Source organism: Streptomyces sp. NBC_01451 (genome assembly GCF_036227485.1).
Taxonomy (GTDB): domain Bacteria; phylum Actinomycetota; class Actinomycetes; order Streptomycetales; family Streptomycetaceae; genus Streptomyces.
Genome location: NZ_CP109479.1, coordinates 5,382,118 through 5,843,490, shown reverse-complemented (window position 1 = coordinate 5,843,490; position 461,373 = coordinate 5,382,118). Strand labels below are relative to the sequence as shown.

Here is a 461,373-nt window from a genome sequence, read left to right as displayed (position 1 = left end):
TGCATCTCGCGGTTGACGCGGGCGTCGCTCTGGTAGGAGAGGTCGACGTGCGTGAAGGTGTGGATGCCGATCTCGTTGCCCTCTTCGACCATCGTCTTCACGATGCTCGGGTAGCGCGACACCATCGAGCCGACCACGAAGAACGTGCCGGGGACGTCGTACTCCTCCAGGATCTTCAGGACCTGGGGCGTCCAGGTGGGGTTCGGACCGTCGTCGAAGGTGAGGGCGATGGTCTTCTCCGGCACGGACTGGATCACGGCCTGTCCGTTGCGGAAGCTGAGGATCGGCCCGCCGTTGATGACCTTGTCGGGGACATCGCTGGAGCTGGCCCCGGTGCGTACGCGCTGGTCGCCGCCGACCTCCGCGCGCAGATAGCCGTCGAGCAGCATCACGCTGGTCAGCGCGAGCAGGAGCAGCATGGCGAGGATGACTCGCGGTTTCTGCAGCGCTGCGGCCTTGCCGGCGGCCCGCTGCACCTTCGAGGGGGCGCGCCTGCGGCCGCGCGAGGTGGTCGTCGTAGTCATGGGTGGCTGCGTTCCGGTCAGTTGGCGCCCGCGGAGGCGGACGCGGTGGCGGTCGCGGTCGGTGCCGAAGCGGGCGGCTCGCCCGTGGCGATGCCCGTCGGCAGGGAGCCGGAGGGCCTGGTGGGCCGGGTGGCGGCGCCGGTGGGAGCGCCGGACGGGGCCGCTCCGAAGCCGCCCTGCGGCTGCTGGTTGCTGCCCGGACCCTGATTGCCGCCGGGGCCGCCGCCCCCGAAGGGCAGCAGCGAGGACGGGGTGAGCGACGTGCCCCAGCCCATGAAGGCCATGCCGAGCACGAAGGCATACCCAAGACAGACGACACCGAGGAAGGTGCCGAACCGGCGGAGCAGTTTCGCCCGGCGGCCGGAGTTGTCGACGAACACGGGACCGTCCGCGGATCCGTTGGACCCATTGGACCCGTTGGACGTCTTGCCGGTCTTACGGCGACGGCCGCGGCCGTCGGCACGGTTTTCGATGTCAGGCTCGGAATGCATTCCCCGGACATTAGGAGGGCTTTATGTGACCGAAACTCTGGTTCTCATGTGAGACGCCCATGAGAAATTCCTTAACCTGTGCATCTTCTGAGAGATTCCCCGGAAGCCTGCGCAACCCGCCTCCGATGGAAAGGGGCCGATTGTCCCGCTTGCTTGCCCCATTCGCACTCTTCATGTCGCGCTGTCCATGGTTCCGCTGTGTGCTCACTGTCCTCATGAAGGACAGCCTCGTGTGAGACCTTTCCACTCCGGTTCCACTTCAGGAACACACTTTGTTTCCATCCTGAGACAGATATCACTCAGACATCATCAGGCATTACTGATACATCACTGAGACAGAAATCACGAGAGCGGGTGCATGCGCGATGAGGCGTTTCCTTAGGTCGGCCGCCGGATTCACATGTCTGGTGGCACTGACCTGCGCCGGGTGCTCGGCCGGCTCGGACAGCGACACGGGCAGCGGCTCCGACGCCTCCGACGCCGCGTCCGAGACCCCTTCCGCACAGGCCGAGCCGAGCGCGTCGCCTTCGGCGAGCGCCGCCTCGACGACCGAGTTCGCCCCGTACGTCAGCGCCACCGACGCGAACGACAACGACAGCGCGGGCTCACCGACGGCGTACAACCTGGCGTTCGTGATCTCGGACGGTACGACCTGTACGCCGAAGTGGAACGGTACGAGGGCCATCGGCGACTCGGCCGTCAAGTCCCGCATCGCGAAGCTCACGGCGACCGGCGGCTCGGTGCGCGTGTCCTTCGGCGGCGCCTCCGGCAAGGAGCTGGCCGAAGTCTGCGACAGCGCGTCCGCGCTGGCCAAGGCCTACGGCGCCGCGCTGGACGCGGCCGGTTCGACCGAGGCCGACTTCGACGTCGAGGGCGACACGCTCACCGACTCGGACTCCGTCGAGCTGCGTTCGAAGGCGATCGCCCTGCTGCAGAAGGAGCGCACCGACCTGAGCGTCTCCTTCACCCTGCCCGTCATGCCGACCGGCCTCGACGACGACAGCGTGGCCCTGCTCGACTCGGCCAACAACAACTCCGTGCTGGTGTCCACCGTCAACATCATGACGATGAACTACGGCAGCGAGTACAAGGACGACATGGGCCAGTACGCGCTCACCTCAGCCGCGGCGACGCACGATCAGCTCGCCGACATCTTCGGGCTGTCGGAGGAGGGGGCGTGGCAGGGGATGGCCCTGACGTCGATGATCGGTGTGAATGACGTCGACAACGAGACGTTTTCCCTGGCGGACGCGGCCGAGGTGCGCGCATTCGCGGAGGAGAAAGGGATTGCCTGGGTGTCGATGTGGTCGACATTCCGGGATCAGGAGTGTGAGGACGGGGTTGCGGCGTCCGATGACGCGGCGACCAATTGCAGTGGGGTTTCTCAGGATGCGGGGGCTTTTGGGGTGGCGTTTTCGGGGTGAGATATGGGGACTACCGGTGGTTTTGTCAGGCGCGGGTGGGTGATGGCCGGTCGCGCCCACGCGGCGGAGCCGCACAATGTCACAGTCCCGCGCCCCTTAAAAGCGACACCTCACCTCACCGGCGTCTGTGGACCAGGCGTCCTGCGCAGACCGTCGCCAGGCACGCCCCTCCCTCGTCGAATACCGCCAGGTCCGCCCGCTCGCCCTCCGCGATCGCCGGAATCCGTGTCCGCGTCAGTACGACGACGTCGTTACGGGCCGCCGCCGATCGGAGGCCGGGTGAGGTGGCGTGCTCCTCCAGCACCGCCACCGCGCCCGTCTTCAGCACGGCGTGCACGCGTTCGCGCGGGGTCGGGGCGTCCGGGAGCGGACCCTCGTGGACGAGTCCGGGCCCCAGGACACCGGGCCAGCGCCGGATCCGGGCACCCGGGAACCGCTCCACGACCTCGGTGAGCGGGCCCACGGCGGCGACCCGGTTGCCGTCGACCGCGACGGCACCGTCCTTCAGGGGTTCCGCGTCCCAGCCGACCCGGACCTCGTCGGCGGCGTGAATCGTCAGCACAGGAAAGCCAGTTGGTCGGTCGGTTGGTCTGTCGGTCAGTTGCTGGCGAGGAGCTTCAGCTCGGGGTGGGCCGTGCCGCCCTCGATCGCGGTGGACGAGATGTGGGACATGACGCGCTCGTCGACCGGGTCGTTCGCCGGGTCGTCGTGGACGACGATGTGCTCGTACGTCGTGGTCCGCTGGGCGGGGACACGGCCCGCCCGACGGATCAGGTCGATGATCTCCATACGGTTGGAGCGGTGCTTGGCGCCCGCGGCGGAGACGACGTTCTCCTCCAGCATGATCGAGCCGAGGTCGTCCGCGCCGTAGTGCAGGGACAGCTGGCCGGCCTCCTTGCCCGTGGTGAGCCACGAGCCCTGGATGTGGGCGATGTTGTCCATGAAGAGACGCGCGATGGCGATCATGCGCAGGTACTCGAAGATCGTCGCCTGCGTACGGCCCTTGAGGTGGTTGTTCTCGGGCTGGTAGGTGTACGGGATGAAGGCGCGGAAGCCGCCCGTCCGGTCCTGTACGTCACGGATCATCCGCAGGTGCTCGATGCGCTCGGCGTTGGTCTCGCCGGTGCCCATGAGCATGGTGGACGTCGATTCGACGCCCAGCCCGTGCGCGGTCTCCATGATCTCCAGCCAGCGTTCGCCGGACTCCTTGAGGGGCGCGATGGCCTTGCGGGGGCGCTCGGGGAGGAGTTCCGCGCCGGCTCCGGCGAAGGAGTCGAGACCGGCCTCGTGGATACGGGTGATCGCCTCCTCGACCGACACCTTCGAGATCCGGGCCATGTGCTCGACCTCGCTCGCCCCCAGGCTGTGGATGACGAGCTGCGGGAACTCGGCCTTGATCGCGGCGAAGTGCTTCTCGTAGTACTCGACGCCGTAGTCCGGGTGGTGGCCGCCCTGGAACATGATCTGCGTACCGCCGAGTTCGACGGTCTCCGCGCAGCGGCGCAGGATGTCGTCGAGGTCGCGGGTCCAGCCCTTGGCCGTGTCCTTGGGGGCGGCGTAGAAGGCGCAGAACTTGCACGCCGTGACGCACACGTTCGTGTAGTTGATGTTGCGCTCGATGATGTACGTCGCGATGTGCTCCGTGCCCGCGTAACGGCGTCGGCGTACGGCGTCGGCGGCCGAGCCGAGCGCGTGCAGCGGGGCGTCCCGGTAGAGGTGGAGCGCCTCTTCGGGGGTGATCCGCCCACCTGCCGCCGCGCGTTCGAGGACGGCTGTGACATCAAACGACATATGGTCGGCGTTCTCGGTCACCGGGCGTCCCTTCGGAAGGCGTGGGGCGGACCGTTCCAGCCTACGTCAGCGTCCCGACGCGCCTCACGCCAGCGTCCCGCCACGCCTCGCGTCAGGCCGCGTACGCCCCGATCAGCAGCCCGACGAACGCGCCCGCGATCAGGAACGGCCCGAACGGGATGGACGTACGGCGACCGGCGCGCCGCGCGACGACGAGCGCGAGCCCGTACAGCCCGCCGAACAGGAATCCGGCGAAGGTGCCGAGCACGACACTCCCCCAGCCGTACCAGCCCAGGACCGCCCCGAGCCCGAGGGCGAGTTTCACATCGCCGAAGCCCATGCCGTCGGGGCTGATGAGGAAGAGCACGAAGTACGTGCCCCCGAGCACCAGGGCGCCCAGCAGGGCGGTGAGCCAGTCGCCGGCGTGCTCGGGCAGCAGCGCGGCCACACCCAGCAGAACGAGGGCGGCGGCGGCCAGCGGCAGGGTCAGCGGGTCGGGCAGCCGTTGCACCCGGAAGTCCACGACCGCGAGCAGCACGCCGACGGGCGCGAGCAGCAGCCACGCCCCGAGCTCGGGGCGGGTACCGGTCGCGGCGGCGAGCGCGGCACAGACGAGCGCGGTGGCGAGGGCGACGAGGGGGGTGCTGGGCCCGTACGACGCGCTTCCGCCGGACGACCGGCTTCCGTCGTACGAGGTGCCGGCCGCGTTCGCTGTCACGACGTGCCCGGCGTCCGGCTGCCCCTTGGCGCCCGTACCGGCGCAGGTCGCGCACCGGGCCGGGCCCAGCCAGCCGCCCGGACGGCCGGCCAGGGGGTGGCCCCGGGGACAGCTGTCCCGCCAGGGCTCCTCGGGCGGGACGGAGAACCGGTAGGCGGCGCGGGGTACGAGCGTCCCGGCCGCCGCGCCCCACAACGCGGCGACCACCACGAGCAGTTGGTCGATGCTCATCCCGCAGCGCTCATCCCACGGCCGTTGTGCCGTCGCGCCACGTCGGCAGCAGTTCGTCGAGGAGTGCCTCGGTGCGGGGCGGCAGGCCGCGTGCGCCGCTGCGGCGGATCAGGTCGGCGGCGACCTGGTGGAGCTTGTCCGTGTCGCCGGTGGAGTGCGTGGCGCGCAGGAGTTCGTGCCACAGCCGCTCGTCGCCGGGAGCGGAGTTGAGTGCGGCGGTGAGCGCCTCGATGGCCCGCTCGGCGCGGTCCTTCACCAGGTGGAACTCGGCCAGCGCGAGCCCGATGTCCGCGACCAGCAGCGGGAGTTGGGCGTCGATGATCTCGTGCGTGAGCCAGCCGTAGCGGCCCTCGGGACGGTCGGCCAGCAGCGGCCCGCGCACCAGCACGAGCGCGTCGGTGAGGAGCCGGCCCCGTACGACCCGGCTGTCGACGCCCTTGCCCTGCGTGGCCTCGTGGTAGAGCGAGCGCAGCACATCGAGGTCGGACACGACCGACTTGGCGAGCGTGAGCCGCCCGTTGGCGTCGGTGGCGAGACGGGGGGTCCCGTCGGGGTCGGTGCCGAGCCAGACGCGCAGCCGGTCGAGGAGCGCCTCGCGTACGTCGTCGGTGACACCGCGCGGCCAGAGCGCGGAGGCCAGTACCCGCGGGTGCACACCTTCGCGGTGCAGCAACAGCAGTGCGAGCGCCTCGTGCTGGAGCGGGCTGCGCTCCCCCTCCGGGGTGTCGAGGCCGATGATCTCGTACGGGCCCACGAGCCGCGCGTACACCGCCGGCCGCCCCTGCTCGCTGATGTCGACGAGGAAGGGCGGGGTGGTCGTCGGCCCGTCCGGAGTGTTGTCGGGGTCGGCGCCGACGAACAGCTCGACGATCGCCCGCTGTTGGGCAACGGGCAGTACCTGGGCGTCGAGTTCGAGCCCGAGGAGGGGCGCGAGGAGTTTGCCCTCGCTGGTGATCTCCATCTCCCAGGCGGCGCCGGGCAGATCACCGCTCTCGGTGCCGACGAGGTATCCGATGCCCAACCGGCTTGCGTCGGCGGCGAGTTCGGCGAGTTTCACGGCGTCGTCGGCGGAGGGTTCGGCGGCGAGGAGGACGAGGTGCGGGGCCCAACGGGTGTGCTGGGCGGGCCCGGTGCGTCCGGTGAGTACGGAGTCGTGGCCGGCCGCGCCCAGCGCACCGCGCCGCTGCCGGGTCTCGGCCTCCATCGTCTCGACGAGGGCCTCGATGTCGTCGAGGTGGCGCAGCCGGTTGGGGGCGAGCGGGGTGAGGTCCTGGCCGAATCCGACGAGGGTGATGGTCATGCGGTCCGACCACCCGTTGGTGGCCAACTCGGCGGCCACGGAGGCGAATACGGCGGCCCGGTCGGACTCGCTCCCGCTCAGCGAGACGATGCCCGGCACCGACTCCAGGTTGAGCAGCAGGCGCGACTCGTCCATGGTCCCGAGGCTGACGAGGCCCGGGTAGGGAGCGGCGGTGTCGACATCCTCGTACCGCTCGGCGTCGGTCCGGGACAGCAGCCAGAAGGTCTGGTCCTGACCGAGCTGCCACGGGGCCGGGGGCTTCCCGGCGGGCTGGGCGAGCTGGAGGTGCAGGTCGCCGTTGCTGAGCCAGGCGGCGTAGACGGTGGGGAGCGGGCGGGACTCCCCGGCGAGGGAGGCGGCGAGGCCGCGCAGCGAACGGTCGAGCAGGCGTACGCCCTCGGGGTCGGCGCCGATGAGGAGCGCGTCCTGGGCGGCGGCGGCGGCGCCGGTCGGCGTGGGCGGCTCCATACCGCGCCGCCCGCCGACCGCACCGAGCGCCGACTGCCACAGGGCCTGCCGGCGCCGACGGCCGAGGGCGCCGAGGAGACCGGCGGCGAGGAGGGGGGCGCCGACGAGGGCTTCGGGGAGGCCGAAGGAGAAGCCGGAGTCGGACGATTCGGCCGAGGTGCTGGTTTCCGCGGCGGCGTGCCGCTCGTGGTCCACGGCGGGAGTCGCGGCGGGACTCTGCTGCCTGGGAAGGCTGATGCGGGTGGTGTTGGTGTCGAGGGAGGCGGTGCCGCCCTGTCGGCCACCGCCGCCTTGCTGCGCGTGGTCGCCGGTCTGCGCGTACTGGTTGATCTGCTGCGCGACCTGCGGGGAGACGGTGGAACCGGCGTCGGGAGCGCTGACGCTCGCTCCTGTGCCCGTGCCTGTGCCTGTGCCCGTGCCTGCGCTGGGCATCTCGACGAGGTCGCCGCCGCGGGCGTCACCGGGCATCTGCATGATCCAGCCGGGCCGGATCAGACTGGCCTCGGAGAGCCGCGAACCGTCCGGCTGCACACGGTCCTTGTTCAGCTGGTAGATCTCGCCGTACCGGCGCCCGTCGCCGAGGTGGCGTTCCGCTATCTCCCAGAGGGAGTCGTGGTGCCGGCCCTCGGGGGGCTGGATCCGGTAGTACTTGGTGTCCTCGGCCTTGACCGACGGTCCCCCGACCTCCGCGTGGCTGGCGGCATCCGCGGCCTGCTGACCGAGCGCGGCGGCGGTACTGGCCGCCTGCTCCTGCTGCTGCGCGAACATCCCGCTCAGCGAACCGCCCGGCGTGGCCTGGGCGGAGGCGACGGTGCCCTGCTGGTTGCCCTCCATGCCGTGCCCGAGCTGCGAGAGCCCCGGCGTGAGGGAGGCCGCCGTGGCACCCACGAGCAGCAGCGCGGCGACGAGTTGCCGCGCGAGCAGCTGGCTCGGCCCGGCCCCGGGCACCCGCCCCGGCATCCCGACCCCGGACAGCGCGGCCTTCACCTCGACGAGCACACACGCGGTGAACTGGGCCCAGGCGATCCACACGACGACCCCGAGGACACCGAGGAACGTGTCGACCGTGATCTCTTCCTGAAGCCAGTCCAGGGACGGCATCCCGTCCGGGAACGGCCAGCCGACGTACACCGCGAGGGCGTAGGGCACCGCGACGAGCAGCACGGCGAGGGCGACGAACGCGAGGAACGCCTTGACGAAGTCCCCGAAACTGCGCCGCCGCCTCGGCAGCGGCTGCGGCGTGCGGTTCCGGGGCCCCGACGGGTCTCCCGACGAGCTTCCCGTCCGGCTTGAAGTGCTGCGTCGCGGCATGGCGGGTGTCCTGGGTTCGTGTCGTGTGGGGTGGGAGGGAGATATGGGGGTGTGCTGAGCCTATCGGGAACCTATTTCGGGCGTGGAGGTCGGTGGCGCCCAGTCCGAATCGGGGCGGACACCCAGGGCTGCCGCCGCCCCGTACACAGCCGTCCGACGACCGGATCAGGTTCGGTCGGTCTGGTCATCAACAAACAGGTCCTTCGGGTCGTTCACTTCGTAGGCGCGGTCACGCCAGACTCGGAGTTGGCGCAGATCCGTGCTGGCGCGCACCTTCTGGCGGACGAATTCCGGTACCTCGATCCCTCGCCAGTAGAAGAGGCGCAGGATCACTCTCTGCGTGAGGCTCGCCTGGAATCCCTCCTCGAAGCCCTCGCTGAATGCCAGCTCAGCGACCTCCAGCCACGCTCGGCGCGCCGATTCGTGCCAGATGTGCGGAGGCAGCTTCCACGGCGTCCGGTCGCCCGCAGGGCTCCCGGCTGACTCGTCAGGGTCGATCGTCCTCAGATCACTCCCGATCCGCTTCGTCCGGATGCCTTTGGAGGATCCGATGCAGCACGTCGGACGACGAGCCGACCATCAGCTCTCCTGCCTGTCCGACGTGATCAACGCGCTACGCCGCGGCGAGATCACCCCATACGTATTTGCCCTTGATGCCGCTTCTGCTCAGTGGCTGCCAGCCCCAGAGGTCGGCGCAGGAGCTGACCAGGGCGATGCCGCGCCCCTCCTCCAGGTGCGCGAGTTGTGTCAATGCTTCTGCGGAGGGCGGTGGTTGGGGTGGTTCGGGGTCGGCGTCCCATGCTCCGACGCGTAGTACGCCGGCCCGCATCCGTAGGCGTAGGGCGACGGGGCCCTTGGTGTGGCGTACGGCGTTGGAGATCAGCTCGGTGGCGAGGAGTTCGGCGATGTCGGTGAGGCGGATCAGGCCGTGCATCGTGAGGATGAGCCGGACGGTGCGGCGGCAGACGGTCACCGCGCGGAGATCGTGCGGGATGTGGAGGACGTATTCCCAGGGTTCAGGCTCGTTCGCGATGGGGGCGTTTCCTTCAGTTTCGGGCATGCGGTAACTCCGTTGGCGGGGAGGGGAGTTGGCTGGCCGCTGGAGTGCGGGCGGTGGCTGTGCCGCAGCCGTCATGGCAGGACGGTGCGGTGCGCTTCCGGGGTCCCGGTGATTCCGCAGCGTGTGCGTCGCATCACTGAAGGTACGGCATGAATTTATTCCGTCGCAACCTGTTGGCGTAACCTGACACCCGAACGTGGCGTGATGTCACGAGCGTTGAGAACGGGAGAGCGTGTGCCGCCGAGGAGCCATCCCACCGCGCGACAAGTGCGCCTGGGGACAGAACTGCGCAAGCTGCGCGAGGCCGCGGGGCTGAAAGCCCGCGAGGTGGCGGCGTTCCTCAACTCGACCTCGACCCAGATGAGTCAGGTCGAGGCGGGCATCGCAGGCGTCAGCAAGGACCGCGTCCGCCGCCTGGCCGCCCACTACGGTTGCACGAACGAGGCGTTGATCGAATCGTTGGCGACAATGGCCGTCGACCGCACACAAGGCTGGTGGGACGAGTACCGGGCGGTCCTGCCCCCGGTGAATCTGGACCTGGCCGAGGCAGAGCACCACGCGACGCGCCTGCGGGAAGTCCTCATCACCTACGTACCCGGACTCCTCCAGACCCCGGACTACGCCCGAGCCCTCTTCGGGTACATGCGCCCGGAGCTGCCCGAGAGCGAGCTGACGCCCCGAGTGGAATTCCGCATGGGGCGCCACACTGTCATCGAGGGCGACAGCCCCACCCCGTACGAGGCGATCATCCACGAGTTCGCCCTGCGCACCCGGGTGGCCGACCGTCAGGTCTCCCGGGCTCAACTCCGGCAGATCCTGGACCAGATCGAGCAGGGACATGTGACCGTGCGCGTCATCCCCACCGACCAGGACGGCTTCGGCGGCGCCGGCGCCTCGATGATGTACATGGACGGTCCGGTGCCCCAACTCGACACCGGGCTACGCGAAGGTGCCACTGACACGGTGTTCATCGACGCGGAACCTCAGCTGAGGACGCTTCGAACACTTTTCCGTAAGGTGGAGGAGGCGACGCTGGACCCCACAGCGTCCAGGGATTTCATCCACCGCCTGTCGAAGGAACTGTGAGGCGCACCCGATGACCCAGGCCCTGAACTGGCGGAAGTCCACCTTCTCCGGCGGCGCCGAGGGCAACGCCTGCGTGGAGATAGCCGACCTGCGCATCCGAGTCGCCGTACGCGATTCCAAGGAACCCGCCCGCGGCACCCTCACCTTTCCGGCCGGCGCCTTCAGCGCGTTCGTCGAGACGCTGAAGACCCACATCTCGCACCCGGCCGCCTGACTCCCGTTCGCTGCTCAGGAGCGGCGTCTGCGCAGCGCCCGCCGGGCGTCCTGGGCCACTTCGACGGACCGTAACCACCAGCCCACCGGTTTGGCTCGCACTGTCACAACCACTGCCCGCCACTTGAACCACGGCGGCAGATCCCGGAACGGCACGAATGCCATGGTGTCCAGGATCGCGTCCTCGGCAAAGCCGCCCGGCCCCTCCGAGCGCAACGCGGCGTACAAGCGATACGGGCGGCCTACATCCCGCCGAGCATCTCGTCCTCGTCGAACCCGAGCTCGTCCTCGATGCCCAGTTCCTCTGCCGCATGCCACCTCAGGGGGGCGGGCCATGCGCTCGGCTCACTCGTGGCGATGCCCTTCAGGAACCGGTTCGCTTCAGGGGTGCCGATCTCCGCGAGCGACTGGATTCCCTTGACGCACAGCGCATACAGGGGCCCGTCGGAGTCCTTCCGTCCCTGTACGAGGGAGCTGATCGCCTCCACCGCCTCGGGGGCCCGCAGCTCGCCGAGCATGTCGACCAGATCCTCCACGTTCACGCCCGGCGTGCCTGAGATGAGCGCCGACACCAGGATCGGGGCCAGCCCGTCCGGGTGCAGGTGGACCGCCACTCCCGCGAGCCGTTCGAGCCTCCGCCAGTCTCCGTCGGCGGAAAGTTTCCGTAGCCAGTCGAGAATGCGGGTGCGCGACTCGGGCACCGCCTCCGCCACTTCAACGGCTCTCTCCCGGCCCACGTACCCACGGCCGACGATGATGCTGTCCGCACGCTGCGTCAGCACGTCGTCGGCCGTCGCGTCATCTGACATTCGTCACGTCGTCGGCCGTCGCGTCATCTGACATTCGTCTTGTCCCCTTGTTCCCATGCTCTGCTCCGACACCGTTCTTCCGACGCTCGTCGGGTTACAGCAGCTCGCGCGTCATTCTCAGAATTCTCGAATTGAACACGTCGGCCGGTCCTTCACGCAGGCCGAAGTTCAACCCGCCACGCTCCGGCTTCACATGCACGAACTCGGTGCTCTCTCCGCTCTCGTCCAGGTGAAGGCCGAACGATTCGCGGATGGCGGCGATGTTGTCGCCCGAGCCGCGACCAGCTGCGATGAGCGCGTCCCTGGTACCGGGCTCCATCTCGTAGCGCACGAGATGCGTGTACTTCTGCGCGTTCCTTCCGCCTCTGCGGGCGAATCGCTCGTCGTTCGATGCGAAGCGGCTACTCGGCGAACCGGAACGTCGAAGTGACCGCGTCGAAGATGTCGAAGAACGACTCCGCGAGGTCCAGCACCTGGCTGCTGCCCGCCACCAGCGCCACCTTGCCCTCCTGGCCCGGCACCGGGATGAACGTCTGCATCAGCACAGCGCGGATGGTGCGGCCGAGTTCGTCGCCCGGTACGGCGATGTCCTCGACGCCGTACGTACGCGCCGCCGGGCCGACACCGGGGATGTCGACGGTCGTCACCTTGCGCCAGCTGTCGCCCTCCCTCTTCGCCTCCTTGACCGCCAACTGGCCCGCGATGACCGCCGGATCGGTCGAGAGCGGTGTGCCGTCCTGCGCACGGCCGCCGACCATCGAGACCGTCACCGAGCCGGTGATCGGGGTGTCGCCGCCGAAGCTCTCCGCCATGCAACCGCAGTACAGCGCGCCCGACTTCCACGCGTCCGCCGCCGCCTTCTTCAGGAACTCGGTGTACGTGTCGCGGTACGGGGCCAACTCGGTTCGCTGTCGCACCCGTTCGTCGACCATGCGCCGGATGGAGTCGTCGCGCGACTCGGGGCGTACGTCGAACTCCCACCACGACTCGGGCACCTTGATCCGGAACCCACCTCGCTCGACCGTCTGCGTTTCGCTGTAGCGGGCCATGTCCTCACTCCACCCCGTTCACTCGTTCACTGGTTCGCTCGTTCGCTCGATCTCCCGTGCCTGCGTCGTTCCGTTGTACGGTGCCGATCAGACGTTGGTCAGACTACGAGGCGCTCCTGGGGGACTCACACATGGGCAAGGGCAAGTCCGACCTCACGCTTCCGCTGACTGAGCTGGAGGAGTACGGCAGTCGGCTGCGTTCCATCAAGACCAGGCTGAACCACACCAAGAAGCTCTTCGAGTCCTACAGGGACGACATCGGCGACGGCAGCGTGAACGACGCGCTGGAGGACTTCGAGTCCAACTGGGAGGACGGCCGCGAGGACATCACGCAGCAGCTCGACGCCCTCGCCGACATGTCGGACGCCGTCGTACGCGAGTTCAAGAAGCTGGACGACGAACTCGCCAAGCAGGTCAACGAGAAGATGACGACCAAGGACACCCGGGGTGGTGGCGGCAAGGGCAACAGCGGCGGCGCCCAGTGAACTGAGGGCTGCCCACCCCCCTCACCCCACCTCGTTCTCCGCCACCGCCTCGCCCCGTACCGTCACGTCCCCGCCGTAGAACAGCCCCGTGAACACCGGTGAGTACGTCAACTGCACCTCGACCCGCACCTCGTTGGCGTTCGCCGCCACGCAGTGGGACGCGCCCGTGTCCGCGTCGGACATACCCATCTCCTGGGCGAAGGCCTTCACGCGGGCGTCGCAGTTCTGGAAGTTGATCGGGGCACCGCCCGCCGCGTTGCCGTAGAGGGCTTCGAGGTCGATGTCCTGGGCGGCGTAACGCGCCGCCTGTTCCGCGATGTCCGCCGCCCGTTCCCGCTTCGAGATGGACATGCCGCCGTCGATCACGAAGGCCGAGAGGGAGAGGAAGAGAAGGGCGAAGATGATCACCGCACCCGCACCCGAGCCCCGGTCGTCGAGGCGGGCACGCCGGTGCTCGGACCAGTCGCGAACCGACCGATCACGCACGAACCAGTCCCGTACGGCCCCGTCCCGTACGACCCAGTCCCGTACGGCGGATGGCACCCTCGGTCTCAGCGTCACGCTGTCCTCCGGAACGGGTCCAGCGGTGAGCTGAAGGTCGCCGTCAGCGTCGTCGGGATGTCCAGGCCGAGCATCGCCAGACCCCGCACCTCGCAGCTCACCTCGACCGAGAAGATGGTGTCGGGCTCGAAGCCCGTGCTGGTCTGGGTCACGGTGACCGGGCCCGAGCAGACGTCCGTGAGGTCGGCCTCGGCCGCCTTCCTGGCCTCCGCCATCGCCGTCACGTGGTCCTTCTGGATCGACCCGGCCCGGGCCGCGTCCCGCGCGGCCCCGTCGAGTGCCCCGCGCCCGTCGACCAGTTGCCCGAAGGCCACCAGCACCAGGATGAACATGATCATCACCGGGGCGAGGATCACCACCTCGATGGTGGACAGGCCGCGGTCGCCGTAATCGCGCACGCGGGAAGGCGGGTTCATCAGTTCACCCCGTCCTGCACGAACCGCTCCACCGGACCCACCGACTGCGCGTGTACGGTCAGGTCGAAGCCCGGGAAGACCGTGGGTACCCGTGCCGTGATCTCCACGCCCACCGTGTTCTGCTCCGGCTGGAGCATCGTCACGTCCGGGGACAGGACCAGGGTCGGGCCCAGTTGCCGGATGTAGCTGTCCACCACGTCCTGCGCCTCGCCCCGCCACGCGCCCGGCTGGTCGTGCGCCATGGCACGGGCCTTGCGGGCACCGGCCTGGGCAGCCGCCTGGGCGACGTGGTCCGCGAAGAAGTACAGCGCGAACTGCACCGTCGCGAAGATCATGAAGAAGAGTACGGGTGTCAGCAGCACGAACTCGATCGCGGTCATGCCGGAGTCGGACGTGCGGCAGCCGGACCTTCGGGAGCCGGTCGCACCGGAACCGGGCATGCCGGAGCCGGACGCCCCGGCATCACCGCGGGCGGACGCCGACTTCCGTGCGGCCTCCACCCTGCGGCGTACCCATCTGCCTGTGCCACCCACGAGCAACCCCGTCAACTCGACCCCGTACACCCCGTTTCCGTACGTGCGATCAGCAGGTGCCGCTTGCCTTGGCGCCCTTGATGCAGTCGCCGACCTTGTTGGCGCCGTCGCTCAGCGCGGTGTTGATGATCGCGGCGACCACGCCGACGATCGCCACGACGACCGCGGAGATGATGACCCACTCGACCGCGGACGCGCCGCGGTCCAGTTCACCGGAGCGGGCACGCTGCACGCGGCCCTGGAGGAAGGTGACCAGGAAGTCCATTGCGGGGATCCCGGTGCTGAAGTTCCGCCCGTTCAAACCGTTCATGGCGAGTTGTCCTCTCAAGCAATTCTTTTGGCATTGGGGATTGGGCATTGGGCATTGACCGTTGGCAGTACTGGAACGGCTAGACCTGGAACACGCGCATCGCCGCCGGATAGATCAGGAACACCAGGAACCCTGCGCACAGCAGCAGTTGCGCCACGAGCATCGACTGCGACTTCTCGCCCGCGCTGCCCTCGATCTCCGCCAGTTCGCGGTGCCGCATGGTTTCCGCGCGGGAGGCGAGCGACTCGCGAACCTTCGCGCCGTCGTCCGCCACGAGGGCGAGGGAGGCGGAGAGGTCCTTGAGTTCCTCGACACCCAGCTCCTCGCCCAGCGCACCGAGCGCCTGCCACTGGCTGGTGCCGGTGATACGGGCGTCCGCGAGGGCGTTGCGGATGCGCTGGGTGGCCCAGCCGTCCGACACCTCCGCCGCCGCCATCAGCGCCTCGGGCAGACCCCGTCCGCCGGCCAGGCTCATCGACACCAGGTCGAGATACGCCCCGATCACGCGCCGCAGGTCGCGCCGCTTGTCGGCCGCGTCCCGGCGTACCTCCAGGTCGGGCAGGAAGAAGAAGATCAGCGCGAAGAGCAGTGCCATCCAGACCGGGATGGCCGGGCTCCTGCCGAGGCCCAGCGTCAGGACGATGACGAAGAGGAACGGGCCGAAGAACAGACCGGCCGCGCCCAGCAGCACCTTCGTCGCGAGGAAGTTCTCCCAACTCCGGTCCAGGACGGCCAGGTCGGCCCGCAACGAGCGCTGCTCCCAGCCCTGCTGGAAGTAGAAGTCCGAGACACGGGCGCCCACTTGGGCCTGGAACGAGCCGATCCGGCCGGCGTCCTGGGTGCGATGGGCCGACTCGTACGCCGTTCCCCGCGCCCGCATCGCGTCGACGCGCGCGACCTGCGAGACCGCACTCCGCTTCGACGGCATCAACGCCCGTACGAGGACGTAGATGCCGAGGCCCAGGGTGGCGCCGACCACTACCGGCATGGTCAGGTCGTTCATCGACGAACCCCCTCTTCAGCACCGTACGGCGGCTGTCCTTGCGCCCCTTGAGCCGGCGTCTGGGGTGGCCGCACGAACCGCACGGACGTGTCGTCCCGTACCAGGAAGCGTTCGGGTGTCTCGATGGTCGACAGCTTCCGCAGCCACCAGAAGCCGAGCGCGAACAGGCCGCAGACGCACGCGAGGACGAGCTGTCCGATCGGCGTTCCGTACGGCTCGACGAACTCCCGGTTGAAGATGGCGAGTCCGAGGACGAAGCCCACCGACACCACCACAACGATCTGTACGGACCGCCGAGTTGACGACCGCTGCGCCATGACGCGCTGCCGCATGTCGACCTCCTCGCGCGCCGACTTCGCGAGAGCGCCCAGGACCTGCCGCAGACCCGGGCCGCGCAGCCGCGAGTTGAGGATGAGCGCCGCGACGATGATGTCCGCGGACGCGTCGTCGATCTCGTCGGCGAGCTGCTGGAGCGCGTCGGGGAGCGGGGTGCGGGAGCGGAGCCGGTCGACCATCGCGTCCAGGTGCGGACGCAGTACCGGTGCCGCCGCGCGCGCCGACGCCGGGATCGCCTGCTCCAGACCGACCGCACCGGCGATCGTGTCGCGCAGCGACTCCGTCCAGGATGCGAGGGCCTCCACGCGCCGCATTCCGGCCCGTTCCTCCGCCGCGCCGCCGAAGAGCCGGTCCCAGAAGAAGACGAGAACGCCGGCCGCGATGCCGGCCACCGCCCACCGCGTGAGCAGCAGCACGGCGAGTCCGACGAGGGCGGCGAGCGAGCCGCGCTGCCCCGCGAACCGGATGAGTTCGTTCGCGCGCTCGCTGGCCTTCTGCTTCTCGTGTTCCGGCTTGACCGGCAGTCCGCGGATCGCGACCGCGAGCAGCGCGAGCCCGCCGCCGACGGCGATGCCGGCGCCGAGCGAGTACAGGACCTCGATGGAGAACAGTCCGCCCATGGAGCCGAGCGAACCGGCCGCCGCCGAGTACGTGTCCCCGTACGCCGACGCGTTGCCGCTAGTTGTCGTCATGATCATGGTCACTCACCCCCAGTTCCCGCCGGGCAACCGGTACCCGTGCGCGACCAGATCGTCGAGGCAGGAGAGGGGCGCGTGCGGCACGACGCGGCCGTCCGGGGTCTCGGCGAAGACCTCGCTGGACAGCACGCGGCCGTCCACGCCGTTGACCTCGCGGACCGACGTCACCATGCGCTGGAGCCGGCCGCCCGTCTGGTAGTTGTTGCGCCGCTGGATGAAGACGACGAAGTTCACCGCGCCCGCGACGAGCATCTGGCTGGCCTCGATGGGCAGCCGCTCCTTCGCCTGGAGCGCGTACGTGGAAATACGGTTGAAGACCTCGTGCGAGCTGTTCGCGTGGATCGTGGAGAGCGAGCCGTCGTTGCCCTGCGACATCGCGTTGAGCATCGTCACGATCTCGTCGCCGAGCACCTCACCGACGATGACGCGCGAGGGGTTCATACGCAGCGACCGCCGCACCAGCTCGGCCATCGAAATCATGCCCTGGCCCTCGGAGTTGGGCAGCCGCTCCTCGAACGCCACGACGTTGGGGTGGAGTTCGGGAAACTGGTCGAGGCCCAGCTCCAGCGCACGTTCGACGGTGATGAGGCGTTCGTGCGGCGGGATCTCGTTGGCGAGGGCCCGAAGCAGCGTCGTCTTACCGGCGTTGGTGGCGCCCGCGATCATGATGTTCTTCCGGGCGCGCACGGCACAGGCCATGAAGTGCGCGACTTCCGGAGTCACGGTGCCGTTGCCAACAAGATCGGAGATGAAGACCTTCCCCATGCGCGCGCGACGGATGGAGAGCGCGGGGCGCCGGGTCACATCCATGACGGCGGACAGTCGGGACCCGTCCGGCAGCCGCAGGTCGAGCTGCGGATTGGCGGAGTCGAAGGGCCGGGAGGAGAGCCCGGAGTAGGCGCCGAGCACCTGAATGAGCTCGATGAGCTCCTCGTCGGACTCCGCCACCGGGTCACCGGCGACCTCGCGTCCGTCCGAATACCCGACGAAGACCTGGTCGTACCCGTTGATGTCGATGTTCTCGACGTCGACGTTGTCGAGCAGCGGCTGCAGCCGCCCGACGCCGAACAGCGCGGCGTGCACGGCGGCCGCGTACTGCTCCTCGGTCTCGGCATCCAGTGGCGTACGCCCGGCGTTGATCTCCGTCCGGGCGTGGTCCTCAAGGATCTGGGCGATGACGGCCCGCGCGTACTGCCGCTCGTCCTCACCGGACATCGGCGTGACGTTGGAGACCTGGTCGAGCCGACGCTGCTCGGAGATCCGGTCACCGGCTTCCTGCCGGAACCGCTTGACCAGCGAGTGGTCGACAGCGGTCATCGGCCGGCTCCGGCATGGCCGGAGTACCCGGTCTGCTGGCCCGGCTGCTGACCTGGCATCTGACCGGGCATCCGACCAGCGGCCTGCTGCTGCACCTGGCTGGGTACGGTCCATGCGGCGCCGTACTGCTGATACAGGTCCGAAGTCACCTTGCGGGCCGACCGGATGAGCATCGACTTGTCGAGCCGCCCGCGCTTGCGCCCGGCCAACTGCTCGGCCCCGGCGGGGTCTTCGGCGAGCGTCCCGACGACCCGGGCACCCGTCTGCGCGTGTACGAGCATGTCGTTGACCTGGTTGACCAACTTGCCCGAGTTGTTCGGATCGGCGATGAGGACGACCCCGATGAGGGGCGTGGCGAGACTGGCGGCGCCGCGCGGACCACCGTGCAGCTTGGTGGAGAGAGCGGCGGCGCGATCCCGTACCCGGGCGATGGCCTCGGGCTCGGTACGCGAGATGAGCAGCACGAGCGCGGCATGCGGGAACAGGTCGACGACAGGCGTGTCCCCGCTGATGCGTCCGCAGTCGGCGATGACGTCGGCGGGCGCGTTCGGGGAGTCACCGAGCTGCGCGAAGGCACTGCCGAGGGTGGGCCAGAGCCCGGCGAGCCCGGCGGCCTGTTCGGCGATGCCCAGCCCGACGAGCACTTCGAGCCCGCCGCTCAACGGCTGTACGTGGTCCCAGAGCTGATCGGGAACGAGCCCGCGTCGCGCGGTCGCGGCGATGGACAGCATGCCGGTGTTGGGGTTGAGCATCCCGCCGTGCGCGGCGGCACTGCGGTAGACGAGGTCACCGCCGGCCGGGTCGGTCTCGGCGAGCAGCGCCCGCCGGGGCCAGACCGCCGCGAGCGCGACGGCCGCGGTGGTCACACCTGGTGAACCCTTGTCGGCGGCGAGAACGATGAGCGCCATGGTTCCGGGGCCGCCTTCAGCTACTGGGGATGAGCACGAGAGCCACTTGTCCGGCGGCAGCGGCCTGAGCCAGCTCGGCGGCCTTGGTGCTGTCGACGGTGAGGGTGACGGGCAGGTTGGTGCTGCTTATGACTTCACTGTCCTTGGACTGCTTCACGTCGTTGGTGACCTTGGCCTTGTCCACGATCAGACTCGTGCCGGCGCCGGACGACGAGGAGCCGCTGGAACCCGTACTGGAGCCGGTCCCGGTGCCGTTGGAGGTGACGCGGTAGGCGGCGACGAGGTCACCCTGCTTGAGGCCGCTCGGATACTGCCCCTCCTTGAGGGAGAGCCCGACGATGGCCTGCCCGGCGGCGACACCCTCGTCGGAGCCGAACATCTGCCCCATGACGACGGTGTCCGCGTAGATCGTGGACCTGGCCTTGAGGGTTTTGAGGGTGTCCAGCTTGGTCCACTCGACATAGTTGATGCCAGTATCGGCCGCGACCATGACGGGCGTCGTGTTGGCCTTGGTGACAGACCCCCCGGCCGGGATCTCGGCGGTCACCTTGACGACCTCGATCCGGTCCCCCGCCCGCAGCACCAGCATCGTCGCACCCAGCGCACCGACGAGGATCAGCAGCACCGCGAGAGCGGCAAGAGCCGGTTTGCGCTCGCGAGGCGGCGTCGGGAGCCGCTCACCGGACATCGGCTGAGCGGGTACCGAGGAACGGCCGCCGCCCGCACCCGTACGCTCTTGGATCTTCACGCAACAGCTCCCCGTACACCCAAGAAAAATTCTGCCAATTTCAGTGCCAAATAGGACACTTCACTCTCGACGTGCGCGATGCACGCGATACGCCATTGCTGGACGTACCGCTCGATCCGGCCAATTAGCCAGCGCTGGAGTGAGTGTCAAGCCATGGCACCGTATCAGCCGTACATAAGCCCCTCAAGGCGCGTTCTGGATCGTGAACAGCCCGGGGCACAACGTTATTCACGTGCAACTTCGGCCGTACGGTTCCCCGTTGGACAAAGCGATGCGGATACGACACCCGCTGTGCACCCGCGAATCCGTTGCCGACCCGACATCCGCGGGCCGGACGGCCCGGGCCACCTCCCCCGCCTTCGTCACCGGTCTCCCATGAGGCCTGCACGATTCGCTCACGCGATGGCGCACGGTCCGGTTCCGTCGTACGAGGGACGTCCGTTACCGAGGCGTGCCCTCACACAGCGCTCCCTCGAAGAGCTCCAGGACCTCGTCCAGGCTCATCTCACGCCGCCCCTGTGCTCCGGACCGCGTTCCGGGCTGTTCTCCGGACACGGTCCAGCCGCCGTCCCACTCCACCCGCCAGACCTTGCCCAAGCGGTTCTCGAACTCCACGAATCCGCCCGCGGAGTTCGCCAGCTCGGGAATCTCCTGGCGGACGATCCGCGGGTACGTCAAGGCGCGCCCGGGATTGTTGCTTCCGCCGCCGGTACGGGGATTGTCGAAGCTCATCTTCACGAACGGCACCGGTTCCCGCCCGATTTCGGCGGGGCGGAGCATTTTCGTGTACCTGGCCTCCGCTTCGGCGAGCGTCTCACTGCCGGAGAACTCGCAGGCGTACGCGGGAAAGACGATGTACGTCACCGCCGTGAGGTCGGGATTCTGCGCCTTGTGATGTCCGTGGACCTCGGGGACGGCCGCCGCGACGGCGTCGAACTCGAATCCGGGTACCCGCAGGCCCTCCACGAAGCCGAGGAACCGCCCTGTCTCCGTGAGCTCCCGCTCGTGGGCGCGGGCGAAGGACAGCACCTCACGGGCGAGCCCCTCGTCGTGCTTGCCGCGCTGGTTGGTCTGGAGGAGCCGCTTTCCGTCGTCGGTCAGAGCTCCCGCGAAGTGCAGGACCGGGTTGAGACTCCACCGCCATGCCCCGTCCAGGCCATCGAGGGGAGCGACATTGCGGAAACCGGCGATGGTGGCCTGTAGATCCATGGTTCCTTCCAGGTGTGCTTCGAGGACTCCGAGGTCAGGGGGAGGTCAGGAGCACGAGTAGTTCGGGCCTGTCTCCTGGCTGTATCTGGCGTCCATCATGGCTCCCCCGCGCGAGTTCTTGCTCTTCTCCATGGCTTCCATGTTGTCCGGATCGTTGTAGAAGTCGTTGCGCGTCGGCCGGTCAGTGAGCCTGCCCTCCCGGTTCCAGTGGTCCACCACCGCTTCCCGGTGCTCATAGGTGACCGTCTCGTGGAACGGCTTGGAACCGGGGTTCGCCGGGTCCCAGATGATGTCACCGTTGCCGTCGAACCACGTCAGCTGATCCCGCGGAATCTTGTTCTTGGCGGAGTCCAGTGGCCGCTCACCCTGCTCGACTCCTTCGAGCGTCCAGTTCTTGGCCATCTCGTCATGGGTCGACTCGCGATACCCGGACGGGTATTCGGACTTCCGGTTGTGTGCCGTCTCGGGGGCATCGGGGTCGTGCGCGTACTGGCCGTTGCCGGTGTCGCGGTACAGGCCGAGCGGGTCGATCCAGCGGTACGGGTTGGACACGTACGCGGTGTCGTTGGAGGCGGGTACGAGGCCGAGGGGGTCGGGGGTCGCGTAGTGGCCGGTCTCGGGGTCGTAGTAGCGGTGGTGGTTGTAGTGCCAGCCGGTCTCGGCGTCGGCGTACTGGCCGGGAAAGCGCAGGGGGCAGTCGACCGTGCCCCCGGTGCGACCGCTCGATGCGCTCGCCGTGTCCTCCCTCGGCAGCGGGAGCCCCCACAGCGTGGTGCGCCGCTGCCAGACCAGCTCCCCCTCCTCGGATATGAGCTCGGCCGGCGCTCCCGAGAGGTCGGTGACGATGGCGTGGAAGCGTGTGCCGGTGTCCAGAGCCACTGCACCGCCCTGAGCGCCCGGACCACCGGGACCACCAGGACCACCCGGGCCTGCCTGGCCCCCCGGGCCTCGATCGATCTGTGTCAGGGGCAGATGGGTTCCGGGCGCGTAGTCCCAGGTGGTGCTGTGCCCGTCGGGCATGACCTGTTCCGCGAGGCGTGGGCCGTCCCAGGTGAAGCGGATTTCCTCGGCGACCGAGCCGTCGTCGGACACGCGCCGCTTCGCGACACGGCGACCCGTCGGATCGTAGAGGTAGTTCCAGTGGGCTCCGCCCGGCGTGACGGTGCCGACGAGCTGGCTCAGGCTGTTCCAGGCGTAAGTGCGCACCCTCTTCTGGCCGTTGAGCAGCCGCCGTACCGACCGGACGACGCGGCCCTCCGCGTCCCGCTCGTACCGGGTCCGGCCGCAGCGCCGGACGAGCGTCCCGGTGAACTCCCGGTGCGTGTCGTCCGCGCCGGTGGCCGGTGTGACGGCACTGCTGAGGTTGCCGACGCCGTCGTACGCGTACGTCTCGGTCCAGTCGCAGGCGTGTACGGCGGTGACCCGGCCGGCCGGGTCGAGGTCGAACCGGCGTGTACCGGTGGTGAGTTCGTCCAGCTCGGCAAGGAGACCGTCGGCCCGGTAGACATACGTGCGGTGCTGGAGCAGGGTCTCGGCGCCCTCCGGGTGCCGGGCGAGCGTCTGCGCGGTCAGTCGGCCGGCCTCGTCCCACGACTGGCCGAGGGTCACTCCGTGACCCAGCTCCCGCGCGATCTCGCGGCCTGCCGCGTCGAAGTCGAAGCCCAGCACGCGGCCTGCGGCTTCCAGGCCCACCGGGTGCCCGGCCGCGTCGTACGACCAGGTCGACACGGTGCCGGACGGCGTGCGGCGCTCGACACGGCGGCCGAGCGCGTCGTACCGGTACGTCGTGGTACTGCCGTTGACACTCTCGGAGAGCAGCCGCCCCACCGTGTCGTACGTGCGGTGCAGTCGCACCTCCGGGCCGGCCTGCTCGACCAGGTGGCCCCTGGAGTCGTAGCGCAGCGCGGTGGTGTGGCCGTCGTGGAGGACGGACGTGGTGCGGCTCAGGGCGTCCCGGCCGAACGAGACGGTTTCGCCCGCTCCGTTGGTCAGCGACATCAGCGCGCCCATGGCGTTCACCTCGTAGGTGAGCGTCCGGCCGTTGAAGTCGGTTTCCGCGACGACCCGGTTCGCCTCGTCGTAGACGTATTCCCAGGTGGCCCCTTGCGGGTTGGTCACCCGGGTGAGGTTCAGCTCGGTGTCGTAGTCGAAGGTGTAGCGGGCACCGTCCGGGCGGGTGCGGACCGCGGCGAGGTGGAAGTGGGTGGGCGTGTACGCGCTGGTGTTGCCCGCGGGGTCGGTGCAGGCAACCAGGTTGCCCGCGGCGTCCCAGTCGTACCGCTCAGCCGGCTCGTCGCCGGACGCGCGCCACGCCAGTCTGCCCTCGACCGTCCAGCCGAACCGCGTCACGTGCCCGAGCGAGTCCGTGACGGAGGTGATCCGGCCGAAGGCGTCGTGCTCCACGGTGGTGGTGCTGCCGAGGGGGTTGGTGAGCCGTACCGGCAGGCCCACGCCGTCGCAGGCCGCTTCGCGCCGGTGCCCGAGGGCGTCCGTGACGGTGGTCAGGAACCCCGAAGCGTCGTACGTGTAGTGGGTCTCGGCGCCGGTGGGGTTGCGGGTGGCGATCCGGTTGCCGCGTTCGTCGTAGCTGTGATGCCAGACCACACCGTCGTCGCCCCCGTCGTGGCCCCCCTCGTCGCCGTCGGGCGCCCCGGCTTCCTCCAGCACCACGACGGGCCGGTGGAACTCGTTGAAGACGGCCGAGGTGACGGATCCGTCGGGCCGCGTCACCCGCGTCAGGTTGCCCGCGTCGTCGTACTCGTAGCGGTACGTGTGGTCCAGCGCGTCGGTCCGCGCCACGAGCCGGTCCGTGTCGTCCCACTCGTTGTGGACGGACTCGCCCCGCGCGTTCGTGGTCGAGACGAGCTGACGGCGCTCGTTGTGGCGGTAACTGGTGGTGCGGGAGAGCGAGTCCGTGTAGTGGGTGGCGCGCGCCTCGGTGTCGTACTCGATGGTGCAGTCGAGGACACCGTCCACGCCCTCGCCTCGGATGACGCGATCGTGGTCGTCATAGGTGAAGCGGTACCAGGAACCGATGCGGTCGGTCCATGAGCCGATCCGCCCCGCCAGGTCGTAGGTGAAGGTGTACGGCAGCCCGGAGGAGTCGTACAGCTCGGTCAGATCGCCGGCCTCGTCATAGCCGTAGCGCAGGATCGTGGTGCCCTCGGGCCCGTCCGCCGGATTGCGCAGCCGCAGCCGGACGATGCGGCCCTCAGAGGTGTCGACGTGCACGTGGTAGCCGCCGGAGTGGCGTACGGCGACAGGAGTGCCGTCCGATGCGCGGTCGAAGTGGACGCGGTTGCCGTTGCGGTCGGAAATCGCGACCAGCGGCAGAGTGAACGCCGAGCCACGCCCGGCGTGGTCCGGCGACGGGGCGAAATGCCGCGTGATTCCGGTCCCGGGGTCGGTGACCCGCAGCGCCCCCGGCTGGTCCGCGTCCCACGCCAGGGGCCACCGGGGCCCCGCTTCGGGCACCACCGGCCGGTCCGGCCCGGGGACGGGATAGCAGAGGATCATGCCGTCCTCGGTGGCGAACAACGCCCCGTCGTCGTCGAGTTCGAGGCGCTCGTCGAAGGTCGACGCCCAGGACTCGCCGAACCAGGAACCCCAGTGATAGGTCGACAGGTGGGTACGGCGGAGGATGACGGGCAGCACACCGGGCAGACCCACATCGGTCTGCTCGATCAGCATCTCCCCGGAGACCATGTCGATGGGATCGCCGTTCTTGCACCGCCCCTTGGCCGGCTTGCTCTTCTCCACAACGTCGTCGGCGCCCTTGCGCAGACCCTTGCCGAGGCCTTTGGCCATGGCCTTGAGGCCCAGCTTGCCGACCGACTTCAGCCCCTTGGCGAGTCCGCCGAGGGTGGTCAGCCCCTTCATCCCCGGAATGCAGTCCAGCGCGGCGAAGCCCACGTCCCACAGGGACGCCTGTCCCTTGGAGTATTTGTAGAGCGTGTCCGCGAGCACGACCAGGGCCGCGATCAGCACGATCGCACCGAGAATCGGCCCCCCGATAATCATCGCCACAACCCCGACGACAGCGACGACAATCTTGCAGACCGCGACGATGGTGTCCCAGTTGTCGACGAACCAGTCCCCGACCTCCTCCCACCAACTCCGGTTCTGAATACCCGCGTCCGACGCCTCGCCGATCCTCCGCTTCGCCTCCCCCGCCGCGTCCTCACGCATCCTGCGCGCGTCCTCGGCCATCTTCTTCGCCGCATCCAACGCCGACTGCGCGCTACCGACATCCGACCGGGCACTGTCCTGCGCCGACTTCGCGTGCTGCGCGTCACGGGTGGCCGCCCGGACCTTCGCCTCGTCCGGCTTCTCCGCCGCCCTGCTGCCCGCCGGATCGTCCTTGTACTTGTCCGACTCCTTCGCCGCCCGCGTCACCCACGAATCAGCCGACGACAGACGCGACTTGGCCGACGCCAGATCCGCCTGCGCCTCCCGCCCCTTCACCAAAGCCCGGTCCGCCAGCGCCTGCGCCCGCTCCAGCTCCGGCCAGTAATCCACCAGCGCATCGCCGCACAGGTCGTACGACCTCTTCAGCTTCTTCAGATTCTTCGGCACATCCGAGAACTCGTCCTGGAACACCTCAGCGGTCTTCCCCGCCCACTCCAGCGTCTCGTTCTCCGACGCCATCCCCTTCACCAACCGCAACGCATCCGCGACATCATCCGCGAAGTCATGCAACGCACGAGCCAGCTGACGCACACGGTCCGGATCACCCGGGGTCGGGTCCCTGTCCAGATCCAGCACATGCCAGTCCGCCGGCCGATACCCCGCCATCCCGCAACCCCCGTCACGCCAACATCCTCAACAACACCCGTACACACGCGCGAACTTACTGCGCCTGAGTGCTCGACGGGAAGGACGGAAGGGGTCAGGAGTTCACGGGAACACCGCGGCACCGACCGAGCGGTTCGGACTGTCACTGGTGCGAACCAAAGCGAAGGAGGCAGGTCAAATCCCTCTTCTCTGGGCCGCCGTCCCGATGACCGACCTGGAGATCCTCGACGACTGGCACGTGTCGGGGCCGACCGGCAGCGGCAGCGGCAGCGGCAGCGGCAGCGGCAGCGGCAGCGGCAGCGGCAGCGGCAGCGGCATGGTCGCCCGGGACGTCATGGTCCCCGCGCACCGCGAGGTCCCCCATCCAGCGAACCGTCCGAGACATCCACGCCCTCAGCCTCCACTCGTTCGTCAACCCGGCGACCAACCTGGAGCTGTACGGACGGGTGCTTTCGGGGCTGGACGCGGGGATGCCGTTCCTTTAGCCCGGTACCAGATACCCGATCCCCATTGGCCGATACCCGATACCCGATACCCGATAGCTGCCGCGAAGGCGGACGAAAGAGCGTGGCCCCGGACGCTGCCCCACCGCTCGGGGCCATGTGCGTCTCCCAGTGGACACGATCAGGACACAGGGCCCGTCGAATTCGCACCAATAGATTCACAAACACCCCCGCTGTGAAGGCGGTCCAGCGTGGCAGGACCACAGGCCCCCCAGATACCGTCAGGGCTCTCAGCTGTATCGACATCTCACGGGGAGCCCACCTTGAAGCGCCGTTCTTTGCCCGTTGCTGCCGCGCTCACCGCGACCGCAGCCCTGCTGCTGACGGCCTGCGGCAGCGGAGACGACAAGTCCACCGACAACAACAAGATCGCCGGCGCCGACGAGGCCTCGGCGTCGCCGAAGGAGTCGGCGACGCCCTCGGGAGCACCGGCGGAGGACAAGCCGGACGGGGTAGACGTGTCGCTGCCCAAGGACATCGATCTGGTCTTCGACTGGGACAAGCCGAAGAACAAGAACGAGGCGGCGGCGATGGATGACGCCGCGAATTACATCCGGGCCATCTACCAGGGCGTCGACAAGGGCACGACCAAGAGCGCAGCCGTCGCCACCTATGCGAGCGGCAACGGTCTCAAGTACGCGAACACCCAGATCGACGCCTATATCGAAGGTGGCTGGACTGTCACCGGCACAAGGCTCCACTACGACGCCACCACTCGGTCCGCCGCGAACGGCAAGTCGGTGGAAGTGGCGTTCTGCTCCGACTCAACCAAGTTCTACGGCAGGGAGATCAGGACCAGGAAGGTCCTCACGACCGATCCCAGCATCACAGACTTCAGCTACTTCAAAATCATCATGGTCAAACACCCTACGGGTACCGACCTGTGGCAGGCGTCGAAGGTGTACGTCGAGGAGAAGGCGGCGAAGTGCCAGTGAAGGCTTCACGTGGTCCACGCCTCGCCGCAGCAGCGCTGACGCTGGCTCTCAGCACCCTCACCCTCACAGGATCCGCCTACGCAGGAACGGGTGTGGGCGACGGAAAGGGCGGCGACACGGAGCAGACGGGCGGCAGCGACACCACCGGAATCTACGCCGCCGCCAAGATCCAATACTCCGGTTCCGTCGCCAAGGGCGGCGGCACAGGCAACGTAACGTCGGCTGACGTCAACTGGACGCCCCCCGCCTGCTGGTACGCCCCGTACCTCGGTGCCAAGGACTTCAAGGCGCAGATGTCCAGGAGCATCGAGGACTCGTTGAACACGCCCGGCATGGGAGGCACCGCGGGCTCGGCGATCGGCGACGTGCAGCGCCATTACGAGGACGACTACGGCTGGACCGACACCCCCGGCTACAAGGACTACAACGTCGACAAGGACGGTGAGGGGATGTTCTGGGCCGGCGTGGAGAACCCCAACGAGCCGGACGTCCTCAAGCGGACCTCGTGCACCGACCTCCCCTTCTGGGTCGAAAACGGCGAGGCCCCTCCGGCACGGTACGAAGAAGCCATCAGCCCGGAGATACTCGCGGGCCTCGCCTACCAGCACATGCAGCTCCCCGACACCAAGGTCACCCTCGCCCCAGCCGCCAACACCAAGGTGAACCTGCCGACTTGGGCCTGGCTGGACAAGGCCGTCTTCGACGAGGTCCAGGCGACGGCCGCCCTCAACGCCCCGGGTTTCACCATCCAGGCCACGACCACCGCCAAGCCGGTTTCCCTCAAGTTGGAGCCGGGCACCGAGGACGCCGAGACCTACCCGGCCTCCGGCGAGTGCGTCATCAACGCCGACGGCTCCATCGGCGAGCCCTACACCCAGGGCAGGTCCAGCCAGACCCCGCCGTGCGGGATCAAGTACCTCCGCTCCTCGGGGGACGGAACGTACGAACTGCGGGCGACCATCACCTGGGACATCGCCTGGACCGGCACCGGCGGCGCGGGCGGCGACCTGCCCAACGGCACGTTCGGCAGCGAACAGGCGGTCACCGTCCAGGAGATCCAGGCCGTCAACCGCTGACTTCAGTACGACAGATCGAACATAAACGGGGGGACCTTTATGGCCGACAGAACCAGAGCCGATCTTGACCTCATCAGGGACTGCTCGGACTCCTTGTACAGGATCCATCGCGAGTTCAAGGACAACGGCAACCCTGCCGACGACTACGACAAAGCCCTCGGGAGCGACAAGCTTCGTGATGTCTTCGACGAGTTCTCCGACACCTGGAAAAAAACTCGCAAGAAACTGATGGAAGACATCGAGAATCTCGCCAAGTACACGAAGACCGCGGCTGATACGTACGACCAGGTCGACGGCGAACTCGCGAAGGCCCTTCGGGACTCCCGCAAGCAGGCCAAGGGGAAGAAATGAGTTCGCGTCCGAGAGACTGGGAACCGCTGCACGACGGAGACCCCATACCCGGTGATCCCTACGAAGTCGCGCGGCTCGGCAAGCAGTTGCGCATGATGGCCGACGAGATCGACAAGCAGGCCGAAAACATCAAGGCACTCGCGTCGGTCGAGAGCTGGGACAGCGACGCCGGTCGGGCGTTCCACGAGATAGCCGATGGCGCGTCAGGGCGGTTGAAGCGTTCCTTCGAGCGCTACGACGAAGCGGCGAAGGCTCTCGGCACCAAGGTCGTCGACGGAGGCGGCGAATCCTCCGAGTACGCGAGTGAACTCCACCGGGCACAGCAGGTCGCGGACAAGGCTCTGCAGAAATACCGAGACGCGGAGACCGACCTCAAGGGTGCCACCGGGGATCTCAAACAGTACGAAGGCACGGTTCCGAGCCGTGACGACGTCACGGACCGCACTCGGCTTGCGAAGAAGCGCGACGCCGCGATGGATGTCATTCGCGACTGCCACAGCGAAATTGGGCGAGCGAAAAACATTCGCGATGATGCCGCGAGCGCTGCCGCGAAGCACATCAAGAACATCGTCCACCACGACGGCGTCCATGACCCCGGCGGAATCATGAACTTCCTGGCGGACTGGGCAGACAGACTTTCCAACCTGTCGGCTATTTTCTCCATTCTGGCCGTGATCTGTGTGTTCGTTCCTCCTCTCCAGGCGCTGGCACCGATCTTCGCGACCCTGGCCGTGGTCACCAGTGCCCTCGCACTTGCCGGGCACGCCTACGACATGACGGTGCGCGGCGGAAAATTCAGCGCGTCCAAGCTCTTCTTCGACGCGCTGGGGGTCATGCCGGGACTCGGCGCGCTGAAGGGCTTCCGGGCCGTCAAAGGGCTCAAGGGGTTGTCCAAGCTGCGAGGAATCGGCTTCAGTGGCGGTGCGGCGCTCGAAGGCGTGGGCTTCAAGTTCTTCAACGGGATCGCCGTCAACGCGGTGAACAAGATCCTGGTCAAGGCTGGAAAATCTCCCATCGCGGGAGAGAAGATCACAGCGGGCATCAAGACCGGCAGCTTCGTCAGCGCCATGGTGAAGATCTTCTCCGGGCACAACGGCAAGGCAACCGGCGACCCTGGTGACCTGCCGAAGGCGACCCCGAGTCCGTCTCCTCAGCCGGCCCCCACACCTCGGTCGGCGCCGTTCCACACCGCCCTGGCCCAGTAGTAACCCCGATCCTCCACAAAGGAGAGCGTCAGAGATGTCGGACGAAGACCGTGAGCCCGGCCCCGGCGAATACCGGGCTCGGGGCAGCATCATCAGGAAAATGGTTCCGGGCGAGGTTCTGGCCTCAGTACCTGCCGCACGGGAGGTGGCCGAGGCGGAAGGTCGTCGGCTTCACTTCGATTTCCTCGATGACGAAGCCGTCCTGAAGCTGCTTCGCCTCCGTCATCTCGACGACGCAAGGCTGCACAGCGCCGGAATGAAGTTGGGTGTTCCGTCCGCACTGGCCCTTGTCGCACTTTTCCTCTACTGGGGCGGCTATGTCCAGTACTGGGAGTCGTCGAAGTCTCAGACGCTCTACTACGCGGCGGCCGGGGGCATCGTCGCCCTCATCGTTCTTCTCTACGTCATCACCCTGACCCGGCACTGGGGAAGCCGCCCCCGCCAGAAGGTCCGGGCCCGGGCTGCTGCCTACCGGAAGTTCGCCCATGCAGCAGTAGATGGCGGCGCCGACCTTCCGGATTTCTACCCGCACTACGGCCCGTACCCTTTCGCCGCCAATTTCCACGCCGACGCCAAGGACCTCGAGTTGCCCAGTGAGGCAGAGACTCGATGAGCACAGTCACGCCGGAGACCGAAGTCGCCTCTGCCGTGGACGGCGAGGGTGTCCACGTCCGCTGGATCATGCCCGAGGGCTTCTTCGAGCTGCCCATGGATGTGGAGTCGATCGATGAACTCGCAGACGAGCTGATCGAGTTGGCAGCGCAGGTGATGCCCAAGGGCACATCTGACATGCAGTATCAGTGGGCAGCCCTGTGCGCCGGCAACTACGACGCCTTCGTCGAAGGGGGCGTGCAGTACTCCGGCTTCGTCGTCACGGAGGTCGAGGAAACCCGCTGCACGGCCACGGTGCATGTATCCATCACCGATATCGCGGAGGAGGCCCGGTTCAGCCCGGTCCGCGCCACTGCCGACGCTTTGAGCGCGCTCGGACAGGGCGAGGTGGCCGAGATCAGCCTGCCCTGCGGCCCCGCCGTGTCGTGCATCGGCGCCCGGCAAGCGACCATCGACGCGTCCCTCGCGCCATCAGGTCAGGCGGAGCCCTTCTGGACGTCGTTCATACAGGTGCACGTGCCTCTGCCCAACGGGACGGTCATCGTGCTGGAGATGGTGACGCCGTCCCCGGAAGGCTGGGACGTCTTCTCGTCCATGTTCGCGGGCGTCCTCAAGAGCCTGAGCATTTTCGACGACCAGGGCAATCTTCTCGGACCTCCACGTGGCTGAGCCGATACACCCGGAAGCACCCGAGGACTACCAACTCCTCGTCCCCCGCGACTGGTTCCGAATCGACCTCACGCTCGACCGCTGGCGTTCCCAGCTGAAGACGTTCGTCGATCAGCAGACCACTCGCCGGCCCATGCCCGCCGAAGCCAAGCGGGAACTCTGGACAACCCTGCGCAACACCGCGGAGAACGGTGTCGCGCAGGGGGCCCTGGAACTCTTCCTGCGTACCGAATCCGCTGTCGCCGTGGCCACCCCCACCCCTGCCACGCTGCTGATCTCCCTGTTGCCGATGCGGGGACCCCTGAACGCACCACCGAAGGAGCTCGCCAAGGCGCTCTCAGCCCGCAGGGAAACCGCCGCAGACGTGTCCGTGTCATCCCTTCCCGCCGGAGAAACGGTTCGCGTCGCCACGACGACGACACTGGATCTCTACGTCCAGATGCCAGGTGAGGTTGGCTACCTGCTTCTGGCTTTCACCGTTCCGCTGAGCGGGATCGAAAGCCCTCTGGGTGAACTCTGCGAGGCCATCGCAGGCTCCTTGCGCTGGGTGTGACGGACGGTCCAGAGCCCCGGGGAGACCCGTATCGCGCAGGTCGCAGTCAGACGGCCGTGCACGACCACTGCCTCGGTCCACCGGCCGCGATCCGCGAGACCGTCCTGATCGCCCGCCTGTTTGCCGAGGACGCCCAGTGCGACCCCCGCGACCACGGGCACGAGGAACTGCCACGCGACCTTTCGCCGCCTGAGCGGAGCCCGGCGCGGCCACAGCAGGGGCACCAGTACGGCCGCGAACGGCAGTACGAGCCAGGCCGGCAACAGGGCCGCGCCACCGAAAGGGTTCCGCAGAGGTGCCGCGGGGACGAGCCAGCCCAGTCCTGCGGAGCCGCCGGCGCACGCGAGGGCGCAGATCGACCAGCGGATCATCGCGGTCCGCCGCCAGGAACCCTCATCCGCTGGACCCGGCTGCTGTATCCCGGTCCGGGACATGTTCGCCGCCGTGTTCGCCGCCTTGTTCTCTTCTGGAGTTGGCGCAGACCGGTCGACGGCTGTTTCAGAACGCCACGGTCAGCGTCTTCACGATGTCGGCCGCGGCCTGCTCCATCTCGTCGGCGATTCCCGGCACGGTCCAGGACATGAGGAAGACCAGCGCGCTCTCGGCACCGGTCGGCAGCACCCCGTACATGAGCGTCTCCAGCAGAACCCCCGGGCGGCCGAACGAGGCGGCGGCCGTGGCGAAGTTCTGGCGGATGCGTACGGCAGGCCCGATGGGGATTTCGGTACGTGTGATCAGTGGCGGGCCGAAGTCGTGGGCGCTGAAGGTCTCGGCGAGCCAGTCCAAGGTGATCCGGGGTACGGCTGCGTCGGGATGGATGAGGTCGATCTCCAGGGTGGCCAACGCGTTGTCGAAGCCGTCGGGGTAGAGGGAGAAGGCGTAGAAGGGGTCGCGTCGCCGGCTGTCGTCGGCCTGCCTACGGAGATCCTTCTCCAGCACCTTCGCGTCGATGTCGTAGCCCGCCGCCCGGCTCCGTTCCCGAAGGCCGGCAGCCGTGCTCCAGGCCCAGCGCTTGACGTCGTCGGTCGGCTCGATCGCGAGCTCCACCCAGTCCGTCGGGCAGACGATTCCGCATTCCCGCAGTTCACGCAGGTCACTCATGCCGCGTCCGTCCAACTGAGAGATCCGGCGACCGCGTCGAAGAGGTCGACCATGGCATCGGCGATCTGGACCAGGGGAGTGGAGAAGGTGAGGATCAGGATCGCCTCGGCCCCCGGTACCTGTACCTGGTAGTCCAGCGTTACGGAGGGCAGCGCCAACTCCGCTTCCTTCTCCGCGCCTACGGGCGGCCGGTCGCGAGCCGGGTCGTACTCCTCGCGGACCCGAAGCGCCGTCCCTGCCGCAAGTTCGACGACCGACACCTCCCGGCTGTCCTTCTCCTCGGCAGCCAGTCGGTCGGCGATGTCATGCAGGGCCGGAAGGTGTCCGCCTTGGGGAGGAAGGCCCAGGGCGATCAGCAGCGATGCCGGGACAGTGAACGGGCCTGCCTGCTGAAGGCTGAGATAGAGCTCGATCCCGCCTTCGTCGAAGGCTCTGGCCGCCTGCCCCAGCATTTCCTGTCTGACCTGCGCCTTGATCTGGGGCGCGTTGTCGATCCCCTTGAACTGTCTCTCCACAAGGGCATCCACCGACTGCTCGCGTCGCTCCGGGGTGATGTCCACCCGGAACCAGCCTTCTGGCAGGAGTAGTCGATAGTCGGCGGGCGGCATGGGATCACTCTGGGGCGTCGAGGTCATGACGTCTCCGAGACCTGGGGCGAGACATGGGGACGGTCCTGGGTGAGACGGCTGGTGAGCTGGTTGGCGATAGCCGGGCCCCACACGGCGGCGATGGTCAAGGCAGAGAAGGCTCCCGCAACTTGAGCAGGCACCCTGTCGGAGAAAAGACCGGCCAGGAGGAGCCCGCTGAACATGGGGAGCAAGATGACCTCGCTGCCTCCGATCACCGACTCGCTCCAACTGGTCGCCCTGCGCGCGGCCTTGCCTTCCATCGGAGACATCTTCCTGGCATCGCTGGCGAGTTCATGTGCTCGATACCAAGAGTCCGGACCGTCCATGCTCCCCGCTTTCGAGGCATGCTTGAACTTCTCATCGGACACCGGAAGTTCAAGAGCCGCCACAAGCTCGGACCAACGTCGGTCACCGTCCGGACCCGCGAACCACCACCGCCACGGCAACAGCACGCGTGCTTGCCGGTCGTCATCCCGCAGTTCCACGCCCAAGCAGGCGCCTGTCCTCGGATCTGTCAGCCGCACCAGCCGCGCAATGCCATGAGGCCCACGCCGCGCATACCAGCGCTCCTCACCCACGGTATTGGTCAGCACCACATCGGCGGGCAGCACTCTCACAGCCGCGGTCTCCAGGAACCGGCGAGTAGCGCCGGCGCCCGATGCAGGGGAAGGGGTGATGACAACGGCATCGGCGAGTCTCACGTCACCGCGCTTGCGCCACCAGGCGAGCGCGCATAGGACCAGATCGCTGGCTGGCACCAGGAAGAGTGAGCCCGCCGCGACGATGAGGCCCCAACCACCGGCGTCCAACGAGATGGAGAGGACCAGAGCGATGAACCAGCCAGCCATTCCGAGACCTCGGGCCCAGCCGCTCCAGACGGGCACATCGGTTTCGCCCGCCGAGTCGTAGCCACCGCCTCCGGGACTTTCGATCACTTCTCGGCCCCAGGGCTGCGGGCTCTCCGACAGAGGAATTCCGAGACGGTCCGAGAGTTGTTTCAGTCCGGTACGGCTGAGGCAGGCCTGCGGACTCAGATCCGCCGTTCCCAGTTCCGTCGCCTCGGGCAGCCAATGAGCGAGCGGAACCCGGAGCACGTAGTGTCCATCGGCATCCTGGAAGACAACAACGCCCCACCGCGTCGGGGGCCGCTTCATGGCAGTTCCCCGGACATCGACCGGCGGGAAGAAGACCGCTTGCCGGATTCCCCCCTCCCCAACGGGATACCGGCGTTCACGCCCGCGCCGATTCCGTACGACCAGACTTTTTCCGTCCGCGTAGACTCGCGCATTGCGGACGACGTCGAGGCCGGGGCCACGCATGCTCTTCGGCCGCAACACCGGCTCTCGCGGTGCCGTGGAGTTCTCCGACTTCTCAGCCATCACTTGTCGTCCACGCATCCTTGATCCCAGTCGCCGACCAAAGCCCGTCGTCCAGTCCGTCAACGCCGAAGATGCCAGCGATCCCGCCCGTGATCGGACCCTTGTCCAGGGCGTCCGTGGACGAGGCTATACCCGTCGCACCCTGCCAGATTCGCGTCTGCGCTTTGAAGGCTTCGGACAGATCCGAAACCGCTTCGCTGGATCGTACGGAATCGCCGATATCGCCGACATCTTTTCTGAGGGAGTCGAGCCCTGCATCACCGACTTTGAAACGCATTCCGCGATCCCACGCCTCGGACCAAGTATTTCCCTTGAAGAGATCTCCAGCATCCTTGAACGCCTTGAGATCCTTGAAGCTGTCGACCATTTCCTTGCCGATGGCCTTGGGGCTGAACGCCTCGGCCAAACGCCCCGCGCCCGGAAACCATCCCTTGGGGGCATTGGCGATCGCTTCCGCACCCGCCTTGCCGCGCAACGCACCGCCACTCAACCGGTCCGCTTCTTTCCACGCCGCCTGAACTGCCCTGTGGTAGGCGGCAGTGCCCTTCTTCGCGGTCACGCGCGCCATGGCGTTTCGGAACGCGGCCGAGCGGGCGACGCCCTTCGCTCCGGCCGCAGCTCCTCGCGCCCCGGCGATGGCACCCCGGCCAATACCGAACGTGGCCAGACCCACGACGTCCAGCGCGACGTCGAACCAGCTCCCCTCCCCCGCGAGGGCCAGCACAATGTGGCCGACCAGGGAGATCATCGTGGCGATCAGCGCGATCGTGCCGAGAACCGCCGCGAGCGCCTGTCCGACGATGGGAATCCATCCGACCAACAGGGACAGAGTTCCGCAGATGGTCGCAACCCACCCAAGAATGTCCACCAACTGTTTGATCCAGCCGGCGTTGTCGTGGACCCAGTCCTTGAACTTGTCCCAGGTGCCGTCCTTCAGGCCGTCGTTGTCGATCGCGGTCCGAATGGCCTCACGCGCTCGCTTGACCGCCGCATCACGGATGTCCTTGGCCGCCTCAAGGTCCCTCTTCGCCCGTTCCATCGCCGAAGTCGCCGCCTCCTGGCGCTGCTCCAGCTTCTTCCGGTTGGGATCGTCGTCCGCCGTGTCCTTGGGCAGCCCGTCGATCGCGCCGGTGCTCGTCCTCTGGTCCGCGTCCGCGTCCTGGGCGTCGCGGAGCGCCTTGTCCGCCATGGTCTGGGCGCGGTGCAGCTCCGAGGCGTACTCCTTCGAGGAGCCGCCTTCGAGTACCTTTTCACCGAGGGCGTCCGCCGCCGCGTCGTACCGCTTGAAAGCCTTCCGCAGCTTCCCTTCGGCCTCTTCGGCCTGCGTACGGAATTCTTCGGCCGTCTTGCTCTTCCAGGCTTCGACGGACGAGAGGGCCTTGATCTCGTCCGCCTGTTTCTTGATGGATTCCGCGGTCCTGCGCAAATCGCGGCCCAGCCCGGCAACCTGCTCCGGATCCCCGGGGACCGGGTCGGAGGGCTCCCCGATCACCGCCCACTCGTCAGCCCTGGGACGCGTCATTTCGCGCCCCCTTTGCCGCTCGTAGCCTGCTTGTCCGTCCCTCGGAGGGCCTCGGCAAGCTGGTGATCGATTTCCTCATAGGTCTGGGCCGCGGTGGACAGGATCTTCGAGAGCTTCTCGATCTCGTCCGTGAGACGTTCTCGGTGGATCTTCCAGTTGTCGCCGAAGTCATCGAACGTCTCGACCAGACTCCGGTCACCGAGCACCTCGACACCGAGGCCGTCGGCCGGATTCGCGTTCCCGGTGAACTCGCGGTGGATCTTGGAGAGTGATCGTGCGCTCTCTTTGATACGCGCGACATCGGCAGTCTGGTCCGACACGGTCCCCCCTGTTGAGAAGCCTCGCGGAGCGCGACCCGAGCCGGCTTTCCGCTTCCTCCATGGCTGCGTTGTGCGCGTCTCCCAGCCATCCACATGAGCAAGGATCCTACGGGTGGGGCTATTGGTTCCCGGACTCACGCGGTAACAGGATCATGGCGTGCGCATCCCGTCAGCGTCCGCCGACAAGGAGAACCGCAACGTGACATCCAGAGGCAAGCAGCGCCTGATAACGGACCGCCTCGGCATCCGCGCCGAAGCCGGCGGATGGTGCTGGATCGACAAGATCCCGCAGCCCCCGGCGGACGTGCTCCAGGCCGCCGGCAACCCGCGGCTCCGTCCTGCCAGGGTGCCCCCGCTGGGCATGGTCGGCGCAGTGCTCGGGGCGCCGTTCATGCCGCTCATCATGCTGTTGAGCCTTCTTTCCGATGCGGAGGAAGCCGTCGAGCGCTCCCTCGGTTCGAAGGAGGAGAAGGAGCGCTGGCGGGCCAAGAAGGGGGAGGACAAGCTCCGGGACGCCAGCATCGCCGAGCAAGGCCTCGACAAGGTCTTCGACGGGAACTGGGGCGCCAACGCCGGGCAGTTCCTGCTGCGTTGGTACAGCCATTCCACCCACCACCAGCGACTGCTGCTCGCCACCGAGGACGGGATCGTCCTGGCGGCTCCGCCGAAGCGGGTCAGCGTGGGGCGGGAGAAGCACATGCAGTTCGTCGCCCGTATCCCCGCCACCGAGGCGACTCTCGTCGACCCCTTCTTCGGGGAGTTCGAGACGAGGGTGCTGCTGATCCGGTTCCAGGACGGATCCTGGCTGCGAGTCGACACGGAAGAGCTTCGTAGCGAGCTCCACATGTACGTACTCCGGCAGCCCCTCCCAGACGGCCCCCAGAGTTCCCGTCCCGACAGCCGACCAGGACAGGGCCGGTGCGACTACTGGGCGGCGCCCGCCCGGTGCGTGCAACATCCGCTGCCGCACCAAGCGGGCGCCCGCAGGCCCTGCCGCTGGACCACAACCCTGAGCAGCGCCCTGAACAGCGCCTTGAACAGCGCCCTGAGCAGTGCCTCTGAAGAGCGCTTCGACTACCTCTTCGCCGACTTGGCGAGTTCCTCGTCGATCTGCTCGAACTTGTCCGCGGCCATGGTCAGGTAGTCACCCATGCCGTCCAGACCGTCCAGCGTGTCCTTCGCACCGCGGGTGAACTCCTCGAAGTTCTCGTCGAAGGCCTTCGACGAGCTCTTCGTGACGTAGCCGGACTCGACCAGGTTCGCGATGTACTTGCGCAGGCCGTCCAGCTTCTCCTGGAGCTTTTCCTTCTCCTTCACGACATGCTTTGCAGCATCCCGCATGTCCTGATATGTGACATCAAGGTCCTTGGCCATGAAGCCGCTCCCTCGTCAAAGTGCCGCAGGGCCAACCCCCGTGGCTTCCCTGTTCCAACTGACTGAGGCAGCAGCTTACGGGTGTGGCACGAGTGGATACATCTCGGTTCTGGAACAAGACTGTTCAACACCGTTCCGTCACCAATTCACCATAGGGAAGAGTCCCGATCCCACCCGTTGCCCTTCTGTCATATGGAGCGGATATCGTCGCTCTGTACGGTGGCCGGCGTTGCGGAAGCGGCCACGGGGGCCGTTGGGGAGGACAACCGTGCGCCTGACTCTGACCGTCGTCGATCCGTTCGGCGGGAGTACCGCCGACGTCGTGCTCGACGCGGATCCCGAGTCCACCGTCGGGGACATCGCACAGGAACTGGCGAAACAGGTCGGCCACAGCGGCGCCCAGATCATTCCGCTCGGGCATCACGGGCAGGTGCCCGCCAACAACTCCCCCCTTGTGTATGTGGACGGTTATGCCGTCGACCCGAGTTCGAACATCGCCGGCTCGCCCTTGCGCGAGGGGGCCGTCGTCAGCCTTCAGGATCCGGCCGGGTGTCTGCCCGGGGAGCCGACCGGGCTCGTCGAGCTGCGGGTCGTGGGCGGACCCGTCGCCGGGTTCGTGCACCGGCTCGGGGTCGGGCGGTACGACATCGGCAGCGGGCCCGCCTCGTACATCCGGATCGACGATCCCGAGGTCGACGCCCTCGCCCTCACGTTGTCAGTTGCAACCGATGGCACCTGCCAGGTCACCGTGCACGGGGACAAGGAAAAGAAGGACGAGGAGAAGGCCGAGGGCGGTGTCACCCTCGACGGCAGGGCGACGGCGGACATCGAGGGGAACGAATGGCCACTCGGCGGGCAGATCGCCATCGGCAACTCCCTTGTCGAGCTGGCCCGTTACACCCCGCCCAACGCCGCTCTCAAGTGGTCCGAGGACGGTGTCGGTCTCGACTACAACCGGCCGCCCCGGCTGCGCGCCCCCGACCGGCAGACCAAGTTCCGGTTGCCGTCGCCGCCCCGGGACTTCGAGGCCCGGCCGCTGCCCTGGCTGATGGCGCTGACGCCTCTGGTGGGCGCGATCGTGGCCGTCACCATCTTCGGGCGCTGGTACTACCTGATCATGGCGGGCCTCAGCCCGATCCTGCTGTTCGCGAACTACTTCATGGACAAGAAGCACGGGCGCAAGTCCCATGCCAAGCAGGTCAAGGAGTACAAGGAGCAGAAGGCGCGGATCGAGAAGGACGCGCAGGACGCCCTGGTCGCGGAGCGGCAGGACCGGCGGCACGCCATTCCCGACCCCGCCACCGTCCTCTCCCTCGGCACCGGGCCCCGTACGCGGCTGTGGGAGCGGCGGCGTACCGATCGTGATCATCTGCTGCTGCGGGTCGGCACGGGGCAGTTGCCGTCCGAGGTCGTGCTCGACGACCCGGAGCAGGACGAGCACCGGCGTCAGGTGACGTGGAAGATCGAGGACGCGCCCGTGGCCCTGTCGCTGCGGTCACTCGGTGTCATCGGGATGGCGGGGCCCGGGGATTCGGCTCGCGCGCTCGGGCGGTGGGCCGTCGCCCAGACCGCCGCGCTGCAGAGCCCGATGGACGTCCAGTTCTACGTGCTCAGCGAGAGCACCGCGCAGGAGAGCTGGGACTGGGTCCGCTGGCTGCCGCACACCAGGCCGTCCGGCGGGCAGGACGTCAACGTCCTCATCGGGACCGATGCCGAAACCGTCGGCGCGCGTATCGGCGAGCTGACGCAGATCCTCGACGCGCGCAAGAAGGCCGCCGAGCAGAACAAGGGGCAGCGGGCGTCGTTCAGCGACCCGGACATCGTCGTGGTGTGGGACGGGTCGCGACGGCTGCGGTCGCTGCCCGGTGTCGTCAAGCTGCTGCGCGAGGGTCCGGCGGTGGCGATGTACGCCCTCTGCCTCGACGCCGAGGAGCGGTTCCTGCCCGGTGAGTGCCAGGCCTTCGTCGTCGCCGAACCCAAGGCCGAGGAGCACGCCGACCCGGCGTACGCCGAGAACGCACAGCCTCAACAACACGTCGCGGGCGGGTTCCCGTCCTTCCCCTCCTTCCACGCCTGGCATGCCGCCGACAGCGAGCCCGACCGGCGTGCCCAGGCGGACAAGCTGCGGCTGCGCGTCGAGGAGGAGAGCGCGGAGCGCGTGCGTGACGTACGGCCCGACTTCGTCTCCGCCGCCTGGTGTCTGCGTCTGGCCCGGTCGCTGTCCGCCCTCCGCGACATCAGCGGCGAGACCGAGGACTCGGCGCTGCCCGGCTCCAGCCGACTGCTCGACGTGCTCCAGCTGGAGCCGCCGACACCCGACGCGATCACCGCGCGCTGGCGCATGGGCGGGCAGTCGACGATGGCCGTCATCGGTGAGTCGTACGACGGCGCGTTCGGCATCGACATCCGCAAGGACGGGCCGCACGGCCTCATCGCCGGTACAACCGGTTCCGGTAAGTCGGAGCTGCTCCAGACCATCGTGGCCGCGCTCGCCGTCGCCAACACCCCCGAGAACATGACGTTCGTGCTCGTCGACTACAAGGGTGGCGCCGCGTTCAAGGACTGTGTGCATCTCCCGCACACCGTCGGCATGGTGACCGACCTCGACGCCCACCTCGTCGAGCGGGCCCTCGAATCGCTCGGCGCCGAACTGCATCGCAGGGAACACATCCTGGCGGCTGCCGATGCCAAGGACATCGAGGACTACCAGGATCTGGTGCGTCGGGACCCGTCCCACGCTCCCGTGCCCCGACTCCTCATCGTCATCGACGAGTTCGCGTCGATGGTGCGCGACCTGCCCGACTTCGTCACCGGTCTGGTCAACATCGCGCAGCGAGGCCGCTCGCTCGGCATTCACCTGCTGCTCGCCACGCAGCGGCCGTCCGGTGTGGTGTCCCCCGAGATCCGCGCCAACACCAACCTCCGGATCGCGCTGCGCGTGACCGACGGCGGTGAGTCGTCCGACGTCATCGACTCGCCGGAGGCCGGGCACATCTCCAAGAACACCCCCGGGCGGGCCTACGTACGGCTCGGGCACGCCTCCCTCGTCCCCTTCCAGTCCGGACGTGTCGGCGGACGCCGGCCCGGTGCGGCGGACCCCGCGGTCCTCATGCCCTGGTCGGGGCCGCTGGCCTGGGAGGACCTGGGCCGGGCCGCGCTGAAGAAGCCCAAGGTCGAGGCGCGGGAGGACGAGGAGATCACCGACCTCAAGGTGCTCGTCGACGCCGTGCGCGACGCCAACCGGTCGCTCGGTATCCCGCCCCAGCACAGCCCCTGGCTGCCCGCGCTCTCCGAGACGCTGCTGCTCGACGAGATCGAGGTCCCGGCCTTCGCCGACCACGGCACGGGCAGGCTGGCGCCCGTCCCGTACGGCATCGAGGACCTGCCGGCCGCCCAGGCGCGCCGCCCGGTCGTCGTCGACTTCGCCACCTTCGGGCATCTGATGATCGGCGGCGCCCCGCGCAGCGGCCGTTCGCAGATCCTTCGTACGATCGCTGCCTCGCTGGCCCGCACCCACTCCACCGCCGACGTCCACCTGTACGGCATCGACTGCGGCAACGGCGCGCTGAACGCGTTGAGCCGGCTCCCGCACTGCGGGGCTGTCGTCAGCCGTAACCAGACCGAGCGGGTGATCCGGCTGGTCAACCGGCTCAAGGGTGAGATGTCGCGCCGCCAGGACCTGTTGGCGGAGAAGGGGTTCGCGGACATCGGTGAGCAGCGGGCCGCGTCCGCGGCGGACGAGCGGCTGCCGCACATCGTCGTACTGCTGGACCGCTGGGAGGGCTGGGTGCCGACCCTCGGCGAGGTCGACCACGGCGCGCTCACCGACGAGTTGACGACGATGATGCGTGAGGGTGCGAGCGTCGGTATCCACCTCGTCCTGACCGGTGACCGCACGCTGCTGGTCGGCCGGATCGCCACGCTCACCGAGGAGAAGTACGGGCTGCGGCTTGCCGACCGCAGCGACTTCTCGACGCTCGGCATCCCGCACCGCAAGGTCCCGGAGGAGATTCCGCCGGGCCGTGGCTACAAGAACGAGTCCGGTATCGAGACCCAGTTCGCGCTGTTGTCGGAGGACACGACCGGCCAGGGGCAGGCGGCGGCGATCACCGCGATCGGGGAGGCGGCTGCGGCCCGGGACGCCCAAGTGCCGCGCTCCCGGCGCCCGTTCCGCGTCGACAGCCTGCCGTCGCGCATCTCGTTCGCGGACGCGTGGGGCATGCGCGACCCGGAGACCTCGGGCTCCCGCCTGTGGGGCCTCGTGGGCATCGGCGGCGACGACATCACCGGCTTCGGCCCCGACCTCGCGACCGGTGTGCCGACATTCGTCATCGCCGGACCGGCCAAGTCGGGCCGCTCGACCGTGCTGATGAACTTCGCGCAGTCGTATCTGTCCCAGGGGGTACGTCTGGTCATCGCGGCGCCGCGTCAGTCGCCGCTGCGGCAACTGGACGGTACGGACGGGGTGTTGAAGCTGTACACCGGCGACGACATCGACGAGGACGACTTCGAGGAGCTCATCGACCAGGCGTCGGTCGAGGAGCCGATCGTCGTCCTCGTCGACGACGGGGAGATCCTGGAGGACTGCGACGCCGCGAGCCAGATGAAGAAGATCGTCTCGCGGGGTGCGGAGCGGGGGCTCGGGCTGGTCATCGCGGGTGATGAGGAGGATGTCTGCAGCGGGTTCAGCGGCTGGCAGGTCGATGCGAAGAAGGGCCGGCGGGGGATTCTGCTGTCCCCGCAGGAGTCTTCGAGCGGGGATCTGATCGGGGTGCGCATCAACCGGAGCATGGTGGGTGGGCAGGTCGCGCCCGGCAAGGGGATGTTGCATCTGGGGGATGGGGAGTTGCGTACGGTCGTCATTCCCGGGTGAGTCGGGGCCGGGTGGGCTGGAGCCGGGCGCGGCGGGTTGGTTTCGCCCCCGCCGCCCCTACCCGTCCCGTCCCGTCCCGTTCCTGGGGGCTGCGCCCCCAGACCCCCGCTGTCGGCCCTGAAGGGGCCTCGTCCTCAAACGCCGGACGGGCTGAGTGGGCCTGGGCTGAAGTTACAGCGGTGACGGGTGAGGGGGAAACGCCGCCCGGGCCGCATCCGTCTCGCCTGTCGGACGCCGGGCCGGCGGTGTGGTTCGAGGGCGCCCCGCGAACGGACCGGAAACGGGCGCGTGGGTGGGAAGGATCGCCCAACTCCCCTACCCCACCCGCGACATCCGGGCCACCGGGTCTCCCGCCTCCGGGTTGTCCGTCTCGTACTTCAGGTCGTCGCCGACCGGAGTGAGCAGCACCTGGTGCGACCCCGTGGTGCACACGTTCCTGTTCGACTTGTCGGCGATCGACGTGACGACGAGCCGGGTCTTCGTGACCTCCTTCAGGAACAGATCGTCGTCGCAGATGCCGCCGATCTGGTCGGTCTGCCGGAAGGTGCCCAACTTCTCGCCCACGGCGGCCTCTTGGACCGTCACCCGGAACGTCCCCATCGGCAGCGTGCCGTCGAGGGCGACGGCCGGCCCCTCCCAGGTGCCGACGTAGGACGCGGGGATCGTCGTAGGCCCGGTGACCACGGCCCCCGTCGAGGTGCTCGGCGCCGGGCTCTCCGCCTGCTGGCCGGAGTCCTCGCTCGGCACCTGGGACGTGGCCGCGTCGGAGTCGCCGCTCGCCTCGTGGCTCCCCTGGTCCGCGCCCCCGCCCGGCAGCAGGTCGAACACGTACGCGGAGCCCACCGTCACCGCGGCCATCGCGCCCGCCACCGCGAGGGCCACCGTGCAGCTCAGCTTCCGTCCGCGTCCACCGGCGACGGGTGCCGAGGTCGCCGCCACGCTCACCGAGACCTTGCCGGGCGTCCGATCGGCCGGCTCCTGCTCCGGTTCTTCCTCCGGTTGCTGTCGCTGTTCCTGCTCCGGGTTCTGTTCCGCGTCCCGAGGTCCCGGCAGTGCGGGCAGCCCCGGACCGGGCATCACGGGCGGCGGCCCGAACTCCCCCACCCCGGGCGTGCCGAACCCCGCCGGCCCCGACAGCGCACCCTCCCGAGCCTCCGCCCCCGCGACCTCGGCCTCCAGGTTCAGCAACGCCACCGCGCTCCGGCTGACCCGCTCCACCACCGCCCCCGGCAGCCATCCGGCCGCCACCAGCCGCGCCGCCCCGTCCGGAGCGAGCCGCCGGGCCACCTCGGCGGGAGCCGGTCGCGCTGCCGGGTCCTTCACCAGGCACCCCTCGACCACCTCCCGCAACTCCCCGCCGAGCCCGTCGAGTCGGGGCTCCTCGTGGACGACCTTGTAGAGCAGGGCCGCCGAGGAGTCACCGGGGAACGGGGATCGGCCGGTCGCCGCGTACGCCAGTACCGCGCCCAGGGAGAAGACGTCCGCCGCTCCCGTGATCGGCCTGCCGAGGATCTGTTCCGGTGACATGTAGCCGGGCGAGCCGACCGAGACGCCGGTCGACGTCAGGGACGCGGTGCCGTCCGTGGCCCGGGCGATGCCGAAGTCGATGAGGAGGGGGCCGTCGAGGGTGAGGAGGACGTTCGAGGGCTTCACGTCCCGGTGGACGAGGCTCAGGGCGTGTACGGCGGTCAGCGCCTCGGCGAGGCCGGCGCCCAGTGCCCGTACGGAATCCAGGGGCAGCGGACCGTCGTCGGTGATCGCCGCCGTCAGGGAGGGACCTGCCGCGTACGCCGTCGCCACCCATGGCACCGGGGCGTCCGGGTCCGCGTCCAGGACGGGGGCCGTCCAGGCGCCGCCGACCCGCCGGGCGGCCTCGACCTCGCGCCGGAACCGGGCCCGGAACTCCTCGTCGAGCGCGAAGTGGGGGTGCACGATCTTGACCGCGACGGTACGGCCGCCGGCGCTGCGCCCCAGGTAGACCCGGCCCATCCCGCCCGAGCCGAGCCGCCCGAGCAACCGGTAGGGCCCCACGACGGCCGCCTCCCCGACGTCCAGCGGCTGCATGACCCCCACCTCTTCCCCGTACCCGCCTCGCACGCGCCCCGGACGCCCCCGGGCGCCCGGATACGCGCGCCGGTCACGTCCGCGACGAGCAGCCTACGGCTCCAGGAGGTCGACCTCCACGTCTGCGGGGAAGCCCGTCGTGGGGCCCACCCGGCGGGCGAACTCCCGTACGGCCGCCAGCTGCGGTCCGCCGAAGCGGAAGTCGAGGGTCGTGAAATAGCGCTCCAGCACCTGGGCGTCGAACTCCTCCCAGCGGGCCGCCTGTTCGGCGACCTTGCCGACCTCCTCCAGGGAGACGTCGCGGGAGGCGAGGAACGCCTCGTGGACCTTGCGGGTGAGGACCGGTTCGCGTTCCAGGTAGTCCCGCCGGGCCGCCCACACCGCGAAGACGAACGGCAGTCCCGTCCACTCCTTCCACAGCGTGCCCAGGTCGTGCACCTGAAGGCCGTAGCGCGGGCCGTCCAGGAGGTTGGCACGCAGGGCGGCGTCCCCGATCAGCACCGCCGCGTCCGCCTCCTGCATCATCAGGCTGAGGTCGGGCGGGCACGTGTAGTAGTCGGGCTGTACGCCGTAACGCTCGGCCAGGAGCAGTTGCGCCAGGCGCACGGAGGTACGGGAGGTCGAGCCGAGCGCCACCCGTGCGCCGTCCAGGCGGTCCAGCGGGACCTGGGAGACGAGCACGCACGACATCACCGGGCCGTCGCAGCCGACGGCGATGTCCGGGAAGGCGACCAGGTCATCGGCGTTGCGCAGGAACTCGACGAGGGTGATGGGCCCGATGTCGAGGTCACCGCGCACCAGCTTCTCGCTGAGCTTCTCAGGGGTGTCCTTGGTCAGCTCGAAGTCGAGGAGCGTGCCTGTCCTCGCGAGCCCCCAGTACAGGGGCAGGCAGTTCAGGAACTGGATGTGGCCGACGCGCGGCCGGGTGCGAGAATTGTCCACATCGCGAGGCTAACGGGCGTTCGGTACGGCGCGGCCTCCCGGGGGTTGTCAAGGCCGTGAGCCACCTCTCAAACGTCCGAGTGACGTGATCTTGACCTCTATTGCATTCGGGTGCCCACATGCTAGGCTCGCCGCAAGTTGCAGTTTGGTTTCCCTTGCAGTACAGAGCCTGCGGAGCATCTGACCGCGGGCTCTCGTCGTATTCAGATGAATGCAGTTGTTTACAAGTTTTTGTTTACACCTTGCAGGTTCTGGAGCAGGGCAACCCTTTGGGCCCAGGGAGGGCTTATGGCTACCGGAACCGTGAAGTGGTTCAACGCCGAAAAGGGCTTTGGTTTCATTGCCCAGGAAGGCGGCGGCCCGGACGTCTTCGTCCACTACTCCGCGATCAACGCGAGCGGCTTCCGCTCTCTCGAAGAGAACCAGGCGGTTTCCTTCGACGTCACGCAGGGTCCGAAGGGCCCTCAGGCGGAGAACGTCAGCCCGATCTAAGTCTTCGGCTCAGCTGAGCCGAATGCTCTGATCCGGAACGTGTGCAGCACCCCAAGGAGCTCCGAGCCGTCTCGACGGCATCGGAGCTCCTGCCTTTTGCCGCTGCCTCTCCGGACGCGTCGCGTTGTCAGTGGGTCCGGCTAGGGTCCCCGCCATGACTGACGCAGCAGCAGCCGCCACCCGGGGTGACGACACCGGCACCGACTTCGTCGCCGCCACCCGCGTCTTCTACGACGCCATCGCCGAGGACTACTTCGACCGCTACCGTTCCGGGCTCGCCGCCCAGCCGCTGGAACGGGCGGTGCTCGCCGCGTACGCCGAGTTCGTACGGGGTTCAGGGGGCGGCAGCGGCCGGGTCGCCGACCTCGGGTGCGGGCCGGGATGGGTCACCGCGTTCCTCGACTCGCTCGGGCTGTCGGTGTTCGGGCTGGACGTGTCGGCGTCGATGCTCGCGGTGGCCCGGCGGGAGCATCCGGGGCTGCTCTTCGAGCAGGGCTCGATGCTGGAGCTGGACCTCGCCGACGGGTCGCTCGCCGGAGTCGTGTCCTGGTACTCGACCATCCACACCCCGGCCGACCGGCTGCCCGCGCTCTTCGCCGAGTTCCGTCGCGTGCTCGCGCCGGGCGGGCATCTGCTGCTCGGCTTCCAGGCGGGAGACGTGGACAAGCACCATGACCGGCCCTTCGGACGCCCCGTGTCCATGACCTTCCAGCGGCGCCGGCCCGAGCGGATCGCCGAACTGCTGACGGAGGCCGGGTTCACCCTCGCGTCACAGACGGTACGGGCGGCGGACGAGGCCAGCGGGGAGTCGTCCCCGCATGCGTTCCTGATGGCCCGCAAACCGTGACCGGCCCGCGGGGCTGCTGGCCTGCCGGCCCAGTACCCGTGGTCCTCAGTATCCGTAGTCCTCGGGGTCCGCAGGCGGCTGGTAGTCCTTGTACTCCAGCCACTCTCCGGGGCGCTCACGGATCGCCTGCAACAGCTCCCCGAAGAGCTTCCCCTCGTACAGCACCCCGCCGATCTCCTCGGGGACGCGGACGTCGTTGATCACGGCGGTGGGCGTCCCCGGGCCCTTTCCGGGCTCCGTGCCGACAGTCTCGTAGGCGTGCTCGGAGTCGGTGACGAAGGAGCGGTACTTCATCGTCTTCACCGCCGACTCGAACGCGGGGGTGCGCAACCCGTCGACCTGCGCGGCCAGTTCGAGGAGGCGGGCGTCGGTGAAGCCGTCGACCTCCTCCTCGGGCTGGTTGTCGTAGAGCACCTCGTGGTACTCGGCGAACCTGTGAGCGTCCAGCGCTGCCCTGAGCGCGTTGGCCGCCTTCTTCGAGCCGCTCCCGCCGAGCCTGTCGTCGAGGAAGGAGGCCAGGGTGTACTCGGCCTTCACCTCGCGCCGCAGCACGGCGTTCCGGAGTTCCTGGCCGCCGCCTGTCGTCTCGAACTCCTCGCAGACCGGGCAGCGCATGTCCTCGTACATGTGCACGGTCACCTCGGCGGCCGGGTCGCCGACCATGATGGTCGTACCGCTCACCGCGAGCTTCTCCGGCACCTGCGCCAGGCTGTCGTACGGCTCCGGATCCCCGTAGCGCTGCCCGCATCCCGCGACGAGCGCCATGCCCAGGACGGCCATGGCGACCACCACCGTCGTTCTTGCTGCGGCGAAGCGCCGCCCCCCGTGCCTCACACGCACCTGATGCCTCCCCAGCGATCAACGCGACACTAGGGCATGTTCATGCAGAACGCACAGGCTTATCCCGGCTACGGGCCCACGGCCGTCAGAGCACCCCCGCCGCCGCCAGTGCCGCCACGTACCCGAACGTCATCGCCGGGCCGATCGTCGAGCCCGCGCCCGCGTAGCTGTGGCCCATGACGGCGGCGCTGGCGTTTCCGGCGGCGTACAGGCCGGGGATGGCCGTGCCGTCGGCCCGCAGTACCCGCGCCCGGGCGTCGGTGCGCAGGCCGCCCTTGGTTCCGAGGTCGCCGGGGACGATCCGGAAGGCGTAGTACGGGGGCAGCCACAAAGGGGCCAGGCAGGAGTTCGGGAGGACGGCCGGGTCGGTGTAGTAGTGGTCGTACGCGCTGTCGCCGCGCCCGAAGTCGGTGTCGTCTCCGTTCAGGGCAAGGGAGTTGAAGCGGCTGACGGTGGTGCGGAGGGCCGCGGGCGGGACGCCTATCGCGGTCGCCAGCGCGTCGACCGTCCAGGCCTTGTACGCGGCACCGGAGCTGTACCAGTCGGCCGGGAGTACGAAGGTCGGCGTGATGTCCTTGAAGAGGTAGCGGTTGCGGTAGTTCTGGTCGACGATCAGCCAGGCCGGGATGTCGGGGTCGGTGGCGTTCCGCTCGTACATGGTGTGGACGACGTCGCTGTAGGGACCGGCCTCGTTGACGAAGCGGGAGCCCGCCGCGTTGACCAACAGGCCGCCGGGAAGGGTGCGTTCGGCGAGACAGAAGTACGGCTCGTCGGGGAGCGGGATCGCCGGGCCCCACCAGGCGTCGTCCATCAGGGCGAGGGCACCGCCGGCGCGCTCACCGGCCCGGATCCCGTCCCCCGTGTTCTCCTTCGCGCCGACCGTCCACTCCGTGCCGATGGGCTGCTGCTGGTACTGGGCGCGCATCGCCGCGTTGTGCTCGAAGCCGCCCGAGCCGACGATCACGCCGCGCCGGGCGCGCAGCAGACCGGCCGTGCCGTTGCGGGTGACGACGGCGCCCGTGACCGCCCCGGACTCCGAGTAGAGGTCGGTGAGGGGGGTGTTGAGCCAGACCGGCACTCCCGCCGACGCCAGGCCCGCGCGCAGTCCGCCCGCGAGTGCCTGGCCCATGGTGAGCGGGGTCTGTCCCTGGAGGGCGGCCTTCGTGCCGCGCGCCAGACACTCGACGGCGACGGCGGTGCCCTTGGCGTTCACGGCGGCGAGGGCCAGCCACTTGTAGTCGGCGCTGAAGACGACCATGCCCGAAGGGACCGCGAGGTAGGGCGGGTTGAGGTTGGCGAGTTCGGCACCCAGGATGTTCCCGTCGAGCTGATCGGGCTCTATGGAACGGCCGCCCGGGAGCCCGCCGGGCAACTCCGGGTAGTAGTCGCTGTATCCCTCCATCCAGCGGAAGCGGAGGGGGCTGTTCGCCATGACGAAGGAGAGCATGGCGGGTCCGTGCGTGAGGAAGGCCTGCCGGCGGGCGGCGGGGACGTCCGGTCCGACGACCGCCGCGAGGTAGGTGGCGGCCTTGGCCGGGGTGTCCGGCACCCCGGCGGCGAGGATCACGGAGTTGTTCGGTATCCAGATCCCGGCGCCGGAGCGAGCCGCCGACCCACCAAAAGTGGGCGCCTTCTCGACAACGACACAGGACAGCCCCTGCTTCGCGGCCGTCAGCGCGGCGGTCATCCCGGCGGCGCCCGCTCCGACGACCACGACGTCGTACGTCCCGAGGAGGGGCGGGGCCGCGGCATGCGCCGTCCCCTGCCCCACCGCGACACCCACCCCGACCGCAACACCCGCCCCTGCGGCGCCGGCCAACACGCCTCGCCTGGAAGGAAGTTCGGCACGTCCGGAAGGTTCGGTACGGTCACTTCGGCCGGTACGGCCGGTACGTTCGCTTAGGTCGCTTCGGTCGGTACGTCTTGCGGGGTCCGCTTCTGGGTTCATGGGGCGGGAATGTCGTACTTGGGTCTTGCGAAGTCAAGGCCCATGCGTGACCGACGGTGAAACCCGCTCGACCGGGCCTCCCCCTGGAGAGATCCTCTCCGCATGGAGTTCCTCTGCTACCACCGCGACCGTCCCGGTTCCATGGCCCTGCGCGACGAACTGCTCGAAGACCACTGGTCGTACATGGACCGGTACGCCAAGGAGATGATCGCCCGCGGCCCGACCCTCACCGACGACCGCGACACCTGCACCGGCAGCGTGCACATCCTCGACCTGCCCGACCCGGGAGCCGCCCGCGCATTCGCCTTCGACGAACCCGGCTACCAGGCCGGCGTCTACCGGGACGTACTGCTGCGCCGCTGGCGCAACACCCTGGGCCGCACGATGTGGGACTTCCCCGGCGGCCCGACCGCGGGCAACCGGTACCTGGTCCTCGGCCTCGGCCGCGACTCCAGCCAGGCGGCCGACCTCGCCCTGCCGCCCGACCGGGACGACGACCTGATCGCCTACGGCCCTCTGCTGTCGGACGACGGCACCACGTGGCTGGGCACGGCGGCGCTCCTCCGGGCGCCGGACCCGGCGACGGCCCGTACCGTCCTGACGACCCCGGAGCGGTACGCCGCCATCGAGGTGCACAACTGGCAGTTCGGCGGGCGGCCGTCATGACTTGAGCGGCAACTCCACCCACACCGTCTTGCCGACGTCCCGCTCCGCCACGCCCCACGTACGGGCGAGGACCGACACGATGATCAGGCCCCGGCCGGTCTCGTCGATCTCCCATCGGGGCACCATGCGCAGTCGCCGGTCGCCCCGTGCGTCGCTCACCTCGATACGCAGGGTGTCCGGCGCGAGCAGCAGGAGGCGGAGTTCGAAGTCGCGTCCCGGTACGCGGCCGTGCGTTACGGCGTTCGCGGCCAGCTCCCCGACGACCTGCTGTGCGGCGTCGTTCACGTCGCTGTCGTGCGGGTATCCCCAGTCGGCGAGTTGCTGGGCTGTGAGTCGTCTGGCCAGGCGGGCGCCGCGCGGGGTGCAGCTGAGGCGCTGGGTCAGTTCGTCGGCGTGGGTGGAGATTCGTGAGTTCACGTCACCGAGCGTGGCCGCCCCGCCCTAACCTGACCAGGGGCGACGGGTGGACTCCGGGTATCCGTACGGGTGCGGTGAGTCAGGAGTGCGGGTTGTCGGCCGTGACCATGATGTCCACGACGAGGTGAGGGCGGTGGCGTACGTGACCGAGGACGCGGAGCGGAAGCCGGAGACTCCGGCGGAGGAAGAGGGTACGACGGGACTGTTCACCGCGCTGGGCAAGATGCTCAAGCGGTTGCGGGAACGGGCGGGGCTGACCCAGAAACAGTTCGGGGAGTTGGTGGGGTACGGGCCGGACGCCATCTCCGCCATGGAGCGCGGGGTACGGATCACGAGGCCCGAGCTGCTGGAGAAGGCGGACGACATCCTCAACGCCGGCGGGCTGTTGAAGGACGCGATCCCCGAGGTCGAGGAGGCGATGAAGAAGGCGCGGACTCGTCATCCCGAGTGGTATCGGGGATACGCCGCTCTGGAGGCCACAGCGGTCGAGCTGCATTTCTACGCTAACCAGGGCGTGCCCGGGATCCTGCAGATCGAGGACTATGCACGAGCCGTGTTCTCCCGTCGACGACCCCTGCTCGACGAGAAGACCATCGAGAAACGTGTGGCCGACCGCCTGGCACGTCAGCAGGTACTTGACCGGTGGCCGCCTCCGATGTGCGGCTTCGTACTCGAAGAGGCGGTGCTGCAACGGCCGATCGGCGGACCCGACGTCCATAGGAACCAGTTGCACCAGACGCTCCGGATCAGCCGCATGCGCAATGTGGAGATTCAGGTGATGCCAACCAGCCAGACACAACACCCAAACATGGACGGCGCGTTCAACCTGCTGACACCCAAAGGGCATTCACCAGTTGCGTACACCGAGGTCCAGGGTCACCCTCGGCTGATCACCGATGCCGACGAGGTAAGGAAGATCACCGACCGCTATGGGATCATGCGCGCGATGGCACTCACTCCCATGGAGTCCCAGGCCCTGATCGAGAAGATGTTGGGGGAGCAATGAACACCAACGCATTCACCTGGTTCAAGTCCAGCCACAGTGGCGGCGAAGGCGGCGAGTGCCTCGAAGCCGCCTACACCTGGCGCAAGTCCAGCCACAGCAGCGGCGAAGGCGGCGAATGCGTAGAAGTCGCCCCCTGCCCCCACGCCATCCACGTCCGGGACTCCAAGAACCCCGCCGGTCCCCACCTCACCCTCTCCCCCACCACCTGGTCCGTCTTCCTCCGTCAGGCGTCTGTGTAACAGCTGTGCTGCGTACGCGGCCGAGGTGGACTTACCGGGAGTCGCCGCGGCGATGATCAGGGCATGACCATGACCACCCGCACCGCCACAGCGGCAGCGATCTGCGCGGCGGTGCTGCTGACCGGCACCGCCTGCACCAGCGGCGACGACGGGCCGGCGACCTCGGCCAAGAAGTCGGCCTCTGCCACACCTACGCCCACCGCCTCCGCCGAGCCCGCCGCCGACGCCGTTCAGCACGTCGACGGCGAGTCCGTCACCGAGGCTCCGGAGATCTGGCGGAAGACCATCGCCTCGTTCGCCAACGGGCGGTTGGGTCGTGCCATCCCGTTCAAGGGCGGGCTCCACAAGGGGACTCTCGGGATCGCCCTGAACTGCGAGGGCAAGGGCACCGTGAAGGTCGAGGTACCCGACCTCGGCCTGAGCTTCGTCGAGGAGTGCGCGGACGGCAAGGTAGCCACCATCTACAACGAGATGGAGATCAGCGAGCCGGACCCGGACGCGTATGTCCACATCATGGGCACTTCCGGGGTCCGTTGGTCGATCTCCGCCGGGCAGTGACCTAGGAGGCTGCCGAGCCCGGCGAAGAAGCGTGGGGATAGACCGCCGACCGCTGCTGGAAGCTCAGGATCTTCGGGTTCTGGATGACGCCGTCGCGGATCTCGATGGCCTTGCCGACCGTGACGTCGGCGTCCCATGCCGCTGGGCCGTTCATGACCTTGCGCAGGTAGGGCAGGAGCGCCTCGCTGATCTCCCAGGTGGCGGAGTTCCACAGGTGGGACGGGCTGTGGTCGACCCCGTAGTAGTGGCAGCCCGGCCCCACCTCGTGCATCGGCTCACCGAACGTGGTCGGGCGGGCGAAGGAGAAGCCCATGCCCTCGTCGCAGGCCACGTCGACGAAGAAGGTCCCCGGCCGGAACAGGGCGAGTTCCTCGTCGTTGACGAACATGAGCGGCGCGTCGGTGTCCTGGAGGATGCAGTTGACGATGATGTCGAACCCGGCCAGGTACTCCGCCAGCGGCATGGAACCGGCCGCGGTGACCGCCCGCAGGCGCGACGGATCGTCCTCCTGCTCCTCGAAGTGGGCCATCACGACCGAGGGCATCGGCGAGGCGACCGCCGCGGCGGCGCGCTGGGTGAGCACGGTGACGTCGGTGACCCCCATGGCACCCAGGCCCGTGACCGCTCCGCGCGCCGTGGCGCCGAAGCTGATGACCACCGCGCGCAGGCGGCGGCCGTAGTGGCCGGTCAGCCCGCCGAGCTGGAGGGCGTGCAGGACCGAGCAGTATCCGGCCAGCTCGTTGTTCTTGTGGAACACGTGGACGCTGAAGGCGCCCGTGGAGGTCCAGTGGTTCATGGCCTCCCAGGCGATCAGGGTCAGCCGCCGGTCGATGGCGAGCTGGGTCATCTTCTCGTCCTGCACACAGTGCGGCCAGCCCCACAGCACCTGGCCCTCGCGCAGCTCGGCGACGTCCTCGTGCATCGGCTTGGGCAGCAGCAGGACGTCGCACTCGGCGATGAGCTCCTCGCGGGAGCGCAGACCCGCCACGAGTGGGCGCAGCGCGTCGTCGGCGACGCCGAAGCGCCGGCCGTAGCCCTGTTCGAGGAAAATCTTGTCGCGCAGGTCGGGTGCGATTCGGTCGAGGTGGCGGGGGTGCAGCGGGAGGCGGAACTCGTTCTCCTTGTGCGAGGAGGCGAGTACTCCGAGGGTCATCAGGCTCATTTGGGGTGGCTCTTTTCCGACCGGCCGCGAGGCGTCCCGGTATTGCCGTTCCCCGAGGGCGACGCCGAAACTGGATGACGGCATGCGAAATGCGCTCGGTACTGCCACCGTACTCCGGTAGAGGTCCCCGGAGCACCCACCGTTCGCGTGCGCCGGAGGGCCGGCATGAGTGACTTCAGCGGCGTCAGCGGCCCAGTGTCGCCGCCACGTCCTCCCAGGCCCGTCCGCTCAGCAGTGGCCGAAAGCCGGTGAAGAGGGCGAGCAGGTCCGGGCCCCACTGTTCGCGGAACACCGGGTTCACCCGGGCCAGGTCCAGCTCGTTGGCGGCCGTCAGCTCGGCGAGGTCCTCGCGCCGGCTCCGGTACATCGTCCGCGTGCCGCTGGTGAAGCGGTCGTGGAACGGCGCGTCCGGGGTGGCGAGGCCCGGGTAGGTGGCCTTGCGGTCCATGGCGGAGTAGACGTGGACGATCTCCTCCGCCTCCGGGCCGATCACGCGGGCCAGTTCGGCGCGGCGGTCCAGGGAGAGCAGGGCGGTGGGGAAGCCGTCGCTGCCGTAGGCGGCGTGGCAGAGGCCTGCCAGGCGGAGGGCCGGCCGGGCTTCCCAGGAGGCGAGCAGACGGTAGACCCGGCAGAGGTGGGCGAGCAGGGTGCCGCCGGGGTGCGCAATCTGCTCGGCGCCCAACTGCCTTAGGAATCCGACGGCTTGGGCGGCGGCGGAGGTGACGGCGGCGGGAGGAGGAGCAGGGGGCGGGAAGGGGGGAGACGGAGAGGGAGGGGAAGCGGACATGGGGTGGCGTCCTCTCGGTGCGCGAAAGGTCGGCACCCGTCCGCTCCCCGCCCTGTGGTCCGGACCCCGGCGGGGGCGCGGGACGGGTTGCCGCCTGGGCCCTGTGCTGATCGTGACGTACTCGCCCGAACCCAGTCAATCCTAAGGTTCTGTCATCAACTCCAAGTGATAGCTTGGGTGTTGTGACCCTCGATGACCTGCGTGTCTTCGTCGCCGTGTGCCGGGCGGGCAGCCTGAGCGCGGTGGCCCGTGACCTGGCGTGTACGCAGTCGGCCGTGAGTCAGCATGTGAAGCGGCTGGAGCGGGAGACGGGCGTCGCGCTGCTGGAACGGCACGCGCGGGGCGTCGTACCGACCGAGGCCGGGCGGGTGTTGCAGACCGCCGCCTCGGAGGGCATCGCCGGGCTGGATCTCGCGCTGCGGCGGCTCAAGGATCTCGTCGACGGGGAGAGCGGGTCGGTGCGGGTCGCCACCGGCGCCACGACCGTACGGCACTTCATGGCGGAGGCGGTTGTCACCTTCCGGCGTCAACACCCCAGGGTGAGCCTGGAGTTCCGTACGGAGAACTCCAGCCGGGGGTGTTTCGCCGCGCTGGCCGACAGCGAGCTGGATCTGGCGTGGATCACCATCGGGGGGCCGGTGCGGGGGATCGAGCAGCGGGTGGTGATGGAGCTGCCGTGGGTGCTCGCGGTGGGGGCGGGTGAGGCTCTGGCGGGGCGGGATCATGCGGAGGTCGGTGATCTGCGGGACCTGCGGTTGATCCGGCTGCCGCCCAACTCGACGTCCGCCGCGCATCTGGACGCGGCGTTCGCGGAGGTGGGGGTGCGGCCGGTGTTCGACACGAGTGTCGCCGACTGGGACACGGCCCTGCTGCTGGCCGAGTTGGGGTTGGGGTGCGCGATCGTTCCGGCCGTGCCCGATCTGCCGGTGCCGGGTACCGACGGGCCGGTGCGGCTGATCCCCCTCCCGGCGTTGCGTCCGCTGGCGGTGGGATGGGCGGTGCGGCGGTGGGACGCGCTCAGTCCGATCGCGCGGGTGTTCGCCGACACCGTCGCCGAGAGTTGCCGGGGGTAGGTCGTACGTCGGCTGCGGGGGCGATCGCGGGTCGGTGGGGGCTTGTCGCGCGGTTCCCCCGTGGCCCGGGCCCGTGGCGGAGCCACGATCGATACGGCCCCGCGCCCCCCCCTGACGGGAGCGGCCCGACCACGACCGCACCCCTCGGACTACCCCGGACTACCCCGGGCTGCCCGGGCTGCCTCGCCCCGCAGCCGACGTACGCCCTACTTCTCGTACAGCCCCTCGACCTCGTCCGCGAAGTCCCGCATGATCTCGAACCGTCGCAGCTTCATCGACGGTGTCAGATGACCGGCCTCCTCCGTGAAGTCGACCGGGAGGATGGTGAACCGGCGGATCGACTCCGGGCGGGAGACGAGTTTGTTGGCCTCCTCCACCGCCCGTTGGATGACGGCCCTCAAGTCGTCGTCGTCCATGAGGAGTTCGGCCGGTACCGGGTGCTTGCCCTGCATCTGGCGCCAGTGGGTGAGGCCCGGGGGGTCGAGGGTGATCAGGGCCGAGATGTAGGGGCGGCCGTCGCCCAGGATCATCACCTGGGAGATCAGGGGGTGGGCCCGCAGCCAGTTCTCCATCGGCGCCGGGGCCACGCTCTTGCCTCCGGCCGTGATCAGGATCTCCTTCTTGCGGCCGGTGATCGTCAGATAGCCCTCTTCGTCGAGGGAGCCGATGTCGCCGGTCGCCAGCCAGCCGTCGGGCGCCGCCGGGACGACACCGCCGGCGCCCGGATCCCAGTAGCCGCGCAGGATCTGCTCACCCGCGAGCAGTACCTCGCCGTCGGCCGCGATCCGCACCCGGGTGCCGGGGAGGGGCCAGCCCACCGTGCCCACCCGGGGTCTGAGCGGTGGGGTGATCGTGGCCGCGCCGGTCGACTCGGTCAGGCCGTACCCCTCGTAGATCTCGATGCCCGCGCCGGCGAAGAACCCGGCCAGGGGGCGGCCGAGGGGTGAGCCGCCGCAGATGATGTAACGGACCCTGCCGCCCATGGCGTTGCGGATCCGGCGGTAGACGATCGGGTCGTAGAAGGCGCGCGTGGTGCGCAGGCCGCGGCCGGGGCCGTTGCCGATGCCGATGCCGTGCCGCTGGTCCTCGACCGCCTCGCTGTAGCGGCGGGCCACGCTCACCGCGCGGTCGAAGGACGAGACCCGCTTGCCCGTCTCGGCTCTCGCGCGGGCGGTGTTGAAGACCTTTTCCAGCATGTAGGGGATGGCGAGCAGACAGGTGGGCTGGAAGGCGGCCAGGTCCCCCAGCAGGTCTTCCGACTTGAGGCTCGGGGCGTGGCCCAGCCGTACCCCCGCGCGGATGCACGCGATGGCCACCATCCGGCCGAAGACGTGCGACATCGGCAGGAACAGCAGCACCGACGCCTCCTCCTTCGTCCGTTCCCGGAAGACGGGGTAGAGGAGTTCGATGGCGTTGTCGACCTCGGCGAAGAAGTTGCCGTGCGTGAGCGCGCAGCCCTTCGGGCGGCCGGTGGTGCCCGAGGTGTAGATGAGCGTGGCGAGGGTGTCGGGGCCCAACACCCCACGGCGTACGGCGACTTCCTGGTCCGCCACGTCCTTGCCGAGCTCCGCGAGCCGCTCCACGTGCCCCTTCTCGAAGACCCACATGTGCCTGAGGTCGGGGATGCGGTCGCGTTCCGGGCCGAGGGCGGAGGCCTGGGCGACGGTCTCCGCGGCGAGGGCCACGGCGCCGGAGTCCTGGAGGATCCAGCGGGTCTGGAAGGCGGACGACGTCGGATAGATGGGTACGGTCACCAGGCCCGCCGCCCACGCGGCGAAGTCCATGAGCGTCCACTCGTACGTCGTCCGCGCCATGATGGCCAGCCGGTCGCCCGGCATCAGGCCCTCGGCTATCAGCCCCTTGGCCACCGCGAGAACCTGCTCGGCGAACTCGGCGGCCGTGACATGCCCCCAGGTCCCGTCCGGCGCACGTCGGCTGAGGACCGTCGTCCCGGGTTCCTCGTTCGCGTTGTCGAAGGGGATGTCCGCGAGCGAGCCGTACGTCACGGGTGCGACGAACGCCGGTACCGACACCTCCCGCACGGCCCCGTCCAGCCGCCGGATCTCGGGCTCGACCAGGAGCGGCTCACCGTCGTAGCCCACGGCGGTCACGATCTGCTGCGAGGCCGGGGAGGACGGGGAGGACGGGAACGACGACGACACGAGCGGCTCCTGTGGCGTGCAGCGGCCTTCCGGTGGGCGTGCACCTCCGGTGGGTTCACCACAGATGTACGGATTCGGCAGCGCCGCTGTTCAGAAACCGGATCGTACGGCTCGCACGTGTGGGGGTCGTGCGGGTTCGGGGGTGGTGGAGCGACGGGGGTGTGCAAGCTCGGACATCACACAGGTTGCCGGTGCGTCGTCTTGCCCTGTCCTGAGCGATTTTCACGTTAGCACCGGCAACAGGCGCCTTCCTAGGCCTTCTTCACACCTCTCCGCACATGACGGGTCGTGTCCGTCAGGGGGGAATTGGGGCTTACCTCCGGTAACATTACTCCAGAGTAAGTAAGCCGTCGAGCTGTACACACAGACTCGTATCGAGCCGGGAGTTGCGTAGCCGTATGCCTGCCCACACCCTCGACCGGACGCCTGCCCTCGCTCTGCTGCTCGCCCGGGGCGCCCTCCTGTCCCCCTTCAAGAAGGCCGCCCTCAGCAACCACCGCCCGGACGCCGACCTCCCGGGCACCCGTCTCGTCCTGCCCGGCGTACGCATCGACCTCGCCCGCCTCGCCGCCTACGAGCGGGTCTGCGGCTTCCCCGTCGGCGACGACAGCCTCCCCATCACCTATCCGCACGTCCTCGGCTTCCCCCTGGCCATGCGCCTGATGACCGACCGGCGCTTCCCGCTCCCCCTCCTCGGGCTGGTCCACACCTCGGTGGAGATCATCCGCTGGCGCTCGCTCGCCGCCAACGGAACCTACGAACTCTCCGTGTACGTCGAGGAGTTGACGCCCCACCGACGTGGCACCGAAGCCGCGGTGCAGACGGAGGTACGGGAGGGCGAGGAACTGGTGTGGGAGTCACGGAGCACCTATCTGGCCCGGCACCGGCGCGGGGAGCCCGTCTCCGGCGCACCGCCCGCCGGTGAGGAACGCGAGGCGCTGCCCCGGGTCGCCGAGTGGCGGCTCGGTGAGGACATCGGCCGCCGGTACGCCGCCGCCTCCGGCGACCGCAACCCCATCCACCTGTACGCCCTCACCGCCCGACTCTTCGGCTTCCGACGCGCGATAGCCCACGGCATGTGGACCGCCGCCCGCTGCCTCGCCGCCCACGGCACGCCCCGATCGGCCCTGGTCCGCACCGACTTCAGGGCACCGGTACTGCTGCCGGGCACGGTGGAGTACGGGACGGACGGCTTCGGGAGCTTCGAACTGCGGGGCGGGGGGCGCGTACACCTGCGGGGGGAGGTTCGGCGGGTGTGAGGGTTCGCTCCGCTGGGGGTGCCGTGAGGGGGTGCGGTTGTCGGTTCACTGCGGCGCCGTTGTGGCCGGTCGCGCAGTTCCCCGCGCCCCCTGAGACCTGCCGCGCCGTCGTGGCCGGTCGCGCAGTTCCCCGCGCCCCTTCAAGCCTGCCGCGCCGTTGTGGCTCGTCGCGCAGTTCCCCGCGCCCCTTGAAACCTGCCGCACCGTCGTGGCCCGTCGCGCAGTTCCCCGCGCCCCCTGAGACCTGCCGCGCCGTTGTGACCGGTCGCGCAGTTCCCCGCGCCCCTTCAGGCCTGCCGCGCCTTCGGAGCGCGGTCGGGGCGCAGCGGACTTTGCCGGGCCCGCTCAGGTTTCCGTGTCGGCGGTGTCCGGCGTTTCCGCCGGGGGTGACCAGGGGTGCCCGGCCATCAGGTTGTCCAGGCCCGCCCAGGCGAAGTTCATCAGGGTCGTCGCCGCCTGTCTGGCGCTGATCCCCGGGGTGGCGTTGGCCCAGGCGGCGAGGGATTCGGCGGCGCCGACGAGGGACACGGCGAGGCCGGCGACCTCCCGCTCCGGCAGCGAGGGGTCCCGGTGGGCCTCGCGGGCGGCGACCACGATCAGCTGGGTGACGAACGCGACGAGCCCCTCACGCATCGCGGCGACCTCGGACGCGAACGGCTCGCCGTGCGTACGGGCCTGGAGGTGGAGTACCGACCAGCCGTCCGGGTTCTGCGCGGTGTGCGTGAAGAACGCGCGCAGGCCGTCCCAGAGCTGGCGGTCGGCGGGCAGGGTCCGCTCGACGCCGGCGCGGACCGCCTCGGTGAGCGCCCCGGCCTCGCGCCGGATGCAGGCGGTGAAGAGGTCTTCCTTCGAGTTCAGGTACAGATAGACCAACGGCTTGGAGACACCGGCGAGTTCGGCGATCTCGTCCATCGACGCGGCCATGTAGCCGCGCTGGCCGAAGGTCCGTACGGCGGCATCCAGCATCTGCTGCTCACGGACGGCGCGCGGCATCCGCTTGTTCTTCACAGCACCCATGGGGGCAAGGGTAGTTGTGTGGTCCGGTGGGCCGTGAGATCAGGTCAGGTCAGGAGGGCTGGCCCTGGGGCTGCCCCTGGGACTGGACCTCGGCCTCGGCCTTGGTCTCGGCCTTGGTCTCGGCCTGAATCTCGACCTCGGCCTGGGCGCGGGCCGCTTCGTCGACCGCCTCGTCCTCCTGGCTGCGGTTCGCGTCCAGGTTGGCCTTGACGCGGTCCACCCTCTCGACGATCTGCACCGACGCCCGGTCCCGCTCCTTGCGCAGCGCCACGAAGCTGATCGGGGCGGAGATCACGAGGGAGAGCAGGATGATCCACATGCCGTTGGAGTCGCCCAGGCCACGCGGGGCGATACCGGACTGGACGAGGCCCCAGACGACCAGCAGGCAGGCCACCAAGATCCCGAGGCGCATCAGCGTGTAGCGGAGCATCTCAATCCACTCTTCCGGTTCCAAAAAGGGGCACCGTCCAGTGAAGCACGGCAAGGTCCCGATCTTGCACGGGGGTGCACGCGCTCACGCCAGGGACTGGAGCATGATGACGTCGTCGCGGTCGTCGCCGGGTGCGACCCGTATCGCGCCGGGTATGCGGCCGACCTCCTTGTAGCCGCAGGAGCCGTAGAAACGCTCCAGACCGAGGCCGCCGCGGCAGGTGAGGCGGATCGCCTCCGTGCCCCCGAAGGTGCGGGCGGCGTCGGCCGCCGCGGACAGCAGGTCGCGGCCGTAGCCCCTGCCCTGGTGGCGGGGGTGCACCATCACCGTGTTCAGCCACACCCAGTGGGTCATCAGCCGGTGGGTGTTGAAGGTGAAGAAGGCGGTCGCGGCGACCTGTCCGGCCTCGTCGTGGGCGACCAGGAGCCGGGTCCGGCCGCCCGCCATCGCCGCGAAGTGCTTCACCAGCTCGGGCCGGATCGTCTCCCTCTCCACGGGGGCGACGAAGCCGACGGCACCGCCCGCGTTGGAGACGTCCGTCCACAGGTCGAGGAGCCCGTCGCGGAGGTCGGGGGTCACTGCGGGATCGAGGGTGAAGGTAAGCGTCACAGCCGTAGAATACCCATTACCGGATCGGCGTTCGAACTCGCACCCTCACGCCCGCACGCATCCTCACACCCTCACGCGCCTTCGCTCCCTCACACCCGCATCGGCTGCGGCGAATCCCGGCGCGCCGGGTCCGGGCCGTCGTACTCCCGGATGATCTCGTACCGCGTGTTGCGCTCCACCGGACGGAAACCGGCGTCCCGGATCAGGTCGAGCAGGTCCTCGCGGGTGAGCTTGTTGGGGGTGCCGTAGTTGTCGGCGTCGTGGGTGATCTTGTACTCGACGACCGAGCCGTCCATGTCGTCGGCGCCGTGCTGGAGGGCCAGCTGGGCGGTCTGGACGCCGTGCATCACCCAGAAGACCTTGACGTGCGGGACGTTGTCGAACAGCAGCCGGGAGACCGCGAAGGTCTTCAGGGCCTCGGCGCCGGTCGCCATCTGCGTGCGTGCCTGGAGGCGGTTCCTGACCTTGCCGTCCTTCATGTCGACGAAGTCGTGCTGGTAGCGCAGCGGGATGAAGACCTGGAAACCGCCGGTCTCGTCCTGGAGTTCACGCAGGCGCAGGACGTGGTCGACGCGGTGCCGGGGCTCCTCGATGTGGCCGTACAGCATCGTGCACGGGGTCTTGAGACCCTTCTCGTGCGCGAGGCGGTGGATGCGCGACCAGTCCTCCCAGTGCGTCCGGTGGTCGACGATGTGCTCGCGGACCTCCCAGTCGAAGATCTCGGCGCCGCCGCCGGTCAGCGACTCGAGACCCGCGTCGATCAGCTCGTCGAGGATCTCCGACGCCGACAGACCGCTGATCGTCTCGAAGTGGTGGATCTCCGTCGCCGTGAACGCCTTGAGGGAGACGCCCGGGAGGGCCGCCTTCAACTCCCGCAGGGAGCGCGGGTAGTACCGCCACGGGAGACTCGGGTGCAGGCCGTTGACGATGTGCAGCTCGGTGAGGTTCTCGCCCTCCATCGCCTTGGCGAGCTTCACCGCCTCCTCGATGCGCATCGTGTACGCGTCCTTCTCGCCCGGCTTGCGCTGGAACGAGCAGTAGGCGCAGGAGGCCGTGCACACGTTGGTCATGTTGAGGTGCCGGTTGACGTTGAAGTGGACGACGTCACCGTTCTTACGGGTGCGCACCTCGTGGGCCAGCCCGCCCAGCCAGGCCAGGTCGTCCGACTCGTAGAGCGCGATGCCGTCCTCGCGGGTCAGCCGCTCACCGGCCCTGACCTTCTCCTCCAGCTCGCGCTTGAGCCCGACGTCCATGCCCACACCTTTCTCCGACAACTCGGCCAACCGTACTCCCCCGCCCTTCGGACGGGAGGGGTCCCCAACAGGCGCTTCGTGCCTGTGCCCCTACTGCTCCTCCGGCAGCTCACCCACCCTGTTCTCCCACTTCGTGGAGAGCACGATGGTCGTACGGGTCCTGGAGACGCCCGCGGTCCCGCTGAGCCGCCGGATGGTCTTCTCCAGCCCGTCGACGTCGCTCGCCCGCACCTTGAGCATGAACGAGTCGTCGCCCGCGATGAACCAGCAGTCCTCGATCTCACTGAGGTCCCGCATGCGGCGCGCCACGTCCTCGTGGTCGGCCGCGTCGGACAGCGAGATACCGATGAGCGCGATGACGCCCAGGCCGAGCGAGGCGGAGTCGACGGTGGCGCGGTATCCGGTGATGACACCGGCCGCCTCCAGCCGGTTGATGCGGTCGGTGACACTGGGTCCCGACAGACCGACGAGGCGCCCCAGCTCGGCGTAGGAGGCCCGGCCGTTCTCTCTCAGGGCCTGGATGAGCTGCCTGTCCACGGCGTCCATGCGATCGAGCCTTCCGATGAAGAATCCTGAAGATTGCTGAACATTTCTGAAGCCTGCTGAAGGTGAAGACTGCTGCACTGCTGCACTGCTGAGGTTCCCGAAGGTGATGAGCGGTACTGCCGGTTGCTGATACGTACGCCGGCTCAGTCGTTATCAGTACGGGACGTACGGGCCGCCCCCGGCCCCGCCCCGCCGCCGAGTTCGCCCTTCCAGCGGCGGTACAGCCCGTGCGTGACGCCCGCCGCGTCGAGCACGCGCCCGGCGACGAAGTCGACGAGGTCCTGGATGTGGGTGGCACCCGCGTAGAAGGCGGGCGAGGCCGGTACGACGCTCGCGCCGGCGTCGTCCAGGGTCACCAGGTGACGGAGGGTCTGCCCGTTCAACGGGGACTCCCGTACGGCGACGACGAGTGCGCGCCGTTCCTTGAGGGTGACACTGGCCGCCCGCTGCAACAGGTCCTTCGACAGCCCGAGCGCGACCCCGGCCACACAGGCCGTGGAGGCGGGCACGATCAGCATCCCCTTGGTGGCGTACGACCCCGAGGAGGGCCCGGCCGCCAGATCCCCGGCGCTCCAGTGCCGTACGCCGCTGATGTCCGCGTCGAAGGTGTCGGGCTTGCCGTCGGCGCCGCGGGCCAGCCATTCCCGCAGGTCGTCCTGCCAGTGGGCGTCCCGGAAGGAGATCCCGGTCTCGTCGAGCAGGGTGAGCCTGGAGGCCCGGCTGACGACGAGATCGACGGCTTCCCCCGCCGCGAGCAGCGCGCGCAGCACAGCAGCCGCATACGGCGTCCCTGAGGCTCCGGACACCCCCACGATCCAAGGCGTGCGCTGCGTTTCTCCTGCGTTCACACCCTGAGCCTACCGGCGGTCACCCCTACCGGAATTCAGACCGTCAGTCCACGGACGATCAGATCGAGCAGCGCGCACCCGAAAAGAGCGATGCCGATGAACCCGTTGACCGAGAAGAACGCCCTGTTCAACCGGGACAGATCATGCGGGCGCACGATCGTGTGTTCGTACACGAAGGCGCCCGCCACGATCACCAGCCCCAGCCAGAAGAACGCCCCCGCGCCGGTGGCGACCGCGTACCAGACGAGCAGGCCCGTCGTCAGGGCGTGGCAGACGCGGGCGCTCCACACCGCCGCCGGGATGCCGAAGCGGGCCGGTACCGACAGCACGCCGGTCTCACGGTCCGTCTCGACGTCCTGGCAGGCGTAGATCAGGTCGAAGCCGCCGATCCAGATGCCGACCGCCAGCCCGAGGATCACCGCGTCCCAGGACCACTCCCCCGTGATCGCCAGCCAGCCGCCGACCGGGCCCATGGCCTGGGCGAGGCCCAGGATGGCCTGGGGGAAGTTCGTGAACCGCTTGCCGTACGGGTAGACCACCATCGGGATCACCGCGACGGGGGCGAGGGCCAGGCACAGGGGGTTCAGGAGTGCCGCCGAGCCGAGGAAGACGACGACGGCGATCAGGGCGCCGGTCCAGGCGTGCTTCACGGACATCGCGCCGGTCACCAGCTCGCGGTGGGCCGTGCGCGGGTTACGGGCGTCGATCTCGCGGTCGATGATCCGGTTGACCGCCATCGCGAACGTGCGCAGGCCGACCATGCAGACGGTGACCAGGAGCAGCCGCCCCCAGTGGACGTTGCGGTCCGTCTCGAACATCGCCGTCAGCGCCGCGATGTAGGCGAAGGGCAGCGCGAAGATCGAGTGTTCGATCATCACCAGGCGCAGGAACGCCTTGGTGCGGCCCGGCTGGGGCAGCGCGGCGGATGCGGATGCGGAACTCACAGGCCGTATTCCTTCCAGCGTCTGTCGACCTTCGCCGCCGTGTCCGGGTCCGACACGACCATCTCCGGCCAGCCGCCGTCCCGTGTGTACCCCTCCTCGGGCCACTTGCGGGTCGCGTCGATGCCCGCCTTGCCGCCCCAGAACTGCTGGTAGGAGGCGTGGTCGAGATGGTCGACGGGGCCCTCGACGACGGTCAGGTCGCGGGCGTAGTCCGTGTTGCCGAGGGCGCGCCAGGCGACCTCGTGCAGGTCGTGGACGTCGCAGTCCGAGTCGACGACCACGATCAGCTTGGTCAGGGACATCATGTGGGCGCCCCAGACGGCGTGCATCACCTTCTGCGCGTGCTTGGGGTACTTCTTGTCGATCGAGACGATCGCGCAGTTGTGGAAGCCGCCCGCCTCGGGGAGGTGGTAGTCCACGATGTCCGGAACGATGATCTTGAGGAGGGGGAGGAAGAACCTCTCCGTGGCCCGGCCCAGCGGGCCGTCCTCCGTCGGCGGCCTGCCGACGACGATCGACTGGAGCAGCGGGCGCCGCCGCATCGTCACGCAGTCGATGGTGAGCGCCGGGAAGGGCTCCTGCGGGGTGTAGAAGCCCGTGTGGTCGCCGAAGGGGCCCTCGGGGAGCATCTCGCCCGGCTCCAGCCAGCCCTCCAGTACGACCTCCGCCTGCGCCGGCACCTGCAACGGCACCGTCCGGCAGTCGACCATCTCGATCCGCTTGCCGGCGATGAACCCGGCGAACAGGTATTCGTCGATGTCACCGGGGAGGGGTGCCGTGGACGCGTAGGTGACGGCGGGCGGGCAGCCGAACGCGATGGCGACCGGGAGCCGCTCGCCCTTGCGCGCCGCCACCTGGTAGTGGTTGCGGCTGTCCTTGTGGATCTGCCAGTGCATGCCGATCGTGCGCTTGTCGTGCCGCTGGAGGCGGTAGAGACCCAGGTTGCGTACGCCGCTCTCCGGGTCCTTGGTGTGCGTCAGCCCCAGGTTGAAGAAGGAGCCGCCGTCCTCCGGCCAGGTGAAGAGCGCCGGGAGACGGTCGAGGTCCACCTCGTCGCCCTTGAGGACGACCTCCTGCACGGGCGCGTTGTCCGACTTCACCTTCTTCGGCGGTACGTGCGTCATCGCGCCGAGCTTGCCGAAGGCCTCCCGTACACCCACGAAACCGTGCGGCAGTTCGGGCTTCAGCAGCCCGCCGATCCGGTCGCTGATGTCCGCGTACGACTTCAGCCCCAGCGACTTGAGCAGTCGCCGGTCGGTGCCGAACACGTTCATCGCCAGCGGCATCGCCGACCCTCGCACGTTCTCGAAGAGCAGCGCGGGACCGCCTGCCTTCTGCACGCGGTCGACGATCTCCCCGACCTCCAGGTACGGGTCCACCTCGGCCTTGATGCGCTTGAGGTCGCCCTCGCGCTCCAGCGCCCTGAGCAGGGAGCGAAGATCGTCGTAAGCCATGCGTTCCAGTATCCGTCACCCACTACCCTGGACTGGTCAGCGGGGGCCGGACGCGACCGTCAGCGCGCCCGGACAGCGACTCAAGGGGATTCGAATACATGCTGCGGGTGCTGTTGATCCTGGTGCCGCTCGCGCTGAGCATCTACGCGTTCATCGACTGCGTCACCACGCAGGAGAAGGACGTCCGCTTCATGCCCAAGCCCGTCTGGGCCATCCTGATCCTGCTGTTCCCGCTGGTCGGCTCCATCTCCTGGCTGATCATCGGCCGTGACCGTGCCACCGCCGAGCGCCTGGGCGCCTCGGGCGGCCGGTGGGTCGCCCCGGACGACAACCCGGAGTTCCTGAAGTCCCTCAAGGACGAGAAGGCCGGGAAGGGCGAAGACGAGGTCAAGGACGACGACGCCCACCTGCGGGACTGGGAGGCCGATCTGCGCCGCCGCGAGGAGGAGCTGAAGCGCCGGGAGAGCGGCGAGGAGCCCAAGGAGTAGCACCGGGACCGGGGCAAGAAGTACGGCAAGTAGTACAAGCTGTACGTCGGCGAGCCTCCCGAAGCGGACAATGCGCCCCTGGGCCGGGGCTGGTGCGGACCGGACACTTACCTCGCATGACGACTGCTCCAGCCAGTACACCCGTGACCCCGGCCCCCGAGTACGGCGACAAGGTCATCGCCGTGGAGACGGCGGGCGCGGAACCCATTCCGGACGCCGAACGGCACGGCGGCCCGCTCCAGTTGCTGTGGACCTGGGCCTCCCCGAACATCGAGTTCGCGACCGTCTACATCGGCGTGATCTCGGTCCTCTTCTTCGGCCTGGACTTCTGGCAGGCGTCCGCGGCCTTGCTGCTGGGCATCGCGCTCGGTTCGCTGACGCACGGGATCCTCTCCCTCGACGGCCCCCGGTTCGGCGTACCGCAGATGGCGGTCGGGCGGTTCTCCTTCGGGTTCCGGGGGAATCTGCTGCCCGCCGGTGTGAACGCCCTCGTCTCGGGCGTCGGCTGGTTCGCGGTCAACAGTGTGAGCGCCGCTTTCGCCCTCAACACGCTGACCGGCCTGCGTCCGCTCCCCTCCCTGCTGCTCGTGGTGGCGGCGGAGATCGTGATCGGGTTCATCGGCCACAACTTCGTGCACGCCTTCGAGAAGTACGCGTTCCCTGCGCTGGCGGTCGTGTTCCTGCTGGCCGGTGTCTGGACGTTCAAGGAGGCGGACCTGGGCGCGCCCGGCTCCGGCGGCGGCATCGGCGGCTTCCTGCTCGCCTTCAGCGCGGCCTGGGGTTACACGGCTGGCTGGAACCCGGCCGCCTCGGACTACTCCCGCTACCTTCCCCGTACGGCCGACCGCCTCCGCACCGCGCTCCACCCGGCCGTCGGCCTGTTCGTGTCCGTCTCCGTCGTGGCGCTCATCGGCGCGGCCTCGGCGACGATCGTCGCTCCCGAGGGCGCGACCCCGACGGCGGCCTTCACCGGCCATCTCCCGGGCTGGCTGAGCGACTTGGTGCTCCTGGCCATCATCCTGGGCGCGGTCTCGGCGAACGCCCTGAACGTCTACTCCTCCGCGATGTCGGTCACGTCCCTGGGATTCCGGCTGCCCGTGTGGCTGGGGCGCGGCGCGATCGTGGTGCTGTGCGGACTCGCGGGTACGGCGGCGGCCTGGTCGTCACTTGCGGACGCGGGGCACGCGTACGAGGCGTTCCTGCTGGTGATCGCGTACTGGGTGGGGCCGTGGCTCGGGGTGGTGCTGGTGGAGCGGTGGCTCCAGGCGCGGACGCCGGTGGAGGTGCTGAGCGCGCGGCTGTCCGACCGGGGCTTCACCAACTGGCCCGGTGTCGCCGCCTTGTTGGCGGGCATCGCGGTGTCGGTGCCGCTCTTCTCGAACCAGGAGGAGTACGTGGGGTGGGTGCCGGAACAGTGGCCGTCCTTCGGCGACATCACGTGCCTGGTGGGGTTCGTGGTGAGCGCGGGGTTGTACCGGGTCCTGCGGCGGGCCGACTGACCGGTGCCGGACGCTTCGCGGATCGGCCGGGCGTACATCCCCTACACGCCCGGCGCATGATCGACTATCTCATCTGAACGTCATGTGCACGTCATTTTTAGGCCAAGGACTGTCCCGTCGCAGCCCAGGAACAGACGGGTTCGGCGGGTCGGACGGTCGGACGTTCGTGCAGGTCAGGCGCCGTTCAGCAGCGGCAGCGCCGACAGGTGCTCCTCCGGCACGTCGAAGGCCCGCGTCAGGGTGTCGAGGTGCGGGGCGAGCCGGGTCGTGAGGGTGTGCAGGGTCTCCGGCAGGGCGCGCACCTGGTCGACGGTGAGGGCCTGTTCGGCGAGCAGCAGACCACTGCGGGCGCTGACCTGGCGGAGGAGGAACAGGGCGCTCAGGTCCTCCAGGACGGCGTGCGTGATCGGGTCGGACACTCGGGCACAGGCTGCGAGTAAGGCGTCGGCGGCCTGGCCCACCGTGTACGCCTCGACGAGGTTGAGGGCGGCGTCGGACGCGTTGTTCCAGCGGCCGAGGGCGTCTCCGCCGTCGTTGTCGCGCCGCAGATCGCGACGGGCGGCGAGGTGCCAGTAGCGCTCGGCGGTGGTGAGGGCGCGGCGCAGCAGCCCCGGATCGGTCAACGGCTCGTCGCCGGTGGGCCGGACGGGCTCCGGCGCCAGTTCGTGCCCGAAGATCATCTCGGCGCCGGCCTTGCACCAGATCGCCACGTTGTCACCCTCGGCGGTGATCGCGCCGTCCATGTCGCCGGCCATGGCGGCGATCCCGTTCACGGGGAACAGCCCCCGGGCGCCGCACCGCTCCCGGCTCTCGGTCGCGATCTCGCGGGCCCGCCAGGTGACCCACCCCTTGGTGACGGCGACCAGCCGCTCGGCGTCCGCGCTGTCCTCGGGCGTGCGGGTGACCCAGCGTTCGGTGGCCGCCCGGTGCAGGAAGGTCATGGCGTAGGCGGTGGCGGTGTGGTCGAGGAGGCGGGTGTGGTGGGTGCGGTGGGCGGCGAGCGGGACGCGCTGTCCGGCGACCGGCCCGGATATGTGCCGGGTGTACGAGTACCGCACGGCGATCGCGAGTGCCGTACGGGCCACCCCGAGCCCGCTGGCACTCATGCACAGTTTGCCCGCCGTGACGCGGCTGATGGCCTGGATGAACCGCTTGCGTGGACTGCCGACGGAGCTGACGAGGCTTCCGTCGGGCAGGAGTTGGCCGTGGGCGCCCTGGATGAGCGCGGTGCGGGGCAGCCGTACGTTGTCGAAGTTCGTGGCGCAGTGGTCCACCGACGCGCCGACGCGCTCCGGCAGCAGGGTGACGGTGATGCCGGGCAGGGTGCCGTACTCGTCGCTGAGCGGGGTGAGGAAGAGGAAGGCGCCCAGGTACTTGTCGTCGACGATCAGCCGGGCGGCGACCACCGCGGTCTTGGGACCGCCCGCGGAGCTGGTGTTGGGCATGTACTTCTGCGCCCCGGGGTGCGGGGTGTGCAGGACGAACTCGTCGCGCTCCCGGTCGTACCGGGCGACGGTCTCCAGCGCCGGTACGTCGTTCCCGTGCGCGCGCTCGGTGCACAGGAAGGTCCCTATGCGGGACATGGTGGTGAAGTCCGTCAGGTCGCGTGGCGGGGAGACCTGGTCGTCGACGACGCTGCCGAGAAAGAGGTTGTAGTGGATACCGGCCACGGTGACCGTGGGGCCGTCCACGGGGCAGGTCCACTCGTGCAACGCCGCGAGTCCGCGCGGGTCGTCGGCGAAGTGCTCGGGTGACGGAACCTGTTCGTTCAGGGCTCTCAGCCGTTTGTAGGCGAGCCGCCATCGTTGCTGGGTCCCGAGTCCGGGCCGATACCGGAACAGCTCGTCCGAGACCGCTTTGCGCCAGCGGCCGTGGAGCTCGTTCCCGTCCGCGCCATCACTGAAGAGGAGGCTGGTGATGGCGGCTTGATCAAGGACTGGATGGGGCGTGCGCGTCTGCGTGGTCATGGTGATCGGGATGCCCATTGTCATTGGGCCATCAACCAATAGTGACCAGGAGCACTTGAAAATCCGCCAATACACAGCATTAACAGACATGAATCGGCCGAAGTGCGACACCGGCGATTCGGGCTACTTCGAACACTCAATCGACCCCGGCGGGACGCCCGGCGCCGGCAAAGCGGAATCCGGATCGGGCCGTCTCCCTCGTAACGCTTTTCGTGTCCCGGCCCAAGAACGGGTGAAGGGCGAGTGACGCTACGAGCGGGACGCGAAGGAGACGCCAGTGGACGGTGCGGAGCCGGAGAGGTTACGGGGTGGACCCGCCGATGCCGTGCGGGACCCGGAGCTGTTCGAGGCGTTCTACCGGCGGCACGTGGACGCGGTGGTGCGCTTCGTGGCCCGGCGCGTCGACGACCCCCACACGGCGGCCGACCTGACGGCCGAGATCTTCCTCGCCGTTCTCGACTCGGCCCACACCTACCGCCCGCGCCTGGGCAGCGAGACGGCCTGGCTGTACGGCATCGCACGCAACGTCGTGTCGTCGGAGCGCCGCCGGATCGCCCGCGAGGCCGAGCGTGACCGGCGCTTCTCCGGGCGCCGGCTGCTGGAGCCCGACGACATAGTCCGCATCGAGGACAAGCTCGACGCGGAGAGCCCCGGGCGGCGCGCCCTGGCCGCCCTCGAACGGCTCCCCGAGGGCGAGCGGGCCGTCCTGGAGCTGATCGTGGTCGACCAGCTCACGATCCCGGAGGCGGCAACCGCACTGGGCATCCGCCAGGTCACGGCCCGGGTCCGACTCCACCGGGCCCGAAAGGCACTGCGCGGCGAGGCCGACTCCGGGGCCAACCCCGGGGCGGCTCCCAAGGCTGTGGGGACACCGCCGGACACATCACTTCTGTACGTCAGGAGGGGCGAGGCATGAGCACGAGGACGACGACGTTCGAGGACCGGCTCCTGGCGGAGCTGAAGCGGGAGATGGAGCTGCGCGAGGACCTGTCGACAGAGGTCGGCACGGGCGGGCGTGGAGCAAGCCCTTCCGTACGACGTCTGCTCACCCCCCGCCGGATCGCCCTCGCCGCAGCGACCTGTGCGGTGGCTGGGCTCGCCGCGGTGGTCGTACCCGGTACGCCGGCCGACTCGGTGGCGTACGCGGTGGAGAGCAACAGTGACGGCAGTGTCACGCTCACCATCAAGGACCAGCTGATCGGTATCGAGGCCCAGTACGACCTCGCGGAGAAGCTGCGCCCGAAGGACATCCAGGTGATGGTGAACGTGCTCGCCCCCGGCTATGTCTGCGACCACGACGTCGTGGTCTGGGCGACCGACAAGCAGGGCAAACGTGTACCTGTCGTCGCCCTTCAGCTGAACCGGAAGATCACCCTGGGCCCGGGCAACGTGCTGGTGTTCGAGAACCTCAGCGGCCACACCCAGCCGCACCGGGTCAACGCCTACACGGGCAAGGGCGAGGTCGAGCCCTGCGTCCCCGTGAAGGCCGGCCCATGACCGACGGCCCGCCGCACCTCTCGACGGAGCGCACAGGTCGCCTGGGTTGGCTGGACGCGTTGCGGGGTATCGCCGCCCTCGTCGTCGTGTTCGACCACTCCTCGTACTCCTTCCTCCCGGAGTTCCGGCGGGAGCTGATGCCGGAGTTCAACACCAGCCGGTTCGGCATCATGGTGTTCTTCCTGGTGAGCGGCTACATCATCCCGGCGTCGCTGGAACGCCGGGGCTGCGTACGGACGTTCTGGATCGGGCGGGTCTTCCGCATCTACCCCCTGTGCGTGGCCGCCGTCGCCGCGATCCTCGCCCTCGGCCTGCTGGGCGTCGCGGAGCCACGCGCCGACCTCGGCACCGTCACCACAGCCGTCGCCCATCTCACCCTGTTCCAGGAGCTGTTGGGCACCCCCAGCATCCTCCTCGTCCTGTGGACGCTCTCCTACGAGATGGCGTTCTACCTCCTCGTCGTCGCCCTCTTCACGATCCGCCGGCACGAACGCGCGGCGCCGGTCGCCGTCACCCTGGCCGTGCTCGCCGCCGTGAGCGTGGCGGCCGGGGTCACGCTCCCGCCCTCCGCCCTCTCCGAGGCGGTCGGCACCGGCAGGCTGGTCGCGCTCACCGCGGTCGCCCTGACGACCGCCGTCTGCTGCACGAGCGCCGGATCGCCCCGCATCCGCGTGTTCGGGGGTGCGGTGGCCGGGGCGCTGGCCCTCGTGCTGGTCCTCTTCAACGGCACGGTTCCGGTGTGGGAGGGCCTGGTGATCCTCGCCGTGATGTTCCTCGGCACGGTCGTCCACCGGGCCGAGCACGGCCGGAGCGGCCGACGGTACGCGGCCTGCACAGCCGCCGTGGTCGTCACCTGTGCCGTGGGGAGCGCCTACGGCTACGGCGACGGGGACCACTTCACACGCCGTGCCTGGATCACGGCGTTCCTGCTGGCCGTACTCACCTTCGGCACCGGACTCGCGCTGCGCGACCGCCGGGTGCCGCGCGCGCTCATCGCCCTGGGCACGATCAGCTACTCGGTCTACCTGCTGCATCCCGTGCTGCTGACGGCGAGCGACGGCACGATCGGCCGGTGGCGGCAGGACAGCCCCGTACTCGAAGTGTCCTTCTTCGCGGTGCTGTTGCCCTTGTGCTTGCTGACCTATCGCCGCGTCGAGGCGCCCGGCCAGGCATGGGGGCGGAGGCTGGTGCGGCGGCGCCCGAACAGACCGGGCGCGAGCGGTGCGGGTGCGAGCAGTCCGGGTGCCGACGGCGATCGAATACGTTGGCGCGTGCCCGTACGCGAACTCCGCCTCGCCCCCGACCGGGCCGCACCCGCCGGACAGTGCCCCGACCGGTGCGCATGTGGTGAACTAGTCTCACTGGAACGGCAGTTGACCGCCAGGAGGAATGCGAGGAATGCCGGGTGACGCAGGACCAGGTCCATATCGCGGGCATCGACACCAGTAGGCCGCACCCTGCCCGGATCTACGACTACCTGCTGGGCGGCAAGGACAACTACGAGGTGGACCAGCAGGCCGGCGACGCGCTCGCCGCGGCGGCGCCCGAGGTGCGGATCGGCCTGCGGGCCAACCGTGCCTTCATGCGGCGCGCGGTGCGGCACGTGGTCGGCGACGGAGTACGGCAGATCCTCGACATCGGCACCGGGCTGCCCACCTCACCCAATGTGCACGAGGTCGCCCAGGAACTGGTCCCCGAGGTGCGGGTCGCGTACGTCGACAACGACCCGATCGTGAAGGCGCACGCCGACGCGCTGCTGAGCCGGACCGGCGGCGGGACCAGCACCGTGCTCGCCGACCTGCGCGACCCGCGGGCCGTCCTGGACCACCCCGACGTCCGCCGGGTCATCGACTTCGACGAGCCGGTCGCCCTGCTCCTGGTCGCCGTCGTCCACTTCCTGGCCGACGCGGAGAAGCCCGGGGAGATCGTCGCCACCCTGCGCGACGCGCTGCCGACCGGAAGCTTCCTGGTCCTCTCGCACGCCACGAGCGACTTCGCGGACCGCGCCGACGCCCAGGCCGAGTACAGCAGGAAGGCGACCGCCAGCCTGAACCTGCGCCCCCGCGCCGAGGTGGAGCGGTTCTTCGACGGCTTCGAACTGCTCGAACCGGGCCTGACCCAGGTCCCGTTCTGGCGCCCGGACGCCCCGCCGCCGGAGCGGTCCGGGGAGATCTGCATCTACGGCGGCGTGGCCCGCAGGACGGGCTGAACGCCCGCTCCGCGTGGACGGAGGCATCAGCAGGCGCAGATCCTCGACGGTCAGCTCTCCGGTCGGCCGAAGCCGAAGGGTATGCGCGACGAGGCATGCCGGCCCTGCCCGATGGTCAACAGGCACGATGAACCGTCACCTGCGCCGTCGCCGTCACCATCGCCGTCAACTGCTGTCGGCCGGCGAGCAGTTCCGCTCCGGGAAGTACACGGTGGTGACCAGGGTCCGGCCGGTCGGTTCAGCGGGAGCGCAAGACGGTCTCCAAGACCTCGTGGACGGTCTTGGCGGGGTGACCGATGGTGGCTTCCAGTGTCGGGTCGGTGACGTTGAACTCGCCGTTGCGCGACGCCGCGAACATCGTCAGGGAGAACTCCGCGGCCGGTCGCGGCATCCCACCGGCGACTGCTGCGGATACCCACTCGTCGTCGTCCATGACGACTCGGGTGACGGTCCGGCCGGTGATGCGGCCGAGGACGTCGGCGACGTCGGCGAAGTCGAGCGCCCGGGGAGCTGTCAGCGGTGGCGTGACCCCTTCGAGCCCGCCGTTCTCGGCCAGGGAGAGGGCCGCGGCTTCCGCCACGTCCTCGTGGGCCGTCCAGGACACCGGGCCGTCCTGCGGCACGGCGAGCGTGCCGGTCTTCAGCGCCGATCCGATGTAGTAGCCCAGGGCGGAGGCGTAGAACCCGTTGCGAAGAGCGGTGTAGGGGACTCCCTGGCGCTTGAGGTGCTCCTCGGTAGCCGCATGGACCTGTTGCGGCGGGAAGAGCGACACGGGAGAGGCCGCCTGGTGGCTGGTGTACAGGATGCGTTGGGCGCCCGCCTCCCGTGCCGCGTCGATGGCGGCGCTGTTGGCGGTCAACGCGCCGCCGCCCCGAATCGCCGCTGAGACGACCAGGACGCGCTCGGCACCTTCGAAGGCGTGCTTCAGACTGTCCGGTTCGGTGAAGTCTCCCGCGCGGACCCGGACACCGCGCTCGGCGAGGCCGGCGGCCTTGCTCACGTCGCGCACGCTGACGCCGATCCTGTCGGCCGGTATCCGCTCCAGCAGACGGTTGACGATCAGTGACCCGAGGTGGCCGGTGGCTCCTGTGACGATCAGCATGGTGGCTCCAGGATGTTGTTTCCAGTGGAACGAAAATAACGGTATCACTGATACTTCCAGCGCATGCAACCGTACGCGCCCAGCTGGAGACCGGCGGACGATGCCAGCGTCTTTGCGCAGTTCGACAGCGGTAGCGTTGCCGATATCAGCGGTAACAGTTCCTGTCGGTCACGGGCGATACCATCGACCCCATGGCACCGACCACGCAGCGGCGAGACATCACCCGGGACCGCATCGTGAAGGCTGCGGCCGACCTGCTGCGTGACCAGGGGCCGGCCGCGGTGACCACGCGCCGCGTGGCCCACGAGGCCGGGCTGCAGCCTCCTGCCCTCTACCGTCTCTTCCAGGACAAGGACGAGCTGCTGAACGCCGCCGCGGAGCATGTCTTCGCCGAACACGTGGCGAGCAAGCAGACCACCGCGCCCTCGGACGACCCGGTGGAGGACCTCCGTGCCGGATGGAACACACAGATCAGCTTCGGCCTGGCCAACCCGTACGTCTACGGCCTGTTGCTCGACCCGGTCCGCGCACGCGACGCCCCGACGCAGCTCAAGGGCGTGCGGATCCTCGCCGAGCGCGTGCACAGGATCGCCGCGGCCGGGCGGCTACGGGTCAGCGAGGAACGCGCCGTCAACCTCATCCGCTCGGCGGGGGTCGGAACCATCCACACCCTGCTGACCCAGCTGCCGGAGCAGAGCGACCCGCATCTGTCCGACGCCGCCTTCGACGCGATCACCCGCGCCATCCTCACGGATGAGCCCGCTGTCCCCGCCCAGGACCCGGCGGCCGTCGTCGCGGCCTTCCGCACCCTCCTGCCCGAACTGCCCACGCTCAGCAAAGCCGAGGCCGCCCTGCTGGACGAGTGGCTGCAACGCTGACCCGTCACCATCGCAAGCCGGGCACACGAGGCACCCCCGACGTCCCGTGCCCGGAACTCCGTGGGCGCCTCGCGGGTGTCGAGCATGTGGGTACGCCAGTACACGTCCCACTTGTCGTCGACCTGCTGCGGCAGCAGTATCCGGTGACCGTCGGCGGAGCCCGGACGTCCGTCTTCACCAACCAGAGACAGGACGATCACAGGGCCGCCGGGAGCCACCTTGCGAAGATCCGGTTTCCCGGGTGAATCGACCTGTCCGGCCCGGAGGGCGAACGCCTTCGCCCTGGTCCGCCGCCGTACGACTTGTGCCGCACGTACTCCATGACCGACTGGTTCGCGTTGCCCTTGCCGTACTTCTTCGCGATCTCCAGGAGGCGGGCGAGGTAGTTGACGAAGCCGTCGGCCGGACCCGCCGCCTTGTTGACGGAGTTCTGGCCGGGGTCCGCGCCCGAGACGAACGAGTAGCGGGCACCGGTCTGCTTCGTCACGTTCGTACAGGCGTTGCGCGAGCCGTACACCCCGTGGATGTACCGCTTGCCGTTGCAGGCGAGGCCCGCGCCGAAGACCGTCGCGAGCTCGCCGGGCTTGACCTCCTTGTCCAGGGTCGAGCCCGGCAGGTCGTACGGATAACGGCCCACGACCTCATAGAGGTTGTCCCAGAGACCACCGCCCCGGCCGCCCCACCCCACCGGTCACGCCTTGTGTGCCGGTCGCGCGGGCGATCACCTCATCGCCCGTACGCCCTCCCGCAGAAACCCACCCGTCCGGGAACCGGTCCCATCAAGCGCCCCCGCCGCCTCCGCGACCTGTTCCGGTGTCCCCTCCGCCACCACGCGTCCTCCGCCTGCGCCGCCCTCCGGGCCGAGGTCGACGATCCAGTCGGAGGCGCGCATGACGTCGAGGTTGTGCTCGATGGTCACCACCGAGTGTCCCGCGTCGACGAGGCGTTGGAGTACGTCGAGGAGACGCGCGGTGTCGGCGGCGTGCAGGCCTGTGGTCGGTTCGTCGAGGAGGTACAGGGTGCGGCCGGTCGCGCGGCGCCCCAACTCCTTGGCCAGTTTGAGGCGTTGGGCCTCGCCGCCGGAGATGGTGGTGGCGGGCTGGCCCAGCGGGAGGTAGCCGAGGCCCACGTCCGAGAGGCGTTGCAGGCGGGCGGCGATCTGCCGTACGTCCCGGAAGACGGTGAGCGCCTCGTCCACCGTGGCGGCCAGCACCTGGGCGATGTCGTACCCGTCGTAGCGCACCGCGAGCACCTCGCCGCGGAACCGGCGGCCCCGGCAGCCCGGGCACCGCACCTCCACCGGGGGCAGGAAGTGCATGTGCACGGCGAGCACACCGGCACCCTCGCACCGCTCGCAGCGTCCGCCGGGCACGTTGAAGGAGAAGGCGGCCGGAGTCAGCCCGCTCGACCGCGCCGCCTCCTGCGCGGCGAAGAGTTCCCTGACCGGGGTGAAGACGTCCGCGTACGTCGCCGCGTTCGAGCGCGGGAGGCGGCTGATCGGCTCCTGGTCGATCGTCACGACCTTGTCGAGGTGCTCCCAGCCGTCGATACCGTCGTGCTCCCCCGGGGGCTTCGCAGCGGCCGACAACTCCCCTGTGGGATCAAGGCGTTGATGGGCCACCCTGCCCAACACGTCGAGTATCAGCGTCGACTTGCCCGAGCCCGACGGTCCGGTGACCGTCACCAGCCGCCCGAGCGGAATCCGTACGGTGACATCCCTGAGGTTGTGGGCGCGGGCCCCTCGAATCACCAACTCCGCGTGTGTATCCGGGCGTTGCTTGCGGGACGGGTGCTGGAGGCGGCCCGACAGATACGCCCCGGTGACGGACCCCTCGGTCGCCGCCACCTCCTCCGGAGTTCCCTGGGCGACGACCCGGCCGCCGTCCCGGCCCGCGCCCGGGCCGATGTCGACGACATGATCGGCGGCCCACAGCACGTCCAGGTCGTGCTCGATGACGACGACCGTGTTGCCGAGGTCCCGCAGGCGGCGCAGTACGTCGATGAGGCGGGCCGTGTCGGCGGGGTGCAGTCCGATGGTCGGCTCGTCGAGGACGTACAGCATGCCGGTGAGGCCCGAGCCGAGCAGCGCGGCCAGGCGCAGCCGTTGGGACTCACCCGCGGAGAGGCTGGTGCTCGACTGGTCGAGGGTGAGGTAGCCGACCCCGGTGTCGACGAGCCGGCGTACCCGTTCCTCCAGGTCGGCGACGACCGGTTCGGCGAACCGCCACTCGTCCCCGGTGGAGAACGCCCTCAACTCCGCCACCCAGTCGGCGAGTTCGTCGAGCGGCAGGCGGGATGCGGCCGTGATGCCGAGGCCGTGCACGGTGACGGCCCGGCTCTCGGCACGCAGCCGTGTCCCCGCGCACGCCCCGCAGGTCTCCTTCACCATCGAGCGCTCGGCCCTCTGCCGGTAGGCGGTGTCGTCGACACGGTCGGCGTAGCGCCGCATGAACGCGGTGACGACGCCCTCGAAACGGCCCGCGGAGACGGTGGCCGGGGGCTCGATGCCGAGCGCGGGGAGGTGCCTTCGGAACTCGGGCGACTCGACTCCGTGGAGAAGCAAGTCCCTTGAGGATGGTGCCAGTTCGGCCAGCGGGGCATCCGTGTCGAAGGTGAGGCCGTAGTGGCGGGCCGCGGCTCGCAGCAGAGGCAGGTTGCGCTCCACGAGCTGCCTCGGCCAGCCGCGCACCGCACCGGCGGCGACGCTCAACTCCTCGTCGACCAGGGTCCGTACGTCCACCCGGATCACCTCGCCGAGTCCGGTGCAGGACGGGCAGGCACCGGCGGGCTTGTTGAAGGAGAAGGAGCCCATGAGGAGTTGGGGCACGGGGGCGGAGCAGTGCGGGCAGGTGGCACCCTCGCCCGCGGCTCCCGTCTCCGCTCCCGGCTCCACCCCGGCCTCCCCCTCCTCGTCGCCCTCCGGGTCGTGGGCGTACGACGGCGGGATCTCCATCCCGCAGCCGGGGCACGGGCGTACGCCGATCCGGGACCACAGCAGCCGCAGATAGGTGAAGACCTCGGTCGCCGTGCCCACCGTCGAACGCGGGCCGCGCCCTGCCGGACGCTGGTCGATGCTGACGGACGGGGACAGACCGGTGATCGAGTCGACCGAGGGCCGGCTGACACCGGCGGTCGCCACGCCCCACGCCTCCATGTACTGGCGGTGGCTTTCCCGGTGGAGGGTGTCGAGAGCGAGCGTGGACTTGCCGGAGCCGGAGAGACCGGTCACGACGACCAGCTTCTGCTTCGGGATCGTGAGCGAGACGTTCTTCAGGTTGTGGAGACGGGCGCCTTTGATGTGCATCACGGGAGTTCGGTGGGCAGCCGTGCCTTCGATCAAGCCTGCATCCATGCCTTCATCCATGCCTTCAAGTTTTTCATTGAAGTTCCTATTGAGGCTTTGAGCCGGAAACACCGGCCCGTACTGCCTCTAAGCTTCAAACCCGTGACGAACCATGAGGTACGGCTGCGGCCCGTCGACCTGGCCCGGCTGTCGGGTCTGTCGACGCAGCAGATCCGCAACTACGAGGACGCGGGCGTCCTGCCCCCGGCGGCACGGACGGAGTCGGGGTACCGCGTCTTCGGGGACGTGCACCGGCGCGCGCTGCTGACCTACCGGGCCCTGCATCCCGGGTACGGGCCGCCGGCGGCGACCGCCGTCATGCGCACCCTGCACGACGGCGACCTGCCGGGCGCTCTGGCGCTCGTCGACGCCGCGCACGCCGGGCTGCACGAGCAGCGGACGGCCCTGCGGGCGACGCGCGAGGCCCTGGAGGCGCTGACCGGCCGACGGGCCCCGAAGGTGGCACTCCCCGCGACCGACCTGCGGATCGGCGAGGTGGCCGCGCTGCTCGGCGTACGGACGTCCGCGCTGCGGGTGTGGGAGGCGGCGGGCCTGCTCACCCCGGGCCGCGAACGGGGCACGGGCTACCGGCGGTTCGGCCCCGACGACGTCCGCGACGCCCGCCTGATCCAGACCCTCCGCCGCAGCCACTACCTCCTGGACCAGATCCGCCCCGTACTGGAGGAACTGCGCCGGGAAGGCGGCACGGAGGCACTGCGAGCGGCCGTCGCGGCACGCGGGGAGGCGCTGGCGGGGCGTACCCGGGCGATGCTGGCGGGGGCGGGGCGGCTGGCGGAGTACATCGAGTACGTCGAGCAGTTCGGGATCGAGTAGTTCGACCGCTGTCAGATCTGCTTGCCCTCGTGAACCAGGAACACCCCCTCGGCCGTAACCCGGCCCGTCCGCTCGGAGCCTCCGACGATGCGCACCCAGCTGTCCACGATCAACTCCCGGCCACGCAGCTCGAACTTGAAGCCGCCGTACATGCCCGGAACGGGGAACCAGCCGACGGGGTTGTCGAGTTCGGTCAGCACCTCGATCTCCGGGAGGCGCAGCTCCTTCTCCGTGGCCAGATCCTGGTCCCCGAGCTCGCCGCCCGACCGGTATCGGATCAGGCGGTGGAAGTTCTCCTGGAGGCGGGCGAGTTCGTCCTGCGGCAAGGGGTGCTTGAACTCCGGGCGCAGGACGGCGGCAAGGTGATGGTGGCCGAGCCGGGCGGCGATGTCGACGGGGCGCGTCCCGTCGCTCGCCCTCAGGGTGCGCCACGCGCCGTACGACAAAAGGCGCTCGACCGTGGCGACGGGAACGCCGTGCCACGCTGCCTGATGGAGTGGGGCGTAGCCGCTACCGCCTTCCAGCCGAGCCGAGTTGGTCCACTCGTCGTCCTTGTCAAGGATCTCGAAGACCGTTCGCCAGTCGCCGTCCCGGGCAGCGTCGGCCAGGCGGTCCCTCAGCTGGTCGATGTGGTCCTTGAACATCGATCGCCGGGTGACCCCGTTCCATCGCGCGACGCGCTCGTCAGCCATGGCGACCAGTCTATGGATCTTGGGTTTCGGCCCTGGACAATTTGCGGCGAATTTTGACACGGTGGTGCGAGCCGACCGGCATTCGAACGTACGAGCTAAACAAACCCGACCCCCGTCTTGAGGGAGCTCACCGTGTCGTCGCCTTCCCTGCCCTCCGCCCACCCCAGCCTCGCCCCGGAAGCCGCTGCCTTCTACCGCACCCACAGCCCCTTCTCCGACCCCGGCGACCTCGCCCGGCTGTACGCCGGCCTACCCTCCGACCCCGCCCGACTCGCCCGCACAGCACGCGACTTGGTGATCCATCGGGGCGAGGGAGACCAGTTCCGCCACACACATCCCACCGATCGGCTGCACCACGACGCCAACGCCCGCTACGTCGACGACATCCTCCGGATCGTCATCGCGCGCGACGGCTCCCCGCTGACCCGACGGCGCACGGCCGGAGACCGGTTCGTCGGTGTCTGCCGGGACTTCGCGCTCCTGCACTGCTCGTTGCTGCGGCACAGCGGCATTCCCGCCCGCGTGCGGTCCGGGTTCGCCGACTACTTCCGGACGGACGGCTTCCACTGCGATCACGTCGTCACCGAGTACTGGGACGAGTCGCGCGGCTGGCTCCTCGCCGACGCGCAGCTCGCCGATCCGGACGTGACGACCGCCGGTCGCGTCGACTTCGACCCGATGGACGTACCGCGTGACCGTTTCCAGGTCGCGGGCCGGGCCTGGCGGGACATCCGGGCCGGGGACGCCGACCCCGACACCTTCGGGCTGTACCCGCCGGAGGACGGGCCGTTGAACGGGGAGTGGTTCGTGGCCGGCAACATACGGCTCGACCTCGCCGCGCTGAACAAGGTGGAGACCCTGCTGTGGGACATCTGGGGGACGGAGGCCGAGGCGGACGGGCGGACCATGACCGAACCCCTCCGCGAGCTGTACGACCGGGTGTCAGCGATCGTCGCCCCCGACGCTCCCGACGATGTTCCCTTCGAGGCCGCCCGGCGGATCTTCGGCGTGGAGGACGGGCTGCGGACACCGAGGACCGTGCTGGAGTTGTCCGAGTACAACCCACCACGTCACGTCACCCTACGGCCCTTCTGACTTCGCCCAGGCCCGCGCCGCCCCCTACGCCACCGTCCGCAGACCCCCCGTTCCCGCCCCCGCACCCGTCCCCCGCACCACCCGCCACGCGCAGGCCGCCGTCAGGAGCTCGCCCAGCAGGTCCGGGTCGTCTATCTCCAGGCCGAGGAGGGACTCGATGCGTTCCAGGCGCTGGTAGAGGGACTGGCGGCCGATGTGGAGGAGGGTCGCCGTGCGGGTGGGCGAGCAGCCGTTGCGGAGGTGGACCTCCAGGGTGCGGACCAGGTCGCTGGGGTGGGCCGCCTCCCACGCCAGAAGGGGGCCCAGGGTGTGCTGGACGAGGCGGGTGAGGCGGTCCTGGTTGGCGTCGACGCCCCCTCGGGTGAGTTCGCGTTCGAGGGCGAGGGCCCGGGACGACGTCACCAGGGGGCCCTGCGGGGCGTTCGGCTCCGGCGGCGGCACCGTCAGTGCCAGTTCCAGGGTCGTACGGGCCGCGCGCAGCGTCTCGCTCCAGCGCAGCCAGCCGTTGCCCGCGTCGACGGCGTGGCCCACGGCGACGGTGAGGCCGGGGGCGGCGGCGGCCGTGCGGAAGGCGTCCTGCACCGCCCGTACCGGGTCCCGTCCCGTCTTCGCCTCCGGCGCCGGCCGGACCGCGACGAGGGCGAGCACGTCCCCCGGGAAGGCGGCCCGCAGCACCGCCCCGCCCAGGGCGCGCGCCGCCCGGTCCACCGTGGAGACGTCCCGCGTGCCGTGCACGGAGACGCCGATCAGGCGGGCGCCGGGGCCGGGGTGGAAGCCGGTGAGGGCGGCGCGGGCCTCGACCTCGGGCTGGTTGAGGGCCTGGCCGTCGGCGAGGTCGGCGAGCAGGGCGGCGGTGTGGTCGTCGCCCCAGGGGCGGACCACCGTGCGGCCGGACAGGCCCCGGGCGACGATCGCGCGGTTGGCGGCCTCCGTGATGCGTACGAAGGGGACGACGCGGCGCAGGGCGAGGAGGGGCAGGCCGAGGCGGCGGGCCTCGTCCGTCACCTCGGGCGGCATCGCGGGCAGCGAGCGGCCGATCTCCACGGCCAGGCCCGCCGCGCCCCGGGCGGTCAGCTCGCGGACGTAGCGGCGCCGTACCTCCTCGTCCGTGTCGGTGAGGCCGAATCCGTTGGTCAGCAGCAGTTCTCCCCCGTCGAGGAAGTTCGCGCCCTCGTACACCTCGCTGGAGTGGACCCAGCGCACGGGCCGGTCCAGCGCGGCCTCCCCGGTGAGGAGTTCGGGCTCGGCGGCGCGGACCGGGTCGAGGGCCAGGACTTCACGGAGGGTGAGTGCGGGCACGGGTGCCTCCCAAGGCGCTGACACTTCGTCCTGCTGGGGGATGCCCGGAGAGTACTTTCCGCACGTTGCCCCGGTGTTTCCGCCGAAGGAGAGTGAACCCATGAATCGGATGGACGGGTTGGAGGAGGTGGTCGAGGTGGGCGAGGTGGTCGAGATCGATCAGGCGCTGGCACGCTCGTGGCTCGCCGTCGCCGTCGAGGAGGCCCGCGCCGGGCTCGCCGAGGGCGGCATCCCGATCGGGGCCGCGCTCTACGGCGCCGACGGCACGCTTCTCGGGCGTGGGCACAACCGGCGCGTCCAGGACGGCGACCCCTCGACGCACGGCGAGACCGCCGCGTTCCGGAATGCGGGACGGCAGCGGTCGTACCGTGGGACGACCATGGTCACCACGCTCTCCCCGTGCTGGTACTGCTCCGGTCTGGTGAGGCAGTTCGGTATCTCCCGGGTGATCGTCGGAGAGGCCGTCACCTTTCACGGTGGGCACGACTGGCTCGCCGAGCACGGCGTCGAGGTCGTACTGCTCGACGATCCCGAGTGCGTCGGCATGATGCGCGACTTCATCACGAACAATCCCGCACTGTGGAACGAGGACATCGGTGAGTAATCCCACGTCGGCACAGACCCCCGCCGCACCCCGCATCCCCACCGTCGACCTGCGGCCCTGGCTGTCCGGCGACGCCGAGACCCGCGAGGAGATCGCCCGTACCGTCGACTCCGCCCTCCAGACCGCCGGATTCCTGCTGGTCACCGGGCACGGCGTCGACCCCGCCCTGCGGGCCGGTATCCGGGAGGCGGCCCGCGCCTTCTTCGCGCTGTCGGCCGAGGTGAAGGAGCGGTACACGGCGAAGGTGGGCGGGAGGGGGTGGCTGGGTCCGGGGGCCGAGGCCAACGGGTACTCGGAGGGGACCGAGACACCGCCGGACCTGAAGGAGTCGCTGACCTTCGCCACGCACGAGCCCTTCGACGACCCGGCCGTCAACGCCGAGTGGTACGCGCCCAACGTGTGGCCCGCCGAGGCTCCCGAGCTGCGGAGGCTGTGCGAGGAGTATCTCGACCGGATGGGCGAGCTGGAGAAGGAGCTGCTGACCCTTCTCGGGTCCGCTCTCGGGCTCGAACCCGACTTCTTCTCCCGGCACATGGACCATCCGACGTACGGCTTCAACATCAACTGGTATCCGGGGGTGGAAGTGGTCGGCGAGCCGGAGCCGGGGCAGTTCCGGATCGGGCCGCACACCGACTTCGGGACGGTCACCATCCTCGACCGGCAGGCGGGGAAGGGCGGACTACAGGTCTACACCGACGAGGGCGGCTGGGAGGACGCGCCCTTCGACCCCGAGGCGTTCACCATCAACATCGGTGACCTGATGGCCCGTTGGACCGGCGACCGCTGGCGCTCGGGCCGGCACCGGGTGCTGCCGCCGCCGGCCGACTCGCCCGCCGAGGAGCTGATGTCCCTCGTCTACTTCGGCGAGTGCACCCCGGGCACGATCGTCGAGTCGGTGCCCGCGCCGGTGGGCCGGGTCGCGTACGAGGCCTTCGACTCGCACGTCTATCTGCGGGGGCAGCTGGACTCGATCACCGTCGACTGAGACGGCCGAGCTGCCCAAGCCGTCCGGGCCGTCCGAGCGGGCGTAGAAAGTTGAGCATTGGGCCGATAATTTCGTAACACAACGGACATCATGCGATCTGGTCCGATCCAACTTCCTCTTCCTACACTGGTGTTGCAGTACTGCACAGCACACTGAACCGCGGTAGGCCCCAGGGGGAGGGATGCGGTGCTCAGACGGCTGCACGGACGCGGGGCGCTCTTCGCCACCGAACCGCCGGGGCTCGCGCCCCGGCTCGTGGGACTGCGACCGCACCACCACATCGCCGTTCCCCTGGAGCATCCGCGTGAACTGCCGTTCGTGGTGCTCACCGCCGGGCGCGGACTCGGCAAGAGCGCGGTCCTCGGCGAGCTGCGCGCCGCCTACCAGCGGCACACCCCGGTCGCGCTGATCGACTGCGAGGACCCGCAGTTCGTCCTGTCGCCCGAGCGGCACCCGGCGCAGGCCTGGTCGCCGCTCGCGCAGGCGCTGCTGGTGATCGCCGAGCAGCTCGCCGAACCGGTCACCGGCGCCCGGCGGATCGCCTTCCCCCGGCTGATGTCGGGCCTGATCGCGGTGGCCGCCGGCGGCTGGGGCAACGCCGACACCGAGCGCATCCGCTGGGAGGTCCAGCGGATGCTACTGCTCAACGAGAGCGGCTCGTGGTTCACCGGGTTCGCCGCACGCTGGGCGGGCCGGGTGGCCTCGAAGGCGGTCGCGGCGGCGATCAGCGACGACCCGCTGGTCTCGGCGGTCATCGAGGCCACCCTGGAGGCGATGACGGAACGTTCCTCAAGCGCGCGGCAGCGCAGGGCGTCGACCTGGTACCGGACGTACCCGAACGCCGGTGACCGCGCCGAGCTCGGACTCCGCCTGCTCTCCGACCACTTCAGGGCCGGCGGCACCTCCCGCGAGCACGCCGAGCGCTATCTCGTACGTGCCCTGCTCGCCGACCTCACCGACGCCTACGCCGGAGTACGGGCACACCTGCAGCGCCTGGGCCGCCCGCTCGTCCTGGTCGACAACGCGCAGGGATCGCCGGGACGCGAACTGACCGAGCAGGTGCTGCGCGACCGCGCCGAGGGCATCGCCGACCAGGTCGCGTTCATCACCGCCGTGCGCGGCGGCAGCGGCCAGTCCTCGCTGCGCAACGCGGTACGCCGCGACCTGCGCGAGACCGTCCAGCGCACCCGCTGGACACCGGGCGACACGGCCTCCTCCCGGGCCCTGCTGGTCTCGCTGCCGCCGCTGTCCTCCGACGACACCCTGCACATCGTCGACGCGGTGTGCACGGGCACGGCGGTGCCCGTGCCTGCCGAACTCCCGCCCGCCACACACCGGTTGACGTGCGGGAATCCGCTGGGCATCGCGCTGGTCGCCGAGTCGGCCCGGCAGAACCTTCCCCAACTGCCGCCCACCGCACCCTTCGGCGCCCTGCTGACCGCCGAACTCGCCCTGCACGAGGACCGCGACAGCCATCCCGCCTACCGCGAACTCCTCGACCGGCTCGTCCCCGCCGACCGGCTCGACGAACTGACCGTGCTGGCCGCCGCCCACGACCACGACTCGGCCTGCGCACTCGCCGCTTCCGGGCTCCCGGACGACTTCGGCCCGTCGAGCGTCCGCGCGCTGGAGACCCGGCTCGTGGCGGAGGGACTGCCCGCCGTTCCGGGCCAGTTCGTCGGTGACGCCTTCGTCCGCACCCTGCTCCTGCTGCGCCTGCACCACCGGCACGCCGACCACGGCAAGTGGCGGGACGTCCACGAGACCCTCATCCAGCACTACGAGGGACCCGAGCCGTCGAAGGCCCGCTACCGCCTCCACCACGAACTCGCCCTCGGCGACACCGGACCGGCGGTCGCGTATCTGCGCGACACCTTCCACACCCTCGACACCAGCACCTGGCTCGACACGCTTCTCTTCGTCGCGTCGGCGCCCTACTTCCACGCCCACGACGCCGAGGGCCACGACTTCGTCGGCGGCGACCACCAGCGCGCCCGGATCGCCTTCGGCCACACCGACGCCGAGCAACGGCCGCCGGACGACGTGGACGCCGTACTGCATCTGCGGGTACGCCGACTCCTGCACGCCGTCTGGCAGTTGACCGATCCGCTGGTGCTGCCGGACCGGAAGCTGTGCGACCGGCTGCGCTACGAGCTGGAGCAGCTGTCCAACGACCCGCGCGCGAGCAACGCGCTGCTGTGGCACGCCTCGCAGGAGTGGCCCGAGGCCGCGCTGGCCGGCCGCCCGCTGCGCGCCCCGCGCGACGACGGGGACACCGCCTCCGACGACCGGACCCGGAACCGCAACGACGGAGGCGCGTGATGGCTCGCAGCGGGTTCAGGGGCGTCGGGGCGTGGCTGCGCGAGGGGGTCTGGGCGATCCCGCTGCGCCGCTATCTGGCCCTGCTGGTCACGGCGGCGCTGGTGACCGGCATCGGCTTCGCGGTCAGGTCGCTCACGCACGACGACCGGTCCTGCGCGCCCGGGGTCGTGCGTCCGGCGGGCAGTGACGAGTGCGTGGGCGTCTCGACGACCGACTACGCCTTCGGCCGGGAGCAACTCGCCGACACGATCAGGGCGATCGACCGCGAGAACGACTCCCTCACGAACAGAACCGACGGATCCAACGACGCAGACGACACGGACGGCGAGGACGGTACGGCCGGCTATGTCACCGTCGCCCTGTTCGAGCCGTTCACCGCTACCGACGAGGACAATCTCGGGGACGTGCTGCACGAGCTCCAGGGCGCCTATCTCGCCCAGTGGAAGGTGAACCACGACGCGAACGGCGAGGGTCCGCCGATCCGGCTGGTGCTCGCCAACCCGGGGCGTACCGGCGCCCATTGGGAGCACACGGTCGACCAGCTGGAGCGGATGACGACGACCTCGGACCGGCTGCGCGCGGTCACCGGGATAGGGCTGAGCACGGAGGAGAACACCCGGGCCGTGAAGGAGCTGACGAGGCGCGGCATCCCCGTCGTCGGCACGTCCATCACGGCCGACAGCCTCGCCAACGGCCGGCAGGGCAGCCCGGAGGGCCTGAAACCCTTCCCGGGGCTGGCCCGCACCGCCCCGACCAACACCGACGAGGCCCGCGCGCTGGCCTCCTTCGCCGACGTCGCGGCCGACAAGGCGGTGCTGGTGTACGACGACCCGGGCGACCCGTACACGCTCACGCTCCAGGCCTCGTTCGAGAAGCTGCTGACCGGCTCGCGCTACCAGCCGTGGCCCTTCACCCCGCTCGCCGACCGCACCAAGGAGGGGACCACCGCCAACGACTTCCGGCAGATCAGGGAGCTGGTGTGCGACACCGCACCCGGCGTGAACACCATCCTGTTCGCCGGACGGCACACCCAGCTGCGCCAGTTCATCAACGCGCTCGGCGAACGAGGTTGCCAGCAACGGGAGTTCACCATCCTGACCGGGGACGACGCCTCGTACCTCACCGGCGACAGGAAGCTCGACCCCGAAGCCCTCAAGCACGGCGTCTCGGTGCGCTACAGCGCCCTCGCCCACCCGGACGCCTGGCTCAAGGACCCCCCGAGGACCGGGGGTTCGGCGGCGGACGCCCGGGAGCTGACCGAACTGCTGGGCGCCGCCCAGGCCAACAGGACCGGCAGGAGCGGCAGGCCCTCACCGATCGGCGCCATCGACCTGGAGGACGGCCAGCTCATCATCGCGTACGACGCGATGCGGCTCACCGTCGAGGGCATCCGCGAGGCCACGCCCCGCGGCCGGAGCGCGCCCACACTCGCCGACGTCGGCGACGAGTGGACGCTCATCAAGGGCTCGTCGGGGCGCGTGAACGGCGCGAGCGGCTGGATCTGCCTGGACAACTACGGCAACCCGTACGACAAGGCCGTACCGATCGTGGAACTGACCCCCGACCGGCACGCCCGCTTCGTCGAGATCGCCTGGCCGACGGGCAGACCCCCGGAGAAGGACTGCCTGCCGCCATCGTCGTAAGCGTCGTACCCGCCGTCCTGCTACGGGAGTTACACGCCCGCGTACGAGTGTTTGCCGCTGACGAAGATGTTGACGCCGTAGTAGTTGAAGAGGAAGCACGCGAACGCGATCAGGGCGATGTAGGCGGCCTTGCGGCCCTTCCAGCCGGCTGTGGCGCGGGCGTGCAGGTAGGTGGCGTAGGCGACCCAGGTGATGAACGCCCAGGTCTCCTTGGGGTCCCAGCCCCAGTAGCGGCCCCACGCGTCGCCCGCCCAGATCGCGCCCGCGATGATCGTGAACGTCCACAGCGGGAAGACGGCCGCGTTGACCCGGTACGAGAACTTGTCGAGGGACGCGGAGGCGGGCAGCCGCTCCATCACGGAGGTCGCGAAGGTGCCGGGCCTGCCGCCGGACGCGAGCTTGTTCTCGTACGAGTCCTTGAAGAGGTAGAGGATCGTGGCGACCGCGCCCACGTAGAAGACGGCACCGCAGAGGATCGCCGTGGAGACGTGGATGTACAGCCAGTACGAGTGGAGGGCCGGCACGAGCTGGTCGCTGGCCGTGTACAGGACGGTGACCGCGAGTCCGAGGTCGAGCAGGACGCTCGTGACCAGGGGGAGGCCGAGCCAGCGGATGTCCTTCTTCAGCGCGAGGAAGACGAGGTACACGCCGACGGCGGTGGTGGAGAAGGTGAGGTTGAACTCGTACATGTTGCCCCACGGCGCCCGCTGCACGGACAGCGCACGGGCCAGCACCCCGCCGAACTCCACGAGGAACGCGACCACGGTGAGGGACACGGCGATGCGCCCGTACAGGTCGCCCTGCTCGTCCCCGCCGTGGGCGCCGGGCCCGTCCGGCACGTCCCGGGCCCCCGCCGCGGCCCGCACGACGACCTTCGGCCGCTCCAGTACGGCGGTCCCGCCGGCGTTCTTGACGGTCACCTCCGGCGCCTTCGCCCCGGCCGCCCCGGCCGGCTTCGCGGTGAGCGCGGCGGCCGTCCGGCTGACCTTGCTGCGGCTGCCGAAGATCCACTCGGCGATGTAGGTGAAGAAGGCCAGGGTGTAGACGGCCATCGCGGAGTAGATCAGCGTGTTGCTGATGTTCGCGAGGTGTTCGTTGGTCGCGGTGGCGAGAGTCGTCACGTGGACGAGGTCGGGCGCGGTGGCGAGAGCAGACATTTACTTCTCAGCCCCTTCGGCAGGTACGGCGGAAGTATCGGGGTCGGGATCGGGGGTTTCGGGATCGGGGGCGCCGGGCGCCTGGTCGTACAGGATTCCGGCGATGTCGCCGAGTTCCTCGGGCACCTTCGCGGACTCGCTGCGGCCGAGGCCGCCCATCTCGACGACGGTGACGCCGTCGGAGCCCCTGACCGCCCGCACCCACACCCGTCGGCGCTGGATGAACAGGGAACCGGCGAGGCCGAAGACGGCGACGATCGCGCCGCCGAGCGCCCAGCCGCTGGCGGGCTGCCGGGTGACCTGGAAGTTGGCCCACTCCTGGGTGCCCTCATAGGTCACCGAGCCGGCGCCGCCCGGGAGTTGCATGGTCTCGCCGGGCTTCAGGTTCTCGCGCACCTGCTGGCCCTTGGCGTCCTTGTAGGCCTTCATGTGGGTCTTGTCGAGCTGGTACACGCTCTGCGGGAGACCCGCGTTGACCCCGAGGTCGCCGTGGTAGGGCGCCAGGTTCAGCACCGGGTTCTCCAGTGCGGGGAACTGCGAGGCGACCTCGTTGCCGGGCACGTAGGTGGGCAGGAAGAAGGCCTGGATGCCGAGCTGTTCCTCGACGCCCTCGGGATTGCGGTAGCCGTCCATGACCTTGATCGCACCGGAGGAGGTGACGTTGGAGTCGAGGGGCAGAAGGGCCACGGCCTGGTCGAAGACGATGTCGCCCTTGCCGTCGCGGACGGTGATGACCGGCGCGTAGCCGTGGGCGGTCAGGTAGACCTTCGAGTCGCCGACCACCAGCGGCTCGTTGACCTTGATGGTGCGCTTCCGGGGCTTGCCGTACGCACCCACGCTGTAGTCGACGTCGGCCTCGTAGGTGCGTGGGGTACCGCGGTTGGGGCCGGTCGTCTCGTACGTGCCCTTGAAGTCGTCCAGATGGAAGCTGAAGGGGTCGAGGTCGTCGGTGTCGAAGAGGGTGCCGGACTTGAAGTCGTCGTACTGGGTGAGCGTGTTGGAGAAGCCGTCGCCTTCGAGGATCAGCTTGTTGCCCTCGGACTTGTACAGCTGGCCCCAGGCGAAGGAGGTCAGCATCACGATCAGCGCGATGTGGAAGGCGAGGTTGCCGACCTCGCGCAGATAGCCCTTCTCGGCGGCGACCGCGTCCCCGGCGACATGGGCGCGGAAGCGGCGCTTCCTGAGCAGTACGAGGGCTGCCTCGCGGACCTGCTCGGGCTCGGCCTCCGTACGCCACGTCGTGTAGGCGGGCAGCCGGGTCAGGCGGCGGGGCGCGCCCGGCGGGCGGCTGCGCAGCTGGCCCACGAACTGCCAGGTGCGGGGCACGATGCAGCCGATGAGGGAGACGAACAGCAGGATGTAGATCGCCGAGAACCACACCGAGCTGTAGACGTGGAACAGGCCGAGCTTCTCGTAGATCGGCCCCACGAAGCTGTGGCGCCGCATGAAGTCGGCGACCTTGGTCTCGTCCGTCCCGGACTGCGGGATCAGCGAGCCGGGGATCGCCCCGAGCGACAGCAGGAACAGCAGCAGCAGCGCGACCCGCATGGAGGTGAGCTGGCGCCAGAACCAGCGGGCCCAGCCGATGACGCCCATGGAGGGCGGGCCCGGCGCGTCCTCCTGGGGGGCGGTGGACAGCTGGGAGCCGGCGGCGCCGAGTTCCTCCCGGTCGTCACCGCCCTTGGGGGCGGAGGCAGGGGCAGGGGTGCTGCCGGTGCCGGTGGTGTTGCTCATCGATCAGATCCCCACAGTGAAGCCGTCGGACCAGGTCTGCATCTCCTGCACCAGACGGTCCCACGCGCCGGTAAGGAGCAGCACACCGGTAAGGATCATCATCGTGCCGCCGATGCGCATGACCCACACATAGTGGCGCTTGACCCAGCCGAAGGCACCGAGCGCCTTGCGGAAGGCGACCGCGGCGAGCACGAAGGGCACCCCGAGGCCGGCGCAGTAGGCGACCGTCAGTACGGCCCCGCGCCCGGCGCTGGCCTGGTCGAAGGCGAGGGTGTTGACGGAGGCGAGGGTCGGGCCGATGCAGGGCGTCCAGCCGATGCCGAACAGGGCACCGAGGAGAGGGGCGCCGACCAGTCCGGTGGCGGGCTTCCTGTGGAAGCGGAACTCGCGCTGGGTGAGCCAGGGCATCAGGCCCATGTAGAAGACGCCCATGAGGATCATGAGGACGCCGAGCACCTTGGACAGCGTGTCCTGGTGCTCCTGGAGCGTCTGTCCGAAGTAGCCGAACAGTGCCCCCGTGGACACGAACACGGCGGTGAACCCGAGCACGAAGAGCGAGGCCCCGGCGACCATCCGGCCTCGGCGGGCCTCGCCGAGGTCGGTGCCGGTGACACCGGTGACGTACGACAGATAACCGGGTACGAGGGGCAGCACGCACGGCGAGAAGAAGGAGACGAGGCCGCCGAGCAGGGCGATCGGCAGGGCCAGTATCAGGGCCCCGCTCATCACGGTCTCGTTGGCCGCGGGGACGGAGGCGGCGAGCGTGAGCACGCCGGTCACGTCCGTGATCGCTCCGCTCACGTCACTTCTCCGCGAGGACGGGGTCGATCATCTTGCGCAGGTTGTCCTCGCTGAGCGCCACGAGCGCGCGGGCGGCGATCTTCCCCTCCCGGTCGAGGACGATCGTGGAGGGGATCGACTTCGGGTTGAGCGTGCCCTTCTTGAAGCGGAGCATCAGCTTGCCCGTGGGGTCGTACAGACTCGGGTACGTGACCCCGTACTGCTTCTCGAAGGCGACCGCCGGACGGGTCTCCGTGTCGCGGGTGTTGATGCCGACGAACTCGACGCCCTTGTCCTTGAGGTCGGCGGAGACCGCGACGAAGTTCTTCGCCTCAAGGCGGCAGGGCCCGCACCACGAACCCCAGATGTTGATGACGACGATCTTGCCCTTGTAGTCGGCGACGTCGAGCTGCTTGCCGTCGATGGTCGCCCCGGAGAGGTCGGGGGCGACGACCCGCTTGCCCTGGGCCACCGTGGCGATGCCGCCGGTGCCGGTGACGAAGTTGGTGTCGCCGGAACCCCCGGACGTACCGCCGGAGCCGCACGCGGTCAGGGCCAGCGCGGAGGCGGCGACAGCGGCGGTGAACAGGACGGCCCGGCGGCTACGGGCCTGACCACGGGAACGGTTCGGGCGACGGTCCAGGAAGAGGGAGACGCGACTGGCGGCACTCATGTGAAAAGTTTCGCATGTCCGTTCCGAGGATCTTGCGCACCCCCCTTGCGGGCACAAACCCGCATTTCAGGCAGCGTTTCCGGTCCCCGTCGAACCCCCCGTCACGGACCCCGTGGTGGTCTTCTGCGGATCGGCCAGGAACCCCTTCCAGCCACCGACCGGCGGCTGCCCGACATCGAGGGTCCGCAGCTTCTCCAGCACCTCGGGGTTCTGTACGTCCAGCCAGTCGACGAACTGCCGGAAGGAGACGAGCCGGATGTCCTCGCCCTTCTCCTTCTCGCGCGCGATGTGCTTGAGGGCGGCCTCGACGGCGTCCATGTAGATGCCGCCGTTCCAGTGTTCGAAGTGGTTGCCGATGAAGAAGGGGGCGCGGTTGGTCTCGTACGCCCGCCGGAAACCGGCGATGTAGGAGCCCGTCGCCTGCTCGCGCCAGGCCGGGTAGTTGTAGGCGGGAGCGTTGGTCGAGTTGATCGACTGGTTGGCCAGGATGTTGTAGTCCATCGACAGGACCTCGAACTTGTGGCCGGGGAAAGGTATCGCCTGGAGGGGCAGGTCCCAGACGCCGCCGTTCTTCGTGGGCCACACCTGCCGGCCGCCGGGCGATGAGGCGTCGTAGCGCCAGCCGAGGGCGCGGGCGGTGGGCAGCAGGTTGTCCTGGCCGAGGAGACAGGGCGTACGGCCGCCGACGAGCTCCTTGTCGTAGTCGAAGGGGAGCGCGGGCAGGTCGGTCCACCCGGTGTTGGTGCGCCATTCCTTCACGAAGCCCTTGGCCTGCTGGATCTCGCTGCGCCACTGCTGGGGCGTCCAGTTGGCGACCGTGCCGTAACCGGAGCAGAAGTGGCCGTTGAAGTGGGTGCCTATCTCGTGCCCGTCGAGCCAGGCCCGCCGCACGTTGGCGAGGGTCGCCCTGACGTGGTCGTCGGTGAGGTAGCCGATGTCGGAGGCGCCGGGGGCGTTGTTCGGCGGGAGGTACCTGCGCTTCTGCGACTCGGGGAGGAGGTAGAGCCCGGAGAGGAAGAAGGTCATGTGGGCGCCGTGCGTCTTCGCGAGGTCGAGGAAGCGCGGGAAGAGGCCGTTGCCGACCTCCCCCGCGCCGTCCCAGGAGAAGATCACGAACTGCGGCGGGGTCTGCCCGGCCTCCAACGGCACGGGCCTGCCGGGCTGGTGGGGCTGCTTGCCGGTGAACGAGGTGGAGCCGTCACCAATGGGTTTGGCGGCCGGGACGGTGTGGCCGTCGGGGGACGGCTTGCCGGAAGGCCGGTCACCGGTGGAACCTCCGGTACCGCTCGACCCCTCTCCCAGTACGGTTCCGCAGCCGGCGGTACCGAGAGCGGCGGCGGCACCGAGGCCGAGGCCGAGGGCACCCCGCCGGCTGAAGCCACCGACACCGTCACCGTTCTTGCCGTGCATGGGATCCCCATTCGTCGTACTCACTGCTGGTTCACCCAGTCAGAGGGGACGACGAACAGGGAGGTTCCCCGCATTAGCACGCATTTCGGAACAATTGCAACAACCGTGTCACTGGTCGCTCAACGGACGAAAGTCTCCGAAGTGCTGGTCGATCAGGCCCCGAAGGCCTTGCTCTTCCCCTTCACCGGCTTGGCGCCGGCGAGGAGATGGGCCGGCACGAGATCACGGGCGGGCTCGGTGTAACCGACCGACACGATCTTGTCGCCGCGGTAGGTGAAGCTGGTGAGGGAGGCGAGCGTGCACTGCCGCTTGCGCGGGTCGTGCCAGAGCCGCCGCCGCTCCACATAGCTGCGCACGATCCAGATCGGCAGCTGATGACTGACGAGCACGGCCTCGTGCCCACGGGCGGCGTCCTTGGCGGCGTCCAGCGCCCCCATCATCCGTACGACCTGATCGACGTACGGCTCCCCCCACGACGGCTTGAACGGGTTGACCAGGTGCTTCCAGTTCTCGGGCCGCTTCAGGGCGCCGTCCCCGACACCGAAGGTCTTCCCCTGGAAGACGTTCTCCGCCTCCAGAAGCCGCGCGTCGGAGGCCAGATCGAGCCCGTGCGCCTTCGCGATGGGCGTCGCCGTCTCCTGCGCCCGCTCCAGCGGGGAGGCACAGACATACGTCACATCGCGCGGGGCGAGGTGCTCGGCGACCCGGTCCGCCATCCGCCGGCCCAGCTCGGACAGGTGGTAGCCCGCCAGCCGCCCGTACAACACCCCTTCGGGGTTGGCGACTTCACCGTGCCGCATGAGGTGTACGACGGTGATGTCGCTGTCGGAACCGGTGGAGCTGTTCGGGTTGCTGGAGCTGTTCGTGAGGTCGCTCATGCTGCCGTGGCCTCCGCCGCCGCACGGGCCGCCGCCGGAAGGGCGTCGGCGATTTTCTGGATGGCCCGCTCGTCGTGGGCCGTGGAGACGAACCAGGACTCGAAGGACGAGGGCGGGAGATAGACGCCGTTCGCCAGCATGGACTGGAAGAACGCGGTGAAGCGGAACGACTCCTGCGTCTTCGCGTCCTCGTAGTCACGCACCGGCCGGTCCGTGAAGAACACGGAGAACATGTTGGAGGCGTTCTGCACGGTGTGCGCGACGCCCTCCTTGCTCAGCGCCTCACCGACGAGCCCCTGGAGCCGCGCGGAGACCGCGTCGACGGTGACGTACGCGGCCTCGTCGAGCAGCCGCAGCTGGGCGAGCCCGGCGGCGGTGGCGATCGGGTTCCCGGAGAGGGTGCCGGCCTGGTAGACGGGCCCGGCGGGCGCGAGGTGGGCCATGACGTCGGCGCGCCCCCCGAAGGCGGCGGCGGGGAACCCACCGCCCATGACCTTCCCGAAGGTCATGAGGTCGGGCCGGACGCCGTCGATCCCGTACCAGCCGCTCCGACTGGTACGGAACCCGGTCATGACCTCGTCGGACACATACAGCGCGCCATTCGCGGCGCAGGCGTCCTTGAGCCCCTGGTTGAACCCGGGCAGCGGCGGTACGACGCCCATGTTGCCCGGGGACGCCTCGGTGATCAGGCAGGCGATCTCGCCGGGGTGCGCGGCGAAGGCGGCGTGCACGGCGTCGAGGTCGTTGTAGGGGAGGACGATCGTGTCGCCGGCCTGGGCACCGGTGACGCCCGGGGTGTCGGGCAGCGCGAACGTGGCCACACCGGACCCGGCGGCGGCGAGGAGCGAGTCGACGTGACCGTGGTAACACCCGGCGAACTTGATCACCTTGGCGCGCCGGGTGAAGCCCCGGGCCAGCCGGATCGCGGACATGGTGGCCTCGGTCCCGCTGGACACGAGCCGCACCTGGTCGAGGGGGTCGATGCGGGCGACCATCTCCTCGGCGAGAGCGACCTCGCCCTCCCCCGGCGTACCGAAGGACGTACCGCGCGAGACGGCGTCCTGGACGGCGGCGATGACCTCCGGGCGGGAGTGCCCGAGGATCATCGGGCCCCAGGAGCACACCAGGTCGACGTACTCGCGCCCGTCGGCGTCGGTGAGATACGGGCCACGCCCCGACACCATGAACCGGGGCGTACCGCCCACGGCGCGGAAGGCACGCACCGGCGAGTTGACGCCGCCCGGTGTGACGGCCGTCGCACGGTCGAAGAGGCCCTGCGAGACGGGCGCTTCGTATGAATAGGGCAACCCACTCGCCATTCCGCTGGCTGCCCCGCTAGACGTTTCGCTCATGACCTGCGACTTCTCCGACTTCTCGGGCTCCGATTGCCAGTGACCCCCTCAGGGTAGGGGGCCCGGGAGGGGGGCGTCGGCCCCACCCGTCTGCGAAACTGGGACCGGACACACACACGGACACAGAGACACACAGCTCATCGGGCCGTACATATGGACGATGGGCGGACGATGGTGTTCAGAGGCTGCGAAGATCCTGCGGACAGGTGTTTCAACGCACGTTTCGGCGGGCGGACGTGGGGGAGGTCACTGACACGATGATCGGGTTGCGCGACGGGGCTCGCGCGTCCTAGAACAGCAGTCGGGTGGAGATATGCATCGCGGTGGCGGACTGGGCGAGGGGACTGACGACCTGGGTCCTCGACGTGCCCGGCGGGGAAGGCACCGACGCGACATGGAGGAAGCGGCAGCGGCAGAAGCGGCACGGCAGGCACAGGCCCAGGGGATGGGCCCCGGGCAGGGCACGGGTGCGGGTCAGGGCATGGTTCCTGGCCAGGGCACGGTTCCCGGCCTCGGCATGGGATCGAACGGTGTGCCCGAGAGCGTCGACCGGAGGGTCGAGCGACTCCGGGCGGCGAGCGGGAACGGCGGTCGGAATGGTGGTCGGGTGGGGGTGACGTACAAATACTTCGGCGCGCCGGACGGCGCCACGGCAGCCCGCGTCCCGATCTCGATGCGTCCCGAGGAACTCGGCGGCGACGAACTCGGCATGAACGGCATGTTCACCAAGATCAAGCCCGAGACGATGGCCGCGATGGTCCTCACGGGCATCGAGGGCGTCCCCCTCAACAAGGTGCCCCCGCTGGAACTCGTCGTCCTGCACCCCGACTACGCGGTCGTGAAACTCCCGATGACCGTCGTCGACCCCCTGCGCGGCATAGGCGAGGAAGCGGTGGGCGCGGCGGCGTTCATCTGGTCCACGGTGCCGGATCGCGGGGGGCCGAGAGACGCGTTCAACGTGTACCAACTGCTGCACGAATGGCAGGACTTCAGCCATCGGTTGCATGAGGCGGGGCATCAGCCTTATTGCCTTGTCTGGCCGTGAGCTGGGGTTTCGGTGGTTTCGGGCGGGGTCTTCGGGCCTCGCCCTTTTCCGTACCCGGGAATCGGGCCTGATCGGGCCTGTCGGCCGACATTCATCCGAGCGGCGAGTGCCTGCGGGCCGATCGAGCTGAGCGCCCAGAGGCTGCTCACCCTGCGGGCCAAACGCCAGAGCGGGTCCCCGTCATCCACAGGGGTGCGGAAGGGCAGGACCGGAATGCCATGGGCGCCGAACGGCTCGGGGTCGAGATAGCGCATGCCGCCCGAGCCGCAGAGATAGTGCGTGCTGCCCGTCGCGAGAGCGAGATCTGCAAGACGCGCGGACCTGCCAGGTCTCGCGGGGAAGGTGCTGCCGTACAACACCTCTCCCCGCCAGCCGAGGCTGTCGAGCAGGACACGAGTGGAGGTCTCTGCGATGTCAGCCACGCTGTCCGTGTCGGCAAGCCTCGCGAGCACAGTGTCGAGAACGGTGCGTACGACAGGCCAGTGACGGCTACGACCGTAGTACTGGCGAATGAGCGGCTCCGCTGTGCGCCGGGAGCGGCTGGGCTCGGCAAGCAGGGCCTGGCTGATCAGGGTCGGGCGCCCCTGAGGCAGATTGACGGGGAGTGTGAGCCACTGCTGCCGGTCCGGGGCGTCCAGCGCAGCGAGCCGGGTGCGGTGCTGGTAGTCCCGCCGAGCGAACTGCACGTTGTCCAGGACGATCCACCGGTCGGCGGCGTACAGCTTGGCCAGCGTGGACAATCTCGGGAAGAGATTCGGCTGGTGGATGGCGCACACCCCGTTCCGTGCGCCGGTACGCAGCGGGTCAGGCGCCGATGAGGCGGCTGTCGAATCCGGCCTGTAGAAGGCGCTTGTAGGCGTCATGGACATCCTTCGGTACGTCCTGCTCGACGGCGAAGCCGAGCTTCGGGTACTCGATCACCCGTTGCAGGTCGCCGACGAGCATGTCGACGACGAGCTTTTCGTCACCGATGGACTTGATGTAGTCGTCCAGTTCCAGCGGCTCGGAGGCGCAGACGACCTCGGCCTCAGGCCACAATTTGCGGCACGTCGCGTACGAGCGGCGCTCCATGTACGGCTTGGAGATCAGCAGAAGCGACTCCACCTCCACGCCTGCGTCGGCCAGCAGCTCGCGGGAGAAGGTGATGTTCTGGCCGGTGTTCGCCGCCTTCGGTTCCACCAGGATCGCCTCGTCCGGAACGCCCAGGGCGAGCACGTGCTCGCGGTAGTGGACGGCCTCGCCGCGCGGGAAGCGGGCACGCGTGGTGGAGCTGTTGCCGCCGCTGAACACCACGACGGGGAAGAGGCCGACGCGGTAGAGGTCGGCGGCCGTCGTGGCCACCCCGAGGTCGTGACTGCCCAGGCCGATCGCCGCCGAGCAGGGGCGCTCCTCATGTCCCATCTGGTGGTAGTTCCAGATCAACGTCGCGTCGTGGAACTGCTCGTCGGTGATCTGACGTTGCTGGTGCTCCGGCACTGGCACTCCCTGGCTCATCTCTGCTGGCCTTTTCGGATGCCCTCGATGCTGCGCAGTTGGTGGCTCAGCCCGAACTGCTGAGCCACCTGTGCCGCCTGGTCGAGGACGGACAGCCCATCATTCCGGGTCGCCGCATCCGACAGAAGGATGTGCCCGTACGCGGTGTCCAGCCGCACCCGCTGCATCGGGGAGTCGACCGTGCCGGTGGTACGCGCGATGCCGATGTAGTGCAGGGCCTGCTTCAGGTCGCCGGCGCCGCGGTGGGCCAGGGCGAGCTTCTGGTGTGCCACGGACCAGTCCTCCGGCTCACCGAGTGCCTCGAACTCGCGGGTGGCAGCAGCCATGACGTTGGTGGCGTACTCGTTGTTGCCCTCCTTGCTCAGAGCCGTACCGATCCACAACCGGGCGCGAGCTCGGTCCCGTCGGCTGAGCCGCTGGTCGGCGGCAAGTTGCTCGTACCATCGGGCGGAGGCATCCAGCTGACCTGACATCTCCTGCACGACAGCGAGGGACAGCTCGATCTGGGCGACCCGGCGCGGGATGGCGAGCTCGGAGAACATGTCGCGCGCGGTCAGATAGGACTGCCGGGCGGACAGCGGGCCGAGGATCGCTCCCTGGTCTCGTTGCACATCACCGAGCAGGACAAGCGAACGCCCATACAGATAAAGGCCCTTGTCATCCAGGCCGTGCGCGTCACGGCTCGCCAGCCAGCGGTTCAACAAGGTCGCGGCGAAGGAGAAGTCCTGGCGGCCGACGCAGACTACGGCGCGCTCGATGTCCTCTGTCCAGGTCTCGTAGTCCGCCGACCGCGCGCACTTCCGCCCCGGGAACAGCACCGCCTCGAACCGGGCATGGGCGGCAGCATCGGCACGAGCGAGCGAGGTGTCGAGGATCGCCTGGGTATCGGGCCGAGGCCGGGTCTCGGCTCCCAGGCTCTCCCACTTGGCCACCGTGCGCAGTGCGACGCCCAGGTGCTCGGCGAAGGCCCGCATGCTCATTCGCAGAGCAGCACGCAGAGCGCTCGCTTCCCTGCCCGTCCACTGCTGCACGCTGACCACGGACTACCTCCCTCCGTCACGTATGGAAGCACTCTCGGTGACGACGTGGGGCGGGAAGTGCAACGGAAGTACAACAGCAGGTCATTTCAAGGCCCTTCACGCCGACCGACGCTGTGGACATGGACGACGAACTCATCACGGAACGCCGACGCGTCGCCTTCCCCCAGGTCTTCGGCTACCTACGACACGTCACCGGCGGCCGGGTCCGCCATGCGGCGCTCGTCGACTGCCTCACCGACTACTGCCGCCGACACGAACTGGCCCTCTGTGGCGTCTTCACCGACCGCGACACCACGGTGGCCATCCGCTCCTCCGCCTTCATCGGGCTGGTCGACACCCTCGAACTACCCGACACATACGGCGCCGTGGTCCCCGCCCTCAGCCACCTCGGTCCCAGGAGCATCGGCAACGAACGGAAGCAACAGATAACAGCAACGGGCACCCGGCTGATCGTGGTCCGCTCCCTCAAGCCGATCACGGAGTCCGCGCCTTCCCGCGGCACGAGCCCCAACCTCCAGCCCCAGGGGGACACATGATGTCCATGCGCGACGCGTTGCGCAGCGCACCCATGGTCAGCGACGTGCCCGGACTGCGTCTGCTGAAGGTAGGCGACGGCTGGGACCTCGTGCGCACCTCTGCCGAGACCGGTCTTCTGGCCCTGGCCCACCTGCGCGGCACCGGTGCGTCGATCGGCCCGGTGCTCGACGACGGGCCCAACGAGCGCCTCTACTACGCCATCGCGACCAGCACCGCCGACAGCTGGGACGACCTGCCGGTACGGCACCTCTCCACCAACTCCTGGCTCGTCGCACCCGGCGTGGAGCGGCTCGACGACTGGTTCGGCGGCTGGTGCGAACTACCCGACGACAACACCCTCACCGACTCGGACGCCCTCCGCACCGCGCTCCAACACCCGTACGTCGCCGGTGCCCAGGAAGAAGCGCGCTCTGACGCCGGTATCCAGGGCCAGGCACGTCCCGTCAAACCCGGCAACACCTCATTCCGTCCGGCCTGACCGCAAGGGGACATTCCATGACGGCCCGTCTCGTCTCACCGAACACCGTCCTCGCCAACGCCCTTCTCCGCGCCGAGGACGTTCTGACGCCGCGCATCCTGGCCGCTCCGCCCGAGCGGATCGTGCTGGTCGTCGGCACCCAGATCAACGGCACCCCGCACATCGGCACCTCGCTCGTCCAGTCGCTCGCCTTCGCCATGGCCGCCCGCCTACGGGACCGCTTCGGCATCCCCACCGAGGTCCTCTTCAGCGCCCTCGACAACGCCCCGTACGAAGTGTCCACAGACCCGGCCAGCGGCCACCGCTACCAACGCACCTACGCCCAGGCCCTCGGCAACCAGGCCCTGACCGACCTCGTCGCCGCCCTGTACCAACCCCTGTTCACGGCTCTCTCCCGGCGCCTGGGCATTCCCCACCGTGCCGCGACCTACACCCAGCAGCAATCTGGCGAACACTTCCGCCGCACCTGGCTGCGGCTACTGCCCCGACTCGACGCCGCCCGCTGGTGGCTCGCCCCCTCCACCGGCACCCCACACCTTCGAATCCCCTGCCCGCACCCCGGCTGCGGCTGGTCCGAGAAGCACGCCGAACGCACGCGCGTGCACCTCACCGACCGAGAAGGTGCCGACGTCGATGCCATCTGCCTCCACCACGGTCCTTACCAGGTCACCATCACGCCTACCGCCGGCGCCTACCTCGACTTGGCCACCCTGTACCGCAACCTCGTCAAGGAACTCGCCCTCAACAGCACGGGGGCAGGTGGAACTCTGCACGTGATGGTCAAGGGCGGCGACTGGGTCTTCGGCTCCCTCCTCGTCGACGAAGCCCTTCAAGCCGTCGGCCTCACTCGTGCCCAGCTCCCCGCCCGCCTGTTCTGCCCACAAGTCGTCACCGACACCGGTGCGAAACTCTCCAAGTCCCTCATCCGCGAAGGCCACGCCCCCTTGCCCGACGGCGCCGCCGACTGGATGCTCGACACCCGGCAATGGCCCGGCACCATCAGCGAATACGCCGACCAACTACTGGCCACGGCCGAGACCCTGCTGTCCGACCCACGGCACTTCTTCCGCTCGTACTCCGCAGCCGAGATCGGCCGCCTCATCACCGCACCAGCGCCCAGGAGCATTTCCGCCCTATGAGCAACACCACCCCGCGTGTCCGCGAACTCAACCTCTACCGCCAGTACTTCGACCTCGTCGCCGCCGGCACCAAGACCATCGAGGTACGGGTCAAATACCCCCACCTCGCCGACCTCGCCGCCGGCGACACCATCCGCTTCCGCATCAAAGGCACCGAGGAGACCTGCAAGGTCACGGTCAAACGGGTCACCGAGTACTCCAGCTTCGAGGCCCTGCTCGACGGCGAGGGGCCCTCCAACGTCAACCCCACCGCCACCCGTGACGAGCAACTCGCCCGTATCCGGGCCATCTACCCACCGGCGAAGGAAGCCCTTGGTGCCATGGCCATCCGGATCGGCCTTCTCCCCTGACTCGGAGCCCGCCCCACGAGGTGCGGTCCTACTCGGTGTCCCGCTCCCCAGAGGTCCCGGGCGGCGGCGCGGTGGTCGTCCGCGGGATCAGCGTCGCCGGCAGGACGATGTGCTGCTCATGGTCCGCGTCGGAGTCGTCGATCAGCCGCAGAGCCAGTTCGCTGGCGACACGGCCCATCTCGTAGGGTTCCGGGCGGGTGGCCAGGCTCCTGGTGCTTACGATCGTCGTGCTCTACCCGACCTCATGGCGCTCAAGGAGTCGCTGTACGGGACCAAGGGGCTGGACCCGGCGACCGGTTTCATCAGCGGCACCGAGTCGTTCGTGGGGCTGCGGAACTACGCCGACATCTTCGGCTCCGCCGGAGAGCAGTTCTGGAACACCACCTTCTTCACCGTCGCCACGGTCGGCCTAGAGGCGGTGATCGGCGTGGCCATGGCCCGATCATGCAGAGGGCTACAGCCGCACCGCGAACCACTCACCCGCATCGGCAATGAGCTCCGCTCTCCCGCCTCCGCCTGAACTGCATCGATCTCAGAACCTGACGAGGAGGCTGTTGAATCCGGCGCTCAGAAGCCACTCGTAGCATCTCGGGCCGCAGCTGGCGGCCGGTCCCACACGAACGCGTCCATGTACGGCTTGGAGATCAACAGCGCTGAAGCCCGGACGAACTCGGCGGACCGGCAGCGTACTGAGCCTTCACGAGTGGGGCGAAGGCCCGGCTGCCCCTCAGAAGGCAGGCACGCTGTAGATGAACTCCTTGCCGCCTCGGTCAGGGCCCGCGGAACGTTCACGCCGGAGTGCTCCCGCTTCCAGGAGACGCTTGAGCCGATTGTTCGCGTTAGGCAAGGAGATGTGCAGTTCCTCGGCAAGCTCCGCCGCACGGAAGGCACTGAGTTTGCGTGCGCGCTGATAGGTGTCCGTCAGGACTTCTGCATCCCCGAGGAGGGTGTGACTCTCGGCATCCACGGCAAACTGTTTGCGCCTTTGCAGACACACGTTGACTGCGTCCCGGGTCTCCTCGTTCAATCCTGCGAGCTGCACGGCTTCCACGGCATGACCTTCAGCCGAGAGAAGCGTGTAGAACTTGCCGAGGAACTCGTCCGCGAAGCTGTTGGTCATCGCAACGACGCCGACGAAGTCGATCGTCAGCATGGGCAGGACATCAGACTGCCGCAGGTGCTCTTCCAGGTCGGCTCGCGCTGCCGCCCCTCGGGCGCGCGTGAAGAGGAACTCGCCGTAGGGCTGTACGGGGAAGGTGCTCATTCCTTGCCTCGTCGTTTTCATTGAACGCATTGAAGCATAGTGAGGTTACGGCGCAAATGAGACTCTCAGCCATGCCCATGTGCCGTCCACGGGCATGCCCGTGGTGAAGCCGCGCACGGCAGGTGCCCCCGCGAGATGTCTGGCGGCTCGCACAAGCCCGTGCCCACTTCGCAGGACAAGCCGGGTTGGCCCGGTGCCGCCGGCCTGACTGAGCAGGTCGGGCAGCCCGTTGCCACGACCTCCCCCGGTACCGCTGATGCCACGGCGGAGGGCCCTATGGAGTGCAGTTTCACTGTCCGCCAAGTCGGCGTGGTCGGGGTTTCGGCTCAGATGGGCGAGGACCCCAATGCCGTTGTCGCAGATGGCTACTTCCAAGCGACGGGTTCCAGTGGTCTTTCCGGTGTACGTCTGGGCAGCTATATAGGCACCCCCAGGGCCGCACCCATGACTGACGGCATTGTCGATCAGCTCACCGACACTGCGGGCGACCTGAGCACCCGGAGACGCACCAAGGTTGGCAACAGCGAGAAGACCTATGCGCTCACCTACGTCGTCGGCGGTCTCCGGGGTCAGGAGAGTGGTCTCAAGGAGAGTCGCGCGATGGTCACGCCGGTCATCGAACGGAACGGCCCCGACGACAGTGGCGCCCTCGGGAAGCTGGGCGAGGAGGTCCATCCGCTGCAAGTAGGAGGCGACACGAGGATCGGAGGGGAGACGCAGCACACTCTCGCCGGACATGACAGAAGCGGCTTGGGCGAGTGCTGATACGGCGGCGAGGTCGAGTGGGCTGATGAACTGCAGCCGCGTGGCGTCGACGGTGAGGGGCTCGCCGGGGCGGAGATGGAGAGCCAGGTCGGCGCGGAGCAACGGGTGGCGTCCGACGAGTTCGAGTAGCACGACAGACCAGGATGCCAGGGGCACCGCCCAAGAACGGGTGTCACCCGTTCAGGCGTGTCGCGTGCGACTGCGGTGACCCGTGGTACGGTTTCACTGGCTTCAATGAAACCGACGAGAGGAGCCGAGATGCCTGACGTCTCCGCAGCCCCCAACGCCCACCAGCGCGACTACAAGATCGTCGTGAACGCACGCGAGAAGACCGTCCACCAGGACACCCTGACCTTCGAGGAGGTGGTCCGACTGGCCCTCGATCCCGTCCCATCGGGCCCGAACGTCCTCATCACGGTCAGCTTCCGGCACGCCCACCAGAAGCCCGCCGACGGCACCCTGAGTACCGGCGAGAGCGTCGAGATCAAGAACGGGACGGTGTTCACCGTTGTCGCCACTGACAAGTCGTAGCCCTGACCTGAAGCGCCTCCAGGACGAGGGCTTCGAGGTCGAAGTGAAGGACGGTCACCTACTCGTCCACCATGTCCCGTACGTGGCAGCGGACCGTACGGTGCAGTTCGGAGTCCTGGTGTCGGAGCTGACGTTGGCCGGCGACGTCACCACGACCCCGGGCACCCACACGGTCCACTTCAGCGGCGGCACGCCCTGCGATGCCACCGGCAAGCCGCTGAGCAAGCTCATCAACGCGACTACCAGCGACGTGCTGGCGGGCGTGCAGACAGCGTGCATGTTCTCCAGTAAGCCGGTCGGGACGGGCGTGTATGCCGACTACTACGAGAAGATCACCTCGTACGTGGCGATCGTTTCCTCCCCGGCCCACACACTGGATCCCGACGCAACGGCGCAGACATACAGGGTGGTGCCCTCCGAGACGCAAGACTCCGTTTTCCGCTACGCCGACACTGCGACCAGCCGGGCCGGCATCGGGGCCGTCAGTCAGCGTCTGGCCGCGATCGAGAACGTGGCGATCGTCGGTCTGGGCGGAACCGGCGCGTACATCCTTGATCTGATCGCCAAGACCCCGGTCACACGGATCCATCTGTTTGACGGCGACCGCTTCCTTCAACACAACGCCTTCCGCGCACCCGGTGCGCCCTCTGAAAAGGAACTGCAGGGGGTGCCGTTGAAGGTCGACTACTACGCGGACCTCTACGGAAAGATGCGGACCGGCATCGTCCCGCATCCGATGTTCGTGGACGAGACGACCGTCGAGGAACTGCGCGGGATGGACTTCGTGTTCCTCGCGCTCGACAAGGGAGCGATCAAGCGTCCGATGGTGGGCCGGCTCGAGGAGTACGACATGCCCTTCATCGATGTGGGCATGGGCATCCTCGTGTGCGATACCTCCCTGACGGGGCTGCTTCGAGTGACCACTAGCGTGCCCGGCCAGCGCAACCACGTCCATGAACGGCAGCGAATCCCCTTCGCTGACTCGGACGAGGACAACGCGTACGCCAGCAACATCCAGATCGCCGAGCTGAACGCGCTGAACGCCTCGCTCGCCGTAGTGAGGTTCAAGAAGGTCTACGGTTTCTACGTCGACCTTGAGCGTGAACACCACAGCGTCTACCAATTGGACGGGAACGTCCTCACCAACGAGGACACGGGGTGACGGACGCTCGGATCACACATGCGTTCGTCGATTGCTTTCCGGAGCAGTTGGACCAGGGCGTGGTGTACATCTCCATCCGCTACGCCCTGGTCACCCACCTGTGCTGCTGCGGCTGCGGGTACGAGGTCGTCACTCCCCTCGCGCCCCGGGAGTGGAAGCTGACCTTCGACGGGGTCTCGATCTCCCTGCACCCCTCGATCGGGAACTGGAGCTTCCCGTGCAAGTCCCACTACTGGATCCGCAACAACACAGTCGCATGGGCTAGGCAGTGGACCGAGAAAGAAATCTCCGCCAGCCGCAGACCTGTGTACCCAACAGCTGAGGCCATGCCCCGAACGAGGCCGAAGGCTACGACCTTCCTGGCCCCCTCCAAGTGGCTCGCCGCACTGCGGAAGCGCAAGTGAGGGCACATCCAGGGCACATGAGCCTGGGAAACGGCGTTGACCCGTGAGAACTACCGAGAGGAGTCTTCCCAGGTCAATGCACATCCCCTTGAGAAACCCCAGGTCATCCCCCCGCCCCTCCCATTCGCTGCACGAGTGGCAGGACTTCAGCCATCGGTTGCATGAGGCGGGGCATCAGCCTTATTGCCTTGTCTGGCCGTGAGCTGGGGTTTGGTTCTGCTGGTGGTGGGCGGGGTTCTCGGACCCCGCCTTTTGCATGTTCCCGGCGGGGCAGTCGGGCGGCCGGGGTGCCCTCGCCTTGCGCCCCGGGTTCCCTGAAGGTGTCCCCGGTCAGCTCGACTTGGGGGTTTCAGCAGTTGTCGTCGAGGAGCGCCTGAACGGGGCGGGCAGGGGGACACAGGCGGTGCGAGGCCGGCGGTTCGGCAGCGTGGGGGACACGCCGTTCGGTCAGGTCCGGTGGTGGCCGTCGGGGAGCTTCGGGAGTCGGTTCGCGGCAGGAGGCAGCGGCGGGCCGGTGTCCTGGTCGTCGTCGGCGGCCGCCGCCGGATGCGGGCAGGCATCGGCGGCGGCCGCGAGGCGCGAGGACGGCGCGGACTCCCCCTCACGTCGCCGCCTCGCACTGACGTCCTCACCACCCGTCCCGGGATACGCGGGAGTTCATCCCGGGCTCGAACAGGGCTGGGGAGGACGAAGGGCTGGAGCTGCGTTGTCGGCGATGCGGCTCCAGCCGCTCACAGTGGTCGGACTGTCACTGCGACCCGGGGGCAGGGGGCCTGCGTACACGGGCCCGCAGCCTTCTCCGACCGTGGTCGGCAGCGAGGCGAGGACCCTGCCCGCAGCATAGGCCGGGCTTGGTCAGGACCAACACCGCGCGATTCGGACGCCCGTGGCCGGATGAGGCCGTGCGCGCTGCACGGGACGGGTGCGGGCAGGGTGAACGGCGCACCGGATATGGGCAGTTCAGCTGGCTGTCCGCCTCGATCGGTGACCACTGGGGTTGCGTCGTGTCCGGCCTGTGCTCCGCTGCGGAGGGGCGGAAGGGGTGGGAGGGGTGGGAGGGGTGGGAGGGGTGGGAGGGGTGGGAGACGGTCACGAGTCGGTCGCTGTGCGGTTCTTGTCGGGGCCGGCCCTGCTCGGCGCCCGATGGGCGTGCCCGGTGGGCGGATTCGGGTTCGGGGCCGGGCGAGCGCGGCGGGGTTCGGTCGGACCGGGGGACTTCCGGCCTGTCCATTGAACGACGCGAGGACTAAGCTGCTGTACAGACGTCCCAGACCCCGGCGGCATGCTGTTACCCGAACACAGATGGCTGTGGGATGCGGACTCTTTCGTCTTCACCCGGCGCATCCCTGGAGGGAACTGGGTGGATCCTCTGTCCTGCTGCGCAGGTTGTCGGACCGGCCGTTTCTCCGCCTCCGCCGAAAACACGACACCGCCGGGAGCACGCCCAAGGAGCCGGAACTCCGGCACCACCGCACCCGCTGCCGGATGGTCTTCCGAACCGAGGCGCCATGCCCCTGCCACAGCTCACTGTCCACCGCCATGACCGAGACTCACGGGCACTGATCACCATGGCCGGCGAGATCGATCTCGAATCCGCGCCGTTGGTACGGGTGTCCCTGGAACAGTGCCTACAAGACGGTGTGAGCGCCATCGACGTCGACCTCACCCATGTCACCTTCTGCGACTGCAGCGGACTCAACGTGTTCTGCTCCGCCGCACAGCAGACCACCGCGGTCGGTGGGACCCTGCGGCTCCATCATCCGCCGCCGACACTGGTCCGGATACTCGATCTCGTCGGCTGCGGGCTGACGCTCCTGGGTGCTCCGCCCGGCCGCCTTCCTCCTTCTCCCGGGGACACCCCGGCTCCGCACGCTCCGGTCCCACAGCACGGGTCCGTCCGGTTGGTGTCCGTCCTCTCGGGCGACGGTCGATGACGGCCGATGCCCGGCAGGCGCAGTCGCGGAAGCCGGCGGACGGCCCGCTGTCCGCCGGCGTGGCTCCGGCGCGGCTGCGCCGGCTGAACCGTTGGCTGGTGGAAGGGATGCGTGAGGAACTGGCTGATCTGTTCGTGGATTCCCGTGCGACGGCGCCGGGCGACGCGTACCTCGGCCCCAGCCGTCAGAGCTTCCTGAAGCGTCTCACCACGAACATGCACCGGCCGGGGTTCGCCCTGGTGATCGCCGAGACGGACAGCCTGATGGGGTGCGCTTTCGGATTCCCGGTACGCGCCGACGGCACCTGGTGGTCCGGCCTCGACGGAACACTGCCGCCCGGTGTCGACGAACTCACCCTGTCCGGCGAAGTCTTCGCGTTCGGTGACATCGTGATCCGGCCACATTCGCAGGACCGGAGCCTCGCCCGTCGTGTGCAGGAGCGGCTGCTGACCGACCACCGGGCGTCGCTCGGCGCGACACTGGTGGACCGGGACGATCGTACGACGCTCGCGGCGGTCCGCTCCTGGGGGTGGCTGGACGTGGGAGAGCTGCGCAGGCCGGCCGGTCCCATCACGTTCCGCGCGCTGGTGTTTCCCGTGGGGGAACGAACCACGGCGCGGCTGGAGGGCCTCGCCACGATGCCTGGGGGCGGGGGCCCGGGTGGTGCCTGACCGCCGGTCGGCCCGTATCCAGGTGCTGGTGGCCGAGCACGCGGCGCGGCGCGGTGTCCGGGTCGGGGTGGCGGACGTGTGCAGCGCGGCCGTGGCCACGCTGCCGGTCGGCGGGGCCGGGCTGTCGGCGATGTCCCGGACCGCGCCGAGCCACCCGCTGTGCAGCACCGACGACATCAGCGAACAACTGGAGGAGCTCCAGCTCACGCTGGGCGAGGGTCCCTGTGTGGACGCCTTCCTGCACGGCTCGGCCGTCCTGACACCCGATCTGCTCACCCCTGAACTGCAGGACCGCTGGATGGTGTTCACCGAGGCGGCCCTTCAGGCCGGGGCCCGCGCGGTGTTCGCGCTCCCTCTGCAGCTGGGGGCGATCAGCCCGGGGGTGCTGGATCTGTACGCCCACGTTCCGGTCCGGTTGAACGCGGAGGAACTGGCGGACGCGTTGGCGTTCGCCGATCTCGCGACCCTGGTGCTGCTCGACACGCGGATCGAGGAGACGGGCGGGCCGCACGATGGCCGCGTCGAGGACCTGGGCGCGTACCGGGCGGAGGTCGACCAGGCCAGCGGCATCCTGACCGTCCAGCTCGGCGTCGGCATCGAAGAGGCGTTCGTCCGGCTTCGTGCGTACGCCTATGCGCGGGGGCGCCGGCTCGCCGACGTCGCCGCCGACGTGGTGGCCCATCGGGTCCGGTTCCCACCGGACATGGAGCCGGACCCGACCGATGAGGAAGCCTGACGCATGGGTGCCGGTCCCCGAACGTGCCGTATTTCCCGCCCGCTCAGGCCGGGACCAGTCCCAATCGAGGGTACCCACGATGGATCAACAGCTCCTGGCCAAGACGTTCGTCGAACTGGCCGACAACCTGGTCGCCGACTTCGACCTCATCGACTTCCTGCGCCTGCTGACGGACCGTTGTGTCGGCATGCTCGACGCGAGCGCCGCCGGGGTGCTGCTCGCCGACCGGGACGGCAAGCTCCGCGTCATGGCCGCCTCCGACGAACAGGTGCGCCTGCTGGAGCTCTTCCAGCTCCAGAACGACGAAGGCCCCTGCCTTGAGTGCTTCCGCAGCGGCGCCCCGGTGATCGTCCACGACCTGACCCGGGAGATCGACCGCTGGCCGCGCTTCGTGACGGCGGCCCACCGCAGCGGATTCGGGGCCGTCCAGGCCCTGCCCATGCGTCTGCGGGACGACACCGTGGGCGCCCTGAACCTCTTCCGTGCCGCCCCCGGCCCCTTCGACCCGCCCGCCACACTCATCGCCCAGGCCCTGGCCGACGTCGCCACCATCAGTCTGCTGCAACAGCGCACCGTCCATCGCAGCACGATGCTCAACGAACAGCTGCAGACGGCGTTGAACAGCCGGGTCCTTATCGAACAGGCCAAGGGAAAGCTCGCGGAACGCCAGGGCATCGACATGGAGCAGGCGTTCAGCGCGCTGCGCGGTTACGCCCGCTCCCACAACCGGCGCCTGGTCGACGTGGCCCGCGCCTTCGTCGACGACTCCGAATCCTTTGCCGGACTGTACGCCTGACCCGCACCCCGGCCCCTCATCCCTGCCCTCATCCCGGCCTCACCCCGACCCTGACGCCGGGTCGCCTCGCGGGTCAACCGCGGTGTTCGTGGTCCCGACGGCTCTCGCGCCGGTCCTCGCGCCGCCAGCGCGCCCGGTTCTGGCGACTGTAGCGGCGGTCCCAGCGTTCCCGACGACTCCGGCGTTCCTGGTAGTCCCGGTAGTGCCCGAGATCGGATCCGGCGCCGCGACTCCGGCCTCCGCCGCGATCACGGCCGTGCCGGACGACGCCGTAGACCAGCACCGCCGCGGCCACCCACCACAGCGGATGGAGGGAGCCGGAGCTGAACAGGATCACGACGAGGACGAGAAGCAGGACGAACACGGTGGGCCTCCCCGGGAGCGGAACACGGCATCGGTACCGGGGACTGGGGCCTGGCTCCCAGCGTAGTCCTGCTCGAAGGCGGAGGACAGCGTTCGACGGGACAGCGTTGGACGTCGGCACGTGCTGCCCGATGTGAATGGCCGCTTGGCACCTGTCGGGAAACCGCTGCGAGGACTAGGTTCGACATGCCGCCCCGGCCCCTGGCAGCGTCGCTCCTCCCACGCGCTCCCCCGAGGGCGCACCCCCGCGCATCGGTGCCGGAACCCGCCGTGTCACGAGCGAGGCCGTTACCGCGCACGACCATCGTCACGCGATCCCGGCGCGCCCCGATACGCCCTGCTACGCCCCGATGCGCATCAAGCGGACGCCGATCCGGCGCCCGCCGCGTCGCACGCACCTCATGCCAGGCGGTACACATGTACGCGCTGATCGTTCCCGCTTCGACCCCCCTCGTCCTGCTCGCCGTCGTGATGGCCCTGTCCTGGTGGGAGGACCGCATCCTGCCGTCGCCACCGGCCGAACCGGCCGAGGCACCCACAGCCGAGGCACCCGCTGCCGAGGCACCCGCCATGCTCCCGGTCGTTCCGGTGCCCGCCGTCCAGCACCCCGAACTCGCCCGTACCGAGACCGCGTTGGCAGGTGAGGCCGCCGGGCCCTGACCACCTGGGGTCGCCTGCCGCCACCCCCGGCAGAGGGGACTGCGGCAGAGCCCGATCAGCGCCCCTTTCCGGACCCCTCTCCGTACTCCTGACTCCTCTCCGCACTCCTCTCCGCGCCTTTCCGAACCCCTTCTCGGGCAACTTCGCCCTCGATCCCGTCAGGAACAGACCAGGGACGACAGTTTCGACCACCCGCGTGGGCACCTGGGGAAAGGGTGACCGGCCGGTACCTCCACGCCCGTACTCTGCTCGTACGGCAGCCCGTGCCCCCGGCCCTCTCCGTACTGTCCTGTTTCCGCGCAACAGAGGCCCTGCGCAAGGCGACAGCCACCCCGGTGGCGGAGGAGATGGGGCACATGGGCCCGCATCCTGACCTGTTCGACAAGTTGCGCGTGGTCACGGCCGACGGCGAGTTGGACCTGACGACCGTGCGGGCCTTCGCGCGTGATCTGGAAGACGCCCGGCACGGCAGTGGGCCGGTGTTCCTCATAGTCGATCTGCGCGCTGTCACGTTCATGGACGGCAGCGCTCTGGGACCGCTGTGCGCGGCGCGGGAGGACTGCTGTGACCGGCTCGGCTGGGTGCGGGTCGTGCACGACCGGCCAAGTACGGCTCTCCTGTTCCGGGCCGCCGGTCTGCTGGAGCGGTTCCCGCGGTACGCCAGTCCCCAGGACGCCTGGCAGGACGTACCCGCGGATCGTGCGATGGCCCAACGGCCCGCGTAGTGTACGGAGCAAGCCGAGCGGCACCCCACCCTGAAATGCCACGGCCGACGCGGGACGGAGACCGGTGATCAGCGACGGCATGGCCGAGGTCCTGCGGTCACTGCGCCGGGGCGAGGTGACCGACCCGGCCCGGGCGTGCGCACAGGCGTTGGGCGCCGAGGGCGTCGTCCTGTCCGTGCTGGTCGGTACCGCCCCGACGGCCGAGCCGGTCTGGTGTCATCCCGAGCTGAGCGCTCGGTTCGACGAGCTCCAGTTCACGCTGGGCGAAGGGCCGGGTCCGGACGCGGTCGCCACGGGTTCGCCCGTCGTGGAACCGGACCTGGACCGGGTACGTCCCGAGCGCTGGCCGGCGCTGCTGCCGGCCGCGCACGATCTGGGCGTACACGGTGTGTGCTGCTTCCCGTTGGGCATCGGAGCCATCCGGGTCGGGGTACTGACCGTGCTGTGCGACGGCGGCCGGCGGCTGAGCGAACAGCAGTACACGGACGCCACCGCCCTCACCGCCGCGCTGACCGGCGCTTTCCTGAACGGGGCCCCGGTCGGCGGGAACGGGAACATGCGCGGGTTCGACATGTCCCTGGACCCGCCGTCGGGGCTGCGCCGCGCGGTCGTGCACCAGGCGACAGGAATGATCAGCGTCCAGCTGGGCGTGGCCATGGAGGAGGCGCTCCTGCGCCTCCGTGCCCACGCGTACGGCAGTGAGCGCCCCCTCGGCGAGATCGCGGCGGACGTGGTGGCCCGCAGGCTCCGATTCGAAGACGATGTGAGCGGGCCGCAATCGCCCGACGGTGGAAAGGGATGATCGGCATGGCCCGTGAACGACGTCTGGCCGAGATCTTCGTGGAGATCGCGGACTCCCTCGTCGAGGACTTCGACGTGATCGACCTGCTGCACCGGCTGTGCGCACGCTGCGTCGAACTGCTCGACGTGTCGGCGGCCGGGATCCTGCTCGCCGACGCGCACGGTGAACTGCAGGTCATCGCCGCCTCCGACGAGCACACCCGGCTGCTGGAACTCTTCGCGCTCCAGCACGACCAGGGTCCCTGCGTCGAGTGCTGCCGCACCGGCCTCCCCCGCACGAACATCGACCTGACCCGGCCGCAGACCGCGGCCGGCTGGCCACGCTTCGCCCAACAGGCCCGCGAGACGGGATACGTGGCCACCCACGCCATCCCGCTGCGCCTGCGCAACCGGGTCGTCGGCGCCCTCAACCTCTTCCAGACCACCCCGCACCACCTCGGCGACGACGACATCGCACTCGCCCAGGCCCTCGCCGACGTGGCCACCATCACGATCCTCCAGCAGCGCACGCTGGAGCAGTCGCACGTGGAGAACAACCAGCTGGAGAGCGCGCTGACCAGCAGGGTCCTGATCGAGCAGGTCAAGGGTGTCCTGGCGGAACGCTGGGACACCTCCGTGGACGATGCCTTCGAGGCGTTCCGGTCGTACGCCCGCGCCCGTCACCTGCGCCTGTCCGACCTTGCCGCGCAGATCATCACGGGCGGCTTCGACACCTCGGCCATCCCCGCTCCGGTGCCGGGCCGGCCCGGCGACCAGCGCGCCTGACCGGCCTCACATCTCCGCTTCGGGGAGTAGCGTGAGGTCATCGGGAGCACCTCGTGCACCGGCTCCGTTACCGGTGCCGTTCCTGGTGAGCAACGACACCGGACACCGGACACCTGACCGCAGGCGCCATCGGACGCCTTCAGATGCCTGCGGTGCCTTCGGACGGAATGGAAGCGATCCCCGATGATGTACGACCAGACACGCGCCCAGCAGCCCGCGAGCCAGACCCGGGGCTCTGCCGAGCGGCGTCGGCCGGGCCCGGAGCCACTGCTCCCGGCGGACGAGCAGGACAAGGTCCTCCAACGCCTCCAGCACGCCCTCAACACCTTCGCCGACACCCCGCTCAAGGCGCTGGAAGAGGCCGAGAGCGCCTACGACGAAGCCACCGCCCAGCTGGTGAACGCCCTCGCGGAACACCGGACCCTCCTCCGCGCCGGCTGGCAGGACCAGAACCCCGAAACCCAGTCCGACGAACTCCGGCTCGCACTGCGGCAGTACCGGGAGATCACCCAGCGCATGCTCCGCCTCTAGCGCCTCCAGACAGTCACTGCCTCGTGGTGAGCCCCGTGCTGTGCCTCGTGGTGTTGATGGGCCAGGGTCTGTCCGGTCGGCGGGGACGACACCGGACAGGCCGGTCGCTCGGCCCCGGCCCGCCTCAGTCGGAGGGAACCGTCCCGTACTCCGCCGCCAGCAGGCCGAAGAGGAGATCGTCGGTCCACTCCCCCTTGATCCAGGTGCTCCGGACGAGGTGACCCTCGCGGCGGAAGCCCACCCGCTCCAGCAGTCGCGCCGAGCGGACGTTGCGTCCGTCGCAGGCGGCCGAGACCCTGTGCAGGTCCTCCTCCAGCAGCAGGAACCGCACCAGCCGCGCGACGGCCTCGGTGGCGTACCCGTGACCCTGGAACTCCGGAGCGAACGTGAAGCCCAGCTCGGCCTGGCGTCCGTCCTCGCTGCGGCACACCCCGACGTCGCCGATCAGCCCCGGAACGTCCCGTCGCTCGACGGCGTACTGGAACCACCCCGGAGCGCGGGGGTCCCCGGCCGAGAACGTGGCGGCCAGCCGCTCGGCCTCCGCCGACGGCACCGGCGATTCCCAGGACTGGTACCGGCTCACCTCGGGGTCGGACCGGTACGCCGCCAGGGCCGGCGCGTCCGCCGCGGTGAACCTCCGGATCAGCAGCCTCGCCGTCTCCACGCCTTCGATTTCCTTCCCCTCAACGGTAGTTGAGCCAGCGGTAGTGCGGTGTTCGCGTCAGCGGTAGTCGAGTTCCGCCGACCCGGTCGCGAGCTTCCTCGGCATGGCGGTGCGGCCCAGCAGCGGAAGCGCGATGTTACGCGCGCCGCGCACCCACGGGGTCGCGGGTGGTGGCCATACGGGTCGTCCGGTGGGTGAAGGCGACGGCCCGCCGGGCGACGGGGCGGTGGTCAGCGCGTCGCGCCGACGCCCGCGCTCACCCCTTCCTCGTACCGCCCCCGCATCTCCGAGAGCACGCCGAACGCCGCCGCCGTCAGCGGTACGGCCAGGAGCATGCCGAGGATGCCCGCGAGGGAGGCGCCCGCGGTGAGGGCGAGGAGGATGATCGCCGGGTGCATCTGGAGCGTGCGGCTCTGGATCATCGGCTGGAACACGTTCCCCTCCAGGAGCTGGACGAGGGTGACCACGCCGAGGACCCACAGCGCGGTGGTGAGCCCGCCGTCCGCGAACGAGACGAGGACCGCGACCGCACCCGACAGGAAGGCGCCCAGGTACGGGATGTACGCGCCGATGAACACCAGCGCCCCGAGGCCGACGGCACCCGGCACCTGGAGGATCAGCAGGCCGACGGTGATGCAGACGGCGTCGATGAACGCGACGATCGTCGTACCCAGCATGAAGCCCTCGATCGCCTGGAAGGCGCGGCGGGCCATGACCTCCAGGGTCGCACCGGAGCCGCGGGGCGCAAGCGAGTGCAGTGAGGCGACGGCCCGGTCGGAGTCACGGAGGAAGAAGAACAGGAGCAGGATCGCGAGCGTTCCGGTGGCGATCATCTCGGTGAGCATGCTGACGCCGCTCAGCACACCGGAGACCGCGGTACCGCCGAACTTGGACAGCAGGTCCTGGGCGTTCGTGGCGAGGTCGTCCAGGGCGGTGCCGACCACGTCGAACCGCTCGCTGAGGTCCTTCGCCGCGTCCCGCAGCGAGTCGATGATCTGGTCACCGGTGTCGAGCAGGGCGTTCACCACGATGTACGCGGCCCCGCCCATGACCAGGATCACGGCGACGCAGGTCAGCCCGGCGGCGAGCGACTTGTTGAACCTCATCCGGACCAGCCGCCGGTAGAACGGGCCGAGCAGGGCCGACAGGAGCAGCGCGAGAAGCACCGGGGTGACGGCGGTCTGGAACGTGATGCAGAACCACACACCCACGGTGATCACACCGCTCACCAGAAGCAGCAGCACGCTTCCGGCGGCGATGCGCCGGGCGGGCCCCGACAGCAGGGGGGCGCTGCGGCTGTCGGCACGGACCGGCGTGTCCTTGAACACACCCGTGGGGCGTACGGTCGTACGCGTCCGGTGTATCCGTGTGCCGCGTTGCCCCGGCCGGCTGTTCCGGCCCGCGCCGACGCGCCGAGGGGCTCCCGTACGACTGTTCATCCTGTTTTCGTCTCCGCTCACCCGCATGACCGCTGGCCACGGCGCTTCGAAGGTCGTGCTGTGCCGCGGCGAAAGGGTAGACCTGCGCGGGCCCCGCAGGGTTGAGAGGACGCGTGGAGGCCGTCGGGGACGGGTGGAGTCCGGGTGGGGTTCGGACGAACCGCGGGTGGAATCCGGGTGGAGGCACGGCATCCGGAAGGCGGCGCCGAAACTGTGGAGACCATAAGGACGGGTGTGGCGCCGCCGAGGCGGGGCAGGCGCGGACGTTATGAGCACCCCCACCGACCGGAGCACGGTAGACACCGTTGACGCCGCAGACACCGCTGACGCCGTAGCCGCCGCTGACACCGTGACCGCCGTGGCCGGTACTGACGCGGTCACGGAGCGGAGCGCGCGGGACCCGCGCGGGCCGGTGGCGGAACCTCGGCGCAGATCCGGTGGTGGGCGGGGATTTCCGTCGGCGCTGCGTGGTCGTGGGCGGGTGGCGGGGCTGGACGGGCTGCGGACGGTCGCGGTGGTCCTGGTGATCGTGTACCACGTGAAGCCGGATCTGGTTCCCGGCGGCTCGGTCGGCGTGGACGTCTTCTTCACGCTCAGCGGTTTCGTCATCACCCGGCTGCTGATCGCCGAGTACGCCCGCACCGGCGGTATCCGTCTGCGGTCGTTCTACAGGCGGCGGTGGCTGCGGCTCGGGCCGGCCATGCTCACGATGTGCGCGGTCACCGCGCTCCTCTCCCTGGCGCTACCGCTGCCGCTGTTCGACGGGGCGTGGAAGGCGGCGGCGCTGGCGGCGGTGTCGGTGGTCAACCTCGTACGGGCGGGTGAGTCAGGCGCGTACTCCGACCTCACCGCACCCCTCAGCCACACCTGGTCCCTGGGGGTGGAGGAGCAGTTCTACCTGGCCTGGCCGATCCTGTTCCTGCTGCTTCTACGGCACACCACGGCACGCAGGGCACTGGCCTGGGTGGCAGCCCTGTGCGTCCTGCCGCTGCTGTGGCGCCTCGCCCTCTGGGACCCCACGGCGGCCCACCGCATCTACAACGGCCCCGACACCCGCGCCGACCAGCTCCTGATCGGTGCCCTGCTGGCCGTGGTCCTGGCCCGCCTGCGCGCCGACGACCCCCGCCTGGCGCTGCTCCGCCGCTGGGCCGGACGCCTGTGCTGGCCCGCGCTCGCCCTGCTGGCCCTGGTCGCCTGGCAGATCCCGATCGCCGGGGCGAGCGCGTGGAACCCCGTCTGGTACACGGCCGGCTTCATGGTCGCCGCCGTCCTGACAGCCACGGTGGTCGCGACCCTGGACCAGCTCCCGGGGTCGTGGCCGTCCCGCCTCCTCTCGATCGGAGCCCTGGCCTGGGTGGGCCGCAACCTCAGCTACGGGATGTACCTGTGGCACTACCCCGTCATCCGCCTCCTCTCCGACCTCGGCGTCCCCGACGACCAGTTGCTGCCGATGGGCATGGTGGCGACGGCCGCGGCAGCCCTCGCGTCGTACGCGCTGGTGGAACGGCCACTGCTGCGACGGGGGTGAGGGCCCTCCGGGGGAGGACGGGTACGAGGGGGACGTCGCCGGTGCGGATCAGGGGACGGAACCCGATGTCAGTGGGTAGCCCTAGACTCCGGCGCACCATGACCGACCACCACCACACCTACGGCACCAGCACCCACACCCCCGACGAACTGGTCCGGCTCGTCAGCGACCGCCTGGGGGTGGCTTTCACCGAGCGCGAGAGCGACTACCTGGGTGTGTACCACCTCGCGAAGAGCCCCGGCCGTGAGATCGAGATCCAGCCCAACTCGATACCGGGCGACGACGAGGACGACCTGCTATTCCCCGAACACGCTGTGTTCCAGGTGCTTCTGCTGACCACCACTCCGGCCCCCGATCCAGCCCTTCGGGCCGCCCTGGCCTCGATCGAAGGGCTCGTTCAACTGGCCCATGAATCAGGAACGTGAAGGAACACGAAGTGCCCCAGCCGCCGATTGCCGATCAGTCCAACACCCTCGCGCCCGCCCTCGACTCCATGACCGTGCTGGTGGCGGCCGTCATCGTGCACGACCGGACGGCCGGCCGTGTCGTCCTCCTTCAGCGCGGACCGCGTGCCAGGTTCGGCCAGGGGATGTGGGATCTGCCCATGGGCAAGAGGGAATCCGGCGAACCGATCACCGACACGGCGGTGCGCGAGCTGTACGAGGAGACCGGGCTCACCGTGCGGCCGGAGGATCTGGAGGTCGCCCACGTGGTCCACGGCGCGGAGGGAGCCGAAATCCCCAACGGCTACCTCACCGTCGTCTTCGCCGCACACGACTGGACCGGCGAGCCGGAGAACCGCGAACCCGACAAGCACGCCGAGGTCCGCTGGGTCGAAGTCGGCGCCCTTCCGGCGGAGTTCGTGGGTACGAGTGCGGGCGCGCTGCGCTCCCATCTCGACGGCGGGCCGCTGGTTTCGCTGGCCGGCTGGAGGCAGGCCGCGAACACCGCTCCGCGCCCGAGCGTGAACTCGCCTTCGCCGTAACGGCGTCACGGTGCGGATCGCCGCCCCCGAATTTTCTCGCGGGTTGCGACCTGTCCCCTATGTGCCCTGTCCCCTGCGTGCTCTGAAGCCGAGGTCGAACCTGTTCACCGGATCGATGGAGAGCAAACCCCGGTGACGACCACGGCCGGGGCCGGTAGGGTCGCAATCTTCGGCTGGCGGAAGCCACCTGGAGTCCCCTGAGGCTGTGCCGACACGATGAACCCGGCAACGACGAACGTCGACGACATTCCCCCCACGCGACTCCGGCTCGACCGCGCCCTGGACCGCCTGGATGTCACCTTCCGCGGGATGACCGCCCGCGCCGACGAGGCTCAGTGCGAGTGCCACTGGGGCAGCGAGGAAGAGCTCGCGCTGCTGAAGGTCCCGGACGTGGAACTCGACCCGCACCTGCTGTACCGCACTTGGCATGCCCCCGACTGGGATGATCACGGCGCGGTACTGCGCCGCGTCCTGCCCCAGTTCGCCAGAGCGCTGGTCGGCGGTCTCGTGCAGCCGTACCTCATGGACGAGGTCGGACGTTCCTTCTCTCGTGGCCACTTGCACCGGTGGCCCGTGCACCAGAGCACGGTGGTGTGGGAGTTCCTGCACGCCTGGTGGGCCCACAGCCTCACCGACCCGGCTCCCGTTGCCCCCGCGCACGAACTCCTCGCGCTGTGCACCGAGGCGTCCGGCGTCATCGGCCCATGGCTCACGGTCTGGGAGGGACTCGACCACCCGGTGGCCGACCGGCACTTGGCGGAAGCTGCTGCGGTGTGGGAGTACGACCTGCTGAGAGACGAGCTTCCCTGGAACATGTGGCTGTGGGAGGACGACGACGTGGACGCCGCGCGCACCGAACTCTCGGCCTGGCTGGTCCGCCGCGCCCCCGCACGGCTGCACGCCCAGGACGACGCGACCGGGGAACTCCTGCACCTGGTAAGGCTGATCGGCCTCACCGGCCCAGCCCGTTACCAGGACCCGCACTGGCCCGCCGACCGGCGCTGAGGTCGCACCGGGTCCTCGTGCGCCGGGATGCGGGCGGCAACGACCCTCCCCCTAAAGGACTTTGGGAAAAGAACCAACTACCTCCTCCCTCCCGCCCGTTCACGCTCGTCCGCCCCCGCGTGCCCCTGTTCACCCTCAGGAGTGACGCGGTTGCGGTGAGTGGGTGCGGAGAGTTACGTTCCCCGAAACAACCTCACAAAGACGACGGCCCCCGCCAGGACGGCAATCCTGGACGAGGGCCTGACCGCTCAGGAAGCGATACCTTCCCAATGGCTGAAACGCAGTCTAACGCGCCCTCGTGCGCCAACTCCGGCGCGACGAGTTCACTGGGCTCATCGAACACACCGGACTCCCCGGGCTCCCCGGACACCCCCACCTACGGTGTGATCCACGTGCGCACCCGCCTCGCCGCCAACTTCACCGTGATCTCCAACGCCCTCGCCCAGCGGCGCGGCAGCGCGGTCACCATCGGCGTCGCGGCCTACATCCTCTCCGTCCCCGACGGCGCCCGCATCAGCATCGCCGCGCTCTGCGCCCACTTCGACGAGGGCGAGATCCTGATCTCGCGTGCGCTACGGGAGTTGGAGGAGGCGGGCCATCTGGAACGGCGCCGGGTGAGGGGGCCGAACGGCAAGGTACGCACCCAGACCTTCTTCTACGACGTACCGCGCGACGCCGGTGACCGGGCGCCGCGTGCTCCGCAGCCGCCCACCCGACCGGCGAAGCGCAGGCCCGAGCCCGAACCGGAGCCCATGCCCGCCGAGAACAACAAGCCGACGGCAACTCCCGCGAGTCTCCCGCCCGTTGCTCCGCCGTCTCCTCCAACGCCCACACCCCCTCCCCCTCCCCCGCTCGGCCTCGACGATGCCGACCCGCAGGCCGTCGTCATCCTCGCCTCGCTCCGTATCGTCGACCGCAGGCTCATCCTGTCCCGCAGCGAGGTCGCCGAGCTGGCCCCGGCGGTCAGCGGGTGGCTCGCGCAGGGACTCCGCCCCGAGGAGATCACCGAGGCGCTCACCACCAGCCTGCCCTCCCCCTTCCGTGCCCGCCCGGCACGCGTACTGGCGTACCGGCTGCGCGAAGCCCCGCTCCCGGCACCCCCGAGCACCCTCCCGGCCGCCACACCCTTGCCCCTCACCCTCCGCTGGCAGACCTGCGACGGCTGCGAACGGGCGTTCCGGGCGGCGGGGCCCTCCGCGTGCCGCGACTGCAGGACAGCCGAGGCGGCCTGATGGCTCGGGGAGCCGGTAGCAAGGCGCGGCACCACGCGATGGGCGCATGCCGTCATGGCACACAGTCGACGAGTTGGGTGTGCAAGCATGCGAATCCTGGGATCGACGAGAGGAGGGTCATGGTCGACCGGTTCAGCGACGGACTTCTGACGCCCGCGGAGACGGCCTCCCACTTGGAGGTCCCGTTGTCCACCCTCACCAGCTGGCTCCAGGGAACGGCGGCCGGCGCGCCGCTCGTGCACCGCGTCGAACCAGTCCGCAACGGGCAGCCCTCCGTCCCTTTCATCGCCGTGGCCGAGGCCCACGTACTGCGTTCCCTCCGCTCTCTCGGCCTGCGGATGAGTGAGATCCGGGAGGCCGCCGCAGCCGTTCGGAAAGCGTTCGACACCCCCTACGGTCTTGTCTCGAAGCGCATCGCGACGGACGGAGTGGACATCTTCGTCGAGCACGGCTTCGGGGATCTCCGCAGGGCCCGGGACGGTCAGACGCCCATCCAGGAAGTGGTGGCAAGGTATCTCCGCTACCTGACCTGGGAGGACGACGACTACCCGGCGAGCCTGCGGCTGAAGCAGTACGGGGAGGCGGTACCCGTCGTGCTCGACCCCCGGTTCGGGCACGGCCTGCCGGTCATCGCCGCCAACCGCGTCACGGTCAAGTCCGTCACGGACCTCTGGGAAGCCGGTGAGAGCGTCGAGGGCATCGCCTACGAGTACGACATGACGCCCGAGCAGGTGGACTTGCTCTGCCACGCAGTGGTGCGCCTTGCTTCCTGAGTTCTTTCTCGACCGGAACCTGGGACGCCGTGTCGCGGAGGAGTTGAGGGAGCGCGGCTGGGTGGTGCACCGCATTGTCGACGTCTTCCCGGCGGACGCGCAGGAAATTCCTGACGAAGAGTGGATCTCGTACGGGCTCGACAGGGCATGGGTTCCGCTGTCGAAGGACGGCCGTATCAAGACGCGGGACCTGGAGATCCAGCCAGTCCTCGAACGTTCCGCCGTCCTCTTTTACCTCGACAACCAGCAACTCCGCAGTCTGGAGATGGTGGAGCGGCTTGACGCACATCGCAGCGCGATCCATCAGGCCGTCGAGAAGGGCGGCCCCGCCGCGTACGCCGTGCGGCTCGGCGGCCTCGACCGGACCTGGCCATGACGAAAAAGGCATTCCACCTCAAGCCTGATCCCATGGCGAGGACCACGTACGAATGGCGCGGCGACTTCGACAACGCCTCCCTCAACGCGCTGCACGCCGAGGGGTTCGGCGGTCCGCCGGGAACCACCGACTGGCGTGCCCGGCTGGAACGGCACAGCCTCGGCTGGGTCTGTGCCCAGGACGGTGACTCCCTCGTCGGGTTCGTCAACGTCGCCTGGGACGGCGGAGTTCACGCCTTCGTCCTGGACACGGTCGTGGCCCGGCACTGCCGGTCCCAGGGGATCGGCGCCGCGCTCATCGCCACCGCCGCCCAGCATGCCCGCGCCGCCGACTGCGAGTGGCTGCACGTGGACTTCGAGGAGCACCTGCGCTCCTTCTACTTCGAGGCCTGCGGTTTCCGGCCGACGGACGCCGGTCTGATCCCCCTGTAGCCGGCCCGGGTCCGCGCGAGGCGCCCGCCCGTCGCCGCGCTACCCGGCCTGCGCCCGCCGCCACTCCACTTCCGCGGCGGCCAGCGGGCCGTGAACGCTGTACACGTCACCGACCCGCAGATTGTCCGGCGTTTCGTGCTCGTCGTAGGTGCCTATGACGGTGACGGCCACACGGGAATCGGGCTGCCAGAACGTTCGGAAATACGGACCGGACGCCGGGATTTCCGGGATCTCCAGCAGAGGGACGCCACGCCGTGCCAGCAGGCGCTCCAGCTTCTCGAACCGGAGCCTGGGAGTGAAGCGTCCGTACCGGGCGCGCAGCACGTCGTGGACGTCGGCGCGGTCCCGGAACGCGAGCCGGTGCACCTGCACGGTGAAGTGGTGGCCCGACCAGGCGTGTTCGGCGGAGGCGCGGTCCCAGAACAACTCGACGAAGCCGTAGCCGTAGCCGAGGCCCATGCCGCGGTCGCCGAAGTGGTCCTCGGCGAAGTCCGGCCCCAGGACCTCCGCGACGCGCTCGGGAGAATCCGCGGGGCCCACGCCGAGCACCGTGCCGGTGGTGACGACGTCCAGGTAGAACGCCAGGGAATGCGGAGTCAAGGCCGGTCCTCGATCATGGTGTGGCGCGGTCCCGCCGGGGTGTGCGCCCGTCCCGACGGCTTCACAACTCCCTTACCTCCAGGGCGAGTTCAAGCGGACGGCGGGACCGGAGACCGTATGCCGAGCCACTGCTCGGCGCCCCAGGCATCGAACCGCTCCACCTCGGTGAAACCCAGTTTCGCGGCGAGGCGCATCGAGGCGACGTTGGCGTTCTGGGTGGCGAGGACCACCGGCTCGCCGGGAAGCGCGCCGGTGAGCCAGTCGAGTGCCGCCGCGCACGCCTCGGCGGCGTATCCGGATCCCCAGGCCCGCGGCAGGAACAGGTAGCCGAGGTCGACCTTTCCCACGGCTGCCGGGCGACGGTGCCCCGTTGCCCTCCTGAGCAGGATCTGGCCGATCATCGCCCCGTCGAGATCGACGACGAAGCTGCCGGGCCACCGCTCGGGCACCTCGGGCATCTCGCGCTCAAGCTCGTCACGCGGCCGAGGGCCACCGAGGTAGGTGTGCACCTCCGGTGAGGCGAGCAGCTCGATGAACGCCGCCCGGTCCCGGGCCTCGGGCTCACGGAGGACGAGCCTCTCGGTCCCGATCGGGACAGGCGGCCAGGCGACGGCTCCGAGATCGGTCATGCCGGCCAGCCAATCAGCAGGCCCGGAAGCGATCAAGTCCCCTACGCGAGCCCCCCGTTGCTCTCCAGAAGCTGCCCGTTGATCCACTGCCCCTCCTCGGAGCACAGGAATCCGACGAGGTGGGCCGTGTCCTGCGGTGTCCCCAGGCGGCCCAGCGGGGTGTGCCGGATGACGTTCGCCCGGTCCTCCTCCGACATCCAACCGGTGTCCACCGGGCCGGGGTTGACGACATTGGCGGTCACACCGAGGTGGGAGAGTTCGCGGGCCGCCGCCAGTGTGATGCGGTCCAACGCACCCTTGCTCGCGCCGTACGGCAGGTTGCCCACCGTGTGGTCGCTGGTGAGGCCGATGATCCGGCCGGTTCCCGGCGTCGCCGTGAACCGGCGGCCGAACTCCCGGATCAGCAGCCAGGTCGCGCGTGCGTTGACGGCGAAGTGGCGGTCGAAGCTCTCCAGGGTCGTGTCGAGCAGGCCCGAGTCGACCGACTCGCAGTGGCACATCACCAGCGCGGTGACACCGGCACCGGCGTCCGCACCGCCCATCCTGCGCTCGGCCTCGTCGAAGACGTGCGCCGGGGTGTCCGGGTCGGCGAGGTCCGCCTCGATCGCCGTGCTCGCGGCGCCCCGCGCGGCCAGGGACCGGGTGATCGCCTCGGTCGCGCCGGGCTCGATCCCCCAGGACATGCGGGTGTCGTACGGGGTCCAGTAGGTGAAGGCGATGTCCCAGCCCGACTCCGCCAGCCGACGGGCGATCCCGGCCCCGATCCCGACGGTGCGGCCCACTCCGGTGACCAGGGCGAGGGGGCGGGTGCCGGGAGGGGACACGGGCGGGACCGGCGTCGGAGTTCGGTCGGGGCGGGGCTCGTCGGCATGCGTCGTCACGGTTCGGGATCGTCCATGACGGGCGCCGGTCCGGCAACTGCTTTCTCCGTGGCCGGAGTCGAAGGCGGAGCAGAGGCAGGCATGCCCTCTACGGGGCCACCGCCCGCGCACTCGGCGTCCCGGTGCGGTCGTTTCGGTGCGCCGAGGACGACACGGCGAGGCGTCAGCCCCTTACGCCGCTCAGCTCCACTCGGGTCGGCTCAGCTCAACTCGGGTCAGCTCGCCGGTCGCCGGATTCGGTCGCCGTAGTGCCGCTCCAGCCCCAGGTTCCCCTCGAAGCCTCCGGGTACGTTCGCCGACACGTACACCGGCGGACGCTCCCCCGCCTCGATCAGCGTCGCCGCCGTCTCCGCGACCGTCATCTGCACCAGCATCACGCCGGTCAGCGTCGACAGGGCGCACACCGCACCCCCGCCCGGGAGTTCGAGGAGCGCGTCGCCCGTGGGGGCCGCGTTGTCGAGGACCACGTCCGCGATGTCGGCCAGCTTCTTGCCGCTGATGTGGCCCGCCGGGACCGTGCGCGTGTGGGTGAGGGACGTGATCGCGAGGATCTTGTGGCCGCGTTCCTTCGCCTGGAGGGCCATCTCGACGATGACGTTGTTGACGCCCGAGTTGGAGATGATCACGAAGAGGTCGGCGGGGCGCGGCGCCGCGAGTTCGTAGAGGCGCCCGGCGATGCCCGGCTTGCGTTCGAGGAGGGGGTCGTCGAGGGCGCCGGGGTCGTCGCCGCCGTAGAGGACGAGGTCGGCCATGCTCAGGCGGTTGGTGGGGACGAGGCCGCCGGCCCTGCCCGCCAGTTCCAGGACGAGGGCCTGGGAGTGGCCCGTACCGAAGGCCTGGATCACGCCGTCCGCACGGATGCAGTCCGCGATCAGCCGGGCGGCGCGGGTCACCGACTCCTGGACCGCCTCCGACCCGGTGACGCGGTCGAGAACGGCCCGGCTCTCGCGCACGAACCCCTGCGCGCTGACGGACTCGACAGACACTCGACACTCCCCACCGGTGGATTGAACCACCCACTATACCGCTATCGGTGAATCAATAAATCACAGTCTACGGGCTGCGGGCAACGGGCCACAGGCAAAGCCCCGCACGGGCCATCCGTCCCGGTTACCCTGGTTGTCTCGGTGTTCCGGTCCTGGAATTCAAACTGCCCTACAGACGGTGGCTGGTACATTCGCCCTACCGTCAAGTACAGCCGCACAGCGCCAAGGAGATCGGGTAACCCCATGGAACGGACCGGCTCCAGCAACGGGATGCCCCCGACCGACGTCACCACCCTCATCCGTACGGAACTGCCGCGCCTCGCCGGCTCCCTGCGGAAGGTGGGTGAGCTGATCCTCGAGGACCCCGCCGCCGTCACCCACTGCTCCGCCGCCGAACTGGGCCGCCGCACCGGCACCTCGCAGGCCACCGTCACCCGGTTCTGCCGTGCCATCGGCCTCGACTCCTACCAGCATCTCCTCATCGAGCTGGCCCAGGAGCGCGGTCGCGGCGAGGTCTCCGACTGGGGCACCGCCGAGATCGGGCCCGACATCTCGCCCGACGACAGCCTGGAGCGCGTCGTCCAGGTCGTCGGCAGCGCCGATCTCCGCGCCATCCAGCAGACCATCGACCGTATCGACCTCGACTCCATCGAGCGCGCCGGCCAGGCCGCCGCCCGCGCCCGCCGCATCGACGTGTACGGCGTCGGCGGCAGCGGCGCCGTCGCCCAGGAGACCGAGACACGGCTCTTCCGCATCGGGTGCGCGGTGCGCGGCTGGACCGAGGTGCACGCCGCCCTCACCTCCGCCGCCCTTCTCACCCCCGCCGACGTGGCCATCGGCATCTCGCACTCCGGCTCCACCCGCGAGACCATCGAGCCCTTCGAACTGGCCAAGCAGCGCGGCGCCACCACCGTCGCCATCACCGCCGATCCGAAGTCGCCACTGGCCCGCGCCGCCGACGTACGGCTCATCTCCTCCTCCTCGGAGACCAGTTTCCGCACCGAGAGCATCGGCGCCCGGCACTCCGTGCTGGTCCTCATCGACTGCCTGTACGTCCGGGTCGCCCAGCTCTCCTACCAGCGCGCCAGCGCCTCCCTCGCCCTCACCGACCACATCGCCAGGGAGCACGCGGTGAAGTCCCGCCGCACACGCTGAGCAGTCGCAGTGCAGTCAGGGTGCAGTCGCTGAGCAGTCCTGCGCAGTCGTCGTACGTCACAGAAGTCGCCTCGGGTGTTCTCACCCCGGGGCGGCTTTTGCATGGATGAACCACCAAGGAAACTTGAAGGTGGTTGTTTGAACCATCCGAACGGTGCCACGATGGGCGCCCCCCGTTTCTCCCGTAGGCCTCGTAGGAGACCCATGCGCGTCACCTCAGTCGAGTCGACCGAGCTGTTCGTCGGCAGCGCCGAGCACCCTCGTCAGGTGGTGACCGCCGAGCTCGGACACACCGCCGGCCGTACGGTCCGGCTCACCGCCGAAGGACCCGGCGTCCGCGCCGACGGGGAGACGCTCGCGGCCGTCGGTGACGACGGGACCCTCCGCGTCGAGATATCCGTGGTCTGCGGCCTGCCCCCCGGCGAGCGCACCCACATCACGGTCACCGCCGAGGACACCGACGACCCCGGTCTGCGGGCCTCCCTCACCGGCAGCCTCCTCGTCGCCGAGCCCGGCTGGACCATGTTCATGGTCAGCCACTTCCACTACGACCCCGTCTGGTGGAACACCCAGGCCGCCTACACCGAGACCTGGGACGACGTCGACGACCCGGCCACCACCGGGTTGCCCGCCCGCACCTACGACTGGCGCGGCCAGTCGGGCATCAGCCTCGTCCGCGCGCACATCGACCTCGCGCGCCGCGACCCCGCGTACACCTTCGTGCTCGCCGAGGTCGACTACCTGAAGCCCTACTGGGACGCCTTCCCCGAGGAGCGCGCCTTCCTGCGGCAGCTGCTGCGCACCGGGCGCGTCGAGATCATGGGCGGCACGTACAACGAGCCCAACACCAACCTCACCGGCGCCGAGGCGACCGTACGCAACGCCCTCTACGGCGACGGCTTCCAGCGCGGGATCCTCGGCGCCGACCCGCACACCGCCTGGCAGCTGGACGCCTTCGGGCACGACCCCCAGTTCCCGGGGCTGATGGCCGACGCGGGGCTCTCCTCCAGCTCCTGGGCCCGTGGGCCCTTCCACCAGTGGGGGCCCACCATGTCGGTCTTCGGGGAGGAACCCCGAGACCCCCGACGGATGCAGTTCCAGGCCGAGTTCGACTGGATCGCCCCCTCCGGGCGCGGTCTCCTCACCGCGTACATGGTCAACCACTACGGCGCCGGCTGGGCCATCGACAACGCGCCCACGCTCCCGGAGGCGGAGGCCGCCGCCCTCAAGCTGTTCACCGGGCTGAAGAAGGTCGCGCTCACCCGCAACGTCCTCCTCCCCGTCGGTGGCGACTACGCGCCGCCCTGCCGCTGGGTCATGGCCATCCACCGCGACTGGAACGAGCGGTACGTCTGGCCGCGCTTCGTCTCCGCGATCCCGCGCGACTTCTTCGCCGCCGTACGCGCCGAACTCGAAGCCGAGGGGCGCAGGGCCTCGCCGCAGACCCGGGACATGAACCCGGTCTACACCGGCAAGGACGTCTCGTACATCGACACCAAGCAGGCCCAGCGGTACGGCGAGACAGTCCTCGCCGACGCCGAGGCCTGGGCGACGCTCGCCTCCCTCGTCACCGGGCGCGCCCACCCCGACGCGGCCCTCGACAAGGCCTGGCGGCAGCTGATCTACGGCGCCCACCACGACGCGGTCACCGGCTCCGAGTCCGACCAGGTCTACATCGACCTGATGACCGGCTGGCGCGAGCTGTACGACCTCGCCGAGTCCGTGCACACCGACGCCACCCAGGCCCTCGCCGACCGGGTGACCCCGCTGCCCGGCGGCGGACCCGACCTCGTCGTCCTCAACTCGGCGACCTGGCAACGCCGGGACGTCCTCACCACCGGCCTCCCCGACGGTCTCGTCCCCCTCGACGACACAACCGGGCTGCCGCTGCCCGCCGTACGGGAGGCGGACGGTGAACTGCGGGTCGTGGCGCCCGGCGTACCCGGCCTCGGGCTCAAGGCGCTTCCGCTCGGCGAGGGTTCGGTACCCGGCTGGACTCCGGGCGACGGACTGACCATCAGCAACGGGTTCTACGAGGTGACGGTCGACCCCGCTCGCGGCGGCGGCGTCAGCAGCCTGCGCCGGCTCAGCGAGGGCGGGCGGGAGTTGCTGCGCGCCGGCGACATCGGCAACGAGCTGGTCGTGCAGGAGGAGTATCCGGCGCACCCGAAGTTCGGCGAGGGGCCCTGGCATCTCACCCCGACCGGGACGACGGCCGCCCGCAGCGGGAGCGTCACGGCCTCGGTGAAGGTGGAGCACTCCGCGGCCGGGTCCCGGCTCACCGTCACCGCCGCCCTCGGCGAACTCTTCACCTACACGCAGCAGTTGACCCTCTGGGAGGGCGTCGACCGGCTGGACGTGTCGACCACCGTCGACGGGTACGACGGTTCCGACCGGCTCATCCGGGTCCGCTGGCCCTCGAACGTCCAGGGCGGGCTGCCCGTGCACGAGGTGGCCGACGCGGTCATCGGGCGCGGGTTCGGGTTCGTGGAGGTGGACAGCGAGCAGTTCCCGTGGACGCTCGACAACCCGGCCAACAACTGGTTCGCGCTGGGAAGCACCGCCCGGGTGGCCGTGCACGACGACTCCGGCGCGCTTCTCGGCCAACGGGCCTTCGGTGTCGCCGAGTTGGTATACCCGTCCTGGACCGAGGCCGGTGAACTCGGTGCCGAACTCGCCGCCGCGCTGGTACGGGTGGGGGTCACAGCCACCTCGACGATCGCCGACGGCCGACGCTACGGCGACCTGGAGATCGACTCCAACCTCCCCGACATCCGGATCGCCGTGGGCACCCCCGACCGCAACTCCGTCGTCGCCGAGGCCCTCGGCATGGACCCGGCCGCCGGTCGTGAACTCCGGCGCCAGCTCGCCGAGTCGGGCGTGGCGGCCGTATGGGTCGCGCCGCGTGCCGGGCTGCGCGAGGAGTGGGTGCCCGGGGCCGATCTGCGCGATCTGGAGCGGCTGCCGCTGCTCGTGGTGGCGGGCAGCGGTCCGCAGGACGACGCCAAGGCGGTGGACGCGCTGATCGCCGATCTCGGCGACGCCGTCGTCCGTGCCACGGCGGCCGGCGGCGGCGAGGCGCTGCCGCCGGGCGACACCTGGGACGGCACCGGCTTCGCCGTCCTGAACCGGGGCACGCCCGGCTGTGTGGTCACGCCCTCCGGCGACCTCTACATGTCCCTGATGCGTTCCTGCACCGGCTGGCCGTCGGGCTTCTGGGTGGACCCGCCCCGCCGCACGGCCCCCGACGGCTCCGCCTTCCAGCTCCAGCGCTGGTCGCACACCTTCGAGTACGCCGTCCTCGGCGGCACCGGCGACTGGCGCGAGCTGCGGCTGCCGCAGGCTGGGCACGCGTACAACCATCCCCTGCGGGCACGGGTTCGGGACCGCTCCACGGAAGCTGCGGACACTGTCGAACTTCCCCGCACCACAACCCTGTTGAGCCTCGAACCCGCCGGTGAGGTACTCCTCGACGCCCTCAAGCCCGCCGGTTCACCGCTCGCCCGGGGGAGCGTGGCGCCCGCCGACCCGGGGCGCGGTGTCGTCGTACGGATGCACGAGGTGAACGGCCGACCGGCGTCGGCGCGGGTGCGCGGGCCGGTGGCCTGGACGGACGGCACCCGTGCCGACCTCCTGGAGACACCCGGGGAGCCGCTGACCCCGGACGCGGACGGCGGCCTCGGAGCCCGTCTGACCGGGTTCGAGGTCGCCACCCTGCTGATGACTCCCGCCGGTACACCGACTGCCGAGGGCGTGAGCACGGGTGCGGGCATCGACGCGTACGAGCCCGCGCAGCCCGTCCACTCCCGCTACTGGCTGCACAACTCCGGTCCGGCCCCGCGCGGCAACCTGCCCGTCGCCGTCTACCTCTCCCCCACCGCCCTCACCGCCTCCGGGCCGGTCACGGTGACGGTCCGGATCAGTTCCGAGCTGACGGACTCCCCCGTCTCCGGCACCCTGGCCCTCGGCGTCCCGCCGGGCTGGTCCGCCGAACCGGCCGAGCTGCCGTACGCCCTCGGCCCCGCCGGATTCACCCTCACCGAGGTCACCGTGACCCCGCCGAAGGACGCGCCGCCGGGCCGCCACTGGCTCACCGCACGCCTCCCGTACGGCGGTCAGGTGTACGAGGACACGGTGGCCCTGGACGTGCCGGGCGCCGTGGCGGAGGGCGCGCCGGACGGGCGTACCGGCCCGACTCTGCTGACCAGGCTCGGGGCCGACCGGGTGGTCGTGCGTCGCGGGGAGCGCGTGCGGGTCCCGGTGAGCCTGCGCAACACGACCCTCGGGGAGATCAGCGGCACGTTGTGGGCCGTGTCCTCGTGGGGGACGTGGGCGGGGGTCGGGCCCGGGGTGCGGGGGTTCGCCGTACCGGCCGGGGAGTCGGTGGAGTGCGGGATCGAGGTGGACGGCGGGGCGCTGGCGCCGGGGTCGTACTGGCTGATGGCGAAGGCCGGCTGGCACGGGTGCGTGGCGTACACGGAGGCCGTGGTTCTGGAGGTGACGCCGTGAACGAGGAACATGGGCACGGGTATCCGCATGCGCACGCGGATCCACCCGCGCGTCCCTCCACGCACCCGTCCGCGCGTCCGCCCGAGGGTGCCTGTGCCCTCGTACGCGGTGAACCCGTGGCCCGGGAGCAGGTGGACGCTGTCCTGGCGGCCGTACCGGCGCGCGATGGCGACACGGCGCGGCCCGAGGCGGTCGCGCGGGCGGAGCGGCAGCGGCGGCGCTGGGCCACGCAGGTGGTCGTGGCGGACGTACTGGCGCGGCGGGCGTGTACGGATCGGGGGCTGGAGCCTCCGGAACCGCCCCGGGCAGGTGTGCTGACCGCCGTGCCGGAGGCGGACGTCGCCGGGCTCGGGAGCATCGTCGCGGTCGTGCTGGCCTACTCGGCCGCGGCGCGGGCGCTGTTGGGGCACCTCGAAGAGCGCCAGACGATCCCCGAGGCGGCCCTGCGGGAGTACTACGAGCGCAACCGGGACCGGTTCCTGACCGTGGAGTCCCTGCGCGGCGGCGTCGATCCGTTCGGTGCCGCGAGGGATGCCGACTTCCTGCCGTACGAGCACGTGAAGGCGGGCATCGAGGGCGAGTTGAGGCAGGCGGCGGGCCGGCGGGCGTTCTTCTCGTGGCTCGACCTGGCGCGGGTGGACGTGGTGTACGCGCCCGGGCACGAGCACCCCGGGGACCCGTCCCAACCGGACCACGAACACCGCCACTGAGGCGGCTGCCGTCAGGTTCCGGAACCTAAAAGCAACACGGCACCCCATTGACCTCCGATGAATTCTGGTCCACATTTTCATCATTCGGAGTCGAAGTTGGTGAATCAAACCAGCATCCTGGAGGGCAGCAGCAATGCGCGCAAGAAGACTGACCGGATCCCTGTCCTGTCTCGTCGTACTGACGTTGACGGCCGCCGGATGCGGCCTCTCCGGAGGCTCCGACGACAGCGGCGCCACCGCCGGTGGCTGCTCGGTCGACAAGGGCAACGTCGGGTCGGGGAAGCTGACCGGGGACGTCAAGGGCACGATCACCTTCCAGACCACCAACCTGAAGAAAGACTTCGGCGACTTCTTCAACGGCGTGATCGCCGACTTCCAGAAGGCCCACCCCGGCACCAAGGTCAAGTGGATCGACGACCCCGGCGACAACACCTTCACCAGCCGGACCGTCGCCGACGCCCAAGCCTGCACGATGGCCGACGTCATCAACGTCAACGCGCCGACGGCGACCGCCCTCACCAAGGCCGGCTATCTGCTCGACATCGGCACCAAGGACCCGGACTCGTCCAAGCCCTTCGTCCCGTCGTTCTGGAAGACCGCCACCTTCGCGGACGCCTCCGGCAAGTCGATCCACACCACGCTGCCCTGGTACACCGGCGGCGTCCTCCTGACGTACAACAAGGACCTGCTGGAGAAGGCCGGCATCGACCCGGCGAAGGCGCCGACGAGCATCTTCGGGCTCTTCGCCGACTACGAGAAGGTCGCCAAGGCCGCCGACGGCAAGTACTTCGCGACGATGGCCAACCCGATCTGGCGCATCCCGGCCGACTTCGACCAGATGGGCATCAAGGTCCTCTCCAGCGACGGCAAGTCCGCCGTCTTCGGCGACGACCCGCGCACCACCCAGTGGGTCGAGTGGATGGCGAAGCTGTACAAGGAGGGCGCGATGCCGAAGGACTCGCTGTCCTCCAGCAACGACCCGTCCACGCTCTACAGCCAGGGCAAGGTGGCCTACGGTTCGACGAACCCGAGCTTCGTGCGGTTCGTCAAGCAGAACAGCCCGTCGGTCTACGCCAAGACGGCCGTCGGCCAGCAGCCCTACGACGCCCTCGGCGTCGCCTCCGCCGGCGCCCCGCAGTACATCTCGGTCGCCGCGACCAGCAAGCACGCGGCCACCGCGCTGTCGTTCGCCGAGTTCCTCACCAACGCCGAGAACCAGACGGCCTGGTGCAAGGACCCGGCCGTGGTGATCTTCCCGACGACCACCGAGTCGCTGAACGACCCGTTCTTCCAGAACGTCACCGGCACCGACCCGTTCTCCCAGGCCCGCAAGCTCGTCGCCGACCAGCTCAAGACGGCCTCCACCAACCAGACCAACCTCTCCCCGGCCGTGCAGAACGCCATCGTGTCCCAGGTGCAGCTGGCCATGCAGGGCAAGAAGAGCGCGGCGGACGCCGTGAAGGACGCCCAGGAGAAGTCCAACGAGCTGCTGAAGCAGGGCAGCTGACGGTGACGGCACAGATCACGAACCCGGCGTCCGGCGTAGAGGCCCCGGCCTCCACGCCGGCCCCGGCCCCGCCCCCTTCTCCCTCCCGCCTCCGCCGGCTCGCCAGGGCCGCGCTGCCCGGTCCCGCTCCCGGGGCCAACGGAGCGGCCATGTACCGCCGTTGGTGGCTGCCGTGGCTGTGGACCGCCCCCGCGATCGTGTGCGCGGTGGTCTTCGGGGTGTTCCCCTTCCTCAACACGGTCCTGCTGTCGTTCACCAACGCCAAGCCGCTGGGCGGCGCCGCGAGTTTCGTCGGACTCGACAACTACACGCGGATGCTCCAGGACGACGACTTCTGGCTCGCGACCCGCAACAGCATCCTGTACGCGGTGATCGTCGTGCCGCTGATGGTGCTGCTGCCGCTGATGCTCGCCGTCCTGGTGGAGAAGAACCTGCCCGGCATCGGCTTCTTCCGCTCCGCCTTCTACACGCCGGTGCTCGCCTCCAGCGTGGTCGTGGGCCTGAGCTGGCAGTGGCTGCTCGCGGACGACGGCCTGGTCAACACCTGGCTGGAGAAAGCCCACCTGATCAGGTCGGCGATCCCCTTCCTCTCCGACTCGTGGCTGATCCTGCTCTCCGCGATGGGCCTGACCCTGTGGAAGGGCCTCGGCTGGTACATGGTCTTCTACCTGGCCGCCCTCGGGAACGTGCCCAAGGAACTGCACGAGGCCGCCCAGATGGACGGCGCCGGTGCGGTCCGCCGCTTCTGGAACATCACGATCCCCGGCGTCCGGACGGCCATGATGCTCGTCGGCACCCTCACCGGCATCGGCTCCCTGCGGGTCTTCACCGAGATCTACATGCTCGGCAGCTCCACCGGCGGCCCCGGCGGCGCCGACCGCACCCTGCCCTTCTACATCCGGGACGTCGGCCTGGACCCGATCACCGGCAACGCCGGCTACGGCTCGGCCGTCAGCGTGGCCCTGTTCGCACTCACCCTGGGCCTGACCCTGCTGGCGCAGCGCCTGACCAAGGAGGACGAGTCATGACGACGACCGTCGTCGAGCCCAAGGGCCGTCGCCTGATGCCGCGTTGGCGCGACTACGGCCGCCCGCGCGAGCTGGTCGTCCGCTATCTGCTCCTCATTCTGGTACTCGGCCTCACCGTGGGCCCGCTGCTGTGGCAGCTGCTGGCCTCCCTGAAGGGCACGAGCGAGGACGTCTTCGGCGCGAACGCCACCCTGCTGCCGCACCACCCGACCCTGCGCGCGTACCGGACGGTCTTCGACCAGGTGCCGGTGTGGTCGTACATCAAGAACAGCCTGATCGTGGTCGCCCTGTCGATCACCAGCCAGCTGGTCTTCTCCACGACGGCCGGCTACATGCTCTCCAAGTCCTCCTGGAAGGGCCGCAAGGCGGTCTGGGTGGTGCTGATCGCCTCGATGATGTTCCCCTTCGAGTCGATCATGGTCTCGCTGTTCATCAGCATCCGCGACCTGGGTCTGGTCGACAGCCTGGCCGGCGTGTGGCTGCCGGGCTTCGTCGGCGCGATCAACGTCCTCCTCATGCGCGGCGCGTTCCTCGCGGTCCCGCGCGAGATCGAGGACTCGGCGATGCTGGACGGCGCGAACGAGTGGCAGCGCTTCAAGTACCTGTATCTGCCGTCCGCGTGGGGCGCGATCATGGTGGTCGTCATCAACACGTTCATCAGCGCCTGGGACGACTTCCTGTGGCCGCTGATCGTGCTGCGCTCCGAGAGCAACATGACGCTGACGCTGGGCCTTTCACGGCTCCAGTCGTCGTCGTTCGGCTACGACCAGCGGATGGTGATGGCCGGTTCGGTGATCTCGGTGATCCCGGTACTGGTGCTGTTCGTGATCACGCAGCGGTGGTTCTATCGGGGGGTGGCCGCGGGGGCTGTGAAGATCTGAACGGGGAGCGGGGGGGGGCGGTTCTGCGAGTGGGCGAGAATCCACCACGTCGGTCTCCGCCTGGTCGGCCGTAAGGGTGAGCGGTGCGAAGACAAGGCGAATGCGACACGGGGCGCCACGCTCGACCAGCGCCAGCCAGTCCTGGGACGGCGCCGGGATCGTCGTCACGTACTGATCGTGGCCGTGGTCCGGAGCGACCCGCCCGCGCCGGGTCACGAGGCGCGCGCCGATCGTGCGAGTGGTCGAAGGCGGGGCCGAGCCGGTACAGCGCGCTCACGGCACCGTGACCACGGCCTTGCCGCGGGCATGGCCCCGCTCGACATGGCGCACGCCCTCGGCCACGTCGGTCAGGGGGTAGGTCCGGTCGACCACCGGGGTGAGCCTGCCGGACTCGATGAGCGCGGTGACGGCGAGGAGGTCCTCGTGGGCCGGCCCGGCCGGGGTCGCCGGGAGGATCACGCGGAGCTGCTGCCGGACGAACGCGTTGACCGCGATCAGTCGCAGCATGGAGCCCATCGCTCCGAACACATGGCCGGGCGAGCCGCCACCGTTGGCCACCAGGGTCCCTGTCGGGGTGAGCGCCCGGCGCAGCCGGCTCAGCGGGCGGTTGCCCACGTTGTCCAGGATCACGTCGTAGCGCTCGCGCCCGTCGGTGAAGTCCTCCCGGGTGTAGTCGACGACGTGCGCGGCGCCCAGCGAGCGCACCAGCTCGACATTGCGGGCGCTGCACACCCCGGTGACCTCCGCGGACAGGGCCGCGGCGATCTGGACGGCGAACGTGCCCACACCGCCGGCCGCTCCGTTGACCAGCACCCGCTGCCCGGCCTGTACCTGGCCCACGGTCCGGATGCCGCGCAGGGCGGTCACCGCCGCCACCGGCACGGCTGCTGCCTGCTCGAAGGTCAGGGTCGCGGGCTTGGGCACCAGCAGGTCCGCGGTGGTGACCGCGTACTCGGCGAAGGCGCCCGGACAGAAGCCCAGGACCTCGTCGCCGGGCTGGAGTCCGCGCACGTCGTCGCCGACCGCCTCCACCTGTCCGGCCGCGTCGATCCCGGCCACCCGGGACTTCGGCCGGGTCAGTCCCACGGCTCCCGTCAGCCGCGCCATGAACGGGTCGCCACGCATCATGTGCCAGTCGTAGGGGTTCAGTGCGGCGGCGCGCACCCGCACCAGCACCTGGCCGGCGCCGACCTCGGGCCGGTCGGCGTCCGCCAGTCGCAGGACGTCCGGCGGGCCGAACCGCTCCTGAACGATCGCTTTCATCGGATTTCCCCCATCACCTCGTGACCGATCGCCGCTCGCCGTCCTCGCCGGGTACGGCACCGACCGATCAGCAGATCCTTGAAGGTGTACGGCGTACACCTCTGATGAGCAACGTAGGTGTACGCCGTACACCCGTCAAGGGGCGAAGAGGCACGAGTTCGAGGCGCACAGCAGGGGAGAAGAGGTGGGGCGGGGTGGGGTGGGCGACGGCAGCGGCAGCGGCAGCGGCAGCGGCAGCGGCAGCGGCAGCGGCAGCGGCAGCGGCAGCGGCAGCGGCAGCGGCTATGACGAACGAAAGCCTCGGGCTGATGCCGCCGGACCCTTCACCGGTGGGTCAGCTCGCGCCCCGGAGCCGCTCAAGGCCGTCCAGCGTCAGGTCCAGAGCGAACTCGAACTCGAACTGGTCGTCGCAGCCCGAGCCGACGACGGACTCGTTGTCGTGGGCGACCGCCATGGCCAGTTCGGTGATGTGGGGGTAGCGCGCGGCCATCTCCTCGGGCGGCATCGCGTCCGGATCCGGCTCACGGCCGGAGCCGTCCTCGAACAGTTCCTGGGAGAAGCCCAGCAGACGGCTGCCCATCACATGCATCGCGTGATGGACCAGGTCGATCGAGAACCCCCCGGCCCGGAAGATCCCGATCATCGAGTCCAGATACTCCATCACCGCAGGGGTGGGGGCGGACCGCGCCTTGATCCGCGACTCGATGACCCCGGACGCCCACGGGTGGCGCAGCAGCATACGGCGGGCCGACAGCACCCGTCGGCGGACGGCGGTCTTCCAGTCGACGTCGGCGGCCGGCGGATCGATCTCGCCGACGAGGACGTCGATCATGCCGTCCAGCAGCTCGTTCTTGTTGGCCACATGCTTGTACAGCGCCATGGGCACGACGCCGAGCGCCTGCGCGATCCTGCGCATGCTGAGCGCATCGACCCCGCCTTCGTCGGCCAGGGTGACAGCGGCGCCCAGAAGCCGCTTTCTGCTCAGGGGCACACGGGGCTGCACGGCGGCGTCGGCCTGCGTGGCCATCTCCACCATCCCCTCCCTCTCGTACCGGGCAGGGCCCGGAGCCGCCACCCTCCCCTTGGACGGGTGCACAGCGTCCACCCACCGTATTCCCACCATGAGGTGTACGGCGTACACCATGCCTTCGTCCGTGTCCGAGACCACCGGAACGATCGGACGAATTGCCCGATGCCGGAAACCGGAAAGGCCGGAGCGCCAGCCATGGTAGCTCCCGATCTTCACGACGAAGCCACCACGGCGTACTCACAGGCGGCTTGATCGCAGTGCGCCGAGCCCGAGGCGAGAAGGGTCCGGTGGAAGTCGTCGTTCTCCGATGCGGGAGCCCAGTACGCCGAGGACGGCGTCGTCGATGACATGACGATCGCCGTCCGCGACAGCGAAGCCCCGCACGGACCGGCGCTCCCACTCACCCACAGCCGGCCGGCTTCGCCTCCGCCGTGGCCGCAGGCCGGTTCGGCGTGCTTGTCGGCCCCCTCCTCTAGAGTCCCCCGCGTGACCCACGAATCCGCCCCCTCCCACCTCACCGCGATCCGCGACTCGTACGACACCGTCGCCGCCGCCTACGTCCAACTCGTCAAGAATCCGGAGGAGTTGGACCCACTGTCGCGGGCAATGCTGGCCGCGTTCGCCGAGTCCGTGCAGACGGCCGGCCTCGGCCCGGTCGCGGACCTGGGATGCGGGCCCGGCAAGGTGACCGCGCACCTGGCAGCCCTGGGCGTGCCCGCGTTCGGCGTCGACCTGTCGCCGAAGATGATCGAGCTGGCCGGCCGGGCCCACCCCCACCTGAGCTTCACCGTGGGCTCGATGACCGCCCTCGCGCTCCGGGACGGCGAACTCGGCGGCATCCTCGCCTACTACTCCACCCACCACACCCCACCCGAGCAACTGCCGGTCGTGTACGCCGAGTTCCACCGCACGCTCGCGCCCGGCGGTCTCCTGATGCTGGCCGGGTACGTGGGAGACGAGGAGTATCTGCGCCTACGGACGACCCAGGCGTACGGCGGGCACCCGGTGTCCTACGAGTCGCACCTGCTCCCGGCCGAGAAGATCGCCGAATTGCTCAACCGGGCAGGATTCGTGATCACCTCGCGACTGGTGCAGGAGCCCGGCGAGGTGGTGAAGCGGACCGTCGCCACCTTCCTGGCCCGGAAACCCGCACTCCCCCACATGCCGTAGCAGTTGTCGCGTTCCCGGGAAGCTGACACGGCTCGCGAACCGGCCGAACTCGCCGGGTGAACCGCCGCAGGTGACTCCGCCGCCTCGCACCAGGGGACAGCCCGCCCCGGCCGGAATTCGTTTCGTTCCCCGCGGCGGGCGCCCTAGTGTGGCGCGGTGGCGATTCCGATTCAGGACCAGGACCAGGACCAGGACCAGGACAGAGACGAGGACAGGGACCGGGCTCCGGTCAAGATGATCATTCTCAACGGTGGTTCCAGCTCCGGGAAGTCCGAGATCGTACGGTGTCTGCAAGCCGAACTGCCGGACCCGTGGCTGGCGTTCGGGTGCGACTCGTTCGTGGAGGCCCTGCCCGCGAGGATGCGGGAGTCGGACGCGGGCATCGCGATCACGACGGACGGCGAAGTGAGCGTCGGGGCGGACTTCCTGGCGCTGGAGGCGGCCTGGCGGGAAGGTGTCGTGGCGATGGTCCGGGCCGGTGCCCGGGTCGTCATCGACGACGTCTTCCTCGGCGGAGCGGCGTCCCAGCAGCGGTGGCGCAAGGCTCTTGGCGCAGTGGACGAAGTGGGTGACCTGCCCGTGCTGTGGGTCGGCGTCCGGTGCGAGAGCGCCGTAGCCGCGCGCCGCGAGATCGCCCGGGGAGACCGGGCTCTCGGGATGGCCGCCGCGCAGGCGGACGTCGTCCACGAGGGCGTGGTCTACGACCTGGAGGTCGACACGTCGCACACCGAGTCCCTGGTGTGCGCGCGAACCATCGCCGCCCGCGTCCGCGACGGCGAGGCAACCCTCGGCCACCCTGGCGGCTGACCCGGCGCCCACCACGACCGTCGCACGGGATCATGAAGGCATGATCACCATCCATCTCAAGTACGAGATCGACGCCGACAAGCTTGAGGATTTCGAGGAGTACGGTCGCCGCTGGGTCCGGCTCGTCAACCGTCTCGGCGGGACCCACCACGGCTACTTCCTGCCGAGTGAAGGTGACAGCGACATCGCCTACGCCCTGTTCTCCTTTCCCAGCCTGGCCGCATACGAGCAGTACCGCACGGACAGCATGTCGGACGCCGAGTGCCAGGAAGCGTTCGCGCTGGCTCGGGACACCCGCTGCATCAAACGGTACGAGCGCCGCTTCCTCCGGCCGCTCGACAGCCGGGCCTAGAGCGGCACAGCGAAGGCGGCACAGCGACGGCCGCAGAGCGCCGACAAGGCACCCTGCGGCCGTTCACCCGGGCCCGTGGCCCCATAGACCCGTACGCCCGCTCAGTCGCACGCGCTCCCGGCGGGGCCGTCCTTCTTCCGGAACGTCATCTTCGGCGCACCGTCCGCCTTGAGTTCGTCGGCGACACCGCCGATGTAGTTCCCGTACGAGTAAATCGTGTCGTATCCCCGCCCGCGCCAGGAAGTGACGTCGACGACGTCCTCACGCTTTCCGGTGGGATTCCAGGTGTACGACTCGACCTTGAACACCGGATTCACCCGCACCACACGCTTTGTCGTCGCCCCTGACCGCCGGAAATCAATATGGCGGACCCGGCATCGCGACGAGAGGGATATCCGGCGGGTTTCAGCGCATCACGAGTCCTGCTGTGACGCCCCTGGGACACCGCCATGACCTTGTCCTCCTGCCGGGCCGGCAGACACGGCCACCGGTACGGCCGTCAGCGCCTCCCGCGCCGACGCCGCCACCCGGATCTCCACGCTCCCCGGCAGCACCGCCCGTTCCAAGTCCCCGCCAACCTGGGCGAGTTGCTCCTCCGTGAGGGCGAACGTGACCGTACGGCACTCCCCCGGAGCCAGGTCCACGCCCTGGAAGGCCCGGAGCTCCAGCGTGCGCGGCCACACCGTCGTCCGCAGCGGGCGGATGTAGAGCTGGACCACCGAACGACCGGCCCGTTCCCCGGTGTTGGTGACCTCGACCTCGCAGCGGGCCGGCCCTTCCTCCGTGAGCCTCGGGACGCCGTACTCGAACGTCGTGTACGTCAGGCCGTGCCCGAAGGAGTACTGCGGTTCGGCGTCCTCGTCCACGTACGAGCCGTACTCGGTGTCCTTGTGGTTGTAGTAGACGGGGAGTTGGGCGGCCGAGCGGGGGACAGAGACGGGGAGGCGGCCGGTCGGGGCGGTGCGGCCGAGGAGGATCTCGGCGATCGCCTCGCCGCCCCAGGGGCCCGGGTACCAGGCCGTCAGCAGTGCGGCGGCGTGTTCCGCGGCCTCCGGCACCGCGTGCGGGCGGCCCTGGATCAGGACGACCACCGTGGGTGTGCCCGTCGCCGTCACCGCGTCCAGCAGGGCGCGCTGGGCCCGGCCCAGGCGCAGGCCGGCCAGGTCGACGCCCTCGCCACAGGTCATCTCCGAGACGACCGTGCGCGCCGCGCCGTTGGCGTCGAACTCCGTGTCCGGGGTACGGGCACTGCTGCCGCCCAGGACCAGCACCGCCAGGTCGGAGACCGCTGCCACCGCCACCGCCTCCGGGATGCCGGAGAGGTCGTCGCCGGTCAGGGCGCAGCCCTGGGCGTGGCGTACCTCCGTCCCGGGAAGGGTGAGGTGGTTCAGGGCGGCCAGGACGCTGGTTCCGGTGCCGGGGCGTTGGGGGGCGGTGTAGTCGCCGAGTTGGTGGGCCGTGGTGGCGGAGTGCGGGCCGAGGACGGCTATGCGGGAGACCACGGCCTGGTCGACGGGCAGGACTCCCGCCCTGTCGTGGAGGAGGGTGACGGCGGAGCGCGCCAGGGCTGTACTCAGCGAACGGCCGGCCTCGGCGGACGGCAACTCCGTTGTCGTATAAGGGTGTTCGAAGAGACCCAGGCGGAATTTCAGGGTCAGGACCCGGGACACGGCCGTGTCGAGCACCGACTCCTTCACCAGGCCGCGTTCCACCGCCTCCACCAGGTGAGTGAAGCCCTCGCCCCAAAGGCTCAGGTCGATACCGGAGTTGAGGGCCAGGGCGCCCGCGGAGACCTTGTCGCCGGTGATGCGGGCCAGGCGGTCCACCGCCAGGCCGTCCGCCATGACCAGGCCCTCGAAGCCCCAGCCACCACGATCCACGCCATCACGATCTCCGTCGCCGCGCAACAACCCGTTCAGCAGAGGGCCGTTGGCCGAGCAGGGAATGCCGTCCACCTCGTTGTACGCGGCCATCACCGCGGCAGCGCCCGCCCGTACGCCCGCTCTGGCTGCCGGGAGGTGGATCTCGTGGAGTTCACGGGGACCCAGCTCCGACTCGGCAGAGTTCCGGCCGCCGACCGTCGCGCCCTGGCCGGCGAAGTGCTTCAGGACCACCGGGGCCTTGTCCGGCGCGAAGACCCCCCGCTCCTCCACGTCCCCCTGCATGCCTCTCACCAGCGCCTCAGTCAGGCGCGCGGCAAGGTACGGGTCCTCGCCGAAGCACTCCTCCGTACGGCCCCAGCGGGGGTCGCGGGCGATGTCCAGGGCCGAGACCAGGGCCAAGTGACCGCCCCTGGCACGGAGTTCGGCGGCGGCGTGGGCTGCCGCCCGCTCGTACAGGTCCGGGTCCCAGGTGGCGCCCACCGCGAGGTTGACGGGGAGGACCGTGCCGTCGAGGGCCATGAGGCCGTGCGGTACCTCCTCGACGAAGAGCGCGGGGATGCCGAGGCGGCTGCGTTCGAGGACGTGGCGCTGGACCAGGTGGGCCAGCGCCGGGCCCGCCTGCGCGTCGGCGCCTGTCGAGTGGTCGACGCCGGACCAGGCGTCGGCGCGCAGGAGTCCGTACAGGGCGCCGAGTCCCTCGAAGCGGTCGGTCTCCTCGTACAGGGCCGGGGTCAGCTCGAACTCGCCGTCCGGACTGCGGCGGTAGGCGTCCCAGCCGTACATCCGCTGGTTGAGCTGACCGACCTTCTCACGCAGGGTCATCCGGGCCAGGAGGTCGGCTACGCGGGCACCGACCGGGGCGGCGGGGTCGCGGTAGAGGGGGCTGGGAGGGATCACTGGTTCTTCTCCGGGTGCGTCGCGGGGGCGCCGTCGTGGGCGAGTCGGGCCAGGGCCACCGCACCCCGGCTGCCGTCGGGGACCCAGTGCGCGACCAGGCCGAGGGTGCTCAGGTGCCGGTCCAGCGGGGCGGTCAGCGGGCCTCCGGGGCCGAGCAGGCCGCCTGTCGCGACCACCGACTCACCCGGCGTCGGCTCCAACGCCCGTACACAGTCGGCGAGATGACCGGCCGCCGCGTCGAGGATCGCCTGCGCGAGGGCGTCCCCCGCCCGGGCCGCCCCGGCGACCAGCGGGGCGAACCGGGCCAGCCGGACCGGCGGTTCGGCCATGACGGCGGGGAGGACGTACCGGCGATAGGCCTCGCGGGCGGAGCGGGGCCACGACCTACCGGCGCCGCCCTCACCCTCGTACGCCGACAGCTCCCCCTCGACTGGGAGAACCGCGTCCGGCACCCCCAACTCCCGCCCCACCAGGGCCGCCAGAGCCGTGTCGCCGCCGCGCCGGTCCGCCATGCGCAGCGCTACCCGGACCGCCTCCCGGCCGATCCAGAAGCCGCCGCCGTCGTCGCCGAGGAGCCAGCCGTCGCCGCCGACCGTCTTCTCGCAGTGGCGGGCGGTGATGCGCATCGCGACGGCTCCCGTACCGGCGACGAGGGCCAGCCCGTCGGCAGGGGTGTCCGGGGCGGCGGCGAAGGCGGCCTCGATGTCGCTGCCGATCCGGATCGAGCCCGGGGGGACGTGGATGCCGAGGCGCCGCAGGGCTTCCGTCAGCGCGGTGCGGGCGTTGACGCGGCCGGGTTCGTCGGCGGTGCCGGCGGCGCCCGCGAAGCCGCCCGCGACGGCGACGACCCGGGGCCGGTCCGGCTCGGGCACCGCCCCGGCGAGGGCCTCGACGAGGTGCTCGGTGAGCTGCGGTACGGGGACGGTGAGGGCGTTGCCCGGCCCGGCGACGCCCTCACCGAGCGGGCGCCCGTCGGCGGCGGACGCCAGCACGGCGCGCGTACGGGTGCCACCGGCGTCGAGCCCGACGACAAGGGCGCCGCCCGCCGGAACACCGTGTTCGCCCCGGCCGGAATCCCGACCCGAATCCTGGTTCAATTCATTGCTCATCGCGCACTATGGTGGTTCATACATTCGCCGAGGACAAGACCCGACTCGCGGCCCGGCGCAGTCACGAACGTCCGTGGAGGACCCGTGAGCACTCCCCCCGCCCCCCGTTCAGCCCTCCGTTCCACCCCTCGCTTCGGCGTCAACTACACGCCGCGCCGGGGCTGGTTCCACTCCTGGTACGACTTCGACCCGGCTCTCGCCCGCGAGGATCTCGACCAGATAGCCGGGCTGGGCCTGGACCACGTACGGGTCTTCCCGCTCTGGCCACTGCTCCAGCCGAACCGCACGCTGATCCGCGCGTCCGCCGTCGACCAGGTGGCACAGCTGGTCGACGTGGCGGCGGAGGCGGGCCTCGACGTCATGGTGGACGGCGTGCAGGGCCACCTCTCCAGCTTCGACTTCTACCCGGAGTGGACGCGCAGCTGGCACCACCGCAACGTCTTCACGGACCCGGAGGCGATCGAGGCCCAGGCCAACCTCCTGCGCACCCTCGGCGGCGCCCTGGCCGGCCGTCCGAACCTCCTCGGGCTCCAGCTCGGCAACGAGCTCAACAACCTGGTCGAACACAACCCGGTGACGGTGGCCGACATCGACCACTACCTGGACACCCTGCTGGCCGCCGCGCGCACAGGACTGGGCCCGGCGGGTGCCGCGGGCCTGGTAACGCACTCCGCGTACGACGCCGCCTGGTACAGCGACGACCACCCCTTCACACCGGAGGCCTCGGCCCGCAAGGGCGACCTGACGACCGTCCACCCCTGGGTGTTCTCGGCCGACTGCGCCCGCCGCTACGGCCCCCGCTCCCCGCAGGTCCAGCATCTCGCGGAGTACGGGGTGGAGCTGGCCAAGGCGTACGCCGACGACCCCGCCCGGCCCGTCTGGGTCCAGGAGACCGGCGCCCCCGAACCGCACATCCCGGCGGCCGACGCCCCCGGCTTCGCCCGCGCGACCGTGCGCAACGCCACCGGGTGCACGGACCTGTACGGAGTCACCTGGTGGTGCTCCCACGACGTGGACCGTTCCCTCGCGGACTTCCCCGAACTGGAGTACACACTCGGCCTGTTCGACTCCACAGGCCGCCCGAAGCCCATCGCCGAGGCCCTCGCGGAGACGGTCGCCGAGCTGCGCGCCGATCCCCGCCCGGCCGAGCCCCGTACGACCGCTCTGGTGCTCGACTGCACACCGGGGACCCGTTCGATTTCGGGACCGGGAGGCGCGTACTTCGAGGCGTGGATGCGGCTGCGGGCGGAGGACGTGCGCCCGGCGGTGGTGCCGGCCGAGCGGGCCGAGGACGCGGAGTACTTGGCGGCGCGGGGAATCAAGGAGATCGTCCGGGACCTCTGACCACAGGCCCACGCTCGCGCTATGACCCAGCTCACATCCTGCCCGTGCAGCAGATGCGCGGCCTGTCACGTCGAGGAGTGGTGACAGGAAGGGAGGAGCGTGTGGATCTGGCAACCGAGTGGAAGCCCGGCGCCGCCCTCGGCGGTGCCGAGTCGGCAGGAGCCGGGTCGGGGGAGATGGATTTCCCCCTGTTCGTCGCGACCCGGTCGGCGTCCTTGTTCCGCGGTGCCCTCGTCCTGACGGGGAACCGGGAGGCGGCGGAGGACCTGGTCCAGGAAACCCTGGAACGGGTCTGCCGCAAGTGGCGCACGGTCGCCGCCAAGGACGCCCCGGACGCCTATGTGCGCCGGATCATGGTGAACCTGGCCAACGACCGCTGGCGAAGATTCCGCCGCCTGGTTCCGCTGGTCCCGTCGGGAGCCCACCAGGACACCGGCGACAGGGCGGCCCTCGGGGACGAGTACGGGCGGGTCGACAGCAGGGACCAGTTGGTACGGGCCCTTCAGTCGCTGCCGATGCGCATGCGCACGGTGGTGGTGCTGCGGTACTTCCACGACCTCTCCGACGCCGAGATCGCGGCCGACCTGAGGATCTCGCCGAGCACCGTACGGTCCCAGCTCGCCCGGGGAATCGACAAGCTCAGAAGCCAGTTCTCCGCACTCTCCGGCCCTTCACCGTCACCTCCGTCCCCAACGGCGTCGCCACAGCAGCCCGGGCCCACGGGACCCACGGGGCCCAAGGAAGGTAGGACCCGATGACTCGCTGCACCGACGGCGCACCCTTCGAAGAGGAACTGGTGAACGCCATGAACGACTTCGCGAACTCCGCCGCCGCACCCGCCTTCGACAGCGCCGGCATCGTGCGCAGGACCCGGCGCAGGCGGAACACGTCCATCGCCGGTATCGCCGCCGCCCTCATCGTGGCCGGTGGCGGCACCGCCATCGCCACCGGCGGTTCGGACGCCCCCAAGCCCGTGTCCGTAGCCACCAAGCCCGCGTCCGTCGCCACCAGCCCGAACACGCCGACTTCCAACCAGGCCGCCACAATCCTGGTGGAGGGCGACGAGGAGGGGGTGGAGTTCGAGGGCCTCAGCCTGCACTTCGCCAAGCAGTACCTGGTGAAGGTGGGGCTCGAACTCGGCACGGTCGGAACGACGGACTGCGGCAAGAAGGGCAAGCCGGGCACGGTCATCGCGGTCGACCCGCACGAGCCGAAGGTCGTTTCCCGGGGCGCCACGATCAACCTGACGCTCTGCGCCGGCTGACCGACCCAACCGCCCGAGACGCCCGTCTCCGTTCCCGTTCCTTTCGGTACCGGCGCCGGTACCGAAAGGAACGGGGGCAGCGTCAGACGCCGCTTCCCACCAGTACCTCGGCCAGCGCCCGCAGATTGACCCGCCCGCGCCCGTACGAACACAACGCGCCCCCGCCGTCCGGCAACCCGGTGTCCACCAGCACCGCGTCCCTGCGCCCGGCCGCCAGCGCCGCCCGCAGCTCCCCCTGCCACGGAGACAGCCCGGCATCCGACGTGGCGACCACCAGCGGCACCCCGACAGCCCACCGCAGGATCCCCTCGGCCAGAGCCGCCGGATCCTCCGGAGCCTCGTTGAGCACCATGCCCGCAGCCGTGGGATCCAGCGCGCGCACCTCGCTCAGCAGATCCTCGCCACCCCAGTTCAGCGCGGGATGCGGCGGCGGAAACAGGTCGACGACATACGCACCTGGCGCCGCCGTGAACCCACCGGCCCGCGCACCCCGCAGTGTGCCCCGCACCGCCCGCCGAGCCGCGTCGAGCCCCGCGTCCGCGTCCCACGGCGCGACCGCGCCCTCCTCCGGCGCGCCCGCGTACCGCTCCGCCAGCTTCCGCACCCGCCCGGCGGCCTCCCGTACCCGCTCCTCCGCGAGCATGCCGTCCCGCAGCGCGCCGATCACCGCGTCCCGGCAGGCCAGGGTGGTCGCCAGGTCCGGTACGGCCACGATCACCTGGTCGGCGCCCGCGGCGAGGGCGAGCCGGGCGCCGGCCGCCTCGCCGTACCGGTCGGCTATCGCCTTCATCTCCAGGGCGTCGCTGACCAGGACCCCCTCGAAACCGAGGTCGTGGCGGAGCAGGTCGCCCAGGATGCGGCGACTGAGGGTCGCGGGCCGTTCCGGGTCCAGCGCCGGGTAGACCACGTGCGCGCTCATCAGCATCGGTACGCCCGCCGCCACGGCCGCCCGGAACGGCTCGACATCGGCGCGGATCTCGTCGTACGACCGCGGGTCGACCGCCATCTCGTGGTGGCTGTCGGTCACCGTGCCGCCGTGGCCGGGGAAGTGCTTGGCGCAGGAGGCGACGCCGCGTGCCTCGGTGGCGGTGATCCAGGCGCGCAGGTGACGGGCGGCGAGTTCCGGATCGGCGCCGAAGGAGCGGGTGCGGACGATCGGGTTGTCGGGGTGGTGCTGGAGGTCGGCCACGGGGGCGTACGAGACGGTGATGCCGAGCGAGGCGAGGTGACCGGCGAGGGCGTCGGCGCAGCGGGCGGTGAGGTCCGGGTCGTCGACGACGCCGAGGGCGTACGAGCCGGGCACCTCGGGGGCGCCCGCGGCGACGAGGTGGCCGATGCCGCCGCCCTCGTTGTCGATGGCGACGAGGAGATCGGGGCGCAGGGCGCGCAGTTCGTCGGTGAGGCGGCGGACCTGGTCCGCGTCGCGCACGTTGCGGGTGAAGAGGATCACTCCGCCGAGGCCGCGCTCGATGAGCCGCTTGAGGGTGTCCGGGACGCCGGTGGTGCCGTCGAAACCGGCGACGAGGCACCGGTGGACGGCTTCGTCGAGGTCGACGGGCAGGTCGACAGGAAGGTCGACGGGCAGATGGTGCTGGGGCTGCTGCTGCATCGTCTTCATCGACTTCATCGGAGGGCCTCTGGGTCTCGCCGGGGGTCTCGCACGTGGGACTTGGATGATAGAAGCCACCAAAACTTCAGCACAAGGTGAATCAATCAACCGGAATCTCACAGCACACATGCCCCGTACGCCCCGCATGCGCCATTCCGCGGCCACCCGGGGTTCATCCACGCCCCCCACGATGCGCCCATGAACCGCACCGCCCTCGCCCTCGCCGCACCCCTGTGCGCCCTGCTGGCCACAGCACTCCCCGCCCACGCGGCGGAACGTTCCTCCTCCGGAGACAGCTACGGCACCAAGGCCTCGTACGCCCCCCAGCAGAGCCTGCGGAGCTACCAGCAGCCCCCGAAGGGCTTCGTCCCGGTGTTCACGGAGAACGTCTCCCGGCACGGCTCCCGGGCCGCGACCGACAGCTCGGACGGCGACCTGATCCTCAAGCTGTGGGACCAGGCCGAGAGCGAGGGCCAACTCACCGCGCGCGGCGAGGAGTTCGGGCCGAAGGTACGGGCCCTGCTCGCCGCCATGGCCAAGGTCGGCTACGGCAACCTCAGCGGGCGCGGCAGGAGCGAGATCGCCGGCACCGCCGTACGGATGGAGAAGCGGCTGCCGGGCCTCTTCGCCGACATCGCGAAGAACGGCGAGAAGATCGACGTCGTCAGCTCCGGACAGGGCCGCGCCGTCGACAGCGGGCAGCTCTTCGCCGACACCCTCGCGGCCACCGACCCGGCGCTCAAGCCGCTCATCGGCGCGGGCCGCACCGACAAGGACCTGCTCTACTTCCACAAGGCCGCCGGCGGCGCCGCCTACCGCGACTACATCGCGAACGACCAACGCCTCGCCACCACCCTCGCGTCGATCACCGACCAGCCGGCCACCCACCGCGCCGCCTCCGACGTACTGCGGAAGATCTTCAAGCGCGACTTCGCGCAGCGCGTCGTCGACGGCGAGTTCGCGACCACCGCCGGCAGTGCGGTGGACGCGGCCGAGGCGGTCTACAACCTGTACGGGATCGCCCCGGCCATGAGCGCGGAGAGCCCCGGCGGCAAGGGCTGGCAGATGAACCGGTACATCAACCAGCGGGACGCCGCCTGGTTCGGATACCTGAGCGACGCCGAGGACTTCTACGAGAAGGGCCCCGGCTTCGCCGACAGCGACATCACGTACAGGATGGCGGGCGTCCTGCTCGACGACTTCTTCAAGAAGGCCGAGACCGCGCAGGACGGCACCCCCGGTTCCGGCACCCTCGGCGCCGAACTGCGCTTCACGCACGCCGAGGAGATCATCCCGCTGGCCGCGCTGATGGGCCTGCCCGGCAGCACGCGAGGGGTGAGCGCCGAGCGGCCGTACACGTACGACGACAACCCGTGGCGGGGCGCGGCGGTGGCGCCGATGGCCTCGAACATCCAGTGGGACGTGTTCCGCAAGGGCGACACCACCCTCGTACGGATGCTCTACAACGAGAAGGAGACCGCCTTCAGGGCGGGCTGCCACCCGGTGTCCAAGGGCAGCAAGTTCTACGACCTGGATGAGCTGGAACGCTGCTTCGGCCGTACTTCCTGAGGTACGGCCGGCGTACGGCCCTCCTGGCGTACGGCGCGCGGCGCGAATATAGGGGTACCCCGTACCCCTATACATCCGTCGGGTTAGCATGGCGGCGTGACAGCCCGCGCACAGCAACAGCGACACGCGCACCCGCCGTTCCGGTGGGCGCGGGCGTTCGTCGTGCTCGGGCTGCTGGCGGGTGTCCTCGCGATGCACGGTCTCGGACCGGGTGGCATGTCCGCCGGGATGGCGGACACCGCCCACCACGGCCACCGGGCTCAGCCGATGAGCACGCAGGCAGGGTTTTCCGACGAATCCGTCTGCCACGGCATGGACTCGCACGGCGGCCACACCCAGCACGCCGACGGGACCTGCTCGTCGGCCGCCGTCCCGGCAGGGCACACGTTCCCCGCCCTCACGCCCGACCCGGCCGGCGCCTCGGCCCCGGCCGCCCGTGCCGACCGCTCGCTGCCCCGGTCCCCCGAGGGCGCCCGAGCGCCACCGTCCCTCGCTGAACTCCAACTCCTGCGGATCTAGAGGCCACCGCACGTCTCCGGCGTGCCCGCGTACCTCAGTTCCCCTTCGCACAGCAGGAGTTCCAGCATGCGCAAAACCCGCAAGACCCTCGTCGTCATGGCCGCCACCGCCGCGCTCGCCCTCACGCTCACCGCGTGCGGCAGCGACGACGGCAACAGCGACAGCAGCAGCGCCGCAGGCGCGGGGAGCAGCAGCGAGGCCGAGGGCTACAACGCCCAGGACGTCACCTTCGCGCAGGGCATGATCCCCCACCACAAGGGCGCCCTGGAGATGGCGGAAGAGGCAGCCGACAAGGCGTCGTCGGCCGAGGTCAAGTCCCTCGCCGCGCGCATCGAGAAGGCCCAGGCACCGGAGATCGAGGCCATGACCGGCTGGCTGAGGACCTGGGGCAAGGAAGTCCCGACGTCGACGGCGTCGATGCCCGGCATGGAGTCCATGGAAGGGACGGAATCGATGCCCGGCATGGATCACGGTGCCACCGGCACGGAGTTCGACAAGAACTTCCTGACCATGATGATCGAGCACCACAAGGGCGCCGTGACGATGGCCACCACCGAGAAGGCCAAGGGCGAGTACGGCCCCGCGACCTCCATGGCCGACGACGTCATCCGCACCCAGAACGCCGAGATCACCGAGATGACCAAGCTCCTCGGCAAGAACTGACACCGAAGATCGCGGGTGAGTCGGCCGGCCGCCGCTACGGGGTCGGCCGGCTCACCCCTGCCCGCCCACGGTGAACCCGATGACCGCCCCGCCCCCGTCCCGCCGGTTCGCGAAGGGGGCCCCGCCGTGGGCGATGGCGACCTCCCGGACGATCGACAGCCCGAGGCCCGAACCCGGGAGGCTACGGGCGTCGGCGGCACGGTAGAAGCGGTCGAACAGGCGCAGCAGATCGCCCTCGGCGACCCCTGGCCCCCGGTCGAGCACCTCGACCCGGATCGCGCCCTGGCGCCCGCTCTGCCGGGCCCGTTCCGGACCGGTGACGGCGATCTCGATCGGCGCCGTGCCGCCCCGGTCGAACTTCGCGGCGTTCTCGACGAGGTTGGAGATCGCCCGCTGGAGCGCGGCGGGGCGGGCGTCGACGGCCGTCTCGCCGCCCGCCCGTACGACGACGTCCCGCCCGGTGCGCCGCCGGGCCACCACCGCGACCTCGTCCGCGATGTCGGCGATGTCGATCCGCTGCTTGGGCTCGGTGTCCGACTGCCCGGCCGCCAGGTCCACCAACTCGTTGACCAGATCGGTGAGTTCACGCGCTTCGAGGGCAAGGTCGGCGACCAGGTCCTCCCGGGTCGCGGGCGGCAGTTCGTCGATGCGGCGCAGCAGCGAGATGTTCGTACGGAGGGAGGTGAGCGGGGTGCGGAGCTCGTGCCCCGCGTCCTGGACCAGTCGGCGCTGGTCCTCCTCCGACTGGGCGAGGCGGCCCAGCATGCGGTCGAAGGACCGGCCGAGGCGGCCCACCTCGTCGGCCCCGGTCACCGGCACCTGGATGCCGAGGCGGCGGGTGCGGGCGACGTCCTCGGCTGCCGACGCGAGGATGCGCAGCCGGTGCGTGATCCGCCGGGCCAGCCACCACCCGAACAACCCGGCCGCGACGACGACCGCGGCCATCATCAGGATCGTCCGCTGCTGGAGCTCCCGGAGCAGGTCCTCCGTGTCGCTGAACTCCTGCGCGACCTGCACCGCGCCCCGCCCCTGGCCGCGCCGGCCGCCCAGCGAGACGGTCGCGATGCGGTAGACGTCCTGGCCGACGGCGACGTCCTTGTGCTGCACGGCCAGCCCGGCGACCGGGGAGGCGGCGACGCGGCGGTCCTCGGCGGTGACGGGCAGCGCCGGACTACCGCCGTCGACCACGCCTCCCTCCGGCCCGAGCACCTGCACATCGGTGCGGCTGGGCCGGACGATGTCGTGCCCCGGCTCGGACGACGAGAAGTCCTGCGGCGTCATCGTGTTGTTCCGCACCTCGTCCTGGAGGTCCTGGACGACCTCCGCGAAGGCGGACTGCTGGTCCACCCGGACCAGCCGCGCGGCGGCGTCGTAGGACAGGAACCCGACCAGCACGGTCACCCCGGCGGCGACCGCGGCGAACGACACGGCGAAGGTGGTGCGCAGCGAGGCCAGCCCCGCCCTCCGCACGGTCACTCAGTCCTCCCGGAGGACGTAACCCACGCCTCGCACCGTGTGGATCAGCTGCGAGGCGCCCGGCTCGTCGAGCTTGCGGCGCAGATAACCGACGTACACGGCGAGGTTCTTGGAACCCGGGCCGAAGTCGTAGCCCCAGATACGGTCGTAGATCGTGGAGTGGTCAAGGACGATCCCGGCGTTGCGCACGAGGAGTTCCAGCAGCTCGAACTCGGTCCGGGTCAGTTCCAGCTCCCGCGTGCCGCGCCACACCCGCCGCGCCTGGAGATCCATCCGCAGCCCGGCCGCGGTGAGCTGCCGCTCGGGAAGAACGGGTTCCTTCGCCACGTGTGACGCGCGTACGCCGACGGGGGCGAGGCCCTTGGGAGGGCGCTGCTCGCCGGTGCCCGTCCCGGTACGCCGCAGCAGCGCCCGCAGGCGGGCGAAGACCTCCTCGACGTCGAACGGCTTGACGACGTAGTCATCGGCGCCCGCGTCCAGGCCGGCGATCCGGTCGGCGGTCTCCACGAGCGCGGTGAGCATCAGGATCGGCGTACGGTCCCCCTCGGCGCGCAGCACCCGGCACACCTGGAGGCCGTCGATGCCGGGCATCATCACGTCCAGGACCAGCACGTCCGGCGGCGTGCGATGCGCCTGGGCGAGCGCCTCGACGCCGTCGGCGACCGCGGTGACCCGGTAGCCCTCCAGGGTCAGGGCCCGCTCCAGGGCATGGCGGATGGCACGGTCGTCCTCGGCGAGCAGCACGGTTTGGGGCACCCGCCCAGTGTGCCAAGGGGGGCTCTTACTCGCCTCTCACCCTCGCCCTCACCGCCCGTCCGGTTCTCACTCCCGTTCCCACCCGCTTCTCAACCCCGGAGCGCGTCCAGCTGCTGTGCGAACGGGACCACCTCAAACCCGCCCGCCGAGGGCTTCGGCACCCGGGGGCGCTGCGCCGACAGCCCCGACATCAGAGCGGTCAGCTCCCCCGCCGCCCGTTCCACCCGCGCGGCGAGCCCCTCGGCGCCCCAGTCCTCCGAGGCCGCGTACACGGCCGTCGGCACCACCACGGCCCGCAGATACGCGAACAACGGCCGCAACGCGTGCTCCAGCACCAGCGAGTGCCGGGCCGAGCCGCCGGTCGCGGCGACCAGCACCGGCTTCCCCGCCAGCGCGTCCTTCTCCAGCACGTCGAAGAACGACTTGAACAGACCGCTGTACGAGGCCGAGAACACCGGAGTGACGGCGATCAGCCCGTCCGCCCGCGTCACCGCGTCCAGCGCGTCCGCCAGCTTCCGCCCCGGGAAGCCGTTGGTGAGGTTGTGGGCGATCTCCACGGCCAGCTCGCGCAGTTCCACGACCTGGATGTCGACGGCCGCGTCCGCCTTCCGGTCCACCGCGGCGGCCAGCCGGTCGGCCAGCAGCCGGGTGGACGACGGAACGCTCAGCCCCGCCGAGACAACGACGAGCTTCATACCGCGGCCTCTTCCTTCTGGTCCTGCTGCTCCTGCTGGTCCTTCTGCGCGGCGGCCAGCAGGGAAGCGTGCGTGGGCGTGTCCGGCACGTCCGCCGCCCGGCCCTTGGCGAACTCCGCCCGCAGCACCGGCACGACCTCCTCGCCGAGCATGTCGAGCTGCTCCAGCACCGTCTTCAGCGGCAGCCCGGCGTGGTCGACCAGGAACAGCTGGCGCTGGTAGTCACCGGCGTACTCCCGGAAGGCCAGCGTCTTCTCGATGACCTGCTGCGGGGACCCGACGGTCAGCGGGGTCTGGTCGGTGAAGTCCTCCAGGGAGGGCCCGTGTCCGTACACCGGCGCCTCGTTGAAGTACGGCCGGAACTCGCGTACCGCGTCCTGCGAGTTCTTCCGCATGAACACCTGGCCGCCCAGCCCCACGACGGCCTGCTCGGCGGTGCCGTGCCCGTAGTGGGCGTACCGGGCCCGGTACAGGTCGATCATCCGCCTGGTGTGGTCGGCCGGCCAGAAGATGTTGTTGTGGAAGAAGCCGTCACCGTAGTAGGCGGCCTGTTCGGCGATCTCGGGCGAGCGGATGGAACCGTGCCAGACGAACGGCGGTACGTCGTCCAGGGGCCGGGGGGTCGACGTGAACCCCTGCAACGGCGTCCGGAACTTCCCCTCCCAGTTCACGACGTCCTCGCGCCACAGCCGGCGCAGCAGGGCGTAGTTCTCGACGGCGAGGTTGATGCCCTCGCGGATGTCCTGCCCGAACCAGGGGTACACCGGGCCGGTGTTGCCGCGCCCCATCATCAGGTCCACGCGCCCGTCGGCCAGGTGCTGGAGCATCGCGAAGTCCTCCGCGATCTTCACCGGGTCGTTGGTGGTGATGAGGGTGGTGGAGGTGGAGAGGACGAGCTTCTCGGTCCGCGCGGCGATGTAGCCGAGCATCGTGGTCGGGGAGGACGGCACGAACGGCGGGTTGTGGTGCTCGCCGGTGGCGAACACGTCGAGCCCGACCTCCTCGGCCTTGAGCGCGATGGCGACCATGGCCTTGATGCGCTCGCGTTCGGTCGGCGTCCGTCCCGTGGTCGGGTCCGGTGTGACGTCGCCGACGCTGAAGATCCCGAACTGCATGGTCGCTCACCCTCCAGGTTGTTAACTCTTCAACTATAGCGTCCGAGTGCGACAACCGCGCCCCCTCCAGAGGTATTCCACGGGCATTCCATGCCGTGCTACAAAGCGGTGGAGGATAATTCCCATCACAAGAGAATGAGGTTCTCCACATGGGCGCGCTGAGAACTGTGGTGGTCGGGGCGTCGAGCGGCCTGGGCCGGAGTGCGGGAATCGACCTCGGCAGCCGGGGCAACCGCGTCGCCCTGCTCGCCCGCAGACACGACCGGCTGGTCGACGCGGCGAAGGAGGCGGGCCCCGACGCCCTCGCCATCGCCTGCGACGTCACCGACGAGGCCTCCTGCCGGGCGGCGATCGAGGAGGCCGCCGACGGGCTCGGCGGCATCGACGCCCTCGTCTACACCACCGGCATCGGCCCCCTGGCCCCCATAGAGCAGACGACCGCCGACACCTGGCGCCATGTGATGGACACCAACGTGATCGGCGCGGCCCTGATCACGAACGCCGCGCTCCCCCACCTCACGGCGTCCGCCGGCACCGCCGTCTACCTCTCCACGGTCGGCGCGTCGATCACCCCCGCCTGGCCCGGGTTCGCCGGCTACCACGTCAGCAAGGCGGCCCTGGAGAAGCTCGTGGAGGCGTACCGCGTCGAGCACCCCGCCGTCGGGTTCACCCGGTTCGTGGTCAGGGACTGCGGGGGCGGCGACGGGGACTCCCGCACCGAGTTCAACAACGGCTGGGACATGACGTACGCCGCCGAGGTCGTACCCGTCTGGCGGCAACGCGGCTACCTCACCGGCGACCTGCTCGACGTCTCCGAGTTCCTCCGCACCCTGGAAGCCGTACTGCGCTGCGGCGGCACCATCCCGGAGGTGACGGTGACGCCGCGCGCCGGCCGGAGAGAGTAGACGTCAGAAGTAGTACGCGTCCCCGGTGTCGAGCACGAGCACCCGCTGCCGGTCGTTGCCCCGGTTGCGGTCCACGACACCGCCGCTCCAGACCGTACCGATCTCCAGCGTCACCTCGGCAGGCATGCCCCGGAGCCGCACCCGCAGCCCGATCTGCTCGCCCACCCCATCGGCGGCCAGCGCCCCCGTACGGCACACCACCACCCGCTCCCCCAGCCGCGCGCACCCGTCCGGCAACTGCTGCCGGGCGGCCAGCGGAGCCGACCAGGTCAGCCGCACGGTCGCGTCGGCGACGGCGGACGGCCCGTGATTGCGCGGGGTCACCCGCAGGTCGATCCGCCCACGGTCCAGCGACACGGCCCCGTGATACGCCAGATCGGCCTCGGGCCCCCCACTGTCGGCACCGGCGAACCCCCCGCCCCCGACCACACCGACCGCCACCGCGACCGCACCCGCCACCAGCCCACGCGCCCAGAACCGCATACCCACGCCACCCACTCCTCGCCCGGAAGACCGTCACCGTCGTCGAAGCGATGTATCCCACCTGACGCGCGGCACAGGCGCCCTCCAACAGGTGACGGTGAACCGGCGTGCGAAGCTGCGGGCATGCCGGTCCTGCGCTCCGTAGCCCTGTTCCTGGTCGCCGCCCTGCTCGAGATCGGCGGCGCCTGGCTGGTCTGGCAGGGCGTACGGGAACACCGCGGCTGGGTGTGGATCGGCGCGGGCGTGCTGGCCCTGGGCGCGTACGGGTTCGTCGCCACGCTCCAGCCCGACGCCGAGTTCGGCCGCATCCTGGCCGCGTACGGCGGAGTCTTCGTCGCCGGTTCACTGGCCTGGGGCATGGCCGCGGACGGCTACCGCCCGGACCGCTGGGACGTGACGGGCGCGCTGATCTGCCTCGCGGGCATGGCCGTGATCATGTACGCCCCGCGAGGCAACTGACAACGGGCCGACGGATGCGGCCGGTTCAGACGAGTTCGTCGGGCAGCAGCCCGAGCTGCCCCAGGAACTCCATCTGGTCGAAGTAGAGCCGGTAGTCGACGATGTGACCGTCCCGGACCGTGGCGACGTCGACGCCCCTGATACGGACCTCCTTCTGGGTCGCCGGCAGCTGGTCGCCGGAGGGCAGCGGGATCGGCCCGGTGTTGCGCCCGCTGAAGTAGCCCTCGTCGACGGCGGTGTCACCGATCTCGTACGCGTGCACGGGCTCGTACGTCGCCTCGGGCATCGCGCCCGTCATCTGCCGCCAGTACTCGACGATGTTGTCGCGCCCGTGGATCTCCCCGCCGTCGGGGGTGACGGCGACCGCGTCGGGCGCGTAGAGCTCGGCGACGGCCTTGAGGTCCGGCTTCGAGGTGAGCGCCTCCGTGAGCCTGTCCATGACGTCACGTGCTTCTCCCATGATCCACCTCCAACTCCGCGGATCACCCACCTCATTTTCCCACCAGAGCCCGGGCACCGCAGCGCCGCACCGGCCCACTCCCCGGACACCCTGCCGCCCGCTCCCGCCGCCTGCCTATCCTGGGCAGCAGCTCAGCCGGCCCGGCGAGCCGAACACCCCGAGGAGCAGTCCCATGGCCACCGCCGCCCCCTCCGCCGCCTCCCGCATCGCCGTGGTCACCGGCGCGAGCAGTGGCATCGGCGCCGCGACGGCCCGCCGACTCGCCGCCGCCGGCTACCGGGTCGTCCTGACCGCCCGCCGCAAGGACCGCGTCGAGGCGCTGGCCGAGGAGATCAACGCGACGGGCGGCCAGGCCACCGCGTACCCCCTCGACGTCACCGACCGCACGGCGGTCGACGAGTTCGCGACCGCCTTCAAGACGATCGGCGTCCTGGTCAACAACGCGGGCGGCGCACTCGGCGCCGACCCGGTGGCCACCGGTGACCCGGCCGACTGGCGCCAGATGTACGAGACGAACGTCATCGGCACCCTCAACCTCACCCAGGCCCTCCTCCCCGCCCTGACGGCGAGCGGCGACGGCACGATCGTGGTCGTCTCCTCCACCGCCGGCCACGGCACGTACGAGGGCGGCGGTGGCTACGTCGCCGCCAAGCACGGCGCCCACGTCCTCGCGGAGACACTGCGCCTGGAGATCGTCGGCACCCCGGTCCGGGTGATCGAGATCGCGCCCGGCATGGTGAAGACGGACGAGTTCGCCCTGACCCGCTTCGCCGGCGACACGGAGAAGGCGGCCAAGGTCTACCAGGGCGTGGCCGAGCCCCTCACCGCCGACGACGTGGCCGAGACGATCACCTGGACGGTGACCCGCCCCAGCCACGTCAACGTCGACCTCCTGGTCCTGCGCCCCCGCGCCCAGGCCTCCAACACGAAGGTCCACAGGGACGCGTGATGACGGACGACGCGGAGGACAAGAACGCCGACGAACAGGACCGGGAACAGGGCCCGGAAGAGGAACAGGACCAGGGCCAGGAACAACGGCTCCTGGCCCTGGAGAAGCAGCGTGAACGCTACGTCTGGTACTACCTCGCGTACTTCCTCTTCGGCATCCACCTCGTGGCGTTCGTGATGATCTACGCGGTGAAGCACGCGAAGTAACACCCTTGCGGGGACTGCCGGTCGGCGCGGTTCGCGGTGAGGTCCGGACCGGAAACCTCCCGGACCTCACGGTCAGCCCTTCACGCAGACGACCTGCTTCAGCTTCGCCACGACCTCCACCAGGTCCCGCTGCTGGTCGATGACCTGCTCGATCGGCTTGTACGCGGCGGGAATCTCGTCCACGACACCGGAGTCCTTACGGCACTCCACGCCCCGCGTCTGCTCCTCCAGGTCCTTCGTCGAGAAGCGACGCTTGGCCGCGTTGCGGCTCATGCGCCGACCCGCTCCGTGGGACGCCGAGTTGAATGCCTTCTCGTTCCCGAGACCCTTCACGATGTACGAACCCGTGCCCATGGAGCCCGGGATGATCCCGTACTCCCCGGAGCCCGCCCGGATCGCGCCCTTGCGGGTGACGAGGAGGTCCATGCCGTCGTACCGCTCCTCGGCCACGTAGTTGTGGTGAGCGCTGATCTCCGCCTCGAAGACCGGCTTCGCCTTCCGGAACTCCTTGCGGATCACGTCCTTCAGGAGCGCCATCATGATCGACCGGTTGTACTTCGCGTACTCCTGCGCCCAGAAGAGGTCGTTGCGGTAGGCCGCCATCTGCGGGGTGTCCGCGATGAAGACGGCCAGGTCGCGGTCGACCAGCCCCTGGTTGTGCGGCAGCGTCTGGGCCACGCCGATGTGGAAGTCGGCCAGTTCCTTGCCGATGTTGCGGGAACCGGAGTGCAGCATCAGCCAGACGGAACCGGTCGTGTCAGTGCAGATTTCGACGAAGTGATTTCCGCTTCCGAGCGTTCCGATCTGCTTCGTGGCACGTTCCTGACGGAATTTGACCGCTTCCGCTATCCCGTCGAACCGCCCCCAGAAGTCGTCCCACCCCCCGGTGGCGAACCCGTGCAGCCGCCCCGGATCGACGGGACTGTCATGCATCCCCCGCCCCACCGGAATCGCCTCCTCGACCTTCGACCGCAGCCGGGACAGGTCGCCCGGCAGGTCGTTCGCCGTGAGCGACGTCCTGACGGCGGACATCCCGCAGCCGATGTCGACCCCCACCGCCGCCGGGCACACCGCACCGTGCATCGCGATGACCGACCCGACCGTCGCACCCTTGCCGTAGTGCACGTCCGGCATCACGGCGAGACCCTTGATCCACGGCAGCGTCGACACGTTGCGCAGCTGCTGCATCGCGCCGTCCTCGACCGACGCCGGGTCGGCCCACATACGGATGGGTACCTTCGCGCCCGGCACTTCCACGTACGACATGTCGCCCTCATTCCCCCGAAAATCCAACAGAAGTCTTTAATCGCAAAACCGGCGCCAAGGTCAACGAAAGGGATGCCGGACCGGCGTTCACGGTGGTGCGTGCGATAGACATTGTCTGCCGGTGACGCCCCCGTGCGGCAAGTGAATAACCAGCGGGGACACTGGACCAAGCACCTCCCACAAAGATCGTCGAGAGGAACCTGACCGTGCAGCGGAAGGCCTACGTACCCGGCGTCGCCGCCCTTCTCGCGGCGCTGCTGGCCGGCTGCACCGGCGGCTCGGGCAGCGATGACACCGCCGAGGACGCCAAGCCCGGCGACAGCGGCACCACGACCGCCGCGGCCCAGCCCGGCCGGTACCTCACCCTCCCCGAGCCCTGCGTCGCGGTCGGGCACAGCACCCTCGACTCGCTGCTGCCCGGCATCAGACAGATCACGGACGAGGACCAGCGCGAGCAGGCCTACGACGGCGAGTCGACCCTCACCTACAACACGGACCGCAAGGTCGGCTGCCGCTGGAAGGTGGAGTCCACGGACGCCACCGACCATCTCCTGGTCGACTTCGAGCGGGTGGTGTCGTACGACAACTCCGTGAGCGACGACAGCCAGGCGACGGACCTCTTCGCGACCAAGGTGGTGGCCGCCGACCTCCCGGAGCCCGTCGTCTCCACCACCCCCACCGGGTCCGCGTCCGCATCCGGCTCCCCCTCCCCCTCCTCGGCCACCCCGACCGACGCGGCCTCCGCCTCCGCGTCCACTTCCCCGGACAGCGACAGCGACGCCGAGTCCGCCGCCGCCCTCCAGCCCCGACTCCTCGACGGCCTCGGCGACGAGGCGTTCCTCGACGACGAGCTGACCCCCGCCGGTTCAACGGCCCAGCAGCGCACGGTGACTGTGGCGTTCCGCACGTCCAACGTGATCGTGACCATCGAGTACGTCGAGCAGCCGACGGCCCTCGGCACCGTGCCGGACAGCAAGGAAATGCAGGACAGGGCGCAGAAACTGGCCTCGCAGCTCGCCGGCGCGTTCGACTAGGACGCGGTCCGTGGCCCCTCGTACCGGCCGTCCGCAATGGGCGTGAAGCAGAACCCCACGCCCCCCTCACCGCGTACCGTGGCCCCTCGGACCCGATCCGACCGCAGGAACCGAGAGCCGCAGGAACCACAGCGCGATGAGTGAAGGAACCATGCACCGACCCGCACAGCGAGACCAGCGCAGCCGGAACAGCAGCCGAGCCACCGGAGTGACGACGAGGCGGCTGCACCGCACCCTCGGCACCCTGGCCGCCGGCGTCGCCGTCCCCGTCCTCCTCGCGGCCGTCGGCTGCTCCTCCGACTCGGGATCCGACTCCGGGTCGGCATCCGGTTCCGCCGACAACGCGTCGAAGACGGCGGGGGCCGACGCGGGCGAGACCGTGAGCGCGTCGCCGACCGTGCAGGCGGCGGCGTACCAGAAGCTTCCGGAGCCCTGCGCGGTGCTGTCGACGAAGACGCTGAAGGACCTGGTCCCGAAGGGTGTGAAGTCGGGCAAGGAGGGGTCGTCCAACGACACCTCCACGCGCGGCAGTTGCTCCTGGACGAGCCTCGTCAACAACGGTGTGAAGGGCTCCCAGTTCCGCTGGCTGAACGTGTCGCTGCTGCGCTTCGAGTCGACCGCGTCGCGCGGCTCCGGCGAGGAGTTGGCGCAGGCGTACTACAAGAGCCAGGTGCAGGACGCCGAGTCGACGGCGGGTGCGAAGAACACCAAGTCGGAGGCGGTGGCCGGGGCGGGCGACAACGCGACGTCGGTGCACTACGACCTGAAGAAGAAGGAAGGGTCCTTCCGGCAGCAGACGGTGGTGGTCCGGGTCGAGAACGTCGTCGTGACCCTCGACTACAACGGTGCCGGGCTCGCGGGCGAGAAGACGCCGAGTGCGGACAGTCTGACGAAGGCCGCGGTGAAGGCCGTCAAGGAGGCCGTCGCGAAGGTGTCGGCGGAGAACGGCGAGGGCGACACGGGTGGCGCGGGTGACGCGGGCACTCCGGCCCCGACCAACTCCCCTACCGCGTCGGCGAGTTCGTCGGCGAAGCCGAGCGCGTCCCCGTCGAAGTCGGCGTCCACGGCGCCCGCCTCGTCCGCGTCCCCCTCAGCGTCGAAGAAGAGCTGACCTTGTCTCGGCAACACGTACGCCGCACACATGTGCCACCCTGTTGCGCGCAACAACACGCACAGGGAGGGGAGTACGGGTGGCCGCGCCACTGCAACTGACACGAATGCACCGGGTTCTCATCGGCGTGGTCGTCGCCGGTGCGGTCGTCATCGCCGGGATCGGCTTCGCGGGTTCGTACGCCGCCGTCCGCGAACTGGCCCTCAAGAAGGGCTTCGGGAACTTCAGCTACGTCTTCCCGATCGGCATCGACGCGGGCATCTGCGTCCTGCTCGCCCTGGACCTCCTCCTCACCTGGATCCGGATCCCGTTCCCGCTGCTGCGCCAGACGGCGTGGCTGCTGACCATGGCGACGATCGCGTTCAACGGCGCCGCGGCCTGGCCGGACCCGCTGGGCGTGGGCATGCACGCCGTGATCCCGGTGCTGTTCGTGGTCTCGGTGGAGGCGGCCCGGCACGCCATCGGCCGGATGGCGGACATCACCGCCGACAAGCACATGGAAGGCGTCCGCCTCACCCGCTGGCTCCTCTCCCCCCTCCCCACGTTCCTTCTCTGGCGCCGGATGAAGCTGTGGGAGCTGCGCTCCTACGACCAGGTCATCAAGCTGGAGCAGGAACGTCTCGTCTACCAGGCCCGCCTGCACGCCCGCTTCGGCCGGGCCTGGCGCCGCAAGGCCCCGGTGGAGTCCCTGATGCCCCTGCGCCTGGCCCGCTACGGCGTCCCCCTCGCGGAGACCGCCCCCTCGGGCCTCGCCGCGGCGGGCATCGAACCGGCACTGCTGCCGCCGGCCCCGCAGCCCGCCCTGGAGTCGGGCGACGCGGGCGCGAGCAGCCGTACCCCGGTGGCGGTGTCCGCCGTACAGGACGGCGCGAACACGGCATCCGCCCAGGAGCAGCGCCCCGCTTCCGAGGGCGGCGAACCCGCCGGGCGGCCGGCCGACGCCGAGCCCCAGAATCCGTGGCTCCAGGCGCGGGACCCCCGGGCCATCGCGTACCAGGGCGGCTACGACCCGACCTACGACCCCGAGACCGCGTACGACGAGTGGTACGAGGAGCAGCAGCAGGCCGAGCAGTACGACCCCCGGCAGCAGTTCGAGAACCGGCAACAGTACGAGGCCCGTCGGCAGTACGAGGCCCAGCAGCAGTACGAGGAGCAACAGCGCTTCGAGCAGCAGCGGTTCGAGCAGCGGATGTTCCCGCAGCAGCAGTACGACGAGCAGCCGGCCCTCGCTCCCGAGCCGACACCTGAGCCCGCGCCGGAGCCCTCCCCGGAGGACACCGGTACCTTCCCGATCCCGGCCGGTCCCGGCCGCACCCGTGAGATGGGGGCGGGCGGCGGCACTGAACCGACCGAGGACGACTACTACCTGGTCTTCAAGAAGTCGATAGACGGCAGCTACCCCACCTCGGGCCAGTTCCGGGGTGACGTGGAGGCGACGTACGGCACGAAGCTCCCGCAGCGCGAGGCCGAGCGGATGGTCAACCGCTTCACCAACCGCCACACGGCGGAGCTCCAGGAAGACCACATCGCGTAGTCCCTCGGCCTTCCCGGCTGACTGATACGAAGGACGGGGCGCCCGGTGAACTCCGGGCGCCCCGTCCTTCGTATCAGCCGTATCAGCCGTATCAGCGGGTATGTGTTACTCCCCCAGCAGGGCCCGCACCCGCTCCTGTCCCACCGCGAGCAGCAGTGTGGGCAGTCGCGGACCGGTGTCCCGCCCGACGAGCAGCTGGTAGAGCAGCGCGAAGAACGTGCGCTGGGCGACCTTGATCTCGGCCGGGAGTTCCTTGGGCGTGGCGTCGGCGGAGAAGCCGGCCTGGACCTTGGGAACGCCGTAGACGAGATGGCTGAGCCCGTCCAGGGACCAGTTGTCGGCAAGCCCGTCCACCAGGAGCCGCAGCGACTGGCGCCCCTGCTCGTCGAGGGACTTGATCAGCTCGCTGTCGGGCTCGTCACGCACGATGGTCCGCTGATCGGCCGGCACCTGCGTGTTGATCCAGGCCTCGGCCTTGTCGAGCCGGGGCCGCACCTCGTCGAGGGAGAGCAGCGGGTCGGCGGGGTCGAGCTCGCTCAGGATCCGCAGCGTCTGGTCCTCGGCACCGGCGGTGATGTCGGCGACGGAGGCCAGTGTCCGGTACGGCAACGCCCTTGCCGTACGCGGCAGTTCGCCCCCGGCGGTGCGCACCGCGCGGGAGTGCGCGGCGACGTCGGCCGGCAGCGCGGAGCCGTCGGCGACCTTGGCGTCGAGCTTGTCCCACTCGTCGTAGAGCCGCTGGATCTCCTGGTCGAAGGCGATCTTGAAGGACTGGTTGGGCCGACGGCGGGCGTAGAGCCACCGCAGGATCTGCGGCTCCATGATCTTCAGCGCGTCACCGGGTGTGGGAACGCCGCCCTTGCTGCTGGACATCTTCGCCATGCCGCTGATGCCCACGAAGGCGTACATGGGTCCGATCGGCTGCTTGCCGCCGAAGATGCTGCCGACGATCTGCCCGCCGACCTGGAACGAGGACCCGGGGGACGAGTGGTCGACTCCGGAGGGCTCGAAGACGACGCCCTCGTAGGCCCAGCGCATCGGCCAGTCGACCTTCCAGACCAGCTTGCCGCGGTTGAACTCGCTGAGCAGGACGGTCTCGGAGAACCCGCAGGCGGTGCAGGTGTAGGTCAGCTCGGTGGTGTCGTCGTCGTAGGAGGTGACCGTGGTGAGGTCCTTGCCGCACCCACCGCAGAAGGGCTTGTACGGGAAGTACCCGGCGGACCCGGAACTCCCGTCGTCCTCCGCTGCCGCCCCGGACCCCTCGGCGGCCTCGACCTCGGCCTCGTCGACGGGCTTCTGGGACTGCTGAGGCTTCTTCCCGGGGTTGCCGGGGGCCTTCTTGGTCCGGTACTGGTCGAGGATCGCGTCGATGTCGGCCCGGTGCTTCATGGCGTGCAGGATCTGCTCGCGGTAGACACCGGAGGTGTACTGCTCGGTCTGGCTGATCCCGTCGAACTCGACCCCGAGCTCGGCGAGCGCGTCGACCATCGCGGCCCTGAAGTGCTCGGCCCAGCTGGGGTGGGGGGACCCCTTGGGCGCCGGTACGGCGGTCAGCGGCCGTCCGATGTGCTCGGCCCAGGAGGCGTCCACACCGTCGACCCCGTTGGGGACCTTGCGGTAGCGGTCGTAGTCGTCCCAGGAGATGAGATGCCGGACCTGGTACCCCCGCCGCCGGATCTCGTCGGCGACGAGATGCGGGGTCATGACCTCCCGGAGATTCCCCAGGTGAATGGGCCCGGAGGGAGACAGCCCGGACGCGACAACAACGGGTTTGCCGGGGGCTCGACGCTCCGACTCCTCGATGACCTCATCCGCGAAACGGGAGACCCAGTCGGTGGTCTCGGTGCTCTGAGCCACGGGGCACGTCCTTCTTTCCAGTTTGTTCTCGTACGTCGCTCTGGACGCCGTGGAGATACGTCGGATCCATTGTCACCTGTGTCGGTCCCAGTCGGAAAACGTTTAGGCCCGCCGTACAACCCCGAGGGCCCGGGGGCAGTCCTCTTGTCGTGATCACAGAAAAAATCCGGGCTGGGCTGCGCGTGGGAGCGGCCGGACTCGCGGTGACGCTGGCGTCGACCTGCGTCCTCCTCGCGGCGCCTGCCGCGGAGGCTGCCGTGACCTGCGGCGACACCACATTCAAGCGGACGTTCTACACGAACACCTCGTTCTCCGGCACGCCGAAGAAGACGGACTGCGACACCACGATCGACCAGTCCTGGACAGGCGCTCCGCTCTCCGGGATGGCCACGAACAACTTCGGGGTGCGCTGGTCGCTCACCCGGGACTTCGGTTCGGGCGGCTGTTTCGAGTACCGCCTGTCCGGCACGGACGGCCTGCGGTTGTACGTGGACGGCGTGCGGAAGGTGAACAAGTGGACGAACACCGGTGACAGCTCCGGCAACAGTGTCCCGGGCACGTTCTGCATCGGCTCGGGCAGCCACACCGTGCGCGTCGACCATGCGAACTGGACGGGCCTGTCCCGGGTGAAGTTCACCTGGACCGCCTCGTCCGACAGCAAGCCGCCGCTGGCCCCGACCGGCATCACCACCACCTACGACGCGGCGACCGGCAAGGCGAAGGCCGGCTGGCGGAAGAACCGGGAACTGGACATCGCCCGCTACGAGGTCATGGTGAAGACCCCGACCGGCACCGTCTCCCGCTGGACGACGACCGGCACGACCGCCTCGTACACGCCCGCGAAGGACGGCCAGAAGTACCGATTCTGCATCCAGGCCGTCGACAAGTGGACGAACTACGGCGCCACCGCCTGCGGCCCCTACGTCACCACTCCGGACAAGACGGCACCGCCGGTCCCGGACGTGCGCGCCTCCGACATCTCGGTGTCGGTGTCCAGCCACGAGGGGCCCGACGGCAGCTCGCCGATCCCGCAGGTCAACGTCTGGCTGGGCCAGGTGCGCCCGGTCGACGGCCCCCTGTTCACCCTGTGGCGCGCCACAGCCGCGGCGGGCCCGTTCACCAAGGTCGCCGTCATGGACCTGCGACAGACGCCGGGTGAGCAGTACCTGTACGACGAGACGGCCGCCGAGAAGCAGACGTACTACTACACGGCATCGGCCACCGACACCGCCGGGAACACCTCGGCACGCACCGCTCCGGTCGCGGTGACCACCCCGGATGTGACGCCGCCGGGCGCGGTGGCCGGCCTCGCGGCCGCGGCGGACACTCAGAAGGTGGCGCTGAGCTGGACCGCGCCGACGGACGACGCCGTGCGCTGGCAGGTCTACGGCGCGGACGGCAGCGCGCAGCCGGCTCTCCTCGGCACCGCCACGAGCGCCTCGTACGACGACATGACGGCGAAGCCGGGCGTCACCCGCACCTACACGGTGTACGCGGTCGACGCGGCCGGTAACCGCTCCGGCGCCGTGAAGATCACTTCCCGGCGGCAGGTGGCGCCCGCCCTGCCCGTGTACCTGCGTCCGGACGCGAACGGCCGACCCGAGCTGCGTATCCGGGTCGCCGCCGACAACGACCACAGTGGGGGCTTCCGGGTCTACTCCGGCAGCAGCGCCTCCACGGTCCGTACGACCTTGCGCGCCTGCGCGCCCGAGGAGGTCTACCGCGATGCCGCGTGGGTCGAGTACCGCTGCCTGCTCACCGACTTCGGCGGCTCGTCGGACGGCTATGTCACCGCGTTCGCGGTGGCCGCGAACGGCGTGACCTCCAGCACCTACAAGGCCGTGCGCTACGAGGACACCGTCGCGCCGCCGCTGCCGACCGGGTTCGCCGCCACCTCCGAGCCGTGGGGCACGGCCCTGCGGTGGGACACCTCCACCGCCGCCGACATGCGTGCCTACTGGTTGCGCGCGGGCACCCCGAAGACGGTCGACGGGGTGCGCACCTGCGGGTCCGGCAGTTCGCACACGCTGGCGGCGGGCGCCACGTCCTTCCAGGACACCGAGGGTCTGCCGGACGGCGAGGAGCGCTGCTTCGAGTTGCGGGCGGTGGACGGCTCGAACAACTACACCGACGGCGTCACCGTCTACACGACCGAGCAGGACACCCGGCCGTCCGAGGCGACCGCGCCGGGCTCCCCGGTGACCCGCCTGGACGCCGTGGAGAACGCCGGTGCCGCCGTATTGAACTGGGACACGGTCGACAGCGCCACCGGCTACCGCGTCTACCGCTGGGACCGCTCCACGGGCTCGTACGAGCGGATCGCGGAGGGAGCACTGGAGAACCCGTACACGGACTCCTACCGTCACTACCGCGACGAGGACGCCCCGGCGGGCACCGCCGCCTACTACCGCGTGACGGCCGTGTACGCGGACGGCACCGAGTCCGCTCCCGCGCTCGCGGCCGTGGCCCTGGCGCCCACGGGCTGACGCACCGACGTGCCGGCCCATAGGGGCGGGCGGGAATCCGTGCGACCGCCCGCCCGCCCCCGTGGGAGACTGGTGTCGTTTTCTGTACCCCTACGAGTGGAACGGCACCCATTCCATGGCCTCGGTCACGTCCCTCACCGCCAACGTCAACGCACACCTCGCGTCCGCCCTCTCGGCCACCCTGCCGGAGGCGACCGACGCGGACCCGTTGCTGCGACGTAGCGACCGGGCCGACTACCAGGCCAACGGCATCCTGGCGCTCGCCAAGAAGGCCAAGGCCAACCCCCGCGACCTGGCGACCCAGGTCGTGGCGAACGTCGTGTCCGGCGACCTGATCAAGGACATCGAGGTCTCCGGCCCCGGCTTCCTGAACATCACGCTCACCGACAAGGCGATCGTCGAGAACCTCGCGGCCAGGGCCGCCGACCCCGACGCCCGGCTCGGCGTACCCCTCGCCGCGCACCCGGGCACGACGGTCATCGACTACGCCCAGCCGAACGTGGCGAAGGAGATGCACGTAGGCCACCTCCGCTCCGCGGTGATCGGCGACGCGGTGGTCCAACTCCTGGAGTTCACGGGCGAGAACGTGATCCGCAGGCACCACATCGGCGACTGGGGAACCCAGTTCGGCATGCTCATCCAGTATCTGGACGAGCACCCCAACGAGCTGGACCACAAGACGAACACGGCGGACTCCGAAGCGAGCGGCGAGGAGGCGATGTCGAACCTCGACCGCCTCTACAAGACGGCCCGCAAACTCTTCGACTCCGACGAGGAGTTCAAGACGCGGGCGCGCCTGCGGGTGGTCGACCTCCAGGCCGGCGACCCGGCGACCCTCGCCACCTGGCAGAAGTTCGTCGACGAGTCGAAGATCTACTTCTTCTCGGTCTTCGAGAAGCTGGACATGGAGATCCGGGACGCGGACATCGTCGGCGAGTCGGGCTACAACGACATGCTGGACGAGACGTGCCGCCTCCTGGAGGAGTCCGGCGTGGCGGTCCGTTCGGAGGGCGCCCTGTGCGTCTTCTTCGACGACATCAAGGGCCCGGAGGGCAACCCGGTCCCGCTGATCGTCCGCAAGTCCGACGGGGGCTACGGCTACGCGGCGACGGACCTCTCGGCGATCAGGGACCGTGTCTTCAACCTGAAGGCGAACAACCTCATCTACGTGGTCGACGCCCGGCAGTCCCTGCACTTCAAGATGGTCTTCGAGACGGCGCGCAGGGCGGGCTGGCTGAACGACGAGAACGTCAAGGCGTACCAGCTGGCGTTCGGCACGGTCCTCGGCAAGGACGGCAAGCCGTTCAAGACGCGTGACGGCGAGACCGTACGCCTGGTGGACCTGCTGGACGAGGCGGTCGACCGCGCGACGACGGTCGTACGGGAGAAGGACACCCTGGGGCAGCTCTCCGACGCCGAAGTCGCCGAGCGGGGCGCCCAGGTGGGCATCGGCGCGGTGAAGTACGCGGACCTGTCGACGTCGGCGAACCGGGACTACAAGTTCGACCTGGACCAGATGGTCTCGCTGAACGGCGACACGAGCGTGTACCTCCAGTACGCGTACGCCCGTATCCAGTCGATCCTGCGCAAGGCCGGCGAGGTCCGCCCGCAGCCGCACCCGGAGCTCGAACTGGCCGAGGCGGAGCGGGTGTTGGCCCTGCACGTGGACGCGTTCGCGGAGACGGTCACGGACTCGGCGTCGGAGTACGCCCCGCACAAGCTGGCGGCGTACCTGTACCAACTGGCGTCGCTGTACACGACGTTCTACGACAAGTGCCCGGTGATCAAGCCGGCCCCGCCGCAGGACGTCGCCGAGAACCGTCTGTTCCTGTGCGAGGTCACGGCGAAGACCCTGCACCAGGGCATGGCCCTCCTGGGCATCAGGACGCCCGAGCGCCTCTGACAGACGGCGGCAGCACCAGCCGTACGGAAGCCGGGTACCCCAGACGACGGGGTACCCGGCTTCCGCCGTTCACCGTGCCCGTGCCCGTGCCCGCGATCGTGACCGTGACCGCGGCGGCGACGGACGCCGGCGAAGGCGAAGGCGAAGGCGACGTCGGGGCAACCGTCGTAACAGACTCACGGGAGTGATTCACGGACGTAGGCCAGTTGGCCGACAACCGATCAGCGGGGCGGTCGTTGTCATCTCGGGTGTGCGCCGGGCGTGCGCTGTGGAGCGCGGCAAGTGAGTGCGCGCCAGCCGAGAGAGTTGGTTGTCGATGAGAGACATTGGTGCGACAAGTGGGGTGCCGTGGCGCGTGTCCGCGTTCCGCGTCGCGCCCGGGGATCCGGAGGCGGCCGGGGTGGTCGGCCGGATCCGGGAGCTGCGGGCGAGGATTCTGTTCGACCGTGGCCGGAGGCCTGATTTCCGCACGACGGACGGCGGATACGCCGATGAGCAGGAACTGGACTTCGGCGCCTGGCATTTCGTCGGGAGCCGGGAGGCGGACGGCCACCCGCTGGGATACGTGCGGCTCTCGACGCCGGAGACGGGCGAGTTGTTCCAGTCCCGGTCGTATCTGGGGGCGGAACGCTACGAGGAGGTGCTGCGGGAGCACGGTCTCGGCGTTGCGGAAACGTTCGAGCACAGCCGGCTGGTGGTCGAGCACCAGGCGCGCAAGCTGGGCCTGGGAGTGCATCTGAACGCCTTCGCCATCGCCGCCGCACGGTCACTCGGCGCCAAGGCCATGATCGGGACATCGGGCACGGCGGACGGGCAGGACCGCTTCCACGAGCGGTTCGGGTTCCGCCCGGTGCCGGGAACGCGCCGGTACGTCGAGCAGTACACCGAGGACGTGATGATCATGCTGTACCGGGCCGCGGCCCCGGGCGGCGAGTACAGCGGCCTCGTCGAGGAGTTGGAGGACGTCTTCCCGTCCGTCACGGTCTCCGCACGGCAGGCCGGACTCGGCGCGGCCGGTGCGGCGGGTCGGCCCCGGCAGCAGGAGTCACGCCACTGCGCCGCCCCGGTCACGGAAACCGGCGCACACCACGTGGGCGACGCGACGGACGACCGCGACCGCTGGCAGCCGGTGCTGTACGACCTGGGGCACGACGAGGACCGGCGGGGCTTCGAGACGCTGCTCGGCTCCGGCGGGGTCCGCGAGGTCATGGACACCATCGAGGACCAGCTGAGGGAACTGGTCACCAGCCGTGAGCCCGTCCTGCGCGCCTCGCCGGAAGCCGTCGAGCGGGCGGTGGCGGAACAGCTGGGCGGGATCGCGCCGCGCGAGTACGGGACCTGGGTCTGGTACCCGTGGTCGGGGCGCCTGGTCCACCTGCTGCCCCGCGAGGAGTTCCGGCTGGTGCGCACCGACCGCAACCGGGGCCGGATCGAACGCCCCGAACAGCGTCGGCTGCTGGGGCGGCGCGTGGGAATCATCGGCCTGTCGGTCGGCGGCAGCGCGGCCCTGACCTTCGCCATGGAGGGCATCGGAGGCGCGTTCAAGCTCGCCGACTTCGACACCCTCAGCGTCTCCAACCTGAACCGGCTGCGCGCGGGCGTGCACCACCTGGGCCTGAACAAGTGCGTGATCGCGGCCCGTCAGATGCTGGAGATCGATCCCTGGCTGGACATCGAGATCCACCCCGGCGGTCTGACCGACGACACGATGGACGAGTTCTTCACCGGCGGCGCGGGCCCCATCGACCTCCTCGTCGAGGAGTGCGACACCCCGTACGTGAAGGTCGCCGCCCGCGAACGCGCCCGTGCCCTGCGCATCCCGGTCGTGATGGACGCGAACGACCGGGGGCTGCTGGACGTCGAACGCTTCGACCTCGAACCCGACCGGCCCCTGCTGCACGGACTGCTCGGCGACACCGTCTCCGGCGACCTGACCGGCCTCACCTTCGAGGAGACGGTCGACGTCATCCTCACCATGGTCGACCGGGAGCGCATCAGCCCGGAACTGGCCGCCGCCGTCCCGCAGATCGGCAGCACCCTCAGCAGCTGGCCCCAGCTCGCCTCGGGCGTCGCGCTCGGCGGTGCGCTGACCGCGGAAGCCGCCCGCCGCATCCTGCTGGGCCTGCCCCGCCCTTCGGGCCGGTTCTACACCGACCTGGAAATCCTCACCTCTGCCGACCGGAGCACCCTGGCATGACCCTGGCCTGCGAGCTGACCACAGACACCCACACCGGCGCCGGACTGCCCGTCCCCTTCGCGGTCGCCGGCACCGGCCTGCACCTGCCCCCGACGATCGTGACCAACAAGGACCTCACCCGGAACCTCCGGACGAGCGACGAATGGATCACGGCCCGCACCGGGATCCGCGAACGCCGGCGGCTGGCACCCGAACTGGCCACCTCCGACATGTGCCTGGAAGCGGCCCGCCCCGCCCTCGAAGCGGCCCGGCTCACACCATCGGACCTGGACGCGGTCATCGTGGCGAGTTACACCGCCGACCAGCCCCTGCCCTCCACCTCGGCCATCGTCAAAAGCGCCCTCGGCGCCACCAGGGCCCTGGCCCTGGATGTCGCCCAGGCCGCCTGCGCCTCCGGGGTGCACGCCGTGCTACTGGCGGCCCACCTCCTGCAGAACCCCTCCATCAGTACCGTGCTCGTCATCGGCGCCGACTGCGCCTCCCGGGTGATCCGCCCCACCGACCGCACCGGAGGCGTCTTCTTCGGCGACGCCGCAGCCGCCGTGGTGCTTACCCGCGCCGAGACCGCGGGAGCCGGACTGCTCTCGTACGACATCGGCTCGAAGCTGTCCTACGCCGTCCAGATCCCCGGGGGCGGCTCCCGCCTCCCCACCACCGCGGACACGGTCACCGCCGGAGCCCACTACGTCTCCATGGACGGCCCCGCAGTGTGGGAGACCGCGACCACCCGTCTCCCCGAGAGCATCACCAGCGCCACCCGTCACGCGGGCCTGACCCCCACCGAGGTCGACCACTACTTCTTCCACCAGGCCAACATCAACATCCTCCAGGAGACCCTCCGCCGCCTGGACATCCCGGCCGACCGGGCCCCCATCACCCTCGACCGGCTCGGCAACACCGGCGCCGCCGGCCTGTTCACCGCACTCCACGACACCGCCACCGCCGGCCGGCTCCACCCCGGAGACACCTACGTCATGTGCGCCATCGGCGCCGGCTTCCACTGGGGCACCCTGTGCCTGCGCCAGGCCTGATCAAGGGCTGATCACGGGGTGATCCCGCGCCGGGGGTCTCCCGTCGTGAGCCCGGAGAACGCGAAGGCCGCCCGGAAGGAGCCGGGCGGCCGGAGCACAGGGCACGGGGACAATGCCCTCGGTGCCGACGTCAGATGTGCGTGGGGGCGAACTTCGGGTTGTAGCCGTACTTGTTCTCGCCCTGCTCACCGTCGAGGCACATGAAGACAAGCAGCGTGATCGTGCCGACGATCGGGATGAGCCCGAACAGGAGCCACCAGCCCGAGCGGCCCGTGTCGTGCAGTCGCCGCACGGCAACACCCAGGCTGGGCAGCAAGATCGCCAGGCTGAACACGATGCTGAGGATCTGCACGCCGATGACGCCATCGATGATCGACAGCACGATGCTGATGATGACGGCGAACAGCGTGAACATCCAGTATTCCTTGCGGCGCGCACGCCCGCTGAACACGGCGTACTTCTTGAGCACGTCGAGGAAGTAGTTCATTGGATCCCCCCAGGGAACGATGTGGGCCCGCCGAGCGGATCAGGCCAAGGGGAGAAGTTACGGAAACTGACGGGAACTCGTCAATAGGGTTAAACGTTGCAGTTCACGGGCAGAAAGCTGCTCGCTACACAGAGCTGAAGCGGATCCCGATCGTCAATTTCAGGACAGATCGGCACAAGATCATCGACTGTGGGGGCACAACAGTCGGGCATGCACGGCACCGAGCCCTCCGGACAACCCACCCATGGTCGATCCATTGCCAGTTCTACTCCAGTCCGACGCACGTTCGAGGCCGCGCCGACACCGGACCGATCTCGAACCGTTGCCCGCCCTGCCTCTCCCCGCCCACCACCAGGCCGCCCAGGGCCTGTTGTCAGTGGCAGGCCCTACAGTCACCGGCATGGCGACACTTCCCAACCCGCTGCCCCACCTCGCGGCCGACCCGACCGGCAGCGCACTCGGCCTCGCTCTCCCCGCCGGGAGGCTGATCGACGCGACGGACGAGGGCCCGTGGCACGAACCCCTCCTCTGGCACGCCGACGCGCCCTCCGCCCCCGGCGACTGGACCGCGCACCACGACGCGTGCCGGGCCGCCGGGCTCCTCCCGGTGGTCATAGAGGTGGGCGGCGGCCAAGGCGGCCCGGAGGAGTGGGAGTTGACGCCCGCCGACACCTCCTACCCCGGGGACCACGACCCCGAGGAGGTCCTCGCCGGGTTCTGGGAGGAGTACGCGGCACAGGACGAGGCCTGGCCGGGCCTGTCCCCCGCCAGCATCAACGCGAACGCCGACACCGAGCAGGCCGACGCAGACACCCTGGCGGCCCAACTGGCCGACTCGTTCCTCTCCCCCGGCTCCTCCTTCAAGGAACCGCGCCTGGCCCTCGTCCCCGCCCGGCGTTCCGCCGACATCCCCGCCGCCATCGGCTGGTCGGGCCCCGCGAACTACGAGAGCGACACGGCCCGCCTCTGCGCGGTGCTCCGCTCCTGGGAGGACCGCTTCGGCGTACGGGTCCTGGCGCTCACCTTCAACCAGCTGGTGCTGTCCGTGGCGGCCCCGCCGGCCACCCTCGCCGAGGCCGAGGCGACAGCCGCCGAGCACTTCGCGTTCTGCCCGGACAACATCACCCAGGGCGCCCACACCACCCTGCGCGCGTACGCCGAACACGAACTGCTCACCAGACAGACCTGGTCCTTCTGGTGGGACTGACCACGCCCCGCGCACGAAGGGACGCGGGGCCGCGTCGACACACGGCTCCGCCGCGCGGGTGCGACCAGCCACGACACACCCGCGCACGCCACACCGGACGCCGAGCGGAGCGCTACCTCAGCCCCGCCCCCAACCGCCGCAGCCCCTCCCCGATCTCGTCCGGGGTCTGGGTGACGAAGCACAACCGCATCGTCGCCCGGCCCGCATGGCCATCACGGCCCGCACCGTCCAGCTCCCCCGCGCCCGCGTAGAAGGACGCCCCCGGCACGTACGCGACACCCCGCTCCACCACTCCACGCAGCAGCGCACCGGTGTCGTACGCCTCCGGAAGCCGCGCCCAGAGGAACATCCCGCCCTCGGGCCGGGTCCAGGTCGAGCCCTCGGGGAGCGCCTCCCCGATGCCGTCGAGCATGGCGTCGCGCCGCTCCCCGTAGACCCGGGCCACGCGCCGCACATGGGCGTCGAGGTCACGGTCGGCCAGATAGCGGGCGGCGGCGAGCTGGTTGACGGTCGGGGTGTGCAGGTCGGCGGCCTGCTTGGCGACGACGCACGCGCGCAGCAGCTCCGCCGGTGCGCGCAGCCAGCCCAGCCGCAGCCCCGGCGCCATCACCTTGGAGAAGGAGCCGAGCAGGACCGTACGGTCCTCCGCGCCCGGACAGGACGCGAGCCACGGCACGCGCTCGCCCTCGAAGCGCAGCTCGCCGTAAGGATCGTCCTCGACGATCCACAGCCCGAGCCGCGCGGCGACCTCCGCCACGGCTGCCCGGCGCTCGCCCGTCATGGTCTGCCCGGTCGGATTGCGGAAGTTGGGCACGGTGTAGAGCAGCTTGGGCCGGTGCCGGACGACCAGTTCAGCCAGCACCCCGGGATCGATCCCGTCCTCGTCCCCGGGGACGGCGATCACCCGCGCGCCCGCCAGCCCGAACACCTGAAGTGCCGCGAGATAGCAGGGGGCCTCGACGAGGACGACGTCCCCGGGGTCGATCAGCGCCGTGGCGAGCAGCGACAGCGCCTGCTGGGAACCGGTGGTGACGAGGAGACCGGCGGCGTCGGTGGGCAGGCCGCGTGCGGTGTGCCGCAGGGCGAGCGCCTCGCGCAGGGCCGGCTCGCCCTCGGTCGTGGCGTACTGGAGGGCGCGCGCGGGCGTGTCCGCGAACACGTCCCGGAACGCGGCGGCCACGCCCTCCGCGTCGAACAACTCGGGTGCGGGCAGCCCGCCCGCGAAGTTGATCACCTCGGGCCGGGCGATGACGGCCAGGATGTCCCGTACGGCCGACCCGCCGACCGCCCGTGCCCGCGCGGCGAGCGCGGGCACGGAGGCTGAAGCGGAAGCGGAAGCGGCTGCCACGGGGACTGTCGCTGGGGCTGTCATGTGCGGCTCCTTCGGGCGGGCGGTACGGCTCCTGCCCACACCCTAGGGAAATGCGTGCCGCCTACAACCGCCTTTCACGATCCGGACGCCCGGGCCGAATACGGGCCGTACGGCTTCAGGCCTTGCGACCACTCGCCGCGTACACGTTGATGTCCGCGTCCGTGACGTCGTTGATGTCGCGGTAGCGGACCTTCTCGATGTCGTCCAGCGAGTCGAAGTACGAGGCCTCGACCTGCTCCGGGACCGGCGCTCCTCCGTCGGGACGCCAGTGATGGGCGGGCACGACGCCCGGCTCGTCGAGGGTGAGCCCGTTCTCCTCGAAGAAGCGTTCCACCTCGGCCCTGGACCGCAGCACGAAGGTGAACCCGCGCTCGGTGTAGGTCCGTTGGACCGCGCGGATGTTCTCGGGGTTCAGGTCCTCGGTGAGGTGGCTGAGGACGAGCCGGCTGCCGGACGGCAGCGCGTCGACCAGCTCACGCACGATGTCGTACGCCTCCGGCTCCGCCACGAAGTGCAGGACCGCCGCGAGGACGAGCGCGATCGGCTGGTCGAAGTCGAGGGTCTTGCGGGCGTGTTCGAGGATCTGGGCCGGGTCGGCCAGGTCGGCGTCGATGTAGTCGGTACGGCCCTCGGGCCCGCTGGTGAGCAGGGCACGCGCATGGGCGAGGACGATCGGGTCGTTGTCCACGTACACGACCCGGCTGTCCGGGACGATGCGCTGGGCGATCTGGTGGACGTTGTCCTGCGTGGGCAGGCCGGTACCGATGTCGAGGAACTGCCGGATGCCCTCGTCCGCCGCCATGGTGGTCACGGCGCGGCGCATGAAGTCGCGGTTGTGCCGGACGTCCAGGTAGCCGCGCGGATTGGCGGCGAGCGCCGCGGCGGCGGCGTTGCGGTCGGCCGCGTAGTTGTCCTTGCCTCCGAGGAAGACGTCGTAGACCCGGGCCGGGTGGGCCTTGGTGGTGTCGATCCTCCTTCTCAGCTCGGCGGGGTCCTGACTGAGAGCATCGCCGCTCATGTGGCCTCTCCCTGGGGAGCCTGGGTCCAAACCTCTTCAACGGACAACAACCTAGCTGGCGACCGCAGTTGATATCCGAAAATCGAAAATCGACCGTGGGACCGTCCCGGAACCGGCTCCCACCGTCCCGGAGCATCCCGGAACGGAACACCATCCCCGCAGGTCAGCGCGCTGGTACACGGACAGGCGTCCCAGATTCGCCGCGAAACATGGTGCTGGGACGGATCACGGCACAAGCTGTTGCCAGCCGAACGGCACCGTCACCCTCCCCTCCCCTCCCCTCCGAAAGGGCACCCCCATGTCCGTACGCACCTCCCGTACGCGCCTGTTCGCCGCCACGGCGGTCGCGCTCGTCGCGCTCACCACACTCACGGCGTGCGAGGACGGCCAGGGCGTACGGGACGAGGGCCCGTCATCGGCATCGGCATCGGCGAAATCGGAATCCGACGCAGGCGCAGGCGCAGGTGCCGCACACGACCCCCGGCAGGCTCACAGCATGCGGGCGGCCTCGGTGGCCCAGTAGGTGAGGATGTTCTGCGCGCCGGCCCGCTTGATCCCGGTCAGGGTCTCCAGGATGGCCCGCTCCCGGTCGACCCAGCCCTTCTCCGCCGCGGCCTCGACCATCGAGTACTCGCCGGAGATCTGATAGGCGGCGACGGGCACGTCCACGGCGTCGGCGACCCGGGCGAGGATGTCGAGATAGGGCCCGGCCGGCTTCACCATGACGATGTCGGCGCCCTCCTCAAGATCGAGCGCCAGCTCCCTCAGCGACTCCCGGACATTGGCGGGGTCCTGCTGGTACGTCTTGCGGTCCCCCTTCAGCGAGGAACCGACGGCTTCCCGGAAGGGCCCGTAGAAGGCGGACGAGTACTTGGCGGTGTAGGCGAGGATGGCGACGTCCTCACGCCCGATCTGGTCGAGGGCGTCGCGGACGACCCCGATCTGCCCGTCCATCATCCCGCTGGGCCCCACGACATGCGCACCGGCATCAGCCTGTACCTGGGCCATCTCGGCGTACCGCTCCAGGGTGGCGTCGTTGTCGACGCGCCCTTCCGCGTCCAGCACCCCGCAGTGCCCGTGATCCGTGGTCTCGTCGAGACAGAGATCGGACATGACGAGCAGCTCGTCCCCCACCTCGGCCCGCACATCACGGATGGCGACCTGGAGAATCCCGTCCGGATCGGTACCGGGGGTCCCGAGGGCGTCCTTCTTGCCCTCCTCGGGCACCCCGAAGAGCATGATCCCGGAGACCCCGGCCGCCACCGCGTCCACGGCGGCCTTCTTGAGACTGTCCCGGGTGTGCTGCACGACGCCCGGCATCGCGGCGATCGGCACGGGCTCACTCACCCCTTCCCGCACGAAGGCGGGGAGGATGAAGTCGGCGGGGTGCAGCCGGGTCTCGGCGACCATGCGCCGCATGACGGGCGAGGTACGCAGCCGCCGAGGACGCGCACCGGGAAAGGATCCGTACTTCGACATACCGACACGCTACGCCCGCCCCACCCCCACCTTTGCCGACGCGACGTCGGCAGGCACTCTTCAGCACCGGCCCGCATTTCCAGCCCGTCCGGCGTTTGAGGACGAGGCCCGTTCAGGGCCGGAGGGGGGTCTGGGGGCGCAGCCCCCGGGGACAGGATGGGACGGGTGGGGGCGGCGGGGGCGAGAACAACCCACCGCAACCCCCACCCCACCCTCACCTACGTGGTCCGCCTCCGCCGAGCCCCCGGCCGCCGCTCACTCGGCCGGGTAACGGGATCACCGGACTCCACAGCGGAAGCGCGCCGCCGCAACCCGAAGTCGGCCAACGCCTCGGCCAACTTGTGCACGGACGGCTCCGGAGCCATCACATCGACCCGCAGCCCATGCTCCTCGGCGGTCTTCGCCGTGGCCGGCCCGATACACGCGATAACCGTCACGTTGTGAGGCTTGCCCGCGATCCCGACCAGGTTCCGCACAGTGGACGACGACGTGAAGAGAACGGCGTCGAAGCCACCCCCCTTGATCGCCTCCCGAGTCTCCTGCGGCGGCGGCGACGCCCGCACGGTCCGGTAGGCCGTGACGTCGTCGACCTCCCAGCCCAGCTCGATGAGACCCGCCACCAGCGTCTCCGTGGCGATGTCCGCCCGAGGCAGGAAAACACGGTCGATCGGATCGAAGACCGGGTCGTAGGGCGGCCAGTCGTCCAGCAACCCGGCGGCGGACTGCTCCCCGCTGGGCACCAGATCGGGCTTCACACCGAAGGCGACGAGCGCCTTGGCGGTCTGCTCCCCGACCGCCGCGACCTTGATCCCGGCGAAGGCACGGGCGTCGAGCCCGTACTCCTCGAACTTCTCGCGAACCGCCTTCACGGCATTCACCGAAGTGAAGGCGATCCACTCGTAACGGCCCGTGACCAGGCCCTTGACCGCCCGCTCCATCTGCTGCGGAGTCCGCGGCGGCTCGACGGCGATCGTCGGCACCTCGTGCGGCACGGCCCCGTAGGACCGCAGCTGGTCGGAGAGCGACGCCGACTGCTCCTTGGTACGCGGCACCAGGACCCGCCACCCGAAGAGCGGCTTGTTCTCGAACCACGACAGCTGCTCGCGCTGAGCGGCGGCGAACCGCTCGCCGACGACGGCTATCACGGGCCGGCCACCCTCCGGGGACGGCAGTACCTTGCCCTGCTTGAACATCTGGGCGATGGTCCCCAGCGTGGCCGACCAGGTCCGCTGACGGGTCGTGGTCCCGGCGATCGTCACGGTCAGCGGAGTGTCGGGCTTGCGCCCTGCCGCGACCAGCTCGCCCGCCGCCGCGGCCACCGAGTCGAGCGTCGTGGAGACGACGACCGTCCCGTCGGAGGCCCCGACCTCGGTCCAGCAGCGGTCCGACGCCGTACGGGCGTCCACGAACCGGACGTCCGCGCCCTGCGCGTCCCGCAGCGGCACACCGGCGTACGCGGGCACGCCCACGGCCGCCGCGACACCCGGGACCACCTCGAACGGGACACCGGCGCGAACGCACGCCAGCATCTCCTCGGCGGCGTACGCGTCGAGCCCGGGATCCCCGGACACCGCACGGACGACCCGCCTGCCGCCCCGTGCGGCCTCCATGACAAGATGTGCGGCATCCCGCACAGCGGGTACACCAGCGGTCGTTGACGCGCCGTCAACAACCGTTAGTTGAGGCGTGCCTGTGCCTGGATACGTGCTGCCAATAGGCGTGTCCAATTCGGTGTTGAGCTCGGCAACGCCTTGTCTGGCGTGCGGGCGTACGACGTCGAGCACCTCGTGCTCGGCGACCAGTACGTCCGCGACCGCCAGCGCCTCGACGGCGCGCAGAGTCAGTAGTCCCGGATCCCCGGGTCCGGCACCGAGAAAGGTGACGTGCCCATGGTCCGGACCGGCGGGAAGGGTGGTGGGGCTCACAGTGCTCGCTCCCCCATCAGACCGGCCGCGCCCTTGGCAAGCATCTCGGCTGCGAGTTCACGGCCGAGCGCCATTGCTTGGTCGTACGTCTCGGGCACGGGACCGGTGGTGGACAGCTGCACCAGCGTCGAGCCGTCGGTCGTGCCGACGACGCCGCGCAGGCGCATCTCCTTGACAATCTGCCCGTCGGCCAGCAGGTCGGCCAGCGCGCCCACAGGGGCGCTGCAACCGGCCTCCAGGGCGGCGAGCAGTGACCGTTCGGCGGTCACGGCGGCCCGGGTGTCCGGGTCGTCGAGCTCGCCGAGTGCCGCGATCAGGTCAGAGTCGCGGGAGGTGTTCCCCGCTCTGCACTCGATCGCCAGGGCCCCTTGGCCAGGGGCAGGCAGAACCATGTCGACCGACAGGAAGTCGGTCACCTCGTCGGCGCGCCCGATGCGGTTGAGGCCGGCCGCGGCCAGCACCACCGCATCCAGCTCACCACTGCGCACGAACCCGATCCGGGTGTCGACGTTCCCCCGGACCGGTACGACCTCGATGTGCAGGTCATGGGCGCGCGCATACGAGTTCAGCTGGGCCGTGCGCCGCGTCGAGCCCGTCCCGACCCGCGCGCCGCTCGGCAGGTCGGTGAACTTCAGCTCGTCGCGCGCCACCAGTACGTCACGCGGATCCTCGCGCTCCGGTACGGCGGCCAGCACCAGGTCGTCGGGCTGGGCGGTCGGCAGGTCCTTCAGCGAGTGCACCGCGAAGTCGACCTCCCCGCGCAGCAACGCGTCCCGCAGGGCGGTCACGAAGACGCCCGTGCCGCCGATCTGGGCGAGGTCCTCGCGGGACACGTCGCCGTACGTCGTGATCTCGACGAGCTCCACGGGCCGGCCGGTCAGCCGGTGCACGGCGTCGGCGACCTTCCCGGACTGGGCCAGGGCGAGTTGACTTCGCCTGGTCCCAAGTCTCAGCGCCCCTTGTACTGGCTCACTCATGCTCGCCCTCGGTTCTCGGCGTGGTCGTCATCGTTGTCCGCCCGGGACACGGAGGCGACCGTCTCCTGGTCGAGGTCGAACAGGGTGCGCAGCGCGTCCGCGTACCCGGCGCCGCCGGGCTCGGCCGCGAGCTGCTTGACCCGTACGGTCGGCGCGTGCAGCAGTTTGTCGACCACGCGCCGCACGGTCTGTGTGATCTCGGCCCGGTGCTTCTCGTCGAGCCCGGGCAGCCGGCCGTCGAGCCGGGCGATCTCACCGGCGACGACATCGGCGGCCATGGCGCGCAGCGCGACGACGGTGGGCGTGATGTGCGCGGCCCGCAGGGCGGCCCCGAAGGCCGCGACCTCGTCGGCGACGATCCGCCGGACCTGGTCCACGTCGGCCGCCATCGGTACGTCCGCCGAGGCCTCGGCCAGCGACTCGATGTCCACCAGGCGCACCCCGGCCAGCCGGTGCGCGGCGGCGTCGACGTCCCGGGGCATCGCGAGGTCGAGAAGCGAGAGCACGGCCGGGGGTCTCGGCACACCGGCGGGCATCTCGGGGCGCCGCTGCTCGGGAATGCGCCCGAGGGCGGCGGCGGTCAGGGCGAGCGCGGCGATCAGCTCACGGTCGTCGTCGGGCGTACGCCGAGCGGCGTCCCGCCGGTCGACGGTGCCGTTGTCCACCCAGGCCGCGTGCTGTTCCAGCGTCGCCGCGTCCATCCCGGCGACGGCGGCCTCACCCATCACCGAGAACCCGGCCGACTCCTGCACGGCCTGCCCCGCCTGCACGGCGGACAGGTCCAGCGGACAGCCGTCGTCGGTACCGATGCTGGTGGGCGGCAGCACCCCTCGCGCGTCCCGTACGTCACCCGTCGCGGCCGTCGCGCCCGTACGGGGGGACGGGCCGGCCTCGTCCGCCGGCACCCGGCCCTCGACGGCCGCCGCGATGATCTCGGCGGTGAGGACCAGCCCGGTCGCGCCGGTACAGGAAACGGCTATATCGGCACGTGTCAGCTCGAACGGCACCGATTCCATCGGAACCGCGCGGGCGGACACGGACGGCACACCGCCCTCGTCACCGTCGGAACCCTCGTACCGGCTGTTCTCGCTGTTCTCGTTGATGATCTGCGCGAGCCGCTCGGCGCGATCCGGTGTGCGGTTGGCGACGACGATCTCGGCGACCCCGAGCCGCGCGAGCGTGGCGGCGGCCAGCGAGGACATCGACCCGGCACCGATGACCAGGGCTTTCCTGCCCGCGGCCCAGGCTTCCACGGAAGCCCCGGTGCCCTTCCCCCCGGCCAGCTGCTGGAGCCCGAAGGTGACCAGGGACTGTCCGGCCCGGTCGATACCGGTCTCGGAGTGGGCGCGCTTGCCGACCCGCAGGGACTGCTGGAACAGGTCGTTCAGCAGGCGCCCGGCGGAGTGCAGATCCTGCGCGAGGGCGAGCGAGTCCTTGATCTGCCCGAGGACCTGCCCCTCCCCGACGACCATGGAGTCGAGCCCGCAGGCGACGGAGAACAGGTGGTGGACGGCCCGGTCCTCGTAGTGCACGTACAGGTACGGGGTGAGTTCGTCGAGCCCCACCCCGCTGTGCTGGGCGAGCAGCGTGGACAGCTCGGCGACACCGGCGTGGAACTTGTCGACGTCCGCGTAGAGCTCGATGCGGTTGCAGGTGGCGAGCAGCGCGGCCTCGGCGGCGGGCTCGGCCGCGACGGTGTCCTGAAGCAACTTGATCTGCGCGTCCTGGGACAGCGCGGCGCGCTCAAGGACGCTGACGGGAGCGGTGCGGTGGCTCAGCCCGACGACGAGGAGACTCATGCCGGCATCACGGCGGGAACATCCCCGTCAGGCCCTTTGCCACGACCAGCGCTGCCGCCCCGCACCTTGGCCGCAACCACCGGAGCGGCTTCGTCCGCCACGGCTTCGGCGGCGGCAGCCGCGGCGTCGGCCTCCTCGCCCGCCTTGCGCTGCTCGTGGAAGGCGAGGATCTGCAGCTCGATGCTGAGATCGACCTTGCGTACGTCGACGCCGTCCGGAACGGTCAGCACGGTGGGGGCGAAGTTGAGAATGGAGGTCACGCCGGCTGCGACGAGCCGGTCGCACACGGGCTGGGCGGCACCGGCGGGGGTGGCGATAACGCCAATGGACACACCGTTGTCCGCGATGATCCTTTCCAGATCATCCGAGTGCTGCACCGGAATACCGGCGACGGGCTTTCCCGCCATCGCGGGATCGGCGTCGATGAGGGCGGCCACCCGGAATCCGCGGGAGGCGAAGCCGCCGTAGTTCGCGAGTGCGGCGCCGAGATTACCGATGCCGACGATCACTACCGGCCAGTCCTGGGTCAGCCCGAGCTCACGCGAGATCTGATAGACGAGATACTCGACGTCGTACCCGACACCACGTGTCCCATAGGAGCCCAGGTAGGAGAAGTCCTTGCGCAGCTTCGCGGAGTTGACGCCCGCGGCGGCTGCCAGTTCCTCGGAGGAGACCGTGGGCACCGAGCGCTCCGACAGTCCGGTCAGCGCACGGAGGTACAGCGGAAGCCTGGCGACGGTGGCCTCGGGAATCCCTCGGCTGCGGGTCGCCGTTCGGTGAGTTCGGCCAGTTGCCACGGTGCTCCTGCGGGTAGCGCGGGGCTGCAGGCGGTCACACGTTCCTGGACCGCCCCGTCGAATGCAGGTTATGTCTTTGTGAACGCGTGCACAAAGATGGTGTCCGATTTGCCCGCCCAACGTGACCGGGGTCACGCACACCCGTCCCACACGTATGGAACCGGCGCACAAGCACCGTTGTCCCTCGCCGTCACAGGCACCGTTCGGGGGCAAAACCTCACACACTCCTCATGAATCCCGCCCCCGAGATCTGAACCGCACTCGATCCTAAGCGACTTTCCGGACCACTTGGACTGCTCGGTCGGCACTTGGTCAGAACTCGACCACTCGGTAATCCATCGGGAATCTATGTGAGGGCTTTGCGAAGACGTTCTTCGTTGACGCGCCAGAACGTGTGCTGGGCCCCGTCGATGAGCACCACGGGGATCTGTTCCCAGTACTCGCGGTTGAGTTCTTCGTCCTGAGTGATGTCCTTCTGTTCCCACGGAACCCCAAGATCGGCACACACCTTCTCGACAACTCCCTGTGCGTCATCACACAAATGACAACCGGGCTTCCGGATGAGAGTGACGAGCCGGGACTGTGGCGCACGACGGTCGGCGCGCCGGAAGAGGGGAGTCATGCGCCCATTGTCCCGCGTCGGCCGGGGGGCCGCCGGACGTCCCGGCACAGCACCCGCACCAGTTCTTTAACTGTGCGGTCGCGGAGAGTTCACAACCTTCAAACCTCTCGACTCCGGAAGCACCGAACAAACTGGCTATGCTCACGCCATGGCCGCTCTCGGATGGCTCACTCCCCGTAGGCGCTCCGCCACGGCGCGGAGCGTGTTGGCAGGCGAGGCCTCTGCGGAGGCAGCGCGCAAATCCTCCCAGGAGCTGGAGGAACTGACGTCTGCGCCCGATCTGTCGGGCGACACGGAGGAACCGGAGTTCCCCGTCCTCGGTGACGTCAGGGCCGCCGCCTTCTTCGACCTCGACAACACCGTGATGCAGGGCGCCGCCATCTTCCACTTCGGCCGGGGCCTGTACAAACGGAAGTTCTTCGAGTCCCGCGACCTCTACCGGTTCGCCTGGCAGCAGGCGTGGTTCAGGCTGGCCGGCATCGAGGACCCCGAGCACATGCAGGACGCCCGGGACTCCGCCCTGTCCATCGTCAAGGGCCACCGCGTCGCCGAACTGATGTCGATCGGCGAGGAGATCTACGACGAGTACATGGCCGAGCGCATCTGGCCGGGCACGCGCGCGCTGGCCCAGGCGCACCTGGACGCGGGCCAGAAGGTGTGGCTGGTGACGGCGGCCCCGGTGGAGATCGCCACGGTCATCGCCCGCCGCCTCGGCCTGACGGGCGCGCTGGGCACGGTCGCCGAGTCGGTGGACGGCGTGTACACGGGCAAGCTGGTCGGCGAACCCCTGCACGGCCCGGCCAAGGCGGAGGCGGTACGCGCCCTGGCGACAGCGGAGGACCTGGACCTGACCCGTTGCGCGGCGTACAGCGACTCGCACAACGACATCCCGATGCTCTCCCTGGTGGGCCACCCCTACGCGATCAACCCGGACGCGAAGCTCCGCAAACACGCCCGCCGACTGGACTGGCGGCTGCGGGACTACCGCACCGCCCGCAAGGCGGCGAAGGTCGGCATCCCGGCGGCAGCCGGCGTAGGAGCGGTGGCCGGCGGCACAGCGGCAGCCATCGCCCTCCACCGCCGCCGCCGCTGACCCACCAGGCCGGCGAGAACCCAGGCCCTCCTGGCGGGCCCGCGGCCCACCCAGCCCGCCCGGCGTTCGAGGACGAGGCCCGGTCAGGGCCGACAGCGGGGGTCCGGGGGCGGCGGCCCCCAGGAACAGGATGGGACGGGCAGGGGCGGCGGGGGCGAAGAAACAGTCATTCGGCACGGCGTACCCCCGTAACCCCTCCACCAGTCCCGTTGGCCGTGCACAGCCACAACACGCCCTGAGCAAAGCTCAACTCGGCCTTAATCGATCAACAACCTGTCACTCTGCGGCACTTGAACGGGCGCCAATAGGTAACAGAAGCGACGTAATCGATGATTTGAGCAACCGGGTGTAGCAGTGCCTGTACGAAGCGTTATTCTCCTCAGACGCAAACCGGTACCCCTCCGTCGCCACGACGGGTGAACGGTCCCGCACTGCACGTGATGGAAGCTCTGCCTCTGGGAGTCCCGTGTACCCACACGTCGGGGTTGACGCCTCGGGCCTGGCTACGCTGCGCGCAACGGTCCTAGACCTGTTGCGCGGCTTCGTCCCCACCGCGTACGCCGTACCCGCATTCGCCACCGCCGCACCACTCGGCCCGTGCTACGCGCTGGCCGACGGCACCGCCGCGGTCGGCCGACGAGGGCGCGCGGCCGGTGCCGCAGCCCCTCGCCGCCCCGCCGCGGACAGTGACAGCGCCCGCATGATGGACCTTGTCGAGCGTGCCCAGGCCGGTGAGGCCGACGCCTTCGGCCGCCTATACGACCAGTACAGCGACACTGTGTACCGGTACATCTACTACCGGGTGGGCGGAAAGGCCACCGCGGAGGACCTGACGAGCGAGACGTTCCTGCGCGCCCTGCGCCGCATCGGAACCTTCACCTGGCAGGGCCGTGACTTCGGCGCCTGGCTCGTCACCATCGCCCGCAACCTTGTCGCCGACCACTTCAAGTCCAGCCGTTTCCGGCTCGAAGTGACCACGGGCGAGATGCTGGACGCCAACGAGGTCGCGCGTTCACCGGAGGACTCCGTCCTGGAGTCCCTCTCGAACGCCGCTCTCCTCGACGCCGTACGACGCCTCAACCCCCAGCAACAGGAGTGCGTGACCCTGCGCTTCCTCCAGGGGCTGTCCGTCGCCGAGACCGCGCGCGTGATGGGCAAGAACGAGGGCGCCATCAAGACCCTCCAGTACCGCGCCGTCCGCACGCTCGCCCGGCTCCTCCCGGAAGACGCGCGCTGAGCACCGTACGAGGTACTCCGCGCACGCCACCACCGGCACACCGCCGCGCCGCACCCGCGCCCGAAGATCCACCGGGCGCAGCCCACACCGCACCCCACACCGCACCACGGACTCACCCCGCTTTCGCCTGCCCGGGCACCGCACACTCAGCGACGGCCAACTCACCTTCCGTGAAAGTCCGTTGAGTTCGCGGTCCGATCATCCGCCGTCCGTAACCCAAGTGCCGCGCCACTCGTTGTGCGGGATACAGGCTCCCTGTGGTCACAGCCCGGCCCTCTCCGATCACCCGATCGAGTGGATGTGGTCAGGGATGTGCAACCCTCAGGACCCCCTGGGGAGCCGACCGTCATGACGAGAGGAGGTGCCGCCAGTGATCGCGAACGTTTCGGCGCACCGGCGGACGAACGCCTTCGCCCAGGCCCTGGAGGAGCTGTCCGACCGGGACTCGGCGGCCGAGCAGCCCGAAGGACCGGCACCGGACGCCGCACCGGAACCGGCCCCGGCTGCCGCGGAACGGGCGGACCACCAGGCGGACCACCGGGCGGAACGGACCGAACCGAACCGACTGGTGGCACTCGCGACCGGTCTCGGCGAGCTGCCCAAACCGGTGCTCGACCCCGCGGTCAAGGTCGTCCACCGCGCCCAGCTGGTGGCCGCGATGGAGGCCATGCTGCGGGACGGCACGGTGCCGGGAGGCGAAGCGACGAACCCTTTGGTGCCCGAGCAGCGCTCCCGGGCCAAGGGCGCCCACCGGGCGAGCGGGCTGGGGAAGTTGCGACCCCGTACACGGCTGACGAAGGGTCTCGCCGCCGGCGGACTCAGCGTGGGTGTGGCCGCGGGAGCCTTCGGCGGTGTCGCCGCTGCCAGTTCCGACGCCCTGCCCGGTGACTCGCTGTACGGTCTCAAGCGCGGCATCGAGGACGTCAAGCTCAACTATCTGGCCGACGGCGACAGCGAACGCGGTCAGGTCTACCTCGACCAGGCCTCGACACGGCTCAGCGAGGCCCGCCGGCTGATGGAGCGCGACCGCGCCGGTCAGCTCGACCACGAGTCGCTCGGCGAGATCCGCCGCGCCCTCTCCGGTATGCGGCACGACGTCTCGGAGGGCCACCGCCTGCTGCACGAGGCCTACCAGCGCGACCCCGACTCCCTGGGCCCCATCCAGGCCCTGGACGCCTTCTCCCGCTCCCACCGCGAGGCCTGGGGCGCCCTGCGCGACCGCCTCCCCGTGCAACTCGGGGACGTGAGCCAGGAGGTGTCGTCGGTCTTCGACGCCATAGACCAAGAGGTCGCCCCCCTCCAGTCCCTGCTCCCGAAGCCCCCCTCACGGAGCGGCGGAAGCGGCAGCGGTGGCAGCGGAGGCCAACGACAGGGCTCCGGGCAGGAGTCGAGCACGGGTTCGTCCGGTTCCGACCGGTCGGCCGCGCCCAGCAACACCGGCGGCGACCCCACCGACGGGCGCGACTCCGGCAACGGCAAGCCCAAGCCGTCCGCCTCCGGCGCCACCAGCGACGGCCTGCTCGGCGGCAACACCGGGGGCCTCCTCGACCCGCCGCAGAACAGCGGCACAGCGTCCCCGTCGACGACCACCCCGTCCGCCACCGAACCGGACGTCACGCTCCCACCGCTCCTGCCGGGCCTGCTGCCCGGCCTGGGCATCGACAGCGAGGACGCGAGCTAGCGCAGTCGGCTGTACGTCGGTGGGGGCGCCCTTCTTGGCGAAGGGCGCCCCCACCGACGTACAGACATCGGCCGAACAGGAACCGGTGTCAGAAGAAGACCGACCTGCGCTGCACCAGCAGCTTGTAGAGGGTGTGCTGGATCTGTTCCCTGACCTGGTCGGTCAGGTTGAACATCAGCATCGGGTCCTCGGCCGCCTCCGGCGGATAGCCGTCCGTGCGGATCGGCTCACCGAACTGGATCGTCCACTTCGTGGGCAGCGGGATCGCGCCCAGCGGACCCAGCAACGGAAACGTCGGGGTGATCGGGAAGTACGGGAAGCCGAGCACCCGGGCCAGCGTCTTCGCGTTGCCGATCATCGGGTAGATCTCCTCGGCCCCGACGATCGAGCACGGGATGATCGGCGCGCCCTGCCGCAGTGCCGTCGACACGAAGCCGCCACGCCCGAAGCGCTGGAGCTTGTAGCGCTCACTGAACGGCTTGCCGATGCCCTTGAAGCCCTCCGGCATCACACCGACCAGCTCCCCGCGCCCCAGGAGCCGTTCCGCGTCCTCGGCGCAGGCCAGGGTGTGACCGGCCTTGCGGGCCAGTTCGTTGATCACCGGCAACATGAAGACCAGGTCCGCCGCGAGGAGCCGGAGATGGCGGTCCGCCGGATGGTTGTCGTGCACGGCGACCTGCATCATCAGTCCGTCCAGCGGCAGCGTCCCGGAGTGGTTGGCGACGATCAGGGCGCCGCCCTCGGCCGGGATGTTCTCGATGCCCTTGACCTCGACCCGGAAGTACTTCTCGTACAGCGGGCGCACCAGTGACATCAGGACCTGGTCGGTGAGTTCGGCGTCGTAGCCGAAGTCGTCGACCTCGTAGTCCCCGGTGAGCCGGCGCCGCAGGAAGGACAGGCCGCCCGCGATACGCCGTTCCAGGCCGCCGACGAGCCCGCCGTCCGGGGATACCGGCGGGGACTGGCGCCCGGGCTGGTCCTGGGACTCCTGGGGCTCCTGAGGCGGCTGTTGCTCTCGTGTCACCTGAACATCATCCTGCGGGCGGGCCCGTCCCGGCAGGGGCTGGACCTCGCGAATCACCGCCGATTCGCTCTTGCGCCGACCGGTCCCCGCGCTCCGGCGGCGCGACGGCCGCGGGGCGGCGCCCGCACGGGACCTGTCGTCGTCGAACGGAATGACCTTGGCATCCGCCATCGTTGATGCGCTCCTCGGTTGGCGCTCTGCGTCGGTGGGCTGTCCGTCAGGTCGCTTCGGCAGCTGTCGTGACTGTTGTGGTGGTCGTGTCGCGGGCACCGCCACTGCCCGCGAAGGGTACGAAGGGCAGTGCGGCGATCCGGTCGACGACCCGCGCGAGGGCCGCCGGCGGCAGCAGACCGGGGCCGCGGACACGCGCGAAGTCCTCGAACGTCTCGGCGGTGGTGAACTTCGGCTGATAACCCAGAGTCTCGCGCATCTGGTTCGTCGCCACGACCCGGCCGTGCGTGAGCAGCCGGATCTGCTCGGGCGAGAAGTCCGTCACACCCAGCGTCCGCACCAGCGAGCCGGCCCAGGTGACCGCGGGCAGCAGCAGCGGCATGGTGGGACGGCCGAGCCGCCGGGAGCACTGCGAGAGCAGCAGGACTCCGTCGCCGGCGATGTTGAACGTGCCGCTGTTGAGCGTTCCGCGCTCCGGCTCGTGCGAGGCGATGCGCAGGACCTCGATCACGTCGTCCTCGTGCACGAACTGGAGCCGGGGGTCGTAGCCGAACACGGTCGGCAGGACCGGCATCGCGAAGTACTGGGCGAGCGGCGAATCCGCCGTCGGCCCCAGGATGTTGGCGAAGCGCAGCACGGCCACGGCGACGTCGGGCCTCCGTCGCGCGAACCCGCGCACATACCCCTCGACCTCGACCGCGTCCTTGGCGAAGCCGCCGCTGGGCAGGGACTTGGGCGACGTGGTCTCGGTGAACACCGCCGGATCCCGGGGCGCCGACCCGTACACGTTCGTACTGGACTTCACGACCAGCCGCTTCACGGCGGGCGACTTCTGACAGGCACCCAGCAACTGCATGGTGCCGATGACGTTGGTCTCCTTGACCGTGACCCGGCTGCCAGTGCCCAGCGCGATGCCGGTCACGTCCAGGTGCACGACCGTGTCGGCGTTCGTCTCGGCGAGCACCCGCGCGATGGTGGGTTGCCGGATGTCGGCCTGGATGAAGTCGGCGCCGCCCAGATGGTGCTCGGGGGCGACCGCGTCCACGGCGATGACCCTGTCCACCTGAGGATCACGCTGGATCCGTCGTACGAACCGGCCCCCCAACTGACGGGCCACTCCGGTCACAAGCACGACCTTGCCCAAGATCAGCGCCTTCCTTCCAGCCGCGGTCCCCGTGTGCAGCCCAACCTAGCGGGTTGTTGTTGCGCTGTGATGACCGCCCGATGCACGAAGTCACGAGGACGCCAAACGTACGATCAGACCAAGCCATGTGCCACACAGTCGTACTCACAAGCTAATACGGCTGTGGCCCCCCACCGGAATCCGGTGGGGGGCCACAGCCTTCACACTCACGCTCGCGCTCTCGCAGCGTCGCGGAGAAGTGACGGTCCCGGTCTCGCGACCGGACCGGCTACTTCTTGTTGCGACGCTGAACGCGCGTGCGCTTCAGCAGCTTGCGGTGCTTCTTCTTGGCCATCCGCTTGCGCCGCTTCTTGATAACAGAGCCCACGACTACCCTCGCTCACTTCTCATCACTCGGCGTTGGGCGCCATGGGCCCATACGACCTACAAGGGGCCAGCCTACCCGTCCGAGCGCTGAGGTCGTAATCGAGGGCGATCGAGGAGATCAGACGAGATCAAGGGGGGACCCGGTAAAGCCTTGAGGGTCCCCATCCGCCCCCCCTCGACCGCCGTCAGGCTGTCTCCACCCCCACATAACTCTCGCGGAGGTACTCGTGAACCGCTTGCTCGGGGACGCGGAAGGACCGCCCCACCCGGATCGCGGGCAGATGACCGCTGTGCACCAACCGGTACACGGTCATCTTGGACACTCGCATCACCGAGGCGACTTCCGCCACGGTTAGGAACTGAACCTCGTTCAGAGGCCTCTCGCCTGCTGCAGCCATGACACACCTGAACCTTCCGCACTCGACTGGCCACCGGCTTCCCCTTCCGGTGACTCTTCGTCGCTGCGTGCTCACTCCCCAATGTAGGGGCGGGTGATGCGAGTGGGGAAGAGGTGCACCCATCAACGGCCTACTGTGACAGACACGCTCGATTGAGTACGTAGCGGGTAAGCGGCCGGTAGTAATCAGACCGCACGGCGTCATCAAGTGGAACGACGACGGACACGCGCCCCTCTGCCTCTCCCACGAAGAGCGCGGGATCGTCCGTATCGGCCAGCCCAATGGCCTCGAACCCCAGTTGACCTGCGCCGCAGACCCACCCATGGTCACCGATCACCAGCTCCGGGAGCCTCCCGCCGGCCTCGGCGGCGGCACTCAGAGCGGTCCGAACCGGGAGGGGAGAGTGCGTGTGTGCGCCCGGCTCACGCCCGGCGGCCCCAGCACCCGGTTCCCGTACGAGCGCGACTCCTCGTACGTAGTCAAGGTTGTACGTGCGTAGACCGAACCGGGTCGTTATGTCGACAGAGCTACCCTGCGCCGGGGTGAGAACAGCACATCCCGCCGCCGACAGAGCGTCCGCCAGTGCGGCGTAGAAACCGAGCAGTCTGTGCGGGTGGCCGGTGCCCAGAAGTACGGGAGCCCGGCGCCGCACGGCTGCGGAGAGTCGCTCGGCGAAGGCGTCGAGGGCCACGAGTGTCCGTTCCGGATCGATGACATCACATCCGGAGGTGCACTGCGGATCGGCCGAAACCCCGCATTTGTCGGCCATCAGATCGAGCAGATCCCGTTGCCGCCAGGTCCATTCGGGATCGAGTCCGATCAGTACCCGGGGGTCACGCGCGGCGAAGAGGCGGTAACTCCGCAGACTCTCCTCCCGCGAGGTGGCCACGGGCCCGGCGAGACGGGCGGCCAGGAGATGGGCACGCAACGCCCCGGCACTCAGCACGGAAGTGATGGTGGCGGACGCCGGCACCGGGCACGGCCCGAATGCCGAAAACACCGCACAGTTGGCGTAACACCGCGAACCTCCCCCATCCCCCAGGCGGGCACCTACGCCAGCAGGCCTCGCAACGGGAACACCGCCTTGCGCGCCGCGAGGACCGCCTGGTCCAACCGGTCCGCGGGGTCGTAGCCCGACTCCCAGTCGGCGTAGGACACCGGCCACCGCCCGTCCGTCATCCGCGCCGGCGCCAACTGCCGCGTACGCGCGAACACTTCCTGCCGCCACCCCTCCGGGATCTCGGCCGTGGGCTCGACGGCCCGCCCCGCCGCGATCGCCACCAGGTGCGTCCAGGACCGCGGTACGACCTCCACCACCGCGTATCCGCCCCCGCCCAGCGCGATCCACTTCCCGTCGGCGTATTCGTGCGCGAGGTCGTGACAGGCGACCTGCACCGCCCGCTGCGCGTCCAGGGACACGGCGAGATGCGCGAGCGGATCCTCGAAGTGGGTGTCGGCCCCGTGCTGGGTGACCAGCACCTGCGGCCGGAAGTCGGCGATCAGCTCGGGCACGACGGCGTGAAAGGCCCGCAGCCACCCGGCGTCCGCGGTCCCGGCCGGCAACGCGACGTTGACGGCGCTTCCCTCCGCGGGGCCCTGCGCCCCCGTCTCCTCGGGCCACCCGGTCTGCGGGAACAGTGTGCGCGGATGCTCGTGCAGGGAGATCGTCAGGACCCGCGGGTCCTCCCAGAACGCGGCCTGGACGCCGTCCCCGTGATGCACGTCCACATCCACGTAGGCGACCCGCTCGGCCCCCAGCTCCAGGAGCCGGGCGATGGCCAGCGAGGCGTCGTTGTAGATGCAGAACCCGGACGCGCCGCCGGGCATCGCATGGTGCAGGCCGCCCGCGAAGTTGACGGCGTGCAGCGTCTCCCCGCGCCACACCGCCTCGGCGGCCCCCACCGACTGCCCGGCGATCAGCGCGGACACCTCGTGCATCCCGGCGAAGGCGGGATCGTCCACGGTACCGAGCCCGTACGCCTGGTCGGCCGCCCCCGGATCGGCGGAGGCCGCCTTGACCGCCTCGATGTAGTCCTCACGGTGCACAAGCCGCAGGGTCGACTCCCCGGCCGGCTTCGCCGAGACGACATCCACCTCCCGGTCGAGCCCGAAGGCGTCGACGAGTCGCCGGGTCAGGGCGAGCCGGACCGGATCCATCGGATGGTCCGGCCCGAAGTCATAGCCCGTTACTGCCTCGTCCCACATCAGCTGTGCGCGCCCGCTCATGCCCGTCACCGTATCCGGCAGGTCGCGGATCGAACGACCCCGCGTACCTCAACGTCATCAGGACCAACACCATCGGGACGAGCATCGCCCCCCGGTAGCTCCAGAGATCACCCAGAGCCCCCACCAGGGGCGAACCGACCAAGAAGCCCACATAGTTGAAGATGTTGAGCCGCGCGACGGCGGCATCCGAAGCCCCGGGGAACAACCGTCCGGCGGCGGCGAAGGTCTGCGGAACGATCACGCACAACCCCAGCCCCAGCAACGTGAACCCGAGCATCCCGACCCACGCCCCGGGCGCCACGGCCACCACACCGAACCCGAGCGCCGCCACCAGCGCCCCCGCCCGTACGACGGCCACGGCGCCGAACCTCCGTACCCCGATGTCCCCGATGGCCCGCCCGACGAGCGTGGTGACCATGTACACGTTGTAGGGAACGGTGGCGAGCTGCTCCGAACTCCCGAGCACGTCCTGCAGGTACTTCGCACTCCAGTTGGAGACGGTCGAGTCCCCGATGTAGGCGAAGGTCATCACCAGGCACAGCGGCAGCAGCATCCGGAACACGAGAGGACCGGAGTCGGCTCCCGCGGGAACCGCGTCGGCCGGCTCCGGGTCCGACTTCGCCGTTCCCCCGCCCTTCGCGTCGACGTACCACCGGCTGCCGAGCAGCGCCGCCGGCAGCATCACGGCCACCACGGGCAGGTAGGACACGAAGAGGGCGAGATGCCAGTGCGCGCCCACCCAGGCGAGCGAGGCCCCGATGATCCCACCCAGGCTGAACGCCGCATGGAACCCGAGCATGATGCTCCGCCCGTACGCCCGCTGCAGGCTCACCCCGAGCATGTTCATCGAGGCGTCGAGCCCACCGACGGCCAGCCCGAACGCCCCAAGCGCCACAGCCACCTCGGCCACATGGTCCCCGGCGCCGACACCGAGCAGCGCCAGCAGTACGACGGGCTGCGACCACCTCAGTACGAGGCTGGGGGGCACCCGCTTCACCAACTGCTCGGCGCACACACTGCCGACCCCGGCCAGCACCGGCACGGCGGCCAGGAAGAGGGGCAGCAACGCGTCGGAAATGCCGTACCGGTCCTGGATGGCCGGGATCCGGGTCACCAGCAGCGCGAAGGCAGCGCCCTGGGCGAAAAAGCTGAACGCCAGCGAGGCCCTGCCGCGCCGCAGCACATCTGTCATGGCGGCGAGCGTAGGGCCCCGGCTTACCCGTGGGTAGATGATTCGGAAGATGAATTCTGCTCACCTTTGATCTCACCCAGGAACAACGCCTCATCAGGCACACTGAGCAACCGCCTCAGCACACTTGGTGCTGCTGCCGGCCCCACTGCCAGCGGTGACGGCGTCGCTGCCGCGATCGCGACACCGCGCGACCTCATCCCGGAGCATCCCCTTCATGGGGTCCACGGCAAGCGCACCACCGACGAGAACGGCCACCACCATCGCCCCGGCCAGCACGAGGGTGCCGAGCCAGACCATGGTGTCGACGGGGAGGACGTAGACCCCCACGATCCGTGCGACGCACTCCCCGAGCAGAGCCACCCCCCACACCACAGAGAAGGTCCGCTCGGCCCGCCGAAACCGCGAGGACCCGGAACCCAGCCGCTCCCAGGCGGCGGCACGCTCGGCGTCCCCCCTGACGAGGAACGGCTTCATCCCCTCGGTCATCATCGGCCGCCCCAGCCGGACCGACACCAGCACCCCGATCCCGACGACGCTGCTGACCGCGCTGTCCTTGAGGAGCATCAGCCGCGCATCCCCGGTGACGAAACTGAGCAGCACCCCCACCACATTGACCACGAGGATGAGTGCGGCCAACGCGTTGACCGTCCGTCCCCGCACCGCGCTCCACCCGGTCCGCACCGCGGGAACGGCACTGCTCCAGCCGAGCGCGGCGACGGCACTCATCCCGAGCCCGTCCTTGAACACGTAGTACGACCCGACGGGAACGGCCACGTCGAGGACCAGGGGCAGAAGGCTCCGGCGAAGGGAGGCCGAGTTCGTCGTCACTGTTGTCATGCCTCAAGCCTCGCGGTCACCCCCACCCCGCCGACAGAAACGATCGTCCGGACCCGGGGATGACAATTGTCAGCCGCCGGCCGTGCTCGACCTCAAAGAACCAGCTCAGCCAACTCGCCCATGCTGCCGAAGAGTTGAGTGGCCCCGACCAGCCGCTCGGCCGGGGTCATGGCGGTGAACCCGAGGACGTCCATCCCGGCGGCAACAGCGGCCCGCACCCCCAGCGGACTGTCCTCCACCACCACACACCTCGCGGGCGCCACCCCCATGCGGTCCGCCGCGTGGAGAAACAGATCGGGCGCCGGCTTCCCCCGCCCCACATCCTGCGCACTGAAAACCCGCCCATCGTCGAACCACCGCTCAAGTCCGGTCGTCCGATGCCCCACCCGAATCCGCTCATGACTCCCGGAGGAAGCCACGCAGTACGGCACCCCGTCAGCCTTCAGCTTCTCCAGGACACCGACGACGCCGGCCACCGGCTTCAGCTCCCGCTCGAAGGCGGCGAACACGCGGCCGTGAAACACCTCGTCGAAGTCGTCCGTCAGCCGCCGCCCACTCCGCTCCTCCACCAGATCGTGTACGCGGTGCATGGCGGACCCCATGTAGTCGCGGAGGGAGTCCTCGTACGAGGTCGGATGCCCGAGCTCGGTGAGATAGGCGGCCAGGAGCGTGTTGGAGATCGCCTCACTGTCGACGAGGACACCGTCGTTGTCGAAGATGACAAGGTCATAGCGCATAACCGGACCCTAAATGACAACCGGCCGTAAACGCAGAAAAGCCCTGTACCGGTGAACCCGGTACAGGGCTTTTCGCAATAATTGTTCGGCGGTGTCCTACTCTCCCACAGGGTCCCCCCTGCAGTACCATCGGCGCTGTGAGGCTTAGCTTCCGGGTTCGGAATGTAACCGGGCGTTTCCCTCACGCTATGACCACCGAAACACGGTGAAACACATATCAACCGCACCACCCAGTGGCCCTGGGCGGGGTTGTTCGTGGTTTCAGAACCAACACAGTGGACGCGAGCAACTGAGGACAAGCCCTCGGCCTATTAGTACCAGTCACCTCCACCCGTTACCGGGCTTCCAGATCTGGCCTATCAACCCAGTCGTCTACTGGGAGCCTTACCCCATCTAGTGGGTGGGAACACTCATCTCGAAGCAGGCTTCCCGCTTAGATGCTTTCAGCGGTTATCCCTCCCGAACGTAGCCAACCAGCCATGCCCTTGGCAGGACAACTGGCACACCAGAGGTTCGTCCGTCCCGGTCCTCTCGTACTAGGGACAGCCCTTCTCAATGTTCCTGCGCGCGCAGCGGATAGGGACCGAACTGTCTCACGACGTTCTAAACCCAGCTCGCGTACCGCTTTAATGGGCGAACAGCCCAACCCTTGGGACCGACTCCAGCCCCAGGATGCGACGAGCCGACATCGAGGTGCCAAACCATCCCGTCGATATGGACTCTTGGGGAAGATCAGCCTGTTATCCCCGGGGTACCTTTTATCCGTTGAGCGACGGCGCTTCCACAAGCCACCGCCGGATCACTAGTCCCGACTTTCGTCCCTGCTCGACCCGTCGGTCTCACAGTCAAGCTCCCTTGTGCACTTACACTCAACACCTGATTGCCAACCAGGCTGAGGGAACCTTTGGGCGCCTCCGTTACTCTTTAGGAGGCAACCGCCCCAGTTAAACTACCCATCAGACACTGTCCCTGATCCGGATCACGGACCCAGGTTAGACATCCAGCACGACCAGACTGGTATTTCAACGACGACTCCACCCGAACTGGCGTCCAGGCTTCACAGTCTCCCAGCTATCCTACACAAGCCGAACCGAACACCAATATCAAACTATAGTAAAGGTCCCGGGGTCTTTCCGTCCTGCTGCGCGAAACGAGCATCTTTACTCGTAGTGCAATTTCACCGGGCCTATGGTTGAGACAGTCGAGAAGTCGTTACGCCATTCGTGCAGGTCGGAACTTACCCGACAAGGAATTTCGCTACCTTAGGATGGTTATAGTTACCACCGCCGTTTACTGGCGCTTAAGTTCTCAGCTTCGCCACACCGAAATGTGACTAACCGGTCCCCTTAACGTTCCAGCACCGGGCAGGCGTCAGTCCGTATACATCGCCTTACGGCTTCGCACGGACCTGTGTTTTTAGTAAACAGTCGCTTCTCGCTGGTCTCTGCGGCCACCCCCAGCTCGGAGAGCACGTCTCCTCACCAGTGATGGCCCCCCTTCTCCCGAAGTTACGGGGGCATTTTGCCGAGTTCCTTAACCATAGTTCACCCGAACGCCTCGGTATTCTCTACCTGACCACCTGAGTCGGTTTAGGGTACGGGCCGCCATGAAACTCGCTAGAGGCTTTTCTCGACAGCATAGGATCATCCACTTCACCACAATCGGCTCGGCATCAGGTCTCAGCCTTAATGTGCGACGGATTTACCTATCACACGGCCTACACCCTTACCCCGGGACAACCACCGCCCGGGATGGACTACCTTCCTGCGTCACCCCATCACTCACCTACTACAGGTCTGGTCCGTCGGCTCCACCACTCCCCCTTGCCCGAAGGCTCCGGGGCGGCTTCACGGACTTAGCATCGCCTGGTTCACTGTTTGACGCTTCACAGCGGGTACCGGAATATCAACCGGTTATCCATCGACTACGCCTGTCGGCCTCGCCTTAGGTCCCGACTTACCCTGGGCAGATCAGCTTGACCCAGGAACCCTTAGTCAATCGGCGCACACGTTTCCCACGTGTGTATCGCTACTCATGCCTGCATTCTCACTCGTGAACCGTCCACCACTAGCTTCCGCTGCAGCTTCACCCGGCACACGACGCTCCCCTACCCATCCCAGCAGGCGTTGGCCCTATAGCTGGAATGACACGACTTCGGCGGTACGCTTGAGCCCCGCTACATTGTCGGCGCGGAATCACTAGACCAGTGAGCTATTACGCACTCTTTCAAGGGTGGCTGCTTCTAAGCCAACCTCCTGGTTGTCTGTGCGACTCCACATCCTTTCCCACTTAGCGTACGCTTAGGGGCCTTAGTCGATGCTCTGGGCTGTTTCCCTCTCGACCATGGAGCTTATCCCCCACAGTCTCACTGCCGTGCTCTCACTTACCGGCATTCGGAGTTTGGCTAAGGTCAGTAACCCGGTAGGGCCCATCGCCTATCCAGTGCTCTACCTCCGGCAAGAAACACACGACGCTGCACCTAAATGCATTTCGGGGAGAACCAGCTATCACGGAGTTTGATTGGCCTTTCACCCCTAACCACAGGTCATCCCCCAGGTTTTCAACCCTGGTGGGTTCGGTCCTCCACGAAGTCTTACCTCCGCTTCAACCTGCCCATGGCTAGATCACTCCGCTTCGGGTCTTGAGCGCGCTACTAAAACGCCCTATTCGGACTCGCTTTCGCTACGGCTTCCCCACACGGGTTAACCTCGCAACACACCGCAAACTCGCAGGCTCATTCTTCAAAAGGCACGCAGTCACGACTGTATGTGCAAGCACATACAGCGACGCTCCCACGGCTTGTAGGCACACGGTTTCAGGTACTATTTCACTCCGCTCCCGCGGTACTTTTCACCATTCCCTCACGGTACTATCCGCTATCGGTCACCAGGGAATATTTAGGCTTAACGGGTGGTCCCGCCAGATTCACACGGGATTTCTCGGGCCCCGTGCTACTTGGGTGTCTCTCAAACGAGCCGTTGATGTTTCGACTACGGGGGTCTTACCCTCTACGCCGGACCTTTCGCATGTCCTTCGCCTACACCAACGGTTTCTGACTCGTCTCACGGCCGGCAGACCATGAAAGAGAGATCCCACAACCCCGTATACGCAACCCCTGCCGGGTCTCACACGCATACGGTTTGGCCTCATCCGGTTTCGCTCGCCACTACTCCCGGAATCACGGTTGTTTTCTCTTCCTGCGGGTACTGAGATGTTTCACTTCCCCGCGTTCCCTCCACACACCCTATGTGTTCAGATGTGGGTGACAGCCCATGACGACTGCCGGGTTTCCCCATTCGGAAACCCCCGGATCAAAGCCTGGTTGACGACTCCCCGGGGACTATCGTGGCCTCCCACGTCCTTCATCGGTTCCTGGTGCCAAGGCATCCACCGTGCGCCCTTAAAAACTTGGCCACAGATGCTCGCGTCCACTGTGCAGTTCTCAAACAACGACCAACCACCCACCACCCCACCCACAAACGGGCGAGTTCACTGGGGCCGGCACTGAAGGCGACCAGACAAGCCGGCCGTACCCTCAGACACCCAACAGCGCGCCCGACCCTCCCGCCGCTTCCCTCAATCGTTCCACGCCCCGAAGGACAGTACTGGAAGGAGAAGACAGTCAGAAGTGCCGAATAATCAACGTTCCACCCATGAGCAACCAGCATCGGACATCCGCCGATGTACTGGCCTCTGACCGGAACCCCGAAAGGCCCCGGTAAGAAATGCTCCTTAGAAAGGAGGTGATCCAGCCGCACCTTCCGGTACGGCTACCTTGTTACGACTTCGTCCCAATCGCCAGTCCCACCTTCGACAGCTCCCTCCCCGTGAGGGGTTGGGCCACCGGCTTCGGGTGTTACCGACTTTCGTGACGTGACGGGCGGTGTGTACAAGGCCCGGGAACGTATTCACCGCAGCAATGCTGATCTGCGATTACTAGCAACTCCGACTTCATGGGGTCGAGTTGCAGACCCCAATCCGAACTGAGACCGGCTTTTTGAGATTCGCTCCGCCTCACGGCATCGCAGCTCATTGTACCGGCCATTGTAGCACGTGTGCAGCCCAAGACATAAGGGGCATGATGACTTGACGTCGTCCCCACCTTCCTCCGAGTTGACCCCGGCAGTCTCCTGTGAGTCCCCATCACCCCGAAGGGCATGCTGGCAACACAGAACAAGGGTTGCGCTCGTTGCGGGACTTAACCCAACATCTCACGACACGAGCTGACGACAGCCATGCACCACCTGTACACCGACCACAAGGGGGGCACCATCTCTGATGCTTTCCGGTGTATGTCAAGCCTTGGTAAGGTTCTTCGCGTTGCGTCGAATTAAGCCACATGCTCCGCTGCTTGTGCGGGCCCCCGTCAATTCCTTTGAGTTTTAGCCTTGCGGCCGTACTCCCCAGGCGGGGAACTTAATGCGTTAGCTGCGGCACCGACGACGTGGAATGTCGCCAACACCTAGTTCCCACCGTTTACGGCGTGGACTACCAGGGTATCTAATCCTGTTCGCTCCCCACGCTTTCGCTCCTCAGCGTCAGTAATGGCCCAGAGATCCGCCTTCGCCACCGGTGTTCCTCCTGATATCTGCGCATTTCACCGCTACACCAGGAATTCCGATCTCCCCTACCACACTCTAGTCTGCCCGTATCGAATGCAGACCCGGGGTTAAGCCCCGGGCTTTCACATCCGACGCGACAGACCGCCTACGAGCTCTTTACGCCCAATAATTCCGGACAACGCTTGCGCCCTACGTATTACCGCGGCTGCTGGCACGTAGTTAGCCGGCGCTTCTTCTGCAGGTACCGTCACTTGCGCTTCTTCCCTGCTGAAAGAGGTTTACAACCCGAAGGCCGTCATCCCTCACGCGGCGTCGCTGCATCAGGCTTTCGCCCATTGTGCAATATTCCCCACTGCTGCCTCCCGTAGGAGTCTGGGCCGTGTCTCAGTCCCAGTGTGGCCGGTCGCCCTCTCAGGCCGGCTACCCGTCGTCGCCTTGGTGAGCCACTACCTCACCAACAAGCTGATAGGCCGCGGGCTCATCCTTCACCGCCGGAGCTTTTAACCCCCACAGATGCCTGCGGGAGTATTATCCGGTATTAGACCCCGTTTCCAGGGCTTGTCCCAGAGTGAAGGGCAGATTGCCCACGTGTTACTCACCCGTTCGCCACTAATCCCCCACCGAAGCGGGTTCATCGTTCGACTTGCATGTGTTAAGCACGCCGCCAGCGTTCGTCCTGAGCCAGGATCAAACTCTCCGTGAATGTCAACCCGTAATCGGGTCACACCACGAGAGCGGAACAGTCAGGCGGAATAAGCCCGACCGTTCACAGCGTCCTCGCTGTGTTTACTGCTTCAAAGGAACCTCAACCCACAGACAAAAGCCTGTGAGCCGGGGTATCAACAAACTTGGCGTTGATTTTTGGCACGCTGTTGAGTTCTCAAGGAACGGACGCTTCCTTCGTACTCACCCAAGAACACTCTCAGGCTTTCCTCCGGGCAGTTTCCCTTCGGTCCTACTATTCTTGCTGTTGTACTGTCCTGCTGTCTTGCGTTTCCGACTCTACCAGACCGTTTCCGTATCCGATTTCCTCGGTGCTTTCCAGGTTCCCGCTTTCGCGTTTCCCTTTCCGGCGACTCCGACTCTACCAGACCGTTTCGGGCCTGATTCCCAGTCAGTGGGGCTTGTCCTCCCGGCTGTTGGGCCGTTCCGACGAGTGAGACTTTAGCGGATTCCCTGCCTCCCGAGCTAATCGGGGGGTGCGCCCTTTCGAACGCGGATTCCTCATTTCGCAAATACGCATGCCAATAACATGCCACCGGCGCGACGACAGGTCGTCGACCGTTGCTTGGTACCTGCGGAATGGCTGTTCGGGGACCGACCGGGGTCGGCACTCACGTCGAACAACTCGGAGAACACTACGTAGGGGCCTGAGGCGTGTCAACTCGGTGTCGGAGGGGGGTCCGGCGGCGTACTCTCGTGGACGTGACTACGCATACGTGCACCCAGCAGTGGTGGGCCGCCTGACGGCGGCCGTACACACGTATGTACTCAACGGCCGCCGCCTCGGCGGCCGTTCTTGTTTCTCTCTCCTGAGGGTCGGCCGGCCGGGTGCGGTGGTCTCGACCAGGAGGTGGAGAAGAGATGACGCGGGTCTTCAGTGGGATCAAGCCGACCGGGCATCTGACGCTGGGGAACTACCTGGGGGCCATGCGGCGGTGGGCCGCGGTGGACCAGCACCGGGCTGACTCCCTGTTCTGCATCGTCGATCTGCACGCGCTGACCGTTGATCATGATCCCGCGCGCGTGCGGCGGCTGAGCCGGCAGGCGGCCACCCTGCTGCTGGCGTCGGGGCTCGATCCGGAGCTGTGCACCGTCTTCGTGCAGAGTCATGTGGACGAGCACACGCGGCTGTCGTACGTGCTGGAGTGCGTCGCCTCTGATGGGGAGATGCGGCGGATGATCCAGTACCGGGAGAAGGCGGCACGGGAGCGGGCGCGGGGTGGGAGTGTGCGGCTGTCGTTGCTGACGTATCCCGTGCTGATGGCGGCGGACATCCTGGCGTACGGGGCCGATGAGGTGCCCGTCGGGGACGATCAGACGCAGCATGTCGAGCTGACCCGGGATCTGGCGGTGCGGTTCAACCAGCGGTACGGGCATACGTTCGTGGTGCCGCGGGCCACACGGCAGGCGGTGGGAGCGCGGGTCATGAATCTTCAGGAGCCGACGTCGAAGATGGGGAAGAGCGAGGACGTCGGGCCGGGGATCGTCTATCTGCTCGATGAGCCCGACGTGGTGCGGAGGAAGGTCATGCGGGCCGTGACCGACAGCGGGCGGGACGTCGAGTACGACCCGGAGGGGCGGCCGGGGGTCGCGAATCTGCTGGAGATCCTGGCGGCCTGCACGGATGGGGAACCGTCGGAACTGGGTGGTGTGTATCAGTCCTACGGGGAATTGAAGAAGGACGTCGCGGAGGCCGTGGTCGAGGCTCTCAGACCCCTGCGGGATCGGCACCGGGAGTTGTGCGCGGATCCCGCGTTCGTGGAGGGGGTGCTGCGGGACGGGGCGGAGAGGGCACGGGCGATGGCCCGGCCGACCGTTGACGCCGCCTGTCGCGCGATCGGGCTGCTGCCCGCGGCCTCCGAGGTGGAGGCCGTGGGCGTGTCCGCAAGCGAGTCCGAGGCCGTGGTGGGCATGGGGCGGTAGGCGCGGTGGCGGCCGGTCTCAGTTGTTGCCTGCGGCCAGGGCTCGGCTTCGGTCGCGGGCGGCTTCGAGGGCGGCGATGAGGGCTGCTCGTACGCCGTGGTTCTCGAGTTCGCGGATGGCGCTGATGGTGGTGCCCGCGGGGGACGTGACGTTCTCGCGGAGCTTCACCGGGTGTTCGCCGCTGTCGCGGAGCATCACCGCGGCGCCGATCGCGGACTGGACGATCAGGTCGTGGGCCTTGTCGCGGGGCAGGCCGAGCAGGATGCCGGCGTCCGTCATGGCCTCGACGAGATAGAAGAAGTACGCCGGGCCGGAGCCGGAGAGCGCGGTGCAGGCGTCCTGCTGGGACTCGGGGACGCGGAGTGTCTTGCCGACGGCGCCGAAGATCTCCTCGGTGTGGGCGAGGTGGTCGGCGGTGGCGTGGCTGCCGGCGGAGATGACCGACATGGCCTCGTCGACGAGTGCCGGGGTGTTCGTCATGACGCGGACGACGGGGGTGCCGGTGGCGAGGCGGGCCTCGATGGAGGTGGTGGTGATGCCTGCGGCTCCGCTGACGACCAGGCGGTCGGCGGGGACGTGGGGGGCGAGTTCGTCGAGGAGGGTGCCCATGTCCTGCGGTTTGACCGTGAGGATCAGGGTGTCGGCGGTCTTCGCCGCCTCGGGGTTGGTGACCGGGGTCACTCCGTAGCGGGTGCGGAGTTCTTCGGCCCGTTCCGGGCGGCGGGCGGTGACCAGCAGGTCGGCGGGGGCCCAGCCGGCTCGGATCATTCCGCTGAGCAGGGCTTCGCCGATCTTGCCGGTGCCGAGGACTGCGACTTTCTGGGTCATGGTTGCGGTGCCCTCCGGGGGTTGCGTCGTCCGGGGTCATCCTCGCATCGGGGGCGGGTGGGCGGGCGGGGTGTCCGGTGGGCGGGATGTCCCGTCCCGTACGTGAGGGCTGCGGAGTCGCTCACCGGGTTCGGCGGCGGAGGGTCGCCGCGCCCAGGGTCAGGACGAGCAGGGCGCAGGCCGAGACGATCAGGGTGGCTCGTACGAAGGTGGCTGTGATGTCCGGGTGGGTGAGGACCTCGTTCATGGCGTCCACCGCGTAGGACATGGGGAGGACGTCGGAGATCGCTTCCAGGACCGGGTGCATGTTGGAGCGGGGAGTGAAGAGGCCGCAGAGGAGGAGCTGGGGGAAGATCACCGCCGGCATGAACTGGACCGCCTGGAATTCCGAGGATGCGAAGGCCGAGACGAAGAGGCCGAGAGCGGTGCCCAGCAGGGCGTCCAGCAGGGCCACCAGGAGGAGCAGCCAGGGGGAGCCCGTCACGTCCAGGCCCAGGAACCAGACCGCCAGGCCGGTGGCCAGGGCCGACTGGACGATGGCGAGGATTCCGAAGGCCAGGGCGTAGCCGGCGATGAGGTCGCCCTTGCCCAGGGGCATGGCGAGGAGGCGCTCCAGCGTGCCCGAGGTGCGCTCGCGCAGGGTGGCGATCGAGGTCACCAGGAACATCGTGATGAGCGGGAAGATCCCGAGGAGCGATGCGCCGATGCCGTCGAAGGTGCGTGCGCTGCCGTCGAAGACGTAGCGGAGCAGGAACAGGAGCAGGCTCGGGAGCACGATCAGCATCGCGATGGTGCGTGGGTCGTGCCGGAGCTGTGCCAGGACCCGGATCGCGGTGGCCGTGGTTCGGGAGGCGTTCAGGGCCGAGGTGGGGGTGGGGGCGAGGCTGGAGGCTGGCGTGGGGGTAGGGGTGAGGGGCGCGGTGGTCACTGGGTCTGCTCCTTCTTCGTCGTCGACTTCTTCGCTTCGTCCACCAGGTGCAGGAACGCCGCTTCCACCGTCTCCGTCGACGTGCGGGTGCGGAGGGCGTCCGGGGTGTCGTCGGCGAGGAGTTCGCCGTCGCGCATGAGGAGGAGGCGGTGGCAGCGTTCGGCCTCGTCCATGACGTGGGAGGAGATGAGGAGCGTCGCTCCTCGGGTGGCCGCGATGGTGTGGAAGAGCGCCCACAGGTCGCGGCGGAGGACGGGGTCCAGGCCCACCGTCGGTTCGTCCAGGACCAGCAGCTCGGGGGCGCCGAGGAGGGCCACCGCGAGGGAGACCCGGCTGCGCTGGCCGCCGGAGAGGTTGCCCGCGAGGGCGTCGGCGTGGGTGGTGAGGTCCACGTCGTCGATGGCCCGGGTGACGTTCTCGTGGCGGCGGTCGGCGGCTGCGCGGCCGGGGTCGAGGATCGCGGCGAAGTAGGCCAGGTTCTGGCGGACCGTCAGGTCGTCGTAGACCGAGGGGGCCTGGGTCACGTAGCCGATGCGGGTGCGGAGGACGGCTTGACCGGCGGGGTGGCCCAGGACTTCCAGGGTGCCGGTGACCTTGGCCTGGGTGCCGACGACCGCCCGCATGAGGGTCGACTTGCCGCAGCCCGAGGGGCCGAGCAGGCCGGTGATCTGGCCGCGCGGGACGGTGAAGTCGAGGCCGCGCAGGACTTCGCGGGTGCCTCGTACGACGGTGAGGGCCTCGGCCCGGACGGCTGGGGCTGTCCTTCCGGGAGGAGGAGCGCTGTAATTCATCATGCGATGAATAATGCTCCCGGTCCGTGGGGGCGTCAAGTCCGTTGAGCGCGTATGGCGCGTGTGGCGCGTCGAGTTCGGGTCGGGAGGGCTCGGGGCGGGGGCGCAGGCGCGTGGTGGAGTGATCGGAGGGGGGCGGTCCGGTTCGGGTGACTCCGGGGGCTTCCTATGACTCCGGTTTTCCTTTGGGGGGCCGGAGAAGGGGGTGCTGAGGCTGTCCGCCCCTGTCGACAATGGGTTTCATTCGCTCTGCCCTGCTTCCGTTCGCTGTCGGAGGTGCATTCGTCGTGCGCTTTGGCGTCCGCAAGGCCGATCTGCTCGCCTCTCTCGTCGTCTTCCTCGCCGCGCTGCCCCTGTGTGTGGGTGTCGCCGTCGCCTCCGGTGTGCCTGCCGAGCTGGGGCTGGTCACCGGGATCGTCGGTGGCCTCGTCGCCGGACTGCTGCCCGGGAGCAGCCTTCAGGTGAGCGGGCCGGCGGCGGGGCTCACCGTGCTCGTGTACGAGGCCGTGCGGGCGTACGGACCTGAGGTGCTCGGTGTGCTCGTGTTCGCGGCCGGTGCGGTCCAGCTCGGGCTGGGGGCGCTGCGGCTCGGGCGGTGGTTCCGGGCCGTGTCCGTGGCGGTCGTCCAGGGGATGCTCGCCGGGATCGGGATCGTGCTGGTCGCCGGGCAGGTGTACGCCATGGGCGACGTGAGCGCGCCGGCGAGTGCGCTCGGGGCGGTGGGCGGGCTGGTCTCGCTCCCCGGGGACGCGGATCCCCTGGCGTTCGGCATCGGCGGCGCCACCGTCGCCGTACTCCTGCTGTGGCGGCGCTGGGCGTGGGGGGCTCGGCTGGCGCCCGGGCCGTTGGTGGCGGTGACACTGGCCGCGGGAGTGACCTGGGTGTTCGACCTGGACGTGCGACGGGTGGAGGTTCGCGGGCTGCCGGCCGCCGTACGGGTGCCGGAGGCGGCGGATTTCGGGCGGCTCACGGAAGTGGGGGTGATCGGGACGGTCGTCGCCCTCGCCCTGATCGCGTCCGCGCAGTCGCTGTTCGGTGCGGCGGCCGTCGACCGGCTGCATCGGGAGGCGCGGACCGACTACGACCGGGAGTTGATGGCGCAGGGGATCGGGAACGCGGTGTGCGGGGCGCTCGGGGCGTTGCCGATGGCCGCGGTGGTCGTACGGAGTGCCGTGAACGTGCGGGCGGGGGCACGTACGAAGGTGTCACGGGTGCTGCATGGGGTGTGGCTGCTCGTCTTCGTGGCCGTCGTGCCCGGGGCGCTCGGGGTGCTCGGGGCGGTTCCGGTGGCCGCTCTGGCCGGGCTGCTGGTGCATCTCGGGTGCGGGCTCGTGCCCGTGCGGGAGGTGGGGGTGCTGTGGCGGGAGCATCGGGGGGAGCTGGTGGTGCTTGTGGTGACGGCCGGTGCCATCGCTGTGGCGGGCTTGTTCGAGGGGGTGGTGGTCGGGCTCGCGGTGGCCGTGGGGAAGACCGCCTGGGATGTCAGTCATGTGCGGGTGGAGGTCGGCGAGGGGGGTGACGGGTGCGTGGTGGTGAGGGTTGTCGGGCATACGACGTTCCTGCGGTTGCCCGAGTTGCTGGATCACCTGGATGCCCTGGACGCCCTGGATGCCGTCGCTGCCCTGGGCGTGAGGGACACGCCGGGTGGTCCGAGTGCCCCGGTGGCGTTGCCTCAAGGGCGTTTGGTGCGGCTGGAGTTGGGTGGGCTTCGGCATGTGGATCACGCGTGTGCGGCGGCCCTTGCGGGGTGGGCCGCCGCGCGGGGGCACGAGGTGGTGGGAGTACGTGGTCAATGAGTGGAGGGGGTGCGGGCGGGGGCGGCCGGGGATCTGGCCACCAGCAGGTCCACCTCGTAGGTCTCCTCCAGTGTTCCGGCCGGGAAGAGCTTGAGGAGGAGGTTGCGTTCATCGGCCAGGAAGGCTGCGGCGGCCTCCTTGTCGTGGACCAGGAAGACGGAATGGCTGCCGATGTTGGCCAGGTGGGTGTCGATCGGGACGCGGCGGCTCCAGCGGAGTCGGCGGCGGGTGAAGTCGAGGCGTCCCGAGGGATCGACCGCGCGGTGGGAGGCGTTGTTCTGCTCCACGGCCACGTCGACGCCGAAGAAGTACTGGATGCGGTTCGCCTGGGCGGCGATCCAGGGGGTGTCCAGGGCGTACGTGTTCCACCACAGGGCGAGTGCGCCGCCCGGGCGCAGGACGCGGAGGGCCTCCGGGACGGCGTGGTCCGGGTCGGTCCAGTGCCAGGACTGGGCGTAGGTGAGGAAGTCGACGGAGGCGTCGGCCAGGGGGAGGGCGTTGCCGTCGCCTCGGACGATCGGCACGTCGGGGAGGGTGCGGCGGAACTGGGCCGCCATGCCGTCGCCGGGTTCCACGGCGATCACGTGGGCGCCGCGGGCGTGGAGGAGGGCGGTGGATATGCCGGTGCCGGCGCCGACGTCCGCGACGCGCGAGCCGGGGAGGGGGTGGGCGGCCAGGTGTTCTACGGCGTCGAGGAGGGCGGGCGGATAGGAGGGACGGTTCTGGGCGTACTGGGCTGCGGCTGTGTTGAAGGAGGTGGCTCGCGAGTGGGTGGTTCGGGAGGGCGTGGGGGGTTGGGTGGGCGGTTGGGCTGAGGCCGTCATGTGGACATGGTGGCGGGGGGTGTTGGTGGGGGGAGGGGGTTTGGGGAAGAGTTGGGGGGAGCGGGTGGGGTGCCGGGCCCGGAGAGGGACCCCCGACACGCTGAACGGTGTCGGTCGGCCATGCCCATGCCCCTGCCCCTACGGCTTTCGCCGCCTCGCCGGGTTTCCTGTGCGGCGGGTTGTGCGGCGGGCGTGCTGGTCGCGGGACGCCTCGTATTCCTGGCGGTGGAGGGATTCGCCGGGGGCCTCCTTCAGTGAGCGGAGGAAGTAGGCGGCCAGGGAGCCCACAAAGCCGATCGCCAGGAGGCCCCGGAGAGAGGCCTGGCGTGCCGGGTCCGGGCGGTTGGTGAAGGCGCCCCAGGTGTGGCCGAACGCCAGCGCGCTGCACACCGCGAACATGGCCAGGACCAGGAGAGTCACCACGCCTCCGACCTCCGCGATCCGCAGACCCTCGTAGGCGAAGCCCAGGATCAGGCAGGATGCCAGCGTCGCCGCCAGTGAACCCGCGGCCACTCCGGCCCGGCGGGCCGTGTAGCCGGCGTCGTGGTCCACCCAGGTCGTGCCGAAGAAGCGGATGGGCTCGGGGCGGGGTTCCGGGCGGGGGCCGTCCGTCGCGCCTGTCTTTCTGGTCTTGTCGCTCACCACTCGATTATCGCCAGCCGGGCATCGGCACCGAATGCCGGTGGTACCGATGCCCGGGTGCGTCGCGCGGGTCAGGAGCAGTGGGCCGCCACGTAGCCGTCGCTCCCCGTCAGGACGTACGCGTCCGAGACGTACTCGCCGTTGTCGATGTTGTCCCAGATGTTCGACGTACCGTACGGACCGGCGATCGCCTCACCGGGGCGCTGGCAGTAGATCGGGACCTTGGCGCCCTCCGCCAGCACGCGGACGATCGTGTAGCCGGTGCCGGGGCCGCTGCGGACGTTGAGGCGGTACCCCGGGGCGACCGAGTAGTAGCGGACGGACGTTGTCGCCGCCGACGCGGTCGCGGCTGCCGCGGTGGTCAGCGTCAGGTCCGTGGCCTTGTCGGCCGTTCTCTCCTCGTGCTCTGTGGACATGAAAAACCCTCCCCCGTTGGACCCCATGACTCCCATGGGGTCCGGGTGATACCCCTAAAACACGCCATGAAACACATGTACGGAACTCGTACACCGACGTCAGCAAGCCGCCTCTGTCCCGTAGCACTCATCGACTAGGCTCGATGGGTCGCGCGCGCGGCCGAACAGCACGGGGGTGAGTCCATGACGCCACAGCGGAACTCCGGAACCGGCGCGGAAGCGGAATTCCCGGAGTACGCCGGTCAGTACCGTCTGGAGTCACGGCTGGGTTCCGGCGGCATGGGCGTGGTGCACCTGGCCCGGAGCACCTCCGGGATGAAGCTCGCCGTCAAGGTCGTACACGGGGAGTTCGCCAAGGACCCCGAGTTCAGGGGGCGGTTCCGGCAGGAGATCGCCGCCGCCCGGCGCGTCAGCGGCGCCTTCACCGCGCCCGTCGTCGACGCCGACCCCGATGCCGAACGGCCTTGGATGGCCACCCTGTTCATTCCCGGGCCGACCCTTGCCGAGGAGGTCAAGCGGAACGGGTCCATGAACCCCGGGCAGTTGCGGCGGCTGATGGCCGGGCTCGCCGAGGCGCTGCGGGACATCCACCGGGTCGGGGTCGTCCACCGGGACCTGAAACCGAGCAACGTACTGCTCGCCGAGGACGGTCCGAAGGTCATCGACTTCGGCATTTCTCGGCCGAAGGACAGCGAACTGCGCACCGAGACCGGCAAGTTGATCGGCACGCCTCCGTTCATGGCGCCCGAGCAGTTCCGACGGCCCCGCGAGGTGGGTCCCGCCGCCGACATCTTCGCCCTGGGGTCGGTGATGGTGCACGCGTCGACCGGACGCGGGCCGTTCGACTCCGACAGTCCGTACGTCGTCGCCTACCAAGTGGTGCACGACGAACCCGACTTGACCGGTGTGCCGGAGAACCTCGCCCATCTGGTGCTGGGTTGTCTCGCCAAGGAGCCCGAGGACCGGCCCACTCCGGATGAACTGATGCGGGAGCTCAGGTCGGTCGCCGCCTCCTACGACACCCAGGCGTTCGTGCCCGAGGAGCGGCGCAGGGGCCGCTCCCCCGCTCCCTCGGCTGCTCCCGACTCCTCCAAATCCGTTCCCCCTTCCTCCAACTCCCCCGCAGCAGCCGAGCGTTCGGGTCGGCGGCGACTGCGCAAGCACGTTCTCCTCGCCGCGGGCTCCCTCGTCCTCGCCGCCGGGTGTGTCCTCACCTCGGTGCAGGTGTTCGGCGGTGATCCGGTCGCCGAGCCCACGGACGGTTCCTCGGGCAGCAGTTCCGGTACCGGTACGACGGCCGCCGCCGCCGGATTCCGGGCCTGGGCGATCCGGCCGGCCACCGGCGGCAACGCCGGTATGCCCCAATGCTCGTACGGTGACGGGAAGTTGTTCTGCGCCCAGAAGGGGCTCGTCTCCGCCATCGACCCCGCCGACGGCACCGTCCTGTGGCGGCACCCGATCGACGCCGGCCTCATTCCGAGCCGCCCGCCGGTCCTGTCGGGCGGGCTCGTGCACCCCCCGCTGGACGAGGGCACCCGCCTGGAGGCGCTCGATCCGGAGACGGGCCGAACCCGCTGGCAGGAGACCGTGCCAGGCCGTGTCGGCCTCGGATACGCCGGCGGCATGACCCTCCTCACCGGCGCCGACGGCAAGGTCACCGGCGTCGACAGCGCGTCCGGCGACAGCAAGTGGAACCGGCGGATCGCCGGGCTGAGCGGCCCGCGGCTGTTCTCCTTCGCCGGCGACCGACTCGCGTACGCCACGAGCACGGCCGAGGACGGCGGCAGTACGCGAGTCGCCGCGCTGGACCCCGGCACCGGTGACGTGCGCTGGCAGGAGAAGCTGAACGGGCAGCTGAAGCCCATCGGCACCACCGACGCGGGCGCCTCCGTCTTCTTCGCCGCCATCGACAGCGTGTACGGGGACACGGTCGCCGTCGTCGACTACGACCCGGCGACCGGGGCCTCGCGCAAGGTCGAGGTGAGCGTCCCGCTCCAGCGGGCACACGGTGTCGTGCGCGGGAACACCGTCTATCTGCTGGCCGCCGGGGGTGCGCTGATCGCCGTGGACCTGAAGGCGGGGAAGCAGCTGTGGCGGCTGGAGACGTCCGTGAGTCTCGGTTCGGCGCCGACCATCGACGGGCGGTACGTGTACTTCACCGCCGCCGACGGACGCCTGCTCGCGGTGGACGCCCGCACGGGGACGATCGCGGGCCAGACGTCGCCGCGGCTCGCCCCGGCCGCGGACACGATCGAGGCCTCGCTGCCCGCCCCCGTCGCCGCCGGCGGACGCGTCTACGCGAGCGCTCCCGACGGTTCCGTCTTCGCCGTGGACGCGACCGACCCGGCCGGCTGGTGACCGTGACCCGGGGCGCCCCGGACTCGTACGACGTCTGAAGCACGTACGGGAAGATCATGACGAAGGGCCGCTCCTGAGGAGCGGCCCTTCGTCATGACGCGGATGTGGGAGGGGTCAGCCCAGCAGTGACACGTCCCGGACCGCGCCCTTGTCGGCGCTCGTCGCCATCGCCGCGTACGCGCGCAGGGCCTGCGAGACCTTGCGCTCGCGGGAGACGGGGGCGTAGACGCCGTTCAGGGCCTCGCGGCGGGCCGTCAACTCGTCGTCCGGGACGAGGAGTTCGATCGTGCGGTGCGGGATGTCGATGCGGATGCGGTCGCCGTCCTTCACCAGGGCGATGGTGCCGCCGGAGGCCGCCTCGGGGGAGGCGTGGCCGATGGAGAGGCCCGAGGTGCCGCCGGAGAAGCGGCCGTCCGTGACCAGCGCGCAGGTCTTGCCGAGGCCGCGGCCCTTGAGGAACGAGGTCGGGTAGAGCATCTCCTGCATGCCGGGGCCGCCCTTGGGACCCTCGTAGCGGATGACGACGACGTCGCCGTCCTTCACCTGCTTGTTGAGGATCTTCTCGACGGCTTCCTCCTGCGACTCGCAGACGACCGCGGGGCCCTCGAAGGTCCAGATCGACTCGTCGACACCGGCCGTCTTCACGACGCAGCCGTCGACGGCGAGGTTGCCCTTGAGGACCGCCAGGCCGCCGTCCTTCGAGTACGCGTGCTCGGCGCTGCGGATGCAGCCACCGGCGGCGTCCATGTCCAGGGCCTCCCAGCGCTCCGACTGGGAGAAGGCCTCGGCGGAGCGGACGCAGCCGGGAGCCGCGTGCCACAGCTCCAGGGCCTCCGGCGACGGGGAGCCGCCACGCACGTCCCAGGTCTTCAGCCAGTCCGCGAGGGACGAGCTGTGAACCGAGTTCACGTCCTCGTTGAGGAGGCCCGCGCGGTGCAGTTCGCCGAGGAGGGCGGGGATGCCGCCGGCCCGGTGCACGTCCTCCATGTAGTACGTGCGGTCCTTGGCGACGTTCGGCGCGACCTTCGCCAGGCACGGGACCCGGCGCGAGACCTCGTTGATGTCGTCCAGGTCGAACGGGACGCCCGCCTCCTGGGCGGCGGCCAGCAGGTGCAGGATCGTGTTGGTCGAGCCGCCCATCGCGATGTCGAGGGCCATGGCGTTCTGGAAGGCGGCGAAGGTGGCGACGTTGCGGGGCAGGACCGTCTCGTCGTCCTGCTCGTAGTAGCGGCGGGTGATGTCCATCACCGTGCGGCCCGCGTTCTCGTACAGCGCCCGGCGGGCCGTGTGCGTGGCCAGGACCGAGCCGTTGCCGGGGAGGGCGAGTCCGATGGCCTCCGCGAGGCAGTTCATCGAGTTGGCCGTGAACATGCCGGAACAGGAACCGCAGGTCGGACAGGCGTTCTCCTCGATACGGAGGATGTCCTCGTCCGAGATCTTCTCGTTCACGGCGTCGGAGATCGCGTCGACCAGGTCGAGCGTGCGGACCGTGCCGTCGACCAGCGTGGCCCGGCCGGACTCCATCGGGCCGCCGGAGACGAAGACCGTGGGGATGTTGAGCCGCAGTGCGGCGTTCAGCATGCCCGGGGTGATCTTGTCGCAGTTGGAGATGCAGATCAGGGCGTCGGCGCAGTGGGCCTCGACCATGTACTCGACCGAGTCCGCGATGAGGTCGCGGGAGGGGAGGGAGTACAGCATGCCGCCGTGGCCCATCGCGATGCCGTCGTCGACGGCGATCGTGTTGAACTCGCGCGGGATGCCTCCGGCGGCGGTGATGGCCTCGCTGACGATACGGCCGACCGGCTGGAGGTGGGTGTGGCCGGGCACGAACTCGGTGAAGCTGTTCGCGACCGCGATGATCGGCTTCCGCCCGATGTCGGCACCCGGTACACCGGAGGCGCGCATAAGGGCGCGGGCGCCCGCCATGTTGCGGCCGTGGGTGACTGTGCGGGACCTCAGCTCGGGCATCTTCGCTCGCCTCGCTACTTCAGAGAGTTATGACTGAAGTCGAGCGTACGCCGGTCGTTCCGGTTGCAGACGCGGTGTCCGGAATACGGGATGGGTGTCTCGGGTTTTGGGTGCGGGAGCGGGAGCTCGGTGGTGGGGTGCGGGCCCGGTGGGGGCTTGTCGCGCAGTTCCCCGCGCCCCTGAACGCTCGTGCGCGCCCCCGCTGAGAGCGTCGGCCCCGCGCCCCTAACGGGCGGGGCCGGCCAGGTGGGCCTGGATCGCGGGAGCCACTCTTTCGATGATCAGCTCCGGGTTCGCCGAAGCCAGGGGCTCGACCTTGATCACGTAGCGCAGCATCGCGATGCCCACCAGCTGGGCTGCCGCCAGTTCGGCGCGGAGTTCCGCGTCCGGGAGGTCCAGCTGCGCGGCCACTCGGCGGAGGAGCTGGGTGGAGATCAGGCGGCGGAATACGCCGGCCGCTGCCTCGTTGTTCATGGCGGAGCGGACGATCGCGAGGAGGGCCTTGCGGGTGGCCGGGTTCTCCCAGACTCCGAAGAAGAAGCGGGCCAGGCGCTCGCCGACGCCGTCGAGCGGGCCCTCGGCGATCGAGCCGGGAGCGCTGAGGAGAGGGCCGGCGGCCACCTCGATCGACGCCTCGAAGACCTGTTCCTTGGTGCCGAAGTAGTGGTGGACGAGGGCCGAGTCCACTCCCGCGGCCTTGGCGATGCCGCGTACGGACGTCTTGTCGTAACCCCGTTCGGCGAACTCCTCGCGGGCCGCCGTCAGGATGCGGTCGCGGGCGGCGGGGGCGTCCGCGGTGTCCGTACGGGAGGGGCGTCCCCGGCGGCGGGGGGCGGCGCTGGTCACGGGCGCGGTCCCCCGCCGGGGACGGCTCTGACGGCCGAGGCCAGGTGGAGACGGGTGAAGGCGAGCGCCTCGGCGAGGTCGGCCTCGCGCTCGGCGCCGGACATCGCGCGGCGCGTGTTCACCTCGATGACGACATGGCCGTCGAAACCGGTGACCGCGAGCCGTTCGAGCAGCTCGGCGCAGGGTTGCGTACCGCGACCCGGGACCAGGTGCTCGTCCTTGTTGGAGCCGTTGCCGTCGGCGAGGTGGACGTGGCCGAGGCGGTCGCCCATGAGGTCGACCATCGCCATGGCGTCGCTGCGTGCCGTCGCGGTGTGGCTGAGGTCGATCGTGAAGTGCCGGTAGTCGTCCTTCGTGACGTCCCAGTCGGGGGCGTACGCGAGCATCTCGCGGTCGCGGTAGCGCCAGGGGTACATGTTCTCGACGCCGAACCGGACGTCCGTCTCGTCGGCCATGCGCCAGATGCCGGTGACGAAGTCCCGCGCGTACTGGCGCTGCCAGCGGAACGGCGGATGTACGACGACGGTGGTCGCGCCGAGCTTCTCCGCCGCCGCCTGGGCGCGCTGGAGCTTGGTCCAGGGGTCCGTGGACCAGACGCGCTGGGTGATGAGGAGGCAGGGGGCGTGGACGGCGAGGATGGGGATCCTGTGGTAGTCGCTCAGTCTGCGCAGCGCTTCGATGTCCTGGCTGACGGGGTCCGTCCAGACCATGACCTCGACGCCGTCGTAGCCGAGACGCGCGGCGATCTCGAAGGCCGTCGCCGTCGACTCCGGGTACACGGAGGCTGTGGACAGCGCGACCTTCGCATCCGGGATGCGTACGACTGGTTCTGCCACGGGGACAGCGTACGGGGTGCCCCCGGCAGTTGGGCTCGGGGGCAGTGAGGTTGGCCGGCGCCGGGGTGCCGTTCGCCGTCGGGGGTCGGTGGTTGGGCGGGTGCGGGGCCGTGCGTGGCTCGTCGCGCAGTTCCCCGCGCCCCCGAGGTACGTGCAGCACAGGTCTTTCGAGAGGTGCCGAAGGCTGTCTACTCCGTGCCCATGTGGGTGCCCATGTGGTCGAGGCGGCGGAGGATCACGCCCTCCCGGAGGGCCCAGGGGCAGACCTCCAGGGTTTTCACGGCGAAGAGGTCCATCGCGGCCTCGGCCACCAGGGCGCCCGCGACGAGCTGGTTGGCCCGGCCCTCCGAGACTCCGGGGAGGGCCGCGCGTTCCGCTGTCGTCATGGAGGCGAGTTCGGGGACCAGCGTCTGAAGGGACTCGCGCTTCAGCTCGCGCTGGACGTAGAGACCCTCCGTGGAGCGGGCCGCCCCGGCCAGGCGGGCGAGCTGCTTGAACGTCTTCGAGGTGGCGACGACGTGGTCCGGGGCGCCGAATCGGCTGAACTCGCCCACCGTACGGGCGATCTGGGCGCGTACATGGCGGCGCAGGGACCTGATGTCGTCGGGGTCGGGCGGGTCGCCGGGGAGCCAGCCGGCGGTCAGGCGGCCGGCGCCGAGGGGGAGGGAGACGGCGGCGTCGGGCTGCTCGTCGATGCCGTAGGCGATCTCCAGGGAGCCGCCGCCGATGTCGAGGACGAGGAGCTTGCCGGCCGACCAGCCGAACCAGCGGCGGGCCGCGAGGAAGGTGAGCCGGGCCTCCTCGGAGCCGGACAGGACCTGGAGCTCGACTCCCGTTTCGGCCTGCACGCGCGCGAGGACGTCGTCGGCGTTGCTGGCCTCGCGCACGGCGGAGGTGGCGAACGGCAGCAGGTCCACGACGCCCTTGTCCTCGGCGGCCTGGAGCGCGTCCTGGATCACCGCGACGAGTTTGTCGACCCCCTTGGGGCCGATGGCTCCGGCGTCGTCGAGGAGCTGGGCGAGCCTCAGCTCGACCTTGTGCGAATGCGCGGGCAGGGGGCGCGCGCCGGGGTGCGCATCCACCACCAGCAGATGCACCGTGTTCGATCCCACGTCGAGGACACCGAGTCTCATGGACGGAACGCTACTGCCAGCCGCGCCCGCATCCGCCCCCGGAGCGGTGCCGGAAGGGGCTCTCGGCGACTTACTCTGGACGCGTGCCAAAGACGAAAAAGGCAAAGGCCGACAAGTCGGCAGCGGAAGCCCTCCCCGCGAAGTCCACGAAGTCCGTGAAGTCCCCGAGATCCGCGAAACCTCCGAAGACGGTGGTGGTGAGCGACGAGAAGGGGCTCGACTTCGCCCGCGCGTGGGTGGAGTTCCCCGATCCGGCCGACGACGAGCAGGTCTTCCGCTGCGATCTGACCTGGCTGACCTCCCGCTGGAACTGCGTCTTCGGAAGCGGCTGCCAGGGCATCCAGGCCGGCCGCGCGGACGACGGCTGCTGCACGCTGGGCGCCCATTTCTCCGACGAGGACGACGAGAAACGCGTCGCCGGATTCGTGGCGCGGCTCACGCCCGACATCTGGCAGCACCACGACATCGGCACGGAGTCGGGCTGGACCTCCGAGGACGAGGAGGGGTCGCGGCAGACCCGGCCCTACCAGGGGTCCTGCATCTTCCAGAACCGGCCGGGGTTCGCGGGCGGCGCCGGCTGCTCGCTGCACATCCTGGCGCTGAAGGAGGGCCTGGAGCCGCTGGAGACCAAGCCGGACGTGTGCTGGCAGCTTCCGGTGCGGCGGACGTACGACTGGATCGACCGGCCCGACGACACGCGCGTGCTCCAGGTGTCGATCGGTGAGTACGACCGGCGCGGCTGGGGTCCGGGCGGCCACGACCTGCACTGGTGGTGCACGTCGGCGACCTCGGCGCACGGCGCGGGCGACCCGGTGTACGTCTCGTACCGGCCGGAGCTGGTCGAGCTGATGGGCAAGGCGGGGTACGACAGGCTGGTCGAGCTCTGCGAGGAGCGGCTGGCCTCGCAGTTGCCGCTGCTGGCTCCGCATCCGGCGGATCCCGTTCGCTGACGCGGCCCAGCAGGCCCAGCAGGCCCAGCAGGCCCAGCAGGCCCAGCAGGCCAGCAGGCTCAGGAGGCCGTCGAGGGGCTCGGGGAGGCGCTGTCGACGGGCGGCGACGAGTCTCCGGGGTCGGCCGGGGTCGAGGCCGTCGGGGTGGGGGTGGGGGTGGGTTCCGGGTCCGGTGACGTGGACGGTGGCGGGTCGCTGGGGGGCGGCGTCGCGGGCGCCGAGGTCGTCGGGTCCGGGGGCGGGGTGCTCGGGCGGGGCGGGCCGGGGGCCGGTGGGTGCACCGGGGTCGGGTCCGGGGGTGTGGGCGCGGTGCCGTACCCCTCGATGGAGACGACGGCCGATGCCGGTGCGATCGACACCCGCGCGCTCCAGTGGCCGGCGGGCTCACGCAGAGGGTCGACGTACACCTTGATCGTGAACGACTCGCCGGGCCGCAGGGTTCCCGAGGACCGGCTCGGATACAGCCAGGACGCCCCGGTGGACGCCGTCCAGCGCACCGGGGTGTGCCCGGACGCGGTGAGGGTGATGAGTGTCGTGTCGCCGTCGCTGGACGCCTCCACGGTGAGCAGGCCCGGGCTGTCCTTCGCGCCGGGGACCGCGCTGACGACCTCCACGGAGACGTCCGGTGAGCCGTGGTCCTTCCTGACGAGGCCGCTGTCGGCGCCGGTTCCCGCGTTGCCGGCGTTGCCCGCGTTCTCGTAACCGCCGCCCGCCGCCTCGCCGTCGAGGACGTCCTGGCGCTGTGCCTCGCTCGCGGTGGCCGACCGGTCCCCGGGGCCGCCCTCGCCGGTCGCCGGAGCGCGGTAGGCCGCCCACAGGGCGAGCACGGGCGCGGCGACCACGGTGGCGACGACGGTGGTCGTGACGGCACGCGCGCGCAGCCGGTCCCTCCGGGCGGCACGGTCCTTGGGGTCCATCGGGAAGCCGCGCCGGTCGAAGCGCGGAGCGGCGGCTCCCCGCGCGCGCGGGAGGTGCGCCATGGCGACGTGCAGGGCCGCGCGGGGCGCCTCCAGGACGGGCAGTTCGGCGGGCGTGACGCTGGTGCCGGGCCAGGAGCCGGGGACGGCCCGCTCGGCGGTACGGCGGCACCGCGGGCAGTCGTCGACATGCCGGACCAGTTCGCGGCGCAGGGCCGTGCTGAGCACCAGCTGGTGGTCGCCGGTGAGGCGCGAGACGCTCGGGCAGGCGCCGGTCTCGACGACGGCGAGGGCCGCGCGGGTGCGTTCGACCTCGCAGGCGGCGGAGGCGAGCAGGTCTCCGGCGGCGGCGGGGTCCAGGCCCAGTACGGCGGCGACCTCGTGGGCGGCGAGCTTGTGGCGCACGGCGAGTTCGAGTGCCTCGCGCTGCTCGGGGGTGGTGCCGGCGGCCTCCGGCCAGGCGAGCTGGGCCAGTTCACGCCGGTGCGCTTCCTGGGTCTCCTCGGACACGGGAACCGCGGAGGCTGCGGAGTCGGCGGAGCCGGGGCCGGACCGGGGCACGGGGGCGGCGGACGCCTGCCGTTTGGCGCGCCGGCCCGCCGCGTGGCTGCTCTGACGTTTCTGCTTGGCCTCGGCCAGTTTGCGCAGACAGGCCCAGCGGGCCAGCGCGTACAGCCAGGCCCTGCGGTCACCGGCGGACTCGGGGCCGCGCGGGCTGCGGCGCTCGGCGAGCGCGAGGACGTCGCCGAGGGCGGCGGTGGCCGTGTCGTGGTCGCACAGGACGGACAGGCAGTAGGTGAACAGGCCGTCCAGATACGGCTCGTAGCGCGCGGGCGGGCGCTGGACCAGAGTGCGTCCCGCCGCCCGGTCGCGCGCCTCACGGTGCGCCCGGTGTGTGCCGGTGCTGCGGGTCGGGGTGTCCGGGCTACTGCTCATCACCCGTGCGACCGTAGGCGCCTTACGACGGCCCCTCCCTCCACCTTGAGCACTTTTAATCCGTACGGGTGAAACGATCCCTCAATAGGGGACAGCAGCCCCGGATTTTGTGGCCTGTTCCCGCCCTGACGTGGCCGATTAGCGCCGGGAGCGCGGCTTCCGGCACCCGTCGGCGACGGTGGTGGCGGTGATGTCAGTGGGTCCGGTTACGGTTCGTCCCATGGCTGTTCGTACGAAGACCGCTAAGGACCGTCCGTCCTACCGCTGCACCGAGTGCGGCTGGCAGACGGCCAAGTGGCTCGGCCGCTGCTCCGAGTGCCAGGCGTGGGGCACGGTCGAGGAGTACGGCGCGCCCGCGGTCCGTACGACGGCACCGGGCCGGGTCACCACCTCCGCGGTCCCCATCGGACAGGTCGACGTCCGCCAGGCCACCGCCCGCAGCACCGGTGTGCCCGAACTGGACCGCGTACTGGGCGGCGGGCTCGTCCCGGGTGCCGTCGTTCTCGTGGCCGGTGAGCCGGGCGTGGGCAAGTCGACGCTCCTCCTCGACGTCGCGGCGAAGTCGGCGAGCGACGAGCACCGCACGCTCTACATCACGGGTGAGGAGTCCGCGAGCCAGGTCCGGCTGCGCGCCGACCGCATCAAGGCGATCGACGACCATCTGTTCCTGGCCGCGGAGACGGACCTCGCGGCGGTGCTGGGCCACCTGGAAGCCGTGAAACCGTCCCTCCTGATCCTCGACTCCGTCCAGACGGTGGCCTCGCCGGAGATCGACGGCGCGGCGGGCGGCATGGCGCAGGTCCGCGAGGTCGCCGGGGCACTGATCCGCGCCTCCAAGGAGCGCGGCATGTCGACGCTCCTGGTGGGCCATGTCACCAAGGACGGCGCGATCGCCGGCCCGCGCCTGCTGGAACACCTGGTGGACGTGGTCCTGTCGTTCGAGGGCGACCGGCACGCCCGCCTCCGTCTCGTCCGGGGCGTCAAGAACCGCTACGGCACGACGGACGAGGTCGGCTGCTTCGAACTGCACGACGAGGGCATCACGGGCCTCGCCGACCCGAGCGGCCTGTTCCTGACCCGGCGCGCCGAACCGGTGCCGGGGACCTGCCTGACCGTCACCCTGGAGGGCCGCCGCCCGCTCGTCGTCGAGGTCCAGGCGCTCACCGTCGACTCGCAGATCCCCTCCCCCAGGCGGACGACGTCGGGCCTGGAGACGTCCCGGGTCTCGATGATGCTCGCGGTTCTCGAACAACGGGGCAGGATCAGCGCGCTCGGAAAGCGGGACATCTATTCGGCGACGGTCGGCGGGGTGAAGCTCTCCGAACCGGCCGCGGACCTCGCGATCGCCCTCGCGCTGGCCTCCGCCGCGAGCGACACCCCGCTGCCCAAGAACCTGGTCGCGATCGGCGAAGTGGGCCTTGCGGGCGAGGTCAGACGGGTGACGGGGGTCCAGCGCCGGCTGTCCGAAGCACACCGTCTGGGCTTCACCCACGCCCTCGTTCCCTCGGACCCCGGCAAGATCCCCGCCGGTATGAAGGTCATCGAAGTCGCCGACATGGGGGACGCGCTCCGAGTGCTTCCGCGGTCGCGTAGGCGAGAGGCCCCACGGGACGACGAGGACCGCCGGTAGACTTTGCCCAGGTCTCGCCCGTCCGTACGAACAACGTGTGCGAAACGGGAGCGGCCCAGAACCTGCGACCGGAGGAGTGCAGTGGCAGCCAACGACCGGGCAGCAGCTCCCGGAAAGTACGGTGGGAGCTCCGGTGCCGATGGCCTGATGCGCGCCTCACTGAGCGCCGTGGCACCCGGCACGGCGCTGCGCGACGGGCTTGAACGGATTCTCCGCGGCAACACCGGCGGACTCATCGTGCTGGGCTCCGACAAGACCGTCGAGGCGATGTGCACGGGCGGTTTCGTCCTGGACGTCGAGTTCTCGGCGACGCGGCTGCGCGAGCTGTGCAAGCTCGACGGCGGCATCGTGGTCTCCTCGGACCTGTCCAAGATCCTGCGGGCCGGCGTGCAGCTGGTCCCCGACCCGAACATCCCCACCGAGGAGACGGGCACCCGGCACCGCACCGCCGACCGCGTGTCGAAGCAGGTGAGCTACTCGGTCATCTCGGTGTCCCAGTCCATGAGACTCATCGCGCTGTACGTGGACGGCCAGCGCCGTGTCCTGGAGGACTCGGCCGCGATCCTGTCCCGCGCGAACCAGGCCCTGGCGACCCTGGAGCGCTACAAGCTCCGCCTCGACGAGGTCGCGGGCACGCTGTCCGCGCTGGAGATCGAGGACCTCGTGACGGTCCGGGACGTCTCCGCGGTGGTGCAGCGCCTGGAGATGGTCCGTCTCATCGCGACGGAGATCGCCGGTTACGTGCTCGAACTGGGCACCGACGGGCGGCTTCTGGCCCTCCAGCTGGAGGAGTTGATCGCGGGCGTGGAGCCGGAGCGCGAGCTGGTCGTCCGGGACTATGTCCCCGAGCCGACCGCCAAGCGCTCCCGCACCGTCGACGAGGCGCTCGCCGAACTCGACGCGCTCAGCCACGCCGAGCTGCTCGAACTCTCCACGGTGGCCAAGGCCCTGGGCTACACGGGCTCACCCGAGACGCTCGACTCGGCGGTCTCCCCCCGCGGCTTCCGCCTCCTGGCGAAGGTGCCGCGCCTGCCCGGCGCGATCATCGACCGCCTGGTGGAACACTTCGGCGGCCTGCAGAAGCTGCTGGCGGCGAGCGTCGACGACCTCCAGACGGTGGACGGGGTCGGCGAGGCGAGGGCACGCAGCGTGCGGGAAGGCCTGTCGCGGCTGGCGGAGTCGTCGATCCTGGAGCGGTACGTGTAGGTCGGCGCGTGCACGGGGCCCGAGGGGCGGCCGGCCTACCGGGTTCTCCTCGGCCCTCCCCAGTCCCTCTCGGCCCTTCTCGCCCTTCTCTCCTAGTCCTACCTAGTCCTTGTCCAGGACGAAGGACGTCTGGGCCTTCGGGAAGCCCTGGGCCTGCGCCTCCACGAGGTAGGTGTCGGCCGTTGCCGACCCCGCCTTCGGGGTGGCGCACTCGGGGGCGCTCGCCTTGCGGTCCCACTCGAAGGTGTACGTGATGCTGCCGCCGGCCGAGACACGGAACAGCAGACCGGCCGCGTCCTTGGGACAGTCGTCCGAGACCCAGATGTCGTCGTCACTGCTCGCCTGCGTGATCGTCACGACCGCCGCCTTCGGGCCGAGGTCGATCTTGCAGTCGTTGGCGGAGGAGTTCCTGGCGATCAGCTGGAAGGTGGGCGTCTCGTCGGGCGCGTAGACGTTCTGGACACTGCGCAGGCTCAACCGGACGATGCCGGCGGTGCAGTTGGGCAGGGTGGAACCGGCCGGAAGGGTATCGCCGCTGCCTACGCTGCCGTTGACACCGTCGTCCGTGCCTGCGCCGTCGCCACCCGTCCCGGCGGAACCGCTGTCGCCGCCGGACCCGCCCGAACCGTCCGAGCTGCCGGAGTCACCGGAACCCGAGGAATCCCCGGAACCCGCCGAGCCGGAACCGGAGTTCGAGCCGCCGGTGTCCGTGCTGCCCGACTCGTCGCGTCCGCCAGGGGCTTGGCTGATCGCGGGCCCCGATCCGGACGGTCCCGGGGTGATCGTCTGCACGGGATCCTTGCCGTTGGCGCCGTCCGTGCCGTTGTCGCCGCCCCCGCCGCCGGAAGCGGCGATCCAGATGCCCAGCATCGCCAACAGGGCGAGCACGGACAGCAGAACAGCCCTCCGTCGCCAGTAGATGGAGGAGGGAAGCGGCCCGACCGGATTGCGCATAGATCCCACGGCGCAAACTGTACGAGAGATCGGACAGTTCACTCGCCCCACCCGCCGCCGGGGACGCAACTTTTCCGGATCATCATCCCGGCGAAGGGGCGTTGATGACGTGGGTGAACTCCTGCCGGGCGGGGAGCAGTTCACGGCGCCGCATCCATTCAGCGCCGGCCGGCGCCACCCAGCCCGTCCGGCGCCTGAGGACGAGGCCGTTCAGGCCGAAGGCGGGTCTGGGGGCGGGTCTGGGGGCGCAGCCCTCAGGAAGAGGACGGGGCGGGCAGGGGCGGCGGGGGCGAAGAAACCACCCACCCCGTAACGCACCGCATCGCACACCCCCGCACCCCCACATGGCAGGATCGGAACCGCCATGACTGCGCCCACGAAACCCCCGCACCGCGACGCCGGCCCCACTCCCCTCCAGCACCCCCGCCCCCCGTCCCCCGCCACCGACGGCACCCCTCTCCACTCCCCCGTCATCGACTGGTTCGACGACCACGCCCGCGACCTCCCCTGGCGGCGCCCGGACGCCGGCCCCTGGGGCGTGATGGTCAGCGAGTTCATGCTCCAGCAGACGCCCGTGATCCGCGTACTGCCCGTCTACGAGCAGTGGCTCGCCCGCTGGCCCCGCCCCGCCGACCTCGCCGCCGCCCCCTCCGGCGAAGCCGTCCGCGCCTGGGGCCGGCTCGGCTACCCGCGCCGCGCCCTGCGCCTGCACGGCGCGGCTGTCGCCATAACGGAACGCCACGGTGGCGACGTACCCACCGAGCACGCCCAGCTGCTCGCCCTGCCCGGCATCGGCGAGTACACCGCCGCGGCCGTCGCCTCCTTCGCCTACGGCCAGCGCCACGCGGTACTGGACACGAACGTCCGCCGTGTCCTCGCCCGCGCCGTCACCGGCGTCCAGTACCCCCCGAACGCCACCACCGCCGCCGAACGCAAGCTCGCCCGCGCCCTGTTGCCGGACGACGAGTCCACGGCCGCCCGCTGGGCCGCGGCCTCGATGGAGCTCGGCGCGCTCGTCTGCACGGCCCGGAACGAGAGCTGCCACCGCTGTCCGATCGCCGCCCAGTGCGCCTGGCGGCTCGCCGGGAAGCCCGAGCACGAGGGTCCGGCCCGCCGCGGTCAGACGTACGCGGGCACTGATCGTCAGGTACGCGGCAAGCTGCTCGCCGTACTCCGGGAAGCCCACACACCCGTACCGCAGGCGGCGCTCGACGACGTGTGGCACGAGCCGGTCCAGCGCGCCCGGGCCCTCGACGGCCTCGTCTCCGACGGACTGGTCGAGCCCCTTCCGGGCGGGCTGTACCGCCTGCCGCACAGCTGAGACAGACAGCCGGAGATCCACACAGCCACCACACATGCCCGGCTTCCCGTAACGCCCCGGCGCGCTTCCGCAACACACTCACCCCACGCCCAAATCACCACATAGCGCCACCAATTACCCCAGCCGCTTACCCCTTCCCTATTTCCGTTACACAACCGACGGACAGCCGAGCGCTCACCGCAGGCTGGCTCGGACAGCCCCGTGACAACGGCTCCGTAGCTTCATCCCTGTAGGGACCACAAGGCAGTGAATGCCGACCGGCAGGGCGGGTCGGAAACGGGGACGGAGGCGGTCGAGATGGCGCAGCAGGGCGAGGTGCTCGAGTTCGAGGAGTACGTCCGCACACGGCAGGACGCGCTGTTGCGCAGCGCCCGTCGGCTGGTCCCGGACCCCGTCGACGCGCAGGACCTGCTCCAGACGGCGCTCGTGCGGACGTACGGCCGCTGGGACGGCATAGCGGACAAGCGGCTCGCGGACGCCTACCTCCGCCGGGTGATGATCAACACCCGGACGGAGTGGTGGCGGGCGCGCAAGCTGGAAGAGGTGCCCACCGAGCAGCTCCCGGACGCGTGCGTCGACGACTCCACCGAGCAGCACGCGGACCGCGCGCTTCTGATGGACGTCATGAAGGTTCTCGCACCCAAGCAGCGGAGTGTCGTCGTGCTGCGACACTGGGAGCAGATGTCCACGGAGGAGACGGCCGCCGCCCTCGGCATGTCGGCCGGAACGGTCAAGAGCACGCTGCACCGGGCGCTCGCCCGGCTCCGGGAGGAGCTGGAGTCCCGCGATCTGGACGCACGCGCGCTGGAGCATGAGGAGCGGGAGCGTTGCGCGGCCTAGGCACAGGAGCGACCGATCCCGGGGTCCCACGGACAGGAACGGGGACGGGGACGGGGACAGAGGCAGGGGCAGGGGCAGGGGCAGGGGCGACGGATACGGATACGGACGCGGCCTCGCCCTCGGGCCAAAGCCCAGGCCAAGGCCCTGGTCCTGGCGCAGGTCCTGGTCCTGTCTACGGTGCGGGATCGCGGGAGTGGCCGGGGCGTCGTGGCCCGGGGCTGCTCATGGGGTCGGCCCTGTCCGTCCCCGCCCGGCGTGGCTTTCAGGCGGTGATCACGGCGACGGCCGTGCTCGCCGCCCTCGCCCTTTTCGTCTCCGCCTGCGCCACCGGCGGCACCGGCGCCCGTGACGAGGGCCCGGCCGGCGCCGACGCCGTCGCGGGCAAGCTGAGCCCCACCCCCATGGCCTCCGCGTACGCCACTCCGGACGACGTGGACGCGGTCGAGCTCGTCAAGGGCGATCCGGGGGTCGCGGCGTCGGTCAAGCGCGCGCTGAAGCCGTGCGTCGGGGACGAGTACCCGGTCGACGTGTCGTACGGGGACCTGACCGACGGGGCCGCCGACGACGTCGTCGTCAATGTCATGACGTGCAGCGATGCCGTCGGGGTCGGTTCCTACGTGTACCGCGAGGCGGGGGACGGATACCGGAACGTCTTCAGGGCCGAGGAGTCACCGGTGTACGCGGAGATAGACCGCGGCGACCTGGTGGTCACCAAGCAGGTCTACAAGAAGGACGACCCGGTGACGAGCCCGTCGGGCGAGAATGTGATCACCTACCGCTGGACGGCGGGCCGCTTCGCCCTGGAGTACCGCACGCACAACGAGTACAGCAGCGCGGTCGACGGCGACGGCGCACCGACAGCGGCCCCGAACTGACCGCGCCACACCGCAGCCGCCACACACGAGACGAGAACTGAGAGCACCCGGGATGGCAGACCAGACCCACGTCCTCTTCGTCGAGGACGACGACGTCATCCGCGAGGCCACCCAACTCGCCCTGGAGCGGGACGGCTTCGCGGTCACCGCCATGCCCGACGGGCTGTCGGGCCTGGAGGCGTTCCGCGCCGACCGCCCCGACATCGCCCTCCTGGACGTCATGGTCCCGGGCCTCGACGGGGTCAGCCTGTGCCGCCGTATCCGCGACGAGTCCACCGTGCCGGTGATCATGCTGTCGGCGCGCGCCGACTCGATCGACGTGGTCCTGGGCCTGGAGGCGGGCGCCGACGACTACGTCACGAAGCCCTTCGACGGTGCTGTCCTGGTCGCCCGGATCCGCGCGGTCCTGCGCCGCTTCGGGCACGCGAGCGGCCCGGGCGCGGCTGCCTCGGAGGACAGCGGGCCCGTGACCGGCGGAGTGCTGGTCTTCGGGGACCTGGAGATCGACACCGAGGGCATGGAGGTCCGCAAGGAGGGCCGGACGGTGGCCCTGACACCCACCGAGATGCGGCTGCTGCTGGAGTTCTCGTCCGCGCCGGGCACGGTCCTGTCCCGCGACAAGCTCCTCGAACGCGTGTGGGACTACGGCTGGGGCGGTGACACCCGCGTCGTCGACGTCCATGTGCAGCGGCTGCGTACGAAGATCGGCCAGGACCGGATCGAGACGGTCCGCGGCTTCGGCTACAAGTTGAAGGCCTGAGCGGGCCGGCCATGCTCTCCAGAGAGAGGCGAATCATCCCGTTCAGCCGGTTCACGGGCATCCACACCGGCCTCAGATGGAAGCTGAGCGCAGCCATCGCGCTGGTCGGCGCGCTCGTGGCGGTCACGCTCAGCCTGGTCGTGCACAACGCGGCCCGGGTCTCGATGCTGGACAGCGCGCGCGACCTCGCGGACGAACGCGTCCTGATCGGGCAGAGCAACTACAACCTGTCGGGGCGGCCCAACTTCCCCGGCATCAAGGTCGACGACCCGAACCTGCCCGAGGAACTGCGGGAGAAGGCCGCGCAGGGCCGCCGGGCGACCTATGTGACCGACCGGCCGGACGGGGTGCCGGACATCTGGGCGGCCGTACCGCTCAAGGACGGGCACATCATGTCGCTGCACACCGGGTTCACCGACCGCAGTACGGACATCATGGCCGACCTCGACCAGGCGCTGATCATCGGCTCGATCGCCGTCGTCCTCGGCGGCAGCGCGCTCGGTGTGCTCATCGGCGCGCAGCTGTCGCGCCGGCTGCGCAAGGCGGCGGCTGCCGCCAACCAGGTCGCGAGGGGCGAGACGGACGTACGGGTGCGGGACGCCATCGGCGGTGTCGTACGGGACGAGACCGACGACCTCGCCCGGGCGGTGGACGCGATGGCGGACACGCTGCGGCAGCGGCTGGAGGCGGAACGGCGGGTCACCGCCGACATCGCGCACGAGTTGCGTACGCCGGTGACGGGCCTGCTGACGGCCGCCGAACTCCTCCCGCCCGGGCGCCCGACCGAGTTGGTCCTGGACCGGGCGCAGGCCATGCGCACGCTGGTCGAGGACGTCCTGGAGGTGGCCCGTCTCGACGGCGCGTCGGAGCGGGCCGAGTTGCAGGACATCATGCTGGGCGAGTTCGTGGCCCGGCGGGTGCTCGCGAAGGACCCGGAGATCGCCGTGCACGTGGTGCACGAGTCGGAGGTCACGACCGATCCGCGCCGGCTGGAGCGCGTGCTGTTCAACCTGCTGGCCAACGCCGCACGGCACGGCAAGGCACCCATAGAGGTGTCGGTCGAGGGCCGGGTCATCCGCGTGCGCGACCACGGCACCGGCTTCCCCGAGGACCTGCTGGCGGAGGGACCGAGCCGCTTCCGTACGGGAAGCAGCGACCGTTCGGGACACGGCCACGGCCTCGGTCTCACCATCGCCGCAGGCCAGGCCCGAGTCCTGGGCGCCCGCCTCACGTTCCGCAACATCCGCCCACCGGGCGCCCCGGAACACGTCCCCGCCGAGGGCGCGGTCGCAGTCCTGTGGCTCCCGGAACACGCCCCGACCAACACGGGCAGCTACCCGATGCTGCCGCGCAAGAGCGGCTGAGGGGGAGATACCCCCCCCAGCCCGTCCGGCGTTTGAGGACGAGGCCCGTTCAGGGCCGATAGCGGGGGTCTGGGGGCGCGGCCCCCAGACACAGGATGGGGCGGGTAGGGGCGGCGGGGACGAGAAAACACGGCCGAAGACCCCCGGGGCAGACACCACCCGAGGGCCTTCGACTCCTCACCGTCCCCCAACCACCACGCAGGGGTCGGCGACCAGAGGCCAGACCTCAGCCCACCTCGACCGCGGTCCCCTTGACCGAAGCCGAACCGGAAGCCGAACCCGAGCCCGGGCCCTCACCCGAGCTCTCCGCCCCCTTCTCCGCCTCCGCCCCCTTCAACGGAACCTCCTTCACGAACACCGCCGCCACCAGCACCACGACCGCCACCACAGCCCCCAGCAGGAACGCCGAGTGCGTCCCCGAGGACACCGCGTACTGGTACGCCTCCCGCGCCGCCGCCGGCAACTTCGCCAGGCTCGCCGCGTCCAGCTGCGCCGACTGCTCGGTCACCTTGGACCCCAGCGCCCCGGCCCGCTCGCTCATCACGTCCTGGACCCGGTTGTTGAACAGCGCGCCCATGATCGCGACCCCGAACGACGACCCGAGCGTACGGAACAGGGTGGTCGTGGAGGACGCGACGCCCATGTCCTTCATCTCGACGCTGTTCTGCGCGACCAGCATGGTGATCTGCATCAGACAGCCGAGGCCGGCCCCGACCACCGCCATGTACAGACCGGACGTCAGCCGCGAGGTCTCCGTGTCCATCTGCGCGAACAGGTACAGCCCGACGCTCAGCAGCACACCGCCGACCAGCGGGAACACCTTGTACTTGCCACTGCTCGTCGTGACCCGCCCCGCGACCATGGACACGACCATCATCGCCGCGAGCATGGGAAGCAGCAGCAGCCCGGAGTTGGTCGCGGACGCGCCCTGTACGGCCTGCTGGTACAGCGGCAGGAACAGCACCGCGCCGAACATCACGAACCCGGTGATGAAGCCGATGATCGACATCAGCGTGAAGTTGCGGCTGCGGAAGATGTGCAGCGGGATGATCGGCTCGGCGGCCTTGGTCTGCCAGAAGACGAACCCGACGAGCGAGGCGACGCCGATGCCGATGAGCTCCATGATCATGGCGGAGCCCCACGCGTACTCCGTACCGCCCCAGGTCGTGACGAGCACGATCGAAGTGATACCGACCGTCAGCAGCGCGACGCCCGGGTAGTCGATCCGCGTCTTCGCGCGCTTCTTCGGCAGGTGCAGTACGGCGCTGATGGCGGCGAGCGCTACGACACCCAGCGGCAGGTTGATGTAGAACGACCAGCGCCAGCCCAGGTGGTCCGTCAGCGCGCCGCCGACCAGCGGCCCGCCGATCATGGCGAGCGCCATCACGCCGGCCATCATGCCCTGGTACTTGCCGCGCTCACGTGGCGGAATCAGGTCCCCGATGATCGCCATGACCCCGACCATCAGGCCACCGGCACCAAGTCCCTGCACGGCGCGGAAGCCGATCAGCTGCCCCATGTCCTGGGCCATGCCGCTGAGCGCCGACCCGATCAGGAAGAGCACGATCGAGCTCATGAAGACGCCCTTGCGCCCGTACATGTCGCCGAGCTTGCCCCAGATCGGGGTGGAGGCGGCGGTGGCGAGCGTGTAGGCGGTCACGACCCACGCCAGGTGTTCGAGCCCGCCGAGCTCTCCCACGATCGTCGGCATCGCCGTACCGATGATCATATTGTCCAGCATCGCGAGCATCATCGCGATCATGAGCGCGAGCAGTACCACCCGCACGCTCCGCGGCTGCTTGCCCTGTCCGGCCTGACCACCCTGTCCGGCCTGCTCATCCCGCTCGCCCGACTCGTCCACCACTGCTCGCGTGTCCGCCATCGTCTCCGCCCACTCCCCCACGTACTCCCACTTACTTGCCGCCCGGCAAGTTGACTACACTGGGGAAGCTAGACCCCTAACTAGCCGGGCGTCAAGTAAGTTTTGTCCCAAGGGCACTCCCCGGGATCAGAAGCGGAAGCAGGAGTACGGGCATGGACCGCACCAAGCAGCGCCGACGCGGGGACACCCGTCAGCGCATCCAGGACGTGGCGCTCGAACTCTTCGCCGAACAGGGCTACGAGAAGACCTCGCTGCGGGAGATCGCCGAACGCCTCGACGTCACGAAGGCGGCGCTCTACTACCACTTCAAGACCAAGGAAGAGATCGTCGTCAGCCTGTTCGAGGACCTGACGAAACCGATCGAGGACCTGATCGAGTGGGGCCGGCAGCAGCCGCACACCCTCGAAATGAAGCAGGAGATCGTACGCCGCTACAGCGAGGCGCTCACCGAAGCGGCACCCCTCTTCCGCTTCATGCAGGAGAACCAGGCGACGGTACGGGATCTGAGCATCGGCGACATGTTCAAGACGCGCATGCTCGGTATGCGGGAGATCATCATCGACCCGGACGCCCCCTTGGTCGACCAGGTCCGCTGCATCAGCGCGATGTTCACGCTGCACGCCGGGATGTTCGTGCTCCACGACCTCGCGGGCGACGCGGACGAGAAGCGCCAGGCGGTCCTGGAGGTCGCGATCGGCCTGGTGACACAGGCGCACGAGGGCACGGCACACCCCTCGTAACCGCAGCACTGCCGACCGGCCGATCACACCCCGCTCGACCGGCCCGGACGGGCCACCAGGTCGGACGGGCCAGCAGGTCGGACGCGCCGGCAGACCAGTCGGACCGGCGGGTCAGACGTGTCCGCAGATGCTCAGACCGTCACGCCCTTGGCCCGCAGGAAGGCCACCGGGTCGACGGCGGACCCGTAGTTCGGCGTCGTACGGATCTCGAAGTGCAGGTGCGGCCCGCTGGAGTTGCCCGTGTTGCCGGACAGGGCTATGCGCTGCCCGGTGGCCACGACCTGGCCGACCTTCACGTTGATCCGCGACAGATGGGCGTACTGCGAGTACGTCCCGTTGCCGTGCCTGATGACGACGGCATTGCCGTACGCCGCCCCGTCACCGGCGCCGTTGCCGCCGGCCTTGACGACGGTGCCGCCGTGCGCGGCGACGACCTTGGTGCCGCTCGGCACGGCGAAGTCCTGGCCGGAGTGGGTGGACGACCACATGTTGCCGGCCTGGTTGAAGCTGGCGCTGAGCGTGTACTTCCTGACCGGGTCCACCCAGGAGGCGGCCTTCTTGGCAGCGGCCTGGACCTGCACGGCACCCGTCGCACCGGTCTCGGCGGCAGCCGCGACCCCGGTCACCCCCAGGACGAGTGACGCCCCGAGCCCGGCGGCCAGAACCGAGACACGGGAGACACGGGCCGTACGGGACTCACGGGACGGGGACGGGGTGGTGGCGCGCTGGAACATCGAGACCTCATGGGGACGGGGACAGAAAAGCCACCCGGCACGAGCGTTCCCGCCGGATGGGCATCCCCTTGGTAACCCCGAGCCCCGCGCATCCCCAAACTCCCGATCTACGACACAACTTAGTAGATGGCCACAAATTTACCCACTTCTTGACAAAGCAACCGAAGCAGCCGCTTCCCGCAAAGCGCGACCGACCCGCACCCTCACCCACTAATCACCCTAGTAACGGACATTTCACCTGTGCGTCATGTCACCGGCCCGCAAGATCCATGAACGTACGACTGTGACGCGCACAACTCACCACCGGGGGACCGGTGATGGGGCGAATAAACCCGCTCCGACTACTGGCACCCAGCCGCTACCCGTGAGTAATGTGCCCTTCCCACCCACGCCACTCACTTCCGCAAGCATGCCCCTGACACCCATACGTCTGACATGCGCATGCCCCGGCACCGCACGGCCCTACGTGAGAGGACCCCCGACTCCGATGACAAGAGGCTCAGCAGGCTCCTGGACGCCCTGGACCCGCCGTATCGGCCTGACCGCGGCCGCCGCGGTCGCCGCGGTGACACTGGCCGGCCCCGGCACCGCCCAGGCGGCGACCACCGCGGCGACCACTGCCACCGCGTCCGTGTCGACAGCCGCCGCCGAGGACGTCGACTACACCACCTGGCAACAGGACTGCCAGACCGTGATGGACGAGGCCCTGCCCTATCTGAAGCAGCGCATAGCCGCCGCCTCCAAGGGCGAGAAGCCGGCGATCGTCTTCGACATCGACAACACCACGCTGGAGACCGACTTCGGCTTCAGCTACCCGTCGCCGGCCAACGCACCCGTGCTGAAGGTCGCCCAGTACGCCCAGGACCACGGCGTGGCCCTCTTCTTCGTCACCGCGCGCCCGGACATCATCAAGCCCGTGACGCAGTACAACCTCACATACGTCGGCTACAAGGTGACCGGGCTCTACGCCCGCAACCTGATCGACCTCTTCAAGGACGTGGCCGCCTACAAGACCGCGCAACGCGTCGACATCGAGTCGAAGGGCTACACGATCATCGCGAACATCGGCAACAGCGCCACCGACCTGTCGGGCGGCCACGCGGAGAAGACGTACAAGCTGCCGGACTACGACGGCCAGCTGTCGTAGGACGTCGCCAGGGCACGCGAGAGGGGCCGGTGTTGGAAAGCACCGGCCCCTCTCGTTCAGGCAGTACCCGCAGGTGGAACCGCGGGCAGACCCTCAGGCGAACCCCCGGAGGGTCACGCCTCCTTGCTCAGGTTCGGTCCGGCACCGCCGGCCGCCTGCTCGATCGGCGGGACGTCGGGCAGTGCCGACTTCTCCTCACCCCGGAAGGTGAAGGCCGCGGTCTCGCCCTCGCCCTCCGTGTCGACGACCACGATGTGACCGGGGCGCAGCTCACCGAAGAGGATCTTCTCGGAGAGCGTGTCCTCGATCTCGCGCTGGATCGTGCGACGCAGCGGGCGGGCGCCCAGAACGGGGTCGTAACCCTTCTTGGACAGCAGCTCCTTGGCGGCCTGGGAGAGCTCGATGCCCATGTCCCGGTCCTTGAGGCGCTCGTCCACCTTGCCGATCATCAGGTCGACGATCTCGAGGATGTCGGCCTGCGTGAGCTGCGGGAAGACGACCACGTCGTCGACGCGGTTGAGGAACTCGGGGCGGAAGTGCTGCTTGAGCTCGTCCGAGACCTTGTTCTTCATGCGCTCGTAGTTGGACTTCTTGTCACCCGAGGCCGCGAAGCCCAGGTTGAAGCCCTTCGAGATGTCCCGCGTGCCGAGGTTGGTCGTCATGATGATGACCGTGTTCTTGAAGTCCACGACCCGGCCCTGGGAGTCGGTCAGGCGACCGTCCTCCAGGATCTGCAGCAGCGAGTTGAAGATGTCCGGGTGGGCCTTCTCGACCTCGTCGAAGAGGACGACGGAGAACGGCTTGCGGCGGACCTTCTCGGTCAGCTGGCCGCCCTCTTCGTAGCCCACGTATCCGGGCGGGGAACCGAAGAGACGCGACACCGTGTGCTTCTCGCTGAACTCCGACATGTCGAGGGAGATCAGCGCGTCCTCGTCACCGAAGAGGAACTCGGCCAGTGCCTTGGAGAGTTCCGTCTTACCGACACCGGAGGGGCCCGCGAAGATGAACGAACCACCGGGACGCTTCGGGTCCTTCAGACCGGCACGCGTACGGCGGATCGCCTTCGAGAGCGCCTTGACGGCGTCCTTCTGGCCGATGACCCGCTTGTGGAGCTCGTCCTCCATGCGCAGCAGGCGGCTCGACTCCTCCTCGGTCAGCTTGAAGACCGGAATGCCGGTGGCGGTCGCGAGGACCTCGGCGATCAGCTCGCCGTCGACCTCGGCGACGACGTCCATGTCGCCGGCCTTCCACTCCTTCTCCCGCTTGGCCTTCGCGGCGAGGAGCTGCTTCTCCTTGTCACGGAGGGAGGCGGCCTTCTCGAAGTCCTGCGAGTCGATCGCGGACTCCTTGTCCCGGCGCACGCCGGCGATCTTCTCGTCGAACTCGCGCAGGTCCGGCGGAGCGGTCATCCGGCGGATGCGCATCCGGGAACCGGCCTCGTCGATGAGGTCGATCGCCTTGTCGGGCAGGAACCGGTCGGAGATGTACCGGTCGGCGAGCGTCGCCGCCTGCACCAGGGCCTCGTCGGTGATCGAGACACGGTGGTGCGCCTCGTACCGGTCGCGCAGGCCCTTGAGGATCTCGATCGTGTGGGGGAGGGAAGGCTCCGCCACCTGGATCGGCTGGAAGCGGCGCTCAAGGGCCGCGTCCTTCTCGAGGTGCTTGCGGTACTCGTCGAGCGTGGTCGCACCGATGGTCTGGAGCTCACCGCGGGCCAGCATCGGCTTGAGGATGGAGGCCGCGTCGATGGCGCCCTCGGCGGCACCCGCGCCGACGAGCGTGTGCAGCTCGTCGATGAACAGGATGATGTCGCCGCGGGTGCGGATCTCCTTGAGGACCTTCTTCAGGCGCTCCTCGAAGTCACCGCGGTAGCGGGAGCCGGCGACCAGCGCGCCGAGGTCCAGGGTGTAGAGGTGCTTGTCCTTGAGGGTCTCGGGCACCTCGCCCTTGACGATGGCCTGGGCGAGACCCTCGACGACGGCGGTCTTGCCGACGCCGGGCTCACCGATGAGGACCGGGTTGTTCTTCGTACGGCGGGACAGCACCTGCATGACCCGCTCGATCTCCTTCTCGCGCCCGATGACCGGGTCGAGCTTGGATTCGCGGGCGGCCTGGGTGAGGTTCCGGCCGAACTGGTCGAGGACCAGGGACGTCGAGGGCGTGCCCTCGGCGGGGCCGCCACTGGCGCCGGCGGTCTCCTTGCCCTGGTAACCGGAGAGCAGCTGGATGACCTGCTGACGCACCCGGTTGAGATCTGCGCCCAGCTTGACGAGGACCTGGGCGGCGACGCCCTCGCCCTCGCGGATCAGGCCGAGCAGGATGTGTTCCGTGCCGATGTAGTTGTGGCCCAGCTGAAGGGCCTCGCGGAGCGACAGCTCCAGGACCTTCTTGGCACGAGGGGTGAAGGGAATGTGTCCGGACGGGGCCTGCTGGCCCTGACCGATGATCTCCTCCACCTGCTGGCGGACCGCCTCGAGCGAAATCCCGAGGCTCTCCAGGGCCTTAGCGGCGACACCCTCACCCTCGTGGATCAGGCCCAGGAGGATGTGCTCGGTGCCGATGTAGTTGTGGTTGAGCATCCGGGCTTCTTCCTGAGCCAGGACGACAACCCGCCGCGCGCGGTCGGTGAACCTCTCGAACATCGTTAATCGCTCCTCAGAGCGGTCAGGCAGTAAGGGGACGCTCCCCTCCCTGTCCTTCCGCAGCTTAGTCCCGCAAGCGGGGACCGCTCATTCCAACTGCCGACACCGGACCGAGAACCAACACAGCCTCCTGACCCCGTACGCCGACATTTGCTCCAACCCGATCGTGCGAGACGATGTTCCCGCAGGCCAGGGAGATACCCTCACTATCAGTACGCCGATGGCGAACGTGAGACGCCCTTTTCTGCGTGTCGCCCCCTCCCACTAGGGATGTCTTACCCGTACGGACCGACACTCCATGCCGGATGCACGGGTTCCCTCCGCTACGGGCGAACAACCTTGCGCCGCCGAACTGCTCCGCACACTCCGAAATCGGCACTCTGTGCGCCCACGGGGGCACCCAGCGTAACTCGCGGCCTGTCCCAACGGTTGGCTTTGGCATGGTCTCCACGGTCCCCCTTCCTCGTCGCCCTCTTGATACGGGCGACACCGCCGGTGGTCTCACAAGCAACACCGGTAGCGATGTCACCAGTGACGTCCGCCGTTGGTACGAGAACGAACTGGGATGGGCGACAGTGCCCGGTTCCGGTTCCCGGGGACTTCCGCTCCGGCTGGCCGCGGGTCCGTGCTTCGACGTACTGGACGTGCCGGCGGAGGCGGGTTTCGCGGCGCTGCGCCACCGGGCGCGGACGCGAGCACCGGGTTCTCCGGTGGCCCTGTGCGGGGACCGGATGCTGCTGCTGGTGGCCGCGGGCAGCGCGGACGAGCTGCCGGGGCTGCTGGACTGGCTGGAGTGGGGCGGCCTCACACCGGACCTCAGGGCGATCGGCGAGGGCGGCCACATCGAGGCGCCCCTGCCGCCCGGGTTTCCCGCACTGCCCGGCTTTCCCGGGCCCGCGGGCGACTTGCCGGGCCGTACAAATCCGCAGGGGGCCGCTGTCTGGCTGCGGCCCCCTGAAACAGGGTGCGGGACTGAAATCCCGCTGCCGACGATGTCGGCCCTGGGGGGCGTCGGAGGCGCCCCCGATCTCGTACGGCTGGTGGACACGCTGGCGACGCAATGCCATCGGGTCCGACTGCGGCGCGCGTGCGCTCAGCCGTTGGCCTTCTCGTAAGCCTCGCGAATGGACGCGGGAACACGGCCACGGTCATTGACCTCGTAACCGTTCTCCTTCGCCCAAGCACGGATCTGCGCGGTGTCCTGGCTGCCGCCCGCGGCGACTCGCGCCTTTCCACGCCCTCCCGAAGCACGGCCTCCGGTACGACGGCCGCCCTTGACGTAGGCGTCGAGGAGACCGCGAAGCTTGTCGGCATTGGCAGTCGTGAGGTCGATCTCGTACGTCTTGCCGTCCAACGCGAACGTCACGGTCTCGTCGGCCTCGCCGCCGTCGAGGTCGTCGACAAGAAGGACCTGAACCTTCTGTGCCACCGGATTTCCTTTCATCGATAACTTGGGAGCCGAGGCCGCGGCGTGCGCCGCCGATTCGCGTCCCCTGTTATATGCAGTACTGCAGTACATCGGAAAGCAAACCGCTTTTGCCGGAAAAACACAAACCCCCGGGAGAGACCGACCACCCTTCCCCGGGCCGGAAACGTGCGCGTTTCGGACATAGGGAACCTGGGCAGGGCGGCCGACGGAAATTGCCCGATGCCCGATCACAGATGCAGAAGCATCCGGCTGTTGCCCAAGGTGTTCGGTTTCACTCGTTCGAGACCGAGGAACTCCGCGACACCCTCGTCATAGGAACGCAGCAGCTCGGCGTAGACATCGGTGTCGACAGGCGTCTCACCGATCTCCACGAAGCCGTGCTTCCCGAAGAAGTCCACTTCAAAGGTCAGACAGAAAACGCGACGAACACCGAGCCAGCGGGCGGTCTGCAGCAACTTCTCCAGCAACTGATGCCCGACACCGGAACCTCTGAGGTCGGGGTTCACGGCAAGAGTGCGGACTTCGGCGAGGTCTTCCCACATGACGTGGAGTGCCCCGCACCCGACGACCTCACCGTTGTCGTCGCGTTCCGCGACCCAGAACTCCTGGATGTCCTCGTAAAGCGTCACCGTCGCTTTGTCGAGCAGGATACGGCCACGGACGAACGAGTCAAGGAGTCCGCGTACGGCCTGGACATCGCTGGTCCTGGCCCGCCGGACGGTGATGGCTTTCGCTGTGACTTCGGGACGGATCGCTGACATGAGCGGACGCTATCGCCTGGTGGGGTCCTGGACCGAGGCGGGGTTCTCGTAGGCGGTATCTTCCGCGGCTTCCGTCTGTTCGGCGCGTTCGGTCTGTTCGGCCCGTTGAGGCCGTTCGACCTGTTCCGGCCCTTGGACGATGTGAACGGCATCCCTGAGGGCGAGCCGCTGTTCTTCGCTCATCATGCCGAAGAAGGCGACGAGAGCGGCGGCGGGGTTGTCACTCTGCGACCACGCGTCGTTCATCAACGCGGCCGAGTAGGCGGCGCGGGTGGAGACCGCCTCATATCGATAGGCCCGGCCTTCCGCCTCACGACGGACCCAGCCCTTCTGATGGAGATTGTCCAAAACGGTCATCACCGTGGTGTACGCGATGGACCGTTCCTGCCGAAGGTCTTCCAGGACTTCCCGAACGGTGACCGGGCGGTTCCACTTCCACACCCGCGTCATGACCGCGTCTTCGAGTTCTCCCAATGGGCGAGGCACAACTCAGCACACTAGTGGGAGAAACGGTGAATAGCGCGAAGGACGTGCGCATTCACCACCAAACACCTACGAAACGGAGCGGCCCTGTCCGGCCTGCCCGGTCTGCTCGGCCCGGGCGATGGCGGCGTCGGCTGCGGCGTCCTCCTTGGCCTTGTTGGCGCCGCCCTGACTCTTCACCATCGTCACGATCACGGCGATGAAGAGCGCGGCCATCACTACGGGGGGCACGAGCGCGGAGACGTAGTCCATGGGGTCCAGAGTAGCCAGACCGGGGAAAGGCCCGGGCGGGGGCCCGGGCCTTGGCAATTCCAGCTCTGTTCGGCCTGTCCGTTCGGCCTGTCCGTTCAGACCGTCCGTTCAGCCCGCGGCGAGCTGCTGTGGGGGATTCGCGGGCGGGGTCGGCTTGCGCCGCGGGAAGACCTCGCCCGGGGTGGGTACCGGGCGGGCGGGCCTGGGGGCGTCGGGTGCGGGCCGGGGGGCGGGTGCGGGCCGCTCGTGGGGCTGCTTCTCCGCGGGCCTCCCACCGGGCTTCCCGGCGGGCTCCTCGGCGGCGAGACCACCGGTCAGGGCCAGCAGGCGGGTACGGGAGGCCGGCACCGTGGGCGCGACCGGCGGACGGCCTGCCACTCTGGCGCCCAGCCGGGCCCGTACGTCGCGCTCCGCGTGCCGCAGACAGCGGTCCAGGAGGGCGGCGGCGACCGGGTTCCCCCGCAGCGCCCGGAGGGCGGCGAGGTCGTCCGGGCCCGGGCGGTAGCCGGAGCTCAGCGCCTCCTCCATGAGGGTGAGAAAGCCGGCGGCGGTGCCGGGCAGGGCGGCGCGGTAGCGGGCGAGGTCGGCCACGAGGAAGGCCCGCAGCCGGGCCCCCTCGTGCGCCGCCTCGTCGACGGACTCGGCTAGCCGGAGACAGTCCTGGACGTCCTCTGCGGAGGCGGGGCCGGGGTGGAGGGCGAGGGCGAGGGCTCGACGGAGCACACGCAGCTCCTCCGCACCGAACGCCATGCCGCCGCGAGATCCGAATGGCGTGGGCATGCGGCGACGATACGCGCTAATCAGACAAACTCGACATTGAGCGGGCGTGTGGCGCCGGGAGCCACCCAGGTGGCCGTGCCCCGTCCTCGGCCCCCGAGGACGGGACGGCTCACATACGGGACACGTTCCGCTCGTAGACCAGCCGCAGCCCGATCAACGTGAGCCACGGCTCGTGCTCGTCGATCACCGACGCCTCGCCCAGCACCATCGGCGCCAGTCCACCCGTCGCGATCACCGTCACCTCGTCCGGGTCCGCCGCCAGCTCCTTCGCCATCCGCGTCACCACACCGTCGACCTGACCGGCGAACCCGTAGATGATGCCCGCCTGCATCGCCTCGACCGTGTTCTTGCCGATCACCGCCCGGGGCCGCGCCACCTCGATCTTCCGGAGCTGCGCCCCCTTCACGCCCAGCGCCTCGACCGAGATCTCGATCCCCGGGGCGATCACCCCGCCGACGTACTCGCCGCGCGCGGACACCGCGTCGAACGTGGTCGCCGTACCGAAGTCGACGACGATCGCGGGGCCGCCGTAGAGCTCGACGGCGGCGACCGCGTTGATGATGCGGTCCGCGCCGACCTCCTTCGGGTTGTCGGTGAGGATCGGTACGCCCGTCTTCACGCCGGGCTCGACCAGCACCGCCGGCACATCGCCGTAGTAGCGCCGCGTCACCTCGCGCAGCTCGTGCAGCACCGACGGCACGGTCGCGCAGATGGCGATGCCGTCGATGCCGTCGCCCAGCTCGTCCCCCAGGAGCGGGTGCATGCCCATGAGGCCCTGGAGGAGGACCGCGAGCTCGTCGGCGGTGCGGCGCGCGTCCGTGGAGATGCGCCAGTGCTCGACGATCTCGTCGCCGTCGAAGAGCCCGAGGACGGTGTGCGTGTTTCCTACGTCGATGGTCAGCAGCATGGCCGTGTACCTACTCCGCCGCTCGCAGGTCGAGACCGATGTCGAGGATCGGCGAGGAGTGGGTGAGGGCGCCGACCGCCAGGTAGTCGACGCCGGTGTCGGCGTACTCCTTGGCGTTCTTCAGGATGAGCCGGCCCGAGACCTCCAGCACGGCCCGGCCGTCGACGACCGCGACGGCCTCGTCGCACTCGCCGGGGGTGAAGTTGTCCAGGAGGATCAGGTCGGCGCCCGCGTCGACGACCTCGCGCAGCTGGTGCAGGGTGTCGACCTCGACCTCGATCGGTACGTCCGGGAAGGCGTCCCGCACTGCCTTGAAGGCCTGGGCGACGCCGCCGGCGGCCACCACGTGGTTGTCCTTGACGAGCGCCGCGTCCGACAGGGACATGCGGTGGTTGACGCCGCCGCCGCAGCGGACCGCGTACTTCTCCAGGGAACGCAGGCCCGGGGTCGTCTTGCGGGTGTCGCGCACGCGCGCCTTGGTGCCCTCCAGGACGTCCGCCCACGCGCGCGTGGCGGTCGCGATGCCGGACAGGCGGCACAGGAGGTTGAGGGCGCTGCGCTCGGCCGTCAGGAGGTCACGGGTGCGGGTCGTGACGCTGAGCAGCTTCTGGCCGGCCTCGACGCGGTCGCCGTCCTCGACGTGCCGCTCGACCTCGAACTCGTCGGTGCAGACCACGGAGACGACCGCCTCGGCGATCCGCAGGCCGGCGACGACGCCGCCCTCGCGGGCGGTGAAGTCGGCGGTGGCGCGGGCCTCCTCGGAGATGGTCGCGACGGTCGTCACGTCCACGCCGTGGTCGAGGTCCTCCTGGATGGCGACGTTGGCGATGTCCTCGACCTCAAGGGGGTCGAGGCCGGCGTCGGCGAGGAGGGCGGCGAGCGCGGGGTCGAGGCCGCACTCCAGGTAGACGTCGTCTGCCATGTCGGGGTCGGCGCCGCAGGCGCAGCCGTCGCCGCAGCCGCCGCTCTGGGCGAGGGGAAGGTCGGGGGTGCTCACTGCTCTCACTGCTCCTGGGGACGGTGCTCCGGCTGATGATGCCGGGTCGGGGGGAAGTCTGCGGTGTCGGTGGTGTGTACGGCCAGCGTCCGGTCGGGATTCAGCCGTACGACGATGTGGCGGTGCCAGGCCGTGTCGTCGCGCTCCGCGTGGTCCTCGCGCCAGTGGCAGCCGCGGGTCTCCTCGCGCAGCCGGGCGGCGGTGACCAGGACCCGGGCCACGCACAGGAGGTTGGTGGCCTCCCAGGTGTCGACGCCGGGCTCGGCGGTCTTGCCGTTCTCGTCGAGGGCGTCGCGGGCGTCGACGTGCAGTTGCTGGAGCGCCGCCGCCGCGGTGTCCAGGGAGGCGGCCGAGCGGAGCACACCGGCGCCCTCGGTCATGATGCGCTGGATCGCGAAGCGGGCCTCGGGGGCGAGCAGCGGGTGCGCGGGCTTCTCGGGGTGCGGGACGGGTGCGGGCACGCGCGCGTGGAGGCCGTTTCCGGCGTGGGCCGCGGTGATGTCGGCGACGATGCGCTCGGCGTACACCAGGCCTTCGAGGAGGGAGTTGGAGGCGAGCCGGTTGGCGCCGTGGACGCCGGTGCAGGCGACCTCTCCGCACGCGTACAGGCCGGGGACGGTCGTGCGGCCCCGGGAGTCGGTGCGGACGCCGCCGGAGGCGTAGTGGGCGGCCGGGGCGACCGGGACGGGCTCGGTGACCGGGTCGATGCCGTGGGCGCGGCAGGAGGCGAGGATCGTCGGGAAGCGGTGCTCCCACATGTGGGCGCCGAAGTGCCGGGCGTCCAGGAACATGTGCTCGGCGCCCTGTTCCTGCATGCGGCGCATGATGCCCTTGGCGACGATGTCCCGGGGCGCGAGTTCGCCGAGTTCGTGCTGGCCGGTCATGAACCGCACTCCGTCGGCGTCGACGAGGTGGGCGCCCTCGCCGCGTACCGCCTCGGAGACGAGCGGCTGCTGGCCCTCGGCGTCGGCCCCCAGGAAGAGCACCGTGGGGTGGAACTGGACGAACTCCAGGTCGCTGACCTCGGCGCCCGCGCGCAGGGCGAGGGCGACGCCGTCGCCGGTCGACACGGACGGGTTGGTGGTCGCGGAGAAGACCTGGCCCATGCCGCCGGTGGCGAGGACCACGGCGGGCGCGTGGACGGCTCCCACGCCGTCGTGCTGGCCCTCTCCCATGACATGCAGGGTTACGCCCGCCGTACTGCCGTCGGCGTCCGTCAGGAGGTCCAGGACGAGCGCGTTCTCGACCGTGCGCAGGCCCCGCGCGCGGACGGCCTCGACGAGCGCGCGGGAGATCTCCGCGCCGGTCGCGTCGCCGCCCGCGTGCGCTATCCGGCGGCGGTGGTGGCCGCCCTCGCGGGTCAGTTCCAGTCCGCCTTCGGAGGACTCGTCGAAGTGGGCGCCGGTCTCGATGAGCCGCCGTACGGCGTCCGGTCCCTCCGTGACGAGGATCCGGACGGCCTCCTCGTCGCACAGGCCCGCGCCGGCCACCAGGGTGTCGTCCAGGTGCTGTTCGGGGGTGTCGCCCTCGCCCAGGGCCGCCGCGATGCCGCCCTGGGCCCAGCGGGTGGAGCCGTCGTCGAGGCGGGCCTTGGTGACGACGACCGTCTTCAGGCCGGCCGCGTCGCAGCGCAAGGCCGCGGTGAGTCCGGCGACACCGGAGCCGACGACCACGACGTCGGCGGACAGGGCCCAGCCGGGGGCGGGGGCGTGCAGCCGTATGCCGGTGGAGGTGCTGGTGGTGGGGCCTGTGGTGCTCACAAGGCGGCTCCGGGGGTTCCGAAAATGAGAGGGATGTTGTCGATCAGCCGGGTCGTCCCGACCTTGGCTGCGACGGCGAGGACGGCTTCGCCCGTGAAGTCGTCCGGGATCTCGGTGAAGTCGGCGGGGTCGACGAGCGCGAGGTAGTCGAGGACCAGCGGGGGGTGGAGGCGGGCCGCGTCGTCCAGGAGGAGGCGGGCGGCGGCCCGGACGGCGGCGGGAGCGCCTCCGGGGACCTTGGCGACGGCGTGCGCGTCGGCGGCGGCGCGGGATTCGCCGAGCGCGCTGAGGGCCTGGGCACGCGCGTGCGTGGCGGGTACCTCGCGGGCCCGCGCGCGCAGCGCCTCCTGGGCGGCGTGCCGGTCGCTGCCGGCGAACAGGGCCTGGGAGAGGGCGAGCGCCGTACGCCGTTCCTCCGGGGAGAGGTAGCGGTTGCGGCTGGACCGGGCCAGGCCGTCGGCCTCGCGCACGGTCGGGACGCCGACGATCTCCACGCCGAAGTTCAGGTCGCGGACCATCCGGCGGATCATCGCGAGCTGCTGGGCGTCCTTCTGCCCGAAGAAGGCCACGTCGGGCCGGGTGAGGTGGAGGAGCTTGCCGACGACCGTGAGCACGCCGTCGAAGTGCCCGGGACGCGTGGCCCCTTCCAGCCGCTCCCCCATCGGGCCCGCGGTGATCCGCACCTGGGGTTCGCCGCCCGGGTAGACCACGTCCACGGAGGGGGCGAACACGACGTCCGCGCCCGCCTGTTCGGCGAGTGCCACATCGGCGTCGAGGGTGCGCGGGTAGCGGTCGAGGTCCTCGCCCTTGCCGAACTGGAGGGGGTTCACGAAGACGGTGACGGTCACGAAGCCCTTGGGGCCGACGTGTGCGCGGGCGGCCCGGATCAGTGCGGCGTGGCCTTCGTGGAGGGCGCCCATGGTCATGACGACGGCGTTGTGTCCCGGCACACCGATGTGCGCGTGGGCGTCCGCGAGACCGTCGGTGTCGGACACGAGTCCCCAGAATCGGCTGCTCATCGCTCTCCCCCGTCGGTCTTCGGGCTTCCGGGACTCGCGGGCGGGTTCGTGCCCTCCGCGAGCACCCCGAGGAGGTCCTCGGCCAGCTCCGGCTTGAGCAGGCCGTGCGCGAGCGCGCGGTCGGCGGTCGCGCGGGCCATCGCCAGATAGCCGGCGACGCTCTGCGGGGAGTGCTTGCGCAGCTCCGTGACATGGGCGGCGACGGTGCCCGCGTCCCCGCGCGCGACGGGGCCGGTGAGGGCCGCGTCCCCGGAGCGCAGCGCGTTGTCCAGGGCGGCGCCCAGCAGCGGGCCGAGCATCCGGTGGGGGGATTCGACGCCGGCCGCGCGCAGCAGGTCCATGGACTCGGCGACCAGGGTCACCAGGTGGTTGGCGCCCAGGGCGAGGGCCGCGTGGTAGAGCGGGCGGCTCTCCTCGGCGATCCATTCGGGCTCGCCGCCCATCTCGATGACGAGGGCTTCGGCGGCCAGCCGCAGCTCGGGGCGCGCGGTGACCCCGAAGGAGCACCCGGCGAGCCGCTGGACGTCCACGGGGGTGCCGGTGAATGTCATGGCGGGGTGCAGGGCCAGCGGCAGCGCGCCGGCCCGCAGGGCGGGGTCCAGGACCTTCGCGCCGTACCGCCCGGAGGTGTGGACGAGCAGCTGTCCCGGGCGCACGGCGCCGGTTTCGGCGAGGCCTTCCACGAGGCCGGGCAGGGCGTCGTCCGGGACGGTCAGCAGCACCAGTTCGGCGCGTTCCATGACCTGGGCGGGCGACACGACGGGCACGTCCGGGAGCAGTTGCGCGGCCCTGCGGACGGAGACGTCCGAGACCGCGGAGACGGCCACCGGACGGTGTCCGGCGAGTTGCAGGCACGCGGCCAGCGCGGGACCCACGCGTCCGGCACCGATCACGCCCACGGTGAGCCGCGCGGGGCGGTCCCTGGGGTCTGGCTGTTGGAATGTACTCACTCGACGACGGCCTTCCCGTTCCAGTCCGCTCGGGGTACCGGACGATGTACCGGACGATTTCTCGTCATGTTAACGCGATCGGTCCGGGCGGCGTCCGGTTGTCCACAGGCTGTGGGCACCCGCACTCCGTCCGCGCACGGTCGGCGGAAATCCGGGTGACCGCCCGATCCCGCGCGCGGGATGATCCCCGGCATGAGCGATACGGCGGGCGAGAGCGGTCGACCGGACGAGGAACCCGGCACGGACCAGAACACGGATCAGGGCTCTGAGCAGGGCACTGAGCAGAGCAGGAAGGAGCGGCGGCTGCGGCGCCGGGCAGCCCTCCGGGGCGCCGAACGGGTCCTGGCACGCCCGGGGTTCCTGGGGACGATCGGGCAGCGGCTGGCACTGCTCGACGAGGCGCGCGAGTCGTACGACCTGGACGAGCCGTCCGACATCTACGGCGGCGGGATCGTCGAGACCCTGGAGGAGCGGGTCGCCGGACTGCTCGGCAAGGATGCCGCCGCCTTCTTCCCGACCGGCACGATGGCCCAGCAGGTGGCCCTGCGCTGCTGGGCGGGCCGTACCGGCAACCCGGCCGTCGCCCTGCACGCGCTCGCCCACCCCGAGGTGCACGAGCGGAACGCGTTCAGCACGCTCGGCGCACTGCGCCCGCTCCGGTTGACGAGCGAGCCCCGGCTGCCGACGGCCGACGAGGTGCGCGACTTCGACGAGCCCTTCGGGACGCTGATGCTGGAACTGCCCCTCCGGGACGCCGGTTTCGTGCTGCCCACCTGGGAGGAGCTGTCCGAGGTGGTGGCGGCGGCGCGGGAACGCGACGCGGTGGTGCACTTCGACGGGGCCCGCCTGTGGGAGTCCACCACCCACTTCGGCCACCCCCTGGACGAGATCGCGGACCTCGCGGACAGCGTCTACGTGTCGCTCTACAAGTCCCTCGACGGTTACGGCGGTGCCGTCCTGGCAGGCCCGCGAACCCTCGTCGACGAGGCGAAGGCCTGGCGGCACCGGTACGGCGGCGCGGTCTTCCAGCAGTTCCCGACGGTCCTGTCCGCCCTCGTCGGCCTGGACCGCGAGCTGCCCCGCCTCCCGGAGTACGTGGCCCACGCGCGCGTGGTCGCCGCCGCGCTGCGCGAGGGCTTCGCGGCGGCCGGGGTGCCGTGGGCGCGCGTCCACCCCGAGGTGCCGCACACGAACGAGTTCCAGGTCTGGCTGCCGTACGACCCCGAGGTCGCCGCGGAGGCCGCGGTCAGGCAGGGCGAGGAGACGAAGACCCTGCTGTTCGCCAACGAGTGGGGGCGCGGCGGCCCGGGCATCGCGGTCACCGAGGTGTTCGTCCGCGCGGCCGGCCTGGAGTGGACGCCGGACGACGTGAAGGCGGCGGTGGCGGAGTTCGCGGGGCGGCTGTAGGGCCCGCAGGAGCGTCCTCGCGGGCACTCACCGGGGCGTTGTCAGTGGTCGGGTGCACCATGTGGACATGAGCGTGAGCATCGACGTGCGCGGGCTGGGGCGGGAGCGGATCACCGTCGTGCCGTCACCGCTGGCCGAGCTCGGCATGGCGCTGCACGCGCTGTCCGAGCCGGGGCACCACCCCCGGCTCCAGGGCTGGGCGACGGGAGTGACCGCCGGGCTCGACCCGCATCTGGCCGACCGGATGTGCGAGGCCGACTTCCTGTGGCGCTCCACGTTCTCGGACCTCTTCCTGCCCTACGCGGGTCTGCGCGCGGGCACCCTCCCCGGCGGCACGCTCGGCGCGGAACTCGACCAGCTCGACCGGTTGACGGACGAACAGTTCGTGGACGCCGCACTGGAGTTCACGTGCGCGCTGCCGTACGACGAGCAGGGCGCCGGCGCGCTCACCGACCCCACGGCGCGGCAGCGTGCCCTCGACCTGGCCGTCTCGCGCGGCCCCGGCAGGCTCCGGTTCACCAGACGCCTGCTGGACGACCCGCCCCGGATCCGCACCTGGCTGCGACAGCTGCTGGTGGACTGCGAGGAAGCCTTCTTCGCCGAGACGTGGTCCCGGCTGCACCCCCAGCTCGTGGCGGACGCCCGCCACAAGACGGACCTCCTGCACCACAAGGGTCTGCCGGAGGCGCTGGCCTCGGTGTCGTCCGCGGTCACCCTCGACGAGGCCGCGGGCCGGATCACCGTCGACAAGCTGGGCAGCGGCCACACCACGGCGGCGGGCAGCCTCCTGCTCGTCCCGACGAGCCTGGGCCGGCCGCATCTGATGGTCCTGCACCGGTACGGCTGGCAGCCGGTCCTGCACTACCCGGCGGGCTCCACCGAGCTCGCCGCCCCTGCCTCGGTCGAGCAGCTCGGCCTGCGCCTGACCGCGCTGTCCCACCCGGTGCGGATGCGGCTCTGCCGCCAGCTGGCCCGCAGCTCGTTCACGACGACCGAGCTGGCGCGGACGCACGACATGACGGCACCCGAGATATCCCGGCACCTCGCCGTCCTCAGAAAGGCGGGGCTGACCACCACCCGCCGCCGCGGCCGGTACGTCCTGCACCAGCTGGACGTCACGATGGTGGCCCGGCTGGGCAGCGACTTCCTGGAGGGCATCCTCAGATAGCCGCCTCAGCCGGCCGCCTCCGGTGGCCGTGGACGACCGGGGTGACGAACAGGCGGTCAGCCACCCCCGCCGGCCCGCACGAGCCCCGTCTCGTAGGCGAGGACGACCACCTGCACCCGGTCCCGCAGCCCCAGTTTGGTCAGGATGCGGCCCACATGGGTCTTCACGGTCGCCTCCGACAGCACCAGCCGGGCCGCGATCTCGCCGTTCGACAGGCCCTGGGCGACCAGGATCATGACCTCACGCTCACGGTCGGTGAGCCGCTCCAGCTCCTTGTACTGGGGCTGCTTGCCGGTGGCCGGCAGCATGGGCGCGAACCGGTCGAGGAGCCGCCGGGTCGTCGAGGGTGCCACGACCGCGTCGCCGCTGTGCACGGAACGGATTGCGGTGAGGAGTTCACCGGGCGGCACGTCCTTCAGCATGAAGCCGGAGGCGCCCGCCTTCAGCCCGGAGAAGGCGTACTCGTCGAGGTCGAAGGTGGTCAGGATGAGCACCTTGGGCGGGTCCTCGCCCTGGCAGATGCGCCGGGTGGTCTCCACCCCGTCGAGCTTCGGCATGCGTACGTCCATCAGCACCACGTCGACCTCGGTCTCCCGGAGCACCTGGAGCGCCTCGACGCCGTCGCCCGCCTCCGCCACGACGTCCATGTCCGGCTGGGCGTCGAGCACCATCCGGAACCCGGTGCGCAGCAGCACCTGGTCGTCGACGAGCATCACACGGATGTGCATGGCGGGGTCCTCCGGTCGGTACGTGTCGAACAGCAGTGCGTTGATCGAACGTGCACGTGTCAGTGGGCGGGTTTGAGCGGCAGCAGGGCGCTGATGCGAAAGCCGCCGCCCGGGCGCGGGCCCGCGTCCAGGGTGCCGCCCACCATGCCGACGCGCTCGCGCATGCCGATCAGGCCGTGGCCCTGTCCGTCGGCGCCGCCCTCCTCGTAGTGCTCGTGCGGGGCGCCCTTGCCGTCGTCCTCGACGAGCAGGCCGAGGCCGTCGTCGAAGTAGACCAGACGCACGCTCGCTCCGGTGTTCGGACCGCCGTGCTTGCGGGTGTTGGTGAGGGCCTCCTGCACGATGCGGTACGCCGTCAGCTCCACGCCGCTGGGCAGCGGGCGCGGGGTGCCCTCGATCTTGTAGTCGACGGGCAGGCCGGAGGTACGGCACTGCTCGATCAGCTCGTCGAGCTGCTCGACGTCGGGCTGCGGAACGTACTCGCAGCCCTCCTGGTGCTCGCCGGTGCGCAGGACGCCGAGCAGGCGGCGCATCTCGGCGAGGGCCTGGCGGCCGGTGCCGGAGATGGTCTCCAGGGCCTTCTTGGCCTGTTCGGGGGCGGTGTCGAGGACGTAGGCGGCGCCGTCGGCCTGGACCACCATCACGGAGACGTTGTGCGCGACGACGTCGTGCAGCTCGCGGGCGATCCGGGCGCGCTCGGCGGCGACGGCGACCTTGGCCTGTGCCTCGCGCTCCCGTTCCAGCCGGGCGGCGCGCTCCTCCAGCTGGGCGAAGTAGGCACGCCGGGTGCGCAGCGAGTCGCCGAGCACCCAGGCGAGGGCGAACGGCACCGCCAGGAAGACCATCAGGGCGAGATTGCCCGCGGTGCTCGACTCCTTCTCCGGCCAGCGCAACTGGGCCAGCGGGGACGCGCACAGACCGCCGATCAGCGCGAAGCGCGAGGCCCAGCGGGGCCCGCTCACCGCGACCGTGTAGACGATCACCAGCAGGGCGAAGTCGGCGGGCACCGGCTCGGTGTCCAGGACCAGTTGCGCCACCCCGACCACGGCGGCCAGCACGAGCATCCGCTCGGGCACGCGCCGGCGCAGCGCGATCACCAGGCACAGCAGGACCGTCAGAACGGCGGTCACCGCCGGGGACACGGCACCCGGGTTCTCGTTCTGGACGGCTCCACTCAGCATGGAGATCCCGAACAGGAAGACGGCCCAGAAGCCGTCCACCCATGCCGGGTGTCTGCGGAGGAAGTCATAGACGCGTTGCACGTAACCCAGCGTAGGGATGCGTTGTGCGTGCCGGGGTCAACCGGAGGGTCGATCCGCAACGCCCCCGCGTACTCCGCAAGGTGGAGACCCACTCCCCTGGGCGGCGGGGGTGCAGGCCCTAGCCTGACCCCGTGACAGCAGAGACGGCGGGCGCCTCGGCGGGCCGGACAGCGGGCGAGTGGCGCGGCTGGCGTGCGGCGACACAGGAGGCGCTGTACGGCGAACAGGGGTTCTACCGCCGGCCCGAGGGGCCCGCCGGGCACTTCCGTACGTCCGTCCACGCGTCGCCGCTCTTCGCCGGTGCGGTGGCGCGGCTGCTGTGCCGGGTCGACGAGGCGCTGGGCCGCCCCGCGTCGCTCGGCTTCGTCGACATGGGCGCGGGCCGGGGCGAACTCGTCACCGGTGTCCTCGCGGCCCTGCCCCCGGAGGTGGCCGCCCGCGCGCGCGGGTACGCCGTCGAGCTGGCCGACCGCCCCGCGGACCTCGATCACCGTGTCGAGTGGCTGCCCGAGCCCCCGGGCGGCCTCACCGGCCTGCTGTTCGCCAACGAGTGGCTGGACAACGTCCCCGTGGAGGTGGCGGAGGTGGACCGCGCGGGCGTACCGCGCCTGGTCCTCGTACGGCCGGACGGGACCGAGCGGCCCGGGGAGCCGGTCGCCGGTGCGGACGCGGAGTGGCTGGCGCGGTGGTGGCCGCTGCCGCCGGAGCCGGGGCTGCGGGCCGAGATCGGGCTCCCCAGGGACACCGCCTGGGCCGCCGCCCGTGCCACTGTCGGCCGGGGGCTGGCCGTCGCCGTCGACTACGCGCACACGGCGGGCGCCCGGCCGCCCTTCGGGACGCTCACCGGTTTCCGGGCGGGCCGCGGGACGGCACCCGTGCCGGACGGCTCGTGCGACCTGACCGCCCATGTGGCGCTGGACGCCTGCGCGGGCCCGGGAGCGCGCCTGCTGACCCAACGGGAGGCCCTGCACGCCCTCGGGGTGTCCGGCGGGCGCCCTCCGCTGTCCCTGGCGTCCACGGACCCCGCCGCGTACGTACGGGCCCTGGCGGGCGCCGGAGAGGCCGCCGAGCTGACGGCGACGGGCGGCCTGGGGGACTTCGGGTGGCTGGTGGAGCCGACGGGAATCCCCGACCCGCTCCTCTGACCTCCGAGGACCCGCTCCCCCGAAAGACCCGCTGTCAGGGCCTCTGGCCTGCTCGACTGCGTCTCACCTGCCTACTTGTCCCTACTTGTCGATGTCTCCGACCACGAAGAACAGCGACCCCAGGATCGCCACCATGTCCGCGACCAGCGTCCCGGGCAGCAGTACCGCCAGTGCCTGGATGTTGTTGTAGGAGGCCGAGCGCAGCTTCAGCCGGTACGGGGTCTTCTCGCCCTTGCTGACGAGGTAGTAGCCGTTGATGCCGAGGGGGTTCTCGGTCCACGCGTACGTGTGCCCCTCGGGCGCCTTGAGGACCTTCGGCAGACGCTGGTTGATCGGGCCGGGCTCCAGTTCGGCGAGGCGGTCGAGGCAGGCGTCGGCCAGGTCCAGCGCGTTGTGCGTCTGCTCCAGGAGGCACTCGAAGCGGGCGAGACAGTCGCCCTCCTGCCGCGTGACCACCTTCAGGGTGTCCTGGAGCTCCCCGTACGCCAGATAGGGCTCGTCCCGGCGCAGGTCGAAGTCGACGCCCGAGGCGCGCGCGATCGGCCCGCTCACGCCGTACGCGTGCACGGCCTCCGGCGGCAGCACGCCCACGCCGCGCGTGCGCCCCCGGAAGATCTCGTTGCCGAGGACCAGGTCGTCGAACCGGTCCATGCGCGAGCGCACGGACGACACGGCGGCACGCGCGCGTGTGGACCAGCCCGCCGGGAGGTCCTCCTTGAGCCCGCCCACGCGGTTGAACATGTAGTGCATGCGCCCGCCGGAGACCTCCTCCATGACGTTCTGGAGCTCCTCGCGCTCCCGGAAGGCGTAGAACATCGGGGTGATGGCGCCGAGCTCGATCGGGTACGAGCCCAGGAACATCAGATGGTTGAGGACCCGGTTCAGCTCGGCGAGCAGCGTGCGCGTCCACACCGCGCGCGTGGGGACCTCCATGCCCAGCATCCGCTCCACGGCGAGGACCACGCCCAGCTCGTTGGAGAACGCCGACAGCCAGTCGTGCCGGTTGGCCAGCATGATGATCTGACGGTAGTCACGCGCCTCGAAGAGTTTCTCCGCGCCGCGGTGCATATAGCCGATCACCGGCTCCGCGCGCTGGATCCGCTCGCCGTCGAGCACCAGCCGCAGCCGCAGCACGCCGTGCGTGGACGGGTGCTGGGGGCCGATGTTGAGCACCATGTCGGTGCTCTCCGCGGCGCCGCCGATACCGACGACGGTCTCCGTGGGCTCCGCTTTCCCCGTGGTCTCCGTGGCCTCCGTCATGGGACTCATGGACACAGTCTGTCGTACGTACGCTTGCGGTATGGAGACGGGGAGCCCGGAAACCACGGGCGAAACGCGAGGCGAAGGGCACGACGCGGGGCACGGCGAACCGGTGTGGACCGGGCTGCCGCGGGACCTGCTGCGGATGCGCCGGCTGCTGCTGGCGGTCTGGCTGGTTCCGCTGACGCTCGGCGCGGGGCTGCTGCCCGGCCTGCTCGCCGGGCCCGCCTGGGCCGCCTTCGCGCTGCTGCCGCTGGTCCTGCTGCTGTGGGGCTGGCGGATGCTGGGCCGCAACTGGGCCTCCTGGCGGTACGCCGAGCGCTCCGACGACCTGCTGATCAGCAGGGGTGTGCTGTGGCGCGAGGAGACGATCGTGCCGTACGGGCGGATGCAGCTGGTCGAGGTGACGTCGGGGCCCGTCGAACGGCACTTCGGGCTGGCGAGCGTGCAGCTGCACACGGCCGCCGCCGCGACCGACGCGCTCATCCCCGGCCTCGAACCGGCGGAGGCGGAACGGCTGCGGGACCGGCTCACCGAACTCGGCCAGGCCCGATCGGCGGGGCTGTGACGACGCCCGGCACCGAGACGGACGTACCCACCGAGGACGGCAAACAGCCGGTCGTCGAGCAGCGGCTGCATCCCGTCACACCGCTCAGGCGCGCGTGGGCGCCGGTCGCCGTGCTCATCGGGTGGGCCGTGCATGACCCCAACCAGGCGCAGCGGCAGCTGACCCGGCTGACGACCACGACCCTGCTGCTCGGCCTCGCCGTGTGCCTGGTCGGAGGCGCGCTGTACGGCTTTCTGACCTGGTGGTTCACCCACTTCGCGGTGACCGACAGCGAACTGCGCATCCGTACCGGCCTGTTGTTCCGGCGCACCGCGCACATCCGGCTCGAACGCATCCAGGCCGTCGACATCACCCAGCCGCTGCTGGCCCGGGTCGCGGGCGTCGCCAAGCTCAAGCTCGACGTCGTGGGGACGGACAAGAAGGACGAGCTGGCCTACCTGGGCGAGGGGCACGCGCGTGCCCTGCGGGCCGAACTCCTCGCCCGCGCCGCCGGGTTCGCGCCCGAGACCGCGCACGAGGTGGGCGAGGCCCCGTCCCGGCAGCTGCTGCACATCCCCGCGCGCGTGCTGGCCGTCTCCCTGGTGCTGACCGGCGCGACCTGGGGGTCGCTGGCCGCCGCGCTGGTCGTACCGCCGGTCCTCTGGTTCGCCACCCACAGCCTGTGGACAGTGCTCGCGACGGGCGTGCCGCTGCTCGGCGCGGCGGGCGCGAGCAGCGTGGGCCGGTTCGTCAGCGAGTACGACTGGACGGTCGGCGAGTCACCGGACGGGCTGCGCATCGACCACGGCCTGCTGGACCGCACCCACGAGACGGTGCCCCCGGGGCGCGTGCAGACCGTACGGATCGTGGAACCGCTGCTGTGGCGGCGGCGCGGGTGGGTCCGGGTGGAGCTGGACGTGGCGGGCTCGTCCAACTCGGTGCTGGTGCCGGTGGCCCCCCGCGAGATCGCGGAGGCGGTGATAGGCCAGGTGCTGCCCGGGGTGACGGTGCCCGCCTCGCTGTCGCGTCCGCCGCGCCGGGCGGGCTGGTGCCTGCCGTTCTGGTGGCGCGGTTACGGGATCGCCGTCACCGACAGCGTCTTCGTCTCCCGGCACGGACTGCTGCGGCGCAGCCTGGCCCTGGTCCCGCACGCCAAGGTCCAGAGCGTACGGCTGGAGCAGGGCCCCTGGGCGCGCTTCAAGGGCCTCGCGGACGTCCATGTGGACACGGGGGCCAACAAGACCGTCACAGCCGGTCTACGGGACGCCCAGGAGGCCGCGGAGTTGCTGCGCGGGCAGGCCGAGCGTTCCCGGACCGGACGGCGGGACGCGCGGCCGGACCGGTGGATGGCGTGACAGGCACCCACGTCCGATCACGGCAGGTTCCATGACGGCAGGTTCCATCACAGCAGGAGGTGCCTGAGGGGTCCGGTAGGGCCCGGGGGTGCCCGGAACGTCAGGAAACCGCGCTCCGCAGCCCCTGGAGGTCGATCTGCTCGGTCTCGTCGTGCGCCGTCAAGTCGATCACCTGACCGTTGCCGACCCCGCGCGACTCCTCGTCCGCGGGCTTGAACTGCGCCTCGGACTCCGCCTTGTGCAGCGCGAGCGCCTCCTGCCCGACGACGTCGGCGAGGTCCTCGTTCTGCACGGCGTCCAACGCGGCCGACGCCGTCTCCTTCTGTGTGCCGAAGAAGTCGAACCCGCCGGGAACGGCGGGCCTGCGCACGGGCACGGTCGTCGGTACGACGGCCACCGCGGTGGGGACGGTGAAGTGCCCGAAACCGCGCACGGGCTTGGCGGGGTTCGCCTCGGCGGGAGTGGCGGCGGCGCGCGTATGCCCGCGGGCCGCCTCGGGCTTCCCCATGGCCTCGTCCTCCAGCACGGCCTCCGCCTTGACGGCGGCCGGGCTGTCGGGGACCTCGGGGGTATCCGGGACCTCGGCGGTCGTCTCCGCGATGCCCGGGGCCGGTTCGGCCTTCGCCGGGACCTCTCCGTCGAACCTGGCCAGTGCCGCCCGCGCCCGCAGGAACAGCGAGGAACCCTCCGGGGAGAAGATCGTCGGTGCCGCCTGGCTCCCCTCCGACTCCGAGCCGTCCACGTCGTCCGCGGTCTGCGCGCCGACCGCGCCGAGCGCCGCCGACACCCCGGCCGCCGCCGCGTCCAGCGCCGCCGCGTCGGAGTCGGCCTCGGCCGCCTTGTCCGCCTCGGCCGCCTTGTCCGTCAGGTCGCCCGAATCCGTGGCCACAGCCGACTTCACGTCGACGTCCGCATCCGTATCCGCGTCCGCATCCACGTCAACATCAACGGCCGTGCTCACGTCGGCGTCGACGTCCGCGTCCTGAGCCGGTACCGAGGCCTCCAGTTCCAGCAGCCGCCGGACCTCCAGCGCGCTGGCCCGCTCGGTCTCCGCCGTGGCGTACCGCCGCAGCAGCGCCGCGTGCTCGTTGCGCAGCCCCTGGAGCTCGGTCCGCTTCGCGCGCAGCTTCTGCTCCAGCTTGACCCGCAGTTCGCGGGACTCCTCCAGGTCGGTCTCCAACTCGGCGACGCGCTCCTCGTGCCGCCAGTCGTCGCCCGCACGTGCGCGCGTGAGGTCGGCGACCTGCTTGCCCGCGTCCCCGTCCCAGCGCCGCATGACGGCCGCGCCGACGACCGTGACCGCCGCGGCGAACGCGGCGATCACCCGGAGAACGCCGGTATCCGTGAACGCCCATGGCCCCAGGGCGCAGACGAGCGAGACGCCCGCGATCGCCGCAGGAGGCAGCAGCCGGTGCAGAGGTGGTGAATGGCGGTGACGTCCACGTGGCATGGCCAGAAACTTACCGCGCGTAGGCGAATCTTGGTGCCCCGCCCGGTAAAAACACAGCAGCGCCAAACCCCTTCACAGGCCTTGGGGCGTCAGCGATCCGTCAGCCGCCCGCTCAGCCACTCCAGCGAACCGGGGATCTCCCGCCGCCAGGTGTTGAAGTTGTGGCCGCCGCTCTCCAGGACCATCGTGGAGATCCGGGTCGGGGCCTTCGTCCTGACGAGGTCCACGAACCGCATCGTCGGGCCGTAGTTGGCCTCTCCGTGCCTGCTGGTGGTGACCAGTAGGGAGACGTCGGGCGGCGGCATGTGCTCGATGTACCACTCCAGGTCGGCGTGGCGCTTCAGCTTCCTGTCACCCTGGAAGAGGTCTCCCGTGGTGGCGTCGATCGGCGCCTTGTAGGACGGCGACAGGCCCACCGCCGCCGTGTACACGCGCGGGTGGTGCATCGCGAGCTTCAGTGCGCAGTAGCCGCCCGTCGAGTCGCCGATGATGCCCCAGCTGCCGGGGCCCGGCCCCACCCGGTAGTGGCCCGCGACGGCCGCCGGCAGGTCATGTGCGAAGAACGTCTCCGTCTGCGGCCCGCCCGGCACGTCCACGCACTCGGTGTCCCGGGGCGGCGCCACGGTCGGCCGCAGCATCACCAGGATCATCGGCTGCGCCCTGCCCTCGCCCGCCAACTCGTGCGCGGTGTGCGGGAAGTCGAGCTTGGTGACGAGGGCCTTCGCGGTCCCCGGATAGCCGGTCAGCACGACGACCACGGGAAAGGTGCGCTTCGCGTACTGCGGCTGGAAGTACTCCGGCGGCAGATAGACGTACGCCGGAGAGGTGATGCCCGTCTTCCTGCCGACGATGCCGATCTTCTGGATCTGGCCGCCGACCCTGGGCAGATGACCGCCCGGCACCCTCACCGACTGGGTGGACAGCACCTGGAAGCCGCCGTGCGCACCGGTGCTGTGGTCGACGACCACTCCCTGGTCGGTCTCCCTGCCCAGGAGGTCGTCCCAGGAGGCGTAAAAACCGAAACTCTGGTTGACGGCGAGACCGACCGAGGCGAACACCGCGACCTGCGTGGCCAGCAGCAGCACCGTCCGGCCGCCGACGGCCCGCCAGTTGCGGCGCGCCAGCCGGGGCCAGAACACGATGGTGCCGATGAACAGCAGTGCGGCGGCCAGGATCGCCAGCGCCAGCACTGTCTTGCTCGTGAGACCCATGACTGCAGTCGCCCACTCTCTTCGCCGGCGACCCGCGCGCTTCCTTCACTGCGGCTTGCCCCGGGCTTTGGATGTCCTTTGATACGGCTTTCCACGGGGGAGTGAACCTCTTCCCCTGAGACACCGTCCTAGAGGGCGCAATGTCGCCGGATGCCGGATTGGCTCCGGATTCCAGGTCTCTCGCAGAACTACGGGATGCGATGTCTGTCAGGATAGATGGGGAAATGTCGGGCGAGGTTCCGGGACGATCAAGCCGAGTGCGGCGCATACTGCGCGGCCCGCGTCCCGAGGCCGTCCCCGCCGTCGTCGCCCGGGCCTGTGCGCTCGTGGGTCTGGTCGACATCGCAGCGGGAGTCTTCCCGCGCTTCAGGCACAGCCGGATGCACACCATCGCGGAGGTGCTGCCCGGCGCGCTCGGCCCGTTCGCCGCCGCGCTCTCCCTCAGCACCGGCGTCCTCCTGCTGCTCCTCGCGCACGGCCTCAGGCGCCGCAAGCGCCGCGCCTGGCGCGCCGCCGTGGCCCTGCTGCCGGCCGGCGCCGTGGCCCAGTTCACCTACCGGCACTCGCTCGTCGGGCTCGTCATCTCCGTACTCCTGCTGGTGGTGCTGCTGCGCCACCGCACCGAGTTCGAGGCACTCCCCGACCCGCGCAGCCGCTGGCGCGCGCTCACCAACTTCGTGCTGATGAGCGCTGGTTCACTCGCGCTCGGGCTGGTCATAGTGAGCGCCCACGGCGACCGCATGTACGGCGACCCGAGCCTCGCCGACCGCATCACCCACGTCCTGTACGGCCTGTTCGGCTTCGAGGGCCCCGTCGACTACGACGGGCCCACCTCCTGGACCGTCGGCTACTCGCTCGGCGCCCTGGGCCTGCTGACCGCCATCACGACCATCTACTTCGCCTTCCGGCCCGAGCACCCGGCCGCGCACCTGACCCCGGAGGACGAGGACCGGCTGCGCGTTCTCCTCGACAGGCACGGCCGCCGCGACTCCCTCGGCCACTTCGCGCTGCGCCGCGACAAGGCGGTCGTCTTCTCCCCCAGCGGCAAGGCGGCGGTGACCTACCGCGTCGTCTCCGGTGTGATGCTGGCGAGCGGCGACCCGATCGGCGACGTGGAAGCCTGGCCGGGCGCCATCGAACGTTTCATGGACGAGGCCAAGGCCCACTCCTGGACCCCCGCGGTCATGGGCTGCTCCGAGACCGGCGGCGAGGTCTGGACCCGCGAGACCGGCCTCGACGCCCTCGAACTGGGCGACGAGGCGGTGGTGGACGTCGCGGATTTCTCCCTCGCCGGGCGCGCGATGCGCAACGTGCGCCAGATGGTCAAGCGCATCGAACGCGCGGGCTACGAAACCCGGGTACGGCGCATCCGTGACGTCGGGGAGAACGAGCTGGAACGCATCCGGCTCGCCGCGGAGGCCTGGCGCGGCACCGACACCGAGCGCGGCTTCTCCATGGCGCTGGGCCGCATCGGCGACCCGGACGACGGCGACTGCCTGATCGCCACCGCCCACAAGGCCGACGAGGTCCCCGGCCCGTACGGCGACCTGAAGGCGATCCTGCACTTCGTGCCCTGGGGCACCGACGGCGTCTCCCTGGACCTGATGCGGCGCGACCGGGCGGCCGACCCCGGCATGAACGAACTGCTCATCGTCGCCGCTCTCCAGGCCGCCCCCCGCCTCGGCGTCGCCCGCGTCTCGCTCAACTTCGCCATGTTCCGCTCGGCCCTGGCCCGCGGCGAGAAGATCGGCGCGGGGCCCGTCCTGCGCGCCTGGCGGGGCCTGCTGGTGTTCCTGTCCCGCTGGTTCCAGATCGAGTCCCTGTACAAGTTCAACGCCAAGTTCCAGCCCCGCTGGGAACCCCGTTTCGTCGTCTACCGCGCCTCCAGCGACCTGCCCCGCATCGGCCTCGCCGCGATGCAGGCGGAGGGCTTCGTCACCCTGGCCCTCCCCCGCGTCCTCCGCCGCCGCACATCGACCCCGCGCCCGTGCGCCCACGGGACGGCGGACAGAGGGACGACGGTGCGCGCGGTATGAGTCGGTGACGTGGACGGGCCCGCCAACCGCTGTTCGACAGAGCGGTGAGGTGCTCCCGCCGAGCCGGGAATCCTCTCGACCCGAGCCGACGATGTTTTCGACCGAGCCGATCGACGAACCGAGACGGGTGGGCGGGTGCGAAACGAAGGCCCAAGCCACAACGCACCCGCACTGACAGAACCCGCCCCACCGCCGGGGGCCTACGCTGAACGCATGAACAACCACAGCGGACGCGGCCGCGTCAGCGGCCTCCCGGCCTGGGACCGCTGCGCGGTCATGGGCGTCGTGAACGTGACCCCGGACTCCTTCTCCGACGGGGGCCGCTGGTTCGACACGACCAAGGCCGTCAAGCACGGCCTCGACCTGGTCACCGAGGGCGCCGACCTGGTGGACGTCGGCGGCGAGTCCACCCGCCCCGGCGCCACCCGCGTCGACGAGGCCGAGGAACTCAAGCGCGTCGTCCCCGTGGTCCGCGGCCTCGCCGCCGAGGGCGTCACGGTGTCCGTCGACACCATGCGCGCCTCGGTCGCCGAGCAGGCGCTCGCGGCGGGCGCCGCACTCGTCAACGACGTCAGCGGCGGCCTCGCGGACCCCGCGATGATCCCGGTCGTCGCGGACGCGGGCGCCCCCTTCGTCGTCATGCACTGGCGCGGCTTCCTGGAGGGCGGCAACGTCAAGGGCGTGTACGCGGACGTCGTCTCCGAGGTCGTCGGCGAGCTGCACGCGCGCGTGGACGCCGTACTGGCCGGCGGTGTCGCCCCCGACCGGATCGTCGTCGACCCGGGTCTCGGTTTCTCCAAGGGGGCCGATCACGACCTGGCCCTCCTGGCCCACCTCGACCGCCTCCAGGGCCTGGGTCACCCCCTCCTGGTCGCCGCGTCCCGGAAGCGGTTCCTGGGCCACGTACTGGCCGGCCCCGAGGGCGCCCCGCCGCCCGCGCGGGAGCGCGACGCCGCCACCGCCGCCGTCTCCGCGCTCGCCGCCCACCAGGGCGCCTGGGCGGTCCGCGTCCACGAGGTCCGCGCCACCGCCGACGCCGTACGCGTCGCCCGCGCGGTGGAATGGGCCCGCGGCACGGATACGGTCCACAGCGCCGAGGGAGCCCGGTGAGCGCGCCCCACACCGACGTCGAGCAGGTCGAACTCGCCAACACCGCCTTCTACGAGGCGCTGGAACAGGGCGACTTCGACGAGTTGTCCGCGCTCTGGCTCACCCCGGCCGATCTTGGCGTCGACGAGGAGTACCACGACCCGGCGGAGACCGGTGTGGTCTCCTGCGTGCACCCGGGCTGGCCGGTACTGACAGGCCGCGGCGAGGTGCTCCGCTCGTACGCGCTGATCATGGCCAACACCGAGTACATCCAGTTCTTCCTGACCGACGTGCATGTCTCCGTCACCGGCGACACCGCCCTGGTGACCTGCACCGAGAACATCCTCAGCGGCGGCCCGGCGCCCGAGGACAGCGACGAACTGGGGCCACTGGTCGGCCAGCTCGTCGTCGCCACCAACGTGTTCCGGCGCACCCCCCTCGGCTGGAAGATCTGGGCGCACCACGCCTCACCGGTCCTCTCCGAGACCGACGAGGGTGACGAGAACGACGCAGAGGCCGACGACACCTCCTCCTGACATCCGTCTCCTGGGCATCCGTCTCCTGGGCCGAACGCGGCTGAACGCGGCCGAACGTGGTTGGAATCACGAACACGGGGTAAGTGCGGCTACCAGCCCGTGAGTAGCCGTGTTCCCACGGGGAAACGCTCGATGAACCCTCCTGGTCATCATGTGGACCGGCCCCTCGCGGGGCGGGCACTGTCAGTGCCCGCGGGTAGATTCGGAAGTGGCTGCCCGGGTCGACCGCACCCGGTCCGAAGCGGCCGCCAACGACGATTGCAGGAGTGATTCGCGTGGATCGTGTCGCGCTGCGCGGCCTGAGGGCCCGGGGACACCACGGTGTGTTCCCGGAGGAGCGGGAGAAGGGCCAGACCTTCGTCGTGGACCTCTCCCTGGGCCTGGACACCCGTCCGGCCGCGGCCGACGACGACCTGGCGAAAACCGTGCACTACGGCATCGTGGCGGAGGAGGTCGTGGCCGTCGTCGAGGGCGAGCCCGTCGACCTCATAGAGACGCTCGCCGAACGCATCGCGCAGGTCTGTCTGAAGCACCAGGGGGTCCAGGAGGTCGAGGTGTGCGTCCACAAACCGGGCGCGCCGATCACGGTCCCCTTCGACGACGTGACCATCACCATCACCCGGAGCCGAGTATGACCGCCTCGTTCACCGAGAGTCACAGCGACCCGACCGTCCAGCCGGTGCCCGCCTCCGTGGTGCGGCAGGTGGACGCCGCAGACACCACGCTGCACAACCCGAAACGCGCCGTCATCTCCCTCGGCTCGAACCTGGGCAACCGCCTGGAGACCCTCCAGGGTGCCATCGACGCCCTGGAGGACACCCCGGGCGTCCGGATCAAGGCGGTCTCCCCGGTCTACGAGACGGAGCCCTGGGGCGTCCCGGCGGGCAGCCAGCCGTCGTACTTCAACGCCGTGGTCGTCCTGAAGACGACACTGCCGCCGTCCTCCCTCCTGGAGCGCGCCCACGCGGTCGAGGACGCCTTCCACCGCGTCCGCGAGGAACGCTGGGGCCCGCGCACCATCGACGTCGACATCGTCGCGTACGCCGACGAGGTCTCCGACGACCCGTCCCTCACCCTCCCCCACCCGCGCGCCCACGAGCGGGCCTTCGTCCTCGCCCCCTGGCACGACGTGGACCCCGAGGCCCAGCTGCCCGGCCGCGGCCCGGTGGCGACGCTCCTGGAAGCCGTCGCCCTGGAAGGTGTCGCGCCCCGCGCCGACCTGGAACTCCAGCTGCCGGAATAGCCGTTAAGGTCATGACGACCGCGGGTCGGCGGTCCGGTCCGGGGAGCTGAAGGGGCACCGTGAGAGAGCTGCGCGTCAAGATGCTGGCCGGCGTGTTCGTCGTCGCCGGAGTGCTCTCCTGGGCGGGCGCCAGGCTGTGGAACTCGGTGGGGACGCTTCCCAGCGTCCCGCTGGCCGCCCCCGTCGTCCTCGCCCTGATCGCCGTGGTCCTGCTGGCCACGGCCCTCTCCCTCCGCGCCCGCCTCAAGGCCCAGCGCGACCGGCGCCCCGGCGCCAAGGGCGTCGACCCCCTGATGGCCGCCCGCGCGGTCGTCTTCGGCCAGGCCAGCGCCCTGGTGGCCGCCCTGGTCGCCGGGATGTACGGCGGCACGGGCGCCTTCCTCCTGGAGTCCCTGGACATCCCGGCCCGCCGCGACCAGGCCGTCTACGCCGGTTTCTCGGTCGTGGCGGGCATCGCCGTCATCGCCGCGGCCTTCTTCCTGGAACGGGTCTGCAAACTCCCGGAGGACGACGACAACAACGCGAGCACGGCCCCGGCCGCGTAAGCAGGCCGGGCGAGGGACGTCCCGAAGGGGCGCGGGGCTCTGCTTGATCTGCGGCTACCGCCGCGCGGGCACGACCAGCCACGACGAGCCCGCAGCCGCTCCACCGGCCTGCCCGCGGAGCGCTCAGCGGGCCATGATCAGACTCATCGCCTCGTTACGGGTGGCCGGATCCCGCAGCTGGCCGCGCACCGCCGACGTGATGGTCTTCGCACCCGGCTTCCGGACACCTCGCATCGACATGCACATGTGCTCGCACTCGACGACGACGATCACCCCGCGCGGCTCCAGGATCTTCATCAGGGAGTCGGCGACCTGCGTGGTGAGCCGTTCCTGCACCTGCGGCCGTCGGGCGTAGACGTCCACGAGCCGGGCCAGCTTCGACAGCCCGGTGATCTTGCCGTCGGTGGACGGGATGTAGCCGACGTGGGCGACCCCGACGAACGGCACCAGATGATGCTCACAGCTGCTCAGGACCTCGATGTCCTTGACCAGCACCATCTCGTCGTGCCCCAGGTCGAACGTCGTCGTCAGCACGTCCTCGGGACGCTGCCACAACCCCGCGAATATCTCCCGGTACGCCCGCGCCACCCGCCCCGGCGTCTCCCTCAGCCCTTCGCGGTCCGGGTCCTCACCGACGGCGATCAGGAGTTCGCGTACGGCGCTCTCCACCCGCTTCTCGTCGAAATCGCCGATCACGCCCTCGCCGTCCAGCGTCACGGGGTCGGTCATCTGGTGCCTCGTTCCTGTCCCTGTCACGCGTGTGGACCACGCGTCGCACATGCGGACATACCGAAATGCCGCGCCCCCCAGGCTAGATCCTGGGGAGCGCGGCATCCATTCCGGGCCCCGCTGAGCGGGAGGGGCGGGAGAGCCGGGATCAGCTCTCGGTGCGGTCCTCCGGCACCGGATCCGTCGCGGGGACGGACTCGGTGGCTGTCGCCTTGGCGGTGATCGCCGGCGCCGAACCGTTGGTCCCGTTCGTCAGCGACAGCTCCTTGGGGGAGAGCACCGGCGGGCGGGTGGACGGCGTACGGCGGGAGGATCCGGTCCACGCGGGGCGGGCCGGGCGCTTGATGATGGGAGCGAAGATCTCGGCGATCTGCTCCTTGCTCAGCGTCTCCTTCTCCAGCAGTTCCAGCACGAGGGCGTCGAGGACGTCGCGGTTCTCGACCAGGATCTCCCAGGCCTCGTTGTGCGCGTTCTCGATGAGCTTCTTGACCTCTTCGTCGACGAGCGCGGCGACCTCTTCCGAGTAGTCGCGCGGGTGCGACATCTCCCGGCCCAGGAAGGGCTCGGTGTTGTCGCCGCCGAACTTGATCGCGCCGAGGCGCTCGGTCATGCCGTACTGCGTGACCATCGCGCGGGCCGTTGCCGTGGCCTTCTCGATGTCGTTCGCAGCGCCCGTCGTCGGGTCGTGGAAGACCAGTTCCTCCGCCGCCCGGCCGCCCAGCATGTAGGCCAGCTGGTCGAGCATCTCGTTGCGGGTGGTGGAGTACTTGTCCTCGTCCGGGAGCACCATCGTGTAACCGAGGGCCCGGCCGCGCGACAAGATCGTGATCTTGTGGACCGGGTCGGAGTTCGGGGAGGCCGCCGCGACCAGGGCGTGGCCGCCCTCGTGGTACGCGGTGATCTTCTTTTCCTTCTCCGACATGATCCGGGTCCGCTTCTGCGGGCCCGCCACGACGCGGTCGATGGCCTCGTCGAGGGACTCGTTGTCGACCAGCTTCTTGTCGCTGCGGGCGGTGAGCAGCGCGGCCTCGTTGAGGACGTTGCTCAGGTCCGCGCCGGTGAAGCCCGGCGTGCGACGGGCGACCGCCGACAGATCGACGTCCGGAGCGACCGGCTTGCCCTTCTGGTGAACCTTCAGGATCTCCAGACGGCCCAGCATGTCCGGGCGGTCGACCGCGATCTGGCGGTCGAAACGGCCGGGACGCAGCAGCGCCGGGTCGAGGATGTCGGGACGGTTGGTGGCGGCGATGAGAATCACACCGCCCTTGACGTCGAATCCGTCCATCTCGACGAGCAGCTGGTTGAGCGTCTGCTCGCGCTCGTCGTGACCGCCGCCGAGGCCGGCGCCGCGATGGCGGCCGACCGCGTCGATCTCGTCGACGAAGACGATCGCCGGGGCGTTCGCCTTGGCCTGCTCGAAGAGGTCACGGACCCGGGAGGCACCGACACCGACGAACATCTCGACGAAGTCGGAACCCGAGATCGAGTAGAACGGAACGCCCGCCTCGCCCGCGACGGCACGCGCGAGCAGCGTCTTGCCCGTACCGGGAGGCCCGTAGAGGAGCACACCCTTGGGGATCTTGGCGCCGACGGCCTGGAACTTGGCCGGCTCCTGCAGGAACTCCTTGATCTCGTGGAGTTCCTCGACCGCCTCGTCCGCGCCCGCCACGTCGGCGAACGTCGTCTTCGGGGTGTCCTTGGTGATGAGCTTGGCCTTGGACTTCCCGAACTGCATGACCCGGGAGCCGCCGCCCTGCATCTGGTTCATCAGGAACAGGAACACGACGACGATGAGGACGAAGGGGAGCAGCGACAGCAGAATGCCGACGAAAGCGTTCTGCTTGGTCGGAGAGACCGTGTAGCCGTCCGGAATCTGCTTGTTCTGGTATTTGTCCTGGAGAGTGTTCGCCAGGTTGACGCCCTGATCGCCGATGTAGCTCGCCTGGATCTTCGAGCTGCCCTCGACCTTCTGGCCGTCCTTGAGCTGGACCTTGATGACCTGCTCGTCACCGGTGGTGATCTTGGCCTGCTCGACCTTGTTGTCGTTGATCGCCTGGACGACCTGGCCTGTGTCCACCGTCTTGTAGCCGCCGGACGAGCCGACGACCTGCATCAACACGACCACGGCAAGGACGGCCAGCACGATCCACATGACCGGCCCACGGAAGTATCGCTTCACGTCCATCCATACGGAGCGGTGCCGCCCCGTCCCTCCTGCCATAGTGAGTTTGACAAAGACTGTTCTAAGAACTGCTCTTCGGACGGTACCCCAGCATTGTCACCCGAAGGCGCACGGGCTGGCTGTCAATACCGTCCACGCCTGCTCCAACGGCGGGAAGGCCGCCCGGGTTCCCGGACGCCCCACAGGACTCGCCCTTTGGCTCAGCGGCCTCGGGACTCAGCCGCCGTAGACGTGGGGCGCGAGCGTACCGACGAACGGAAGGTTCCGGTACTTCTCCGCGTAGTCGAGGCCGTAGCCGATCACGAACTCGTTGGGGATGTCGAAGCCGACCCACTCCACGTCGATGGCGACCTTCGCGGCCTCCGGCTTGCGCAGCAGGGTGCAGATCTTCAGCGACTCGGGCTCGCGGGAGCCGAGGTTGGAGATCAGCCAGGACAGCGTCAGCCCGGAGTCGATGATGTCCTCGACGATGAGGACGTGCTTGCCCTTGATGTCGGTGTCGAGGTCCTTGAGGATCCGCACCACACCGGAGGACTGGGTGCCCGCGCCGTACGACGACACGGCCATCCAGTCCATGGTGAGGGGGGTGGACAGCGCCCGGGCCAGGTCGGCCATGACCATCACCGCGCCCTTGAGCACACCGACGATCAGCAGGTCCTTGCCCGCGTACTCCGCGTCGATCTTCGCGGCCAGTTCGACCAGCTTCGCGTCGATCTCTTCCTTGGTGATGAGTACCGACTTGAGGTCGGCACCCATGTCTTTCGCGTCCACCCGCATCACTTTCGGTCGCCCGTCGCCATTCGCCCGGCCCGCCGACCCCTGCCCCGCCCCGAAGGGGGGTGAGATTCAGCCTTGCCGAATCACCAGTCTGCCACCCTGCCGCTGGGCGACGACCCGGCCGGGGAGATTGATGGCTCCCTGACCTCGCCAGCCGGTGATCAGCCGGTCGACTTCCTCGATGTGGCGGGCGAACAGCGAACCGGCCGGAGCGCCCGCCTCGATGGCGGCACTGCGCAGGATGCGGCGGCGTACGGCGGGCGGCAGGGCGTACAGCTTGGCGCACTCCAGGAGGCCCGCCGTGTCCCGTACGGAGGCCTCGGCCTGGCGGGCCCAGGTGTCGAGGGCGTCGGCGTCGTCGCGGGAGAGCTGGGCCGTGCGGGCGAGGGCCTCGACGACGCCCTTGCCGAGGGCCTTCTCCAGGGCGGGCAGCCCTTCGTGGCGCAGCCGGGACCGGGTGTAGGCGGGGTCTGCGTTGTGCGGGTCGTCCCAGACCGGGAGGGACTGGACCATGCACGCCTTGCGGGCGGTCTGCCGGTCGAGCTGGAGGAAGGGCCGGCGGTACCGGTCGGGAGCCCCGGGCCGCCCGGAGACGGCCGCCATCCCGGACAGGGAGCGGATGCCGGAGCCACGGGCGAGGCCCAGCAGCACGGTCTCGGCCTGGTCGTCGCGGGTGTGGCCGAGGAGGACCGCGGTGGCGCCGTGGCGCTCCGCCGCGGCGTCCAGGGCGGCGTACCGGGCGTCGCGCGCGGCGGCCTCGGGGCCGCCCTCACGGCCGACGGCCACGGCGATCGACTCGACCGGGGCCAGGCCGAGTTCGGTCAGGCGCAGGACGACCTCGTCGGCGCGGAGGTCGGAGCCGGGCTGCAGACCGTGGTCGACGGTGACGCCGCCGGCGCGCACACCGAGTTTGGGCGCTTCGAACGCGAGAGCGGAGGCGAGCGCCATGGAATCGGCGCCGCCGGAACACGCCACGAGGACGAGCGGGGCGGACTCGCCGGGGGTGGTGGGGCCGGGGAGGAGGCTGTTGGGACGGGTGTTCGCAGTCAGGACGTCGTGGAGAGCGCGGCGAACCGCCAGGCGTATCGCCGCGACCGCAGGATGGGGACCCATGTCCGGTTCCCTTCATGAAGTTTTCGGGGGGTGAGCCGACTTCGGTCACTCAGAGTGTGTAGATGGTGACAGAAACGGGGCGTTCCCCGAGCATTGCACGCCTACCCATGCCTCACGGTCCCTCGGACGGGTGATTGAAGGGGCGTTCACCTGCCGTCGGCCGGATTCGTTCACCACGTGCCCCGGGGGCTCACTGGTCCGCCCTGCGGTGCACCCGCGCGACCCAGTCCGCCGGTTTGGCGATCTCCGCCTTCGTAGGAAGGGTGTTCGGAGAGGTCCACACGCGGTTGAAGCCGTCCATGCCGACCTGGTCGACGACGGCGCTGACGAACCGTTCGCCGTCCCGGTACTGCTTGAGTTTGGCGTCCAGGCCGAGCAGCTTGCGCAGCGCGAGGTCCAGCCGTGAGGCACCCTTGGCCCGGCGTTGCTGGAATTTCTCCCGGATCTCGGCGACGGAGGGCACCACCGCGGGGCCCACCCCGTCCATCACGAAGTCGGCGTGCCCCTCCAGGAGGGACATGACCGCGGTGAGCCGGCCGAGGATCTCCCGCTGGGCCGGCGTCTGCACCAGTTCCACCAGGGAACGCCCGCCGTCGTCCTCCTCGCCCTCGGGCCTGCCGCCGGCGAGGGACTGCGCGGCCTCCCTGATGCGCTCCAGGAACGTCATGGGGTCGACTTCCGTCTCTCCCAAGAACGACTGGATTTCGCCCTCCAGGTGGTCGCGCAGCCAGGGCACGCCCGTGAACTGGGTGCGGTGCGTCTCCTCGTGCAGACACACCCAGAGCCTGAAGTCGTGGGGCTGTACGTCGAGTTCGCGCTCCACGTGGACGATGTTCGGCGCGACGAGGAGCAGCCGGCCGCCGCCGTTCGCGCCCGCCGGGAGTTCGCGGGTGGCCGGGGCGAAGGTCTCGTACTGCCCGAGGACACGGGACGACAGGAACGACAGCAGCATGCCCAGTTCGACGCCGGTGACCTTGCCGCCGACCGCGCCGAGGACGGCCCCGCCCGGTGAACTCCCGCGCCGCTCCCCCATCTTGTCCAGCAGGGGCCTGAGCACCTCACGGAACCCGGCGACGTTCGCCCGTACCCAGCCGGGGCGGTCGACGACGAGTACGGGGGTGTCGTGGGCGGCGTCGCCTCCCATCCGGGTGAAGCCCCGGACGTGCTCCTCCGAGGCCTTCGCGTGCCGGCGCAGCTCCCCGACGATGGCCCGGGCCTCGTCACGGCTCACCTCTGGGCCCGGCCGTACCAGTCGGGTCGCGGTCGCCACCGCGAGATTCCAGTCGACCATCCCAGCAGATGCAGCACCACCGATGCTCGTCATGCGTCAACCGTACGTGAGCGACTCAGCTGGGGGCAGGGCGGCGAAGTCGGCAGAGGCGAGGTCCCTTCGGACCGCACCCGGCGTCGCGGGCTGTGTCCACCCTCCCCCGTCGCCCTGCGGAACGCTTGCCCGCAGCAGCGCCCCCCAGGGGCACGGGGAACTGCGCGACCAGCCCCCACCGGGCCCGCGGACGAAGAACCGCCCGTCCGGCGGAGCTACCCGCAGCCGCAGGCCGCGAGCGCCGTCGCCACGCGGTCCAGGGCCGCCTGGGCCTCCGTCCTGCTGGTGGTGTCGGAGGCCAGGAAGGCGAAGGCCAGCAGGCGGCCGTCGCGGTCGACGACCGTGCCCGCCAGGGCGTTCACGCCGGTCAGGGTCCCTGTCTTGGCCCGTACGACACCTGCCGCGCCGTCCGTGTAACGGGTGCTCAGGGTGCCCGTGAAGCCCGCCACCGGGAGGCCCGTGAGGGCCGCGCGGAGCTCGGGGTGGGACGGGTCGCCGGCCTTGGCCAGGAGGGCCGTGAGGAGGTTCGGCGTGAGGAGGTCGGCACGGTTCAGGCCGCTGCCGTCCGCGAATCGGGCGCCGGACATGGGCAGTCCGAGCTTGGCCAGCTGGGTGCGGATGGCCCGGGCGCCGCCCGCGAAGTCGGGCCGGACGCCCGTGGCGAGCGCGGTCTGGCGGGCGAGGGCCTCGGCGAGGTCGTTGTCGCTGTTGGTCAGCATGCGCTCGACGAGGGCGGAGAGCGGCGGCGAGGACACCTTCGCGAGGGTGGTCGCGCGGCCCGTGGCCTTGGACGGGCCGGGTGAGGTGGTCTTGATGCCGTGCTTCGCCAGCAGGGTCGCGAAGGTGCGGGCGGCGTCCGCCGCCGGCTCGGTGCTGCGGTCGGCCGTTCCACTGGTCGAGTCGTTCGTGCGGGCCTCGTCGGCCATCAGGGCGGTGACCGGGGCGAGGTTGCCGCCATTGTCGGCCCCGATCGGGTGGATTTCCGGGCCCGCGTAGAGCGTGGTGTCGTACGACAGCGTCACCTTGCGTACGCCGCGCTTCGTGAGGGCGGCGGCCGTCGAGTCGGCCAGGCCGCGCAGGCTCGCCCAGCCCTCCGCGTCCTCACGGGCCGTCAGGGTGGGGTCGCCGCCGCCGACCAGGACGAGTTCGTTGGTGTCGGGCTCCAGGGCGGTCCGGGTGGTGAGGCGGTGGTCGGCGCCCATCGCGGAGAGCGCGGCGACGGCCGTGGCGATCTTCGTGGTCGAGGCGGGGACGAGCGCCTCGTCGGCGCCCAGGCCGTACAGGCGCTTCCCGGTGGCCACGTCGACGACGGCCGCCGTCCGGCGGGTGCCGAGCGCGGGGTTCTTCAGGAGCGGGTCCAGGACGGCCGCGAGGGCCCTTCCGCCGGGCGCCGCCCGGACGGCGCCGGTGGCGCTGCCGAGGCCCGTCAGCACGGAGGGGGCGCTCGGGGCGGGTGCGGGCGCCCCGGCCGACGTACCCGAGGTGGCGGAGCTGTCGGACGTACCGGAATTACGTTCGTGATCTGTGCCACCAGATCGCTCCTGGACGGCGGCCCAGTCCCGCTCGGCCGTACGCTGGCCGGAGGAGTCCCAGGGGCCGGCCGCGGTCACCACGCCGGCGGTCAACGCCAGTCCGGCGGTGGCGGCGCCCGCGGTGTACTGCCAGGTCCGAAGGGTCTTCGGCAGTGACAGCGGCAGCGTCCTCAGGGTGCCCGGCCCCGGGAGACCGGCAAGCTTCGGGGCCACCGCCCGTGTGATCCGCGCGACCCGCGGTTTCACGGCGGCTGTGGTTCGCCTGGCTCGTTCGAGTCGCGGCCTGATCGTCGCCGTCACTCGTTCGAGTTGCGGTTTCACCGCGGCTCCGGCCCGTCCGAGCTGGGGTTTCACCGTTGCGGTGGCCCGGGTGAGACGGGGTCGTACGGTGCGCGCGAACCGCGCCATCCGCGGCCTCGCGGCCCGCCAAGGCCTCAGCTCTGGCACGACCACCAGCCCCTTTCGCGATCACACACCTGCGTGAGGGACACTTAACCACCAGAACTATGTGCTGATCATGGAGGAGCCACCGGTGGAGTTCGACGTCACGATCGAGATTCCGAAGGGTTCACGGAACAAGTACGAGGTGGACCACGAGACCGGTCGGATCCGTCTGGACCGTCGCCTCTTCACCTCGACCAGTTACCCGGCCGACTACGGCTTCGTCGAGAACACCCTCGGCGAGGACGGCGACCCGCTGGACGCGCTGGTCATCCTGGACGAGCCGACGTTCCCCGGCTGCCTCATCCAGTGCCGCACGATCGGCATGTTCCGGATGACGGACGAGGCCGGCGGCGACGACAAGCTGCTGTGCGTGCCCGCGCACGACCCGCGCGTGGAGCACCTGCGGGACATCCACCACGTGTCGGAGTTCGACCGGCTGGAGATCCAGCACTTCTTCGAGGTCTACAAGGACCTGGAGCCCGGCAAGTCCGTCGAGGGCGCCAACTGGGTGGGCCGTGCGGACGCCGAGGCCGAGATCGAGCGGTCGTACAAGCGCCTCAAGGAGCAGGGCGGCCACTGAGGTCTCCTGGACCCCGTGATGCTCAACGGGCCGCACGCGTGCGCGTGCGGCCCGTTCGTGTGTCTGTGCGCATACTGAGAGGCGTACCGGAGGGGCACGCGCAGGGAGCGACACGGAGTGACGGACGAGGACCGCAAGCCGGCATCCGACGAGGCCAGGGGCGTCTACGCGGTTCCCCGCGGGGGTGCGGCCTCGGCGGGCGGCGACAGTGAGTCGTCCACCACCTCCGAGTTCTCGCTCCCGGAGGGGACGGCCCCGCCGAAGCCCGTCGCCGGTGAGGCCGAGACGACCTCCGAGTTCGCCCTGCCGGACGGGCTCGACGTTCCGCAGCCGCCCGGCGGCGACGCCGGGGGACCGGCCTCGGCCTTCAGCACCCCGCTCACCTACCGGGCGCCCGCGTTCACGCCGCCCCTGGGCATCCCTGTGGTGAGTCTCACCAAGGACGTGCCCTGGCAGGACCGGATGCGCACGATGCTGCGGATGCCGGTGGCCGAACGGCCCGCGCCGGAACGGCTGCAGAAGGCGGCCGAGGAGGACGGACCGGCCGTCCCGCGCGTGCTGGACATGAGCCTGCGTATCGGCGAGCTGCTGCTCGCGGGCGGCGAGGGCGCCGAGGACGTGGAGGCGGCCATGTTCGCCGTCTGCCGGTCCTACGGCCTCGACCGCTGCGAGCCGACCGTCACCTTCACCCTGCTGTCGATCACGTACCAGCCCTCGCTCGTCGAGGATCCGGTGACGGCGTCACGGACGGTCCGGCGCCGGGGCACCGACTACACGCGCCTGGCGGCCGTCTACCGGCTTGTGGACGACCTGAGCGACTCCGAGACCGCCACGACTCTGGAAGAGGCCTACAGGCGCCTCGCGGAGATCCGGCGGAACCGGCACCCGTACCCCGGCTGGGCGCTCACCGTGGCCGCCGGGCTGCTCGCGGGCGCCGCCTCCGTGCTCGTCGGCGGTGACATGGTCGTGTTCGTGGCGGCGGCGCTCGGCGCGATGCTGGGCGACCGGCTGGCGTGGCTGTGCGCGGGGCGCGGGCTGCCGGAGTTCTACCAGTTCACGGTGGCGGCGATGCCGCCGGCCGCGATAGGGATCGCGCTGACGGCCGCGCACGTGGACGTGAAGGCGTCCGCCGTGGTCACCGGTGGGCTGTTCGCGCTGCTGCCCGGGCGGGCGCTGGTGGCCGGGGTGCAGGACGGGCTGACCGGGTTCTACATCACCGCGTCCGCGCGCCTGCTGGAGGTCATGTACTTCTTCGTGGGCATCGTCGTCGGGGTGCTGCTGATCCTGTACTTCGGCGTGAAACTGGGCGCCGAGCTCAACCCTGACGCGGCGCTGGGGAGCGTGGAGCGGCCACTGTGGCAGATCAGCGCGTCCATGCTGCTGTCGCTGACCTTCGCGGTCATGCTCCAGCAGGAACGTTCCACCGTGCTCATCGTGACGCTCAACGGGGGTGTGGCGTGGAGCGTGTACGGCGCGATGTACTACACCGGGGACTTCTCGCCGGTGGCCTCGACGGCCGTCGCGGCGGGGCTGGTCGGGCTGTTCGGGCAGTTGCTGTCGCGGTACCGGTACGCGTCGGCCCTGCCGTACACCACCGCGGCGATCGGGCCCCTGCTGCCCGGTTCGCCGACGTATTTCGGGCTGTTGTCGATCGCGCAGAACGACATGGACGCGGGGCTGGTCTCGCTGTCGAAGGCCGCGGCGCTGGCCATGGCCATCGCCATCGGGGTGAATCTCGGGTCGGAGATCTCGCGGTTGTTCTTGAGGGTGCCCACCGGCTCCGCCGGGGGTCGGCGGGCTGCCAAGCGGACGCGGGGGTTTTGAGTTCCGGGTACGTACGCTTGGCGTTGGACGCCCAGGAGTTCGGGGGTTCCGGCTTACCGCGAGCGCAGGTTCGTCGTGGTTGATCGCGCAGTCCCCGCGCCCCCAGGTGGGTGGCCCAGCCGTCAGTTCTGGGGGTAGCCGTTGTTCTGGTTGTTGTACGGGTACTGCTGCTGGTCCTGCTGGTAGCCCTGCGGGTACTGCTGGGCGTAGGGCTGCGGGTCGTAGTACTGGTTCTGGTCGTAGCCCTGGTTCTGGCCGTACTGCTGCTGCCCGTAGCCCTGGTCGTCGTGCTGCTGGGCCGGGGGGACGCGGCGGAGCTGGGTTGTCGCGTCGTCCATCGGGGCCGGCGGGTACTGCTGCTGGGCCGGGGACTCGGGCTGCTGGGGCGGGTTCTTCTTGGCCTTGCCGCGGGCCCGGGCGAACTCGATGATGATCGGGACGACCGAGATGAGGACGATCAGCAGCAGGATCGGTTCGATGTTCTTCTTGACGAAGTCGATGTTGCCGAGCCAGGAGCCGAGCAGGGTGACGCCCGCGCCCCAGAGGACGCCGCCGATCACGTTGAAGGTCAGGAACGAGCGGTACTTCATCCCGCTGACGCCGGCGATGATCGGCGTGAACGTGCGCACGATGGGCACGAAGCGGGCGAGGACCAGGGACTTCGGGCCGTACTTCTCGAAGAACTCGTGGGCCTTGGTGACGTTCTCCTGCTTGAAGAGGCGGGAGTCCGGTCGGTTGAAGAGCGACGGGCCGACCTTCTTGCCGAACATGTAGCCCGCCTGGTCGCCGAGGATCGCGGCGAGGCAGATGAGGGCGACCGCCCCCCACAGGGGGAAGTCCAGGGTGCCCGCGGTGATCAGCAGGCCCGCCGTGAACAGCAGCGAGTCGCCCGGCAGGAAGAAGCCGATGAGCAGACCGGACTCGGCGAACACGATCAGGAGCAGGCCCCAGATGCCGAACTGGTCCAACAGGTAGTCCGGATCCAGCCAGCTCGGTCCGAGGGCAAGCGTCGTCACTGTTCCGGGCTCCTGAGGCTTGGCAGAGATGAGTGCGGAGAAGAGTGGGGCCAAAGCTATCAACGCGAAGTGCCCCCTCCGGGTTCCCTCAGTTTCCATGCGCCACTCCGGGGTGCGCTGTGCGGGAACTGGGGCCACCCTGTGAGGTTATGGGCATCGAAGAATACGGCGGCGGCCAGGGACCTCAGTCCGACGTCCTGGTCGTGACGACGAACGACATCCCCGGCTACCGGGTCGAGCAGGTCATCGGTGAGGTCTTCGGGCTGACCGTGCGGTCGCGGCACCTCGGCAGCCAGATCGGGGCCGGGCTGAAGTCGATGATCGGCGGCGAACTGAAGGGGCTGACGAAGACTCTCGTCGAGACCCGCAACCAGGCCATGGACCGCCTTGTCGAGCAGGCACGCGCGCGTGGCGCCAACGGCGTGCTCGCGTTCCGCTTCGACGTGACCGAGGCCGCGGACGTGGGCACGGAGGTGTGCGCGTACGGGACCGCGGTGGTCCTGGCCCGGGAGTGATCCCGGACCAGGCCGCCTCTACGAGGTACGCGCTATGAGGTGTGCCGGGCCGCGTTCGCCGTGATCGCCTCCCTGAGGTGTTCGGCGAGGCCCGGTCGCATGGAGTCGTAGAACTCCTTGAAGCGCTCGTCGGAGACGTACGTGTCGGCGAGGCCGAGATGGATCTCGTACGTGCATTCGTAGAACCACTTGGTGATGTGCTGCCGGTGTTCCTCGGCCATGGCCGTGGCCGCCTCGCCGGACGGGGGCTCGCCGGCGGCCATCAGGGCGTCGTAGCGCTCGCCCCAGGAGGCCACCTCGGCCTGCATGCGCTGCCAGTCGTCCTTCGTGTAAGTGGCCGCGCGGCGCTGCGACTCCGCGTACGTCTCCGTGCCGCCCCAGCGGCGCTCGGCCTCCTCCGCGTATGCCTCCGGGTCCTTGTCGCCGAAGACCTCGAACTTCTCCTCGGGCGTGAGGTTGATGCCCATTCTGCGTGCCTCCATGGCGTGCTCCACGGCCGCCGCCATCTGCTGGAGCCGTTCGATCCGGGCGGTCAGCAGCTCGTGCTGACGGCGCAGCTGCGCGCGCGGGTCCGCCTTCGGGTCGTCCAGCAGGGCGGCGACCTCTTCGAGCGGGAAGCCGAGCTCCCGGTAGAACAGGATCTGCTGCAGCCGGTCGAGGTCGGCGTCGTCGTAGCGCCGGTGGCCCGCGTGACTGCGTCCGCCCGGCACCAGGAGGCCGATCTCGTCGTAGTGGTGCAGGGTGCGCACCGTGACGCCGGCGAAACCGGCGACCTGTCCCACGCTGTAGCCCACTTCCGCTCCCTTCTCCGTACGCGTTCCACACTGCTTCCTCACCCCGCGTGAGGTGCAAGCCCCGTGACCCGGGCATACCGTCGTACGCATGCCACTGCACCGCGGGGACAGCGAAACACCCGACGACAAGGGGACCGGGCGCAGGCTCGCCGTCAACCCCTTCTACGGGGAGGCGAATCCGGTCGGCGGGATGACCGAGGCTCCGCCCACGCACCGGCTGGCGGACTCCCCGCTGCCGCCGTCGACGGCGTACCAGCTCGTGCACGACGAACTGATGCTCGACGGCAACTCCCGGCTCAACCTGGCCACCTTCGTCACCACCTGGATGGAGCCGCAGGCCGGTGTCCTGATGGGTGAGTGCCAGGACAAGAACATGATCGACAAGGACGAGTACCCGCGCACGGCCGAGCTGGAGCGGCGCTGCGTGGCGATGCTCGCCGACCTGTGGAACGCGCCCGATCCGGCCGCCGCCGTGGGCTGTTCGACCACCGGTTCGAGTGAGGCGTGCATGCTGGCCGGGATGGCGCTGAAGCGGCGGTGGGCCGGGCGCAACGCCGACCGGTATCCGGGGCGGGACGCCCGGCCGAACCTCGTCATGGGCGTCAACGTGCAGGTCTGCTGGGAGAAGTTCTGCAACTTCTGGGAGGTGGAGGCGCGTCAGGTGCCCATGGAGGGCGACCGGTTCCATCTCGATCCGCAGGCGGCGGCCGACCTGTGCGACGAGAACACCATCGGGGTCGTCGGGATCCTCGGGTCGACCTTCGACGGGTCGTACGAGCCCGTCGCGGAGCTGTGCGCGGCCCTGGACGCCCTTCAGGAGCGGACCGGGCTCGACATCCCCGTGCACGTCGACGGGGCGTCAGGGGCCATGGTGGCGCCCTTCCTGGACGAGGACCTGGTGTGGGACTTCCGGCTGCCCCGCGTGGCCTCGATCAACACCTCGGGGCACAAGTACGGGCTGGTCTACCCGGGCGTCGGCTGGGCGCTGTGGCGGGACAAGGAGGCGCTCCCCGAGGAGCTGGTCTTCCGCGTCAACTACCTGGGCGGCGACATGCCGACGTTCGCGCTCAACTTCTCGCGCCCCGGGGCCCAGGTGGTCGCGCAGTACTACACGTTCCTGCGGCTGGGCCGCGACGGCTACCGGGCCGTGCAGCAGTCCACGCGGGACGTGGCACGCTCGCTCGCCGGGCGGATCGAGGAGCTGGGCGACTTCCGGCTCCTGACCCGGGGCGACGAGCTGCCCGTGTTCGCCTTCACGACCGGCGCGGACGTGACCGCGTACGACGTCTTCGACGTCTCGCGGCGGCTGCGCGAGCGGGGCTGGCTGGTACCCGCGTACACCTTCCCGGAGAACCGGCAGGACCTGTCCGTCCTGCGGGTCGTGTGCCGCAACGGGTTCTCCGCGGACCTCGCCGAGCTGTTCCTGGAGGACCTGGGGCGGCTGCTGCCCGAACTGCGCCGGCAGCCGCGCCCCTTGACGCACGACAAGGACGCGGCCACCGGCTTCCACCACTGACGGCCGCCCGACGGGAGGGAGTTACCGGCTCAGGCGGCCGAACCTCCGTACCGCCAGCGGGAAGAAGACCGCCAGCAGGGCCAGCGGCCAGGCGACGGCCGCCCAGAGGTGGCCCGGTTCGCCGCCGGGGTTGCCGAACAGATCGCGTACCGCGGTGGCCGTCCGGGACATCGGGTTCCACTGGACGGCCGTGCCCAGCCAGTCCGGCATGGACCCGGGGGTGGCGATGACGTTGGACAGGAAGCCGACCGGCCAGACCAGGATCTGGACCGCCTGCACCAGCTCCGGCTTCCCGGCCACCATGGCCAGCTGGATGCCGATCCACAGCATGGCGAAGCGGAACAGCAGGAGCAGGCCCACGGCCCCCAGGAGGGCCGTCACGCCCCCGTGGGCACGCCAGCCGATGGCGTATCCCACCGCGAGCATCACGGCGAGCCCCAGGGCCGACTGGAGCATGTCGGCGGCGGAACGGCCCACCAGGACCGCGCCGTTGGCCATGGGCATGGAACGGAAGCGGTCGATGACGCCCTTGTTGAGGTCCTGGGTGACGGCGAGCATCGTGCCCTCCAGGCCGAAGGCCATGGTGAGCGCGAGCATGCCGGGGACCAGGTAGTCGACGTAGTTCCCGCTCACCTCCCGGCCGCCGCCGATCAGATAGCCGAACATCAGCAGCAGCATCACCGGGAACACCAGTCCGACCAGCACCTGGACCGGCTGCCGTGCCCAGTGGGCGAGTTCGCGGCGGGTCATGGTCCAGCAGTCGGCCAACGCGCGCGTGCCCGGCCCACCGGTCGCCCTGTATATCTCGTGTGTCCCGTACGTCGTCACACGGCCTCCTTGGTCCGCTCGTCGCCCCCGGTGAGGTCCAGGAACACCTCGTCCAGCGTCGGGCGCCGCAGGGCGATGTCCTCGGCCTCGATCCCGGCCGCCTCCAGGGCCCGTACGACCCCGGAGAGCGCCGCCATGCGGTCGGTGACCGGGGCGCTCAGCAGCCGACGGTCGGGGTCCACGGAGACGCCCGCGGCGGGTACGGGCAACAGGGCGACGGCAGCGCCCAGTTGGCCGGCGTCGCGCAGGACGACGTCGATGCGGTCGCCGCCCGTGGCGGCCTTCAGCTCGTCCGGTGTGCCGTCGGCGACGACCCGTCCCCGGTCGACGACCGAGACGCGGTCGGCGAGCTGGTCGGCCTCCTCCAGGTACTGGGTGGTGAGCAGCACCGTCGTACCGCCGCCGACGAGGGAGCGGACCGCGGTCCACACCTCGGTGCGGCCGCGCGGGTCGAGGCCGGTCGTCGGTTCGTCCAGGAACAGCACCTCCGGGTCGGTGATGAGGGAGGCGGCGAGGTCCAGGCGGCGGCGCATTCCGCCGCTGTAGTGCTTGACCGCCTTGCGGCCGGTGTCCGCGAGCCCGAAGCGGGCGAGGAGCTCGCCGGCCCGCACGCGCGCGTGGCGGGCGCCCAGGTGGTGGAGGCGGCCGAACATCTCCAGGTTCTGCCGGCCGCTCAGCTCCTCGTCGAGCGCCGCGTGCTGGCCGAGCAGACCGATACGGAACCGGACCTCCCGGGCCTCGGTCAGCACGTCGTGCCCGGCCACCTCGACGCGGCCGCCGTCGGGCCTGAGCAGCGTGCACAGGATGCGGACCAGGGTCGTCTTGCCCGCGCCGTTCGGCCCGAGCACGCCGTGCACCGTGCCTCGGGCGACCAGCAGGTCGAGTCCGGACAGTGCCTCTCTGCCGCCGTACTTCTTGTGTGCGCCTTCGACGGTGATCGCCGTGTCGGCCACAGAATCCCCCCTGGCTAGTCAAACTTGATTACCTCTCGAAGGTAATCCCCCGAGGAGCATTGGTCAAACTTGATCAGTGCGGGACTATCGCCAGTCCCCGGGATGCCTGTCCCCCGTCGCGTACGGGTTCTCCTCGCCCTCGGCCAGGACGCCGACGAACGGTTCGCCCTCCCCCGCGAAGGTGTACGCCCCGCCCTCGATCCGGGCGATCAGACCCAGCGTCCACTCGGCCTCGGCGTCGGCCGTGTGGAGCCACAGGTTCATGATCTCGCCGATGTGGCCGAGCTGTCCGGGGCCGTCCTCAGGGACGTAGTGCTCGGTGACCGAGGAGCGCCACTCGCCGATGCGCCGGGTGCGTTCCCTGAGGAGGGTCACCGCCTCCTCGCGCGGCAGGTCGACGATGAAGCCGATGGCCGCGGACTTGACGTCCATCTTCTGGTCGTACGAGGTCAGGGCCTCGCGCAGCAGCTTCAGGAACTCCTCGGTGCCCTCGCCGGTGATCTCGTACTCCGTGCGGGGCGGGCCGCCGGCCGTGGAGGGCGCGATCTCGTGCGCGTGCAGCAGCCCCTGCTTGGCCATCTGCTTGAGCGCGTGGTAGATCGAGCCGGGCTTGGCGTTGGACCACTCGTGCGCGCCCCAGTACTCCAGGTCGTTGCGCACCTGGTAGCCGTGGGCCCGCCCGTGCTGACGGACCGCGCCGAGCACGAGGAGACGGATCGCTGACATGCGGGCCACACTAGGGCCCTGGCGTCAAGCGGCCCGCTCCCGGGCCACCAGCTCGAAGGCGGTGGCGCCGTCGAGGGACTCGCGGATGATGTCGGCGTGACCGGCGTGCCGGGCGGTCTCGCGGATCAGGTGCAGCGCCAGCCAGCGCATCGAGACCCGGCCCTCCGGCGGGAACCAGGGGTCCGGCGGCAGCGCGAAGGTGTCGTCGAGGCTCGGCACGGACCGCAGGAACGCCTCGGTCTCGGCGGCGACCTTCTCCCAGTACGCGAGCTGCGAGGCGACGGTCTCCCCCTCGACGAGGGCGAAACACTCGTGCCAGTTCGACTCGTCCCGCTTGACGGCCGGCGCCTCCCCCTTGGCCCGCGCGATCCAGCCCTGCTCGACCTCGGCGACATGCTTGAGCAGCCCGGAGAGGGACAGCTCGCTGGCGCTGGGGCGGGAGGCGGCCTGCTCGTCGGTCAGCCCCAGCAGGGCCCGCCGGATGCCGCCGCGCTGCTCCTCGATGAAGGAGAGAAGCGCTCCGAGCTCGTCGCCGGGTGCTTCGGAGGGGACGTGAGTGACCATGGTGGGCCGCCTTTCATCGGGTCGTGCGGGCGTTCCTGCCTGACACCGACGAAGTTACGGGGGCTTGCGGTCAGGTTCTGTCCGCAAGCCCCTCGGGTCACCCAAAAGCTTCCACGACGTTCCACGACGCCCCTGGGACGGGACGTGCTCAGAACGGGAAGAAGCTCCGCCCGTGCTGCACCGAGATCCACTTCTGGGTCGTGAAGGCCTCCACCGTCGCGTCGCCGTTCAGGCGGCCGATGCCGGAGGACTTCTCGCCGCCGAAGGCGACCAGGGGCTCGTCGTGGACCGTGCCGTCGTTGACGTGGAACATGCCCGTGTCGATCCGCTTGGCGAAGGCGACACCGCGTTCCACGTCGGCCGTGTGGACGGCGCCACTGAGGCCGTACGGCGTGTTGTTGACGAGGCGGACCGCCTCCTCCTCGCCGTCGAAGGGGACGAGGAGGGCCACCGGGCCGAAGATCTCCTGCTTGAGGATGGGCGAGTCGGCGGGGAGATCGGTCAGGACCGAGGGCTCGACCAGGTTGTCCGTCGTCGTGCCGTGGAGCAGCGCCGTCGCGCCCTCCTCCAGTGCTCGTCGTACGACACCCGAAATCGCCTCCGCCTGGGAGGAGTTGATCACCGGGCCGATGACCGTCGCGGGGTCGTTCGGGTCGCCGACCTTCAGGGACCTCACCTTGGCCACGAACTTCTCGGTGAACTCGGCGGCGATCGAACGGTCCACCAGGACACGGTTGGCGGCCATGCAGACCTGGCCCTGGTGGACGTACCGGCTGAAGACCGCGGCGTCGACCGCGTAGTCGATGTCCGCGTCGTCCAGGACCACCAGGGCGCTGTTGCCGCCGAGTTCGAGGACCACGTTCTTGAAGAGGGGCGCGCAGACGGCGGCGACGTGGCGGCCGACGGCGTCGGAGCCGGTGAAGGAGATGACCTTCGGGACCGGGTGTTCGAGGAACGCGTCGCCGATCTCGGCTATGTCCGTGATGACGACGTTCAGGAGGCCGGGCGGCAGGCCCGCGTCCTCGAAGATCTTCGCGACCAGGGAGCCGCCGACGACCGGGGTGTCCTGGTGCGGCTTGAGGACGACGCCGTTGCCCAGGGCCAGCGCCGGGGCGACCGACTTCAGGGAGAGCAGGAAGGGGAAGTTGAAGGGGCTGATCACGCCCACCACACCCACCGGGACGCGGTAGACGCGGTTCTCCTTGCCCTCGACCGGCGACGGGACGATCTGCCCCTCGGGGGCCAGTGCCAGGCGGATCGACTCGCGCAGGAACTCCTTGGCGAGGTGCAGTTCGAAGCCGGCCTTGAGGTGCGTGCCGCCGAGTTCGGCGATGATCGCCGCGGCGATCTCCTGTTCACGGTCCTCGATGATGCGCAGGGCCTTCTCGAAGACCGTGCGGCGGGCGTACGGACTGGTCGCGGCCCAGTCCTTCTGGGCCGCGGCGGCGGCCCGGTACGCCTCGTCGACCTCGTCCACCGTGGCGATCGTGATCGACGCGAGCTTCTCGCCGTCGTACGGATTGAAGTCGATGATGTCCCAGGAGCCGGTACCCGGGCGCCACTCACCGCCGATGTACTGCTGCGCGAGGTCGGTGAAGTAGTACTCAAGCGACGACATGCGATCCCTCAATCCCTCAATCCCGTATCACGGTCTGATCACACGTCATCGTACGTGCGTCCAAAGGGAGTTGGGGGTTGATCAGGGACCCAGGTCAGGAGAGCTGCAACAGGCCCCTCAGCAGGTCCCGGCTCTCGTCCGGGCCGGGGCTGTCCTGCTGCAGCTCCTTCATCGCCTTCTCGTACTGCGTGACGTCCTCCGCCTTGTCCAGGTACAGCGCGCTGGTGAGCTGCTCGAGGAAGATCACGTCGGACAGGTCGGACTCCGGGAAGCTCAGGATCGTGAACGCGCCGCTCTCGCCGGAGTGCCCGCCGAAGCCGAACGGCATGATCTGGAGCCGTACGTTGGGGCGCTCGGAGATCTCGATCAGATGCTGGAGCTGGCCGCGCATCACCTCGCGGTCGCCGTACGGGCGGCGCAGCGCGGCCTCGTCCAGGACGACGTGGAACTCCGGGCCGCCGGTGGACAGGAGGTACTTCTGCCGCTCCATGCGCAGGGCGACACGGCGCTCGATGTCGGCGGGGCTCGCGCCCTTCATGCCGCGTTCGACGACCGCACGCGCGTAGGCCGCCGTCTGCAGCAGACCGTGCACGAACTGCACCTCGTAGGCGCGGATCAGCGATGCCGCGCCCTCCAGGCCCACGTAGGTGGGGAACCAGTTGGGCAGCACATCGGAGTAACTGTGCCACCAGCCCGCGACGTTGGCCTCCCTGGCGAGCGAGAGGAGCGCGTTGCGCTCGGCCTCGTCGTTGACGCCGTACAACGTCAGCAGGTCCTCGACGTCGCGTGTCTTGAAGCTCACCCGGCCCAGCTCCATACGGCTGATTTTCGATTCGGAGGCACGGATCGAGTAACCCGCCGCCTCTCGCGTGATGCCCCGCGCCTCACGCAGTCGCCTCAGGTGTGATCCGAGCAACATGCGTCGCACCACCGATCCCGGCTCTCCCGCGCTCACGTTCGTCACCCTCCCCAACCTCTCCAGGGGCCGCAGTCTGCCACTAAAACACTCCGAGCAGTACTCGTCCGGTTACTCAAATGGGAAGACGTCAGAGCGTACGCACAGGTAGAGGCAAGGGGAAGACCAGCCAGAGGTGAAAAGTTGGCGGAAAAAATGACCAAGAAGCGGTACGGGTGGGTCCAATTCAGGCGCGTGCACGTGCATCTGCCCTTGCATCCGCCGTACGCATCGGAAACCATGGTCTCGCGCCACCGCTGCATCGCAAGGACTGCATCGCAACGACCGCGATCTCCCGGGAGTGCCTCGCATGGGGATGAATGGATCGACCATGCTCGAGCCTTTAAGGCAGGGACTTCCGCCACTGGATCCCTCGGCCGTGTCCAACGCGGCGTCGTGCGCGCTGCCCGCCCGCTACGAAGCGGTGCGCGAGGCACGGCAGTTCAGTCGCAGAACACTCACCCAGTGGGACATCGGCGACCGTCTGGACGACGTCTGCCTGGTCGTCTCCGAGCTGGTCACCAACGCTCTTCGGCACGCGCTGCCCACGGACCCCCCGCACACCTCGCCCCAGGAGCCGCCCGTCCGGCTGCACCTGATGCGCTGGACCGAGCGGCTGGTGTGCGCGGTGCGCGACCCCAGCAGGGAGAGTCCGGTGGCGTACGACACCGAGGAGTTCTCGGAGGACTTCTCGGCCGAGTCGGGCCGGGGTCTGTTCCTCGTCGACTCGTTCAGCGACAGCTGGGGCTGGCACCCGCTCTCGGGCGCGCTGGGCGGCAAGGTCGTCTGGGCACTGTTCGGGCTGCACTCCGCCGAGTGAGGCACGGCGGAGTTTCTTCGGGCCACTTTTCTACGCGCGTCACGGCCCGTGTCACGGCTGTTACGCCCTGCTTGTCCCGACTCCGGGGCCTCCGGAGCGGAGACGGCCGCGGGGCGGTCAGCTCGCGGTCAGGTGGTCGAACTCGCCGTCCTTGATGCCCAGGAGCATCGCCTCGATCTCGGCGCGCGTGTAGACGAGCGCCGGACCGTCGGGGAAGCGCGAGTTGCGTACCGCCACCTCGCCGCCGGGCAGCCGCGCGAACTCGACGCAGGAGCCCTGCGAGTTGCTGTGCCGGCTCTTCTGCCAGGCGGCGACCCCGTCCAGCCGCGCGGCGGCCATGCCGTTGTACACGCCGGACTCATCGGCTGCGCCAACGCCGTACACGTCGTGGTCCACAGGTCGCTCCCTGGTGGTGCACTGGCTGGTGAGGCCATTGGTGCGGTGGTCAACTCTGCCGGATCATAACTCTGTTCACGTGCAGACGCATGGGCGGATGCACAGGCGTATGCAAGGGCATACGCACGGTCAGATGCACGTGCACGCCAGGTGTTCGCGCCACTACTCACCTTGACGCACGCGCGCCCCCGCGCGTTCCCCCGCACGCCCGCACCCCCGTCTCCCGGGGCGTACGGAGACGGGGGTGCGGGTGGGGCGGCGGCGGGGGCGCGCGAACAGATCGCGCAGGTCGCGCGGGGCGCGGCGGCTACCGGGACACGTACGGCAGCAGTGCCATCTCCCTGGCGTTCTTGATCGCGCGGGCGAGCAGCCGCTGCTGCTGGGCCGAGACGCGGGTGACCCGGCGGCTGCGGATCTTGCCGCGGTCGGAGATGAACTTCCGCAGCAGATCCGTGTCCTTGTAGTCGATGTACGTGATCTTCGCCGCGTCCAGCGGGTTGGGGCGGGCCTTGAGGGGCTTGCGTTCGATCTTGCGGGCCATGTCGGGGTCAGACCTCCAGGAGGGTGTCGAAGGCGGGCGGCAGGCGCTTCCAGGCGGTGCGCCCGCCGGCGTACTCCGCGTCGGTGAGCAGGCAGGACTCCAGGAGCTGTTCGAGTCCGTCGCGGTCGAGGCCGGGGGACGTGAACACCAGGTGCTGGCAGCAGTCGCCGTGCTCGGGGTGCCAGTCGAGGGCGGCGGCGGCCCGGCGCACGGGCTCGACCATGTCCCAGGCCGCGTCCGGGAGGGAGGCGAGCCAGGGACCCGCGCTCTCCACGCACAGCGCGCCGCCCGCCGCGTCCCAGTGGAGCAGCGTGTCGGGGTGGTCGGCGAGCCAGAACCGGCCCCGGCTGCGCGCGGCGGCGCAGGTCAGGTCCTCCAGGGCCTCGTACAGCCGCTCCGGGTGGAAGGGGCGGCGGCGGTGCCACACGAGGGTGGACACGCCGTGCGCGTCGGCCTCCGCGGGCAGCAGCGCGCACGCCGGGTGCTGAGCCGCGGCGGCGGCCTCGACGTCGAATCCGGCGAGGGCGGCGGAGGCGAGGGCCGAGAGCGGCGCCGCTTCCCTGCCGGACCCGCAGGCCGGGTCGGCCGCGTCGGGCGCGCCCGCCAAGTCCCCTGGGTGGCCGCCCGTGACGGGGACCTGGCGGGCTGTCGGGTGGAGCTGCGCGAGCAGCTCGCGGTCCTCGTCGTCGGCGTCCGGGGAGTCGACGAGGGCGAGGACGGTGGCGTACTCCAGCTGGCGTGCGAAGGTGTCCGCGACCGTGCGCTGGTCGGTGGCCGCGGCGGCGAGGCCGCGCTCGGCCAGGTCGTCGCCGTTGCCGAGGTACGGCAGCAGCAGTGCCGGGTCGACGGCGGTGATGACGCCGGTGACCGTGAGGCCGCCGGCCGTCACCACCTCGGCCATCGCCTTGGGCTCGACGGAGTCCCACAGCTCGACGATCGCCAGCCGGGTCCGCCCGGCCTCCGCGAGCCGCCGCAGCTCCGGGACGAGGTCCTCGCGCAGGGCGCAGCACGCGCAGTCGTTGACCAGGGGCGCCTCGCCCGCGGAGAGGATGCCGCTGGTGTCGCTGACGGTCCGCACGACCGTCCCGGCGACGGCCGTGGCGAGGTCGTGGTGGAGTACGACGCTGCCGGGCACGTCGGCGAGCAGCCGCGCGACGGCGGCCTTGCGGGCGTCGGCGTGCAGTCCGCCGACGATCGCCACGGAGAGTTCGTGAGCCCCGGAGGACCCGTGCTCATGCACCTGCACGTGTGTTTCCTCAGTCCTTCTTGCCGTACCGGCGCTCGAAGCGCTCCACCCGGCCGGCCGTGTCCAGGACGCGGGCCGTGCCGGTGTAGAAGGGGTGGCTGACGTTCGAGATCTCGACGTCGACGACGGGGTAGGTGTTGCCGTCCTCCCAGTCGACCGTCTTCTCGCTGGTCATCGTGGACTGGGTGAGGAAGGCGTGGTTCGCGGCCCGGTCACGGAAGACGACGGGCCCGTACGCCGGGTGGATTCCCTTACGCATGGCGGCTGATCAGCGCTCCTCTCGGAAGTCGACGTGACGGCCGGCGACCGGGTCGTACTTGCGCAGGGTCATGCGGTCCGGGTCGTTGCGGCGGTTCTTGCGGGTGACGTAGGTGAAGCCGGTCCCGGCCGTGGACCGGAGTTTGACGACCGGCCGGAGTTCGTTGCGAGCCATGCTGGTATCTTACTGAAAACGACTTCCATTTGCATAGCTTGACCGAGAGAGGTGCGTCACCTTGTCCGCCCACTGCATGCTGTCCGGCGCCCAGCCGGGCTTCGGCAACAACATCAGCCACTCCCACCGGCGTACGTCCCGTCGCTTCAACCCCAACATCCAGTCCAAGCGGTACTGGCTGCCGAGCGAGGGCAGGCACGTCCGGCTGCGGCTGAGCGCGAAGGGGATCAAGACCGTCGACACGATCGGCGTCGAGGCGGCGGTGGCCCGGATCCGGGCCCGCGGGGTCAAGGTCTGACGGGCCGGACGGGACAGAGAGGACAGAGGCGGCAGCGACATGGCGAAGAAGAGCAAGATCGCGAAGAACGAGAAGCGGCAGGAGATCGTCGCCCGGTACGCCCAGCGGCGGGCCGAGCTGAAGGAGATCGTCCGGCGGCCGGCTTCGACGGACGCGGAACGGGCGGCGGCCCGGCGGGAACTGGAACGGCAGCCTCGTGACGCGAGCGCCACGCGCGTGCGCAACCGGGACCAGGTGGACGGGCGGCCCCGCGGGTACTTCCGGGCGTTCGGACTGTCCCGGGTCGGCCTGCGTTCACAGGCGCATGCAGGGTTCCTCCCAGGCGTTCGCAAGTCGTCCTGGTAGCTTGCTGCGGTCGTGTCGTGCGGTCGTTACGGCTATTGCCGGCGGCTACTGGTTGGGAGCTTCCCGGTGAATTCGGTGACGTACGCGCGCGCGTTGGCGCGCAGGGCTGGTGCGGCCTCGGCGGCCGGGGTGGTTGCGGTGCTCCTGCTTGCCGGGTGCAGCGGCGACGGGGGGTCCGACGACGGGTCGGCGAGTGGCGGTACGGACTCGTCGGCCTCGCCCTCCGCACCGTCCCCCTCCGCCTCCGACGCGGGCGGCGGTGACGGCAGCAGCGGTTCGACCACCACGGACAGTGCGCTGGTGGGCAGCTGGCTGACCACCAGCAAGGGCAGTGCCGTGGCGCTGGTGATCACCGGGACGAAGGCCGGGTTGTTCGCCACCGGGGGGACCGTGTGCAGCGGTACGGCGGGCAAGGAGGCGGGGATGCAGATGGTCCACCTCACCTGCTCGGACGGGACCAAGGAAAGGACCGGGGGGATGGTCGACTCCGTCGACAGGACGTCGATGAAGATCACCTGGTCGAGCAGCCTCGGCACCGAGACGTACACCAAGTCGCAGGGCGGTCAGCTCCCGTCGGGGCTGCCCACGGCGGGCCTGGGGTCCTGAGCCGAGGCGCGGCGCGCGTTCATGGCGGGGTGCGCCAGGCGTTCTGTCCCGGCAGGCGCGGGCGGGCGTGCAGTGCCGCCCGGTCCGCCGCCGCCGTGCCCTCCGTCCAGCCCGCCTCGTCGGTCACGCCTCGCAGGCGGGTCGTCGTGGTCGTCGGGAACATCTGGTCCAGGTGGGCGGTGACGGCCAGGTCACGGGTGGCCAGGACCGGGAGGAGGGGGGCGGTGGTCTGCGTTGCCGCCGCCGCGTCGGCCGTCTCCGCTGCCGCCGCCGCTGCCAGGCGGGTGCCCGTCTTGTGGGCGTAGGCGGCCAGGAAGGACTGGCGGAAGGTCTTCGTCCGGTTGCGGCCCTTCGCCCGCTGCGCGGCCTCCGCCTTCGTCATCGCCGTCGTGGCCTGCACCAGCAGGGACGTGTAGAGGAGTTCCACCGCCTCCAGGTCGGGTTCGAAGCCCACCACCGTGGAGAAGCCCAGCGCCTCGTTCCACACCGCCCGGCAGCGGTTCGCCTCGGCCACGGCGTGCAGGAGAACCGCCTTGGCCTCCTCGTACGGGGCGTCCACACCGAGGCGGCACGCGCGCGGGACGTCGCCCGCCGGGGCGCCGGCCGCGAGCAGGGCCTCGTCGATGCTGTGCCGGGCCATCAGTTCCTGGGCCTTCGCGCTCAGCGCCTCGGCCTCCTCGGGGAACCCGGTGGCCTCCGCCTTGGCCAGCAGCGCGCGGATACGGGGCAGCATGCGGGACTCCGGGTGCCCCCGGCGCGCGCCCTCCCCCGGCCCTGCCCGCTGTTCGTCCAGGGGTTCCAGTGTCGGCAGGGTCAGCAGCAGGCGGTACAGCTCCAGGACCGTCGTCGCGTGCGTGAAGCGGTCCGTGCGGGGTGGGGCGGGGGCTGCGGCGAGGTCGGCCAGCTGTTCCGTCCAGCGGCGGTCCCGGACCCGGTCGTTCGGCACCTGGGCGGTGATCAGGGCCGACACCAGGCGTACGTGCACGTCGTCCAGCTCGCGCCGGACCAGGCGTACGACGTCGGCCGGCTGCCAGCCCCGGCGCCATGCGGACGCCACGAACTCCTCGCCGCGCCGGGCGAGTTCGGCGTCCGCGGCCGGGTCGGCGGCGAGCAGGGACGCTCCCGTGTCGAGCGAGGTGTCCGTGTCCGCGTACAGGGCGGCCTGGAAGGCTCGCTCGACGGTGCCGGGCGGAGAGGGCTTGCTGCTGGTCACCCGTCGATCGTTTCATGCCGCCGACACCCACTGTCAACTTCGGGTTGACACCCCCTTGCTGACAACCTACGGTTGACACATGACGACCAATCAGCCCGTCCGGGCCTCCGTACGTCTCGACGACCTCATCGAGGCCATCAAGAAGGTGCACACCGACGCCCTCGATCAGCTCCAGGACGCGGTGATCGCCGCTGATCACCTCGGCGAGGTGGCCGACCATCTGATCGGCCACTTCGTCGACCAGGCACGGCGTTCCGGTGCCTCCTGGACCGACATCGGCAGGAGCATGGGCGTCACCCGGCAGGCCGCGCAGAAGCGGTTCGTGCCGAAGGGCGAGTCGGACCTCGACCCGAGCCAGGGCTTCAGCCGCTTCACGCCACGGGCCAGGAACGTGGTGGTCCTCTCCCAGGAAGGGGCCAAGGCGGCCGGCAACGACCAGATCGGCACCGAGCACCTGATCCTCGGCCTCCTCGCCGACCCGGAGAGCCTCGGGGCGAAGGCCATCACCGCGCAGGGCGTCTCCCTGGACAGCGTGCGGGAGGCCGCGACCGCCGGCCTCCCGCCGCGCGGCGAGAACGACCCCGCCCTCATCCCCTTCGACGCCGGCGCGAAGAAATCCCTCGAACTCACCTTCCGCGAGGCCCTGCGCCTGGGGCACAACTACGTCGGCACCGAGCACATCCTGCTCGCGCTGCTGGAGTTCGAGAACGGTGAGGGAGTGCTGTCCGGCGTCGGTCTCACCAAGGCTGCGACGGAGGAGTACGTCGTCGCGGCCCTCGCCAAGATCAAGGCGGACTTCGCGGGGAAGGGCGAGGAGACGGGCTGAAAGCGCTGGTCACAGGCGTTGTCAGACCCTCCTGCCACACTCGCTTGCATGGCAGTCGTGGCGGAGACGGTCGAGCGGTGGGCGCTCGCTCCGGCCGAGGACGGTGGCGTGGAGGTCGCCCCCCTCGGTCCGGACGGGCTGCCCGCCGGGCCGGTGCGGCGGGAGGCGGATCCCGGCGCGGCCGTCCGTGACCGGCCGGACGTCACGCGCTGGGTGTGGCGGTCCACCCCCGAGGTCTATCCGCGACTGCTCGCCACGGGGGTGCGAGTCGAGCGGTGCTACGACATCGAGGACGCCGAGACGCTCCTGCTCGGCCACGAGGGGCGGCTCGGCGAGCCCCGGTCCGCGGCGGCGGCCCTCGCGAGGCTGCGCGGCGGTCCCGTACCGCCCGATCCGCCGCAGCGGTCCGCCGAACCCGGCGCGCAGTCGCCGCTCTTCGAGCCGGGGCCGGTGCACGTGCCGCTGGCGGACCTGCTGGAGGTGTACGCCGACCAGCAGCGGCGGCACGACGCGACCGCGCACCCGGACCGGATGCGGCTGCTGACGGCCGCCGAGTCGGCGGGGATGCTGGTGGCCGCCGAGATGAACGCGGCGGGGCTGCCATGGCGCGCGGACGTCCATCGCGACCTGCTCCACGAGCTGCTGGGCGAGCGGTTCCCGGGCGGTGGCGAGCCCCGGCGGCTCGCCGAGCTGGCGGACGAGGTGTCGGCGGCGTTCGGGCGCCGGGTGCGGCCCGATCTGCCCGCCGATGTCGTCAAGGCCTTCGCGCAGGCCGGCATCAAGGTGAGGTCCACGCGGAGATGGGAGATCGAGAGCATCGACCATCCGGCGGTGAAGCCCCTCGTCGAGTACAAGAAGCTGTACCGGATCTGGGTCGCGCACGGCTGGTCCTGGCTCCAGGACTGGGTGCGGGACGGGCGGTTCAGGCCCGAGTTCCTCGCGGGCGGGACGGTCACCGGGCGCTGGGTCACCAACGGCGGGGGCGGGCTGCAGATCCCCAAGGTGATCCGGCGGGCCGTGGTCGCCGACCCCGGGTGGCGGCTCGTCGTCGCCGACGCCGACCAGATGGAACCGCGCGTCCTCGCCGCCATCTCGCGCGACCCCGGGCTGATGGAGGTCGCGGGACGGGAGACCGACCTCTACCAGTCCGTCTCCGACCGCGCGTTCTCCGGCGACCGGGAGCAGGCCAAGCTCGCCGTGCTGGGCGCGGTGTACGGACAGACCTCCGGGGACGGCCTCAAGAACCTCGCCGCGCTCAGACGCCGGTTCCCGAAGGCGGTGGCGTACGTCGACGAGGCGGCACGCGCGGGAGAGGAGGGGCGGCTCGTGCGGACCTGGCTGGGGCGTACGTGTCCCCCGGCGGTGCGGGCCAACGACGACTCGGTGGAGGAGGCCGGCATCCCGCTCCCGGAGGACGAGGGCACCGACCCCGGCGGGGGCGCGGGAGGCATGGGAGGTACGGCGGCGCAGGAGTGGGTGCCGGGGTACGCCTCCTCCAACTCCCGTGCCCGGGGCCGCTTCGCGCGCAACTTCGTCGTCCAGGGCAGCGCCGCCGACTGGACCCTGCTGCTGCTCGCCGCACTGCGCCGGACCTGTGCGGGGATGGCGGCCGAGCTGGTCTTCTTCCAGCACGACGAGGTGATCGTGCACTGTCCCGAGGAGGAGGCCGGGACGGTCGTGGCGGCGATCCGGGAGGCGGCGGAACTGGCGGGGCGGCTGACGTTCGGCGAGACGCCGGTGCGGTTTCCGTTCAGTACGGCGGTCGTGGAGTGCTATGCCGACGCCAAGTGACGCGCGTCAACCCTGGCCGACGGCCGTGTCGCCGCCGGCCGCATCGGTTGCGGTTGCGGCCAGTTCACGGGCGTAGTCCCTGACCAGGCCGTGGGGCGCGTAGTGGCCGTACGCGGTCTCCTCCAGGAGGGCCACGTCGACGAGGCGGTCCAGGGCTGCCCCGGCACGGAGTTCGTCGGTCTCGGTGAGACGGGCGAGGAGCGGGACGTCGTACGTGGGGAGGTCCAGGGCGCCGATGCGGCGCAGGGCGAGGGCCGCGTCGCGGTCGGTCTCGCGGGCGGAGGTGCGCAGCGCGTCGTGGGCGTCAGCCAGGGAGCGGCGGACGCTCAGGTCGTCGTACTCCAAATGCGGCAACCTGCTGTCCGTGGCGGCCAGTTGAGCGGCGAGCGCGTCCGGCGTGAGGACCCGGCGGGCGGCGAGCCTGGCGGCGACCACGCGCAGGGCGAGCGGGAGGCGTCCGGTGAGTTCGACGAGGGGGTGGGCGGCGTCGAGGCCGTCCCGTCCGGACGCCGTGCGCAGCAGCTCGGCACTCTCCCCGCCGGTCAGGGGGGTGAGGGGGAAACGGTCGGCGCCGTCGAGGGCGGTCAGCGGGGACCGGCTGGTGACGATCACCGCGCAGCCGGGGCCCGCCGGGAGCAACTGCCGTATCTGCGCGGCGCCCTCGGCGTCGTCCAGGACCATCAGGGTGCGGGTCGGCGCGAGAAGGGAACGCAGTAACGCGGCTGCTCCGTCCGGGTGTTCGGGGATGCGGAGAGAATCGGCACCGAGGTCGCGCAACAGGGCGGTGAGGGCCTGGGCGGCGGTGAGCGGGGGTGCGTCGGAGGTGCGGCTGCCGTGCAGGTCGACGTGCAGCTGCCCGTCCGGGAAGCGCTCCCGGAGGGTGTGGGCGACGTGCAGCGCCAGGGCGCTCTTGCCCACCCCGGGCATGCCGTGGATCACGACGACTGGAGCGGCAGCCGTGCTGTCGGGCCGGGCGTGCGGCTTTGGGGCCAGGGTCCGGCACAGGTTGTCCGCGACGGCTGTGCGGCCGGTGAAGTGGGCCGGGGGCGGCGGAAGTTGGGCAGGCCGAGGCACACGGGCGGGCACGGGTGCCACCGTGGGACGGTGCCCCGGCCCGGAGCCTTGCGATGCCGAGGCGGGCCGTGCCGTCGGCGCGGGGGCGGAGCGTGGTGAGGCCGACCCGGATCGTGGCGTCGCTGCGGGGTGCGGTCCAGGCCCGGGAAGCGGTGACTCCGACTCAGGGAGCGGCGTCGGCTCGGGGAACGGTGACGCCGACGAGGAGCGTGCCGTCGGCTCGGGGGCAGGATCGGGGCGCGGTGACTCCGACCCCGGTCGGCGTGCGGGGGCAGGAGCCGGTCGGGGGGCCGAACCCGAGGTCGGCTGTGCGGGGACGTAGGGAACCGCGAGGTCGCCCGGAACCCTCGGATGATCCGTAACCGCCGGACTACCCAGGCCCCTTGAGCTTCCCGGCCCCTCTGGGTCTCCCCGGTGCTCTGGGCCTGTGGCGACGGTGAGCGGACCCGGTGCTGCCGGGTCCTCCTGGTCACCCGGGCTCGCCGGGCCTCCCGGCCGCTCTCGATCTGCCGGACGCGCCGAGAGCCCGGGATCTCCCGGACCCGCAGGACCTGGCGAGGCTCCCGGACCGGCCGGGTCTCCCGGCCGCTCCCGGTTCGCCGGCTCTCCCCGCCCTTCCAGGTCTGCCGAGTCTCCCTCGCCGCCCGAACGTGCGCAGCCCACCGGGGCCCGTCGGCCCGCCCGGCCCGCCGGAAGTCCCGGCCACCGCCGGCCCGCCGGACCCACCGGTCCTCCAGGCGTTGCCGGTCCCACGGGTCCCCCTGGAAGCCGCAGTACCTCCACGTGTGCCGCTCGTACCGCTGGGCCCGGTTCGACGCCCAGTTCGTCCAGGAGGCGGTTGCGCAGGTCGCGGTGGACGGCGAGGGATTCGGCTCGGCGGCCGGTGCGGTGGAGGGTGAGCATCAGTTGGCGGTGGTAGGACTCGCGGAGTGGGTGTTCGGCCGTCAGGGCCGTCAACTCCGGGATCAGGGAGGGGAGTCGGGGGCCGCCGACGGACAGCTCGGCGTCGTAGCGCCACTCCAGCAGGAGGAGGCGGGCCTCCGCGAGGCGCTGGGTGAGCGCGTATCCGACGGTCTCGGGCGGGAGGCCGGTCAGCGGGGCGCCGCGCCACAGGGCGAGGGCGGACGCGCACTCTCCGAGGACGCGCTGCCAGTCCTGGTTGGCGTGGGCGGCCCGCGCCCGTTCGACGTGTGCCTGGAAGACGTGCACGTCCAGCTCGCCCGGGCCGACCCGCAGGAGATAGCCGGGCGGTACGGCGCGCAGCCGTCCCGGATCGTCCAGGAGCCGGCGCAGCCGGGCCACGTGGTTGTGCAGCGAGGCCTGCGCGGACACCGGCGGCGCCCCGCCCCACAGCGCGTCCTTGAGCGCCTCGACCGGGACGACCCGGCCGGGTTCGAGGAGCAGGGCGGCGAGCAGCGTCCGTACCTTGATACTGCCGATCGGCTGGATTCCGTCCCCGGCAAGGCCGTTGGGGGCGTCGCTGCCGTACAGGACGGGCGCGCCCAGCAGCCCGAACCGCAGACCGCACCGCATGTTCTCGCCCCACTGCCCTGTCGTCCGCCCACCGGACCCCCCATGTTAGCGATCTGTTGGCGTGGCCTGATGTGATCACCTCAACGGAGCCGGTCCGAGGGTGCGCGCGTATGACGCGCAGCTCGGGGGAGTGTCGCCGTCGCGGCCGGGTCCGGGTACGCGCGAGGGCCCAGGTCGTTAGAGGTGACGACCAGGGCCCTCGTCTCGCGTTCAGCGTGTCGCAGACCTGTTTCCCCAGGTCACAAGGTCACAGCACGGGTGGGCGGCCCAGCCGGGTCAGTGTCCACACCGTTCGCCACCGCATCGGGCGGCGTTCACCGGCCGGCTCGCGCAGGCCCTCCAGGAAGCCGCCGAACCAGGCCTTCAGCTCGCGCGTGGAGCCGCCGCGCAGGACGGTGATCGCGATCCAGACGCCGAGGTGCACCGGGATCAGCGGGATCGGGAGCCGGCGGCGGACCAGCCAGACCCGGTTGCGGGCGGTGACCCGGTGGTAGATGGCGTGCCGGGCGGGCGAGGTGCTGGGGTGGCGCAGCAGGAGACGCGGTTCGTAGAGGATCTTCCAGCCGGCGTCGACGGCCCGCCAGGCGAGGTCGGTCTCCTCGTGGGCGAAGAAGAAGGCGGCGGGCCAGTCGCCGGTCTCGTCGAGCATCGCCATGCGCAGGGCGTGGCCGCCGCCGAGGAACTGGGTGACGTATCCGCCGAGCATCGGGTCGCCCGCGCCGGGCCGGGGGACGTGCCGCCGCTGGGTCACGCCGTTCTCGTCGGCGATCCGGAAGCCGACGATGCCGAGCCGGGGGTCGGCGGCGTACAGGTCCCGTACGCGGGTGAGCACATCGGGGTCGATGAGCAGGCCGTCGTCGTCGAGGTCGACCACGACGTCGATGTCGCCGAACTCCCGCAGCCGGGCCAGTGCCACGTTGCGGCCGCCCGGACAGCCGAGGTTCTCGTCGACCTCGATGGTCGTCACCTCGCCGGAGAGGCCGGGGAGTTCGGGCAGTGGACAGCCGTTGCCGACGAGCACGATGCGGTCGGGGGCGAGGTCCTGCTTGGCGATCGACTCCAGCAGCGCGTTCAGCGCGGCGGGCCGGTTTCCCATGGTCACCACGGCCACCGCGATGCGCGGCTCCACCGTCATGCCACCCACCAGACCCACCTCGTCCCGGCCGCCGACGTACACCATCGCGGTCGGATGCTATCTGTTTACAGTAAGGATGTATTAAGTGCGCATTGAGTACGTCTCTTATCCATAACGCCCTACGGTCTTCCGTCGACGCCTGACCCCAGCCAGATCCGCAGCGCCCACCACCAGTGCAGGGTGCCGGACGGCCCGGACGCGCTGCCCGGCAGATCGTCCGTCAGGGACTCGCCGGTGAGCTGCTGGAGGCGGGCGAGGCGGTAGCGAACGGTGTTGGGGTGGGTGAACAGGGTAGCCGCCGTCCGGTCCAGGCGGCGGCCGTGGTCGAGGAACGTCAGTGCGGTGAACGCGATCTGACGGTGGAAATCGTCCCGGGGGTCGAGGTTCGCCAGGAGCCGGGCGCTGAGCCAGGCACCCAGGAGCGGCTGGTCGGCGAGGGCGATCTCGGCGGCCAGTTCGGTGAGTTCGTACACGCCGTGGCGGCCGTACGGTCCCGGTGCCGCGCCTGCGTCGAGGTCCAGGGCGCGGACGCAGAGGCCGTACGCGGCCCGGAGGTCGTCCAGGGGCACGGCCGGTGAGACCACGACGAGCGCACCGCCGTTCCCTGCGCCGGCGCCCTCCTCCTCTTCCCCCTCCACATCCCCGTACCCGATCGTCTCGCCCGCCGGCAGGCGTGGGTACAGACCCACGAGCCGTCCGTCGAGCATGCCGAAGAGGCAGCCGCGCAGGGCGGCGAGGCGGTGGGCCAGGCGCCGGGTGCGGGCGGGGTCACCCCCCGGATCGGCGACCAGGAGGTGGCGTACGGCGTTGTGGCGCAGTCCGGCACGCGCCAACTCCTCTGCGGTGGGCGCCGGTTCGCCCTCGACGAGCAGCCGGTGCAGCAGGCGCGCCCGGGTCTCGCCCAGCGCGCGCGGGGTGTCCCACTCGGCGGTGCGGTACCCGTGGACGACGTTCCGTTGCAGGGCGTCGCCGTACTCCTTGAGCCGCAGCACGGCGGTGAGCAGCGCGGCGTCGGGCACCCCGGCCGCGCGGCAGCGGTCGACGGTGATCTCGACGGCGCGGGTATGGGCGGCCTGGACTCCGCGCAGTACGGCGGTCATCGGCACGCCCTGGCCGGCCCGGTCGGCGCCGAGCATCAGTGCGGCGGCGAAGTCCTGGGCGTCGACGCCCTGTTCGCCGTCGTCCCCGGCACCGGGCGCACCGGGCGCACGGGGAGCGGGGCCGCCGGGGTCTCCCAGCCACGCGCCTGCCGCGTTGATCATGGCGGTGACGTGCCAGTGGGTTTCCGCCTCGGCGAGCCGGGCCACCTCGGGAGAGTGCCTGCGGGCCGCGTGCACGAGTTCGTCCTGGACGTCCGCGTCGGCCGCCATGGCGCGCAGCACGTCGGCGACGGCCTCACGATCTGGCTGATCTGGCCGTTCGGGCTGATCGGGCCGCTCCGTGAAGTCGCCGGCGTCGGTGAGGACCGTCATGGGCCCCTCCCTTCCGCGTCGGTGCGGTGTCGCCGGGAGACAACAGAGGGGCGGAGGCGTTGGCTCCCGGCTACTACCGCGCTGTCGTGCCGACCTGATTCCCTGAGCGCTACCGACGGTAACCCTCAGGCTCGCCACAAACACACCCTACGCACGGACGCCCCACCCGCCCCTGCACGCGCACCTGAACCCCCGTCATCCCCGTCTGCACCCGCACCCGCACCCGCACTCGCCGTACGACTCTCCCGGAAGGCACCCCCATGGAGCACTTGACTGACCCGGTCAGCCGCCGCCGGGCGCTGACGCTGGCCGGCGGCGCGGTCGCCGCGACCGCCCTCACCCAGACGGGCACGGTGTTCGCGGCATCGGCGGCGGCCACGTCGGCCGACGCGATCGTCGTGGGGCACGGGCTGGCCGGGCTGGTCGCCACGGTCGAACTCGCGGCTGCGGGCCGCAAGGTGCTGCTGCTCGACCAGGAGCCCGAGTCCAACCTCGGCGGTCAGGCCTTCTGGTCCTTCGGCGGGCTGTTCTTCGTCGACTCCGCCGAGCAGCGTCTGATGGGCGTCAAGGACTCGAAGGACCTGGCCTGGCAGGACTGGCAGGGCGCGGCCGGCTTCGACCGGGACATCGACGACCCGCTCGGCCAGGACCACTGGGGCTACAAGTGGGCCCAGGCGTATGTCGACTTCGCGTCCGGCGAGAAGCGGGCCTGGCTGGCCGACCTGGGCATGCAGTGGTTCCCGATGGTCGGCTGGGCGGAGCGCGGCGGCGGCCTCGCGGACGGCCACGGCAACTCCGTACCGCGCTTCCACGTCACCTGGGGCACGGGCCCCGCCGTGGTGGAACCGTTCGAGAAGAAGGTGCGGGCGGCGGTCGCGAACGGGCTCGTGACGTTCAAGCACCGCCATCGCGTGGACGAGCTGATCCGGACGAACGGCACCGTCACCGGCGTACGCGGCGCGGTCCTCGAAGCCAGCACCGCCGCGCGGGGCAAGGCAAGTTCGCGCACGGTGGTCGGAAGCTTCGAGCTGAGCGCCGAGGTGGTGATCGTGACGTCCGGCGGTATCGGCGCCAACCACGACCTCGTACGGCAGAACTGGCCGGCCCGGCTCGGCACCCCGCCCAAGTCGATGATCACGGGCGTGCCCGCGCACGTGGACGGGCGGATGCTCGGGATCACCGAGAAGGCGGGCGGCCGGATCGTCAACCCGGACCGGATGTGGCACTACACGGAGGGTCTGAAGAACTACGACCCGATCTGGGCCAACCACGGCATCCGCATTCTGCCCGGCCCGTCGTCGATGTGGTTCGACGCGACGGGCAAGAGGTTCTCCGCACCCGACATGCCGGGTTACGACACCCTCCACACCCTCAAGTCGATCACCGACACCGGCTACGACTACTCCTGGTTCGTGACGACCCAGAAGATCCTCGCGAAGGAGTTCGCGCTCTCCGGATCCGAACAGAACCCCGATCTCACCAACAAGGACATCTGGATGCTGCTCTCGCGCATCTGGCAGACCCCGGAGCCGCTGGAGCGGTTCAAGAAGTACGGCGAGGACTTCGTCGTGTCCACGACGCTCTCCGAGCTGGTCCGGGGCATGAACAAGCTGACCGGCACCAGCCTGATCGACCTGGCCACGCTCCAGCGCCAGATAGAGGCACGGGACCGCGAGATCGACAACGCGTACAGCAAGGACGCCCAGGTCATGGGCATCCGCAACGCCCTGTCCTACCCAGGGGACGTCCTCAGCCGTACGGCGTCGGCCCACAAGATCCTGGACTCCTCCGCCGGACCGCTGATCGCCGTCCGCCTCAACATCCTCACCCGCAAGACGCTCGGCGGCCTCCAGACCGACCTGTCGGGCCGCGTCCTCGACGCCACCGGCACCCCGGTTCCCGGTCTGTACGCGGCCGGTGAGGTCGCGGGCTTCGGGGGCGGCGGGGTCCACGGGTACCGGTCGCTGGAGGGCACGTTCCTCGGCGGGTGCCTGTTCTCGGGACGGCAGGCGGGCAAGGCGGCGGCTGCGGCCACCGCCTGACGATCCACGGTTCGGCCGCCGGACCCGGTCGGTCGGTCGGCCGGGCGAGGCTTCGGGAGGTGCGCCGCGCGTCGACCGCGCGGCGCACCTTCTGCGCGTTCCGCACGTCCCCGGCCTTCCTGGTACTTCGGGCGGGCCCGTTCAGTTCAGGCGGCTGGGTCGCGCAGGACCAGGTCGGCGGCGAAGACGCGTTCGCCCTGCTGGGTGGCGAGGACGTGGACCCGGAGGTCCTGGGCCCGGCCGGGGCCGACGGCGCCGGGGCGGGCGACGCGGGCCTCGATCCAGCAGGGGGCGTCGAGTTCGGCGTACCGGGTGAAGCGGCTTTCGAGGCCGAGGAGAAGCGCGTCGGGACGGCCGGTCGCGGCGCGGGCCGCCTGTCGGGCCGCCTCGATCAGCAGCATGCCGGGGACGTGGTCGACGGGGTGGTCGAAGAGGATGGGGTGGTCGGTGTCCACCCGGAGCTCCCATCTGTTCGCCCACCGGTTCGCCCCGCCCCTCACGCCGCCGCTCACCCTGCCGTTCGCCCCGCCGGTCCGTGCCGGGGCGGCGAGCAGGACGTTGCCCGGGTCCGTGTGGCCCACGTCGGCCGGGTCGACCGGGGCCGGCAGGGCACGGTCCACCGTGGTGGGGCGGCCTTCGCGCAGCCGGCGGTGGACGGCGGGGCTGGTGACGCCGAAGCTCGCTCCGCCGGTGGCCACCGGCACTCCGTCGCGCCGGACGGAGACGTCGTAACGCATGCCCGAGATGGTCCGGCCCCGGCGCACGATGTCGTGGCACACCGTGTGCAGTTCGACGTCGGTCGGGGTGGCGCCGGCGGTGAGGGCGGCTGGGGTCGCGGCGAAGGACAGGCCCCACATCAGGAACTGGTGGCCGAACGGGACGCCGTACTCGGCGTGGGACAGCAGGGTGCCGGCCTGCCTGATCGACTCCAGCAGGAGGAGCGGGTCCTGGTGGCCGTGGGCCGGCGCGAACAGCGCGTGGCCGCGAGGCAGTTGGGCGCGGACGACGAAGGAGTCGGACCCGGTGGGAGATGCGGCGGGGGACGCGGCGGAGGCGAGGGCGGCCGGCGCGGTCGGGGCGGCCTCCCAGCCGGTGAGGAACACCTCGGCCACGGCGGCACGGTGGACATAGCCGCGGGGAACCGTGGTGGTCAGCAGTGAACCGGTCGGCGAGGCGGTGTCGGTCCCGGGCACTCGGGTCGGACTCGGCATCCTCGGCACTCCTGTCTGTTTGTGGACAGGGGCAAGCCGGACCGCGCGTCAGGACCCCCATCCCTGATGAACGCTGTGCAGTCACCAAGATACAGACAGGCCGGTCTGTTTACAGAGTAAAACCTTACTAAAGACATGCCGACGCGCTTGGTTTACGCGCCAGTTACGTTCACTTCTCATACGCGTCCCCACCCGGAACAGAGACGGAAGTCAGCATTCCGCAAGGCCGAACAGCAATAAACCTCAAGATTACGGACTTATCAGCTGCACAGGTCTGACATCCGTGTCGACAACCCGACGACTGCACAGGCCATCCATAACGCGTTGACAAACAGACCGAGTTGCCTGTTACCGTCCTTGGCGGTACCCGCTCACCAGTTCGCCGTGGCGTGCCTCAGGAGGGCAGAGATGAATCAGCAGGTCGTGGATTCAGCCAGGCCGCACCAGGAGCAGCAGGAAACGGACGCGTTGAGGGTGCTCGTCGTGGAGCACGAGGCGCAGGCCGCGGACAGCCTGGTGCAGGAACTGTGCCGGCACGGCCATCTGGCCAGGAGCGTTCCCACCGCCGCCCTCGCGCTCCAGGCCCACCACAGCGTCGACCTGGTCCTGCTCGACCTCGACCTGCCCGACCTGGACGGCCTGGAGGTGTGTCGCCGGATCCGGGCGGCCGGCGACGTCCCGATCATCACCGTGACCACGCGCGGGGCCGAACTGGACTGCGTACTCGGACTTCAGGCGGGCTCGGACGACTACCTCGTGAAGCCCTACCGGTTCCGGGAGTTGCTGGCCCGCATGGAGGCGGTGATGCGCCGGGCGAGACCGCGGCAGGCGCCGACGCCCCAGCAGGTCATCACGTACGGGCCGCTGCGCATCGACGCGCGGATACGCGAACTCCTGCTGGAGGGAAGGCGGGTGTACCTGACGCCCAAGGAGTTCGACCTGCTCCACCTGCTCGCCTCCCAGCCCGACACCACCCTGTCCCGGCGTCAGTTGATGAGCCAGGTCTGGGACGACGACTGGTCACACCGCGGACGCACCATCGACACACATGTCAGCAGCCTTCGGGGCAAACTCGGCTCCAGCAACTGGATCGTCACGGTGCGCGGGGTCGGATTCCGCCTCGGACACCCCTGAAGCCGTCGCCACATGGGCACTTGCCGTCCTCACCGCCGTGACTCGAAACGGGCTGCGGAATTTCCCCGTGCAATCCGGCCGCATACAATGCAGACCGGTTTGTATTTTTTCCGAGCGGGAGATGCGAGGACCGGGGATGGCCCAGCAGGAGCGAGGCATCAGGTCGAAACGCTCGATCCTGGAGGCCGCCGCAGGCGTGTTCGGCGAGCGCGGGTACGACGCGGCCAGCACCAACGAGATCCTCGCGAGAGCCGGCCTCACCCGGGGCGCCCTCTACCACCACTTCCCCTCCAAGGAGGCGATCGCCACCGCGCTGCTGGAGGCGCAGGGCGAGGCCCTGGTGGTGCCGGACCAGCCGATGAAACTCCAGGCGGTCATAGACCTGACCCTGGGATTCGCCCAGCGGCTCCAGTACGACACGGTGCTGCGGGCGAGCGTACGGCTGGCGGTGGAGCAGTCATCCTTCGCGCCGCCCGCGCAGACCCCGTACAACCAGGCGATCAAGGTGATCGAGGATCTCCTCCGCAAGGCCGACGAACAGGGCGAGCTCCTGCCCGGCACGGACATCGCCGAGGTCGCGTCGACGGTCGTCGGGTCGTTCACCGGCCTGCAGGTGATGTCCCAGGCGTACAGCAACCGGCAGGACCTGCCCACGCGGATAGGGGCGCTGTGGCGCCTGATCCTGTCCGGCCTGGCGGCCCCGGGGATACTGCCCCGACTGCGCACGACGGTGCCGCCGGATGCGGTGAAGGAAGTGGCGAAGGAACCGGTCGAGAACGAGGCCGGGAAAGCGGGGGAGGAAAAGCCGCAGGACACGGCGGAGGAAGCCGTGGAGGAAACCGTGGAGGGAGCGGGCTAGGAGACGGTCTCCAGCAGGCTGAGGCCCTCGGTGTTTCCGGCACCGCTCCCGGCATCGTTCCCGGTGCCGTTTCCGACGCCGCCGCGCAGTTCCTCGACGAGCCAGGCGATGCGTTCCTCGTCGCGCCGGTAGTGGGTCCACTTGCCGACGCGCGTCGAGCGGACGAGACCCGCGCGTTCGAGCGTGGCCATGTAGGCGGAGACGGTGGACTGGGCGAGCCCGGTCTTGGCCTGGATATGGCTGACGCAGACACCGACCCTGCGCGGATCGGTGACCTCCGGGTTGACCGGGAAGTGGTCCTCGGGGTCGCGCAGCCACTGAAGCACCTGGAGGCGCACCGGGTTGGCGAGCGCCTTGAGGGGCTCCAGCAGCGAGGTGAGGTCGCCCGTCGTGGGCAGGTCGTGAGTCGTCATGAGCCTTCCGAGCCGGGCGTAGGACTGGTGCGGGTCAGCGATTATCCATCGATGATAAGCGATACGTCACCTGAACGGCGGGTGCGCTCTGACCTGCGACGGGACCCTTCCGGCGGTCGCCGCACGCCCCCCACCAGCGACGAAGCCTCCACCGGGCGGGGTTGACAGTTCATATCGAGGTTCTGCGATACTTCGATGCGTTGGCGCTTCGTCATACAGCGCAGCCATTCATCGCAACGGAGGGTTTTCTCATGCCTATCGGGCTTATCGCCCTGGCTCTGGGAGGCTTCGGTATCGGCCTCACGGAGTTCGGGATCGTAGGACTGCTGCCCGAGGTGGCAGACGACTTCGACGTCTCCGAGTCCGTGGCCGGGTACCTGGTCTCCGGCTACGCGCTGAGCGTCGCGATCGGCGCCCTCGGGCTCACCGCCGCGATCGCCCGCTTCGACCGCAAGAAGGTCCTCGTCGGACTGATGACCCTGTTCATCGTCGGCAACCTGCTCTCCGCCGTCGCCCCGACCTACTCGCTGCTCATGGTCGGCCGGGTCGTCGCCGCCCTGTGCCACGGCGCCTTCTTCAGCGTCGGCGCCGTCGTCGCGTCCGACATGGTCGCCGAGAACAAGAAGGGCAGCGCCATCGCCCTCATGTTCGGTGGACTGACCGCCGCCAACGTGCTCGGCGTGCCGCTCGGCACCTTCCTGGGCCAGCAGCTCGGCTGGCGCTCCACGTTCTGGGCGATCACGATCCTGGGCTTCGTCACCCTGGCCGGTATCCAGGCCCTGGTCCCGCAGAGCACCGCGTCCGCGCCGACCGACCTGCGCACCGAGCTCGCCGTGTTCCGGCGCGGTCAGGTGTGGGTCTCCATCACGCTGAGCATCCTCGCCTTCGGCGGTGTCATCGGCGGCTACACCTACATCGCCTTCACGCTCACCGAGGTCAGCGGCTTCTCCGACAGTGCGGTGCCGTGGCTGCTCGTCCTGTTCGGCGTCGGCACGTTCGTCGGCAACTTCTTCGGCGGCAAGGCTGCCGACAAGTCCCTGAACAACACCCTGATCGGCGCCATGGCCGGCCTCGCCGTCGTCATGGCCCTCTTCGCCCTCACCGCCGAGAACAAGATCGCGACGATCGTCGCCCTGCTGCTGATGGGCGCCATCGGCCTCGCCGCGGCGCCCGGCCTCCAGGCCCGCGCCATGAAGTACGCCTCGGACGCGCCCACCATGGCCTCCGGCGCCAACATCGCCGCCTTCAACGTCGGCAACGCGCTCGGCGCCTGGATCGGCGGCCTCACCCTCGCCGCCGGGTACGGCTTCGTCTCCCCGCTCTGGGTCGGCGCCGCGCTCGCCCTCGCCGGACTCGGTGTCGCGGTGGCGGGTTCGCTGGGCGGCGGCACCTCGGTGGCGCGGGCCGCCTCGCCGGGCGTTGCCCGACGGGCGGAGAATGTGGAAGCCGGCGTTCAGTAGGAATCCGTTTCGCGCACGCCAGAAACAACCCCCAGAAAAGGCAGGGTCGGGAAACCTTTACGGTTTCCCGACCCTGCTTTCTTTCGTGCACGACCACGACCAGCGCACTTAACACTCTCTGACATTTCACTGACACACCCTGAAAAGACACTGAAAAGACATATAGAAGCCTGTACCCGAAGTCGTTGAAACCCGTTGCGAGGGTGGACAGAATTTCTCTGGTGAGCCGATGTGATCCGTCGGCCGCATTCCCGGAAAACGCTTTTCCTTTCGTGCTTTCCGGCTGCCTCCGCGCCCAAAGGCGAGCGCGCGACCGACGCCCGACCAGAGAAGGCGATACTCGTGCCCCGGTCCCTGACCCACACCGTCCCGAACCCGGCCACCACCGCGACCGCCCCCGACCGCCTCGCCCCCGTCGACGACCTCCGCACCAAGGACCGCATCCGCGTCGCCGGCTTCTTCCCCGGCCTCGGCAGCCGCGCCGCCTACCGGAACCTCGGCCGGACCCTGCTCGACTCGGGCGTCCCCGAGATCACCGCCCTGTACGAGGAGGCCGCCCGCGCACTGGGCGTGCCCGGCCGGCCGGAACGGCTGCTGCCGACCGCCGAGAACCTGCCCGGCGAGCCGATCGAGCGACAGGGTTTCATCGGCGCGGCCCTGCTGGTGCACAGCCTGGCCCTGGACGCCTTCCTGCGGGACCGGATCGACGAGAACGGCACCCCCGTCGGCCTCGTCGCCTACACCGGCGAGAGCTTCGGCATCCTGGCGGCGGCCGTGGCGAGCGGTTCCCTGTCGGTGTTCGACGGCGTCAAGATCGCCCAGGCGTTCACCCCGCTGATGCTGCTGGCCGCCGGTACCGACCCGGCCGACACGGCCGCGCCCTCGTACGACGAGCCCTTCGCCCGCGCCATCGCCCGGTACCTCCCCGAGTCCGTCCGCCGTACGCCCCTCGTCCCGGAGCCCTCCCACGTCCTGGCCCTGCGGGCCCCGACCCCCGACGCGCTCGCCACCGTGCTGGACGAGATCCGCGGCTCGTATCCGGCCCGGGACGTCGAGCTGCACAAGGCGTACTCGCCGACACAGGCCAATCTGTACGTCCGTACCGGCGTCAAGGCGGGCTTCGACCGGTTCATGGCCGCGCATCCGCACATCGCCACCGAGGAGCTGAAGGACCCGACCGTCTTTCTGGCCCACTCCTCCCGGATGCGCCCCGCCCGGCACGCGCTGGAACGATTCCTCGACGTCAACCGCATCCGCTTCGAGGAGCCCCGCGTCCCCGTGGTGTCGAACCACGACGCGTCCCTCCTCACCACCGCGGCCGGCGTCCGGCGCGGTGTGCTGGCCATGACGGACCAGGTCATGGCGTCCCGGGACACCTGCGAGATCCTCGGCGGCCTCGACACGGACGTGGTCCTGGAACTGGGCCCGGGCGCCAAGTCCGTACAGCTCCTGCGGGACAACGACTTCGCCGCTCCGGTGATGGCGTACACAGGCAGCGAGGAGGACACCGAGACGTTCCTCCGGGCCGTCACCGTCATGGACGCGCTCATGGCGTCGCTGGAGCGGCTCTACGCGGCGGACGAGCAGCCGCTGGAAGCGCGGGAAGCACGGGAAACGCACCAGGCGCCATACGACATTCTGCGCGAGCTCTTCCGGCTCGCCGACCGGAGCGAGTTCTGCGACGACTACTTCTCGCGCTCCCTCGGCCGGGTCATCACCGCGGAGATGCTGAGCCCCTCGCGGGAGGGGTCGGCGGCGTTCTACGCGTTCCTCGAAACCTTCCAGCACACCCGGAACCACCGGGAGCACCTCGCCGTCGGCCGGGGCGAACTGGCCGTCAAGGCGCGGCTGAAGAAGCGGATCACCACGGCGGCGCAGGAGGATCCCGCGCTACTGGGCCGGGCCACCGTCGAGCTGAAGGTGCTCGACCGCGCCGGGAACACCGGCACGCGGACGGTCGACACCGCCCGCCCCGAGGTGGTCGTCTTCCACTTCGACGGGCTCGGGGGCGTCGACGCGGAGACCATGGCCCGTCGGACCCGGCTGCTCCTCGACACCCAGCCGACGGCGCTGCAGACCTACAACCGCATGCTCGAAGGCCTGCATCTCGACCGGCTGGACCAGTTGGACTCGCTCGGCGACGACACGATTCCCCGGATCGGTCACCGGGTCGTCTACCAGTACCTGCTGTTCGACGCGTTGGTGCAGCACCGGCCCGCCCTGTTCGCACAGAGCGACCACTATCTCGAAGGCGGCGACCCGCTCGGCTGGCTGGTCGCGCTCGCCGTTGCCGGTTCGCTGCCACCGGCCGACGCGGTCGTCCTGTTCGAGCAGTACGAGCAGGTCGGGCAGGTCGGGCAGCGCGAGGCGCGTCCGCGCCGGGAGGCTGTGGAGCGGATGCTGGAGCGGCTCACCGAGGCCGAGATTCCCCTGGTCTCGCCGGAGGGTGTGCCGGTGCAGTCCCGCAGGGACCTCCAGGACGCGACCCGGGCCGTCCTGCTGTCCGGCGCCCTGGACGGCGGGGTGCGCCGGGTTCATCTCAACGGCAACTGCCAGGTTCTCGCGCTGGGTTCGGACCCGGCGGCCGGTCACGACGGTCTCGACACCGGGCGGTACGACGCCCGTCTCGTCCGGATCACGGAGCCCGCCGAGTCCTGGAAGAGGCGGCTCAACCCGGCCCTGGACGACTTCGAGTCCGCCTGTGTCCTCGCGCTCACCGAGGAGAACGAGCGCGTCCTGCACAACGCCCGCAGCCGCCGCCTCCTCTCCAGCACGGTCTACGCCTACACCCACATCGACGAGGCGATCGTCGGCTTCGGCAAGGGCGGCAGCGAGTCCATGACGATCTTCGTCAGGAAGGCGGGCGAGGAACGGATCACGGTCCGCAAGATCCTCAGCGAGGCCCTGACGACCGCCCACTGGCACCCGGACGGCGACGGAGTGATGCTCCCGCCGTTCGCGAAGGCCGCCAAGCAGGCCGAGTTCCTCCAGTCCCTGCCCGCCCCGGTGCGCGACTACTTCCCCGAGGTGTACGACGTACGGGAACGCGAGGTCCCGGTCGGCGGTCCGGCCCATGACCCGGCCGGTGACCCGGCCGGTGATTCGGCCGGTGATTCGGCCGGTGATTCGGCTCGCGCGGGCGGGCGCGAGGTCGGGCGCGAGGTCATCTACGAGATGAGCTACGTGGCCGGGGACGAGGTCAGCCGGTTCGTGGAACGGCACACTCCGCCGCCGGCCGTGGTCGCCCGTCTCTACGAGCAGATCATCCGGGTGCTGTACGAGGACGTGCACAGCGTCGGACGGGTCGCGGCGCCCGGCGAGACGCTGGACATCTCCTACTTCCGGAAGATCGAGGACCGGCTCGCCCTGTGCCGCCGAACGGCACCGCGCACCTTCGGCTCCGCGCTCCTGGACACCGAACGGATCGTCGTCAACGGCGTCTCCTACCTCAACTCCGGTGCCCTGCTGAAGCGTTTCCGGGCGGCCCCCGAATTCCTGGAGATCCTCGAACCGGCCTTCCACTCGCTCGTCATGGGCGACACGAACACCGAGAACATCAAGCTCACGAACAGTGAACCCCTGCTGCACGCGCAGCGGTTGATCGAGTCCGGGGCGGACGAGGGGCAGGTGCGGGCGGCTCTCGACGCGATCACCGCCGAGGCGCTGGGCATCAGGTTCCTAGACCCGCGCGCGATCGGCTTCAAGGGTGAGGGCCGGGACACGCGCGACGACGCGATGTACGACAACAAGCCCTGGCACAACTCCATCGGCCACTACGACGAGATCCACTTCGAGCAGTTCACGATGAACGTGGAGGCCGGCGAGGAAGGGGCCGCGCCGCGCGTCGACATCGCGTTCCACGACGGCAACCCGTACCAACGGGCCTACCGCGTAAGGGATGTGGTCGCGACCGGGGGCTCGGTCGACCCCGGCTCCCCCGACGGCATGGAGGACTGGTTCGCGCCCGTGATGACGGCGGCGCTCGGCCTGGACGACCCCGGCTCGCCGTTCCTGAGGGACGACCCGTACTGGCTGATCCGGTTCGTCTTCATGATGGGCCAGCACTTCACGGCGATGCCGCCCTTCCACTTCCAGCAGGAACTGGACGGCACCCTCCTCGACAGCTTCCAGACCCAGCGCCGCCCGGTCGCCATCTACTGCGAGGGCGTCAAGTGGCTGAACTGGGCCCTGGAAATGCTGGAGGGCACGCGGACCGAGTTCCTGGGACTCCGGGTGCCGCCGCTGCCGTACCGCCCGGGCAACTGACCGACCGACAGGAGGCACCTCTCATGACGACCTCTCCCCTGGCACCAACTCCCCCGTCCCCGTTCGCCGTTCCCGTGCACGGCCTGCGCCACCTGTCGAACGAGACACGCGTGATGGCCACCCCGTGGAGCCGGATGGTGCGCGGAATAGGTCTCGGCCAGTACCCGATCCCGTACGACCCCCAGGGCGCCGCCCGGATCCGGCAGGCGTTCGGGCTGCTGGCCGCGAAGGGCGTCGAGCGCGGCGCGTACACCCGGTTCTCGCGGCTGCTCGCGGACCTCGTCCTGGACGTCGTGGATCCGGACCGCCCGCTGCGCCGCGCCGACCTCGAAGAGCGGCTGGGTCCGGTTCTCGACGCCGTTCGGGCGGAGGAGAACCCGTACTTCCGGATCATGGCCGGCTGCATCCTGATGGACGCCGTCGCCAAACTCGGCCTGGACAGAAGCCTGTTGGTCAACTCGGCGGCGGGCATCGACTTTCCGGCGGAGATGCTGGCCGTCGTCGACACGATCGAGCCGGACCGGATCAAGGACGAGAACGCCGGCCGGCACGGCCACTACGAGAAGCTGTCCGCGTCCACCGCCGTGTTTCTCGCCATCGGCCAACTCGGGCTCGGGGACCGGCTGGTGATCGGGCGGCGCAACCACGTCCGGGAGGCGCTGGAACTGCTGGAGCAGATCCCGGCACCCTTCTTCCGGGGGCGCGGCGGGGCGATGCTGCTGTCGGTGGTGGCGCTGCTCGGGCACGGGCGACTCATTCGCGACGGCGGCCGGGATCACATCGAGGAGGTGCTCGACCACCTCGACAGGGCGGACGAGCTGAACCTGCCGCCGGCGTTCCCGCAGCCCATGTCGGAGAGCTTCACGGAGATCTATCCGCTCCTGACCATGCTCAACGCCATTGCCCTGACCGGCCGTTCGGAGGAGTACCTGACGTACGGCCGGGACCGGCTGGCGCAGGCGAAGGAGCTGCTGGCCCGGATCACCCCGGTCGAGCGCACCCACATGGGCCTCTACTACATCGTCGCCCTGCACAACCTCGGCCGTCTGGACGAGCAGGTCCCGGACCTGGACGCCCTGGTCGAGGACATCGTGGGCCAGTGGGAGCACATCGATCCCGGGGCGAACTACTTCCTCAACGGCATCTCGTACGCGTACATCATCCAGACGGCGATGCTGACGGGCCGTATGGACCTGATCGGTCCGGGCACGCTGAACCGCCTGGTGGACGGCTTCCCCGACCTCGACCGCACGGACGACGACCGGGTCAACCGCCCGTACCCGTTCGCGTACACGCTGAACGTGCTGGCGGAGATCGGTGCCTCGGATCTCCTCTTCGAGCCCCGGGAGGCGTACGGCGGTGCCGCTCCCCTGGCCTGGGTCGTCGACCGGTTGTCGGAAGGCGGCCAGGAGGAGCACCGGCTGTACATGCTGAACCACGCCCTGGTGAGTTACGCGCTGCGGATGCGAGGGGCGGCGCGGGGCGAAACTCCTTTGTTCCAGGGCGCGTTCACATAGGACGTCCCGGGGGCGTCAGGCGCGCAGGGGGTTCGCACGGGCCGCCGCCAGCAGGTACCAGGCGGTCGCGCCCGTGTGGCGGTACGGGTAGTAGCCGAAGCCGAATCCGGTGTCGAGGGGACTGCTCGCCGAGACGACCCCGGCGCGCTCGGGCACGGCCAGGCCGCCGATGGTCTGGCCGGTGCCGAGGAGTTCCTGGGCCCGCTCGATGGAGGCGATCAGCCGGTGGGCGCGCGCCTCGTCGCCGTGCCCGGCGCGGTCCCGGAGGGCGAGGGCGAGGTGCGCGGTCCCCTCGAACCAGACGCCGTTGCGGTCCGGCTTGGGCTGGAACGCGGCGATGGGGGTGTCCTCGTCGGCCACCAGGCTCGCGGAGCTGAAGGTGACTCCCTCGTACGACTGCCCGGCGGGCACCGTGCTGTTGGTGCGGTCCGCCCGGTCCAGGACGGCCAGTTCGGTGGCGGCCCAGTCCAACGAACCGGAGTAGCGACGGGAGTTGAGGGCGAGGTGGGTCCAGGTCTGGGTGTCCTCGGGGATCGGGGACCTGTTGACGGTCACTCCGTCATTGGTGCCCGTGTAGAAGAATCCGGTGCCGGTTCCTGCGGTCGACTCCCACATCTTCTCGACGAACGCCCGCGCCCTCGACCGCCGTTGGCGCCACACCGGGTCCCCGGTGAGCAGGGCGAGCTGTCCGAAGAGGCCGACCAGGTCGGTGTTGTGCTCGGTCGAGCTGAACGGCAGTTTCGCGTTCGCGCCGTCGACCCCGAACTTGTAGCCGCCGAGGGGCTGTTGGGTACTGGCGTTCACCTCGATCCAGGTGCCGATCCGCACGGCACCGTCGAGGAAGCGGCGCTTCCCGGTCCGGCGGGCCAGCGCGGCGAGCGCGATACCGGCCCAGGCCATGTCTCCCACGGCGGTACCGGTGAACCCGAACTGGGTGCCGACGTTGGCGGTGCCGTCGGCCCGCACGAACCCGTCGGGCTGGGCGACCCCGTCGTAGAAGACGTACGGTCCGACGTTGTAGGCCTGCCGGAGCCTGCCGTCGTCGTACACCGGGTCGTGCGCCTGCGCGTACAGCAGGGCGTCCCCGAGGGCGACGGCCCGACGGCGGCCCGTCTCGGTGCGTGCGGCGAGGTGGGCGAGGATCACGAGGGCGTTGTCGTAGGTGAACGCCGTGCTGAACAGGCCCGCCTGGTCCGTGTAGCTCTGGGTGAGGCGGACCTCGCCGTGATCGGGGTAGGCGTCCATGGCGGCGGCCAGGAAGGAGTGGGCGCGGCGCTGGGCGGAGGTCCCGTAGCCGGTCGATGAGCCGGCGGCGCCCGCGATTCCCGAGCCCGCCGCGGTGAGCGCTGCGGCACCGAGGCCGGCGGCCCCGATGAGCGTGCGGCGGCTGAGCGCGGGGCCCGGCGCGCCGGGTACGTCGGGTACGCCTGGTGCGCCTTCTCTGTCGGACCTGCCGTTCATGGGTCTCCTCTGCTGGATTGAGAGCGCTCTCAAAGACGCGCGGGGGCTCATTCTGCTGGTGTGCCCGGAGCGGGTCAACGCCCTTGATGCGCATGCAGATTGAACAGATGGAGCAGATGCAACAGGTCGACCTGGTTGAACCGTCCGGCGGAAGAAGGAAACCCCGAGCCAGGAGGGTGGCCCGGGGTTCCGGCAGTGGGAGCGGCCGGCCGGTCAGGACATGGACGAGGCGTTGCGCAGCCGCGCGAACGACGTGTCCAGGCCCCGCTTCAGCAGCCGCGCGAGGGGCGCTTCCACGAACTTGTGCACCAGCCAGCTCAGTACGAGGAAGCCGGCGATCACGGACACGACCAGGAGCCGGGGGTCCATGGCGTCGTGCAGGCGGTTGATGACCGTCGTACCGACGAGGTAGTGCGTCAGATAGAAGGGGTACGTCAACGCACCTGCCGTGACCAGCCACTTCCAGCGGATGCGGTCGGTGTGGCCGAGCGAGACGGCGACCATGACGAGCAGGAACACGGTGAAGATCAGCACGCTGCCGCGCCAGCTGGAGACCCGTTCGACCGTGTCGATGCGGTGCCCGAGTTCCCGCTGTCCCATCAGCCAGGACATGCCGAGGATGCCCCAGAGCAGCAGGTCCTGGCCGAAGCGGTACATGAGGTAGAGGGCGAGGCCCGCGATGAAGTACCAGGCACCCTCGGGGTTGATGATCAGCGTCGCCGGGCGGAATCCCGCGGCCGGCGCGATCATCGCGGCGGCGCCCCACAGGCAGCAGAACACCACGACCCTGCGGTACGTCAGCCCGGCCACGACGACGGCCATGAAGAGCAGGTAGAAGCGCAGCTCCGACCAGAGGGTCCAGTACACGCTGTCGACGTTCGAGACGAACGAACCGGACTGCAGCATCGTGAAGTTGAGCAGGACGTCACGCGCCCGGTGCCGCTGCCACACACCGGGCATGGCGATCAGGGCGGCCGAGGTGAAGAGGATGGCGAACCAGTAGGCCGGGTAGAGCCGGATCACGCGGGAGGTGAAGAACTGGCGCGGGGTGCGCCCCCAGCACGACATGCAGATCACGAACCCGCTGATCACGAAGAAGACTTCGACGCCGATCCAGCCGTACGCGGAGAACCGGAACCAGGTCGGCATGATGTCGGACACCGGCCTGCCCCAGATCGCGTTGCCCGGCCGGTCCACCCTCCAGGTTCCGGCGTAGTGGTGGAAGGCCACGACGAGCGCGGCGAGCAGACGGAGCCCGTCGATGGCGTAGAGCCGACGGTCGCCGCGCCCCGGGAGGGCGGCGTGCTTCGCCGTGGTCCGGGCGGGCTTTTCCGTCGTCCTGCCGGGCTTGCTGGTCGTCGCCCCGGTGGGCCCGCGCGACTGCTCGGCCGTGGCGAGCGGGAGGGGCTGTCGCGGTGACGGGATCGCCTGCGGGCCCCCTTTCCGCGTCCCGCCCACGACCCGCCCGCGCGCCGGCGGCCCACTGTCCGCGCCCTGCATCGACACCTGATTCCCCCATCGGAAAGCCCGCCCGCCTACGACCGCCCGCGCCTCCGGAACAGCGGCGCAGCAGTCGGCGGCGGAACGGCGGACGCTTGCCCGGCAACAGTCACGGCAAACCCGCGAACACCGTAGAACCTCACGGTTCACGCACAGAGACTTCTGGGTCAGATCAAGGGTTGTAGAGCGGAAGTGGTCCGATTTCGACGGGATGTGGAAGGTTTTGTTCCTGTCGATCTTGGGTGGAACTTCGGCGCCTTTCGATTCGCCGAAGAGGGCGCCGCTCCGGCGGAGCCGGGATCAGGCACACCGAATGTGCGAAAGGGAACCAGCAACGAGGCGTGGCGGGGGCAGCAGGGCCAGGATGCGGGGCGGTGTGTTCGTACACGTCGCAGAGCTGCTCGTGATCGTCCGACTCGACGAGCGCGAGCGCCTGGACGAACCACGACTCGATGTCCGCGAACGCCGACCGCGGACCGAAAGAGCCCTTCGGCGAGGGGAGCCGGCGCCCCCGCAAGGTCATGCCGGCCCGCGAGGGTGGTGCCGTCCGGCGGGACTCAGGCCCTCGCCCGGGTGCCGGAGTTCATGGCGGCGTCCGACGTCGTCATGCGGTGCCCGGCCCAACAGGCCCGAGGACGGTGTTCGCGCACCAGGACGGCGAGTACGCGATCACGGTCGTTCCGGCCCCTCGGGCCAGCGTCGTCGCACGTCCGCGCGGACGGCTTCCAGGAACTCGGCAGGCGGCAGGTAGCCGTGGTCCAGGATGTAGTGGGTGATCAGGTTCGGCGCGATGTAGAGCGTCCCGTCGGCCGACCTCACTCTGATCTCCGCGCTTCCCAGGGAGTACTTGGAGTCGAATCGCTCGGACCACGCGTACTGGAGCTCCGCCTTTCCGCAGAACGTGCAGTAGTGGTAACCGCGGCTCTGTTCCTCCAGCAGGTATCCCAGGTCCGCGAGGTTCTCCAGGTCCTCGATCTCCACGTCGCCCCGCTGGTACTCGTGCCCTTTCATCAGCCAGCCGATGGTGCTGCCCTCCGGCGGGGAGTAGTAGTCGTAGTCGTAGAGGCTGAAGTCCGGGTAGTACGGCATTCTCGGTTCTCGTCCGTTCTGGAACGGGGGGCGGCCGGTCACCTCCGGATGTCCGTGGATCCGGAGGTGACCGGCCGCGCCCGTGTTCTGGTCGCTCGGTCGTCAGCCGAAGTGCAGGGAGTTGAACTCACGGCAGATCGCCATGTGGACGTCGCCCATTCCCTGGCTGATCACCTTGCTGATGTTGGTCGCCTCGGTCACCGTCCTGCTCCCTCCCATGATGTTGAGATTCGTCGGTGGGGCAATGATGTAGTCGGGCAGGATCGAGCCCGGTCCGAAGGACTCCACCGGGCTGGGCGCACCCGCACCGCCCTGCTCGACCGCCTTGCCCACCGAGTCGTTCAACTTCATGTTGTGCGGGACGTAGAAGTGCAGGGTGGTTCCCTGCGGGACCATCATGTCGCGGGAGTTCTGCCCGTGATAGCCGTGTCCGGCGTAGACCGTGTCGCCGTCGGCGCGCTTGCCGGTTTCCACGCTTTCCGGGCCCTTGTCCTTGACGCCGACGTTCTTCTGGTCGCGTCCCTTGACCACCGTGGGCTGGTCGTTGGCGTCCTTGCGCGTGGTCTTCTTCGACGACGCTCCGGAACCCCGGTCACCGGCTTCGTCCTTGGCCTTCGCCGGTTTCTCCGGCTTGGGTGCCTCCTTCGGCTTGGGCGCCGGCGGCGGGACGACCTCGTCGGCGGCCTTGGTGGCCGCCTTGGCGTCGGACGCCGCGTCGACGGTCTTGTCCACGGCCCTGGCCGCGTCGATCGCCTCGTCCGCGTACTTCGCGCCCTTGGCCGCCGTGGCCGCGTACCCGGCGAGCGGGATGGCCGAGGAGAACGACAGCCCCGCGTCGAGGTAGTTGCCCTCGGCGAGGTACCAGGCGCCGTTGATGACGTCGGCCGCCTCGCCGAACACCGGCACCAGGCCCACGACGTCGAGCGCCGCGTGACCGATGTCGGACCAGCCCCACCACAGGCCGGTCGGGTCGGGGAAGGCGATCGGGTTGTTGCGCCCGTAGGTGTAGGCGTTGAACTGCTGGGGGTCGGTCAGGTCGAGCACCGGGTCGACGGAGAGGAACCGTCCCAGGGCCGGGTCGTACTGACGTGCGCCCATGTGGACCAGGCCGGAGCCCGGGTCGTTGACCGCGCCGACGAAGCCCTTCTGGCCGGGGATGGCTCCCGCGGTGCCCCGGATCTGGCCGAAGGGTGTCGTGCGGCGCTGGGTCACCGCCTGGGTGGCCGCGTCGACCGAGATCTCGGTCGTGCCGTTGTAGCCGCCGCCCAGCCAGTGCACCTGGGTGGGCGACGTGCGGATGGCGACGGGGGCGCCGCCGAAGGTGTAGTAGCGGACCGCCGACTTGACGTCGTCCGTGGTAACGGCGGTGTTCTTGGTGTCGACGGTGAGTTCGGTGTCGCCCAGGTAGAGCGTGGACTTGCCGTACTCGCGCCGGATCAGACGGCTGCCCGAGGCGTCGTACACGTACGACGTGTGCTTGGCGAAGACCCAGCGCTGCGCGGCGGTGCCGTTGCAGTCGAGGAGCTTCAGGTCGGTGCCGTCGGCCGTGGCCGAGGACGGGATGTCCAGGCAGCGGCCGGAGGCGTTGTGCCGCAGACCTCCGTCGTCGCGGACGCTCCACTTCTGGTTGGGGTCGGCCGTGTCGCAGGGCTGGATCTGGACGGCCGCCGACTGGGCGGAACCCGCGGGTTCGGCGCAGACTCCCAGGGCCTTGAGCTGTCCGTCCCTGGTCAGCTCCCAGTTCTGCGCGTCGCTGGTCCCGCAGGTGAGGATCTGGACCGGGGTGCCCGCCGTCGTGACGCTGCCCTGGACGTCGACGCACTTGCCCGCCAGGCCGGTTACCTGGCCCTTCTCGCCCACCTTGGACGTGGAGGCCAGCCTGCCCTGCGAGTTGTAGCGCAGCACCTGGTCGACGGCGGCGCTGAGCGCGGTGGCCTGCTTGGTGCGGGTGACGGTGTTGCCGGCCGCGTCGTAGCCGTAGCTCTCGGTGGTGTCGGCGGTCGCCGTCACCGCACCCGAGGAGTTCAGCGTCTCCGTCTTCACCGCCGTGCCGCGCAGGGCGTGGACGGGGAAGGTGCCGGCCGTGTTGGGCGTGTACGTGCTGGTGGTGCGGAGGGCGGAGTTGCCGCCGGCCGCCGGGTTGACGGGGTTGCGGGTCTCCTTGGTGCGGTTGCCGGCCGCGTCGTAGGCGTATTCGTGCCAGTACGGGGCCGGGCCGCCGACCGTGCTGCCAGCCGTGGGTTCCGCGCACGTCGAGGACGTCTGCGTCCACGCGTCGGTGAGCCTGCGCAGATAGTCGTACTGGAAGCACTGGATGTCGGCCGTCTTGCCCTCGGGCGTGTCGGCGAGCCTGGTGACGTTGCCGGAGGCGTCGTAGACGTAGTTGAGGTCGGAGTCGGGAGTGGTGACGGACTCACGGTCGAGGCGGGTCCGGGCGAGCCTTCGCGTGCCTTCCTCGTAGAAGTTGGTGATCCAGGTCTGCTTGGCGGAACTGCTCGTGCCGAGCGTGAGCTGGAGCGGCTCACCGAAGTTGGAGTAGGTGGTGTCGCGGACGTAGTCCGTGGTGCCGTAGGAGTAGAGCGGCTGCCCGGCGAGGTTGAAGCCGTAACTGATCTTCTCGGAGGCGAGGTTGGCCGCCGCCGGGAGGGTCATCGACTTCGGTGTGCCGTCCGTCCGGTACTCGGCGGTGGTGGTGTAGGAGCCGCCCAGGCCCGTCTCGGCGGCGGGGACGGTGACCGTGGTCTTCGTCGGCCGCCCGCCCGCGTCGTACGCCTCGACGGTCGACTTGTACTCGTTGCCCCCGCTGAAGGAGCTGGTGGAGGTGAGACGGCCGACGCCGTTGGGTGAAACGGTGTCGTAGACCCACGAGTTGAGGACCGTCGTACCGTTGGCGATCTTCGTGGTGCGGCCGAGGTTGTCGTAGCTGTACGTGAGGGTCTGGCCGAGTGCGTCCGTCGTGGTCCTGACCTGGTCGAACTCGTCGTAGGTCAGCGACGTGGTGCCCTTGTCGGGGTCGACCGCGGTCTTCTTGCGACCCAGCAGGTCGTACGTCCACTTCCAGACGTTCTTGCCGGTCGTGTCGGTGACCTGGGCGAGGCGCCCGGCCTTGTCGTAGGCGTAGTTCGTGGTGCGTGCGACGCCGGTGGTGTCGGCCGACTCGTACTCGACGAGCTTCGTGGTGCGGCCCTGGGCGTCGTTCCAGGTGGTGCCGGGTGTGCTGCCGGGAGGGGGAATGGTCGTGGTGTGGTCACCGTGGTAGGTGGTGTCGCCGCGCCACTTCGTCGTCCCCGCGACCTTGAACAGCGTCGCCGTCGCCCGCCCCGACCCGTCGTACACCGTCTCCGTGGCCGGCGGGGTCCCGCCCACCGCCGCGGACGAGTCGACGAGTGTCGTGTCCGGGTCGTTCAGGTTGTAGAACGGGCCGTGCTGCACGATCGCCAGCCCGCGCGAGTCGTACTCGGTGAGAGTGAGCACCCGGCCCGTGTTCGGGGTCGGTGACTGGGTCTGGCGCTCGCGCAGCAGGCCGTCGTAGAGCGCGTGGGCGACCGTGACGTTGCCGTTGGCGCGCAGGGTCTTCGTGGTGACGTAGGTCGGGCCGTCCGCGCGGATGCCGTAGACGTACTCGGTGTCGGGTGTGTCGGTGGCCTTCGCGTGGCCCGGGAGCCAGACCCTGGTGAGGCGGCCCAGCGCGTCGTACGCCAGGTCGGTGCGCTGGGAGTTGGCGTCGATCGTGCTGGTGACCAGGCCGAAGGCCGGGTCGACGACGGACGACGTGCTCTGGCCGGTGCCGCCGCTCGCCGCCGGCGGTGTCGTCACCTTCATGCCCGTGACCGGGCCGCCCGTGGCCGGGGTGTAGGACGTGACGGTCTTGTTGTCCTTGGTGTCGTAGCCCGCCGTCACGCGGCCGTGGACGTCGTACTCGGTCCTGCTGACCGTCTGGAGCGTCGGGGTGCCGTCCGTGCCGTAGCCGGTGACCCGGCGCGACGAGGTCACCTCGCCCTGGGTGGGCTCGGCGCCGTACGCCAGGGCGTCGTACACCGTGCGTACGTCGGAGATCGCGTCGGCGGGGAGGGCCGCGGTGGTGTCGCAGTTGACGGCGACCGTCGAGACCCGCTTCACCAGGGTGAGGAGGGTCTTCGCGTCGTTGCGGGCGTACTCGTAGCGCGTGCAGGAGTCGTCGCCCGTGTCGGCGTTGGCCTTGTCCGCGCCGATGTCACCGAGGTCCGAGGACTGCTTGAGCATGCCGTACGAGTCGTAGTCGTGGACGATCGCCGTGCGCCGGACCGCCGAACCGTCCAGTGCTGTACGGGTGTCCACGCGCGCGGTGCCGGTCAGCTGGGCCTTGTCCGAGCCTTCGGTGGCCGTGGCCGCCGACAGCCAGGGCGTGTTGACCGAGCCGGTGACCTCCTTGGCCGCCCGGTCGGCGGCGGTGTCGGCCGGGACCGAGGAGTAGGTGCGCGTTTCGAGGAGGTAGCTCTGGAGGCGGTCGGCGTCCTGAACCCGGGTGCCGTCGGAGGCAGTTGTCCAGACGTCCTCCGTGCCGCCGTCCTCGTTCGCGCGGTCGCCGTCCATGCCGCGCAGGAAGGTGCTCTCGGCGCTCAGCTGCTTGGTGGTGGAGTCACCGGTGACCGTGCGGACCGTGCGGAAGCCCCGGAACTGCGACCAGGTCTTCTTCTTGGCCTTGGTGATCTCGCTGTCGTCGTAGCGCCAGGCCGCGCCGCCGTAGTAGGTGTACCTGGTCGTCTTGTCGACGCCGGGCACGGTCGCGTCGTCCTCGGCGACCGTGTCCACCACGTACTTGTGGAACCAGTCCTCGTCCTCCCCGATGCTGCCCTCCTCCGACCAGAAGGACGGGAAGCAGAGCTTGGTGTTGTTCGAGGGGGTGCGGGTCTCGCCGGACTTGCACTCCGTGTCCTTGTACGTCACCGAGGTGACGCCGCCGGTCTCCGAACGGATCGCCCTGATACGCCACTTGCCCATCGGGAGGCGGCCGTCGGTGTTGGCGTACACGCGGTTGTCGTTCTTGACGCCGTAGAAGACCGTCTTCAGGGCCTCGCTGGTGGCGCCGTTCGCCTTGCCGGTGTGGGTGATCGACTGGAGCCAGAGGGAGGCGGTCGAGCCGTCGCCCGTGTCGGGGTAGCTCTGGTCGAGGGTCCAGGTGTCGACGGGTGCGTAGCCTCCGCCGGACTTGCGGACCTCTGTGGTCACCGACGTCAGGCGCTTGCGGGAGAAGAACGACGGCGACCACTGCTCCTCGCAGGAGTCCTCGTCCTTGCAGATCTGGTCGAAGGGCACGTCCGGCCAGGAGGACGCGGTGTCCTCCTTCAGGTCGCCGGGCTCGCAGTCGGCGGCAGCCGCCTTGCAGCGCTCGGCGACGCCGAAGACGACGCGGGCCGGGGCCTCGGACGTCAGGTCGGTGCCCTTGCGCTCGCCGTACTCGATGCGCTTGAGGTAGCCGCCCCGGTCGTAGGAGACGGAGACGTCGTCACGGTCGGCGCCGTAGCGGTTGGTCTCCTTCTCCCAGTACAGGGTCATCGAGTTGTCGTGCGTGTCCAGGACGTAGTCGAGGTTCCAGCGCCAGGTCTGGTTGCAGCGCGACTCCTTGAAGGTGTCGCCGTGGCAGGGCTCGCCGGAGTCGTCGCCGTAGACGGGGGTCTGCCAGGCGGAGTCCTGGACGCCCTCGCCGTCGTCGGCGGTCCGCTTGTTGCGGCCGAAGTAGTAGCGGGTGCCGTCGGTCGTGGTGACGAGCCAGAACTCCTTGCTGTCACCGGAGTTGAAGCCGCCGGACCAGCGCTCGATCTTCGTCCCGTCGTCCGTCTTCAGACGCCAGGTGCCTTCGAGCTTCATGTCCGGGTTGCCGTCGAGAGTCTTCGAGGAGTCCGCGCCGGACTTCTTGACCAGCTCGCCGTTGCGGCCGCCGAACGACATGGTGGCGTTGTCGGAGTGCCAGCACTGGTCGTACTTCTCCTCACCCTCCGTGTCGTGGCCGTCGTCCTTGCAGGAGCGGTAGGAGCGCTCGATGTAGCCCTGGGAGAGGTCGAAGCCCTCGCCCACCCAGCTCGTCTGACCGCTGGTGGAGGACGTACGGCCGTCCACACTCCCGGAGTTGTACGACAGGCTGAGCTGCGGGGAAGGGCCCGCGACCGCCGGTGGCACCCGCAGGGGGTACTGCCAGGAGAAGGAGCCCGAGTTGCCGGCCATCTGCCAGGTGCCCGCAGGCGTCAACGGAGTCGCCGCGAAGCTGCCGTTGGGGCCGGAGGAGCCCGCCGAGACCGCGAGTACCGCTGCTGCGGCGGTCGTTGCCCGGGCACCCTTCACAGCGGAAGCGCCGGAAGCTCCCGGTACGGTCACCTCCGCCGTCAGCGTGCCCGACTTGGCGTCGTTGGTCGTCGGCAGCGCCTTGCCCGGGGCGCAGTTGGCGGCGGAGGGGTTGGTGAGCGCACAGGCCGGGAGTTGCACGAGGCGGAGCCGGGAGGCCCAGTCGCCGCCGTAGGCCCGCGCGAACTTCTTGTAGTCGACCTCTACGGCGACCTTGCCCGCCGAAGCGGCGACGGTGGTGCTGTCGGCCCGGGTCAGGGTCAGCACCGGGCCGTCCATGCCCGCCCGCCGCGCCGACGCGCGGTCCAGGACCCGTACCGAGACCTTGCCGGGGACCCGGGAGGTGAGGGTCCGGGCGGCCTCGGAGCGGACGGCACCCCTGGCGGAGACCAGCCCGGAGCGGACCGAGGCGGGCGCGGACACACGCACCGGGAGGGTGCCTGCCGCGCCCTCAACTGATGCCTGCGACCTGGTGAGTCGGCCGGTCAGCGCCTGCTTCCTCAGGGTGGCCAGGGGCAGTTGGGCCACGGCGGTACCGGCCGTCGGCCACACCACCTCGGGCGTCGCCGTGCGGGACGCCTTCGTCGCGTCGTCCGAGGGAACGGCGGACTTGTCCCAGAGGATCGGCGCGACCGGGACGGACTCCATGGTCTGCGTCTTGGGCCGGCGCTGCTCCCGCGCCTGTTCGTCCACCTCGGCCCACGCGGGCGCCTGGAGGAGGGTGATGCCGAGCACGCCGACGAGACCGGCGGCCACGGCGCGTCCGGCGGTGCGGAGTCTTCTTCTCGGCTCGGGTGGAGTGGGGGGTGCCCCCGTACGAACACGCATGGCAGGGCCTCTCTCTTGGTGCGAAGGCGTGAAAGGGGGCGCCCGCAGGCCGGTCGTGCCGTGCGGGCGCCGTATAGAAGTCCCTTGCAGAAACAGGGAGTTAGAGCTGGTCAGTCGGTGTTGGCGGCCTTGTCGATGTCCCGCGCGCCGAGCACCGTCGGGTAGACACGGATGTCGTCGATGTCGCCCTTGAACGGGTTGGCGAAGGCGCCGCTCCAGCGGGCCCGGCCGACCTGGAAGCCGCCGTCGGCGTGCCAGACCCGGGTGGGGTCGTACGTGGTGCCGTCGCTGTTGGACGGGATCACCTGGTCGGTGCCCTGCTCGACGCCGTTGACGTAGAGCGTGACCGAGTTCTGCGAGGGGTCGAACACCCCTGCCAGATGAACCCACTTGCCGACCGGGGAGGCTCCGGGTGCGGAGGCCTTGGCGCGAGCCGCGTCCGTACCGGTGGTGGCGTCACGGTGGCGTCCGAACACCCACCCGAGGGTGGTGGACCAGTACAGGGCGAAGCCGTTGCCGTTGGCGCCGGTCTGGCTGATGACCGCCCGGTTCTCCGACACGTCGGAGACCTTGGCGCGGGCCATGACGGTGAAGCCCTGCCGGGTGTCCACCAGGCTCGTGGCGGTGCCGAAACCGCCCGCCACGCCGTCGAACCGGATCGCCCGGTCGGTCGCGACGGCGGAGTTGCTGCCGGCCACCCAGGTGCCACCGGTGACGGTCAGCGGGTCCTTGTCGCCGCTCGCCCCGGAGGCGGAGTCGGCTCCGGTGGTGCCGCTGGTCTCGTCCAGCCGGTACGAGGCCACCGCGCACTGCTCGGCGGGCGGGTCGTCACAGGCGCGCCCCGACTGGAAGACGTAGTCCTCGACCGGGCCGACGTTGCCGGCGTCGTCGACGCTGGCGACGGAGAGCACGTTGAGCCCGAACTTCGGTACCGCCACGCCCACTCCGGTGGCGGCGGCGCCGCGCGCGGCGGGGTCGGCCGAGGCGGCCAGGGTGTCGGTGTTGAGACCGTAGACGTAACGGTCCACGTCGTTGCCGTACGCGGGGTCGACCGAGCCGTTGGGCGCGAAGGAGAAGGTCGGTGTGGTGCCCGACAGGATGTCGCCGGCCGTCTCCAGGGTCACCTTGGGCCTGGTGGAGGGCCGCGTGTTGTCGTAGCTGAACTCGCACCAGTCGGACCAGGCGCTGTCGTCGATGCCGTCGGTGGCCTGGGCGTGCCAGTGGTAGGTGTGCCCGTGCTTGAGGTTTCCGGCCGGGATGGCCTTCTCCATGACGCCGTCCGCCTTGTACGCGGTCCACAGGTCGCCGTACACCTGCACGTCGTTCGCGTTCGGCAGCATGTCCCAGACCCGGTACAGGGCGCGGACGTTGTGCGGGTCGGGGTCGGTGACGTTGACCGTCAGGACCGGAGTGTCGTCACGGATGAAGGGGCGCCCGGCGCCGGTGACACAGCTGGTGGTCGGGCTGGTGGTGCGCTCACTGGCGGGCTTGCCGGGAACGGTGTTGTAGAAGATCTGGAGGGTGCCGGAGTCGCCCTTGAACCGCTTCCAGCCGCCGGCCGCGTCCTCGTCGGCGGCGCGCAGCGAGAAGGCGATCGCGGAGCCGGTGCCCGCCTTCGACCTGACGGTGGCGGTCAGGTTCTCGTTGGTCTCGTCGGGGTTGTCGTTGAAGGCGACGTCACCGTTCTCGCAGCCGTGCTCCTCGTTCCCGTAGGCCACCTTGCGGTCGCCCATCAGGTTGTCGTCGGAGGGCTTGTTGTTCCAGTTGGTGGCCTTGGAGAGCTTCGCCGCGTCGACGAGGTACAGATTCACCCAGCTCGGGGTGCAGTTGTAGGCCCAGGTCTCGTAGACATGGAAGGTCGCGTCGTAGATCTTGCGGTTCTCCCAGCCGTCGAGGTTGTACTCGAAGTACATCCGGCCCGTGTACGGGGATCCGCAACCGCCGCCCAGGCAGCGGCCGATGCCCTTGTCGTCGTCGAAGTTGGCGTACTCCGTGGACGGGAAGGCGGAGTTGGCCCAGGTGTAGAAGGAGCGGGACGCCGACTTGTCGGGCTTGGTGACGGCCAGCGGCGGGTCGATGTACAGCGGCAGCGAGGACGCGTCCACGGCGTCGAGGAACGCCGGGTCCGGGGTCAGCGTGACGGAGTCGGCGTCGATGTCCAGGTCCACCCGGGCGTGGCTGTCGCCGGGCATGGGAGCCGCGGCGGGGTCCTCGCGCAGGGCGTCCTTGACGGGGTCGGCGGAGGCGTTGGCGCCCGCCTCGCTCCCGGAGTCCCACATCAGCGGCGTACCGCCGGAGAAGACGGAGTCCCCGGTCACGGCGTCGACGACGGACATCCCGCCGGCCGCGTTCTCCTCGATGCGCAGCCCGTCGGTGTGCTGCGCCAGTTCGATCTCCGCCAGCTCGGGATCGTCGGCGGCGGCCTCGGTGCGTACGACGAGGATCTGCCGGAATCCCTCGGCGCCGGCGGTCATGCGCAGGTCGACACCGGGCAGCACGGAGCGGTACTCGGCGGTGTCGCCGAGCAGGACCGGCGTCGGCAGCGGGGCGGGCCAGCTGAGCGCGGCGGAGCGTCCGGAGTCCTCGACGGCGACCAGCGGGTCGGTGCCGCCGCCGGAGAACTCGACGTCGATCAGCGCGGTGCGCGGGCCGACCGAGCCGTCCGGCTTGAACTCCAGGTCGGTGTCGATGTCCTTCCAGGAACCGTCCGGCTGGGGCGCCCAGCGCGGGCCGGCGGACAGCTCGCTGCGGAATCCCCCTTCGGGCTGCGCGAACACCCGCTCGTACACGTCCCGTTCGGCGGTGACCTCGACCGGTTCACCGGTCTCGCGGGCCAGTTCGGACGCTGTCTCGGACGGTGTCCCGGACGAGGTCGAGGACGCCGACTCGGACGCCGCTTCGGACGCCGTGGTCGCGGCCTCCGAAACGGTGGCGCCGGACAGCGCCCCCACCATCAGTGCCGGTGTGAGCACCAGCGCCACGGCCCGAGCTCTCACCCGTCTCCGGGCACGACTGATCGTCATCTACCACTCCCCCCGTTCCGGCGGTCGACCGGATCATGTGAACACCATGTGTGGCGTATGTGGAGGTGAGCGTAAATGGCCAACTGTCCTTTGTCCGGCGGGATTTAGGCGGGCGAATCTCCTTCGAGCGGGCCAAGGCGGTCATTTTTACGGGTGATTTAGATCACCTGAATTCGGGGCAACGGGCCGGGATCATCACGGACAGTGACGGCGCGAGAAAGGTCCGGGGAGAGTCCGGGGAGGGACCGCCCACACAAACGGAGGGCTCCTCCGCATCTCCGCGTGCGCTCGACCCCCACCCGTGATCCGATGCTGAGGTGGACCGGCAGCGGGCCGGCGACGAGAGCGCGGGCGAGGGCAAGGACGAGGTTGAGGACCTGGGCGCGGAGGCGCCGGAAAGTGGTCCGGGGTTCTGGCACGTCTGGTCGGCGCGGGTGCGCGAGCTGCTGGGGCAGATCCTCGACGGGACGCCCGCCGCCATCGCCGTCCTCGACACCGAGCTGCGCTTCCGGTACGTCAACGCCACCCTGGCGCACATGAACGGCGTACCGGCCGCCGAGCACCTCGGCCGTACCGCCGCCGAGGTCGTCCCGGGGGTCGAGGCCCGTGAGGACGTGCTGCGGGCCGTCATCGCGGACGGCATCCCGCGCGAGACGGTCTCCAGCGGCCACACCCAGGCCGACTCCCCGCTGGAACGGCGCTACTGGCACGGCGCCTACCACCGGCTGAGGCAGGGCGGCCGGACGCTGGGGATCGTCGGCATCGTGCTGGAGATCTCGGCCGCCCGGCAGGAGCAGCGGGAGCTGGAGCGGGCCCGCGAGCGCCTCGCCCTGCTCGACGAGGCCGCCACCCGGGTCGGTACCACCCTGGACATGGACACCACCTGCCAGGAACTGGCCGAGTTCCTGGTGGCGAAGCTCGCCGACGCCGCCACCGTGAAGGTCCTCCCCGAGCACGGCACCAGCCGGGCGCCCCGCGACGGATCCCTGCGGCTGCGCCGGGCGGCGCTGGCCGCGGTGCCCGAGCTGGAGGTGGTGATGCGGCCCCTGGGGCGGCCCGGCGAGTACGTCGACCACCAGCCCGGCTCGTCCGTCGTCCGCTGTCTGGCGGACGGACGGCCGGTGATCGACAACCTGATGGACGAGCAGGACATCGGCCGCGCCGCCGCCCACACCGGCAACGTCGCCGCCTACCTCGCGGCCGGTATCCACTCCGCCCTGATCGTGCCGCTCACAGCCCGTGGCCATGACGTGGGCACCGTCACCATGGTCCGGGCACACGACTCGCCCCTGTTCGACGAGACCGACGCGGTGATCGCCCAGGACCTGGCCGGGCGGGCCGCCATCAGCCTCGACAACGCCCGCCGCTACACCACCGAGCACAACGCCGTCGTCCAGTTGCAGCGTGCCCTGCTGGCCGAGCCGGGCCGGCCGCACCCGGACATCGACGTGGCCTACCGCTACCGGCCCGCCGGACGGGGGGTGCTCGTCGGCGGGGACTGGTACGAGACCGTCGCCCTCGACGACGGACGTACGCTGCTGGCCCTCGGCGACGTGATGGGCCACGGGCTGGAGGCCGCCGTCGCGATGAGCCGCTACCAGGCCATGCTCCGCGTGGTCGCCGCCCGCGAACCCGGCCCCGACCGCATCCTGCTCGAACTCGACCACCTGTTGCACACCACCGCCGCCGACCGCCCCGCGACCTGCGTGATCGCCGTCGCCGACCCCCGCCGGGGCATCTGCACCTACGCCAGCGCCGGACACCTGCCCCCCGTCGTCTTCCGCCCCGACGGCCGGGCCACGCTCCTCCCCGTCCCGCCCGGACCGCCCCTGGGCACCGGCCACAGCCGCTACGTCTCCTTCACCGCCCCCTGCGAACCGGGCCACACCCTGCTCCTCTACACCGACGGTCTGGTCGAACGCCGGCACGAGGACATCGACGCCTCCCTGCGCCGTCTCACCCGCATCCGTGGCTGCCCGGCCCCCGAGGACCTCCTCGACCAGGTCCTCGACCAGGTCGCCCCCGTCGACCCGGAGGACGACATCGCGCTGGTCGCCGCGAGGTACAACCGGGCCGGAAGCTAGAATTCCGGCCCGTCGACGACAGGCACACCGGGGCACAGGGAGCAGGCGGGTCATGGCAGCGGAGCGAGCGGACCAGGCGGACCAGGCACAGGCGCAGGCGGCGGGACAGGTGGAGCGGTTCGAGGTGAGCCGTCTCATAGCCGCACCGGCGGCCCGGATATTCGGCCTGCTGTGCGAGCCCGAGGGGCATGTGGCGATCGACAGTTCGGGCATGCTCCAGTCCGCCGACGGCGAGGCGGTGCGCGCGGCCGGGGACTCGTTCGTCGTGCACATGGACCGCGAGGCCCTGAACGACCGGCCGATGGGCCGCTACGACGTCACCGTGGAGATCACCCGGTTCGAGCAGGACACGCTCATCGAGTGGACGCCGACCCACCCCGCCTTCCAGCCCTCCATCAACCACCGCTTCGGGTACCGGCTCCGCCCCGCCGCGGGCGGCACCGGAGGCACCGGAGGCACCGACGTCACCTCGTACTACGACTGGAGCCTCATCCACGAGCGCTACCGGGCTGCCGGGATCTTCCCGATCCTCCAGGAGTCGGCGCTGCGGGCGACGTTGGGGATTCTCGCGCGGACGGTCGAGCGGGAGGTCTGACAAGTACGGAAGGTTGACCAGTACCTGACCTGATGCCTGTGGGGCCGCTGTTAGTCTCGTGACCGTTGTCATGGGGGGACAGCCGGGGGCTGGACCATCTCTTTCCGTCCAGTCGCTGTCCAGGAGACCCGAGTTGGCCCGTCGTCGTACCGCTGCCCGTGGTGTCATAGCCACCCTCGCCGTTCTCACCGTGACCTCAGGTCCCGGCCCGCTCTCCGTCCCGGCCGGCGCGGCGACCACCGTAGCGGCGGACACCGTCTTCCAGTCGGACCGGTACGTCCCGCGCAAGGACCGGCTGTACGTCGCCGGCCCGAGCGGGTATCTGCACGCCCAGGAGGGCGGTTCGGGCTACCTCTGGACGTCGTACGACACCGGTACGACCACCGGACTGGGCGACCTCCCCCGCGGCAGCAGTCCCGCGTATCTCGGCTCGTCGTCCGACACCGTGACCGACGTCGTCTCGCCGACCGAGAAGGTCGTCCTGCGGGACATGGCCGCCGGTACCGCGACCGACGTCGCCCTCACCCACGGCGTGTACGCGGCCACGTACGGCACTCACGTACTGACCGAGGCCCGGGACGCCGACGGCGACAGTGTGCTGTGGCTGTACGGCGCCGGCGCACCCGCCGAGGGCACGACCGTCGACGGCTGGCCGACCGGAATCACCGCCAACTTCGCCGTCCTGGGGGGCGACAGCGGCACCGCCGTCATCAGCTACGCCCTCGGCGGCAAGCGTCACCTGGCTTTGGTGGACCTGGCCGCCGCGAAGGTCACCGGCGACGTGACGGTGTCCGCCGCTCCGACGGCCGTCGCCCTGAGCGCGGACCGGCTGGTCTGGTACGCGTCCGGCAACACCGCGCACGTACTGGACCGCGCCGACCTCTCGGCCGCCGAGACGACGGTGCCCCTGCCCGGCACCGGAGGCAACCCCTATCTGGGCATCGCCGGCCGCTGGCTGATGGTCGCCCGTTCCGCGCCGGCTTCCAGCGACCTGGGCGACGTGTCCGGCCGACCGCTCATGGCCGTCCCGCTGGCGGGCGGCGACGCGCTCACCCTCCTCCGGCACGCGAACACGTCGGTCACCTCGACGCCCGACGGCGGCCTCCTGGTCGCGGGCGGCACCGACTCCGCGCACTGGGCGGTACGGAAGCTCTCCGACACGGGGGCGGGGACGCCGACGCTGACGGAGGTGACCGCCGTTCCGCCGGTGGCCGCGGAGATCGACCGGCTGTCGCTGCAGAACGGCACCCTGGCCACCGAGGAGGCCGACAGCAGCGCCTACCCGGCTTTCTTCACCCGGCGGATCTCGACGGCTGGTACGTCCTACTCGGCGGGCGCGCGGACCTGGCACATGTTCAGCGGCAACGGGAGGACTGGCCCGTACTCCACCGGGGACGGGCGCACAGTGATGGTCTACCCCGGCTCCGCCCCCGACCAGCCGGGTTCGTCGGTCCGCTCCCTCGACGCCACCGACAGCGCGGGATTCTTCTTCCCCTCGACCGCCGGAACCGTCCTCGACGCCACCGGCCGCTACGCGATCGTCAACGGCACCTCCCCCACCAGGCAGTACGTCGGCGACCTCGGCGTCTACGCGGACCTCAAGCCCATCCTCACCCGCTCCGTCACCGCCGCCTCCGTCTGGGGAGTCAGGCTGTGGACCCCGGGCACCGCCAAGGGCGTCGTCAACGCGCGGGACGTACGGACCAACAAGACCACCGACACCGTGAACACCGGCGCCCCCTGCGTGCCCAAGGAACTCCAGGCCGTGGGCCGTTGGCTCTACTGGTCCTGCGGCCCGACCGCCTCGGCCGGTGTCTGGGACCGTACGACGAAGAAGAACATCCCCGTGCCGTCCGGCGAGGCGCTGCTCGGCGACGGCTATCTCGTACGCCACGACACCTCGGCCGGAGCCCTCCTCCTCACCGACTTCGCCGACGGCAGCCCGGCCACCCGGCGGATCGGCGACCTGGCGGCGGGCAACTCCAGCCTGCGCGGGGCGACTTGGACCGTGGACAAGTTCGGCGGACCGGCGGCCTACGTCGACGCCGACCGGCGGATCCATCTGGTCCCCACCGGGGTCACCCCCCAGCCGCTCGGCGTCGTCGAGTCCGAGGCGACCGACAACGCCTGGGAGAGCGGTGCGAGCACCGACCCCTGGTGGCAGTGGCGCGGACTGCTCTCCAGGCCCGCCGCCTCCTGGACGGCCACGTTCACCAGCAAGGCCACCGGCGCCGTGGTGCGTACGCTCACCGGCGGCGAGGTGAACGGCAACCTGACAGCACGGTGGAACCTCCGTGACACCGCGGGTGCGCTCGTACCCAACGGCGCGTACACGTTGAGACTGACGGCACAGCCCGCCGACGGGTCCGGCGCCGCGCTGACGCTGTCGCAAGCGGTGAACGTCTCCGCCGGGGCCGCCGTACGGCACGACTTCACCAACAGCGGCACCTGGGCGCCCGACGGGACCGGCGATGTCCTCACCCTCACGTCGACCGGTGTCATCAGCTACCGGTCCGGCACCGAGAAGGGCACGTTCGGCTCGGCCATGTCGGCCTCGGGCTGGCCGTCCTCAGTGACACCGATCCCGTTCGGCGACCTGAACGGCGACCGCCGGAGCGACATCCTCGTACGGTTCAGCAGCGGCGAACTGCGGGCGTACCGGACCATGCGCGGGCAGTCCTTCATCACCGGCACCCCGTACACCTCGTTCGGCAAGGGCTGGAACCAGTACAACCTGCTGACCTACCCCGGCGACATCACGGGCGACGGCCGCCCCGACCTGATCGCGCGCAAGGCGTCCACCGGCGAGGTGTTCCTCTACCGGGGGACCAGCGGGAACAGGCTGGCGGCACGGGTGCGCATCGCCGCGAACTGGTCGGGCTACAAGAAGATCGTGGGCGTCGGCGACCTCAACGGCGACGGCCGCGGCGACCTGCTGGCCCAGGACACGTCCAACACCCTGTGGCGGTACGACGGGACCGGCACCGGCGGCTTCGGCGCGCGGGTGAAGGTCGCCGCCGACTGGGGCTCGAACTACAACGCCGTCATCGGTATCGGCGACCTCACCGGCGACGCCAGGGCGGACATCGTCTCCCGGGACACGGCCGGCAACGTGTGGCGCAACTCCGGCAACGGCAAGGGGTCGTTCGGGCCCCGCACGAGGATCGCGACGGGCTGGCAGGCGTACAAGGGCCTTTACTGAGGCCTGTGTCGAGGCCGGCGGCGAGGCCACTGCCGGGGGCTTGCCCTGAGGCCTGTGCCGGGGCCTGTGCCGAGTTCGCGCGGTGTCACCACGGTTCCACGACGGAGATGAGAATCACACTCTCGCATAAGAGAACCCGCCACCGGGTAGTCCACGTCCGTCCCGCCGCCCGGAAGAGCCGCCGCCAGAAGAGACGGACGGGCCCGACGGGCGGAGGAGTCGGGGACGACCGTCTGGAGGGCATCGTGAAGGCCGGTTTCATCGGGCTCGGCAACATGGGACTGCCGATGGCTCAGCGCATCCGGGCCGAGGGCCACGACCTCACCCTCTACGCCCGCAGACAGGCTTCCCTCGAACCCTTCGCGGGTACCGACGGCGTCACGTTCGCGGCGACTCCGGCCGAGCTGGGCGCGGCGGTCGACGCGGTCGGCATCTGCGTCTTCGACGCGGCGGGCGTGGAGGAGGTCGTGTTCGGGCCGGACGGGCTGGCCGGGGCCATGGAACCGGGGAGCGTGGTGCTCGTGCACAGCACGCTGTCGCCCGCGCAGATCCGGAGCATCGCCGAGCGGGCCACGCCGTACGGCCTCCGTGTCCTCGACGCCCCGGTGAGCGGGGGCAGCCCCCGGGCGCTCGCGGGCGAGCTGACCATCATGGTGGGCGGTGACACCGAGGCACTGGCAGACGTGTCCGACCTGCTGTCCGCGCTCTCGCGGCACGTCGTGCATCTGGGCGGGGTCGGGGCCGGGTCGTACGCGAAGCTCGTCAACAACACCCTGTTCGCCGCGCAGATCGCCCTCGCCGACGACGCGATGCGGGCCGGCGAGGCGCTGGGGATCGACCCGGCGGGCCTCGCCGACATCCTGACGACGAGCAGTTCGGCCTGCGTCGCCTCGGGGGTCCGGCTGCGGGCGGGCTCCCTCGCAGGGATCGCCGGTACGCCCGCCGACGCGACCCTCACCAAGGACGTCACCCTGACGGCGGACCTGCTCGGTGACGCTCCCGGCAGCGAACTGGTCGACGTGGCACGGCGGTTCGTCGCCGGGATGCGCGCGGAGGACCGGCCCTGACCCCGGCTGCCCGGCCGCCGGGTCGCCGGGTCACTTGGACTCGACCCGTCCCAGCGGGTCGGGGGCTGCCGTCAGCTCGTCGCACGCCGACTGCCAGGCCGGGTCCCCGGGGTGAAGCTCGGTGCGGAGGTAGGCCGTGGTGAGCCGTTGGACCACGGCCACCCGCGCGGGGTTCTCGTCCGTGGTCTCGGCGACGTCGTAACCGGAGATGCCGCCGAGGCCGTGCTCCGCGTCGAACAGGGTGAGCAGGGACTTGGGGCCCGGGGCGAGGACGTAGGGGTCGGTGTGCCATTCCGGGCCCATGACCGTCAGGAAGGCGGAGGCGTCCTTGTCGCCGGCGACGACGAGCGTGGGTGTCGTCATACGGGAGAAGTCGGCGCGTCCGGGGTGCCGTAGACGTAGGACGTGGTGGAGTCGGCGGCGGTGTTCACCGTCCCGTCCAGCAGGAACGACACCTTGGCGTTGTGGGTGTTCAGGGTCTTGCGGTTGCCCAGTTCGTCGTAGGTGTACGACTGCCAGTAACCGGCGTTGTCGGCGGTCACGTTCACCGTGCCGTCGGTGGCGACCGGCACCGTGCACCCGGTGCGCTGGGTGGTCCAGGCCTCGGTGAGCTGGCCGATCCCGTCGTAGGTGAAGCACTGGCGGTCCACGACGGCCGCGTAGGTGTCGGCGGTGGTGGTGATGTTGCCCGACAGATCGTAGGCGTAGGTACGGGCGTTGACCCGGTTCCCGGTCAGTCCCGACGTCGCGTCCGAGGTCGACTCGCGGTCCACCAGGGTCGTCTCGACCTGCCCGGCCGCCTCGTCGAACAGGCCCGGGAGGGTGCCCGGAGCGCTTCCACCAGGGCCATCCGTGCCGCCCGGCCCACGGCGGAGCGGCCGGACGGACGCGTGGTCCTCACTCTCACACCCGACGCGTACGAGGACGCCGACGTGATGACCGTGCATCCGAACAGCACGGCCTGACAACAGACACGGCACGGCATCACCACGCCCGCGCACACTCCGCCCACACCGTCTTGCCCGGCCCGTCCTCGCGCGGGTGCCAGTCCCAACGGGTGGCCAGCTGCGATACGAGGAGCAGCCCATGGCCGCCTTCCTCGGCGCCGCCGGTCTCCGGGACGGCGGCCGGGCGCCGGGGCAGCCGTTCGGCACGGGTGTCGGTGACCTCGACGCGGACGGTACGGCCGTCGGCCACGACGTGCACGCGCAGGTGGAAGTCCCGGCCGGGAACGTGGCCGTGGAGTACGGCGTTGGCGGTGAGCTCGCCGACGATCAGTACGAGGGTGTCGTGCGCGTCGGTGCCGTACGGGATGCCCCACGAGTCGAGGCGCAGCGCCGTCAGACGGCGGGCGAGGCGGGCACCTCGGGGCGTGGAGGTGAAGCGCATCTCGAAGACGCGTGCGGGGGCGGCGAGTTGGGCGGGGCCTGCGGGGGCCGCGGGTTTGGTCGTCATACCGACAACGGTGTCGCCGGTCGCGTAGCGTGACCAGTGGTGACGCACCGACGTGGACCGACTGTACGCGCGGTGTACGTACGGGTACGAGGCGCGCGGCGTTACGGCCTCCGGTGGGCGGGCGTTGGGCCGGGGAGGCGGTGGGTCGATGACTGAGGGTATGGCGGCGGCAAGGCCGGAGGCGAGGGGCGGGGTACTTCCGGATGCCGGTGGCGAAGCCCCGAGGGCGGTGGGGTCGTGAGTCTCGGGGACGGCTGGGAGAACGACGACGAGGGCGGGCGGCGGCCCGAGGACGGGGCCGGGAAGGGGTTCGTCGTCGCGTTCGGGCAGACCATGAAGACCTGGCGGGTACGGGCGGGCATGGACCGCGAGGAGTTCGGGCGCCGGATCGGGTACTCGGCGGCGACGGTTGCCTCGTACGAGCAGGGGCGGCGGATTCCGTCGCCGAAGACGATCGACCGGGCGGACGAAGCTGTGGGCGCGGGTGGGTTGTTGAGCGTGTGGAAGGAGGAGGTGGAGAAGGCTCAGTATCCCGTCTTCTTCCAGGGGATGGCCGCGCTGGAGAAGGAGTGCCTTGAGCTGCTCATGTATGACACGCATGTTGTCAACGGCCTGCTCCAGAACGAGGATTACATGAGGTCCTTGCTCGCCATGCGGCGTCCGTCCCTGGACCAGGAGATCATCGAGCAGCGAGTAGCTGCACGGCTGGCTCGGCACGACATCTTCGACCGGCGGCCCTCGCCACTGTTGAGCTTCGTGATGGATGAGGCGGTGCTACGGCACCGATACGGCGGCCAGGACGTAGTGCGGGGACAGTTGGAGCATCTGCTCCTGATCGGCGAGAAGCGAAACGTCGAGATCCAGGTCATGCCGATCGACTGCGAGGACAACGCGGGCGTGAACGGGCCGTTCACGGTTGTCACGCGGAAGGACGGCAAGAAGTTCGTGTACGCCGAGACACACGCCACCAGCACGCTGGAGACCGACCCGGAACAGACGGTTCTCGCCGCCGCACGCTATGGGATCATCCGATCACAGGCTCTCACTCCGCGAGAGTCGATGAGGTTCATCGAAGGGTTGCTGGGATCGCTATGAACAACGCTGAATCCTCGACCGTCGCTTCCGGCCTCGCCTGGTTCAAGAGCAGCTACAGCGGAACCGAGGGCGGCCAGTGCGTAGAGGTCGCGGCCGGTACGGCAGTCGTGCACGTCCGGGACTCCAAGGCCGAGACCGGCCCCATGCTCACCGTGTCGCGTGAGGCGTGGGCGGGGTTCGTCGGGCGGGGCGTCTGACGTTCGTACGGTCGCGAGAGCCCTGCCGTTCCCGCCGGACGGCGGGGCTCTCGCGCGAGTCCGACTCGGCATGGCCAGGACTCCACACCCACGCCCGCACCACCAGCTCGCTCAGCCGGCCTCGGTGAGCTGGGCGAGCTGGGCCTGGACCAGGGCGGCGGGGAGGGTGAAGGCGTCCCCGGTAGCCTGGGAAGCCAGATTCGTGGCGGGAAAATAACCGACCGTTCCGCCCTCCCGGACCACGACCACCCGCACCGGTCCGCTCACCCCGTCGACCGAGACGGTCAGGTTCGCCGCGATCACCTCGTCCGCGCCGCCGGTACCGGCAGGCGCTGCCGTCTTCTGGACCTTGACCGTCTTCACCGGATCCTGGCCGGCCACCGTGTACACGAACCCGCCCGCCGCGCACTCCCGGACCGCCCGGCCGATCCCGGCCATCACGACCTTCGCCGCCGCCTCCTGCCCGTACGAGGCCAGCGAGACGAACGACGTCGTCGCGTCCAGCGCCGCAGCCGCCACTTCCCCGTCCGACGGATCCGCCCCCAGGTCCGCCTCGGACGTCTCCTGCGGCCCGATCCACATCCGCCGCACCACCGACACCGGCGCCCCCAGCACCGACCCGGCCTGCACCGTCGCCAACGGGGTGCACACCGCCTTCTTCGCGACCACCGTCCCGGCATTGGGGAAGTCCCGGTCCGACACCTGCGCCGTCACGGTCCCCCCGGCGACCGCCTGCCCGTCAGCCAGCGCGACCGCCTCCAGCCCCTCCGGCGACAGAGCGACCATCCCCGCGCCCGCACGTCCCACCTCACCCGCCACCGCCGACGCCGACGCCTCGGCCTCCGCGGAGACAGCAGCCGCCACATCGTCACCGTCCGGCTTGCTCACGGACGCCGAACACCCCGCCAGCGACACCACCGCGAGCACCCCGGCCGCCGCAACTCCCCGATGCCGCACAGCACTTCTCCTCATGATTCCGCCCCTCTCTCCCGCCACATCCCGTCCGCCGCCTACGCCCAGCGCCCCGCACACGGCCGCTTCATGCGCCAACCCGTGCGGGGGTGCGGTGTCGAGCGGGTCAGGCCAACTTGCCGGCCTGGGCGGTCACAAGGTCTGCCGGAAAGGTGAAGTCCTCGCCGGAGGTCATGGCCGCCACGTTGGCCACCGTGAAGTGGGCGAGGGTGGCCCCGTCACGGAAGACGACCACCTTCCACGGGGCGTCGACGCCGTCGATCGGGGTGACGGCGGTGAACGCGACCGCCTCTTCACCAGCCTCCGGCGCGGTGCCCGCGGTGACCTTGCTCGCGTCCAGCTGCTCGGCGCCGACAGTCCACTGGAAGCCGCCCGCGCACGCGGTGACAGCATCGGTGACGGACTTCAACGCGGCGGTGGCGTCGGCGGCGCTCGCGTAGGAGGCAAGGGTCACCGTGCCGGTGTTGATGTCCAACGCCGCCTCCGCGGAGGTGGCACCGGTACCGCCTGCACTGGTCACCCGCCGGTACGTGGTCGCCGCCGGCTCCCCCACAGCGGTCCCGACCACCGCACGCCCCAGCGGCGCGCATTCCTCCCCGCTCACCTTCACCGCGTCCGCGGCGGTGATCTCGGCCTTCGCGGGAGTGCTCACCTCGTATCCGGTCAGATCCGCCTTCACCAGCGCCGCCGACTCCAGCTCGCCGGACGTCAGCGGCTTGACGGCGGAGGCTGCGGCGGAGGTCTCCGCGGCGGACGCCGACGTGGAGACCTCGGCGTCGGCGGAGTCACCGCTGCCGGAGCCACCGCAGCCGGTGAGCACCACGAGGGACACCAGGGCACAAGCAGCCACGGCACCCGTACGGGCGCGGGCGGTGGAACGAGACTGACGTATACCGGAGTTGTTCACGATGTGCTTAGTACTCCAGCTGTAGATCGTGATCTTGCCGCCAGGCAGGGCCTACTCGTTCGCGCCGTGCCCGGGTGGCCACCCGATGACGCCTTCCGCTTGAATGTTGCGCAAGGACGCTCCGTCGAACCGGGCACCGGTGATGTTGGTCAGCCCGAGCGGGGGCACGCCAGTGTTTACGCTTCCGAACCTGGCGTCGGTCAGATCGGTGTCGCGCAGATCAGCACCCCGTAGATCGCATCCGGCCAGGCTGACCTCGCGCAGTGAAGCCCCGCGCAGGTCTGCGCCGCTGAAGTCACAGAACTTGAACCAACACCCGTCCAGGGTGGCGTGGCGTAGATCGGCCCCGATGAACGAGCAGCGAGTGAACCGCAGTTGCGACGTGCGAGCTGAAGCAAGGTTCTGGCCGGTGAAGTCCTCACCGTTCACGGCCGCATAGCTGTGGAGCGCGGCGAGTCGTTGTCTCGCGGTCGGTGGCGTGGTCATGTGCGCCAGCGTGTCAGCCGGGGCGGTGGCCGTCGCCCGGATTTCCGGCAGTTCGCCGTCCGTCAGCCGGTCACACAGGTCCGGGCTGGTGCGGGAGCAGGTGCGGCCACCGGTGATCATCGGTGTGTGAAGACAGAAGATCAGACGGTGGCCGTAGGTCACAGCATAGATCCCGTCCGTTGGCGGGAGGCGTTCGAGGTGGCCATGGGGCGTATCGCGGGCCGGTTCGCCCGGGTCGAACCCCGGCGGCGGGCCGGGCGATTGGTGTTGGGACTGCTGGCGGACCTGCCGCGCAAGAACTGCTGGACGATCGCGGAGTGGGTCGGGGATGCGAATCCGCATGGCATGCAGCATCTGCTGTGCCGGGCGGCCTGGGACGCCGATGCCGTCCGCGACGACGTGCGCGAGTATGTCGTGGAGCATCTGCACGACGAGGCCGCGGTGCTGGTCGTGGACGAGACCGGCGACGTGAAGAAGGGCACTCACACCGTCGGGGTCCAGCGCCAGTACACCGGCACCGCCGGCCGGATCGAAAACTCCCAGGTCGCCGTCTACCTTGTCTACGCCGGCGCCCGCGGGCACGCAGCGGTGGACCGCGAGCTGTACATCCCGCGCTCCTGGATCTCTGACCCCGACCGTTGCCGGGCGGCCGGACTCGGCGAGGACACCGACTTCGCGACCAAGCCGGAGCTGGCCCGCGTGATGATCGAACGATTCCTGGACGCCGGACACCATGTCGGCTGGGTGACCGGCGACGAGGTCTATGGCGGCAACCCGAAACTGTGGTCCGCTCTGGAGGAACGCGGCATGGGCTACGTGCTTGCAGTGGCGTGTTCGGCCGAAGTGGCCACCGGGGCAGGCAAGTTTCGTGCGGATGCCCTGGCTGCCAAGTTGCCCCGGCGGGCCTGGCAGAAGCTGTCCGCCGGACAGGGAGCGAAGGGACAGCGTTTCTACGACTGGGCCGTGATCGATCTGGTCGCCACGGGATCAGGAGGGCGCCAGCTGCTGATCCGCCGCAACCGAGCCACCGGCGAACTGGCCTACTACCGCTGCCATTCCGCCCAGTTGGTGCCGCTGAACACTCTGGTTAGGATCGCCGGTTCCAGGTGGCGAGTGGAGGAAGCCTTCCAGACCGGGAAGGGCCTGGCCGGGCTCGACGAGCACCAGGTCCGCCGCTACCCCTCCTGGAGCCGCTGGGTCACCCTCGCCATGCTCGCCCACGCCTTCCTCGCCGTCGTCCGAGCCGACGAGCATGCCCACCGGCCGGGACCCGACGGTCTGATCCCGCTGACCTGCAATGAGATCCAGCGACTGTTCATCACCGTTGCCGTCCGGCCTCTTCACGATCTGGCCCACCGGCTCGGCTGGTCCGACTGGCGACGCCGCCACCAGGCACGGTCACGGAACAGCCATTACCTACGACAAGCCGCATCCCAGACATGAAGATCACGATCTGCAGCTGGAGTATTAGTTCGCTTTTCTTGTCGTACTGCCCATGACTGACACACCGCCAGCCAAACCTGTTCCCACACCACGCCGCCCACACGACGACCCGGCCAACCGCACCTCGCCAACAGAGACCGACACGACGGCCGTCCCCGCCGCACCGCCCCCAGGCACGACGCAGAAACACCCGCCCGCGTTCCCCTTGCCGAAGACCACACCCCTCACCCGACGGGCACCCAGGTCACCGCACGTCCACGTAGTCCCCTACAGACATCTGCAAGCCCATAATCGAGTCGCCCCCGTACGACCAACTCCACGAGCCGTCCACCGACGCCGCGGCCGTCGCCTTCAACGCCCGTGCTACTGGAGGTCACCGTCTTCACCGTCGAGAAATCGCCGGGGCCACTGTCGACATCGACCAGAAATCAGTCCACGTCATCACCGTATGTTCGACACGAGACCAGACCGTGCAGAAATTCCGCGAACGAATTCGCAATACGCCTCGGCACCCTGTCTTCATCAACGTACGCCACGGAAGGCTCACCGATGGGTCCGCACTCGGAATATCATTACCTGCGCAGTAGACGATCGCCTCACATTCCTCACCCATAGACGGGACCCTACTGCCTCGCGATGACGACCAGACCTCTAGGACCTCGCGGGCGATAAACGCCACGAGCAAGTATCGCCAACCAGCCGCCGACTCCGGCGCCTCCTTGTCCCCCGAGCACCCCACCGACAGGAGCAGCGCCAGCACCCCGACCACCGCAACTCGACAGCGCCGCACGGCACTTCCCCTCATGCTCCCGCTCGAGTCACTCAGTCACTGGAAATTCAAACAGCGACGGATCATCGAAGTCACACTCACCCTCACGCCAGGCAGGCCTGGCGGACAGCACGAAGCTCGTGAAATCTCCTCCAAGGAGGTAAATTCCACTGGGCCGCAACCCATCCGGAACTCGTGAAGAGATCTCCAACACCTCGTCCGGCCCGGCTTCCGAAAGCATGATCCCCGAGTAGGTGGAGCGGAGGGACATGAATTCGACATGCCCGAAGTAGATCTCCACTCGTGTATTGGTCCGAGCGATGCGGTCAGGATTACTACGCAGAATCAGCTGCCGGTGCGATGCGTTGAAACTCCACACCAAGAACTCTCTGTCTGACTCGAACAGCACCCTCACTGGATACCCGCCGCCTTGCGTATCGCCGCGAAGTCAGGGATGTGCATCGTAGCCGGCATCCCATTCCAGTGCCAGTTGATGGAATCCCAACTCCGATTACCCAGCATGACGTTTCTGCCGATCACGCTCATCTCCCATGCTGTTCCGTACCCCGTTTTCGTCGCCATCTTCAGCCCACCCTTCACGCCGCGAATATAGGCATTCGCGAACGCTTCGGCGGGAGTGTCACCGGGGAGGCCGTCAAGTGTCACAGTCAGCCTCGTGTTCGAGTCCCCCACTGCGTCCTGAACACCGTTCATCCAAGCGGGGAGACCGTTCTCAGCCATGTCCCCGTAATCACTGTCATTGAAAGTGTGAGCTGCCTGGTCTCCTGCGGATCGGCGAGAGGCAGCAAGAGCATCCGAATGCTTGCCGACTCCCAATACAACACTGTCGCAGTTGTGGACGAGTACCGGCGTAGCCCCCGCCAGCACATAGTACGTATGGACGTCACTGACGGTCAGGTCATGCGTGGTCTGCGTCTTGGTGTACCGGCTGACCGCGGTGATCTGGACGTGGGTGCCAGCGCTCGTCTGGAGCCACTGGCCCGACTTCAGGTCGCCGCCCTCCACCCACGTGCCGTCGGTGGGGTCGGCGGCGGGGTCGGTGACCCAGAATGGGTGGGAGTCGGTGGTGGTCAGCTTCGAGGTGGTGCCGTCGACTGTTTTGACGGTCAGGACAGTGAAGTCCTTGTCGTCGTAGGTGGTGATGGTGGCCGTGGCGGTCTCGGTGCCCGAGGTCGTCGACGTCTCGGGGTCGTTGGCGGCCAGCTTGTCGCCGTTCTCGACGTCCTCGATGTTCTTGGTGGTGCCGTCGGCCATCAACACCTTCGTGCCGGGCAGGAAGCTGTGCCTCTTGCAGGACCCGCCCGATCCGCTGTCGTCGGCGTCCGTGCTGTCCCCGCCGTCGGCGTGGTTGTCCTTGGCTCTCTTTCCGTCGTTGGACTTGGCGTTGGCGGATGCCTTGGTGTGTTCGGCCTTGCCGGCCGTGCCCTTGGAGCCGGTGCCGGTCTTCTTCTTCGCGGCGGCCTTCGCCGCCAGGGCCTTCTCCTTGGCTTTCTTCAACGCTTCGGCGGCCTTGCGTTTCGCCTCGGCCTTGGCCCGCTTGACGGCGGCCTTCGCCGCCTTCAGCGAGGCGATGGTCTTACGGGCGACATCCTTGGCCTTGTTCAAAGCCTTGATGCCGCTGATGATCCGGCCGACGACCTTGGCGACCTTGTAGGCGAGCTTGAAGACCTTCGTCCACGGGATGGCGTCCACCAGGAGAGAGCCGCACGCCCACAGGTCACCCTGCGTGAAGCAGCCCATGACGTCGTCCCAGCCGATGAACTCCTTGAACAGGGCCCAGCCGTACGTCCGCACGATGTCCGCGACCGACCCGGAAAGGATCTTCTCCTGGGCGGCGATCTGCGCGTCCAGCGCCGCCTCGGCCGCATCGAACGTGGAGGCCGTCGACGTCAGACCGGTCGGATCCGCGTGGGTGACGGGGTTGTTGTTGGCGTAGTTGTAGCCGTTGGCCTGGAGCGGATCGGTGAGGTCCAGGACCGGGTCGGCCGACAGGAACCGGCCGGTCGACGGGTCGTACTCACGCGCCCCCAGATGGGTCAGACCCGTGGTGTTGTCGTCGGTGCCGCCCACATAACCGGTGTGGGCGCGGAAGTTGGAGCTCTCCGTACGCTCGTTGCCGTACGGGTCGAGCCGCGAGAACTGGGTCTGGTTGCCGGTGGTGAGCTTGATCTCGGCCATCGGCGTGCCGTGATGGTCGGTGACCAGGGCGTACAGGTTCGTCTCACCCGTACCCCGGCGGGTCACCGTGGGCGCGCCCGGCTGGGCGTAGGAGCGCTCGACGTAGTTCACCGCACCCGTGGAGCGCAGCGAGAGAGTGGTGTCGTCCAGGTACAGCGTCCGGTCGTTGGCGGTGGTGGAGATGAGCCGGTTGCCGAACGCGTCGTACACGTAGGACGTCTCGTCCGCCGGGTTCCAGGCCTGGGCCGTGCTGCCGTCGCAGGCGCCCAGGACAAGATCGACACCGCTGGTGGTGGAGTTGGAGGGGGAGACGAGACACATCGAGGTGGCCGCGTACTTCAGGGCCCCGGTGGAGGTGACCGTCCACTGCTGGCCGGCTGTGTCGTCGCAGGCCGCGACGACGACAGCGGTACCGGCCGCCACGGCCTTGCCCGTCGGCTGCACGCACACCCCGGCCACCTGCAGCGCCCCCGTGGTGGCGGTGTCGGTGGTGACCGCGTCCTCGACACGGAACTGCTCGGCCTTGCTGCCGTTGCACGGCCACATCTGGATCGCGGTGCCGGCCGTGGTGGACCCCGAGGACAGGTCCATGCACATGCCCGCGCTGAGCCCCGAGGTGTAGGCGCCCTTACCGGCCGCCCCGAAGCCCGTGACCGTCTGCGCCTTGCCGTCCCACGTCCAGGTGATGCCCTGCTCGTCCCCGCCGATCGTGCGGGACGTGGTCTGCCCCAGGTCGTCGTAGTCCAGGGCGGAGGCCGCGGTCACCTTCGAACCGCCGCTGGTGTAGACGGACGTCATCGAGGTCAGGGTGTGCGGCTGGGCGACGCCCGAGCCCTTCGTGGCGTCCGGGGTGCCGTAGACGTAGGACGTGGTGGAGTCGGCGGCGGTGTTCACCGTCCCGTCCAGCAGGAACGACACCTTGGCGTTGTGGGTGTTCAGGGTCTTGCGGTTGCCCAGTTCGTCGTAGGTGTACGACTGCCAGTACCCGGCGTTGTCGGCGGTCACGTTCACCGTGCCGTCGGTGGCGACCGGCACCGTGCACCCGGTGCGCTGGGTGGTCCAGGCCTCGGTGAGCTGGCCGATCCCGTCGTAGGTGAAGCACTGGCGGTCCACGACGGCCGCGTAGGTGTCGGCGGTGGTGGTGATGTTGCCCGACAGGTCGTAGGCGTAGGTACGGGCGTTGACCCGGTTTCCGGTCAGTCCCGACGTCGCGTCCGAGGTCGACTCGCGGTCCACCAGGGTCGTCTCGACCTGTCCGGTCGCCTCGTCGAACAGGTTGGTCGTCCACACCCGTGAGCCCTGCTCGCCGGTGGTGGTGCGCAGTACCTCCCCGTACACGCTGTAGGACGTCTGGGAGGTGTACCAGTCGGTGCCGGAGGTGGAGACGGGCAGCCCGTCCGCGTTGTAGCGGACGATCACCTTCTCCTCGGGCAGGCCGCCCATCGCGGGGGTGGTGTACGAGGCCAGCTGACCGGACTCGGTGTACGTGTAGTTGGTGGTGTAGGTGGTGGCGAAGCCCTCCGCGGTCGAGAGCAGCCCCGACGCGACCGCGGGCAGGGTCAGGGTCTTGGACGTCGGGTTGCCGTCCAGGGTGTAGCCGCCGACCGAGGTGGTGTACGCCTTGCCGTCGGTGTAGCGGGTGGCTCTGGCCAGCTGGCCCACCCCGTTGGCGACCGTCGTGTCGTCGTACGTGTACGACAGCAGGTCGGTGCCGGTGCTGTCGTCCTCGATCAGGAGAGGGCGGTCCAGGACGTCGTAGCTGGTCCTGGTGGTGAACCCGGCCTGGTTCTTCGAGGTCGCGACCCGGCCCAGGGTGTCGTAGGTGAGGGTGGTGGTGCCGGTGTCGGGGTCGGTGGAGGTGTCCGGCTGGCCGATCGCGTTGTAGGTGGTCTTCCAGACGTTCCCGGCGCTGTCGGTGACGCCTGTCTGGTCACCGCGCGCGTCGTAGGTGTAGCGGGTGGACTTGAAGTCGGACGCGGTGAAGGAGTTGGACTCGGCGGCGGACTTCGAGGAGAAGGTGTCCATCCGGGTGGTGCGGCCCAGGGTGTCCACCCAGGTGCGGGAGGAGGCCGAGCCGGTCGGCTGGACGACGGTGGTGTAGTCCAGGCCGTAGAGGTAGGTGGTGGTGCGGTTCTGGGTCGCCGTGCCGTCGGAGGGGTCGGGGTTGCCGTCCTGGACGTAGGAGTTGTAGACGGGGGTGATGGTGGTGGTGCGGCCCAGGCCGTCGTAGGAGTACTGGGTGGCGTTGGGGACGGTCGAGGTGGATTTGGGGGCGAAGACCGAGGTGTCGGGGTCGCCGTCGGTGTAGTAGGCGTTGTTGGTGGTGCGGATCTGGCCGTTGCCGTTGTAGAGGGTGTCGGTGATCAGGCGGCCCTTGCCGCCCACCGCGCCGGTCTGCTCCTGCCGTACCCGGCCGAGGCCGTCGTAGATGACGGCGGTGTCGGTGTAGGTGCCGTCGTCCTTCAGACCTGAAGTGACCACCGAGACGGGCTTGTTGGGGTCGGTGTTGTAGACGAAGGTCGCGTTCGGCCTGCCGGTGGACTGCTCGTCCCAGGTCCTCGCGGTCTCGCCGTCGTCGCCGACGGGCAGGTCCTCCTCGCACACCGGCCCGTAGGTGGTGTTCGGGGTGGTGCCGGCCTCCCAGCCGGCGCACACCCGGCCCAGCGGGTCGTAGGCGACGTAGGAGACGTTGCCGTTGGCGTCCTTCTCGGTCAGCCCCACCCCGCGGCCCGGATCCAGGGTGGAGGTCGACGACTGGCTCTTGGCGTTCGTCGAGGTGACCGAGTACACCTGCCCCTCGGGCGGGGTGAAGGTGATGGTGTCCTCGTTGCCCTGGTAGTCCTTGGAGGAGACCACCCGCCCGTAGCCGTCATAGCCCGTGGTGGAGGCCGGGACGCTGTTCCAGGCGGTGCCGGTCGCGGTGGGGTCCCAGACCTTGGTGACCTGGCCCTTGGTCAGCGTCTGGCCGGTCGAGGCCGCGCTCGCCCCGTCGTAGGCCATTTTCGAGGCCGACAGCAGGGTCGACGCGGTCGACGAGGACAGGCTGGTCGCGCAGCTCGTCCCGCTCACCGAGATCGTCGAGGAGACCAGGCCGATCAGGTTCAGCGAGGTGTCGTTGACGTACGTCGTGTAGGTGCAGGACTCGTCGCCGGTCACCGCGAGATCGCCGTGGGAGACGACCTTGGTGGGCAGACCGTAGGTGGAGTCGTAGTCGGTCTGGGTGGAGACCGTCCTCAGTTCGGAGGAGTCGTCGCCCTTCCCGGAGGACCTGGTGACCGTCCTGGTGGTGTCGATGGTGACCCGCCAGGCGTACAGGTCGGGATCGTCGGTGATCACCCGGCCGGTGTCGGTGTCGGCGACGCCTCGGACACGGGTGGCGAGGACCGTCGGGTCGTCGGGGATGTTGACCGTCCTCGACACCCAGCCCGCGGCGGAGGACCCGTCCGCGTACACGATCGCCTCGGCGACCATGCCCGCGTACGGCTCCTTGTCCGCCTTGATGGTCTCGTCGGCGTCGTACATGGTGATGTCGCGCGTCTTCCACACCGCGCTGGTCCCGCTGCCGGAGACGTACAGGTCGTCGCTCATGCCGCGGAAGTATCGGGTGGCGGTCTTGGTGGCCTTCGAACCAGTGATGTTCGAGCCGACCGTGACGGTGACCAGGGGGTAGCCGCGCCACTGGTCCCAGGTACGGGTCTTCTTCCGGGTGCCCTCGGCCCGGTTGTAGGCCCACAGCGCCCCGTCGATCGTGTCGATGAGGGTGGTGTAGGCGTAGCTGGTCGTCTTGTTGTCGACGCCGGTCATGTTCGGCATCTCGACGACCATGTCGACCACGTACTTCTGGAACCAGGAGATCTTCTGGTCGGCCAGTTCGGGGTCGGCGTGCCAGTACACGGGGTAGCAGAGCAGATGGTTCTCGTCGGGGTCCGGGAAGCCGGTGCCCGAGTCGCACGCGCCCTCGGGGGTGGAGTAGGTGACCTGGGTCTCGCCGCCGTACTCCGAGACCACCGTGTCGATCCGCAGCCGGTCGAAGGTCGGGCCCTTGTCGGTGGAGCTGGTGGGTATCCGGTTGGGCAGGAGCTTGCTGTGGAACGACACCGGGTTCAGGGTCTGGGTGGACCCGTCCACCCCGTAGCCCGTCCTGGTGACCGACTCCAGCCACAGGGCGGTGTAGTGCCCGGTCTTGTCCCAGGGGAAGGACTGCTTCAGCGACCACCGGTCGACCTTGGCCAGGGGGGTGCTGGTCTGCCCGGACAGCGCGCAGGCGTGCCGGTCGCCGGTGCCGGTCGACGAGTCGTACGGGGTCAGGGAGGCGCCCTTGACCCGCTGGGTGCAGGAGGTCACCTGGGTGATCAGCTTGCGGGACCAGAAGGTCGGCGAGGGGGTCGTGCACTCGCCCGAGGAGCCGCAGTACAGGTCGGCGGGCGTGTCGTACCAGATGTGGTTCTCCGACCAGTTGCCGGAGGTGAAGTGGTCGGCGGTGCACTTGGCCTCGGACTCAAGGCACCGTTCGTCCGAGGTGAAGGCCATCCGGGCCAGCGGCTCTGCGGTGTAGAGGGTGTCGGAGCGCTGTCCGTAGTCGATGCGCTTGAGGTAGCCGCCGCGCTCGTAGGCGACAGGGTTGTCGAAGTCGAAGGCCTTGGCGTAGTGGTTGGTCTCGGACCCCCACCACAGGGACATGGCGTTGCCGTTGACGTCGACGACGTAGTCCAGGTTCCACTTCCAGGCCTGGTCCTGGAAGGAGTTCTTGAACGTGGCGTTGTAGCCGGGCTCTCCGTCGTGGTTGGAGGCGACCGGCACGGTGAACACCGAGTCGGTGGTGTCCTTTCCGGACGTCCAGCCGGGAAGGTGGTTCAGCCCGTAGTAGTACTGGGTGCCCGCGGTGTCGGTGATGCGCCAGTACTCACCGTCGTCGTCCCCGTTGGCCAGCGCGGTGTTCGTCAGCAGCTCGATCTTGGTGTTGTCACCGTTCGCGGTGCGCCACACCCCGGACTCGTAGACCAGTTCGGTGGTCGTCCCGTTCAGGGTCAGCGTCGCGTTCTTGGTGCCGTAGCACAGGTCGGCGGACGTCTTGCCCTTGTTGTTCGCTCCCGTGGTCGCGTCCAGCATGCACGAGGTGTACGTCCGGGTGATGCTGCCCGGGTCCCAGGACCAGCCCTCGCCGATCCCGGACGCCTGGTTGTTCGTCGAGGACGTCTTGCCGTCCACCGACTGGGAGTTGTACGAGAAGGCCACGTTCGGCGTCGGCCCGTTCGGCACCGCCGGACCGGCCAGCGGATACGAGTAGGTGAACGCGCCCGAGGAGGAACCCGCCGACCACGAACCGGACGCGGGCAACGGGGTCGCCGCGAAGTCACCGCCCGCGCCGGCACCGTCGGAGTTGCCCATCAGCACACCCGAGCCCGACGAGCCGCTCGCGACGGTGCGGATACCGGAGTCGGAGTCGGTGTCCGCGGGGGTGGTGTACACGGCGCTGGACACCGACCCCGTACCGGACGTGGCGGCCGTCGAAGCCGTGGACTCCGTGGACGTGGTGGCGGTCGGGTCGGCCACCAGCGCCTCCACGTCCACCGTGACGCGGATCGACGGCGCGAGGTCGGTGCCCGCCTTCTCGGTGGTGGTGCTCGCCCCGGTGTCCTCGTCGACGGTCGTGTCGGTGATGGTGGTGGCGACCTCGTCGTACACCACCTCGGTGGGCACCGCGGTCGGCTCCGAGCAGCCCTCCACATCGGGGGTGGTCAGGAAGCAGGACGGGTACATCCAGAAGTCCAGGCGGTCCATCCACTCCGCGCCGTAGTTCTGCGAGAAGTCCGCGGCGTCCAGCGCGATGACAGCCTCGCCCGTCGCGGTGGACGGCGGCGCGACCTCCAGGACCACGCCCTCCACACCGGCGGCGTCCGCCTCCGCGTCCGAGGCCATCGCCACCGACCAGTTGCCCTCAAGGGCTGTCGCCTCCGCGGTCGTCGCGTCCGCCGGCGCGCCGATCTCGACCGGGACGGTGCCGTCCGTGGCGGTGACCTTCACCAGCTCACCGGCCTCCAGACCGGTCAGGCTGGCCGCGGCCGAACCCCCCTCGATGGGTTCGGTGTACAGGGCCTGGAAGTCGTCGACCTCGGTGGAGGTCACCGTCTCCAGGGACTCGAGCGAGGCCGTCGTGGTGCCGTCCTCGGCGAGCGCGTCGGCCTCGGGCAGCTCCACCAGGTCCACGCCGGTACGGGCGTCGTCCGTGGGCGGCAGGGCATAGGCCACCGGCGAGGCCCCCAGCATCAGCGCCAGGAACAGACCGCTCACCACGGCCAGTCGGGCCCGCGCACGCCGCGCACGCGTCGCTCTCAACGCCCCGCGCCCATACCTGGAAGCACTGCGCACCGCCGTCCCCGTTCTCTCGACCCACGCAATCCCGGAATCCCGAAACACCCTCGACAGCGCGGTGATTGGGCAGGCGGCGTCACAACACGATTGATACGAGCGCGATTTCTACACGCCCTGAGGATCTTCGGTCAATACCGACCTGCATTTATAACGAATAGACAACGGCGCAATCGGTGCGGCGACGGCAAAAGAACCCGATCACACACAGGAGGGTTTTATTATCTCGCAAGATCACAACCCAAGAAAAACTATTCATTTGGCATACTGAAGGCAAAAAATGGATGACTCGACCTGAATATTGACCGTTCTCGTCACGTTACGTCCGACCCCCTCCGCAGTGCGGCACACACCGACCCACCACGCAAGGAATTTATCTCTCCCAATTCCGGACGCATAGCGTCCGCACAGCATTCGCCGCATCCTCGAAAGGTATTCCCGAGAGGGGGGATACTTCCTCAGCGATCCTCTTGCCCGTGGTGTGTCCAAAAACGGCCGGAGAGGAATTCGGGGCGGCGTCAGAGATATGCGTGAGGGGACGGGAAACACCGTGGACGAGCAACCCACCAAGAGAGCCGGCCACCGGCGGACGAAGCCACTCGTGGCGCTCGTCGCCGCGGTCACCGCGACCGCTCTGGGCCTGACCCTGCTCGAATCCGACCTCGGCTTCGGCACTCCCGGGTCAGGACCGGAGAAGCCCGCCGCCAGAGTGAAGCCGGTGGACGAGGACACCGCGCAGGACAAGGCCCGTGCAACCGGCACGAAGGTAGAGGTCACCGCGCTGCGCGACGAGTCGTCCACCACCTACGCCAACCCCGACGGAACCTTCACCCTCACCACCCACGCCCAGCCCATACGCGCCAGGAACGCCGACGGGCAGTGGCAGGACATCGACACCGGCCTGGTCGCCACCGAACAGGGCTGGACCACCACCGCCTCCCCCACCCCGGTCACCTTCTCCTCGGGTGATCCCGGCAACTCCGGCGACAGCGGTGGCGCGGTCAAGTCGGGTCTGCGCCAGGCCGGTTACGCCGGTGCACGGCAGGCCGCGTACGCCGGTCCGCAGCAGGCCGCGTACACCACCGCCGACGACGACAACGAGTCGGGCACCGGGGCCACCGAGGAGGACCCGGCGGCCCCCACCATCCCGAGCACGTGGTCGGACCTGGTCACCCTCACCACCGGCGGACACGAACTGACCGTGTCCTGGCCCGGTGCCCTGCCCGAACCGGTCGTCACCGGCGCCCAGGCCCTCTACCGGGACGTCCTTCCCGACGTGGACCTCCTGCTGACCGCCCGCGACACCGGCTTCTCCCACGTACTGATCGTCCACACCCCCGAGGCAGCGGCCGACGAGGCCCTGACCGAGCTCACCTACCGGCTCACCTCCCCCGACCTCACCTTCCAGATCGACCCGGCCACCGACACCGTCACCGCCCACACCTCCGACGGCACCGAGGTCGCCGTCTCCCCCACCCCCCTGATGTGGGACTCCGCGGGCACCCCCGACACCACGATCGGCGACGACCCCGATCCCACCGACGAGGACACCGGCAGCACCGAGGCCGAACCCAGCACGTCGGCCTCGGAGGAGACGGACGAGGAGACCATCACCGAGGGCGAGAACGACGAGGCCGTCACCCCGGAGGAGACCACCCCGGACAACGGGTCGACATCCGCCACCGCTTCACCCGACACCAGCACGGGCGACGACACCGAGACCGCCAGTGCCGAGCCCGCGAGCTTCACCCGCGCGGCCCCGGCCGGCCTGTCCACAGCCGACACCCTGGCCCTGCGAGGTCTGGCCGGTCCCGTCCCAGGCACCCACGCCGCCACCGCCCAGGCCCTCCTGACCGACGGCGCCTACCTCACCGTCCGCGCGGACACCAAACTCCTCACCGCCGCCGACACCACCTACCCGGTCTTCATCGACCCGTCCGTCTCCGGGGTCACCGACGCCTGGACCACCGCCTACAAGAGGTACCCCTCCTCCAGCTTCTTCGACGGCGCGAACTACAACACGGGCACCACCGAGGCCCGCGTCGGCTACGAGTCCGACACCTGGGGCACCGCCCGCTCCTTCTTCAGGCTCAAGCTCAAGAAGACGATCAAGGGCGCCACCGTCAGATCCGCCACCGTCAAGGTCCGGGAGACCCACTCCTGGTCGTGCTCGGCCCGCCAGGTCGAGCTGTGGCACACCGGCGGCATCTCCTCGTCCACCACCTGGAACAACCAGCCCTCGTGGAAGACGCTCATCACCGAGAAGTCCTTCGCCCACGGCTGGAAGTCCAGCAGCTGCCCCGACGCCTACGTCGACTTCAGCATCAAGTCCCTCGCCCAGTCCGCCGCCGACGGCGGCTGGACCTCCTTCACCATCGGGCTGCGCGCCAACTCCGCCTCCGGCTCCACCGCCGAGACCGACCCCTACACCTGGAAGAAGTTCAAGGCCGAGAACACCGACGCCCCCGCGCTGTCCATCCTCTACGTCCGCGCCCCGAACACCCCCACCAACCTCGCCATCACCGCCGGCACCTGCGACACCTCGGCCAGCCCCTACATCAACATCGGCAAGCAGACCACCATCACCCTGTCCGCCAAGGCCACCGACCCCGACGGCGACCTCGCCTCCCTCTACTTCGAGTACTGGCGGACGGGTTACAGCACCACCACCAAGGTCACCGCCACAAAGACCGCCGCCACCGCCACCGGCGCCGCCTCCTGGTCGATCGCCGGCACCAAGTTCACCAACGGCTACGACTACTCCTGGCGGGTACGGGCCGAGGACGACGACGGAACCGACTCCGGCTGGGCCCCCACCACCGGCGACGACGTCTGCCGCTTCACCTACAACACGTCCATCCCCACCACCCCCGGGGCCGTCTCCACCGTCTTCCCCGAGGACCTCAAGCCCGACGGCAGCAGCGGGAACGGCAGCGTCTGGTCAACGGAGACCTTCGGCACCTCCGGCGCCTTCACCTTCTCCACCACCGACACCGACGTCGTGAAGTACGCGTACTCCTTCAACTCCACCACCTACGCCAACTACGTCTGCGCCTCCACCTCCGGCACCACCGGCGGCCCCACCGCCTCCTGCTCCACGGTCATCACCTCCAAGACCGTCACCGGCAAGCCCACCCTGGCCGGACCCAACGTCCTGTACATCAAGGCGTACGACGCCGCCGGCAACGCCTCCAACGCCAAGAAGTACGTCTTCTACGTCACCCCCAAGGCCGTACCGGACGGCGCCGCCGACTACACCGGCGACCAGATCCCCGACTTCGCCGCCATCCGCACCACCGGCAAGCTCTACATCGAGAGCATCACCAACACCGGCACCTACGTCGCCTCCACCACGACCACCCACGACGAGGGCACCCTCCTCACCGACGCCACCTCCGTCGGCCACTGGTGGAACGGCTCCAGCACCTACGCCCTCATCACCCACAACGGCGACTTCGCCCCCGGCGACGGCATCACCGACTTCGTCGTCCGCACCCCGGACGGCGGCCTCTACCTCTACCCCGGCGACGGATACGGCGGCACCGACGTCTCACAGCGCCAGAAGATCCAGCTCCCCTCGAACGCCCCCGATCCCGCCACCCTGACCGAGATCAAGTCGATGGGCGACGCCAACGGCGACGAACAGCCCGAACTCCTCGCCGTGTCCGGTGACGCCCTGTGGATCTTCTCCGGCTACAGCGGCGGAAGCTTCGCCACCGCCACCCGGCTCTCCGCCAGCGCCTGGTCGGACCGCGACATCGTCAGCCTCGCCGACTTCAACTCCGACGGCACCATCGACATGATCTACCGCACCGCCGCAGGCAACCTCTGGCTCCGCCACTCCGCCGCCACCAGCACCGGTACCACCGACTGGGCCACCCTGGCCAGCTCCGCCGTCAGCCTCGACGGCGACGACCTCTACGCCGAGGGCGGCTTCACCACCGCCACCTACCCCTTCCTGTACGGCAGCCCCGGCATGACCAGCACCGACCTCCCCGACATCTGGGCCATCACCCCGGCCGGCCTCCTCTACCGCCTCGACGGCACCGCCACCGGCATCAGCGCCACCACGTACACAGGGAAGACCCTCATCATCGGAGCCATCGGCTAGCAGAGCACCAGGCCTCTTCCAAGTCGGCGGTACCGGCCGCGAGCCGGACCCTCCACGCGACACAGTTCCCCCATGGCGCCACCAGCAGGACGAGACGACATAAAAAATCAAAGAACCCCAGATCAGAGAGCTGGCCTGGGGTTCTGACGGAGCCGCCTTCGGGAAGTGAGCTGTTCCGCAGCGTGGGTGGGCGACCCCACGGTGGTTTCGGATTCACGCATAATCCACGCGTGTCCGAAACTCCCGTCCCGATACCGTCGGGCTCCGTTCCTGCGGGTACGCCCGCCTGGTCGTCCGCCGACGCCGCCCGGTGGACCGAGGCCGGCCCGGCGTCCTGGACCCGGCCCGTGTGGTCCGTGCCGACGCTGCTGATCACCGTCATATGGGCGATCGCGGTGGAACCGGTGCCCCGGTGCAGCGATGCGGCGCCCTGCGGCCCGGACTGGAGCAGCATGGTGCAAGTGGGCCTGGCCGTAGGCCTGTTGCACTGGCTCGCCCGGCTTCCGGAACTCACGCTGGTCGCGGCGCCCGCTCTGGCGGCCATGGTGGCATGGGGAGAGCTGCCGGGCGCCGATCCGATGTCACGGGCCGCGAACCTCGCCGTGATCGCGGCACTGCTCTTCGGCTGGGCCGCGGCCCGCGAGCGGCTGGCGGCCCGGTCCAGACAGCAGCGGCTCGCCGGACAGGCCGCCGGGGTGCGGCACCGGCTGCCGGAACCCGTCGGCCCGCTCACGCGTGGAGGGCTCCCGCTCGCCGCCGGGCTGGTCCTGGGTGCTGTGGCAGCCGGTGCGGTCGTGTCGGGGTTGAACGGCATCCGCGCCTACGAGCACCACGCGGCCCGCGCCAAGCACATCGCGGCCAAGGTGACCGGCCGCGGCGAGGAGACCGTGCGGGTCCGCACCGACGACGGACGGCCCCTCACCGTCGGCGCGCTCTACCCCGAGGACTACAGCCTCGGCAGCACGGTGACCGTCCTGGAGGACGACTCGTGGCGGCGCCTGGCGGCCGAACCGTACGACGCCTTCGGCCCCCAGCTGCTGGTCCTGGCCGCGGGACTTCCCGCACTGTCCCTGCTCACGGTGGGCGTGCTCGCCCGCCGCCGTGCGGGGGCGCTGCGCCGCGCGCCCGTGCCGGTCCTGCGCGCGCTCACCCTCACCGACCACGAGGGCCGCAACTGGGTCTACGCGGCCGACGACACCGCCGGCCGCACACCGCTCTTCACCTGCCGGTGCTCGGTGCCGCTCCCCGACAGCGACAAAAAGGCGAACCGCACGGGACACGACGACGATGGCGGCAACGAGGAAGAACTCCCCTTCGTAGAAACGCGGTTGCACGAAGCGGTCGTGTTCGGCGCCCCGTACGACAGCGGCGAACTCGTCCTCGTCACGACAGACCGGGCAGGTCATCCGATCACGCTGCATAGTGGCGGCCCGGTACGGATCCCCCGGACCGGCAGGAAGCCCCTCCTGGGCTCCCCCGCTACCACGGACACCGGCTCCGACAGCCCGCGTCCGCGATAGCGGGCCCCTACGCAACGCATCGCCGCGAACCCCGACGCCCGCAGGCCGACGCCCTCGGTGTCCCCCCGAAGCGCGAAGGAGCGACAGGCCCGGGGATGCGCGCCGGAGGAGAGCCGCGCAGGGCAGCCGGCCCAGCAGTCGGTGGGGGCAGGAGAGCCGGCACCGGGCGGCGAGAACCCCACCGACCGACGCGTCACGCACGGTATTCACCACGGGGTCACCCCGAAGGGCTTCAAAACGCGACCACTCAGCGAGAGAACGAACAGGTTAACTACCGCCGCTTGTCGGCCTGTTGGCCTCTCACGCCCCTTGCGGGTGCAGCAGTCGCGCGAGCAGGTCGTCCAGGGTGACCAGTCCCGTGAGGCGGCCCGTGTCGTCGCGGACGACGGCGAGTGAGGCGCGGCGGCGGCGCAGTTGCTCGATGGCGTCGCCGACGGTGTCCTGCGCGGTCAGTTCGGGCACGGGGCGGGCAAGGTGCCGGGCGGTGACGGTCCGGCCCCTGGCCCGGGCGACGAGGGCGTCGCGGGTGTGTACGGAGCCGACGACCGTCTCGCCGTCGCGCACCAGCAGGCGGCTTCGGTCGTGCGCGGTGGCGAGCGCGAGGATGTCCGTCACGTCCGCTTCGGCCGGTACCGAGATGATCTGCTCGGCGGGTACCTGGAGTTCGCCGACCGGTGTCTGGGGTTCGGTGAGCGAGTTGGTGATCAGTTCGGAGTCGTCCTTGCTGATCAGGCCCAGTCGCTGGGACTCCTCGACGAGGTGGGTGAGCTGTTCGCGGTTGTGGACGGAGGTGAGCTCGTCGCGCGGGGCGACCCGGCACAGTCGTACGAGTGCGTTGCTGATCCTGTTGAGCACCGCGATCAGCGGCCGTACCACCTTGACCACGGCCCGGAAGGACGGGGACAGCAGCATCGCCGAACGCTCGGGGTGCGCGATCGCCCACGACTTGGGGGCCATCTCGCCGACCACCATGTGCAGGAACACCACGACGGTCATGGCCACGGCGAAGGCGACGCCGTAACTGAGCGCGCTGGGCAGGCCCAGGTCGTGCAGCAGCGGGTCGAGTTCGTGGGAGATCGCGGGCTTGGACAGCGAGCCCAGGCCCAGCGTGCAGACGGTAATGCCCAGTTGGGCACCCGCCAGCATCAGTGACAGCTCGCGCATGCCCGCCAGGGCCGCCCCCGCGCCGCGCCGGCCCTCGGCGGCGGCCTTCTCCATACGGTGCCGTTTCGCGGCGACGAGGGCGAACTCGGCGGCGACGAAGAACCCGCTGCCGACGAGGAGCAGGACGGTGACGAAGAGCGCCATCGGGAAACTCATGCCCGCTCCTCCGTCTGTTCGGCCAGCGGTTCCACGCGCACGCGGTCCGGTACGTGCCGGTCGAGGGTGCGTACGTCGATCAGCGCGTGGCCTCCGCCGGGCAGGTCGACGGTGAGGCGGTCCCCGATGGTCGGGAAGCGGCCGAGCCGGTCGACGATCAGGCCGGCCACGGTGTCGTAGTCGTCATCCTGGGGCAGTTCGACGCCGGTGGCCTCGGCCACCTCGTCCAGACGGCGGCCGGCGTCCACAAGCCAGCCAGCACCGTCCGCGACCGCGATCTCGGTGATGCGGTCGGACTCGTCGGCGATGTCGCCGACCAGTTCCTCGGCGATGTCCTCGTACGTGACGATGCCTGCCACGCCGCCGTGCTCGTCCAGGACGACCGCGAACTCGTCGCCCTGGGACCGCATCTGCTCCACCGCGTCCGGCAGCGGGAGCGTGTCGGGCAGCAGCAGGGGACGGCGGGCGGCCTGGGCCGCCGTGGTGTCCGTGAAGGTGTCGGCGGGCAGGGCCATCAGTTCCCGGACGCCGAGCACTCCGGTGACGTCGTCGGGGTGGTCGCCCAGGACGGGGTAGTTGGAGTGGCCGTGCTTGGCGATCAGCTCGACCGCCTCGGCGAGGCTGGTGTCCTTGCGGACGAAGACGGCCTCCGCGCGCGGCACCATCACCTCGTCCAGGGTGCGCTCGGAGAACTCCAGGGCGTGGTCGAGGAGTGCGGCGGTGCCCTTGGGCAGTTGGCCCTGCTCGTGGGACTCGCCGATCAGGTGGCCGAGCTCTTCCAGGGTGGCGCCGTGGTGGAGTTCCTCGACGGGCTCGATGCCGACCTTGCGCAGGAGCTTGTTGGCCGCGCCGTCGAAGATGTGCACGAGCGGGCCGACGACCTTCAGATACGCCAGGGTGGAGGAGGCCAGCGACTTCGCCAGCTGTTCGGGCACGGCGATGGCAAGGTTCTTCGGGGCCAGTTCGCCGATCACCATCTGTACGACCGTGGCCAGCACGAAGGCGAGTACGACAGAGACTGCGCCGACCGCCCCGTCAGGGGTGCCGATGCCGGTCAGGACGGGCTTGAGCAGTGCGGACACCGACGGCTCGGCGATGAAACCGACGACCAGACCGGTCACGGTGATGCCCAGCTGGGCGCCGGACAGCATGAACGACAGACGCTCCAGCACCTTCAGCGCACGGGCGGCCTTCCGGTCACCGGCCTCGGCCGCACGGGCCAGGGCCAGCCGGTCGACGGACACATAGGCGAATTCCTGGGCGACGAAATAGCCGGTGCCCACGGTCAGGACCAGCACGGCCAACAGCCCGAACCAGGCTTCCACGGCGCTCATCGACACCTCGGCCCGGCGTGGGCGTCACGCCGCGTGCCGCGCTCGGGCGGAACCAGGCGGGAGAGCGGTCCGGGACTGTGCCCCGGGGAGTCCGTCGAGCTGGCGGACAAGAGAGTGCTCCTTCACTAAAACGTTCACTCTGAACGTTCGCCTTGGCAACGATTCTGACCGCATCCGTGTTCCCGGGCCCGCCAAGGACCGCTCACCGGCGGCGGGGCCGCCATACGGCCGAAGGCCGTCGCCTCCACACCGTGAGACATCGGCACACCGTGAGACACCGGCGAACACGACAGCGTCCTCCAACCTCCTCCATCGCGTCGTCCGGTTCGAGCCGGCCCTTGGCGCATCAGTTCCAGGAAGGTCCCCTGGATCTTCTCCGCCCCGGACAGTTCCCCGCGTTCCGCGGAGTGTCCCGAATGGGGAGTGCGGCCACTCACAGAGGCCGCCTGCGGCAACTTCCCCCGCTACGATCCAAGACGTCCGCGCAGGTCAGAACAGTTCGAACTACAGCGGATTCGTTCCGTTGCCCCAAAGCGGCTCATCGCAGAAGAGGGTGCGGTCGGGGTCCGTCGGTCTTCGAGGTCGCCCGCACGGATTTTCACGCTTGGCTGCACTCCTGTCGGGGCACGACGAGACGTGCGCCGAAGAACGGGCTACGCACCGTCGTTGCCGTCACGCAGAGAATGGATCATGCTCCGCAGGCTCCGGAGCGCGTCCGACTGCTCGGCCTCGGTCATGCCGGCCAGCATTCTGACCTCTACGGACCGGACCGCCGCGCTCGCCTTCTCCAGGCTCTGCCGGCCGCGGGCTGTGAGCTGCGCGGGAAGGACCTTCCCGACGGGCGCCTCCGCGGGCCTGGTCACGTAGCCCTCGCGTTCCAGGGTCTGGAGCAGCACGTTCATCGATTGCCGTGTCACGAACGCGCCCCGCGCGAGCTCGGAGTTCGACAAGCCCGGCCGTTGAGCCAGCAGTTCGAGGCAGGAGTAGTGCGTCACGCTCATCCCGAGCGGCCGCAACACCGCTTCCATGGCCGCGCGGAGCGCGCTCGACGCCTCTTTCAACAGGTAACCCAGTGACGTCTCCAGGTCGACGCCGACACCGCTTTGACTCATGTCAGGATTCTGACATAGCTTGACCGTGTCAGAAAACTGACACGACAGAAGGAGCATCACCGTGCCTGCCACCGGCCCCGACTTCATCTCGCTCCAAGCACGCGACCTCGACGCTTCACAGGCGTTCTACGAGCAGTACCTCGGCCTCGTCCGCTCACAGGCCGGACCTCCGCACGCCGTCGTCTTCGAAACGAAGCCGATCACGTTCGCACTCCGCGACATCGTTCCCGGCACGGATCTCGCATCCGTTGCCCAGCCCGGCATCGGTGCCGCGATCTGGCTCCACGCCACTGACGTCCAGGCCATCCACGATGCTCTCGTCGCCGACGGTCACACCATCGTCTCCGCACCGATCGACGGCCCCTTCGGTCGGACATTCACCTTCGCCGACCCCGACGGCTACCAGGTGACTCTCCACGACCGCGCCTGATCGTCGCCGGACACCTCAAAGCCGGCCGCTCGGCTGCTTCCAGTCCAAGGAGCACCACGCCGCTCAGGAGGAACTCGTCGGGATCGCCGTGAACACCGGCGGTGCGACACCGCCTGCGCCACGTCGCGCAGGACTGGAAGAGCTGGACCGGTGAACTGCGGGGCAGAAGAGCCTCGACCCGGTCACCGCTTGTCCCGCAGCGGCCGTTCCTGTGTGCCGCAGGCTGCATTCGGGTGGGTCACGGCACGGCACTGGGCCCCACCCCGGCCCCACCTGGCCCCCGAACCGACCCCACAGAGCAGTGACTTAGACCACTCACGAATCAAGCAAAAGCAAAAGCCCCAGGTCACGGCGAGTGAGTCCTGAGGCTTCCACAGAGCCGCCTTCGGGATTCGAACCCGAGACCTACGCATTACGAGACCATGGGGGTTCATGACGGCTGGTTCCGGCTCGTGCTCGGTAGTGCTGTTTCGCCTGATCAGGACACATGCAGGCAGTTCCTCCATGACACCCTGTACTACCTCGTCCAAAGGCGTCCGGCCGCACTCTGGCCGCACCAATAGGGGTATCAAGCCACTTGAGCGGCCTTGTCACTGCCCTACAGAGTAGCCACCGCACGCGCGAGGAGCTGTCGGAATGGGCGTTCTTCGCGATCGCGCGCCCGCCACGCAATAGACGTTTGCGCCTACCGACGTTCGCGGGCATTGGCCAGCACCGGCTCGGTGTGCTCGATCGCGAGGTAGGTTTCGGCGGTCGTCCCCTCCAGGAGCTGGCTCGCCTCCGAGTCCTCCAGGGACACCTCTACCTGGCGCCCCGGCAGGAGGTCGCTCCAGGACCATTCATCAGCCTGCGCGAATCCATGGCGGACATCTGCGCGCAGGCGTGGGCCTCGCTCTTCTTCCTGCTCGTAGTAGGCACGGCGGGTGACTCTGCTGAACTCCTCGCGCTCCTCGTCGTCGACGCGGTGACGCGGCCTGCCAAGGTCGGGCGGGAACAGGGACTCACTCGCGGGCATCTCGGACTGTGCCTGGTGCAGGGCGGCGCACGCGGCGAAGAGCCGTCGGGACATGCCCAGGTGGACGCCAGTACCAGGGAGACGCGCGGCGATAAAGTCGCTGGCGTCCCCGCGTGCTCGCAGCGCGGCCTCGCCGGTCACGGATTCGGAGCGCAGTCGATACCGAATCTCCCGGGTTGGCTCATCGCGCTCCACGGGAGTGAGGGAACCTGTGCGGTGTCGGAACCGCGCGGAGCGCGCCCTGCTGACGGGAATGAGGCGGAGATCTTCCACTGCTCCGAAGGCGATCGCCTGGTAGGCCATCAACTGTGACCGGGCCACTGTCAGCAGCGCCTCCACATCTTCCGCGATGTGGTCCTCGGCCCCGTCCGGCGGCGGGCCGAGCGGAGGTAGCGCACCGCTATCTCCACCTCCTGGGGGCAGCGGTGCGCTACCCCCGTCCGGCGGCGGGCCGAGCGGAGGTAGCGCGCCCCCAGGAGGTGGAGGCGTGATCGACGTCGTGTCCATCGTCATGAACAGGTGGTCGTCCTCCCACCTCTTCCGGTCCGGCAAGGAGGTACCGCACAGTACCTGCCGGTGTGGGACCGTCATGAGGTCACTGCCGCCGTCCAGCTGTACCTTGCCGTCCTTCAGACGCCCCTTGCCGAGGTGGCGGCCGGCTTTGGCCTCGACGAGCCAGGGAAGCCGCGGACTCGGATGCGTGCCCCATAGATCCGGCAGTCGGAGACTTGCGTCCAAGAATCTCTGGTTCCCGTTGGGACCGCCGGCCTCGATGTGCCGAGTGCTTCCCAGACCAGACATGCCGACACACGCCCACTGCGCCATGGTCATCCCCAGGTGGTAACCGAACGCCGAGTGAGCACTGCGCTCGGTCCCGTGCTGATAGACGGCACTGACGAACAACCGACGCCCAGCTGCGTGCCCCGGCCCCGGCACCTTCTTCATGCACAGGTAGGCCTGCAATGGCGCCACCCGCGCGATGAACTCGTTCACCGCCAGCCAGGGAGTCTTCCGAAGCCATGGCGCCAGATCCCGCCCGACGCCCGTGGCCGCCTGCAGGATCTGCCGCCACGTGGTCGTCGCCAGATAGAGGCCGTCGCCGGGGAGTTGGCCCACGGCGGTCCACGGGTCCACCGCGTTTTTCCACTGCGCCTCGGCAGGGCGCCGGAGCTTACCGGTACTGCGCACCACAACGGGTACGTCCACGGCATCCGACACGTCGAAGAGGTAGTCGACAGCGTCATCGGGCGGCAGCATCACCATGAGCCACAGCCTGTCACGTCTTTACTGGGTCTTTTCAGCGATGCCTCTCCAGGGTGAGGACGGCCTTGGCGATGACTGTCATGCGGCTGGAGCTTATGTGAGCCCTGCGAAAGATTTGCCAGGACTTCAGCCGGGCCATGCCGCGTTCGACAGGAGCTCGAGCCTGGGCCAAAGCACGGTCAACGGTGCGTTGTGTGGGGGGAGTTCGCCGCCGGGTGGTCGATTGCGCGTTGGTGAACCGTTCTGTGTCGAGAGTAGGTGACTGTTGAGAGGACGGCGCCGACGCCGCCGTCCTCACCACCGCGTAGCACCCCGCCCAATAGGCCGCAGCCCGGAGCAGGCGGCCAAGCCGCCCTGGCGACACCCAGGCCAGCGAAAAGGCGCACCTTACACGTCCCCTGCCAGACACCGACCGGCGTCTGAGGCGACACCACCCGAATGAGGACGACACGCCTCGACCGCTCCCATCAGCGCGACTACGCCGACCAGAAAGGCAGATTCAACTCCACGAAGGAGCAAACCCCATGAGCATCATGGACACGAACTGCACGGCCGGCGAGCACCTCATCCCTCTCGCCCCGCAGCACGTCAACGGCACCGCGAAAGGCTCGGCCCGCGGCGAGCAAGCCGAGACGGACGCCGCCCGGATCATCCTCCAGCTGGAGCAGAACCACACCGAGACCAATGCCGCCGGCCTCGGCAGCCCCGAACTGGACGAATTCCAGAACCTGATCGTCAGCCTCGTCGCCGAAGCGGACGACCCCAAGGCCGTCATCGCCCGCATTGCCGAACTCCTCAGCGAGCACGCCGAGAACAAGACCTGCCTGCCCAAACTCATCCAGGAGTGCGAGCGCCTCGGCCTCGCCCTCCAGCTGACTGACGACCCGCTCGTGGACCTCGCAGAAATCAGGACCGTCGATGGCGTCCGCACCGTCGTCGCCCGCTCCGACGAGGTGGGCGTGGCATACGACGACGTCCACGCGATCGGCCGCTGCCTCGCCTGTAACAGTGAGCTAGACGACACCGCCCTCTTGCACTTCCCTGCCGATGCCCTCCTGGCCTTCCGCAGCATCCAGGACATGACTGGCGCGGACGTCAAGGTCTGCCGCACGTGCGCAGAGGCGTCCGGCCTCCCGCTCACCGCCGCCCAGCGCGGCCCTGAGTGGATGCTCCGCTGGGGCTGCCTCCCGTGGTGCGTCAACGACCACGCCGCGCCGAGCGCCGCAGAGTGGCACAGCGCCTTCCCTGCCCAGACCAAGCTGCGAGACGCAGCCATCGACTCCAGCGGGTACAGCGGGAACGGCAACGGGCTGCCGTGGCTGTCCGCGCAAGTCGTCGTCAGCAACGACAAACCGCAGGCGTACGGCCGCAGCACGCAGGTTTGGCTGGGCTACGGCGTCCACGTGGGCGAGCTGAGCCCAGCCGAGGCGCGGGAAGCGCTGGAGGAAATGCGCGGCTTCGTCAACCGGCTGGAGTATGTGGTCAAGCAGGCGGAGGAGATCGCGCAGGACGACTTCGAGGGCGACCCCGAGATCGCGCGTCTCGACCGTGAGGCGGAGAAGCACCGGATCCAGGTGATCCGAAGCTCGACGGAGTACGCCGCCTAGTCCAACCCCAAGACGGCCCTAGGCCGACGGATCCACCGCCGGCCCGCGACCTGGGCCCAGCCCCTGACCAAACCAGGAGTCAGACCTTGCCCTGATCATTCCGGATGCGATCGTGCGTCGTATCGCCCTTGCTGGGTCTTTCTCGATCCTTCCGCCAAGCGTAAAGAGAGCCGCCATCTTCACCACCGGACTGGCAGCGAGGAGGAAGTACCCCGCAAGCGGCGAACCTAGTCTCGACCTTGCGTGAGGCAAACCTGCTCTTTTGTTCTCTCCATCCTTCGTGTGACCTTGTTCAGTCTCTTCGCGTGATCTTCTGCGGCGTGTCGGGTTGGCCCGGGAGTGTCGTGGAAGCGTGCGTGAGCCATGAGTTCACGCGAGAGGAAGACGGAAGTTGGGTTTCGCGGAGAAGAGCGGGAACTACTGGTGCGGTCAATACAAGATCGCGCCCGACAAACACAACACAGTCGTCGACGCGAACGGCAAGGCGATCCGCTTCGCCACCAAGAGCGAGGCACAACGGGCGACGGCCGGTGCCGAGACCAACTACCAGCACGGCGACTGGCGCGGCCCGGCACTTGGCCAGGAGACCTTCGGCGAGTACGCGAACCGCTGGTACGGAGTTCAGGACCTGGCCGCCTCGACCATGCAGAACTACAAGCGCCACATCGAGGAGCACCTGGTCCCCGACTTCGAGGACAAGGCGCTCGCCAGCATCCTGCGCACGGACGTCGACCTGTGGGAGAAGAAGGAGAAGGCCATATACGCGGCCTCCAGCGTCAGAACCTGGCGCTCGACACTCCACCTGATCTTCGAGGACGCGATCGACGAAGGTCTGATCACCTCCAACCCGGCCGCCAGGCGGCGCGGACGTGGCAAGCGTGCCGGCCGGTCCCGAGGTCGCGGCCCGGAGAAGGTCATCACCGACGCGCTCGGCATTCTGCTATCCGCCGAACGGGCCGCCCTGCTGTCCGGCCGCGACGACGAGTTCGTTGCTGTGGTCCTCAAGGGGTACACGGGCATGCGCTGGGGCGAAATTGTCGGACTGGAGACGGAGTTCGCCCGCCCCGGCTCCATCCGTGTCGAGTGGCAGCTGTACGAACTCGACACCGGCGAGCTCGTGCGCTGCCCGCCCAAGGACGACAGCTACCGCAAGATCGATGCGATGGACTGGCTGTCGGCCCTGGTCGCCAACCACGTCGCCCGCACGAAGCCGAAACCCTGCCCGTGCCACGGCAAGACCTACGTCTTCCAGGGACAGCGCGTGGCCCGCACCGGCGGCCACCAGGGCGCCAAGCTCGTCGACGTCGCACGCCGTGCCGAAGTCTCCACGGGCACGGTGTCCAACGTCCTCAACCACCCCGACCGCGTCACCGAAGCTAAGCGAGTGAGGGTGGAGCAGGCCATCGCGGACCTGGGGTTCGTGCGGCGCGGCGCGATGTCGGAGCACGCGGCCCACTGGCGTCGAAACGGCTTCGCGACCTGGCTGTTCACCCCGGCGGTCTCCGGCTGGTACCCGAAGAAGGCACCTCAGGAAGCCCGGCCCGTCCCGCTGCTCGGCGAACCGTGGCCCGGCGTCCCAGCCCGAGGACGCGGCGCCACCGACCGGGCCGACGCCTGCTGGCTCCCGATCGCCAGGGGCCTCACGCCCCACGGCCTTCGCCATACCCACCGGACCGTGATGGAGGACCTCGGCACCGAGAAGGTCCTCATGGACGAACGCATGGGCCACATCGACGGCTCGGTCTCGGCGCGTTATGCCCACGTCACCCCAGGCATGCGCAAGCGCCTCATGCTCCATCTGACCGAGCAGTGGGAGGGAGCGCTCGACGCCCGGTTGACCCTATGTCCGACATCTCCGGTGCACGTGCTCAATGATCTACTGCGCGCACGCGCGTCCGTGGTCCAATCTCCTCGCAATCGATCTCAACCCTGCTGCCGATCGCGATCGCGGCGCCGGGCCCGCAGGTGCTGAGGGAGATCCCAGTGTGCCGCCCGGCACCCCCGCCTTCACACTCCGCACTCCCGCACAGACCGACCACGAAGCCAGCGCCCGCGAAGCCCAAGCGGGAGACGGAAGCCATCGCTGCGACGCTTCGTCTACCGCTCCCGGGCGCTCACTGATCCGAGTCCCTGGCCCTTCAGCTCTGGGTGTCCCGTGCAGTCGACTGCGACGGCGGCGGAGGATCCGCAGGCGTTTGTCCTGGGTCTCCCAGAACCAGCCGCAGCAGGTCACGGACTCGGGCCGACCCTGGGCTACCCCAGAGGTGTGCTGGTGCGGCGAGAGCCAGCAGGGCAACAACCACGGTCACTTCTTCGGGTAGCCCCAGGACCGACAGTGCCCAGGCGAGCCCCACCGCTGCCACGATTCCCGTCCCCATGAGCAGAGCAGCCTGCCTTCTGGGCGGCTCGGCTCGCTCAGAACGGGGCACGAGGTCCTCTTCGTCGAGCAGCATTTCGTACGTCGTGGCGGAGAGGCCATGCAGAATCTTGCCGAGCTCCCTGGCCAACGCGGCTGCCGCCGGCGTGCCGTCGGTGAGTAGTTCCCGGCTGCCTGCGCGCAGCGTCTCCCGCACCCGTCTCGCGTGCACCGTCATCTCGGCGCGCAGCCAGCGACGTTCGTCCTTCTGCGCCCGATGGACCAGGATCCGGCTCAGACCGCTGACCGCAGCGTCCAGTTGTTTCGAGGTCGCCCGGCCACGGTGCACCCCATGGGCGGTGATCAACGCATTGCATGCCGACCGAACCGCAGGGATTTCAAGGCGCGGAGAAAAGAACCGCGCGGCGCCCCCAACTGCTCCGAGGAAGAAGACCAACACGACGAAGGCGACAGCCAGAGCCCCATCGGCCCCGCCTTGCTCCGAGGCCGTCAGCGCCTGAACATCGTGGGTCGCCCTCGCAAAGGGAACCAGCATAGGCACACCGACGAAGACCACCGTGGTACCGGCCATCACCCACCCTTCCAGCAATCGGTCCCTGACCGTCTGTCTGCAGGTAAAGGGAAGCTGGAACGCCTCCACGGCCTCGTCCAATCTGCGCAGCGCCCCCCAGGCGGCAACGACGCCTCCGCCCCCTCGGCTGCCGTCCCTTCGATCGCGGACCCACGACGCGCAGCGAAGACCGATCGGGCAGACCAGCCGCACGATGAACGGCGCGAGGAACACGCAGTAGATCGCGCAGCCCATCAACAGTGCTGCATCATCCGCGAGTTGGCCCCTTGCCACCTCTACCTCGCTCATACGCCCCTCCCCCTTGCGCGGCCGGCACCGGTGCCTTCGCCCCGCCAGCCAACGTTCCAACCCGAGTCATCGGCATCGGATCCCGCGTGCCTGCACTGGCACGTGCCCGACGTCCGAAGGACTTCGCGTGCCCGTCGGACGTGTTCGTCTCCCCTGGACTTCAGCATGCGGCGCACTCGCTCCCCCAACCCGCCGGAAGAACCCGCCCCGACGAGTGCGCCCACCTCCGCCCACGTGCCGACGCCCTGGGCGTACATCAGAGCAACACTCCGATCCCCGGGCTTCAGCGTCTCAAGGAGCTCCGCGGCACACGGATCGTGGCCCACGGGAAGCAGGCGATGGATCACCTGCAGATCCGGCGGGAGAGCACGATCCTCGACGAGCGAGTCGGCCATCGCTCCACGGTCACCACGGAGACATTCCGCCCCGAGCATACGAACGGACTGGCCACCGACCATGCGGTCCCACAAGGGCTTCAGAGCATCTCGTGCTCGTGAGACCTCCCGCTTCAGCGAAGAGACCACCGCATCGGTGTCCGTGACATCGACGTCGACCAGCCAATCGCCCATCAGGGCCGTCTCGACTGCCTCCTTGTACTGCGCACCCAGCCCGAGCCAGACAGCACCGAACTCCACGACGGCTTCCTGGTCACCGCTGAACCAGCGCCGAAGTGCCTCCACCCCTGCCACACAGACCGGGCTGAACACCTGTTGGCCGAGACGCTCGTGTGTCTGGCCCGACAGCGTTTCAAGCGCTTGGTCGTTCGAGGCCAGGGCTTCCTCGCCCACTTCCTCGACACGCACCAGGGAGTGCATGAGGACATGGCAGTTGGCACACAGTACGAGGAGTCTGTCGGTGTATTCCACATGGGCCGCAGAGCCCCCCACCGGCAGCGAAGCCATGATATGCGCCGATTCGGGGTTGTGGACTTCCAGAGGCGCAGTGACACCGCAGGCTCCACAGGCCTCCACCACTACCGCCGGGCGCGTCCGCAACCGGCGCGTCACCGCCCAACGCCTCAGAAGTCGCCCCTCATCGAAACCGGACTCCACCGAGTTACCTCCCTGCTGAATTTCCCTTCACCTTCTAGCGGTGGGAGCAGCCCCAAACAGCAGAAAAGAAGTGTGACGTGTGACACCCAAGGGCCACCTGAGGTCGCAGCTCTCGCCCGCGCCGCATGCTGTGACGCTTCGTCCAGCACCCGGCAGCAGTGTTGGACTGAGCAGCCGCAGTGGAAGGTTCGCGCGCCATGACGTGCATGACGCTGACCAACTCGTGTCTGTGCGTGGGAAGCTGCGGGGATGCGGATTCCGATCGAGGTGAAGCCCGACTTCATCGAGCACGTCGCACGACGCTCCGACCCGGTCGGTGCAGTAGCCGAGCTCATCTGGAATGGCTTGGATGCCGATGCTACGACGGTCGCCGTCTCGGTCGAGGGCGATGAGTTCGGCGGCGTGCGTGCGGTGGAGGTACGGGACAACGGCCACGGCATCCCCAGCGAAGCTGTGCCCTCCGCGTTCTCGGGGATGGGAGGCTCGTGGAAGCGCAACGCCCTCGGCACCCAGGGCGGCCGGCAACTTCACGGCCGGCGCGGCTACGGCCGTTTCCGGGTCCTGGCGCTGGGCTCTCAGGCGGTATGGGAGACCGTCGCTGACGGGACGGTCGACCGGCACCGGACCTCGGTCGCCTTCAGCGAGCTAAGCGCTTTCGAGACCACCGACGGTGGCAAGACCAGCGACGATCTGTGCACCGTGGTACGGATCATCGGCGAGGCTCCCCGCAAGACGCGTCTGACCGACACCGCGGCGGTGCGCTCAGCCCTGACCAACCAATTCGCGATGTACCTTGAAAAGTATCCGCGTGTCGCCATCACCTGGCAGGACGTCGCGCTAAACCCGAAGGAGGCCATTGAGCTTGAGGCCGCCTATCCCCTGTCCGTCCCGGGCTTGCGCCAGGAGGCGGATGCGAGCGCGGGTCCAGTTCTGCGCGTCGTGGAGTGGAAGACCAAGCCAGCCCGCCGCGAGCTACTGGTCTGTGACGCCGAGGGAGTCCACCGCGCGACGCTGAACACCGCCGTCCAGGCGCCGGACTTCCACTTCACCGCCTACATCCTGTGGACCGGTGCCGCCATGGTCTCCGAACTGGACACCATGGAGGGAGAATGGGAGCACCCCGACTCACCGCTGGGCCTGGTCGTCGCCGCTGCTCGCGACCAGATGCGCAGGCATTTCAAGAAGCGCGAGCACGAGCGGGCCCTGGAGCAGGTGCAAAAGTGGATCGACGAGCAGACCTACCCTTACAGCGGTGAACCGGGCACGGCAACGGAAGCCGCGGAGCGCCAGGTCTTCAACGAGGTCGCCGTTCTGGTCAGTCGGCATATCAACCAAGCTTCCAAGAAGTCACGCCACACCCAGCTGGTGTTGCTGCGCGAGGCACTGCGCCGCCAGCCGGCCGCGATGCCCCGGGTCATGGACGAGTTGTTCGCCCTGACTACTGAGCAGAAGGACCGCTTGGAGTCGTTGGTGAACCGCGCCGGTCTGTCGAACCTCATCGCGGCGAACGCCCTCCTCGTCGACCGGATCGACACTCTCGCCACCATCCGCAAGCTCCTGTTCGAGTACGTCTCTCGCGCAGCGCTGCGCGAGAAGGACCAGCTCCACCGGATGCTGGAGAAGCAGCTCTGGATTTTCGGCGACGAGTACACCTCCGCCGTTTCGGAGGTCGGTCTCACCGAAGCCCTGGAGCGGCATCGGCATCTCCTGGACGGTTCCCGGGTGCCGCGCTCGCGCCGCACGCCGGCCGTACGCAGCAACGGACAGAGCGGCCGTCTGGACCTGATGCTGTCTTGCGTCGGCGGAGACGGCTCTTCCAACCGTCATCTCGTGGTCGAGCTCAAGCGCCCCAACGTCGTCCTCGGACCTACAGAGGTCCAGCAGGTCACCAGTTACGCACGCGCGGTCATCATGGATGAGCGCTACAAGCACGACAAGAGCACCCGCTGGGACTTCTGGCTCGTTGGCAACGACATCCACCCGGATGTCGAATGGCAGGTGGCTGGCAACAGTTTGCCCGAGGACTGCCTAGTCGACGACGGCCGGGTCGGGATTTGGGTCATCCGCTGGGGAAAGGTCATTGACCAATGCGAGGCACGGCTGCGAGCTCAGCAGTCGCGCCTGGACTACGCATCCAGCAACGCTGACGTCATCGACTACGCCGAACGTATGCATGCCGACGCCGACATCGTGCCCCTGCTGCCGCCCGCCTGAGACCGCCCGTCGATCTTGGCGCAGGACAGTTCATTCCTGAGGTGCCACGAGCTTCCACTCCGACAAACGGCCTATCAGGCCCCAGAGCCGATGAACCGGCCTATCCCGCCAGCTGAGGACACATCAGCCCTGGCCCTACACCGGATGGACCAACACTGACACCGGCGAGCCGTCCCCTGAACGGTGCGTGCCGCCCGACCGCTCCGTCATCCTTGGGTCGATACGGTCTCCAACGTTCTTCCGGCCGGAATAGTGCGGTACCGGTATCGATTGATCCTCCTGTAGTGATCGCAGGAGGGGGACGTTGGTGACCGACCTGAAGCTGTTCCGGCTGGATGCCGATGGCCAGGACGTCGAGCTGCGGGGTTCGACGGTGGCGCTGGAGGTGGAGCTTCAGCGTCGGATCGAGGCGGGGATGGAGGCGATGCTCGGCATCCGCTTCCTGGCGTCGGAGTACCCGACCGGGCCCTGGCACCGGGGCCGGATCGACACGCTCGGGCTCGACGAGAACAACACCGCGGTGCTGATCGAGTACAAGAAAGGTGCAGATAGCGGGGTCATGTCGCAGGCCGTCTCCTACCTGTCGTGGCTGGACTCGGCACGTCACGAGTTCGAGGCCCTGGTCAAGGAGAAGCTGGGTGCCGAGGCGGCCGAGGCGATCGACTGGCGCAACCCGCGGATGGTCTGTATCGCGGCCAGCTTCTCCCACCACGACCGGGTCGCGGTGCACCGTCTCCGCGAGCGGATCGACCTGGTGCGCTACCGCGTCTTCGACGGCGGGCTGCTGAGCCTGCTGCTGATCGAGTCTGCCCCTGGGTCTGCGAGCCCGGCTCCGGCTCGGCGGCAGCGTCGGGAGCGGGAGGTGGCGGCCGGTGCCGGGAAGCCGTCGGTCCAGGCGACCCCCGGCGCGGCTCCCGCTTGTCTGCGGGACCTGTACGGCGAGCTGGACGAGGCCCTGACCGCGTGGGGCGAGGTCGAGGTGGCTCCGCTGCTGCACTACATCGCCTACCGGCGGATGGTGAACCTCGCCTCGGTGATCTTCCGCCCGAAGCACGAGGTGATCCTCGTCTATCTCAGAGTCGACCCGGACACGGTCGAGTTGGAGGAGGGTTTCTCCCGCGACATGCGCGGCATCGGCCACCTCGGCACGGGTGACCTGGAGGTGCGGATCGCCTCTGCTGCCGACCTGGAGAAGGCGGGACCGCTGATCCGGCGAGCGTTCGAGGCGGCCTGACGCAAGAGGAAGGGCGGCTGGTACATCGGTTTCTCGATGTACCAGCCGCCCTTTGGCGTCTGCGGTCCGTCGGCACCGGCCGGGTCGTTCTCATGCTCATGCCTCCGGCCCGGTCAGGGCGAAGTCGCCCTGGGTCAGCTCCGCTTGGAGCCTTCACTCAACTGGTGCAGTCCAGTACTCGTCCCCATAACGTGACCGTCTCTTCCCACCGGCCGAATGAGATCATCACGTTTGTCTGTGCATGATCGGCTCAGAGGAAGGGAGCGCAAGGGTGCTCAAGGACTCGTCGTTGCGGGGCTACTTACTGGAAGAGTCACTGGCCTGGCTGCTGCGCTTCAGCGGCTATCGGCTTCTCGTTCACGAAGATCAGGACCCGGTCGAGTTGGTGACGGAGGGCCAGACTCTCCGGGTTCGAGGGCGGGGCGCGCTCCACCAGGTCGACGTTCTCGGGGAGTTCGCCTTCACCCCGGCGTTCTCCATGCCGGTGCGGCTGTTCCTGGAAGCCAAGTACTACCAGACACGCTGCGAGCTGGAGGTCGTGCGGAACGCCCACGGTGTCATGCACGACGTGAACGAGAACTTCATGACAGGCGCCGGGACGCGGCCCCGGCAGCGGTACAAGTACTCGTACGCCTTGTTCTCGGCGAGCGGATTCACCCCCGACGCCCAGAAGTACGCGCTCGCCCACCAGATCTCTCTCGTGGACCTGTCGGGTGCTTCCTTCGCCTGGTTGCTCGGCCACATCGGAGCTACGGCGACGAGTCTGTGCGCGGCACAGCAGCATCTGCCGAAGTCGGCCCCCTTTCCACTGAACTGGATGCGCGCGGAGCTGAGAAAGGCGCTGGCGACGTCCCCGCTGGACCTGCTGCCATCGGTCTCGATCCCCGATGGGAAGTTCAAGCAGGCCGCCGGCACCGTGATTGAGCAGTTCGCCACTGTGCTGCGGCAACACAGTGACGCGGAGCTGCTGCTCGGTTTCCCTGCCGCGCCATTCATCCTGCCGCTCGCCGCCAATGATCACCGAGGGTTCCTGAAGTACGCGGAGGCGAAGCCCGACCATACGGTGCGGATCAGGCGGCGGGGCATGGGGGCCGCGGCGGAGTGGACGTTGTCACCCGCGGACGCGGTCGGCGCCTATGAGTTGACCTTCAAGCTCCCGGAGCACATCGAGGAGTGGATCAGCGGCATCGGAGAGAAGGAGCGCCGTCGCACCGCGGAGGTCAAGGAGCAGTTCCTGTCGGCGATCACGCTCTACCGCATGAACGGCACCGGCGTACGCGCCTACCAGCTGCGCTATGAGGCGAGTTCCCTGTCCCGGGCCGGGGCCACGTAGGCATTCGGCCCGGGTGTGCCGTACGTCGCGTCAGATCGGCAGGTACGGGCTGGGCTTGCCGTGCCAGCTGATGTTCAGGGCATCGCGTGCCCGGGTCGTGGCGACGAATAGCAAGGAGCGAGCCTTGCGCTGCTCGCGTTCGTAGCGGGGCGGGTCTTCGGCGCGGTAGCGCTCGACGACGCTGGTGCGCGGGATGATGCCGTCGCTCGCGCCGACGATGGCAAGGCGCTGGTATTCGAGTCCCTTGAAGCGGTGCATGGTGCCGACGTGGACTTCGCCGTCGCCCTTGGGACCGTCCTTGGTGAGTTCGGCACAGGTGATGCCCGCCTTGGTGGCCAGGTAGTACATGGTCTGGCTGACCATGTCGCGGTCGGCGACACACACGGCGATCCGGCCGCTGGGGTCGAGGGGGGCGCCCTTGTCGTCGGTGGACAGATCTTCGCGCCAGGTGCTCAGGGTGGTGGCGAGTCCGGCGAGTTCGTCGTCCCAGGTGTTGTACCGGCTGAAGGCCGGCTTGGGGCCGTGGAGAACGGAACGATAACCGGCGAGCGTGTCGGTGCCGTCGTCGAGGTCGTCGTACGTGACCTTCTCGTTCTTCCTCTTGGGCTCGACGACGCGGAGGGCCTCGGCGAGGATCTCCTTCGTGGTGCGGTAACTGAGGGTCAGCCGTGAGGCTCGGCCGCGGATGTTGATGCCGAGGGCCCCGAGAGCGACCTGGTGATCGTAGATGCGCTGATGGGTGTCACCCGCGACGAACATGTCGTTGGGCTGTTCGGGGTCGGCCATGGCCCGCAGCATCTTCCAATGCGCGGGGCGCAGGTCCTGTGCCTCGTCAACCACGATGTGCCGGTAGCGGTAGCCGATGTAGCGCATGCCGGAGCTGGCGTCGCGGTGGATGAGGTCCTTGCCGCCGATCTCTTCCTTGTACTCGCGGCGTTTTCTGATCTTCGCGGCGCGCTCGATCTCGAAGCGGGCGGCGCGCTCGGCGGCCTGGCCCCAGGTTTCGACGCCGAGCTTGTCGAGGCGGGCGGTGAACTGCTCGATGAGCTTCCAGATGTGGTTGCGCTCGGGGCGGGTCAGCGCGCGCCCTCGGCCGGCGCGGCGTGCCTTGAAGTAGTCGGAGCGGGTGGGGACGGACTGGCCGAGGATGACCTGTTCCCACTCCTCCAGGAGGAACTCCGGCTCGAAGCGTCGGTCGTCGAGTTCGGCCAGGAGCTGGCGCATCTCGTTCAGGGCCACATGATCGTAGACCCGCTGCTTGCCGCGTCCAGGGGCGGTGTTCTCGCCTAGGACACGCGCGGCGAGCTGGTCGATGTGGGCGATGTCGATGCGGGCAAGGAGGTCGGGTTCGATGAGGGAGGCGAGACGCAGCCGCAGATCAGTGGTGAGGTTCTTGGTGAACGTGGTCAGCAGGATCGGCTTGTTGTGGCCGGGGGGCAGTTGTTCGGCGAGGTGCTTGACGCGGTGCAGGGCAACGATGGTCTTGCCGGTGCCGGGGCCGCCGGATACACGGGCGGGGCCGGTGTAGTGGCGGTGGACGATGCGTTCCTGGGTGGGGTGGAGGAAGACCTTCCACGCACGGAAGTCGCCCTCTTCAATGACGACGCGAACGGCGTCGTCGACCGTGGTGACCTTGGTGCGGGAGAGGGCGGTGGCGAAGTCGTCGGGATCGGGACGCTGGTCGAGTTCGACCGGCCCGGTGATCTCCTTGCGAACGTCGTCGATGCCCATTCCGGCGGCGAGGCCGTACAGGATGTCCTTCGACAGCAGCGGGGCGCCCTCGACGAGCTGGTCGAGTTCGGCGCTGATGGTCACCGTGAGTGCCAGCTCGATCAGCTGCTCGGCGACGCCGAGTTCGCGCAGTTGCTCGGCGTCGTACTCGGCCAACAGCGGTGGCACCGTCGGCTCGGGCTCCGGTTTGGGAGCGGGCTTGGGGGCCTGTGCCTCCGGCTCAGACGGGGTGAGGGTGATGCCGGCCCGGCGGAGGGCGCTGTCGCCGACGACGGCGAGGTCGACGAACTCGATCTCGCCGGTGACGCGGTTGACGGCGACCTGAAGCTCTTCGTAGACGTCCTTGCGGTGACGGACGGCGATGACCAGCCAGCTCTCGGTGCCGTCCGCGTCGACTCCGGTCTGCGTGAGCAGGGCCCGGTAGTCCTGGGAGACACGGGCCGAGTGGATACGGGAGTCGCCCTTGAGTTTCTTCTTCCTCAGTCCCGGCAGGTCGGGCTTGTTCCGGAAGTCGTGGCAGAAGTCGTAGAACTGGGCCTTGACCGAGCGGTCGAGCTTGTACAGCTCCTGTTCGGCTTTGCGGTACAGGCTGAGCCGGGCCGTCATCGGGGAGTGCCTTCTTCCGTGTCGGGGAGCTGGTCGAGCAGTTCGTCGAGGCGGGCGAGCCATTCGGCGGCGGTGCGTGCTGTCCAGCCGTCCTCGGCGTACGCGGCGTCGCGTCGCTGCGCCTCGTCGTCGTCCTCGCCCTGGTGGGCGGAGACTACGGCGATCTTGATGCCGTTGGTGTGCCAGGCGAAGTCAGCTGGCCAGCGGCTGCTGTTGCCCAGTTCGTAGCCGAAGACAGGTGCCTTCTTGCCTCGGTCGGCGAGAATCCCGGCGAGGCGGAGCAGGTCGGGCCACTCGTCGGGGTCTTCGCGCAGGATCTCCAGGATGTCCTCGTCCCAGACGGCGTCGCGGAGGACCTGGGCAACGGCGGCTTCGGCGGCCGAGTCTTGGTCGGGGTCGGGGTCGACGGGCTTGACCACGACCGCGTTCGCCTTGGGTACGGCGGGTGAGGGGGCGCCAATGAGTGAGTCGAGTTCACCGAGCCCGCCGCAGACCGCGAGGACCTCAACCTCGAAGTCGGCCGCCTTGCTGGTGGCGAGCTGGACACCATCACCGCCGGCCAGGGACAGGAACTGGGTGAGGTTGGTCCAGTACAACCAGGACCGCCAGCGCTCCTTGTGCTCGTCCGTGTCCAACACAGCCGCGGAATCATCAAGCACGGCGAGCGCGGTCCACTTCAGAGCCTCGGGATCGGCCGCATCCAGGGCGAAGATGATCGGCAGCCCGCTCTCATCCTGCGTGCGGAAGACGTGGACGGGGCCGATACCTGCGGCATCCGGCACGACCGGCTTGTCGTGGCGCTCGGCGGCGGAGAAAGTGGCCAGCTCGCCGCGCAGGGCTGCAACCAGTTCGCTGCGGCGACCGGTCGCCGCGACCGGGACCGTGCCCGGCTGGGCCGTCAGCCCGGTGACCAGGGCGCGGGCCTGGCGGGCCCAACGGTCGGCATCCGGGTCCCGCAGATAGGCGATCAAGGTGTCGATGGGGTTGGCGAAGACGGCGTTGGCGAAGTGGGCGCGCTGTCCGCCGTACTGCTCGTACGCACTCTTGGCCCCTTCCTGAGCCGTGCCCCGGTAGGGCGGCCATACGGGCTGCGTACGAGTGGGGCGCTTCTCGAAGAGATCGATGTCCGCCCAGGTGATCTGGAAAACGGTCTCCCCTTCGGCGCGCAGGAGGGTGCGCTTCGCCGCGTCGGTGGCGATCTGGTTGTGTTCACGGCTGGCGTGGAAGCGGAAGCCTTCGAGGTAGACCTTGACGCTCTGGGCCGGGCCGTCAATGCGGGTGAAGGTGAAATCGGTGACGGTGCCTCGGAGTTGCTGCTGCGCGGTCAGCCGCCAGTGCATCACTCCAGGGCCGTCGGTGAAGCGCAGATGCCCGCTGGCGTGACCGTCCTCGTCCAAGGAGGCATCGCCGGTGACCTTCACCCAGTCCCTCAGCGCGGCCAGGAAACGAGCCTCCAGGTCGGATTCCACCTGGGCATCCAGGCCGACCAGCCCGGTGTGTTCGACCTCGGTGGTCTCCCACCCGTCCTCGCCGTCGTTCGTGAACAGCAGGGACTCCAGCATGGTCAGCGCGGCTTGGCGCGAGACGATGTCCTGGAGGGGCTCCGGCGTATAGCGGTGCAGGCAGCGGTGGCAGGCCCTGCGCTGCTCCTCTGCGCACGGGCAGTCCTTCAGCATCTCGTACGCCTTGATGAGCGTGTCGCGGAAGGCGGTGGGGTCGGTGAGCCGGTCCAAGTAGCCGGTGCCGCCGGGCAAGGAGTCGAAGAGCACCAGGAACCAGCGGCGCTCCCCGCTCTCGTTGTCCGGCATCGACGCCACGGTAGTGGCCAGGTGCTGCGGGTCACCGCCGAAGTGCAGGTCCACGCCGAGCCGCAACGCGGCCCTGAAGGAATGCACCTTGGAGTCGACGTCCGCGGTGGCGGCCGGGATCAGCACCCGCAGCGCCTCGGTCTGCAACCGGTGGGCGAGCAGCACCGGTTCCTCGCGGGCGTCGGTCTTCTTTCCGCGGCGCAGCGGGCACCACGGGCGGTGGTGCTTGAGGCGCCCGCTGCGGGCGGCAAGGGAGTCCAGGGCGTCGGTGTCGTGGTCGAAGACGGGCTGTCCGTCCGCGCTGGCCGCCCCACACGCCGTGCACACGTGGAACGGGTTGAGCCGTACGCGTTGTCCGGCGAAGTCGTCGCGGGTCGGGGCGTCATAGCGGACCGGTCCGACGTTGATCCGCCGGATCATGGCGCTGCGGCAGTAGTCGACGCCGAACGTCTGGGATGCATGCCGCCACGAGCCGGGTTCGATGTCCTCGACCGGGATGTCCACGGCGTCCACGACCTTGTAGGAGCGGCGGTCGCGGTCGTCCTTGTCGTCGCGGATGTGGGCATCTTCCCGTTTGTCGCGCGAGGTGACGGTGGCCGGCTCGACGATCTGGAACAGGCACGAGCCGTCGTCCGCGATGTGGGCGGTCTTGCAGCGCGGGCACGGCGAGCGGTCCTCGGCCGCGTCCTCGGTGCGTACGTAGCCGCAGCCGGGGCACACCCGCCAGGTGCGCCATTCCTGCCGGCCGCCAGTGGCGATCTCCAGACCACTGATCTGGTGCTTGTAGCCGTTGACGTAGAAGGTGTTGCCGGGGGCCAGCTCTTCCAGCGCGATACGCCTGGGCCGCTCGTAGGCGTAGGTGTCGGAGCTGTACTTCACCTTTCCTGTCTTGGCGTCCACTCCTTCTTCCCCGTACAGGGTCGCCGACAGGACAGTTGTGGAATCCATCAGCGCGTAGTTGGGCAGCAGTCCCAGGTCGCACAGCGCGGTCTGCGCCGTGGTCTCGCCCAGGTTCATCAGATGCCGCCCGACGCCGCGCCGTTCGGCGTCCAGCTCGGCCTTCTGCCGCGCCTGGTCCGGATCAGTGTCGTGCAATTCGTCGTGGGCTTCGTCGATCTCCTTCAGCCGAGCCCGCAGCGCCTGCTGGCTTCGGAACCACTCCCGCTCGGCCTCCTCCACAGCGGCGCGCAGCCCGTGTGTGGCGTACGCCCGGAGATCGGCCTTGGCCTGGTCGCTGACCCCGGTAGGGAACAATTCCAGGAACCCGTCGGCGAGTTCCTCGCCCTGAGCAAGGGCCATATCGACGAGGTCGGCCAGGTAGCCCGACGGCCCGAACAGACGGGGGGCCTTGTGCGGCAGGGCGCGCAGCACGATGCCGTCCGCGCGCACCAGCCGTCCGGCGGCGGTGAGGTCCAGCAGGTGGGCCAGGTACTGGCGGCGCAGGATCTCGATGGCCGACAGGTAGCAGCCCGGCGGCACGATGGTGCCGGCGATCAGGTCTTTGGGGCGCTCCAGGAAGTACAGGTCACGGCGTCTGCGGTCCGGGATCGTCAGCAAGAACGCATTGCCGGTACGGCGCCCGGCCCGCCCCACCTGCTGGGCGTAGGAGGCGGGCCGACGCGGCAGCGCGGCCAGCACCACCGCCGACAGGTCGCCGATGTCGATGCCCATCTCCAGCGTCGGGGTGCAGGACAGCACGTTGGGGTCCTTGAAGCCCTCGCGCCGTTTGAAGGCCTTCTCCACCTCTTCACGCTGCGGGCGGGTGAGCATGCCTGTGTGCTCGGCGGTGACCACCTGATAGGTGCCCGCGCCGCGGTACAGGCGCCGGTAGTAGTCATGGGTGTAATCGCGATCGCGGTGGTGCACCCCCAGCCCCTCAGGCCGGTCGCCGGCCACCAGACGGCCTCTGCGGCAGCGGTAGGAGGGGCAGGGCTGCTGGTGCCACTGGTCCAGCAGGGACGGGTGGACCGTCTGCTCCCAGAAGCAGACCGGGCAGCGTACGTACGCGTGCCTCACCTGCTCGTCGTCCAGCAGCTGCGCCTCGATGTTGCCGGGCTTGAGCCCGTAGACGTTGAGCGAGGTGTCGCGGGGGGTCCGCACCGACAGCAGCCCCAGCGCGGCCAGTTCAGGCAGCAGCCGGGACCAGAACTCCGGCGCCATCTCGCGCGGCAGCTCCAGGCAGCGCCCGGCCCAGCGCTCGTACCAGGAGAGCCGACCGGTAGCGGAGTCGAACTCGCTGCCGTTCTTGGGCTGGCTGAGCAAGAACACCGGGGCTGCGACCCGCGCCGGGAAAGCCCGCATGCCCGGTGCCCGCTTGCCCCAGATGAAGTACCGGCTGGTGCCCGCCTCGTCCACGTACTTGTCGAGCCACTTGTGGGCGACCGCGCCCCGGGTGCGGAGCCGCTCCAGGAAGATTCGTACGAAGGCCAGATACCGCGCGTCGTCCTGCGCGATCAGCGGCACCCCGTCGCGTACGCACTCCTCGTGGATCCGCCGGACCAGCGCCACCACGGCTTCCGGATCGTCGATGCGCACCTGCGCGGCGGCGGTGCGGGTCAGCTCCAGGGTGCGGCCGTTGCGGGAGCGGAACCCGAATTCCATCAGGGCCTCGAAGGCGAGGCGCTGTCCGATGAGCCGCCACGTGGGCATGCTGCCGCCGCGTCCCTGTCCGGACAGCAGCCGGTCAACTCCCTTGTAGACGTGCAGATCCGGCGGCACCACCGCGGCGAGGGTTTCCTCATCCGTGGTGGCCTCGACCACGTTCGCGATGAGGTCGTTGAGGGCCGTCGGCTCGTCGTGGCGCAGGTGCCCTGTCAGCAAGGCGCGCAGCGAGAAGGTGTACGAGCGGTTGGCGACGAATCCGGCCCGGTGCGCGGCGTCCTGCACCGAGTCGTTGAACATCAGCGTCTTGTCCTCGTGCAGCTTCTTGACGAGCTCCCCGCCCGTGAACAGCTGCGTGATCGACGCAGCGGCCATCGCCGCCGACCCGGTGCCCAGGTAACGGATCGCGTTGCGTTCGCCGCACGCCGGGCACCAGTCCTCCTTGGCCGCGGTGTTCGCGACCGTGCCGCCGAAGTGGACCAGGACGAACGCCGAGTCTCGGGCCGTCAGCCGGGGCTCCTTGGTGTCCTTGTCGTAGTCGTTGAGGGGATCGGGTAGTCGCAGCCGCTTGCGTGCGCCGTCCATCACCATCAGCGTGCCGCCGGCGCCCTGTCCCGCCGAGGCGCCGCCCGCACCCCGGCCGGCGCTCGACATCGGGGCCGCGCCGGAACCTTCCTTGGCTTCCCGCTCGGTCGCCGCGACCAGGTTCCGTACCCGGGCCTTGTCCTGGCCGAGCGAGGCACGCCGGATCTTGAACGTGTCGAACTGGACGTCGTGGTCGTCGCTCTCCGGCGAGAACACCGCCCAGCCCGACCGCCCGCAGTCCCGGCAGTAGACGGCCGGCAGGAACAGATTGGCGGTCTGCCCAGACGTGGCCGTGGTCACCGGCGCAGAACGGCCGCTGTCCGTCGCACTCGCGTCCGCCATCCCGGCGACGTCCCAGCGGAACTCCGCCTTCGGCCACGGCAGCACGCCGCGAAGCAGCCGGGACACCGACCGGGCCCACTGGTGCACCTCGACATGGACGAACGGGCGCGGCTCCCCGGACGACGACTTCGGGTCGCGCGCGTACGACAGGAGCGCCACGAACCGGGCCAGCGCCTCGGCCGCCTTCTCCGGCTGCCGGGCCACCGCCTCCGCCCAACCGGCCGCGCCCGCCCGCCACATGACATCCAGCACCTCGGGGCCGCTCTTCACCTCGCCGTCCAGCGCCTGCATCACCGCTCGGGTGAACAGGTGACGTTTCAGGTTCTCGCCGAGCAGGAAGGGATCCCGGTCGCGAACCCCGGTCACCGCCTCGATGAGGTCGAGCAGTGCCTCCTCGCCCGTAGCGGGATCGGGCAGCGCGAGCAGTTCATCCGGCGTGGGCAGCCCCTGCATCTTCACATCGGTGAGTGGGATGAACTCCTCCACCGACAGCCGGTTCTCCCCGACGATCGACTCCGCCGTGAACTCCGTACCGAAGACGTCGGTCGCCACCTCCAGCAGTCGCGCCACGCCGTCGTCATCCGTCCCCGACGCGAGCGTTGCCGACGTCGCCACAGGGCAGATGGTCCCCAGCGGGCGCCCCTTCTCGGACGCCCCGATCGCGGACGCCAGCCGTCGCAGCAGCATCGCCACGTCGGTGCCCTGCGCGCCGTCGTACGTGTGGAACTCGTCCACCACGACGTATCGGATGTCCGCCTCCTGCCACAGCGGGGCGTCGTCCTCGCGCTGCAGCAGCAGGTCCAGCATCTTGTAGTTGGTGATCAGGATGTCCGGCGGCGCCAGTTGCATGTCCGAGCGCCGCGTGCGCACCTTCTCGTACCGCGTCGCCGCCCGGTCCCCGATGTACAAACCAGCCCAGAGCTTGCCCAGCTCACTGTTCTGCGTAAGCAGCTCGTTGATGCGCTGCGCCTGGTCGGTCGCGAGCGCGTTCATCGGGTACAGGAACACGGCTTTGACGCCGGTCTTTCCTGCTTCCCGCTCACGACGGCAGTGATCCAGCACCGGGTAGAGGAACGATTCCGTCTTGCCGGAGCCCGTACCTGTAGTGACGAGGGTCGGCTGCGGCGTGTGCTCGTTCGCGGACGTCAGCCGCGCAAACGCGACCGCCTGATGCGCGTACGGCGTGAACCCCTCGCGCTGCCACTCCAGGTGCTTGCGCCACTCGTCGCCGTCAGTGGTGAAGGGGGTCCGGATCCGCAGATACGGCCCCCGGAACATCCCCGACGTCTCGTCCCCGAGGAACCGGTGCAGCGCCTCGCGCGCGCCCTCGTCCGTCAGGGCGTACGTGGTCGACAGGTACTGCAGCAGGCTCTCCTTGAGCCCCCGCGCCTGAAGCGTCGGCCTCACGGCGTCGGCACCTCCTGCTTGATCGGGTCCCACTTGCCGTTGGCGATCGCATCGTCGAGCCGCTTCTGGAAGTAGGCGTGCGCTTCACGCATCTCCGCCTCGCGGTTCGCCTTGTAGAAGGGGGCGCTGTAGCCGTCGGGTACGGGGGCGGTCTTGGGATCGGCCTTGTCGGCCAGGTACGTCTGGAGCTGAGTGAAGTGCTCTTTCTCCTGGCCATGGCCGTAGGTGTAGCGGTCACCAGCGATCTTGCGCTCGTTGGCATCGAACCAGGTGACCAGGTCGAAGCCCTGCATGATGTCGAAACGGGCCCGATACATGATGATCAAAGTGTCGGCGTCAATGCCGAGCCAGACAGCGACCAGAGCGTCGATCTCCACCAGCGCGGCGCGACGGGCGTATTCAGTGCGAAGGGGGGTGTCACGCTGCCAAGTAGGGGTTACGGCGTGGAGCTCCGTCTTCATGCCAGCCCATTTGTGGGCCCAGGGCTCGTCGGTATTCCAGGTGGAGTCGTAAAGCTCCTCCCAGAGGCTGGCATAAGCAGTGGTCAGGCAGTTGAGTCGAAGCGTGCGGAGGAGCAGCGCAGGGGCTAGAGGGTGCGCGGCGACGAGCGCCGGGAGACGACGGGCCTGCGCTACGTCGAGGTGCCCCACACCCGTTGTCTGGAGCAAGTAGTCCGTGGGCAGTGCGGCCCAGTAGCCAGCCATCAGCGTTGAGCTACGAACATCGTCCAGTGCAGCGGAACGGACTGAATGGACGTGCGTGGCTCCTGGCGGAATCAACGCAACGTACAAACCACGTTCCGTATCGGCCGCGATCCGCTCGCGCCATGCCAGCCGGTAGAACTCGGTGTACGGCCTAGTTGCCTTCGCGACCAGTCGGCGGTCCACTTCCACGTCCGACACCTCGCTCGGGGAGCGGCCACAGGAGAACGCGATCTCCGATCGCGCCAAGAAGTGCACCACGGCATCCAAGCGCATTCGAGCGAGCAGTTCGTGATCAAGCCACTTGGCCTGCTCGCCCACATACGTCGCGTCATCCGCGACCTGCTGGTACTCCGACTCCGGCACCGCGTCCGACGGGATCTCTAGGTGGTTCAGCCCCCGAACTTCGCCGCCACCCTGGCTCGGCTGCTTGAAGAGTGGATTGGCGACGCCCAGCTGCGGACCCTTGAGGATGACCTCGTCCCAGGAGTCGGCATGGTAGTCCTCGCGCCCTTCCCTGTTCTTGTTGTAGTCGATGAGCGGCTTGTTCTTGCCGGGGCCATACACGGACTTCTTGGCACCCGTCTCGTGGAACCCACCAGTGATACGCGGGTCGAGTGCCCCCAGCCGCAGCGGGTACGCCGCCAAGGCGTCAACGGCCGGGTCCTCCGCCGTACTCACGGGTGTGAGCAGCCGCGCCTGCGCGACGGGCACATCCTGCTCACCGGACAGCTTCAGCCACCGTGCAAGGGTATGGGGCGTCACCCGAACGACGCGCTGCTGATGTGGGCGTTCGTCCCAGTCGCCGGCGTACTTCACACCAGGCGCGTCGCCACTACCGTCGTGCGTGCTCGAGAGTCGCAGTGCGTCGACGGAGAACAGCCAGGACAGGTGGTCGAAGTCGATCTCACCGCGCTCACCGTAGATGTGCACCCCGAAGTGGCTGGACCGGCCCACCGGAGGTGGGAAGAAACGGTTGCCCGAGTTCACGAAGTCTCCGTGTACCCGCAGCCGCCGGTATGCCGCCTCCCGGAGGCCCGCTTCCTTGTCACCGCTGAAGTGGGTGTCCGGATGGACGAGTCCGACGGTGCCGCCCGCAGCGGTGTGGTCCCAGGTCTGGCACATGAACGCGCGATAGAGATCGGGCTGGCTTCCCGCGATTAGCGGATACACCTGTGGTGATGCCAGATAGTCGGACGTGGTGGCCGTGGCGGTCAACTCGCCGAGAACGTAGGAATGCACCTCGGGCTTGGCCAGCTCGGCTGAGCGTCGCCGGTTCTTCTCCGCCGCCGGAGGCTTCTCCGTGAGCATGAACCACGGCTCGTACTCCGCAAGGACGGAGTTCTCCTTCCACTCCGGCCGTACCCACGGCGGATTACCCACCTGAAGGTCGAATCCTCCGCCCCGCGCGAAGACGAGCCCGAACTCCAACTCCCAGTGCAGAAAGCCTTGTTCCCGCGCGATGTCCTTGACTACCCGCAGCCACGGGTAGCGATCTTCGGGGTTGGCAGTGTCCATGCCCATGAAGCCCGGGAGGGTCTCCTCGAACTCCTTGAGAGCATCCAAGGAGTCAAAACTGTCCAAGAGTGTGCCCTCAGGGAGGTCGGCGGTTCCTAGCATGGATTCCAGGAAGTCCAGCCAGTCACCCAGGTCCTTGAGCGGGATCATCTGCCGTCGCACTACGACCTTGGGCTTCGGTGCGGTCTTCTTCCTGGACTTCGGTCGGTTCTCCTTGGGCTCGGCAGCCTGCTCCGCTTCCTCGGCCTCGGCGAGGTCGTCGAAGGATGTCTGCTCAGCGCCCAGCGAGAACAACGCCGTCGCCGTAGCTTCGACGAAGCGCGGCTGAGCCGTCGCCGCGGGGACCTTCTGCGACGCGCGCGGTTCGACGTACGCCTCGTCCGTAGCCTCTCCACCGACCAGCGGTACTCCCCCGAGTTCACTGAGGACGTCGGCGCCGTCGATCACTTCCCGTGGCGTGTATTCACCGTCCGTACCGTCCAGCAGTCCGGCCTTGTCTGCGGGCCAGAACCACAGGGCACACCACGCATCCATGACCGTCTTCAGCCGCCAGTACGGGGTGTCGATGGCGTTGAAGAGGTCTTCAAGGACCCTCTCCTTCGGTACGGCCTGCTCAGGGCGTCGGAGGAAGGCGTACTCGGGGTCATTCGGATCGGCTTGCCAGACGTCGATGCGCCGTGCGATCGCCTGCTCGGAGAGCTCCATGCGCTTGATGACGGCCGACCAGAGGAATTCCACTCTGCGGGCAGCATCCCTCAGCCGCGTGAACTGCGAGGTCGCTTCCGGCTTCAGCCTCCCGCCCGGGAGCCGGGTATGGCTGCCGTCTTTGTTGAGATGGGCGGTACTGCGCTTGGGACGCTTCAGGAGTCCCCTCCTCCAGGAAGCGAGTTGCTCGACGCCGTCCTTGGCAAGCTCTTTGGCCTCTTTCGAGCCCGTGACCGCAGCCCAGCCCGGGCTCGGCAGCAGGAATTGGTGCACCGCGTCCTGAGGCAACGGTTGTGGCTCGCCGCCTTTGAGGAACGGGAGCGGAGCAGGCGCCATAGCGCCCTTCGCCTTCAGCCACGCCTTCTCTGTACCGGAGACGTCGTCGCCCGCGTAGACCGCACGCCGCCCGCCGACGAGCGAGTTACCTCGGCGCAGGTGCAGGCCGAACCAGGGGGCGCGCATGCCGGGGTGCATGGTGTTCAGCCACAGCGACACTTCGGCCAGTTCGACGCCGGTAGCGTTGAGATCGACGCCGTATGCGTTGTGCAACGCGACGTACGCCTTGGCCTTCTGCTTCTCGGTGACCGCGTCAGCGGTGGGGATAGCAGTCCCGAGTTCGTCCTGGCGGCGGCGCAGGTATTCGTCGGCGACCTGGTTGATTGCCTCGTTCAAGAACGCGCCAGAGCCGAGCGCGGGCTCGCAAATCTTGTACTTGAGCAGCTCCGACGCCCGCGTCCTGATGACTTTGCCGTGCTCGTCGCGCTCTTGGTCGAGGCGGTTCTTGAGGGTGAGTTCGACCGTAACCTTGGTCAGTGACTCGGGGGTGTAGTACGAGGCGGAGGTCTCCCGGTCGCGGCCGGCTAGCCGGTAGACGAAGGAGCCCTTCTCGTACTTCTTGACGCCACGCAGGCCCTTGCGAGCGTCCTCATCCTTGTAGTGGACGAGGGCCTTCTCCGGGTAGTCGCTCTGTTTGTCCGCAGGGACGAGCCAGGAACCCTTCTCCGGGTCGCCCCCCTTGGCCACCTCGCACAGTAGTTCCTCTGCGATGATGCCGGTATATGACATCAACCCCTCATAGACGGCGCCGAGTTGGTTGATGCCAAGGTTGCGATAAGAGATGAAGCCGCCGCGTTCGCCGCGCTTGCCCTTCTTCATGGTCAGCAGGCGCAGCACCTCATGCAGAGCAGAGTTACGCAACTGCAGGTCGAGCCAGCGCGGGTCATCGTCCTCGTCGCTGCGCGGGTCGATGACGCGGGTCCCGATGAGGCGAACAGCGGCGGGCTCGAAGAGTTCGCTGCGCAGCGGCTCAAAGCGCAGGCCACGGTCTTCGCTGCGGCGGGCCGCCTTGGCCTTGCGGGTCTCCTCATCGTCGCCGGGCTGGTCGTCGTCGGGTTCGGTGCCGTACGCGCGGTGCCCGAAGTTGACCTTGTTGAACAGGACGTCGAGGGACTGGAAAAGATGGAAGCCATTCTTGGCCTCCTCCTCGACGAGTTCCTCGTCGCGCTCCACCAGTTCCCGCAGGCGGGCCATGGAGTAGCCGGCCTCGTACGTCCCGTCATCGGCGGGGAGGATACCGAGTTCGGGGCGGGCCTCCGCGTAGAGGAGGAACAAGATGCGGTAGAGATAGCGCAGGGATTCTCGGGTGAGTTCCCGGGCAAAGGGGATCTTGGTACTCGCGATGTCGGCCGGTGTGACGTTGTTCTTCGGCTCAGCCATCCGAGCCAGGACTTCGTTGGCGATGATCTCGACGGAACGCTGCAGGCCGTAGCGGAGTTCGCTGGAGACACCGGCCGCACTGTCACTGGAAGACTTGAGTAGACCGTCGATCGCGCGGCTCTGGTCGTTCTCGCCGGGGCGGAGCGTCTCCATGCTGAACAGGGCAGCGATGGTGGCGAGTTCGCCCTGCTGGGTGCGGTCGTTGCGCTCCAGAGCGGCGTCGAGATTGGCCGCGAGGTAGCGGCCCTCGCTCCAGGCCTGGCGGTCGGCGAGCAGGATTACGCCGCCGCACATGAGCAGGACGAATCGTGGATGCGGGCCGCCTGCCTCGCCGAGTTCGCTCTGGAACAGCCAGGAGACCAGAGCCGCGCCCGCCTCGTACGACTCGCTGGCGCTGACGCGTAGAGGCCAGAGCAGGCGTCCGGCGCCGTCAGTGTCAAGGGCAGCGTCATTGTCGGGGGACCAGCCGCAGTCGAGAGCGACGATGCCGTGGCCGTGGTAAGCGACGGGCAGGGTGTGATCGCGTCCTGCGCGGTGCACGGTGAGTTCGACCGGTGTGGTGTCGTACCCCAGGGCGCGCAGGACCATCTGGTGCCACTCGGCGAGCCGCTTGGTCCACTCGGGGTTGTTGTACGTGGCGAGGCGAATTTCGTCGCCGGCGTCGGCCTGGGTGGTCTTGACGAAGTAGCCGCGCAGCTCTTCGCTGAGGTAGGGCGTACGCAGGGCGCGCAGCGACTCACGCGGCGTCTTCCGCGGGTCGTTCTCGTCACCCTCGCGCAGTGCCCAGGTGGCGAACAGGCCCTTCTTCAAGTCGGCGCCGAGTTGATCGGCGAAGTAGTGCGCGGACAGGTACTCGCCGCGGTTGGTGAAGGAGTCGAAGTCAGTACTCATCGTTCGGTGCCTTCTTCAGCGGCGGTGATTGGTTCGAGGACGGCGAGCAGGCGCAACATCGGTTCGCCCGCTGTCTGCAGGGACTTGACCAGTTTCAGCCGCCGCCCGGCTGTCCGGTCGAGTTCTGCTTCGTTCGGGCGCGCACTGGCAAAGAGTGCTTCCTGCTTCCAATCGGCTACCCGCTTGCGGTAAGGATCGAGGGTCTCCTCGATCTGCTTGCGGTACTCGGCTTCGAGAGCGACGAGTTCACGATGTGCAGCCTCGATCGCATCGGGCACGAGCGCGCTGAGTCCGGGCATGTCGCGGGGCTCGGCGCGGCCGGGCATGTTCGGACCGACGCCATAGCGCTCCAGCACATCCGCGGTCAGCGTGTCCACGACCGGGTTGTCGTGCAGGTTGGAGACACCCATCCACTCGACGATGGTGGGCTTGCCGAGCGCGTTGGAGTAGATGCCCTGCACAAGGAAGGTCGGACTGTCCACGGTGGCGGCAAGCACTGGGGCCTTGTGCCGGCCGATCTCGACGAGCACCTTGTCCGTGAGCCAGTCCAGGACAGGGTGAACGTCGGTGACGTACGAGACGTTCGGCCACTGGGAGGCGGTCGTCTCCCGTGCCGCCTTCAGGCGCGCGCCTGCGAGCTTCTTGGAGAAGGTGATGCGCACCCGTCCCGGCTCGGTCTTGCGCGGCAGAATCTGTTGCTCGTCCAGGTACGACTTGGGGAGTGCTTTGAGCCGGTACAGCAGGTCCCGCGGAGGCTCGAAGGCGATGGTGCCGTCGTCGTCGCGCCGTAGCGACAACATATCCTCCGGATTGGGGTGGCAGACCTGCCGCAGCGCCTCCTCGAAGTAGTCGGCCGTGGACCGGAAGAGCTTGGGCACCACCGCTCGGGCGACTTCGGGGTGTTCGTGGACGGCGCCCACCTGGCCGAGGAGCCCGGTGAGGAAGGCAGCCCCGCCCTGTTGGGACTGTTTGATGGACTCCTCGACTGTGCGGCCCGCGATCAGGTCCTGGGTGAGGCGGTTCTCTTCGTCCTTGGCCCGGTACAGGCCGGTGACCGCTTCGGCCGACCCTTCGATCTTGTGGGCCTCCGCCTCACGCAGGAGGAGTTTCTCACCCACCAGGCGATCGTCCAGGGTTCGCGGCTGCCCGGTCGTCTCGTCCGTGCGCCACGGGATGTCGCTCGTGAGGATCAGCGCGCGGAACTCGGGTCGGTGCTCCTGCCCGTAACGGTCGATACGACCGTTACGCTGCTCGATGCGGATCAGGGACCACGGCAGGTCGTAGTGGACCAGGCGATGGCACTGCTGGTGCAGGTTAACGCCTTCGGAGGCGACATCGCCCGTGAACAGGATGCGTACGGGATCGTCGCGGAGCCCGAACTTCTCGACGATGTCCTGCTGTTCCTGATCGGTGCTGGCCTCGCCGTGCATGACCTGCACCGCTCCGCCGAATCCCAGCCAAGGTTTCTTCTCATCCGGGCTGGTGGTGTGGTTGAAGCCGAGCGCGGTCGGCACGGTCTCGGCAAGCCACTTCAACGTGGGGATGCTCTCGGAGAACACCACCACTCGTGTATCGGAGCCCGGTCCGACTTCCATGTCGCGCAGTTCGTCGAGCAGCGCTGCCAGTTTCGCCGAGTCCTGGTCCTCGATCTGCTCGGCGAGGTGCCGCAGGTCGACGAGCGCGGCCCGCTCGGTCTTCCGTGCCGCTTCGCGTACCGCCGGGTCCTCGGGCCGGGACTTCTTGGCGCCGTTCTTGGGCTTGTCAGGCGGCGGATTGTCGAGGTTTCCGATCCGGGTCTTGATCGTCGCCAGCAGGGCCTTGTGCGACGACAGGAACGACTTCAGCAGCCGGTACGGAACGAGTTGATGCCTGCTGGCCGACGGCTCCGACGTGCTGGCAGGAATCCAGCGCGTAGCCAGTTCCTTGAAGACCGCGAGTTCCTTCTCGGTGGCCGCAACGGGGATGGGCTTGGACGGACCGCGCCGAGCCCAGACGTCGTCCTTGATCGACTCCCGCACCTCGTCCGATGTCTTCGTACGCCGGATGTAAAGGTGTTTGAGGTCCTCCACCTCGTACTGGGACGGGTTGGCGATCGCCGCCTCGTCCAGCATCCTGACCAGCTCGGCGAACGAGGCGGCGTCGCCGTTGTGCGGGGTGGCCGAGGCCAGGACCAGTGCGTCGGTCTTGCGCGCCAGCAGACGGGCCAGCGCGTTGTTCTTCGTACCCCGGTTGACGAGGTTGTGGGACTCGTCAATGACGACGGCGTCCCAGTCGGTGTGCTCCAAGTGGTGCGCGTACACATCGCTCTTCAGCGTGTCCACGGAGATGATCACGCGCTTGAAGTACGCGAACGGGTTACGGCCCGCGGGAATGTCCTGCTGCACCCGTTGGATGCCCGTCGAGTCCAGGCGCACCAGCGGAATCCCGAACCTGGTCCACAGCTCCCGCTGGAACTGCTCCAGCACATGCTGCGGCGTCACCACCAGGATCCGCTCGCCGCGACCGCGCCGGATCAGCTCCGCCAGCAGCACCCCGATCTCCAGGGTCTTGCCGAGACCCACCACGTCCGCGATCAGGATCCGCGGTTGCGGGTTCTTCATCGACAGTGCCAGCTCCGCCGGCCGCAGCTGGTGAACCTGCTGGTCCATGAGGAAGTTGTCCGCCAGCGCCAGTCCGTGCTCGGTCTGCGGCAAGAACGTCTTCCGCATGATCGCCTCAAGGAAGAGTCTGGACCGGCGGTGGTTCCGGGAGTCGTCCGGAACCAGCTCGGTCTCGCGCGGGTCCAGCGCCTGAACCGCATCCAGCCGGTCGTAGAAAGCGGCGTCCATGCCACGGACGAACGAGGAGATACCGGTGACCTCGACCATCCACCCGTCGTGCTCCGTGAGCGTGCACTTGCGCACGAGCCAGAGGTCGTCACGGACCAAGACCTGCGCACCCGGCGCGTAGCCGCCCGACTCCGGAGACCACTCCTCCGGTAGGGCTTCGGCGGGCTCCTGGGCATCCTTCACCGCATCGCTCTGACTGCCCACGGCTTCCGCCTCGACGCCCAACGTCCACTCCGATTCCTCACACACGGCGCGTCCCACGCCGTTCGCTTCCTAACGAGATATACGAGCGGCGCCCAGGCTCGCCCCATACACGCGTCCGCCAAGCTTCTCACCAGGCACCGACAGCGTGACCATCACAGCGCGGTATCCACCGCGTACGCCGCCCGCAGCTCATCCGCCACCCGCTTCGATGCCGGGGGCCGCCCGCCCGCAGACCGGGCCTTCGGCTTTGGCTCAGGGGTCGGAATCGGCTCAGGAGACGCGGGCTCGGGATCGCCTTGATCCGCGCCTTCCGAATCCGTCTCGCCGCCCTCAGCAACACTCGGGGGACCATCAAGCGGTGAGTCCGGGCCACCACCCTCGACGATCTTGACCTGGTCCTCAAGCAGCTTCTCGAACGACGGAGACAACGCTTCTTTGGCCGCATCCGGGGTACCGCCCGCAGTAGTCTGCGCGATCAACGCCAATCGCGCGTCGGCCGGCACCAGCCCGGCGGACTTGAGCAACGACCCGCACGTCTTGGCCACGGCGCCGAGCGTCGGCCTGCCTTCTGGAGCATGGGCCAGCATCGAGGTGATCAGCGGCTTGAGCCCCTCCGGCACGCCACTCAGGTCCGGGCCGATGTCAGGGTTCGCCACCTGTACGGCCACGGCCTCCCACGCCGCGCCGTCGTACGGATAATGGCGGGCCGCCGCATACAGCAATACCGTCCCCAGCGCATAGACATCTGCCGCCGGTGTCACCTTCGGATTCCCGCTCGCCTGCTCCGGCGGCATGCAGCGCACCGTTCCAATGATCATGCCGCTGTGCGACAGGGACTCCTTCGCGGCGTCCATGAACGCGCCGAGCCCAAAGTCGATGATCATGGGACCTTCCTTGCCCATGATCACGTTCTGAGGCTTGAGATCCCGGTGCAGCAGCTCAGCGGCATGCACAGCGCTCAGTCCCTCGGCAAGCAGCACGCCGAGGCTGGCGACCAGCGGCAGCGGGAGGACACCGTCCTCGTCGACGCAGGACAACAAGGTGCGCCCTGCCACGTACTCCATGGCCAGCCAGGGCCGGTCCGCGAACGGGTCGGCGTCCAGGAAACGCGCCACCCTGTTGGTGCCGATCACCGTGCGCGCTATCAGCGCTTCCTTCTCGAACCGCGCACGCGTGAGGGGATCCAGCTTGTCGCTCCGGATCAGCTTCACCGCCACCGGGTCACCGCCCGGGGTGTAGGCGAGGTACACCTCCCCCATTCCGCCCGAGCCCAGTTCCTTGGCCACGGTGTATCGGCCGATCCGCTCGGGCGTCCCCGTCATCTTCTGTTCAGCACTCCTCATGCATGCCCATACAGCCACCAGTCCCAGTCAGGCTCCGGGGCGCCTATCAAGCGTAGTCGCTCACGGTCTGGGCCATGGGCTGTCGTGGCTGGATTCGACGCATCACGAGTTCGAGGCCCTGATCAAGGAGTAGCTGGGAAACCATCGATCACCACGAGCCGTTCGTCATAACGGTCCGCGAGCCCGTACAGGACCGTCTCGACCGTCGCCGGCCAAGGCCAGCGGTGACTCCCGCGCACCAGCACCCGGCCATCCGCCAGATCCAGCACGACTCTCACCTTTCCCTTCCCGGCCGGCCTGGCATCCCACGCTGACATCGACCGACCTGATCGACATCTCGTTGTCAGTGACGGCTGCAACCATGCCGCTACGGATGAGAACGGACGAGAGGGGCAGCAAGAGTGGGGAAAGCAGCACAACGCCGATGGGCCGGACGACCAGAGCAACGGCGTCGGCGCCCTATCTCCTTGACCTTCTGCGACGTCGACTACGAGCGCGGTTCCCGCGCTCACGGACGCGGCGTCGCCGCCGCCCCACCCGAGGGCTGGCTCATCGGCCGCTCCGGGCTGGTCCACGCCGACTTCGACGGCGAACGCCTCCGGATCACCGGGGACGAACTGATCACCGGGCCGCACCCCGCAAGCGCCCTGATCAACGCGCTCCACGGCAAACAGCTGGTCGTCGGGCACGGCATCCTCACCGCTGACCTGCGGGCCGCCGCCATGGTCACCCCGATCCCCAGCCAGCTCCTGGACCGCACGATCGACACACTCGTCTTCGCCCACCGAGTCCGCGGCGGCCCCTTCCCCAACGGCTGCAACCTTGACGACCTCGCGAAGGAGAACCTGGGCGAGACACGGCGCAAGCTCCGCTTCCCCACCTCCGCCCCTGGCCTGCGGCCCGGCGCCACAGGAATGTCGCCCGACCGGCACGACGCCGACCCGCGTGAGGACGCCGCACTGGTCGCCCGGATCTGGGAGGCGATGGTCACCACCCGCACCCTCGCCTGGGGACCCGGGAAGCCGTCCTGGACACACCACGATGGCGACACTCGCCCAGGCGCCCCCGCCGGCTCCGCGAACCTCGGCATCGAGCACATCGCCGAACTCACCGGAGACCAGCCCCAGGTCGAGGCAACCGAATGGGCCGACCGCATCCGGGCGGAGGGCCTCATCATGCGGCCCACCGTCCCGAGCAGAGATGCACTGGTACTGGCCAACCTGGCCGCCGCCTACATCCCTGCCCCCGAGCCGGTCCGGCTCATCGCCGACAAACTCCAGGACGCAGGCGAGATCCCTGCCGACCGAGTTCTGAAGGCCGAGGACCTCTACATGGCCTGCCAATATCTCGGCGTTCAGCAGAACACGGACGTCCGCCACCGCAGCTTGACCGGCAAGAAGCTCACCAAGCCCCTGCGCGAACCCGTTGCATGGGCCCTCTGGCAGCACACCCACCCTGAGTGGACGACCGCCTACCGCCTCGCACGGCGAGAATCAGAGAGCTCCGCGACCGGCTTCATCCGCTTCGAGGAGCTCAAGAACGACCGCGCACGCATCCGCGGACGCCTCGGCGCCCTCGTCGGCTGACCGCTACGGTGGTCGAGATGCTGAGGGCCGCGGGCTCTCAGAAGTGAGGCCAGGTGACCCGGGGCATTACCGGGAGCCGGGCCTCGCGCTCTGTGCGTCAGCCTCTGCCGTGGGGCATGCACGGGTCCGGATCTCGACGACGGCCAAGTTCAGCCGACGCCGACACCGGATGGACGAACCGGCCCGAGACACGCAGCTCTATGGGCCTCAACACCCCGTTACAAGAGTGGCAGGGCGATATCGAAGGGGCATGACGTCCCAAATCGCCAACAGCATGCCTTTCGCGCACCTGACCACGGAGCACTCCGAGGCACCGTCCGAGCCGCTTCCTGTTCGTCGCCGGCGCAGCCGCCGCCAGGACTCGCTTCGGATCTCCGCCCTTGCCTATGAGCACCTCAGCGACAGCGGCGCGGCGCTCGAAGCCACTTACCAGATGATGCGGACGATCCAGAACCTGCTCGGCGCGGACGATTTCAGGAGGGCACTGGACTTCTTCATCGCGGCCTTTGGCCCCCGGACCCCAGAACAGGAGGAAAGGAATTCTCTCTTTGATCGCACTCCGCACCGAGAGATGCGAGCCGCCGACAAGCACCTCGGGGAAGAACGCAGCGAGGAACTGAGCGTCACCTATCAAATGATGTATTGCATCGGGCACATGCTCGAAGACGAGGGCCTCACGAAGTTCCTCGATTTCATCGAAGCCGCCTACATCGCACCCATGAGAGATACGTACGCTGCCTGAGCGCACGAGGTGCGGATCGCCTCGGCGGCCGACCTGGAGAAGGCGGGGCCGCTGATTCGGCGGGCGTTCGAGGCGGCCTGACGCAAGCGGAAGGGCGGCTGGTGCATCGGTTCCTCGATGTACCAGCCGCCCTTTGGCGTCTGCGGTCCGTCGGCCCTGGTCTGGTCGCTCTCATGCTCATGCCTCCGGCCCGGCCAGGACGAAGTCGTCCTGGGTCAGAGTGTGTTGCGTTGCCTGCAACAGTCGCTGTTCTGCCACGTCGGCGTAGTGCGAGGACAGCTCGACGCCGACGAACTGCCGGCCCTCGCGCAGGGCGGCGACGCCTGTCGAGCCGCTGCCCGTGAAGGGGTCGAGGACGGTGCCGCCTTCGGGGCAGATCTGCACGAGCTGCTGCATGATCTCGACCGGCTTCTGGGTGATGTGGACGCGGTCCTTGCGGGGCTGAGAGGCGATGAAGTGGCCAGGCAGGTAGAGGTCCCGGTCCTTTTCGAGGCTGCCCTTGACGCCCCAGGTGATGAACTCGGCCGACTGCTTGAACCCGCCCTTGCGAGGCCGGCTGGCGGGCTTGATCCAGGGGATCGTGCCGCTCCAGGTCCAGCCCGCCATCTGCAGGGCGTCGCTGGTGGTCGGCTCCTGTCGCCAGTCGGAGAACACCATGGCGACGGAGTGCTCGGTCGCGGCCCGGTACGCCTCGGTGAGCAGCGCGGTCAGCCAGCTTCGATAGCTCCGCTGGTCGCGGTTTTCTCCGGGGAAGTTCTGCAGGTCGTGCGCCGATCCGCTGGTGACGTACTTGGCGCGGGCGGTGCGGCCGGTGCGGTCCGAGCTGGTGCGTCCGCCGGAGTTGTACGGGGGGTCGGTGATGACGGCGTTGACGCTCTCGTCCGGGAGGGTCTTCAGCACGGTGAGGGCGTCGCCTCGGTGCAGCGTGTAGCTCATGTGCGGGGCCTCTTTCAGGGCACGACGGGACTGGGCCCGCTCCGGACGGCGGTCAACATCGGCCGTTCGGAGCTGGGTTGCGCCGGAGATTAGCCGCGATTTTCGGCCGCGCCTAACGAGCCCGTGTCGTACTCCGGGCCTGGGTTCGGCGGTCGTTTGGTGCGGCCGGAATCCCGATCTACTGTCTCGCCGTGTCACCGAGGCGGAGCCCGGCTCCACCCCCGCTGACCTGTGCTGATCCGTGTTGCCGCGTCCAATAGCGCGGTCCGGAGGGCACGTTGGCCCCCCGTTCCCGAAGCCGTGAGGAGACCCGGTGCACCGCCTGAGATTACAAGCGCGGCCGGCTGCCGCACATGACCTGAGACCGGCGTCCGGGAGCTACCAACTCCCCTGACCCGGGCCCGCCCTGAGAGGCGGATTCACATCGGCGCGGTGCCGACGGCTTTGCACGAGAAGTCGGCACCGCGCCTCCTACGAACCGCGAGGAGCCGCTGCGATGCAGCACGCCCTGATACGCCCACGCCCTGACCCAACTCCGTTGCCCGGCCGGGCTGTCCGCCCCGGCGAACGGCAGCGGCGATGAAGAAGACCACCGGAACCGTCGTCGGTCTCGTCGCCACCGGTCCACTGCTGCTGGCCGTTCCGATCCTCGGTATCGCGGCCGGGAGTGCCTCGGCTTCCTGCTCGACCGGCGGTGCACAGGCTGTGGATACCTCGGCCGTCGCCACTCAGGTGAAGGCGATCCTGGACGGCAGCGGCAAGGAAACGGTCTCCGTGCCGGGCCTGGACGACCCGGCCGAGCAGGTGCCCAACGCCAAAACCATCCAAGCCACCGGTGTCGCGATGAACATCCCGGCCCGAGGCCAGATCATGGCCCTGGCGACCGCCTTGCAGGAGAGCGGCCTGCGGAACCTGACCTACGGCGACCGCGACAGCCTCGGGTTGTTCCAGCAGCGTCCGTCGCAGGGATGGGGCACCGCGAACGAGATCCTCGACCCGGTGCACGCCTCGACGAAGTTCTACGAGGCGCTGGAGAAGGTCTCGGGCTGGCAGTCCCTGTCCGTCACCCAGGCCGCCCAGGCGGTGCAGAAGTCCGGCTTCCCCGAGGCTTACGCGAAGTGGGAGCCCCTGGCCACCGCCTTGCAGCAGGCGATCGAGCCGCTGCTGTCGACGGCCGGCGGCACGTCGCCGAGCCCCTCGCCATCCGGCTCGGACAGCACGGCCAGTCCTCCGCCGAGCACCGCGGGCGGCTGTACGACCGGCGGGGACGGAACCGACTTCGGAACCATCCCGCCCGGCGCGATGCCGACCGGATACAAGATCCCGGCAGACGCTCCGCCCAAGGTCCAGACGGCGATCCGCTGGGCGCTCGGCCAGCTCGACACTCCGTACCAATGGGGCGGGAGCTGCACCGACTCCCACGGGCCCGACCCCATGGGCCGCTGCGACTGCTCCTCGCTGATGCAGCAGGCATACAAGGCCGCCGGAGTCACCCTCACCCGGACGACGTACACGCAGGTCAAGGAGGGCAAGCCGGTGTCGGTCGACGCTCTCCAGCCCGGTGATCTCGTCTTCACCGAGGGGACTGCCGAAGTCCCGGAACACGTCGGGATGGTCGTCGGCCAGGGCTTGATCGTGAACGCCCCACACACCGGTGACGTGGTCCGCCTCGCGACCCTCGCGTCCTGGAAGCCGCAGATTCTCGCGGCCCGCCGAGTCGTCTGACCGGCGCTTCTCCCCTCCCCCCTTTCCTTGCACCGCCGCTTCGCCGCCTCGGGCTTTGGCGTGCATTAAATCGAACTGGAGTTCTCAATGTATCTCGCCGACAAGGTCGTCCAGCTCGCCTACGACCCCGGGATCAAGCCGAACGATGGTGGCCTCCCCGGCTTGGCGGTCCTCAAGCAGGTGATGGGCTCGATCAACCTCTTCGGGATCATCGGCGTAGTCGGCGCGCTTGCCGTCAGCGCGGGCGTGTGGGCCTGGGGCCATCACTCCGGCGGTCACCAGGCCGAGGCCAGCGGCAAGAAGGGCGTGCTGGTCAGCGCTGGCGCGGCCCTCCTGCTGGGTGCCGCGAACGGTGTGGTGGCGTTCTTCAGCACGCTTGGGACGCAGGTCCACTGATGTCTGACCGCTCCACGAACCCCGGCGGCGCATCTCGTGTGCGCCGCCGGGCGCTGCTCGGTACCGCTGTCCTGGTGGTGCTCGTCGCCCTCGCCGGCCTGGCCGCTTACCTCACCCGCGACGGCAGGGCCTCCTCCAAGGCTCCTGCACCACAGGTGAGTTCGGCTTCCCCCTCCTCCCCGACCGTTTCTGCTTCCGCCTCGTCACCACCGCACGGGAGCCGCAGCGCCCTTCCCGTTCCCCCGTCCACGCACGATCCGATCAAGTTCGGGAAGGCGGCAGCCGCAGCGCTGTGGTCCTACGACACCCGCGCGTACTCCCAGCATGAGCTGCTGGCTGCTCTGCACGGGTGGCTGACCAGCGAGAGGAAGTACGCCGACACCGCCTCGGTGGACGCGCTCGTTCCCTCGCGCGTGCTGTGGAAGGAGATGGCCGCCAACGGCCAGTTCGCCACCGCGACCGTGAACGAGGCGCACTTCCCCGACTCGTTCACCCAGGCCCTGCAGGCGGACCCGGGGGCGATCACGACCGCGTACGTCTACGCCGTGACGGTCTCCGGCAAGCAGTCGATCGCTTGGAAAGGCTCGCCGCACGGCGGCGCGGAGAACCGCGTCACCACCCTCGCGGTCCAGTGCCGTCCCTCCCAGCCCTGTGCCCTGGCCGGTGTCCTGCCGGCCGTCGCGCCCTGACCCCCACCCCAGAAAGGAGGTACCGCCATGGGAGTCTGCGACCTTCCGCTGATGAACACCGTCTGCGACACCGTCGACTTCGCCACCAACCCCGCCGGGACCGTCACCGACGGCATCGGGGCGTGGATCGCGAAGTCAGCGGGTGAGCTGGCCGCCAGTGCGGCCGACCTCGCCGCCAAGGCCGTCAACGAAACCACCGCCATCGATCTCAACGCCGGTTGGTTCCGGGACAACTACGAGCTGCTGTTGCCCATCGGCCTCGCCTTGACCGTCGGCACGTTCTGCATCCAGTTGATGTTCGCGGCCTGGCGACGGGACGAACGCGCCCTCGCCCAGGCCGCGATCGGCACGATGACCGGCGTCCTCTTCTCCTTCTGCGCCGTCGCCTTCACCTCCGTGGCCATCACGGTGGTCGACGCCCTTTCTGACGGCCTGTTCCAAGCAGCCAACAGCTCAGTCGACGATGCGATCCGCCGCGTCATCAAGGTCAACGAGTTGGGGGCGATGTACGGCCTCGGCTGGGGCGTCCCAGCCCTGGTCGCTCTCGGCTGCGCGATCGGCGCGTTCATGTACTGGGGCGTGATGGTCGCCCGCAAGGTCGGCGTCCTGATCATGGTCGCCCTCGCGGTCTTCGCCGGATCCGGCGGCGGCTGGGAGGTCGCCAAGCGCTGGCGGCGGGGCTGGATCGAGGCCACCGCCACCCTCGTCGTGTCGAAACTGCTGATGACCGTGGTCTTCCTGATCGGCGTCTCGGCGATGGGCAAGTCCGATCCCGAGGACGGAATGGCCGCCCTGTCCGACGCGATGGCCGGCATCGTCGTCATGGTCCTGGTCCTGCTCTGCCCGTACGCCACCTACAAGTTCGTCCACTGGGCGAGTGACGGCGGCGGCCACGACGACCTGCACCGCACCGGCGTCGCCGGCATGGCGGTCGCCGCGGGGGCCGCGAAGACCGCGGGCAGCCTCGCGATGCAGGCCGGCACCGGCACTCCTGCCCCGCAGGGGCCGAGTCAGGTCCCGGGCGCGGGCAGCGACGGCGTTGCCTCCGGCATCAACCCCTCCGGGGGCAACCTGAGCAAGGAGGGCATCGACGCCGGACCGCCGAAGCCGCAGACCAGCTTCCGGTACGGCGAGGACACGAACGCCTCCGGTGACAAGGGTCGCGCCCTGATCCAGCGCCCCGGCATCCCCGCGCTGATCACCCGGCCCGGCGAGGCCGAAACGGGAGGCTCCGAAGGGGGCACTCCGGGTGCTGACGGCGGCTCCGCCGCCCAGCCCGCTGGTGCGTCGGCTCCGGGCAGCAGCTTGACCCGGGCAGGTGCCGTGTCGCCCAGCGGTCCTGCCGCCCCGCCGCCGCCCTCCACCGGTCCGTCGGCGACCGGCTCCCCGACTCCGACGAGCTGGGTCTACCCCAACCAGCCTCCGTCCGGGTCCTGACCCACCACCCAGGGGGCGGGCTGCATCCCTCCAGCCCGCCCCCTTCCCCCGACCACCCGAAACGGAGTCCTGCCATGACCTCCAGAAGAGCGCCGCGCCTTCCGCCCCTTCCCGCCCGTTCCCACTGTCTGGAACCACCATGTCTGACAACCCCCAGGCCGAAGCCACCACGGCCACCGTGAAGTTCCCGCACCGCAGCAGGCGCGGCATCCTGCTCGGCCTGACCGCCCCGCAACTGATCGTCGTGAGCCTCACCGGCCTGCTCCTGCTCGCCGTCATCCTCACCCGTGGCGTGGTCGGCGCCCTCGAACTCATCCCCGCTTGGGCCGCCATCGCCCTGCTCGTCTTCGTTCGCTACCGGGGCCGATCCCTGGCCGACTGGGCTCCGATCGTCACCCGGTACGTGCTCCGGCGGATGCGGGGCCAGTTGATCTGGCTCGCCCGGCCGTCCCGCCGCCCGGTGCGCGAAGGAATCCTCCATCTGCCCGGTACCGCCGCCAGCCTGCGCGTAGTTACCGCCCCGGACCGCCGGTACGGCGCGGTCCACAACCCCCACACCGGCACGCTGACCGCCGTCGTAAAGGTGTCCTCCCACGCCTACGCGCTGCTCGACCCGGGCACCCAGAACGCCAACGTCAACGGCTGGGGACGCACGCTCGCCGCTCTCGCCCGCACCGGCCAGGTCGCCCGCATCCAGGTGATCGAGCGCACCGTCCCGGACTCCGGCGACGCCCTTCGCCGGTACTGGGAGGAGCACGGCCAGCCCGACGCCCCGGTGGCCGGCGCGATCTACAGCGAGCTGATCCAGAGCGCGGGCCCGGCCGCGGCGCCGCACGAGGCGTACGTCGCGGTCTCGCTGGACGCCAAGGCCGCGCGACGCCTGATCAACCAGGCCGGAGGCGGTCTGACCGGGTCCTTCAGCGTGCTGGCGCAGCTGACCTCGACCTTCGACCAGGCCGCGCGCACCGCCGGGCTCAACCCCACCGGCTGGCTCACCGCCCACGAGATCGCGGCCGTCGTGCGAACGGCATACGACCCCAAGGCCCTTGCCGCACTGGACCGATGGTCCTCCTCCGGGCGTCCCGAGGCCGACCCCGCCGCTGCCGGCCCGGTCGTGGTCGTCGAGAAGTCGGACCACATCGCGACCGACTCCGCCGTCCACTCCACGTACTGGGTGGAGAACTGGCCCCGCACCGAGACGTCGGCAGGCTTCCTGCACCAGCTCCTGTTCACCGCCGGGGTGCGCCGCACCTTGTCGCTGTCGTACGAGCCCAAGGGGCTGGACGCCGCTCTGCGCGATGTCCAGCGCAAGAAGGCTTCGGTCATCGCAGACGCCTCTGAGCGCGCCCGGCGCGGCCAGGTCGACTCCGAAGCGGACTCGATCGAGTACCAGGACATCAAGTCCCGTGAGCGCCAGCTCATCGCGGGGCACGCGGATGTCGCCCTGACCGGCCTGCTGACCGTCTCGGCCGACTCCGAGGAGGAGCTTCGTTCCGCCTGCGCGGTCGTGGAGACCGCGGCGGTCGGCGCCCAGCTCGACCTTAGGCCGCTCACCTGGCAGCAGGCCGAAGCGTTCACCGCCGCCGCCATGCCGCTGGCACTCGCGGCCTGATGCCGGCCCTCCTCCCTTCCGAAAGAGCACCCCCATGTCCCGCACCGCCAGCCCGACCGCGCAGGACTTCGTGCCCTTCGCCACCGCCGCGCTCGACTTCCACCGCGCGCTCAACGTGCCAGGCGGTCCTCTCGTCACCACCCGCACCGAGCTGGACGCCCTGCACGCCCACCTCGTCTCGCTGCACGGCCTGCTCGACGCCCACGCCACCCGCACCGGCCAGCTCGTGCCGATCGAGGGCGACCAGCTCCGCGCCGCCCGCACCCGGATCTGGCAGGCCGCCGACCACGTCCACGCCGCCTACCACGCGGCACCTCGCCCGGACTCCGGCGAGGTCCCCGAACGCGAGGCGTGCCAGGCCGGCCTGCCGGAAGGCGCACCGGAGCTGACCATCTGCCAGCGCCACCAGCGCACCGCGCACCTGGTCCGCCGCCGCACCACCCCGGCCGACCTCCACGCGCCGTTCACCGGCCTCGTCCGCCACTGACATCTCTGCCTTCCGTCTGGAGAACGTTCATGCCCCGCACCCGCGCCAGCGCCTCCCACCTGTTCGTCCCCCGCAAGGCATCGCGTGCCGAACAGCGAGCCGCCCGCGCCGGTTTCGCCGAGGCCCGCCGCCAGGCCCGCCTCGCCGGAACCCCGCCCAAGCGCCGCAACGAGGAACCCCTCGACCCGGAGCTGCGGCCCACCTATCCAGCGTCCGGACGCCCCGGCTCCTCCTCGGCACGCGGCGGCAAGCTCAGCCTGCCCGCCCACCGGATGACCACCGCCACCGTGTCCGGGGCCTATCCGTTCCTCGCCGAGGGCGGTCTGGGCGCGGAGGGCATCTTCATCGGGCGCGATGTCCACGCGGAGGCGGCGTTCTGCTACGACCCGTTCTCGCTGTACAGCAGCGGCCGGATCGAAGGGTTCACCAATCCCAACGCGGTCCTGGCCGGGATCATCGGCATGGGCAAGTCGGCGCTGGCCAAGTCCATCGCGACCCGGGCGATTGCGCACGGCTACCGGGTCTACGTGCCGTGCGACCCCAAGGGCGAGTGGACAGCCGTCGCGCAGGCTCTCGGCGGCTACAGCATCGCCCTGGGCCCGGGGCTCCCGGGCAGGCTGAACCCTTTGGATGCTCCGGCCCGGCCCGCCTCGGTGAGCGAGGGCGACTGGTCGACCGAGGTCCGCAAGCGCCGTCTCCTGCTCCTGGCCGGCCTCGCGCGCACCGTGCTGAAGCGCGATCTCCAGCCGATGGAACACACAGCCCTGGATCTCGCGCTGGACCTGGTCGTCGCCGAAGCTGAGGCTGGCGGCACTGTGCCCCTGCTCGGCGAGATCGCGCACGCCCTCGGCTCGCCTGAACGCCTCGATCGTGCCCTCGGCGACCAGGCCGGGCGAATGGGGCCCGCCGCGCAGGACCTCGCGCATGCCCTGCGCCGTTTGGTGCACGGCGACTTGAGCGGCATGTTCGATGCGCCCTCGACCGTGGCCTTCGACCCGACCACCCCGATGTTGTCGATCGACCTCTCCCGGCTCGGCGGCTCGGGCGACGACACCGCGCTGGTCCTCGCGATGACCTGCGCGAGCGCCTGGATGGAGTCCGCGCTCGCCGACCCCGATGGGGGCAGGCGGTGGGTGATCTACGACGAGGCATGGCGTGTGATGAGGCATGTCGGCCTGCTGGAGCGCATGCAGAGCCAGTGGAAGCTCAGCCGAGGTCTCGGTATCGCGAACTTGATGGTCATCCACCGCCTCAGCGATCTGCTGAGCGCGGGCGACGCCGGCTCACGCGGCCGGGTACTGGCCGAGGGCCTCCTCGCCGACTGCTCCACCCGCATCATCTACCGCCAGGAGTCCGACCAGCTCGCCGCCGCCGCGTCGCTGCTCGGCCTGACAGGTGTCGAAACCCAGGCCGTGTCCGCTCTGACCAAGGGCCGGGGTCTGTGGAAAGTCGCAGGTCGGAGCTTCATCACCCAGCACATCCTGCATCCGGCCGAGCGCGAGCTGTTCGACACCGACGCCCGCATGTCCGCCAAAAGCGCCGAGTTCACGCCTACTGACGGATTCTCAATTCCGCTGCGGCTCCGTGAGGTGCGGTGATGAGTCTACGCGGGGTCGCGGGTTCCCGGTCCGGGCTCGTCCCCGGTCTCGGGTTCGGTGTGCCCGAGAACGCCGCCCCACCCCAGCGCCACCCGACGACCGGCCCGGCCGCGAGTCCGGACAGCGGCGCACCGGCCACTGACTGGAACGACCGCCTCGCCGCAGCCCGAACCGAGGAGTTCACCGGCCTGTTCTACGAGGCCGTTACGGAGGACTTCGGCGCGGTGGCCCGCCTGCACCAGATGCTCGAAACCGCCTCCGAGTGGTGTCGCTCCCACGGTGCCCGAAGCCGCGCGTGCGAACTGGACGCCATCGCTGACCGGTTGACCGACCTCGGTGAGGAACTGCATCTCGTGGGGGAGAACGTCGGCCACGAGATCCGCTCCCGGTCGCACCGAGCGGCAGCAGCAGCAGCCAGCCTCTCGCCAGCGGCGTCGGCCCGGGGAACTTCCCCCGGCCAGCAGAGCGACGCTCCGGCTCCCGTCTCATCGTCCACCGCGCGCTCGCTGCCGCGTTCGCGGTGAGGCACCCGTACAGGAACAGGAACAACCATGCCCACCTCTCCCGACTCCTCCACCTCCCCTGACAGCCAGCCGCAAGACACCAGCGAACAGGCGGCATGGCGGGTGCGCGTCCAGGCCCTGGCCTCCGCCGCTGACGGCATCAGGCAGGCGTCAGACCGATGGGATGCCGTCTCGGACTCGTACTGCGACGAAGACGGCTGGCCCGTCGACGAAACCAGGTACGCCGACGGCAAGGTGGCCAGGGACGCCGCCGCCTGGGAGCACGTCGAGACCTTTCTGACCCACGGTCCCGAAGTACTCGCCGGTGTACGGGCCACCGCACAACCGGCCGACTATCTTGACGGCGCGATCAGCGCCGACCTGCTGCGCCTGCGGGGGATCGACTCCGTACTGGCGCGGGCGGGTGAGATCCGCCGCGAGTGGGATCAGGTCATCGCGCTCATGGAGGGCTCCATGCCCGGGTCGCGGGAGCTCTACGAGGAACGAGCCCGCGAGATCCGCAACTCCGAAGGCTGGCACTACGCCGACGAACTCGGCTACAGCGGAGCGGCGTTGGCCAGGGCTGCCGATCACCTGACCGACCGGATCGGTGTCGCCCAGTCTGCGCACACCGGGCGTGTCCAGGCGGCCCTGGCCCGATCCGCCTCCGGCCAACGTGGTGCCTCTCCCACTTCGCCGCCCGCCTCGGCGGCGTCGGACCCCTCTGCCGCGCGCCGCTCGCGCTGACGCCTCTAGCACCGACTTCCGGCGAGGCCAAACCGCCATATCGCCGGATCCTCGACGAACGCCACTACCCCTACCAGCCCCCGCCCGGCTGCGGCTTCCCGCGTCGGCCGCTGGGGACGACCGGCCACGGAGAAGCCCACATGCGCCCCGATCAGACCCTGGTCATCCTCCAACGCGAGGGCACACGCATCACTGCGCGCACCAGCGAACCCTTCATCCAGGAAACCGCCGCTAGCGCGTCGGAGCGTGAGCACGAGTACAGCCACTTGACCACGCCGCTTCGGCAGCGCGGCGTGGCCTGCACCGTCGAGTACGGCCTCAGTGACTACATCGTCCGCGCCGAACTTCCCGACGGCAGCTCCCTGATCATCTCTCCGCCCCAGGAACCGGCCACCGACCACCCGCCCGGGTATCCGGAGAGCTGGTTGGTGACGCGCGGGCATCCCGATGACTCCACGCTCCACGAAGTGATCTACGACTCGGAGCCCGACGGTCCTCATGCCCGGCATGGCGGCAGCGTCCCCCGCCTGTTCGCCGCCATCGACGCGCGCCTGGATCAGCTCGGCCTGTCGCCCCGACCGGAAGCCCGGCGACTCGCTCAGGAGAGCGCTGCCGACGCGGTGCTTCACCGTGCGGGATTCGTCCCCGTCGTGCTGTTCCGCGAGCGCTTCTACCGACTGCCCTCCGCCATGACCGACCTGGTCGAGCAGCGACAGATGGTGACCCGGGCCTTCGACATGCTGCAGGCCGAGGGCTTCGACGTCTCGTGCGACCCCGACCTGCTCGACCCCAGCCGGCCGCCCCCTGGCGATCACGGGCTCAGCCTCGGCGACCGGCTCGGCTACCTGACCCAATCCATCCAGTCGGCGGCACATACGAGCGAGGCCGTCGCCGCACTGAGCGAGCTGACCGCTCCCGGTGACGGCGTTCTCCAGCGCGTCGTCGAGTCCCTCAACACGACGGCCGACTGGTGGGAGGGCCTGGGCGCACCCGCCGATCCCCACTACGCGAACCGACTGCGCTACATCACCAAGAAGCTCGACTCCTACGCGCTCGAAATTCGGTCCATGCGCGGCGACCTGGCCGACCGGCACACCGACCACCCCGACAGGGTCCAGGCCCGGGTGGACCGAGTCGCTCCGGAGGAGCCTGCGGGGCCCCGCGTCGCCGCCGCTCTCGCGATCTCGCCGACCGCACGGCGCACGACCCTAGCCGGGCTGCCGTCAGCTTCAGCCGTACGTCCCGCCCTGCCTCCCGCCCGCCCCTCGTCCGCACCTGGTCGCTGACCGCTGCCCAGCTTGGAGCCCGCCGTGTCCCGCACCAGCAGAACCATCCCCGCCCTTGACCGCCCCTCTACCCATGCCTGCACCGGATGGATCCGCCATGCCCACCCCCGAGCACGACCCGCTTCCCGACATCGCATTCGGCCGCCACCCCGACTTCGGCATCGTCGTCTCCAACCCCAAGCAACTGGCCGCGAGCGCCTGGATGTTGAAGGGATTCGACTTCCACCCCGTCCCCGACCACCCCAACCTGTACGCGCTGGCCAACCAGCAGCGCGACGGGCAGGACCGCGCCACCCGGGCTGTCGCGCTGCTGCGCAAGGCCGGCTACCGAGTTGATGTGGACGCCGCGTTCGACCCCTCTCTGGCCTCCGTACCGGCGCCCGCCCGCGACCGGCCCCCGCGCGCTGAGCCGGACGTCGCGTTCGCCGAGCATCCGCAGCTCGGCGTGGTCGCCGCCACCGCCGACGGTTCCTCCGCTCTCGGCGGCCGACTCATCCTGGAAGAGAACGGCTGGCGGCATAACCCGAGCCTGGACATCTACACGCTGCCGATCACCACCGACCGCGGCCAGGCGCTCGGCAAGGTAGCTCAGGCCACCATGGCGATGCACCGTGCCGACCTCCAGGTAGCCGTGCAGCCCGCCCTCGCCCGGGACATCACCCCACGCCACCCGCCCGCACCGTCGGCGGCGCGCCATGAACGCGGCCCGGACGTCGCCCCCCGCCGGTTCCCCGTCATGAACGCCGCCGCGCTCGCTGCCAGTCCCGTCCGCGCCGGCCTGCCCGGCAAACCTCCGGTCCCCACGCCCGCCGCCTCCGTCTCGGCTTCCCGCTCGGTGGACCCGCGCGTGGCGTTCTCCCGCACCCCCTGACATCCAACACCCGTAAGGAAAAGCTCCCATGGCCGTGAAAACCATCTGGCACATCGACTTCTCGTGCGGGCACAGCGGCGCCCGCGACCTGTCCGACCGGGCGGCCGACCGCCGCGCGGGCTTCGCCGAGTGGCTCGCCAAGCAGGAGTGCACCGATTGCTGGCGGTCCGCGAAGGAGGGCGACGAGCAGGACAAGGCCACATGGCTGGAGGCCAAGCGCGCCGAAGAGCAGGCCGAGTCCGATGCCTGGTCGGAGCAGTACCGGATGCCGCCCCTCGAAGGCCGCGAGCGCGCCATCGCGTGGGGCGTGCGCTGCCGCCACCAGGTCCTGGCTGCCGCGTACACCGCTCTGGTCCTCGAAGGCGAGAGCAGCGAGGCGGAGTGGGAGGAGATCGAGGAAACGGCTCGCACGATCACCCGCGCCGGGTGGTGGATCGACCAGCGCTCCTCCGAGCCCGGCGACCTGACCGAGCTGCTCCAGGCGGCCACCGTAGCCGACCGGCCCACCGAGAACCCCCACTTCTGACCACCCCGGTGCCCCGCCCCGTCGGGGCACCGGATCCCTCTCCCTGCCAGATGCGGATACCCCATGGCCGAGTACCCCTTGCGCTGCGATGTGCGGCGCACCGAGAGCACCACCGATCTGCTCGCCGACCTCCACCACAGCGAGCCTGGCTTCGCCCCTTCCTGCTCACCGCCTGGTCGCCGGAGTTGACCGCCCAGGACGCCGTCGTCCTGCCCTACCTGGCGCTGCTGCTCGACGAGCCCCTCGCCTTGCGTAAACCACGGACCGGACACATCGCGTCCCAGCGGCTCACCTGGCACTGCGCGATCCGCAAACACCACCGGTGTGGAACTCGACGACGACTGGTTCGAGCTGACTCGCGAGGTCCTCGACGCCACCGGCATAGAGCCGGACGACGACCCGGCCGCCTGCCGGTGGGCCGCTCTGCGCAACCAGGCCAACGGGCTCGACATCGTTGCCACCGTCATCCGCCAGGACGGCCGCTGGGCTCGGCTACACAACGACGCGTACTTCGCACGCTCCGCCTGTCTGGACTTCGCCTACGACTACGGCCTCGACGAGCCACGGTGACCGCAGGCGTCTATCACCCATCTCCGGCCGGGCCAAATCGCGGATTCTGCGGATCCTCTCTCCCTGACGGCCCGGCCACCCGGGCTCCCGTTCGCCACTCCCCTTCGAGGTAGACGCCGTGATCGCCCACCTGCAGCGCGCCAGCGACACCGCCGGTCTACTCACGTATCTGTACGGGCCGGACGAGCGCGGCAACCACACCAACCCCCGTCTGATCGCGGGGGACGGCCACGGCGCCCCGATCGAGATGCGCGCCCAGCCCGACGCGCTGCCGTACCTCGCCCGCGCCCTCGACGCACCCGTCGAGCGTCTCGGGGCCCGCGCGCCCGAGCGGCCGGTGTGGGTCTGCTCGGTCCGCTCCGACCTCCGGCATCCCGACCTGACCGACTCGCAGTGGGCCGAGGTGGCCCGCCGGGTGGTAGCGGTCACCGGCATCGCCCCGGAAGGCGATCCGGACGCCTGCCGGTGGATCGCCCTGCGCAACCAGTCCCACCGGGTCTACGTCGTGGCCACTCTCGCCCGAGAGGACGGCAGCCTCCACAACGCCTATCGCGACGCCTTCCACCTGCAGACCGAGTGCCACCGCATCGCCACCGAACTCGGCCACCTGCCCCTGGCCCCATGCCCAACACCCCTCGCCCAGGAGTCCCACGTGCCTGCCCCCTACGTCACCATCAATATCGAGCCCAGCGGCAGCGTCTCAGCGAGGGGCGCCAGTGACGACCTGTCCGCCACGCTCCTCAAGCACGCCGGATTCCAGCAGATCGAGGACTGGCACGGCCGCCGCCACCGCCTTCCGACCACCACCCCGACCGCTGACCGCGCTGCCATCGCCTCCCACGCAGCCGAGATGCTCCGCGCCGCCCGGTACAGCGTCGACCTGGACCCCGACCTCGACACCAGCCGGTTGACCACCCCAGCCAACCCTCTCGGGCTCTACACCGCCGGAGCCGAAGTCCTGCGGCTGACCGACCAGATCAGGGCCGCCGAGAACGGCGCCGGTCTTGCGCAGGCGGTCGATCACCTCCTTCATCCCGAGCACGGCGCCCTGGAACGCGTCCGGGAAGCACTGGAGGCGGCAGGCGAGCAGATATCCGACCTCGACGACGAGGCGTATGCACTGGCCGACCGGTTCGGCTTCGCTGCGGAGTTCGTCAGCTCGGCGCAGTCGGAACTCGTCGGATCGGATACCGAGTTGCGCCGTGTCGGCGACTCGCAGCAAGACCAGGTGGAAGTGCGAGAGGAGTCCCCAGCCCTCACGGGCTCCCGAAGTGCGGCGCTCGCCACATCGCCTGCGGCGGCCAAGGCCAAGGCGTCCTCAACGCTCGGCGCTGGAGCACCGGAGATCGGCGCGGCCGTACGTCCGTCGCAGGTCCCCGGTCACCGGACCCGGTGACCCCGATGCTCTCCTCCCGTACTCCCTCCGCCAGCCTGCCGCGCACCTACCTGATGCGGGCCACCGACGCTCTGGCCAGCGCGACGGCCACCTACGCGATCCCGCTCCTGGTCCTGATCACCACCGGCTCCACCGCCCTGACCGGTCTTGCGTTCCTTCTGGAGTGGACGCCGCGCCTGGCCGCCTTCGCCTTCGCCGGATCACTGGGCGACCGGTGGGGTGCCGGCCGCGTCTTCCGAGCGTCCAACCTTGTCCGTACCGCCGTGGTCGCGCTGGCCGGCGTGGTGCTGCTGATGCTCCCCAGCGCCGGAGCTGCGACCACCTGCGTGGTCCTGGCGTTCGGGGCTGCCTCCGGGCTGCTGGCGGAGGTCTCCTTCGTCGCGGTGGAGACTCTCGGTGCCGAGGCCAGCCGCCGGTTGGGCGATGCCGCGCACCGTGTCCAGGCCGTGCAGACCGGGATCGACCAGGGCGCGGTGCTCGTCGGTCCGCTCCTGGGTGGTCTGTTGTTGTTGGCGGGGCCGACCGTGCTGCTGACCCTGGTCGGGGCATTGGCTCTGACCGCCGCCGCGACCACGCCGAGCGGCGGAACCGTGGCGGAACACCGCCCGGTGCCCAGCAGTCTTCTGACCGGGTGGTGGACCCTGCGCCGTATCCCGGCGCTTTCCTGGCTGGTCGGCGGTCTGGCCGCCTCCAACTTGGCCACCGGTGTCCTGCAGGCCGCCGCCCCGATCACGGTCATCCACCACTTCCACTACTCCGCCGCCGCCGTAGGTGCGGTCTGGAGCGCGGCAGCCGTCGCCTCCCTGATCGCCGTGTGGGCCACCCGCCGGGCGATCGACCGCTTCCAGGTCTGGCCGGTAGGCGCGGTGGCCGCCGCTGCCTCGACGGCAGCCTGTCTGGCCACCGCCCTGGCCCCGAGTTTCACCGCCTACACCGCGGCGGTGGCGGTGGTCATGGCTGGCGACGGCGCGCTGACCGTCATCCTGCGCACGCTGCGCTCCCGCCTCATCCCCGCCCAGGCGTTCGGCTCCACTCTGGCGGTGACGATCATCCTGGTGCTGCTGCCCCTTCCCCTGGCCGGAGCTCTGATCGCGGCCGTTCCCACCGCTGAACTTCCGCACCTGTTGCTGGCGTGCGCCGTCCTGCAGGGCCTGGCACTGGGCGGGTGCTTCGGCGGCCTGCGTCGGCACCGAGCGGCCTGCGAACGGTCCCACCTGCAGGTCCCTGTGCTCAAGGAGGAGCCAGTCCAGCCGGCGGACGCACCGTGACCAGCGGCTCAACGGCTCAGTGAATCTCGACCTTTCTTCCCTTTCACTCCCAACTCCCGCCCCACGGAGGCTGTCCCATGTCCCGATGCACTCGTATCGGAGATCCGCTGCTGATAGTCGTCGGCGGAACCGATCCCGTATACCGGGGCTACTGCGTCGAGCAGGCCGCTGCCGCATATCCGATCGCGTTGATCGACGCCAAGCCGCCGACCTGGCAGGAGCACCTGGTCGTCGACCACGAGGTCGCCGACACCCACGACCCTGCGGCCGTGGTCGCCGCCGGCTTGGCCCTGGCCGAGCGCCATCCCATCGCCGGAGTCGTCACCTGGGACGAGTACGCCCTGGTCCCGACCGCAGAACTCGTCGCCCGCCTCGGGCTTGCGGGCAACAGCGTGGCGTCGATGAACGCCTGTCGGGACAAGGCGACCAGCCGCCGTCGGTTTGCCGAGGAGCAGGTGCCGTCGGCGACGTCCACCCGCGTCGGCACCCTGGCCCAGGCGGCGGCTGCCGCGCACAGCACCGGCTTCCCCGTCGTCCTCAAGCCCTCCGCGCACGCGGGCAGCATCGGCGTGATCCGCGTCGACAATCCACAGGAGCTGCCCGCTGCCTGGGAGTTCGCCTCCGCCGGAGCCGGTGAGCAAGGACCGGAGGGCAGCGGCGTGCTGGTCGAGGAGTACCTCTCCGGGCCGGAGATATCGGTGGAGTGCGTCACCCAGTACGGCGTCACGATGGCGCTGGCCGTCACCCGCAAGGAGGTCGCCTTCCCGCCGTACTTCGAGGAGGTTGGCCACACCGTCACTGCCGGAGACCCGCTCCTGCCCGAGGTCGCCCCCGTCGCTGTCCAGGCCGTGCGGGCGCTGGGCGTCACCGACGGCGTGCAGCACGTAGAGATGCGCCTCACCGCCTCCGGCCCGCGGATCATCGAGGTCAACTCCCGTATCGGCGGCGACCTGATCGGCAAGCTTGTCCACCTGGCCACCGGCCTCGACCTACCCCGGATCGCCGCCGACGTCGCCTGCGGCAAGGTGCCCGACCTCACGCCCCCGACGCACACCACCGCCGCGATCAAGATCCTTTATCCTCCGGCCACCGGCACCCTCTCCGCACGGCACCTGGCCGTCGGGCCCGATGACCCGTGGCTGCGCCAGGCGGCCTGGCTGCGCGCCATCGGCGACCGGGTCGCCCTGCCACCGGAGGGAAATCTCGACACCAAGCGGGTTGGCTTCCTCATCGTCACCGCCGACAGCCCCGCCGCCGCCCACGACCGGCTGGAGGCCCTGATCGAGGGGCTGACTCTGGCGGTCACTGCGTGAACCGAGCGCTGTCTCCATCCGCCAGACCGGCCAAGGGCCGAGGGGCCTATCCATCCAGGTGGGGAGCACGCACTGCGCGTGCTCCCCACCTACCCGGCACCGATCCAACACCACGACCGAGGAGGAACAGTGCCCGAGTTCTACCCGAGCATCGGCGAGGCCATCGGCGCCGCGATGCAGCACAACATCCGGCTTGCACACGGCGGCGAGCCGTCCGGCTCCGACACGCCCCTGCAGGTCCGACACCTGCCCCATCCATCGGCCGACCCGTACTCCGTCCCGGGGATGATCGCCCGGCTCACCGAGACAGCAACTCCCCAAGAGGTCGCCGGAATCATCGAGGAGGTCAACGAAGCCCTGGTCGGAGCTCTCGCGCAGCTGACCGAACTCGTGGCCGCAGCGGCCGACTGGACCCGGGCCCGTCTGACCTTCGAGAACCCGCACCACAACCCGACCTTCGAGACGTGGACACGGCTGGCCGCCGCCACCCGCCTGCTGCGGGACGTCCAGGAGGAGCTGGAGGTCGCCGAGGACATGATCGCCGCGTGCCCTGCGGAACTCAGCGACCGCAAGTACCGCGGCGAGGTGCCTGTCCTGCGGACCAGGGAACTGCTCAGCGACGTCCTCGGTGACGACGCGGTCGCAGACACCAAACCGTCCGCCTCCCAGAACCCGGAAGCGGACCGGCAGCGAGCCGCCCGCGCCTCCTCCCCGCACGCTGCCACCCGGCGGGCCACGCCCTCCGGCGGCGCAACGTCCGAACCACCGGCCGCCGCGCCGCCGCCCCGGTCGCCGCGCACCCGATGACCTCGACCACCGGCCCCTTCCCGGAACAGGAGCTGCCCCGATGACCAGCAGAAGAGCACCGCGCGCCCCGCCCCGCCTTGTCCGCTCTCCCTCCCTGGATCCGCCATGCCCGCCCCGCGTACCAGCGCGCCCTCGACCACCACCGGGTCCGACGCGCTCCTCTACCTCCTGTTCGGCGTCCTCGGCGCCGCCATCGCCTTCGGCTCCCTCGCCTGGCTGACCGGCAACCTCACCAACTCCCTCGTCGGCGCCGGCCACTGGGCGCCGTTCAAGGCCACCGACGCACTGCTGCACCCCGACGTGCTGTGGCCGCATCTGAGCCCCACCGCCCTGCTAGTCGGCGCGCGACTCGTCCCCGGCCTGCTCTCCGTCTACCTCACCGTCACCGGCCTGGTCCTGTGGCTGCGGCTGCGCGGCGGCGCGAAGAACGGCCTCGCCCGCAAGCAGGATCTCGCACCGCTGCTGGACAAGGAGATCACCGCAAAGGCGAAGAGCCTGCGGCCGAGCCTGTCCGATCTCAAACCGAAAGACGTCGCTCCCGCCGACCGCGGCATCCTCGTCGGCACGCTCTCCCCGGGCCGGGCCGATGTACGCGCCTCCTGGGAGGACGTGATCGTCGCGATCATGGCCCCGCGCTCCGGCAAGACGTCCGGGCTGGCGATCCCCGCGATCCTCGCCGCTCCCGGCCCAGTGCTGCTGACCTCGAACAAGGCGGCGAACGACGCCTTCACCGCGACGGTGGACGCCCGCGCCAAGGTCGGCACGATCTGGACGCTCGACCCGCAGCAGATCGCCCACCACCCGCGCGAGATGTGGTGGGACATCCTGGCCGACGCCCGCGACCTGGCCGGGGCGAAACGTTTGGCCGGACACTTCGTCGCCGCCAGCGTCGACGAATCCAGCGGCTCCGACTTCTGGTCCACCGCCGCATCGAACACTCTCGGTGCGCTGTTCCTGGCCGCCGCCAGCCACCGGCGCCCGATCACCGATGTCCTGGCCTGGCTCGCCTCCCCCGCCGACCGCACTCCGGTGGACCTGCTCACCGATGCCGGCCACGACGCGGTCGCCGCCCAGCTCCAGGGCACCGTCAGCGGGGCCACGGAAACGCGGGACGGCATCTACGAGACTGCGCGGCAGTACGCGAGCTGCCTGCTCGACCCGGACGTCGCCGCCTGGGTCACCCCCAGCAAGCACCTTCCCGAGTTCAAGCCCTCCGCGTTCGCCACCTCCCGCGACACGTTGTACCTGCTCAGCAAGGACGGCGGCGGCTCGGCATCGGCGATCATCGCCGCGGCGGCCGATGCGGTGATGCGCGCGGCCGTGGTCGTCGCCGAGCGCTCCGGAGGGCGGCTCGACCCGCCCGCCCTGTGCGTCCTCGACGAAGCCGCCAACGTCTGCAAAATCTCCGATCTCCCGGACCTGTACAGCCACTTGGGCTCACGGGGCGTGATCCCGATGACGATCCTGCAGTCCTACCGACAGGGCCAGCGGTGCTGGGGCGAGGCAGGCATGGACGCCCTCTGGTCCGCCGCCACGATCAAGATCATCGGAAGTGGAATCGACGACGCCGACTTCGCCGACCGTCTGAGCAGGCAGGTCGGTGACCACGACGTGCAGACCACGTCGGTGTCGACCAGCGACGGCGGCAAGTCCACCTCGGTGAGCATGCGCACCGAGCGGATCCTGCCCCCCGACGCGATCCGCGCGCTCCCCAAGGGCAAGGCGCTGCTGCTCGCCACTGGTATCCGGGTGGCAATGCTCGACCTGCGGCCCTGGTACAAGGAGCCCGCCGCCAAGGTGGTCGGTCCGGCCTCGGCCCGCGCGACGAAGGCCATCACCGAGCGGGCCATCGCCAAGTCCCTGGGCCGCGACGACTTCGGGCTGTCGGCATGAGCGCCCCGACGCTCAAGGTGCTCTCGCTCGGTGCCGGGGTCCAGTCGACATGTCTGCTACTCATGGCCGCCGAGGGCCATCTGCCCGGCCTGGACGTGGCGATCTTCGCGGACACAGGCTGGGAGCCCCGCGCCGTCTACGACCATCTCGACCGGATCGAGCGGGAGATCGCCGAGCCCGCCGGCATCCCGGTCCTGCGGGTGTCCTCCGGCCACATTCGATCCGATGCGCTTGACCCCTCCAAGCACTTCGCGTCGATGCCGTTGCACATCCTCAACTCCACTGGCAGCGAAGGGATGTCACGGCGCCAGTGCACCGGCCAGTACAAGATCCGGCCGATAAAGGAGAAGGTCCGCGAGCTGCTCGGCTACCCCTACCCGCAGCGTATCCCCGCCGGGGTGTTCGTCGAGCAGTGGATCGGTATCTCGGTGGACGAGTTCACCCGGGCGAAGGACGCGGACGTCGCCTACATGAAGAACCGGTTCCCGCTGATCGAGACCGGGTTCTCCCGCTCGGACTGCCTGCGGCTGCTGCGCTCGCGTGGGTTCGGCCAGACCCCGAAGAGTGCGTGCCTGGGGTGCCCGTACCACGGCAACGCCCAGTGGCGATCACTGCGCGACAGCTCGCCCCAAGAGTGGCGCGACGTCGTGGAGTTCGATGCCGCGATCCGTTCGGGCAATGCCCGGGCGACCGCGGAGGGCACGCCGCTGCTCGGCCAGGCGTATCTGCACCGCAGTCGCCGGCCTCTGGACCAGGCACCGATCGACCGGGTCACCGCCCACGAGTGGTCCGGACGTCAGGGCGACATCTTCGACGCGCTCGCGGACGCCGAACTGGAGAACGGTGATCCGGACGGCTGCTCGCCCTGGTCCTGCCGCTCCGGCGCCCCCGTCCAGGCCGACGTCGACCTCACGGCCTGACTCTCCCCCCTCTACCTGTTCAGGAGTCCCTCGTGTCCTCGCGCACTCCATCCTCCCCTCTGGCGCGTTCCGAACGCCTCGCCCGGTCACCGGTCGTCCGGCGCGGCGGCCAGTGGTGGCTGGTCACCGGTTCCGGCTCGGTCCTCGCCACCGATCCGACGTTCACCGGCGAGCTGGACCGCTTCACCGCCGCAATGGCCGCCGCGGACCAGGCCATCGCCGATCTCCGCTCCCAGCAGGACGATCCACCGACTCCCCACCCCGGGCGGCAGCGATGAACCCCCTGCTGAGTGCCGAGCAGGCGGTGCTCGGCTCGGTGCTGCTCGACCCCGGCCAGCTCGCGCACCTCGACTGGCTCGCGCCGGATCACTTCTACCGGCCTGTCCACCAGGCGCTGTTCGCCGCCCTGCGCAAGCTCCGGACCGACGGCCACCCCGCCCTGGCGACCAAGGAACCGGTGCCGCTGTCCTGGGTGACCGATGCGGTCGACGAGGCCGGCCACCACGTCCGGGGGCTGACCGCGGTATACGCCCACATCCTCATCTCGGCCTGCCCGCGCCCCGAGCACGCCCCGGTGTACGGCCGGATGGTGCTGGAGGGAGCGATCCATCGAAGCGTGACCGAGCACGCGATCCGCCTCCACCAGGCGGCCCGTGCCGACGCCCTCCAGGGTCAGGTGGAGGGAGCGCTGCACCATGCGGACGTCCTGGCCGGGGTACTCGGGGACCTCGCGCGCCGCTGGGGGTCCGAACCGAGCCCGGTCGCCCCGGCCACGCCGCCCTCCACAGCACCCGTCGCGCCACCGCCGGTACGGGCGGACCGGGTCGCCGAGGACGAGCAGTTCCTGCTGGCGGTCCTGGTCGAGCGGCCGAAGGTGATGGACGAGGTCGTCGGCTGGCTGCGACCGGGCGACTTCGCCGACCCCGCCCACGGCCAGCTCTACCGCTGCCTGGGCGCACTGCACCATCGCGGCGAGCCCATCGACCGGATCACCTTGCTGTGGGAAGCCCAGCGGCGCGGTCTGCTGGCCGACGGCACGCTGACCGCCGAGCAACTCACCGCCATCTGCGACGGCGTCGGCCCCGGCAGCGCCGAGTGGCTCGGCGAGCAGATCATGCGCTCCTCCGTCACCCGCACGGCTGCCGCCTCCGCCCGCGCCATCCGTGCCCTGGCCGAGAACGAGACTCTGGCCCCCGGGAGGCTCATCAGCCACGCCCTGCACGCGCTCGGGCCGCTCGACGAAGTGCGCGCCCGCTGGCAGACCGCGAACGGCCACCCCGCTCCGGCGCCGCCCCCCGCACCGCCGACCGAGGGACCCCCGACGGCGCAGGTCCACGCCGCCCTCGCCCGAAGCACACCACGACCGGCCGCACGGCCCTCGGAACGCCCAGGCCCTGCCTCCACGCCATCAGCCGCGCGACCGCCCTCGCGCACCCACGGCTGAACCGTCCTCACCCACCAACCCAGCCCATCCGGCTGTCCTCACCTCTGGAACGCACCGTGGACAACACCCCCATCTCCGACGCCCTGGCCCTGCGCGCCACGGCCTCCGCCTTCGACGCCCAGCGCGGCAAACTGCCGGTGCCCGCAGACCCCCACCGCTCACCCGATGCCGTCGCCGTCGCACGCCAGATCTCCGAACTCGGAAAGCTGATCGCCGACTTGGGCGACGAGGTCCTCTTCCGTGCCGCTGGCCAGGACCAGGCGCCCCACACCGCTCGGGTGATCACCAGCTTCGCCGCCGCCGTCGAGCCCGCAGGCGAAGCGGCTTCCGCCTTGGGAGCGGTGGCCCACCAGCTCGCTTTCCTGAACCAGACCGAGAGTCTGCGCGACCAGCCCGACGCCAGGGATGCCCGGGAGGCAGCCGTACGGGTGATGGAGGACGCACTCGCCACCGCCGACGCGGCCCTCCGCGACGGGGCCAACTCCCTGCACGCCGCATCGGCAACGGTCTCTCCCCCGTCCGTTCGGCTCCAGGCTGCCCGCAGCCGGTCCACGACCGCCGTGCCCGCTATGGGGCAGCTGCCATCCGGCGTCACCACGGTGGTGGCGTCCTCCTCGGACCGACTCGCACGGGGCCGGTGACATGGAGACCACCACCGCGCGAGGGCCGTTGATCGGCTCGCTCTGCTCGGGGTACGGCGGTCTGGACCTCGGGGTCCAGGCCGCCCTCGGCGGCACCCTGGCCTGGCATGCCGAGATCAACCCCGACGCCGCGCGCATCCTGGCCCGGCACTGGCCCGGCGTGCCCAATCTGCAGGACATCAGCGCCGTCAACTGGGCCGATGTGCCTCGGGTGTGTGTCCTGACGGCCGGTTTCCCTTGTCAAAGACGTCTCCGTCGCCGGTCGCCGGGCCGGACTCAACCCCCACACCCGCTCGGGGCTGTGGCTGCACGTCGCCCGTGCGGTCGAAGCCCTCCGCCCCTGCTTGGTTGTGATCGAGAATGTACGCGGACTCCTCACCTCGCCCGCCGGTTCCCCTGGCGACGTGGAATTCTGCCCGTGGTGTCTGGGAGACGACCCAACCCAGCCTCCTGTGCGGGCACTTGGTGCCGTACTCGGCTCCCTGGCCGATCTCCGGTACGACGCGCGGTGGCTCGTGCTTCGTGCCTCCGACGTCGGAGCCCCCCATCGTCGCGAGCGGACCTTCCTCACCGCCTGGCCCGCCGAGCACCCTGCTCAAGACCCCGACGAGCAACATCGGCAAGAACGGCGGCTCCCAGCACCCGTCGAAGAGGAAGAGCGGCGGCCACGGCCCGAACCTGGCCGACGAGGTGGAGTGGCTACTGCCCACGCCGAAGGCGTCCGACGGGGTCAAGGGCTCGCCGAACCAGCGGCACGGCAACGGGGACATGACGCTGCCGAGCGCGGCAGCATCTTTGCTGCCCACCCCGAGGACGAGCGACACCGGCACTCCTGGCCGCCGTCCGGGCAAGGGCCAGCGCCCGCCCCTGTCGGCGGTGGTCCTGCCGCTGTGGGCGGAAGCGGACCCGGGAGCCGAGGAACCGACGGGCGATGGGGAGCGTACGCCTCCGCCATCGCCCGATGGGAGAACCTCACCCGCCCCGCCCCGGCGCCCACCGACGCTGCCGGACGCCTGCGCGCCGACTTCGTGGAGTGGATGCAGGGCCTGGCCCCTGGCTGGGTGACCGCCACTGCGGGACTCGGCCGACCGGCTCAGCTCACCGCGCTCGGCAACGGCGTGGTCCCCCAACAGGCCGCCCGCGCCCTGCAGTTGCTGGCACCGCCCTTCCCCCGCTGCCCCCGCTGCACCGCGCCGTAGCGCTGCATTACCGCCTTTCCCCGGCCGGACCAAATCGCGGAATCTCCGCATCCTCTTGCTCATGCCGACCTGCGAACGGAGCACCGCCGTGACCTCCAGAAGAGCGCGCCGCACTTCGCCCCCGCCCTGCTCGCTCACTCCCTTGGATCCGCCATGTCCGACCCCAGCAAGGCCGCCCCCGAGCCGTTCCGCGTTCCCGACGGCGATCTCGACGATCTCGCGAGCACCCTCGCCAAGACCATGTCGGAGGTACGCCAGCACGGTGTCATCCTCGACCGCCTCGGCTCCGAGCCCGTCTCCACCCCTCAGCCCACCGACGACACCCCCACCGCGGACACTGCCGACGCCGACAAGGCCGACGTCCCGGCCTCGGTGTTCATCCTCGCCTTGGGCGGCGAGGCGTACGCCGTCGAACTGGCCGCACTCAGCGACTGGGTGAACTACCTGTTCCTGCCGGTCTACGGACGGGAGATCAGCACCACCCGTCCGTGGTGCGACCAGTGGCACGAGCATCCCGAGGCTGTGGCCCGGCTGCACGCGCTCTGGCTCGCGTGGCAGCAGCTCACTGACGCCGAGGCCGGCCTGTCCGGTCCCTCGATGTGGCACCGCGACCACCTTGACCAGGCCCTGGTTCATCTCCGTGCCCCCGACGGCCCCTTCGCCGCATGCACGACGAGCCCGACCCGGCCCAACCACCGTGTGCTGGCCACCCCGGCGCCCGAGTTGGCGGGAGCCACCCGGTGACCACCGAACTCGACTTCCGCCTCGACGAGTTCGAGCCCGCCGACGCCGTCTCCGAACTCGCCGAGAGCAGTCTCTGGGCCGGAGACCTGACCGTGCTGGCCGAGCACCACACCACCCCGGAGGGGTCGCACAGCTACCTCGTCGCCCACGACGGTTCGGTGACCTGGGGTGTGCCCGGCGAGCCACAGCTCGTTGCCGTCGAGATCACGCGGGATCTGCACGAGCGCACGTTCACCTTCGAGACCGCGAACCACTCCAGTCTGGCCTTCGCCCAGAACTGGCTGATCGAGCGTGGCTGCCCGCCCGAGCGGATCGCACAGGCCGGCGGGGACTTCATGAAGCCCGCCGACGATCTCACGCTCTGGATCGAGCAGCAGATCCGGGAGTCAGGCTCTCGATACAAGGTCCTCGACAGCTGGACCTCGGACTTCGCCCCGTGCGAGACGTGGACGTTGACCCGTGACTCCAGCGCCGCTCAGGCACCGATTCGTGTCTTCCTCGAAGAGGGGAACCACGACGCCCACACGTACACGATGCGCGAGGGCGCCTTCGCCGATGAGGCCGCCGCCCGGCACTGGCTGGAAGACCGCAGCAGTCCGCTGCCGCAGCCGCCGGATTACCGCGGTGAGGCCGCCGCCCGGCTGACCCGCGCCGCGCTCACCCGGTCAGCGGGTGCCTCCGCGATCCCGAAAGCCGGCCTCGACACGGGCAACGTGCCGTCGGCAGGAACGGCCCAGCGCCCGAGCCCTGGGAGGCCGATGTGAGCCGCGCCCGCTTCGCCTTCGCCGCGCACCCGGATGCCATCGCGGACCTGCGCGAACTCCCCGACGACATCCGCGACCTGGCGCTGCTGGAACTGCAGAACCTCGTTCACGGCAGCGACGACTGCCTGCCGCTGACCGGCCGCCTCGCAGGCTTCCACAAGGTGTACGTCGATCCGGCCGTCTCCTACCGGATGGTCATCCAGTTCCGCCCGGCCCCGCACACCTCGACCCACAAGCGCGAGATCTACCTCGTCGCGGCCGGTGCCCGGGAGGACTACGCGGTCTACCGCACGGCCCAACACCGCACCAACCGCACCGACCTCAACCAACCCGCCGACACCGACCCGGCGGCCGAGGCCCGAGTCCAGGCAGCCCGATCCCGATCCCCCCACACGGTCGACCAGACCGCGTCCCTCGCGGCCACCGCACCGGCGGCAGCCAGCCTCTCCGCTCCCGCCGCCTCCCGAAAGGCCCCCCAGCGATGACCGCCGACCGCACTCCCCTGGCCCGCACCGAACTGGCCGGGCTGCTCACCGACGCCGCGCAGAGCGTCTCCGGGGTCCTGACCACCGAGTACCCCACCTCCGCCAGCCGCTCCTACCTGCATCCCGTCCTCGGCGCGCTGTCCGCCGGCCCCCGGGTGGTCTGCGAGTTGAACGACCGTCTCGAAGGGTTCGTCATCGAGGAGCCGCTTCCCTCCACCCCCGCCGGTCTGTTCACCCTGGCGTCCTACGCTTCCGCGCTCGGCTGGCTCACCGAGTCCCTCGCCGAGCTGACCGCCTCCGTGGACCAGATCTGCACGCGCGTCGGCATCCCCGCCGAGCCGCCGGACCCGGCCTTCACCGCGCGCTCACCGGCGGAGCAGGACGACGAGTTCGACTTCGCGTTCAGCGCGCTGGAACTGGCCGCCATCCGCACAGCCGCTGAGGCTGCCGGCCTCAGCCCCGGCGACTACGTCGAGGTGCTCTCGCAGGCCCTCCTCGCCGCCTCCCGGATCACCGACGCCTGTATGGAGATCTCCAGCGGCCTGCTCGAAGACGCCGCGTTCGTCCTCGGGGAGGCGACCGATCATGTCTGGATCGGTGAGGGCCCCGACAGCCTGCCCACCCTGGTGCGCTCCCTGCTCGCCCGGATGGAGGCGGCCGAATGAACTCCCATGACATGGCGAAGCGGCCCGGCGCGCACTTGGTGGCCGAGGAGTTCGGTGTCGAGGACCCCTGGGCGCTGAGCGTCGGCCATCCGCCCCGTGACCCGCTTCACCTCGTCGGCAGGATGGTCGCCGAGGCCGCCCGCGATGTCGACGAGTTGCACGGCCAGTTGGCCCGCGCCGCCCAGTCCGCGATCGAGCTTCTTGAGCCCGTCGGGCGGGGCGATCACGCCGGCATGCGCGGCTGGTACGGCATCCTCGGCACCACGGGTCCGCAGATCGAGCTGCTCGTCGCCCGCCGGGGTGCGGCTTACGAGCAACTGACCCGGGCCGTGTCCAGGTACCACCGCCTTCTGCCCGAGTCCGACGCCGAGCCGGCCTCGAAGGCACCGCGCCAGGGCCTGGGCCTGGCTCCGGAGCAGGCGCCGGGGCGGGACGACGACTGGGCCATCGCGGGTGGTCGCCAGCGCGGAGCCCTTGAAGCCGTGGAGGCGGGCGGGCTTCGATTCCACCAGAGCGCGGCCTACGGCTACATCTATCTCACCGACGGGCGGGGCCAACGCCCCAACCCGGAGGTCTGGCCCGAAACCGTCCGGCGGCTGGTCGCCGACGGGCTACTGGACCAGGACACCAGCGAGGGACTGTACCGGCCTGGACAGTTCCTCTCGCTCACACCGCAGGGCGAGGCGGCCCTTCGGGATGCACGTACGGCCACGCCGCGCGTATCCGCCGCCCTCAGCCGCAGCAACACCGCAGCGATCTCCGACGTCGTCGCCGATTCCGCTGTCACACCCGCAACAAGCCCGGCCACCAAGCCTCCCCGTTCCCGCTGATTCCCCCCGGAAAGGACGTCCCCCATGTCCACCGTGATCCACACCCGCCACCTGGTCGAGCACCGATACGGCCGCCCGCTGGAGGACCTCCGGCGCGACGCCGCGCACGGCGGTTCGGGCGATCCCGTTCTGCCGATCGTGCTGCGGCGGCTCGGCGGTCTGGCCGAGACGAACGCTCATGCCCGTGCCGCCCGCCGCAACCTCGACGCGGCCTGGCAGCGCTGCCGCTCCGGCGAACACGCCCTCGACGACCTCGTGCTGCGGTACGCGGCGGAAGTCGTGGACCTCGAACGCCAGGAACAGTCGGAAGCCGAGGCGGTGTGGGACCTGCTGGACGTCCGCCTCCTGCTGGACCAGCCTGCCGCCCGCCGGCCTTCGGCTCGGCGAACCGGACCCGCGCCGGGCGATGAGGACCTCATGGCCATCGCCCGCCAGGTCGCCGCCCGTCTGCCCCGGCTCAACCGCGAAGCCCTGCGCCAGGGCCTGCGCGACCGAGGCATCCACGTCAGCAACCGCCGCCTCGGCACGGTGCTCCAGCGTCTTCGCGCCGAGGGCGACCCTCACTGACCCGCGCCCCGCCGCCCGACTCACCCTTCGCCATAACGGAGTTACCGCCATGTCCACCCCTGTACAGCCCGCGACCTCCCAGATCGGCTCCGTCGACGCGCAGCGCGTCGAGGACGCGCTGTCTCTGATAGCGCCGAAGTGGACCACCTGGTCGGCGCAGACCCTGGCCCAGCAGGGCGGCCCCATGCGTGTGCGTGATGTCGCCGCCCGCCTCCCGTTCGTCAGCGAGCAGTTCGTCGGCAAGCGGCTGGCCCAGATGCACGCCGATGGGCTGGTGACCCGAGCCGGTGATCGCTACGGTGCCCCGTACCAGCTCAGCGGGTTCGGCAACTCACTGTCCTCGGTGCACCGGGCGCTGTCCGACTGGTCCCAGGCGCACCTGTCGCTCGGCAAGGTGGCCGGTGCCGAGCGCGTCGAGGACGCCGAGGACGCCGTGCGCCGGCTGCACCTTCGCAACTCGACCACCGTGATCCAGGTCCTCGACGCTGGCGGGCCCATGCGGTTCGTCCGCATCGCCGAGGAGGCCGGGCTGGACAACGGCTTCACCCGGCAGCGGCTGAACCGACTTCAGCTCGACGGCCTGGTCACCCGCACCGGACCGCGCCACGGCGATCCGTACGTCCTGACCGATGCCGGGCGCGCGCTGGGCCCGGTCTACGCAGCCGTCGAGCACTGGAGCAATCCCGTCGCCACACCGCGTCCCGCCACTGCCCCGGTCGCGGCGGCCACCCGCACCCACACCGGCATCCCGCTGGGGTCGGACGGCATCCGTACCGCAGCGGCCCTGCGTCGGAGCACCGCCGCGCCGAGCTCCCTGTTCAGCCACGCTCCGCAGCCACAACCGCGGGTGCCGACGGCCGTCACTACCCGGTCCGCCCCCTCTCGGGGCCGGTGATCCGCATGGCATCCAGCACCAGATCCGCGTCACCGCCGCCCCCGTGCCCGCGTGCAGCCAAGAAGTCGGCTCCCGGTTGCACGCGGGCCCGTTCCCCACCTCCAGGAGCCGTTCTCGTGATTGCGACTTCTCCCTCGGGCGACCGAGCACCCGACACCGATCTGCTGGTCCGCCCCGTCTACCTCGCCGGACGAGGCGACACCGCCACCGTCTACGACGCCCTGCGCGACGCCCGGGGCTGGGGCAAGGCGATCACCGCCACCGGCCTGATGTTCACCAGCCCGCGCCAGGACACGCAGGTGGCCTACCTGCCCGAGAGCCGGTACGGCGGATGGAAGGCCATCCAGTGCCGCGAGCCGCTCGGCACACCTCTCTGGTGGGCCAGCTTCAGCAGGAACACCCCGGCCGAGATCACCTCCGCTTTCACCACCGCGCTCTCCGAGGGCCTGCCCAGCAACCATCGCGACTTCCTGCACGGCGGCCCCCACCACCAACCCAGGAGCCCCGCCAGGGCGTTGGCCGACCGCGGGTGGCAGACCGACGACACCGCCATGTACCTCTACCAGCGTTCCCCGGACGGGCACGCCTATCTCGGTCTGCGCAAAGGCCACCTCGACAACTACATGGAGTTGGAGGGCGAAGGGCCGGCGCAGTGGACGATGTACGGCTGCGTGGACCACGTCAACGGCGAACGCTGGCACGCCGACTTCACCAGCGCCACCCCTCTCTACCTGGTGCGGGAGACGGCGCTCGCGCTCAGCAGCACCGAGCCCGTCGAGCGTCCACTGTCCGGCATCCCCGAGCGGAATCTTCCGTACGTCACCGTCACGCCCGTCGGCACGGGCGCCGACCCACGCCGGCCGGCCGCGCTCGCCCGCACGCCCAACACATCGCAGGCCGGAGCGACTCCGCCCATTGCCTCGGCCGCCACCTACCTACCCGCGCCTGGCCCCTCGCGCCGCCGCTGACTACGACCTTGGAGGAGCTGTGCCGTACGACCTGACCGACGAGCGGTGGCGCGAGTACCACATCACCCCGCGGTACCTGGCCGGATCGACCTTCACCGGCGATCCCGCCCTCCAGCCCCTCCTCGACTTGGGCTGGAAACCTAATCACGACGAGATGGGCAACGTGTATGTCAACGCGCCCGACCAGACGGTCCGCCTGGGCTACCTGCCCGAAGGCGAGGACGACGCACTGTGGAAGATCACGGCATACTCCGATCCTTTCGCGATGCCCCGCTGGCTGGTCACATTCCAGAACAGCACGCCGACCGAGATAGTCCAGGGCTTCACCACCGCGCTCGCCGCCGCCTACACCGAAGGCCCCGACTCCTTCCTCTACTACGGCAACAGCAACTTGGCGGCACTCGACGTCGGCACACCGCTGGCGGCAGCAGGCTGGAGCCACCGCTACGGCGCGGCCGACGTCTCCTTCGAGTCCCCGGACGGCCTGGCCGAGGTCCACCTGCGCCGGACACGCCTCGACCACGCCGCCGAAATGCAGGGCCATCAAGAGCGTTGGCTCACGCTCGCCGGACCGCCCGGGGACCAGTGGTACGCCACCGCGTCCTCCTTCACTCCGGAGGGCCTGGTGGCCGCGATGAACAACGCGCTCACCGACCCGGCGCCGGTCATCCGTTACGGCGACGACCTGCGCCGCCTTCCCCCGCAGGCCACCGCCACTCCGGTCAAACCCCCGGTGCCGACGCCGCTGGACGTGCGCCGCGCCCAAGCCGCCAACGCCCGCTCCACCGTGGCGTCCTCGCCTGCCGGCGCTCGGCCGTTCATCCCGGCACCGCGCCCGCCGTCGGCTCCGCAGGTCCCGCGCCCGGGGCACAGCCGCTGACCGCCACCCCTTTCTCACCCTCCGGAGCCACCATGTCCGACGCCACTGCCCTCCACCAGGCCGACGCGATGATCGAGAAAGCCTGGGGCCGCCCCATCGACGCGCTGGAAACCCTCGCGGTCCGCCGACCCGTCGAGGACCCCCTCCTACGCTCGGCGATGCATATCCGTTCGGCCCTCGTCGTCTCGAACAACGCGGTCGCCGTCCACCAGGACCGCCTGCACGCCCTCACCCGGTCGGGCCATGTGCCGGCCTTCTACGACGTGGAACGGATCACCAACTCGGCGACGAACCTGCGGGTCGCACTGGCCGAGAGCCGGATCGCCCTGCAGGCGATCAGCCACGTGATCGAGGCCCGGGAAGTCGCCGCAACAGCGGACCGCGCACCGGCGGTCCGCCTGGCCCAGGCCGCTGTCGCCCGCTCGGCGCACGCACCCCGCGCTCTGGGCCAACCACCCGACCAGCCCGCTCCGTCGGCCGCTGCCGGCCCGACGGTGGCCGCGACCGGGCCACGCCGCTGACCAGTTACTCCGCGTCTTCGTCGCGGTGGGCGTCCCCGAACCGGGAGCCCACCGCGCGGGCCAGCTCCTCCACCGTCAGCTCGACGCACCGCCCATCCGCGATCCGGCGCTCCACCACGGCTTCACCGTCGCGCTTCTCCTCGGTGTCGGTCTTCGTACGCACGGCCCACTGGCCGTCGGCAACCATCGCGATGTCGCCCACCGTCCACGGCCGCCCGGCCGCCCGGATCTTGCGCTCCAGCCCGGCTCCGTCCCAGTGTCTGCTCGACTCCGCCATGTCTTCTCCCCCTTCGGCTTCGTACGGCCTTGCACCGCAACCCAGTTACGACAACGGGCCGCGCCAGTCCATTCCCCGGCCCGTCGGTTCATCGCTCCCGACGGCCAGTTCGCCCACGGCAGACGCCACCTTCCGGGAAACGACTACGCACTTCGGCACACCGCATGTCAACGTACGGGTGTTGGGAAAAATCGCAGGTCAACGAAGGGATCGTCTAGTCGTGAGTGCCTCCAGCATCCTTCTGCCCGCTGTCGTCCGCCCCGCCGTGGAGGAGCGCGCCTGGCTCTCCAGCGACCACTGCGCGGGCCCGGTGCTCGAACTTCTCGGGGCGCTCGGCTGGGCGATGGTCGACACCCCGGACGCGAACGTGCACTGCACCAGCCCGGACGACCGCGTCTACGTCGGTTGGCTCCCCGAGGACACCGCCGCCTGGAAGCGGGGCATCGTCTGGCAGGTCCGGGTGGTCCCTGCCGACGCCGAGCCCTGGGTCCAGGAGTTCGGCCTCTACACCCCCGCCGAGGCCGTCGCCGGATTCATCGCCGCCCTCATCGCCAACCCCTCCCGCTAACCGTGTGGCGGCCGGGACGCCCTCCCGGCCGCCACACACACCGCACCCCCGCTGGTCGGCTCATACATCGAGCCGACCGGCCCCTAACCACCGAGAGGAACGCGTCTTGACCCACCGCGCCCCGCTGACCAATCACCACGCCGACAACACCGACTGCCCGGCGGACCACAAGCACACCAGCTCCGGCAAGCCGCTCCACCCCGACTGCCCGGGCCGCACCTACTCCCAGGCCGTCTGCTCCTGCGGTGACTGGCAGATGACGAACCCCGGCAAGGGCTACGTCAACGAGTGTCGCAAGCGGCACCTCGCCAGCCATCCCAAGCCCGAGGCGACCGGCCCGAAGGTCCTGCGCGACCTGCTCCGCCTCGACGCGCACTGACGCTCCAACAACAACCCTGCTGCGCCCAACCGGTCCCGCTCCCGGAGGTTCCCGTGCCCCACTACCTGACCGTCGGCCACCTGATCCGCCAGCTCCAGAACCTCGACCCCGACCTGCCGATCCGCCTCGCCGTCAACCCCGACTGGCCCTTCACGCATTACCTCGGCACCGACGTCGTCGTGCGCGACGGCGTCGCGTTCATCGCCGACGACGGCCAGGAGGACTACCTCCCGCCAGCAGTCCGCGGCGCCCTCGCCTGGGCCTGACCCCGGCGCACCGACCCCGACAGGAGGCCCCATCTCACCGCGACACCGCCCTTTCAGCGTCCGGCCGCTGCATGGCCTCGCCCTGCGGCCCATGCCGTCCGGAGTGCGCGGCGCACTCGTCCACCGCGTCTCCGCCCTTCCCAACGGCCCGCTCGACGTCTCCTGGCTCCCGGCCGACGCCCTGAGACTCCCCCTCGGCCGTATCCGCCTCTACTGGGAGCCCGCCTCCTTGTCGGGCTGGGACGTCACCGCCCACCTCGGGTTGGCCAACGCCGAGGTCCATCTCGCCTCCTGGCCCGCCGCACCCGACGACTGGCCGCACCTGGTCCGCCCGACCATCCACGAGGTACGCGGCCTGTGCGCCGCCCTCGCAGTGGCCACCGCCGCCCTCGACCTCTCCAATCGTCTCGCCGAGTTCTGACCGCAACCGCAGAAGGCCGCCCCGCGCCGATCAGGCAGGGGCGGCCTTGCCGTACGCCCAGCTGCGCGTTGCGTACGCTCGTTACGGAACGAACGAGGAGGACACAATGGCCGACGACCAGCAGCTCTGGGGGTATCCGGAGGTCGCCGCCCACCTGGGCATCAGCGTCCGAGCAGCCCGCAGCCGCAAGAGCCGGGGCAGCCTGCCCGAGCCCGACGACACCAGCGTGCCGGACCGGCCGCGATGGAGGCCGGCCACCTTCCAGGGCTGGAACCCCGTCGGCCGGGGGTTCCGTAGCGACCTGCACGGCATCGCTCAGCACGACAGCGCTGCATCCGGCTGACCGGCGGTCGGGTCCGCCCGTAGGCTGCGGCCATGACGACCGACTCGCCGATGCCGTCCCCGCCGTTCCCTTCCCCCGACAACGCCGTGCTCCGGGTGGTCGTCGGCAACGCCATCGCATCGGTCCGCAGCGGCGAAGCCTCGGTGGAGGAGGCGATCCTCCACGCAGCCGTTCACGGCTGGTACGAGGGCCACATCCAGGGCGAAGACGAGTGCCCCGGGTGCGACTTCCGGGGCGGGCTGCCGAAGAACAGCAAGCGCGGCTGATCACTTCAGAACACTTCGAGGAGCGCCACCGATTCGTCGGTGGCGCTCCTCAGCGTTTAATCCCTCGCCTATTTCATACCGACGGATATGGGAGTTCCGACGTCTCAGTGTAGATATTCGATATCAAGTTCGCATTCTGCGCCAGCTAGTTACCCCAGGTGGGGGGAGCCACAACACCACGTCGCCGATTGTGGCTACGGTGGGCGCGTTGTTTCGTAAGGAGGGGGAAGTGCCAGAGCTCAGGTGGCAGGTCGTGGCCGAGAGCCTCGAACGCAAGTGCGCGGCGCCGACGGACGAGCAGATCACCGTAGCTCGGGCGCTGGGCATCTCCCTGGAGCAGTCCACACCCGCGCTGGTCGTCGCCGCCGAGCTACGCGTCCTGTTGCGAACGCCTCTACAGCTCGCGCTCGCCGGGAACTTCGGCGACGACGAGTACGAGGTCCTCCTCGATCTGGCGGACCGCACCGACCTCACGGTTCCCGACATGGACAAGCTCGGGTGCCGGGAGGTGCTCAACGCCTGGCTGCGCGTCGCCCGTGACCGCGAGTCCGCCGCCGCCCTGCGTCGGCTGGAGCCCGCGGTCGATGACGTTGTTACCGCCCACGATCGGCGCAGGGGCCCGGATCTGTACGGCGAGATTTCATCAGTCGGCGCTAACGGCCGGCTGCACTTCCGGGGCGGCCACGGACTCGGCACTGCCCCGCACCGGGCCACCCGCATCACCCGCCCCGGCGAGGACGGATATCTCGATCAGCTCCGCCTGGCCCGCGAATACGCCGCTGCGATCCAGAGCAACCCAACCCGGATCACTCGAGCCCAAGAGGCGCAGCTGGACCGCTGGCGGATCAACTTTCCAGCGACCCCGGCGGCGGTCGAGGCGCTGCGCAACGCACTGGAGACAGCCGACGACGAGTCCGCGATGCAGCGGCTCCTGGAGAAGCATCCGGCGCTGCTGGCCGGTACCGTGGTGGGCACCCACGACACCTGGATCCGGCCCCAGGTCCAGCTCGGGAACCACTACATGGCCGACTTCATGATCGCCGGTCAGACCTCGCTCGGAGTTCGTTGGACGCTGGTCGAACTGGAGAGCCCCGTCAGCCGCATGACCAACCCGGGCAACAAGCGGGCGACAACCACCCTGCGACACGCGGTCGACCAGATCGAGGACTGGCGCAGGTGGCTGTCCACCAACCTGCACTACGCCCGCTCCGCGCGTGACGCCGACGGACTGGGCCTGCCGGGTATCACAGCCGAGGTCCCCGGCTTGATCATCATGGCCCGCGAGACCTACGACGACGCAGCCACCGAAATCCGGGATCTGCATGCCCGGCGCTCACACATCCAGGTACGCACCTACGACTGGCTGATGCGCATCAACGAGTCCCCCGACCCTCTGCGCCGAGACGCCCCCGACCAGCGACTTCGGCTCGCCTGAAACCGGCCGTCACATCCGCCCCTCCGGCCTCACGAACACGAAGGGCGGCCCAGGCGAAATGGAGCCTCCCTTCGGGTGAACAGGGCTGGCGGCAGCGGTGTTGCTGTGTCATCCGCCTGCATTACCCCTCGCTACTCCAAGTAGATGCCGGCGAAGGCGCCGTCGAAGCCGAGTGCGGCCAGGCCCTGCTCGACGCTGGGGTAGGTCGTCCCGTCCGGGATGGCGATCATGGCGTCGAAGTCGGCGCGGCTGATCTCGGGCTCAGGCCACTGGTTGCTGCAGCGGCAGCGGACCCAGACATTGCGGCCGTGGTTGATGAGCAGCCAGTCGCGCCGGGCCCGGCAGGTCGAGCACATCACGGGGATCCCGCGCAGGGACAACTCCGGCGGGTGGCTGAGGCAGCGCGTCGCTCCGGGTCCGCTGGGCGGCTGCGTCTCGTACTGGAGTTGCAGCAGCGGATCGCTTCCGGCGGGGGCGGCGGGTAGGACGGGGGCCGGCTCTACGTGGTGGTCGGTCGTTCTGGGCACGAGCGTCATCTCCCGGTCGATGGCCTTCTCTGTTCATCCGCAACAGTCGGTGGAGCCGGTTGTCCAGGGGTTTCGAGCAGTCCGGCAGTTCGGTGGCGGGCCTGCCGGACTGCTGGTCAGCGGCGTGGCGGGCGGTTGTACGGGTCCGGGGCGGCGGGCCGAGTCATTGCCGGAGGTCCGGTCCGAACGCCGGTCCGGTTGGCCGCGGACTCGGCGCGGCCGGTTTCGGCCTGCGGGCGTCGAGCGGCTTCGCCCGGGTGGGCGGGGAGCTGGGCGAGGCGGCGCAGTCGCCAGACCAGGACGTCGTTCACGTCCTCGGCCGTGTCGAGTTCGCGCATGGCGATGGCCTCCTGCAGGAGGGCCTTCGGGTCGTGGCCTACCTGCTCGGCCTGAGCCAGGGTGGCGGCTAGGGCGTCGTTCTTCGTGTTCGTGTCGGCTCGGGTGCTGTTCTCGGGCAGGGCTGCGCGGATGGTGGTCTCGTAGGTGCGGCGCTGGGCTTCGGGCAGGGCTCGGCCTTGATCGCGCAGGGCCTGCATGGGTGCGGCGGCGGCCTGGCGGTAGGCGGCGCGCAGATGCTCGGCGGTCTGACGGGAGGCTTCGGCCTGCTGGGCGTGACCGCGTGCGGAGTGCCAGCGTGCTGCGGCCAACGCCACCAGGACCAGGGTGGAGACGAGCATGGCGGTAGTGCCGCCGTCCTCTCCTCGGCCGAGCGCGCCGCCGGCCTGGATGATGCCTCGGGCCGCCGAGCGGATCGCGCGGGTATCGGCGCGTTCGGCGCGGACGTGGCTGCGGGTGGCGCGTTCGAAGGAGCGAGCGGCGGCGCCAAGTTCGGCGCAGGTGGCGGCCGGGGAGGTCTGGGCGACCGCGTCCAGGAGTTCGCCGACTCCGACGAGTTGGGCTGCGGCATCGTCGTCGTCGCTGTCCAGGCGGATCGCGGCGCGCTCGGCGATCCCGGTCGCGGTGCGTCGCCCCCGTGCGGGTGGCGACCAGTCCGACCGGCCGGTGTCGGCTTCCGGCATCGTGACCGCGTCGGCGGTTCCGTCGGCGAGGCGGCGCTGGATCTTCGGATAGGAAAGGTCGGGGGCCAGGGTCGAGCCCGCGAACCAGACCGGCTCGCGGTCGCGGTTACGGTCGCCGGGCAGTGCGACCGTGTAGCCGAGGACGTCCCCGGAGGGGGCGTGTCGCAGCTTGACGCGCAGGCCCGCCTCGCGAAGGCGGGTGAAGAACTCGGCTTCGCCGGCGGCTCCGGCGACGGCCTGGCGGACGGCTTCACGCAGCGTCTCGCGCGGTGTCTCGGGGCGGCCGGTGCGCTCGGCTTTGAAACGCTCGGCGCTGGTGGGGGTCTTGGCTCCGGTGCCGTCGCCGGGCATGAGCTGGCGCAGGTCCATCTCCTGTTCGATGCGGCGGCATTCGGCCTGGGCCTTCTTGAAGTCGTAGTTCATCCTCGGGCGGCGCAGGTCGCCTCGGACCATGGTGGCCAGGATGTGGATGTGGTCGTCTGCGTGGCGCACCGCGACCCAGCGGCAGCCGTCCGGGTCGCCGTCGGGGGCGAGGTTGACGGCTTGGACCAGGCGGCGGGCGACGGTGTTCCACTCGGCGTCGGTCAGGGTGCGGTCGCCGGGGTCGGTGCGTACCGAGCAGTGCCAGACGTGCTCGGTTGGCGCCTTGGTACCGGCCTGCTTGACTCGCAGGTCCAGGGCTGCGGCGAGCCGGGAGAGGGTGACCTTGGGGTCGGGGTCGGGGCTGGTGTCGCGGCCGGGGTCGGGGGCGAAGCCGTCCCAACTGCCGACAAGGTGGGGGTCAGTGTGCTCGTCGCGTTTGCCGGGGCCGTACAGGTAGACGAGCAAGCCGTGGGTGCGTGAGCCTCGTCGGATCTTGGGGACCATCAGAGGCGCTTCTTGACCAGCGTGTCGGCCGTGTCGTCTACGCGGGTCAGGACGCAGGTCAAGGTCGTGAGGGCGTGGTCGAGTTCGCCGGGGCGGGGCTGTCCTCCGGTGTTGTAGACGAAGGCGATCTGGTTGATGTTGTTGCCGATGCGGGAGATGGCGGTGCGCAGGGCGACCAGTTCGTCGATGGCGGCGTCGAGCTGTTCGTTGGTATGCACGGTGGTCGAACCGCGGGCGACGGCGAGGCCGGCAGCAGCGAGGAAACGGGCGACGGTGACGGCGCGCTGCTTGGCGGCGGCGGTGATCTCGGTCTTCTCGGTGTCGGACAGGCGGGTGGTCGTCTTGTGCGTGCGCTGGCTTGGATTGCGGGTGCGTCGGCGCGGCTTGCGGTCGGGGAACGCGGGTTCGCTCGTGCTCTGTTGCTCGCGCGGGGCGCGGTCGTCTGCTTCTCCTCCCACGACCGGCGCCCCCTGGTGCCGGGAGTCCGGTTGGTCCCCGTGCGCCCTCGCTCGGGGACCAGCCGGATTTCCCCCGCCCCCTTGGGTGGGGGCAAGTGCATACGACGGGCCGTAGGACCGTCGTATGTGACAACTTGCTCCGCCAGGAGCCGTGTTGGGGTGACGCTGCGGTCCGGACGTGGTGGCCGCCGGGTCGTTGGCCGTCACCGGCCCGTCTCCGCGTCCTGCTGGTGAATGTCGCGGACGACTTCCTCGATCCAGTCCATGGCCAGGACCGGGTGGTGCAGGGTCCAGGGGCGGCTGTGTCGGTGTCGTTGCACGGTCCAGGTGCTGTCGGGACCGGATTCGGCGCGGTGGAGGTGGCCACGCTGGTGCAGGACGGTCAGCCAAGAGTCCACCTCGGCCGGCGTGGCGGGGTTCGTACGCATGGCAGTGCTCTCCGGTTCCTTGGGGAGGTCGTGGGGCGCGTGTCCAGGGGCGGGTGACCGGCCGAGGTGTCCTGCTGGACACCCGCCCCATGTGGCGTGCGGTCAGTTCCGGGAGGTGGTGACCGACTGTCCGTGCTGCTGGCGGAGCTGGACCATCAGGGCGGTCAGCGTGTCGCTGGACAGCGGGATCTGTTGACCGCGGATCGCTTGGGCGACGACCTTGCGGGTCAGTTTGTCCTCGGCCCTGACCGCTGACCGGGCTATCTCCAGGAGCTCCTCGGTGTCCGGGTCAGGTCGCCGGTCACCGGTTGTCCGGGTGACCGAGTCAGTGACCGGTGGCGGAGCGACCGGCCGGTCAGTGACCGGCGGGAGGTTGTCCGGGCGCCCGGTGACCGGCTCGTTGACGGCCTGTTGGTTACTGACCACCGGGGCGGTGTCCGGCTGTCCGCCCAGGTCAGTGGCCTTGGGCTCCCGGTCATGGTGACTGGTGTCCGGGCGGGTGGTGTCCGCCGGGGCGCTGTCCCCGGTCAGTGTCCGGGCGTCCGGGGTCTGCTTGTCCAGGGACAGGCGGGGCCGGTCGGTCAGGGCGGCGACCGGCTGTCCGGCGCTGACCTGACCGGGCTGCGGCTGCTGCTGGCCGGCCCGGTCGGTCCGAGTGACCGCGATGTGCTCGGGCTGACCGGGGTGACCGGCCTGACCGAGGTCATCGCGGTCACTTCGGTCACTGTCCTTGACCGGCCCCCGGGCGATGAGGATGTACAGGTGGACCGCTCCGGCCAGAGCGAGCGGGGCGATGGTGGACAGGACGGCGACCACCGTGTCGCCGAGACGCAGCCCGTTGGCCGAGGCGTTCTCTTCGTTGAGCCTGACCGCGTGCAGCGCGTTGGCCCAGATGCTGGCGGCGGTGGCCGTGCCGAAGAGTGTCCAGACGTAGAGCCGGGCTCGCAGCGGTGCGTCGCGCAGGACCAGCAGAGCGCGGATGCCGTAGGCGATGAACCCGTCGATCACCAAGGGGAAGACGTAGGTCAGCAGGCCCCGGACGTGGATGGCGACGGCCATCTGCTGCAGCGCGTCGTACGACAGGGCGCATCCCGCACCGCCGAGGGCGATGACGACCGCGCGGTCCCATCCGGTGACATGCGCCGTGCTGGGCTCGCTCGTGATGTTCACGCCGCCGTCCCGAAGTCGTCGCGGCCCAGGCGCTCGCCGTCGGTCTCGTGGGGCGGGGTGGTCTTCGTGGTCTGCTCCAGGTCTCGGTTGCGGATGGCTCGGCGGGTTTCGCGGTACAGCTTCTGGGCGTGTTCCTCGGTGATCTTCAGGAGCCAGGCCAGGCGCTGTTCGGTGAGGCCGTGGTGGTAGGCGGCGTGGACGACCGCGCGGCGCTCGTCCTTGGTGAGGTGGACGTCGCGCCCGGCGATGGTGGCGTTGACGCGGCTGTAGTCGAGGCGGTGGGCGAGCTTCGTGTGCAGCGGCCCGCGCTCTTCCTCGGTCAGTCCGCCCCGGATGCCGTCGGTGTCGCCGCTCTCCAGGGCGGCGTCCAGGCAGGTGCGGCGGACCGGGCACTGGCCGCACAGCGACTTCGCGGCGGTGATCCTGTCGGTCTCGTCGGGCTCCGGGAAGAAGATTTCGGGGTCCACCGGGTTGTACTCGGTGCTCTGGCAGACGGCCTGGTCCTGCCAGGTGTGGTCGCCGAGCGACCGGTGGCGGGCAGGGCTGATCGTCGTGGTGGTCATGCGGGTTGCTCCGATCGCTCTCCGCGCGCAGGGCGTCGGCGGAGGGGTGCGCTGGGTCGGGAGGTGCATGGGGCGGCGCGCTGAAGGCGCGGCCCGGCGTGGCGGCCTGCGGTGGATCAGGCGGCGGGGTGGTGGCGTCTGCGGTCGACCGGCTCGAACTCGACCCGGGTGGTCATCTGCGCGAGTCGGGAGGTGACTCGGTCGCCGAGGTAGGCCCGGAGGTCCTTGATCGCCAGGTTGGTGGTGATCAGCGTCGGGAGCATGTGGTTGTACCGGCGGTTGATCAGCCGGTACGTCACTTCCTCGACCCACTCGGACGCCTTGGCCGCGCCGAGGTCGTCGATGATCAGCAGCGGGCACCTGCTGACGGCCGCCAGCTCCCGCTCGCTGTCGGCTCCCGGCCGGGGGCGGAGGTCGGCGTACAGGTCGGCGGCAGTGGTCGCGCGCCAGCGCACGCCCACTCCGGTCTTCACCAGTTGTCGGACCGCGCCGTACGCCTGGTGAGTCTTGCCCGCGCCGACCACCCCGGCCATCAGCAGGCTCGGGCCGGTGGTGACCTGCCGGCGGGCTCCGATGCTCGGGGCAACGGCCTGCTGGGCGACGTCCCGGGCCCAGTCCAGGACCTGCGGGTGGTCGGCGACCGCGCCCTGGTAGCGCGGGGGCATCGCGGCCAACAGGGCGTCCAGCGGGGAGTAGGGCTCGGGCTCGTCGGCCAGGGCGGCGACGGCTACGGGGTCGATGTTGCGGGCGGCCAGGATCCGGGCCATCCGGTCCAGGGTGCCTGCGCCACCGAGGGTCTGCGGGTCGCGGGTGTGGGTGCGCATCACAGCTCCTCGGCGTAGGCGGCGGCAGCGTCGACCGGGTTGGTCCACGCCTGGTGAGCGGGCACGGTAGGCCGGATTCCCGGCCGCGCCAAACCAGCGGACCGTGCGTTCATGGCGTCGTTGACCAGGCTCGGCAGGCGGCTGGGGTGGCCCTGGATCTCCGCGAAGCGCCGCAGTCCGGCGCGGACGTGCTCCGGGGCGATGCCCTCGCCGAGGAGCTTCTTGGCGATGCGGCCGAGGTGTCCGAGCACGTCGCTGGGCGGTCGCTCGTCGCACGCGGCGACGTACTCGCCGATGAGGTCGTTGGCCGAGACGGTGGCGTCGGGCGCTGTGCGCCCCGTAGGGAATGAAGATCCAGGATCCAAGATCCTAGATCCAGGCGCCGAGCCCTCTCCGAGGTTTCGGGGAGGCTTCGGGGAGCCCTCCGGGAATGCCGTCTGACCTGCAGGTTTCGCGTCGGGGCGGTCAGGGGTGCCGGCGAGGCCGACGAGGGCGTCCTGTTGTACGGTCGGGCCCTCGCTTCGGGGGGCGGGAGGCGTCGGAGCGGGCCGCGCGGGCAGATCGAGGGCTCGGGGAGCGTTCGGCGAAGCCTCGGCGAGCCCTCGGGTAGGGGTGGGCGACGCCTCGGTACGCCTCGTGCAGGTCCCCTTGCAGGGGCCGCACCGGTCAGTCGCGTGGTGCTGCGGGCAGGAGGGCAGTCGGGACTGGCTGGGCTTGTCGATCTTCTGGTGCTCGGACCAGGTCACGATGTGGAGGTAGCGGCGGCCGTCGCAGCCGGTGTACCGGCAGATCAGGCCCGCGTTGGCGAGTTGCTGGAGGTCGTCCTCGACGTGGACTGAGGTGTGCTCGGCCCGCAGGGGCCAGAGCAGCCCCGCGATGATCGCGGCGTTGTCGCGGTGGCGGCCGTGGTCGTCGGCCTGGGTGAGGAGGCCGAAGAAGGTCCGCTCGGCCTCGACGTTCACCTCGGCGAGCGACTCGGAGACGAACGCCTCCGGCTTGATGGTTCGGATCCGCGCCATGTCAGCGGCGCCGACTGGCAGCGGCGAGGTCGCTGCGGGTGAGGGTCGCGGCGGCGAGGTCGAAGGTGTGGGGCCGGGTCCAGTCCGCGTCCGGCCAGACCCGCAGGACCCATCGGGCCGTGATCCTTGCGGTCGTCCGGCTCAGCTCGATCGTCTCCCCGTCCGCGTCCTTGGCGATGGCGTGCGGGTGGGGCCACGTCTGCTTCGGGTCGGTGAGGCTGACGCGGATGGTCGCCGCCCCGGGGATCATGTCGGCGAGCTGTGCCGCGAGGCGGTGCTGGCGGGCCTTGTCCGGGCATGCCAGAGTTCCGCTCGGCGTGGCGAGCATGCGATACTCCGTTGTTCGTAGGAGTGCGGTGCGGCGGTTCTCGTGCAAAAGCCCCGCCGCCCGCGAGATGTGAATCGGTGCCCTTGGGGGGGTACCGGCCCGGCGCTTGGGAGTTGGTAGCTCCCGGGCGCCGGTTTTCTTTGGTGCGCTACGTCACGGACCGTGCGCTCGCATTCGCACCACCCCCTTCCTCCCTGCCTTCCATCTGCTCGTTCCGCCCCTCCCCGGGTCGCTGCCCGGCGGGGGACGACGAACATATGTAGACACCCGCGAACAAGTCCATCCCTGGCCCTAACCCGTCGCACAGGGCTGGCGACAGCGGGTATCGGGGAAGGTGCTCCCGCGATCGGTCGACAACGACTGGGTACCGAATGCGACGGCGCGTTGCGCAAGTAGCCACGACAACGCAACATGCATAGAGGTCCTCCAGGGGCTGGCACACTTGATGCTCGGGGCCCGATCAACAGGTGCGATACAGGAACGTACGTTAGTTGCGCGGATGTATCAAGCCTGGATTACAGTTGCCACAAACGCCGCCCCGACCAGCCCGACCGCCACGCTGCAGGAGTTCATGTGACCCCACGTCAGTTCGACGGCAGTCGCGTGCGTGCCGTCCGGCGGGGCAAGGACCTTGGCCAGAAGGAGTTGGCGGCCAAGGTAGGTGTCAGCGGCCCGACTGTCGCGCGGTGGGAGAGCGGCCAGGACTTCCCCAAGGGCGAGAAGCTCCCAGCGATTGCAGCGGCGCTCAGTCAGCCGCTCGATGTTCTCTTCCCCCACGACGGCCCGCCGGACCTCCAGCTCCTAAGGTGCGACGCCGGTCTCAGCGTGGCGCAAGCCGCTGCGATCATCGGTACAAGCCGCGTCCCAGTGAACAATGCCGAATCCGGCCGACGCAGGCTGAGCGATGCTTACGTGCAGCCGCTCGCAGAGGCGTACGGGGTGACCGAAGCGGATTTGCTGGCCGCCCAGGACTGCTCGTTCGACCTTCGCTCCAGGACCTCGCGCGACGACCAGGCACCCGCACCCCTCCGCACGATCGGAGAAAAGATCAACTATCTCCTGCAGTACGGGTACGTGGGCCAGGAAGCGCCCTCTGACGAGGAAATCGCGCGGGTCGTCAATGATCACGCAGGCGTGACAGCTGTCACAACCGACGACATCGTCGCCCTTCGCACGGGTGCCACAACCGAGGCTTCCGACGCAGTGCGTGCCGGCCTAGCCGAGGCGCTCCAGGTCGACGCCGCTCTCTTCCAGGACGACGCCGAGGTCGACCCTGCGGCCCGCGAACTCCTGGAGGCGATCCGCTTCCTTAGCTCGATTCACCGAGGGCAGATCCTCGGCCTGGCTGCCCGCGGCAACAGCGGGGGCCTGTCGGCCGGGATGATGGCCAACATCAACGAACTCGTCGGAGAGCTGAAGCACAAGCTGCCAGAGGTGCAGGACGGGGAGTGACGGCACCCGCGAGCTTGCGCATCCGAGACGTTCCGCTCTGCAGGCTGCGCGTCTGCTGCGGGCCGTCGTCCGAGCGTGGAGCAAGTCGGCACGAGCTACGTCACAGCCGGACTGGTGCCGACACAGCTAAGGGACTACGGCGTCGCCCATCCTGGGGCGACGCCGTAGTCCCTTAGCTGTTGCTATGACCTCTGGGCACAGGACGCCCGTCTAGCTACGACCCGGCGAGGTCCACGCCGAGCAGCTCGGAGAGAGTGGCTACCGTCTGCTTGGGGTCCTGGTTGTGCACCCCTGCGAGGCCGAGCTGCTCTGCTGCCTGAACGTACGCTTCGGTGTCATCGACGAAGATGCACTGCTCGGCCGGCAGATCCATGAGCTTGAGCGTGATCTCGAAGAGGCTCGGGTCAGGCTTGCGCATCAGGTGCTGCTCGGAGATCACCACGACGTCGTACAGCCGCTCAAGCTCGTAGCCGTCGTACAGATCCCACGGGGCCAGCCCCACGCTGTTGGACAGGATGGCCACCTTGATCCCGGCTCGCCTCGCCGCGGCAGCCGCGTTGATCAGCAGCGGCTCAGGGCGAAGGTCACCGAAGATGCGACCCATCAGACCATCGGGGTCCACGCCAAGCATCTTGCCGGCGAACGCGTTCCACTCCGTCTGGGAGACGGCTCCGCGCTCAAGGTCGCTGGTGATCCGGACGCCTTCGTCGTCCTTGTACAGGGCCCTTAGGCAGGCGCCCTGCGGAAGTCCCTCGCGCTGCTCGAAGGCAAGCACTGCAGGCAACAGGGGGGTGGTGAGCACGCCTCCGAAATCGAGGATGAGGCCAGTGCAGCGGTTGGACATGCGGGAACTCCATTGCTGGGATTTCGGACGTCCATCCAGACTGCGGACAGCGTCACAGACTCGGCTGTATATGGCGACGACAGCACTGTGCGTCACGAGGCCAGAGTCCATTCATCACTTACTGGGCGGAACAGGGCCTATCAGTCCGTTCAACCCACGGTACCAGTCCAGTTCGTGCAGTCGAGGGTGCCGAATCTCACTCACAAGCCTGCCACTCAAGATCAATATCCCGATTGACCCCGAGTTCCGGGCAGTTGGTCTATTGCAAGCTATTGATCCACTTCGGATTCCACTCTTTCGGAGCGCAGGAGAAGCCTCTGCGCCTGATCCGTGGTGATGTGCGAGTACGCCGTGCTGACCCGCACGAGCCACGCTGCTTCACTGTCGGTGTCAACGAACGGCTTATCTCTCAGAGGCGCAGCAGCATGCTGACGGATTGGTGTGATGTCAGCGGCCAGGAGTGCCGCCTTAATCCAATACGCTTCTGCGGTCGGCTCAGGGTCAGAGTTTGAGGCGGTAATGTCCTCTGCGGCGAACATCAGGTTTCGTGGAGCATAATGGCGCAGCTTCTCGCAAGCGTCGGCAATATCCTGAGTCCATCGGTCCAGGCGGACGTCGATGGGGACGTGTATATGCACGAGTTCCGCAATGCGCCGCCCAGGTGGATACAGGCTCGTCCCAGGAAAAGCCTGCACCAGGTCAAACCAGAGCGGATAAGTCCTGTAGAGAGTTTTCCATGTCTTCCACCGGGCTACTGCCGCGCGGGTGGTGGGAATGCTCGCCCCTGCGGCAACGATCAGGAAGAGTAGGTCCATCCATATCGATGTGGCATCCACAAGGAACTGAACTGTGGAGAGGCTTAGGGGGAAGGCCACCTCAACCCAAAGGATGGTGATACGGGCCGCTGTATGGACCAGCCCCATCCACATCGAAATTCCCATCAAACCCAGCCCGACGCGCATGCTCGTGCTCTCGGCCTGTCGCGCAGCTCTCGTCCACTGGTAACCGCAAACCGCGGTCGTGATAAGCGGGAAGAAGTAGAAGACGGTCATGTAGACCGCAGCTCCCCATTCTCCCGCATGGTCGATGAGGAAATTTTTGCTTGGCGTGTCGCGATCCACCACGGTGAAGAACAGGACCGTGAGCAGAATGACGCCTATCGCCCCCGCCTTATACGATGCGCGGGCAATCCAGCGGGAGACCGCGACATGCCGAGGCACGACTGCCTCCGTGCTCTTTCCGTAGCTGGTGGCGACGTAAGTCAGGGCTGCCATGATCGCAGCCGTACTGGCAAAGTGCCTGAGGAGGGCGCTCAGGTCCACCACGGGAATGCGGTCCACCGCATTCATTGCTGCTGGCGTGTAGAGGCACAGGGCTATGGCGAATCCCGCATAGCCGCCCCAGAGCGCCCTGCGGTGAGAGTCACCGTACCGAACTGCAGGAAATCGCCAGATGGCGATAACGGTCATGACTGCCGCAGTCAGATATTGAAAGTATTCGTACACGGAACCAGTGGATCTCTACGCGGGCTGCATTTTGTCGACCCGCAAGGTCGGTTGAGTGCAGACGTGATTGCCAGTAAGCGGACTGCGGGGGCGCGGCGGAGGTCGCGAGGCCGGAAATATGCCTAGGTCTTCGCCAAGTGCTCGCGGCTAGATTCGACGCCGTGGAGGAGCGACTGGGTGAGCAAGCGAATTCTCTAGAAGGCTTACCATGTCATCTCCTGTGACCGACTGTCGGCGCGCCAATCGCTTTATCAACGAGGCCGAAAGCTCGGCTTGCTTCTCTTCGGGGCTATCGAAATCGACGCGCCCTTGGACCAGGGTCGACGGAAAACGTCGAAGGACTTCCTGGCGAATTCGTTCAGGGACGTATCGCTCGATCTCGGCAGCCGTCAGGCAAGTCCCGTGATCCAGCCATTCGTGTACGAGCTCATGGAGAATTATGTGCTCGGTTTGATTTCGACTTGAGCGGCGACGATAGAGAATGATCGTGAACTCCGGCGCTTTGACCCGAAGACCGCACGCTGCGCCCAGACCTTCGTCGGGGTCACCCAGTGGCACTAGCCGAATCTGGCGACCCAGCAGGACTTCCATATTCCGCACCAGGGCCTCAACGCTGAAAGGCGTGGGGATAGGGAGGCCCACGAGCAGTCTTTCGCATTCCTTCATGAAGGCACGCTGTGAAGGGCCTCGACGCCAACGCATAGTCGCTCCCTAGAAATACCACCGATATTTGCCGCCAGCTCAATCCCGATACTCGTACGCGAGGCGCTGGTAGCCAGGAACTTGCGCCTTGGGGTGCGTGGCGGTCGGCCAGCACGCCTGTCTGCGCCTGACTCTACAAGGACGAAACCGTGATCCACACGGGAGGGACATGTAGCGAAGGTCACCCATGCGATAGACCACAAACTGGGCACCAAGATCGAAATTGAGCGACGGCCCTTAATTGATCTTTGAATGCCTCTGGGGGGAGGCGGGGCCAGCCTGCCTTGTCAGGTCCATTTCGGTCGCTGCGGGGGCACCTCTAAAGGCGCGGAAGGAAGAGAGCCTTAGCGAACCCTGACTTCGTTCTTCAGATCCCGCACCCGAGCGCGCTGTACGGATCTCCGGCGTCGGCCATCACCGCACCAAGTCGAACGTCGTATTGGTGCGGGCTGCCGGCGGTCCGGATCCCGGCAAGTAGGGCGATAGGACGCGGCGTTGCCCAGCGGTCTGCAGCAGGGCGTTCGACAGCAGGTTGGTGCTCGGTTCGGTGCCAGCGCCGATGACGAGCAGGATTTGCTGGATCATCTCGGCGTCGGTCAGCCGGGCCGGGTGGGCCAGCAGCCAGGAGGTGACGTCCGCCCCGGGCTGACGGCGCTTGAGGTGCGCCAGTTCCAGGCAGGCGGCCCCCACAGCTCGGCATTGGCCTGGACGGCGTCCTGCGCGGTGTCGAACAGCTTGACCAGGGCCTGCACGATGCGCCGACCGATGTCAGGTGGGCTGCCGAACATCTCGAACAGCACCTGCATGGGCAGTTGGGCCGCGAAGTCGCGCACCAGGTCGGCGTGTCCCTGGGGGGCGATGCCGTCGATGAGGACATCTGCGATCCGGGTGACGGTGGTGGCCAGGGCGTGGGTGTCGACCAGTTCGAGGCTGTCGGTAGACCGCGCTTCCCATCCTTACCTAGGGCTGACCCGTAACTGCTGGTCACTGGCCAGCCCTTAGGTGAGCGGCTGGCGCAGTCTCGTTGACATTCCTCTGGTGATATCACCAGAGGAATAGGGAGTCGGGCTGCCTGTGCCCGATGGTGGTCATCCGCCACTTGCCGGGCTCTTTCCGGATCTCCCGGTTGCCCTTCGGGGCTGCCCGGTGAGGTCGGCGAGCGATCCATTCACTTATAGGAGATCGCGTTGGCGCCCTAGCTCCTGCCCATCGAGAGGTTCCAGCTATGTCTCGCCCGCTCGAAGAATCGCCCTACGCGTTCACCGTCCCGCCTCTGGTCGAAGCGGTGCCAGCAGCACGGGACCGCGTTGCGGACCGCGCTCGGCGGCTTGGGCTGAGTCTGGGCGAGGAACTGATCCACGACTTGAAGCTGCTCACCGGGGAACTGGTCGCGAACTCGGTCACGCACACGAAAGCCGCGTGCGTGGTGTGCGTACGGTGGGCAGGAGAGCGGCTCCGCGTGGAAGTCACTGACGCCGATCCCACTCCGGTGACTCCGGCACAGGCACTGTCCACGGACGAGCATGGCCGCGGCCTATTCCTCGTCGCCGCATTGGCAACGGAGTGGGGGTCGAACCCATGCACAGCGGGGAAGATCACTTGGTTCGAACTGGCGATCCCCACCTCTACGAAGCAGGCCGCAACCTTGACGTCCTCGCAGGGCGACGTGCCTGCAGAGAGGGCGATCGTCACCTGTGCCGGCAGCGCCCACCTGGCTGTAGCGGAAGCCGTACCAATAGCCGATGTACGTCCGCGAGTTGAGCATCAAGCGGCCTGAGCGGCTTACGACCAGGCCGCTCTGGCATAGCCACCTGAAATGACCGCTCACCCGGACGGCCCCCTGTCGATGGACAGTGTTCCGGTCCCGTCGAAGAATCCGCGTGCACCCTACGCAGGAAGTACGGATAGTGGCTGCATGGATCCGGTTGCCGCAGCACGCGCTGTTGTAGAGGAACGTCATCCTGCCGCTCGGGCTGCGTTCCTCGGGGGCAGTGTCGTCACGGAGCGCCGCACGGCGACGTCTGACCTCGACATCGTGGTCTTGTTGCACGGAGCGCCGGCTCCTTACCGGGAGAGCCTTCAGCATGGCGAATGGCCGGTGGAGTTGTTCGTGCATACCGAGGAGACGTGGCACGCCTTCGTGGAGCGGGAGGTACGGAAGCGCCGGTCGCCGCTGCTGTGGATGTGCGCGGACGGACTGCTGCTCTTCGACAGGGACGGTGTTGGCGAGCGTCTCGCCTCCGAGGCACGGATGTTGGCCGCCGCAGGGCCACCCGCTGTGACTGTCGAGGAGCTTGAGGATTACCGCTATGCGATCACGGATCTCCTGGACGATCTTGCTGGAGGCGTCGATCAGGGCGAGCGGCTGTTTATCGCCACAGAACTGGCGCGCCGGACCGGCGAGCTGGCGCTGGCACTTGGCGGGGCGTGGAGTGGCGGCGGAAAGTGGCTGGCCCGCCGTCTTGAGATCACTGTGCCAGGGCTCGACGCGCGCGTGCATGACGCAGTCCGTGAGGCATTGGATGGGCGGTGTGAGGACCTTGTCGATGTGGTGGACGAGGTCCTGGCACAGGCAGGCGGGCGTTTGTGGGTCGGCTATCGGCGCAGCGGAACGGCGTGACTGATCCTGGCCCCTGGACGAATTTTGCCGGTCAGAACGTCCAGCTGCGACGGTTGGCCAGCCATCGCAGCGTGACCTCGCCGCACCAGGTCTGGTGCTGGCGAATGTACGGGGACCAGTCCGCTGGGGGTTGTGCTCCGGAGACCAGGAAGAAGCCGGAGAGTGCGGCCAGGGCCGCATCGAGCTGCTGATCGTCGACTTCTCGGGCCGTGGGGTGGCTCGTGAAGAGGGCGGTGGCATCGTGTCCGTCGGCGTGCGCTGTGGCCAGGAGGAGCACGAGGTCAAACCAACTCGCCCCGAGGCACGGCCAGTTCCAGTCGCAGATCCACGCAGCTCCGTTCGTGTCGAGCAGGACGTTGTCCTGGCGCAGGTCGTGGTGGAGGACTGCATCGCCAGCCACGGCCTGTCGCCATTGGGTTTCCAAGGCAGCCAAGGTTTCCAGCCGGTTGGTCGGCACCCATGCCGGCAGGGCTTCCACACTGGAAGTGCCGCTGACGAGGCCGCGCCAGTCGGCGAAGTCGTTGCCGTCACCGATCGACTTGAGGCCGACCTGCTGGAGTGTCTCGGAGGGCGTGGAGAGTGCTTCAGCCGTGACCGTGTAGGCGTCAAGCGTCGCTGCGAGTTCGTCAGCGTTCCACGGCGCGCTGGGCATGCGGCCTCCATTGACCGCATCGAATCCCAGGACGATCCACCCGTCTGCCTGTTCCTCGATCCACCGCAGGCGGGGCGCCGGAACCTCTGCGGGGAGCGCCGTGTTGATCAGTGCCTCCTGCCGGTAGCAGTCGGCAATCACGGTGTTGTCCAGGGCGTTGGCCGCCTTGACGAACTCGGACCCGTTGGCGCCATGGAGCACGGCGGCGAAGCCGCTGGTGAACCCGCTTCCGGCGCTCGGCCCGGCATCCACCGTGCCGCCCAGGCGTCGGGAGACAAGCCGACGGACGTCCCGTGGCAGGTCGGCCCAGCGCGGGCGTACGGCTGTGGAGCTGTACTGGAGGCGCGGGGTGATCGTGTTCGGCATTCCCTCAGCGTGAGGGAATTGCGGTCTCTGGCGCCACCGAGTTCCGGTGTCCGTCCCTCCCGATCCACCCAGTGGGGGCCACCACCCCGCAGGCGATCTCCACGGCAGACAGCGGAGGCTGCAGACACACTCGTGGAGAGATCAGGAAGCCTCTTCCGGGCGTCTTCTTGCCGACCGTCGGCGGGGCACTCCGCCGCCGGTCCCGCTCAAGGACAGGAGCGATTCCAGTGGCGCTCCGCTATTCCAGGAGCCGAACAAGTTGCGGTTCAGAGCTACGATTTGGTGCTTGATCGCGAGGCCTCGTGCAGCTTTGCCGTACTCGCAGGTGGCAACGAACAGGGCGACGTCCGCGTGGTGTTCGTTGAAGGCCATGCCGACGAACTTCTGCATGTCGCCACTGGGAACCGTGCGGTGGGGCGCGTAATGCTTGACCTGTACGACCAAGCGCCGCCCGTCGGGCATGTTACCGAGGATGTCTGCGGCAAGGTCTCCTGAGCCGCCGACCACGGCGACGTTGGTGCAACCGTCTCGGCGGCACAACTCGGCCACGTAGTGTTCGAAGTCCTGCCAGGTCATGGCGTCGATGGTGGTCATGGAGCGTTCCAGTTCCATGCGCCGGTCCTGTTCGCGCCACGTGCGGTCGCCGGCACGCTCTCGTTTGTGGGCCTTCCACAGAAGCCAGGCGGCGACACCCGCGGTCCCTGTTCCGGCGAGGCCCAGCAGGAGCCACGGCGACTGCCAAAGGACGAAGAGCACTGCCGCGAGCCCGGCCGCCGCTATGCCTGCCCGTTGGCGTAGTTCTCGCTGCCGCTGCGCCTTGGTGCGGCGTCCCTTCCGCTTGGGCATCGGATCCCCTTCCCCCGGTGGTGAATCTGGTGGGCAGTGTGGAAGTGCGGGGCGGCATTGCCAAGTAGGCGTTTCCGGCCAGCGTGAAGAGATGCTGTCTTCGATTCGCCGGTCAGCTGGATGAGCTCGTGACCTGGGGGGAGGAGACGTCGCCCTCAACCTCAATCAGCAACTGAGCGCGAAGCTACGATGCCACTGAGTAGTGAGCGAGACCGGACAATCTGTCCGTGGGTTTCTGCGCTCCAGCACTTGACGCGAGGCCAGTTCATCCCGACTAGATCCAGCCCAACTGCCGTAAATAGGCCGGTTAGTCCCGTTCCTGGTACGCCAGTCGGTTGGCGGATTGGGCTGTTGGCGACGGCTACTGCCCGCACATCACCCCCAAGATCACCGGCAACCGGCGGCCCCCTCGTAAACACTTGGCGACGCGGCTCGCCAGGAGGGGCCTTGTCCGTACCCTGAACTGAGTGCTCCGTCGAGAAGGGATTGATCCGCCCATGGCTGAGAACGTGACGCTGGGCGACCGGCTCCGGATAGCCCGCAAGGTTCGGAGACTGTCTGTCGCTCAACTCGCCCAGAAAGTCGCCGTATCACCGAGCTACATCGAAAAGCTTGAATCCGGGAAGCGAAAGGCGCCGCTCTCGTTGGTTCTGGCGCTCGCGAAGGCCCTGCACTTCGGCGTCGAGGTTCTCACGGGGCAGCCGTACTACGGTGAGCCGGAGGCCGAGGACGGCGTTCACGCGGTGATCCCGGAGCTCCGGCGGATCATGCTGTGCTACGACACACCCGATGAGCTGGATATCGCTCCCCGCGGATTGCCGGTGCTCGCTTCGGAAGTGGACCAGATCGCGGCTCTGCGCCGTGATGCGCGTTACGCCCCTATGGGGCCGCTCCTGGCACCGATCATCACCGAGCTGACGCATGTGGCGCTCAGTGCCCAGGGTGATGAGGAACGATCTGCTTTCTGGCATCTCGCCCGCGCCTACCGGGCGGTCAACTCTCTGGCGCACAAGTTGGGCCATCACGATCTCTCCACCACCGCGTTGGAGCGCGTCCGTTGGGCCGCGGACCAGTCCCGTGACCCGTTGATGCAGGTCACTGCCGCCTACCTGGTTACCGGCGCGATGCTTCGCCAGGGCGCCTACAGTTCCGCTCGCCGCAAGCTGCTGGCGCTGCGACGCGAGCTTGAGCGAATTCAGCCGGAACGCTCGTACACGGAGGACGCGCTCGCGGTGGACGGCGCTCTCCTGCTCAAGCTCGCTGTGCTCGAAGCGCGGGAGAACAACCCCGATCGTGCGAGCGAGTACCTGCGGGAGGCGGAGCAGGTGTCCAGGATGGCCGGCGATCGTGATTCCCTCGCGTACGAGATGTCGTTCGGGCCGACGAACATCCGCATCCATGAAGTGCACGCGATGATCGACATGGGTGACACGGAGCAGGCTCTGGCGCGGCTTGGAGAGTGGGCCCCCACCTCTGGCGGGGAGTGGATGCCGCCCTCAACGACGGTTGGCGAGCGGTCAAGCCACCACTTCATCGACGTGGCTTCGGCGAAGCTCACGACAGGGGACAGGGCAGGGGCGTTCGCTGACCTTCAGCGGGCGCGCAAGGTGGCACCGAACCACGTCAGGTTCCACCCGTCTGTCCGCGAGACGACGTCTGCTCTGCTGCGCTTGGAGACGCATCCTTCCAACGAGCTTTCTGCCTTCGGGAGTTGGGCGGGACTTACCACAGCCTGACGGTACGTCAAGGGGGTTCGCGGAGGGATCCCCCGGACAGTCTGTCCGCTCACGGAGCTTGCAGAATGGAATGGTCTTCTCACAACCAGTTGTGGGGAGACCATTCGCATGATGTCTGATGCTGACCCGAGAGCATCCGCCCCTCCGCCTCGATGGATGCCCATCGGCGAGGAGCCCGAACTGTGTGCCGCAGGGCAGTGGTGGGACGCCATTCGCGCAGTCGAGGCCATCGGCCTCCGAGCGATGGACATCCTCACCGACGCCGGCGAACCCATGGGCCCAGTGGTTCTCGCGCCTGAAGACCCGGAGCCTCGTCTCTACTTCCTCGTCCCCGCGGGTGCCGCCGCGGACTGGGAAGAGCCTGGGACGGTCGCCCTTGGCCTGAAGTGCCACGTTATCGTCCCGCCAGCGGGCAAGACCGAGCCTCCCGGTCTCCACTGGCACAGGTTGCCCAGCTCACCCAGGGCTCTGACGCAACCCGCCGCGTTGCGTCGAGCCCTGAGTAAAGCGCGCAGAGAGCGCCGTGGGTCCGCGGAAGACCCAGCCTCGTAGACCGCGCACGTTCGGATCAGGAACAACCTCGCCGCCGGTGCTGCCCAACGCCCCAGTAAGGCGACGCTCCCACTGTTCACGGACAACGTCGGCCGGGGACAGCGCGAACGCGGCCCATCGCCCCCATCGGTATCTCGGTTCACCAAGGAGAAGATCTCCGTGTCGGCACTCCGCACTGCCCAGGCGCCCGGGATGACGGGACATCCGCGTCGCTGTCACGGTTGCGGGTGCCACCTGAGTAGATACAACGACGACGCACACTGCAATGCATGCCTCCGGCTAGCGTGGGGGGAACCCCCGGGGGCTCAACCGTGTGTACCGGAGCACGTCTGGGAGTCAAGTGACATCCAATTAGCCCTCCAGGAGAGAGACTTCGGGACCGTCTGCTTACTTGTCCGAAGACTCGGTTCGCTCCGGCAAGATGATCTGGCCACACTGACCGGCCTGAGCCAGGCCTTCCTATCGATGCTGGAATCCGGAGTGCGTAGACTCACCAACATCGACAAGATCGTCCTGCTCCTCGACGGCCTCGATGTGCCGATCGAACTCACGGGCCCAATCCTTCGTGGCCCCAAGGCCCCGACAGCGCCCCCTGGCCAGCGAACTGCAGAGTCCGAGTTCGAGTCTGCGTAAGCCCTGCGATCCGCCAACCAAGCTGCAGACGTTGTATTACCCACCGATTCCGAAGGACAGCCCTTTGTGATCATTGCGCAGTGAACGTCGTATGACGTTGACCAGCTTCGCCTGTGCCTTGGCGGGTGCCTGCCTGGCCTGTTCGAACTCCTCTAGACTCAGCGGGTTACGCAGCGGAGTGCGTTCGCCTCGCTCCACCTGGTCCAGGAAGGAGTTGATGGCGCGGCCGAAGTTGTCGACTTCGGCCGCAACTTCCGCGGGGGCGACCAGGCTTACGCGTATCAAGGCCGCGCTCCACTCGCCCCAGTCGTAATCCCAGCCGCGCCGGTCACCATGCGCTCGCCTAAGCTCCATCGTGAACTTGGCGTAGTGGTTGAACAGTTCCTGGTAGGCGGCAAGCTGGTGATCCCGTGTCCACTGACGATCTTGAGCACGGCGCGTGACGATACCGCCGACCAGCACACCCGCTGTGGCGGAAAGCGCACCAGCGGCCGTAGTCACAAGCGTGTCCAGCATCAAACCCCCTGAGGCCCTGCCGTCCCAACCTTCGGCGAGAAGAACATACTGATCACCAATCCTCGACGGCAACGATCAGGGAGTGGTCACCGGCGCATGCTGACCTCAACTGGGCGAATGTGAATGGCCAGGGCGGGCGAGCCGACGGCGACCGTGCTCACGTGCGGGTGAGAGGCGGCTCTGAACAGGCAAGAGGCCTACCCAGGATCGCCTGCTGCCTGATCGCGCATGAGGTCATGGTGTTCGTCGTAGTTACAGCTCTGGGCGCCTAGCTGGCGGAGCGAGTTCCAGGATGTCTGAACGAAGCTGCCCACAGGCAGCCGCCGACTCCCGGCCGGCAGACAAGTGGTGGGAGACCGTCCAGCCGGTCAAGCCATGGGAGAGAGCGGTGATGAATGCTTCTTCTCGCGGGCTTGGGCGCAGGGGGCTGCCGTGTACCGGGTTGAAACTGGAGAGCCGCAACAGGAGGAAGCGTCCGGCGTAGGGAGCGAGTAGATCGATCAGCGCCGCCTCATCCTCGGGTCGCGTGTTGTGCTCGCAAAGAACGTAGTTCAGCCGCACCGGGCGCATCTCAGCCACGGCCGCCCACAGAGGCAAGACGGTGGAAGGGTCGTCCGCGCGTGGGATGACTATCCTGCGCTGAGCAGCATCGGCACCGTGCAGCGAGAACATGAAGCGCTCCGGGAGCCAAGCCTTGGGCTTCAGGAGATTACGCACCCAAGCCTGCGGCGCGATGCTGGTCACCTTCACCTCCCGCGCCAACTCGCGGCCGACGATCGTTCTCGCGGCGGCAGTGACGTGAGTCCAGTTGGCGGCAGCATCCCCGACCCCGGCGAAATCGACCCAGGCGAGGGGGCCTTGCTGAGTCCGTACCTCGTCATCCAAGTGCTCCACGGCAGAGGTGATTTCTTCCGCCTGTAAATTTCGAACGAAGGGCGTGCGGGCGAAGGTAGTGGCGCAGTGCGTGCAGCCGTACCTGCATCCCGCTTGGGCCGACATGCACACTGAGTAGGCTTGGTGCTCTCCCTCCCAGAGTTGTACGGCTTCGAAGGTAGCCCTGTCTGACGTCTTGAACACGTACTTGATGCTGCGGTCGGGCGGTTCCGATTTCAGGGTTGAGATTACCTCAACCAAATTCCCGAGCGCGGATATTCCTTCCATCGTGAGGGCTCCTTTCGCTGAGTCGCTCGCGCAGGGTCGGTGGTGGAAAGTCGGGACGACAGTTTGCTCCCGGTGTTCACATTCGCCGATCATTCATGCGTGCGTGGGCCCGTTGTTACGAAAGCAGGATCGGCGTAGACCCAGGGATGGTGTATGCCGAGTCGCGCAGATTGCCGTCACATTCGAGATCGTTCTGCGCCTTGGAGGAGGCGAATCCGTGCGAGGATCTGACCAACGCAGCGTAGAGCTTGATTACATCTACCAAAAATCACTCCCGTGATATCTCCCATGAATTTCCTGGCGGAAAGGTCTGCGGGTCCGCTGGCAAGGTGGGACCTGTGGCGAGGATGGCGTGTGGCCATGCTGGATGGCCGGCATGTCGCGGCCCTGGGGGCGGGGCGTCCTGGTCAGAGGGATGCAGCCGAGGGCCAGCAACTCGTCAGGGACGCCCGGACTGTTTCCGTGACGACGGCGTGGAGCGACGGCTCGTGAAGATCCCTGACGGTGGGGGCCCCTGTCACGGCTGTACGTCGATCCGGCAGATCTGGCGCGGCAAAGGGGACGGGACAGGTGCCAGAAGATGGCCGGTTGGGTGGCAGGCTGCCTCGTTCGCGTGATCTTGCTGTCGTATCCCCGCCTGCCCCGCTATGCTCAACACCAATGCGTTGAAGGAGACAAGTAGCTGCGGGATCACGCGAGCAGAGAGAGTCGCCGGTAGCTGGGAAGGCGGCCTTGCGCCCCGAGGTGAAGACCCTCCTGAGCGCGGGGAGGAACGGTCCATGGAAGGCCTAATGCCCCGCCGGCTGGCCCCCGTCATCGGGCATGAATGAGGCTGTAGCTCTTTGAGCTGCGGTAAAGGCGCGGTGGCACCGCGAGTACCCTTCTCGTCCGCGCCCCCAAGGGATCATGACGACGCCCCTTGGAGGGCTGCGATGATCCACACGACTAACCGTGTACTGGTGTCCGACCTGCGAGAACATGTCGGACAGACCGTTTCCGTATCGGGCTGGGTGAACACGCTCCGCCTGCAGCGCAAAATGCAATTCGTCGTGGTGCGCGACCACACCGGCATGGTTCAGGTAACCCACAAACGCGGCGGCGAAGGCGACGAGGTCGAGGCCGCGCTGGAGGGGCTGACACCCGAGTCCGCGGTCCGGATCACCGGGCGCGTGGTGGACAACCCGATCGTGAAACTCGCCGGCCTGGAGATCCTCCCGGAAGCAGTCGAGGTTCTGAACCGGGCAGAGACACCACTACCCATCGACGACCAGACCGGACTCGAACATCGTCTGGACTGGCGGTTCCTGGACGTACGACGTCGGCCCCAGGCGCAGCTCCTGTTCGCTGTGCAGACCACTTTCGAGCAAGGGATGCGCGAGTACGCCTATCGGCAGGGGTGCACCGAGATGCACACCCCGAAGCTGATGGGCACAGCCTCGGAGTCCGGCGCCGAGGTGTTCAAGCTCGGTTACTTCGACCGCTCCGCCTACCTGGCGCAGTCGCCTCAGTTCTTCAAACAGATGGCGATCTCGGCCGGTATCGACAAGGTCTTCGAGATCGGGCCCGTCTTCCGCGCCGAGCCGTCGTTCACCTCCCGGCACGCCACCGAATTCACTGGCGTGGACGTGGAGTTGGCGTGGATCGACGGGGTCGAGGACGTGATGGTATTCGAGGAGCAGATGCTTACTCATGCCATCGCCAAGGTCGCCGACGCACACGGTGAGGCGATCCAGGAGACGTTCGGTGTCGAGGTCACGGTGCCGACAATGCCGTTCCCGCGGATCACGATGGCTGAGACACAGGAGATCCTTCGGTCCAAGGGCTGGGACCCGGCGGGAGTGAAGGAGGACCTGGACCCGGAGGGCGAGCGCGGGATCGCAGCGCACATCAAAGAGCAGACCGGCCACGAGTGGGCGTTCATCACCCACTATCCGACAAGCATCCGGCCCTTCTACCACATGCGGCCGGCGGACGACCCGGGTCTGACGCTTAGCTTCGACCTGCTGTGGAAGGGCCTGGAGGTCACGACCGGAGCGCAGCGCGAGCACCGCTACGACGTGCTCCTGAAGCAGGCCGCGGAGAAGGGCATGGGCACCGAGTCGCTGCAGGACTACCTGAACGCGTTCCGGTACGGGTGCCCGCCGCACGGCGGTCTGGGCATGGGACTCGGGCGGGTCCTGATGGTGATGCTCGGCCTTGAGTCGATCCGGGAGGCCACCTTCCTGTTCCGTGGTCCTAACCGGCTCACCCCGTAGTCACCGCCAAAGGGCCGGGGCCGCTGCACCCTCTGAAGGGTGCAGCGGCCCCGGCCCGGTCAGTAGCGGACGTTACGCAGATCGAGCTTCCACGCCTCGTCGGGGTGCTGGTCCCAGTAGGCGCGGAGTGCCAATTCACGGTCCGCGAAGCGGCCTTGGTGACACAGGCCGCCGTGAGAGAGGGTCACGCTCATCGCGAGCGGGGACTCGGTGGCCACCCAGTGCGGGGTCAGAGCGTGGCTCCACAGCCGGTCACCGGGCCCCATCCGTACGGACTCGCGGTCGGCCGGGTCGTGTTCGGGCGGTTCCTCTGCGGTGGTCTCGCCCACCACAGCGGCCTCGGCCGTGAGGTGCTGGTCGGGGTCCCTGTAGCTGTGGAAGGTCTTCGTGCCCTCGACCTGCCACACGAGCCCGTGCGAGTTGTCGTTGTGGTACGTCGACGAGGCACCGCCCGTGGAGATGAACAGCAGCGGCGCGCACCGTTGCCACGTGAACCCCCAGCTCGACAACTGGGTACGCCAGGGGACCATGACCTGCTCCTGGAATCCGCTGAGGAGTCCGTCGTAGAAGCGGGTGAGGTTGAAGTGGACGAGGCGGAACGTCCAGGTGGCCACTTCTTCGACCGGGGCTGTGCGGAAGGCCGAGGTACGTTCCATGCGTACGGACCAGTCCTCGTCTCCGAGGATAGTGAAGCGCACTTCCTCGTCCTGTCGGACGGCGTCGAGGACGTCAAGGGCGGGCGGGAAGCTGAAGCCGGTGGCGGTGAGGGTGTCGCTGACACGCTTGTTGGGAGGGGTCCGCCACCGTTCGATGAACTCTTCGGGTGTGGTGACTGGGGTCGTCATCGTCCACTCACGGGGTGTCGTCGGCGCGGCAGATGGCCGCGCACTCTGGGGTGGTCCGGTCCTGCGGTTCGGTGCGGAGAAAGCGACTGATCTCCGCGCGAGGCGCGCGCACGCTCACCCCCGTTTTGCCGTACGGGCAGCGGCGGATCTCGCCGCTTGCAGACACGTACAGCGTCGCGGACGCGCAGAAGGGTCGTCGCCACGGGTACAACTGCATGGCTCGCAGGGCGGTGAGGTGCTCCTGGAACCGCGGAGTGAGCCGAAAGTAGCGGCCGAGGAGATCGGCGTCCTCCCTCTGCTGGGCAAGGTAGCCGTAGAAGGTGGAGCCGGCCCGCTGTAGTGCCGTGTCGTCGAGCGCCACCGGGCTGAGCTGGATCTGGACTCCTGACTTGTCGACGCGCTCGTAGATGTCCTGGCACTCCTGGGCTGTGAGCTTCCAGTACGTGAGGTGGAGAACTCTCTCTGCCGTGTGGACCTGATCGAGCGTCGCGATCGCCGACGCCACGGAGCGGGTGGTGCGACCGAGTTCCATGGCACCGGCCGAGTCGGCGGACACGGTGACGTTCGCGAGCAGGCGCGCACTGTCGGCCAACCGGTCGACATCCTCGGGGTCTCGGGCCGAGGTGACGATCGACACGGGAATCCCGAACTGGTGGGCGAGCCGTACGAGCTGGCGGAGTTGGGGGTGGTGGGTGGGTTCGCCGCCGGTCAGGCAGATCGCTTCGACACCCGTCTCCTTCAGTCGGGAGAGGGCCCGGGTGTAGGTGGGGATGTCGAGGAAGCCGTGGGCCCGGTCTGCTCGGAAGCAGAATCCGCAGGCGATCTTGCAGTGGCCGGCGGTGCTGATGAGAGCGGAGCGGAACCGCTGCCGGGCTGGGGAGAACGAGCGCTCGGGGCGGGTGACAGTGTTCACTGCACCCCCGTGCTGTCCCATACGGCGATCTCCACGGTGCTCTTGTAGAAGTCGCACATCTGCGGGTCCGGCCGGTCTCCGCGAATCAGGAGCTGTTCGTTGCGCGAGGGGCCCCCGCAGATCGCCAGAGCCGGGCACTGGCCACATTCAGGGATGGGGGCGACGTTCTTGGCGATGCCGCCCAGCAGGTTCGGGTCCGCACGCAGTTCGTCGAGGGTGTGCAGGAAGGAGGGTGCGGTGAAGTTGATGTCGCAGAGGCTGACTCGGTTGCCGGGCAGCAGGGCAACGTTCAGGGTCCGGTCGCTCTGAATGTGGTCGAAGAGCATGGGGCGGCGCCGGTCGAGGGCCTGGAATGCCCGGTCGAGGACGGAGAACATCATCCCGCCCCGCCCGAGAGCGACGAGGCGTGCTTGGTACAGCTCCCTGGCCAGATCCTTGCCCTTGACCGTCCAGCGTCCGCTGGTGGGTATCGGGGTGTTGGCGTAGATGAACTTCAACCCGAGATCGTCGATGATCCAGGTGACGGTTTCGGCCAGGCGGCCGATGTTCGCGGGTGTGGGGGTGAGGTTGCAGCCCACGTGGATGCCGCCTGCGTCGAGGAGTCGGCGGACGTTGCGCCGAATCCGGTCGTCGGCCGGTTGCCCGCCCAGGAGCCGCCGATGTTCGGCGTTGATGGCGGGCGGTCCGTCGATCGAGATCCCGACGCCGTACTCGTACCGGGCGAAGTGCTCGATCATGGCGTCGGTGATGCGGGCCCCGTTGGTGACGACTGTTCGGCGGACCCGTTTGACGTTGTACCGCGCGGCGAGAGAGTCCGCGAGGGTGTCCCCGTGCTGCATCAGGTCGAACCGGGTCGTCGGTTCGCCGCCGAACCACTGGATGGCTACCTCGTCGCGACCGGCGTTCGTCTCGAAGAGGTAGGTCAGGCCGTCGGCGATTTCCTGCTCGGTCATGTCCGGACTACCGGTGTTGGTCTCGACGAAGCAGTAGCTGCACTTCATGTTGCAGGCGTCGGTGAGGACGACACGTAAGCCGCTGATCCGTACAGGGACGGGATTCAGGTCGAGTTGGTGGAGCCGGTTATGGAGTGCTTCACGCTGATCAGCGCGAGGGCTGTCAGGTGTGAAGCCGAGCTCGGCGAGAGCTTTGTGGGTCGCGGTCGGGGGAACCGCGGAGAGGTCAGTGACCTCCCCGCGGTTGAGGTACACACTGTCCAGCGTGACCGGGTCGAGGAGGGCGCCCTCGCCATCCCGGACGTACTGGATGTACTTCCCCCACAGGAGCTGTGAGGTGACCACCTGTGTTACGCGGCTTCCTCTTCGAGGATGCCGCGCTCGGCCATGACCTTGCGGACGAGCTCCTCGCCGGCGGCCTGCAGCTGTGCTGAGGCCTCCGGCGAGCCGCCGTCGGCGAGGACGATCACGCCGGGGAGGGTCGGGTTCGGGGCGATGACCGTGATGCCGGCGGGCTCGGTGCTGACCACCAGGATGGCGTTCTCGACCGGGACCCAGTCCGCCTGGTCCTTCACCGCTTCCAGGATCTCGGCCTGCTTGGCCTGGAAGGCGTCACGCTCGCCCATCCAGACTCCGGCCTTCTGCTTGGAATCGACGACGTCGGCGTAGAGCAGGTGATCGTTCTTGTTTCGTCGTGGTGTCGGCATGGCACTCATCTCCTGTCGCTGGCGCGGCGTATTTCGGATCTGATGTCGTGCTGTGCAGGCCTGGAGTTCGGGCCCCTCATGAGGGTGCTCCGGATTCACGGGGCGAGCACATCTCGGGGGTGATATCACGGAGGTGATATTCGCGGGATCACGTGAGTACGCTAAGTTGTAATCCGTCGACTGCTGACACACACTGGCCCGCACGTCGATCTAATCGTCCGGGGCACCTGACCACGTCCCCATACGGGTCTTGCAAGGTATCGATGCCTGACTCGGCGAGCCGTAAAACAGTGCGATCTGACCGGCTGGATTATCAGCTATCTTCGTCGATCTCGTTTGAATCCTCGGATGCCTGGCGCAATAGCCAACCGCTCGAGTCTTCCGACGGTTCTGGCCACGGAAGTGGCCAAAAGGCCCTCCTTCCCTTCTACGCGAACAGCACCCTCTCGATGTCGTTGGAGTGGTCTACCGGGCCGAGCGTCACGCCGGCCATCCCCCCTTCTTCCCTGTGAGTGACGGGCCGCACGGTCGGCCTTCCGCTGTCGGCGGTTGGAGCATGGGGCCGGTGAGTTCCGCCGGAGTGTTGAGTCCCGCAAGCAGTTCGACGATCTTGTCGATGTTGGTAAGTCTTCGTACTCCTGACTCCAGCATGGACAGGAAGGCCTGGCTCAGACCCGTGAGCTCCGCCATATCACTCTGGCGTAGTGAGCTTCCGATTCGCACAAGGTGGCACACTCGGCCAAAGTCACGGGCCCAGAGAGCTTCCCGGACGTCCGCTCGCTGCCAAACCTCTGGCTCCACCTGGGGCGGTGGCGAAGAGGTAGCTGGTACATGTCGCGAACAAGCGCTGCAGAACGGCTCATTGTTGTATCGACTCAGGGGGCGTCGACACCATCGACACTGGCGTCCATGCCGTTCAGTGGCATCCGTCTCGGACAAGGACGAAGGGCTTCCTTCCCGAATCTCCGTCTCAACCATCGTTGCGCCTGCGAGTGTCGGGGTCCTGCGGGTTTCCTCGCCTACTGCTAAGGCGAGCGGAAAGCGATGGCGGGCATCAGTCGACATCGGGGGCACCGGTCTGCGGCGGGAAGCAGATCTCTGCCCACGCCGATGCGCCAAGCCCGATAGGGTCGTTCATTTTCCACCGGTCGGCCAATGCGTCTACGAGCCTCAGCCGGGTATTTCTATCCGGCTCCGAGGAACCTACCGTCAACTGGAGGAATTCGTGGACTGTGTCAGACACCTCGATGCGCAGGCCAATTCCGACTCGCAGATACCGAGTCTCGATCTCTGCGCCTGGCCGCGCATTACCGTGGCGTACTGCGTCGGTTAAGAGCTCCGAGAGAACGAGGACAGCTGGGTCTTTAATACTTGAGAGGCCCCAACCGTCCAGCGCCTTACGGAGTTCACGACGCGCAAGGCCGACGCAGCGCGGATGGCGACTCCAGCGGAGCACCACCGCGCTTCTGCTCTTGGGGCCGACGCCATCATCCGGCTGGTAGGTCACAGGCACTGCGATGCCTCCCCGTACAAGTGGCTTGGTCGCAACGACCGTAGAAGCCGACGGGGAGGCGGACCCGGAGGATTTCTCCGGGTCCGCCAACGAACCTCTCTACAACAAGCGCTACTTGATGGCGCCGAGCCGCATGGCCAGGTCCTGAACATCCTGACGACGGGATCGTTTGTGGAGCCGACGAGCTAGGTCCCGCGCGAACTCATGTGCCTTGATCTGTTCGGGAGCGGTTCGGTAGGCGCGCTTGAGGTGGTCTATCGCCTCATCCGTCCGCCCGGCCTCAGCATAGGCACGGGCAACATCCAGTCGCGCCCGCCCACGTCGTTCTACCGGCAGTCCTGCCGCTCTGACTCTCGGGGCTACGTCCACGGCCAGTTGGACGTCCTCGAATTCCAGGGCGAGCGCCAGCCGGTGGATCTCTACGTTGCCGGGGCCGAAGGAGGTCCACATCGCGTTGGAGTCGCCGCCGAGCAGGTTCGCTGCCTCGTGGGCCTTACCCATCATGTGGTCTGCCAGCGCCCGGTTCCGCATGCGGGCCGCTGCGACGGCTCCGTTGAGGAAGAGGGTCCCGTACAGGGAAAGAGAAGCCGGCGTGGAGCGCCACCAACCGGGTTCGAGATCGTCCGCCGCGTCAAGGGTGACGTTCACTGCCTCCGCTGCCATGCCGGCGCCGAGTTGAACATGCGCGACACCTCGGCGCAACGCCAGCATCGTGGCGGGGTCTTCGGACTCCGCAGCCGCCATGTCGCCCTGGTCTACAGCGGTCCAGGCCAAGTTGGTCTCACCCAATTTTCGGAGAAGTACCGCTGCCACGTGGCAGGTCAGTGCGAACAACCGGAGTGCTTCGGCGTGTTCGGCGCCGGCCGTGCGCTCCTGTGTTGCCAGCCGGGCGTCCGCGAGTAGCCCGGGCAGGCACTCTCCAAGGCGCGCGAACCGGCAATCCTGAAAGAGCCGCCAGGCTTCGTCGACTGCGAAGGAGAGGCGTTCGAGGCGCACGGTTTCGCGGCCGTCGTACAGCGAGCCCGCCAGCCGCCGCGACTGCATGAGTGCGGTGCGAATCGCCGGGATGCTGGCCGCGTGACGACCGTGGTCGTCCAAGAGCGTCGGCGTTCCCTGAAGGTCCTCAACGTGCACTCGCAGTGCGTGTGCCAGGTCCGCGAGCATCTTCACGTTGTTCACCGGTAGGCGTTCGGACTCGACCCGGTACACCCAGTCCTCGGAGCGTCCCAGAAGTTCGCCGAGCTGCCGCTGGCTCAGACCTCGGCGTTTCCGGTAGAACCGGACTCGCTTGCCGAACGGAAGATGGTCGGTCATTCCTCGCATTGGCCTGCTCCCCTCAGCCTGCTCGATTGAGTTTCACACGGCGTGAGTGTGCGGGAACAGGCGAACCGTCATCTGAGGGTGCCTGTGATCTGGAACGTAGGCTGACCCCAGCGGAGGCAACGGCGGGGAGTAGGTCCTCGGCGAAGACGGAGGGCGAGAGCAAGTGATCTCAACGCAGGCATGGGCGGATGCTCGGCGGCTGTGGGACTTCCAGCAGATGGGTCACGAGCTGCGCCCTTGCTCCGTGGCGATCGGACTCGGCAGCCATGACCTGGGAGTAGCCGACACCACCGCGGACCTCTACCACCGCAGCATGGCGCCCCTCATCGTCTTCACCGGAGCGACCAGCCGGACGACGCGTGAGCGGATGCCCCGAGGCGAGGCCGAACACTATCGGGACCGTGCCATGGCGCTAGGGGTTCCTGAGAGCGCCATCATCGTCGAGCCGAAGGCCCGGAACACGGGCCAGAACATCCGCTTCTCCCGCGCTCTGCTCGAAGAGCAGCGTGTTCCCGTATCGTCGGTCCTGCTGGTCAGCAAGCCGTACGAGGAGCGACGGGCGTACGCGACGGCGCGAAAGCTCTGGCCGGATGTCGAGTGGGTGAGCGCCTCCACGCCCATGGAGCTCTCCGAGTACGTCGATTCGATCCAGGACGCCCGGCTGGTCATCGACATGCTGGTGGGGGCCCAGCAGCGGCTCATGGTGTACCCACGGCAAGGGTTCATGATCGAGCAGGAGATTCCCGACGATGTGGCGGCGGCTTTCGAACGGTTGCGTCGCGACGGCTTCACGAGCCGACTCGTACCGGAAGAGGCCGAACGGGCCTGAGCTTCGGTCCACCCCGTCCGGTCCGGTCTGCGCTCTTTCAGGCGGCGCCCCATTGAGCTTGGGCATCCATGTTTCTGAGCGTCTCAATACGATACGACAACTGCTGGGTAGCAGCAGTGTCTCCTTGATCCGCACGCCGAATGAAGGACCCGAGGGTGTGAAGGTCTCGGATTCCACAGAGAACCGATTGACCAGACCACTGCCGGATGTCGTAGCCGTACCGCTCGCTGAAATCATCCAGTTGTCCGACGCTTCGCCCGAAGCGGACTCCTTGGAACGTATTAGCCAAGTCGATCTCTCGCGGGCCGAATGCCGCCTCGTCCCAGTCTCCGAGCCTGACGTCCTCGCCGTCCCAGAGCGTGTTGCCCGGATATGCGTCGCCGTGAATGTGCCCGTGCCCCAAGGGGAATTCCAGCTGTTCGTATGCGTGGAGAAGTTCCTGCCTGCGCTCCATGAGCCACGCCCGTTCGTTCGGCGCTAGGTAGGTACTGGCCTCCACGGCGGTCTTGAGTGAGGCAAGCGGTTGGTGTTGCGGCAGTGACACCGGCGGGGATGGTAGGGAATGCAGAGTTCTCAGCAGATCGCCCAACCGTCCGGGCGAAGGTGCGCCGTGTTCAGGTTGCGGGTAGTGCCGCCAGAACGTGACGACATATGGGTCGTATGCCACCGGCTGGGGTACATCCACTGGCTCTGTCGCCGGGAAGTCGTTCGCGACGAGCCAACGCGTGAGGGAGACAGCGGTCGCCAAGCGCTGCTGCTGCGAGGCGGGACTGACGCGCACCACAACGCCTTCCGCAGCAAGAAGGAACACGGAAGTGGCGTGGTGGTGAAGCGGGACAAGGGAGCGGTCTGTCAGACCTGACGCCTGGCAGGCCTTACTGGCGGCGGACTCGGGAGAGGCCGTCATTGTCATGAGGTGAGGGCCTTCGCTCTCGTGTCGATCACCTGATAGCCGCGAGTGGCATCGGCGAGCTCGCGGGCAACCTGGCTTCGGGCGAACCGTGGTTCTTCAAGAAGCGTAGCCACTCCCTGCACGGCGTCGCCAAGCTGTCGGATACGGCGGTCGACCGGCAGCTCCAGTATGGGCTGGAGTTGCTCGCCGGCGCCCTCGATCTCTCCTGCGGCGATGCGCGCTGTGACGATGTCGAGGCGCGCCAGCGCCTCGTCGCCGTACGACCGCTGCTCCTTCGGGCCCATCTCGTACAGATCGATCGCGGCGGCGGCGTGCTGCTCGGCCCTCCCGTGTTCGCCGAGGAGGGCGTACGTTCCGCCGATGTAGTACTCCTGCTTGGCTTCCGGGAAAGTGAGCAGGCCTCCGAATCTGGTGAGCCCGTTGGGGTCTGTTCGCTGTTCGCGGGCCTGCTCAAGTTCCTTGAGCGCTGCCAGGGCCGTGTTCCGGTCTCCGACGCGTGCCGCAGCCCTGGCCCCGATCGCCGCGGTTCTGACCCGGGTCTCGCCGACGGGGGCGAACCGGATCGCCTGTTGTGTGTACTTGAAGGCTGCGTGCCGGTGAGTTGACCACTCCGCGATCAGTGCGGCTGTGCCCTTGACCCATGCCCGGAGATCGTCGTGGTCGGCATGCTCGGCGAGGGTCCCGGCCGTCTGAAGTTGGGCGACAGCGGAGTCCTGGTCCCCGAGATTCTGTGACGCGTGAGCAAGGAGCAGGCAACTCGTGCCGGCGAGGAGGTACAGCTCCCTGGTTTGGCCGGGGGGTTGGTGGCCGCTCAGCAGCGCGAAGAGCTGATCTCTCGTCGACAGCAGGTCTTGGAAGAGCGAGTACAGGGGAGCGTGGACGTAGTCCGTCGCGATCCGGGTGATCCTGGATTCCAGCCCCTCAAGCTCGATGTCGCTCACGTTGCTCCTCGTGACCGCTTCCGCGAACCGCAGCGACTGGGCCGCGGCTTGTGTCGCGAGCTCATAGAGGTCCACTGCCTGCTCGCCGGTCGCGACCTGGAGATCAACGGCGGATGGTCCTGGGTGCGGCAACGGCCGTGGCGTGAGGGCTGCGTGATGCTCACGGAACGGTGGGGGGAGCAAGGCGTCCGGTGTTTCCATGCCGTTGAGGAACCTCGCGACCTTGTCGAGGCTCGTCAGTCGGCGGGTTCCTGCTTCGAGCATGGAAAGGAAACCCTGGCTGAGCCCCGTCATGCGGGCCATGTCGTCCTGGCGAAGCTTCGCCCGCTCGCGGATGAGGCGGCTCGCGCGCCCGAAGTCCCATGCCGCGATGGCGGAGTGGACTTCCGGATGCTGCCAGACGGTGTCTGGAACCCGGCGTTGAAGGCGGGTGTCGAGAAACCTGACGCGCGCGCACGTAGCACACCGGTCTTCGTCGTTGTACTGGCTCAAGCGGCATCCGCAGTCAGCGCATACGCGAGGGTTTCTTGGCATCGCACCCCCGTTTCTCGTCTGCGCCCGACAGCGTAGGCGGGGGTACGCGCGTGCCGGTATCACTCATGTAATACGGGCAGTTGAGACATACTTCTGGGCCGCCGCCGTCAGGCGCGGCCGAGGGTTGTTGTGACGATCGCGTCCAGGAGCCGTGGGACGTCTTCGAGGCTGTCAAGGACAACGCCGGCTCCCACTGTGGAGAGTCCGTTGGCGGTGGTCTTTCAGCGGCTCTTTCGAGCGCGGCCTAACGCTCGCCGAGCGCATGCGGTTCCTGGTCTTCCTGGAACCGGCATCACCTCAGTGATATCACCCTCGGAATGTGCGTAATCGCCTTTCGGTAAACAGTCTTGGGGATCAGCCAACGTCCTTGTGACAGCAGTTGCTTGGTCAAGCGGCTCAGTCAGTGTGTCCGGACGCACAGGAGATCCCGGTGATTGCCTCGCAAGGCCGAGTTGAAGCCGTCCCTGATCCGCCCGCTGCCCATCGGCCGGTCGCACCTGTGGTGCCGCTGGACGGCCGGCAGCGGTTGCAACGCCACTCCTCCTCACCGGAGTTGGCATTGCCGTTCGCGCAGACAGAACTGCCCTGGAGGATCCAGCTCGCGTCACACCCGCTGCCGCGACTCGGGCCCGTCGATGTCGTGCAGGCGGGACTACTCGTCGGCTTGCGTGCGGTCGAGGGTGCCCGAAGCCGGGGGCTCCCTGTGGGGCCGGTGCTCTGCTGCCACGCGCACTCGCGTATCCACATCCCGGTCGAAGCGGACACGGCATACCGGTGGCACGCTCCACAGACGGTGTGCCGTGCGGGGCGCCTGTGGGAATGCGCCCTCGACAGACAGGTCGCCGGGTACTCGCGCTGCTCGACGGTATGGCTGCTTCCCCCTGACGGACATCCAGAAGGCACCGACAGCGCCGCGCTCCGTCACTGGCTCGCCCTGACACGGTCGGCTGGCGTGCGCAAAAGGGAGCCTCTGCATGGCGGTTAGCGTCTCGGCCGTCGTCCTCTTGGCGATCATCACGTTCCTGCTCATCAAGAAGGGCGGGCTGAAAGCCGGGCACGCAGTGGTCTGCACCCTCCTCGGCTTCTACCTCGCCAGTTCCTCGATCGCGCCAACGATCTCAGAGGCCACAACGAGCCTGGCGCGCATGATCGGCGGGATCAAGTTCTAGGCCCCAGCCGATGACCTGGGCGACATGAGCGGGCCTCCTTGGGCTCCATCGAACTGTCGCCAGCCCGGCGGTCCATCAACTTGCCGGTCCTGTTGCCCTGTCGCAGTCCACTTCGACCCCAGTGAGAGATCCGATGAGACACGAAACAGCCGTCGTGGCATCCGTTGGTCTGGCCGCGGTGCTCGTTGTCGCGCTCGGGCTGGCCGCATACTTCGCATGGCTCTCCGCCAAGCACCGTGCCCAGGCCGTGCATTGGCAAGAGACCGCCGTTGCCCAGGACACGGCCCTGGTCGCGCTGCTTTCGCAGGGCCTCGAAGCGGTCGTGGGCTCGCTCCAGCGGCCACAGTCGGCCTCGGCAGAGTTCGTGGTACCGGCCTGTCTCGCCGGTTCCGGCTTCGTGGAGAACCTCCGGGTGCTCGGCGAGCGGTATGTCGCCGACCTGCACCAAGTGCGAGGAGTGACGGCGGCTTCGACACGTCAGCAAGTCGAAGCCGAGGCGCGCGAGTCGGCGAAGGCAGCCGTCAAGGCGTTCGCCACCGCGATGGTGAGCACTGGCATCAACGTGAGCAGCGAGGTGGCCCAGGCGCTCCGGCGACATCACGGCAGTGCCGTCTTCGCGACGCTGACCAAGATCGATCACGGCGTCCAGCAGATGCTCCACCAGGCACAGTCGTACGTCGTGCTCGCTGGAGGGCTCCTCGGGCAGCGGTGGCCCGCCAGCACACTCACGGACGTCGTCGGGGCGGCCCAGGGAGCGATTCCCGACTACGCACGGGTCCACCCGTACGCGTCTGAGCGGGCAGTGATCGCCCGCATGGTCGGGCCGGTGAAGCTCATCCTGAGCCACCTCCTCGACAACGCCGCACGCTATTCGCCGCCTCAGACTCACGTGGAGGTGAACGCCCAGCACGGCCACCACGGAATCACTCTCCTCATCGACGACGCCGGCAAGCGCATGAGCGAGGAGGAACTGAAGCGCGCGCGG

Annotated in this window: 407 protein-coding genes, 3 rRNA genes and 5 pseudogenes (2 of these 415 cut by a window edge); 202 read left to right on the top strand and 213 right to left on the bottom strand. The window is 69.4% G+C overall.

Annotated features, from left to right (window positions below; translation table 11 throughout):
* Both OG595_RS25600 and OG595_RS25595 read right to left on the bottom strand, forming a co-directional pair.
* Positions 1-524, bottom strand: partial view of a bifunctional polysaccharide deacetylase/glycosyltransferase family 2 protein gene (locus OG595_RS25600; protein WP_329275892.1) — the beginning only. Its footprint begins 1,918 nt before the window's first position; 524 of the gene's 2,442 nt are visible here — the first part of the coding sequence; its start codon is at positions 522-524; its stop codon lies off the left edge, out of view.
* A gap of 17 nt (positions 525-541) precedes the next feature.
* A complete protein-coding gene (locus OG595_RS25595; protein ID WP_329275890.1) occupies positions 542-1,015 on the bottom strand; it encodes a hypothetical protein in 474 nt (157 codons plus the stop codon).
* A 365-nt stretch (positions 1,016-1,380) separates the two neighbouring features.
* On the opposite strand from OG595_RS25595, the gene OG595_RS25590 reads away from it, so the two are divergent.
* The gene (locus OG595_RS25590; protein WP_329275887.1) at positions 1,381-2,439 is read left to right on the top strand and encodes a chitinase; all 1,059 of its coding nucleotides are present in this window, start codon (positions 1,381-1,383) and stop codon (positions 2,437-2,439) included.
* Between the two features lie 115 nt (positions 2,440-2,554).
* On the opposite strand, the gene OG595_RS25585 is transcribed toward OG595_RS25590, so the two are convergent.
* From OG595_RS25585 to OG595_RS25560, 6 genes are all read right to left on the bottom strand, one after another.
* Complete coding sequence (locus OG595_RS25585; RefSeq protein ID WP_329275885.1) at positions 2,555-3,001, bottom strand: imidazolonepropionase-like domain-containing protein; 447 nt, start codon at positions 2,999-3,001, stop codon at positions 2,555-2,557.
* A 35-nt stretch (positions 3,002-3,036) separates the two neighbouring features.
* Entirely contained in the window at positions 3,037-4,230 is a 1,194-nt protein-coding gene (gene mqnC / locus OG595_RS25580; RefSeq protein ID WP_329275883.1) for a cyclic dehypoxanthinyl futalosine synthase, read from the bottom strand.
* A gap of 112 nt (positions 4,231-4,342) precedes the next feature.
* On the bottom strand, positions 4,343-5,179 hold the full coding sequence (locus tag OG595_RS25575) for a prepilin peptidase (RefSeq protein WP_329275881.1): 837 nt from the start codon (positions 5,177-5,179) through the stop codon (positions 4,343-4,345).
* 10 nt (positions 5,180-5,189) lie between these two features.
* The gene (locus tag OG595_RS25570; protein WP_329275877.1) at positions 5,190-8,258 is read right to left on the bottom strand and encodes a BTAD domain-containing putative transcriptional regulator; all 3,069 of its coding nucleotides are present in this window, start codon (positions 8,256-8,258) and stop codon (positions 5,190-5,192) included.
* A gap of 165 nt (positions 8,259-8,423) precedes the next feature.
* Positions 8,424-8,591 (bottom strand): hypothetical protein, encoded by a 168-nt coding sequence (locus OG595_RS25565; RefSeq protein WP_329275875.1) that lies wholly within the window; start codon positions 8,589-8,591, stop codon positions 8,424-8,426.
* A gap of 280 nt (positions 8,592-8,871) precedes the next feature.
* Positions 8,872-9,318, bottom strand: a complete 447-nt coding sequence (locus OG595_RS25560) for an ATP-binding protein (protein ID WP_329275872.1) — start codon at positions 9,316-9,318, stop codon at positions 8,872-8,874.
* A gap of 234 nt (positions 9,319-9,552) precedes the next feature.
* On the opposite strand from OG595_RS25560, the gene OG595_RS25555 reads away from it, so the two are divergent.
* Together OG595_RS25555 and OG595_RS25550 are read left to right on the top strand one after the other, a co-directional pair.
* Positions 9,553-10,404, top strand: a complete 852-nt coding sequence (locus OG595_RS25555) for a helix-turn-helix domain-containing protein (RefSeq protein WP_329275868.1) — start codon at positions 9,553-9,555, stop codon at positions 10,402-10,404.
* Between the two features lie 10 nt (positions 10,405-10,414).
* Positions 10,415-10,618, top strand: coding sequence for a DUF397 domain-containing protein (locus OG595_RS25550; RefSeq protein WP_329275866.1), 204 nt, complete (start codon positions 10,415-10,417; stop codon positions 10,616-10,618).
* A gap of 241 nt (positions 10,619-10,859) precedes the next feature.
* On the opposite strand, the gene OG595_RS25545 is transcribed toward OG595_RS25550, so the two are convergent.
* The 3 genes from OG595_RS25545 to OG595_RS25535 all read right to left on the bottom strand — a co-directional run bounded on the left by OG595_RS25545 (position 10,860) and on the right by OG595_RS25535 (position 12,475).
* Positions 10,860-11,426 (bottom strand): hypothetical protein, encoded by a 567-nt coding sequence (locus tag OG595_RS25545; protein WP_329275863.1) that lies wholly within the window; start codon positions 11,424-11,426, stop codon positions 10,860-10,862.
* Between the two features lie 94 nt (positions 11,427-11,520).
* Entirely contained in the window at positions 11,521-11,757 is a 237-nt protein-coding gene (locus OG595_RS25540; RefSeq protein ID WP_329275860.1) for a hypothetical protein, read from the bottom strand.
* Positions 11,758-11,827: 70 nt separating this feature from the next.
* Positions 11,828-12,475: a hypothetical protein gene (locus OG595_RS25535; RefSeq protein ID WP_329275858.1), complete on the bottom strand. Its 648-nt coding sequence runs from the start codon at positions 12,473-12,475 to the stop codon at positions 11,828-11,830.
* A 131-nt stretch (positions 12,476-12,606) separates the two neighbouring features.
* On the opposite strand from OG595_RS25535, the gene OG595_RS25530 reads away from it, so the two are divergent.
* Positions 12,607-12,960 (top strand): hypothetical protein, encoded by a 354-nt coding sequence (locus OG595_RS25530; protein ID WP_329275856.1) that lies wholly within the window; start codon positions 12,607-12,609, stop codon positions 12,958-12,960.
* Positions 12,961-12,981: 21 nt separating this feature from the next.
* Here the strand turns inward: OG595_RS25530 and OG595_RS25525 are convergent, their stop codons facing one another.
* From OG595_RS25525 to OG595_RS25470, 12 genes are all read right to left on the bottom strand, one after another.
* On the bottom strand, positions 12,982-13,446 hold the full coding sequence (locus tag OG595_RS25525) for a TadE/TadG family type IV pilus assembly protein (RefSeq protein ID WP_329283193.1): 465 nt from the start codon (positions 13,444-13,446) through the stop codon (positions 12,982-12,984).
* Positions 13,447-13,517: 71 nt separating this feature from the next.
* Positions 13,518-13,937, bottom strand: a complete 420-nt coding sequence (locus tag OG595_RS25520; RefSeq protein WP_329275853.1) for a TadE/TadG family type IV pilus assembly protein — start codon at positions 13,935-13,937, stop codon at positions 13,518-13,520.
* The gene (locus OG595_RS25515) at positions 13,937-14,470 is read right to left on the bottom strand and encodes a TadE family protein (protein ID WP_443073141.1); all 534 of its coding nucleotides are present in this window, start codon (positions 14,468-14,470) and stop codon (positions 13,937-13,939) included. The genes OG595_RS25520 and OG595_RS25515 overlap by 1 nt, the downstream gene beginning before the upstream one ends.
* Positions 14,471-14,519: 49 nt before the next feature.
* Entirely contained in the window at positions 14,520-14,771 is a 252-nt protein-coding gene (locus tag OG595_RS25510) for a hypothetical protein (protein ID WP_329283191.1), read from the bottom strand.
* A gap of 88 nt (positions 14,772-14,859) precedes the next feature.
* A complete protein-coding gene (locus OG595_RS25505; RefSeq protein WP_329275849.1) occupies positions 14,860-15,783 on the bottom strand; it encodes a type II secretion system F family protein in 924 nt (307 codons plus the stop codon).
* Positions 15,780-16,739 carry a type II secretion system F family protein gene (locus tag OG595_RS25500; protein WP_329283188.1) on the bottom strand — a complete coding sequence of 320 codons (960 nt, stop codon included), beginning with the start codon at positions 16,737-16,739 and terminating at the stop codon, positions 15,780-15,782. The genes OG595_RS25505 and OG595_RS25500 overlap by 4 nt, the downstream gene beginning before the upstream one ends.
* An 84-nt stretch (positions 16,740-16,823) precedes the next feature.
* Positions 16,824-18,134: a CpaF family protein gene (locus OG595_RS25495; RefSeq protein WP_329275847.1), complete on the bottom strand. Its 1,311-nt coding sequence runs from the start codon at positions 18,132-18,134 to the stop codon at positions 16,824-16,826.
* The gene (locus OG595_RS25490; protein ID WP_329275845.1) at positions 18,131-19,042 is read right to left on the bottom strand and encodes a hypothetical protein; all 912 of its coding nucleotides are present in this window, start codon (positions 19,040-19,042) and stop codon (positions 18,131-18,133) included. Before OG595_RS25490 ends, OG595_RS25495 begins: the two co-directional genes overlap by 4 nt.
* A 16-nt stretch (positions 19,043-19,058) precedes the next feature.
* A complete protein-coding gene (locus OG595_RS25485) occupies positions 19,059-19,790 on the bottom strand; it encodes a hypothetical protein (protein WP_329275842.1) in 732 nt (243 codons plus the stop codon).
* 441 nt (positions 19,791-20,231) lie between these two features.
* Entirely contained in the window at positions 20,232-20,999 is a 768-nt protein-coding gene (locus tag OG595_RS25480) for a hypothetical protein (RefSeq protein WP_329275840.1), read from the bottom strand.
* Positions 21,000-21,044: 45 nt separating this feature from the next.
* Positions 21,045-25,646 carry an RHS repeat-associated core domain-containing protein gene (locus tag OG595_RS25475; RefSeq protein WP_329275838.1) on the bottom strand — a complete coding sequence of 1,534 codons (4,602 nt, stop codon included), beginning with the start codon at positions 25,644-25,646 and terminating at the stop codon, positions 21,045-21,047.
* 321 nt (positions 25,647-25,967) lie between these two features.
* The gene (locus OG595_RS25470; protein ID WP_329275835.1) at positions 25,968-26,129 is read right to left on the bottom strand and encodes a hypothetical protein; all 162 of its coding nucleotides are present in this window, start codon (positions 26,127-26,129) and stop codon (positions 25,968-25,970) included.
* Between OG595_RS25470 and OG595_RS25465 the strand changes: the two are divergent.
* The 8 genes and pseudogenes from OG595_RS25465 to OG595_RS25430 form a co-directional block, all read left to right on the top strand.
* Positions 26,108-26,278, top strand: a pseudogene (locus OG595_RS25465) (acyl-CoA dehydrogenase family protein); the annotation flags it as partial. The gene OG595_RS25470 and the pseudogene OG595_RS25465 overlap by 22 nt on opposite strands.
* A gap of 281 nt (positions 26,279-26,559) precedes the next feature.
* Entirely contained in the window at positions 26,560-27,231 is a 672-nt protein-coding gene (locus tag OG595_RS25460; RefSeq protein ID WP_329275832.1) for a hypothetical protein, read from the top strand.
* Positions 27,222-28,307, top strand: coding sequence for a hypothetical protein (locus OG595_RS25455; protein ID WP_443073139.1), 1,086 nt, complete (start codon positions 27,222-27,224; stop codon positions 28,305-28,307). Before OG595_RS25460 ends, OG595_RS25455 begins: the two co-directional genes overlap by 10 nt.
* 39 nt (positions 28,308-28,346) lie before the next feature.
* Complete coding sequence (locus tag OG595_RS25450) at positions 28,347-28,658, top strand: hypothetical protein (protein ID WP_329275829.1); 312 nt, start codon at positions 28,347-28,349, stop codon at positions 28,656-28,658.
* The gene (locus tag OG595_RS25445) at positions 28,655-29,863 is read left to right on the top strand and encodes a putative T7SS-secreted protein (RefSeq protein WP_329275826.1); all 1,209 of its coding nucleotides are present in this window, start codon (positions 28,655-28,657) and stop codon (positions 29,861-29,863) included. The genes OG595_RS25450 and OG595_RS25445 overlap by 4 nt, the downstream gene beginning before the upstream one ends.
* A gap of 34 nt (positions 29,864-29,897) precedes the next feature.
* Positions 29,898-30,476 carry a hypothetical protein gene (locus tag OG595_RS25440; protein WP_329275823.1) on the top strand — a complete coding sequence of 193 codons (579 nt, stop codon included), beginning with the start codon at positions 29,898-29,900 and terminating at the stop codon, positions 30,474-30,476.
* Positions 30,473-31,144 carry a hypothetical protein gene (locus tag OG595_RS25435; protein WP_329275821.1) on the top strand — a complete coding sequence of 224 codons (672 nt, stop codon included), beginning with the start codon at positions 30,473-30,475 and terminating at the stop codon, positions 31,142-31,144. The genes OG595_RS25440 and OG595_RS25435 overlap by 4 nt, the downstream gene beginning before the upstream one ends.
* On the top strand, positions 31,137-31,697 hold the full coding sequence (locus OG595_RS25430) for a hypothetical protein (protein ID WP_329275819.1): 561 nt from the start codon (positions 31,137-31,139) through the stop codon (positions 31,695-31,697). The genes OG595_RS25435 and OG595_RS25430 overlap by 8 nt, the downstream gene beginning before the upstream one ends.
* 498 nt (positions 31,698-32,195) lie before the next feature.
* Here the strand turns inward: OG595_RS25430 and OG595_RS25425 are convergent, their stop codons facing one another.
* The 5 genes from OG595_RS25425 to OG595_RS25405 all read right to left on the bottom strand — a co-directional run bounded on the left by OG595_RS25425 (position 32,196) and on the right by OG595_RS25405 (position 36,648).
* The gene (locus OG595_RS25425) at positions 32,196-32,798 is read right to left on the bottom strand and encodes a hypothetical protein (RefSeq protein WP_329275816.1); all 603 of its coding nucleotides are present in this window, start codon (positions 32,796-32,798) and stop codon (positions 32,196-32,198) included.
* The gene (locus OG595_RS25420; protein ID WP_329275813.1) at positions 32,795-33,433 is read right to left on the bottom strand and encodes a hypothetical protein; all 639 of its coding nucleotides are present in this window, start codon (positions 33,431-33,433) and stop codon (positions 32,795-32,797) included. The genes OG595_RS25425 and OG595_RS25420 overlap by 4 nt, the downstream gene beginning before the upstream one ends.
* Entirely contained in the window at positions 33,430-34,581 is a 1,152-nt protein-coding gene (locus tag OG595_RS25415) for a hypothetical protein (protein ID WP_329275812.1), read from the bottom strand. The genes OG595_RS25420 and OG595_RS25415 overlap by 4 nt, the downstream gene beginning before the upstream one ends.
* 217 nt (positions 34,582-34,798) lie before the next feature.
* Positions 34,799-36,328 (bottom strand): putative T7SS-secreted protein, encoded by a 1,530-nt coding sequence (locus OG595_RS25410; protein ID WP_329275810.1) that lies wholly within the window; start codon positions 36,326-36,328, stop codon positions 34,799-34,801.
* Positions 36,325-36,648: a hypothetical protein gene (locus tag OG595_RS25405; protein ID WP_329275808.1), complete on the bottom strand. Its 324-nt coding sequence runs from the start codon at positions 36,646-36,648 to the stop codon at positions 36,325-36,327. Before OG595_RS25405 ends, OG595_RS25410 begins: the two co-directional genes overlap by 4 nt.
* Before the next feature lie 157 nt (positions 36,649-36,805).
* Between OG595_RS25405 and OG595_RS25400 the strand changes: the two genes are divergently transcribed.
* Positions 36,806-37,792 (top strand): hypothetical protein, encoded by a 987-nt coding sequence (locus OG595_RS25400; RefSeq protein WP_329275805.1) that lies wholly within the window; start codon positions 36,806-36,808, stop codon positions 37,790-37,792.
* Here the strand turns inward: OG595_RS25400 and OG595_RS25395 are convergent.
* On the bottom strand, positions 37,723-38,022 hold the full coding sequence (locus OG595_RS25395) for a WXG100 family type VII secretion target (RefSeq protein ID WP_164313606.1): 300 nt from the start codon (positions 38,020-38,022) through the stop codon (positions 37,723-37,725). The two genes, OG595_RS25400 and OG595_RS25395, sit on opposite strands and share 70 nt — an antisense overlap.
* Before the next feature lie 268 nt (positions 38,023-38,290).
* Between OG595_RS25395 and OG595_RS25390 the strand changes: the two genes are divergently transcribed.
* Complete coding sequence (locus tag OG595_RS25390) at positions 38,291-42,895, top strand: FtsK/SpoIIIE domain-containing protein (protein ID WP_329275798.1); 4,605 nt, start codon at positions 38,291-38,293, stop codon at positions 42,893-42,895.
* 315 nt (positions 42,896-43,210) lie between these two features.
* On the opposite strand, the gene OG595_RS25385 is transcribed toward OG595_RS25390, so the two are convergent.
* Both OG595_RS25385 and OG595_RS25380 read right to left on the bottom strand, forming a co-directional pair.
* Positions 43,211-44,959 carry a serine/threonine-protein kinase gene (locus OG595_RS25385; RefSeq protein WP_329275795.1) on the bottom strand — a complete coding sequence of 583 codons (1,749 nt, stop codon included), beginning with the start codon at positions 44,957-44,959 and terminating at the stop codon, positions 43,211-43,213.
* Positions 44,960-45,052: 93 nt separating this feature from the next.
* The gene (locus tag OG595_RS25380; protein WP_329275794.1) at positions 45,053-45,901 is read right to left on the bottom strand and encodes a menaquinone biosynthetic enzyme MqnA/MqnD family protein; all 849 of its coding nucleotides are present in this window, start codon (positions 45,899-45,901) and stop codon (positions 45,053-45,055) included.
* Between the two features lie 288 nt (positions 45,902-46,189).
* On the opposite strand from OG595_RS25380, the gene OG595_RS25375 reads away from it, so the two are divergent.
* Together OG595_RS25375 and OG595_RS25370 are read left to right on the top strand one after the other, a co-directional pair.
* A complete protein-coding gene (locus tag OG595_RS25375) occupies positions 46,190-46,393 on the top strand; it encodes a cold-shock protein (RefSeq protein ID WP_006380707.1) in 204 nt (67 codons plus the stop codon).
* Positions 46,394-46,547: 154 nt separating this feature from the next.
* Positions 46,548-47,240 carry a class I SAM-dependent methyltransferase gene (locus OG595_RS25370; RefSeq protein WP_329275790.1) on the top strand — a complete coding sequence of 231 codons (693 nt, stop codon included), beginning with the start codon at positions 46,548-46,550 and terminating at the stop codon, positions 47,238-47,240.
* 45 nt (positions 47,241-47,285) lie between these two features.
* On the opposite strand, the gene OG595_RS25365 is transcribed toward OG595_RS25370, so the two are convergent.
* Positions 47,286-48,020 (bottom strand): thioredoxin domain-containing protein, encoded by a 735-nt coding sequence (locus OG595_RS25365; RefSeq protein WP_329283185.1) that lies wholly within the window; start codon positions 48,018-48,020, stop codon positions 47,286-47,288.
* A gap of 145 nt (positions 48,021-48,165) precedes the next feature.
* Positions 48,166-49,902 (bottom strand): 3-oxosteroid 1-dehydrogenase, encoded by a 1,737-nt coding sequence (gene kstD, locus OG595_RS25360; protein ID WP_329275788.1) that lies wholly within the window; start codon positions 49,900-49,902, stop codon positions 48,166-48,168.
* 228 nt (positions 49,903-50,130) lie between these two features.
* Here kstD and OG595_RS25355 point away from each other — a divergent pair, with 228 nt between their 5' ends.
* The gene (locus tag OG595_RS25355; RefSeq protein ID WP_329275786.1) at positions 50,131-50,694 is read left to right on the top strand and encodes a YciI family protein; all 564 of its coding nucleotides are present in this window, start codon (positions 50,131-50,133) and stop codon (positions 50,692-50,694) included.
* Here OG595_RS25355 and OG595_RS25350 read toward each other — a convergent pair.
* On the bottom strand, positions 50,689-51,111 hold the full coding sequence (locus tag OG595_RS25350; RefSeq protein WP_329275784.1) for an ATP-binding protein: 423 nt from the start codon (positions 51,109-51,111) through the stop codon (positions 50,689-50,691). The two genes, OG595_RS25355 and OG595_RS25350, sit on opposite strands and share 6 nt — an antisense overlap.
* A gap of 133 nt (positions 51,112-51,244) precedes the next feature.
* Between OG595_RS25350 and OG595_RS25345 the strand changes: the two genes are divergently transcribed.
* The 3 genes from OG595_RS25345 (at position 51,245) to OG595_RS25335 (ending at position 52,914) form a co-directional block, all read left to right on the top strand.
* Positions 51,245-52,117, top strand: coding sequence for a helix-turn-helix domain-containing protein (locus OG595_RS25345; RefSeq protein ID WP_329275781.1), 873 nt, complete (start codon positions 51,245-51,247; stop codon positions 52,115-52,117).
* The gene (locus OG595_RS25340) at positions 52,114-52,356 is read left to right on the top strand and encodes a DUF397 domain-containing protein (RefSeq protein ID WP_329275778.1); all 243 of its coding nucleotides are present in this window, start codon (positions 52,114-52,116) and stop codon (positions 52,354-52,356) included. Before OG595_RS25345 ends, OG595_RS25340 begins: the two co-directional genes overlap by 4 nt.
* 63 nt (positions 52,357-52,419) lie before the next feature.
* Positions 52,420-52,914 (top strand): hypothetical protein, encoded by a 495-nt coding sequence (locus OG595_RS25335; RefSeq protein WP_329275777.1) that lies wholly within the window; start codon positions 52,420-52,422, stop codon positions 52,912-52,914.
* A gap of 1 nt (position 52,915) precedes the next feature.
* On the opposite strand, the gene OG595_RS25330 is transcribed toward OG595_RS25335, so the two are convergent.
* Together OG595_RS25330 and OG595_RS25325 are read right to left on the bottom strand one after the other, a co-directional pair.
* Positions 52,916-54,076 carry a N(5)-(carboxyethyl)ornithine synthase gene (locus tag OG595_RS25330; RefSeq protein ID WP_329275774.1) on the bottom strand — a complete coding sequence of 387 codons (1,161 nt, stop codon included), beginning with the start codon at positions 54,074-54,076 and terminating at the stop codon, positions 52,916-52,918.
* 184 nt (positions 54,077-54,260) lie between these two features.
* Positions 54,261-54,863, bottom strand: coding sequence for a DUF6817 domain-containing protein (locus tag OG595_RS25325; protein WP_329275772.1), 603 nt, complete (start codon positions 54,861-54,863; stop codon positions 54,261-54,263).
* A gap of 182 nt (positions 54,864-55,045) precedes the next feature.
* Between OG595_RS25325 and OG595_RS25320 the strand changes: the two genes are divergently transcribed.
* Complete coding sequence (locus tag OG595_RS25320) at positions 55,046-55,936, top strand: LysR family transcriptional regulator (protein WP_329275769.1); 891 nt, start codon at positions 55,046-55,048, stop codon at positions 55,934-55,936.
* A 206-nt stretch (positions 55,937-56,142) separates the two neighbouring features.
* Here the strand turns inward: OG595_RS25320 and OG595_RS25315 are convergent, their stop codons facing one another.
* A complete protein-coding gene (locus OG595_RS25315; protein WP_329283183.1) occupies positions 56,143-58,047 on the bottom strand; it encodes an AMP-dependent synthetase/ligase in 1,905 nt (634 codons plus the stop codon).
* Positions 58,048-58,496: 449 nt separating this feature from the next.
* On the opposite strand from OG595_RS25315, the gene OG595_RS25310 reads away from it, so the two are divergent.
* Positions 58,497-59,357 carry a MaoC family dehydratase gene (locus OG595_RS25310; RefSeq protein WP_329275766.1) on the top strand — a complete coding sequence of 287 codons (861 nt, stop codon included), beginning with the start codon at positions 58,497-58,499 and terminating at the stop codon, positions 59,355-59,357.
* Positions 59,358-59,702: 345 nt separating this feature from the next.
* Here OG595_RS25310 and OG595_RS25305 read toward each other — a convergent pair whose 3' ends face one another.
* The 8 genes from OG595_RS25305 to OG595_RS25270 all read right to left on the bottom strand — a co-directional run bounded on the left by OG595_RS25305 (position 59,703) and on the right by OG595_RS25270 (position 66,458).
* Positions 59,703-60,374, bottom strand: coding sequence for a TetR/AcrR family transcriptional regulator (locus OG595_RS25305; RefSeq protein ID WP_329275763.1), 672 nt, complete (start codon positions 60,372-60,374; stop codon positions 59,703-59,705).
* A 49-nt stretch (positions 60,375-60,423) separates the two neighbouring features.
* Entirely contained in the window at positions 60,424-60,804 is a 381-nt protein-coding gene (locus OG595_RS25300; RefSeq protein WP_329275760.1) for a DUF4229 domain-containing protein, read from the bottom strand.
* Positions 60,805-60,888: 84 nt separating this feature from the next.
* Complete coding sequence (locus OG595_RS25295) at positions 60,889-61,413, bottom strand: GNAT family N-acetyltransferase (protein ID WP_329275757.1); 525 nt, start codon at positions 61,411-61,413, stop codon at positions 60,889-60,891.
* Positions 61,414-61,502: 89 nt separating this feature from the next.
* Positions 61,503-62,666, bottom strand: coding sequence for an aminofutalosine synthase MqnE (gene mqnE / locus OG595_RS25290; protein ID WP_329275754.1), 1,164 nt, complete (start codon positions 62,664-62,666; stop codon positions 61,503-61,505).
* Between the two features lie 90 nt (positions 62,667-62,756).
* Entirely contained in the window at positions 62,757-63,212 is a 456-nt protein-coding gene (locus OG595_RS25285) for an Lrp/AsnC family transcriptional regulator (RefSeq protein ID WP_329275752.1), read from the bottom strand.
* 143 nt (positions 63,213-63,355) lie between these two features.
* Positions 63,356-64,060: a UbiX family flavin prenyltransferase gene (locus tag OG595_RS25280; protein ID WP_329275749.1), complete on the bottom strand. Its 705-nt coding sequence runs from the start codon at positions 64,058-64,060 to the stop codon at positions 63,356-63,358.
* A 35-nt stretch (positions 64,061-64,095) separates the two neighbouring features.
* Positions 64,096-65,004, bottom strand: a complete 909-nt coding sequence (mqnP, locus tag OG595_RS25275) for a menaquinone biosynthesis prenyltransferase MqnP (RefSeq protein ID WP_329275747.1) — start codon at positions 65,002-65,004, stop codon at positions 64,096-64,098.
* The gene (locus OG595_RS25270; RefSeq protein ID WP_329275745.1) at positions 65,001-66,458 is read right to left on the bottom strand and encodes a menaquinone biosynthesis decarboxylase; all 1,458 of its coding nucleotides are present in this window, start codon (positions 66,456-66,458) and stop codon (positions 65,001-65,003) included. The genes mqnP and OG595_RS25270 overlap by 4 nt, the downstream gene beginning before the upstream one ends.
* A 98-nt stretch (positions 66,459-66,556) precedes the next feature.
* On the opposite strand from OG595_RS25270, the gene OG595_RS25265 reads away from it, so the two are divergent.
* Both OG595_RS25265 and OG595_RS25260 read left to right on the top strand, forming a co-directional pair.
* Complete coding sequence (locus OG595_RS25265) at positions 66,557-66,946, top strand: PLD nuclease N-terminal domain-containing protein (RefSeq protein ID WP_329275743.1); 390 nt, start codon at positions 66,557-66,559, stop codon at positions 66,944-66,946.
* 116 nt (positions 66,947-67,062) lie between these two features.
* Positions 67,063-68,445: a purine-cytosine permease family protein gene (locus tag OG595_RS25260; RefSeq protein ID WP_329275740.1), complete on the top strand. Its 1,383-nt coding sequence runs from the start codon at positions 67,063-67,065 to the stop codon at positions 68,443-68,445.
* Positions 68,446-68,618: 173 nt separating this feature from the next.
* On the opposite strand, the gene OG595_RS25255 is transcribed toward OG595_RS25260, so the two are convergent.
* Entirely contained in the window at positions 68,619-70,412 is a 1,794-nt protein-coding gene (locus OG595_RS25255; RefSeq protein WP_329275738.1) for an acyl-CoA dehydrogenase family protein, read from the bottom strand.
* 277 nt (positions 70,413-70,689) lie between these two features.
* Here OG595_RS25255 and OG595_RS25250 point away from each other — a divergent pair, with 277 nt between their 5' ends.
* The 4 genes from OG595_RS25250 to OG595_RS25235 are packed head-to-tail and all read left to right on the top strand — an operon-like array spanning position 70,690 to position 74,118.
* On the top strand, positions 70,690-71,328 hold the full coding sequence (locus OG595_RS25250) for an RNA polymerase sigma factor (protein ID WP_329275735.1): 639 nt from the start codon (positions 70,690-70,692) through the stop codon (positions 71,326-71,328).
* Positions 71,325-71,909 (top strand): hypothetical protein, encoded by a 585-nt coding sequence (locus OG595_RS25245; protein ID WP_329275733.1) that lies wholly within the window; start codon positions 71,325-71,327, stop codon positions 71,907-71,909. The genes OG595_RS25250 and OG595_RS25245 overlap by 4 nt, the downstream gene beginning before the upstream one ends.
* The gene (locus OG595_RS25240; protein WP_329275730.1) at positions 71,906-73,318 is read left to right on the top strand and encodes an acyltransferase family protein; all 1,413 of its coding nucleotides are present in this window, start codon (positions 71,906-71,908) and stop codon (positions 73,316-73,318) included. Before OG595_RS25245 ends, OG595_RS25240 begins: the two co-directional genes overlap by 4 nt.
* Positions 73,315-74,118, top strand: coding sequence for an SAM-dependent methyltransferase (locus OG595_RS25235; protein WP_329275727.1), 804 nt, complete (start codon positions 73,315-73,317; stop codon positions 74,116-74,118). The genes OG595_RS25240 and OG595_RS25235 overlap by 4 nt, the downstream gene beginning before the upstream one ends.
* 238 nt (positions 74,119-74,356) lie before the next feature.
* On the opposite strand, the gene OG595_RS25230 is transcribed toward OG595_RS25235, so the two are convergent.
* Positions 74,357-75,220, bottom strand: a complete 864-nt coding sequence (locus OG595_RS25230; protein ID WP_329275726.1) for an NAD(P)H-binding protein — start codon at positions 75,218-75,220, stop codon at positions 74,357-74,359.
* A 191-nt stretch (positions 75,221-75,411) separates the two neighbouring features.
* Between OG595_RS25230 and OG595_RS25225 the strand changes: the two genes are divergently transcribed.
* Positions 75,412-76,098: a TetR/AcrR family transcriptional regulator gene (locus OG595_RS25225; RefSeq protein WP_329275724.1), complete on the top strand. Its 687-nt coding sequence runs from the start codon at positions 75,412-75,414 to the stop codon at positions 76,096-76,098.
* Between the two features lie 196 nt (positions 76,099-76,294).
* On the opposite strand, the gene OG595_RS25220 is transcribed toward OG595_RS25225, so the two are convergent.
* Both OG595_RS25220 and uvrA read right to left on the bottom strand, forming a co-directional pair.
* Entirely contained in the window at positions 76,295-76,786 is a 492-nt protein-coding gene (locus tag OG595_RS25220; protein WP_329275722.1) for a hypothetical protein, read from the bottom strand.
* Between the two features lie 33 nt (positions 76,787-76,819).
* The gene (gene uvrA / locus OG595_RS25215; protein WP_329275719.1) at positions 76,820-79,450 is read right to left on the bottom strand and encodes an excinuclease ABC subunit UvrA; all 2,631 of its coding nucleotides are present in this window, start codon (positions 79,448-79,450) and stop codon (positions 76,820-76,822) included.
* A 93-nt stretch (positions 79,451-79,543) separates the two neighbouring features.
* Here uvrA and OG595_RS25210 point away from each other — a divergent pair, with 93 nt between their 5' ends.
* Complete coding sequence (locus tag OG595_RS25210) at positions 79,544-80,275, top strand: TioE family transcriptional regulator (protein ID WP_329275717.1); 732 nt, start codon at positions 79,544-79,546, stop codon at positions 80,273-80,275.
* 11 nt (positions 80,276-80,286) lie between these two features.
* On the opposite strand, the gene OG595_RS25205 is transcribed toward OG595_RS25210, so the two are convergent.
* Positions 80,287-80,967 (bottom strand): ankyrin repeat domain-containing protein, encoded by a 681-nt coding sequence (locus OG595_RS25205; protein WP_329275714.1) that lies wholly within the window; start codon positions 80,965-80,967, stop codon positions 80,287-80,289.
* A gap of 132 nt (positions 80,968-81,099) precedes the next feature.
* Here OG595_RS25205 and OG595_RS25200 point away from each other — a divergent pair, with 132 nt between their 5' ends.
* Positions 81,100-82,062 (top strand): transglutaminase-like domain-containing protein, encoded by a 963-nt coding sequence (locus tag OG595_RS25200; protein WP_329275711.1) that lies wholly within the window; start codon positions 81,100-81,102, stop codon positions 82,060-82,062.
* A 24-nt stretch (positions 82,063-82,086) separates the two neighbouring features.
* Here OG595_RS25200 and OG595_RS25195 read toward each other — a convergent pair whose 3' ends face one another.
* Positions 82,087-83,361 carry a PucR family transcriptional regulator gene (locus tag OG595_RS25195; RefSeq protein WP_329275708.1) on the bottom strand — a complete coding sequence of 425 codons (1,275 nt, stop codon included), beginning with the start codon at positions 83,359-83,361 and terminating at the stop codon, positions 82,087-82,089.
* Between the two features lie 109 nt (positions 83,362-83,470).
* Here OG595_RS25195 and OG595_RS25190 point away from each other — a divergent pair, with 109 nt between their 5' ends.
* From OG595_RS25190 to OG595_RS25175, 4 genes are all read left to right on the top strand, one after another.
* Positions 83,471-83,965 (top strand): nucleoside deaminase, encoded by a 495-nt coding sequence (locus OG595_RS25190; protein WP_329283181.1) that lies wholly within the window; start codon positions 83,471-83,473, stop codon positions 83,963-83,965.
* Positions 83,958-84,950: an isopenicillin N synthase family dioxygenase gene (locus tag OG595_RS25185; protein ID WP_329275706.1), complete on the top strand. Its 993-nt coding sequence runs from the start codon at positions 83,958-83,960 to the stop codon at positions 84,948-84,950. Before OG595_RS25190 ends, OG595_RS25185 begins: the two co-directional genes overlap by 8 nt.
* 186 nt (positions 84,951-85,136) lie before the next feature.
* On the top strand, positions 85,137-87,272 hold the full coding sequence (locus OG595_RS25180; RefSeq protein ID WP_329275701.1) for a hypothetical protein: 2,136 nt from the start codon (positions 85,137-85,139) through the stop codon (positions 87,270-87,272).
* Positions 87,272-88,915 carry a hypothetical protein gene (locus tag OG595_RS25175; RefSeq protein WP_329275699.1) on the top strand — a complete coding sequence of 548 codons (1,644 nt, stop codon included), beginning with the start codon at positions 87,272-87,274 and terminating at the stop codon, positions 88,913-88,915. The genes OG595_RS25180 and OG595_RS25175 overlap by 1 nt, the downstream gene beginning before the upstream one ends.
* Before the next feature lie 29 nt (positions 88,916-88,944).
* Here the strand turns inward: OG595_RS25175 and ccsB are convergent, their stop codons facing one another.
* From ccsB to hemL, 7 genes are all read right to left on the bottom strand, one after another.
* The gene (ccsB, locus tag OG595_RS25170; protein WP_329275696.1) at positions 88,945-90,072 is read right to left on the bottom strand and encodes a c-type cytochrome biogenesis protein CcsB; all 1,128 of its coding nucleotides are present in this window, start codon (positions 90,070-90,072) and stop codon (positions 88,945-88,947) included.
* Positions 90,073-91,806, bottom strand: a complete 1,734-nt coding sequence (gene resB, locus OG595_RS25165; protein ID WP_329275693.1) for a cytochrome c biogenesis protein ResB — start codon at positions 91,804-91,806, stop codon at positions 90,073-90,075.
* Between the two features lie 3 nt (positions 91,807-91,809).
* Positions 91,810-92,586 (bottom strand): cytochrome c biogenesis CcdA family protein, encoded by a 777-nt coding sequence (locus OG595_RS25160; protein WP_443073359.1) that lies wholly within the window; start codon positions 92,584-92,586, stop codon positions 91,810-91,812.
* A 22-nt stretch (positions 92,587-92,608) separates the two neighbouring features.
* Positions 92,609-93,259: a TlpA family protein disulfide reductase gene (locus tag OG595_RS25155; RefSeq protein WP_329275689.1), complete on the bottom strand. Its 651-nt coding sequence runs from the start codon at positions 93,257-93,259 to the stop codon at positions 92,609-92,611.
* Positions 93,260-93,325: 66 nt separating this feature from the next.
* Entirely contained in the window at positions 93,326-94,669 is a 1,344-nt protein-coding gene (locus OG595_RS25150; protein ID WP_329275686.1) for a hypothetical protein, read from the bottom strand.
* A 152-nt stretch (positions 94,670-94,821) separates the two neighbouring features.
* Positions 94,822-95,547 carry a histidine phosphatase family protein gene (locus tag OG595_RS25145; protein ID WP_329275685.1) on the bottom strand — a complete coding sequence of 242 codons (726 nt, stop codon included), beginning with the start codon at positions 95,545-95,547 and terminating at the stop codon, positions 94,822-94,824.
* Positions 95,544-96,866, bottom strand: a complete 1,323-nt coding sequence (gene hemL, locus OG595_RS25140) for a glutamate-1-semialdehyde 2,1-aminomutase (protein ID WP_329283177.1) — start codon at positions 96,864-96,866, stop codon at positions 95,544-95,546. Before hemL ends, OG595_RS25145 begins: the two co-directional genes overlap by 4 nt.
* A gap of 640 nt (positions 96,867-97,506) precedes the next feature.
* Here hemL and OG595_RS25135 point away from each other — a divergent pair.
* A complete protein-coding gene (locus OG595_RS25135; protein ID WP_019061278.1) occupies positions 97,507-97,944 on the top strand; it encodes a hypothetical protein in 438 nt (145 codons plus the stop codon).
* On the opposite strand, the gene OG595_RS25130 is transcribed toward OG595_RS25135, so the two are convergent.
* The 3 genes from OG595_RS25130 to OG595_RS25120 are packed head-to-tail and all read right to left on the bottom strand — an operon-like array spanning position 97,923 to position 100,478.
* Positions 97,923-98,807 (bottom strand): WbqC family protein, encoded by an 885-nt coding sequence (locus OG595_RS25130; RefSeq protein ID WP_329275683.1) that lies wholly within the window; start codon positions 98,805-98,807, stop codon positions 97,923-97,925. The two genes, OG595_RS25135 and OG595_RS25130, sit on opposite strands and share 22 nt — an antisense overlap.
* On the bottom strand, positions 98,749-99,438 hold the full coding sequence (locus OG595_RS25125; RefSeq protein WP_329275681.1) for a YdcF family protein: 690 nt from the start codon (positions 99,436-99,438) through the stop codon (positions 98,749-98,751). Before OG595_RS25125 ends, OG595_RS25130 begins: the two co-directional genes overlap by 59 nt.
* The gene (locus OG595_RS25120; RefSeq protein WP_329275680.1) at positions 99,435-100,478 is read right to left on the bottom strand and encodes a helix-turn-helix domain-containing protein; all 1,044 of its coding nucleotides are present in this window, start codon (positions 100,476-100,478) and stop codon (positions 99,435-99,437) included. The genes OG595_RS25125 and OG595_RS25120 overlap by 4 nt, the downstream gene beginning before the upstream one ends.
* A 119-nt stretch (positions 100,479-100,597) precedes the next feature.
* Here OG595_RS25120 and OG595_RS25115 point away from each other — a divergent pair, with 119 nt between their 5' ends.
* The 4 genes from OG595_RS25115 to OG595_RS25100 are packed head-to-tail and all read left to right on the top strand — an operon-like array spanning position 100,598 to position 102,982.
* A complete protein-coding gene (locus OG595_RS25115; protein ID WP_329275679.1) occupies positions 100,598-101,014 on the top strand; it encodes a hypothetical protein in 417 nt (138 codons plus the stop codon).
* Positions 101,011-101,493, top strand: coding sequence for a hypothetical protein (locus tag OG595_RS25110; protein ID WP_329275677.1), 483 nt, complete (start codon positions 101,011-101,013; stop codon positions 101,491-101,493). The genes OG595_RS25115 and OG595_RS25110 overlap by 4 nt, the downstream gene beginning before the upstream one ends.
* Before the next feature lie 17 nt (positions 101,494-101,510).
* Positions 101,511-102,632, top strand: coding sequence for a hypothetical protein (locus OG595_RS25105; RefSeq protein WP_329275675.1), 1,122 nt, complete (start codon positions 101,511-101,513; stop codon positions 102,630-102,632).
* Positions 102,629-102,982, top strand: a complete 354-nt coding sequence (locus OG595_RS25100; RefSeq protein WP_329275672.1) for an ASCH domain-containing protein — start codon at positions 102,629-102,631, stop codon at positions 102,980-102,982. Before OG595_RS25105 ends, OG595_RS25100 begins: the two co-directional genes overlap by 4 nt.
* Positions 102,983-103,010: 28 nt before the next feature.
* Here OG595_RS25100 and OG595_RS25095 read toward each other — a convergent pair whose 3' ends face one another.
* Entirely contained in the window at positions 103,011-103,160 is a 150-nt protein-coding gene (locus tag OG595_RS25095; protein WP_329275669.1) for a hypothetical protein, read from the bottom strand.
* A 66-nt stretch (positions 103,161-103,226) separates the two neighbouring features.
* On the opposite strand from OG595_RS25095, the gene OG595_RS25090 reads away from it, so the two are divergent.
* Positions 103,227-103,502: a hypothetical protein gene (locus OG595_RS25090; protein WP_329275666.1), complete on the top strand. Its 276-nt coding sequence runs from the start codon at positions 103,227-103,229 to the stop codon at positions 103,500-103,502.
* Positions 103,503-103,709: 207 nt separating this feature from the next.
* Here OG595_RS25090 and OG595_RS25085 read toward each other — a convergent pair whose 3' ends face one another.
* A complete protein-coding gene (locus OG595_RS25085) occupies positions 103,710-104,246 on the bottom strand; it encodes a winged helix-turn-helix domain-containing protein (protein WP_329275663.1) in 537 nt (178 codons plus the stop codon).
* Between the two features lie 444 nt (positions 104,247-104,690).
* Between OG595_RS25085 and OG595_RS25080 the strand changes: the two genes are divergently transcribed.
* The 8 genes from OG595_RS25080 (at position 104,691) to OG595_RS25045 (ending at position 111,245) form a co-directional block, all read left to right on the top strand.
* Complete coding sequence (locus OG595_RS25080) at positions 104,691-105,011, top strand: hypothetical protein (protein ID WP_329275661.1); 321 nt, start codon at positions 104,691-104,693, stop codon at positions 105,009-105,011.
* 258 nt (positions 105,012-105,269) lie between these two features.
* The gene (locus OG595_RS25075; protein WP_329275659.1) at positions 105,270-105,542 is read left to right on the top strand and encodes a multiubiquitin domain-containing protein; all 273 of its coding nucleotides are present in this window, start codon (positions 105,270-105,272) and stop codon (positions 105,540-105,542) included.
* Positions 105,520-106,704, top strand: a complete 1,185-nt coding sequence (locus tag OG595_RS25070; RefSeq protein ID WP_329275657.1) for a ThiF family adenylyltransferase — start codon at positions 105,520-105,522, stop codon at positions 106,702-106,704. Before OG595_RS25075 ends, OG595_RS25070 begins: the two co-directional genes overlap by 23 nt.
* On the top strand, positions 106,701-107,108 hold the full coding sequence (locus OG595_RS25065) for a DUF6527 family protein (RefSeq protein WP_328933608.1): 408 nt from the start codon (positions 106,701-106,703) through the stop codon (positions 107,106-107,108). Before OG595_RS25070 ends, OG595_RS25065 begins: the two co-directional genes overlap by 4 nt.
* Before the next feature lie 1,508 nt (positions 107,109-108,616).
* Positions 108,617-109,042, top strand: coding sequence for an STAS domain-containing protein (locus OG595_RS25060; protein WP_329275655.1), 426 nt, complete (start codon positions 108,617-108,619; stop codon positions 109,040-109,042).
* Positions 109,039-109,713 carry a hypothetical protein gene (locus OG595_RS25055; RefSeq protein WP_329275653.1) on the top strand — a complete coding sequence of 225 codons (675 nt, stop codon included), beginning with the start codon at positions 109,039-109,041 and terminating at the stop codon, positions 109,711-109,713. The genes OG595_RS25060 and OG595_RS25055 overlap by 4 nt, the downstream gene beginning before the upstream one ends.
* Entirely contained in the window at positions 109,706-110,449 is a 744-nt protein-coding gene (locus OG595_RS25050; protein ID WP_329275651.1) for an ANTAR domain-containing protein, read from the top strand. Before OG595_RS25055 ends, OG595_RS25050 begins: the two co-directional genes overlap by 8 nt.
* Positions 110,450-110,528: 79 nt before the next feature.
* Complete coding sequence (locus OG595_RS25045; RefSeq protein ID WP_329275648.1) at positions 110,529-111,245, top strand: GAF and ANTAR domain-containing protein; 717 nt, start codon at positions 110,529-110,531, stop codon at positions 111,243-111,245.
* Between the two features lie 73 nt (positions 111,246-111,318).
* On the opposite strand, the gene OG595_RS25040 is transcribed toward OG595_RS25045, so the two are convergent.
* On the bottom strand, positions 111,319-111,609 hold the full coding sequence (locus OG595_RS25040; RefSeq protein WP_329275645.1) for a hypothetical protein: 291 nt from the start codon (positions 111,607-111,609) through the stop codon (positions 111,319-111,321).
* Positions 111,610-112,025: 416 nt separating this feature from the next.
* On the opposite strand from OG595_RS25040, the gene OG595_RS25035 reads away from it, so the two are divergent.
* The 5 genes from OG595_RS25035 (at position 112,026) to OG595_RS25015 (ending at position 115,090) form a co-directional block, all read left to right on the top strand.
* On the top strand, positions 112,026-112,268 hold the full coding sequence (locus OG595_RS25035) for a hypothetical protein (RefSeq protein ID WP_329275643.1): 243 nt from the start codon (positions 112,026-112,028) through the stop codon (positions 112,266-112,268).
* 215 nt (positions 112,269-112,483) lie between these two features.
* Positions 112,484-112,993 (top strand): STAS domain-containing protein, encoded by a 510-nt coding sequence (locus OG595_RS25030; RefSeq protein ID WP_329275640.1) that lies wholly within the window; start codon positions 112,484-112,486, stop codon positions 112,991-112,993.
* Positions 112,994-113,057: 64 nt separating this feature from the next.
* Positions 113,058-113,795 (top strand): ANTAR domain-containing protein, encoded by a 738-nt coding sequence (locus OG595_RS25025; RefSeq protein WP_329275638.1) that lies wholly within the window; start codon positions 113,058-113,060, stop codon positions 113,793-113,795.
* Positions 113,792-114,559 (top strand): GAF and ANTAR domain-containing protein, encoded by a 768-nt coding sequence (locus OG595_RS25020; protein ID WP_329275635.1) that lies wholly within the window; start codon positions 113,792-113,794, stop codon positions 114,557-114,559. Before OG595_RS25025 ends, OG595_RS25020 begins: the two co-directional genes overlap by 4 nt.
* Positions 114,560-114,742: 183 nt before the next feature.
* Positions 114,743-115,090 (top strand): hypothetical protein, encoded by a 348-nt coding sequence (locus tag OG595_RS25015; protein ID WP_329275633.1) that lies wholly within the window; start codon positions 114,743-114,745, stop codon positions 115,088-115,090.
* A gap of 124 nt (positions 115,091-115,214) precedes the next feature.
* Here OG595_RS25015 and OG595_RS25010 read toward each other — a convergent pair whose 3' ends face one another.
* Both OG595_RS25010 and OG595_RS25005 read right to left on the bottom strand, forming a co-directional pair.
* Positions 115,215-115,754 (bottom strand): GNAT family N-acetyltransferase, encoded by a 540-nt coding sequence (locus OG595_RS25010; RefSeq protein ID WP_329275629.1) that lies wholly within the window; start codon positions 115,752-115,754, stop codon positions 115,215-115,217.
* A 230-nt stretch (positions 115,755-115,984) separates the two neighbouring features.
* Positions 115,985-117,193, bottom strand: a complete 1,209-nt coding sequence (locus tag OG595_RS25005) for an AI-2E family transporter (RefSeq protein ID WP_329275627.1) — start codon at positions 117,191-117,193, stop codon at positions 115,985-115,987.
* Between the two features lie 358 nt (positions 117,194-117,551).
* Between OG595_RS25005 and OG595_RS25000 the strand changes: the two genes are divergently transcribed.
* The 8 genes from OG595_RS25000 to OG595_RS24965 all read left to right on the top strand — a co-directional run bounded on the left by OG595_RS25000 (position 117,552) and on the right by OG595_RS24965 (position 123,523).
* Positions 117,552-118,721 carry an acyltransferase family protein gene (locus OG595_RS25000; protein ID WP_329275625.1) on the top strand — a complete coding sequence of 390 codons (1,170 nt, stop codon included), beginning with the start codon at positions 117,552-117,554 and terminating at the stop codon, positions 118,719-118,721.
* Between the two features lie 98 nt (positions 118,722-118,819).
* Positions 118,820-119,146 carry a hypothetical protein gene (locus OG595_RS24995; protein WP_329275623.1) on the top strand — a complete coding sequence of 109 codons (327 nt, stop codon included), beginning with the start codon at positions 118,820-118,822 and terminating at the stop codon, positions 119,144-119,146.
* Between the two features lie 68 nt (positions 119,147-119,214).
* Positions 119,215-119,706 carry an NUDIX domain-containing protein gene (locus tag OG595_RS24990; protein ID WP_329283174.1) on the top strand — a complete coding sequence of 164 codons (492 nt, stop codon included), beginning with the start codon at positions 119,215-119,217 and terminating at the stop codon, positions 119,704-119,706.
* 216 nt (positions 119,707-119,922) lie between these two features.
* Entirely contained in the window at positions 119,923-120,711 is a 789-nt protein-coding gene (locus tag OG595_RS24985) for a hypothetical protein (protein WP_329275620.1), read from the top strand.
* Positions 120,712-120,980: 269 nt separating this feature from the next.
* On the top strand, positions 120,981-121,943 hold the full coding sequence (locus OG595_RS24980; protein ID WP_329275618.1) for a hypothetical protein: 963 nt from the start codon (positions 120,981-120,983) through the stop codon (positions 121,941-121,943).
* A gap of 119 nt (positions 121,944-122,062) precedes the next feature.
* Positions 122,063-122,716, top strand: coding sequence for a DUF433 domain-containing protein (locus tag OG595_RS24975; protein ID WP_329275615.1), 654 nt, complete (start codon positions 122,063-122,065; stop codon positions 122,714-122,716).
* The gene (locus OG595_RS24970; protein WP_329275612.1) at positions 122,706-123,092 is read left to right on the top strand and encodes a toxin-antitoxin system, toxin component, PIN family protein; all 387 of its coding nucleotides are present in this window, start codon (positions 122,706-122,708) and stop codon (positions 123,090-123,092) included. The genes OG595_RS24975 and OG595_RS24970 overlap by 11 nt, the downstream gene beginning before the upstream one ends.
* A gap of 32 nt (positions 123,093-123,124) precedes the next feature.
* Complete coding sequence (locus OG595_RS24965) at positions 123,125-123,523, top strand: GNAT family N-acetyltransferase (RefSeq protein ID WP_329275609.1); 399 nt, start codon at positions 123,125-123,127, stop codon at positions 123,521-123,523.
* A gap of 39 nt (positions 123,524-123,562) precedes the next feature.
* Here the strand turns inward: OG595_RS24965 and OG595_RS24960 are convergent, their stop codons facing one another.
* From OG595_RS24960 to OG595_RS24945, 4 genes are all read right to left on the bottom strand, one after another.
* The gene (locus OG595_RS24960; RefSeq protein ID WP_329275606.1) at positions 123,563-124,123 is read right to left on the bottom strand and encodes a hypothetical protein; all 561 of its coding nucleotides are present in this window, start codon (positions 124,121-124,123) and stop codon (positions 123,563-123,565) included.
* Positions 124,124-124,212: 89 nt separating this feature from the next.
* The gene (locus tag OG595_RS24955; protein ID WP_329275603.1) at positions 124,213-124,752 is read right to left on the bottom strand and encodes a GNAT family N-acetyltransferase; all 540 of its coding nucleotides are present in this window, start codon (positions 124,750-124,752) and stop codon (positions 124,213-124,215) included.
* Between the two features lie 41 nt (positions 124,753-124,793).
* The gene (locus OG595_RS24950) at positions 124,794-125,633 is read right to left on the bottom strand and encodes an SDR family oxidoreductase (protein ID WP_443073136.1); all 840 of its coding nucleotides are present in this window, start codon (positions 125,631-125,633) and stop codon (positions 124,794-124,796) included.
* 215 nt (positions 125,634-125,848) lie between these two features.
* Complete coding sequence (locus OG595_RS24945; RefSeq protein WP_329275601.1) at positions 125,849-126,619, bottom strand: SIS domain-containing protein; 771 nt, start codon at positions 126,617-126,619, stop codon at positions 125,849-125,851.
* A 270-nt stretch (positions 126,620-126,889) separates the two neighbouring features.
* Here OG595_RS24945 and OG595_RS24940 point away from each other — a divergent pair, with 270 nt between their 5' ends.
* The 6 genes from OG595_RS24940 to OG595_RS24915 all read left to right on the top strand — a co-directional run bounded on the left by OG595_RS24940 (position 126,890) and on the right by OG595_RS24915 (position 136,409).
* Positions 126,890-127,774, top strand: a complete 885-nt coding sequence (locus OG595_RS24940) for a MurR/RpiR family transcriptional regulator (RefSeq protein WP_329283169.1) — start codon at positions 126,890-126,892, stop codon at positions 127,772-127,774.
* A gap of 204 nt (positions 127,775-127,978) precedes the next feature.
* Positions 127,979-132,283 (top strand): NEW3 domain-containing protein, encoded by a 4,305-nt coding sequence (locus OG595_RS24935; protein WP_329275599.1) that lies wholly within the window; start codon positions 127,979-127,981, stop codon positions 132,281-132,283.
* A complete protein-coding gene (locus OG595_RS24930) occupies positions 132,280-132,993 on the top strand; it encodes a peptidyl-prolyl cis-trans isomerase (protein WP_443073135.1) in 714 nt (237 codons plus the stop codon). The genes OG595_RS24935 and OG595_RS24930 overlap by 4 nt, the downstream gene beginning before the upstream one ends.
* 133 nt (positions 132,994-133,126) lie before the next feature.
* Positions 133,127-134,500, top strand: a complete 1,374-nt coding sequence (locus OG595_RS24925; RefSeq protein ID WP_329275597.1) for an extracellular solute-binding protein — start codon at positions 133,127-133,129, stop codon at positions 134,498-134,500.
* A 2-nt stretch (positions 134,501-134,502) separates the two neighbouring features.
* The gene (locus tag OG595_RS24920; RefSeq protein ID WP_329275595.1) at positions 134,503-135,528 is read left to right on the top strand and encodes a carbohydrate ABC transporter permease; all 1,026 of its coding nucleotides are present in this window, start codon (positions 134,503-134,505) and stop codon (positions 135,526-135,528) included.
* Positions 135,525-136,409, top strand: coding sequence for a carbohydrate ABC transporter permease (locus OG595_RS24915; RefSeq protein ID WP_329275594.1), 885 nt, complete (start codon positions 135,525-135,527; stop codon positions 136,407-136,409). Before OG595_RS24920 ends, OG595_RS24915 begins: the two co-directional genes overlap by 4 nt.
* A gap of 273 nt (positions 136,410-136,682) precedes the next feature.
* On the opposite strand, the gene OG595_RS24910 is transcribed toward OG595_RS24915, so the two are convergent.
* Positions 136,683-137,672: an NAD(P)-dependent alcohol dehydrogenase gene (locus OG595_RS24910; protein ID WP_329275593.1), complete on the bottom strand. Its 990-nt coding sequence runs from the start codon at positions 137,670-137,672 to the stop codon at positions 136,683-136,685.
* Between the two features lie 334 nt (positions 137,673-138,006).
* A complete protein-coding gene (locus OG595_RS24905) occupies positions 138,007-138,708 on the bottom strand; it encodes a TetR/AcrR family transcriptional regulator C-terminal domain-containing protein (protein ID WP_329275591.1) in 702 nt (233 codons plus the stop codon).
* A 480-nt stretch (positions 138,709-139,188) separates the two neighbouring features.
* Between OG595_RS24905 and OG595_RS24900 the strand changes: the two genes are divergently transcribed.
* The 3 genes from OG595_RS24900 (at position 139,189) to OG595_RS24890 (ending at position 141,031) form a co-directional block, all read left to right on the top strand.
* Positions 139,189-139,872, top strand: a complete 684-nt coding sequence (locus OG595_RS24900; protein ID WP_329275588.1) for a class I SAM-dependent methyltransferase — start codon at positions 139,189-139,191, stop codon at positions 139,870-139,872.
* Positions 139,873-140,106: 234 nt separating this feature from the next.
* On the top strand, positions 140,107-140,679 hold the full coding sequence (gene cpt / locus OG595_RS24895) for a chloramphenicol phosphotransferase CPT (RefSeq protein WP_329283165.1): 573 nt from the start codon (positions 140,107-140,109) through the stop codon (positions 140,677-140,679).
* 40 nt (positions 140,680-140,719) lie between these two features.
* A complete protein-coding gene (locus tag OG595_RS24890; protein WP_329275585.1) occupies positions 140,720-141,031 on the top strand; it encodes an NIPSNAP family protein in 312 nt (103 codons plus the stop codon).
* A 101-nt stretch (positions 141,032-141,132) separates the two neighbouring features.
* Here OG595_RS24890 and OG595_RS24885 read toward each other — a convergent pair whose 3' ends face one another.
* The 3 genes from OG595_RS24885 to OG595_RS24875 form a co-directional block, all read right to left on the bottom strand.
* Positions 141,133-141,354: a hypothetical protein gene (locus OG595_RS24885; protein WP_329275583.1), complete on the bottom strand. Its 222-nt coding sequence runs from the start codon at positions 141,352-141,354 to the stop codon at positions 141,133-141,135.
* A gap of 90 nt (positions 141,355-141,444) precedes the next feature.
* On the bottom strand, positions 141,445-143,736 hold the full coding sequence (locus tag OG595_RS24880; RefSeq protein WP_329283163.1) for a glycoside hydrolase family 3 N-terminal domain-containing protein: 2,292 nt from the start codon (positions 143,734-143,736) through the stop codon (positions 141,445-141,447).
* 71 nt (positions 143,737-143,807) lie between these two features.
* The gene (locus OG595_RS24875; protein ID WP_329275581.1) at positions 143,808-144,920 is read right to left on the bottom strand and encodes a BadF/BadG/BcrA/BcrD ATPase family protein; all 1,113 of its coding nucleotides are present in this window, start codon (positions 144,918-144,920) and stop codon (positions 143,808-143,810) included.
* A gap of 84 nt (positions 144,921-145,004) precedes the next feature.
* Here OG595_RS24875 and OG595_RS24870 point away from each other — a divergent pair, with 84 nt between their 5' ends.
* From OG595_RS24870 to OG595_RS24860, 3 genes are all read left to right on the top strand, one after another.
* On the top strand, positions 145,005-146,264 hold the full coding sequence (locus tag OG595_RS24870) for a glycoside hydrolase 5 family protein (RefSeq protein WP_329275579.1): 1,260 nt from the start codon (positions 145,005-145,007) through the stop codon (positions 146,262-146,264).
* Between the two features lie 101 nt (positions 146,265-146,365).
* A complete protein-coding gene (locus OG595_RS24865) occupies positions 146,366-147,022 on the top strand; it encodes a SigE family RNA polymerase sigma factor (protein ID WP_329275576.1) in 657 nt (218 codons plus the stop codon).
* The gene (locus tag OG595_RS24860; protein WP_329275573.1) at positions 147,019-147,528 is read left to right on the top strand and encodes a PASTA domain-containing protein; all 510 of its coding nucleotides are present in this window, start codon (positions 147,019-147,021) and stop codon (positions 147,526-147,528) included. The genes OG595_RS24865 and OG595_RS24860 overlap by 4 nt, the downstream gene beginning before the upstream one ends.
* Before the next feature lie 82 nt (positions 147,529-147,610).
* On the opposite strand, the gene nagZ is transcribed toward OG595_RS24860, so the two are convergent.
* Positions 147,611-149,146, bottom strand: a complete 1,536-nt coding sequence (nagZ, locus tag OG595_RS24855) for a beta-N-acetylhexosaminidase (RefSeq protein ID WP_329275571.1) — start codon at positions 149,144-149,146, stop codon at positions 147,611-147,613.
* 189 nt (positions 149,147-149,335) lie between these two features.
* Between nagZ and OG595_RS24850 the strand changes: the two genes are divergently transcribed.
* The 3 genes from OG595_RS24850 to OG595_RS24840 all read left to right on the top strand — a co-directional run bounded on the left by OG595_RS24850 (position 149,336) and on the right by OG595_RS24840 (position 151,888).
* Positions 149,336-150,706 carry a histidine-type phosphatase gene (locus OG595_RS24850; RefSeq protein ID WP_329275569.1) on the top strand — a complete coding sequence of 457 codons (1,371 nt, stop codon included), beginning with the start codon at positions 149,336-149,338 and terminating at the stop codon, positions 150,704-150,706.
* 96 nt (positions 150,707-150,802) lie between these two features.
* A complete protein-coding gene (locus tag OG595_RS24845) occupies positions 150,803-151,225 on the top strand; it encodes a DUF6153 family protein (RefSeq protein ID WP_329275567.1) in 423 nt (140 codons plus the stop codon).
* Between the two features lie 66 nt (positions 151,226-151,291).
* The gene (locus OG595_RS24840; protein ID WP_329275565.1) at positions 151,292-151,888 is read left to right on the top strand and encodes a DUF305 domain-containing protein; all 597 of its coding nucleotides are present in this window, start codon (positions 151,292-151,294) and stop codon (positions 151,886-151,888) included.
* 51 nt (positions 151,889-151,939) lie between these two features.
* Here the strand turns inward: OG595_RS24840 and OG595_RS24835 are convergent, their stop codons facing one another.
* The 4 genes from OG595_RS24835 to OG595_RS24820 all read right to left on the bottom strand — a co-directional run bounded on the left by OG595_RS24835 (position 151,940) and on the right by OG595_RS24820 (position 155,930).
* Positions 151,940-153,364, bottom strand: coding sequence for a HAMP domain-containing sensor histidine kinase (locus tag OG595_RS24835; RefSeq protein WP_329275563.1), 1,425 nt, complete (start codon positions 153,362-153,364; stop codon positions 151,940-151,942).
* Positions 153,365-154,120 carry a response regulator transcription factor gene (locus tag OG595_RS24830; RefSeq protein WP_329275560.1) on the bottom strand — a complete coding sequence of 252 codons (756 nt, stop codon included), beginning with the start codon at positions 154,118-154,120 and terminating at the stop codon, positions 153,365-153,367.
* Positions 154,121-154,209: 89 nt separating this feature from the next.
* Positions 154,210-154,815 (bottom strand): FMN reductase, encoded by a 606-nt coding sequence (locus tag OG595_RS24825; RefSeq protein ID WP_329275557.1) that lies wholly within the window; start codon positions 154,813-154,815, stop codon positions 154,210-154,212.
* Positions 154,812-155,930 carry an LLM class flavin-dependent oxidoreductase gene (locus OG595_RS24820; protein WP_329275555.1) on the bottom strand — a complete coding sequence of 373 codons (1,119 nt, stop codon included), beginning with the start codon at positions 155,928-155,930 and terminating at the stop codon, positions 154,812-154,814. The genes OG595_RS24825 and OG595_RS24820 overlap by 4 nt, the downstream gene beginning before the upstream one ends.
* A 149-nt stretch (positions 155,931-156,079) precedes the next feature.
* Between OG595_RS24820 and OG595_RS24815 the strand changes: the two genes are divergently transcribed.
* Positions 156,080-156,835 (top strand): SDR family oxidoreductase, encoded by a 756-nt coding sequence (locus OG595_RS24815; protein WP_329275552.1) that lies wholly within the window; start codon positions 156,080-156,082, stop codon positions 156,833-156,835.
* 3 nt (positions 156,836-156,838) lie between these two features.
* On the opposite strand, the gene OG595_RS24810 is transcribed toward OG595_RS24815, so the two are convergent.
* Positions 156,839-157,318 (bottom strand): hypothetical protein, encoded by a 480-nt coding sequence (locus OG595_RS24810; RefSeq protein ID WP_329283161.1) that lies wholly within the window; start codon positions 157,316-157,318, stop codon positions 156,839-156,841.
* 123 nt (positions 157,319-157,441) lie between these two features.
* Here OG595_RS24810 and OG595_RS24805 point away from each other — a divergent pair, with 123 nt between their 5' ends.
* Positions 157,442-157,777, top strand: a complete 336-nt coding sequence (locus OG595_RS24805) for a YnfA family protein (protein WP_329275549.1) — start codon at positions 157,442-157,444, stop codon at positions 157,775-157,777.
* Between the two features lie 25 nt (positions 157,778-157,802).
* Here the strand turns inward: OG595_RS24805 and OG595_RS24800 are convergent, their stop codons facing one another.
* The gene (locus OG595_RS24800) at positions 157,803-158,237 is read right to left on the bottom strand and encodes an ester cyclase (protein WP_329275547.1); all 435 of its coding nucleotides are present in this window, start codon (positions 158,235-158,237) and stop codon (positions 157,803-157,805) included.
* Between the two features lie 172 nt (positions 158,238-158,409).
* On the opposite strand from OG595_RS24800, the gene OG595_RS24795 reads away from it, so the two are divergent.
* Positions 158,410-159,186 carry an SDR family NAD(P)-dependent oxidoreductase gene (locus tag OG595_RS24795; protein ID WP_329275545.1) on the top strand — a complete coding sequence of 259 codons (777 nt, stop codon included), beginning with the start codon at positions 158,410-158,412 and terminating at the stop codon, positions 159,184-159,186.
* Positions 159,186-159,392 (top strand): hypothetical protein, encoded by a 207-nt coding sequence (locus OG595_RS24790; protein ID WP_329275543.1) that lies wholly within the window; start codon positions 159,186-159,188, stop codon positions 159,390-159,392. The genes OG595_RS24795 and OG595_RS24790 overlap by 1 nt, the downstream gene beginning before the upstream one ends.
* Positions 159,393-159,464: 72 nt before the next feature.
* On the opposite strand, the gene OG595_RS24785 is transcribed toward OG595_RS24790, so the two are convergent.
* Complete coding sequence (locus OG595_RS24785) at positions 159,465-160,658, bottom strand: RtcB family protein (RefSeq protein WP_329275541.1); 1,194 nt, start codon at positions 160,656-160,658, stop codon at positions 159,465-159,467.
* A 206-nt stretch (positions 160,659-160,864) separates the two neighbouring features.
* Between OG595_RS24785 and OG595_RS24780 the strand changes: the two genes are divergently transcribed.
* The 3 genes from OG595_RS24780 (at position 160,865) to OG595_RS24770 (ending at position 164,337) form a co-directional block, all read left to right on the top strand.
* On the top strand, positions 160,865-161,692 hold the full coding sequence (locus tag OG595_RS24780) for a DUF3558 domain-containing protein (protein WP_329275539.1): 828 nt from the start codon (positions 160,865-160,867) through the stop codon (positions 161,690-161,692).
* A gap of 136 nt (positions 161,693-161,828) precedes the next feature.
* Positions 161,829-162,803 carry a DUF3558 domain-containing protein gene (locus tag OG595_RS24775; protein WP_329275537.1) on the top strand — a complete coding sequence of 325 codons (975 nt, stop codon included), beginning with the start codon at positions 161,829-161,831 and terminating at the stop codon, positions 162,801-162,803.
* Positions 162,804-162,909: 106 nt separating this feature from the next.
* Positions 162,910-164,337 (top strand): DUF2637 domain-containing protein, encoded by a 1,428-nt coding sequence (locus OG595_RS24770; RefSeq protein WP_329275534.1) that lies wholly within the window; start codon positions 162,910-162,912, stop codon positions 164,335-164,337.
* Between the two features lie 105 nt (positions 164,338-164,442).
* Here the strand turns inward: OG595_RS24770 and lysS are convergent, their stop codons facing one another.
* Positions 164,443-166,194, bottom strand: coding sequence for a lysine--tRNA ligase (lysS, locus tag OG595_RS24765; RefSeq protein WP_329275532.1), 1,752 nt, complete (start codon positions 166,192-166,194; stop codon positions 164,443-164,445).
* Positions 166,195-166,343: 149 nt separating this feature from the next.
* On the opposite strand from lysS, the gene OG595_RS24760 reads away from it, so the two are divergent.
* From OG595_RS24760 to OG595_RS24745, 4 genes are all read left to right on the top strand, one after another.
* Positions 166,344-168,680: a PA14 domain-containing protein gene (locus OG595_RS24760; RefSeq protein WP_329275530.1), complete on the top strand. Its 2,337-nt coding sequence runs from the start codon at positions 166,344-166,346 to the stop codon at positions 168,678-168,680.
* A 115-nt stretch (positions 168,681-168,795) separates the two neighbouring features.
* Positions 168,796-170,583 carry an arginine--tRNA ligase gene (gene argS, locus OG595_RS24755; RefSeq protein WP_329275528.1) on the top strand — a complete coding sequence of 596 codons (1,788 nt, stop codon included), beginning with the start codon at positions 168,796-168,798 and terminating at the stop codon, positions 170,581-170,583.
* A 355-nt stretch (positions 170,584-170,938) separates the two neighbouring features.
* Positions 170,939-172,780, top strand: a complete 1,842-nt coding sequence (locus tag OG595_RS24750; protein WP_329275526.1) for a GNAT family N-acetyltransferase — start codon at positions 170,939-170,941, stop codon at positions 172,778-172,780.
* Positions 172,777-173,811, top strand: coding sequence for a 3-oxoacyl-ACP synthase III family protein (locus OG595_RS24745; RefSeq protein ID WP_329275524.1), 1,035 nt, complete (start codon positions 172,777-172,779; stop codon positions 173,809-173,811). Before OG595_RS24750 ends, OG595_RS24745 begins: the two co-directional genes overlap by 4 nt.
* A gap of 130 nt (positions 173,812-173,941) precedes the next feature.
* Here the strand turns inward: OG595_RS24745 and OG595_RS24740 are convergent, their stop codons facing one another.
* Positions 173,942-174,298, bottom strand: a complete 357-nt coding sequence (locus tag OG595_RS24740; protein WP_329275522.1) for a DUF805 domain-containing protein — start codon at positions 174,296-174,298, stop codon at positions 173,942-173,944.
* A 400-nt stretch (positions 174,299-174,698) separates the two neighbouring features.
* Here OG595_RS24740 and OG595_RS24735 point away from each other — a divergent pair, with 400 nt between their 5' ends.
* Positions 174,699-175,505 carry a DUF4253 domain-containing protein gene (locus OG595_RS24735; RefSeq protein ID WP_329275519.1) on the top strand — a complete coding sequence of 269 codons (807 nt, stop codon included), beginning with the start codon at positions 174,699-174,701 and terminating at the stop codon, positions 175,503-175,505.
* A 112-nt stretch (positions 175,506-175,617) separates the two neighbouring features.
* Here the strand turns inward: OG595_RS24735 and OG595_RS24730 are convergent, their stop codons facing one another.
* Positions 175,618-176,877 carry an aminotransferase-like domain-containing protein gene (locus OG595_RS24730; protein ID WP_329275517.1) on the bottom strand — a complete coding sequence of 420 codons (1,260 nt, stop codon included), beginning with the start codon at positions 176,875-176,877 and terminating at the stop codon, positions 175,618-175,620.
* A 115-nt stretch (positions 176,878-176,992) separates the two neighbouring features.
* Positions 176,993-177,895, bottom strand: a complete 903-nt coding sequence (locus OG595_RS24725) for an SAM-dependent methyltransferase (protein ID WP_329275515.1) — start codon at positions 177,893-177,895, stop codon at positions 176,993-176,995.
* 298 nt (positions 177,896-178,193) lie between these two features.
* Here OG595_RS24725 and OG595_RS24720 point away from each other — a divergent pair, with 298 nt between their 5' ends.
* Positions 178,194-178,418 carry a hypothetical protein gene (locus OG595_RS24720; RefSeq protein ID WP_329275513.1) on the top strand — a complete coding sequence of 75 codons (225 nt, stop codon included), beginning with the start codon at positions 178,194-178,196 and terminating at the stop codon, positions 178,416-178,418.
* On the opposite strand, the gene hemB is transcribed toward OG595_RS24720, so the two are convergent.
* The 6 genes from hemB to OG595_RS24690 all read right to left on the bottom strand — a co-directional run bounded on the left by hemB (position 178,385) and on the right by OG595_RS24690 (position 185,494).
* The gene (gene hemB / locus OG595_RS24715; protein WP_329275510.1) at positions 178,385-179,374 is read right to left on the bottom strand and encodes a porphobilinogen synthase; all 990 of its coding nucleotides are present in this window, start codon (positions 179,372-179,374) and stop codon (positions 178,385-178,387) included. The genes OG595_RS24720 and hemB overlap by 34 nt on opposite strands.
* Positions 179,375-179,592: 218 nt before the next feature.
* The gene (locus OG595_RS24710; RefSeq protein WP_329275508.1) at positions 179,593-181,299 is read right to left on the bottom strand and encodes a uroporphyrinogen-III synthase; all 1,707 of its coding nucleotides are present in this window, start codon (positions 181,297-181,299) and stop codon (positions 179,593-179,595) included.
* Complete coding sequence (hemC, locus tag OG595_RS24705; RefSeq protein WP_329275507.1) at positions 181,296-182,276, bottom strand: hydroxymethylbilane synthase; 981 nt, start codon at positions 182,274-182,276, stop codon at positions 181,296-181,298. The genes OG595_RS24710 and hemC overlap by 4 nt, the downstream gene beginning before the upstream one ends.
* The gene (locus OG595_RS24700) at positions 182,273-184,075 is read right to left on the bottom strand and encodes a glutamyl-tRNA reductase (protein WP_329275505.1); all 1,803 of its coding nucleotides are present in this window, start codon (positions 184,073-184,075) and stop codon (positions 182,273-182,275) included. The genes hemC and OG595_RS24700 overlap by 4 nt, the downstream gene beginning before the upstream one ends.
* Entirely contained in the window at positions 184,072-184,872 is an 801-nt protein-coding gene (locus OG595_RS24695) for a redox-sensing transcriptional repressor Rex (protein WP_329275503.1), read from the bottom strand. The genes OG595_RS24700 and OG595_RS24695 overlap by 4 nt, the downstream gene beginning before the upstream one ends.
* Before the next feature lie 346 nt (positions 184,873-185,218).
* Complete coding sequence (locus tag OG595_RS24690) at positions 185,219-185,494, bottom strand: glutaredoxin family protein (protein ID WP_329275501.1); 276 nt, start codon at positions 185,492-185,494, stop codon at positions 185,219-185,221.
* A gap of 148 nt (positions 185,495-185,642) precedes the next feature.
* Between OG595_RS24690 and OG595_RS24685 the strand changes: the two genes are divergently transcribed.
* From OG595_RS24685 to OG595_RS24675, 3 genes are all read left to right on the top strand, one after another.
* Positions 185,643-186,587, top strand: coding sequence for an HAD family hydrolase (locus OG595_RS24685; protein WP_329275498.1), 945 nt, complete (start codon positions 185,643-185,645; stop codon positions 186,585-186,587).
* Between the two features lie 466 nt (positions 186,588-187,053).
* Positions 187,054-187,824, top strand: a complete 771-nt coding sequence (locus OG595_RS24680; protein WP_164414041.1) for an ECF subfamily RNA polymerase sigma factor, BldN family — start codon at positions 187,054-187,056, stop codon at positions 187,822-187,824.
* A gap of 370 nt (positions 187,825-188,194) precedes the next feature.
* Positions 188,195-189,505, top strand: coding sequence for a DUF5667 domain-containing protein (locus tag OG595_RS24675; protein ID WP_329275494.1), 1,311 nt, complete (start codon positions 188,195-188,197; stop codon positions 189,503-189,505).
* Positions 189,506-189,593: 88 nt separating this feature from the next.
* Here OG595_RS24675 and OG595_RS24670 read toward each other — a convergent pair whose 3' ends face one another.
* From OG595_RS24670 to OG595_RS24615, 12 genes are all read right to left on the bottom strand, one after another.
* The gene (locus OG595_RS24670) at positions 189,594-190,700 is read right to left on the bottom strand and encodes a lysophospholipid acyltransferase family protein (RefSeq protein ID WP_329275493.1); all 1,107 of its coding nucleotides are present in this window, start codon (positions 190,698-190,700) and stop codon (positions 189,594-189,596) included.
* Positions 190,701-190,746: 46 nt separating this feature from the next.
* The gene (locus OG595_RS24665) at positions 190,747-191,844 is read right to left on the bottom strand and encodes an NAD-dependent epimerase/dehydratase family protein (protein ID WP_329275490.1); all 1,098 of its coding nucleotides are present in this window, start codon (positions 191,842-191,844) and stop codon (positions 190,747-190,749) included.
* A gap of 268 nt (positions 191,845-192,112) precedes the next feature.
* Entirely contained in the window at positions 192,113-192,211 is a 99-nt protein-coding gene (locus tag OG595_RS24660) for a 30S ribosomal protein bS22 (RefSeq protein WP_003948845.1), read from the bottom strand.
* Positions 192,212-192,395: 184 nt separating this feature from the next.
* Positions 192,396-192,608 carry a helix-turn-helix domain-containing protein gene (locus OG595_RS24655; RefSeq protein ID WP_004984898.1) on the bottom strand — a complete coding sequence of 71 codons (213 nt, stop codon included), beginning with the start codon at positions 192,606-192,608 and terminating at the stop codon, positions 192,396-192,398.
* Between the two features lie 130 nt (positions 192,609-192,738).
* Entirely contained in the window at positions 192,739-193,554 is an 816-nt protein-coding gene (locus OG595_RS24650) for a phosphatase (RefSeq protein ID WP_329275487.1), read from the bottom strand.
* A gap of 104 nt (positions 193,555-193,658) precedes the next feature.
* Positions 193,659-194,834 (bottom strand): acetoin utilization protein AcuC, encoded by a 1,176-nt coding sequence (locus OG595_RS24645; RefSeq protein ID WP_329275484.1) that lies wholly within the window; start codon positions 194,832-194,834, stop codon positions 193,659-193,661.
* The gene (locus OG595_RS24640; RefSeq protein WP_329275482.1) at positions 194,785-196,026 is read right to left on the bottom strand and encodes an MFS transporter; all 1,242 of its coding nucleotides are present in this window, start codon (positions 196,024-196,026) and stop codon (positions 194,785-194,787) included. The genes OG595_RS24645 and OG595_RS24640 overlap by 50 nt, the downstream gene beginning before the upstream one ends.
* Before the next feature lie 93 nt (positions 196,027-196,119).
* Complete coding sequence (locus OG595_RS24635) at positions 196,120-196,863, bottom strand: VC0807 family protein (RefSeq protein WP_443073134.1); 744 nt, start codon at positions 196,861-196,863, stop codon at positions 196,120-196,122.
* A 92-nt stretch (positions 196,864-196,955) separates the two neighbouring features.
* Positions 196,956-197,600 carry an HAD family hydrolase gene (locus OG595_RS24630; RefSeq protein ID WP_329275479.1) on the bottom strand — a complete coding sequence of 215 codons (645 nt, stop codon included), beginning with the start codon at positions 197,598-197,600 and terminating at the stop codon, positions 196,956-196,958.
* An 83-nt stretch (positions 197,601-197,683) separates the two neighbouring features.
* A 5S ribosomal RNA gene (rrf, locus tag OG595_RS24625) occupies positions 197,684-197,800 on the bottom strand.
* A 91-nt stretch (positions 197,801-197,891) separates the two neighbouring features.
* Positions 197,892-201,014: ribosomal RNA gene (locus tag OG595_RS24620) — 23S ribosomal RNA — on the bottom strand.
* A gap of 322 nt (positions 201,015-201,336) precedes the next feature.
* A 16S ribosomal RNA gene (locus OG595_RS24615) occupies positions 201,337-202,865 on the bottom strand.
* The 16S, 23S and 5S rRNA genes sit together here, the layout of an rRNA operon.
* A gap of 881 nt (positions 202,866-203,746) precedes the next feature.
* On the opposite strand from OG595_RS24615, the gene trpS reads away from it, so the two are divergent.
* Positions 203,747-204,808, top strand: coding sequence for a tryptophan--tRNA ligase (gene trpS / locus OG595_RS24610; protein ID WP_329275476.1), 1,062 nt, complete (start codon positions 203,747-203,749; stop codon positions 204,806-204,808).
* 18 nt (positions 204,809-204,826) lie between these two features.
* On the opposite strand, the gene proC is transcribed toward trpS, so the two are convergent.
* The 3 genes from proC to OG595_RS24595 all read right to left on the bottom strand — a co-directional run bounded on the left by proC (position 204,827) and on the right by OG595_RS24595 (position 207,358).
* Positions 204,827-205,636, bottom strand: a complete 810-nt coding sequence (gene proC, locus OG595_RS24605) for a pyrroline-5-carboxylate reductase (RefSeq protein ID WP_329275474.1) — start codon at positions 205,634-205,636, stop codon at positions 204,827-204,829.
* A 121-nt stretch (positions 205,637-205,757) separates the two neighbouring features.
* Entirely contained in the window at positions 205,758-206,564 is an 807-nt protein-coding gene (locus OG595_RS24600; protein ID WP_329275472.1) for an ABC transporter permease, read from the bottom strand.
* Positions 206,561-207,358, bottom strand: a complete 798-nt coding sequence (locus tag OG595_RS24595; RefSeq protein WP_329275469.1) for an ABC transporter ATP-binding protein — start codon at positions 207,356-207,358, stop codon at positions 206,561-206,563. The genes OG595_RS24600 and OG595_RS24595 overlap by 4 nt, the downstream gene beginning before the upstream one ends.
* Before the next feature lie 230 nt (positions 207,359-207,588).
* Between OG595_RS24595 and OG595_RS24590 the strand changes: the two genes are divergently transcribed.
* Entirely contained in the window at positions 207,589-209,151 is a 1,563-nt protein-coding gene (locus tag OG595_RS24590) for a SulP family inorganic anion transporter (protein ID WP_443073132.1), read from the top strand.
* On the opposite strand, the gene OG595_RS24585 is transcribed toward OG595_RS24590, so the two are convergent.
* The 3 genes from OG595_RS24585 to OG595_RS24575 all read right to left on the bottom strand — a co-directional run bounded on the left by OG595_RS24585 (position 209,145) and on the right by OG595_RS24575 (position 211,033).
* Positions 209,145-209,975, bottom strand: a complete 831-nt coding sequence (locus OG595_RS24585; protein WP_329275463.1) for a class I SAM-dependent methyltransferase — start codon at positions 209,973-209,975, stop codon at positions 209,145-209,147. The two genes, OG595_RS24590 and OG595_RS24585, sit on opposite strands and share 7 nt — an antisense overlap.
* A gap of 138 nt (positions 209,976-210,113) precedes the next feature.
* The gene (locus OG595_RS24580; protein WP_329275461.1) at positions 210,114-210,617 is read right to left on the bottom strand and encodes an EamA/RhaT family transporter; all 504 of its coding nucleotides are present in this window, start codon (positions 210,615-210,617) and stop codon (positions 210,114-210,116) included.
* Between the two features lie 71 nt (positions 210,618-210,688).
* Complete coding sequence (locus OG595_RS24575) at positions 210,689-211,033, bottom strand: SH3 domain-containing protein (protein ID WP_329275458.1); 345 nt, start codon at positions 211,031-211,033, stop codon at positions 210,689-210,691.
* A gap of 183 nt (positions 211,034-211,216) precedes the next feature.
* On the opposite strand from OG595_RS24575, the gene OG595_RS24570 reads away from it, so the two are divergent.
* Positions 211,217-213,391 (top strand): serine/threonine-protein kinase, encoded by a 2,175-nt coding sequence (locus OG595_RS24570; protein WP_329275456.1) that lies wholly within the window; start codon positions 211,217-211,219, stop codon positions 213,389-213,391.
* A 114-nt stretch (positions 213,392-213,505) separates the two neighbouring features.
* On the opposite strand, the gene ilvD is transcribed toward OG595_RS24570, so the two are convergent.
* The 4 genes from ilvD to OG595_RS24550 all read right to left on the bottom strand — a co-directional run bounded on the left by ilvD (position 213,506) and on the right by OG595_RS24550 (position 218,174).
* Entirely contained in the window at positions 213,506-215,359 is a 1,854-nt protein-coding gene (ilvD, locus tag OG595_RS24565) for a dihydroxy-acid dehydratase (RefSeq protein ID WP_329275454.1), read from the bottom strand.
* A 225-nt stretch (positions 215,360-215,584) separates the two neighbouring features.
* Positions 215,585-216,205 carry a TetR/AcrR family transcriptional regulator gene (locus tag OG595_RS24560; RefSeq protein ID WP_329275451.1) on the bottom strand — a complete coding sequence of 207 codons (621 nt, stop codon included), beginning with the start codon at positions 216,203-216,205 and terminating at the stop codon, positions 215,585-215,587.
* The gene (locus tag OG595_RS24555; RefSeq protein WP_329275449.1) at positions 216,202-217,041 is read right to left on the bottom strand and encodes a sugar phosphate isomerase/epimerase family protein; all 840 of its coding nucleotides are present in this window, start codon (positions 217,039-217,041) and stop codon (positions 216,202-216,204) included. Before OG595_RS24555 ends, OG595_RS24560 begins: the two co-directional genes overlap by 4 nt.
* A 188-nt stretch (positions 217,042-217,229) precedes the next feature.
* On the bottom strand, positions 217,230-218,174 hold the full coding sequence (locus OG595_RS24550; RefSeq protein WP_329275447.1) for a Ppx/GppA phosphatase family protein: 945 nt from the start codon (positions 218,172-218,174) through the stop codon (positions 217,230-217,232).
* Between the two features lie 155 nt (positions 218,175-218,329).
* On the opposite strand from OG595_RS24550, the gene OG595_RS24545 reads away from it, so the two are divergent.
* Positions 218,330-219,124, top strand: a complete 795-nt coding sequence (locus OG595_RS24545; RefSeq protein ID WP_329283157.1) for a hypothetical protein — start codon at positions 218,330-218,332, stop codon at positions 219,122-219,124.
* A 59-nt stretch (positions 219,125-219,183) separates the two neighbouring features.
* Here OG595_RS24545 and OG595_RS24540 read toward each other — a convergent pair whose 3' ends face one another.
* Positions 219,184-220,980, bottom strand: coding sequence for a BACON domain-containing protein (locus OG595_RS24540; RefSeq protein ID WP_329275444.1), 1,797 nt, complete (start codon positions 220,978-220,980; stop codon positions 219,184-219,186).
* A gap of 217 nt (positions 220,981-221,197) precedes the next feature.
* Here OG595_RS24540 and radA point away from each other — a divergent pair, with 217 nt between their 5' ends.
* Positions 221,198-222,607: a DNA repair protein RadA gene (gene radA / locus OG595_RS24535; RefSeq protein ID WP_329275441.1), complete on the top strand. Its 1,410-nt coding sequence runs from the start codon at positions 221,198-221,200 to the stop codon at positions 222,605-222,607.
* Between the two features lie 81 nt (positions 222,608-222,688).
* Positions 222,689-223,813: a DNA integrity scanning diadenylate cyclase DisA gene (gene disA / locus OG595_RS24530; RefSeq protein WP_329275438.1), complete on the top strand. Its 1,125-nt coding sequence runs from the start codon at positions 222,689-222,691 to the stop codon at positions 223,811-223,813.
* 102 nt (positions 223,814-223,915) lie between these two features.
* Here disA and OG595_RS24525 read toward each other — a convergent pair whose 3' ends face one another.
* A complete protein-coding gene (locus tag OG595_RS24525) occupies positions 223,916-224,776 on the bottom strand; it encodes a hypothetical protein (RefSeq protein ID WP_329275435.1) in 861 nt (286 codons plus the stop codon).
* A 355-nt stretch (positions 224,777-225,131) separates the two neighbouring features.
* Between OG595_RS24525 and OG595_RS24520 the strand changes: the two genes are divergently transcribed.
* The 5 genes from OG595_RS24520 to cseC all read left to right on the top strand — a co-directional run bounded on the left by OG595_RS24520 (position 225,132) and on the right by cseC (position 229,927).
* A complete protein-coding gene (locus OG595_RS24520; RefSeq protein ID WP_329275433.1) occupies positions 225,132-226,088 on the top strand; it encodes an A/G-specific adenine glycosylase in 957 nt (318 codons plus the stop codon).
* 297 nt (positions 226,089-226,385) lie between these two features.
* Positions 226,386-226,928, top strand: coding sequence for a SigE family RNA polymerase sigma factor (locus OG595_RS24515; protein ID WP_329275431.1), 543 nt, complete (start codon positions 226,386-226,388; stop codon positions 226,926-226,928).
* 224 nt (positions 226,929-227,152) lie between these two features.
* Entirely contained in the window at positions 227,153-227,803 is a 651-nt protein-coding gene (locus OG595_RS24510) for a hypothetical protein (RefSeq protein ID WP_329275427.1), read from the top strand.
* A gap of 52 nt (positions 227,804-227,855) precedes the next feature.
* Complete coding sequence (cseB, locus tag OG595_RS24505; RefSeq protein ID WP_164412131.1) at positions 227,856-228,563, top strand: two-component system response regulator CseB; 708 nt, start codon at positions 227,856-227,858, stop codon at positions 228,561-228,563.
* A gap of 11 nt (positions 228,564-228,574) precedes the next feature.
* A complete protein-coding gene (gene cseC, locus OG595_RS24500; protein WP_329275424.1) occupies positions 228,575-229,927 on the top strand; it encodes a two-component system sensor histidine kinase CseC in 1,353 nt (450 codons plus the stop codon).
* A gap of 226 nt (positions 229,928-230,153) precedes the next feature.
* On the opposite strand, the gene OG595_RS24495 is transcribed toward cseC, so the two are convergent.
* Complete coding sequence (locus tag OG595_RS24495) at positions 230,154-231,809, bottom strand: MDR family MFS transporter (protein WP_329275421.1); 1,656 nt, start codon at positions 231,807-231,809, stop codon at positions 230,154-230,156.
* A 152-nt stretch (positions 231,810-231,961) separates the two neighbouring features.
* Between OG595_RS24495 and OG595_RS24490 the strand changes: the two genes are divergently transcribed.
* Positions 231,962-232,549, top strand: a complete 588-nt coding sequence (locus OG595_RS24490) for a TetR/AcrR family transcriptional regulator (RefSeq protein WP_329275418.1) — start codon at positions 231,962-231,964, stop codon at positions 232,547-232,549.
* Between the two features lie 131 nt (positions 232,550-232,680).
* Here OG595_RS24490 and OG595_RS24485 read toward each other — a convergent pair whose 3' ends face one another.
* Positions 232,681-233,283 (bottom strand): M23 family metallopeptidase, encoded by a 603-nt coding sequence (locus OG595_RS24485; protein ID WP_329275416.1) that lies wholly within the window; start codon positions 233,281-233,283, stop codon positions 232,681-232,683.
* A 487-nt stretch (positions 233,284-233,770) separates the two neighbouring features.
* On the opposite strand from OG595_RS24485, the gene OG595_RS24480 reads away from it, so the two are divergent.
* On the top strand, positions 233,771-234,430 hold the full coding sequence (locus OG595_RS24480) for an HAD family acid phosphatase (RefSeq protein ID WP_329275414.1): 660 nt from the start codon (positions 233,771-233,773) through the stop codon (positions 234,428-234,430).
* Positions 234,431-234,543: 113 nt separating this feature from the next.
* On the opposite strand, the gene OG595_RS24475 is transcribed toward OG595_RS24480, so the two are convergent.
* Positions 234,544-237,072, bottom strand: coding sequence for an ATP-dependent Clp protease ATP-binding subunit (locus OG595_RS24475; RefSeq protein ID WP_329275412.1), 2,529 nt, complete (start codon positions 237,070-237,072; stop codon positions 234,544-234,546).
* 440 nt (positions 237,073-237,512) lie between these two features.
* Here OG595_RS24475 and OG595_RS24470 point away from each other — a divergent pair, with 440 nt between their 5' ends.
* Complete coding sequence (locus OG595_RS24470) at positions 237,513-238,187, top strand: SCO3374 family protein (protein ID WP_329275411.1); 675 nt, start codon at positions 237,513-237,515, stop codon at positions 238,185-238,187.
* On the opposite strand, the gene OG595_RS24465 is transcribed toward OG595_RS24470, so the two are convergent.
* From OG595_RS24465 to OG595_RS24420, 10 genes are all read right to left on the bottom strand, one after another.
* Positions 238,166-238,501, bottom strand: coding sequence for a histone-like nucleoid-structuring protein Lsr2 (locus tag OG595_RS24465; RefSeq protein WP_329275410.1), 336 nt, complete (start codon positions 238,499-238,501; stop codon positions 238,166-238,168). The two genes, OG595_RS24470 and OG595_RS24465, sit on opposite strands and share 22 nt — an antisense overlap.
* Before the next feature lie 227 nt (positions 238,502-238,728).
* A complete protein-coding gene (locus OG595_RS24460) occupies positions 238,729-239,262 on the bottom strand; it encodes an amino-acid N-acetyltransferase (RefSeq protein WP_189150567.1) in 534 nt (177 codons plus the stop codon).
* A gap of 9 nt (positions 239,263-239,271) precedes the next feature.
* Complete coding sequence (locus tag OG595_RS24455) at positions 239,272-239,748, bottom strand: BlaI/MecI/CopY family transcriptional regulator (protein ID WP_329275407.1); 477 nt, start codon at positions 239,746-239,748, stop codon at positions 239,272-239,274.
* A gap of 66 nt (positions 239,749-239,814) precedes the next feature.
* A complete protein-coding gene (locus OG595_RS24450) occupies positions 239,815-239,997 on the bottom strand; it encodes a hypothetical protein (RefSeq protein ID WP_329275405.1) in 183 nt (60 codons plus the stop codon).
* Positions 239,998-240,105: 108 nt separating this feature from the next.
* Positions 240,106-240,747 carry a hypothetical protein gene (locus OG595_RS24445; protein WP_329283155.1) on the bottom strand — a complete coding sequence of 214 codons (642 nt, stop codon included), beginning with the start codon at positions 240,745-240,747 and terminating at the stop codon, positions 240,106-240,108.
* A gap of 139 nt (positions 240,748-240,886) precedes the next feature.
* On the bottom strand, positions 240,887-241,684 hold the full coding sequence (locus OG595_RS24440) for a type III pantothenate kinase (protein ID WP_329275403.1): 798 nt from the start codon (positions 241,682-241,684) through the stop codon (positions 240,887-240,889).
* Between the two features lie 10 nt (positions 241,685-241,694).
* Positions 241,695-242,681, bottom strand: coding sequence for a carboxylating nicotinate-nucleotide diphosphorylase (nadC, locus tag OG595_RS24435; RefSeq protein ID WP_329275402.1), 987 nt, complete (start codon positions 242,679-242,681; stop codon positions 241,695-241,697).
* Positions 242,682-242,686: 5 nt separating this feature from the next.
* A complete protein-coding gene (locus tag OG595_RS24430) occupies positions 242,687-244,441 on the bottom strand; it encodes an L-aspartate oxidase (RefSeq protein ID WP_329275398.1) in 1,755 nt (584 codons plus the stop codon).
* Positions 244,438-245,460: a pantoate--beta-alanine ligase gene (gene panC, locus OG595_RS24425; protein ID WP_329275396.1), complete on the bottom strand. Its 1,023-nt coding sequence runs from the start codon at positions 245,458-245,460 to the stop codon at positions 244,438-244,440. The genes OG595_RS24430 and panC overlap by 4 nt, the downstream gene beginning before the upstream one ends.
* Positions 245,457-246,410 carry a Rossmann-like and DUF2520 domain-containing protein gene (locus tag OG595_RS24420; RefSeq protein ID WP_329275393.1) on the bottom strand — a complete coding sequence of 318 codons (954 nt, stop codon included), beginning with the start codon at positions 246,408-246,410 and terminating at the stop codon, positions 245,457-245,459. The genes panC and OG595_RS24420 overlap by 4 nt, the downstream gene beginning before the upstream one ends.
* Positions 246,411-246,602: 192 nt before the next feature.
* On the opposite strand from OG595_RS24420, the gene OG595_RS24415 reads away from it, so the two are divergent.
* Together OG595_RS24415 and OG595_RS24410 are read left to right on the top strand one after the other, a co-directional pair.
* Entirely contained in the window at positions 246,603-247,817 is a 1,215-nt protein-coding gene (locus tag OG595_RS24415) for a threonine aldolase family protein (RefSeq protein ID WP_329275390.1), read from the top strand.
* 67 nt (positions 247,818-247,884) lie between these two features.
* Positions 247,885-248,985 carry a DUF5937 family protein gene (locus OG595_RS24410; RefSeq protein ID WP_329275387.1) on the top strand — a complete coding sequence of 367 codons (1,101 nt, stop codon included), beginning with the start codon at positions 247,885-247,887 and terminating at the stop codon, positions 248,983-248,985.
* A 56-nt stretch (positions 248,986-249,041) separates the two neighbouring features.
* Here the strand turns inward: OG595_RS24410 and OG595_RS24405 are convergent, their stop codons facing one another.
* The gene (locus tag OG595_RS24405) at positions 249,042-249,713 is read right to left on the bottom strand and encodes a response regulator transcription factor (protein WP_329275385.1); all 672 of its coding nucleotides are present in this window, start codon (positions 249,711-249,713) and stop codon (positions 249,042-249,044) included.
* 59 nt (positions 249,714-249,772) lie between these two features.
* On the bottom strand, positions 249,773-250,975 hold the full coding sequence (locus tag OG595_RS24400; RefSeq protein WP_329275383.1) for a sensor histidine kinase: 1,203 nt from the start codon (positions 250,973-250,975) through the stop codon (positions 249,773-249,775).
* A 131-nt stretch (positions 250,976-251,106) separates the two neighbouring features.
* Here OG595_RS24400 and OG595_RS24395 point away from each other — a divergent pair, with 131 nt between their 5' ends.
* On the top strand, positions 251,107-252,120 hold the full coding sequence (locus OG595_RS24395) for an SAM-dependent methyltransferase (RefSeq protein WP_329275381.1): 1,014 nt from the start codon (positions 251,107-251,109) through the stop codon (positions 252,118-252,120).
* 81 nt (positions 252,121-252,201) lie between these two features.
* Here OG595_RS24395 and OG595_RS24390 read toward each other — a convergent pair whose 3' ends face one another.
* Positions 252,202-253,380: an NADH-quinone oxidoreductase subunit D gene (locus OG595_RS24390; RefSeq protein ID WP_329283153.1), complete on the bottom strand. Its 1,179-nt coding sequence runs from the start codon at positions 253,378-253,380 to the stop codon at positions 252,202-252,204.
* A gap of 40 nt (positions 253,381-253,420) precedes the next feature.
* On the opposite strand from OG595_RS24390, the gene OG595_RS24385 reads away from it, so the two are divergent.
* A complete protein-coding gene (locus OG595_RS24385) occupies positions 253,421-253,948 on the top strand; it encodes a PH domain-containing protein (protein ID WP_329275378.1) in 528 nt (175 codons plus the stop codon).
* Positions 253,945-255,282, top strand: a complete 1,338-nt coding sequence (locus tag OG595_RS24380) for a PH domain-containing protein (RefSeq protein ID WP_329275376.1) — start codon at positions 253,945-253,947, stop codon at positions 255,280-255,282. Before OG595_RS24385 ends, OG595_RS24380 begins: the two co-directional genes overlap by 4 nt.
* A gap of 100 nt (positions 255,283-255,382) precedes the next feature.
* Here OG595_RS24380 and OG595_RS24375 read toward each other — a convergent pair whose 3' ends face one another.
* Together OG595_RS24375 and OG595_RS24370 are read right to left on the bottom strand one after the other, a co-directional pair.
* Positions 255,383-256,732: a hypothetical protein gene (locus OG595_RS24375; RefSeq protein ID WP_329275373.1), complete on the bottom strand. Its 1,350-nt coding sequence runs from the start codon at positions 256,730-256,732 to the stop codon at positions 255,383-255,385.
* Positions 256,733-256,821: 89 nt separating this feature from the next.
* Complete coding sequence (locus tag OG595_RS24370) at positions 256,822-257,943, bottom strand: alpha/beta hydrolase (RefSeq protein ID WP_329275370.1); 1,122 nt, start codon at positions 257,941-257,943, stop codon at positions 256,822-256,824.
* A 224-nt stretch (positions 257,944-258,167) separates the two neighbouring features.
* Here OG595_RS24370 and OG595_RS24365 point away from each other — a divergent pair, with 224 nt between their 5' ends.
* From OG595_RS24365 to OG595_RS24340, 6 genes are all read left to right on the top strand, one after another.
* Complete coding sequence (locus tag OG595_RS24365) at positions 258,168-259,979, top strand: phosphatidylglycerol lysyltransferase domain-containing protein (RefSeq protein ID WP_329275367.1); 1,812 nt, start codon at positions 258,168-258,170, stop codon at positions 259,977-259,979.
* Between the two features lie 213 nt (positions 259,980-260,192).
* Positions 260,193-261,089, top strand: a complete 897-nt coding sequence (gene folP / locus OG595_RS24360) for a dihydropteroate synthase (RefSeq protein WP_329275365.1) — start codon at positions 260,193-260,195, stop codon at positions 261,087-261,089.
* Entirely contained in the window at positions 261,086-261,604 is a 519-nt protein-coding gene (locus tag OG595_RS24355) for a nuclear transport factor 2 family protein (protein WP_329275361.1), read from the top strand. The genes folP and OG595_RS24355 overlap by 4 nt, the downstream gene beginning before the upstream one ends.
* 275 nt (positions 261,605-261,879) lie before the next feature.
* Positions 261,880-262,239 carry a dihydroneopterin aldolase gene (gene folB / locus OG595_RS24350; protein ID WP_044472364.1) on the top strand — a complete coding sequence of 120 codons (360 nt, stop codon included), beginning with the start codon at positions 261,880-261,882 and terminating at the stop codon, positions 262,237-262,239.
* Complete coding sequence (folK, locus tag OG595_RS24345; RefSeq protein ID WP_329275356.1) at positions 262,236-262,847, top strand: 2-amino-4-hydroxy-6-hydroxymethyldihydropteridine diphosphokinase; 612 nt, start codon at positions 262,236-262,238, stop codon at positions 262,845-262,847. Before folB ends, folK begins: the two co-directional genes overlap by 4 nt.
* Positions 262,848-262,906: 59 nt before the next feature.
* Positions 262,907-263,392 (top strand): DUF3180 domain-containing protein, encoded by a 486-nt coding sequence (locus tag OG595_RS24340; protein WP_329275355.1) that lies wholly within the window; start codon positions 262,907-262,909, stop codon positions 263,390-263,392.
* Positions 263,393-263,515: 123 nt separating this feature from the next.
* On the opposite strand, the gene folE is transcribed toward OG595_RS24340, so the two are convergent.
* The 6 genes from folE to dacB form a co-directional block, all read right to left on the bottom strand.
* Positions 263,516-264,121 (bottom strand): GTP cyclohydrolase I FolE, encoded by a 606-nt coding sequence (gene folE, locus OG595_RS24335; protein WP_329275353.1) that lies wholly within the window; start codon positions 264,119-264,121, stop codon positions 263,516-263,518.
* 148 nt (positions 264,122-264,269) lie between these two features.
* A complete protein-coding gene (gene ftsH, locus OG595_RS24330; RefSeq protein ID WP_329275350.1) occupies positions 264,270-266,306 on the bottom strand; it encodes an ATP-dependent zinc metalloprotease FtsH in 2,037 nt (678 codons plus the stop codon).
* A 213-nt stretch (positions 266,307-266,519) separates the two neighbouring features.
* Positions 266,520-267,080: a hypoxanthine phosphoribosyltransferase gene (gene hpt / locus OG595_RS24325; RefSeq protein WP_044471976.1), complete on the bottom strand. Its 561-nt coding sequence runs from the start codon at positions 267,078-267,080 to the stop codon at positions 266,520-266,522.
* A 69-nt stretch (positions 267,081-267,149) separates the two neighbouring features.
* Complete coding sequence (gene tilS, locus OG595_RS24320; protein WP_329275347.1) at positions 267,150-268,193, bottom strand: tRNA lysidine(34) synthetase TilS; 1,044 nt, start codon at positions 268,191-268,193, stop codon at positions 267,150-267,152.
* 190 nt (positions 268,194-268,383) lie between these two features.
* The gene (locus OG595_RS24315) at positions 268,384-269,517 is read right to left on the bottom strand and encodes a zinc-dependent metalloprotease (RefSeq protein ID WP_329275345.1); all 1,134 of its coding nucleotides are present in this window, start codon (positions 269,515-269,517) and stop codon (positions 268,384-268,386) included.
* 215 nt (positions 269,518-269,732) lie between these two features.
* A complete protein-coding gene (gene dacB / locus OG595_RS24310) occupies positions 269,733-271,457 on the bottom strand; it encodes a D-alanyl-D-alanine carboxypeptidase/D-alanyl-D-alanine endopeptidase (protein ID WP_329283149.1) in 1,725 nt (574 codons plus the stop codon).
* 124 nt (positions 271,458-271,581) lie between these two features.
* Here dacB and OG595_RS24305 point away from each other — a divergent pair, with 124 nt between their 5' ends.
* The gene (locus OG595_RS24305) at positions 271,582-272,073 is read left to right on the top strand and encodes an inorganic diphosphatase (protein ID WP_164412192.1); all 492 of its coding nucleotides are present in this window, start codon (positions 271,582-271,584) and stop codon (positions 272,071-272,073) included.
* Positions 272,074-272,190: 117 nt separating this feature from the next.
* Positions 272,191-273,897, top strand: coding sequence for a threonine/serine ThrE exporter family protein (locus OG595_RS24300; RefSeq protein ID WP_329275343.1), 1,707 nt, complete (start codon positions 272,191-272,193; stop codon positions 273,895-273,897).
* Between the two features lie 122 nt (positions 273,898-274,019).
* On the opposite strand, the gene OG595_RS24295 is transcribed toward OG595_RS24300, so the two are convergent.
* Entirely contained in the window at positions 274,020-274,913 is an 894-nt protein-coding gene (locus OG595_RS24295) for a DedA family protein (RefSeq protein WP_329275341.1), read from the bottom strand.
* Between the two features lie 149 nt (positions 274,914-275,062).
* Here OG595_RS24295 and OG595_RS24290 point away from each other — a divergent pair, with 149 nt between their 5' ends.
* The gene (locus tag OG595_RS24290; RefSeq protein WP_164412198.1) at positions 275,063-275,428 is read left to right on the top strand and encodes a YbjQ family protein; all 366 of its coding nucleotides are present in this window, start codon (positions 275,063-275,065) and stop codon (positions 275,426-275,428) included.
* Positions 275,429-275,460: 32 nt separating this feature from the next.
* On the opposite strand, the gene OG595_RS24285 is transcribed toward OG595_RS24290, so the two are convergent.
* Positions 275,461-276,222 carry a MerR family transcriptional regulator gene (locus tag OG595_RS24285; protein WP_329275333.1) on the bottom strand — a complete coding sequence of 254 codons (762 nt, stop codon included), beginning with the start codon at positions 276,220-276,222 and terminating at the stop codon, positions 275,461-275,463.
* Between the two features lie 88 nt (positions 276,223-276,310).
* Between OG595_RS24285 and OG595_RS24280 the strand changes: the two genes are divergently transcribed.
* Entirely contained in the window at positions 276,311-277,738 is a 1,428-nt protein-coding gene (locus tag OG595_RS24280) for a glutamate decarboxylase (RefSeq protein ID WP_329275331.1), read from the top strand.
* A 21-nt stretch (positions 277,739-277,759) separates the two neighbouring features.
* Here the strand turns inward: OG595_RS24280 and OG595_RS24275 are convergent, their stop codons facing one another.
* The 6 genes from OG595_RS24275 to OG595_RS24250 form a co-directional block, all read right to left on the bottom strand.
* The gene (locus tag OG595_RS24275; protein ID WP_329283146.1) at positions 277,760-278,488 is read right to left on the bottom strand and encodes an ABC transporter permease; all 729 of its coding nucleotides are present in this window, start codon (positions 278,486-278,488) and stop codon (positions 277,760-277,762) included.
* 74 nt (positions 278,489-278,562) lie between these two features.
* Complete coding sequence (locus OG595_RS24270; protein ID WP_329275329.1) at positions 278,563-279,519, bottom strand: ATP-binding cassette domain-containing protein; 957 nt, start codon at positions 279,517-279,519, stop codon at positions 278,563-278,565.
* 84 nt (positions 279,520-279,603) lie between these two features.
* Positions 279,604-280,245, bottom strand: coding sequence for a PadR family transcriptional regulator (locus tag OG595_RS24265; protein ID WP_329275325.1), 642 nt, complete (start codon positions 280,243-280,245; stop codon positions 279,604-279,606).
* Between the two features lie 24 nt (positions 280,246-280,269).
* A complete protein-coding gene (locus OG595_RS24260) occupies positions 280,270-280,809 on the bottom strand; it encodes a DinB family protein (RefSeq protein ID WP_329275323.1) in 540 nt (179 codons plus the stop codon).
* Between the two features lie 148 nt (positions 280,810-280,957).
* Positions 280,958-282,427, bottom strand: a complete 1,470-nt coding sequence (locus tag OG595_RS24255; protein ID WP_329275321.1) for an aldehyde dehydrogenase family protein — start codon at positions 282,425-282,427, stop codon at positions 280,958-280,960.
* A 94-nt stretch (positions 282,428-282,521) separates the two neighbouring features.
* Positions 282,522-283,346 carry a helix-turn-helix domain-containing protein gene (locus tag OG595_RS24250; protein WP_329275319.1) on the bottom strand — a complete coding sequence of 275 codons (825 nt, stop codon included), beginning with the start codon at positions 283,344-283,346 and terminating at the stop codon, positions 282,522-282,524.
* A gap of 346 nt (positions 283,347-283,692) precedes the next feature.
* Here OG595_RS24250 and OG595_RS24245 point away from each other — a divergent pair, with 346 nt between their 5' ends.
* Entirely contained in the window at positions 283,693-284,202 is a 510-nt protein-coding gene (locus OG595_RS24245) for an ATP-binding protein (RefSeq protein WP_329275317.1), read from the top strand.
* 117 nt (positions 284,203-284,319) lie between these two features.
* Here OG595_RS24245 and OG595_RS24240 read toward each other — a convergent pair whose 3' ends face one another.
* The 5 genes from OG595_RS24240 to rpmG form a co-directional block, all read right to left on the bottom strand.
* On the bottom strand, positions 284,320-284,598 hold the full coding sequence (locus tag OG595_RS24240; RefSeq protein WP_327695600.1) for a DUF397 domain-containing protein: 279 nt from the start codon (positions 284,596-284,598) through the stop codon (positions 284,320-284,322).
* A gap of 307 nt (positions 284,599-284,905) precedes the next feature.
* Positions 284,906-285,139 (bottom strand): 30S ribosomal protein S18, encoded by a 234-nt coding sequence (rpsR, locus tag OG595_RS24235; protein ID WP_006376563.1) that lies wholly within the window; start codon positions 285,137-285,139, stop codon positions 284,906-284,908.
* A gap of 7 nt (positions 285,140-285,146) precedes the next feature.
* Positions 285,147-286,379, bottom strand: coding sequence for a CobW family GTP-binding protein (locus OG595_RS24230; protein ID WP_329283144.1), 1,233 nt, complete (start codon positions 286,377-286,379; stop codon positions 285,147-285,149).
* A gap of 16 nt (positions 286,380-286,395) precedes the next feature.
* Complete coding sequence (locus OG595_RS24225; RefSeq protein ID WP_329275311.1) at positions 286,396-286,644, bottom strand: type B 50S ribosomal protein L31; 249 nt, start codon at positions 286,642-286,644, stop codon at positions 286,396-286,398.
* 9 nt (positions 286,645-286,653) lie between these two features.
* Positions 286,654-286,818 carry a 50S ribosomal protein L33 gene (gene rpmG / locus OG595_RS24220; protein ID WP_037717627.1) on the bottom strand — a complete coding sequence of 55 codons (165 nt, stop codon included), beginning with the start codon at positions 286,816-286,818 and terminating at the stop codon, positions 286,654-286,656.
* Between the two features lie 61 nt (positions 286,819-286,879).
* Here rpmG and rpmB point away from each other — a divergent pair, with 61 nt between their 5' ends.
* The 3 genes from rpmB (at position 286,880) to OG595_RS24205 (ending at position 288,067) form a co-directional block, all read left to right on the top strand.
* Positions 286,880-287,116 carry a 50S ribosomal protein L28 gene (gene rpmB / locus OG595_RS24215; protein ID WP_329275304.1) on the top strand — a complete coding sequence of 79 codons (237 nt, stop codon included), beginning with the start codon at positions 286,880-286,882 and terminating at the stop codon, positions 287,114-287,116.
* Positions 287,117-287,155: 39 nt separating this feature from the next.
* Positions 287,156-287,461, top strand: coding sequence for a 30S ribosomal protein S14 (rpsN, locus tag OG595_RS24210; RefSeq protein ID WP_329275301.1), 306 nt, complete (start codon positions 287,156-287,158; stop codon positions 287,459-287,461).
* A 66-nt stretch (positions 287,462-287,527) separates the two neighbouring features.
* A complete protein-coding gene (locus OG595_RS24205) occupies positions 287,528-288,067 on the top strand; it encodes a hypothetical protein (RefSeq protein WP_329275299.1) in 540 nt (179 codons plus the stop codon).
* A gap of 19 nt (positions 288,068-288,086) precedes the next feature.
* Here the strand turns inward: OG595_RS24205 and OG595_RS24200 are convergent, their stop codons facing one another.
* Positions 288,087-289,280, bottom strand: coding sequence for a DUF2786 domain-containing protein (locus OG595_RS24200; protein ID WP_329275297.1), 1,194 nt, complete (start codon positions 289,278-289,280; stop codon positions 288,087-288,089).
* Between the two features lie 79 nt (positions 289,281-289,359).
* Here OG595_RS24200 and OG595_RS24195 point away from each other — a divergent pair, with 79 nt between their 5' ends.
* The gene (locus OG595_RS24195; protein WP_329275295.1) at positions 289,360-290,106 is read left to right on the top strand and encodes a Clp protease N-terminal domain-containing protein; all 747 of its coding nucleotides are present in this window, start codon (positions 289,360-289,362) and stop codon (positions 290,104-290,106) included.
* Positions 290,107-290,154: 48 nt separating this feature from the next.
* Complete coding sequence (locus OG595_RS24190; RefSeq protein WP_329275293.1) at positions 290,155-291,897, top strand: bifunctional 3'-5' exonuclease/DNA polymerase; 1,743 nt, start codon at positions 290,155-290,157, stop codon at positions 291,895-291,897.
* Positions 291,898-291,903: 6 nt separating this feature from the next.
* Here the strand turns inward: OG595_RS24190 and OG595_RS24185 are convergent, their stop codons facing one another.
* The 3 genes from OG595_RS24185 to OG595_RS24175 all read right to left on the bottom strand — a co-directional run bounded on the left by OG595_RS24185 (position 291,904) and on the right by OG595_RS24175 (position 297,111).
* Positions 291,904-294,504 (bottom strand): BTAD domain-containing putative transcriptional regulator, encoded by a 2,601-nt coding sequence (locus tag OG595_RS24185; RefSeq protein WP_329275291.1) that lies wholly within the window; start codon positions 294,502-294,504, stop codon positions 291,904-291,906.
* Between the two features lie 247 nt (positions 294,505-294,751).
* A complete protein-coding gene (locus OG595_RS24180) occupies positions 294,752-295,684 on the bottom strand; it encodes a glycosyltransferase family 2 protein (protein ID WP_329275289.1) in 933 nt (310 codons plus the stop codon).
* Positions 295,685-295,758: 74 nt separating this feature from the next.
* Positions 295,759-297,111, bottom strand: a complete 1,353-nt coding sequence (locus tag OG595_RS24175; RefSeq protein WP_329275286.1) for a PucR family transcriptional regulator — start codon at positions 297,109-297,111, stop codon at positions 295,759-295,761.
* Positions 297,112-297,371: 260 nt separating this feature from the next.
* Here OG595_RS24175 and OG595_RS24170 point away from each other — a divergent pair, with 260 nt between their 5' ends.
* Positions 297,372-299,153: an FAD-binding dehydrogenase gene (locus tag OG595_RS24170; RefSeq protein WP_329275283.1), complete on the top strand. Its 1,782-nt coding sequence runs from the start codon at positions 297,372-297,374 to the stop codon at positions 299,151-299,153.
* 146 nt (positions 299,154-299,299) lie between these two features.
* On the opposite strand, the gene OG595_RS24165 is transcribed toward OG595_RS24170, so the two are convergent.
* Positions 299,300-300,364 carry a ScbA/BarX family gamma-butyrolactone biosynthesis protein gene (locus OG595_RS24165; protein ID WP_329275281.1) on the bottom strand — a complete coding sequence of 355 codons (1,065 nt, stop codon included), beginning with the start codon at positions 300,362-300,364 and terminating at the stop codon, positions 299,300-299,302.
* Between the two features lie 408 nt (positions 300,365-300,772).
* Between OG595_RS24165 and OG595_RS24160 the strand changes: the two genes are divergently transcribed.
* Positions 300,773-301,498: a response regulator transcription factor gene (locus OG595_RS24160; RefSeq protein WP_329275279.1), complete on the top strand. Its 726-nt coding sequence runs from the start codon at positions 300,773-300,775 to the stop codon at positions 301,496-301,498.
* 136 nt (positions 301,499-301,634) lie between these two features.
* The gene (locus OG595_RS24155) at positions 301,635-302,357 is read left to right on the top strand and encodes a ScbR family autoregulator-binding transcription factor (protein ID WP_329275276.1); all 723 of its coding nucleotides are present in this window, start codon (positions 301,635-301,637) and stop codon (positions 302,355-302,357) included.
* Here OG595_RS24155 and OG595_RS24150 read toward each other — a convergent pair.
* Entirely contained in the window at positions 302,354-302,770 is a 417-nt protein-coding gene (locus OG595_RS24150; protein ID WP_329275274.1) for an ArsR/SmtB family transcription factor, read from the bottom strand. The two genes, OG595_RS24155 and OG595_RS24150, sit on opposite strands and share 4 nt — an antisense overlap.
* Positions 302,771-303,021: 251 nt before the next feature.
* Between OG595_RS24150 and OG595_RS24145 the strand changes: the two genes are divergently transcribed.
* The 3 genes from OG595_RS24145 to OG595_RS24135 all read left to right on the top strand — a co-directional run bounded on the left by OG595_RS24145 (position 303,022) and on the right by OG595_RS24135 (position 310,013).
* Positions 303,022-304,230 (top strand): MFS transporter, encoded by a 1,209-nt coding sequence (locus tag OG595_RS24145; protein ID WP_329275272.1) that lies wholly within the window; start codon positions 303,022-303,024, stop codon positions 304,228-304,230.
* 342 nt (positions 304,231-304,572) lie between these two features.
* Entirely contained in the window at positions 304,573-308,496 is a 3,924-nt protein-coding gene (locus OG595_RS24140) for an ACP S-malonyltransferase (protein ID WP_329275270.1), read from the top strand.
* Between the two features lie 23 nt (positions 308,497-308,519).
* Positions 308,520-310,013, top strand: coding sequence for a hypothetical protein (locus tag OG595_RS24135; RefSeq protein ID WP_329275269.1), 1,494 nt, complete (start codon positions 308,520-308,522; stop codon positions 310,011-310,013).
* Positions 310,014-310,028: 15 nt separating this feature from the next.
* Here OG595_RS24135 and OG595_RS24130 read toward each other — a convergent pair whose 3' ends face one another.
* From OG595_RS24130 to OG595_RS24110, 5 genes are all read right to left on the bottom strand, one after another.
* Complete coding sequence (locus OG595_RS24130) at positions 310,029-311,474, bottom strand: Tat pathway signal sequence domain protein (RefSeq protein ID WP_329275267.1); 1,446 nt, start codon at positions 311,472-311,474, stop codon at positions 310,029-310,031.
* A 213-nt stretch (positions 311,475-311,687) separates the two neighbouring features.
* A complete protein-coding gene (locus OG595_RS24125; RefSeq protein WP_329275265.1) occupies positions 311,688-312,980 on the bottom strand; it encodes an acyltransferase family protein in 1,293 nt (430 codons plus the stop codon).
* 663 nt (positions 312,981-313,643) lie between these two features.
* Positions 313,644-314,063 carry a DUF7919 family protein gene (locus tag OG595_RS24120; protein ID WP_329275263.1) on the bottom strand — a complete coding sequence of 140 codons (420 nt, stop codon included), beginning with the start codon at positions 314,061-314,063 and terminating at the stop codon, positions 313,644-313,646.
* Positions 314,064-314,165: 102 nt separating this feature from the next.
* Positions 314,166-321,209: a ricin-type beta-trefoil lectin domain protein gene (locus OG595_RS24115; RefSeq protein WP_329275260.1), complete on the bottom strand. Its 7,044-nt coding sequence runs from the start codon at positions 321,207-321,209 to the stop codon at positions 314,166-314,168.
* Positions 321,210-321,319: 110 nt separating this feature from the next.
* Positions 321,320-324,232 carry a LamG-like jellyroll fold domain-containing protein gene (locus OG595_RS24110; protein ID WP_329275258.1) on the bottom strand — a complete coding sequence of 971 codons (2,913 nt, stop codon included), beginning with the start codon at positions 324,230-324,232 and terminating at the stop codon, positions 321,320-321,322.
* Between the two features lie 317 nt (positions 324,233-324,549).
* Between OG595_RS24110 and OG595_RS24105 the strand changes: the two genes are divergently transcribed.
* The 4 genes from OG595_RS24105 (at position 324,550) to OG595_RS24090 (ending at position 331,180) form a co-directional block, all read left to right on the top strand.
* The gene (locus OG595_RS24105; protein ID WP_329275256.1) at positions 324,550-326,316 is read left to right on the top strand and encodes a SpoIIE family protein phosphatase; all 1,767 of its coding nucleotides are present in this window, start codon (positions 324,550-324,552) and stop codon (positions 326,314-326,316) included.
* 52 nt (positions 326,317-326,368) lie between these two features.
* A complete protein-coding gene (locus tag OG595_RS24100; protein WP_329275252.1) occupies positions 326,369-326,911 on the top strand; it encodes a polyketide cyclase in 543 nt (180 codons plus the stop codon).
* Positions 326,912-327,044: 133 nt separating this feature from the next.
* Entirely contained in the window at positions 327,045-330,113 is a 3,069-nt protein-coding gene (locus OG595_RS24095) for an FG-GAP-like repeat-containing protein (protein ID WP_329275250.1), read from the top strand.
* Positions 330,114-330,358: 245 nt separating this feature from the next.
* Complete coding sequence (locus OG595_RS24090) at positions 330,359-331,180, top strand: NAD(P)-dependent oxidoreductase (RefSeq protein ID WP_329275249.1); 822 nt, start codon at positions 330,359-330,361, stop codon at positions 331,178-331,180.
* 30 nt (positions 331,181-331,210) lie between these two features.
* Here the strand turns inward: OG595_RS24090 and OG595_RS24085 are convergent.
* From OG595_RS24085 to OG595_RS24075, 3 genes and pseudogenes are all read right to left on the bottom strand, one after another.
* Positions 331,211-331,555 (bottom strand): annotated as a pseudogene (locus tag OG595_RS24085) (chlorophyllase); the annotation flags it as partial.
* Entirely contained in the window at positions 331,540-332,127 is a 588-nt protein-coding gene (locus OG595_RS24080; protein ID WP_329275248.1) for a hypothetical protein, read from the bottom strand. The gene OG595_RS24080 and the pseudogene OG595_RS24085, both read right to left, overlap by 16 nt.
* A 37-nt stretch (positions 332,128-332,164) precedes the next feature.
* Positions 332,165-332,635 carry an ATP-binding protein gene (locus OG595_RS24075; protein ID WP_329275246.1) on the bottom strand — a complete coding sequence of 157 codons (471 nt, stop codon included), beginning with the start codon at positions 332,633-332,635 and terminating at the stop codon, positions 332,165-332,167.
* A 237-nt stretch (positions 332,636-332,872) separates the two neighbouring features.
* Between OG595_RS24075 and OG595_RS24070 the strand changes: the two genes are divergently transcribed.
* A complete protein-coding gene (locus tag OG595_RS24070) occupies positions 332,873-333,730 on the top strand; it encodes a helix-turn-helix domain-containing protein (protein ID WP_329275244.1) in 858 nt (285 codons plus the stop codon).
* A complete protein-coding gene (locus tag OG595_RS24065; RefSeq protein ID WP_329275242.1) occupies positions 333,727-333,927 on the top strand; it encodes a DUF397 domain-containing protein in 201 nt (66 codons plus the stop codon). Before OG595_RS24070 ends, OG595_RS24065 begins: the two co-directional genes overlap by 4 nt.
* A gap of 111 nt (positions 333,928-334,038) precedes the next feature.
* Here OG595_RS24065 and OG595_RS24060 read toward each other — a convergent pair whose 3' ends face one another.
* The 3 genes from OG595_RS24060 to OG595_RS24050 form a co-directional block, all read right to left on the bottom strand.
* Complete coding sequence (locus OG595_RS24060) at positions 334,039-334,884, bottom strand: hypothetical protein (protein WP_329275240.1); 846 nt, start codon at positions 334,882-334,884, stop codon at positions 334,039-334,041.
* Between the two features lie 121 nt (positions 334,885-335,005).
* Entirely contained in the window at positions 335,006-335,806 is an 801-nt protein-coding gene (locus OG595_RS24055; RefSeq protein WP_329275238.1) for a hypothetical protein, read from the bottom strand.
* 51 nt (positions 335,807-335,857) lie between these two features.
* On the bottom strand, positions 335,858-336,454 hold the full coding sequence (locus tag OG595_RS24050; protein WP_329275236.1) for a pentapeptide repeat-containing protein: 597 nt from the start codon (positions 336,452-336,454) through the stop codon (positions 335,858-335,860).
* 42 nt (positions 336,455-336,496) lie between these two features.
* Here OG595_RS24050 and OG595_RS24045 point away from each other — a divergent pair, with 42 nt between their 5' ends.
* Positions 336,497-337,735, top strand: a complete 1,239-nt coding sequence (locus tag OG595_RS24045) for an IS701 family transposase (protein WP_329283141.1) — start codon at positions 336,497-336,499, stop codon at positions 337,733-337,735.
* A gap of 818 nt (positions 337,736-338,553) precedes the next feature.
* Here OG595_RS24045 and OG595_RS24040 read toward each other — a convergent pair.
* Positions 338,554-338,913: a hypothetical protein gene (locus tag OG595_RS24040; protein ID WP_329275233.1), complete on the bottom strand. Its 360-nt coding sequence runs from the start codon at positions 338,911-338,913 to the stop codon at positions 338,554-338,556.
* Between the two features lie 2 nt (positions 338,914-338,915).
* Positions 338,916-347,039 carry a ricin-type beta-trefoil lectin domain protein gene (locus OG595_RS24035; RefSeq protein ID WP_329275231.1) on the bottom strand — a complete coding sequence of 2,708 codons (8,124 nt, stop codon included), beginning with the start codon at positions 347,037-347,039 and terminating at the stop codon, positions 338,916-338,918.
* 583 nt (positions 347,040-347,622) lie between these two features.
* Here OG595_RS24035 and OG595_RS24030 point away from each other — a divergent pair.
* Both OG595_RS24030 and OG595_RS24025 read left to right on the top strand, forming a co-directional pair.
* A complete protein-coding gene (locus OG595_RS24030; RefSeq protein ID WP_329275229.1) occupies positions 347,623-351,183 on the top strand; it encodes an FG-GAP-like repeat-containing protein in 3,561 nt (1,186 codons plus the stop codon).
* A 230-nt stretch (positions 351,184-351,413) separates the two neighbouring features.
* Positions 351,414-352,703 carry a hypothetical protein gene (locus tag OG595_RS24025; protein WP_329275227.1) on the top strand — a complete coding sequence of 430 codons (1,290 nt, stop codon included), beginning with the start codon at positions 351,414-351,416 and terminating at the stop codon, positions 352,701-352,703.
* Between the two features lie 300 nt (positions 352,704-353,003).
* On the opposite strand, the gene OG595_RS24020 is transcribed toward OG595_RS24025, so the two are convergent.
* From OG595_RS24020 to OG595_RS24010, 3 genes are all read right to left on the bottom strand, one after another.
* Positions 353,004-354,023, bottom strand: a complete 1,020-nt coding sequence (locus OG595_RS24020) for a hemolysin family protein (protein ID WP_329275225.1) — start codon at positions 354,021-354,023, stop codon at positions 353,004-353,006.
* Positions 354,020-355,357, bottom strand: coding sequence for a hemolysin family protein (locus tag OG595_RS24015; RefSeq protein ID WP_329275223.1), 1,338 nt, complete (start codon positions 355,355-355,357; stop codon positions 354,020-354,022). The genes OG595_RS24020 and OG595_RS24015 overlap by 4 nt, the downstream gene beginning before the upstream one ends.
* Before the next feature lie 653 nt (positions 355,358-356,010).
* Positions 356,011-356,469, bottom strand: a complete 459-nt coding sequence (locus OG595_RS24010) for a MarR family winged helix-turn-helix transcriptional regulator (protein WP_329275221.1) — start codon at positions 356,467-356,469, stop codon at positions 356,011-356,013.
* A 61-nt stretch (positions 356,470-356,530) separates the two neighbouring features.
* Here OG595_RS24010 and OG595_RS24005 point away from each other — a divergent pair, with 61 nt between their 5' ends.
* On the top strand, positions 356,531-356,899 hold the full coding sequence (locus tag OG595_RS24005; protein WP_329275219.1) for a VOC family protein: 369 nt from the start codon (positions 356,531-356,533) through the stop codon (positions 356,897-356,899).
* Positions 356,900-357,584: 685 nt separating this feature from the next.
* On the opposite strand, the gene OG595_RS24000 is transcribed toward OG595_RS24005, so the two are convergent.
* Both OG595_RS24000 and OG595_RS23995 read right to left on the bottom strand, forming a co-directional pair.
* Positions 357,585-359,177, bottom strand: coding sequence for a hypothetical protein (locus tag OG595_RS24000; protein WP_244901645.1), 1,593 nt, complete (start codon positions 359,175-359,177; stop codon positions 357,585-357,587).
* 34 nt (positions 359,178-359,211) lie between these two features.
* Positions 359,212-359,399 (bottom strand): annotated as a pseudogene (locus tag OG595_RS23995) (transposase family protein); the annotation flags it as partial.
* Between the two features lie 302 nt (positions 359,400-359,701).
* On the opposite strand from OG595_RS23995, the gene OG595_RS23990 reads away from it, so the two are divergent.
* Entirely contained in the window at positions 359,702-360,784 is a 1,083-nt protein-coding gene (locus OG595_RS23990) for a DUF6907 domain-containing protein (protein ID WP_046704338.1), read from the top strand.
* Positions 360,785-361,175: 391 nt separating this feature from the next.
* Positions 361,176-362,756: a LacI family DNA-binding transcriptional regulator gene (locus OG595_RS23985; protein WP_046704339.1), complete on the top strand. Its 1,581-nt coding sequence runs from the start codon at positions 361,176-361,178 to the stop codon at positions 362,754-362,756.
* A gap of 166 nt (positions 362,757-362,922) precedes the next feature.
* Here OG595_RS23985 and OG595_RS23980 read toward each other — a convergent pair whose 3' ends face one another.
* A complete protein-coding gene (locus tag OG595_RS23980) occupies positions 362,923-364,020 on the bottom strand; it encodes a hypothetical protein (RefSeq protein WP_046704340.1) in 1,098 nt (365 codons plus the stop codon).
* Positions 364,017-365,072, bottom strand: coding sequence for a hypothetical protein (locus OG595_RS23975; RefSeq protein WP_159015036.1), 1,056 nt, complete (start codon positions 365,070-365,072; stop codon positions 364,017-364,019). Before OG595_RS23975 ends, OG595_RS23980 begins: the two co-directional genes overlap by 4 nt.
* Before the next feature lie 249 nt (positions 365,073-365,321).
* On the opposite strand from OG595_RS23975, the gene OG595_RS23970 reads away from it, so the two are divergent.
* From OG595_RS23970 to OG595_RS23960, 3 genes are all read left to right on the top strand, one after another.
* On the top strand, positions 365,322-367,286 hold the full coding sequence (locus tag OG595_RS23970) for an ATP-binding protein (protein WP_046704342.1): 1,965 nt from the start codon (positions 365,322-365,324) through the stop codon (positions 367,284-367,286).
* A 307-nt stretch (positions 367,287-367,593) separates the two neighbouring features.
* Complete coding sequence (locus OG595_RS23965) at positions 367,594-368,520, top strand: DUF5655 domain-containing protein (RefSeq protein ID WP_046704343.1); 927 nt, start codon at positions 367,594-367,596, stop codon at positions 368,518-368,520.
* Positions 368,521-368,791: 271 nt separating this feature from the next.
* Positions 368,792-369,853 (top strand): restriction endonuclease, encoded by a 1,062-nt coding sequence (locus OG595_RS23960; protein ID WP_046704344.1) that lies wholly within the window; start codon positions 368,792-368,794, stop codon positions 369,851-369,853.
* Between the two features lie 30 nt (positions 369,854-369,883).
* Here the strand turns inward: OG595_RS23960 and OG595_RS23955 are convergent, their stop codons facing one another.
* The 6 genes from OG595_RS23955 to OG595_RS23930 form a co-directional block, all read right to left on the bottom strand.
* Entirely contained in the window at positions 369,884-372,190 is a 2,307-nt protein-coding gene (locus OG595_RS23955; protein WP_046704345.1) for a UvrD-helicase domain-containing protein, read from the bottom strand.
* Positions 372,187-378,933, bottom strand: coding sequence for a DEAD/DEAH box helicase (locus tag OG595_RS23950; RefSeq protein WP_046704346.1), 6,747 nt, complete (start codon positions 378,931-378,933; stop codon positions 372,187-372,189). Before OG595_RS23950 ends, OG595_RS23955 begins: the two co-directional genes overlap by 4 nt.
* On the bottom strand, positions 378,930-384,464 hold the full coding sequence (locus OG595_RS23945; RefSeq protein ID WP_046704347.1) for a hypothetical protein: 5,535 nt from the start codon (positions 384,462-384,464) through the stop codon (positions 378,930-378,932). The genes OG595_RS23950 and OG595_RS23945 overlap by 4 nt, the downstream gene beginning before the upstream one ends.
* On the bottom strand, positions 384,461-387,553 hold the full coding sequence (locus OG595_RS23940) for an SNF2-related protein (protein ID WP_241826749.1): 3,093 nt from the start codon (positions 387,551-387,553) through the stop codon (positions 384,461-384,463). Before OG595_RS23940 ends, OG595_RS23945 begins: the two co-directional genes overlap by 4 nt.
* 95 nt (positions 387,554-387,648) lie before the next feature.
* Entirely contained in the window at positions 387,649-388,818 is a 1,170-nt protein-coding gene (locus OG595_RS23935; protein ID WP_046704348.1) for a serine/threonine-protein kinase, read from the bottom strand.
* A gap of 143 nt (positions 388,819-388,961) precedes the next feature.
* Positions 388,962-389,108 (bottom strand): hypothetical protein, encoded by a 147-nt coding sequence (locus OG595_RS23930; RefSeq protein WP_157876507.1) that lies wholly within the window; start codon positions 389,106-389,108, stop codon positions 388,962-388,964.
* A 198-nt stretch (positions 389,109-389,306) separates the two neighbouring features.
* Between OG595_RS23930 and OG595_RS23925 the strand changes: the two genes are divergently transcribed.
* Together OG595_RS23925 and OG595_RS23920 are read left to right on the top strand one after the other, a co-directional pair.
* The gene (locus OG595_RS23925) at positions 389,307-390,425 is read left to right on the top strand and encodes a hypothetical protein (protein WP_046704349.1); all 1,119 of its coding nucleotides are present in this window, start codon (positions 389,307-389,309) and stop codon (positions 390,423-390,425) included.
* 250 nt (positions 390,426-390,675) lie between these two features.
* Positions 390,676-391,167 (top strand): hypothetical protein, encoded by a 492-nt coding sequence (locus OG595_RS23920; protein WP_046704350.1) that lies wholly within the window; start codon positions 390,676-390,678, stop codon positions 391,165-391,167.
* A 177-nt stretch (positions 391,168-391,344) separates the two neighbouring features.
* Here the strand turns inward: OG595_RS23920 and OG595_RS23915 are convergent, their stop codons facing one another.
* A complete protein-coding gene (locus OG595_RS23915) occupies positions 391,345-392,103 on the bottom strand; it encodes a DNA-methyltransferase (protein ID WP_046704351.1) in 759 nt (252 codons plus the stop codon).
* A gap of 579 nt (positions 392,104-392,682) precedes the next feature.
* On the opposite strand from OG595_RS23915, the gene OG595_RS23910 reads away from it, so the two are divergent.
* From OG595_RS23910 to OG595_RS23740, 35 genes and pseudogenes are all read left to right on the top strand, one after another.
* Entirely contained in the window at positions 392,683-393,828 is a 1,146-nt protein-coding gene (locus OG595_RS23910; protein ID WP_046704352.1) for a C40 family peptidase, read from the top strand.
* 87 nt (positions 393,829-393,915) lie between these two features.
* On the top strand, positions 393,916-394,224 hold the full coding sequence (locus tag OG595_RS23905; RefSeq protein ID WP_046704353.1) for a DUF6112 family protein: 309 nt from the start codon (positions 393,916-393,918) through the stop codon (positions 394,222-394,224).
* On the top strand, positions 394,224-394,913 hold the full coding sequence (locus tag OG595_RS23900) for a hypothetical protein (RefSeq protein ID WP_046704354.1): 690 nt from the start codon (positions 394,224-394,226) through the stop codon (positions 394,911-394,913). The genes OG595_RS23905 and OG595_RS23900 overlap by 1 nt, the downstream gene beginning before the upstream one ends.
* A 27-nt stretch (positions 394,914-394,940) precedes the next feature.
* A complete protein-coding gene (locus OG595_RS23895) occupies positions 394,941-396,350 on the top strand; it encodes an SCO6881 family protein (protein WP_046704355.1) in 1,410 nt (469 codons plus the stop codon).
* A 139-nt stretch (positions 396,351-396,489) separates the two neighbouring features.
* Positions 396,490-397,962, top strand: coding sequence for an SCO6880 family protein (locus tag OG595_RS23890; RefSeq protein ID WP_046702677.1), 1,473 nt, complete (start codon positions 396,490-396,492; stop codon positions 397,960-397,962).
* Between the two features lie 34 nt (positions 397,963-397,996).
* The gene (locus tag OG595_RS23885; protein ID WP_046702676.1) at positions 397,997-398,449 is read left to right on the top strand and encodes a DUF6238 family protein; all 453 of its coding nucleotides are present in this window, start codon (positions 397,997-397,999) and stop codon (positions 398,447-398,449) included.
* A 29-nt stretch (positions 398,450-398,478) separates the two neighbouring features.
* A complete protein-coding gene (locus OG595_RS23880; RefSeq protein ID WP_046702675.1) occupies positions 398,479-400,047 on the top strand; it encodes an ATP-binding protein in 1,569 nt (522 codons plus the stop codon).
* The gene (locus OG595_RS23875; protein WP_329275193.1) at positions 400,047-400,571 is read left to right on the top strand and encodes a hypothetical protein; all 525 of its coding nucleotides are present in this window, start codon (positions 400,047-400,049) and stop codon (positions 400,569-400,571) included. The genes OG595_RS23880 and OG595_RS23875 overlap by 1 nt, the downstream gene beginning before the upstream one ends.
* 27 nt (positions 400,572-400,598) lie before the next feature.
* Positions 400,599-401,297 (top strand): hypothetical protein, encoded by a 699-nt coding sequence (locus OG595_RS23870; RefSeq protein WP_329275190.1) that lies wholly within the window; start codon positions 400,599-400,601, stop codon positions 401,295-401,297.
* Between the two features lie 140 nt (positions 401,298-401,437).
* Entirely contained in the window at positions 401,438-402,583 is a 1,146-nt protein-coding gene (locus tag OG595_RS23865) for a hypothetical protein (protein WP_244901786.1), read from the top strand.
* A 97-nt stretch (positions 402,584-402,680) separates the two neighbouring features.
* Positions 402,681-403,454, top strand: a complete 774-nt coding sequence (locus OG595_RS23860; RefSeq protein ID WP_329275187.1) for a hypothetical protein — start codon at positions 402,681-402,683, stop codon at positions 403,452-403,454.
* A 28-nt stretch (positions 403,455-403,482) separates the two neighbouring features.
* Positions 403,483-403,980 (top strand): hypothetical protein, encoded by a 498-nt coding sequence (locus OG595_RS23855; protein WP_046703815.1) that lies wholly within the window; start codon positions 403,483-403,485, stop codon positions 403,978-403,980.
* 324 nt (positions 403,981-404,304) lie between these two features.
* Positions 404,305-404,550: a hypothetical protein gene (locus OG595_RS23850; RefSeq protein WP_046703816.1), complete on the top strand. Its 246-nt coding sequence runs from the start codon at positions 404,305-404,307 to the stop codon at positions 404,548-404,550.
* Between the two features lie 118 nt (positions 404,551-404,668).
* On the top strand, positions 404,669-405,946 hold the full coding sequence (locus OG595_RS23845) for a hypothetical protein (protein ID WP_244901631.1): 1,278 nt from the start codon (positions 404,669-404,671) through the stop codon (positions 405,944-405,946).
* Between the two features lie 5 nt (positions 405,947-405,951).
* Entirely contained in the window at positions 405,952-407,214 is a 1,263-nt protein-coding gene (locus OG595_RS23840; protein WP_046703817.1) for an MFS transporter, read from the top strand.
* Between the two features lie 77 nt (positions 407,215-407,291).
* Positions 407,292-408,527 (top strand): ATP-grasp domain-containing protein, encoded by a 1,236-nt coding sequence (locus OG595_RS23835; protein ID WP_046703818.1) that lies wholly within the window; start codon positions 407,292-407,294, stop codon positions 408,525-408,527.
* 129 nt (positions 408,528-408,656) lie between these two features.
* The gene (locus OG595_RS23830; RefSeq protein ID WP_046703819.1) at positions 408,657-409,334 is read left to right on the top strand and encodes a hypothetical protein; all 678 of its coding nucleotides are present in this window, start codon (positions 408,657-408,659) and stop codon (positions 409,332-409,334) included.
* A gap of 105 nt (positions 409,335-409,439) precedes the next feature.
* On the top strand, positions 409,440-411,227 hold the full coding sequence (locus tag OG595_RS23825) for a type IV secretory system conjugative DNA transfer family protein (protein WP_046703820.1): 1,788 nt from the start codon (positions 409,440-409,442) through the stop codon (positions 411,225-411,227).
* A complete protein-coding gene (locus OG595_RS23820; protein WP_244901632.1) occupies positions 411,224-412,147 on the top strand; it encodes a hypothetical protein in 924 nt (307 codons plus the stop codon). The genes OG595_RS23825 and OG595_RS23820 overlap by 4 nt, the downstream gene beginning before the upstream one ends.
* A gap of 32 nt (positions 412,148-412,179) precedes the next feature.
* Positions 412,180-412,425 (top strand): hypothetical protein, encoded by a 246-nt coding sequence (locus OG595_RS23815; protein ID WP_046703821.1) that lies wholly within the window; start codon positions 412,180-412,182, stop codon positions 412,423-412,425.
* Positions 412,422-413,591 carry a DnaB-like helicase N-terminal domain-containing protein gene (locus OG595_RS23810; RefSeq protein WP_046703822.1) on the top strand — a complete coding sequence of 390 codons (1,170 nt, stop codon included), beginning with the start codon at positions 412,422-412,424 and terminating at the stop codon, positions 413,589-413,591. Before OG595_RS23815 ends, OG595_RS23810 begins: the two co-directional genes overlap by 4 nt.
* A gap of 56 nt (positions 413,592-413,647) precedes the next feature.
* Positions 413,648-414,232: a hypothetical protein gene (locus OG595_RS23805; protein WP_052769539.1), complete on the top strand. Its 585-nt coding sequence runs from the start codon at positions 413,648-413,650 to the stop codon at positions 414,230-414,232.
* 1 nt (position 414,233) lies between these two features.
* A pseudogene (locus OG595_RS23800) lies at positions 414,234-414,416 on the top strand (hypothetical protein); the annotation flags it as partial.
* Positions 414,417-414,531: 115 nt separating this feature from the next.
* Positions 414,532-414,810 (top strand): annotated as a pseudogene (locus OG595_RS23795) (DNA cytosine methyltransferase); the annotation flags it as partial.
* 312 nt (positions 414,811-415,122) lie between these two features.
* On the top strand, positions 415,123-415,431 hold the full coding sequence (locus OG595_RS23790; protein ID WP_052769541.1) for a hypothetical protein: 309 nt from the start codon (positions 415,123-415,125) through the stop codon (positions 415,429-415,431).
* 153 nt (positions 415,432-415,584) lie between these two features.
* A complete protein-coding gene (locus OG595_RS23785; protein WP_329275178.1) occupies positions 415,585-416,175 on the top strand; it encodes a DUF4913 domain-containing protein in 591 nt (196 codons plus the stop codon).
* Positions 416,172-416,939, top strand: a complete 768-nt coding sequence (locus tag OG595_RS23780) for a hypothetical protein (protein ID WP_046703824.1) — start codon at positions 416,172-416,174, stop codon at positions 416,937-416,939. Before OG595_RS23785 ends, OG595_RS23780 begins: the two co-directional genes overlap by 4 nt.
* Positions 416,936-417,424: a hypothetical protein gene (locus OG595_RS23775; RefSeq protein ID WP_046703825.1), complete on the top strand. Its 489-nt coding sequence runs from the start codon at positions 416,936-416,938 to the stop codon at positions 417,422-417,424. Before OG595_RS23780 ends, OG595_RS23775 begins: the two co-directional genes overlap by 4 nt.
* A complete protein-coding gene (locus OG595_RS23770) occupies positions 417,421-418,089 on the top strand; it encodes a hypothetical protein (RefSeq protein WP_046703826.1) in 669 nt (222 codons plus the stop codon). The genes OG595_RS23775 and OG595_RS23770 overlap by 4 nt, the downstream gene beginning before the upstream one ends.
* On the top strand, positions 418,086-418,919 hold the full coding sequence (locus OG595_RS23765; protein WP_046703827.1) for a hypothetical protein: 834 nt from the start codon (positions 418,086-418,088) through the stop codon (positions 418,917-418,919). The genes OG595_RS23770 and OG595_RS23765 overlap by 4 nt, the downstream gene beginning before the upstream one ends.
* A 24-nt stretch (positions 418,920-418,943) precedes the next feature.
* Positions 418,944-419,486, top strand: coding sequence for a hypothetical protein (locus tag OG595_RS23760; protein ID WP_046703828.1), 543 nt, complete (start codon positions 418,944-418,946; stop codon positions 419,484-419,486).
* Between the two features lie 49 nt (positions 419,487-419,535).
* Positions 419,536-420,381 carry a winged helix-turn-helix transcriptional regulator gene (locus OG595_RS23755; RefSeq protein ID WP_052769542.1) on the top strand — a complete coding sequence of 282 codons (846 nt, stop codon included), beginning with the start codon at positions 419,536-419,538 and terminating at the stop codon, positions 420,379-420,381.
* A 116-nt stretch (positions 420,382-420,497) separates the two neighbouring features.
* Positions 420,498-421,349, top strand: a complete 852-nt coding sequence (locus tag OG595_RS23750; protein ID WP_329275173.1) for a DUF317 domain-containing protein — start codon at positions 420,498-420,500, stop codon at positions 421,347-421,349.
* A gap of 19 nt (positions 421,350-421,368) precedes the next feature.
* Positions 421,369-422,229, top strand: coding sequence for a DUF317 domain-containing protein (locus tag OG595_RS23745; RefSeq protein WP_046703830.1), 861 nt, complete (start codon positions 421,369-421,371; stop codon positions 422,227-422,229).
* Between the two features lie 32 nt (positions 422,230-422,261).
* Positions 422,262-422,750: a hypothetical protein gene (locus OG595_RS23740; RefSeq protein WP_046703831.1), complete on the top strand. Its 489-nt coding sequence runs from the start codon at positions 422,262-422,264 to the stop codon at positions 422,748-422,750.
* A gap of 4 nt (positions 422,751-422,754) precedes the next feature.
* On the opposite strand, the gene OG595_RS23735 is transcribed toward OG595_RS23740, so the two are convergent.
* Complete coding sequence (locus tag OG595_RS23735; protein ID WP_046703832.1) at positions 422,755-423,027, bottom strand: hypothetical protein; 273 nt, start codon at positions 423,025-423,027, stop codon at positions 422,755-422,757.
* A gap of 220 nt (positions 423,028-423,247) precedes the next feature.
* On the opposite strand from OG595_RS23735, the gene OG595_RS23730 reads away from it, so the two are divergent.
* From OG595_RS23730 to OG595_RS23700, 7 genes are all read left to right on the top strand, one after another.
* Entirely contained in the window at positions 423,248-423,595 is a 348-nt protein-coding gene (locus OG595_RS23730) for a DUF317 domain-containing protein (protein ID WP_046703833.1), read from the top strand.
* A 106-nt stretch (positions 423,596-423,701) separates the two neighbouring features.
* Positions 423,702-423,974, top strand: a complete 273-nt coding sequence (locus tag OG595_RS23725) for a hypothetical protein (RefSeq protein WP_046703834.1) — start codon at positions 423,702-423,704, stop codon at positions 423,972-423,974.
* 53 nt (positions 423,975-424,027) lie between these two features.
* Positions 424,028-424,240 (top strand): hypothetical protein, encoded by a 213-nt coding sequence (locus tag OG595_RS23720; RefSeq protein WP_046703835.1) that lies wholly within the window; start codon positions 424,028-424,030, stop codon positions 424,238-424,240.
* Between the two features lie 91 nt (positions 424,241-424,331).
* A complete protein-coding gene (locus OG595_RS23715; protein WP_046703836.1) occupies positions 424,332-424,661 on the top strand; it encodes a hypothetical protein in 330 nt (109 codons plus the stop codon).
* Between the two features lie 106 nt (positions 424,662-424,767).
* On the top strand, positions 424,768-425,004 hold the full coding sequence (locus OG595_RS23710; RefSeq protein WP_046703837.1) for a MarR family transcriptional regulator: 237 nt from the start codon (positions 424,768-424,770) through the stop codon (positions 425,002-425,004).
* 32 nt (positions 425,005-425,036) lie between these two features.
* Positions 425,037-425,270, top strand: coding sequence for a hypothetical protein (locus tag OG595_RS23705; RefSeq protein WP_046703838.1), 234 nt, complete (start codon positions 425,037-425,039; stop codon positions 425,268-425,270).
* 229 nt (positions 425,271-425,499) lie between these two features.
* On the top strand, positions 425,500-426,705 hold the full coding sequence (locus OG595_RS23700) for a Shedu anti-phage system protein SduA domain-containing protein (RefSeq protein WP_159015024.1): 1,206 nt from the start codon (positions 425,500-425,502) through the stop codon (positions 426,703-426,705).
* A 131-nt stretch (positions 426,706-426,836) separates the two neighbouring features.
* Here the strand turns inward: OG595_RS23700 and OG595_RS23695 are convergent, their stop codons facing one another.
* The 9 genes from OG595_RS23695 to OG595_RS23655 all read right to left on the bottom strand — a co-directional run bounded on the left by OG595_RS23695 (position 426,837) and on the right by OG595_RS23655 (position 433,908).
* The gene (locus OG595_RS23695) at positions 426,837-427,241 is read right to left on the bottom strand and encodes a hypothetical protein (protein WP_329275166.1); all 405 of its coding nucleotides are present in this window, start codon (positions 427,239-427,241) and stop codon (positions 426,837-426,839) included.
* 107 nt (positions 427,242-427,348) lie between these two features.
* On the bottom strand, positions 427,349-429,118 hold the full coding sequence (locus tag OG595_RS23690; RefSeq protein ID WP_329275164.1) for a relaxase/mobilization nuclease domain-containing protein: 1,770 nt from the start codon (positions 429,116-429,118) through the stop codon (positions 427,349-427,351).
* Positions 429,118-429,576, bottom strand: coding sequence for a plasmid mobilization protein (locus OG595_RS23685; protein WP_329275162.1), 459 nt, complete (start codon positions 429,574-429,576; stop codon positions 429,118-429,120). The genes OG595_RS23690 and OG595_RS23685 overlap by 1 nt, the downstream gene beginning before the upstream one ends.
* A 203-nt stretch (positions 429,577-429,779) precedes the next feature.
* The gene (locus tag OG595_RS23680) at positions 429,780-430,004 is read right to left on the bottom strand and encodes a hypothetical protein (protein WP_329275160.1); all 225 of its coding nucleotides are present in this window, start codon (positions 430,002-430,004) and stop codon (positions 429,780-429,782) included.
* A gap of 102 nt (positions 430,005-430,106) precedes the next feature.
* Positions 430,107-431,174: a DUF2637 domain-containing protein gene (locus OG595_RS23675; RefSeq protein ID WP_329275157.1), complete on the bottom strand. Its 1,068-nt coding sequence runs from the start codon at positions 431,172-431,174 to the stop codon at positions 430,107-430,109.
* On the bottom strand, positions 431,171-431,737 hold the full coding sequence (locus OG595_RS23670; protein WP_329275155.1) for a WhiB family transcriptional regulator: 567 nt from the start codon (positions 431,735-431,737) through the stop codon (positions 431,171-431,173). Before OG595_RS23670 ends, OG595_RS23675 begins: the two co-directional genes overlap by 4 nt.
* Positions 431,738-431,853: 116 nt before the next feature.
* Entirely contained in the window at positions 431,854-432,561 is a 708-nt protein-coding gene (locus OG595_RS23665; RefSeq protein ID WP_055522460.1) for an ATP-binding protein, read from the bottom strand.
* Complete coding sequence (locus tag OG595_RS23660) at positions 432,561-433,580, bottom strand: hypothetical protein (protein ID WP_046703846.1); 1,020 nt, start codon at positions 433,578-433,580, stop codon at positions 432,561-432,563. Before OG595_RS23660 ends, OG595_RS23665 begins: the two co-directional genes overlap by 1 nt.
* Position 433,581: 1 nt before the next feature.
* Entirely contained in the window at positions 433,582-433,908 is a 327-nt protein-coding gene (locus OG595_RS23655) for a hypothetical protein (protein ID WP_046703847.1), read from the bottom strand.
* A gap of 573 nt (positions 433,909-434,481) precedes the next feature.
* On the opposite strand from OG595_RS23655, the gene OG595_RS23650 reads away from it, so the two are divergent.
* Positions 434,482-435,360 carry a helix-turn-helix domain-containing protein gene (locus tag OG595_RS23650; protein WP_046703848.1) on the top strand — a complete coding sequence of 293 codons (879 nt, stop codon included), beginning with the start codon at positions 434,482-434,484 and terminating at the stop codon, positions 435,358-435,360.
* A 214-nt stretch (positions 435,361-435,574) separates the two neighbouring features.
* On the opposite strand, the gene OG595_RS23645 is transcribed toward OG595_RS23650, so the two are convergent.
* The 4 genes from OG595_RS23645 to OG595_RS23630 form a co-directional block, all read right to left on the bottom strand.
* The gene (locus tag OG595_RS23645; protein WP_046703849.1) at positions 435,575-436,204 is read right to left on the bottom strand and encodes an HAD-IA family hydrolase; all 630 of its coding nucleotides are present in this window, start codon (positions 436,202-436,204) and stop codon (positions 435,575-435,577) included.
* Positions 436,205-436,473: 269 nt separating this feature from the next.
* On the bottom strand, positions 436,474-437,709 hold the full coding sequence (locus OG595_RS23640; RefSeq protein WP_052769544.1) for an MAB_1171c family putative transporter: 1,236 nt from the start codon (positions 437,707-437,709) through the stop codon (positions 436,474-436,476).
* 1,116 nt (positions 437,710-438,825) lie between these two features.
* Positions 438,826-438,996, bottom strand: coding sequence for a hypothetical protein (locus OG595_RS23635; RefSeq protein WP_159015025.1), 171 nt, complete (start codon positions 438,994-438,996; stop codon positions 438,826-438,828).
* 11 nt (positions 438,997-439,007) lie between these two features.
* Entirely contained in the window at positions 439,008-439,244 is a 237-nt protein-coding gene (locus tag OG595_RS23630; RefSeq protein WP_159015026.1) for a hypothetical protein, read from the bottom strand.
* A gap of 392 nt (positions 439,245-439,636) precedes the next feature.
* On the opposite strand from OG595_RS23630, the gene OG595_RS23625 reads away from it, so the two are divergent.
* Both OG595_RS23625 and OG595_RS23620 read left to right on the top strand, forming a co-directional pair.
* Positions 439,637-440,188: an ATP-binding protein gene (locus tag OG595_RS23625; protein ID WP_078935252.1), complete on the top strand. Its 552-nt coding sequence runs from the start codon at positions 439,637-439,639 to the stop codon at positions 440,186-440,188.
* A 138-nt stretch (positions 440,189-440,326) separates the two neighbouring features.
* On the top strand, positions 440,327-441,031 hold the full coding sequence (locus tag OG595_RS23620; protein ID WP_046703852.1) for a nucleotidyltransferase domain-containing protein: 705 nt from the start codon (positions 440,327-440,329) through the stop codon (positions 441,029-441,031).
* Between the two features lie 31 nt (positions 441,032-441,062).
* Here the strand turns inward: OG595_RS23620 and OG595_RS23615 are convergent, their stop codons facing one another.
* Both OG595_RS23615 and OG595_RS23610 read right to left on the bottom strand, forming a co-directional pair.
* Positions 441,063-442,049 carry a phosphotransferase gene (locus tag OG595_RS23615; protein ID WP_046703853.1) on the bottom strand — a complete coding sequence of 329 codons (987 nt, stop codon included), beginning with the start codon at positions 442,047-442,049 and terminating at the stop codon, positions 441,063-441,065.
* A 141-nt stretch (positions 442,050-442,190) separates the two neighbouring features.
* Entirely contained in the window at positions 442,191-442,895 is a 705-nt protein-coding gene (locus OG595_RS23610) for a restriction endonuclease (RefSeq protein WP_052769546.1), read from the bottom strand.
* Between the two features lie 497 nt (positions 442,896-443,392).
* Here OG595_RS23610 and OG595_RS23605 point away from each other — a divergent pair, with 497 nt between their 5' ends.
* Together OG595_RS23605 and OG595_RS23600 are read left to right on the top strand one after the other, a co-directional pair.
* The gene (locus tag OG595_RS23605) at positions 443,393-444,631 is read left to right on the top strand and encodes a helix-turn-helix transcriptional regulator (protein ID WP_046703854.1); all 1,239 of its coding nucleotides are present in this window, start codon (positions 443,393-443,395) and stop codon (positions 444,629-444,631) included.
* A gap of 744 nt (positions 444,632-445,375) precedes the next feature.
* Positions 445,376-445,816 carry a helix-turn-helix domain-containing protein gene (locus tag OG595_RS23600; protein WP_078935255.1) on the top strand — a complete coding sequence of 147 codons (441 nt, stop codon included), beginning with the start codon at positions 445,376-445,378 and terminating at the stop codon, positions 445,814-445,816.
* A 36-nt stretch (positions 445,817-445,852) separates the two neighbouring features.
* On the opposite strand, the gene OG595_RS23595 is transcribed toward OG595_RS23600, so the two are convergent.
* Complete coding sequence (locus tag OG595_RS23595; protein WP_046703855.1) at positions 445,853-446,332, bottom strand: hypothetical protein; 480 nt, start codon at positions 446,330-446,332, stop codon at positions 445,853-445,855.
* Between the two features lie 252 nt (positions 446,333-446,584).
* Positions 446,585-447,493 carry a hypothetical protein gene (locus OG595_RS23590; RefSeq protein WP_046703856.1) on the bottom strand — a complete coding sequence of 303 codons (909 nt, stop codon included), beginning with the start codon at positions 447,491-447,493 and terminating at the stop codon, positions 446,585-446,587.
* A gap of 932 nt (positions 447,494-448,425) precedes the next feature.
* Here OG595_RS23590 and aspS point away from each other — a divergent pair.
* Positions 448,426-449,748 (top strand): aspartate--tRNA(Asn) ligase, encoded by a 1,323-nt coding sequence (gene aspS / locus OG595_RS23585; RefSeq protein ID WP_046703857.1) that lies wholly within the window; start codon positions 448,426-448,428, stop codon positions 449,746-449,748.
* A gap of 59 nt (positions 449,749-449,807) precedes the next feature.
* Here aspS and OG595_RS23580 read toward each other — a convergent pair whose 3' ends face one another.
* The 6 genes from OG595_RS23580 to OG595_RS23555 form a co-directional block, all read right to left on the bottom strand.
* Positions 449,808-450,593 carry a hypothetical protein gene (locus tag OG595_RS23580; RefSeq protein ID WP_046703858.1) on the bottom strand — a complete coding sequence of 262 codons (786 nt, stop codon included), beginning with the start codon at positions 450,591-450,593 and terminating at the stop codon, positions 449,808-449,810.
* A gap of 7 nt (positions 450,594-450,600) precedes the next feature.
* Entirely contained in the window at positions 450,601-451,506 is a 906-nt protein-coding gene (locus OG595_RS23575) for a radical SAM protein (protein WP_329275138.1), read from the bottom strand.
* Positions 451,503-452,804, bottom strand: coding sequence for a radical SAM protein (locus OG595_RS23570; protein ID WP_318325461.1), 1,302 nt, complete (start codon positions 452,802-452,804; stop codon positions 451,503-451,505). Before OG595_RS23570 ends, OG595_RS23575 begins: the two co-directional genes overlap by 4 nt.
* A 5-nt stretch (positions 452,805-452,809) precedes the next feature.
* Positions 452,810-453,166, bottom strand: coding sequence for a hypothetical protein (locus tag OG595_RS23565; RefSeq protein WP_046707975.1), 357 nt, complete (start codon positions 453,164-453,166; stop codon positions 452,810-452,812).
* A gap of 480 nt (positions 453,167-453,646) precedes the next feature.
* Positions 453,647-454,144 carry a helix-turn-helix domain-containing protein gene (locus OG595_RS23560; protein ID WP_078935618.1) on the bottom strand — a complete coding sequence of 166 codons (498 nt, stop codon included), beginning with the start codon at positions 454,142-454,144 and terminating at the stop codon, positions 453,647-453,649.
* Positions 454,145-454,790: 646 nt separating this feature from the next.
* The gene (locus tag OG595_RS23555; RefSeq protein WP_173531636.1) at positions 454,791-455,993 is read right to left on the bottom strand and encodes a helix-turn-helix domain-containing protein; all 1,203 of its coding nucleotides are present in this window, start codon (positions 455,991-455,993) and stop codon (positions 454,791-454,793) included.
* Positions 455,994-456,165: 172 nt separating this feature from the next.
* Here OG595_RS23555 and OG595_RS23550 point away from each other — a divergent pair, with 172 nt between their 5' ends.
* Positions 456,166-456,831 (top strand): YdcF family protein, encoded by a 666-nt coding sequence (locus OG595_RS23550; protein WP_046707973.1) that lies wholly within the window; start codon positions 456,166-456,168, stop codon positions 456,829-456,831.
* A gap of 37 nt (positions 456,832-456,868) precedes the next feature.
* Here the strand turns inward: OG595_RS23550 and OG595_RS23545 are convergent, their stop codons facing one another.
* Complete coding sequence (locus tag OG595_RS23545) at positions 456,869-457,642, bottom strand: phosphotransferase family protein (protein ID WP_244901725.1); 774 nt, start codon at positions 457,640-457,642, stop codon at positions 456,869-456,871.
* Between the two features lie 98 nt (positions 457,643-457,740).
* Positions 457,741-459,177, bottom strand: a complete 1,437-nt coding sequence (locus OG595_RS23540) for a helix-turn-helix domain-containing protein (protein ID WP_329275131.1) — start codon at positions 459,175-459,177, stop codon at positions 457,741-457,743.
* A 1,016-nt stretch (positions 459,178-460,193) separates the two neighbouring features.
* On the opposite strand from OG595_RS23540, the gene OG595_RS23535 reads away from it, so the two are divergent.
* Both OG595_RS23535 and OG595_RS23530 read left to right on the top strand, forming a co-directional pair.
* Positions 460,194-460,388, top strand: a complete 195-nt coding sequence (locus OG595_RS23535; protein ID WP_046707970.1) for a hypothetical protein — start codon at positions 460,194-460,196, stop codon at positions 460,386-460,388.
* A 154-nt stretch (positions 460,389-460,542) separates the two neighbouring features.
* Positions 460,543-461,373 carry the 5' portion of an ATP-binding protein gene (locus OG595_RS23530; RefSeq protein WP_329275128.1) on the top strand. The gene runs 474 nt beyond the window's last position, so only the first 831 of its 1,305 coding nucleotides appear in the window; its start codon is at positions 460,543-460,545; the stop codon falls past the right edge of the window.

Excerpts from the sequence above, each read along its gene's own strand:
- OG595_RS25595 (WP_329275890.1), bottom strand. The coding sequence starts at position 1,015 with ATGCATTCCGAGCCTGACATCGAAAACCGTGCCGACGGCCGCGGCCGT.
- OG595_RS25590 (WP_329275887.1), top strand. The coding sequence starts at position 1,381 with ATGAGGCGTTTCCTTAGGTCGGCCGCCGGATTCACATGTCTGGTGGCA.
- mqnC (WP_329275883.1), bottom strand. The coding sequence starts at position 4,230 with ATGTCGTTTGATGTCACAGCCGTCCTCGAACGCGCGGCGGCAGGTGGG.
- OG595_RS25575 (WP_329275881.1), bottom strand. The coding sequence starts at position 5,179 with ATGAGCATCGACCAACTGCTCGTGGTGGTCGCCGCGTTGTGGGGCGCG.
- OG595_RS25570 (WP_329275877.1), bottom strand. The coding sequence starts at position 8,258 with ATGCCGCGACGCAGCACTTCAAGCCGGACGGGAAGCTCGTCGGGAGAC.
- OG595_RS25560 (WP_329275872.1), bottom strand. The coding sequence starts at position 9,318 with ATGCCCGAAACTGAAGGAAACGCCCCCATCGCGAACGAGCCTGAACCC.
- OG595_RS25550 (WP_329275866.1), top strand. The coding sequence starts at position 10,415 with ATGACCCAGGCCCTGAACTGGCGGAAGTCCACCTTCTCCGGCGGCGCC.
- OG595_RS25545 (WP_329275863.1), bottom strand. The coding sequence starts at position 11,426 with ATGTCAGATGACGCGACGGCCGACGACGTGCTGACGCAGCGTGCGGAC.
- OG595_RS25535 (WP_329275858.1), bottom strand. The coding sequence starts at position 12,475 with ATGGCCCGCTACAGCGAAACGCAGACGGTCGAGCGAGGTGGGTTCCGG.
- OG595_RS25530 (WP_329275856.1), top strand. The coding sequence starts at position 12,607 with ATGGGCAAGGGCAAGTCCGACCTCACGCTTCCGCTGACTGAGCTGGAG.
- OG595_RS25520 (WP_329275853.1), bottom strand. The coding sequence starts at position 13,937 with ATGAACCCGCCTTCCCGCGTGCGCGATTACGGCGACCGCGGCCTGTCC.
- OG595_RS25505 (WP_329275849.1), bottom strand. The coding sequence starts at position 15,783 with ATGAACGACCTGACCATGCCGGTAGTGGTCGGCGCCACCCTGGGCCTC.
- OG595_RS25500 (WP_329283188.1), bottom strand. The coding sequence starts at position 16,739 with ATGGGCGGACTGTTCTCCATCGAGGTCCTGTACTCGCTCGGCGCCGGC.
- OG595_RS25495 (WP_329275847.1), bottom strand. The coding sequence starts at position 18,134 with ATGACCGCTGTCGACCACTCGCTGGTCAAGCGGTTCCGGCAGGAAGCC.
- OG595_RS25490 (WP_329275845.1), bottom strand. The coding sequence starts at position 19,042 with ATGGCGCTCATCGTTCTCGCCGCCGACAAGGGTTCACCAGGTGTGACC.
- OG595_RS25480 (WP_329275840.1), bottom strand. The coding sequence starts at position 20,999 with ATGGATCTACAGGCCACCATCGCCGGTTTCCGCAATGTCGCTCCCCTC.
- OG595_RS25475 (WP_329275838.1), bottom strand. The coding sequence starts at position 25,646 with ATGGCGTCGGAGAACGAGACGCTGGAGTGGGCGGGGAAGACCGCTGAG.
- OG595_RS25470 (WP_329275835.1), bottom strand. The coding sequence starts at position 26,129 with ATGACGTCCCGGGCGACCATGCCGCTGCCGCTGCCGCTGCCGCTGCCG.
- OG595_RS25450 (WP_329275829.1), top strand. The coding sequence starts at position 28,347 with ATGGCCGACAGAACCAGAGCCGATCTTGACCTCATCAGGGACTGCTCG.
- OG595_RS25445 (WP_329275826.1), top strand. The coding sequence starts at position 28,655 with ATGAGTTCGCGTCCGAGAGACTGGGAACCGCTGCACGACGGAGACCCC.
- OG595_RS25440 (WP_329275823.1), top strand. The coding sequence starts at position 29,898 with ATGTCGGACGAAGACCGTGAGCCCGGCCCCGGCGAATACCGGGCTCGG.
- OG595_RS25435 (WP_329275821.1), top strand. The coding sequence starts at position 30,473 with ATGAGCACAGTCACGCCGGAGACCGAAGTCGCCTCTGCCGTGGACGGC.
- OG595_RS25425 (WP_329275816.1), bottom strand. The coding sequence starts at position 32,798 with ATGAGTGACCTGCGTGAACTGCGGGAATGCGGAATCGTCTGCCCGACG.
- OG595_RS25420 (WP_329275813.1), bottom strand. The coding sequence starts at position 33,433 with ATGACCTCGACGCCCCAGAGTGATCCCATGCCGCCCGCCGACTATCGA.
- OG595_RS25415 (WP_329275812.1), bottom strand. The coding sequence starts at position 34,581 with ATGAAGCGGCCCCCGACGCGGTGGGGCGTTGTTGTCTTCCAGGATGCC.
- OG595_RS25410 (WP_329275810.1), bottom strand. The coding sequence starts at position 36,328 with ATGACGCGTCCCAGGGCTGACGAGTGGGCGGTGATCGGGGAGCCCTCC.
- OG595_RS25395 (WP_164313606.1), bottom strand. The coding sequence starts at position 38,022 with ATGGCCAAGGACCTTGATGTCACATATCAGGACATGCGGGATGCTGCA.
- OG595_RS25385 (WP_329275795.1), bottom strand. The coding sequence starts at position 44,959 with ATGCAGCCGCTGGACGTCGGGGAGGCGGCCGTCGTGGGGCCCTACCGG.
- OG595_RS25375 (WP_006380707.1), top strand. The coding sequence starts at position 46,190 with ATGGCTACCGGAACCGTGAAGTGGTTCAACGCCGAAAAGGGCTTTGGT.
- OG595_RS25370 (WP_329275790.1), top strand. The coding sequence starts at position 46,548 with ATGACTGACGCAGCAGCAGCCGCCACCCGGGGTGACGACACCGGCACC.
- OG595_RS25365 (WP_329283185.1), bottom strand. The coding sequence starts at position 48,020 with ATGGCCGTCCTGGGCATGGCGCTCGTCGCGGGATGCGGGCAGCGCTAC.
- OG595_RS25355 (WP_329275786.1), top strand. The coding sequence starts at position 50,131 with ATGGAGTTCCTCTGCTACCACCGCGACCGTCCCGGTTCCATGGCCCTG.
- OG595_RS25340 (WP_329275778.1), top strand. The coding sequence starts at position 52,114 with ATGAACACCAACGCATTCACCTGGTTCAAGTCCAGCCACAGTGGCGGC.
- OG595_RS25335 (WP_329275777.1), top strand. The coding sequence starts at position 52,420 with ATGACCATGACCACCCGCACCGCCACAGCGGCAGCGATCTGCGCGGCG.
- OG595_RS25330 (WP_329275774.1), bottom strand. The coding sequence starts at position 54,076 with ATGAGCCTGATGACCCTCGGAGTACTCGCCTCCTCGCACAAGGAGAAC.
- OG595_RS25325 (WP_329275772.1), bottom strand. The coding sequence starts at position 54,863 with ATGTCCGCTTCCCCTCCCTCTCCGTCTCCCCCCTTCCCGCCCCCTGCT.
- OG595_RS25310 (WP_329275766.1), top strand. The coding sequence starts at position 58,497 with ATGCCTGCCCACACCCTCGACCGGACGCCTGCCCTCGCTCTGCTGCTC.
- OG595_RS25305 (WP_329275763.1), bottom strand. The coding sequence starts at position 60,374 with ATGGGTGCTGTGAAGAACAAGCGGATGCCGCGCGCCGTCCGTGAGCAG.
- OG595_RS25300 (WP_329275760.1), bottom strand. The coding sequence starts at position 60,804 with ATGCTCCGCTACACGCTGATGCGCCTCGGGATCTTGGTGGCCTGCCTG.
- mqnE (WP_329275754.1), bottom strand. The coding sequence starts at position 62,666 with ATGGACGTCGGGCTCAAGCGCGAGCTGGAGGAGAAGGTCAGGGCCGGT.
- OG595_RS25285 (WP_329275752.1), bottom strand. The coding sequence starts at position 63,212 with ATGGACGCCGTGGACAGGCAGCTCATCCAGGCCCTGAGAGAGAACGGC.
- OG595_RS25270 (WP_329275745.1), bottom strand. The coding sequence starts at position 66,458 with ATGGCTTACGACGATCTTCGCTCCCTGCTCAGGGCGCTGGAGCGCGAG.
- OG595_RS25265 (WP_329275743.1), top strand. The coding sequence starts at position 66,557 with ATGCTGCGGGTGCTGTTGATCCTGGTGCCGCTCGCGCTGAGCATCTAC.
- OG595_RS25260 (WP_329275740.1), top strand. The coding sequence starts at position 67,063 with ATGACGACTGCTCCAGCCAGTACACCCGTGACCCCGGCCCCCGAGTAC.
- OG595_RS25255 (WP_329275738.1), bottom strand. The coding sequence starts at position 70,412 with ATGACCACGCAGACGCGCACGCCCCATCCAGTCCTTGATCAAGCCGCC.
- OG595_RS25245 (WP_329275733.1), top strand. The coding sequence starts at position 71,325 with ATGAGCACGAGGACGACGACGTTCGAGGACCGGCTCCTGGCGGAGCTG.
- OG595_RS25240 (WP_329275730.1), top strand. The coding sequence starts at position 71,906 with ATGACCGACGGCCCGCCGCACCTCTCGACGGAGCGCACAGGTCGCCTG.
- OG595_RS25230 (WP_329275726.1), bottom strand. The coding sequence starts at position 75,220 with ATGCTGATCGTCACAGGAGCCACCGGCCACCTCGGGTCACTGATCGTC.
- OG595_RS25225 (WP_329275724.1), top strand. The coding sequence starts at position 75,412 with ATGGCACCGACCACGCAGCGGCGAGACATCACCCGGGACCGCATCGTG.
- uvrA (WP_329275719.1), bottom strand. The coding sequence starts at position 79,450 with ATGGATGCAGGCTTGATCGAAGGCACGGCTGCCCACCGAACTCCCGTG.
- OG595_RS25205 (WP_329275714.1), bottom strand. The coding sequence starts at position 80,967 with ATGGCTGACGAGCGCGTCGCGCGATGGAACGGGGTCACCCGGCGATCG.
- OG595_RS25190 (WP_329283181.1), top strand. The coding sequence starts at position 83,471 with ATGGACGGGTTGGAGGAGGTGGTCGAGGTGGGCGAGGTGGTCGAGATC.
- OG595_RS25175 (WP_329275699.1), top strand. The coding sequence starts at position 87,272 with ATGGCTCGCAGCGGGTTCAGGGGCGTCGGGGCGTGGCTGCGCGAGGGG.
- ccsB (WP_329275696.1), bottom strand. The coding sequence starts at position 90,072 with ATGTCTGCTCTCGCCACCGCGCCCGACCTCGTCCACGTGACGACTCTC.
- resB (WP_329275693.1), bottom strand. The coding sequence starts at position 91,806 with ATGAGCAACACCACCGGCACCGGCAGCACCCCTGCCCCTGCCTCCGCC.
- OG595_RS25155 (WP_329275689.1), bottom strand. The coding sequence starts at position 93,259 with ATGAGTGCCGCCAGTCGCGTCTCCCTCTTCCTGGACCGTCGCCCGAAC.
- OG595_RS25150 (WP_329275686.1), bottom strand. The coding sequence starts at position 94,669 with ATGCACGGCAAGAACGGTGACGGTGTCGGTGGCTTCAGCCGGCGGGGT.
- OG595_RS25145 (WP_329275685.1), bottom strand. The coding sequence starts at position 95,547 with ATGAGCGACCTCACGAACAGCTCCAGCAACCCGAACAGCTCCACCGGT.
- hemL (WP_329283177.1), bottom strand. The coding sequence starts at position 96,866 with ATGGCGAGTGGGTTGCCCTATTCATACGAAGCGCCCGTCTCGCAGGGC.
- OG595_RS25130 (WP_329275683.1), bottom strand. The coding sequence starts at position 98,807 with ATGACGCCTACAAGCGCCTTCTACAGGCCGGATTCGACAGCCGCCTCA.
- OG595_RS25125 (WP_329275681.1), bottom strand. The coding sequence starts at position 99,438 with ATGAGCCAGGGAGTGCCAGTGCCGGAGCACCAGCAACGTCAGATCACC.
- OG595_RS25115 (WP_329275679.1), top strand. The coding sequence starts at position 100,598 with ATGGACGACGAACTCATCACGGAACGCCGACGCGTCGCCTTCCCCCAG.
- OG595_RS25110 (WP_329275677.1), top strand. The coding sequence starts at position 101,011 with ATGATGTCCATGCGCGACGCGTTGCGCAGCGCACCCATGGTCAGCGAC.
- OG595_RS25105 (WP_329275675.1), top strand. The coding sequence starts at position 101,511 with ATGACGGCCCGTCTCGTCTCACCGAACACCGTCCTCGCCAACGCCCTT.
- OG595_RS25100 (WP_329275672.1), top strand. The coding sequence starts at position 102,629 with ATGAGCAACACCACCCCGCGTGTCCGCGAACTCAACCTCTACCGCCAG.
- OG595_RS25095 (WP_329275669.1), bottom strand. The coding sequence starts at position 103,160 with ATGGGCCGTGTCGCCAGCGAACTGGCTCTGCGGCTGATCGACGACTCC.
- OG595_RS25090 (WP_329275666.1), top strand. The coding sequence starts at position 103,227 with ATGGCGCTCAAGGAGTCGCTGTACGGGACCAAGGGGCTGGACCCGGCG.
- OG595_RS25085 (WP_329275663.1), bottom strand. The coding sequence starts at position 104,246 with ATGAGCACCTTCCCCGTACAGCCCTACGGCGAGTTCCTCTTCACGCGC.
- OG595_RS25080 (WP_329275661.1), top strand. The coding sequence starts at position 104,691 with ATGACTGACGGCATTGTCGATCAGCTCACCGACACTGCGGGCGACCTG.
- OG595_RS25075 (WP_329275659.1), top strand. The coding sequence starts at position 105,270 with ATGCCTGACGTCTCCGCAGCCCCCAACGCCCACCAGCGCGACTACAAG.
- OG595_RS25060 (WP_329275655.1), top strand. The coding sequence starts at position 108,617 with ATGCCCCTGCCACAGCTCACTGTCCACCGCCATGACCGAGACTCACGG.
- OG595_RS25055 (WP_329275653.1), top strand. The coding sequence starts at position 109,039 with ATGACGGCCGATGCCCGGCAGGCGCAGTCGCGGAAGCCGGCGGACGGC.
- OG595_RS25045 (WP_329275648.1), top strand. The coding sequence starts at position 110,529 with ATGGATCAACAGCTCCTGGCCAAGACGTTCGTCGAACTGGCCGACAAC.
- OG595_RS25035 (WP_329275643.1), top strand. The coding sequence starts at position 112,026 with ATGTACGCGCTGATCGTTCCCGCTTCGACCCCCCTCGTCCTGCTCGCC.
- OG595_RS25020 (WP_329275635.1), top strand. The coding sequence starts at position 113,792 with ATGATCGGCATGGCCCGTGAACGACGTCTGGCCGAGATCTTCGTGGAG.
- OG595_RS25015 (WP_329275633.1), top strand. The coding sequence starts at position 114,743 with ATGATGTACGACCAGACACGCGCCCAGCAGCCCGCGAGCCAGACCCGG.
- OG595_RS25005 (WP_329275627.1), bottom strand. The coding sequence starts at position 117,193 with ATGAACAGTCGTACGGGAGCCCCTCGGCGCGTCGGCGCGGGCCGGAAC.
- OG595_RS24995 (WP_329275623.1), top strand. The coding sequence starts at position 118,820 with ATGACCGACCACCACCACACCTACGGCACCAGCACCCACACCCCCGAC.
- OG595_RS24990 (WP_329283174.1), top strand. The coding sequence starts at position 119,215 with ATGACCGTGCTGGTGGCGGCCGTCATCGTGCACGACCGGACGGCCGGC.
- OG595_RS24985 (WP_329275620.1), top strand. The coding sequence starts at position 119,923 with ATGAACCCGGCAACGACGAACGTCGACGACATTCCCCCCACGCGACTC.
- OG595_RS24980 (WP_329275618.1), top strand. The coding sequence starts at position 120,981 with ATGGCTGAAACGCAGTCTAACGCGCCCTCGTGCGCCAACTCCGGCGCG.
- OG595_RS24975 (WP_329275615.1), top strand. The coding sequence starts at position 122,063 with ATGGTCGACCGGTTCAGCGACGGACTTCTGACGCCCGCGGAGACGGCC.
- OG595_RS24965 (WP_329275609.1), top strand. The coding sequence starts at position 123,125 with ATGGCGAGGACCACGTACGAATGGCGCGGCGACTTCGACAACGCCTCC.
- OG595_RS24955 (WP_329275603.1), bottom strand. The coding sequence starts at position 124,752 with ATGACCGATCTCGGAGCCGTCGCCTGGCCGCCTGTCCCGATCGGGACC.
- OG595_RS24940 (WP_329283169.1), top strand. The coding sequence starts at position 126,890 with ATGCCCCCGACCGACGTCACCACCCTCATCCGTACGGAACTGCCGCGC.
- OG595_RS24935 (WP_329275599.1), top strand. The coding sequence starts at position 127,979 with ATGCGCGTCACCTCAGTCGAGTCGACCGAGCTGTTCGTCGGCAGCGCC.
- OG595_RS24925 (WP_329275597.1), top strand. The coding sequence starts at position 133,127 with ATGCGCGCAAGAAGACTGACCGGATCCCTGTCCTGTCTCGTCGTACTG.
- OG595_RS24915 (WP_329275594.1), top strand. The coding sequence starts at position 135,525 with ATGACGACGACCGTCGTCGAGCCCAAGGGCCGTCGCCTGATGCCGCGT.
- OG595_RS24910 (WP_329275593.1), bottom strand. The coding sequence starts at position 137,672 with ATGAAAGCGATCGTTCAGGAGCGGTTCGGCCCGCCGGACGTCCTGCGA.
- OG595_RS24905 (WP_329275591.1), bottom strand. The coding sequence starts at position 138,708 with ATGGTGGAGATGGCCACGCAGGCCGACGCCGCCGTGCAGCCCCGTGTG.
- cpt (WP_329283165.1), top strand. The coding sequence starts at position 140,107 with ATGATCATTCTCAACGGTGGTTCCAGCTCCGGGAAGTCCGAGATCGTA.
- OG595_RS24890 (WP_329275585.1), top strand. The coding sequence starts at position 140,720 with ATGATCACCATCCATCTCAAGTACGAGATCGACGCCGACAAGCTTGAG.
- OG595_RS24880 (WP_329283163.1), bottom strand. The coding sequence starts at position 143,736 with ATGACCCTGCGTGAGAAGGTCGGTCAGCTCAACCAGCGGATGTACGGC.
- OG595_RS24875 (WP_329275581.1), bottom strand. The coding sequence starts at position 144,920 with ATGAGCAATGAATTGAACCAGGATTCGGGTCGGGATTCCGGCCGGGGC.
- OG595_RS24860 (WP_329275573.1), top strand. The coding sequence starts at position 147,019 with ATGACTCGCTGCACCGACGGCGCACCCTTCGAAGAGGAACTGGTGAAC.
- nagZ (WP_329275571.1), bottom strand. The coding sequence starts at position 149,146 with ATGAAGACGATGCAGCAGCAGCCCCAGCACCATCTGCCCGTCGACCTT.
- OG595_RS24850 (WP_329275569.1), top strand. The coding sequence starts at position 149,336 with ATGAACCGCACCGCCCTCGCCCTCGCCGCACCCCTGTGCGCCCTGCTG.
- OG595_RS24840 (WP_329275565.1), top strand. The coding sequence starts at position 151,292 with ATGCGCAAAACCCGCAAGACCCTCGTCGTCATGGCCGCCACCGCCGCG.
- OG595_RS24825 (WP_329275557.1), bottom strand. The coding sequence starts at position 154,815 with ATGAAGCTCGTCGTTGTCTCGGCGGGGCTGAGCGTTCCGTCGTCCACC.
- OG595_RS24820 (WP_329275555.1), bottom strand. The coding sequence starts at position 155,930 with ATGCAGTTCGGGATCTTCAGCGTCGGCGACGTCACACCGGACCCGACC.
- OG595_RS24815 (WP_329275552.1), top strand. The coding sequence starts at position 156,080 with ATGGGCGCGCTGAGAACTGTGGTGGTCGGGGCGTCGAGCGGCCTGGGC.
- OG595_RS24810 (WP_329283161.1), bottom strand. The coding sequence starts at position 157,318 with ATGCGGTTCTGGGCGCGTGGGCTGGTGGCGGGTGCGGTCGCGGTGGCG.
- OG595_RS24805 (WP_329275549.1), top strand. The coding sequence starts at position 157,442 with ATGCCGGTCCTGCGCTCCGTAGCCCTGTTCCTGGTCGCCGCCCTGCTC.
- OG595_RS24800 (WP_329275547.1), bottom strand. The coding sequence starts at position 158,237 with ATGGGAGAAGCACGTGACGTCATGGACAGGCTCACGGAGGCGCTCACC.
- OG595_RS24795 (WP_329275545.1), top strand. The coding sequence starts at position 158,410 with ATGGCCACCGCCGCCCCCTCCGCCGCCTCCCGCATCGCCGTGGTCACC.
- OG595_RS24790 (WP_329275543.1), top strand. The coding sequence starts at position 159,186 with ATGACGGACGACGCGGAGGACAAGAACGCCGACGAACAGGACCGGGAA.
- OG595_RS24785 (WP_329275541.1), bottom strand. The coding sequence starts at position 160,658 with ATGTCGTACGTGGAAGTGCCGGGCGCGAAGGTACCCATCCGTATGTGG.
- OG595_RS24775 (WP_329275537.1), top strand. The coding sequence starts at position 161,829 with ATGAGTGAAGGAACCATGCACCGACCCGCACAGCGAGACCAGCGCAGC.
- OG595_RS24770 (WP_329275534.1), top strand. The coding sequence starts at position 162,910 with ATGCACCGGGTTCTCATCGGCGTGGTCGTCGCCGGTGCGGTCGTCATC.
- argS (WP_329275528.1), top strand. The coding sequence starts at position 168,796 with ATGGCCTCGGTCACGTCCCTCACCGCCAACGTCAACGCACACCTCGCG.
- OG595_RS24745 (WP_329275524.1), top strand. The coding sequence starts at position 172,777 with ATGACCCTGGCCTGCGAGCTGACCACAGACACCCACACCGGCGCCGGA.
- OG595_RS24740 (WP_329275522.1), bottom strand. The coding sequence starts at position 174,298 with ATGAACTACTTCCTCGACGTGCTCAAGAAGTACGCCGTGTTCAGCGGG.
- OG595_RS24735 (WP_329275519.1), top strand. The coding sequence starts at position 174,699 with ATGGCGACACTTCCCAACCCGCTGCCCCACCTCGCGGCCGACCCGACC.
- OG595_RS24730 (WP_329275517.1), bottom strand. The coding sequence starts at position 176,877 with ATGACAGCCCCAGCGACAGTCCCCGTGGCAGCCGCTTCCGCTTCCGCT.
- OG595_RS24725 (WP_329275515.1), bottom strand. The coding sequence starts at position 177,895 with ATGAGCGGCGATGCTCTCAGTCAGGACCCCGCCGAGCTGAGAAGGAGG.
- OG595_RS24720 (WP_329275513.1), top strand. The coding sequence starts at position 178,194 with ATGTCCGTACGCACCTCCCGTACGCGCCTGTTCGCCGCCACGGCGGTC.
- hemB (WP_329275510.1), bottom strand. The coding sequence starts at position 179,374 with ATGTCGAAGTACGGATCCTTTCCCGGTGCGCGTCCTCGGCGGCTGCGT.
- hemC (WP_329275507.1), bottom strand. The coding sequence starts at position 182,276 with ATGAGTGAGCCAGTACAAGGGGCGCTGAGACTTGGGACCAGGCGAAGT.
- OG595_RS24700 (WP_329275505.1), bottom strand. The coding sequence starts at position 184,075 with ATGAGTCTCCTCGTCGTCGGGCTGAGCCACCGCACCGCTCCCGTCAGC.
- OG595_RS24690 (WP_329275501.1), bottom strand. The coding sequence starts at position 185,494 with ATGACTCCCCTCTTCCGGCGCGCCGACCGTCGTGCGCCACAGTCCCGG.
- OG595_RS24685 (WP_329275498.1), top strand. The coding sequence starts at position 185,643 with ATGGCCGCTCTCGGATGGCTCACTCCCCGTAGGCGCTCCGCCACGGCG.
- OG595_RS24670 (WP_329275493.1), bottom strand. The coding sequence starts at position 190,700 with ATGGCGGATGCCAAGGTCATTCCGTTCGACGACGACAGGTCCCGTGCG.
- OG595_RS24655 (WP_004984898.1), bottom strand. The coding sequence starts at position 192,608 with ATGGCTGCAGCAGGCGAGAGGCCTCTGAACGAGGTTCAGTTCCTAACC.
- OG595_RS24645 (WP_329275484.1), bottom strand. The coding sequence starts at position 194,834 with ATGAGCGGGCGCGCACAGCTGATGTGGGACGAGGCAGTAACGGGCTAT.
- OG595_RS24640 (WP_329275482.1), bottom strand. The coding sequence starts at position 196,026 with ATGACAGATGTGCTGCGGCGCGGCAGGGCCTCGCTGGCGTTCAGCTTT.
- OG595_RS24635 (WP_443073134.1), bottom strand. The coding sequence starts at position 196,863 with ATGACAACAGTGACGACGAACTCGGCCTCCCTTCGCCGGAGCCTTCTG.
- OG595_RS24630 (WP_329275479.1), bottom strand. The coding sequence starts at position 197,600 with ATGCGCTATGACCTTGTCATCTTCGACAACGACGGTGTCCTCGTCGAC.
- trpS (WP_329275476.1), top strand. The coding sequence starts at position 203,747 with ATGACGCGGGTCTTCAGTGGGATCAAGCCGACCGGGCATCTGACGCTG.
- proC (WP_329275474.1), bottom strand. The coding sequence starts at position 205,636 with ATGACCCAGAAAGTCGCAGTCCTCGGCACCGGCAAGATCGGCGAAGCC.
- OG595_RS24595 (WP_329275469.1), bottom strand. The coding sequence starts at position 207,358 with ATGATGAATTACAGCGCTCCTCCTCCCGGAAGGACAGCCCCAGCCGTC.
- OG595_RS24590 (WP_443073132.1), top strand. The coding sequence starts at position 207,589 with ATGGGTTTCATTCGCTCTGCCCTGCTTCCGTTCGCTGTCGGAGGTGCA.
- OG595_RS24585 (WP_329275463.1), bottom strand. The coding sequence starts at position 209,975 with ATGACGGCCTCAGCCCAACCGCCCACCCAACCCCCCACGCCCTCCCGA.
- OG595_RS24575 (WP_329275458.1), bottom strand. The coding sequence starts at position 211,033 with ATGTCCACAGAGCACGAGGAGAGAACGGCCGACAAGGCCACGGACCTG.
- OG595_RS24570 (WP_329275456.1), top strand. The coding sequence starts at position 211,217 with ATGACGCCACAGCGGAACTCCGGAACCGGCGCGGAAGCGGAATTCCCG.
- ilvD (WP_329275454.1), bottom strand. The coding sequence starts at position 215,359 with ATGCCCGAGCTGAGGTCCCGCACAGTCACCCACGGCCGCAACATGGCG.
- OG595_RS24550 (WP_329275447.1), bottom strand. The coding sequence starts at position 218,174 with ATGAGACTCGGTGTCCTCGACGTGGGATCGAACACGGTGCATCTGCTG.
- radA (WP_329275441.1), top strand. The coding sequence starts at position 221,198 with ATGGCTGTTCGTACGAAGACCGCTAAGGACCGTCCGTCCTACCGCTGC.
- OG595_RS24520 (WP_329275433.1), top strand. The coding sequence starts at position 225,132 with ATGACTGCGCCCACGAAACCCCCGCACCGCGACGCCGGCCCCACTCCC.
- OG595_RS24515 (WP_329275431.1), top strand. The coding sequence starts at position 226,386 with ATGGCGCAGCAGGGCGAGGTGCTCGAGTTCGAGGAGTACGTCCGCACA.
- OG595_RS24510 (WP_329275427.1), top strand. The coding sequence starts at position 227,153 with ATGGGGTCGGCCCTGTCCGTCCCCGCCCGGCGTGGCTTTCAGGCGGTG.
- cseB (WP_164412131.1), top strand. The coding sequence starts at position 227,856 with ATGGCAGACCAGACCCACGTCCTCTTCGTCGAGGACGACGACGTCATC.
- cseC (WP_329275424.1), top strand. The coding sequence starts at position 228,575 with ATGCTCTCCAGAGAGAGGCGAATCATCCCGTTCAGCCGGTTCACGGGC.
- OG595_RS24495 (WP_329275421.1), bottom strand. The coding sequence starts at position 231,809 with ATGGCGGACACGCGAGCAGTGGTGGACGAGTCGGGCGAGCGGGATGAG.
- OG595_RS24490 (WP_329275418.1), top strand. The coding sequence starts at position 231,962 with ATGGACCGCACCAAGCAGCGCCGACGCGGGGACACCCGTCAGCGCATC.
- OG595_RS24485 (WP_329275416.1), bottom strand. The coding sequence starts at position 233,283 with ATGTTCCAGCGCGCCACCACCCCGTCCCCGTCCCGTGAGTCCCGTACG.
- OG595_RS24480 (WP_329275414.1), top strand. The coding sequence starts at position 233,771 with ATGACAAGAGGCTCAGCAGGCTCCTGGACGCCCTGGACCCGCCGTATC.
- OG595_RS24475 (WP_329275412.1), bottom strand. The coding sequence starts at position 237,072 with ATGTTCGAGAGGTTCACCGACCGCGCGCGGCGGGTTGTCGTCCTGGCT.
- OG595_RS24470 (WP_329275411.1), top strand. The coding sequence starts at position 237,513 with ATGGTCTCCACGGTCCCCCTTCCTCGTCGCCCTCTTGATACGGGCGAC.
- OG595_RS24460 (WP_189150567.1), bottom strand. The coding sequence starts at position 239,262 with ATGTCAGCGATCCGTCCCGAAGTCACAGCGAAAGCCATCACCGTCCGG.
- OG595_RS24450 (WP_329275405.1), bottom strand. The coding sequence starts at position 239,997 with ATGGACTACGTCTCCGCGCTCGTGCCCCCCGTAGTGATGGCCGCGCTC.
- OG595_RS24445 (WP_329283155.1), bottom strand. The coding sequence starts at position 240,747 with ATGGCGTTCGGTGCGGAGGAGCTGCGTGTGCTCCGTCGAGCCCTCGCC.
- OG595_RS24440 (WP_329275403.1), bottom strand. The coding sequence starts at position 241,684 with ATGCTGCTGACCATCGACGTAGGAAACACGCACACCGTCCTCGGGCTC.
- panC (WP_329275396.1), bottom strand. The coding sequence starts at position 245,460 with ATGAGCAGCCGATTCTGGGGACTCGTGTCCGACACCGACGGTCTCGCG.
- OG595_RS24415 (WP_329275390.1), top strand. The coding sequence starts at position 246,603 with ATGAGCGATACGGCGGGCGAGAGCGGTCGACCGGACGAGGAACCCGGC.
- OG595_RS24410 (WP_329275387.1), top strand. The coding sequence starts at position 247,885 with ATGAGCGTGAGCATCGACGTGCGCGGGCTGGGGCGGGAGCGGATCACC.
- OG595_RS24405 (WP_329275385.1), bottom strand. The coding sequence starts at position 249,713 with ATGCACATCCGTGTGATGCTCGTCGACGACCAGGTGCTGCTGCGCACC.
- OG595_RS24390 (WP_329283153.1), bottom strand. The coding sequence starts at position 253,380 with ATGACGGAGGCCACGGAGACCACGGGGAAAGCGGAGCCCACGGAGACC.
- OG595_RS24385 (WP_329275378.1), top strand. The coding sequence starts at position 253,421 with ATGGAGACGGGGAGCCCGGAAACCACGGGCGAAACGCGAGGCGAAGGG.
- OG595_RS24375 (WP_329275373.1), bottom strand. The coding sequence starts at position 256,732 with ATGCCACGTGGACGTCACCGCCATTCACCACCTCTGCACCGGCTGCTG.
- OG595_RS24370 (WP_329275370.1), bottom strand. The coding sequence starts at position 257,943 with ATGGGTCTCACGAGCAAGACAGTGCTGGCGCTGGCGATCCTGGCCGCC.
- OG595_RS24365 (WP_329275367.1), top strand. The coding sequence starts at position 258,168 with ATGTCGGGCGAGGTTCCGGGACGATCAAGCCGAGTGCGGCGCATACTG.
- folP (WP_329275365.1), top strand. The coding sequence starts at position 260,193 with ATGAACAACCACAGCGGACGCGGCCGCGTCAGCGGCCTCCCGGCCTGG.
- folK (WP_329275356.1), top strand. The coding sequence starts at position 262,236 with ATGACCGCCTCGTTCACCGAGAGTCACAGCGACCCGACCGTCCAGCCG.
- folE (WP_329275353.1), bottom strand. The coding sequence starts at position 264,121 with ATGACCGACCCCGTGACGCTGGACGGCGAGGGCGTGATCGGCGATTTC.
- ftsH (WP_329275350.1), bottom strand. The coding sequence starts at position 266,306 with ATGGACGTGAAGCGATACTTCCGTGGGCCGGTCATGTGGATCGTGCTG.
- hpt (WP_044471976.1), bottom strand. The coding sequence starts at position 267,080 with ATGCGGGTGGACGCGAAAGACATGGGTGCCGACCTCAAGTCGGTACTC.
- tilS (WP_329275347.1), bottom strand. The coding sequence starts at position 268,193 with ATGGGTCCCCATCCTGCGGTCGCGGCGATACGCCTGGCGGTTCGCCGC.
- OG595_RS24315 (WP_329275345.1), bottom strand. The coding sequence starts at position 269,517 with ATGACGAGCATCGGTGGTGCTGCATCTGCTGGGATGGTCGACTGGAAT.
- dacB (WP_329283149.1), bottom strand. The coding sequence starts at position 271,457 with ATGGCGCGGTTCGCGCGCACCGTACGACCCCGTCTCACCCGGGCCACC.
- OG595_RS24290 (WP_164412198.1), top strand. The coding sequence starts at position 275,063 with ATGGGCATCGAAGAATACGGCGGCGGCCAGGGACCTCAGTCCGACGTC.
- OG595_RS24280 (WP_329275331.1), top strand. The coding sequence starts at position 276,311 with ATGCCACTGCACCGCGGGGACAGCGAAACACCCGACGACAAGGGGACC.
- OG595_RS24275 (WP_329283146.1), bottom strand. The coding sequence starts at position 278,488 with ATGACCCGCCGCGAACTCGCCCACTGGGCACGGCAGCCGGTCCAGGTG.
- OG595_RS24265 (WP_329275325.1), bottom strand. The coding sequence starts at position 280,245 with ATGTCAGCGATCCGTCTCCTCGTGCTCGGCGCGGTCCGTCAGCACGGG.
- OG595_RS24260 (WP_329275323.1), bottom strand. The coding sequence starts at position 280,809 with ATGGTCACTCACGTCCCCTCCGAAGCACCCGGCGACGAGCTCGGAGCG.
- OG595_RS24255 (WP_329275321.1), bottom strand. The coding sequence starts at position 282,427 with ATGTCGTCGCTTGAGTACTACTTCACCGACCTCGCGCAGCAGTACATC.
- OG595_RS24250 (WP_329275319.1), bottom strand. The coding sequence starts at position 283,346 with ATGTTGCTCGGATCACACCTGAGGCGACTGCGTGAGGCGCGGGGCATC.
- OG595_RS24245 (WP_329275317.1), top strand. The coding sequence starts at position 283,693 with ATGGGGATGAATGGATCGACCATGCTCGAGCCTTTAAGGCAGGGACTT.
- rpsR (WP_006376563.1), bottom strand. The coding sequence starts at position 285,139 with ATGGCCCGCAAGATCGAACGCAAGCCCCTCAAGGCCCGCCCCAACCCG.
- OG595_RS24225 (WP_329275311.1), bottom strand. The coding sequence starts at position 286,644 with ATGCGTAAGGGAATCCACCCGGCGTACGGGCCCGTCGTCTTCCGTGAC.
- rpmG (WP_037717627.1), bottom strand. The coding sequence starts at position 286,818 with ATGGCTCGCAACGAACTCCGGCCGGTCGTCAAACTCCGGTCCACGGCC.
- rpsN (WP_329275301.1), top strand. The coding sequence starts at position 287,156 with ATGGCGAAGAAGAGCAAGATCGCGAAGAACGAGAAGCGGCAGGAGATC.
- OG595_RS24195 (WP_329275295.1), top strand. The coding sequence starts at position 289,360 with ATGACGACCAATCAGCCCGTCCGGGCCTCCGTACGTCTCGACGACCTC.
- OG595_RS24190 (WP_329275293.1), top strand. The coding sequence starts at position 290,155 with ATGGCAGTCGTGGCGGAGACGGTCGAGCGGTGGGCGCTCGCTCCGGCC.
- OG595_RS24185 (WP_329275291.1), bottom strand. The coding sequence starts at position 294,504 with ATGCGGTGCGGTCTGCGGTTCGGGCTGCTGGGCGCGCCCGTCCTGTAC.
- OG595_RS24180 (WP_329275289.1), bottom strand. The coding sequence starts at position 295,684 with ATGGTGTACGTCGGCGGCCGGGACGAGGTGGGTCTGGTGGGTGGCATG.
- OG595_RS24175 (WP_329275286.1), bottom strand. The coding sequence starts at position 297,111 with ATGACGGTCCTCACCGACGCCGGCGACTTCACGGAGCGGCCCGATCAG.
- OG595_RS24170 (WP_329275283.1), top strand. The coding sequence starts at position 297,372 with ATGGAGCACTTGACTGACCCGGTCAGCCGCCGCCGGGCGCTGACGCTG.
- OG595_RS24165 (WP_329275281.1), bottom strand. The coding sequence starts at position 300,364 with ATGCCGAGTCCGACCCGAGTGCCCGGGACCGACACCGCCTCGCCGACC.
- OG595_RS24160 (WP_329275279.1), top strand. The coding sequence starts at position 300,773 with ATGAATCAGCAGGTCGTGGATTCAGCCAGGCCGCACCAGGAGCAGCAG.
- OG595_RS24155 (WP_329275276.1), top strand. The coding sequence starts at position 301,635 with ATGGCCCAGCAGGAGCGAGGCATCAGGTCGAAACGCTCGATCCTGGAG.
- OG595_RS24150 (WP_329275274.1), bottom strand. The coding sequence starts at position 302,770 with ATGACGACTCACGACCTGCCCACGACGGGCGACCTCACCTCGCTGCTG.
- OG595_RS24145 (WP_329275272.1), top strand. The coding sequence starts at position 303,022 with ATGCCTATCGGGCTTATCGCCCTGGCTCTGGGAGGCTTCGGTATCGGC.
- OG595_RS24135 (WP_329275269.1), top strand. The coding sequence starts at position 308,520 with ATGACGACCTCTCCCCTGGCACCAACTCCCCCGTCCCCGTTCGCCGTT.
- OG595_RS24130 (WP_329275267.1), bottom strand. The coding sequence starts at position 311,474 with ATGAACGGCAGGTCCGACAGAGAAGGCGCACCAGGCGTACCCGACGTA.
- OG595_RS24120 (WP_329275263.1), bottom strand. The coding sequence starts at position 314,063 with ATGCCGTACTACCCGGACTTCAGCCTCTACGACTACGACTACTACTCC.
- OG595_RS24115 (WP_329275260.1), bottom strand. The coding sequence starts at position 321,209 with ATGCGTGTTCGTACGGGGGCACCCCCCACTCCACCCGAGCCGAGAAGA.
- OG595_RS24110 (WP_329275258.1), bottom strand. The coding sequence starts at position 324,232 with ATGACGATCAGTCGTGCCCGGAGACGGGTGAGAGCTCGGGCCGTGGCG.
- OG595_RS24100 (WP_329275252.1), top strand. The coding sequence starts at position 326,369 with ATGGCAGCGGAGCGAGCGGACCAGGCGGACCAGGCACAGGCGCAGGCG.
- OG595_RS24080 (WP_329275248.1), bottom strand. The coding sequence starts at position 332,127 with ATGCACGGTCATCACGTCGGCGTCCTCGTACGCGTCGGGTGTGAGAGT.
- OG595_RS24075 (WP_329275246.1), bottom strand. The coding sequence starts at position 332,635 with ATGACGACCAAACCCGCGGCCCCCGCAGGCCCCGCCCAACTCGCCGCC.
- OG595_RS24065 (WP_329275242.1), top strand. The coding sequence starts at position 333,727 with ATGAACAACGCTGAATCCTCGACCGTCGCTTCCGGCCTCGCCTGGTTC.
- OG595_RS24045 (WP_329283141.1), top strand. The coding sequence starts at position 336,497 with ATGGGGCGTATCGCGGGCCGGTTCGCCCGGGTCGAACCCCGGCGGCGG.
- OG595_RS24020 (WP_329275225.1), bottom strand. The coding sequence starts at position 354,023 with ATGAGTTTCCCGATGGCGCTCTTCGTCACCGTCCTGCTCCTCGTCGGC.
- OG595_RS24015 (WP_329275223.1), bottom strand. The coding sequence starts at position 355,357 with ATGAGCGCCGTGGAAGCCTGGTTCGGGCTGTTGGCCGTGCTGGTCCTG.
- OG595_RS24010 (WP_329275221.1), bottom strand. The coding sequence starts at position 356,469 with ATGAGTCAAAGCGGTGTCGGCGTCGACCTGGAGACGTCACTGGGTTAC.
- OG595_RS24000 (WP_244901645.1), bottom strand. The coding sequence starts at position 359,177 with ATGGTGATGCTGCCGCCCGATGACGCTGTCGACTACCTCTTCGACGTG.
- OG595_RS23990 (WP_046704338.1), top strand. The coding sequence starts at position 359,702 with ATGAGCATCATGGACACGAACTGCACGGCCGGCGAGCACCTCATCCCT.
- OG595_RS23980 (WP_046704340.1), bottom strand. The coding sequence starts at position 364,020 with ATGAGCGAGGTAGAGGTGGCAAGGGGCCAACTCGCGGATGATGCAGCA.
- OG595_RS23970 (WP_046704342.1), top strand. The coding sequence starts at position 365,322 with ATGCGGATTCCGATCGAGGTGAAGCCCGACTTCATCGAGCACGTCGCA.
- OG595_RS23955 (WP_046704345.1), bottom strand. The coding sequence starts at position 372,190 with ATGACGGCCCGGCTCAGCCTGTACCGCAAAGCCGAACAGGAGCTGTAC.
- OG595_RS23945 (WP_046704347.1), bottom strand. The coding sequence starts at position 384,464 with ATGAGTACTGACTTCGACTCCTTCACCAACCGCGGCGAGTACCTGTCC.
- OG595_RS23935 (WP_046704348.1), bottom strand. The coding sequence starts at position 388,818 with ATGACGGGGACGCCCGAGCGGATCGGCCGATACACCGTGGCCAAGGAA.
- OG595_RS23920 (WP_046704350.1), top strand. The coding sequence starts at position 390,676 with ATGACGTCCCAAATCGCCAACAGCATGCCTTTCGCGCACCTGACCACG.
- OG595_RS23915 (WP_046704351.1), bottom strand. The coding sequence starts at position 392,103 with ATGAGCTACACGCTGCACCGAGGCGACGCCCTCACCGTGCTGAAGACC.
- OG595_RS23910 (WP_046704352.1), top strand. The coding sequence starts at position 392,683 with ATGAAGAAGACCACCGGAACCGTCGTCGGTCTCGTCGCCACCGGTCCA.
- OG595_RS23905 (WP_046704353.1), top strand. The coding sequence starts at position 393,916 with ATGTATCTCGCCGACAAGGTCGTCCAGCTCGCCTACGACCCCGGGATC.
- OG595_RS23900 (WP_046704354.1), top strand. The coding sequence starts at position 394,224 with ATGTCTGACCGCTCCACGAACCCCGGCGGCGCATCTCGTGTGCGCCGC.
- OG595_RS23895 (WP_046704355.1), top strand. The coding sequence starts at position 394,941 with ATGGGAGTCTGCGACCTTCCGCTGATGAACACCGTCTGCGACACCGTC.
- OG595_RS23890 (WP_046702677.1), top strand. The coding sequence starts at position 396,490 with ATGTCTGACAACCCCCAGGCCGAAGCCACCACGGCCACCGTGAAGTTC.
- OG595_RS23885 (WP_046702676.1), top strand. The coding sequence starts at position 397,997 with ATGTCCCGCACCGCCAGCCCGACCGCGCAGGACTTCGTGCCCTTCGCC.
- OG595_RS23880 (WP_046702675.1), top strand. The coding sequence starts at position 398,479 with ATGCCCCGCACCCGCGCCAGCGCCTCCCACCTGTTCGTCCCCCGCAAG.
- OG595_RS23875 (WP_329275193.1), top strand. The coding sequence starts at position 400,047 with ATGAGTCTACGCGGGGTCGCGGGTTCCCGGTCCGGGCTCGTCCCCGGT.
- OG595_RS23870 (WP_329275190.1), top strand. The coding sequence starts at position 400,599 with ATGCCCACCTCTCCCGACTCCTCCACCTCCCCTGACAGCCAGCCGCAA.
- OG595_RS23865 (WP_244901786.1), top strand. The coding sequence starts at position 401,438 with ATGCGCCCCGATCAGACCCTGGTCATCCTCCAACGCGAGGGCACACGC.
- OG595_RS23860 (WP_329275187.1), top strand. The coding sequence starts at position 402,681 with ATGCCCACCCCCGAGCACGACCCGCTTCCCGACATCGCATTCGGCCGC.
- OG595_RS23855 (WP_046703815.1), top strand. The coding sequence starts at position 403,483 with ATGGCCGTGAAAACCATCTGGCACATCGACTTCTCGTGCGGGCACAGC.
- OG595_RS23840 (WP_046703817.1), top strand. The coding sequence starts at position 405,952 with ATGCTCTCCTCCCGTACTCCCTCCGCCAGCCTGCCGCGCACCTACCTG.
- OG595_RS23835 (WP_046703818.1), top strand. The coding sequence starts at position 407,292 with ATGTCCCGATGCACTCGTATCGGAGATCCGCTGCTGATAGTCGTCGGC.
- OG595_RS23825 (WP_046703820.1), top strand. The coding sequence starts at position 409,440 with ATGCCCGCCCCGCGTACCAGCGCGCCCTCGACCACCACCGGGTCCGAC.
- OG595_RS23820 (WP_244901632.1), top strand. The coding sequence starts at position 411,224 with ATGAGCGCCCCGACGCTCAAGGTGCTCTCGCTCGGTGCCGGGGTCCAG.
- OG595_RS23810 (WP_046703822.1), top strand. The coding sequence starts at position 412,422 with ATGAACCCCCTGCTGAGTGCCGAGCAGGCGGTGCTCGGCTCGGTGCTG.
- OG595_RS23785 (WP_329275178.1), top strand. The coding sequence starts at position 415,585 with ATGTCCGACCCCAGCAAGGCCGCCCCCGAGCCGTTCCGCGTTCCCGAC.
- OG595_RS23770 (WP_046703826.1), top strand. The coding sequence starts at position 417,421 with ATGACCGCCGACCGCACTCCCCTGGCCCGCACCGAACTGGCCGGGCTG.
- OG595_RS23765 (WP_046703827.1), top strand. The coding sequence starts at position 418,086 with ATGAACTCCCATGACATGGCGAAGCGGCCCGGCGCGCACTTGGTGGCC.
- OG595_RS23760 (WP_046703828.1), top strand. The coding sequence starts at position 418,944 with ATGTCCACCGTGATCCACACCCGCCACCTGGTCGAGCACCGATACGGC.
- OG595_RS23755 (WP_052769542.1), top strand. The coding sequence starts at position 419,536 with ATGTCCACCCCTGTACAGCCCGCGACCTCCCAGATCGGCTCCGTCGAC.
- OG595_RS23740 (WP_046703831.1), top strand. The coding sequence starts at position 422,262 with ATGTCCGACGCCACTGCCCTCCACCAGGCCGACGCGATGATCGAGAAA.
- OG595_RS23735 (WP_046703832.1), bottom strand. The coding sequence starts at position 423,027 with ATGGCGGAGTCGAGCAGACACTGGGACGGAGCCGGGCTGGAGCGCAAG.
- OG595_RS23715 (WP_046703836.1), top strand. The coding sequence starts at position 424,332 with ATGCCGTCCGGAGTGCGCGGCGCACTCGTCCACCGCGTCTCCGCCCTT.
- OG595_RS23710 (WP_046703837.1), top strand. The coding sequence starts at position 424,768 with ATGGCCGACGACCAGCAGCTCTGGGGGTATCCGGAGGTCGCCGCCCAC.
- OG595_RS23705 (WP_046703838.1), top strand. The coding sequence starts at position 425,037 with ATGACGACCGACTCGCCGATGCCGTCCCCGCCGTTCCCTTCCCCCGAC.
- OG595_RS23695 (WP_329275166.1), bottom strand. The coding sequence starts at position 427,241 with ATGACGCTCGTGCCCAGAACGACCGACCACCACGTAGAGCCGGCCCCC.
- OG595_RS23690 (WP_329275164.1), bottom strand. The coding sequence starts at position 429,118 with ATGGTCCCCAAGATCCGACGAGGCTCACGCACCCACGGCTTGCTCGTC.
- OG595_RS23680 (WP_329275160.1), bottom strand. The coding sequence starts at position 430,004 with ATGCGTACGAACCCCGCCACGCCGGCCGAGGTGGACTCTTGGCTGACC.
- OG595_RS23670 (WP_329275155.1), bottom strand. The coding sequence starts at position 431,737 with ATGACCACCACGACGATCAGCCCTGCCCGCCACCGGTCGCTCGGCGAC.
- OG595_RS23665 (WP_055522460.1), bottom strand. The coding sequence starts at position 432,561 with ATGCGCACCCACACCCGCGACCCGCAGACCCTCGGTGGCGCAGGCACC.
- OG595_RS23660 (WP_046703846.1), bottom strand. The coding sequence starts at position 433,580 with ATGGCGCGGATCCGAACCATCAAGCCGGAGGCGTTCGTCTCCGAGTCG.
- OG595_RS23655 (WP_046703847.1), bottom strand. The coding sequence starts at position 433,908 with ATGCTCGCCACGCCGAGCGGAACTCTGGCATGCCCGGACAAGGCCCGC.
- OG595_RS23645 (WP_046703849.1), bottom strand. The coding sequence starts at position 436,204 with ATGTCCAACCGCTGCACTGGCCTCATCCTCGATTTCGGAGGCGTGCTC.
- OG595_RS23635 (WP_159015025.1), bottom strand. The coding sequence starts at position 438,996 with ATGATCCAGCAAATCCTGCTCGTCATCGGCGCTGGCACCGAACCGAGC.
- OG595_RS23625 (WP_078935252.1), top strand. The coding sequence starts at position 439,637 with ATGTCTCGCCCGCTCGAAGAATCGCCCTACGCGTTCACCGTCCCGCCT.
- OG595_RS23620 (WP_046703852.1), top strand. The coding sequence starts at position 440,327 with ATGGATCCGGTTGCCGCAGCACGCGCTGTTGTAGAGGAACGTCATCCT.
- OG595_RS23615 (WP_046703853.1), bottom strand. The coding sequence starts at position 442,049 with ATGCCGAACACGATCACCCCGCGCCTCCAGTACAGCTCCACAGCCGTA.
- OG595_RS23610 (WP_052769546.1), bottom strand. The coding sequence starts at position 442,895 with ATGCCCAAGCGGAAGGGACGCCGCACCAAGGCGCAGCGGCAGCGAGAA.
- OG595_RS23605 (WP_046703854.1), top strand. The coding sequence starts at position 443,393 with ATGGCTGAGAACGTGACGCTGGGCGACCGGCTCCGGATAGCCCGCAAG.
- OG595_RS23600 (WP_078935255.1), top strand. The coding sequence starts at position 445,376 with ATGACGGGACATCCGCGTCGCTGTCACGGTTGCGGGTGCCACCTGAGT.
- OG595_RS23595 (WP_046703855.1), bottom strand. The coding sequence starts at position 446,332 with ATGCTGGACACGCTTGTGACTACGGCCGCTGGTGCGCTTTCCGCCACA.
- OG595_RS23590 (WP_046703856.1), bottom strand. The coding sequence starts at position 447,493 with ATGGAAGGAATATCCGCGCTCGGGAATTTGGTTGAGGTAATCTCAACC.
- aspS (WP_046703857.1), top strand. The coding sequence starts at position 448,426 with ATGATCCACACGACTAACCGTGTACTGGTGTCCGACCTGCGAGAACAT.
- OG595_RS23580 (WP_046703858.1), bottom strand. The coding sequence starts at position 450,593 with ATGACGACCCCAGTCACCACACCCGAAGAGTTCATCGAACGGTGGCGG.
- OG595_RS23565 (WP_046707975.1), bottom strand. The coding sequence starts at position 453,166 with ATGCCGACACCACGACGAAACAAGAACGATCACCTGCTCTACGCCGAC.
- OG595_RS23560 (WP_078935618.1), bottom strand. The coding sequence starts at position 454,144 with ATGGTTGAGACGGAGATTCGGGAAGGAAGCCCTTCGTCCTTGTCCGAG.
- OG595_RS23555 (WP_173531636.1), bottom strand. The coding sequence starts at position 455,993 with ATGACCGACCATCTTCCGTTCGGCAAGCGAGTCCGGTTCTACCGGAAA.
- OG595_RS23535 (WP_046707970.1), top strand. The coding sequence starts at position 460,194 with ATGGCGGTTAGCGTCTCGGCCGTCGTCCTCTTGGCGATCATCACGTTC.